Below are 455,400 nucleotides of genomic sequence, written 5' to 3' on the forward strand. Positions count from 1 at the left end.
CTGCGTGACTCCCCCGATCGCCTTCCACCCGACCTATGAGGCGTCCCTCCCGGTCGGCCATCGGTTTCCGATGCGCAAGTACGGCCTGCTCGCGGAGACGCTGATCGCGAAGGGGCTGGCTCCGCTCGGTTTCGTCACGCCGGAGCCGGCCGGGGCGGACATCCTGATCCGCGCTCACGATGCCGCCTATGTGGATGCGGTGCTGGCCTGCGATGTCGGTCCTGAAATCGAGCGGGCCATCGGGCTACCGGTCGATGCGGCCCTCGTCCGGCGCTCGCGCGCATCGGTGGGCGGCACCCTTCTGGCCGCGCGCCTCGCCCTGGCGGAAGGTCTGGCGGGCAGCGCCGCTGGCGGCAGCCATCATGCGCGGCGCCAGCAGGGTGCTGGCTTCTGCGTGCTGAACGACGTCGCCGTAGCGGCGCGGACGCTCCAGGCCGAGGGGCTGGTCCGGCGCGTCCTCGTGGTCGATCTCGACGTGCATCAGGGCGACGGCACCGCCGATTGTCTCGCCCGAAGCCCGGAGCTCTTCACCTTCTCGATCCATTGCGAAAACAATTATCCAGCCCAGAAGATCGCCGGCGACCTCGATATCGGCTTGCCGGACAGGCTCGACGACGCCGGCTACCTCGCTGTTCTGCGTGCCCGTCTGCCGCCGCTGCTCGACGCATTCGCGCCGGACCTCGTCTTCTATAATGCCGGCGTCGATCCGCATCGCGACGACCGCCTCGGCCGACTCTGCCTCACCGATGATGGCCTTCTCGCCCGCGACCGCTTCGTCGTGGCCGAGGCTCGCGCGCGCGGGATCGCGCTCGCTGCGGTGATCGGCGGCGGATACACCCACGATGTCGAGGCCCTCGCGCGGCGCCACGCGCTGGTCTTCGAAGCCCTGGCCGCCGAGGCGGCCGCTCGGCCGACATCGGAGTGAGACCTGATTGCATCACGGTACCGTCGATCTGCAGGTCTCGGTCGAGCAGGAAAGGTTTTGGGAACGGCCACCGTCGAGGATCCGGAGTGCGCGGATGATCGACGCGGATCCGCCGCTTGCATTCGGTGACATCGGAAGGGTTCGGCCATGCTCGCGCGGGTCTGGGACGTGGTGAAGGCGACGCTGGCGGTGTCGGCCCTGATCGCCGCCGCCCTCGTCTCGGCGGACAAGGTCGACCGGCGGAAAACGCAACCGGTCGTCGGCGCCGCACTGATCGAGCCGGCCACCACCGGAACGATTACGCGGCAGGAGCGTCCTTGAGCCGGCGCTCTGCGTAGTCTTGAGCGGCACCCCTGCGTCAGATTGAAACAAGCGTGACGGGATATCTCGGTCGGCGTCGACGTTCTCGCCCGATGCCGAGGCTTGGCCGCACGCCGACCCGACCCGTTCAGGAGAACCCACCGCGATGAAGTCCGCCCCCCTCGCACTGTTCGTCGTCCTCATCGGCACGGCTTCGGCGTTCGCGGAAACGGGGGCCGAGCGGGCCGCCTGCACGCCGGACGTGATGCGCCTCTGCGCCTCTCAGATTCCCAATGCGGGCGCTATCACCCTCTGCCTGCGGGAGAATCGGGTGGCGTTGAGTTCCGCCTGCCGGACGGTCGTCGACCGTTCCGACCGGTCGAAAGGGAACATCGCAAATCGCCGCTAGGCGCGGCGCCGCGCCTCACCAGCCGTTGATGCGCGGCCAGATCTCTCCGGAGAGGCGGCCATCGGCGACGACGTGATAGCTGTCGTGCTGAGCACCCGTGGCGCAGGCATGGTTCGGGAGAATCCGCAGGCGCGCGCCGACCGGAAGGTCGGGAAGCCCGGCGGCAGCGCCCTTCCGCACCGCGACGATCCCGTGCTCCTGGTTGGCGTCCCGCACGATCAGGTCCGGATAGGGGCGCCCGGCGATGTCGCAGGCCAAGCCGTAACCCTGATCGACCGCCTGCCGCGCGGTGCCACGATCACGCGAGAGTGCCATCCATCCCGCGTCGGTGATGATCCAGCCCTTGTCCCGCTGATGCCCGATCACCGTCGCGAGAACGGTGAGGGCGATGTCGTCGATCGTGCAGGAGCCGACGCCCGCCTGGAACAAGTCGCCGATCATGAACACGCCGGCGCGCACCTCCGTGACGCCCGCGAGGGTCTCCGCATACCGGGCGGTGGGCGTCGATCCGACGCTCACGACAGGGCAGGGGAGGCCGGCGCCGCGCAGGATCTCGGCCGCCGCGACGGCGGCCACGCGCTCGGCCTCGGCCGCCCGACGAAGGGCGGCGGGATCGCTCAGCCCATAGCTGTCGCCGGCATGGAGCAGCACGCCGCGTAGGCTCGCGCCGTCCGCGACCGCGCGGCCGATGGCGACGAGCGTTTCGGCATCCCGCGGCCCGACCCCGGAGCGATGTCCATCGGCATCCACCTCGATCAGCACCGGCAGGGCATCGCCGCTGCGCCGGCTCCAGGCCGCCACAGCCTCGGCCTGGGCTGCCGAATCCAGGACGATCGCCAGATCCGCCCCCCAGCGCTGTCGGATGGCTCCGACCCGGTCGAGCTTCTGCGGTGCGATGCCGACGGCGTAGATCACGTCGCGCACGCCGCCTTCGGCGAAATACTCGGCCTCCCTGAGCGTCGAGACCGTCGCGGGCCCAGCGGGACCGGCCATCGCCCGGCGCGCGACCTCGAGGGATTTGGCCGTCTTGAGATGCGGGCGCAGGGTGACGCCCAGCCCGTCGAGATGCCTGCGCATCCTGTCGACATTCGCCTGCAGGATGTCGGCGTCCAGGAGGAGGCACGGTGTCTCCAGTCCGTCGAAACCGCCGCCACCGGGCGATACCGCAGTGTCACCGATCATCTACCGCTCCCGACCTATCCGACGCGAGAGGCTGATAGGCGAGCCTCGGCGCCGGTCCAAGCCGTCGGGACCCCGTACGTGTCTTCAGGCAGATCGCTGCAATGCCGCCACGTAGGCCGCAGCATCGCGCGCCACGTCGTCCGCCCCCTTGCCGGGGCGGTAGAGATTGGAGCCGAGGCCGAAACCATCGGCTCCCGCCTGTCGCCAGCCCGCGATCGTCTCGGGCAGGATTCCGCCGACGGCCAGGACTCGGGTGACCGGCGGCAGAACCGCGCGATGCGCCTTGAGCGCCAGAGGCGTCGCGACGTCCGCCGGGAACAGCTTGAGCGCGGTGGCGCCGGCCGCCAGGGCCGCGAAGGCCTCCGTGGGTGTCTGATAGCCCGGGAGGGAAACGAGACCGGCCGCGATGGTCGCGCCGATGACCGTCGGATCGGCGTTCGGCGACACCACGAGGCCTCCGCCGGCGGCCGCGACGTCGGCGACCTGCGATCGGCTGAGAACGGTGCCGGCGCCGACGAGCGCCCGTCCGGCGAGGCGCTCAGCGAGCACCGCGATGCTCCGCAGCGGGTCCGGCGAGTTGAGCGGCACCTCGATGAGGGTGAACCCGGCCCCGACCAGGGCCTCCCCGATCGCCGGCGCCTCGTCCGGCGTGAGTCCCCGTAAAATCGCCACGAGCGGGCAGCCCGCGAAGGCCGCCTCGAACCGGTCGTGGATGGTCATGTCCGCAGACTCCAGATGGCGTGGATACCGGACGTGGTGGAACCGTCCGGCACGATCACCGCAGTCCCGCCCGCTTGCGCGATGGCGGCGGCGTACAGCGCGGCCAGGGGACCGCCGCCGAGCAGATGGACCGGACGGCCCTGGAGGTCGTCCCGGGTGCCGACATCGGCGCCGATCAGGATGCCGCTGGCGTAGGAGGCCGCGTCATCGGGGGCGAGGCGGTCGAGCAGCAGTCCCGAGCGGACCTCGAACAGGGTCGCGGCGAGGTTTCTGGAGGCGAGGCCCCGTCCGACGCCCGCGCGGAAGGCGGCTCCGTTCCCGACCTCACCGTCGAGCATCCCCGCCAGGATGCCCTGTGCGCGAAGCAGGGCGAAGATTTCTCCGGTCATCACGGTGGTAAAATCCGTGATCGCACCATCGACGGTCTCGATCCACTTGTTGTGTGTGCCCGGCTGACAGAATAAGGCCGTCGGCGGCGCTGAATCCGCTTCGATCGCACCGAAGACCTGAACCTCCTCTCCCCGCATCACATCGGGACGCTGTCCGTCCCGCAGGGCTACGCCGGGGACGATCTGCACGTCGGGCGCGGGTTCGACGCAGGCTTTCGCCAGGGCCGCGAGGGTTGCCGGCGCGGCGATGTAGGGCGCCGACAGCCAGCCCCGGTTGGATCCGACCATGCCGACCGCGATGACCGGGTGAGGCCCCAGCCGCGCGCGCAGATCCGCGATCTCCGCGGGGTAGTCGCCGGGCGCCAGGGAGAGGATCCCGCGTCCGTCCTGCAGGCTGTCGAGCACCGCTCCCGAGCCCGACACGGCGAAGGCCCGACGGTTCGTGGTGCCCCAGTCGACGGCGATGTAGGCCGCGCGACCGTCCATGCCGTGTCTCCCCAGAATAGCGCCACCGTAATTTGTCTGAGTTAATCGTAGGGCGGCGCGTGGTCAAGTTCGGTCGAGCGACCGTCGCGACACGGTCGGCGACAGATATCACTGACGGGGGATTGTCGCGTGGTCCCCGGCGATTGCGATGGACTGTACCGTCACGGATCGGCGATATGGCGGCAAGAAATCAAACCCGGGAGGGACACGCTTGGCACGGGATGTAATCCTGGCGACCGATGGCCTGACGATGGAATTCCGTGGATTCCGGGCCGTCAACGGCGTGGCGTTGCAGGTGGAGCGCGGCACGATTCACGCGCTCATCGGGCCGAACGGCGCCGGCAAGACCACCTGCTTCAATCTGCTCACCAAGTTCCTGATCCCGACTTCGGGGACGATCCGCTACAAGGATCGCGACATCACCGGCCTCAAGGCGGCGGATGTCGCCCGGCTGGGGCTCGTCCGCTCGTTCCAGATTTCGGCGGTCTTCCCGCATCTCACCGTGATGGAGAATGTCCGCATCGCCCTGCAGCGGCGGCGGCGCGGCGATTCCTTCGATTTCTGGCGGCCCGAGCGGGTCCTGCGTGCGCTGAACGGCGAGGCGCTCGAACTGGTCGACGCGGTCGGACTCTCGGAGTTCGCCGACGTGCTGGCGGTCGAGCTGTCCTATGGCCGCAAGCGCGCGCTGGAGATCGCAACCACGCTCGCTCTCGATCCCGAGATGCTGCTCCTCGACGAGCCGATGGCCGGCATGGGCCACGAGGACGTGGACCGGACCGCCGCGCTCATTCGGCGCGTGTCGAAGGACCGGACGATCCTGATGGTCGAGCACAACCTGTCGGTGGTCGCTTCCCTCTCGGACCGGATCACCGTGCTGGCCCGCGGCCAGGTGCTGGCCGAGGGGGACTACGCCACGGTCTCGAAGGATCCGCGTGTGGTCGAAGCGTATATCGGGGCGGGACATGCGTGAGGCGGCTCTCAAGACACCTCCGGCGGCCGCGACCGGCGCGCTCCTCACTGTCCGCGGATTGGAAGGCTGGTACGGCGAGAGCCACGTGCTCCACGGGATCGACATCGATGTCCGGACCGGTGAAGTCATCACGCTGCTCGGGCGTAACGGCGCCGGAAAGACCACGACGCTGAGGGCCATCATCGGCATCCTCGGCAAGCGCGCCGGCTCGATCGTCTACGACGGTGTCGAGACCATCCGCATGGCGTCCCGGAACATCGCCCGCCTCGGAATCGGCTACGTCCCGGAGGAGCGGGGCATCTTCGCGAGCCTCACGGTCCACGAGAACCTGATGCTGCCGCCGCGGGTGAAGCCGGGGGGCATGTCGGTGGACGAGATCCATCAGCTCTTCCCGAACCTGAAGGAGCGCGCCGGCAGCCAGGGCACCAAGCTCTCCGGCGGCGAGCAGCAGATGCTGGCGATCGGACGCATCCTGCGCACCGGTGCCAAGCTGATCCTCCTCGACGAACCGACGGAGGGACTGGCGCCGGTCATCGTCCAGCAGATCGGCCGGACCATCCAGCAATTGAAGGCGAAAGGCTACACCATCGTTCTGGTGGAGCAGAACTTCCGCTTCGCCCAGACCCTGGCGGACCGGCATTTCGTGATCGAGCAGGGGCGGGTGGTCGATATGATCCCCAATGCCGAGCTTGACGCCAATATCGACAAGCTCCACGCCTATCTCGGCGTCTGAAGCCCGTTCGCAAAAACCGTAGAAGCGCCAACAATCGGCGCCCCGATACTCGGCTGGCGGAGATCCGCTGCGCCGTTACAAGGATGGAAACGAAAATGTTCGGACGTATCGCCCGGCCCGCGACCCTCGCCGCCCTTGCCGGCGCCCTGATGATGGGCACCGCTGCTGCGCAGACGAACGTGAAGATCGGCATCCTGGGCGATCGATCGGGCGCCTATTCCGATATCAGCGGCGAGGGCTCAGTCGTGGCCGCGAAGCTCGCCGTCGAAGACTTCAAGCCGGACGCTCACGGCCTGAAGGTCGAGATCGTCTCGGCCGATCACCAGAACAAGCCGGATGTCGGGGCGGCCATCGCCCGGCAATGGTATGACCGCGACAACGTCGACATGATCACCGACGGGGTGACCTCCTCGGTGGCGCTGGCCATCAGCCAGGTCACCAAGGAGAAGAACAAGGTCTTCATCGACACCGGCGCCGGCACCGCCGACCTCACCGGCCCGCAATGCACGCCGAACACCATCCATTGGGTCTACGACACGGTGGCGCTGGCCAACGGCACCGGCGGCGCCATGGTGAAGCGCGGCGGCAATACGTGGTTCTTCCTGACCGCCGATTACGTCTTCGGACAGACGCTTCAGCGCGACACCAGCGCGGTGATCACCAAGAACGGCGGCAAGGTCGTCGGCTCGGTGAAGACGCCGTTCCCGACCTCGGACTTCTCGTCCTTCCTGCTTCAGGCGCAGGGCTCGGGCGCCAAGGTCATCGGCCTGGCCAATGCCGGAACCGACACGATCAACGCGATCAAGCAGGCGGGCGAGTTCGGCATCACCGAGGGCGGGCAGGCGCTGGCCGGCCTTCTGGTCTTCTCCTCCGACGTGCATTCGCTGGGCACCAAGGTCGCCCAGGGTCTCGTGCTCACCGAGCCGTTCTACTGGGACCTGAACGACCAGACCCGGGCCTTCTCGGACCGCTTCGCCAAGCAGATGAAGGGTGGCTCGAAGCCCACCGCCAACCATGCCGGCGTCTACTCGGACGTGCTCCATTACCTGAAGGCGGTGGCCGAGCTGAAATCCACCACCGACGGCGCCGCCACGGTCGCCAAGATGAAGGCGATGCCGACAGACGATCCGCTGTTCGGCAAGGGCGTGATCCGCGCGGACGGCCGCAAGATCCACGACATGTACCTGTTCGAGGTCAAGAAGCCCGCCGAGTCGAAGGGCGAGTGGGATCTTTACAAGAAGCTCGAGACGATCCCGGGCGATCAGGTCTTCCGGCCGCTCAACGAGGGCAATTGCCCCCTCGTGAAGGGTTGACGGTGGGATCGGGGCGCGGAGAACGGCCATGACCACGATCTTCGGAGTGCCGACGCAGGCCCTGTTCGGGCAATTGCTGCTCGGCCTGATCAACGGCTCGTTCTACGCGATCCTGTCGCTGGGGCTCGCCATCATCTTCGGGCTCCTGAACATCATCAACTTCGCCCACGGCGCGCTCTACATGATGGGCGCGTTCGTGGCCTGGATGCTGCTCACCTATGTGGGCCTGGGCTACTGGTGGGCGCTGGGTCTCGCGCCCCTCGTGGTGGGCGCCTTCGGCATCGTGCTGGAGCGGGTGCTCATCGCCCGGCTCTACAAGCTCGACCACCTCTACGGACTTCTGCTGACCTTTGGCTTGGCGCTGATCATCCAGGGCCTGTTCCGCAACCAGTACGGCGTCTCGGGGCTGCCCTACGCGATCCCGGCGGAGCTCTCCGGCGGCCAGCGGCTGCCCTTCATGTTCCTGCCGAACTACCGGGCCTGGGTGGTGGTCGCGTCGCTGACCGTCTGCATCGCCACCTGGCTCGTCATCGAGAAGACCAAGCTCGGCGCGTATCTCCGGGCCGCCACCGAGAATCCGACGCTCGTCCAGGCCTTCGGGGTGAACGTGCCGCTGTTCCTGACGCTGACCTACGGGTTCGGCGTCGCGCTCGCAGGCTTCGCCGGGGTGCTCGCCGCGCCGATCTACTCGGTGAACCCCAACATGGGCGCCGACATCATCATCGTGGTCTTCGCCGTGGTGGTGATCGGCGGCATGGGCTCGATCATCGGGTCGGTGATCACGGGCTTCGCCCTGGGCCTCGTCGAGGGGCTGACCAAGGTGTTCTATCCGGAGGCGTCGGCCACCGTGATCTTCGTGATCATGGTGCTGGTGCTGCTCGTCAAACCCGCCGGCCTGTTCGGGCGCACGGCCTGACCGCGAACTGAGGCTCGACACCCATGGCCGACACCGCCGCCCTCGAGGCCGCCCCGATCGCCGCCGCGCTCCCGACGAGCCGGGACGACAAGGCGCTCCATCGCCTGATCTTCATCGGCATCGCGCTGCTGCTGATCGTAGCGCCGCTCGTCCTGTACCCCGTCTATCTGATGAAGGTGCTGTGCTTCGCGCTGTTCGCGCTCGCCTTCAACCTGCTGCTCGGCTACGGCGGCCTGCTATCCTTCGGTCATGCCGCCTATTTCGGCATGGCGAGCTACCTCTGCGCCTACACGGCCAAGCAGCTCGGCTTCACGCCGGAACTGGCGATCCTCAGCGGCACGGTGACGGCGGCCCTGCTGGGTCTGATCTTCGGCGCCTTGGCGATCCGCCGGCAGGGCATCTACTTCTCGATGATCACCCTGGCGCTCGCCCAGATGGTGTTCTTCTTCTCCCTGCAGGCGAAGTTCACCGGCGGCGAGGACGGCATCCAGGCGGTGCCCCGCGGCAACCTGTTCGGCGCGATCAGCCTCGCGGACGACCGGGCGATGTACGCCGTCGTCGCCGTAATCTTCATGGCGGGGATGCTGCTGATCTACCGGATCATCCACTCGCCCTTCGGGCAGGTGCTGAAGGCGATCCGCGACAACGAACCCAGGGCGATCTCCCTCGGCTACAGGGCGAGCCAGTACAAGCTCGCGGTCTTCGTCCTCTCCGCGACCCTTGCCGGACTCGCGGGCTCCACCAAGGCGATCGTCTTCCAGCTCGCCTCGCTCACCGACGTGCACTGGTCGATGTCCGGCGAGGTCGTGCTGATGACGCTCGTGGGCGGCATGGGCACGGTCTTCGGACCGATCGTGGGGGCCTTGGTGATCGTCACCATGGAGACCTACCTCGCGCAGTTCGGGGCCTGGGTGACGATCATCCAGGGCTGTGTGTTCGTGCTCTGCGTGCTGCTGTTCCGGGAGGGCATCATCGGGCTGATCGCCCGGGTTGTCCGCCGGCCGTTGTAGCGCCCGCACCGTCACCGGAGACGGACTGACTAGCGTTCCGAAGATGCGGGCGCATGGCGTCGGGCTGCATCACGGCGAGCCGAAGATGAGCGGCTTCGCAGGCGGTCTGCGTTTCCGACGTCGCGCGGTGAGCATTCGTTAACCAAGACCGCCCACGCTGACGGCTTGACGCTGCCAGGGGGCGCTATGACTCAGGACCGGACGCTCAGCATCGACGATCCCGCCCTCGAGTGCCCGGTGGCACCGGACGTCGTCGGTCGCCTGATCAAGGCCGATCCTGAGGGCGCGGTCTTTCTCCTCGAGGGCATCCCGGAGGCGACCCGGGCGCGGCTCGCGGTCTGGCTCTACGGCCGCAGTCACACCCATGCGATCGGCGTTCGCGTTGCGTCGACCTGCGACGGTGCCACCCTGCGGCGGACGGCAGGCGTCGTCGGCAATGCATTGTTCGACCTGTCGCGCCGGCCCCAGGTGGCGACAAGCCAGGGGACGCGCAGCGGCGCCGGCCGGATTTCTCTGGGCGGATCACTGCGCCGCGCGTGATTCCCAGTCCGCACTGCGCAGCGTGATTGGATCACCGCGGCGCAGGGACTATTCTCCGTGGCGATGTCCACCGCCCTGAACGCGCCGTCCGTCCGTCGCCTCGACCCCGTGCTCGTCGATCGCATCGCGGCCGGCGAGGTGGTTGAGCGCCCGGCCTCGGCCGTGAAGGAGCTGGTCGAGAATGCCATCGATGCCGGGGCCCGTGCCATCGAGGTCACCATCGAGGCCGGGGGACGGCGGCTGATCCGGGTCGTCGATGACGGCCGTGGCATGACGCCGGACGATCTTGACCTCGCGGTGGAGCGGCACGCCACCTCAAAGCTTCCAGGCGGCGACCTCACGGCGATCGCCACCCTCGGGTTCCGCGGCGAAGCGCTGCCGTCGATCGGCGCGGTGTCGCGGCTCGCCATCGTCACCCGGACCCCGGATGCCGAGGCCGGGGCCAGCCTGACGGTCGAGGCGGGGCTGAAGGGTCAGGTCCGTCCGGCACCGGCGCAGCGTGGGACCCGGATCGAAGTGACCGAGTTGTTCGCCGCGACACCGGCACGGCTCAAGTTCCTGAAATCGGACCGGGCGGAGAACACCGCCGTCGCCGAAACGCTGCGCCGGCTCGCCGCGACGCAGCCCGGGATCCGCTTCACCCTTCGCGCCGATGCCGGGCAGCCCCTGGTCCTACCCGCGGAGACCGGACCCGAGGCGGAGCTGCGTCGGCTCGCCGCTATTCTGGGGCCGGACTTTTTCGCCAATGCGCTGCCGGTCTCCCTGGCCCGGGAAGGTTTTGCCGTGACCGGCCATGTCGGCCTGCCGACCTATCATCGCGGCGCGGCGACCCATATCCACCTTGCCGTCAACGGGCGCCCCGTGCGCGACCGGCTCCTGCTGGGCGCGATCCGCGGCGCCTACGCCGACACCCTGGCCTCCGACCGCCATCCGGTGCTCGGCCTTTCCATCGCGTGCGACCCGGACCGCGTCGACGTCAACGTCCACCCGGCGAAGACCGAGGTGCGCTTCCGTGAGCCGGGCCTCGTGCGGGCGCTGATCGTGAGCGCGATCCACGACGCCCTGCGCCGCGGCGGCGCCCGTTCGGCCACCACCGGCGCCGCGCGGACTCTCGACGCCCTGCGCCCCGCCGGTCCGCCGCTCGCGACCCATAGCGGCGCTGCCGCCTCGAGCCTGTTCCGACCGACGCGACCGGGCCTGTTTCCGGTGGGCACGCCGTCGGTCGCGGCACCGTCAGGCTACCGTCCGCAGACCGCGTGGCGGGCGCCGCAGCCTGTGCCGGCCGCGCCGGCGGGCTTCGGCGAAGCTGCGCAGGCCGTGTTCGCGGGCCCGGATCCGGCCCCGGTGTCGGCGCCGCCCCAGGCCGATATCCGCGTCGCCGACGATGCGACGGAGACGCTGGATCATCCCCTCGGCGCGGCCCGGGCACAGATCCACGAAACCTACATCCTCGCCCAGACCCGCGACGGCCTCGTCATCGTCGATCAGCACGCCGCGCACGAGCGGCTCGTCTACGAGCGGATGAAGGCCGAGCGGGAAACGGGCGGCATCGCCCGCCAGGGCTTGCTGATCCCCGACGTGGTCGAGATGAGCCCCGAGGAGGCGGACCGGCTGGTCGCCGCGGCGCCGGACCTCGAGCGGCTGGGTCTCGCCATCGAGGCCTTCGGGCCGGGGGCGGTGCTCGTGCGCGAGGTGCCGGCCGCGCTGCTCGGCGCTTCGACTCGCGACCTCGTCACCGACATCCTCGACGCCCTGGAGGCCAGCGGCGACGAGGAGGGCGGCGTCCCGGCTGCGGAGGGTGGCCCGCTCGGCCGGCGCCTCGACGCGGTCCTGTCGCGCATGAGCTGTCACGGCTCGATCCGCGCCGGGCGGCGGCTGCGACCGGAGGAGATGAACGCCCTCCTGCGCGAGATGGAAGCCACGCCCAATTCCGGGCAGTGCAACCATGGACGTCCCACCTCGATCGAGCTGAAGCTCGCCGATATCGAGCGGCTGTTTGGCCGCCGATGAGGTGACGGCTTCGCCGGTCCGGCTGGCCTACCGGGCAGGGGCGGTCCAAAAGAACGGTCGATGCCTCGGCGCGAAGACCGGGGAGCCGGCGGCCGCGGATCGCCGGTGCATGCAGGGGAAGCGCAGAGCCATGACCGATATCCTCATCACCGGCCCGTGCCGCGACGCCGAACGCAAGCGGAGCGCGGCTCCGGCCGTCGCGTCGGTGCGCTGAGATGACGGGCCCATTCGATCTCGCCGGCCGTCACGTCCTCATCACCGGCGCCTCAAGCGGCCTCGGCCGTCACTTCGCCGGAACTCTCGCCCGCGCCGGGGCCCGCCTGTCGCTGGGGGCCCGCCGGGCCGATGCCCTCGCCGAAACCGTCACCCGCGTCGCGTCCGAAGGCGGAGAGGCCCATGCCGTCGTCATGGACGTCACCGACGCCGCGAGCGTCGAGCGGGCGCTCGATGCCGCTGAATCGCGGTTCGGACCCGTGGCGGTCCTGGTGAACAATGCCGGTGTGACGGCGACGAAACCGGCCCTCGATCTCGACGAGGCCGACTGGGACGCCGTGCTCGACACGAACCTCAAGGGGGTTTGGCTCGTGGCTCAGGCAACCGGGCGTCGCATGGTCCGACACGGCGCGGGCGGCAGCATCGTCAACATCGCCTCGATCCTCGGGCTGCGGGTGACCGGTGGACTGGCGCCCTACGCCGCCTCCAAGGCCGCCGTGGTGCAGCTCACCAAGAGTCTGGCACTCGAATGGGCGCGCCACGGGATTCGGGTGAACGCGCTCGCTCCGGGCTACATCAAGACCGAGCTGAACGACGCCTTCTTCGAATCCGACGCCGGCAAGGCGCTGATCAAGCGCGTTCCGCAGCGTCGGTTGGGCGAGGCGGCGGAACTCGATGGGCCGCTGCTGCTGCTCGCCTCGGATGCCGGCGCCTACATGACCGGCAGTGTCGTGGCGGTCGACGGGGGCCACCTCGTCTCCGGCCTCTAGGGGCTGCATGGTGACGTGACCCGTTCCGACGCGCCGGACGGGCGTGGCTCAGAGAGCCCGCGCCTGCTCGCGCAGGACGAACTTCTGGATCTTGCCCGTCGACGTCTTCGGCAACGGCCCGAACACGACGGTTTTCGGCACCTTGAAGCGCGCCATCCGCTCGCGACAGAAGGCGATCAACTCCTGGTCGGCGGGTTCCGTCGCGCCGGGCTTCAGCTCCAGAAAGGCGCAGGGGCTCTCGCCCCAGGTCGGGTCCGGCTTGGCCACGACGGCCGCGAGCATCACCGCGGGGTGGCGCATCAGCACCTCCTCCACTTCCAGGCTGGAGATGTTCTCGCCGCCCGAAATGATGATGTCCTTCGCCCGGTCCTTGATCTCCACCGACCCGTCCGGGTGCCAGACCGCGAGGTCGCCGGTCCGGTACCAGCCGCCTGCGAGCGCCTGCTCCGTCGCGTCCGGGTTGCCGAGATAGCCTTTCATCACCGTGTTGCCACGCAGCCGGATCTCGCCGACCGATACGCCGTCGCGCGGCACCGGCGCGTCGGTTGCCGGGTCGGCGACACTTACGGCCTCCAGGGTCGCCAGCGGCACGCCTTGACGGGCCATGCGGGCGTATCGTTCGGTTTCGGGAAGGTCGGCCCAATCCGGCTGTGCCAGGCAGACCGTCGCGGGCCCGTAGCTCTCGGTGGCCCCGTAGAGATGCGTCACCTGGAAGCCCAGATCCTCCATGGTGCGGATGATCGTCGAGGAGGGCGCCGCGCCGCCGACCGCGCAGCGCACCGTTTGCGGGAACGGCACGCGGTCGTGGGCCGGCGCGTGGGCGATCATGGACAGGACGATCGGTGCGCCGCACAGATGCGTCACCCGGTGCTCGGCGATCAGCCGGAAGATGGACGCCGGCTCGACCTTCCGGAGGCAGACCTGCGTGGCGCAAGCGGCAACGCTGGCCCAGGGATACGACCAGCCGCTGCAATGGAACATCGGCAGCGTCCAGAGATACACGCTCGCGTCGGTCAGCCCGAAGGTCACGGCGTTGCCGAGAGCCTGGAGATAGCCACCGCGATGGCTGTAGACGGCGCCTTTCGGATCTCCGGTCGTTCCCGACGTGTAGAGCAGGCAGAGCGACTGCCATTCGTCCTCTGGACCGACCCAGGCATAGTCCGGATCGCCTTCGGCGAGCAGGGAATCGTAGGGCACAGCCCCGTCGATGCCGGTCTCGCCGATCGCCACCACCAGGACGGGCTCGGCGAAATCGGCGAGCGCCCGCGCGGCCAGCGCGGCGTACTCGGCCTCGACGATGAGCGCCCGGGCTCCGCCGTGCCGGAGCGAGAACGCGATCGTCGCCGGGTCCAGACGGGTGTTCAGCGGATTGAGGACCGCGCCGAGCATCGGGACGGCGAAATGCGCCTCGATCATCTCGGACACGTTCGGTGCCAGGATCGCGACGGTGTCGAGCGATCCGATGCCCCGACCGGCGAGGCCCGCGGCGAGGCGGCGGCAGCGCCCGTACAGGTCCGCATAGGTGAAGCGGCGGCTCCCGTCGATGACCGCAATCCGTGCCCCGCATGCGGCGGCGGCGCGCGCCAGCAGGCTCACCGGGGTCAGCGCGACGTAGTTGGCTGGCCGGCGGCCGAGCCCGACCTCGAACGGGTGGCGGCCGGCCTCGCGAGCCTCGGCGGGGATCGGTCCGGTCTCCATCATCGACACTTGCTGCCTTCTGATCGGGCGGTGAGCGTGGCGTGCGCTCCGTGCGACGATGATTTCGCGGCCGTCACACCTGTCAATTGCGATTGCCGTGACAGCGTGGGCCGCGCGCGGATTCTGTTACCGGGCGCGATTGACGGGAAGACAACCCTGTCGGATGCCCTATCCTTGGCCGTGCGCGGCCGAGGCCGGATGCGATCGTCCGATCTGCGGGAGACGACAGTGGGGAACGACAACCTGCCGGTGGTCTCCAAAGAGACCGGCCGCGCCATGGCCGAGAGCAGTGTCGCCCGGGCGCGCGAGGCGTATGAGCGCTTCGCCGAGGCCGGCGAGATGGCGCTGAACGCCTTCGAGGCGTCGGCGGCACAGAGTTTCGAGGGCTGGCGCGCGGTCATGGGCTCGAGCCGCGAGACCGCGCACAATCTCGCCGATCGTCATGCGGCCGGTGCCCGCACGTTGCGCGAGCAATGGGACGATGCCGGCGCGCGGCTCTACAATGCCGTTGAGGACAACGCCGTCCATACCATGGCGGCGATGCGGGAGATCAGCCACCGGATGCTCGTGGCCTCGGACACGAATGTCCGTGCGGGCCTCGATTTCGCGGACCGCCTTGCCGCGGCAGCCGATGCCCGCGAGGTCGTGGCGCTGAACATCGCGTTCCTGCAGGAGCAGGCGCGTCGGCTCACCGACCAGATGGTCGACCTCCATCAGACGGCCAGCCGCCTCGCCCGCGAGGCCGCCGCGCGCACGGAGACTCCGTGACCGCCGCCGGCGCGGCGCCGGCTTCCGGACCCGAGACGAATCCGCGGCTCGACGATCTGAGTCGCGCCGATGTGCCGTTCCGGACAGGCCATTTCCAAGCCTATGCGCCGCACGACTTCCATCGCATCGCTTACGTGGAATGGGGCGAAGCGGACAGCCCGCACGTGGTGATCTGCGTGCACGGCCTGAGCCGCCAGGGTCGCGACTTCGACGCGCTCGGCTATCGGCTGGCGAAGCTGGGCTACCGGGTCGTCTGTCCCGACCTGCCCGGGCGCGGTCTCAGCGGCTGGTTGAAGGATCCGGAACTCTACGGCCTGCCGCAATACGCCGCCGACATGGCGGCGCTCATCGCGCATCTTCGGGTTCAAGGGAAGATCGACTGGGTCGGCACCTCCCTCGGCGGCCTCACCGGAATGGTCCTGGCCGCCGCCGCACGCTCTCCGATCCGCCGGATGGTGATCAACGATATCGGCCCGTTTCTACCCTGGGCGCCCATCCGCGAGATCGGCTCGCGCCTGCGCGACGCGCCCCGGCTTCACCATAACCTGGCCTCGGGCGAGTCGCGCCTGCGCACGGTGCTGGGCGCATTCGGACCGCTCACCGACGAGCAATGGCGCCACATCGCCAAGTACAGCTTTCACCAAGTGCCGAACGGCGGCTGGCGGCCCCATTACGATCCCGGGATCGGCGACGCGTTCCGACCCGGCCGGGTTTACAGTGTCAGCATGTGGCGCGACTGGGACGTCATAACCTGTCCCGTCCTGCTCCTGCGCGGAGAGCATTCGGACTTGCTCCTCGCTTCGACCGCCGACGAGATGACCCGCAGGGGACCTCCGACACGGCGCGTCGAGATCCCCCAGTGCGGCCACGCGCCTGCATTGCTGGACGACGAGCAGTTGCGAATCGTCACCGACTGGCTCGGTCCTGCGGCGTGACCGCATCGCCGCCGAACGGCTGCGATTCCCGGGTCGAACCTCTGTGTGTCGCGCCGTGTCTCCGTGGATCGGCATTCCCGGGCGAACGTGGAGCAGGCAACCCAATAGCGCGCTGCAGTTTTCGAATGCGGGGCTCTAGTCGATTTCGATCACTTTTGTATGATCGCGGATGATCGTTTAGTTGTTCATGTCGTGGTCACTGAGAGGCCCGCCCGGGAGTCTTCCGGGCTCAAGATTTTGAAAGCGTAACCATTCGTTGCACGCGCGGCTGACCTGTGGCACTAACAGATGTCACGTCTGGATCTTCGCGGCGCAATGTTGCACCTGTGAGTTGTGATTGGCGCCCCGGATCCGGGCGAGCAAGCCTGCCAACATTTAAGAACATCCGGACTACCAACGATGGCGAACCCAACCCCCAAGCCGAAGCAGACGACAGCCATTGATCACGGGGTCGGCAGCCGCATCGCGTTCCTTCGGGCCGCTAACGGATTGAGCCAGTCGGCCCTGGCCAGTGCATTGGGTGTCAGCTTCCAGCAGGTCCAGAAGTACGAGACCGGCAAGAACCGGGTCGGAGCCGGCCGTCTGCAGGCAATCGCCGAGCGACTCGGCGTTCCGGTCTCAAGCTTCTTCGAGCCCGAGCCCGAGGCTTCGACGGAGAATGGCCCGGCGCTGCTTCGGGTGGCCGGCGCCGTCGAGATCCTGCGGGCCTACAATCAGATCGCCGACGATCAGATGCGCCGCGACGTGCTCTCGCTGGTGAAATCCGCCGCGCGGATCGGCCAGCTGCGATCGGCGGACGAAGCGGCGCCTCAGTCTCCCACCGCAACGCGCAACGCGTGAGATCGGGCCGGCGCGGCGCTCCAGCCCAGCGCCGCGTGAGATCTGCCGGGGATGAATCATGGCCGAACGACCGACGACCGTGACCAATCTGCTGGCCGATCTGCCGCTCGGCGCAGCCGATGAGGTCGTGTCGGTCTTGGTGGCCAGCCCGGGTCTCCGGGTGGAGCGCATCGTCTCGACCGGGCAAGCGAGTCCGCCGGGCTTCTACTACGATCAGCCGCACGCCGAGTGGGTCGCCGTCCTGACGGGCGCGGCCGACCTCCTGTTCGCCGACGAGTCGGCCCCGCGTCGCCTCGTCGCTGGCGATGCCGTGATGATCGCTCCGCACCGTCGGCACCGGGTCCACTGGACCGCGTCTCCCACCGTCTGGCTGGCTATCCATTTCGGCGCTGAGCTGACGGTTTCCGCAGAGGAAATGGTCGAAGCTCCCTAGAGGGGCTCAGGCGCCAAATCGAGCGATCGCCACCGCCGTGTCGCCGTAGACGCGTCGTTCCACCGATTCGAAGCCTGCGGGCCAGACCAGCTGGACGGCTGCGGCCTCCTCGACCACGACAAGAGCCCCAGGGGCGAGCCATCCGCCCGCGGCAGCGCTCTCGAGGGCGCGCGGCGCCAGATCTTTGCCGTAGGGTGGATCGCAGAAGACGAGCGAGAATGGGCCCGCCGAGGCGGCAGGTCCCAGCCGGGTCGCATCCCGACGGAACAGGCGCGTCACGCCTTCGGCCCCGAGCGCCTCGATATTGGTGCGGATCACCGCGCGGGCTTCGGCGCCCTCATCGACGAGCAACGCGTAGGCGGCACCCCGCGACAGGGCCTCGAATCCGAGAGCGCCCGTCCCGGCAAACAGGTCGAGAACCTGAGCGCCCTCGACAGCCTGCTCGTAGGCATGGGTCAGCACGTTGAACAGCGATTCCCGGAGTCGATCCGAAGTCGGCCGGATCGCTTCGGTGCGCGGCGTGGCGAGCCTGCGGCCCCGCCAAGCGCCACCGACGATCCTCATCGCGTCCCGCGTGGCGGTCGGCCACCGCCGGGCTTGGCTCCGCCGCGCGGGGCACCGGGACGACCACCCGGTCGCCCGCCGCCCTTGCCGGGCGCGCCGCCAGAGAAGCCGCCCGGCTTGCCGCCGGGACGGGATCCACCGGGACGGGATCCACCGGGACGTGCGCCTCCCGGCTTCGGGCCTCCGAAGGCCGGTTTGCCGCCACCGGCGGCGGGTTTCCGGGGCGGGAACGAACCGGCCTTTCGGGCCGCTCCGTCGGCCGGCTTGGCGTCGAATGCGCGTTCGCGCCGATCGCCAGCCTTGCCGTCGCGGCGATCCTCGAAGCGCGCATCCCCGCGCGGCCGGTCGTCTCGCCCTGTCTCCCGGCGCTTCCACTCGCCGGTGCCGCGTTCGCCGCGTGGGCCGGCATTGCGCTCCGGCCGTTCCTGTCCGGCCTTGTCGGCAAAGCGGCGCCGCGGCTTCTCGACGGGCGCTGGCTCCGCAGGCGTCGCCGTCAGGCGCTCGACGACGACGCGGCGCTCGCCGGTGCGGATCGAGCCGACACGTTCGCGACCCCGCTCGGCCGCGGCGGCCTGCGCCGCACGAGGGTCCGCACCGCGGCGGGGGATGCGCGTCCCCCGCGGCTTCGTCGCGTCCTCGTCGCGCCACGCGGAGTTGCGGGGTCCGGGTCCGGTACCGCCCGTCGAGACCCGAGGCGTCGGTGCCGGACGCGCAGCATTGCGCCGGGATGGAGCTTGTTGTGCAGCCCGAGCTTCCCGGTCGGACTGTCGCGATTCGCCGAAGGGCGCGATCGGTTCCCGGACCGGGCTGTCGAAATCCACGCCCGCCTGTTCGGCGAGGCTCTTGCCGAGCTGGTCCTTCAGCACGCGCGTGCGCACCTCTTCCACCAGCCCGACCTCCAGATCGCCCAGCTGGAACGGGCCGAAGGACAGCCGGATCAGCCGGTTCACCGAGAGGCCGAGATGCTCAAGGATACGCTTGACCTCGCGGTTCTTGCCTTCGCGAAGGCCGAGCGTCAGCCAGACGTTGTCGCCCTGGACGCGGTCGAGGGTGGCCTCCACCGGGCCGTATTCCATGCCATCGATGGTCACGCCCTTGGCCAGCCTGTCGAGCTGCGCCTGATCGGTGTCGCCGTGCGCACGGACCCGGTACCGGCGCAGCCAGCCCGTGTCGGGATGCGCGATCACCTTGGCCAAGCCGCCGTCGTTGGTCAGGAGCAGGAGACCCTCGGTGTTGATGTCGAGGCGTCCCACCGCGACGACCCGCGGCAGTTCTTCGGGCAGCGCCTCGAAGACGGTCTGGCGACCCTCGGGATCGCGGGCCGTGGTCACCACCCCCCGAGGCTTGTGGAAGATCCACAGGCGGCTCCGCTCGCGCGACGGCATCGGTTCGCCGTCGATCAGGATGCGGTCGTTCTCGGTGACGTTGCGGGCGGGGGAGGTCAGCGTCTCGCCGTTGACGCTGACGCGACCGGCGAGAATCATCGCTTCAGCATCCCGCCGTGAGGCGATGCCGGCCCGTGCCATAGCCTTGGCGATACGCTCGCCGGGCGGCGTCTCGATAGCGCCTTCGTCCTCGGTCGGGGTCGGCGGCAGCGGCTGCGCAGTCTTGGCACCCGCCTTCGCCTTGGCTGTCGGCTTCCTCGGAGCGTCAGGGGCGTCCGCGGCACTGCCCGCATCGGTCGGCGGGGTCCAGCCCTGGCCCTGGTTTGACTCGGGGGCCGGGCGGGCAGCGCCCGCCTCGGGCTTATCGTCGTTCGGCAGATCGGTCATGCCTGCCGCTTATCAGAGCCACACTCTACAGGCGAGACGGCACGTGCGGTTGAGCCGAGGCTGAAACGACGAAGGCGGCCCATCGGGACCGCCTCGAAGATCGATGCGCGTGTGTGCCGTCAGATCCGGGGTGAGCGACCGCGCATCACGCCGAACACGGCGGAGATCAGGAACAGGGCGATCGCCACGAAGAAGACGATCTTGGCAGCTTCCATGGCCGTTCCGGCGATGCCGCCGAAGCCGAGGAGCGCCGCCACGAGAGCGACGACGAGAAATGTGACAGCCCAGCCGATCATGGCATCCTCGCTTAGTCCGGTTCAGTTCAAGACTGGAACCCGCGCGAGGCGGGTTCCGTTCCGGTTGTGCTTGACGTTCAGAGCTTGTCGGTGGCCGACTTCACCGCGCTCTTCGCGTCGCCAACCGTACCCTGCGCCTTGCCCTTGAGTTCCTGAGCCGCGCCCTCAGCCTTGAGCTTGTCGTTGTTGGTCACGTCGCCGATGCCCTGCTTGGCCTTCCCAAGAGCCTCGTTGGCGACGCCCTTGATCTTGTCGGTGGTGCTGCTCATGGCGTTGTCCTCTTGTTCGACCTGCGGCGGTGCCGCAATGGTTCAAGAAACGGTCACGGTCGGTCGAATGTTCCAGCCCTTAACATTGACGGGGATCAGGCCGGGACGCCGCCGCGCCTCCGTGCAGGCCCGGGCTTGAGTGCATGGTAGCTTCCGATCCGATCCATCGTCCGGACCGCCCATCGTCCGGAGCGCTGACCGCACTGGATCACGCTTTCGCCGCCGCCCGCGCCGCCGCCGAGGCCGGGGAAGTCCCCGTCGGCGCCGCGGTGGTCCGGGACGGGATCGTCCTCGCGGTCGCGCACAATCAACCGCGGCGGCTCAACGACCCGACCGCGCACGCGGAAATCCTGGCGATCCGGGCAGCCTGTGCGGTCCTCGGTGAGGAACGCCTCACCGGCTGCGATCTCTATGTCACGCTGGAACCGTGCCCGATGTGTGCGGGGGCCATATCCATCGCGCGGATACGGCGGCTCTATTACGGCGCGTCGGACCCGAAGGGCGGGGGGGTCGAGCACGGCCCGCGCGTCTTCGATCAGCCCACCTGCCATCACGCGCCGGAAGTCTATGGCGGCTTCCGCGAGCGTGAAGCCGCGGCCCTGCTCCGGGATTTCTTCGCCCAGCGCCGCGGTTGAACGGCGGATCAGCCGCGCTGGTCTCGACGGCCTCGGACGGCGCGGCGGAGACGAGACGATGACGCCGGCCCTAACGACCGCGATGCGAGCGGCGCCTCATGGGTTCACGCGCAATCCGAGCAGGAACGTGTTCTCTTGGAAGCTCGATCCGGCGACGGTGCTGTCGAATTTCTGGTAGAGATAAGTGCCTCGCAGCGTCAGCCAGCGCGTGAAGTGGTAATCGACGCGCGCGGTTGCCGAGAAGCCGTTCTCGCGGATGGTGCTGTTCTGATAATCGTTGCGGAGGTAGGATCCGCCCAGGACGATCGACAGGTTGCGCAGGAGATCGTGCTGCACTTCCAGCGTTGCGACCTCGGTCAGCACGCCGCTGGAGCCCGGGATCGTCGTCTCGGTGACGCCCGTCGCGGCGGTGAGCCGGACGGTGGTGAGCGGGCTTGCCGCCCAGACCAGGGCTGCGTTGAGCAACGGCGCATTGAGGTCCCGGAGGGTCGGGTCGACGTAGGTCCGATGCTGAATGCCGGCCGAGATCTCACCCGTCACGGAGCGCGCGAGCCCGATGCTCGTGCCGAGGGCGAGCGCGATGCCGTCCGAATCCCGGCGCACACCCGTCAGGTCGAACCGCCGATCGTAGACGCGGGTGTCGCCGAGGAGGTCGATGAATGGGCTGAAATCAGGGTTGACCTCGTAGGCCGTGCGCAATTGGAGACTGTACTGATTCAAGTTCCGGTCGGACTGATTGATGGTCGTCCCATTGGCCAAGCGGGCATTGTCGAATTCCGACCGGTCGATCGACCCGCGCAGAGTCACCGACAGACGGTTGAACGTCTCCGTGGCGCCCAGCGACCCGCCGTAAACAGCCAGAAGCGGCCGGCTCGTCGCCGCGGGGGCCTGCAGGTTGGCGCTCGACGTGCGTTGCGTGTCGACCAGGAAGCGCCCCTCCGCGTCGATGCGCAGATCCCGGTTGGCGTCGATTCGCAGGCGCACGGTGCCGTCCGCTGCGGGGCGGCTCGCGGCCTCGTTCTGCGGCGTTTCGAGGTAAGAACCCCTGAGCGAACCCTGTAGGGAACTCGAGGACCAGTTGCTGCGGAAGTCGACCGTGGCGTCTGTGCGCAGGGCGACCGAGCCCTTTGCGATCTGCCGGCTGGTCTGGTCCGGATTCGAGTCGTAGCCGATGCTCTGTGCGAAGGTCGGGAGCACCGTGAAGGTGCCGACCTGATAGCCGATGGGCGCGAAGGCTGGATCGGTGGGGATCGCGCGCGCCAAGTCGGTGCCGAGGATGAAGCCCGGCGTCAGGAGGCCGAGTGTCGGTCCGATGGCCTGCAGAGGGAACAGGGGCCGGATCGGCGTCACCGTCGACGGATTCGGTACGCCGACCACCGGTTGCTGAACCACCGGCGACAACCGCAGCGCCGGGGGCGGAACCTGCGTCACGCTCTGGGTGACGCGCCGGGTCGCGGACCCGATCCGCCGGGGGGGAGCGGCTCGGGTGCGCAGGAGTGTCGAAGGGGCGATGTTGGCCGGAGCCGTCGAGCTTCCGCCGGTCCGCCGGCCGCCCGTCGTGATCCGAGTGTCGAGCTGAGACTGGCCGGGCTGGCCCAGCGTCTGTCGCGGTATCGGAGGCGACAGCGGGGACCGAAGGCTGTCGCCTCCGGTTTGCTCGCCGCCCGTCGTGTCCCCGCCGAGCGAGCTGCGTCCTGAATCGCGGGTCAGGCCGTCAGGGATGCTCCGCTTGAGGGCTGGCAGGCCGTTCGGCGCCGCCTCCTGCCCGATGCCGGGATTGTCGGGCTGACCCGTGACGGGACTCGTCGCGTCGAAGCGTTGAGCCAGCGCCGGCGTCGCGAGCGTTAAGCTCAGCGCCGCGACGGCCAGCCGCGAGTTCTGCCGTTTCCGCCGGTCAGCCGCCGTCCGCACCTGATCCCGGTCTCCGCCCACATCTCCGGCACCGAAGTCCGAAGGTCATCGATCATGCCGCCCAGAAACGGGTCGCCGGCATGGTTAACGAACCCTAGCGACGGCATGGTTAATGCCCGGTCAACGACGGCATCGCCCTGACATCCCCTGGCATCCCCCTGGCATCGACGCCGAGCGGTTTCGATCTCTCCGCGCCTCCGCAATTATGATTGAGATTTTTTGTATACTCTGCTATCGTTATGATGAATTCGATCGCATCCGACCTGGATTGATCGACTTGGTGATTTGTACTCATGGAGTTTATCGTGAGTGACAGCGCAGCTAACGAGCACAGCCCGTCGGTCGATCTCACGGTAGATATCGTGGCGGCTTATGTGTCGAACAATTCCGTGCCGGCTTCGGAGCTTCCCGGGTTGATTGGCGGCATCCATGCGGCATTGAGTGGTTTGACAACTCAAAGTCGTGCCGCGAATTCGCCCGTTGAAAAGATGAGCCCGTCCCAGATCCGCAAGTCGGTCACGGCGGATCATATCATCAGCTTCGAGGACGGGAAGCCGTACAAGACGCTTCGCCGTCACCTTACGTTGCGAGGTCTGACGCCCGAGGCCTACCGTGAGAAGTGGGGCTTGCCGCGGGACTATCCCATGACCGCTGCAAGCTACTCCGCCCAACGCTCCGAGCTGGCTCGGGCTCTGGGCCTCGGGCAGCAGCGCCGCAAGAACGTCGGGGCGCCAGCGCCAGCGCCGGCGCCGACACCGGAAGCCGTGGTCGCGCCTGCTTCCAAGCCGCGCGGGCGGAAAAAGGTCGTGGCGGAGTAGTCGGCCGAATCGACGGAAACGATCCATTGCGATCAATGTGTCGGGCGATGACACAAGACTACTGAGCGGCTTGCCGCACAGATTACCTCGCTCGATTGGCTGGGTGGAGTCTTGCCTTCTGCGCTGGCGTGGCTCCGCTGGGCCGGCGACTTCGACTCTCGATGTCCGCCGGTGCCACTTAGGCTCAGGCACGATGGATCTCGTGGCCCGGATCGCTCAGTCACGTTGGACGCGTCCCGCAGCTCGGGCGGCCCCCGCGGCCAGGACCCGTCTACCTACCTGACTTGCGATGCTGACGTCTGCGAAGACAGTGTTGTAATGACCTCGGCTCAACGAGGCGGTGTCGTTGCTTCGACACTGCCTCGGTTCAGGCCTACTTGGCCTCCATCGTCTTTAAGCCGATCCCACCGATCGATTGCCGCGGCCGCACTCGGGGGTGGTCTCCGGTCACGCCGCGACTTCTGGCCTCGCAAGACAGGCGCCGGGGCGCCGGACGAGGCAATCTCCACTTCACGTTCCGACGGACGCCTAGGCCAAGCGCGGCGCCAGGCTGGCGCTGTCTCGACCTGATCGAAGGCGGCTCCGGCCATCCGGAAGCTCGCGGCGCGGGTGAGCCGCAGGTGCGGCATCCCAGCCGCAGCGACCCGTGTTCCCGCGCCCCCATCCACCGGGAACTCCCTGCTCCTCCGCTCCGGCCAGGCCGATCCGCACCGGCGGGCTCTCTGCGCGTCGCGCAAGTGTGCGCCGCGTCAACGGCGCTATCCAATCGCCGACGCGCTGCGATGCTGCTCTGCACCATCGGATCTTGCCCGTGCCGAAGGACTTTGCCGTGCTGCCTCTGCCGATCCTCGCCCTTGCCGTCGCCTCGTTTGGGATCGGCACCACCGAGTTCGTCATCATGGGCCTGCTTCCGGAGGTGGCGCAGAGCTTCGGTGTCACCATCCCGCAGGCCGGCTATCTGGTGTCGGGCTATGCCATGGGCGTGGTCGTGGGGGCGCCGATCGTGGCGATCGCCACCGCGGGCCTGCCGCGCAAGACCGCGCTTCTCGCGCTGATGGCCGTCTTCCTGGCAGGAAATCTCGGCTGCGCGTTGGCACCGAGCTACGCCTTGCTGATGACGGCGCGCATCCTGACCGCCTTCGCCCACGGCGCGTTCTTCGGAATCGGCGCGGTGGTGGCGCGGGACCTCGTGCCGCGAGAGAGGCGCACGCAGGCGGTTTCGCTGATGTTCGCGGGCCTGACGCTTGCCAACGTGCTGGGTGTGCCCCTGGGGACCGCCCTCGGCCAGGTCGCGGGATGGCGGTCGACCTTCTGGGCGGTGGTGGCGATCGGCCTCGCGGCCGGCCTCGCGATCCAGCTCTGTGTGCCCACCGGCCTTCCGGGAACGCGTGGCCGTCTCGCCAGCGAGTTCAGGGCGCTCGGCCGCTGGCCGGTCTTGCGGCCGATGCTGATCTCGACCCTGTCGTCCGTGAGCTTCTTCACCGTATTCACCTACATCACACCGTTCCTGACCGGGGTGTCCGGTTTCTCTCCGCGTGGCGTGACGGGTGTGCTGTTTTCGGCCGGACTGGGCCTGACCATCGGCAACCTCGCCGGCGGTCATCTTGCCGATCGGAGTCCGATGGCGACGATCATCGGCAGCTTCCTCGGCATCGTGGCCGCCTTGCTGGCCCTGGCGGCCGTCGCGCACGATCCCGTTCTGACCGTTCCCGTGATGGTCCTCTGGTCAGGACTCGTCTTCGCGCTGGTTTCGCCGCTGCAGATCTGGGTTGTCGAAGCCGCGACCGATGCGCCGAACCTCGCCTCCACGCTCAACCAGGGCGCATTCAACCTCGGCAATGCCGTCGGCGCCTGGATCGGTGGTACCGCTCTGACCCTCGGCGCGAGCTACCGCGAGCTTCCGTTGATCGCCGCGGCGATGTCCCTCGCCGGGCTCGGCCTGGTCCTCACCGCGGTCAGCCGCCGTCGCCACGAAGTTGCGTCGGCTTCCGCGCCCGGGGCCTGAACAATCAGTCGGCCCGAACGAGGTCGCCCAGCAGGCTGGCGGCCACGGTCGCCTTGGAGACGGTGAGGCCGGACGCACCGATCGCGTCCACCGCGTCGCGGATCCGGGCCAGCGGAGCGCCGCGCGCCTTCACCCAAGCCTCCACCGCGTCGGGGCCCGCGCCCAGATCCGCCACCACCTCGGCGGTGAGTTTGCGATGGGCGGCGGCGATGCCGGCGACCGCGCGCTCCAGCGCGACGCGGTCGAACGTGTCGGCCACCGGCACAGTCCGCGCTGCGGCCGCCAGATCGTCGAGCCGGAAGGCATGCTCCAGGGCGAAATGGGTCGCGGCCACCTCAGCGACCGGTCGGCCACTCGCCTCTGCGACGCGGACGACATCGGGTGCGGATCCGAGCGCGGTGAGCGAGGCCAGCCGCCGGGCCTGGGCCGGGGCCATGCCGTGCCCCGTCAGTTCCGCCTCGCGGGCGTCGATGGCTGCGCGGGCCTCATCCCCGAGCACCTCGGGCAGCGCCGCCTCGACGGCGGCAATGCCGTCCCGGTAGCGGGCGACCATGGGGGCGAGCCCTCCGCTCAGATCGAGGTTGCGGATGAACCAGACGATCCGGTTCAGCAGCAGATCCTGCACCTCCGCATAGAGATCGAGCTGCTCCCGCCCCGAAACGCGGCCCGCCAGACCGTCGATGGCAAGGTTCAGCTCCATCAGCCCGAAGGCGTCCCGGGTCATCGCGTAGGCCTTGGCGATGATCGCGGCGTCGGCGCCGGTGCCGTCCACGAGCCGTGTCACCAGCGAGGGCCCGCCGCGGTTGACGATGATGTTGGCGAGCGCCGTGGCGATGATCTCGCGGCGCAAGCGGTGTGCCTTCACGGCGTCCGGGAAGCGCTCGCGCAGGGCCTTCGGGAAGTAGCGCTGCAGCTCCCGGTCGAAATAGGGATCGTTCGGCACGGTGCTGTCGAGGATGGCGTCGTGCAGAGACAGCTTCGCGTAGGCGAGCAGCACCGCGTATTCCGGCCGGGTCAGGCCCTCGTTCCGGCGCATGCGTTCGGTGAGCGTGGCGTCGTCGGGAAGAAACTCCACCGTCCGGTCGAGGCGGCCTTCCGCCTCCAGCGCCTGCATGGTCCGCATGGCGAAGCCGGTCTCGCCGAGTCCGCCGCGCTGGGCGAGCGACAGGGCGAGGGTCTGCAACTCGTTGTTGCGGAGGACCAGACGTCCGACCTCGTCGGTCATATCGGCGAGCAGGGCGTTGCGCGCCTCGTAGCTCAGCCGGCCGTCCCGCTCCGGCGTCATGAGGGCGATCTTGATGTTCACCTCGACATCCGAGGTGTTCACGCCGGCGGAGTTGTCGATGGCGTCGGTGTTCAGCCGGACGCCCGCGCGCGCCGCCTCGATTCGTCCGCGCTGCGTCAGGCCGAGATTGGCACCTTCGCCGACGACCTTCGCGCGCAGCTCCGCCCCGGTGATCCGGACGGCGTCGTTGGCGCGATCGCCGGCATCCTCGTCGGTCTCGGTGGTCGCGCGAACATAGGTTCCGATACCGCCGAACCACAGGAGGTCGGCCGGCGCCTTCAGGATCGCCTGCATCAGTTCGGTCGGCGTCGCCTCGGCGCGGTCGAAACCGAGGGCGGCCCGGACCGCCGCGGAGAGCGGGACCGTCTTCAGGCTGCGCGAGAACACGCCGCCTCCCTCCGAGATCAGGCTCTTGTCGTAATCCGCCCAGGAGGACCGCCCCAGATCGAACAGCCGCCGCCGCTCGACGAAGCTCGTGGCCGCATCCGGGTCCGGATCGAGAAAGATGTCGCGGTGGTCGAAGGCGGCGATGAGGCGGATGCTTTTCGAGAGCAGCATGCCGTTGCCGAACACGTCCCCCGACATGTCGCCGACGCCGACCGTGGCGATCGGATCGGTCTGCACGTCCACGTCGATCTCGCGGAAATGCCGGCGCACGGCCTCCCAGGCGCCGCGGGCGGTGATGCCCATGCCCTTGTGGTCGTAGCCCTGGCTGCCGCCGGACGCGAAGGCGTCACCCAGCCAGTGACCCTTCTCGAGGGAAAGCGCGTTGGCGATGTCCGAAAACGTGGCGGTGCCCTTGTCGGCGGCGACCACGAGATAGGCGTCATCGGGATCGTGCCGCACCGTGTCCGGCGGCGGCACGATGGCGTTGTCGACGATGTTGTCGGTGAGTTCCAGAAGGGTCCGGATGAAGATCCGGTAGCTCTCGGTGCCCTCCTGCATCCAGGCGGCGCGGTCTGACGCCGGGGGCAGGCGCTTCGGGAAGAAGCCGCCCTTGGCGCCCACCGGCACGATCACGGCGTTCTTCACCTGCTGAGCTTTCACCAGCCCGAGGATTTCTGTGCGGAAATCTTCCGGCCGGTCAGACCAGCGTAGGCCGCCGCGGGCGACATAGCCGAAGCGCAGGTGCACGCCCTCGACGCGGGGGGCGTAGACGAAAATCTCGAAGAGGGGCCTCGGCAGCGGCATCGCCGTCACCCGGGCGCAGGCGAACTTGAAGCTGATCGTCTCGCGGGGATGGCCGTCGGCACCGCTCTGGAAGAAGTTGGTCCGCACCGCGGCCTCGACGAGGTTCACAAACCGGCGCAGGATCCGGTCGTCGTCGAGGCTGGTGACCTCGCCGAGCGCGGTCTCGATGCCGGCGCGTATCTCGGCCTCTCTGGCGGCCCTGTCGCCGAGGAGTGCCGGATCGAACCGGGCGCGGAACAGGGCGACGATGTCCCGCGTGATCCCGGCATGCCGGCTCAGCGTACCGGCGAGATAGTCCTGTCCGTACCGGATGCGCAGCTGACGCAGGTAGCGACCGAGCGCCCGGAGGAGGGCGGCCTCCCGCCAGGGGAGGGCGGCTTCGAGGACGAGGCGGTTGTAGCCATCGGATTCCGCGGTTCCGTCGGCGATGGCGAGCATCGCAGACTCGAGAGGCCGTTCCAGGGCGTCGAGATCGATCGCGACACCGGTGGCGCGCTCGATCAGCATGTCGTGCAGCCAGATTCGGGCGCCGTCTTCGACCCCTGTCGGCACGACCCGATAGGTGCGCTCGTTGATGACGCGGAAGCCGAGATTCTCCAGGCCGGGCACCCGGTCGGACAAGGCGATGGCGGCGCCCCGCGAGAAGACCTTCAGCCGGACCTGCGCGGCCGAGTCGCTCTGTCGGCGGCCGAGCTGCACGGCCCGCGGCTGGCTGTCGCCGAGGCGCTCGAGGATCGCCACGTCGGCGACTGCGACCTCCGGCTGGAAATTGTCCCGGTAGGCGGCCGAGAACGCGTCGCCGTAGCGGGCGGCCAGCATGCGCGCCTGGTCGCCGCCGTGAGCCTCCGCGAGCGCCTCGCGCAATGCGTCGCCCCAGGTCCGGACCAGGGCGGTGATGCCGGCTTCGAGGGCCGCTGGGTCCTGCTCCGGGCTGCCCGTGTCGGACAGGCCGATGATGTAGTGGATCCGGGCGAGGGAGCCCTCCGGATAGTCCGGGTGGGCGGCACTCAGCCGGCCGCCATAGGCCTCGGCGAGGTAGGTGCCGATCCGGCCTCGTACCGCAGAATCGTAGCGGTCCTTCGGAACGTAGACGAGGAGCGACACGAAGCGGCCGAACCGGTCCGGGCGCGAGAGCACGCGCACCCGCGGCCTGTCGGCCAGGGCTGCGATGGCCAGGGTGAACCGGTAGAGCCGCTCGATGTCGATCTGGAACAGATCGTCGCGCGGATAGCTCTCCAGTACCGCGAGGAGGCTTCGCCCGGCATGGCTCGTCGGGTCGAGACCGGCGCGCTGGACCACCGCCTCCACCTTCCGGCGCAGGACCGGAACCTCGCGGGCGGGGCTGGTATAGGCCGACGCTGTGAACAGGCCGACGATCCGCACCTCACCGGACAGCTTCCCGAGCCCGGAGAAGAGCTTGACGCCCACATAGTCCAGGAAGGCGGAGCGGTGGACGCGGGATTTCACACTCGCCTTCGTGATGATGAGGGGCTGCGGCTCCTCCAGGAAGGCGAGAATCTCGGGGGTGTAGTCCACGGGGGTCCGGCCCCGGCGCAGGGGCGTGGCGCCGGGATCGCGCAGCACGCCGAGGCTCGACCCCTCGACCAGGGGATGCCCCTCACCATCGATACCGTGCTGCTGCATGCCGAGGAGCAGGAATTGGCCCTCTGTCAGCCACTCCAGAAAAGCGCGTGCTTCCTCGGTCTCGCTTTCGGGCATCGGCGTCGGGGCGCGGCCGAGATCGGTCGCGAGTTCCGCAACGCGCGTCAGCATGGCGTCGTGATCGTCGGTCGCCAGAGCGACGTCCCGGTAGACCGCCGCGAGGGCGTCCAGCAGCCGCTCGCCGGCCTCGGCCGCCAGCCGGTCGAGGTGGATGTGGATGAAGCTCTCGCGCGCCAAGCTGCCCTGGGCATCGGCCGTCGTTTCGCCGACGACCCGTATCAGACCGCCGCCGCCATCCCGCTCGATGCCGAGAATCGGGTGCGCGACGAGGTGCGGGGACAGGCCCTGCTCGGTCAGTTCGGCGAGGGTCGAGTCGAGGAGGAAGGGCCGGTTGTCGTTGACGACTTCGAGGATCGTCATCTCGCGCGCCCGGCCACCGCGGACGAGGGCCCCCTCGCTGAGGCGCAACCGTGCCGGTTCACCGGGCCGGCGCGGCTCAGCCAGGAAGGCACGGGCGCGCGCGGCGAGATCGGCGAGAGTCCCCGCGTCGTAGGACGCCAGATCCTCCGGTGTCACGCGGCCGAATAGGTCGCGCACGAAGCCGCCCGGTCCGCCCTGCTCGGTCACGATGTCGGCGGCCGCCTCGATCAGTCCCGTTCGGGCCGTCTTCTGCTCCGAGGAAGACAAGGCCGTGGCGGTTTCGAGTGTCATCGCGCGTCTCCCGAACCGGGTCACTCGCCCAACCGATAGCAGCGTCTTCCGCCGTGTCGATGACACCCCCGCCGGTTTGCCGGCCCGCCAGTATCGATCGGCGCAAACCGTCAGGCTCACCGCAGATGCGCCTTGCCGCCAAAGGGAAGGGTGTATATGCACATATTATGGCCGACATTCATTCCGGCGATGGTCCTCAAGAGCTCTGCACCTGCTCAGCCCTGCGGCGGGCGACACGGGCGGTGACCACGACCTACGACGCCGCGTTGCGGCCGGTGGGCTTGCGCGTGACGCAGTTCGCGATCCTGCGCCTGCTGCAGAGGCTCGGACCGACGCCGGTGACGCGACTTGCCGCGGAGGCGGCCCTGGAGCGGACCACGATGGGCCGCAACCTCGATCCGCTGGAGCGTCGCGGCCTCGTGCGAATCGCGCCCGGCGCGGCCGACGCCCGCGAGCGCGTGGTCGTGCTGACCGAGGCCGGCGGCGAGGCGATCGCGGCGGCGACGCCGTACTGGCGCGACGCCCAGGCGCGCATCAACGCCCGGGTCGAGCCAGCGGCCGTGGCCGCCCTCGCCGACGCCCTGACCTCCGTCTCCTGACCGATCCGCCGCAATCCGCCCTTTCCAGAGGCCGTTCATGTCCGTCATCGCCGACACGCACGCCAAGCCGCCGCTGCATTATGCCTGGATCATCGCCGCGGTGACCTTCCTGGTGCTGCTCGTCGGCGCCGGAGTCCGGGCCACCCCGAGCGTGTTGATCGTGCCGTGGGAGCGGGAATTCGGCTGGACCGCGGCGACGATCGGCGTCGGCATCGCGCTCAACATCTTCCTGTACGGGATGATCGGGCCCTTCGCGGTCGCCATCATCGAGCGGTTCGGGCTGCGGCGCTGCATCTGTGGCGCGCTCCTCATCCTGGCGCTCGGCACCGCCGCAACGAGCCTCATGACCGCGCCCTGGCAGATGGTGCTGCTGTGGGGCATCGTCGTCGGGTCGGGCTCCGGCATGGTCGCCAACGTCCTCGGCGCCACCGTGGCGGGACGCTGGTTCGCCAAGCGGCGCGGTCTCGTGCTCGGCATGCTGACGGCGAGCAGCGCCACCGGGCAGCTCGTCTTCCTGCCGATGCTCGCCTCCCTCGCGGTCGGCCAGGGCTGGCGCTCGGTCTCCCTGGTGGTCGCGGCCGCGACCCTGGCCCTGATCCCGCTGGTGGCCCTGCTGATGCGGGATCGCCCGGCCGATCTCGGCCTGCCCCGCTACGGCGAGACCGTGGTGACGCCGACGCCGGTCCTCACCGAGAATCCGGCCCTGCGGGCGCTGCGCGGCCTGCGGATCGGACTGCGCTCCCGGGATTTCTGGCTGCTCGCCGGCACGTTCTTCATCTGCGGCGCCTCTACCAACGGCCTGGTCGGCACGCATCTGATCCCGGCCTGTATCGATCACGGCATCGCCGAAGTGACGGCTGCCGGCCTGTTGGCCCTCATGGGGATCTGCGACCTGATCGGCACCACGGCTTCGGGCTGGCTCACCGACCGGTTCGACTCGCGCAAGCTGCTCGCGTGGTATTACGGCCTGCGCGGCCTCTCGCTGATCTTTCTGCCCTATTCCTTCGACTTCAGCTTCTACGGCCTGTCCCTCTTCGCGGTGTTCTACGGGCTCGACTGGATCGCCACCGTGCCACCCACCGTGCAGCTGGCCGGCAAGTCGTTCGGCGAAGATAACGCGGCCCTGATGTTCGGCTGGATCGCGGCAGCTCACCAGATCGGTGCGGCTTCCGCAGCCTGGCTCGGCGGGATGATCCGCACCGAGAGCGGCACCTATTTCGGCGCCTTCATCTCGGCCGGCCTGCTCTGCCTCGTTGCCGCTCTCATGGCGACCTTCGTGGGCCGCAAGCCGGCCGCGCCGGCCCTGCATCCGCTGCCGGCCTGAACTGCGCTGGGTGAGCGCGGTCGTCATAAGTGCGCCGCGAAGGAGGAGCCCTGATCGGCTCCTCCCAGCGCATCCCGAGAGCCCGTTTTGACAGTCGCGATCCGGCCCCTGCCGCCGGTCCAGGAGGTCCGGACCCCGCGCCCCTGGTCCGGACCGGGATTTGCCGAGTTCGTCGCCATCATCGCGCTGATGATGGCGGTGACGGCCATCTCGATCGACAATCTGTTGCCGGCCTTCCCGGCCATCGAGGCGCGGTTCGGAGTGCCGGATCCGAACCGGCTGCAACTCCTCGTCTACGTCTACATGATCGGCTTCGGCTTCGCGCAGATCGTCTACGGACCGGTCTCCGATGCCCTCGGCCGGCGCCCGGTGCTGCTCGCAAGCCTCGCCGTCTACGTGGTCGGCTGCGGGCTCGCGATGATGGCGCCGAGCTTCGGCTGGCTGCTGGCCGCGCGGATCATCCAGGGCATCGGTGCAGCCGGCGGGCGCGTTCTCTCGGTGGCGATCGTGCGCGACCGCTTCGCCGGCCGGGAGATGGCGAGCGTGATGTCGTTCACCATGATGGTGTTCCTGATCGTCCCGATGATCGCGCCGGCGATCGGCGGCATGATGCTGGCGCTGGGCTCCTGGGTCTATGTCTTCGTCTCGATGCTGGTCCTGGCCTTCTGGCTGACCGTCTGGTTCTCCCTGCGCATGCCCGAGACGCTGCACCCGGAATACCGCCGGCCGCTCTCGCCCGCCGCCACCTGGGAGGCGATCCGCCTGACCCTGAAGACCCGCGTCGCCGTCGGTTATGCCACCGCGCTCGGCCTGATGACCGGGTGCATCATGGGCTACGTCGGCTCGGCCCAGCAGCTTTTCGACACCGGCCTGTATCACCTCGGCCCGCTTTTTCCCCTGGCCTTCGGGCTCGTGGCCGGCGCCATGGGCGTCGCGACGCTGATCAACGCCCGCGTCGTCCGGCGGCTCGGGATGCGGGCGATGTCGCACAGTGGCGTCATCGCCTTCACGTTGGTGGGGCTCGTGCAGATCGCCGCCGGGCTCGCCTATCATGGGCATCCGCCGCTCGCGCTGTTCCTGTCGATCCTGGCGGTCAACCAGTTCCTGATCAGCTTCGCGATGCCGAACTTCAACGCGCTCGCGCTCGAGCCGCTCGGGGCCATCGCCGGCACGGCCTCGTCGTTCCTCGGCTTCTACACGACGATCCTGGGCGCCTTCTGCGGCTTCCTGATCGGACAGGCCTTCGACGGCAGCGTCATGCCGGTGGCTGTCGGCTATGCGAGCCTCGGTGCATTGTCGTTGCTCGTGGTGGCCTGGACGGAGCGCGGCCGGCTGTTCCGCGGCGGCGTCGGCGGCTGATCCGGACGCCTTAACGCGGTCTTCAGCGGGAAGGCGTCAAGCTCCACGCCTGATCCCAGCCGACCGGACCCGCCCATGCTTGCCCGCGCCCAGGACGGAACCCTCCTCGCTGCGCGTCTGCTGCTCGCCGCCGCGCTCCTGCCGACCGGCATCGCGCGGGCGCTCAACGTCTCGGGCTTCGCGCTGACGCTTGCCGGCGCCGGCATGCCCTTCCCGAACGGTGTCGCCACGGCCGCCGTCGTGGTGCAGGTCTTCGGCCCGCTGGCGCTCATCCTCGGCGTGCTGCCGCGGCTGACCGGTCTGGCGCTCGCCGTCTTCGCCGCCGTGACGGCCTTCGTGCTCCATCCGTTCTGGCACTACGTCGGACCCGCCGCGATCGCCGAGCGCACGCTGATGCTCGCCGATCTCGGTCTCGCGGGCGGATTCCTCATGTACGCCCTGAGCGGCCCGGGCGCCCTGAGCTGGCAGGGCTGGGGTGCCGGAAACCGCGCCCCGGCGCCGAGCCCGAAGCCCGCATCCGCGAAGGCGTCCGGCAAGGCCGCCGCGTCGCGGGGCGGAGGCAAGCGGGCGGCCGGGCGCCCGCCCGCCCGGGCTGCCGCCTGATCAGCCGTGGCGGGGCCTCATCTCGGCGGTCGCGGACGGCGGCGCTGCGACCCTCTTGCGCCCGGAGATCTCCGCGCCGGCATCGTGCGACAGATTGCGGAACGCCAGAACGGAGGCTGCCGAGATCACCGCCACGGCGAAGAAGGCCGGCCCGAAATCGGCGGCCGCGATCTGCGTTCGGCCATGCCAATGGGCCGTTCCTTCCAGGGCCAGCGCGCCGAGCGTTACGCCGAGACTCAGCGACAATTGCTGGCAGACGCTGGCGAAGCTCGTGGCCGCGCTCATCTCGCGCGATTCGAGGTCGGCATACGCGATGGCGTTGATGCAGGTGAACTGGATCGAGCGCGCGCAGCCGCCGATGAACAGCAGGCCCACCATGATCCAGTGCGGCGTCTGCGCCGTGTAGAACCCGTTCACCGCCAGAAAGGCCGACGCCAGCACGGCGTTCCAGACCATCAGCGCGCGGAATCCGGTGCGGCGCAGGATCCGCGGACCCAGGGTCTTCACGAACATCGCGCCGGCTGCCGCCGCGAAGGTGATCAGGCCGGACTGCAGGGCATCGAGGCCGAAGCCGACCTGCAGCATCAGCGGCAGCAGGAACGGGATCGCGCCGGTGCCGATCCGGAACAGGCTGCCGCCGAGCACGGCGACGCGGAAGGTCGGCCGCTGCATCAGGTCGAGGCGCACGATCGGGTGGGCGATCCGCCTGGCATGCGCCCAGTAGAGCGGCAGCAGGATCGCGCCCGCTGCGAGGCAGCCCCAGGAGATCGTGGCCGGCAGCAGATGTCGGCCCAGCGAGGCCAGCCCGAGCATCAGCGCCGCCAGCCCGGTGCCGAGCAGGGCGAAGCCGAGCAGGTCGAGGGGCGGCCGTTCCGCCTCGCGGATGTCCTCGAAGTACAGGCTCGCCAGCACGATCCCGGCACAGCCGATCGGCAGGTTGATGAAGAAGATCCACCGCCAGTCGAACCATGTCGTGATCAGGCCGCCGACCGGCGGCCCCAGTACCGGGCCGACGAGAGCCGGAAAGGTGAGATAGGCGAGGGCGGTGACGAGCTGCGATTTCGGCACGCTGCGCAGGACCACGAGCCGCCCGACCGGCACCATCATGGCGCCGCCCATCCCCTGGAGGAACCGCGCGGCGACGAACCACGCGAGCCCGTTCGCGGCCGCACAGGCCAGCGAGCCCGCCATGAACACCACGAGGGCCGCGCGGAACACGGTCCGCGACCCGTAGCGGTCGGCCATCCAGCCGCTCACCGGGATGAAGATCGCGAGGCTGACCAGATAGGAGGTCAGCGCGAGCTTGAGGGCGATCGGGTCCTCATGGAGACTCGCCGCGATGCTCGGGAGCGCCGTGGCGATCACCGTGGAATCGGTGTTCTCCATGAACAGGGCGGTGGCGACCGTCAGCGGGACGATCCAGAGCGGTCTTTGAGCGGTCGCAGGCATCACACAGCAGACGCGTGTCGCGCCGCCGCGGTTGCACGGCAGCGCGGCCACCTCGCACCCTCGTGTTTCGCGAATGTATCCATCGTGCAACAGAGGTTGAGCCGCGGCGCGGAGCCACCTTTTTTGCGGGTGCGCCAATGGCTAAGTTTCCATCACGCGTCCGTGAGGCCGCTCCAGCCGGCCCGGGGCCGGCGCGCGAGGATTTCGATGCAGCCCAGCCCCAGCAAGGTCCGCTCCGTGGCGCGGATCGCCGCCGGCGTCGCCCTTCTCTCGATGGTCGCCGCCTGCGGCACCGTCCTGCTCAACGATCGCGGCTCGCTGACGCGCTACGACCGGCTGAAGTCCAGCGATCAGGTCGCCTCGGCCTCGCGGATCTACGTCGACCGGCCCGCGCTGGCGAAAGCGCGCACGGTCCGCATCATCCCGACGGTGTTTCACGCTGACGTCTCCGGTGCAGCGCCCCTGACCGCGGCCGAGCGCCGGCTCATCGCGAACGCCGCCGACCGGGCGCTCTGCTATGACCTGTCGCTGAAGTACGACATCGTCACCAGCCGCGACGCGGATCTGACCGTGCGCGCGCAGGTCACCCGCGTGGATCCGACGGATCTCCTCGGCGCCGGCGCGACCATCGCGGGCTCGGCGGGCGTGACCGTGGCCTCGCAGCTGGGTCTCAGCTTCGCGGAGGGGGTCGGGCGCGTGCCGATCCCGCGGGTGCCGATCGGGCTCGGGAGCCTGACCGTCGAGGCCGAGGCTCTGGACCGGCGTCGCGAGCAGCGGGCCGCCATAGTCTGGGGCGGAGCGGCGAACTCCTTCACCAGCCAGCCGCGCTTCTCCCGCGCCAGCGACGCCTACGACCTCGCCGGCGAGTTCGGCCAGGATTTCGGCTACATGCTGGCGACCGGCGAGGACCCGTTCACGGCCCCCAACACGCTGCCGACCTGGGACCGGATCCGCGTCACGACGCTCGGTGAGGCGCCGCTGGACCCCGATTGCGAGGCCTTCGGCCGCGCGCCCGGCATCGACGGCATGCTCGGCGATTATATCGGCCTGCCGCCCGAATATACCGACAAGGGGCCGGCCACGCCGGCCATGCGCTAGGGCGCACGCCGCCAACCCGGTCTTCGCGGGCGAAGCAATCCACGACGGCGCCACACGCGAAGGCGCCGCACTCTTTCGCTTGGCTTCATCCGAGACGAAGGTGGGCTGACGGTTGCGATCAACCGTCGCGGGGACTGCGCGCACCGCCTCGCGACCCGACCGGACGTGGATAAGCCGCGAGCCCTGCGTGTTTTTGGGTTGCGACGCGTCGCGCGCGCATTGGCGCCGTCGCGGAGCCCGTGATACTGGCACTTGCCAACCCGATCCCGCAGCGCGATCCCTGCGCGCCCCCGTCCGAGGAAAGTTGGCACATGGCCCGAGTAGAAACCGCATCGATCATCGAGGGCCTCACCTTCGACGATGTGCTCCTGCGGCCCGCCGCCTCCTCGGTGATGCCCACCGAAGTGAACGTGGCCTCCCGGCTCACCCGCACGATCCCCCTGAACCTGCCGATCCTGGCCTCGGCCATGGACACGGTGACGGAAGCCCCGATGGCCATCGCCATGGCGGCCAATGGCGGCATGGGCGTCATCCACCGCAACCTGGAGCCGCCGGAGCAGGCCGAGCAGGTCCGCCTCGTCAAGAAGTACGAGTCCGGCATGGTGATGAATCCCATCACCATCCATCCCGACGAGACGCTGGCCGACGCCTTCGAGGTGATGAAGCTCAACCGGATCTCCGGCATTCCGGTGGTCGAGCGCGGCCCGAACGGCTCGCGGGGCAAGCTCGTCGGCATCCTCACCAATCGCGACGTCCGCTTCGCGACGAATTCGGCCCAGCCGGTTGCCGAGCTCATGACCCGCGACCGCCTGATCACGGTCCGCGAGGGCGTGACCCAGGACGAGGCCAAGCGCCTGCTCCACCAGTTCCGGATCGAGAAGCTGCTGGTCGTCGACGACCATTACCGGTGCATCGGCCTGATCACCGTCAAGGATATCGAGAAGCGGGTCGCCTACCCGCACGCCGTCAAGGACGAGCAGGGTCGCCTGCGGGTCGCCGCCGCCACGACGACCGGTGACAGCGGCTTCGAGCGGGCCGAGCGCCTGATCGACGCCGGCTGCGACGTCATCGTGGTCGACACCGCCCACGGCCACTCGATCAAGGTCCTCGACGCCGTCGCCCGGGTGAAGCAGCTCTCGAACGCCGTGCAGGTCATCGCCGGCAACGTGGCAACGCGGGACGGCGCCAAGGCGTTGATCGATGCCGGCGCGGACGCCATTAAGGTCGGCATCGGGCCGGGCTCGATCTGCACCACCCGCATCGTCGCGGGCGTCGGCGTGCCGCAGCTCACCGCCCTGATGGAGGCCGTCGAGGCCGCCAGCGAGGCCGGCATTCCGGTTATCGCCGACGGCGGCATCAAGTATTCCGGCGACCTCGCCAAGGCGATCGCGGCCGGTGCCTCCGTGGCGATGCTCGGCTCGCTGCTCGCCGGCACCGACGAGGCGCCGGGCGAGGTGTTCCTCTACCAGGGCCGCTCGTACAAGTCGTACCGGGGCATGGGCTCGGTGGGCGCCATGGCCCGCGGCTCGGCCGATCGCTACTTCCAGGCCGAGGTGAACGACACCCACAAGCTCGTGCCGGAGGGCATCGAGGGGCAGGTCCCCTACAAGGGCCCCGTGGGCAACGTCCTGCACCAGCTCGCCGGCGGCCTGCGCGCCGCCATGGGCTATGTCGGCGGCGCCACGATCCCCGAGTTCCAGGAGCGGGCGCAGTTCATCCGCATCACCAATGCCGGCCTGCGCGAGAGCCACGTCCACGACGTGACGATCACCCGCGAGAGCCCGAACTACCCGTCGCGGACCTGAGGGACCGATGCGCACGCTGATCGTCGGGGCCGGCGCGACCGGCGGCTATTACGGAGCGCGCCTCGCCGAGGCGGGGGCCGACGTGACCTTCCTGGTCCGGCCGGCCCGGGCGGCGAAGCTCGCCGCGGACGGCCTGAACGTCCGCTCCCCGCTCGGCGATCTGCACCTGCCCGATCCGCCCACCGTGACGGCCGACCGTCTGGTCGAGGCCGGGCGGTTCGACCTGATCCTGTTGTCCTGCAAGGCCTACGACCTCGACAGCGCCATCTCGGATCTGGCGCCGGCGGTGGGGGCGGACACGGCGATCCTGCCCGTGCTGAACGGCATGTCGCATCTCGACGCGCTCGACGCCCGGTTCGGCGCCGAGCGCGTGCTTGGCGGCTCCTGCGCCATCGCGGCGACGGTCGCGCCGGATGGTGCGATCCGCCACATGAGCGAACTGTGCAGCATCACTTACGGCGAGCGGGACGGGTCGCGCTCGGCGCGGATCGAGGCTGTCGACGCCATGATGCGCGGCCTGAAGTTCCAGCCGCGCCTGAGCGACGTGATCCTGCAGGAGATGTGGGAGAAATGGGTGTTCCTGGCGACGCTCGCCGGAGCGACCACGCTGATGCGCGCCGCGGTCGGCGACATCGTGGCGGCACCCGAGGGGACCGCCCTGATCGAAGCGCTCCATGCCGAATGCACGATCGTGGCCGCGGCGAGCGGCTTCGAGCCGCGCGCCATCGTGGCCGAGCGGGCGCGGGCGCAGCTGACGGCGGCCGGATCCACCTTCACGGCCTCGATGCTGCGCGACATCGAGAGCAAGGGTCGGATCGAGGCGGATCACGTGATCGGCGACCTGATCGCCCGCGGCCAGCGGCTTGCGCCGGAGGTTTCGTTCCCGGTCCTGACCGCGGTCTATACCGGCCTCAAGGCCTACGAGGCTCGGCGGGCGCGGGAAACGGCCTGAGCCGCGCCCCGCGCTGACGTCTCAGTAGCGGCCGGGGGGCGGCGCGGGCGGCGTGCCGTATTCCAGCTGCGTCTTGGCATCGACCCGCGGACGCGGCGGCGGCGTCAGGTCCGGCTGTGCGGCGGGGGCGCTCGCGCAGGCGGCGAGGGAGGCGGTCACCAGGGCCGCGAGGGCGACGCGTACAATGGACGTCATGGGCTGAGGTACTCCCGGTATGCGCCCGGCGGCGGACCACACTGGTCCGGGACGGGCGGATGCCATACGACACGTGGCGGCCCGCACGGCGGCCCAACCGCGGCACGATCTGCGCCCCGAAGGTGCAGGAAGCTCGGCCGTATCGTGGCGGCATCGTGGGCCAAGCGTGGCCGTTTCGCGTCGTCGCCGACCCATTCCGGAGGATCCGACCCCTGACTCCCGCCGCTCGCTGCTCCGCCGCCATCGAAGTCCTGACCGATATCGCCGAGCGTCGCCGGCCGGCCGCCGACGCCCTCAAGGACTGGGGCCTCGCCCATCGTTTCGCCGGTTCGGGTGACCGTGCGGGCATCGCCAGCCTCGTCTACGATGCTCTGCGGCGCCGGGCTTCGGCGGCCTGGATCATGGGCGCGGAGACGCCGCGCGCCATCCTGATCGGCACGCTGCGACTCCAGCAGGGCCTCGCCGCCGCTTCGGTGGCGGCGTTGTTCACGGGGGAGCGCTTCGCGCCCGCACCCCTCAGCGACGACGAGCGCGCGCGCCTCGACGGTGGGACGCTGCACGACGCTCCTCCCGAAGTCGCGGGCGACGCCCCGGCCTTCGTGCTTCCGGATCTTGCGGCCACGCTCGGCGACGAGCTCGTCCCGGAGCTGAAGGCGCTGGCGCGGCGGGCCCCCCTCGATATCCGGGTGAACGCCCTGCGCGGCGACCGCGACGCGGTGTTGCCGGCGCTGACGGCCTTCGATGCCGCGCCGACACCCCACGCGCCGGCGGGTCTGCGCATTCCGATCGGTGCCGATGGGCGTGGTCCGGCGCTCCACGTGGAGGCGGAGTTCCTGGACGGCTGGTACGAGATCCAGGACGAAGGATCGCAGCTCGCCGCACTCCTGGCCGCCCCCCGGGCCGGCGAGATCATCGTCGACCTATGCGCCGGCGGTGGCGGCAAGACCCTGGCCCTGGCGGCCGAGACCCGGAACGAGGCCCGACTGATCGCCACCGATGGCGATCCGCGCCGGCTCGCGCCGATCCACGAACGCCTGCGCCGGTCCGGCGCGGTGGCCGAGGTGCGGACCCCGCGGAGCGGCAAGGCACGGGCCGACGTGCTGGAGGATCTCGACGGTAAAGTCGATCGGGTCGTGGTCGATGCGCCCTGCACCGGATCCGGGACGTGGCGCCGGAATCCGGACGCCAAATGGCGCCTGCGGCCGGGAAGCCTCGCGCTGCGCACCGCCGAACAGGCGCAGGTCCTGGACCGGGCGGCGCGGCTCGTCAAGCCCGGCGGCCGGATCGTCTACATCACCTGCTCGCTGCTGTCGGCGGAGAACGACGCAGCCGTGTCCGGTCTGCTCTCGCGCTGGCGCGGTCGCTTCGACGTCGTCCCGGCGGAGGAGGTGCTGGCGGCAGGACCGGATTCGCTCCGGGCGGCGGTGCGGAGAACCGCTCACGGGATCCAGATGAGCCCGCTTCGGACCGGGACCGACGGTTTTTATGTCGCGATCATCGCGCGCAAGGCCTGACGCGCGCGGACACCACGGAACCTAAGGCGGTTGCCGGGGCGTTTGACCCGCTCACCTTAAGGAGTCGGGACCGCCGACGGGCGGCCCCGTGCGCGGCTTGATCAGAGGGGATGCCCTTGCGGCTCGACCGCCGTTTCCTGCTCGCGGGCCTCGGAAGCGTCCTGGGCCTTCGCACCGCCCGCGCGGAGGTCCCCGGGGAGACAGCGCCCCAGCCGGCGCCGCACGAGGCGGTCCGGGCGCTTCCGCGCTCCCTGCCCGGCGCGGATCTGCAGGTGATCGATCTGTGGCCCGGCGAAGCGCCCGGCGGCGGCGACGGGCCGAAGGCGGACGGTTATCGCTACGTCGAGGGCCGGTTCGGGGACATCACCCGGGTGTCGCGGCCCTGTTTGCTGGTCATGCGACCGGCCAATCCGAATGGCGCCGCCATGATCGTCGCCGCGGGTGGCGGATACGAGTTCATCTCGCTCGGCAACGAGGGCGTGCCGGTCGGACGGGTCCTGAACGCCGCCGGGATCACGGTCTTCCTCCTCGTCTACCGACTGCCGGCGGAGGGCTGGGGTTCGGGACCGGACGCGCCGCGGCAGGACGCCCAGCGCGCCCTGCGGCTCGTCCGGGCGCGCGGCGCGGAGTTCGGCATCGATCCCGGCAGGGTCGGCGTCCTCGGGTTCTCGGCGGGCGGCCACCTGATGGGCGAGACCGCGGTGGGCAGCGCCCGGGACCTGTACGCGGGCATCGACACCGCCGATGCCCTGCCGATCCGGCCGGCGCTGGCCGGGCTGATCTACCCGGTCATCACCATGCGCAAGCCGTTCGACCGGACCGCGACCCGCCGCATCCTGGTCGGCGACGACGTCACCCCCGACGAGATGAAGACCTACTCGGTGGACCTGCAGGTCGGGCCCGAGACGCCGCCGACCTTCCTGGTTCAGGCCATCGACGATCCAATCGCCGTGGCCGACCATCCGCTGCTGATGTTCTCGGCCCTGCGGAAGGCGCGGGTTCCGGCCGAGTTGCACCTGTTCGAGCGCGGCGGCCACGGGTTCGGCCTCGGTGCGCCCGGTACCCCCGTGGCGGCGTGGCCCGGCCTGTTCCTGGCCTGGATCCGCCTGCACGGCTTCCTGCGCGCCTGACCGCTTACTCCTCGCGGGCCTGGATCCTGGGCAGCTTGGCCACCTTCGGCCGGCTGGTTCGGAACTGACCTCGCTCCACAGCGACGAAGACCACGATGGCGATGGCGACGGTCGTCAGCCACCACACCGCCGTCAGCCCCACGCTCAGGCAGGCCACCGTGAAGGCAGCCGCGAAGCAGCCCATCGCCCCCGGCACCAGGGCCGGCCCGTCCCGCCCAGCCCGCCGAATCGATGCGTACAGGGCGAAGGCGGCGGCCAGCGCACCGACGATCCCGAGCTCGTACCAGAACTCGAACAACGCCGTGGTCGGAGCATTGGCCGGCAGGAGGCCGACCAGGCGGCCGCGCAGGGCCGTCTCGAAGCCGTGCCCGGTGATCAGCCGCACCGGATCGGCGGTCACCACCTTCTGCCAACTCTTCAGCGACAGCACGGCGGGTGCGAGCGGCCCCATGAGGGCGGCGCCCACCGGCCGCGCCAGGAAGGGCAGAAGCGGCGCAGCCGCGAGGAGAGCCGCCGAGAGGACGGCGGTGAGCATCACGCCCAAACGCGGCCGGTAGCTCGTCACCGCGAAGGCGACGGCGCCGACCGACAGGGCGGCGATCTGGGTCCCGTCCGGCTGGACCGTCAGGGCGAGGGCGACCAGCAGCGCGAGGCCGAGCGCCTCCCGGTCTCGGCGACGGGATCGCAGCCATGCGAGCGCGGGCCAGAGCAGAAGGATCAGCAGGACGAGGCCGCGATCCAGCGCGCCGTCATCCTCGACACCGGACGGCGCCATGTGGGCGCCGAACAACCCGAGCATGATCGCCACGATCCCGCCTGCCACGACGCCGAGGGGCAGGAGGTAGAGATTCGCCGAACGCATCCGGTCTGGGAGCGCGAGATAGCCGAGGAGGGCGAGGCCGATCGTGGCGCCCAGATTGGCCAGACGCTCCAGGGCCGGCCCGAGGAACGGGGTCCACGTCAGCGAGAGAGCCGACCACAGGATCACCAGCATCCCGGCCAGGAAGGCCGGAGCGGTCAGGAGGCGGTAGGTCGCCGGGCGCACCGGACGCTGGCGCCGGTCGATGACGCTCGCGATGATCAGCAGGATCACGGCGATCGGTGCGAGGATCACCGAGGCGCGGCGGGCGACCTGCGCCAGGACCGGGAGAACCACGAACAGACCGAAGAAGCCGATGCGCCGCAGCAAGGCGGCGGCGTCAAGCGCCGGATCGATGGTGGTGGAGGTCGACGCGCGCGGCATCATGCGCCTTCTTCCGGACCGGGACGGCCGGATCCCTGCTCGATACGCAAGGCTCGCGCAAGCTGCTGTAGACGTGGCGCCACACTCTCGGGCGCGTGAACCGCGCTCAAGCGACGGTTGCAGTCTCCCGCGGGCGCCGACGCACCGCCCGCCGGCCCACATCCGAGGCGACGCGCCAGCCGCCCCACGCGACGAAGAACCCGATCAGGCCCGCGGCGAGGCCGTCGGCGCTGGTGGGGATGGCCGGGCTGAAGTCCCGATAGGCCGCCTCGGCCACGGGCAGGTCGGGATCGCGCAGCATCGCCACGACGCGCCCGAGGGGGCTCGTCGCCGAGGCCAGTGCCTGCTGCTGGGCGCTCAGGCGGGCGAGACGCGCGATGTCCGCCTGGGCAGCGTCGCCGCGGCGGGCGACCAGCTGATCCGGATTGGCGCGCAGCCGATCGACCGCGCCGTCGCGGGTCGTGCCGGATGCCTGCGCGTCGGATTCGAGCACGGCCACCTGGCGACGCAGCTCGTCGGCGGCGCCGCCGAGCCGCTGGGCGTATTGCTGTGCGAATTCCGGCGCCTGCGCGGCGACGCCGCCGCCCAGCAGGCCGAGCGCGAGGCCGAAGGTGCGGAACACGCGAAACATGTCTGGCCTCTGGTGCGGGAATCGACCCCGGACAAAGAACATGCCGATGGTCGCGGTTCCAGCCGGAGCCGCGACAGGCTTCAGCCCGGCAGCGTCAGCCGGGCAGCGTCAGCAAGCCCGCCTTGCCGTCGGCACAGCCGAACAGCAATCGGGCGCCGCGGCCATCCCAGGCGAGCGCGGTCACGCCGCTGCCCGATACGGCCGGACGGACCAGGAGTTCGGCCGCGTCGGTGAAGCGGACCAGCAGGATGCAGCCATCCTCGTAGCCCATGGCCAGAACCGGCGCCTTCGGGTGGAACGCCACCCGGGACACGCGGGCCGGACGGACGCCGCATTCCCGCGGAGCCTTGCCGGTCGGTCCCTCCTTGGAGTCGAACGGCCAAATGATCGCCGCCTCGGCGCCGCTCGTGGCGAGCCAATGGCCATCGAACGACCAGGACATCGAGCGGACCTTGCCGGGATAGCCCGACATCCGCATGTGGCCGCGATCCGGCTGAAGCCGCCAGCCGTGCAGGCTGTTCTCCTGCATGGTGGAGACCACGAACCGCCCATCCGGCGACCACGTCACGTCGATATGCGAACCCTTCCAGCCGATCACCTCGGCGGGCGTCTCCAGATTCGGGTACCAGAGGCTCACGCCGTTGTAGTGGGCGACTCCGAGGCGATACCCCTTGGGCGCAAATACGAGGCCGCGGGCGGAGGAAGGCGCTTCGAAGGTCTTCTCGCGACCCTTCGCGTCCCGGGCCACGACCGTGCGGCCCGCCGACCATGCCACGGCGCCGTCGGGATGGACGGCGAGCGCATCGATCCACGCCCCACCCTTGGAGAGTCCGACCGGCTCCATCGTCCCATCCGCGCGGATCGCCACCACGCGGCCGTCGTCGCCGCCCGTGAGCAGGCGGCCGCCGCCACCGGCAGCCACGAGGATGCCGCCGTCGGGATGGGCCGCGAGGCGGGTCAGGCCGTCGTCCTTCGCCAGGACGACGGTGCCGTCGCTCAGCGCCAGAGCCGGCACATCCTTGAGGAAATGCGTCGCGAGCACGTGTTCGCCGGGCTCCAGCGCGGCGACGTGACTGGTGAGGGAGGGATTGCTGATGGCGCTGCTCATGTCGGGGGGACATTTGCGGCCGGCGGCGCGGCGCGCAAGACCATGAAGGCGGTAATCAACGCCAGGCCGCCCGAGACGGCCGCCGGGGCGACCAACGCGTACAGGCCGAATTGCTGATAGGCGTGGGCACCGAGGAAGGCGCCGAACAGCAGCGACATCCAGACCAGAGCATCGCCGATCCACCCCAGCGGATCGCCGGTGCGGGTCAGGGCCTGCGCGATCTTCTGGCCGAGGCTGAACAGCGCCCCGGTCACGAAGGTGGTCCCGGCTCGGAAGCCCGTGACCTGCGCCAGGACGGCGTTCTGCGACCCCATCGCCAAGGCGACGAAGAAGGCCGCGAGGCCCAGCTCGGGCGACTCGAGACCGAGCCCCAGACCGGCGAGGATCAGCAGGGTTTCGTAGGCCAGCACCGCGGGCGTCGTCCACCGGGCCGGGACCAGGATGGCCAGCCCGCTGCCCAGAACCGACCCCGCCAGGAAGGCGACGATCAGGGTCGCGGGCAGGATCATGCGATGCAGCTCGGCCCCGGCGCCCAGGACCGCGAGCTGCGTGGTGTTGCCGCTCATGAACGACATGTACAGGCCGCCGAGACGCACGAAGCCGAGGGCGTCGACATAACCGGCGAGGCCCGTGAGGAGCAGGCCGGAGCCGAGCTGCCAGGGACGCCTCACGACCGGGCCTCCCCGTCATGGCGCGGTAACGAACCATTAACCATTCGGACGGCTTCGTTGAGGGACGCCGGGCCGCGGTTAACGCGCCGCTCACCAAACCCGAGCAATTCGATGCAAACACGGTGAACGCCGCGTCGGAAGGGGCCGTTGCCCTTACGATCCGGCCCGGGGCCATCGAGCCCCCGCCGGGTGAGTGGGAGTTGCGTCATGGTTCCGTTCGCCGCCGCATTCGTCTGCCCGTCCATGCCCGTCCCGGACCGGGCCGCCACGATCCTGATCGTCGAGGATGAGCCGACCGTGTGCGAACTGGCCGCCGAGGCGCTGCTCGAGGAAGGGTATCGGGTGCTCACCGCTGCGGATGCCTGGGAAGCCGAGGCCATCCTGGCTCGCGAGAGCGTCGACCTGCTCTTCACGGATATCGACCTCGCCCGCAATACGAACGGCCTGTCGCTGGCGCGTTGTGCCCGCGAGCTGTCTCCCGACCTCCCGGTCGTCTACACCTCCGGCGGCCGGGCTTGCCTTCCGCCGTGTGAGGCCGTTCCAGGCTCGGTGTTCGTGCCGAAGCCCTATCGTCCGAGCCAACTCGTGGCGCTGACGCAGGACGTCCTGCGCGCCGCGCTCCTTCATGCCGTCTGAACTGGACCTTCGAGGACATCCGCCATGTGGCGCTCCCTTCCCGCAATCGGCTTCGCCCTCGCCGCCGCGATCGCTGCATCGCCGGCCCGAGCCGCCTGCGACGTGAAAGGCGCGCAGATTGAGGAGGCGATCGCCAAGAAGAGCGAGCTGCGCGAGGATGCCAATGCCCAGCTGGTGCGCGACTTGCGCACCCTGCGCGATGCCGCGATCGTCCTCGAGAGCTACAAGTTTCCCGGCGAGTGCGAGGTGCTTCTCGGCATCGTCCGGTCGCTCCTCGCCAACCCGAGCAAGACCATCGAGCAGAGCGGCGACACCGATGAGGAGAAGGCCGAGGATCTGAACGAGGCGCGCCAGCCCAAGGCTGCCGGCGGCACCCCGACGGCGAAGTAGCCATGCCCCGCTCCGTACGGCACGGGTCAGGCGCAATTCCGCGTCGACCCGAATAGGCGGAAGCGGAACGCGGCCGGACGCGTCGAGGGCCCGCCGTCTAACGCTCCTCGCCGGCGCTGGCGCCGATCTTGGCGCGGGCCAGAGCCCGGCTCAACTTGGCGGCGATCTGCTCGCGCAGAACATCGGCCATCTCGATATCCACGAGGCGCCAGCTCAACCCGCGCAGCCGCAGCCGGATGCGCGTGCGCTCGGTGCGGGACCCCTCGGGCGGGATCGGGATCACGACGGCGCGAAAGCCCCGCATCTCCAACGCCGTATAGTATGACACGAGCCGCCCGAGACCGCGGATCGCCAAGCCCTCGGGATGAGCGCCGGCCGGCCGCTCGACATCGAGCTTGTCGGGCCAGCCATTGGCCAGAAGGTCCATCACCGTTTCCGGCGTCACCATCGTTTCGGAGAGTGCAAGCGCCAGGCCGTAGGCGGCGTCGTTGAGGCGCTGGCGGTCGCGGGGCTCGAGGTCAGGATCGGTCTCGGATGCCGTGCGCATTGCCGCGGTGATCTGCCGGACCAGCGAAAGTCGCAGGGTCCTGAAGTTCACATGGCCCTCGACATAGGCGGCATCGTGCCGGCGGACCGCCTGCGCGAGGTCGTAGAGCGACCACAGCGGGCTCATGGTGAAGGCAAGCCACGCGACGGCCAGGGCGAGCGGGATCGCGAGCCAGCGCATGGCCTCAGCGCCCCGTCCGCGCGGTCAAGGCTGCGCCGACCATCGATCGAGACCGGAGAAGGCCGCGACGACCCCCTCGTAGACCGGCCGCTTGAAGGGGACGATCAGATCGGGAAGTTCGGCGAACTGCGCCCAGCGCCACGCATCGAATTCCGGCTTGTCGGCGCCGCCCCCGGGATTGAGCACGTCGATCACGTCCTCGCTGCCCAGGAAGCCGTAGGCGAACCATTTCTGCGTCTGGCCACGATACCGACCCTTCCAGGCCTGCTTCATCACGGCCGGTGGCAGATCATAGGCGAGCCATTCGGGGATCTCGGCGAGGAGCTTCACGGCCTCCGGCGGTACGTTCGTCTCCTCATAGAGTTCGCGGCGCGCGGCGGCCTCGGGATCCTCGCCGGGATCGATGCCGCCCTGAGGCATCTGCCACATGTGCGGGCCGGCCACATGCTCAGAACCCGCACCCTTCTTGCGCCGTCCGACGAACACGCCGCCCGATGGCGCAATCAGCGCGATGCCCACGCAGGGGCGGTAGGGCAGGGCGGTGCCCAGGTCCGAATCCGTTACCATCGAGACGACCATAGGTCAGGGGTGGCCGTTGCGGCAACGCCGCCCAAGTCTTTCCCGATCCCGGTGGGGGTGGATCTACTTGCGCTGACTATAATCACGCGCGTCCTCAATCTGCCGTCGAGACCCGCTTGTCGCGGACGCCGCGCAGCGCAACGCTCGCCGGGACCAAGCGCAGACCGCGGGCGTCGATGTCCTTCGCCCAGCGGGCGATCCGGTCGACGCTCAGTGCCGTTCCGGTCGCCGAGACGAGGACGAAGCCATTGGCACGCGCCCGGGCTTCCGCCTGCGCCAGGGCCGCATCGATGGCGTCGGCGCGCGGTGTGGTGTCGAGGACGATCTCGGCGCGGGCGATCGGTGTCTTGCCCTTGTTGGCGGGCATCGTCGCGGCCTTGGGCGCCGTTCCGTCGTCGAGGAACCCCAGGCCACGGGCGCCGATCTCGCGCAGCACCGGCTCGAAGGCCGCATCGGCCATCAGCTTGGCGCCCATGAAATTCACGAGGCCCACATAGCCCGAGAAGCGCGTCATCGCCCAGGCAAGACGATCGGCATTCTCCGGTCCCTTCAGGGCCGTCAGCAGAGTCTGGGGCCCCGGATCGCTGTCAGGGTAATCGAACGGCTCCATCGGCAGCTGCAGGAAGATCTCGTGGCCGGCATCCCGCGCACGTGCGGCCGCGTGCTCAGCCTCGCCGCCATAGGGGAGGAAGGCGAGGCTGACGGCGGCGGGCAAGCGTGCGGTGGCCACGGCCGTCGTGGCTTGGCCGATGCCCAGCCCGGTCACCACGATGGCGATGCGCGGACCGGTGCCGGGTTCCTCGGAGCGGGCATAGACGTCGAGCGGGCGGATGCGCCCCTCGCCGAGCTTCGGCATCAGCCCGTGGCGTCCGGCCTCGCTGATCCGCGGATCAGGCGCCGGGACGAGCCGCGGTGCATTCGGCGGCGGTACGCGGATCACCACCGCATCGCTCGGACCGCTGCCGGGCGGCCGCACCACCGTCACGCCGGACGCGGTCTCAACCTCCTCGGCGCTGCGCTGAAGCGGGGCCGTGCCGGGGGCAGTCGCAAGGATCTGGGGCTGCAGGGTGGGAGGCGCCTGTGTGGCCGGACGCATCGTGGGCTCGCGCATCGCGATCGCGACCTGCACGCGCGGTTCGCCGCCGTCGGGATCCCCGAGGGCGAGGACAAGGCCGGCTGCCACTGCAAAGCCGGCGGCGATCGCGGCAGCAGCGATACGGGGCCGCCGGGCAGCCGCGATCAGCTGCCCGAGCCGGCTCGTGGGCTGCGCCGGCACCGCCTCAGGCACCCCGAGGGGGCGCGTGAGGATATCGTCCGTGGACTCGGTCAAGCGGCTCTCGATGCGGGATCACGATTGCTGCGCCGATCGGCAATGCGCCAATCCTTCCGTCCATTGCCGGCGGTTATGGTTAACGTTCCGCTAATGTCCGGTCCCGGAACGGAAAATCCCGCCCGGCGCGGCGCCGGGCGGGATCGGGTCGTCAGGGCGTTCCGAACGCCGTCAGTTCGGCAGGCTGGGCTTCTGCTGCTGCGCCGAAGGCGTGCCGTTGGCGGCGCCCTTCTGGATGCCGTGCAGGAAGTCGACCGCCGAGATCAGCTGCTTGTCCTTGGCCGGATCCGGCGGAACGTAGGCGGAGGATCCACCACGCTCGTCGGTGTCCTTCTGCTTCAGGTGACCCTTCAGCCCTGCCTCACCCTTGGTCTCGTCCTTGCCCTTCAGCTCGTCCGGGACCTCCTGCAGGACCTCGACATCCGGCTCGATGCCCTTGGCCTGGATCGAGCGACCCGACGGCGTGTAGTAGCGCGCCGTGGTCAGACGCAGGGCGCCCGAACCGCCGAGGGGTATGATCGACTGCACCGATCCCTTGCCGAAGGAGCGCGTGCCCATGATGGTCGCGCGCTTGTGATCCTGCAGGGCGCCGGCCACGATCTCGGAGGCCGAGGCCGAGCCGCCGTTGACGAGCACCACGATCGGCTTGCCCTTGGTCAGGTCGCCCGCCTTGGCGGAGAAGCGCTGGGTCTCGTCCGGATTGCGGCCGCGGGTGGAGACGATCTCGCCGCGATCCAGGAAGGCGTCGGACACCATCACGGCCTGATCGAGCAGGCCGCCCGGGTTGTTGCGCAGGTCGACGATGTAGCCCTTGATCTTGTCGGCCCCGATCTCGCTCGACAGCTTGTCGATCGCAGCCCGCATGCCGTCGAAGGTCTGCTCGTTGAACTGGGTCAGGCGGATATAGGCGACGTCGCCGCCTTCGACCTTCGAGCGTACCGGCTTGATCTTGATGACGTCGCGGGTGAGCGTGACGTCGATCGGATCCTTCGATTCCTTGCGGGTGATCTTGAGCTTGACGCTCGAATTCACCGGGCCGCGCATCTTGTCGACCGCCTGATTCAGGGTGAGGCCCTGAACCTGATCGTCATCGATCTGCGTGATGATGTCGTTGGCGAGCAGCCCTGCCTTGGCAGCCGGCGTATCGTCGATCGGCGTGACGACCTTGATCAGGCCGTCCTCCATCGTGACCTCGATGCCGAGACCGCCGAACTCGCCGCGCGTCGTGGTCTGCATGTCACGGAACGCCTTAGCGTCCATGTAGCTCGAATGCGGGTCGAGCGACGTCAGCATGCCGTTGACGGCTGCCTCGATCATCTTCGATTCGTCGGGCTTCTCGACGTAGTCCGTGCGGACCTTCTCGAAAACGTCGCCGAACAGGCTGAGCTGGCGATAGGTCTCGGCCGAGGCAGCCACCGCCCGCGGGCCCGACAGGAAGTCGGTCTGGGTGGCCACCATGGAGGTGCCGGCACCGAGGAAGGCGCCGAGCATGATCAGGGAAGTCTTGCGCATCAGCTGCGAACCTTCTCGCCAAGTACCGTATTGTTCGGGCTCTTCGCCCACCACGGCTCCGGATCGATGGAGCCGCCGTCCTTCTTGAACTCGACGTACAGGGTGGGATCACCCTCGGACCCGCCGGGACCTGCGCTCTTCTCGCCCATGGTGCCGACCGGCTCGCCCGCGAGCACGAACTGACCGACCTCGACGCTGATCTGATCCATCCCCGCTAGCAAAAGATAGTAGCCGTCGCCAGCGTTGATGATCAAGAGTTGCCCGTAGGACCGAAACGGCCCGGCGAACTGCACCCACCCGTCGGCCGGGGACGAGACGGACGCCTTGGGACGGGTCGTAAACGACACGCCGCGGGTGGTGCCACCATTGCCATCGGGCTGGTTGAAGCCGCGTGCGACGCGTCCGCTCACCGGCCGCGGCACTTCGCCCCGCGCCTCGGCGAAGTGAACTTTGGGTGCCAATCGGGCGGGGTCGCGGAAGCCGGCCGCGGCGAAGCGCTCCTGGGTGATGCGCGCCTCTCGCTCGGCCGCTGCCTTGGCCTCCTCGGCGGAGCGCTTCGCCGCTGCGACCTCTGCCTCCGTACGATCGAGAAGGTCCTTCAGGTTCTTGGCCTGGGCACCGAGTTCGGCGGCCCTGCGGCGCTCGGCCGTGAGGCCGCTCTCGATCTCGGCCTGACGGGCGCGGCGGGCGGCGACCAGCGCCTGCAGGCGCTGCTGTTCGCGCGCCCAGCCGGCAAGGTCATTGGACAACCCTTCCTTGTCCTGCGCGATCAATCCGCGCAGCCTGATCATTTCCGCGAGATCGGCCGCCAGGGTGTCGACCTCGCCGCGCAGTTCCGGCACCACCGCGCCAAGCAGCATCGAGGTCCGGATCGCCGCGAGCACGTCTTCAGGGCTCACCAGAACGGCCGGCGGCGGTCTGCGCCCCATGCGCTGGAGCGCCGCCAGGATCTCGGCGACGATGCCGCGTCGGCCCTGCAGCGAGTGGCGGATCGCTGCCTCGCTCTCGCTCATCGCCTTCAGGCGCTCCTCCAGGCGGCTCAGGCGGTCTTCCGTCGCCTGCGCCTGTCGGCCCGCATCGAGAAGGGCGGCGTCGAGCTTCGCCCGGTCGGAGCCGATGGCTGCGATCTCCGACTCGAACTGCGAACGCTGGCCGGCACTGGCCGCGATCGCATCCTGGACGCGCTTCAGATTCTCGGCCCGGCGCTCACGTTCCTCATTGGCACGCTGAATGGCTTCGGGGTCGGTGGCCGGAGGCGTCTCCGACCGCGCGGCCGAGCCGATCGAGACGAGGGCGACCAGGGTCAGCGTCTGCAGCGCGCGTCTTGACGCGGACTTCGACCCGGCCGTCATCTCAGGGATGGCCATAGGGGGTCAGCCCGCCTCACCGCGATGGTAGGGGTGCCCCGACAGGATGGTGAGGCTGCGGTAGAGCTGTTCGAGAGCGAGCACGCGCACGAGTCCATGGGGCAGGGTGGCGGCCCCGAAAGACAGGATCAACTCCGCCTTCGTCCGAATTGAGGCGTCCAGACCGTCCGGCCCCCCGATCGCCACCACGAGTGCCGGCCGCGCGGCATCGCGCCAAGCGGCGACGCGTTCGGCCAGCGCCTCGCTTCCGATATCGGCACGACCCCGTTCGTCATAGGCGACCAGTACACCGCCAGGCGGCATGTGGCCCGTCAGGGCCGCCGCCTCCTCGGCACATCGGTCGCGGGCGCGACGGGCACGGGATTCTGCGATCTCGATGCTGTCGCAAGTGGCGAAGCCGAGCCCGCGACCGAGTTGCGCGGCACGGTCGCGATATCGTGAGGCCAGCTCGCGCTCAGGACCGGCCTTCAGACGTCCGACTGCGGCCAGAATCAGGCGCATCCGCCGCGGTCCGGATCAGCCGGCCGCGATCCCAACCGGGCGGTCGGCTCCCCACATCTTCTCGAGGTTGTAGAAGCCGCGGACCTCGGGACGGAAGATATGCACCAGGACGTCGCCGGCATCGATCAACACCCAGTCGCAGGCCGGGAGGCCCTCGACCCGGGCGTTACCGAAGCCGCGGTTCTTCATTTCCTGAACGATCTTGTCGGCGATCGAGCCGACATGCCTCTGCGAGCGCCCAGAGGTGATGATCATCGTGTCGGCGAGCGACGTCTTGCCGGCCAGATCGATTGCGATCGTCTCCTCGGCTTTCATGTCATCGAGGCATTCGAGCGCAAGGGCCTTCAGGTCGTCCGAGCGCGCCTGACCGGCTTCCACCGGGGCTTGGACGGGGGTGCGGATCATCTCCGTGCGGCTGGTCTCGGGCAGAGTCCTGGTTCCTCGTTCTGCCACACGGCGGCGTCATGCCGTGCGGGATGACATGAAATTGGCGGTATCGGTCGTCGATTGCAACCGCGCTTGCGTCCGTCGTGACGTCCTTGGCCCCGTACTTGCGCGAATCTGCGTGGACGACAGGCTCGAACGCGGTCCGTGCAGGAACACCCAGGCCGGCGGCGGCCGCAGCGGGAGGGTCGATGCCGCCTCCTCGGGAATCCGGGCGTCGGCCAAGCGCCGCGCAGCCCGGGCGCTGAGCGGTGTCATGGTGAAACCCGGCCGGTCGATGACGACGATCGGCAGGAGCCGGGCGATCTCGGCGAAACCCTTCCAGCGATGAAAGGTGCCGAGAGAATCCGCCCCCATGATCCAGACGAAGTTCACGCCGGGGCAGCGGCGCTTGAGGAAGCGCAGGGTCTGGACCGTGAAGCGGACGCCCAGAGCCGCCTCGATGCCGGTCACGGCGATCCGCGGATGACGGGCGATGCGGTGGGCCTGGGCAGACCGTACCTCCACCGAGGGGAGGGCGCTCCGGCTCTTGAGCGGGTTCCCCGGGCTCACCAGCCACCAGACCCGATCCAGGCCGAGCCGACGCAGTGCCGCGAGGGTCACGTGCCGGTGGCCCAGATGGGCGGGATTGAAGGACCCGCCATAGAGGCCGATCCGCATGCCGGGGGCGCTCGGCGGCAGGGTCAGCCGCACGCCGGACCTTCAGCGCAGGTCACGGGCGCGTCTGGCCGTTGCCGTGGACGCGATACTTGAATGTGGTCAGCTGCTCGACACCCACCGGCCCACGCGCGTGCATCCGCCCCGTGGCGATGCCGATTTCGGCCCCGAAGCCGAACTCGCCGCCATCGGCAAATTGGGTGGAAGCGTTGTGGGTGACGATGGCCGAATCGACCTCGGCGAGGAAACGGGTCGCCGCCGTATCGTCGTCGGTGATGATCGCGTCGGTGTGATGCGAGCCGTAGGTCTCGATGTGCTCGATGGCCGCTTCGATCCCGTTGACGACCCGCACCGCGATGATCGCGTCGAGATACTCGGTATGCCAATCCTCCTCGGAGGCGGCGGTCACCCGCGGATCGACGGCGCGCGTCTCGGCATCACCGCGGACCGCGCAGCCGCTCTCGAGCAGCGCTTGGACGAGCGGCGCAAGATGGGTCGCGGCACAGGCGCGGTCGACCAGCAGGGTCTCGGCGGCGCCGCAGACGCTCGTGCGGCGCATCTTGCTGTTGAGCAGCACGGTGCGGGCCATGTCGAGGTCGGCCGCTGCGGCGACGTAGACATGGTTGATGCCGTCGAGATGGGCGAAGACCGGAACGCGCGCCTCGGCCTGGACGCGTTCCACGAGGCCACGTCCGCCCCGCGGGACGATGACGTCGACGCAACCGTCGAGGCCCGCGAGCATCAGCCCGACGGCGGCGCGGTCGCGGGTCGGCACCAGCTGGATGGCGTCCTCCGGCAAGCCGGCATCGGCGAGCCCGCGGCTCATGGCCCGCGCGATCGCCATAGCCGTGCGGTGGCTGTCCGAGCCGGCGCGGAGGATCGCGGCGTTGCCGGCCTTGAGGCAGAGCGCACCCGCGTCCGCAGTGACATTCGGGCGCGCCTCGAAGATCACCCCGACGACGCCGAGCGGCACCGCGATGCGCTCGATCAGCAGGCCGTTCGGCCGCTCGATGGCGGCCAGCTGACGTCCGACCGGATCGGCCAGGGAGCCGACCTTCTCGACGGCATCCGCCATGCCGGCGAGCCGCCCGGGATCCAGGGTGAGACGGTCGATCAGGGCGGCGCTCTGACCCGCGCTCCGGGCGGCGGCCACGTCCCGCGCGTTCTCGCTCAGGATTTCGTCACGGCTCGCCCGGATCCGCTCGGCGATCGATTTGAGCGCCCCGTCCTTGGTTCGCGCCGAGGCCAGCGCCATACGCCGGGCCGCCGCGCGGGCCCGACGGCCGATGGCCGCCATCTGCTCCGGCAGGGAATCGGCCTCGGCGAAGTCCGATCTCAGGTTCAGGACGGGCACGCTGGCGTCCTCGATGTGCGACGGCCGCAGGGACGGCCAGACGATGGAAAGCGCCGTATTTGCACACCCGACACCGGTCCGACAAGAGTGCCGGCTCGTGATTGGGCGCAATGATCGGAGCGGAAAATTGTAAATAGATTAGTTTAAATCGGCATTTTCTAGAACAGTGCCAAGTCATCGCGATGCACCATCCAGGCGCGGCCCGGATAATTGAGCAAGTCCGGGATATGCGCGCTCGGGTGACCGATGATGAGCGCAGCCTCGGCGCTGTCATACGCCACCAAGCCACGGCCGAGGATCCGTCCCGCCGGATCACGGATCAACACGGCGTCGCCGCGGGAGAAGCTGCCCTCGATCGATCGGACGCCGACGGGCAGGAGGCTGGCGCCGCTCCGCAGCGCCTGCTCGGCACCGGAATCGATCGTCAGGGTGCCGCGCGGCTCCAGGGATCCCGCGATCCAGGTCTTGCGGGCGGCCGTCGGGGTGGAGCCTGAGAGGAACCATGTGCAGCGCGCGCCCTCCATCATCGCCTTGAGCGGGTTCTTCCCGCGCCCGTCGGCGATGACCAAGTGGGTGCCGCCCGAGGCCGCGATCTTGGCGGCCTCGACCTTGGTGCGCATGCCGCCCCGCGACAGCTCGGAGGCCGGCCCGCCGGCCATGGCTTCGATCTCCGGGGTGATGCGCTCGACGACGGCGAGGTGGCGGGCCTCCGGATCGTTCTTGGGCGGCGCGGTGTAGAGACCGTCGATATCCGAGAACAGGACCAGGACGTCGGCATCAATCATGGTGGCGACCCGGGCCGCCAGCCGGTCGTTGTCGCCGTAGCGGATCTCGGACGTCGCCACCGTGTCGTTCTCGTTCACGACCGGGACGGCGCGCATCTCCAGGAGTTTCAGGACGGTGGCGCGGGCGTTGAGGTAGCGGCGGCGCTCCTCGGTATCCTGGGGCGTCACGAGAATCTGGCCGGCCACGATGCCGTGATGGCCCAGAGCCTCGGCCCAGTGGCGGGCCAGCGTGATCTGCCCCACGGAGGCCGCGCCCTGGCTCTCCTCCAGGCGCAGGGCGCCGGGCGGAAGGCCCAGCACCGTCCGGCCGAGGGCGATGCTGCCGGAGGACACCACCAGCACGTCGACGCCGCGCCCGTGCAGCTCCGCGATGTCCTCGGCCAGCGCAGCGAGCCAGGCGTGGCGCAGGCGGCCGGCACTGCGATCGACAAGCAGGGCCGAGCCGACCTTGATGACCACACGGCGGAATTCTTCGAGGGCAGGGATCATGATTCTTGCGAAAACGCGCGTTTGCGCCGGGTGTGAAGCAAGACCCGCCTCTTGAACAGCCGTCCGACGACATGGCTCGCGGCGCCCGGGCGGTCCGGGCCGCCGGCGCGTCCAGATCGTGGGCCGGCACGACCGCGGCACACGTTCCTGCGAGCGGCCTCATCCCTCACGTGGTCGTGAGTATGTGGCATGCCAAAGATCGATATTGCGGCGCGTGAGCGCGGCGGCCGGTTCGACGCTGCACCGCACCGAGCCCCGGCGCGCTCGACCTCAGCACACAGGACACAGACAAGATGGACGCGAATCGACGCGCGTTTCTCGGGACCGCAGCCCTCGGGGCCGGCGGTCTCGTCGCCCTGACCCAGGGGGCCGCCGCCGCGGCGACCGATCACGGGGCGCCCGGGGCCGGCGGCTTCGGGCGGGACGTTCAGCAGCTGCCCCCCGGCGCCCCGGTCGCCTACCACGACCCGAAGGATGTCGGCGCCATGCCGGACTTCCACTTCTCGCTCGACGGCAACGTCCCCAAGATCACGTCGGGCGGCTGGGCCAAGGAGGCGACCGTCCACCAGTTCCCCATCAGCAAGGGGATCGCGGGCGTGCACATGTTCCTCGATCCCGGCGCGTCGCGGGAGCTGCACTGGCACGCCATCGCGGCCGAGTGGGCCTACGTCATCGACGGCCGCTGCCAGACCGTGGTGCTCGATCCCTCGGGGGCGAGCGAGATCAACAACTACGAGCCGGGCGACCTGTGGTTCTTCCCCAAGGGGCACGGCCACTCGATCCAGACGATCGGCGACAAGCCGTGCCACTTCATCCTGTCGTTCGACAACGGCGCCTTCTCGGAGCACGGCACGTTCTCGATCACCGATTGGGTCGACGTGTCGCCGAAGGACATGCTGGCGCTCGATTTCGGCCTGCCGACTGCCGCGCTGAACGCGTTCCCGAAGGGCGAGGCCTACATCCAGGCCGGGCCGGTGATCCCGCTCGCCCAGGCGCTCGACGCGCCCTGGCCGAAGGAATCGACCCACAAGTTCCGGCTCCTGAAGGATCCGCGCGCGGTCCGTGACTTCGACGGTGGGACGTTCCGCCTCGCCACCGTGGACGAGTGGCCGGTGTCCAAGTCGATGTCGGGCGGCGTGATGACGATCCGGCCGGGCCAGATGCGCAAGTTCCATTGGAACGTGAACGCCAACGAGTGGCACTATTACCTGAAGGGCAAGGGTCAGGTGGCCCTGTTCGGCTCGGGCGGCCGCGGCAAGGTCGCGGAGTTCAAGCCCGGCGATGTCGCCTACATCCCCATGGGCTTCGGCCACGCGATCAAGAACGTCGGCGACGACGATCTCGAGATCGTCCAGACCTGGGACAACGGCAAGTTCGAGGAGATCGACCTCGATGCCTGGATCAAGGCGAGCCCGAACTACCTCCTCGCCAACAACTTCACCGGCGTCCCCGCCGACACGATCGCGAAGCTGAAGCAGGGCTGAGACGACGCTCGATCCGGACCGACAGGGCCCAGACCCGGTCCTGTCGGTCCCGGCCGCCGCCTCCTCGGGACAACCGGTCGACGGCTATGGCTGCCAGGCGTCCACCGGCTTCCGTTCGGCCTCGGCGCTGGCATCGATCTCGGACTGGAGCGCCCGCAGCGCCTCGGGGACGCCCTTCCGGCTCGCCGAGGACAGGACCAGCGGCGCGCGGCCGGCGGCGCGCTTCAGCTTGGCCACCTGGCTCTTGAGCGTGTCGGCGTCGAGGGCGTCGGCCTTCGAGAGCGCCACGATCTCGGGCTTCTCCGCGAGGCCGTTGCCGTAGGCCTCGATCTCGCCGCGCACCAGCTTGTAGGTCTTGCCGGCATGCTCGCTCGTGCCGTCGACGAGGTGCAGCAGCACCCGGCAGCGCTCGACATGGGCGAGGAACTTGTCGCCGAGGCCGACGCCCTCATGCGCGCCCTCGATCAGGCCCGGGATGTCGGCGAGCACGAATTCGCGCCCGTCCGAGCGCACCACGCCGAGGCCGGGATGCAGGGTGGTGAACGGATAGTCGGCGATCTTCGGCTTCGCGGCGGTGACGCTCGCCAGGAAGGTCGACTTGCCGGCATTCGGGAGGCCGACGAGGCCGGCATCGGCGATCAGCTTGAGCCGGAGCCAGATCCACATCTCCTGGCCTTCCAGGCCGGGATTGGCGTGCTTCGGGGCGCGGTTGGTGGACGTCGTGAAATAGGCGTTGCCGAAGCCGCCATTGCCGCCCTTGGCGAGGCGGATCCTCTGGCCGACCTCGGTCAGGTCGGCGAGCAGCGTCTCGCCGTCCTCGGCGAAGATCTGTGTGCCGGCCGGGACCTTCAGGACCGTGTCGGCGCCGTTGGCGCCGTGGCAGTTCGAGCCCATGCCGTGCTCGCCCTTCTTGGCCTTGAAGTGCTGCTGGTAGCGGTAGTCGATGAGGGTGTTGAGACCCTCGACGCACTCCACCCAGACATCGCCGCCCCGGCCGCCGTCGCCGCCGTTCGGCCCGCCGAACTCGATGAACTTCTCCCGCCGGAACGAGACGCAGCCGGGACCGCCGTCACCGGAGCGGACATAGACCTTGGCTTCGTCGAGGAATTTCACGACCTGAATCCTTTGTCGGGTGCGGATTCGCGACCCGCACCATCACCCTGTCGACGGCGGCCGGCCAGCCCCGGCGCCGAAAGGCCGCCTCAGGCGGCCCGCGTCATCGCCGGCTCGGACGGCGGGTCCTGCCAGCGCCGCCGGTCGAGGCTGAAGAGATCGACCGGCAGATCCGCGCCGCGCGCCGGGAAGGGCCGAGTCGCGCTGCCGGCCTGCACGAAGCCGCAGGTCTCCAGAACGTGCCGGGACGCCGGGTTGACCGTGCGCGCCGACGCAGCCAGTTCCGTCCCGCCGGTATAGGCGAAGAAGGCGTGGCACAGAGCCGTCACGGCCTCGGCCATCAGGCCGCTGCCCCAATAGGGCTGCCCGAGCCAGTAGCCGAGTTCCGGCGGCCCCTCGGTCCGCCCCTCGATGCTGATCACACCGATGAGGCTGCCGGGCGCCGCCCGCGGCGCGAGGGCGAGCGTGAGGGCCGACCCGGCGGTGTTCTGCGCGCGCGCCTGCAGCAGGAACGCATCCACCACCGGGGCCGGAAGCGGGTGCGGCACCCGCGCCAGCATCGCGGCGACAGACGGATCACCGGCCAGCTTCAGGATCGCGTCCCTGTCCTTGGCGGTCGGCCAGCGCAGCCACAGCCGCCGCGTCTCGATCCGGAAAACGTCATCACGGGTCAGATCGGGGAACATCGTGCCCTCGCAGGGCGGCGTTCCCGGCTCCGGGACACCGCCTCAAGACGACGAAGGGGAGGATGGCGTCCCATCCTCCCCGGGTGTTCCGTCCGAACCGGCCCGTCAGGGGCTCGGCAACGACGTCTCCGGTCCGGTGTGGGACACCGGGCGGGACGCCAGCTTCGCCTCTAAAGGCGCCCGCCTCTTATTCCGCGGCCTCGGCCAGCGGGGTTACGGCCACGAAGGCGCGCCCGCGGCGCGTCTCGAAGCGGACATGGCCCGGTACCAGCGCGAAGAGCGTATGGTCCTTGCCCATGCCGACATTGGCGCCGGGATGCCATTTGGTGCCGCGCTGACGCACGATGATGTTGCCCGGAATCACGGCTTCCGCGCCGAACTTCTTGACGCCGAGGCGCCGGCCTTCCGAGTCGCGACCGTTGCGGGACGAGCCGCCTGCCTTCTTGTGTGCCATGGGATGAACTCCGAAATCTGATGGGCTTGGATGCGGTCGCGGATCGGACCCTCAGGGATCCTCACGCGCCCAGCGTCTGGCGTGCGTCAGGCCGAAATGCCGGTGATGCGCACGACCGTGTGGTCCTGCCGGTGACCGCGCTTGCGGCGCGAGTTCTGCCGGCGGCGCTTCTTGAAGGCGATGACCTTCTTGTCGCGGCCGTGGCGCACGATCTCGCCGGTGACGCTGATGCCAGACAGGGTCGGGGCGCCGACCTGGGTCGCGCCCGCGCCGTCGGCGAACAGGAGGACCTCGCCGAAGGTCACGGCCTCGCCGGCCTCGCCCGCCAGGGAGGCGATGGTGATGGTGTCGTTGGCGGCGACGCGGTACTGCTTACCGCCCGTCTTGATGACTGCGAACATCGTTCTCTCGTGTTCTCGAACGGCCTCCGGGGCGGCTGCCCCTGGACCGGCTTCTTGTTTGAAGTCATTGCGCGGGCTTTCCGCCCGGACAACGCGAAACGCGCGGACCTCAAACAGAGGCCGCGCGCCATGCGGGGTCACTACGGGCCTGATGCCGCCGTGTCAATCCGCGCCGGACTCCCGGGGCTCCGTCAGCGGATCGGGGCGCCGGTCGCCAGGACGCCCTTCGCGACACTGCCCTCGGGGCCGAAGGCGGCCAAAGCCTCGGAGCACCAAGCCTCGCGGCCGTCGGCGGCGAGCTGCTGGCGCACCTGCATGGCGCGCTGCTTCAGCTTCTCCTCCAGCATCGCTTCCTGTCCGGCATTGACCCGGGCCGCGAGACGGAGCGTCGTGAGCTGTCCGGCCCGGACCTGCACGCCCGGGCAGGCCTGTTCGGCGATGATGGTCGTCGCCGCCGCCGTCGCATAGTTGTCGAGGGGCGAAGCCGCCGCGGCGGGCGCAGGGGCGCGGGCGGCCGGCGCGGGGACCTGCGCCGCGGCGGCTCCCGCGAAGCACAGGGCCAGGGCAAGACTGAAGACACCGGAACGCCGCACGGCACAGACCTCCAGGGTGGCGCCGACCTGCGCGGTGAGACGCCCGTCATGCGCGGGACGAGGCCGGGTGACGCTGAGGAGAAGCGTCGTCATCTGGGGGCATCCCTTCGCTGCGGCGCCGCGACGGCGGTTGACTACACCCCCGGCGGCGAGGCGTCACCCGCCCGGTCAGACCGCGCGGCTCGACCCGGTCTTATGCGCTGCCGCGGGGCGCCGCACATGAGCGAACTCCTCGGCGTGTGGGTCCGCCCGCCCGTTCATCCGCATGGTCGTTCCGGAGCGCCGCAGGCGAGCCCGGATCCGGAAACACCGTCGGTTCCCGGCGTCGGCGAATGGCGATCCGGGCTCCGCCGCGCGGGGACCTTGCCGGTTGCGAAGCAGCGCCTTCGGCTCCGCGGACCGAGTCGGCCGATCGGGCTGATCGTCAGGGCGCGGCCTTGAACTCGCCCTCGATGCGCAGGCTCACCTCGTCGCCGAGCTGCGGCAGATAGGCGTTGATGCCGAAATCCGAGCGCTTGATGACCGCCCGGCCGTCGAAGCCCACGGTGTAGCGCTGATCCACCGGATGGATGCCGGCCTGATTGAAGGTTGCGTCGATCGCGAAGGGCCGGACCGTGCCGCGCAGGTTCAGGTCGCCGGTGATCCGCGCCGTGGTCGGGCTGGTGGGCTCGACCTTCGTGGCGGTGAAAGTGGCGTTCGGGAACTTGGCCGTGTCGAAGAAGTCCGGGGCTGCGAGGTGCTCGTTCAGGCGCGCGCTCCCGGTCATCACGCCGCCCAGGGGCACGGTGACCTCGAGGCGGCTCTTCTCCGGCGCCTTCGGATCGAGCTGGAGCGTGCCGCTGAGACCCGCGAACTGGCCGTAATAGGTCGAGTAGCCGAGATGCGAGACGGACCATGTGATCTTGCCGTGATCCGGATCGAGCACGTAGCTCCCGGGCCGGACCTGCGTCGGATCCGCGCTCGGCGCGACCGGAACGGCTGCCGTTGACGGATCGTCCGCCCCCCGGGCCGGGCCGAAGCACAGCAGGCCCAGCAGGGCAAGAAGTGGCGCGCGCATGGTCATCCCCCCGTGACCGGCCAAGCGCGGCCGGCGCGGCGCCCGTGATTTCATGATCTCCCTGCGCGCTCAAGCACGTCTGGCGGAGGGCGCCGCGGTTCTGTAGGCATCCCGCGACAGCGACAGGCGTGGCATGATCGGCAAGCTCAAGGGCGTCGTGGACTCGTTCGGCGAGGATTTCGTGATCCTCGACGTGTCGGGCGTCGGCTATATCGTGCATTGTTCGGCGCGGACCCTGCAGCGCATGCCCAAGGTCGGCGAGCCCGCTTCGCTGTCGATCGAAACCCATGTCCGCGAGGACATGATCCGCCTTTACGGCTTCCGCTCGGATGCCGAGCGGGAATGGTTCCGCCTGCTTCAGACCGTGCAGGGCGTCGGCGCGCGGGTGGCGCTCGGCGTGCTCTCGGTGATGGAGCCCGAGGCGCTGGCCAGCGCCATCGCCACCGGCGACAAGGGCGCGATCAGCCGGGCTCCAGGGGTCGGGCCGCGTCTGGCGGCACGGCTCGCCGCCGAGCTCAAGGACAAGGCCCCGGCCTTCGCGCCGATCGACCCCGCCCTCGTTGCCCTCACGGGAGCCGTCGACGACGGCGCCGCCCCCCAGCCGGTGGCGGATGCCGTCTCCGCCCTGGTCAATCTCGGCTACCCGCAGGTCCAGGCCGCCGCCGCCATCGCTGCGGCTCTCAAGGGTGCGGGCGAGGGCGCCGAGGCCAAGGTGCTCATCCGGCTCGGCCTGCGCGAACTCGCGCGCTGACGCGCCCCGGAACCGTTGGGGCGCACTTAGATCGCACGCCCTTGACCCGCGCGGGCCGCGGTGCCATGTCGACCGCAGCCGATAAGGCATTGAAAAGCCAGCTACTTTTCAATTCTTCTAAACTGGCGCAGGTGCCCAAGACGGTCGTCGACGACCGCTGCGGGCGCGGGGATGACGGGATTTGCGGCGCGCATGATCGTCTGTTCTTGTAACGTCATATCGGACGGCGCGGTCCGCGGCTGCCTCGCACCCGGCCCGGGCTGCCCGCGCACGCCCGCGCAGGTCTATGCCTGTCTCGGCTGCAGCCCGAAATGCGGGCGCTGCGCCCGCACGATCCGGGCGATCATGCAGAGTGCCCTGGGCCAAGGCGCGCCGGCGGAGAGCAGCCATGCCTGCACGACGACTTGCGCAAGCGCGTGTAGTTTGGTGAAGTTCCAAACTGCGGATGAGGGAGTCGCGGCCTGATGCTTCTACCCCCCGCCTGAAAGCACGGTAAGGAGTACGGGGGCATGAAGGGCGACACCAAGGTCATCGAGTATCTGAATCGCGGCCTGCGCAGCGAGCTGACGGCCGTCAGCCAGTACTGGCTGCATTTCCGCATGCTCAATGACTGGGGCTACGTCGAGCTGGCGAAATTCTGGCGCAAGGAATCGATCGAGGAGATGAACCACGCGGACCGGTTCATCGACCGGATCCTGTTCCTCGACGGGTTCCCGAACCTGCAGGAGCTCGACCCGCTGCGGATCGGCCAGAACGTCCAAGAGATCCTGGATTCCGATCTCGCCGCCGAGAACGAGGCCCGCAGCCTCTATCTCGAGGCCGCGAAGTACTGCGATTCGATCAACGACCGGGTCTCCAAGCGCCTGTTCGAGGATCTGGCCGAGGACGAGGAGGGGCACATCGACTTCCTCGAGACGCAGCTGGAGCTGATCAAGCAGATCGGCCTGCCGCTCTACGCGCAGAAGCATATCGGCGGCCTCGAGCAGATCGCCCCCGAGAAGGAGTGAGGTTGCCCGGGCTCCCGCCGCCCCTGCGGCAGACGGGGAGCCCGGACACCGACGCAGGACGGGTCGGCGCGGTGCGGATCCTGCGCGCAGCAAGGTGGGTTGGGGAACGGAATGCGGCTCGTGGTGGTCGGCGCCGACGGGCGCATGGGGCGGATGCTGATCCGCGCGGTGGCGCAGTCCGAGGGCTGTACGCTCTCGGCGGCGATCGAGCGCGAAGGCTCCCCGGCCCTTGGGCAGGATGCGGGCCTGCTCGCCGGTCTCCAGCCCCTCGACGTGCCGGTCACCGATGACGCGCTCGCGGCCTTCGCGGCCGCCGACGGCGTCCTCGATTTCACCGCGCCCGCCGCCACGGTGGCCTTCGCCGAACTGGCGGCCCAGGCCCGCATCGTCCACGTCGTCGGCACGACCGGCCTGTCCGAGGACGATTTCGCCAAGCTGAAGGCGGCCTCGTACCATGCCCGGATCGTCCAATCGGGCAACATGTCGCTCGGCATCAACCTGATGGCCGAGCTGGTCCGCCGGGTCGCGAAGGCGCTGGGCGACGAGTTCGACATCGAGATTTCCGAGATGCACCACCGCATGAAGGTGGATGCGCCGTCCGGCACGGCGCTGATGCTGGGCGAGGCCGCCGCCGAGGGCCGCGGCGTCGACCTGAAGACGGTCCGCGTCTCCACCCGGGACGGGCATACCGGCGCCCGCCGGCCCGGCGATATCGGCTTCGCCACCCTGCGGGGCGGCAGCGTCGTCGGCGACCACAGCGTGATCTTCGCCGGCACCGGCGAGAGCCTGACGATCAGCCACCACGCCGCCGACCGCGGCCTGTTCGCCACGGGCGCCGTCAAGGCCGCGCTCTGGGCGCATCCCAAGCCGCCGGGGCTCTACACGATGGCCGACGTCCTCGGCCTGTGACCGGGAGCGGTGCATCCATGGAACGGCTCCTCGTCCTCGTCCGGCACGGCCAGAGCGAGTGGAACCTTCAGAACCTGTTCACGGGCTGGCGCGACCCGGACCTGACCGAGCGCGGCATCGCCGAGGCCCGGGCGGCCGGCCGCGGGTTGAAGCGGGACGGCTACGGCTTCGATGTGGCCTTCACCTCCGAATTGTTGCGGGCCCAGCGCACCTGCTCGCTGATCCTGGAGGAGATGGCTCTCCCGGATGTTCCGATCATTCGGCAGAGGGCCCTCAACGAGCGGGATTACGGCGACCTCTCCGGCCTCAACAAGGACGCGGCCCGCGCCCGATGGGGTGACGCGCAGGTCCATACCTGGCGCCGGTCCTACGACGTGCGGCCGCCCGGCGGCGAGAGCCTGAAGGACACTGCCGCGCGGGTGCTGCCCTACTACATCGCGGCGATCCTGCCGCGGGTGATGGCCGGCCAGCGGGTCCTGGTGGCGGCCCATGGCAATTCGCTGCGCGCCCTGGCGATGGTCCTCGATGGGCTGAACGAGGAGCAGGTGCCGGATCTCCAGATCCGGACCGGGGTCCCGCTGGTCTACCGCCTCAACGCCGACACCACGGTCGCCTCGAAGACCGTGCTGGAGCAGGATGTCGACGCGGGCCGCTGAGTGGCGACGGAACTCGCCCCCGGCCTGATCCACCATCCCGGCTTCCTCGATGCGACGGCCCGCGCCCGGCTCGCCGCCGAGATCGCCGCCATCCTCGAAACGGCGCCGCCCGTGACGCCGCGGATGCCGCGCACCGGCAAGCCGTTCTCCGTACGGATGTCGAATGCCGGTCCCCTCGGCTGGGTCTCGGACGTCGCGGGCTACCGCTATCAGCCGGACCATCCGGAGACCGGGCGGCCATGGCCGGCGATGCCGCCGACCGCCCTCGCGGCCTGGGCGGTGTTGGCGAACTGTCCGGTGCCGCCGGAAGCCTGTCTCATCAACCTCTACGCGCCGGGGTCGCGCATGGGCCTCCATCAGGATCGCGACGAGGCGGATTTCTCGGCGCCCGTCCTCTCGCTCTCCCTCGGGGCGGCGGCACTGTTCCGCTACGGCGGCCAGAGCCGCGCGGATCCGACGCGCTCGATCCGCCTGCAGGCCGGCGACGCGCTGATGATCGGCGGCCCCTCGCGCCTGATCTACCACGGCATCGACCGGCTCTACCCGGCCGGCGACCTTCTCGCGGAGACGGCCGATCCCGGTTTCCTCCCGCCGGGCGGCCGCTGCAACCTCACCCTGCGGCGCGTCACGGCGCCGGCACCGCCGTGGCGCTAAAGCGATCGCCGGAATGCGGGCCGGCCGCGATGCCGGGCGAGCGGGTCAGCGCGGCAGCGCAATGGCCGGCGATCGCCGGCTTCGTCGCGGCCGAGGCCCGCCTTCAGGAGGCGGTCCTGGCGCGGGGCCGCGCCGCGGCCGCGATCTACGAGTTCGTTCGGTTCGGGCTGAAACAGGGCTGGGCCTGCCTGTTCGGGGGACTGCTTCTGGCGCTGATGCTCGGCACGCGCCTCGTCTGGCCGTCCCACGCGCCGATCGCCCGGTACGACGCCCTATTCCTCGCCGCCGTGACGCTTCAGGTCATTCTGCTGCGGACGCGGATGGAGACGTGGTCGGAAGCCCGGGTAATCCTGGTCTTCCACGTCATCGGCACGGCCATGGAGGTCCACAAAACCGCGATCGGAAGCTGGATCTATCCCGAGGCGAACCTCTTCCGGCTCGGCGGCGTCCCGCTCTTCACGGGCTTCATGTACGCGGCCGTCGGCAGCTATCTCGCCCGGGTCTGGCGCCTCTTCGACTTCCGGTTCACGCGGCATCCGAGCCTGCGCCTGCTTTCGCTCCTGTCGATTGCGATCTACGTCAACTTCCTCACCGATCATCTCGGCGTCGATCTGCGCTTCGGCCTCATCGGGATCGCGGTCGCGGCCTTCGCCCCCGCGACCGTGTACTTCAAGGTCTGGCGCACGCACCGCGCGATGCCGCTGCTGCTCGGCCTGCTGCTCGTCGCGCTGTTCATCTGGTTCGCGGAGAACCTGGGGACGCTCTCCGGGACGTGGCTCTACCCGAACCAGCGGCAGTACTGGTCCCTCGTCCCTGTGGCCAAGCTCTCCTCGTGGTTCCTGCTGATGATCGTCTCCTACACCCTGGTCGCCCGGGTGAACGGCATCGCGATCGGGCCGGCCGCGATGCCGGCGCCCGCGCGGATGGATCTGCCGCTGGCCCGGGCAACCCATCTCGGCCTCGCGGCCGCCGTGATCGGGCTGGGACTGCTGCTGCGCGTGCCGGCGTGGAACCTGCCGCTCGCGGTTCACCACTACGGCGGCGGCATCCTGTGGGGAGCGATGCTGTTCCTGCTGGTGGCCGCCCTGCGACCGGCCGGCTGGGGTCTGCGCACCTGCATGATCGCCGCCTTCTTCGGCGCCGGGCTCATCGAAGCGAGCCGTCTCGTTCATACCCCGGCGCTCGACGCCTTCCAGGCAACCCTGCCGGGCCAGCTCCTCCTCGGCACACTCATCTCCCCGTGGAATCTCTGCGCCTACGCCGTCGGGATCGCCGTCACGGCGGCGTTGGCGGTTTCCTTTCATCGTGATCGCAGGCGCGCGGCATTGCCGGCTTGACAGATCAGGTCGCCGGGCAGACCCATCGCGGGCGGACTAACCCCAAGTTGGGTCCACGAGGAGAACCGGTTTTCGATGCGGATGCGCAACCTGACGCTGCGTCTCGGACGGGTTCTCGGCGCTGCCGCGCTTGCGGTAAGCCTTGGCTCCGCGGCCTGGGCCGGAGATCCTGTCTACCCGCCGGGCTCGCGCTTCGGCTTCGATCCGCCGGCCGACATGTCGCTGTCGCGGCGCTTCTCGGGCTTCGAGCGGAAGGAGGGGGGCGCGACCGTGTCGGTCGTCGAGCTGCCCGCGAACGCCTTCGCGGAACTCGTCAGCGGCTTCACCGACGCCAACCTGTTGAGCCAGGGCTTCGCCGTCGAGAAGCGCGAGGAGGTCAAGATCGGCGACAACGAGGGCATGCTCTACACCGGTGAGCAGCCCGCCGATCCGGCCTCGTCCGCTCCGGCGATCCGGAAGTGGATTCTCGTGGTCGGTACGCCGAGCGTGACCGGACTGATCATCGCCCAGGCGCTGCCCGACGCCGAGACCGAGGCCTCGATGCGCAAGATGGTGACCGGCGTCACCCTCCGGCCTGCGCTGACGCTGACCCAGCAGGTCGACGCGCTGCCCTTCCGCATCGCCGACATGGCGGGCTTCCGGCCGGTGCGGGTGATGGCCGGCAATTCGATCCTCCTGACCAGCGGCCCCAAGGACCAGATGCAGAATCTGGAGCAGCCGATCCTCGTCCTCGCCCAGGCCGTGCAGCAGCCGCCCTCGGCCGAGCAGCGGGACGGCTTCGCCCGCGCCGCCCTGGCCTCGAACCAGACCATGAAGGACTTCGTCATCGAGCGGGCCCAGAGCTACCGCTCGAACGGCGTCGACTGGCACGAGATCGTGGCCCGCGCCCTCGACCAGCCGACCAACCTGCCGGTGGTCGTCATGCAGACCATCCGGTTCGCGCCGGATGGCTATCTCCGCGCCCTCGGTGTCGTGCGGCAGGATCAGCGCGACGGCGTCCTCGCCAAGTTCCGCCAGGTCGTGGACAGCGTGCAGGTGAAGTAGCGCCTCACCACACGGCGGCCTGCCCGTCGCGGCGCGGGTCGCTCGCCGCCACGTAGCCTTCGACCGCCGGATCGCCCATCCGCCAGATGAACTGGCCGGCGCCGAAATCCTGGTAGCTGTCCTCGATCACCTCGAGCCGGTGGCCGAGGGCCTTCAGGCGGTCCAGGGTCGCCCGCGGCATCGCTGCCTCGACGTTGATGTCGAGACCCTCGTTCACCCGCCACCGCGGCGCGTCGCAGGCCGCCTGCGGGTTCTGGCCGTGGTCGATCATCCGCACCAGGGTCTGGACATGGCCCTGCGGCTGCATGTTGCCGCCCATCACGCCGAAGCTCATCACCGGCGCGCCGTCCCGGGTGAGAAAGCCCGGGATGATGGTGTGGAACGGGCGCTTGCCCGGCGCCACCACGTTCGGGCTCGCAGGATCGAGCACGAAGCCGTAGCCGCGGTTCTGCAGGGAGATCCCCCAGCCCGGAACGACCACGCCCGAGCCGAAGCCCATGAAGTTCGACTGGATGAAGCTCACCATCATCCCGGATTCATCCGCGGCGGTGAGGTAGATCGTGCCGCCCGCGGGCGGCTTGCCGGGGCCGAAGACCTGGGCGCGGTTCCGGTCGATCAGCTTAGCGCGCTCCGCCAGATAGGCGCGGTCCAGCATGGCTTCGGGCGTCACCTCCATCCCGCGCGGGTCGGCGACGTACCGGTAGGTGTCGCTGAAGGCGAGCTTCATCGCCTCGATCTGGAGGTGCTGCGCCTCCGGTCCGTCCACCGGCAGGCTGCCGAGGTCGAACTGCTCCAGGATGCCGAGCGCGATCTGTGCCGCGATGCCCTGGCCGTTCGGCGGGATCTCGTGCAGCGTGTAGCCGTGGTAATCCTTGGCGGTCGGCATCACCCATTCGGGGCGGTACGCCGCGAGGTCGGCGGCCGTCATGGCGCCGCCATGGGCCCGCGCGTGCGCGGCGATCGCCTCGGCGATCTCGCCCCGGTAGAAGGCCTCGCCCTTGGTCTCGCCGATCAGCCGCAGGGTCCGCTCGGCGCCGGGAAAGGTCACCAGCTCGCCGACATCCGGCGCTCGGCCGCGCGGCAGAAAGAACTCCGCGAAGCCCGGCTGGCGGGTGATCGCCTCGATCCCGGCGGCGGCCGCCCATTTCTGCTGCACGACGACCGGCGCGAGATAGCCGCGCTCGGCGATGCGGATCGCCGGCTGCATCAGATCGGCGAAGGGGAGGCGGCCGAAGCGCTCGCTGAGCGCGACCCAGGCGCCCACCGCCCCCGGTACGGTGACCGAATCCCAGCCGCGCATCGGCGTCCGTTCCGCCGGACCGTATTTCCGCAGGAAGTAGTCCGGGCTCCAAGCGGCCGGAGCCCCGCCCGAGGCGTTGAGGCCGTGCAGCGCCTTCCCGTCCCACAGGATGCAGAAGGCGTCGGAGCCGAGGCCGTTGCTGCACGGCTCGGTCACGGTCTTGGCGGCCGCCGTGGCGATCGCGGCGTCGACCGCGTTCCCGCCGGCCTGGAGCATCTGGATGCCGGCCTGTGCCGCCAACGCGTGCGAGGTGGCGACACAGTTGCGCCCGAACATCGGCATGCGCAGGGACGGATACCCGGTCACCCAGTCGAACGGCTTCATGGCACTGTTCCCGGCCTCGGCAGCGGATCTGCTTCCGCGGCACTTGGCATACAGGATATCCGGCGCCGGTGAAGGCGTGGCCGGGATAGATGCCAAACGAAAAACGCGGGCCCGAGGACCCGCGCTTCGCGACGTTCAGGCTGTCTGTGGGAGCCGCTCAGTAGGGGCGGCCGTAGAGCGGCGAGGTCGGATCCAGGCGATCGACGAAGGAGAGATCGACGTTGCGGATCGCGCTCGAACGGGCGCCGATGAACGGTCCGTTGGTGATCGGGTCCGGCAGGATCCCGCGGCCGAAGCGGTCGGTTGGGCCGTAGGGCGGGGTCAGCTGGTTGGACGCTGCGATCAGGTAGGGGTTCAGAGCCGGATTCCGCGAACCGCCGGCACCCGGGACGTTCGAGGTGAGCGGCACGTTGCCGGCATCCAGCCAGCTGCGCGGGCGCACCCGGATCGGGAGCGGGCGGCTGACCCGGTAGATCGGGCCGGAAACGAAACCATCCTGCGCCTCAGCCGGCGCGGAGGCCAGAACGCCGAGGCCGGTGGCGGCGACAACGCCGAGAAGGGCGATCTTGAGCGAGCGCATGGCCAACCTTGTGTATGAGTGCCATCAGTATGGCGACCGAAGCTTAACAGTTCGCCGCCTTTGACAAGAAGACGCTTGGGCGAGGCTGTTGTTCCGCCCTTATGGCTGAGCTTGTGCGATTTGCCACACTGTGGCCTCATTTTTTATTTTGCGGCCGTCGGATTAACGATCCGGTCCGGCTCGAAGGTTCCGCGCCGGCTGTCGCCGGGCAGGCGCTCGCGGGGTCGGGCACGGCAGCGAAGGCCGCCGTCGTGTCGGGATCGGCAAGATCGACGAGGCTCAGCGCATCCAGCAGGCAGGCCACGGCCTGCGGTTCCGGAGGATGGCCGAGGGGGGCGCAGAGCCATCCATCGAGCTGAAACCCCGTCTCCCGGGTGACGAAACCCGTGCAGGTCCGCTGCGTCGGTCCGGCGAAGGTCATCTCCAGGGTCTCGACCGCGCCGAACCGGGTCCGGATCTGGCCGCGGGCTCCGGTCCGCGCGACCGCTAGGGCAGGGCGGTCGAGGGCTGGGCCGTTGGCGGCCCGCCGGGCCATCAGGACGAACAGCGACGGCGGCGGTCCGGTGAGCGTTCCGCGCGTGAGGACGATCCGCAGCGCAGGCGCCTCGATCGCAGCCACATCGCCGCGCATCAGCGTGTCCTCGCGCAGGCCCGTCCGCGGATCGACCCGGGCGGCGACCCGCACCGGATCGGGCCCAGGCTCGGCGAGGCCGAACCGGGCGGGCGCGATCGCCGGCTGCGCCGGCGAAGCCCGGACGGACGGCACGAAGGCGGTCTGGAGATCCGGCGCGCGCTGGATGCCGGGGAGGGGGCCGGGCAACCGGGCGAACACGCACACCAGGGCGATCGCGGCCGATGCCAGCGCGAGACGCAGGCCGAGGGATCCCGGTGACCAGCCTGCGCGTGGCGCGGGCGGGCGGAGTCCGACTCGATCGACGAGAGGCGCTGTTCCGATCAGCATCGTGCTCCGTACCGAAGGCGGGACGCGGGATTGGGCGGTCAGCCTCGCACGGCAGGACTGCATGCCCGTTCCCGGCCCGGATCCGTCACCGGATTCTTCCGCGCAGGGTGAATCAGGCGTTGCGCGGTCGTCGGCCTTGACAGCATGGGCACATGCGCGCCTTGCTCGGCGCGGCCGTCGCCCCCACCTCCGCTGAGGACGGGGTCTGCGGCCGCGCCCGTTCTGCGGGCGCGTCCGGCACGAACGATCCTTCGGCCGATTTTGCTGGCAGGAGCGCGGCACCCGGATCGGTCGGGGTTTTCCGCGCGGAGACAAGAGATGGGTTACAAGGTCGCCGTCGTCGGCGCCACGGGCAACGTGGGCCGCGAGATGCTCGATATCCTGGCCGAGCGGGCCTTTCCCGCCGACGAGGTCGTGGCGCTGGCCTCGCGCCGCAGCCAGGGGCAGGAAGTCTCCTACGGCGACAAGACGCTCAAGGTCAAAACGCTCGACACCTACGACTTCACCGACACCGATATCTGCCTGATGTCGGCCGGCGGCGAGGCGTCGAAGGAATGGTCGCCCCGCATCGGCCAGCAGGGTTGCGTGGTCATCGATAACTCGTCGGCCTTCCGCTACGACGCCGACGTGCCGCTGATCGTGCCCGAGGTGAATGCCGACGCGGTGGTGGGCTTCACCAAGCGCAACATCATCGCCAACCCGAATTGCTCGACCGCGCAGCTGGTCGTCGCGCTCAAGCCCCTCCACGAGGCGGCGACGATCAAGCGCGTCGTGGTCTCGACCTACCAGTCGGTCTCCGGCGCCGGCAAGGAGGCGATGGACGAGCTGTTCAACCAGACCCGCGCCGTCTTCACCGCCGGCGAGATCAAGCAGGGCGGCAAGTTCACGAAGCGGATCGCCTTCAACGTCATCCCCCACATCGACGTGTTCATGGAGGATGGCTACACGAAGGAAGAGTGGAAGATGGTCGCCGAGACCAAGAAGATGCTCGACCCGAAGATCAAGCTGACGGCGACCGCCGTCCGCGTTCCGGTCTTCATCGGGCACGCGGAAGCGGTCAACATCGAGTTCGAGCGGCCGCTCTCGGCCGAGAAGGCCACCGAGATCCTGCGCGCCGCCCCCGGCGTCCTGGTGATCGATAAGCGCGAGAACGGCGGCTACATGACGCCCCACGAGGCGGCCGGCGAGGATGCGACCTACATCTCGCGCATCCGCGAGGACGCGACCGTGGAGAACGGCCTGAACCTCTGGTGTGTCTCGGACAACCTGCGCAAGGGCGCGGCCCTCAACGCGGTGCAGATCGCCGAGATTCTGGTGAACCGCAAGCTCCTGAACCGGGCCAAGCGCGCGGCCTGAGGCCGGTCCTCCTCCCGGCGGGAGGAGGAGCCAGCACCGAAATCCTTGGGACAACGTCCCTAGGATTTGTCACGCGCCCGTCATCGTTCAGGCTCACGCCGCAGACCGGATCACGTGGAGATTCGGTATGCGGCGTTTCTTTTTGTCCGGTCTCGTCGGTCTGTCGATCATCGGCGCGGCTCAGGCTCAGCCGCAGCCCAGGAATGTCGTCCTGTTCATAGCGGACGGGCTCCGCGACGGCATGGTGAACGCCGTGAACGCGCCGGCGATGGACGGCCTGATGAAGGCCGGGGTTCGGTTCACCAACACGCACTCCCTGTTCCCCACATTCACGATGCCGAACGCCACCGCGATGGCGACCGGCCACATGCTGGGCGACACCGGCCAGTTCGGGAACACGATCTACACGGCCTTCCCGGTCCCCGGGGCCGGCGAGAGCCTCACGCCGTTCCTGGAGAGCGACCCCGTCCTCGGCGACGTCGACGCGCATTTCGCCGGCAACTACCTCAACGAGGAGACGATCCTGCGGGCGGCTCACGCCCAGGGGCTCTCCACGGCCAGCATCGGCAAGCTTGGCCCCTCCCTGGTCTTCGACCACACGGCGCGCTCCGGACAGGACAGCATCCTGGTCGACGACAGCACGGGCCGGCCGAGCGGCATCCCGCTGAGCGACGACCTGCGCACGCGCCTGGATGCGGCCGGGCTTCCGCTGCAGGCGCCGACGCGGGGCGCCAACGGCCTGGCCGGAACCGCCGATTCGCCCGGGACGCTCGCCGCCAATGTCGAGCAGCAGGGCTACTTCACCGATGTGGCGACGAAGGCGGTCCTACCGCTGTTCAAAGCCCGCGGAAAACCCTTCGTGCTCGTCTACTGGTCGCGCGATCCCGACGGGACGCAGCACAATCAGGGCGACAGTCTCGGCCGGCTCGTCCCGGGGATCAACGGACCGACGAGCCTTGCGGCGATCCGCAACGCGGATGCCAACCTTGCCGCGCTGCTCGGCGCGCTGAAGGCGCTCGGTATGGCGGAGACCACGGATGTGATCGTCACCTCCGATCACGGCTTCTCCACCATCTCCAAGGAGAGCGGGACCAGCTTCGCCGCGTCGCAGGCCTATAAAGGCGTGCCGAAGGGCCAGCTTCCGCCGGGCTTCCTCGCCATCGATCTCGCGCATGAGCTCGGGCTCGGCCTGTTCGATCCGGATGCCAGAGGCATCAGGCTCGCCGCCGACGCCTTTCCGAGCCGGGCCAACGGCCTGATCGGCGCGGATCCGGCCAAGCCCGAGGTGGTGGTCGCGGCCAATGGCGGCTCGGATCTCGTTTACCTGCCGAACGGCGACCGGGCGCTGGCGCGCCGCGTGGTCGACGCCCTGGCGCGTCAGGACTACGTGAGCGGCCTGTTCGTCAGCGCGACCCTCGGCCCGATCCCGGGAACGCTGCCCCTCTCAGCGATCGCCCTCGATGGGTCGGCGCTGACGCCGATGCCGGCCATCGTGGTCAATTTCCGGAGCTTCTCGACCGGCTGCGCCGATCCGACCACCTGCGGGGTCGAGGTCTCCGATACCGGGCTGCAGCAGGGGCAGGGCATGCACGGCAGCTTCTCCCGCGCCGATACCCGGAACGTCATGGGCGCGGCAGGGCCGAGCTTCCGGGCGGGCCTCGCGAGCGCGGTGCCGGCGAGCAATGCCGACCTCGGCAAGACCATCGCCCAGCTCCTGGGCCTCACGATTCCCGGCAAGGGCCGGCTGGTCGGCCGCGTCCTGACCGAGGCGTTGGCCAATGGCAGCACGCCGACCTTCGCCCGGGCGGAGCTGCGCTCGGAGCCGGACGCCGCCGGCCACGTGACGGCGCTCGCCTACCAGACGGTGGGCGAGATCCGCTACTTCGATGCCGCCGGATATCCCGGCCGCACCCTCGGCCTCGACAGTACCGCCGTCCCGGCCGCCGCGGAGGCGCACTGAGCGTCGCACCGTCCGGCCCGCGGGGCGGAGCGCAGGGAACACTGTCCAACCCAACCCCCCTCGTCCCGAGATGCCCGCGTCCGCGGGCCTCGAAGGCGAGTTCCAGGGAGCACGGCGCTCCCTGGTCTGCTCCGTCGAGACCTCTGCTGGGCTGCAGGCCCTCAGGCCGAGGATGGCGCGGACGGGTGGGCGTGCGGTGCCGCTTGGTCCGACTACGCCATGCCGAGGGCCTGCATGTAGAGCTCGAGGATCGCCTCCTGCTCCTGGCGCTCGCTGTGATCCTGCTTGCGGATGCGGAGAATCGTGCGGACGGCCTTCGCGTCGAAGCCCCGGCCCTTCAGCTCGGCGAACACCTCTTTGATGTCGCCCATGATGCCGGCCTTTTCCTCCTCGAGGCGCTCCAGGCGCTCGATGAACTGCTTCAGCTCGTCGGCCGCTACGCCCTCGGCCGACGAGACGTCGCCGCCGGGCCGCTGCGCGGCGGTGGGCATCGAATGGGCGTTCATGGGGCTCTCCCGAATGCACGGCGCGGTTGCGCCCTGGACCCGTGGTTAATGGGCCGGCCTTACTGGAAGCTTAGCCGATTCACTGCCTGCCGGCCGCCGCCTCAATGCTCCTTGGCCTGCGACGCTGCGAAGCCCGCCTGCTGCTGCGGGGTTGCCTCGGTCTGGAAGCGCGCCTTCCACTCGGCGTAAGGCATCCCGTAGACGGCCTCGCGGCTCTCGTCCTTGGTCAGCGCCACGCCTGTCTCATCGGCGGCGTCCTTGAGCCAGTTCGACAGGCAGTTCCGGCAGAAGCCCGCCAGATTCATCAGGTCGATGTTCTGCACATCCGTCCGATTGCGCAGATGCGCGACGAGGCGGCGGAACACCGCGGCTTCGAGTTCCGTCTGGGTCCGGGGATCGATCGCGCTCATCGGTAGCAACTCTCTTCAGGTCGGGCGGCCCGCTCCCGATTTCGGAAGCGGCCGGACGGAGATCAAGCCGCGAGGAGCGGGCGAAGGATGCGGGCGAAGCGCGCGGCCCACTCGGCCTGTCCGTCCGCGCCGGCAATCAGATCCTGGCGGATCTCCACGAGGGCGTTGGCGAGGCCCCGCGCGGTGGCGTGACGGTCGATCGTGTCGCCCGGCAGGCCGCCGCCATAGGGCTGGTTGTCGCCGACGGTCAGCCCGGCGGGATCCGCCTCCAGCGCGCGGATGAGGGGGCGGGCAAAGCGCTCGTCCCCGTCGTACAGGATGCCGACCTGCCAGGGCCGCGCGATGCCGCGCCAGTAGGGCGTGAAGCTGTGCAGGGTCAGGAGCACGGGCGGACGGCCGGCCGCCGCGGCGGCGGCGATCGCGTCGTCGATGGCCGCGTCGAACGGGGCGTAGAACCGGGCGATCCGCGCCTGCTTGCCGGCCTCGTCGATCCGGGCATTGCCAGGAACCACGGCGCCGTCGGACAGGCGCATCACCAGCGTCGGGTCGGCGCGCCCACGATTCGGGTCGATGATCAGCCGCGAGAAGTTCGTGAGGATCGCCGGGACCCCGAGCTGCGCCGCGAGGCTCCGCGTCACCGCCGCCGCGCCGATATCGTAAGCGATGTGCCGGGCGTATTCCGACTCCGGCAAACCGAGCTCGATATCCGGCGGCACGAAATTCGAGGCGTGATCGCAGGCGATGACGAGGCCGCAGGCGGGGTCGCCGGGGATGATCTCGCAGGGATGCGCGGGCGGGAGGGCCGTTTCTGTCTCCGGACGGGTCACGGGGCTCCGAGGTCTTCAGATCTGTGCGAGGGCGCGGATGGCGCTTGCCGTCGCGCGGCCGCTCGGGCAGATCACCTATCAAGGATCGTGCGCTCACGGCAAGAAACGGGCCCGCCGCCCAGGGAAGAAACGGGCGGGGAGTGTGCGACACAAACAAGAGAGGAGCCCGTTCGACGCCATGACCGAGACCGTTCCGCCCGTCGCCGATGCGGCCATCCGGGATCAGCGCGCGCTCCTCGACTCGATTCTCACGGCCGCGATCCGCGCCGCCCATCCGGATCTCTGCCTGCCGCCCCACCTGCCGGAGCCGAGCCCCGGCCGTCTGATCATCCTGGCGGCCGGCAAGGCCGCCGGCAGCATGAGCGCCGTGGCGAGCCGGTTCTACCGCCGGCAGCATGGACTCGGCGACGACCGGATCGTCGGCCTCGCAGTGGCCCGCCACGGCTACGGCCAGGACGCGCCGGGCATCCACATGGTCGAGGCGGGCCATCCGGTGCCCGACGAGGCCGGCATCTCGGCGACCCGGGAGGCCCTGCGGCTCGCCACCGAGGCGGGGCCGGACGACGAGGTCCTGGTCCTGCTGTCGGGCGGTGGCTCGGCCAACTGGATCGCCCCGGCCGGCGACCTGACGCTCGTCGAGAAGCAGGCGATCACCCGGGCGATGCTCCGCTCCGGCGCGCCGATCGGCGAGATCAACACGGTGCGCAAGCACATCTCGCGGATCAAGGGCGGACGCCTCGCCCTCGCGGCCCGCAACGCCCGGCGCATCCTGACGCTGGCGATCTCCGACGTGCCGTTCGACGATCCGGCGGTGATCGCGTCGGGCCCGACGGTGCCCGATCCGTCCACGCTGGCCGATGCCCGCGCCATCTGCGAGAAGCGCGGCATCCCGCTGCCCGAGGAGGCTTCGCGGCTCCTCAACGACCCGAACAACGAGACGCCGAAGGCCGGCGACCCCGCCTTCGCCCGCGCCGAGTACCGGATCATCGCCCGGCCGATCGACGCCCTGAATGCCGCCGCCGAGGCCGCCCGCGCGGCCGGCTACGAGCCGATCCTGCTCGGCGCCGATCTCGAAGGCGAGGCCCGCGAGGTCGCTGCCGAGCACGCGGCCGAGGCCAAGCGCCTCAAGGCCGAGGGCCGGCGCGTGGCACTGATCTCCGGCGGCGAGCTCACCGTCACGATCCGCGGTGAGGGCCATGGCGGCCCGAACCAGGAATACGCCCTGGCGCTGGCGGTGGCCTTGGACGGCGAGCCCGGCATCTTCGGTATCAGTGCCGATACCGACGGGACCGACGGCGGCCGGGGCCTCGCCACCGACCCGGCGGGCGGCCTCATCGATCCGACGACCCTGGAGCGGGCCCGGGCCGCCGGCCTCGACCCGGCCGCGATGCTGGAGCAGAACGACTCCACCGCGTTCTTCGCGGCCCTCGGCGACCTCGTGAACCCCGGTCCGACCTGTACCAATGTCAACGACTGCCGCATCATCCTCGTCAACTAGGTCGCGCGTCTCGGCGGCTCAGCTCCTCCCGGCAGTCACGGTCCTCGGCCTCGCGCTCCTCGGCGCGAGCCCCGCCCGGGCGGACCTGCGCCTATGCAACCAGACCGCCAGCAAGGTCGGGATCTCGCTGGGCTATCGCGACCCGCAGGGCTGGGTGACGGAGGGCTGGTGGGATCTGGCGCCGAAGGCCTGCGAGACGCTTCTCAAGGGCGCGCTGGCGGCGCGGTTCTACTACGTGTTCGCAGTCGACTACACGCGCGGCGGCGAGTGGAGCGGCCGCTCGCTGATGTGCACCCGTGATTCGGAATTCACGATCCGCGGGATCGAGGATTGTCTCGCCCGCGGCTACGACCGGAACGGCTTCTTCGAAGTCGATACCGGCGAGCAGAAGAGCTGGACCATCCAGCTCACCGATCCCAACCGGGCCGAGGCGCCGGCAAAACCGTAACGTGAAGGCGGCGGCCTTGACGCTGTCCGGCGCGGGATGCTCACACCCGTGGCCAAACCTTTGAACCGGCGGCGCTTCATGCTGCACGGCAACGAACAACCGGAGGAATACGCTTGAAACGGTCACGCCGCACGAAGATCGTCGCCACCCTGGGCCCGGCCTCCGATTCGCCGGAGATGATCGAGCGGCTGTTCCGCGCGGGCGTCGACGTGTTCCGGCTCAACATGAGCCACCTGCCGCGCGAGAAGCTGCCCGAGAAGGTGGAGGCGATCCGCACCATCGAGCGGGAGGCCAAGCGGCCGATCGGCATCCTGGTCGACCTTCAGGGGCCGAAGCTGCGGCTCGGCACCTTCGCGGAGGGGGCCGCGATGATCGAGGCCGGCGCCACCTTCGTGCTCGACGGCGATCCGACGCCGGGTGATGCCGCCCGCTGCCACCTGCCGCATCCCGAGATCCTCGAGGCGCTGGAGCCGGGCCACGCCATCCTGCTCGATGACGGCAAGCTCCGGCTAACGGTGGTCGAGACCTCGCACAACCGCGCCGTGACCCGCGTCGAGGTCGGCGGGCGGATCTCGAACCGGAAGGGCGTATCCCTGCCGCATACGGTGATCCCGGTCCCGGCGATGACCGACAAGGACCGGGCGGACCTCGATGCCGGCCTGAACGCGGGCGCCGACTGGATCGCCGTCTCGTTCGTCCAGCGGCCCGAGGATGTGGCCGAGGTGAAGAAGGTTTGCGCCGGCCGCGCCCTGGTGATGGCCAAGATCGAGAAGCCGCAGGCGCTGGCGCGCCTCGACGAGATCATCGAGATCTCCGACGGCCTGATGGTCGCCCGCGGCGATCTCGGCGTGGAGATGCCCCTGGAGCAGGTCCCGGGGGTGCAGAAGCGCATCACCCGCGGCGCCCGGCGCTACGGCAAGCCGGTGGTCGTGGCCACCCAGATGCTCGAATCGATGATCACGGCTCCGGTCCCGACCCGCGCCGAGGTCTCGGACGTCGCCACGGCGGTCTACGAGGGGGCGGATGCCGTGATGCTCTCTGCGGAGAGCGCCTCGGGGGCCCACCCGATTGGGGCCGTGGAGACCATGAACCGCATCGCCGAGCAGGTGGAGCGGGACGCGATCTACTGGTCGATCATCCGGGCGCAGAGCGCGACCCCCGACGAGACGGCCGCCGATGCCATCGCGGCGGCGGCCCACCAGATGGTCGATGCCCTGAACCTCGACGCGATCATGGCCTGGACCAATTCCGGCTCCACGGCGCTCCGCCTGTCGCGCGAGCGCCCGAACGCTACCGTGATCGCGCTGACACCCCGGCGCGAGACGGCGCGGCGCCTCGCCCTGGCCTGGGGCACGCACCCGATCGTCACCAAGGATGCCAGCGACGTGGACGACATGTCCTTCCGCGCCGCCAAGTTCGCCGTCCGCGAGAAGTTTGCCGCGGTGGGCGACCGGGTGATCGTCGTCGCCGGCCTGCCGTTCGGCACGCCGGGCGCCACCAACCTCGTGCGGCTGACCTTCATCACCCGCGAGCACGCCGAGAAGGCGTGAGGCGGCAGGCCTCCAGCACTGCCGGCATCCCGATTGCGATCGGGATGCCGACCGCCGACGCGACGGGATCTTGCGCGGACAGAAATTCTCAAAACCGGGCTTGCCACCGTTGCCCCGGGACGACGCGGACGGACGTGTCCTGATCGGCCCGCGGTTCAATGCGCGACGGCCGGTTCCGAACCGGTCGCGCTGGTCGCCGCGGCCAGCCGGATAATCTCCTCCGTGACCCGCTCGGCGGCGACATACTGGAGCATGTGGCCGATGCCCGGCAGCAGCACGAGCCGCGCCCCCGGGATCGCCCGCGCGAGCGGCACCGCCTGCGCGTCGGCGCGGACGATCGGGTCGGCCTCGCCGGAGATCACCAGGGTCGGGATGTGGATCCTGCCGTAGCGCGGGCTCTGCGCCGCGAGGGCTCGCGACAGGCCGAGCAGATCCTGGACGTTGGCGAGCAGCGTCTCCGGTCGCAGAACCAGGTCGGATCTGGCCAAGTCCGGATAATCCGCCTGCGCGGGCTGCGGCTTGAAGACCCGGCGCGCCGCCTCGGGCAGGAACCGCCGGGCGATCGGCGGTCCGATCGTCCGGCTGAGCACCCACGCCACCGGGGGCTTTATGGCGAACCGCCAGTACCACGGCAGATCCGGCATCCGGTCCGGCATGGGCATCGCCACAGGCGCGGCGAGGGCGAGGGCGGAAACCCGCTCCGGGTGATCCAGGGCGAGGGCCAAAGCGAGGGCGCCAGCCCAGGAATGACCGAACACCACCGCCGGCCCGACGCCCATGCGGTTCAGCGCTTCCGCGATCATCCCGGCCTGCACGGAGGGTGCCGCGGCGTCGCCGCCGGCAATCCGGTCGCTCCATCCGAATCCCGGCCGGTCGAAGGCGATCACCCGGAAGCCCTGCGCGGCGAGGCGGCGGCCGATCCCCTCCATGGGATCCGACGCGTTGGCCGAGGCCCCGTGCAGGAGGACGACGGGCGGCCCGTTCGCCGGGCCGTCCTGCAGGGTCGCGAGCCGCCCGCCGGTGATCGTCACGAACGGACCCGCGGGCGGGTTGGCCGCGCCGACCCGGAGCGTTATCACCAGCGCCGCCAGGGCCCCGATCGCCAGAACGAGGCCGGCGAGGGCGAAGGGCAGGGCAAGGAGGGTCAGGAGGACGGCGATCACCCGGGTCACAGGTCGCGGCCGTCGACCTCCGGGGTGAGGCGGTTGATCGCCTCGCCGACCTTCTCCATCTGCGGGTAGAGCGCTTTCGCCCGCCGGAACGCTGCCAGCGCACGCGCCTTGTCGTCGAGGGATTCGTAGATCCGGCCCATGGCGGCCCAGGCCTCGAAGTGGCGCGGCTCCAGGACCAGGGCCCGCTGCAGATCGGCCAGCGCATCGTCCTTATCGGTGAGGAGCCAGAACACCGTCGCGCGGCGGTTCCAGCCCTCTGACCAATTCGGTTCGAGGGCGGTGACGCGGTCCATCAGCTCGGCCGCCAGGGGGAAGTCGTGGGCGGTGACGGCTTGGCGGGCGCGGTCGGTCAGCAGGTCGACGGTCGGGCTGCCGGATCCGGCCATGTGCCGCTCGATCAGGCGCGCGATGCCCTTGGCCTCCGCTGGATCCTCGCTGGCGCGCAGGCGCGCGAACAGGTCATCGAGGCTTGGCGGCTTCGGTGCCGGCTTCGCTTCGGCGGTCGGCCGGCCGGGCCGGGTCGATTGCGGCGCTGCCTGGGCCGCCGGCAGTGTCGCCGCGAGGGCCGGCAGGCAGACCAGGGCGGCGATGAAACGGGTCGGCATCATGCAGCCAGACTGTGCGCCGTCGTCACGTCCGTCAACGTGCCGCGGTGCCGCGCGCACGCGGAAACGGCCGCACCCGGTGGACACGGCCGTTTCCTCGATCGGTGCCGTTCTCCGTCCGGCCTCGGCCGGTCGGAACGGTCTCAGCCCTGGCGGGCCTTGAAGCGCTTCTGGGTCTTGTTGATCACGTAGACCCGCCCCTTGCGGCGCACGAGCTGGTTGTCGCGGTGGCGGCCACGCAGGGACTTGAGGGAGTTGCGGATCTTCATCGGTCTTTCGAGCCCGGAGGGCCGTCCATCAGTAAGGGATCGGGAACGTAGCCTTGAGGCAGGACGCGCAGTCGCGTCCGGCGATCACGGCTCACGCATCGCGGGATGGCGCGGCCATATCAGGAGTCGCCCCCACAAGGCAAGGCGCAGCGGGCATCGTGCTGCCGGTCCTGCTCAATGGACGCTGTCGAGATCCGGCACCGCCGGGGCGATCACGAGCTGCCGGCCGATCTGGTGCAGCAGCATGTCGAGGAGCGGTTTCAGACGGTCGAAACCCGGCCGGGAGAGGCCATTCTCTGCAGCCGTGTACAGGGCCAGCGCCATCTCGGCGACCTGATCGATGCCGCCGGCGGCGGCATCCGTCGCGTAGAACGCCGATTCGTCGAGAAAGCCCTCACGGCTGCACGCGGTCACATCGATGACGATCCCGTGGGCCTCGTCCACGACGCCCTCGGCGTTCCGGATATACCGGCCGCGCACGAGCACCCAGCGGACTTCGCCGGGTACCGGTACGGTCCGGTACTGTGCGATATACAGGCCGCCCTCGCGGCGAAGGTCAGCGATGATGCACGCGATCCGTCGCCGGTCCTCGGGATGGATATGCTCCAGGAACGCCGCGAAGGGCGTCCCCCGACTACCTTTCGGCCGCGGCAGGCCCAGGACCGTCGCGGCGGCGGCGTCGCATTCGAGGACGTCGTCGGCGATGTGCCAGGTCCAGGTCCCGACATCCGATTCGGCCAGAGCACGCATCCCCATGCGGCCGCTTCGCCGCCTCGTGTGCACACCGACGCCCACAGACTCGATCTCCAGGTCCGTCCGGACGCTTCGCCCGGCCGACTTATTTGGTCGACACAATACTGGGACTGCCGAAACGGCACAACGCATGGGAGTGACAGATCAGGATGGTGTTCGAGGGTAGCGACGCCATCAGGAACGATAGTAAACGCCGGTCAGCGTGCCCTTTGCGAGGACGTGCCCACGCATCGCATCGATCAGCGCGCCCCGGCCCGGCGCCTCGGCCAGGGCGAGAGACTGCCGCAGCGCGAAGATCTGGAAGACGTAGTCGTGCGGCCCGTGGCCCGTCGGAGGATCCGGCGGCAGCCATTCCGCGCGCAGGAAGCTGTTTTGGCCCAGCGCGTGGCCGGAGCCCGGGTGCCCGGGGCTCGCCAAGGCACCTTCGGGCAATTCGGCCGGCTCGGGCGGGATCGCCCAGGCGATCAGGTGGACCAGCGGACGCGGCGTCGGGCTCCCGGCGTCCTCGACGAGGATCACCAGGGCAGCGGTGCCCGCGGGCAGGCCGCTCCAGGCGAGCGGCGGGGACACGCCCGCACCGTCCGCGGTGAAGCGGGCCGGCATGTCCGCTCCGTCCGCGAAGGCCGGACTGGTCAGCGTCACGGTGTCGGGAATGTCGGAGAAGTCCGAATGGGCCGCCGTCTTGTCCCGGCCGGCTTTCAGGCCCGACAGGGCTTCGCCGACCGCCCCGGGGATTTTCTCAAGCATCGCCGCGCCCTCCGTCCCGTCTCCAACGGCGGGGGACGCAACCCGTTCACGCAGAGCGTTCGGCCGCGACCATATAGTTCACGGCCGTGTCGCGGCTCGTGCGCCAACCATCGGTGAGCGGATTGTAGACGACCCCCACCGTGTCGGTGACGGCGAGCCCTCCCGCCCGGATGGCGCGGGCGAGTTCGTCGGGCGTCACGAATTTCTGCCAGTCATGCGTGCCCCGCGGCAGCCAGCCGAGCACATATTCGGCGCCGACGATGGCCAGCGCGAAGGAGCGCAGAGTCCGGTTCAGGGTGGCCCCGAACAGCAGTCCGCCGGGCTTCACCCCCGCGCAGGCGGTCCGCACGAAGGCCTGCATGTCGGAGACGTGCTCCACCACCTCCATGATCAGCACGGCATCGAAACGCTCGCCGCCGGCGACCACCGCTTCGATGGTCGCGCCGCGATAATCGACCGGCACGCCCGCCGCCTCGGCATGGGCCCGTGCCACCGCGATGTTCTGCTCGGCCGGATCGAGCCCGGTCACGCGTGCGCCGAGCCGGGCGAGGGGTTCCGAGAGGACGCCGCCGCCGCAGCCGACGTCGCAGATCGAAAGCCCGTCCAGCGGAAAGGGCGCGCGCGGATCGCGTCCGAACCGCCGGCACAGGGCGTCGCGGATATAGGCGAGCCGCACCGGATTGAACCGGTGGAGGACGCGCATCGGGCCGGTCTCGTCCCACCACGTGGCGGCGAGCGCATCGAAGCGCGCAACCTCACCGCGGTCGACGAACCCGTCCGTGGCCCGATCCGTGGCTGCCCTGTCCATGCGCGTTCCGTCCTCATGCCGGCGCCGCCCCGATCCGGTCCGCCCCTCTATCCGGGCTGGCCGGGTAGGCCGGATCCGCCGCGATGCGTCGTGTCCGCGCTCTAGCATGGAGATCGCTCGGAAGTCGCCGCGGCGCGCGGGCGCCATGCTTGGCTGGTTGTTGACACTCTACCGAGCCGCTTGTACCCGCCGGGCACCGTCCGGACCGGGCTGCAGCGGTCCGTCCAATCGCCACCGGGAACCCGCGACCGAGAGACCATGCCCCGTCTGGTGATGAAATTCGGCGGCACCTCCGTCGCCAACGTCGATCGCATCCGCAACGTGGCGCGCCACGTCGCCCGCGAGGTGGCGGCCGGCTACGACGTTGCCGTGATCGTCTCGGCCATGTCAGGCAAGACCAACGAGCTGGTCGACTGGGTCAAGGACGCGAACGCGCTCTACGACCCGCGGGAATACGACGCCGTCGTGGCCTCGGGCGAACTCGTCACCGCGGGCCTCCTGGCGATCGCCCTCCAGAAGGACGGGGTCAAGGCCCGCTCCTGGCAGGGCTGGCAGATTCCGGTCGTGACCTCGGACGCCCATGGCTCGGCGCGGATTGCCGAGATCGATCCCAAGAACCTCGAGGCGGGTTTCGCAAAGGGCGAGGTCGCGGTGATCGCCGGCTTCCAGGGCGTCCATGCCGAGACCGGCCGCGTGACGACGCTGGGCCGTGGCGGCTCCGACACCTCGGCGGTGGCGGTCGCGGCCGCGATCGGGGCCGAGCGCTGCGACATCTACACGGACGTGGACGGCGTCTACACCACCGATCCGCGCATCGTGCCGAAGGCCCGCCGCATGGAGCGGGTGACCTTCGAAGAAATGCTGGAGATGGCCTCGCTGGGCGCCAAGGTGCTGCAGGTCCGCTCGGTGGAGCTTGCCATGGTCCACCGGGTGCCGACCACGGTCCGGTCCTCCTTCGATCCGCCGGACGCCGCGCGCCCGGGCACCCTCATCTGCGACGAGGACGACATCGTGGAACAGCAGATCATCACCGGGATCGCCTTCTCCCGGGACGAGGCGCAGATCACCCTGCGCCGTGTCAAGGACAGCCCCGGCGTGGCCGCCGCGATCTTCGGGCCGCTGGCCGACGCCAACATCAACGTCGACATGATCATCCAGACCGTGTCGGGCGACCAGTCGACCACCGACATGACCTTCACGGTGCCGGCTTCCGAGTACCAGCGCTCGCGCGCCATCCTCGACGAGGCCCGCACGCAGATCGGCTACGCCCAGATCGAGGGGGCCACCGATGTCGTGAAGGTATCGGCGATCGGCGTCGGCATGCGCAGCCATGCGGGCGTGGCCGCCAAGGCGTTCAGGGCGCTTGCCGAGAAGGGGATCAACATCCGCGCGATCACCACCTCGGAGATCAAGTTCTCCGTGCTGATCGACGCCGCCTATACGGAGCTTGCCGTGCGCACGCTTCACTCGCTATACGGCCTGGACCAGGCCTGAGCCTGGGACGACGCGGGTTCGAGCGGGTCGCGTGGTGTGAACTAGACAGTCACGGGCCGATCCGCCGATCTCAGAGCGTCTCTGGGACCAGCGGTCCGGTCCATCCGGTGCCAGCCGTCCCGGGTTTGGCGCCAAGGTTGCAGGGTGGTCGACGCCAAGGCCACTCACCGACGCTGGAACGACGAACCGATGCCCGCTGCGCCCGGAGGCCCGCGCCTGCTGCTGCGCCGCCTCCGCGAAGCGATGGCGGAGCCGGTCAGCCCCCAGGCGCGCCTGGATCGCATCGTCGTCCTGATCGCCGCCAATGTCGTGGCCGAGGTCTGCTCGGTCTATGTGCTGCGCGATGACAACACCCTCGAACTGTTCGCCACCGAGGGCCTCAACCGAGAAGCGGTCCACCAGACCCGCATGCGGACCGACGAGGGCCTGGTCGGCCTGATCGCCCGCACGGCGGAGCCGCTTTCCCTTTCGGATGCGCAGAACCACCCGGCCTTTTCGTACCGTCCGGAGACCGGCGAGGAGGCCTATCACGCCTTCCTGGGCGTGCCGCTGCTGCGGGCGGGCAACACGCTCGGCGTCCTGACGGTCCAGAACAAGACCTATCGCGTCTACTCCGAGGAGGAGATCGAGGCGCTCCAGACCACCGCCATGGTGCTCTCGGAGATGATCGCCTCGGGCGAGCTGGAGGGGCTGGCCCCCGATGCCGGCACCGCGGCCCGCCGCCCGGTCCTGGCGCGGGGCATCGCGCTGGCCGACGGCATCGGCCTCGGCTACGTGGTGCTGCACGAGCCCCGCGTCGTGGTGAAGACGCTGATCGCCGAGAACGTCGACCGCGAGGTCGCGCGCCTCGACGCGGCCATCGAGGAGGTCCGCTCGGCGATCGACGCGCTGGTGGAGCGCGGCGACCGGATCGGTACCGCGGAGAGCCGCGAGGTTCTCGAGACCGTCCGGATGTTCGCCCACGACAAGGGCTGGCTCCGGCGCATGCGGGAGGCCGTAGCGTCGGGCCTGACCGCAGAAGCCGCGGTCGAGCGGGTCCAGTCGGACAACCGCGCGCGGATGATGCGCCAGTCGGATCCGTATCTGCGGGAGCGGCTGCACGATCTCGACGATCTCGCCAACCGCGTCCTGCGCACCCTGATCGGCTCCGAAGCGGCCGGAACCATGGTGCTGCCGGAGAACGCCATCCTGGTGGCGCGCACCATGGGGCCGGCGGCCCTCCTCGACTACGAGGCCTCGACCCTGCGCGGCATCGTCCTGGAGGAGGGGGGGCCGACCAGCCACGTGGCGATCGTCGCCCGGGCGCTGGGCATCCCGGCCGTGGGCGAGGTGGAGAATGCCACCGCCCTGTGCGACGCGGGCGATGCCATCATCGTCGACGGCGTGGCCGGCGAGATCCATGTCCGGCCCGGTCCCGAGGTCGAGGCCGCCTATGCCGAGATGGTGCGCCTGCGCGCCCGGCGGCAGGAGCAGTACCGGGCGCTGCGGGACGTGCCCGCCCAGACCCGCGACGGCGTGCGCGTCGGCCTGCACCTCAATGCCGGCCTGCTGGTCGATTTCAGCCACCTGCAGGAGACGGGCGCCGAGGGCGTGGGCCTGTTCCGCACCGAGCTGCAGTTCATGGTGGCGCAGCGCATGCCGTCGGCGGCCGAGCAGGAGGAGCTGTACCGCAAGGTCTTCGCCGCTTCCGCAGGCAAGTCCGTCACCGTCCGCACCCTCGACATCGGCGGCGACAAGATCCTGCCCTACATGGCCAAGCTCGAGGAGGAGAACCCCGCCCTCGGCTGGCGGGCGATCCGCATCGGCCTCGACCGGCCGGCTTTGCTGCGCATGCAGCTGCGCGCCCTGCTGAAGGCCGCCGACGGCGACCCGCTCAAGATCATGTTCCCGATGGTCGCCACGGTGGACGAGTTCGTGCGCGCCCGCGGCATCGTCGAGCGGGAGAAGGCCTACCTGAAGCGCCACGGCTACCGGCTTCCCACCGATTGCCGCCTCGGCGCGATGATCGAGGTGCCCTCGCTCCTGTTCCAGATCGACGAGATCGCCCGGGAGGCCGACTTCCTGTCGGTCGGCTCGAACGACCTGATGCAGTTTCTGTTCGCTGTGGACCGGGAGAATCGCCGGGTCGCCGACCGCTTCGATCCGTTGAGCGTGGCGGCCCTCCGCGCCTTCCGGCTGATCGCCGAGCGGGCCAACGCGGCCTCCTGCCCGGTGACGGTCTGCGGCGAGATCGGCGGCCGCCCCCTCGACGCCATGGCGCTGATCGGCCTCGGCTACCGGCAGCTGTCGATGTCGCCGGCCGCGATCGGGCCGGTCAAGGCCATGGTGCTGAGCCTCGATGCGGGCGCCATCGCCGAACTCATCGACGCCGAGATGGCGCGGATGCATGACGGCGACTCCCTGCGCCCGGCGCTCACGGCCTTCGCGCACGCCCACGGCATCCCTATTTAACCGCGACCCTTGCCGAACATTCGGCCGGGGTTGTACGGCAACGCCACGACGCTTTCGGCCGACGCGCCGCGGCTTCCGCTCTCGAACGGAAGGGGCGTGGATTTGGGGGAAGTCCTGCCGGGTCACGGTCCCTCCAAGCCACGCGTCTCTTCTCCCCGAGACGAGACCCGCGCCCAGCCCGGAACGGCACGCGCAGACCTGCAGAAACACGGGCGATGATCCCCTTTCCCACCGAGCGCCTCGACGCCATCCTGGCGCGGCACGACATCGTCACCGCGCAGCTCGGCTCCGGCGAGATCGATCCGGAGACCGTGGTCCAGCTCTCCCGCGAGCTGTCCGACCTCGACCCCGTCGTGGCGGCGATCCGCGGCTACCGCGCGGCCCTGGACAACCTCGCGGGCGTCGAGGCCCTCATCGACGAGCCGGGCACGGATCCGGAGATGCGGGCCCTCGCCGCCGATGAGAAGCCGGAGGCGCAGGAGGCGCTCGAAGCCGCGCACCGGGCCCTGCAGGTGCTGCTCCTTCCGAAGGACGCCGCCGACGAGAAGAGCGCGATCCTGGAAGTCCGCGCCGGGACCGGCGGCGACGAGGCGGCCCTCTTCGCTGGCGACCTGTTCCGGATGTACGCCAAATACGCCGAGTCGAAGGGCTGGCGGGTCGAGGTAATCTCCGAGAGCGAGGGCACGGTCGGCGGCTTCCGCGAGGTCGTGGCCGAGGTGAAGGGCCGGGGCGTCTTCGCCCGCCTCAAGTACGAGAGCGGCGCCCACCGGGTGCAGCGCGTGCCCGACACCGAGACGCAGGGGCGGATCCACACCTCCGCCGCCACCGTGGCGGTACTCCCGGAGGCCGAGGAGGTCGACATCCACGTCAACGATGCGGACCTGAAGATCGACACGATGCGGGCCCAGGGCGCGGGCGGCCAGCACGTCAACAAGACCGAATCGGCGATCCGCATCACCCACCTGCCGACCGGCATCGTGGTGTTCGTCCAGGAGGAGCGGTCGCAGCACAAGAACCGCGCCCGTGCGATGGCACTGCTGCGCGCACGGCTCTACGACGCCGAGCGCAGCGCGAAGGATTCGGCCCGGGCGGCCGACCGGAAGGCACAGGTCGGCTCCGGCGACCGCAGCGAGCGGATCCGGACCTACAATTTCCCGCAAGGAAGGGTGACCGATCACCGGATCAACCTGACCCTCTACAAGCTCGAGGAGGTGATGGCCGGGACGGCCCTCGACGAGGTGGTCGACGCCCTGATCACCGAGCATCAGGCCGAGCTGCTGGCCGCCGAGGGTATGGCCTGAGCCATGTCGTGATGCCGGCCGCGATGCAGAACAGATCGCGCCGCGAGGCGCTGCGAGCCTGCACGGCACGGCTGCAGGCCGCGGGTGTCGTCGAGGCGGCAGGCGATGCCCGATTCCTCCTGCTCGGAATCCTCGGCCTGGAGACGCGCGACCTCCTGATCGAGGGCGAGCGCCGCGTCAGCGCGGACGAAGCCGCGGCCCTCGACGCGGCGCTCGCCCGGCGCCTCGCCGGCGAGCCGGTGGCCCGTATCCTGGGCGCCTGGGAGTTCTGGGGCCTGCCCTTCCGGCTCGGTCCCGACACCCTGGTGCCGCGCCCGGACACCGAAATCCTGGTCGAGGTCGCGCTGGCCGCGGTGCCCGACCGGACCGCGCCGGTGCGCTGCCTGGACCTAGGCACCGGAACGGGTTGCATCCTGACTGCCCTTCTCTCGGAACTGCCCCGGGCCAGCGGGGTCGGGCTCGATCGCTCGGACGGGGCCCTGCGCGTCGCCCGGGACAATGCCGTCGCCAACGGCGTCGGCGACCGGGCCCGCTTCGTCGTCGGCGATTGGTGCGAGGCCCTGAGCGGGACCTTCGACCTCGTCGTCTCGAATCCGCCCTACATCGCCCATGACGTGATCGCGACCCTCGACCGCGAAGTCCGCATACACGATCCGGCGGCAGCCCTGGATGGCGGCGTCGACGGCCTCGACGCCTACCGGAGAATCCTCGACGGTGCGGCTGGGCTGCTCGCCCCGGGCGGCAGGCTCGTCCTGGAGATCGGCTACGATCAGGCCTCGGCGGTGCGGGCCCTTGCATGCGCGGCGGGCTTCCCGGATCGGGGATTGACCCGCGACCTCGCCGGCCGCGACCGCGTCGTGCGTTTCGACCGGCCACAGGGTCTTTTATCCGGCCACAGGGATGCCTAAGTCAGGGTTGAGCATCGCGTCACCGAAAAATTGCTTGTTGCATCAACCGGGGAACGCTAGAGTCGGCTTGAAGATCGCGAACCGTCCGTTAAGACGGACGGCTGTAAGGTCGGTGGTGACCATGGGTCGCCGATTGGTTCGCTGATCCCCCTTAACCGTCGAACCAGAACGCGCCGGTGCCAGCGCGGCGGTGCGACACAATCGAACCTGACAATCAACTGAGGATCGGCGGCTTTAACCGGGCGCCCGCTTCGAGGGATGGTCAGGCAGACGCGCGGACCGAAGAGCGGTCGCACGCGCGGCGCCGCCGGATGCGCTTGGCCGGACTGCGCCAGGAGATCCGCCCGGGCGCCTCCGTAGACAGTCGTTTGCGTGAACGAGGGTCATTACAGACCGATGAGACCAAACCAGAATCGACGGATGCGCGGCCGGAACCGGCCGAAGGGTCCGAATCCGCTGACGCGCTCGTACGAATCCAACGGTCCCGACGTCAAAATCCGCGGCACGGCGCAGCACATCGCCGACAAGTACGCGCAACTTGCGCGGGATGCTCTCGCGGCCGGCGATCCAGTTGCTGCTGAAAACTACTTCCAGCACGGGGAGCACTATTTCCGCATCGTTTCCGGTGCCCAGGAACAGAATCGCCCGGCTAATACCGCCGGTTACGCCAGTCGTCCCTATGATGACGACATGGAAGAGGGCGACGACGAGGCCCAGGGCAACGGCGGATCGCAGAACGGTCACGGCTATAGCGGCTATGAAGACGCCGATCCCGGCCAGCAGCCGCAGCCCTACGAGGGTCGTCAGGACGGAAACCAGGACGGTCGGCAGGGCCGTGACCGGTTCCAGAACCGCGATCAACGGCGGTTCGACAACGGCGGGCGCCAGGATTACCGGCGTCAGGACCAGCCGCGTCAGGACTATCAGCGCCAGGATTATCAACGGCCGGACTATCGGCAGGAGAACCGGCAGGACCGTCAGGATTACGGGCGTCCGGATTATCGCCAGGAGCGTCACGACGGCCGGCAGGACCGCCAGGACGTCCGGCAGGATCCTCGCCAAGATACGCGCCAAGATACGCGGCAGAATGATCGGCAAGACGCCCGGCAGGACACGCGCGGCGATCAGGGGCGTTACGAGAGCGGCCGCGGCGAGGCTCCGCGGTCCGAAGCCCGGCAGGAAACGCGTCCTGAGGGGCGGCCCGAGCGGGCTCCCCGCGGCGAGGCCGGACGTCAGGGCGAGACGGCGCCCCGCCGTGAGCGCCGCCGCGAGCCTGCGCCTGTCGTGGAGGCCGAGGAGCCGACCGGCCTGCCGGCATTCCTGATGGCCCCTGCGCGTCCCGCCCCGCCGGCTGAACCGTCGCCTGCTCCCGAGCCGGAGGCTGCGGCCGAGGAAACTCCGGCCGCCAAGCCCCGCCGCCGTCGCCGCCCGCGTTTCGAGAGCGCCGCGGACGAGGGCAGCGCCAACACGTCGCCGGCAGACGTGCCGACCGAGTAAGCCAAAGCTGCAGGAAGCACTGAAGAGAGGCCGTTCCGGGCAACCGGAGCGGCCTCTGTCGTTACGGGCTCAGCGTGGCACGGTTTTCCAGTCCGGGCAGGCCTGGACCCGGTGGATCAGACGGTGCCGCCGGCCGCTCGCGCCGAACGGCTCGAGCTCCCAGTCCCAAGCCGCTTCCGTAGGCGGGAGCTCGGACCCGAACAGCATATCGAGGCTGTCGGTGAAGCGGCCCGACCGATCCTCCGCGCGCTGCACCGCGTCGGTGATCAGGCAGACGCGCTCGACCCGGCCTGCCAGGGTGTCCAGGACTCTGAGGTGGGTCTCGACCAGATGTGCCCCGAGAAGGGGCGGGGCCGCGCGGCCCCGGGCCTCGTGGGCCTTGATCGAGACGGTCGGAAGCTGCGACAGCAGGTTTGCCGAAACGATGAGGTCGGCGCCCGTGCAGAGATCCGCCCAGGACCCGGCGAGGCCGGCACTGATCTCGGCGGTCACCAGCGCCACGTTCGGATATCGGCGGGCGGCGGGCCGGGCCGGCCAGGGAGGCACGGCATCCACGAGGCCGATCCGATCGAACAGGCGTGCGAGATCGTCCGGCGGCACGTGGTCGAGCAGGCCAGAGCCGAGCACGACCGCATGTCGACAATGCCCCGTTCCCTCGGCCGCCGCCGCGATCGTGCCCCGCGCCTGCGCGAGATGCGGTGCCCAGACCGCCCGGCAGCGGCGCTATCGCGCGTGAAGCTGGCCGCTCTGCCGAACATAGCCAAGCCTGCGCAGGGGCCGCGGCGCTGGATTGACGACCGACAGGGCCCAGGCAATCAGCACCGCCGGCCGGCTCACTCCGCGTCGGAGGGCGCGGTGTGCGCCGAGGTGCCGCGATAGCCGGTCGCGAGAACGTAGAGCTCGCTGGAATCGGCACGGCTGGCGGCGGGCTTTACGTGGCGGACCGTGGCGAAGTCGCGCTTCAGGTCGGTGAGCAGGGCGCCCTCGGTCCCGCCCTGAAGCACCTTGGCCAGGTAGGCGCCGCCCGGCCCAAGGATCTCCCGGGCGAATTCTGCCGCCGTCTCGGCGAGGCCGATGATGCGGAGATGGTCGGTCTTCTTGTGTCCGGTGGCGTTGGCGGCCATGTCGGACATCACGAGGTCGGCCGGGCCGCCGAGCATGCCGGTCAGCCGCGCCGGCGCCTCGGGATCGAGGAAATCCAGGGTGATGAACTCGACCCCGGCCATAGGCTCGATCTCCAGGAGATCGATGCCCACGATCCGGCCCGACGGTCCGACCACCCGGGCGGCCACCTGCGACCAGCCCCCGGGAGCCGCGCCGAGGTCGACGATCTTCTGGCCGGGCCGGAGCAGCTTGTAGCGCTCGTCGATCTCCAGCAGCTTGTAGGCCGCCCGCGAGCGATAGCCCTCGCGCTTGGCCCGCGCCACATAGGGATCGTTGAGCTGGCGCTCCAGCCAGCGCTTCTGCGACAGGGTCCGTCCGCGCCCTGTCTTCACCCGCTGCTTCAGGTCGCCCCGGACCCCGCCGCCGGAGCTCGCGCCGCCGCGCCGGTCGCTCATCGTGGGGCCCTCATCGGACAGCCTTCCGGTTCCAGACCCCGTCCTCCCGCATCATGTTCATCAGCAATCCTTCGCGCAGGCCGCGATCGGCGATGCGCAGGCGCTCCGAGGGGAACGCCCGGCGGATCGCCTCGAGGATCGCGCAGCCCGCGAGCACGAGATCGGCGCGGTCGCGACCGATGCAGGGGTTGTCGGCGCGCTGCTCCAGCCGCGTGTCGAGCAGGTCGTCGATGGCGGTGGAGACTGCGGCGTCGGTCATCCACAATCCATCGACCCGCCGGCGCTCGTAGCGCGCGAGCCGCAGATGCATCGCCGCGATGGTCGTGACGGTGCCAGACGTGCCGAGAAGGTGGAAATGGGGCGCGGTCGCGGCGGCAGCGGCCCGGAGGGCGAAGGCGGACAGCTTCTCGGCCACCTCCTCGACCATGCCCTCGAACATGCGGCGGGTGACCTCGGCGCCGCCGTGGCGCTCGGCCAGGGTCACCACGCCCACGGGCAGCGAATCCCAGGCGCGGATCCTGAGCGTCGGATCGGTCGACGGATTGGCCGCCGCGCCGTCCAGCCACGCGATCTCGGTCGAGCCGCCGCCGATGTCGAAGATGATCACCGATTCGGCCAGCGGATCCGCCAGCGCCGCGCAGCCGGTGACCGCGAGATAGGCCTCGGTCTGCCGATCGACGATCTCGAGGTCGAGGCCGACGCCGCGGCGGACGCGCTCCACGAAGGCGGCCCCGTTCACCGCGAGGCGGCAGGCCTCCGTGGCGATGATCTTGGCCCGCTGCACGCCGCGCGCCTGCATCTTGGACCTGCAGATCCGCAGGGCCTCGACGGTCCGCTCGATGGCCGCCTCGCTGAGGCGGTCCGACGTGCCGAGGCCTTCGCCGAGACGGACGATCCGTGAGAACGCATCGATCACCCGGAAGCCGCTGAAGGTCGGCTCCGCGACCAGCAGGCGGCAATTGTTGGTGCCGAGGTCGAGCGCCGCGTAGGCGGCGCGCCGACGCTCACGGCCCGGCAAGGGGGCTGGCGTCTGAAGCGGCACCGCGCCGGTCTGGATTCGGGACGGCGCGGCCGCGGCGGTCTCGTCCCTCATCGGCGCGGCCGTCGATCCTTCGGGTCGGCCTTGAGCGTCGCGCTCGGCCTTTGTTGATCTGTGACCCTACAGGCTCAGCGGGGAACTGCAACGCCCCATCGCGGTCGCGATCAGGCGACGGCCTTCATGGCGCTGGCCCGGCGCGGGATCGGGCGCAGGAGACTCTTCACCTGGGAATAGGGGCGGGGCCGGTTGATCACTTCGTCCAGGCGCGACCACAGGGTCTTCGGCGAGAACGGCTTGGCGATGATCTCGTTGACGCCGAGCGCCACCGCACGGTCGACCACGTTCCGGCGCGGCTGGGCCAGCATCAGGATGATCGGGATCGTGGGGCAGGGAGAGGTGGTCGGCGTCCGCGCGAGCCGGATGAACTCCTCGCCCGACAGGATCGACAGGTCCCAGTCGATGATGCTGATATCGGGTTTGCTCTCGGCCAGCACGCCCAGCGCCTCCGCCCCGTCCGGCGCCTCCAGGACCCGCTTGATACCGACGCGCATCAGCATGTCGCGCACGATTCGGCGGATGTAGAGACTCTCGTCGACGACGAGGGCCGAGAGATCGGGGAAGGTCGGGGTCGCGATCATGGCCGGCGGGCTCTGCGGGGCGCGGCGCCGAGTCTAGGCGGGACAGCCTTTGCGTTTCGCTAACGCCTTCCCTCGAATGAGTAAGGACCGACCCGGGATCGGGGGCGGACTCCGTTGTTTGCCGCAAGAAAGTAACGAAACGGGCGCGTCTGAGCCAAGAAGGTCCTTGCGGTCAAGGCCCGATTGCGTCAGGACTGGGGCGTTATTCTTGGTTACCGCGACCTGGGGTAATGATAGTGCGGGGCGTGGGCTGTCTGGGATGGCGCGCACGCGGTATTCGAGACAAGGGCGGCGGACGGTTTTTGCGAGCTTTCGATGGGACGTGGTCGTGATTTCAGGGGGCCGCAGAAGCGCGGCTTCGACGAGGGTGGCGAGCCGAGATGGCCTGATCAGGCACCCCCGAGCGGTGGATACGGCGGCGGCGGTTTCGGCGGTGGCGGCGGCGGTTTCGGCGGCGGCGGTTTCGACCGTGGTCCGGCGCGCGGCGCGGCACCGGTCGCGTCCGGACCGGAGCGCGATGCGACGGTCAAGTGGTTCAACAAGGAGAAGGGCTTCGGCTTCGTCGAACTCGGCGACGGTTCGGGCGATGCCTTCCTCCACATCCGCGCCGTCGAGGCGGCAGGCCACGATGACCTGATGCCGGGCACCCGGCTGACGGTCACGACGGCCCAGGGTCAGAAGGGCCCGCAGGTGACCAGCGTCACCAGCGTCGACACGTCCACGGCCGAGGCGCCTGCGCCCCGGCGCGAGTTCCGTCCGCGCACCGGCGGGTTCGGTGGTGGCGCTGGCGGCGGCTACGGTGACCGCGACCGCGACCGCGGCGGCGGTGGTGGTTACGGCGGCGGCGGCGGCGGTTTCGGTGGTGGTGGCGGTGGTGGCCGCTTCGCCAGCGGCCCGTCCGTCGAGATGAGCGGCACCGTGAAGTGGTACGATCCCGCCAAGGGCTTCGGCTTCGTGTCGGTGAACGACGGCGGTAAGGACGTCTTCGTGCACCGCTCCGCTCTGTCCCGCGCCGGGCTCGATTCGCTCGCCGAAGGCCAGCAGGTCACGCTCGGCGTGGTCGAGGGTCAGAAGGGCCGCGAGGCTCAGAGCATCAACGTCGAGGATTGAGGGCGCGCGGCGGTCGCTTTGCCGCCGCGATCCTGAGAAGACTACGAGGCGGCGGTCCTGTCCGGGACCGTCGCCTTTCTCGTTCCTGGACGATCGATGCGCTGCTTGATGCTGCCGACGGCTCTGCTCCTGCTTTCGGGCAGCGCCCGGGCTGAGGATTTCACGGGCTTTTATGCCGGGATCAACGCGGGCTACGGCTGGGGCACCGGGCACCGCGGCCCTGAGGGAGGCCGCCCCGTGACCGCCGGATCGTCGGCCCTCTCCAAGCCGGAGGCCGGCCCCGATCTGCCGCCGAGTGCCCGGAATGCCGCCATCGCGATCCGCGGATCCGACCGATCCGCAACGCCCGGAACGACCGGTCGTTGAGACGGGCTGCCGCGCAAGCCGGGACTTTCATCTCTCGGCCCGACCCGGGCCATCCTAACCGCCTCAATTCACACTAGAATCGTTCTGGAACATACGCGTTGCCTGCCGGGCGCAGCCGCTGCTAGGTCGCGATATGACTTCACGGAAGCGAGAGGGGGCGCGATGAGTGCCCATGCCGTGCCCACGCTGGCCGATCGCTTGGCGGTCGCCGGCCGGGTGCTTCTGGCGGCGTTCGGCGGTTATGCCGTTGCCGCACTCGCGTGCGCCTGGCTGGCACTGATTCTCCCCGGCCCGAGGGCCGAAGCGGTATCCGCCGCGACCCTCGCGAGCTTCAGCATCATGGCGGCGGCCGTGATCTGGGTGTTCGCCGCCCGGACGATCGCGCGTGCCACCCTGGTCCTGGGGGCTGCGGCGCTTCTGCTGACCGTGGCCTTGTGGCTGGCCGGCGGCTTCAGGCACGGGGTCGCCCTGTGAGCCGCGCGCGGAGCTTCCGCCAGTCCATGGCGTGGCTGCACACGTGGTCCGGCCTCGTGGTCGGCTGGGTGCTGTTCGCCATCTTCGTCACCGGGACGGCCAGCTATTACCGCAGCGACATCTCGCGATGGATGCGGCCCGAGCTGTCCGAGGAAGCGCCGGATCCGGTGGCGGCGGCAACGCGCGCCGGTGTGTTCCTGCGCAAAACCATGCCGGACGCCGCCGGCTGGTCGGTCAAGCTGCCGAACGCCGAGGCTTCGGTCGTCGAGGTCTACTGGTGGCAGAACCTGGATGGGCCCTACCATCAGGCGCTGCTCGATCCGTTGACGGGCGAACCCGCACGCGTCCGCGACACGCGGGGCGGCGACTTCCTCTACCGCTTTCACTTCGAGTTGAGCCTGCCGCCGATCTGGGGGCGCTGGATCGTCTCGGGCTGCGCGATGATCCTGCTGATCGCGCTGATCTCCGGGATCGTGACGCACCGGCGCATTTTCGCCGACTTCTTCACCTTCCGCCGGGACAAGTCCGTCCAGCGCGGCTGGCTCGACGCTCACAACGTGATGGGCGTTCTGGCGCTGCCCTTCCACCTGATGATCGTCTACACGGGCCTCGTCACCCTGTCGTCGATGCTCATGCCCTGGGGCGTGAAGGCCGTCTACGGCGACGACCTGCTCCGGTACTATGCGGAGGCGGGATTGGCGGCGCCAGGAGCCGGCCCCGCCGGGCGTCCGGGCGTGCCGCTCCCCTTGGGCGAGATCGTGGCGCGCGCCAGCGCGGCGGGCGGCGAGACGCCCGAGATGCTGATGATGACGCTTCCCGGGGACGCCAATGCGACCGCGACGGCGTATTTCGAGGAGCCGCATGGGCTCGCGCATCTCCATCCGCAGATCGTCTATGCGGCCGGGACCGGCGCGGAACTCGCGCGGGTCAGCGAAGCCGGCGCCGCGACCCGAACGGCCGCCGTGATGGCGGGGCTGCACGAGGCGCATTTCGCGGCCGCTCCGTTGCGTCTCGTGTTCTTCCTCTGCGGCGTGATGGGCGCGGCCACGGTTGCGAGCGGGCTGGTCCTCTGGACCGTGGCGCGGGCGCCCAAGGGCGCGGATCCCGACCGATTCGGTCTACGGCTCGTGCGATTCCTCAACCTCGGCACCATCGCGGGGCTGCCGGTGGGACTCGCGGCCTATTTTCTGGCCAACCGTCTGCTGCCCTACGGGCTCGAGGCCCGGGCCGATTGGGAGGTCCGCGTATTCTTCGCCGCCTGGGTCGCCGCGGCGCTCGCCGCAGCCCTGTATCCGCGACAGCGAGCGTGGCCGATCGCCCTCGGGGTAGCGGCCTGCGCCTTCCTGGCGATCCCGTTGGTCGATGCGGTCCTCGTGGGCCAGAACCGGTTCCTCGGCTTCGATGCGGCGATGGCGGCTGTGGGTCTGGCCCTCGTCGCGGGCTCCCGGCTGGCGGCACGGCGACGGCCGGCGGAATCGCGGCACGGCCAACCCAGCCTGTCCCGGGCGGCGGAAGCATGACCGCGGCGGCACTGATCCTCAGCCTTCTTCTGAGTTTCTCGGGCTTCGCCGCCCTGGCCCTCAGCCTCGACCGGCATCACCGGGCGGCCTACCGGATCAACGTCCCGGACCGGCGCGTCGCCAGCTTGCGGATGGCTGGCTGGTGCGGGCTCGCCCTCTCGTTCGCGGCGGCCATCGCGGCGGCCGGCTGGAATTTCGGCCCGGTGCAGTGGATCGGATCGCTGACCGGGTCCGCCTTATTCGTGGTGGCGTTCATCGCCTATCGGCCGACCTGGCTGCGCAACGCGGCCCTGGCGGCGCTGCCGCTCGCGGCGGCGGCCGCTCCGCTCGCCTTGCTCAGGTAAGCAGGCGCATCGGAGTCTTCCTCGATCGGCGGTGATTCGAACGGTCATCGGGACGTTGGAATGGCCTTCGAAGGCGATTCGGACCACTCCGACGCCGAGGATATCTGTCCGCTCGCGGTGAGGTCCGGAAGAGCGTAGGATCGGCCCACTCGCGCACTGGCCAAAAGTCCACCTTGATTCGGCAGGCCAAAAGCCATTGGCTGCGAACAGAGCGGAAGCGGATGCGGCCCCGACGATCGGTCGCCCGAGCGCCAGCTTAAGCCCAAGAGCCGCGGTTCGCGAGGCCGGGGCCTATGGAGGGAACACAGCGATGAACAAGCCGGAATTCCTCGGCGACGCCAAGGTCAAGTCGCCGTTCTCGGCCCGCTACGAGAACTTCATCGGCGGCCAGTGGGTCGCCCCCGCGGCCGGCCGCTACTTCGAGAACACCTCCCCGATCACCGGAAAGGTGGTGTGCGAGGTGGCCCGCTCCGACGCGCAGGACGTCGAGAAAGCGCTCGACGCCGCCCACGCCGCCAAGGAGGCCTGGGGCCGCACGGCGCCGGCCGAACGCGCCCGCATCCTCCTCAAGATGGCCGACCGGATGGAGGAGAACCTCGATCTGCTCGCCCTCGCCGAGACCTGGGACAACGGCAAGCCGATCCGCGAGACGACCCACGCCGACATCCCGCTGGCCATCGACCACTTCCGCTACTTCGCCGGCTGCGTGCGGGCGCAGGAAGGCTCGATCTCCGAGATCGATCACGACACGGTCGCCTACCATTTCCACGAGCCGCTGGGCGTGGTCGGCCAGATCATCCCGTGGAACTTCCCGATCCTGATGGCGGTGTGGAAGCTCGCCCCGGCGCTCGCCGCCGGCAATTGCGTGGTCTTGAAGCCCGCCGAGCAGACCCCGGCCTCTGTGCTGGTGCTGGCCGAGATCATCGGCGACCTGCTGCCGCCGGGCGTGCTCAACATCGTCAACGGCTTCGGCCTGGAGGCCGGCAAGCCGCTCGCCTCCTCGCCGCGGATCGCCAAGATCGCCTTCACGGGTGAGACGACCACCGGCCGCCTCATCATGCAGTATGCGTCGCAGAACCTGATCCCGGTGACGCTGGAACTCGGTGGCAAGTCGCCGAACATCTTCTTCGCCGACGTGGCGAACGAGGACGACGACTTCTTCGACAAGGCGCTGGAAGGCTTCACGATGTTCGCCCTCAACCAGGGCGAGGTCTGCACCTGCCCGAGCCGCGCGCTCGTGCATGAGTCGATCTACGACCGCTTCATGGAGCGGGCGGTGAAGCGCGTCGAGGCGATCACGCAGGGCTCGCCCCTCGATCCGGCCACGATGATCGGCGCCCAGGCCTCGGGCGAGCAGATGGAGAAGATCCTCAGCTACATCGACATCGGCAAGCAGGAGGGCGCCCAGCTGCTCACCGGCGGCGAGCGCAACGTCAAGGAGGGCGAGTTCGCCGAGGGCTTCTACGTGAAGCCGACGGTGTTCCGCGGCCACAACAAGATGCGGATCTTCCAGGAGGAGATCTTCGGCCCGGTACTGTCGGTCACGACCTTCAAGGACGATGCCGAGGCGCTCGCGATCGCCAACGACACGCTCTACGGCCTCGGCGCCGGCGTCTGGACCCGCGACGGCACCCGCGCCTATCGCTTCGGCCGGGCGATCCAGGCCGGCCGCGTCTGGACGAACTGCTACCACGCCTACCCGGCTCACGCGGCCTTCGGCGGCTACAAGCAGTCCGGCATCGGCCGTGAGACCCACAAGATGATGCTCGATCACTACCAGCAGACCAAGAACATGCTGGTCAGCTACTCGGCCAAGAAGCTCGGTTTCTTCTGAGCTTCTTCCCGGGTTAACCCCCCGAGACAACTTCAGCCCCGGCCTCACGGCCGGGGCTTTTTCGATCCCGCAACGCCGCGCTCAGTAGAGGCCGTAGCCGTAGCCTTCGAAGGGGGCGTTGACGATCGAGCCCGGCGCCATCGGGCCGGCATCGCCGCTGACGCTGGGCACGTCGTCCGGCGGACCGTCCCAGCCAACGACACCCATGGGATTGTCGGGCGTGACGTTGGGATTCCCCGCGACGCGCCACGCATGCTGGACGAACAGCGGCTGTTCGCGGGGCTGGACGCGGAGCGACAGTGGTTCGGCGGCAGCGGGACCGGCGAGACCGGTCAGGGCAAGGACGACGCAGGCGGCTTTTCTGAGAACTGACATGACGGGCGCTCCCGAGGCGTCGGGCGGCAACCGCCGCCCTCCGTCGACACAACGCGCATCGCGACGTTTCGGGACCTGCATTCGCTCGCGTTGCGGTGGAAACCCGCCGGCAACCGCGCATATTTCAACATCGACTGGGGAGGATGGCATGAATTCGGATCAGACCTTGGACGCCAACGTCGCCGAGCAGGCCGGCGCCGACGGGACACCCCTGCGGGTGACCGCCACCCCGGCGGCTCTCGCTCTCATCGACGAGCTGCGGAGCGAGTACGGCCCGGTCATGTTCCATCAGTCCGGCGGCTGCTGCGACGGCTCCTCGCCCATGTGCTACCCCGTCGGTGATTTCCTGGTGAGCGACGGGGACGTCCGACTCGGCACCGTCGGCGGCGCCGAGTTCTTCATCAGCCGGTCGCAATTCGAGGTCTGGAAGCACACCCACCTGCTCCTCGATGTCGTGCCGGGGCGCGGCGGCATGTTCTCGCTGGAGAATGGACGCGAGAAGCGCTTCCATATTCGCTCGCGCCTGTTCTCCGACGCGGAGAACCGGGCCCTCGAAGGGGCCTGCAAACTCTGAGGACGAGCTTCGCGGGGAGGGGGCACGATGGCCACCGTCAAACTCTGGTCCGATGCCGAGGCCGCAACCGACCCGCGCATCGGCGCCGTGTTCGCCGACATCCGGGCGACCCGCGGCTCCGACTTCATCAACAATTTCTGGCGGGGCCTCGCCAACGATCCGGCACTGCTCGAACGGACCTGGTCCGTCCTGAAGACCGTCATGGGACCGGGAACACTCGATCCCCTGACCAAAGAGTTGGTCTACATCGCGGTCTCGATCGCCAATGGATGTCCGTACTGCATCCATTCCCACACCGCCGCTGCGCGGGCCAAGGGCTTGACGGACGCGCAGCACGGCGAGTTCCTGGCGGTGGTCGGCATGGCCAACCAGACCAACGCGCTGGTGAACGGCATGCAGATCCCGGTCGATCCCGCCTTCAGAGTGGAGGAAGGTCCATGAGTTCCGTGTCCGGACAAGGGGAGCAGGGTTTCCGGGTGGTGCGCGAGAGTGCGCCCTTCCGCGGCAAGCAGGGGCACATCTACCGGCCGGCGGTTTCCGCCGAAGCCGTGGGCTCGAAGGCGCTGCACATGCAGCTCCTGGAGATACCGCCCGGGGAGCGTGCCCATGCGCACAAGCACGAATCGCACGAGACGGCGATCTACGTGCTGTCGGGCGTGTCAGGCTGTTTCTGGGGCGAACGGCTGGAGCATCACGCGATCGCGGGGGCCGGCGAGTTCGTCTATATCGCCGCCGACGTGCCGCACCTGCCTTACAACCGCAGCCAGACGGAGCCCGTCACAGCCGTGATCGCCCGGACGGATCCCAACGAGCAGGAGAGCGTCGTCCTGCTGCCGCACCTCGAGGCCGGCGTCGACTGGTCGAAGGCCGAGGGGTAGCGCTCAGCGCTGTTCGATCCGCTCATTGGCGAGGCGCTCGGCGCGCGAGCGCTCGTCGGCGGAAAGGCCGGACAGCGTCTGATCCAGCCACGCGTCGGACAGGCCCTGTCCGGCAGCGGCAAGGTTCCAGGCCGCAGCCTCCACGGGATTCTTGGCGACGCCACGGCCGACCGCGTAGAGGCGCGCGACGCGGTTCTGCGCGATGGCGTTGCCGCGCGAGGCCGCGTGCAGGAAATAGCGGGCAGCCGCCCGCTCGTCCTTGGTGACGCCGGTGCCGTTGAACAGAAGGATCGCGTACTCGACCTCACTGGCGAGATCGCCATTGTCGGCGCCGCGCCGGAACAACTCCGCCGCCTTGGACGGATCCTTCGGCACCCCGCGCCCCTGCAGGTACAGAACGCCCAGATCGTGCTGCGCGGGGCCGATCTCCGCATCGGCCGCCTTGCGGAACTGCGCGGCGGCCGCCGCCTCGTCGGCCGTGGCCCCGGTGCCGATCAGGATCAGGCCGAGATTGTAGGCGGCGGTCGGCGAGCCTTGGGACGTGGCCTGTTCCAGCCATCGGCGCCCGGCCTTCGGATCCTTCGGCATACCGCGTCCGTCGAGCGCCATGAGCCCGAGGGATGCCATGGCGGACGGGTCGTTCTGTGCGGCGGCCAGACGATACCAGTCGGCGGCCTTCACCGGGTCCTGCTTCACGCCGAGGCCCTGGTTGTACAGCTCCCCGAGAAGCGTCATGGCGGCGGCGTCCTTCGGATTCGCCTCGATGCGCTTCGTCGCCTCGCGGAAGGCCGTGACGTACTGGCCCTTCTGATAGGCGCCGTAGGCGAGATCCGGCGGCTGACCGCCCTGCGGCGGCACGGCGCCCCGGGTGTAGTTCGGCGTATAGGGACTCGGCAGTTCCGGCATCGACTTCTTGCCGGTCTGCGCGGTGGACCCGATCGATCCGGGCGCCGCGGTTGCGGGCGGGTCGGCCGGAGCGGAGACGGCCCAGGTCGGCAGAGCGAGCACTGCCGCTCCGACGAAAGCCAACAGATGAGGGGCGTTGCGGCGCCTCACGCGGCAGCCTCCCGAAGGACGCGCTGGGCCCGCTCGACGGCTGCCGGATCCGACAGCCAGAGGCCGCTCTCCAATCCCACGAACTCCGCGCCTGTCGCGCCGAGCGGCCCGATCTCGTCGGCGGCGACGGCGACCGCGATGCACGGCGTCTCGAAGATTTCGGCCCACCAGGTGGCGCGGGCCCGGACGGTCTCCGCCTCCGGCGCGACACCGTCCGGATACAGCCCGCCGAACATCAGATAGTCGATACCCGCCTCGCCGGCTTCCATGGCGCCATGCTTGGTCTCGATGCCTCCAGCACCGAGGATGCGCCCGTCGCGCAGCCGGCCGCGCAGATCCTTCAGGTCGCGCGGCTTGTCGACATGGATGCCATCGGCGCCGCCGCGGATCGCCACCGTGGCGAGATCACCCGTGAAACCCGGACAGGCCACGACCAGGGCCGCGCCCCGCTCCTGCGCCACCGGAGCGACCGCCTTCACGCGGGCCGTCAGCCCGCGCTCGTCGGTGGCGGCGAGCCGCAGGATCACGGCGGCAACATCGCCCGCTTCGCAGGCGGCCTTCAGGGCCGCCACGAAGCCTTCGAGTCCCTCGGCGTCGAGACCGTGCGGTCCGAGAAGGGCGAGGCGGGCATTGGTGCTCATCGGGGGCGACAACCGGCGCCTTACCGCGCGCCGATCTTCGGATCCAGGGCGCCGCTGGCGTAGCGCTTGGCCATCTCGGCGACCGAGATCGGCCGGATCTTCGAGCCCTTGCCGGCGGTGTTGAACTCCTCGAAGCGCTGCTTGCAGAGCTTGGTCATCGCCTCCATGGCGGGCTTCAGGTACTTGCGCGGGTCGAATTCGGAGGGGTTCTCGGTGAGGACCTTCCGGATCTGACCGGTCATCGCCATGCGGTTGTCGGTGTCGATGTTGATCTTGCGCACGCCGTGCTTGATGCCGCGCTGGATCTCCTCGACCGGAACGCCCCAGGTCGGCTTCATCTGGCCGCCGTACTGGTTGATGATGTCCTGCAGGTCCTGCGGCACCGACGAGGAGCCGTGCATGACGAGGTGGGTCGTCGGCAGGCGGCGATGGATCTCCTCGATCACGTTCATCGCCAGCACCTCGCCGTCGGGCTTGCGGGTGAACTTGTAGGCGCCGTGGCTCGTGCCCATGGCCACCGCCAGCGCGTCCACCTTGGTGGCCTCGACGAACTTCACCGCCTCCTCCGGGTCGGTCAGGAGCTGGTCGTGGCTGAGCGTACCCTCGGCGCCGTGGCCGTCCTCGGCCTCGCCCTGGCCGCTCTCCAGCGAGCCGAGCACGCCCAGCTCACCCTCGACCGAGACGCCGGCCCAGTGGGCCATCTTGGTGACGTTGCGGGTGATCTCGACGTTGTAGTTGTAGTCGGCCGGGGTCTTGCCGTCGGCCTTCAGCGAGCCGTCCATCATCACCGAGGTGAAGCCATACTGGATCGCGGTGGCACAGGTGGCTTCGTTGTTGCCGTGGTCGAGATGCATGCAGACGGGGATGTGCGGGTAGATCTCGACGAGGCCGTCGATCAGCTTGGCCAGCACCACGTCGTTGGCGTAGGCGCGGGCGCCACGGCTCGCCTGAAGGATCACCGGCGAGTCGGTGGCATCGGCGGCCGCCATGATGGCGAGCCCCTGTTCCATGTTGTTCAGGTTGAAGGCGGGCACGCCGTACTCGTACTCAGCGGCGTGATCGAGGAGCTGCCGGAGGGTGATGCGTGCCATCGTGCGTGTCTTCCCGTTTCCCGTTTCGTTGTCCGCCCGATCACCGGAGGCGCGGTGAGGCCCTCAGCTGGGCTGTATCGTTTCGCTCTGCCGGGTGCCTTGCTTTCGGTCAATCTCCGACGCGGCGCAGGCCATTCTTTCGGCGGATGATCCCCGGTCGGTCCGGCTTTCTTGGGCTGCGACGCGGTCCTCGACCTCGCTGACCCGCGCGTCGAACCTTACCGCCGTGGCCCGCATCGTCATGCGCATCCCGGCCGCGTTCAGACGATCGATCCGCGCCTCGAGCCTGTCGAAGCGCGTCATCGTCTCGGACGGCAGATCCGCCAGGCTCGCCTGGATGCCCCTCAGATTCTTGAGGCTCGCGTTCTCCCCACCGTCACCCATCGCCCCGGCCCCCCGGCTGATCAAGCCCGGCAGTATAGATAGGGTCGGGCCAATGGGGGAGGAGAGCAAGGTGGCCGTCTCAGCCCTTCGCCCGCAGCGCCTCGACGCCCGGGAGGGCCTTGCCCTCAAGCCATTCGAGGAAGGCGCCGCCGGCGGTCGAGACGTAGGTGAAGTCCTGCGCCACGCCGGCATGGTTGAGCGCGGCCACGGTGTCGCCGCCGCCCGCAACCGAGACGAGCTGGCCGTCCTTCGTCCGCGCGGCCGCATGCATGGCGGCGGCCACGGTGGCGGCGTCGAACGGGGCCAGCTCGAAGGCGCCCAGCGGGCCGTTCCACACCAGGGTCTTGGCCCCGTCGATGGCGGCATTGATCTCGGCGACCGAGCGCGGACCGGCATCGAGGATCATGCTCGCGTCCGGCACGGAATCCACCGGCACGGTCTCGTGGGGAGCCTGCGCCTTGAACTCGGTCGCGGCGACCGCGTCGACCGGCAGGATGATCCGGCAGCCGGCCTTCTCGGCCGCCGCCAGGATGCGCGTGGCGGTCTCGGCGAGATCCTTCTCACAGAGGGACTTGCCCACCGCCTTGCCCTGCGCGTGCAGGAACGTGTTGGCCATGCCGCCGCCGATCACCAGCATGTCGACCTTGGCGACGAGGTTCTCCAGGAGATCGATCTTGGACGAGACCTTGGCGCCGCCGACCAGCGCGATCACCGGGCGCTGGGGCGATTCGAGGCCCTTGGTCAGCGCGTCGAGCTCGGCCTGCATCTCGCGGCCGGCATAGGCCGGCAACCGGTGCGCCAGACCCTCGGTGGAGGCGTGGGCGCGGTGGGCTGCCGAGAAGGCCTCGTTGACGTAGACGTCGCCGTTCGCCGCCAGGGCGTCCGCGAAAGCCGCGTCGTTCTTCTCCTCGCCGGGATGATAGCGGGTGTTCTCCAGGAGGAGGACGTCGCCGTCCTTCAGGGCCGCCACCGCCTGCGCGGCGGCGTCGCCCACGCAATCCGCCGCGAAGGCGACGGTGCGCCCGAGGGCCGCGCCGAGGGCCGGGACCACCGGCTCCAGCGAATCCTTCGGCTCGCGCTTGCCCTTCGGCCGGCCAAAATGAGCCAGCAGGATCACCCTGGCGCCCTGCTCGGCGACTTCGCGGATCGTCGGCGTGACGCGCGCGATGCGGGTCGCGTCGGTCACCCGTCCGTTCTCCATGGGCACGTTCAGATCGACGCGCATGAGGACCCGCTTGCCCTTGAGGGAGCCGGCATCGTCGAGGGTGCGGAAGGCGCTCATGCGGTCTGGTGCGGTCCTGTGCGGGGCGAGGGCGATTACTGCGCGGTGGTGCCGATGGTGGCCCGCTGCGGCAGCAGGCGGTCGAGATTCAGACGCTGGACGGCGACCATCAGGACCACGGTCAGGATGGCGGTGATCACGGCGGTAAGGACGAGGGCGCCGGTCCCGGGCAGGCGCCGGGTGCGCTCGGCGAGCCCGCGCATCTCCGTCCGGAGTGCCGCCAGGTCGGACTGGCGCGCCGATTCATTCATCCGGTTCGCCGCATTCTCGACTTTGTCCTCGACTCGGGACAGCAGTGCCTCGGAGCGGGCATACTTGTCCTCGATCCGCGAACACTTGTCCTCGATCCGCGCGAGCTGATCGAAGAGCTGGTTGGCCGGAAGCGGGTGGGACGGGACCGCGGATGCGGCAGGGGCCGCGGTCGGTGCGGCGGCGGGTGTGGCGGGCGGCGGCGGAGCCGGCCTGGGGGCGGGCGGCACGGCAGCCGGCCCGCTCGACGTGCCCTGCGAAGCGTCGGTCATCCCTGGAGAGTCCCTGGTTCGAAGAAAGGCCGTCCGAAGAGTGGTGCGGCCGCCGACCTCTCAGGAGGCGGCGACCGCTGCAGTCCGGCTCAGATGAGCTTGGCCATCGCCACGGCGGTGTCGGCCATGCGGTTCGAGAAGCCCCACTCGTTGTCGTACCAGGTCAGGATGCGCACCAGCACGCCGTCCATCACCTTGGTCTGGTCGAGGTGGAAGGTCGAGGAATGGGGATCGTGGTTGAAGTCGATCGAGACGTTCGGCCGGTCGGTGACGCCCAGCACGCCCTTGAGCGGGCCGGCTGCGGCGGCCTTGATGGCGTCGTTGATCTCCTGGACCGTCGTCGCGCGCTTGGCCGTGAAGACGAGGTCCACCGCCGAGACGTTCGGGGTCGGCACGCGGATCGCGGTCCCGTCGAGCTTGCCCTTCAGCTCCGGCAGCACGAGGCCGACGGCCTTCGCGGCGCCGGTCGAGGTCGGGATCATAGAGAGCGCCGCGGCGCGGGCCCGGTAGAGATCCTTGTGCATCTGGTCCAGCGAGGGCTGGTCGTTGGTATAGGAGTGGATCGTGGTCATGAAGCCGCGCTCGATGCCGACCGCCGCGTCCAGCACCTGGGCGACCGGCGCCAGGCAGTTGGTGGTGCAGGAGGCGTTCGACACGACGTGGTGCTCGCCCGTGAGCTTGTCGTGGTTGACGCCGTAGACCACCGTCAGGTCGGCGCCGTCGGCCGGGGCCGAGACGAGGACGCGCTTGGCGCCGGCGTCGAGATGGGCCTTCGCCTTGTCCTTCGAGGTGAAGATGCCGGTGCATTCCAGCGCGATGTCGACGCCGAGGTCGCGGTGCGGCAGCTCGGCCGGGTTGCGCACGGCCGTGACCTTGATGCGCTTGCCGTTCACCACCAGGAACTCGCCGTCCACGGCGACCTCGCCGGGGAAGCGGCCGTGCACGGAGTCGTAGCGGAGCAGGTGGGCGTTGGTCTCCACCGGGCCGAGATCGTTGATCGCCACGACCTCGATGTCGCTGCGGCCGGCCTCCGCGATCGCGCGCAGGACGTTGCGGCCGATGCGTCCGAACCCGTTGATGGCAACCTTCGTCACGGCGTGACTCCTTCCTGATGCGGCTCGCCGCGCGCCGGACCTGGGGGATGGTCCGCGGAGCGGTCTCGGCGGCCCGCCATACCGTCCGGGCCGGGCCGGGCGGGATCTGTGCGGGCGGGTTTGAACCTGCGATGAACCGGACCGGGAGAGGCCGGGCTTCCACGCGCGTGACCGTCGGATCGGACGGTGCCGGCTGAGGCCTCGGAACTGTCGCGGACCGGCCCTCCGGCATGTCTCGCGCGGTCCCTCTCGGGATCGCGCGGCTGTCTAGCATGGAGCCTCGACCTGTCAAACGCGTCGCCGTGACAAAGACCTTCGATCCACCGTCCAATAAACAGGGATCGGCACGATCCATTCGGAGTTCACCCGGATCGGGGATCGAAGGCCATTTCCCCCTGGAATTTCGGCTGCATTCGACGGAAAGCTTGCTGTCGAGGTAGACACAGAACCATGGCCGACGAGACCGAGCTCCGTTCCATCGACGACGCCCTCCGCCGCCTCGAGGCGGCCATCAACCGCCTGGATGCCGTCGTCCAGCGCCGCCTTGAGGTGGCCGCGCAGCCCGACGACCGGGATGCGGAACTCGCGCTGATGGACGAGGATCGGGCCCGCCTCGCCGCGGCTCTCGACGCTGCGAGCGCCCGTCTCGCCACCGTCTCGGCGACCACGGGGGAGGTCGGGCATCGGCTCGACCGGGCGATCGAGACCGTCCAGGATGTGCTCGGGCGCGCCTGATCCCCACGCCTACGCCTGTCGAGCGCACAGCGGAGCCGCCTTTGCCGCAGATCAACGTGACCATTGATGGCCGCTCTTACCGCATGGCCTGCGGGGAGGGGGAGGAGGCGCATCTCACCGGCCTCGCCGCCACCCTCGATGGGCGCATCGGCGAGATGCGCAAGAGCTTCGGCGAGATCGGGGACATGCGCCTTCAGGTCATGGCGGCGTTGACCATCGTCGACGAGCTCGCGGAGCTGCGCATGCGGTACGCGACCCTCGAGACCGACGTCGCGGCGCTGCGCGCCGCTGCCGAGGCTGCCGAGCGCGGGCGAGCGGAGGATGCCGAGCGGGCGGCCGTCGGAATCGGGCGGGCGGCCGAGCATATCGGAAAGCTCGCCGACGCGCTCGGCGGGGTGAGTCCGCGCACGTGAACGACACCACGTGAACGAAAAGGAGCCGGACGCCTGCACTGTCGAACCGGTTCGCATTCCGACGCCGCGCGCGAGCCATTCGCGGACCGCAATCCGACCCCGGCGGCGCCGACAGCGGCGGGATTGCCGGGAAGCCTCACCCCCTCTGGACTGACGTGGATGCGGGCACGACGCCGGTCCCCTTGAACACGACCGTCACCGGCTTCCGGTGCTGATCGACCGTTCGAGGCCCTTTCGGTTCGTGGTCGGACTGGTCTTCGCGCAACCGTGAGGCCGTCCGGAGCTGGGTTGCCGCGCCGGACCAATCATCGCCGTCGAAAACCTCATTCCGTCTCGGCGATGTAGCGCCCCAGCGCCGCCGCCGCCCGGAGCATGTGGGCGCGCATACGTCGGGCAGCCGTCTCGCCGTCCCCTTCGGCGATCGCCGCCAGGATCTCGCCGTGTTCCTCCCGCGAGCGGCGGATCCGGTCGGCGTGGCGGAGCTGCGTCCGCCGGAACGCGGCCAACCGTTCGCGGATCGCCAGGGCCTGCTCGGCCATGAAGCCGTTGTGGGTCGCCGTGTAGAGCGCCTCGTGGAAGGCGCGGTTGAACCGGTCGTAGGCGTCGACGTCGCCCGCCTCGACCGCCTTGGCGGATTCCTCGTGAAGCTCCATGAGCTCCCCGCGCTCCAGCGGCGTCATCCGGTAGGTGGCGAGCCGGGCGCACATCGCCTCGATCTCGGCGGTCGTCTCGAACATGTCGGCGATCCGCTGCGGCGTGAGGCGCACCACCACGACGCCCCGGCGGGGCCGGATCTCCACGAGCCCTGAGGCCGCGAGCTGGCGCAGCGCCTCCCGGACGGGCGTGCGCGACGCGCCGTAGCGATCGGCCAGGTTCTGCTCGTCGAGGGCCGTGCCGGCCGCGATCGTCCCCGACGCGATGGCGTCGGTGAGCGCGTCGCGGATCCGGTCCGAGAGCAGCCCGCTGTCGATCTTCTGAAAGTCGCCGTGCATCCGCCGTTCCTCAATCATCCCATGAGCGGCGCCTGCCAGTCTTCGGGAAGACGATGCGGAACCATACCCTAATCCGCACGGGCGAATCCGCATCGCGAGCGGACGCGCCGGAACGAAGCCGCTTCAGCCGACCAGGGCCCGCACCGTCAGGAACAGGATCGAGGGGCCGACGAGGCAGCCGATACCGGTGTGGAACGTCGCCGTCAGCGCGCCGTAGGGGACGAGCTTCGGATCGGTCGCCGCGAGGCCGCCCGCGACCCCGCTGACCGTGCCCATCAGGCCACCATACGCCATCGCGGAGCGCGGGTTGTCGAGGCCGATCAGCCGGGCCACCAGGGGCGTCCCGACCATGACCATGACCGCCTTGGTCACCCCGGTCGCGATGGACAGCGCCATCACGGTGGAATCCGCGCCGATCGCCGCGCCGGTGACGGGCCCGACGATGTAGGTGATCGCCCCAGCGCCGATCGTCGTGATCGAGACCGCGTCGTGATAGCCGAAGGCCACGGCGGTCAGGGTGCCGACGATGAACGGCAGGATCGTCCCGAGGGCGAGGGCCAGGACGCCCAGCAGGCCCGCACGCCGCGCCTCGATCACGTCCACCTCGAACGCGGTGGCGACGATGGCGAAGTCGCGCAGCATCGCCCCGCCCATCAGGCCGATCCCGGCAAGCGCCGGGATGTCGGCGAGGCCCTTCTTCCCGCCCGTGTAGAGCCCGCCGAGATAGGCGAGTGCCAGCCCCAGCACGATCGCGATCGCGGAGCCGTGGACGCGGCCTTTGGTGAGGCGCTTGGCGGCGTAGTTCGAGACGAGGATCAGCGCGCCGACCACCGCGAAGGCGGCCACGAGGCTCTGCTCGACGAAGACGTGCTCGATGCCGTGCCAGATGTCGTGTCCCATAGCGTTCACCCCTTCCTGGCGCCGGGCGCGACGGGCGCGGCGGCCGGCGCCACCGCTTCGGGCTCGGCGTCGCCGCCGATCACGGAGCCGCCATGCTCCACGGCGCCGCTGTCGGGGTCGCGCCGGCCGATCCGGCTGAGCAGGGCGACGGCGCCGAAGCACAGGACCAGGGAGCCTGTCGCCGCGATCAGCACGATCGGACCGCCGCTCACGGCCGCCACGACGTTCTGCTGGGCCGCCATGGCGACCACGATCGGGATGTACATCCCCGCCCAGAATTCGACGCCGAACTGGACCCCTTTGGTCAGGCGCCCCCGGTGGGACAGCCACAGGCGCGCGGCGATGAGCAGGATCATGGCGATGCCGACGCCGCCGACATTGGCCTTGACGCCGAGAGCGAGGCCGAGAAGGTCGCCGAGATACACGCCGATCAGCGTGGCGGCGGCGAGCAGGGCGACACCGAGGACGATCATCGGCGTTGCCCGTTTACTGGAGCGGCGCTTCCGGCCGCATCCGACGGCCGTGTGGACGCGTGCAACATGGCGCGTTCCCTTCCCGGATCGGCCTCGGGGGCCGTTGCGCGAAGTATGCAATATGTTCACACGCACGCAATCCCGTATACGAAACTGTGATTGCGTCGGGTTTGAAAATACCGAAACAACCGCTAGATATCGTTCGGTACACCGGTTGGAGCACGCGGATGGGCGAGTGGCGCGGTGAGAGGCGGGCGCGGGACGCGCGCATCGCGGCGGGGCGCGCCCACGCGGACGGCAAGGTCGTGCCGGCCGGGGCCGTGGTCGACCTGCTGGAGTCGATCCTGCGGCCCGGCGACCGTGTCTGTCTCGAGGGCGATAATCAGAAGCAGGCCGACTGCCTCGCCCGCGGCCTGAGCGCCTGCGATCCCGACAAGATCCACGACCTGCACATGGTCCAGTCGGGGATCGTGCTGCCCGAGCACCTCGACGTGTTCGAGACCGGGATCGCGAAGCGGCTCGACTACTCGTATTCCGGTCCGCAGGGCGCCCGCATCGCCAAGATGCTCTACGGCGGCCAGATCGAGCTCGGCGCGGTCCACACCTACCTGGAGCTGTTCGCCCGCTACTTCGTCGATCTGACGCCCAACGTGGCGCTGATCGCCGGCGTCTCGGCCGACCGGAACGGCAACCTGTATACGGGGCCGAACACCGAGGACACCCCGACCGTCGTGGAGGCGACCGCCTTCAAGAACGGAGTCGTGGTCGCGCAGGTCAACGAGATCGTCGACACGGTCCCGCGGGTCGACATCCCGGGCGACCGGGTGGACTTCGTGGTCGAGGCCGACACGCCGTTCTACGTCGAGCCGCTCTTCACCCGCGATCCGGCGGCGATGACCGAGACCCAGATCCTGATCGCCATGATGGCGATCAAGGGGATCTACGCCGAGTACGGCATCCGCCGGCTGAACCACGGAATCGGTTTCGGGACCGCGGCGATCGAGCTGCTGCTGCCGACCTACGGCGAGAAACTCGGCCTGAAAGGCAAGATCGCCACCCACTGGGCGCTCAACCCGCACCCGACCCTCATCCCGGCGATCGAATCCGGCTGGGTCAAGCAGGTCCACTGCTTCGGCTCCGAGGTCGGGATGGACCGCTACATCCGTGAGCGGCCCGACATCTTCTTCACCGGCGCGGACGGAAGTCTGCGCTCGAACCGGGCCTTCTGTCAGACCGCCGGTCTCTACGCCTGCGACATGTTCATCGGGGCGACGCTCCAGATCGACCTGATGGGCCATTCCTCGACCGTCACGCAGTCCCGGGTGGCGGGTTTCGGGGGCGCCCCCAACATGGGCTCAGACCCGCATGGCCGGCGCCATCCCTCCGATGCCTGGATGAAGGCCGGCCGTGAGGGCCAGATCGTCGGCGACCCGGCGCTGATGCGCGGGCGCAAGCTCGTGGTGCAGCTGGTGGAGACCTTCGGCGACAAGCTGGTCCCGACCTTCGTGGAGAAGCTCGACGCCCTCGAACTGGCGAAGAAAATCGGCCTCGAACTGGCGCCGGTCATGATCTACGCCGACGACGTGACCCACATCGTCACCGAGGAGGGTATCGCGAACCTCCTGCTCTGCCGGGACGCGGACGAGCGCGAGCAGGCGATCCGGGGCGTCGCCGGCTACACCGAGGTCGGTCGCGGCCGGGACCGGGCGAAGGTGGAGGCGCTGCGCGCCCGGGGTGTCATCCGTCGCCCCGAGGATCTCGGCATCGAGCCCCTGGACGCCGACCGGGCGCTGCTCGCCGCGAAGTCGATCAAGGATCTCGTGCATTGGTCCGGCGGGCTCTACGAGCCGCCGGCCCGGTTCCGGAACTGGTGAGCGGCGCGCGATGAAGGGTCCTCTGGCAAGGAGCCGGCCATGGAATCTCTGATCTTCCGCCACACCACGAAGAAGCCGCTGCCCGGCTCGGTGCCGAGCGCGATCACCGGCGTCGTGGCGTCCGGCAACCTGGAGATCCTGCTGGAGCGCGTCCTGCCGCCGGATGCCTGCGAGGTGGCCGTCGAGACCCCGATCGCCGGCTACGGCGACGTCTGGGAGGCGGTGGTGGCCGATTTCGTCGCCCGGGCGCAGCCCGGGGGCCTGCGCATCAGCATCAACGACGGCGGTGCCCGCCCCGACACCGTGTCGCTGCGCCTGCTCCAGGGCGCGCGGCTGATGGAGGCCTGACCATGGCTGGCGACCGCGCCGCGAGCATCGATCCGGACGCCCTGAGCTGGTACGAGGCCACCGCCCGCCAGCGGGTGCTGGCGCTCACCGATCCGGGAAGCTTCCACGAATTCCTGCCGCCGACGGAGCGGCGCATGAGCCCGCACCTGCCGCTGTTCGACCTGCCGCGCGCTTTCGACGACGGCATCGTGGTCGGCCGCGCGCGCCTCGACGGCGAACCGGTCCTGATCGCCGCCCAGGAGGGCCGCTTCATGGGCGGGGCCTTCGGCGAGGTGCATGGGGGCAAGCTGGTCGGCCTGCTCCGGGCGGCCCTGGCGCTGAAGCCGAAGGCGGTGCTGATCCTGTTCGACACCGGCGGCGTCCGCCTGCAGGAGGCCAATGCCGGCGAGACGGCCATCGCCGAGGCCATGCGGGCCATCGTCGATGTGCGCGCCGCAGGCATCCCGGTGATCGGGCTGATCGGCGGCCGGGCCGGCTGCTACGGCGGCGGCGGCCTGATCGCCGGCACCTGCTCGCGGCTCGCGGTCTCGGAGGGCGGCCGCATCTCGGTGTCCGGCCCCGAGGTCATCGAGACCAACAAGGGCGCGGAGGAATTCGATTCCCGCGACCGGGCGCTGGTCTGGCGCACCATGGGCGGCAAGCACCGCCGCCTGATCGGGGGTGCCGACGCCTTCTGCGCCGACACCGTCTCGGCCTTCCGCAAGGCCGCCCGCGATCTCGTCGGCCGCGCGCCGGCCTTCGACCTGGACACCCTCGAGGCCGAGCAGGCCCGCCTGGAAGCCCGGATCGACCGGTTCGGCGATTGCCGCGACGCCACGGATGTCTGGGCCCGCCTGGGCGTGAACGATCCCGAATCCGTGCCGGCAATGGATACGGACGCCTTCGCGGAGACCGTGGCACGAAGCCCGGAGGCCGACCATGACGCTCGCTGAGATCCTCGCCTCCCTCTTCCCGCAGGGTCACGCGGTCGCGGTGCGCGAGGGCCTCGTGACCGGCACCGGTCCGTTCGGGGACGGCCCGATGCACGTGGTGGGCGTCGACGGCGACACGCCCCTCGGCGTCGACGGGGCGCTCGTCCTGTCGCGCGCCGTGCTCAATGCCGTGCGCGCCGGCGACCGCGCGCCGATCCTGGTGGCGGTGGATTCCGACAGCCAGCGCATGAGCCGCCGTGACGAGCTTTTGGGTCTCAACGAATGCCTCGCCCATCTCGCCAAGGCGCTGCTCCTGGCGGATCGGTCGGGCCATCCGACGATCGGGCTGATCTACGGCCACTCGGCCGCCGGCGCCTTCATCGCCACGGCCCTCGCGACGCGGGTCCTGGCGGCACTGCCCGGGGCCAATCCCAGCGTCATGGATCTGCCGTCCGTCGCCCGGGTGACCAAGCTGCCACTCGACACCCTTGAGGAGATGGCCAAGTCGACCCCCGTCTTCGCCCCCGGCCTCGACAACATGGTGGCGGCCGGTGCCGTCCACGTCGTTCTGGACCCGGACCGGCCCCTTGGCGGCCAGATCCGCGCGGTGATCGACACGATGGAGGCGGAGGACGTCCGCGACCGGCTGGGCGCCGAGCGGGGCGGCCGCCCGGTCGCCCACACCGTCGCGGCGGCCGTCGCCGATCAGGCGCGCCTTGGCTGAGCCCTTCCGACGCCACGACCTCGTCCGCGTCGATCCGGCGGCCTGGGACGCGTGGCGCGCGGACCGGCCCGATCTCGGCGCCGTCCCCCATCTGGAGGGCTGGGCCTCGGCGGGCCGGCCCTTGATCGTCCGCCGCCGTGTTCCCGGGGAGACCGGCGACCCGGTGCCGCTCGGTCTGCCGCTGCCGCCCGCGGACGGCAAGCGGCGGATCGGGCTCGCCCTGCCGGCATCCGCGCTGTCGCCCGTACCGGCGGTGAGCCTCGCCGAGGCCGCCGCCCACGCCCCGGCGTCCTGGGGTCCGGCCGTCGACGCCCTCACGGCGCTCGGCCGACGGCACGGCCTGGTGCCGCGCCCCTTCGGCAGCCTCCTCTGGCAGGCTGTCACGGGCCTCACCTACCTGAGCGCCGCCTCCGACCTCGACCTGCTCTGGCCGTGCCGACTTCCGGTGCCGGTCGGTCTTCTCGACGGCATCGCCGCCGTGGCTGGGACGGCACCGATGGGCATCGATGGGGAGATCCTCCTGCCGGACGGCGCCGGTCTGCACTGGCGCGAACTGCGCGACGCGCCGGAGGACGGTTCGGTGCTCGCCAAGAGCCTGGACCGTCTGGCCCTGCAGGGGGTCGCGGGCCTGCGCGGCCCCGGCCCGGCATGACCCTCGCGATCCTCCTCTCCGGCCAGGGCGGCCAGCACCCGGCCATGTTCGACCTCACGGCCGATCATCCGGCCGCGCAGGACGTGTTCGCTTCCGCCAGACTGCTTCTCGGCGGCACCGATCCGCGCGACCTGGCCCGCGCGGGCGGCGACAACCTGCAGGCGAATCGGACTGGTCAGATCCTGTGCTGCGTCGCCGCCCTGACGGCGTGGCGGGCGCTGGCCGGGGCGGCATCGGACCGCTCGATCGTGGCCGGCTACAGCATCGGCGATCTCGCGGCCTGGGGCGTCGCCGGACGCCTCGACCACGCGGACGTGCTCGCTCTCGCTGCGCGACGCGCGGAGGCCATGGATGCCGCTTCCGGCGCGGGGTTCGGGCTGGCGGGGATCCGCGGTCTGAGCCTCGACGCGCTCGCGGATCTTGCGGCACGCCACGGTTGCCACCTCGCCATCCGCAACGCGGCCGACAGCGGCGTCGTCGGCGGTTCGCGCGAGGCGCTGGCGGCGCTGTGCCGGGATGCGACCGGCTCGGGCGCGCAGCGGGCCGTGGTCCTGCCCGTCCACACGCCGTCGCATACGCCCCTGTTGGATGCCGCGACGGTGGCCTTCCGGGAAGCGCTCGCCGCGGTGTCGCCGCGCCGCCCGCCGGCCCGCGCGCCGCGCCTGGTCAGCGGGCTGGACGGGAGCACGGTGTTTCGCGACGCGGACGGTCGCGAGAAGCTGGCGCTTCAGATCTCGCGCACGATCGACTGGGCCGCCTGCCTTGAGGCGTGCCGCGAGTACGGCGCGGACCGCGTGCTCGAACTCGGGCCGGGGCATGCCCTCGCCACGATGGCCCGGGCCGCCCTCCCGGCGGCACGCGTCCACGCCGTCGAGGAATTCCGCTCGCTCAGCGGTGTGACGGACTGGCTCGCGCGACCTTAGTCACGCCGCACATATGCCGCACATCCATTGCGGTTGGCCGTGCCTCTGCGACGCTAGTCTGGTGATGGGCCAGTCCGGCCCCGCTCGCCTGGCACAATACTGATGTCGACACCTCGCCTTGACGCGCGGCCCGTTGCGGTCGTAGCAGCCGGGCATCTTCGGGACGGGACGGGTTCATGACGGCCAAGCGAGCGCTGATCACGGGTGTGACGGGCCAGGACGGCGCCTATCTGGCGCAGCTGCTGCTGCAGAAGGGCTACGCCGTCACCGGCATCGTGCGGCGTTCCAGTCATGCCGGCGTGTTCGACCACCGGTTGAAGTGGCTCGGCATCCTCGACGATGTCGAGCTGGTCGACGGCAACCTGCTCGACCTCTCGGCGCTGATGCGCATCGTCCAGGCCGCCAAGCCCGACGAGATCTACAACCTCGCCGCCCAGTCCTTCGTGACCTCGTCGTGGCAGCAGCCGCTTCTCACCGGGCAGGTGACCGGCCTCGGCGCCGCGCACATGCTGGAATGCCTGCGCTCGGTCGCCCCCCAGGCGCGCTACTACCAGGCCTCGACCTCGGAGATGTTCGGCCTGATCCAGGAGGCCAAGCAGAGCGAGTCGACGCCGTTCTACCCGCGCTCGCCCTACGGTGTGGCCAAGCTCTACGCCCACTGGATGACCATCAACTACCGGGAGAGCTTCGGGCTGCACGCGTCGAACGGGATCCTGTTCAACCACGAGAGCCCGCTGCGCGGGGTCGAGTTCGTGACCCGCAAGGTCACGGACGCGGTGGCGCGGATCAAGCTCGGCACGCAGAAGGAGCTGCGGCTCGGCAACATCGACGCCAAGCGCGACTGGGGCCACGCCCGCGACTACGTGCAGGCGATGTGGCTGATGCTGCAGCAGGACCGCCCGGACGATTACGTGATCGCCACCGGCCGGACCACGACTGTGCGGGACATGTGCGCGATCGCGTTCAAGCATGTCGGCCTGACCATGGACGACCACCTCGTCATCGACCCGGCCCTGTTCCGGCCCGCGGAGGTGGAGGTGTTGCTCGGCAACCCCGCCAAGGCGAAGGCGACCTTCGGCTGGGAGGCCGAGACCAGCCTGGAGGCCCTGATCACCGAGATGGTCGACGCCGACATCAAGCGCCTCAGCGCCAACGCCTGAGACGGCCGGGCTCGCCGGAGGCGGGCCCCGGATCCATATGGCGCGCATCCGCAGTCGGAGGAGCGCGCCGTGAAGACCTACCAGCTCTACATCGACGGGCAATTCGTCGATCCGGTCGAGGGCTCGTGGTTCGAGTCCATCGATCCCTATCGCGGTGAGCCCTGGGCCCGGATCCCACGTGCCGGGCGGGCCGATGTCGACCGGGCGGTGGCCGCCGCCAAGCGCGCCATGTGGGAGGGCCCCTGGGCCACCATGACGGCCACCGCGCGCGGCAAGGTGCTGCGCCGGATCGGCGACCTCGTGGAGCGCGAAGCGAAGGCTCTCGCCGAGGTCGAGGTCCGCGACAACGGCAAGCTGTTCGCCGAGATGTACGGCCAGACCCGCTACCAGCCGGAATGGTGGTGGTACTATGCGGGGCTGTCCGACAAGGTCGAGGGCGCCCAGGTGCCGATCGACAAGCCCGAGACCTTCGCGTTCACCCGGCACGAGCCGGTGGGCGTGGTCGGGGCGCTGACGGCGTGGAACTCGCCGCTCCTGTTCGTGGCCTGGAAATGCGCGCCCGCGCTCGCGGCCGGCTGCGCGGTCGTGGTGAAGCCCTCCGAGTTCGCCTCAGCCAGCACGCTGGAATTCGCCCGGCTCACCAAGGAGGCGGGGCTGCCCGACGGGATGTTCAACGTCATCACCGGCTTCGGCGGCGAGGCCGGCAGCGCGATCGTCGAGCATCCGGACGTTGCCAAGATCACCTTCACGGGCTCTGACGTGACCGGCGCGAAGGTCTACGAAGCGGCCGCGCGCCAGATCAAGCGCGTCTCCCTGGAACTCGGCGGCAAGTCGCCCAACATCGTCTTCGCCGATGCCGACCTGAAGGCCGCCGCCGCGGGCGCGATCTCGGGCATCTTCGCGGCCACCGGGCAGACCTGCATCGCCGGCTCGCGCCTGCTGGTTCAGAACAGCATCCGCCAGGAATTCACCGACCGACTGATCGATCTCGCCCGAACCGCCAAGCTCGGCGACCCGATGCAGGCGGACACCAATATCGGGCCGATCACCACGCCGCCGCAATACTCGAAGGTGCTCGACTACATCGCGCTGGCCAAGAGCGAGGGGGCCCGCTGCGTCTTCGGCGGCAATCCCGCCTCCGGTCCCGGCGTGCTCGGCGGCCAGTTCGTGGAGCCGACGATTTTCACCGGCGTCACCAACGACATGCGTATCGCCCAGGAGGAGGTGTTCGGCCCGGTTCTGTCGATCATCGGCTTCGAGGACGAGGCCGAGGCGCTCCGGCTCGGCAACGACGTGATCTACGGGCTCGCCGCCGGCGTTTGGACGCAGGATATCGGCCGCGCGATGCGGATGTCGAAGGGGCTGCGGGCCGGCACCGTCTGGGTGAACACCTACCGGGCGGTGAGCTACATGATGCCGTTCGGCGGCATGAAGCGCTCCGGCATCGGCCGCGAGAGCGGCATCGAGTCGATCCGCGAGTTCCTGGAGACCAAGAGCGTCTGGATCTCGACCAGCCGCGACGCGCCGGAGAACCCCTTCGTCATGCGGTGATGGCATTCGCCGCGCCGTCGCAGATCGCGGCGGCGCGGCCGGCCCTCAGGGTCGCTGGCCGGTCGCGGATGCCGCGCGGTCGGGCGGCAGGGCGAGGGATGCCAGGATGAAGCTCATGAAGAAGAGGAAATACTGGTTGACCGACAGTTCCTCGAACATCAGCGACGGGATGAGGAACAGGGCGCTGTAGGTCAGGAACGGCCCGAAGGCAGCGGGCGCCAGCAGGATCCGGCCCAGGCCGGAGAGGAGCAGCAGCGCCACCGCGATGCCGCTCTGAAGCGCCAGCGAGACGAAGCCGTTATGCGGCGTCACGAGGCCGGTCAGCGCCTGAAGTTCCTCCCGCCTGGCGACCTCGCCGACGCCGAACGGGTATTCAACGACGAGCTGGAGCGCGGTCACGCCCGACAGGAACCGCTCGTCAAAATTGCCCGTGACGTTGCGATCCTCGGCAAAGCGCCGCTCGATCGCCTGGGACAGGGTTCCCGGCAGAGGGATCTCGCCCGTCACCGCCCAGGCCACGAGCAGAAGACCGAGCACACCGAACACGGCCAGCACGGCGGGCGCCTTGAGGTTCCGCCGCATCAGCAGGCCGAGGAACAGCAGCGGCATGAACAGGCCGGCGCGGTTGTTGGTGAAGGGGAAGCTCGCCAGCAGGGCCGCGAAATAGGCGAGATAGATCGCCTTCACGCGATAGCGCAGGCTGAGCACCAGGGCCGCCGCCCCGCCCAGGGCGAAGACATGGCCGGTCTCGTTTCCCGAGGCCCAGAGTCCACCCTGCTTGTCCTGCACGAACAGCTTCAATTCCTCGTCGAGCCCGTCCGTGGGGACCGCGAGCCCGAACCGTTCGAGCTGCAGGCCCGAGGCGGCGAGCAGAAGCACGGCGAGGGAGGCGAGCAGGCCGGCGAGCAGGCCGATGCAGAACGCGTCCTCGACGCGCCGGTCGCGGAACATGACCAGCAGGATGAACGCCTGGACCACGTAGAGCAGGAGGACGAGGGTCAGGTAGACGTCGCCGGCCTGCTTGTGCGCCTTCAGCACCAGCGAGGCCGCGATGAGCGCCAGGATGCCGGCGAGCGGCGCTGCCTGACACAAAGCTTCCGCGATGACGGCGCGGCGCAGCCCGAGCCAGGGAATGAGCAAAAACGGGAGAAGATCGGACAGGCGCTGAAACGGCAGCCCGAAAGTCGAGGTCAGCACGTTGAAGTTCAGAGCCGCGCCGAGCAGGAACACCGCGACGCGATCCGCCAGCAGGGACGCAGCCGGCGCACCTGTTCCGATGGGCACCGCCTGTCCCGTCATGGTCCCGCACCGTCTGAACGCGCACCCGCCGCCGATGAACCGTCTCCGCCGGCCGCGACCTTCGGCGGACAATGTCGTCCAGAAAGGTTGGCGGAGGGTGCAGATCAGGCGGCGCGACGCAGAAAGAAGCCGAGCGCCGTGCGGAGCGTGTCCCGCATGAGGAACCAGGCGAGACCCAGATAGGCCACGATCCCGGTGCCGATTGCCGCGAAGAGGCCGACCCGATCCCCGAGGGCGGCGTCGAGCGGGCTCTGGACGAGCAGCACGAGCCCGGCCATCGCGCCGGCACAGAGCGTGATCGGCGTCAGGATCCGGACGAGGCGCCCATTCGTCACCGGGACGATGCGCCCGGCACTGGCGACGATCGCGGGCGAGAACAGGTAGGCCCGGACCACGTGCCCGGCGACGAGGGCGGCGAGGCCGAAGGGCGCGGTCACGACGGCCGCGACGGCGCCGAGGCCGAACTGAGCGCCCGCGAGCCGCAGGGCCATGCCGTTCCGCCCAAGCGCCGTGAAGATCATCCACAGCATCGAGGTGGCGACGAATTCGGGGGCCAGGAACGCCAGCATCCGGAGCACCGGCGCCGCGTCGTGCCACTGATCGCCGAACAGGAAGGGGATGAGGGTCGGGGCCACGGCCGCCATGCCGAAGAAGGCGGGCACCGCCAGGAAGGACGAGGCCTCGGTGAAGCCATAGAAGGCCGTCGCCAGCTCGCCCGGCCGATCCTGCAGGCGCGCGTAGGTGGTCAATCCGACCGTGGTCAGCGGGATGACCGCCACTTGGCTCACGAGGTCGATGCAGCGCCACGCGAGGCGCAGGTAGCCGACATCGGCCGCGGACAGGAAATAGGCGGCGATCACCTCCTGGCTCCGGATCGAGGCAACGAGCAGCAGGTAGGTGCAGAACAGCCGCGAGCCGAACGCGATCTGCTCGCGCACGGAGGCAAAGTGCAGCCGCAGCGGCGGAATCCAGCGGGCCGCGACCCAGGTGAGGAGCGTGGTCGCCGTCGCGGCGACGAGGCGCTGAACCACGAGGCTCCAGACACCGTAGCCGTCGAGGGCCAGCACGAGGGCGACGGCGCCACCGAGGATGTTGGCGCCCAGCGCCCGCAGGGCGAGCTTGCGGAAGCCGAAGCTCCGCTGGAGCCGCGCCTCGTGGATCGCGCCCGCGGCCGTGATGACGAAACAGGCGGACAGCGCGCACAGGACCGGTTGCAGCGCCGGAAGGTCGAAGATCCAGGCGATCGGCCCGGACAATGCGACCAGCCCCACGGCACAGAGGGCGCCGGTGGCGAGCATGACCCAGAAGGCGGTGGCGGCGAAGTCCTCGTCGAGGTCTGCCCGCTGGACGACCGCGTCGGGCAGGCCGCAGCGGGCGACGATCTGCAGGATGTCGATGAAGACGGCGGCGATCGCCACCATCCCGAACTCAGCGGGTCCGATCAGCCGGGCGAGCACGAGGAACACCCCGAAGCTCAGGACGACGTTGCCGACGGACGCGACCGCCACCCAGCGCGCGGCGTCGAACGAGCGGCGCGTCACCTCCGCGCCGGAGGCGAGCCCAGGCTCCTCTTCGGCAGCGGCGGCTTCCGAAAGCACCGGCGCGGCGGCGCTCACGGGCGGATTGCCCGGCGCTCGGCGACGAGTTCGGCATAGAGGTCGAGATACTTCTCGGCGACGCGCTCGGACGTCGACTCGCGGATCACGTGCTGGAAGGCGCGCTCGTCCGGGAGGTCTTTGCGCCCCCGGGCGATCACGCTTCGTAGCCGCGCCGCGAGATCGGCATCGTCGCCCGGCGTGAACAGCCATTCGGCGTTGTCCTCACCAACCAGCTCGGGGATCCCGCCCGAGGCTGCGCCGATCACCGGAACGCCCATCGTGTAGGCCTCGTAGATCGTCCGCGGCGAAGGCTCGGCCCAGAACGAGGGCACGATGAGCACGTCGATGGCGCTGAGGAAGTCGGCGGGCTTGGCCCATCCGACGAACTCGATGGGGAGGCCCTCGGCCTGCGCGGTGAAACGCGCGATGGAGTCGTCCATCGCCTGGCCGGCGACGAGGCAGCGCCAGTTGCCGGGGCCGATCCGACGGAAGGCGTCGATCATCGTGCCGACCCCCTTCTCGGTGTTGATCCGACCGAGATAGCCGAAGGTCATCGGCCGATCCGTCCGGTCGATCTGCCGCCGCGCCGCGGGATCCCCCTCCGGGACCGTGCAGGAATAGAAGATCACCCGGCGCCGCTCGGGCGCGAGATGCGCGAACAGGCCGTGATCGACATGGGCCTTGAGGATCTCGGTGCCGACGGAGACGACCGCGTCCACAGACCGGTTGGTGATCTGCTTGGCGGCGTTCACGACCTTGCATCCCAGATGCCAGCGGTCGCACGGCTTGCCGTCCCGGAACATGGCGGCGTTGCCGCAGATCAGGTCGTACTCGCAGACCGTGTGGACGATCGGGATCCCGCGCTTGGCCGCCTCGCGCCAGACCAGGGTCGAGACGTCGAGCAGCGAGTGCGTGTTGACGATGTCGGGCCGGAAATCGTCGAGGACGCGGCCGAATTCGGCCGCGACGGCGAAATTCCATTGCTGCTTGAGCTTGGCCCAGGCGCGGCCGAACCGGGTCGCCTTGGGCCAGTCCTCCAGCCAGAAATCGTTGTGGTGCGCCATGCGGTAGACGGTGACGCCGCCGCGCACGCTCTTGGACTCCGGCTCCCGGGCGATGCAGGCCGCCGCCACCGTGTGGCCAGCGGCGACCAGTTCCTCGGCGAGGTGCTCCACCGAGCGCTCGGCGCCGCCCACGATGTAGGGCGGATAGAGGGCACTGAGGTGCAGGATCCGCAAGGGGCCGGTCACCGCGCGTGCGGCGGCCTGATCGCTCGGCCGGTCCTGGCCCTGGGGGCGCGGCTCCTCGGTGAGGATCCGGGCATAGGTCGAGGACAGGGTCGGGGTCATCATGGACGGCACTCGCTGAGGTGCGGGCGCTCCGCGCGCGCGGAAAGCTCGAGAGGCAGTTCGGGGCGGGCCGCGTCGCGGGTCGCGGCGTAGAGGTCGAGATAGGCGGCCGCGACGACGACCGGGTCGGTGCCGGCGCGGATGCGGGCGGCGCGGGCGAGCCCCTCTGCGAGGCGGGCGGGCTCCGCGACGATCCGGGCCATCGCGGCGGCGAGTGCCGGGGCATCGCCCGGTGGCACCAGCCACGGCCCCGGTCCGACCTGCTCGCCGATGCCGCCGCTGGCGGTTCCGATCACCGGGACGCCGCGCCCGTAGGCTTCCGCCACCGTCCGGCCGAAGGGTTCGGGCCAGATCGGGGGGACGACGAGGCAGTCGATGCCATCCAGGAAGGCGTCGCGCTCCGCGTAACCCAGGAAGGTCGCGGGCAGGCCCTCGGCCCGGGCGCGGTAGCGGTCGAGCCCGTCCACGGCGCGGCCGGCAACGGAGAGGCTCCAGCCTGCCCGCGGCAGGCTCCGGCAGGCTTCGAGGAGCGTGTCGAAGCCTTTGGCGGCCTCGATCCGACCCAGATAGCCGAACCGAACCGGCGCCCCCGGAACCCGCGGACGCCGTGCCGGCGGCAGGCCGGGCGGGATCGGATTCCAGATCACCCGGCGCAGCGCCGGCGGCACGTCGGTGAAGAAGCCGGCATCGAGATGACGCTCGAGGATGTCTGAGCCCACGGCGGCGAGAGCCGTCACGGCGCGTTGACAGCGCCGGTGGATCCTACCGTAGAGGCGGCATTTGAGATGCTGGCCGTCACAGGGCCGGCCGTCCCGCACCATCGCGCCGTTTGTGCAAAGACTGGTGAAGTCGTGGAGCGTGTGCACGATCGGCAGTCCGAGCTGCCGGAGCATCGGCCAGAGCGCCGGCGGCAGCTCGGAGATCGAGTGCGTGTTCACGAGATCGGGTTCGAAATCCCGGACCGCCGCCGCCATCCGGTCGAGCGTGGGTCGGTTCCACTGCGCGGCGAGCTTGTAGCGAAGGCGGTCGAGCCGCCCGCGTTCAGGCCAGTCGAGGATGTGGAAGGGCGTTCCGTGGCCGGTCCGATAGACGGTGACGCCGTCCTGAAGGACCGGCTCGCCCTGCGCCCGTGCCGCGCAGACGACGGCAACGTCGTGGCCGAGGCCCGCCTGGGTCCGGGCGAGTGTCTCGACCATCAGTTCGGCGCCCCCGACCTGCTCGGGCGGATAGAGCGAGCTAAGGTGCAGGATGCGCATGCGGCACCTCCCGAGCGGGGCGCGCCGGAGCGCCGTCCCGGAGCGCGTCGAGCAGCAGGCCCTCGTAGCGGCGGGCGGTTTCGGCCCAGTCGTAGCGACGGACATTGTCGCGGCCGCGCGCGATCAGCGTGGCCCGGAGCCCCGGCTCGTCGAGCAGGCGGCGCAGGCCCATGGTCAGCGCCGCAGCGTCGGCGGGATCGAAGGTCAGGGCACCGGCTCCGGCGATCTCGGGCGTCGCGGAGCGGTCCGAGCAGAGAACCGGGCAGTCGAGGGCCTGCGCCTCCAGCACGGGCAGGCAGAACCCCTCGGCGAAGGACGGGACACACAGGCACAAGGCCGCGCGGTAGAGGCCCGCCAGCCGGTCGTCGTCGATCCGCGACAGACGCGTCAGCGGCACCGGGGCGCCGCCGAGCGCGGCGGCGATCGCCTCGTCGGGATCCTCGCCCACGTGCACGATCCCGATCCCCGGCCGGCCGAGCCCGACCACGGCGCGGGCGAGGGTCGCGAAGTTCTTGTTGTACAGGGCGTTGCCGACCGCCAGCACGAAGGGCCTGGCCGGGATTCCGGCCCGGGGCCCGTCGCGCGTGGGATCCAGCATCGCCGCGGAGGGCACGGTCTGCGCCCGTCCGCGAAGCCGGGGATAATGGTGCTCCAGATCGCGCCGGGTCGCCTCGGACACGGTGATCACCCGTGCGCTGTTGCCCAGCACCAGCCGGAAGATCGGATCGGTGGTCAGGGCCTCGCGGGAGCGGATGCGCTCGGGGAGCGTGCGGAAATAGAGATCGTGCACGACGCTCACCCGCGCGCGACCGCCGAAGGCCGCACCGTAGGGGTCGGCGTTCAGCACCACGTCGATGTCCAGGGCCCGGCACAGCCGCGGGACCACGAGGCTCTGGCGCAGGACGTCGAGCAGCATGATCCGCGGCCGCGGCACCGTCACGACCTCGACGCGGTCGCGGATCGCCGCCGGCAGCTGGTCGCGGCGCCAGGGAGAGCGGAGCACCACCGTGAAGGTGCCGCGCGCGATCAGGCCGGCGATCACCCGGAAGGCGACGAGCGCGACGCCCGACGGCCGACCGGCATGCTGGCTCGGCATGTTGACGAGGACGCGCGGCATTGCGGTTCTGACGTCTCCGGAGGAGAGGGGAGGGATTGCCGGCCCGTCAGGCGCGGCCGGCGACCTGGAGGATGATGTCGGCGAGCGCGCGCTGCATCCGGTCCGCTCCGTAGCGGGACAGTGCCCGGTCCCGGGCGAGATCGGTTCGCGTCGCGAAGGCGTCGGGATTGTCGAGCAGCTCCGTCAGGGCGGCCGCCAAACGGTCCGGTCGCCGTGGCGGCACCAGCGTTCCGGCCGCCCCGCAGTCGAGAATCTCCGCAGAGGCACCCGCATCCGTGGCGACCACCGGCACGCCGACGCGCATCGCCTCGACGAGGGTGCGGCCGAACGGTTCCGGATCGACCGAGGGGTGCACGACCACGTCGACCGCCTGCATCAGTCGGGGGACGTCGTCGCGCTGGCCGAGGAACGTGATCCGGTCCGACAGCCGGTACTTGGCCACAAGGTCCCTCAGATGCGCCGCGTAGGCATCCTCGCCGAAGAGCGGCGCCCCCACCACGATGCAGTGGAAGCCGGGCAGGCGTGCGAGCGCCTCGATCAGCACGTCCTGTCCCTTCCAGGGCGCGATGCGGCTGAACACGCCCACGAGCGGACCCGCCGGCAGGCCGAGTTCCGCGCGCAGCGCCGCGGCGGGCCGGGGGTCGCGGTCGAGGTCGAGGCCGTTCGGCACGATACGGATCAGGGATCGGCGTCCCCCGCCCTGAACGAAGGCCCGCGCTGCGGCTTCGGACGGCACGATCACCCGGGTCGCGCAGAGATTGGCGAGGCACACCTGGGCGATGCGCTGGGCACGCCCGAAATGCGCGCTGTCGAGGATGTCGTGCAGGTGCCAGACCAGGGGGCGTCCGACGCAGCGCGCGGCGAAGGCGGACAGCAGGAAAGCCTTCTGCGAATTCGCGTAGACGACGTCGCAGGCGCGCGCCGCCCGCGCGATCTCCAGGGCCAGGGCGCCGAGCCGGCCCAGCACCGGCAGGGCGCTCAGGGGCGAGGCATCCCGCCGGAGAGCCGCCAGGGAGGTCCGACGCCGTGCAAGACGGATCTCCAGACCCTGCCCGCGCAGGGCGTCGGTGAGGGCGCCGTCCTCGAACAGGAAGGCGGTCGAACCCGCCCATGGCTGGACGGCGTCGCGGAGCACCAGTTCCGCTCCCGACATCGTGCCGGTGTGGCTGACGAACAGAACGCTGGGACGCGCGGCGATCCCGGACCGGGCGGCCAAAACCCGGTCGACGGAGCCACGCTCCGGAAGCGTCGCGGCGGGAAGGACGTCTGTCATCGGGCGCCCGCGGCCGTGCGTGGATCGGGCAGCGGCATCACATCGTAGGTCGGTTGGGTGCCCGGCCGGACCATCGTCATCGCGATTCCGAGCACGTGTCCGCCGGCGCGGCGCAGGTTCGCCACGGTCTCGACGGTGTCGGAGAGCTGCGAGCGGCCGTAGCGGGCGCAGCAGAGCACCCCGTCGACGTGGCGGGCGAGCGTCGGCGCGTCCATCAGGAGGCTGGTGGGCGGCGTATCGAGAAGGACAAGGTCGTAGCGGCGGCTCCAGTCGAGAAAGCCCGCCATCCGGTCGCTCATCAGAAGCTCGGTTGAGTCGGCCGTCGGCGTCCCCGCCGGGATGACGTCGAAGCGCCCGGCCGGGACCACGGCCTCGGCCGGGTCGATCTTGCCGCGGAGCACGCCGCCGAGGCCCGGCCCGCGGCCGAGCCCGAGCGACGCCTCGAAATTCGGGCGCCGCAGGTCGCACTCGACGACGAGGACCCGTCGCCCGCCGGCGGCGCCGATCCCGGCCAGCGCGAAGGCCGTGAACGACTTGCCCTCGCGCGGCTTCGCCGAGGTCACTAGGATGACGCGGGACTTGCCGGAGCCTGCCAGGACGAGATGGGCGTGCAGGTTGCGCAGGACGTTCTGCATCACCGGATCGACCCGCGCCCGCGCCAGGGCCTCCGGGAGGTCGAGCGCCCGCTGACGCTCGGAGAAGCGTCCCACCAGCCCGGCTGGCTCCAGGCTGGGCAGCTGCGCGAAGACTGGGGCGCCGGTGCCGGCCATGAGCTGCGCGGAGCTGCGCACCCGTCGGTCGGTGTAGTCGCGCAGCAGCGCGGCAGCGGCGGCGAGGACGCCCGCGAGCACGAAGCCGCCCGCCAGGAACGGCACGGCCTTCGGCGAGAACGGCTCCTGCGGCAGCTCGGCGAGGCTGACCAGCCGCGTGCTGCCGGTGAGGATGCGCCGCTCGGTCTCCAGCTCGCCCGCCCGCTTCACCAGATCGGCGTAGCGGGTGCGCTTGATCTCCGCGTTGCGGACCATGCCCTCGATCGAGGCCTCGTCGTCCATGGCGGCGGCGGCGTCGGTCTTGGCGGTTTCGAGCTGGGCGCGCAGCGACTTGGCGAGGGCGTTCGACGCCTCGTAGGACTTGCGCAAGCCCTTCGCCACGTTGCCGACCTCCTGCTCGATCCGCGTGCGCAGGCTCGCCTGCTCGGTCTCGAGCGCCCGGATGACCGGGTGGCTCGCCCCGAGCAGCGTGCTCTGGTTGGCGAGCTGCGCACTGACGCCGCTGAGTTGCTGCTTCAGGGATACGACGGTCTGACTGGCCAGCACCGCCGGGGCACTGTCGGCGCCGCGAGCGCCCTTGTTCTCGATCTCGCTGAGACGCGCGGCGGCATCCGCCTTGGCCGCCTCCGCAGCGGCAAGCTGCTGGCTGATGCTGGTCAGTCGCTCGGCGCTGATCGGGGCCGTCGAGCCCTTCAGCAGGCCCTTGCGACGGCGGAAGGTCTGGATCCGGGTCTCGTCCGCGCGAATCGATGCATCGAGCTGGCTGATCTCGGCATGCAGCCAGTCGGCGGCCGCCTTCCGGCTCGAGGCCTGCGTCTCGCGCTGATCCTCCAGGAAGGCGTTGATCAGGCCGTTGGCCATCGTCTGCGCCGTGTCGGGCAGCGGCGACTTGTAACCGATGGTGATAATGCGCGAGCGGCCCGAACTCAGGACCGTGTAGCGTTTCTGAAGATACTCCACGAGGGCGTTGCGATCCGTCGTGAGCTTCGTACAGGCCGCTTCCTTCTTGGCGCTGATCTCGTCGGGATGCCCGCGGGTCGCCGCAGAGCGGCACTCGGCCATGACGGCCGCGATCAGGCCGTCGTCGATCGCGAGACGCAGCAGCCGGGGCGAGCGGATCACCAGGATCTGGCTCTCGATATCGGCCGGATCGCCGATCTTCTGGATCCAGGCCATGGAGGCGTTGTTCGCCCCGGGCTCCGCTTCGGCGACGATCACCGAGCCGCTCGCCACGTATTGGGGCTGAATCATCAGCAGGGCGGTTACGGCGAGGCCGAGGATCCCGACGAACACCGCTGCGAACAGGTAGCGGCGATGCCAGATCCGGGAGAGGGCGGCGGCCAGCGGGCCGCCGCGCATCGGCTCCTGGGGGAGGGCGCGGACCGGCGCCCGGTCGGCCAGATCGACAGTCAGGAAGGACATGCGGCGCGTCCTCAGCCGACGGCTTCGAGCCGCGGCAGGATCCGCGGGCGCGTCTCGCAGGCGGCTTGATGGAGAGCCATCTGCTGACCGACGAAGCTCGCGAAGCGGCTCCGGAACAGCTCGGCCGAGAACATCTCGGCCTGCGCCCAGCAGGCCTCACGGGTGAACAGGCTTTCCTGCTGCAGGAACCGGCCCACGCAATCGGCGATGGCCTGCGGCTCCGGCGTGTCGAAGAACATCCCGGTGCGCTGCGGGCCGCGGACCTGAACCGTCTCGCGGGCGCCGCCGCGGCCCAGCGCGAGGACCGGCGTGCCCTCCGACGTGGCCTCGACCACGATGATCCCGAAATCCTCCTCGGCCGCGAAGATGAAGGCCCGGGCCGTGGCCATGAGGCGCCGCAATTCCCCGTCGGAGACGAAGCCGGAGAACGACACGTTGGGCCCGGCGATCTCCCGCAGCCGTGCCGCATCCGGCCCGGTGCCCGCCACCACGAGTTCGAGATCGGGAAGCAGGGCGAAGGCGCGGATCACGGCCTCGACGTTCTTGTAGGGCACGAGCCGGCTGGCCACGAGGAAGTGGTTGCCGCGCGGCCCGTCGTAGCGCTGGCTCGGCAGATTGATGGGCGGGTGGATGACCTCGGCGGTGCGGCCGTAGACCTTGTGGATGCGCCGGGCGACGAAGGCGGAATTGGCCACGATCGCGTTGGGTCCGGCCGCGGTGCGGAAGTCCCAGACCCGCATCCGGTGCAGGATGAGCCGGGCGAGCAGGCTCTTCATCCCGGCGTCGCAGCCGCTCTCCCTCAGGTAGGTATGCTGCATGTCCCAGGCGTAGCGCATGGGCGAGTGAATGTAGGAGACGTGCAGCTGGTCGGGTCCGGTCAGGACGCCCTTGGCCACCGCGTAGCTGCTGGAGATGACGAGATCGTAGGCCGAGAGGTCGAACTGTTCGATCGCGAGCGGCATCAGAGGCAGGTAGTTCCGGTGCCGCGTCCGCGCGAAGGGCATGCGCTGGATGAAACTTGTCCGCGCCTGCGTGTAGCCCAGCCGCTCCCGATCCTCTTCGGACAGGAAATCGAAGAGCGCGAAGACATCCGCGTCGGGATAGATCCGCAGCAGCTGCTCGAGGACACGCTCGGCGCCACCGACGATATACAACCAGTCGTGAACAATCGCGACACGCATCACAGCTTCCTCGTCGGCGCGCCAGACGCGGGACCAATCAATACTGTCTTGCCGCCCCCGCCTGTGACAGCGAGCAGAGGCGCACTGGAAAGAGTAATGGAGACATCGGCCCTAAAAAAGGGGTCACCGCCTCGACAACAGTTGGAAATAGGCCCTGTTCAGATGCGTAATACCGAGTGTAAACTTAATTTTTATGAATTAGTAACGTTAATGATCGGCATTCTCTGCACGGTCAGCGCGTGGCTTCGGTTTATGCACTGGCAGCGCAAGCCGGTCGCGGCCTGCGCCGCGGAGATCCTGCGTGGCGCAGGCTACGAGGCGATCGGCGTCGGCTGAGAGGCAGGACGCGTCCGTCGATGGAGCCGGTGTCGCAGGCCGGCGATCAGAGGGGTCTCGACATATCGGAACAGCACCTCTCCCGCGGCCACAGAGGCCGGAAACGCGATGCCGAAGATGAGAGCGGCACGCGCGTATCCGGGGGCGACGAGGAGCGCTGCGAGCTTGGCGGCGATGTGAAGCAGCAGGTTGTGGACCAGGTAGAAGGAGTAGCTGGCATTGCCTTGCGAGAGCAGCCAGCGCGATTTCAGCGCGACGCCGCCCTGCTCCAGAAGCAGCATCGCGCCGACGACGAGGACGGCCGCGGAGCCCCAGACCAGCGGCCGGGCGAAGCCAGACAATTCGGGGCTGGCGTCGAGCAGCGTGGTGGCGATCTGGCCGCCGAGGACGAGCAGCGCCGCCGCGGACAGGGCGGCACAGGCCAAGCGCCTGACCGGGAAGCCCGCGGGCGGGATGCCGAGGCGCAGATAGGCGTAGCCCAGGCCGATGCCGGCGGCGAACTCGATGATGATCGGCTTCGTGTAGTAGGCCCAGTACAGGCCCGGGACGGGCAGAAGTCCGAGCAGGATCAACGCGAGGAAGATTGCGGCCGCGCCCAGCGCCCGGACGGCGGGCTTCGGCACCAGCAGCAGGCCCGCGAAGATCACGTAAAAAAACATTTCGTAGTTGAGCGTCCAGCCGACGGAATTCAGAGGCTCGATGAAGCCTCCGCGGGAAAACGGCAGGAACAGCAACGACTGGATGAGGTAGTCCGGCCGGACCTCCATGATCCCGATGGGCTTCAGGCCGGTCAGCGCGATGAGCGCCAGGCCGATCGTGACGAGCCAGTAGACCGGGACGACGCGCGACGCCCGGCGGAGCAGGAACCCACCGGGGCTCTCACGGCGGCCGCTGGTGCTCACGAACATGATGAACCCGGACAGGACGAAGAAGACGTCCACGCCGAAGGCGCCGAAGGCCAGGAGATCCGGTCGCGGCAAAACCGGTCCGATATACAGGCCGTAATGCGTGAGGAAGACAAGGTATGACGCGACGGCACGCAGAATTTGAAGATTGTCGATCATCGCGCGCCGGCTGATGCCTGGGGCTCCGCCCGGGACAGGCGAAGCCGCAACCTTATGGCCACGATGGCCCCGCCACGTCACGACGAGTCCCGAATCGTCCTAAATGGCTCCTCATCCCGAACTGACGTCACGCCGCGCATTTAAGCGCGTAAGTTGCTGAATCCGCGAATTGGCGGGAGAGTCGGTCGCGAAATAAAGAGCCGGAAAGTGATCGTAAAGGTAGCGGCGGCCAATATAGGGCTCGGGCCGCGTGAGCTGCCTGGATACGCCGCTCGCATCCCCGTATCGCAACACGCGCACGGCTATTTACTATTAATCAATAGATAATTTGACGGCGGGCCGATCCATTCAATAGCGTCGTTATGATTGGAATAGGGAGTTCCGCCTTGAACATCGCTCAGGATATCCGTGAGATCCTAGGATCGAACGAAGCCTTCGCCGGTAAGGCCGACCAGCTCTCCGAGGATGACAGCCTGTTCGATCGCGGGCTGGATTCGTTCGGCTCGGTGCAGCTGATGTTGGCGCTGGAGGAGCGCTTCAACATCGAGTTCCCCGATGAACTCCTGAACCGCAAGTCGTTCTCGTCCATCCGCGCGATTCGCGAGGCCGTCTCCACGCTGATCCAGCAGGAAGCCGCATGAGCACGTTTGCCGCGCGCGCCGAGCGGGTGGCGGCGGTGGCGGCGCGTCACGCCGACGCCGTCGATCGCGAAGGCCGCTTCCCCGAAGAGGCGGTGGCGGCGCTGAAGGCCGAGCGCCTCCTCGGTCTTCAGATCCCGGGGCAGTTCGGCGGCGAGGGAGCGGGTCTCGTCCAGATCGCCGAGCTGTGCAGCACGCTCGGGCAGGCTTGCAGCGCCGCCGCGATGGTGTTCGCGATGCACCACATCAAGGTGTCGAGCCTCGTGACCCACGGGCTCGACAGCCCGTGGCACGGCCGCCTGATGGAGCGGATCGCCCGCGAGCAATTGCTGGTCGCCTCCTCGACCACCGAAGCCGGCATCGGCGGCGACCTGCGCAACAGCCTCTGCGCCGTGGAGACCACCGGTGAGGTCTTCGCCCTCGGCAAGGACGCGTCGGTGATCTCCTACGGCGCCCGGGCCGACCTGATCCTCGCCACGGCCCGGCGCCATCCGGACGCGGCGACGTCCGATCAGGTCCTCGTCGCGCTGATGGCCGATCAGATCTCCTTGGTGCGCACGGGGGATTGGGACACCCTCGGGATGCGCGGGACGTGCAGCGACGGCTTCCGCCTGGAGGCCCGGAACGTCCCGGTCGAGCAGATCCTGCCGAAGCCGTTCGCGGAGATCGCCGCCCAGTCGATGCTGGCCTCGTCGCACCTGCTGTGGAGCAGCGTGTGGTACGGGATCGCGACCTACGCGGTGGACCGCGCCCGCGCCTTCGTGCAGGCCGAGGCCCGACGGCGGCCCGGACAGGTCCCGCCCACGGCCCTGAGGCTGGCCGAGGTCTCCAACGCCCACCAGGCTATGCGCGGCACCATCGTGTCGGCCCTGCGCCGCTTCGAGGATGCGCACGGGGACGCCGACACGATCGGCTCCGTCGGCTTCTGCGTGATGCTGAACAACCTCAAGGTCACCGTCTCCGACATGGCGGTCGAGATCGTGCGGGGTGCGCTCGCGATCGTCGGTCTCGCCGGATACAGGAACGACACGCCCTTCAGCCTGGGACGGCCGCTGCGCGACGTCCTCTCCGCACCGCTGATGATCGGCAACGATCGCATCCTCGCCAACACCGCCAAGCTCCTGCTCGTGCAGAAGGGCAGCGGCCAGCTCATGAGTGCGTGATGGAATCGATCTCCTCTCCCGCCGGCGACGTCCTCCCCGAGGACGAGCCGGCCGGCGGTCCGACGTTCCTCGACCGCCTGTTCGACCACGGGCTGCTGGTCCGGACCGGCGTCGACGGCCTCTACGGCCGCAGCGGCGGCTTCGAGAGCGTCGTCAACGCCCTCGACCGGATGATCACGCGTCTCGGCGCCGCCGAGGGGGCCGAGGTGCTGCGCTTCCCGCCCGCGATGAGCCGGTCGGCCTTCGAGCGCAGCGGGTACCTCAAGGGGTTCCCGAACCTCGCCGGCACCGTCCACAGCTTCTGCGGCGACGCCCGCGGCCATGCCGAGATCCTCGCCTGTCTGGAGGCCGGGACCGACTGGACCGGCCAGCAGGAGGCCACCGACGTCGTCCTGACGCCCGCCGCCTGCTACCCGGTCTATCCGGTGGCTGCCGCCCGGGGGGCGCTGCCCGCCGCGGGCCGCCTCTTCGACCTGCAATCCTATTGCTTCCGGCGCGAGCCCTCGCTGGAGCCGACCCGGATGCAGCTCTTCCGCATGCGCGAATACGTGCGCATGGGCAGTCCCGAGCAGGTTCTGGCCTTCCGCGAGTCGTGGCTCGAACGCGGCACGGCGATGATGCGCGACCTCGGTCTTCCGCTCGCCATCGACGCGGCCAACGACCCGTTTTTCGGACGCGCCGGCCGGATGCTCGCCAACAACCAGCGGGCGCAGGGCCTCAAGTTCGAACTGAACGTCCCGGTCAACAGCGTCGACAAGCCGACCGCCTGTCTCAGCTTCAACTATCACCAGGACCATTTCGGCAGCACCTGGGACCTGCATCAGGCGGATGGCGCGGTCGCCCATACGGCCTGCGTCGGCTTCGGCCTGGAGCGGATCACCCTGGCGCTGCTGCGCCACCACGGGCTCGATCTCGCCGCCTGGCCTGAGGCCGTCCGCGCCGAGCTGTGGGGTTGAGGCGGTGACCGCCGCTCTGCGCCGGCCGGAGGGTCTCGGAGCCGCGGGACCCTACGTCCCGCACCCGCTCCACGGGTCCGGCCGCGATTGGCCGGAGACGAACTGCTACGTCGACCTCTGGATCGAGCTCCTGCATGGACGCGGCCTCGTGCCCGAGGCGATGCTGGGCTTCACCCTGCGGCAGGATTTCGAGGGCGACCAGTTCACCTTCTTCAAGCCGCCGCCCGGCGACATCGAGCGGCTCTACGGGCTGGAGGTGCTGGAACTCGCGGTCTACGGGGGCCTCGAGGCCCATGCCGTGCGTCAGGCGGAGGCCGGCCGCCCGGTACTGGTCGAAGTCGACGCGATCTATCTGCCCGATACCCAGGGGACGACCTACGGCCGGGACCACGCCAAGACCACGATCGGCATCCTGGCCCTCGACCCGGTGACCCAGGAACTCGATTACCTCCACAACGCCGGGCGCTTCCGGCTATCGGGGGCGGATTATGCCGGGATCTTCGCGCCGGCGCTGCTGCCGCCCTACGCCGAGTTCGTGAAGTCGGTCGCCTCGCCCCTGAGTTCCGCGGACCTGCCGGGGGCCGCCCGCGCGCTGCTCGTCCGGCATCGCGCCCGGGCGCCCCGCCGCAATCCCGTCCTGGCGTTCCGCGACGCATTGGCGGCGACGGCCGCGGATCTGGTGTGCCGGCCGCTCAGCGTGTTCCACGCCTACGCTTTCAATACGACGCGCCAGCTCGGCGCCAATTTCGAGATGCTCGCCAGTCATCTCTCGTGGCTCGAGGCGCGGGATGCCGGTGGGTTCGCGCCAGCGGCCGCGGCCGCCGCGGATGTGAGCCGCGAGGCGAAGGCCTTCCAGTTCCAGCTTGCCCGCGCCTTCCACCGCCGCTCGGCCGAGGGACTGGCACTGCGTCTCGACCGCCTCGCGGCGACCTACGACCGCGTCTTCGCCGACCTCGACCGCGCGCTGGACCGCTGAGAGCCGCGATGGCCCGCATCCGCTGCGTCGACGAGCGTGCGCCGGAGGTCCAATTCGGGCCCTGGCTGCTCGCCGTCACGCCGCCGGACGCCTGTGCGGGCCCCGGTGACCTCGACGCCGTGACCGGCTGGATCCCCGCCACCGTACCGGGCACCGCCGCCGCCGCCCTGCGGGCCGCCGGGCGCTGGAGCGAGGCCGCGCCGGAGCCGATCCACGATCGGGATGTCTGGTACCGGTCGCGCATCGCCGGGGCGGGCCCGGCTCGGCTTCGATTCGAAGGGCTCGCCACCCTGGCCGAGGTCTGGCTCGACGGCGCGCCGATCCTCTGCACACGCTCCATGTTCGAGGCGCACACCGTCGATGTCGAACTCGGCGGCGTCTCCGAGCTGGCGCTCTGCTTCCGTGCGCTCCGGGAGGAACTCGACCGACCGGCCAAGCGCGGGCGCTGGCGGCCCCGGATGATCACGCCCGGATCGCTGCGCCATCTGCGAACCAGCGTCCTCGGCTTCATGCCGGGCTGGTGCCCGGAGATCGACCACGTCGGCCCCTTCCGACCGCTGACTGTCGGACCGGTCCGACCCCGCATGGCAGCCGCGGATGTGCGTTCGACCCTCGAAGGCGACATCGGCCACCTGGCCGTGCGCCTGCGAATCGACGGGCGGACCGACTCGGTCATCCTCGCGTGCGGCGGGGGTGAAACCTGTCTGACCGAGGTCGAGCCGGGCCTGTTCGCAGGCGCGCTGGCGCTTCCCGGCATCGCGCCCTGGTGGCCGCACACCCACGGCGTGCCGAACCTCTACCCGGTCGAGGTGCGCGTCGACGGCGCACGCTTCGACCTCGGCCGCGTCGGCTTCCGAAGCCTGACGCTCACCCGTCCGTTCGAGGACGGCCTGTCGCTGGCAGTGAACGGCGTGCCGGTCTTCTGCCGGGGCGCCGTCTGGACGCCGCCGGATCTCGTCGGGCTGGGCTCCGACGGGACCCGAACGCTGCTCATGCGCGCCCGTGAGGCCGGCATGAACATGCTGCGCGTCCCGGGCACGACGCTCTATCCGGATTCCGACTTCTACAATCTGTGCGACGAATTCGGCATTCTGGTCTGGCAGGACCTGATGCTCGCCAATTTCGACTATCCGCACGCGGACCCGGCTTTCGCGTCCCAACTCGACCGCGAGCTGACGGGGTTTCTCGAGCGGACGCAGACCGCGCCGTCGCTCTGCGTGCTGTGCGGGGGCAGCGAGGTCTGGCAGCAGGCGGCGATGCTCGGCGCGCCCCGGGCCGTCTGGGCCGACACCTTCTGCGCGACGACTTTGCCGGCGCGCGCGGCGGATCTGCGACCCGATCTCATCGTCGTGCCGAACTCGCCCTCCGGCGGCGACGTGCCCTTCTCGCCGCGCGGGGGCTGCACGCACTATTTCGGCGTCGGCGCCTATCGACGGCCCTTGGAGGATGCCCGCCGGGCAGAACCTGGCTTCGCCAGCGAATGCCTCGCCTTCGCCAATCCGCCCGAACCCGGCACGCCGGGACCGACCGGACCGGCCGATCCGCTCTGGCCGGCCGGCATCCCCCGGGACCGGGGGGCCGACTGGGACTTCGAGACGGTGCGCGACCATTATGTCGCCCTGCTCTACGGCGTCGATCCGGCGGCGCTGCGCGCCGAAGATCCGGACCGCTACCTCGAACTCGGCCGTGCTGCGGTGGCCGAGGTGATGGAGGCGACCTTCGCGGAGTGGCGCCGCCCGCGCTCGCCGACGGCCGGCGGCCTCGTCCTGATGCTGCGCGACCTCGGACCCGGCGCCGGCTGGGGCGTCATCGACTGGACGCAGAGGCCGAAATCGGCCTGGTATGCGCTGAAGCGCGCCTTCCGTCCGGTCCAGGTCCTTCTCACCGACGAGGGCCTCGACGGCCTTCACGTTCACGTCCTCAACGAGACGGCAGCGGCCCAGGAGCTGACGCTGGCGCTGACCCTGTGCGATGTCGGGGGACGGATCGCAGCGCGGGCCGAGCGGGTCCTTCCGGTTGGCCCGCGGGCGGCCCTCACGCTCTCCTCTTCCGCCGTGCTCGGCCGATTCTTCGACACCACGGACAGCTACCGGTTCGGGCCACGGATCCACGATCTCGCGCATGCGCGGCTGAGCGATGCCGACGGCCGCGTGATCGCCGAGAGCTTCCACTTCCCCGGCGTGCGGCCAGTCCTCCGTGAGGCTGTCGGCCTGCGGGCCGAACCGGTCGCGACCGGGGACGGTCCGGGTCTGCGGATCAGCACTGAGCGCTTCGCCTGCAGCGTCCAAGTACAAGCCTCCGGAGTGTGGCCGGTCGAGAGCGGATTCCATCTCGCGCCGGGATCGAGCCGGATCGTCGCCTTCGCGGACGCCGCCCGGCTGCCGCGCGGGAGCGTGCGGGCGATCAACAGCAGCGAGATCGTGGAATTCGGTCATGACGCCTGAGGTCGAGTCCGACGCCGCGGTGCCGGTGACGTTCGATGGTCTGTTCGGGTGGCTTCATCCGGCCGCCGGACGGCGCGGCGTCGTCCTCTGCGGGACCTGCGGTTTCGAGCAGATGGCCGCGCACAGACCCTGGCGTTCGCTGGCCGAAGGCCTCGCCGCGGCGGGCTGCCCGACCTTGCGCTTCGACTACCCGGGGGAGGGCGACTCGGCCGATCCCGAAGCCGGAGGGATCCTGGCCTGCGTCGCGGCGATCCGGCGAGCCGTCCAGTTCCTGCGCGCAACGGCGGGCGTGTCGGAGATCGTCCTCATCGGTCTGCGTCTGGGCGCGACCTTCGCGGCCCTGGCGGCCCAGCACGAGGCCGTGGAAGGCCTCGTGCTGCTGGCACCGGTCACGACCGGGCGCGCCTATCTGCGCGAGATGCGGCTGCGGGCGCAGACCATCGGGCGCCTGCCGGACGGGTCGGTCCCACCACAGGAGGCCGACAGCCTCACCGTCGGTGGCTTCCGGATGGAATCGGTTGTCCTCGGTGAGCTCGCCGCCCTCAACCTCGAACGTCTCGAACGGGCGCCGGCGCGGCGCGCGCTGCTCCTGGCACCCAAGACCAGGACCCTGGCCGCCCACCTCGAAACCCTCGGCTCCACGGTCGCGACAGGGCCGTTCCCGGGTCTCGCCGCACTCGTCGGCGACCCGATCTTCTCCGATGTCCCGGCGGCGGATTTCGCGCGCGTCATCGCCTTCGCGACCGCGGGCGCGGGAGACAGCGGCCTGACGCGCAGCGGAACGGCCGTCGGCGCCCTGGCTTCGCCGCATCTGACCGGGTCGGGCTGGGAGGAGGAGCCGGTGCGGTTCGCCCGGGGCCTGTTCGGCATCCGGTGCCGCCCGGACCGGGCCGACGCGAATGCACCCACGATCGTGTTCGTCTCCACCGGCATGAGCGTGCATTCCGGATGGGGACGCCAGACCACCGATCTCGCCCGGCGTCTCGCCGCCGACGGAATCGGCTCGTTTCGGTTCGATCAGCGGGGCATCGGCGACAGCGCCGATCGAGCGGACGGCCGCAAGCCGCTCTTCGCGGCGGACGGATTCGCCGATGTGATCTCGGCCGTCGACGAGATCGCCGGCACGGGCGGCCCGATCCTGCTCGTCGGCGGCTGCAGCGGTGCCTACGCGGCCTTGCACGCCCTCTGCCGGGACAGCCGGGTGGACGGGGCCCTCCTGCTCAACCTCTACTGTTTCGACTGGGATCCGGATGAGGACCTTGACCAGGTCATCCGGCAAACCTTCGGGAGCGCCTCCACCTACGCGGCCCTGCTCAAGCGGGGCGCGACGTGGCGCCGGCTGATCCGCGGCGAGATTCGGATCGGCGCGATCGCCGCGGTGCTGGCCCGGCGCGGGATCGATGCCGCGTTCCGCCGGATGCGCCGGGCCATACGCCCCGGCCCGCCCGGCGGATCACCCGCCCGGCGGATCGCGGCCCTTCGCCGCCGGGGTGCAGAGATCCGACTGCTCTACAGCGCCGGCGATCCCGGTCTTGCGGCGCTCCGCCGCCACCTGGGACGCTCGCCCGGGAAGGCGGACCGCCGCCTCGGCGCGCCCGTGACGGTCGTTCCGGGCGTGGACCACAATTTCGGATCCCGTGAGGCCCAGGCCCGGCTCGCCGAGGCTCTGCACGACCTTCTGCAGGCGGTGCAACGGTCGAAGGCGACGCGCTCCGGCACGGCGGTTTCCGCAAAGCCCTGCCGTGTCCTCACCCTGGCGGGCCGGACATGACACGGCTCACGCGCCGTTCGGCGCTCGCCCTGGCAGCGGGATCCCTCGCGACGGGCGCCTTCGCGGCAGGTACCTTCGCGGCAGGGCGTGCCACGGCGGCGGAGCCGCTGCATCGGTGCGAGGCGCTGATCGATTCCATCGGCGTGAACGTGCATCTCGGCCATCGCGGCAGCCCGTATGTCGAGCGCTTCGCGGCCTGCATCGAAGCCCTCGACGATCTCGGCGTCCGCCATCTGCGCGACGATATCGTGCTCACCGGCGACGAGCCGGCTGGACAATTCGAACGGATCGCGGATCTGGCCGGCCGGGGCTACCGCTTCAGCCTGATCTTCTATGACGGGCTCACGCCGGGGCCGCGGGTAGCGCCGGAGCGCTTCGCCGAGATCGCAGGCTGGGCTGGCGCGGGACTTGTCGTGGCGGAGGGCGGCAACGAGCCCCCGGTGGCGACGCGGCCCGGTTTGGCGGGGCAGTCGGCCGCGCACCAAGCCGCCCTGTTCCGCGCCGTGCGGGCGGATGCCCGGGCCGGAACCGTCCGGGTCGCCGGGCCGAGCTACATCCAGGGCAACGTCGCAGCGGCGCAGAATCTTGCGGCCGTGATCGATTTCGCGAACATCCACGCCTATCCCGGCGCGGAGCCCCCGGAAACCGATGGCGCCGGCAGCCTCGCCCGCTTCATGGCGGCATCCCGTCCGGTCTTCGGCGATGCTCCGGTGTTGGCCACCGAGAATGGTTACCACACGGCGCTTGCCACCGGCGGCGCCCATCTGCCGATCTCGGCCGGTCTCCGGGCCCGGTACCTTCCGCGGATGCTGCTCTGGAGCTATCTGCAGGGGGTACGCCGCACCTACCTCTACGAGCTGATCGCCAGCTTCGATCGCGGCGACGCCGACCCCGAAAGCCATTTCGGCCTCCTCGCTCACGACGGCCGGCCGACCCCCGCCTTCCGGGCGGTTCGCAGCCTCGTCCGACTGTTCGGAGCGAATGCCGGCACGGTCGCCGCCGTTGCGGCCGATCGCGACGTCACATTGTCCGCTGCAGTGCCCGATCTCGTCTTCGCACGGTTCGCACGACAGGACGGGGCGACGCTCATTCCGATCTGGCTCGGCCTCGACGGCTGGGATCGGCGCAACCGGATCCCGCTTCCGGATGCGCCCGCGCGTCCCGCCGAGATCCGTCTGTCGCGCCAGCCGCGGCAAGTCAGGCTGCATCGCTTCGATGACGACGGATCGGTCACCGTCGCGAACCTTCCGGCGGACAGGCGCGTGCCGGTCCAGGTCACCGACCGCCTCGGCGTGATCGAGCTGACGTAGACTACATCCTGCCGGGACCGGCCCGCAGACCGACACACGCCCTCCCCTCCGACGTTCGCGGAAGTCGATCCCATGCTGAGCTATCTGGGCGATAAGATCGTCGGTCTGACCCTGGCAGTTCTGAATGTGCTTGCGCCCTTCGAGGTGCATGTGACCAAGGGGGTGGCCTACGCGGACGGGATCGAGCACCGCGCCGACATCTATCGGTCGGCCGCGCGGGGAGCGCGTCCGGTCGTTGTCTTCCTCTATGGCGGGGGATGGCGGACCGGGTCCAAGGATAAGGTCGCGTATGTCGGCGCCGCCTTCGCGCGGCGGGGCTTCGTTGCCGTGATCCCGGACTACCGCCACGTTCCGGCTGTCGGACTGTCAGACATCCTGGCGGACAATGCCGCCGCGGTCGCCTGGACCATCGCCCACGCGGCCGAATATGGCGGCGATCCAAGGCGTGTCGTGGTCGTAGGCCATTCCTCCGGCGCGTGGGCCGCCGCCATGCTGGGTCTCGATCCAACATGGCTGGAGCAGGCCGGCTCAAGCCCGGCGAAGCTCGCCGGCATCGTCGGATTGGCGGGCCCCTATGCGAGCGCAGCGCTGATGGAGCCGTTGGATCGTGAGGTCTTCGTCGGCAGCGATCCCACCCTGCAGCCGATCAATCATGCTTCGGACAGGCATCCTGCGATGCTGCTGGCCGCGGGCGCGGCCGATCTCGACGTCAACCCGGCCGGGACCCTGGCGCTCGACGGAGCCATGCGGGCCTTCGCCGGCGATGAGACCATGAAGATCTATCCCGGCCTGGGCCATGGCCAGATCGTTCATGCCCTCAGCTTTCCGTTCAGTCTCCGGTTCCCGGTCGCCGACGACGTCGCGCGATTCATCAAAGGGGCCCATGCCGGGCCGTGATGCGCCCGAGCCGACGGAGCCGCCGAGGCCCCGATCGGCTTCGCTTGGCCAATGAGCGCGGGCCGGTCCGAGACGCGCCGGCCCATCCTACCAGTGCCGTCGCGATGCGACCTGCGCCGGCCTCAGTGATAGCCCGGTGCTCCCGCCGCGACCTTGCCGCGGAACAGCCAGTACACGTAGGCTGTATAGACCAGGATCATCGGCACGAGCACGACAGCACCGGCCAGCAGGAAAGCTTGGCTGCTGGGATGCGTCGCCGCATCCCAGATCGAGATGGCCGGCGGTACGATCATCGGCCACAGGCTGATCCCGAGCCCGATATACGACATCAGGAACAGACCCAGGGCGCACAGGAACGGCGTCACCTCGGCGCGTCGCTCGAGGGCGACGAAGAAGCGCCAGGCGAGGACGGCGACCAGGGCGGGAACCGGGGCAGCCAGCGCGATATTCGGCCAGGACAGCCACCGGGCCCGGAACGCGTCGCTCAGGATCGGCATGGCGGCCGAGACGATCGCAATGGCCGCCAGCGTGACGAAGCCGAGTTGGCGTGCCAGCCGATAGGCCCGGAGCTGGAGTTCACCCTCGGTCTTCCAGATGAGCCAGCAGGCGCCGAGCAGGCCGTACCCGCCCACTAGGGCGATGCCCGTCAGCACGGAGAACGGGGTCAGCCAGTCCCACCAGCCACCCGCATAGGCGCGGCCCTCGACCCGGATGCCCTGGACCAGGGCACCGAGGCAGATGCCCTGGCAGAAGGTCGCCACGTAACTGCCCCACGAGAAGGACCGATCCCAGGCGCGCTGGCTTCGGAGAGTGGCGGCCCGGAACCGCATCTCGAAGGCGACACCGCGGAAGACCAAGGCCAGGAGCATCAGGATCAGCGGCATGTAGAGCGCCGGCAGGATCGTGGCGTAGGCGAGGGGGAACACTGCAAACAGGCCGCCGCCGCCGAGGATCAGCCAGGTCTCGTTGCCGTCCCAGACCGGGGCGACGGTGTTGACCATAAGATCCCGATCCGCCTTGCCGCGAACTGCGGGGAACAGGATGCCGACCCCGAGGTCGAAGCCGTCCATCACCACGTAGAGGAACACGGCCGTGGCGATGAGCAACGCCCAGATGAGGGTGAGATCGAGGGACATCGGGCCTACTCCGCGGGCTGGGCGAGGGGACGGCCGGCGCCGGGCGTGCCGGAGACCAGGGCGGGTGCGGGCGTGATGCCGGCGGTGCGGATCGGCTGCCCCGGGGGCGGCCCGGGCTCATGGACGTGCGGCGTCTGGTTGAACAGGTGCAGGAGGTACCAGATGCCGGCGCCGAAGACGGCGAGGTAGACCGCCGCGAAGGCCGCCAGGGAGGCCGCGACCGCCGGGGCCGCCACCGGGGAGACGCTGTCGACGGTGCGCAGCGCGCCGTAGACGGTGAAGGGTTGACGGCCCGCCTCCGTGACCGTCCAGCCGGCCGTGACGGCGATCAATCCGGACGGCCCCATGGCGACGGCGAAGCGGTGAAGCCACGGCGTGTCGTACAGCCGCCCCTGACGGCGCAGCCAGAGCGCGGCTAGACCCAGGGCGATCATCAGAAGGCCGAGCGCAACCATGATCCGGAACGACCAGAACACCAGGGGTAGGTTGGTCGGCCACTGATCGCGCGGGATGTCCCTGAGACCGCGAACCTCGCCGTCGAGGTCGTGGGTCAGATAGAGGCTGGCGAGACCGGGGATGCCGATCCGATTCTGCACCACGCCCGCATTCGCGTCGGGCCAGCCGAACAGGATCGCGGGGGCGCGGCGCTCGGTCTCGAAATGTCCCTCCATGGCGGCGACCTTGGCGGGCTGGTGCGCGTAGGAATTGCCGCCGTGCAGGTCGCCGATCACCAGCTGGGCCGGAGCCACCACGGCGGCCATCCACATGGCCATGGAGAACATCAGCCGCGCCTGGCGATTGCTCCGGTCGCGCAGCAGATGCCACGCCCCCACCGCCCCGACGATCATCGCGGTGGTGAGATAGGCGCCCGTGACCGTGTGGGCGAAGCGGTAGGGGAAGGACGGGTTGAAGATGATCGCCAGCCAGTCGGCCGGTTCGAAGCGCCCGTCCGGCCCGATGGCGTGGCCGGTGGGCGTCTGCATCCAGGAATTGGCCGATAGGATCCAGAATGCGGAGGTCAGCGTGCCGAAGGCGACGAGGCAGGTCGCCAGGAAGTGCAGCCCCTTGCCGACCCGCTCCAGGCCGAACAGCATGACGCCGAGGAAGCCCGCCTCCAGGAAGAAGGCCGTCAGAACCTCGTAGCCGAGCAGGGGGCCGAGCACCGGCGCCGTCCGGTCGGCGAAGACCGACCAGTTGGTGCCGAACTGGTAGCTCATGACCAGTCCGGAGACGACGCCCATCGCGAAGGCCACCGCGAAGACGCGGAGCCAGTACCGATAGGTATCCAGATAGACGGCCTCGCCGGTCCTGAGCCAGAACCCTTCGAGGACCGCGAGATAGCTCGCAAGTCCGATGGTGAAGGCCGGGAACAGGAAGTGCCAGACGACGGTGAGCGCGAATTGGGCTCGCGCGAGATCGACTGCACTCGGCAGTTCGAGAGCGGACATCACGGTCTCCCAGGGGACGAACGGGCCGGATGTGCCGCAGCTTGAGCGCTGCCGCGTTGATTCAGCTCAAGGCCGGAGCGCGCGAATCCGACAAGCCGGTGCGGTGGCGATTGCGCTGGATCAAGGCTGCGGCCCCTCCCACCGACCATACGGCTCTGGTCGGGGCCGTGTGTCGGTCGCGCGGAGACCGCCATGTCCTATGCCAACATCCTCGTTTCCGTGGACTTCGCGGAATCGACGCCCGACCGCGTGCGGCTGGCGGCGGCCTTGGCGCGCCGCTTCGATGCGACGCTGACCGGCGCGGCCGCCGCCGAGGTGCCGGCCCCCCTGTTTGCCCATGACATCCGCGACGCGCAGGCCCAGCACGAGCGCCTCAAGGCCGAAGTCCTCGTGGACCTTGAGCAGGCGCAGGCGATCTTCGCGCGCTGCGCAGGCGCGGCACCGCGGACCGCTTGGTGTGGCGGCCTCGACCGGCCGTCCGCTCATCTCGTGGACAAGGGCCGTGCCGCCGACCTGATCGTCGTCGGCCGGGCCGGCGAGAGCGAGATCGACCCCGGGCCGTTCGGCGTGGCGATCGCGCCGGTTCTGATGGAGGCCGGACGGCCGGTCCTCGTCGTTCCCCCGCGCGTCAGAGGGGAGCCGGGCCGGCGCATCGTCGTGGCCTGGAAGGATTCGCCGGAGGCGCGACGGGCGGTAGCCGGGGCCCTGCCGTTCCTGCGCTCGGCGGATCGGGTCTTCGTCGCCACGGCGGGCGAAGGCGCCCGCCTGGAAGGCGCGGACGAGGTGGCCGCTCATCTCGCGCTCCACGGCGCGTCCGTCGCCACGCATCTGTTGTCTCCGACGGTGAGCGATGGCGACGAGATCCTGCGTTTTGCTCACGACCAGCAGGCTGACCTGATCGTCATGGGCGCGTACGGCCACTCACGCCTGCGGGAATGGATCTTCGGCGGCGCGACACGCCACATCCTTCACGCGACCAATGTCTGCTGCCTGATGGCGCATTGACGGGCCTGCGGCGATGCTTCGTCGTCGGGGATCGGTCATCCGCACGTCGCCAGACGAAGCCGGATCATCCGCGCGACCCGAGCGGATGACCGTGCGGGCCGCGTCCTTGCTCCGCAGGCGCGGCCTGCCGGGACGCCACGCGGCACCGGACGGGAGAGGTCCGCGCCGGTTCTAGCGGGAGAAGTGGGTTGTCGACATCCGGTCCGTGACGAGTTCGGACGGCACCCAGTCGAATTGCGGCACCGGCTCATGCCGGATCAAAGCCAGGGCATCATCGATCGCACGACGGCCTTGTAGGCTCGCATCCTGGTGGATCGTTACGGCAAGCCGTTTGTCCTGCATGGCCTGCATCCCGGCGGCGGTCGCATCCATGCCGCCGATCAGGATTTGGCCCGCCGATATTCCGGCCGCCTCCGCGGCTTCGGCAGCACCGATCGCCATCTCGTCGGTGACGGCCGCGATCGCATCGATGGCCGGCTTCCGGGCGAGCCAATCGGCTACGGCGGCTCGGGCCGCCGAACGGTCGCAGTCCACCGCCGCCTCCGCGACCAGCCGGAGGCCCGGGGATTCGGCCAGGACCTCCTTCACGCCCTCGGCGCGAAGCGTCGACCCGGGGTGCGACGTGCAGCCCGCGAGAATCCCCACGCGGCCCCTCCCGTCGAGCATCTGCCCAAGCTTGCGCATCTGCAACCGCCCGGCGACGAGGTCATCCGGCTGGACGAAAGCGACTCGTCCGGCGAACCAAGCCGAACGGGGTGCGCCGTTGACGGCGACCAGCGGAACATCCGCCTCTTGCGCCAGACGGATGATCGCGGCCCAAGCCGACGAGTCGACAGGGCTCACCACGAGCGCGTCGACCTTCTCGGCGATGACGCGCCGGGCCTGCGCGATCTGCTGCGCGCCCGCGCCTTCCGGCGCATAGTCGAAATGCACCGTTATCCCGCGCGCCACCGCGTGCTCCTTCAGGCTGTCGTGCAGAAGGCGGGTGAGGGCCGCCGGCGGAGTCATCAGAACGGCGATCGTGGTGGCAGACGCCGGTTTCGCGCAGACGATGACGGCGAGAGCCCCGGCCCAGGCGGCTCGTCGCAGGCGCGAGCGCATCTGCGCCCGATCTGTCCGGCCCATCACGCTCGCTCCGTTCCTGTCGTTCCGTGCCCCGCATCAGGCCGCGCGGAGATTGTCGAGAAAGCCTGCGATCTCGCCGCCGAGACGTTCGGCGTCCCGCGACAAGCTGCGGGCCGCGGCCAACATGCCGGCCGCGACCGTGTCGGCCTCCGCGGCCGGATCGGTTGTTCCTGTGATGTCGAAGCCGGGTTCCACGGCGTCGGCGGTACAGGGTATGACGATCTGGACGGCCTCCCGCGCTGCAGCGCCCTGCTGCTCGACGGCGACGGCGATCGAAGCCGCCGCCCGGCTCATGTCGGCGACCCGTGCGGTGATGCCTGCGATCGCCGACGTCGCCTCGACAGTCGATCCCTGCAATTCGGCCACGTGCCGGCCGATGACTTCGGTGGCCTCTTTGGTCTGTCCCGCCAGGGTCTTCACTTCGGCGGCCACAACCGCGAATCCGCGCCCTGCCTCACCGGCCCGCGCGGCTTCGATCGCGGCATTGAGGGCGAGGAGATGGGTCTGGGCGGCAATCTTGGTGATCATGCGGACCACTTCGCCGATCCGGTCCGCGGCGCCGCTGAGGGCTTGAACACGCGAGAGGGTCTGTTCCGCCTCCACCGCCGCGCCACCCGCCAGGGACGCCGTGATCTCGGCTTGGCGATTGACCTCGTGGGCCGCAGAGTTGAACGCCCCGGCAGCGGCGGCAATCCGCCGGACGTCGGACTGAGCCTGTTCCGCTGCGGCGGCCATCGTCGCCGCGTGACTCGTCGTCAACGTGACCATCTCGCACAGTCTCTCGGCCGTGGCGCGCAGCTCCGCCGAGTCGGATGACACGGTCTCGACAACCCCGCCGATCTCGGCTTCGAACCGCTCCGTCATGTTGCGAAACGCCTCACGGCGTTGCTGTTCGCGGTGCGCCTGCACTCGGGCCGCCTCCTCTTCGCGGCGTTCGGCGTGCCGAATCCTGTCCTCACAGGCCCTGAGAGCCCCCGCCATCGCGCCGAGTTCGACGTCCTGCATCAGGGTGGAAATCGGAACCGTCGACCCGTTCTCCGCCCATCGCCGCAGGGTGGCGGTGATCGCCAACACCGGTCGAACGACATGGCGCAGGACGATCCACGCCAGCCCGAGGCTGATCGGTGCAGAGGCCGACACGGCCATGGCGAGCGCCCACCACGCCATCCGGCCGGTTGTATCGACGGTCTTGGCTTCTTCGGCGATCCTGCCTTGACGGTTCATGAGCAACGCGTCGACCGCCTGCAGAAGCGCTGCCGCATCGGCCTCCAGCACCGTCGACAGGACCTGGTCGGCCAGTTCGCGTTCCCCGGCCCGGTCGAGGGCGGCCGCCTCGGCCCCGACAGCGAGGACGTGCTGCCAAGCTACGCGCAGAGTTTGCGCCAGCTTTTGGTCATCGGGCGCCGTAACGGTCGAAAGATACGCGCTCCAGGCGGCCGAGAGCGATCGATGCGCCGCGTCGATCTTGACGAAGCTTTCACGACGGGCCTCCTCAGTCGGCGCAGCGTGCGCCAGAACCGCAAGCGTCCGAAGATCCTGACCCCGTTGCTTGATGGTGCCGAGCAGGGTCGTGGCCTTGATCTCACCGGCCAGGGTGCGACTCGCTGCTTCGACGATGCCGATCCGGACTGCCGAGACCAATCCGATACCAATCGGAACACTGAACATCGTCACGGCAAATGCGATAACGATCGATCGAACGCTTAATTCACGCCGCAGCCCAAGAAATGACAGACGCACATGCATCCAATGATTTCCGATAAGATCATTGCACTATCTTCTATGCAATAATCTCTCCGAAATCAACGCTCGTATATAGACAGTTGTTATATTTGAAAAAAACTATAGTAAAACATACTTGCCTCGCAAAATATGGGCAGATCAAGAAAATATAATGATATTAGCATCTATTACTCTTTAGATGACCGTCTCATTTGCGGGCGGACGATCTCCGCAGATTGAGTGTCGCGCGTCGCAAATCTGATCTGCCTGTGGGCGGCACACGCCGCGCGTCGCGCTGCGGCACGCCGCCGATCCCATCCGCACATCGCTTGCACGCCGGATCGGCCGCGCCGCCTGCCGAGCGCCGCAGATGCGTCGCTCAGTCTACCCCGCCAACGCCGGGCGAGACTGCGTCTGCACCGAGGTCAGAGCGGCTTGGTCTGCTGGGCGCGCATCCACAACAGGCCGGCCAAGCCCATCCACGGGCACACGAAGACGATGAAGGCGACCAATCCCATGGACCATCTCCCGGCGGACCGTGTGTGACGTCAAGAAACGCTCGCCGATTTCGCCGGATCCGCCTCATTGTCCGCAGCCCGGGCTTGGCGCGCCATCGCGATCAATTCCGATGCCGTAAAGCCGCGGTGCGGAGGCGGTTCAGGGAGGTTGCCCGGGGTCGGCAAGCGCGGCGCCGGCGGAAGGGGCGACGCCCGCCCCGGCCACAACCGCTTCAGCCGACCTGCCTTGCGCAAGGTTCGCTCCACCACGCATCCGTCTCCCGCTCACGAACTGCGGTGACGGGTAGGCGAGGGCCTGCCGCCGGGTAAGCCGGCCCGGGACAAGTGTGCAGCCGAGGCCCGGCGCGTAGCGTATGGCCCACCCTCTGGGCGGCCGCCGGCATTGCCCTATGGCACGCTCTTCAGACGCGAGACGCACACGGGCTCAGACCCGATCAGCCCGCACCGCCGGTTGCCGTGCGGACAGCCGGTGCAGTTGAGCTGTCTCGTCATCCGCGACATTGCCGTCGACGCTCGAAGTCCGGCTGGTCGGACCCGCGCGCGAGCCCGAAGGTCTCGTTCTGCAAAATCGTTTGACCAAATTGCTTCAAATACAGCTCATTGCGGCGCACGATATTGAATAAGCCAGTAATCTCGTCCGGCTACGGATGGGCGATCCGGCATACGCGAGTGCCGACGCGCGTGCGGATAGCGGCGGAAGTGTTTGACCCGCGCGACGTCCGGCCCTTCCACCTTCAGCCGAAGGCGCGCGAAGCTTCCCGGACCTGACGCGTCGCCCGGTCTGCGCGGGCGCTGGCCTGCGCGATCGTGTTCATGCCCGCCGAGATCGCGGACACATCCTGCGCTGCGGTCTGCATGCTGCCGGACATCGCCCGCATGACCACGGATTGTTCTTCCACCGCAGCCGCGAGGGTGGACGATACCGTGTTCAACGTATGGATCGTTCCCTGGATCGCATCGATGGCGTCGACGGCCTCACGGGTTGCTGACTGGGTAGAGGCAATCTGGAGTCGGATCTGGTCCGTCGCCCGGCCGGTCTGGGCAGCGAGGGTCTTCACCTCCGTGGCCACCACCGCGAAGCCGCGTCCGGCCGCGCCGGCCCGCGCCGCCTCGATGGTCGCGTTCAAAGCCAACAGATTGGTCTGGGCAGCGATCCCGGAGATGAGGCCGAGGACATCGCCGATCTGGGTGGCGTTTTCGCTCAGCCCCGTCACGATCTGACCGGTGCGCTGCGCCTGTTCCACGGCTTGTCCCGCGACATCCGCCGCGTGATTCACCTGCCGATTCATGTCGTCCACTGACGCGGACAGCTTTTCCGCGCCGATGGCGACCGACTGGATGTCGCTCGACACGCGGCCGACGCGCGTGACCGCCTCGTCGGCTTGGCGCGTGACGTCCGCCACGGCGCCGCCAATGGCGTCGAGTTCATCACCGATCGCGCGCTGCGCGGCCGCGCGTTGCTGCCGTTCATGGACTTGCGCAGTGATGTCGGTGGCGAATTTGACGACGCGGATCGGTTTGCCGTCCACGTCGGTGATGGGGTTGTACGTCGCCTGGATCCAGATTTCGCGACCGCCCTTTCCGGTGCGTTTGAAGGCCCCGGATTGAAATTCGCCGCGCGCCAACGCAGCCCAGAACAGGCGGTAAGCCTCGCTGGTGCGCTCGGCCTCGCTCACGAACAGGCTGTGATGGCGTCCGACGATCTCGTCCAGTTCGTAACCCACCGCGTTCAGAAAATTGGGATTGGCGGTGACGATGGTGCCGTCGAGGGAGAAGGCGATGACGGCCTGCGAGCGATGCAGCGCGGTGATCTGCCCTTCGAGATCGAGGGTCCGCAGCTTCTGCGCCGTGATGTCGGTGGCGAATTTGACGATCTTCACCGGCTTGCCGCCCGCGTCGAGCACCGGATTGTAGGTTGCCTGGATCCAGACCTCGCGGCCACCCTTGGCGAGGCGCTTGTACTCGGCGCTCTCGAACGTACCGTGCCGCAGGCTCTCCCAGAAACGGCGATAGTCCTCACTCTCTCGCACGGCCGGTTCGACGAACAGGCTGTGGTGACGGCCCTGGATTTCCGCGAGCGTGTAGCCCATGGCCGCGAGAAAGTTCTCGTTGGCGTCCAGAATTGTGCCGTCGAGCGCGAACTCAATCGTGGCAAGGGATCGGCTCAGAGCTGCAAGTTTTGCGGCTTGGTCGTTCCGAGTCCTGAGTCCCTCGAACATTGATCCTCCACATATAACGACCGCGGTGCGGCAGAAGCGCGCAACAGCACGGTCGAAGCTGGCTTTTATCTAGTCCAGGCGTCGTTTGTCGTCCCAAACGACCTTGGGTTCTCACCGACGCCCCAGCCAATCGACATCTTTCATAGGTGCGTACCGTTTCAGTGCCGTTAAGGGCCCGCCGCCCTACATCAGAATCACACGCGATGACCGGCGAGAACGGACTGTCCAGTAAACCCCGAGTCATCGCCCAGAGATTGTGCCCTTACGTTTCAGGGCTTGATCTTGGACAATCCTGCGTTGTGCGCAGCGTGAGCTTTTCCGGCGGACTGACGCGCCGTGCTCTGCCCCGGCGCGGAGCAACCGGTATCCGCCCTGCAGGCGGCGGTCCCGCTGTCGCCGGGGAGCACCGACGGACGGGCGCCGTTTCCAGGCCCGTCGCGCGTCGAGGGACGTCAGGCGATCCGGCCGATCGTCGCCTCGATGCGACCGGCAGGCTCGTCCGTCGGCAGAAAGACGGTTCCAGCATTGTCGAGGCCGAATGCCGTGAGGTCGATCGGCAGGTAATGCTTGTTGGGCATCACGAAGCCGATCTCGGCGAGTTCCGGAACCGCGTCGAGCGCGGCCTCACCCATCCGGTACATGCTGTCCTGAATGCCTCGGCTGTAGGTCGTGCCGAACACCGTGAGCAGCGTCTGGAGGATGCGGGCATTGGCCTCGCTGCAATCGGGAGGGGGCGACGCCCATGTCCAGGTCGCATCCATGCTGGTGGCGGCGATGCGATCCGTCGTATCCGGCAGCGTCCGGTATCGGTCCGCAACGAAATCCGACCAGCCCGATTGGGTCGTCTTCATGAAGGTGTAGCCCCGCAGGCCGGAGCGCAGCGTCGAACCGGCTCGGCTGGCGGTGAGCGCCACGAAGCCGGTGCCGTTCCCGTCCCGCGTGAAGGTATGCCCGTGCGGCGCGCCCGCAATCGCGTGACGCAGCCAGCGGATCTCCTCTGCCTCGATGCCGACGGCCTCGATCTGCGGATAGGTCTTGAGCAGGACCTGCGCGACCGCGGCGACGAAGGCTTCCGCGTCGAGAGTCAGGTTCTGCGCCGCCGTGACGTTGACGATGTTCCTGAGGCTGTCGGTGGCGATGGCGGCGCGGTTGTCCCCCGTGGTCCAGGCGGCCTCGAACCGGCCGGTCAGCATGACCGACAGCGTCAGCTCCCGCGGCGTATGGTGCTCGCCGTCGCGGGCGAGACGCAGCACACGAACCCGCTCCTTGCCGTAGCGCGATGCCGTAAGGGCCATGGGGATCTCCGAGCGGGCCGCAGCCGGCCATCTCACGCGATTCTGATTCATCCTAGGCCGAGGCGGGCGGGGGCGCCAAGGTTCCCCGGCACCGCCGCGGCTTGACCGGTGCCTCATATCGGCCGGCATAGTGAAGGGCCGGACCGAACCGGCACCGGACCGGCGAGGGGGCATGGACCTCAATACAATCGAGACCGTCCTGCGTCCGCGCAGCCGGATCGAGTTGCCCGTCTGGCAGGACGGCGATGCCTGCCTGGGCGGCGGCACGTGGCTGTTCTCTGAGCCGCAGGTCGGGATGCGGCGCCTCATCGACCTCGCGACCCTCGACTGGCCGCCGCACACGATCGACGCAGGCGGCCTCACTTTGGCTGCGACCTGCACCATCGCGCAACTCGACCGGCTGGAATTGCCGCCGGGCTGGAACGCGGCGCCCCTGGTCGGCCAGTGCTGTCGGGCGCTGCTCGGCTCCTTCAAGATCTGGAACGTGGCCACGGTCGGCGGCAATGTCTGCCTCGCCCTCCCGGCCGGCCCGATGATCGCCCTCGCGACCGCCCTGGACGCGACCTGCACGATCTGGTCCGCGGACGGGACCGAGCGCCACGTCCCGGTGATCGACTTCGTCCTCGGTCCGCAGCGCAATGCCCTGAGACCGGGCGAAGTCCTCCGCAGCCTCTCGATGCCGGCCGCTGCCCTTGCGCGCCGCACGGCGTTCCGCCGCGTCAGCCTCAGCCCGAACGGCCGTTCCGGCGCGCTGCTCATCGGGACGCGCGCCGCGGACGGCGCCTTCGCGCTGACCGTCACGGCCTCGGTGACGCGTCCGCTCCGCCTGACCTTCGACGAGTGGCCGAGTCCGGATGCGCTGACGCGTGCCCTCGACGCTGCGATTCCAGATGCCCTCTATCACGACGATGTCCACGGCCGGCCCGACTGGCGCCGCCACATGACCCGGCACTTCGCCGAGGAGATCCGCGCGTCGCTCGACGCGGCGCCGTCGCCGGGAGCCGCGTCATGAAGGTTATGATCAACGGCGCGATGCACGAGGGTTCGCCGCGGGCCGGACAGTGCCTGCGGACCTATCTGCGCGAGGCGGGCTGGTTCGGCGTCAAGAAGGGCTGCGACGCCGGCGATTGCGGCGCCTGCACGATCCATCTCGACGGCGAGCCGGTCCACAGCTGCCTCGTCCCGGCATTCCGCGCCGAGGGCCGGAGCGTGACGACGATCGAAGGCCTGGCGGGTCCCTGCCATCCCGACGATCCCGAGCCCGCCGAGTTCCATCCGACGCAGCAGGCCTTCCTGGACGCCCAGGGCTTCCAGTGCGGGTTCTGCACGCCGGGCATGATCATGACGGCGGCGAGGCTCGACCAGGGGCAGAAGCAGGATCTCGGCACCGCCCTCAAGGGCAATCTCTGCCGCTGTACCGGCTACCGCGCCATCCGCGAGGCCATCGCGGGCAGCGCAAGGTCCGTAGAGCGCGGCGGCTGTGGAGATCCGGTCGGGCGGAACTGCCCGGCGCCGGCTGCGCCGCTTGTGGTGTCCGGTCGCGCCCGTTTCACCCTGGACGCCCCGCTCGGCGACACGCTCCATCTCAAGGTCCTGCGCTCGCCCCATGCCCATGCCCGGGTCGTGGCGATCGACGCCGCGGCGGCACGCGCCGTCCCGGGGGTCGTGGCCGTGCTGACCCATGCGGACGCACCGACGCGCCGGTTCTCCACCGGCCGCCACGAGGATCCGCGGGACGATGCGTCCGACACGCGGGTGCTCGACCCGATCCTGCGCTTCGTGGGCCAGCGCGTCGCCGCCGTGGTGGCGGAGTCTGAAGCGGCCGCCGAGGCCGGCTGCCGGGCCCTTCAGGTCACCTACGAGGTCCGCCCGGCGCTCCTCGATCCGGACCGCGCCCTGGAGCCCGACGCGCCCCGGGTCCACGATCCCCGCGACGGCCCGGGCGATGATGCGCCGCCCCTCGGACGCCACCCCAACCTCGCCGGCGAGGTCCACGGCGCGGTCGGCGACGTGGAGGCCGGCTTGGCCGAAGCCGACTTCGTCTATGCCGGGACGTTCCGGTCGCAGCGCGTCCAGCACGCCGCCATGGAGACCCATGGCTGCATCGGATGGCGCGCCGAGGACGGCCGCCTGACGCTGCGCACGAGCACCCAGGTGCCGTTCCTGACCCGGGACGCGCTGGCCGACCTGTTCGGCCTGGAGAAGGACGCGGTGCGCGTGGTCTGCGCCCGGGTCGGGGGCGGCTTCGGCGGCAAACAGGAGATGCTCACCGAGGATCTCGTCGCCCTGGCGGTCCTGCACACCGGCCGGCCGGTCCGCTGGGAGCTGACCCGCCGGGAACAGTTCGTCGGAACCACGACGCGTCATCCGATGCGGGTGGATGTGAAGGTCGGCGCCCGGCGCGACGGCACGCTGACGGCGCTCAGCCTGGACGTCCTGTCCGACACCGGCGCCTACGGCAACCACGCCGGCGGCGTGATCCATCACGCCTGCAACGAGGTGCTGGCCGCCTATGTCTGCCCGAACAAGCGGGTCGATGGCCGCGCCGTCTACACCCATACGCTGCCGGCGGGGGCCTTCCGGGGCTATGGGCTGAGCCAGACCATCTTCGCCCTGGAATCCGCCCTGGACGAGGTGGCCCGCGGGCTCGGCCTCGACCCCTTCGCGCTGCGGCGGCACAACGCCGTCAAGCCGGGCGACGCCCTGGTCTCGAACAGCCTGGAGCCCCACGACGTGGTGTTCGGCAGCTACGGCCTCGACCAGTGCCTGACCCTGGTCGAGGAGGCGCTGCAAGCCGAGCCGGGACCGGAGCCGGAGGCCGGCTGGCGCTCCGGGACAGGCATGGCGGTGGCGATGATCGACACGATTCCCCCGCGCGGCCACCATGCCGATGCGCGGGTCGGCCTGGACGCCGACGGGCACTTTACCGTGCGCGTCGGGACGGCGGAGTTCGGCAACGGCACCAGCACGGTGCATCGGCAGATCGCGGCCTCGGCGCTCGGCGTCGCGCCGGAGCGCGTTCGCATCGCGGGCGCGGACACCGATGGCGTCGGCCACGATACCGGCGCCTATGGCAGCACGGGGACCGTTGTGGCGGGTCTGGCGACGCTCCGCGCCGCGGAGGCGCTCGCGGTCCGGATCCGCACGCGGGCGGCGGAAATCGCGGGTGTGTCCCCCGATGCCTGCCGCGTGGCCGGGGATGTCGTCGATACGCCGGCCGGGCCGGTGACGCTCGCGGCGATCGGACCGCTCGACGCGGCCGGCCGGGCCGACGGCAGCCCGCGCTCGGTGGCGTTCAACGTCCACGCCTTCCGGGTCGCGGTCGATCCCGTGAGCGGGGTGGTGCGCATCCTGAGGAGCGTTCACGCCGCCGATGCCGGGCGGGTCATCAACCCGATGCAGTGCCGCGGACAGGTCGAGGGCGGCGTCGCGCAGGCGATCGGCGCAGCGCTCTACGAAGAGGTCCGCGTCGGTGCGGACGGGAGCCTCATCACGCAGACGTTCCGCGACTACCACATCCCCGCCTGCGCCGACGTGCCGGACACCGAGGTCCTGTTCGCCGACACGTACGACAGCATCGGCCCCCTCGGCGCCAAGTCGATGAGCGAGTCGCCCTTCAACCCGGTGGCGGCGGCGCTCGGCAACGCGATCCGCGACGCGACCGGCGCGAGGCTGACCACGACCCCCTTCGCCCCCGACAGGATCTACCGGGCCGTGGCGGCCGGCAGGACCGGGCTCTCGTGATGGATCAACCGCGGGATGCCACGCCGGCGGCCAAACCCGGCTTTCTGGAGCGCACCTTCCGCCTCGCCGAGCACGGCACCAGCGTGCGCACGGAAGTACTGGCGGGGCTGACCACCTTCCTGACGATGGCCTACATCGTCTTCATCAATCCGAGCATCCTGGCGGATGCCGGCATGCCGCGGGGCGCGGTGTTCGTGGCGACCTGCCTCGTGGCGGCGCTCGGCTCGCTGATCATGGCGCTCTACGCCAATTACCCGATCGCCCTCGCGCCCGGGATGGGTCTCAACGCCTACTTCACCTACGTGGTGGTCCAGCAACTCGGCTTCAGCTGGCAGGCCGCCCTCGGGGCGGTATTCATCTCGGGGCTGTGTTTCCTGATCGTCACCCTGACCGGGCTGCGCGCGCTCATCGTCGACGGGATCCCGCGCTCCATGCGCATCGCCATCACGGTGGGGATCGGCCTGTTCCTGGCGATCATCGCGCTCAAGAATGCCGGCCTCGTGGCGGCGAACCCCGCGACCCTCGTCACCCTTGGCGATCTGCACAAGCCCGAGACGATCCTGGCGGTGGTCGGCTTCCTGATGGTGGCCGTCCTGTCCGCGCGGAAGGTTCGGGCGGCGCTGCTCGCCAGCATCCTGACGGTGACGGCTTTGAGCTTCGTGTTCGCCGGCAACACCTTCCAGGGTGTCGTCGCCCTCCCGCCTTCCATCACCCCGACGCTCTTTGCCCTCGACATTCCGGGGGCGCTCTCGGCGGGCCTGCTCAACGTGATCCTGGTCCTGTTCCTGGTCGAGCTGTTCGACGCCACCGGAACGCTGATGGGCGTGGCGAACCGCGCCGGGCTCCTGACAGACGGGCGGATGCGCCGCCTCGACCGGGCCTTGATGGCCGATTCCGTCTCGGTCTTCGCGGGCGCGCTTCTCGGCACGTCGAGCACCACGGCCTATCTGGAGAGCGCCTCCGGCGTGGAGGAGGGCGGCCGCACGGGGCTGACGGCCGCCACCGTGGCGGTTCTGTTCCTCGCCTGCCTGTTCTTCGCCCCTCTGGCCGGTGCCGTCCCGGCCTACGCCACGGCACCGGCGCTGTTCTACGTCGCCTGCCTGATGCTGCGGGAGTTGGTGGAGCTCGACTGGGACGATCTCACGGAGGTGGTGCCGGCCTGCGTGACGGCCCTCCTGATGCCCTTCACCTACTCGATTGCCACCGGCGTCTCCTGCGGGTTCATCACCTACGCGGCGCTGAAGCTGCTCGCCGGCCGGGCCCGGGAGGTGAAGCCGATCGTCTGGGTGATCGCGGCGGTGTTCCTGTTCAAGTTCGTCGAGACGGGCGGGGCGCATTGACGGCCGGGCCGCACGGCTACCGGGGCATCGCCGCCTCATAGAGAGCCGCCGCATCCCGCGCCGCACGCATGGCCGCGGCGGCCTCGGGATCGCGCAGGCGCCGTGCCACGCAGGCCAGAGCGTTAAGCGGCTCGCCCTCGGCGGCCGTGGGGAGCAGCAACAGGAAGACGAGGTCCACCGGCCGGTCGTCGACCGCCTCGAAATCGATCGGCTCACGGAGCCGGGCGAGGATCCCATACGGGCGCGTTATCGCGTCGAGGCGCGCATGCGGCAGGGCGATGCCGTCTCCGATCCCGGTCGAGCCGAGGGTCTCGCGCCGGACGAGCGCCGGATAAATCGCCCCCGCGCTCAGGCCGAGGGCGCCGGCCGCACGGCGTGCCAGCTCCTCGAGCAACGCGCCTTTGCTGGCCATGCGCAGGCCGACGAGGGCGTCGGCCGGCACGAGGATCTGGTCCACGGTCATCGCGCGAAATCGCGGGCGCAGGGACGCATCGGGCTATCCTCGAGATCAGTGGGTCGCGGCGCCGTCGGCGGCGCGGGGATGCGGGACCGGCTCGTCGTCAGGCGCGCGCAGGCGGTAGCCGACGCCGGTCTCGGTCAGCAGGAGGCGCGGCCGTTCGGGATCGGCCTCCAGCTTCTGGCGAAGCTGGCGCACGTAGACGCGCAGATATTGCGGATCGGACGAGGACGGGACCGAGCGCATGAGCTGCGCGTGGGTCAGCACCTTGCCGGCATGCAGCACCAAGACGCGCAGGAAGTCGTATTCCCGCGGGGTCAGCTTCACCTCGGCCTCGTCGACTTTCACGATCCGGCGGACGAGATCGACCGAGAGATTGTCGACGCGGAAGATCGGCCGCTCGCCCCGCGCGGCGAGCTGGTGGCGCATGGCGGCCCGCAGGCGGGCCAGCAGCTCCGCCATGCCGAAGGGCTTGGTCACATAATCGTTGGCGCCGAGATCCAGCGCCTCGACCTTGCCGCCCTCGTCGTCGCGGCTCGACAGCACGACGACGGGCAGATCGGGATGGCTCGCCCGGACCGCCCGCAACAGATCGTGGCCGCGCATGTCGGGCAGGCCGAGGTCGAGGATCACGAGGTCCACTCCCTCGCGCCCGAGCAGCGCCAGGGCAGTCCGGGCGTCGGGCGCCTCCAGGACGGCGTAGCCCTGCGTGGCGAGGCCCATGCGCAGGAGCTTGCGGATCGGCGGCTCGTCGTCGACCACCAGGACCGTGGGGCTCATGCGGCGATGTCCTTGGGCGCAGTTCGGGCGGGCACGGGAAGGCTGATGGTGAAGCAGGCCCCGCTCCGGTCCCGGCGATTTCCGGCCGTGACCGTGCCGCCCATCGCCTCGACGAAGCCCCGGGAAATGGCGAGCCCCAGCCCGGTGCCGGCCCTGACCCGATCGCCCTTCCGGACGCGGTAGAACTTGTCGAACACCCGCTCGACATCCGCCTCGGGCAGGCCGTCTCCTTCGTCCAGCACGGCGATCCGGACCCGGTCGTCGGCGCGGCGGACCTGCAGGGTGACGGTCGAGCCCTCGGGCGCGTATTTGGCGGCGTTGTCCAGGAGATTGACCAGAACCTGTTCGAACAGGACGGGGTCGAGCGCCAGGGCCGGCAGGTCGGGCTCCACCTCCACGGCGACGCGATGCGCGGCGAGGATCTTCTGGGTGCGGCGCAGGGCCGTGTCGACGGTCTCGGCCACGTCCTGCGCCGAGAGGTTCGGTGCCACCGCGCCCGCCTCCAGCCGGGTCATGTCGAGGAGGTTGGCGATGAAGCGATTGAGCCGCTCCGATTCCTCGATGATCGTCGCCAGCAGCTCCGCCTTCGCGTCTGCCGGAAGCGCGGATTCGAGGTCGCGCAGCGTGCTGGCCGCGCCGAGCACCGACGCGAGGGGCGTGCGCAGGTCGTGGCTGATCGAGGTGAGCAGCGCCTGGCGCAGGCGGTCGGTCTCGGCGGCGCGCTCGGCCCGGTCGAGATCCTCCACGAGCCGGACCCGCTCGATGGCGAGGGCGCCCATGTCGGCCAGGGCGTCGAGGAGGCGGCGGCCCTCCGGCGACAGGATCGGTCCGGTGCCGTCGGAATCGAGGCCGATCACCCCGATCGTGCCGCGCCCGGTCCGCATCGGCAGAAACAGCCGCTTGGCCCCCGGCAGCGTGTCGGCCCCGCGGCCCGCCGGCCGGTCGTTGTCGAAGGCCCATTGCGCCGCCGCCAGATCGGCCTCGTCCAGCATGTCCTCGGGCGGGTAGCCGGCCCGGACCGTAACGGCCTGACCGTCGGGCAGCAGCAGGACGACGCGGACCTTCAGCATCGCGGCGACCTGGGCGCAGGTGGCCCAGAGCACGTCGTCCAGGGTGCCGCAGGCGGCGAGCTTCCGCGAGAAGCCGAACAGCCGCTCGGTGGCCCGGGCGCGGCCCTGGCTGACCACCGCCACGCGGCGGGCGCGGGAGGCGAGGTTCGAGACCAGCACCGCCACCAGGGTGAAGAGCAGGAAGGCCGCGACGTTGGTCGGGTCGGCGATGGTGAGCGTGTAGACCGGCGGCAGGAAGAAGAAGTTGTAGGCGAGCGAGGCCGCCACCACCGCGGCGAGCGCCGGCCCGAGCCCCCAGCGCACCGCCACCGCGACGATGGCGGTCAGAAGGAAGAGGTCGGCGTTCTCGACGCCGGCATAGGGCTCAGCGAGGATGGCGGCGCCGAGCCCCGCGGCGACGGCCGACAGCGCGACCGCGTAGGGCCGCGCCTCGAAGCCCGACCGCGACGGGGCGACCGCGACGGGGCGGCGCGGCTGCGTCGTATCCGGAACGGCCTCGCCGGGGACCACGTGCACGCTGATGGCGCCGCTGCCCCGCACGAGATCGTGCACCACGGAGCCGTTGAGCAGCTCGAACAGCCATGACCGGTTCGCCTTGCCGACCACGATGTGATTGACGTTGGCGGACCGGGCGTAGTCGAGCACGTCGTCGGCGATCCGGCGGCCGCCCGGGAGAGTGACGGCATCGCCGCCGAGCCGGTCGGCGATCCGCAACGCTTCGGCGATCCGGTCGCGCTCGGCCTCGCTCAAGGTCGCCGCGCGGGCCCCCTCGATCGAGAGCGCCGTCCAGGGCGCATGCAGGCGGTCGGCGAGGCGCTTGGCGTAGCGCACGAGGCCTGCGGAGCGGGGGTCCTCGTTCACGCAGACCAGCACGCGCTCGCCCGCCGCCCAGGGGCCGGCGATGGCGTTGGCCCGCATGTGGCCGAGCAACTCGTCGTCCACCCGGTCGGCGGTGCGCCGCAGCGCCAGCTCGCGGAGCGCCGTCAGGTTGCCGCGGGAGAAGTAGTGCTTCAGGGCCCGCTCGGCGTGGGTTGGGACATAGACGTTGCCGTCCTTCAGGCGCTGGATGAGGTCGTCGGGGTTGAGGTCCACAACCTCGATGTCGTCGGCGCGGTCGAGAACGCCGTCCGGCACCGTCTCGCGCACCCGGATACGGGTGATCGAGGCGACCACGTCGTTGAGGCTCTCGACGTGCTGGATGTTGAGCGTCGTCAGAACGTCGATGCCGGCATCGAGAAGCTCCTCGACATCCTGGTACCGTTTCGGGTGGCGCGAGCCCGGGGCATTGGTGTGGGCCAGCTCGTCGACCAGCGCCAGCGCCGGCCGGCGGGCGAGGAGGGCGTCGAGGTCCATCTCCTGAAGGACGGTGCCGTGATACGGCACCGACCGGCGGGGGATCGTCTCGAAGCCGTCGAGCAGGGCCTCGGTCTCGGCCCGGCCGTGCGTCTCGACCACGCCGATCACGACGTCGATCCCAGCCTTCAGCCGGGCCCGGCCGATGGTCAGCATCTCGTAGGTCTTGCCGACCCCCGGGGCGGCCCCGAGAAACACCTTGAGGCGCCCGCGCGTCCGCTCCTCCCGGCGCGCCGCTTCGAGCAGGGCGTCGGGCGAGGGGCGGGTCGGGTCGCGGGTGGTCTCGGGCATGAACCTCGTCTCAGGAGCAGTCTGTCTCGGGCCATCCGGTCCTCGCCCTCAGCCGGTGGCCTCGCGGTGCTCCGGCCGGATGCGCGATCCCCGGCCATCCCCGTCGGGGCCGCTGACGCGGCTCTTCAGGATGCGGGCGGGGATCGGACGTGTCCATCACCGCCGGGCGAGATCGTCGACGGCGAGGTTCAGCGCTAGGACGTTGACGCGCGGCTCACCCAGGATGCCCAGGCTGCGGCCCTCGATTCGGGCGGTCACGAGGTCGCGCAGCTTGTCCTCTGGGATATTGCGCGCCTTTGCGACGCGGGGAACCTGGAAGTAGGCGGCCTCGGGCGAGATGTCCGGATCGAGGCCGGAGCCGCTTGTCGTCACGAGATCGACGGGCACCGGGGCGCTCGGATTCTCGGCCTTCAGCGCGTCGACATCGGTCTTCACCCGCTCCGCCAGCGCCGCGCTGGTCGGGCCGAGATTCGAGCCCGAGGAATTGGCCGCGTTGTAGGGCGCCGGCACCGTCTTGGAGGCGTCGGCGGGGTCCGGCGCCGTCGTCGCGGAGGGCCGGCCGTGGAAGTAGCCGGCGCCGGTGAAGGCCTGGCCGATCAGGCTGGAGCCGATGACGGTGCCGTCGCGCTCGATCAGGCTGCCGGCGGCCTTGGCGGGGAAGATGGCGCCGGCGAGGCCGGTCATCGCGAGGGGGTAGGCGAGTCCGGTGATCGCGGTCAGCGCGGTGAGCAGGACCAGGGCGGGGCGAAGCTGTTTCAGCATGGCGGGTCTCCGATGGACCGGTTCAGACGAGGTGGAGGGCGCTGACGGCGAGGTCGATGGCCTTGATGCCGACGAAGGGCACGAGGACGCCGCCGAGCCCGTAGATCAGGAGGTTCCGGCGCAGCAGAGCGGCCGCGCCGACGGCCCGGTAGGTGACGCCGCGCAGGGCCAGCGGGATCAGCGCCACGATGATCAGCGCGTTGAAGATGATCGCCGACAGGATCGCGCTCTGCGGCGAGGCGAGGCCCATGATGTTGAGGGCCTGAAGCTGCGGATAGAGACCCAGGAACATCGCCGGGATGATGGCGAAGTACTTGGCGACGTCGTTGGCGATCGAGAAGGTCGTCAGCGCGCCGCGGGTCATCAGCAATTGCTTGCCGATGCCGACGATCTCGATGAGCTTGGTCGGGTCGCTGTCGAGATCGACCATGTTGCCGGCCTCGCGGGCCGCCACGGTCCCGGTGTTCATCGCGACGCCGACATCGGCCTGGGCGAGGGCGGGGGCGTCGTTGGTGCCGTCGCCGCACATGGCGACGAGCTTGCCGTCCGCCTGCTCCTTGCGGATCAGCGCGAGCTTGTCCTCCGGGGTGGCCTGGGCGAGGAAATCGTCGACGCCGGCCTCCGCCGCGATGGCGGCCGCAGTCATCGGGTTGTCGCCGGTGATCATCACCGTGCGGATGCCCATCTGGCGCAGCTCCGCGAAGCGCTCGCGAATGCCGCCCTTCACAATGTCCTTCAGGTAGACGACGCCGAGCAGCCGCCCGTCCTGCGCAACCGCGAGGGGCGTGCCGCCGGCCTTGGCGATCTCCTCCGCGATGGCGCGGATCTCCTTGACGGCGCCCGTCTCCGGAGCCGGCTGGAAGGCGAGGGCGGCGTTCGAGCCCCGGCTCGCCACGGGCTGGCCGGACAGGGACGCGATCACGGCGTCGACCGCGCCCTTGCGGATCGAGGCGCTCTCCAGATCGACGCCCGACATGCGCGACTGCGCGGTGAACGGCACGAAGGTGGCGTTGAGACCCGCCATGTCGCGGGCGCGGATGCCGTACTTCTCCTTGGCCAGCACGACGATCGAGCGGCCCTCCGGCGTCTCGTCCGCCAGGGAGGCGAGCTGCGCCGCGTCGGCGAGCTCCTGCGCGCTCACGCCGGAGACCGGGCGGAACTCGGTGGCCTGCCGGTTGCCGAGCGTGATCGTGCCGGTCTTGTCGAGGAGCAGGGTGTCGACGTCGCCCGCGGCCTCGACGGCGCGGCCCGACATGGCGAGCACGTTGAAGCGCACCAGCCGGTCCATGCCGGCGATGCCGATCGCCGAGAGCAGCGCGCCGATCGTCGTGGGGATCAGCGTGACGAACAGGGCGACGAGGACGATCACGGGGATCGAACCGCCCGCGTAGCTCGCGAAGCTCGGGATCGAGGCCACCGCGAAGACGAACACGATGGTGAGCCCGGCGAGCAGGATGTTCAGGGCGATCTCGTTCGGCGTCTTCTGCCGCGAGGCGCCCTCCACCAGGGCGATCATCCGGTCGACGAAGGTCGAGCCGGCCGCCGCGGTGATGCGGACCTTGATCTCGTCCGAGAGAACCTGCGTGCCGCCGGTCACCGCTGAGCGGTCGCCGCCGGATTCGCGGATCACAGGGGCGGATTCGCCCGTGATGGCGGCCTCGTTCACGGAGGCCACGCCCTCGATCACCTCGCCGTCGGAGGGGATCAGGTCGCCGGCCTCGACCAGGACGACGTCGCCGACCTTGAGGGCGGTGCCCGGCACCGTCTCGTAGGCCCGGCCCGCGCCCTTGAGGCGCTTGGCCGTCATCTCGGTGCGGGTGCGCCGCAGGCTGTCGGCCTGGGCCTTGCCGCGCCCCTCCGCGAGGGCCTCGGCGAAGTTGGCGAAGATCAGGGTGAACCACAGCCAGAGGATGATCTGGCCGGAGAAGGCCAGGTCGTTGCCGCCGGTGACGAGGTCGCGGGCGAACAGGACCGTGGTGAGCGCCGCCACGACCTCGACCACGAACATGACCGGGTTGCGGATCATGGCGCGGGGATCGAGCTTCCTGACGGAGCCGATGAGGGCCGGCCCGATCAGGGCGGCACTGAACAGGGATGATGTCTGACGCGACATGGAAGATGTCCGGAAGGGGTGGGGAGCCCGGCGCGGCGCGCCGGGCGCTTTTGGGATCAGAGGGCCAGCCTGCCGGCCGTCAGTGCGTAGGCGGCCAGGAGGGCGAAGCCGCCGAGCAGGACGACGCCGAGGAGCGCCAGGACGAGGTCCGACGTCCGCAGGGGCGGGGCACCGGCGCGATCGCGCCGGTGGGGCTGCCGGTGCAGCACGAGGTGGTGGCGCGCGACGCGCCGGGCGGGGAGGGTGCGCGGCATCTCAGCCCCCCGTCGCGAAGGTCTGGCCGGCCGCGCCCGCGAGGTGCTCGACCACGGGGCCCAACGCCAGGGATGGGAAGAAGGTCAGGCCGCCGATGATGAGGATCACGCCGACCAGCAGCCCGACGAACAGGCCGCCATGGGTCGGGAACGTGCCCGCCGAGGCCGGGACCGTCTTCTTGGCGGCAAGCGAGCCCGCGATGGCCAGGACCGGGATCTTCACGAAGAACCGGCCGACCAGCATGCCTATGGCCAGGGTGCTGTTGTAGAACAGCGTGTTGGCCGTCAGCCCGCCGAAGGCCGAGCCGTTGTTGGCCGCCGCCGACGTGTAGGCGTAGAGGATCTCCGAGAAGCCGTGCGGGCCGGCATTGGCCGGGCCGGCGAGGCCCGCCGGCACCACCGTCGCCAGGGCGGTGAAGCCCAGCATCATCAGCGGCAGGCAGAGGATGCCGAGCATGGCCATCTTCACCTCCTTCGCCTCGATCTTCTTGCCGAGGTATTCGGGGGTGCGGCCGACCATCAGGCCCGCCACGAAGATCGCTACGATCACGAAGATCAGCATGCCGTAGAGGCCGGCGCCGACGCCGCCGATGATGATCTCGCCGAGCTGCATGTTGAGCAGCGGGATCAGGCCGCCGAGCGCCGTGAACGAGTCGTGCATGGCGTTGACGGCGCCGCAGGAGGCCGCCGTAGTGATCACCGCGAACAGCGCCGAGGCGGCGATGCCGAAGCGGGTCTCCTTGCCCTCCATGTTGCCGCCGGTCAGCCCGAAGCTGTTGAGCACCGAGCTGCCGTGGGCCTCGGCCCAGTAGGTGACGAGGACGCCCGCGAGGAACAGGATCCCCATGGCGCCGAGGATCGCCCAGCCCTGGCGCTCGTCGCCGACCATGCGGCCGAAGACGTTGGTCAGCGCGGCGCCGATCACGAAGATCGAGACCATCTGGACGAAGTTCGACAGGGCGGTGGGGTTCTCGAACGGGTGCGCGGCGTTGGCGTTGAAGAAGCCGCCGCCATTGGTCCCGAGCATCTTGATCGCCACCTGGCTCGCCACCGGTCCGAGCGCGAGGGTCTGGTGCGCGCCCTCCAGGGTCGTGGCATCGACGTAGGCGCCGAGCGTCTGCGGCATGCCCTGCCAGACGAGGAACAGCGTGTAGGGCACGCAGATCGGCAGCAGCACGTAGAGGGTGGCGCGGGTCACATCGACCCAGAACGAGCCGATCGTGCCCGACGAGGCGCGGGCGAACCCGCGGATCAGCGCCACCGCCACCGCGATGCCGGTCGCCGCCGACAGGAAGTTCTGGTGCGTCAGCCCCAGCATCTGGGAGAGGTACGAGAGCGTGGTCTCGCCGCCGTAGGACTGCCAGTTGGTGTTGGTGATGAAGCTGGTCGACGTGTTGAACGCGAGATCCGGCGCCACTGCGGTCTGATCGGCCGGATTGAGCGGCAGCACCGCCTGCAGCCGCAGGATCGCGTACAGCACCGCGAAGCCCAGCACGTGGAACAGGATGACCGCGCCCGTATAGGCCAGCCAGTGCTGCTCCTGGCGGGCATCGATGCCGGACATGCGGTAGAGCCCGCGCTCGACGGGGCCGAGCACGGGTGAGAGGAGGGTGCGCTCTCCGGTGAAGACCCGGGTCATGTACGATCCGAGGGGCTTCACGAGCGCCAGAACGACCGCGCAGTAGAGCGCGATCTGGATCCAGCCGTTGAGGTTCATGGGGGAGATCCGTCAGGGCCGCTCAGAACCGCTCGGGGCGGACGAGGGCATAGGTGAGGTAGACGAGGAGGCCGGCGGTCACGCAGGCGCCGAGGGCGAGATCGAGGGTCATGGCGGACTCTCTCAGAGCCGATCGCAGGCGGCCGCGTAGCCGGCCGCGGCGGCGAAGAAGGCGAGCGCTCCGGCGAGGAAGACGATGTCGAGCATGGGGGTCAGGTCCGGTTCGGCGGACCGGCCGCGGAGGTTCCGCACCCGGCCTTGGCCGACCATCAGTGTCGCCTCGAACCGCGTTAGGGTTCGAGCGAGGACCGGGGCGGAACTTATAAGGGTCGCGTTAGGATCGTGCGCGTCCGACGAAGCTCGCACGCAACGCGCCGCAGGCTGTCGGCATCGTCAGCCGCGCGGCGCCGGGGCAGAGCGCACGCCACAGCGCCCGATCCAGCCGGATCACGCCCGCGGCCTCGCCGCGAATGCCGCCATAGATCAACCCACAAGCGTGGCAGCGCCCGGCGACGGGCACGATGGGGCAGGCGCAGGGCGCGGCCAAGCCAATCTGCGGCGACCGCCCGGGTGCGGGACAGGACGGCGCTCCGGAGGGCCGGTCGTCCAAATCGAGCGCCGTAACCGAGGCGCTCATCGAGCGGTGAAGGGTTCGGGGATGTTCAGAGCCAGCAGCAGGACCGAGATGGCCGACCAAGCGCCGAGCGTGACGATCATCAGCGCGAAGACGCGGTCGGCCCGACATTCGGCGAGGATATGGCGGAGGATCTGCATGGGGGAGCTCCATCCGGGCATGTGCCCGGTGGCGCGATCACGTCCCCGTCGGCCGTGAGGATCCAAGACGGCTGCAGAGCATCCGGCGTAGGGATGTCATCAGGATCGCGAGCGACTGCGAGGTCAGGCGTCCCGTCGTCGGCGGCCGTGGTCTGCGGCTGTGCCGCCGGCGCCGTGGCAAGACCGAGGAAGCTCGGATCGAGTTCGTGCAGGAAGCAGGGCGGCGAGCTGTACGGGCCGACTTCCAGGTCGGCGCATGCGGAAGACGTAACCGTCGGCCCCTGCGGCCGGGATGCGTCTGAAGCCATGATTCGGCCCTTCCCGGTGCGGCTCGTCCGCGCCCGCGGCCGGACATCCGCATCGAAGCGGACGCCGACCTCTGCATCGTCCGTCTCGCGACCGGCCCTATGCCGGTTCGGTCTCGGGCTGCTCGGTCGAACTGAACACGACGTCGCCGGTCCGCTCGCAGATCACGCTCACCGACGTCGCACCCTTCTCCCGATGCTGGATGGGCAGTTGCGCCAGCGCGTAGGCCGTCGCCGCCTCAAGGTCGCACGGCCAGAGCTTGGTAAAGCTCTCGCGCTTTCCCTTACGAAAAGTGATCTTGTAGGCCATTATTTCCTCCGTTTTCACGGAAGATACACTGTACCTGACGCGACGCGACGCCTCGCCCAGACATGGCACCGATGCGTCCGGGGCGGGCACGGATGATCGGCGGCCGTGACGGACCGGCTGAAATCGACGGTCTGTTTCGAGTTGCCACACCTGTGGGCACATCGTTCACCGCAACGCGACAGCAGTTCTGACGCCGCTTGATCCGACAATTGGACCATGTAACGGTGTCGAATAATGAATAGCCAGGCTTCGGACAACGCGTGTGTCCGGCCTCACGCGGCAAGCCGCGGCGCCCTCGAAGCGTCGTTGTCAGGGTGGTCCGAGCCATGTCTCACACGCCGGCCGGGTCCCCGTTCGAGACGTCTGCGGATGCGCTGGGGGCCGCGATCCGGACAGCCGGATCGCCCGAGGACGGCGTCGCCAGGCACAAGCTCATCGAGGCTATCGAGAGCAGCTCCGAGGGGTTCGCGCTGTTCGATTCGGACGACCGCCTCGTCTTCTGCAACCGGCACTTCCAGGATTTCCATCCCGGCCTGTCGGCGATCATCGTCCCGGGCGTGACGTTCGTGGCCATCGCCCGAGCCGTCGCCGAGACCTGCATCGTGCGCGCAGACGGCACGACGGTCGAGGCGTGGCTGGCGGAGCGGATCGCCCGTTATCGCGCACCGCGCGGGCCGCTCCTCCAGCAGCGCGTCGATGGCCGCTGGGTTCAGGTCAGCGAGCGCAAGATCAACGACGGCGGCGTCGTTGCCGTCTACACCGACGTGACCGAGATCAAGCGTGCCGAGCAGGCGCTCCGGGCGACGCAGGGCCGGCTGACCTACCTGCTGACCGCGTCACCGTCGATGATCTGCAGTTTCGAGGTGGGCGGCCGCAACGCGCCGACCTTCATCAGCGAGAATGTACGCGATCTCCTCGGCTACGAGCCCGGCGATTATCTGGCCGGACCGGAATTCTGGCTGGAGCGGCTGCACCCCGAAGACCGGGAGCGCGTCCTCGGCGAATTCCCGCATCTGCTCGATCAGGGTCACAACGTCATCGAATACCGGTTCCTGCACGCGAACGGCACCTATCGCTGGGTCCGGGACGAGCAGCGCCTCCTGCGCGATCCGAACGGTCGGCCCGTCGAGGTGGTCGAGTCGTGGAGCGACATCACGGAGCGCAAGGAAGCCGAGCTGGCGCTTCAGAAGCAGACCGCCTTCGTCGAGCTGCTCCAGGCGGCGGCCGCAGCCGCCAACGAGGCGCCGACGGTGGCGGAGGCCCTGCGCTTCTGTCTGGAACGCGTCGCCCACCATGCCGGCTGGCCCCTCGGCCACGCCTACACCCGCGCCGATGACGGAAGCCGGGCCCTCCTGCCGACGGGGATCTGGCATTGCGACACGCCAGAAGGGTTCGCCCAGTTGCGCGCGGCGACGGCCGGGACGCCGCTCGGTCCGGGAACGGGCCTCGCCGGTCGCGTCTTGCTCTCCGGGGCTCCCGAATGGACCCTCGGCGATCCGACGCTGGCCGGAGATCCCCGCGCCCCGGCGGCCGCGCAGGACGGGGTCCGGGCGGGCTTCGGCTTTCCCGTGACGGTCGGGCGCGAGGTGGTGGCGGTGCTGGAATTCTTCGCCCGCGATGCATCGCCGCCGGACGCGTCGCTGCTGCGGGTGATGAGCAATATCGGCGCGCAGCTGGGTCGGGTGATCGAGCGCAAGCAGGCCGAGGAACGTCTGCGGCAGGCCAAGGAGGCGGCCGAGGAAGCCAGCCGCGCCAAGAGCAGCTTCCTGGCCAATATGAGCCACGAATTGCGCACGCCGCTCAATGCGATCATCGGCTTCACCCGGCTGGTGATGCGCCGGGCGAAGGACGCCCTGCCGGTGAAGCAGTTCGAGAACCTCGAGAAGATCCTGGCGAGTTCAGAGCACCTTCTCTCGCTGATCAACAGCATCCTCGATCTCGCCAAGGTCGAAGCGGGACGGATGGAGGTGAAACCGTCCGACTTCACGCTGGAGCCGGTCCTCGACCTCTGCCTCAGGACGGTCGAGCCCCTCGTCAAGAACGAGGGCGTGCAGCTCGTTCGGGATGTCCGGGATACGCCCGCGACCCTCCGGACCGACGAGGAGAAGCTGCGGCAGATCCTCATCAACCTGCTCAGCAACGCCATCAAGTTCACCGAGGCCGGATCGGTGACGCTGCGCGTCCGTCCGGTTGGCGAGAGTGTCGAATTCGCCGTGATCGACACCGGCATCGGCATTCCCGCCGACGCGCTGAATGCGATCTTCGAGGAGTTCCATCAGGTCGACAACAGCGCCACGCGCTCCCACAGCGGCACAGGCCTCGGTCTGGCGATCAGCCACCGGCTCGCCCGGCTGCTCGGCGGAAAGATCGGCGTCGAGAGCCGGGAAGGGGCGGGGTCGACCTTCACCCTCAGCATCCCGATGCGGATCGCCGGCGCCGCCGAGGGACCGCCGAGTCCGAGGCCGGCGCTCCCGGTAACGCCGGTGTCCCGGTCGGGCGCCAAGCTCGTGCTCGCGATCGACGACGATCCCAACGTCGTCTACCTGCTGCAGGAGAACCTCGCCGATGCCGGCTACACGGTCATCGGCGCGTCGAGCGGCCAGGACGGGTTGCTCAAGGCGCGGGAGCTGCAACCGCGCGCCATCACCCTCGACATCATGATGCCCGGCACCGACGGCTGGCAGGTGCTGCACGCGCTGAAGACCGATCCGCTGACGCGGGACATCCCGGTCGTGCTGATCTCGATCGTCGACCAGAAGGAGCTGGGCTTCCGCCTCGGAGCGACCGACTACATCGTGAAGCCGTTCGAGCGGGAAGCCCTGATCGGCGCCCTCGCGCGGATCGCCCCCGACAATGAGCGCATCCTCGTGATCGACGACGATCCCAACGTTCCCGACCTCGTGCGCCAGCTGCTCAACGCGGAGCAATGCACCGTCGATTGGGTAGCGGACGGGGCGGCCGGCCTGGAGCGTATCACTCAGGCCCGCCCGAGCGTCATCCTGCTCGACCTGCTGATGCCGCGGATGGACGGCCTCGCCTTCCTGGACGCCCTCCAGGCCGATCCGGTCGGCCGGACGATCCCCGTCGTGGTCCTGACAGCCGCATCCCTGGATACGGCCGAGCGCGACATGCTGCGGGAGCGGGTACTCGGACTGATCGACAAGAGCGGTCTCGACCGCGCCGCCCTGGTCCGCGAGGTGCGGCGCGTGCTGCCGGTCCTGGAGCTCGAGGCGGCCGACCGTGACCGATGAGCCGTCGGCTACGCCCTGCGCGCCGGTCCGCTCCCTCGGGGATCAACGCATGAAGCGAATACTTATCGTCGAGGATGTCGAACTCAATCGTGATCTGCTGACTCAATTGCTCGAGGACACGTACGAGCTTGTCATCGCGGTCGACGGCGCCGCCGGGGTCGAGATGGCGATCGCCCACCGGCCCGACCTCATCCTCATGGATCTGTCGCTGCCGCTCGTCGACGGCTGGGAGGCGACACGCCGCATCAAGGCCAACGCGTCCACCGCCGCCATCCCGGTGGTGGCGATCACCGCCAACGCGATGACGGGCGACGAGGATCGGGCGCGAGCGGCCGGCTGCGACGACTTCATGACCAAGCCCGTCGACGAAGACCTGTTGTTCGCCAAGTTGCGGCACTGGCTCGATTGAGCCCGGCCGATCCGGCCGCAGTCTCGCGCCGGAGGGAGAAGAACCTGTGGAGCCAGCCCGCATCCTCATCGTCGACGATGAGCCCTTCAACCTCGACCTGCTGGAACAGGAACTGGAAATCCTGGGCCACACGAGCGTCCGTGCGGCCAACGGACGAGCCGCCCTCGACCGGCTGAGCGAGGAGCCGTTCGACCTCGTCCTCCTCGACGTGATGATGCCGGCTCTCGACGGCTATGCCGTGCTCGAACGGATGAAGGCCCACGAGGCATGGCGCCACACGCCGGTGGTGATGATCTCCGCGCTGATGGAGATCGGCAGCATCGTCCGATGCATCGAACTCGGCGCCTTCGACTACCTCCCGAAGCCCTTCGAGCCGGTGATCCTGGAAGCTCGCATCCGCTCGTGCCTGGAGCGGAAGCGGGCGCATGACCGCGAGATTGCACACCTGCGAACGATCGAGCGTGAGCGCAAGCGGGCCGACGAACTGCTTCATGCCATCCTGCCGGTCTCGGCCGTGTCGGAACTGATGGAGACCGGACAGGTCAAGCCGCGCCTGTTCGGCGACGTCGCCGTCCTGTTCGTCGACCTCGTGGGTTTCACGACGTGGTGCCATGGTCAGACACCGGACGTCGTCGTCGCGGAGATCCAGCGCCTGGCCGAAGCGTTCGAGGTCGTTGCGCAGGCGCGGGGCCTCGAGAACATCAAGACCATCGGCGATGCCTTCATGGCAACGGCGAACCTGCTGCGGGAACATGCCGACCCGGTCACGGCCGCGATCCGATGCGCCGCCGACATGGTGGCGGTCGCGGCGGCCGGAGAGCCCGGCTGGCGGATCCGCGGTGGACTCCATATCGGGCCGGTGGTCGGTGGGATCGTCGGCCGGACGAAGTTCACGTTCGATCTCTGGGGCGACACGGTCAACGTCGCGGCGCGCCTGTCGGGCCTCGGCGAGGGAACCGCGCTGCATCTGTCGCACGCGGCGTTTCTGCGCCTGCCCGACCGGCGGAGCGTCCGGCCGATCGGCGCGGTGACGCTCAAGGGCAAGGGCGCGGTCGAAGTCTATCGCCACACGCTGCGTCCAGGCGATCCGGACCCCGCCTGAAGCGCGTGCGGCTGCGCGCGTCGCCGTCTCGCGCACGGGCCTTCACGAATCGTCCTCGCCAGACGTGCATCGGCGGACCTGATTGCACAGCAAGAAGCGGGATGCGGCACCTCTGCCACGCGCCTTACGGCAGGTCGCGGAGGAAGAGAGATGACCAGATTTCGATGTGTTCCGATCGAGACGGCGACGGCGGACCGCTTCCGTCGCACGGGCTTCGATGACCGGGGCAACCCGATCCGGCGGATCATGGCGACGGCGAGCGGTCAATTTCCCTGTCGACATTGTCTCAAACTTGCAAAAGCCGGTGAGAACATGCTGCTGGGATCCTACGATCTCCGGCAGCCGCTCGGCATCTACTGGACCCCGAGTCCGATCTTCCTGCACGAGAGGGAGTGCCCGTATACGGAGACGGTCGACGCGGTCGCGCCCATCGTTCGTGCGAATCCGCTCGTCTCCGTTCGGGCCTACGACGCCGATCACCTCTGTCTCTACGATCTCGGACAGGTCTGCCCAGGCGGCGATGTTGCGGAGCCGCTTCGACGCGCCCTCGACGACCCGCGGACGCTCTTCGTCAACATCCACACCGCCCGGCCCGGCTGTCTGCTGTCGCGGGTGGAACGGGTGACGGACTGAGCCGGAGCGGGCCATATCGGCCCGCTGCGCGCGCGAACCGCCCGAGCGCTGCGGGCCGTCGGGCACTCGGTGCCTTCAGGCCGCGGCGTTCAACGCGTTCTGCGTGTTGATGAAGTCGGGTACGTCGGCCGCCGGGATCGGCCGGCTCAGCAGATAGCCCTGAACCTCCGAGAATCCGCTCGCCCGCAGCCGGGCCAGCTGTTCCGGCGTCTCGACGCCCTCGGCCGTCGTGGTGATCTTCAGGCTGCGACCGAGTTCGGCAACGACGTGGACGATGGCAGCCGCCTCGTCCTTCTCCAAGAGATTCCGCACGAATGACTGATCCAGCTTGATCTTGTCGAAGCGGAAGGTGTTCAGCGAGCTCAGGGACGAGTAGCCGGTCCCGAAATCGTCCATCGAGAACCGCACGCCCAGGCGACGCAGGCGGGTCAGCATATCGAAGCTCGCCTGATCCTGGCTTAGGATCACGGATTCGGTGATCTCGAGTTCGAGCCGCTGGCTCGGCAGTCGGGTCGTGCGCAGAACCTCCTCGACGAACCGGTCGAGATTGCCTTCGCGGAACTGGATCGGCGAGATGTTGACGGCGACACGCTGCTTGCCCGGCCACCCCATCGCGTCCGCGCAGGCCTTTTGCAGGACGTAAGCGCCGAGGGCGTCGATCAGCCCGGTCGCCTCGGCGACCGGAATGAACTCCCCAGGCGAGATCATGCCCCGCTCCGGGTGATGCCAGCGGGCCAGAGCCTCGAAACTGGTCACCGCGTTCGTCGCCAGATCGAACAGCGGCTGATAATGCAGCGCGATCTGGTCGGTCCCGATCGCCAGCCGCAACTCCCGTTCGAGCCAGCGTCGCTGATTCTGGCGTTCCTCCATTTCCGGCTCGAAGACGCGGACGCGCCGGCCACCGTCGGCCTTGGCTGCATAGAGGGCGACGTCGGCGCGACGCAGGAGATCGTCGCCGTCGGCATCGTCCGCCGCGGAGACCGCGAGCCCAAGACTCGCATCGACGGACACGAACTGTCCGGCGAGGATGAACGGCCGCCTGAGCTGGGTGAGGACCTCGTCCGCCAGCGCGAGAACGCCGGCCGGTAAATCCGCCTCCGAGAGGACCACGGCGAATTCGTCACCGCCGAGCCGCGCGACGGTGCCGCCGGGCGGGCAGAGCACGGTCAGCCGTCGACCGACCTGCCGGAGCAATTCGTCGCCTGCCGGGTGGCCCAGGGTGTCGTTGATCCCCTTGAAGTCGTCGAGGTCGAGGCAGATCACGGTCACCGCCCGGCCGTCATGCGCATGGCCTGCCAAGGCCGCGGCCAAGCGATCCGCAAGCAGGGCCCGGTTGGAGAGACCCGTCAGGGCGTCGTGGGTCGCGAGATGGGCGATCCGGGCTTGGGCCGTCACGCTCGCGGTGACGTCCTCATGCGTTTCCACCCAGCCGCCATCCGCCATGGGCTCGACGGTGATCTCGACGCATCGCTCGTCCGCGAGCGTCCTGGTCAGAGACCGCCGGTGCGGGCGGCTCTCCGGACCCAACCAATCCGCAAGACCGGCCAGCTGGCGGACATCCGCATGCGTCGGTTCGGCTTCGAGCGCATCCGGAGCGATATTGTAGATCCGGCAGAACTGCGCGTTGAACACCTTGAGGCGACCATGGGCGCCGAACATGCACAGGCCCTGGGACATGTTGTTCAGGGCCGCATCGAACCGCTCGTTCTGCTCCTGCAGCTGCCGCTCGCGCTCCGTCAGGATCGTGTTCTGCCGGAAGACGTCGTCGCGCAGCTGATCCCGCTCCGACAGGGAATGTTCGAGCACGACGACGGCGCGGGCGATGTCGCCGACCTCGTCCGCGCGGTCGATATCGGGCACGCTGACGTGCCAGTTCCCGCGCGCCACCTCGGACACCGTCTGCGTGATGCGCACCAGCGGACGGGTGATCCGGCTGGACAGGATGAGCAGGACCAGGGCGACAAGGCATAGGGTCAGGCCCGCGACGACGCTGAGCGTCCTGAGGAGCGAGCGGGAACTCTCCTCGCCGATGCCGACGACCTTTCCGGTGAGCTGCTGCAACTCACGCAGCGGCGCCGCGACGCAGAGACGGAGATCCGGAGGCAGAGGAAGGCAGCGCGCGACCTTCTCGGCCCCGACGACGGCGTGCAGATCCGCGCCCGAGATGTCGCCGAGCCGCGCGTCGGCGACGTCGGCACCGGCCGAGGAGAGGAGGCTTTGCCCCGACAGGATCAGCACGTCGCGTCCGCTCAGCGATGCGAAGGCGGTCAGGGTCGGCTCGTGCGGTCGCAGGACGCGATAACCGACCAGTCCGCCGATCACGTCGCCGAACTCGTCGAACAGCGGCTGGCCGAAGACATCGGCGACCGCACCGGACTCTTCGGCGGCGAGCGCCTTCGCGAGGCCCTCGTCCCAGCGCAGGGTCAGCACAAACCCATTTGCGTGCTCCCGGTCGTTCCCGGCGATCACGGCGCGCAACGCGGTGGCGACGGCCGTCGTCCCGAAGGCCGCATTGGCGGCGAGGAGATCCGCATCGACGCGGTCGGCGGTGAGGGCGCGCAGGTTGACGTCGAAGGCGATCGCCCCGTCGACATCCGCCAGGGCGAGGGCGGGCCGCATGAGCTCCGACGCCGCCACCGTGTTGCCGGAGAACACAGCCTTCACCACATCCCAGCGCTTCGCCATGGTGGCGAAGCGGCGCTCGACATCCTCGCGCTGCATCGCGAGCCGGGCCGCGGCGAGCTTGGCATCGCTCAGGAGGCGATCGGAGAGCTGGGTTTCGGACCAGGTCGTGACTTCCTGCGCCTGTTCCCGCAACGTCTGCTCGGAGCGGAGAACCACGAGGAAAACGAGAGCCGCGAGTGCGATCGCGGCCGTCGAGAGCGTCGCACCGACGAGGCGTGCGCGCAGGGATCGCGAGAAGACGGTGCCCGTCACGGCTTGAGCGGGGCGCCGCCCCGCTCCGCCATCAGCTGCCCGGCGCGATCCGACGTTGCGAAGGCGAGGAACGCCGACGCCTCCGCGTCTCTCGTGGCGGTCTTGTAGATGAGCGCCAGGGTCACCGCGCTGGGATAGCCCGGGTCACGCGGCACCCTGCCGTCGATCGACAGAACCGTGAAATCGCTTGCCAGATTCGGAGAGAAAGGGCCGAATCCGATGGCGCCGGGCGTATCCCGAACGGTCGCGATCGCGTCCTGCGTGGTGGTCGCGGTCTTCGAGCGGCTGGTCAGGACGAGATCACGCCAGCCCGGCATGGTCGCCCGGAGCACCGACAGCGTGCTGTCGGTCTCCTCGCGGCGGACCACCCGGATCTTCAGATCGGGCCCGCCGAGGGCACTCCAGTTGTCGATCCCGCCCGAGAAGACCGCGGCCACCTGCGCGCTCGTCAACGTCGCCACGCCGACACCGCGATGAACGAAGATGGCCGACGGAATTCGGATGAGCGGCACCTCCACGAGGCCCTGCGCCTTCTCCGTCTCGGTGAGCGGACGCGCGACCCGCCCGAGCTTCTGGCGCTCACCGCCCACGCTCGCCACGGCCCCCCCGGAGCCAATGCTCGGGGGAACCGAGACGCGGGCTTGGCCATGCTCCGCATTGTAGGAATCGGCGACGGCCTGGAGCATCTCGATCCCGTCGCCCGTACCCACGATCGGCAGATCCTCCGCCCGGACGCCGGTCGACGCGGTGAGGAGGAGAATGGCGAGCGCGGTAGCGCTTCGAACGTTCGCGAATATGGGGCCCATTGCCGCAGAATGCGTCTCGAATGCTTAACCTCGAGTCACCAACTAGGTTGCTTTGAAGATGTGGTTGACGATCTGCTAGGCGACCGGATCCGTTTTCGCGGTCCGATTACCTGCCACGCGCTGGAGAAAACGCTGGAGGAAGTTCGTGTCGGACGGCGGGCTCCGGTCCGGCTTGTGTGTCGCGGCGTAGAACGGATCAGCGTAGCAGGTCGCACCGGTCGCGGCCGCCAGGAACTGCACCGCCGCGACCATCTCGGGGGCGCCGGCGGCCAGAACCGTGTCTTCCCGTGTGAGCCTCGGCAGATGGAGGGTCGGCCTGCCGGCTCGGGCGTCGGAGGGCGGGTTGCGACCGCTGCACGTCAAGATCGTCACCGCCCCCCGGTCGCGCAGCCATTCCAGGGCCGGACGCATGTAGAGATTCTGCGGCTCGCGCGTGCCGGCCACGACGAGCAGGTCGCGCTCCGGCTCGCGCAGGCGGCTCGCTCGGGCGACGGCCCAGGCGGGCGCAAAGCCGACGCCGGACGAAACGACGACGAGACGGCCGCGCCCCAACCTGTGAAACGCGGTTCCGAACGGACCCTCGACCTTCACGGCGGTTCCCCGTCCGATCCGTCCGCCGAGCTGCGGCGACACCACGCCGTCGGGCTGCCGGCGGATCTGGAAGATCAATTCGTTCAGTTCGCCGGATCCGTCCACGCGCAGGGTCGGGCTGTAGTCGCGGGCGGGCAGGCCGGCGAAGGAGACGCGAAGGTACTGTCCCGGTAGATAGATCAGCCGCTTGCGCAACGCGACCGTGACCTCGACGATCTCGGCAGTGAGCTCGACCACGCTGTCCACGATGCCGGCCCGCCGCACGACGTCGGGAACCTCGTCGAACTCGATGGCGATGTCCGCGGTCAGGCGCGCCCGGCACGCCAGGACGGTGTCGCCGATGCGGGTTCCGGCATCGTCCACCGAGCCGGAATGGATCCGGACCCGGCAGGTGTCGCACTGACCGGTGGCGCAATCGTGCGGGATCGCTTGGCCGGATGCCAGACCCGCGTCGAGGAGGGTCTGTCCGGCGCCGGCGCTGATGGGCCGGCCATTGACGACGAGGGAGACGCGATCGGTCATGCTGCGATCCCGCGTCAGCGCAGCAGGACTTCGACCGGCCGCATGTGCCGCGTGTGGCGGGTCTGCGTGTGATCGAAGGCCGAGACGTAGAGGAAGAACTTGCTGCCGGGCAGGAAATCGACGTCGTACTTGCTGCCGGTCGCGATCTTGCGCGAGGCCACCAGGGTCCAATGGTCGTCAGCCCAGTCGGCCGCCGCCGAGATTCCGGCCCGATCGCCCGAATAGCCGTCTGTCATGAGTACACCCGGCATGACGGTCCCGACCGGTATCTCTGCGTCGCCGGCCGCCGAGTAGGCAACCGTCTCGGTCTTCTCGACCATCCACCAAGCCGAACCCGGCGCGGTACTGGCATCGAGGCCCAGATCGATGGTCCCGAGCCTGGCCACGGTGGCCCGCCAGTCCTTGGGCAGCCGCAGCGGCTCGACGGCGCCTTCGTAGCCACCGGGGCCCTCGAAGCGGAAATTGTAGCGGTACGTGCTTGTGCCGGGATCGCCCCAATAGCCCGCCTGGTAGCGGCCCTTCACAGCCCGCTCCGCGGCGGTCGGCTCGGTGGGCGGCCCGATATGCATGTCCTCGACGACGCCCAGCATGCCGCCCCGGGCCGCCTTCCACTGCCACATGTCGATGTAGCTGCCGTCGGTGGTGTAGTGGTAGCCGCGGCCGTTCAGAGGCGCGGGGGCGTCCGGCAGGGGGCGGGCACCGAGATGGGTCGAGCCGCCGCTGCCGAAGGCATCGGAGCGCGAGAAGATCACGGCGAGCTTGTCTTCGTAGTATCCGGTCACGTCCGCCTTGGCGGCGTCCGCGTCGAGGAGATGCCAGCCGTCGGCCTTCTTGATCATCGGGACGCGCTTCAGCGAGCGGGAGGGGTCCCACCACCGAAAAGCGAAGTAGACGTTCGCCCCATCGCGCACCGCGCGGATCTCCACGGTGGTCTCGCCGGTGCCGCCGAAATTGGCGCCCTGCATCGTCCGGACTGAAACCGGTCGGGCGGTGCGCCAGACGGGATCGTCGAGGAGCTTCGACAGGTCGGGGCCGACCGAAACCTTGTCGACCACGAGGGTGGAGCGACCCGTCAGATCTGCCCAGGCCAGCAAACCCACCACGGGCAGGCCGACGATTGCGGCCGCCAGCAAGGGCCGACGGCGGCGGGTCGCCCCGTCCGCCAGGGGCGCGGGGCGGAAGAGCCGCAGGAGCTGCCACAGCCCGCCATACATGAAATGCGCGAGGGTGTGGATGGCGATGTAGGCCAGCGCGCCCAGGGCGCAGGTGGCGTGCAGCCAGACGACCCAGCCGCCATAGCCGAGATAGAGCGCGATGCCGGTGCCGGTCAGGACGAGGGTGACGGCATAGATCAGCCAGTGCAGGGCGACGTTGACGCCACCCCACCGCGCCTTCCGCGCCGCCTTGCTCCGGCCGCTGACGCGGATCGCGCGGAGCCGGGACAGGCCATTGCGATCCGTGAGACGTCCGCGCACGAGGTAGACGACATAGGCCGTGATCGCGAAGAACAGGGTGAGACCAGCCACGAAGTGCACGGTCCAGACTTCGCCCTGCGGCAGAAACGGGGCCAGGAATTTCGCGGTGCGCGCCACAGGAGCGTCGGCCGAGATGCGCAAGCCCGTGAGCAGGCTCGCAACCATCGCGCCGGCGACGATCCAATGGATGAGGATCGTGCCGGTATCGGAGCGGGGATGCCGGTCGAGGCGCACGCCCGGTTCGGACATTGCCGCGGCGCCACGAGGCCGATGGGGCGCGAGGGTCAGCGGTTCCGACATTCGATCCTCCGCTCAATCGGTGCAATTTATCCGACCTGCGTTAGGACTTTGTAAATCATAGACCACACCCGGCGATATGGCCGAGCTTTCAAATCCGAGATTCCTCGCGGATATGCTTAACGGCGCCGTCCTGAGCGATCGACCGAATCCCCCGTGGCGAAACGGTTCGGCCATCGTGGTTCGGCGACCGATGGCATCGGCCGCGCCATCGTTTCCATTCGGGGTCCGCTGATGCCCGCGGGCAATGGCCGGCGGATCCATGTCGCATCCTGCCGGCCTGCTCCGTCCGGCTGGTAGGGCGGGCCGGCCATCGAGCGAGATCGGCACGGCATTCGATCAATGCACGCTCAGGAGCGTCAGCGCCTCCCTCGAGAGCATGATTGCAGAGGCTTTCGGTCTCCCCGGACCGATGGGGCCGCCGGCGGGAACGCGGGGCGCGGACGGCGATCCGTTTCGATGGTTGCGCGTGACATCGCGACGACGGACAGGCGCCGTGGCGCCGCCGCTCACCCGGACGATCGGCGATCCCGTCCGCGGCTTCCCCCTGAGTAGGACCTTGCCTGGCCGCGGAAACGTCGCAACCGCAAAGCCCCGCGCTTCGTCGTCGTTTCAAGATTCAGATACAAAAACAAATTTAAGGAACCGAATTGTAGTTGAAAAATACAATTCTAATTTATTTGTAAAATCATTACTTGATAGATACGGTCAAGCTGCCGATCGATAGGCCGGCCAAATCTCCAAAACACTGCGACGTCGCATCGTGCCGGTCATCCCGCACGCGCGTGAACGCGGATCATTGGGTTGACGCTGGCACCTCCATAGCCACGGCGTCGGATGCGGGGACACCATGACCAAAATCAAGGCGCTGTTACTGGGCTCTTCAGCTCTGATGCTTCCGATTGCAGGCGCACAAGCCGCAGATTTGCCGACCCTGAAGTCAGCGCCAGTCGAATTTGTGCGTGTATGCAACGCGTACGGAGCGGGCTTTTTCTATATTCCCGGCACTGATACCTGCCTCCGCATATCCGGCAGGGCGCGGTATGACTTCCTATATCAGACCAGCAAAGTCCGCACCGGCGGTGGCGGCGACCTGACCGGATATCTGGGCCTGATGCGGATCAACCTCGATGCGCGGACCCAGACCGATTACGGAACCCTGAGAGCCTTCCTGCGGGTCGACGTCGCCAACCGCAGCGGCCCGTTCCTGACCTCCGGATCCCGGCAGCGCGAGAGCCTGGCGATCGCCGGACTCGGCGCCGACGCGTTCGGGCGCACGCAAACCTACATCAACGCCGACAAGGCGTTCATTCAGTTCGCCGGCCTGACCGCGGGCCGCGCCTCCTCGTTCTTCGACTTCTATGCCCACGACTTCGAGCTGATCGGCGGAACGGCCGGATCCGACACGTTCAGCACGAACCTGCTCGCCTATTCGGCGACGCTCGGGAACGGCGTCACCCTGACGGCCTCCATGGAAGACCCGGTCTATCGCCGCTTCCCGATCTTCGGCACGGGGGCCGCTGTCGGCGCCTTCACGGCGGGCGGCGGGTTCGCGGGCTACAGCAACGCCTTCAACCCGTTCACGCCCGCGACCTTCCTCGCACCGATCGTGGTCGGTCCCGGCAACGTGGCTTTCGTCGATGTGACCCAGAAAAGCCGGATGCCCGACTTCATCGGCGTGGCACGCATCGATCAGGCCTGGGGATCCGCCCAGGTGTCGGCCGCCGTCCACGAGATCAATGCGGGCGATGCCGGAAGCACGGTGGGGGGCATCACCACGGCCACCACCGGTCTCGGCATATCGCCCACGGGACGCGCGTCGAACGCCTATGGATGGGCGGTCCAGGGCGGCCTGAAGGTCAATCTGCCGTTCATCGCGACGGGCGATACGCTGTACCTTCAGGGCGCCTACGGCCAGGGTGCCATCGCCTATACGGGCATCTCGAACTACACGGCTCCGTACGATGCCCTCGGCGCAGCGCCCGTGGGTGGCGGCTCGTTCGCCCAATACTACGCCGATGCGGTCCTCAACCCCACCACGGGCCGTCTCGAGCTGTCGACGTCATTTTCGGCCGTCGCGTCGATGCTCCACTACTGGTCACCGGCCTGGCGGTCGGCCTTCTTCGGAAGCTACGCTCAGATCGATTACAATTCGAAGGGCCGCAATGCCCTCGGCCTCCTGGGCTTCGGCTTCGCACCGGCCGGCGCCAGTGCCTCCAATGCCCTGGCCTTCGCCACAAGCCCTGTCCTGAGAGGAAACAACCAGATCATCACCGGCGCGAGCCTGATCTGGACTCCGGTGAAGGACCTGGATATCGGGGTCGAAGGTGAGTACATCCGCACCGCCCTCAACAATGGTGTGACGCCCGACATCTCGAAGAACGCGCTGCGCTACGTGAGTTCTCAGGACGCGGCCCAGTTCCGCTTCCGCGTGCAGCGGGACTTCTGAGCACCAGCGACGCGCGCAACCACTCACAACAAGAAATCCCGAGCCCAGCCATTCGGCTGGGCTTCTGTTTGACCGGAAGACGCTTGGAAATTTTCGCTTTTGTTCGGCAAATAAAACTTCTTTTAATTGATACTGCCGAGGAATGAGCTACAACCAATACAGCTCTTCGGCGGCTCGCTTCGCCTCCGGTCGAGCAGATGCTACGGTTTCAGATCGGCGGGCCCGGGTACCAGGGCAGGCCCGACCTGATCCAAAGCTTCAGACCCAAAAGACTCTGCCGACCGGGTAACCGGTCGGCTTTTTCATGTTCGACGCCGGCCGGCATCCAGGTGAGCGATCTCCTGCGCCATCTCCCGGGTCAAAGACCGGATTTTGCAGGCCTTCGAGCGCCACCCCGCACAGCGTCTCAAGCCGCACAGGCGTGTTGCGCAACCGTCGGGCGTTGTCGGCCCGAAAAGCCGTCGCTTCGTTCACCGAGCCAAATGCCAGCAAACCCCATGCAGAGGGCCGCGTCCGCGATCCCGACGCGGCGGGCTCGAACGCTGTTCGCGCTGCACTCCGCCTTCGCCAAGGTCAAAAATTCAAAAATCCTTTCAAGATTGAAGCCGAAACAAAGAGCGAAAGAATTATTCTGCAATAAAATATAGCATTTAAACCGTCTGTGCTGCATGTATTACTCACGTCGCCGGTTCGCGACAGAACAAAGACGGGAGATTATCATGAAGAACATTGTCCTGGCCTGTTCCATGGGCGCCATGCTGATCGCGGCTCCGGCGTTCGCGCAGGATGGAGGTCCGTCGATCGATCCGAGCCTCATCATCCGGACAAACGGCAGCGGTCTCGACGCTTGGTCCGCCTCCGAGGGCAACGACAAAGCCGGCGGCATGTGGGAAGGCGCGACCGGCTACAGCGCGGCCGTTCAGCGGCCCGCCTCGATCGGGACGGTCCCGGCCAATCCTCAGTGGAGCCGCTACAACACCCGCGAGCGTCGACACGGGCGGTCGTCCTACTGAGACGCCGCATCGAAGGCTCCGCGCGCCCGGCGCTCCTCATGACGGGAGTGGCCGGGCGCGGCGGCGCTAGAGGGCGGGGGCGGGGACAAGGTCGATGGACGGCGTGTTCGCGACCGTGCGGGCCCATCGGAAGGTGACGCAGCAGCCGGCGCCGTCGCTGGCGATGTCGAAGGTGGCACTGTGGAGCCGCGCGATGGAATCGACCAAGCTCAGGCCGATCCCGAAGCCGCTCTTGTCGGTCTTCAAGGCACCGCGACGGTACCGCGCCCGCACCGCGCTGAGTTCGTCCGCCGGGATGCCGCAGCCGGTATCGACGACGCGGATGCCCGCCGGATGCTGGAGCAGCGTGACCGCGACCTCTCCGCCGGCCGGGGTGAACTTCAAGGCGTTGTCGATCAAGTTGCTCGCCGCCTCGAAGATCAGGCTGCGATCACCCTCCACGAGGCAGGGCCCGTCCGGCCGCTCCCAGCGCATCCGGATGCCGCGCTCCACGGCCAGCGGCTCGTAATACTCGACGGCGTCCTCGAGCAAACGCCCGAGATCGACCTCGGTGAAGCCCGATCGGCGCAGTCGGTCCTCCATCTCCGAAATCCGCAGCAGCGCCGAGAAGCGCACGACGATCGACTTGACCTCGGCAAGCACGTCCTCGTTGCAGGCCCGGAAGGCCTCGACGCTGTCGGCCTTGCGCAGCGACCGTTCCAGCGTGCCGACCACCCGTGTCAGCGGAGTCCGCAGGTCGTGGGCGATGTTCTCGTTGACACCCTTGATCTCCAGCATCAGCCGCTGAAGCTGATCCAGCATGTCGTTGACCACACGCGTGAGGTGCGCGAGGTCGGCCGAGACGCCGCGCGTCGGCAGTCGCTCGCTCAGATCGCCCCGCATGATGCGCTCCACCGCCTTGGTGATCGCATCGTTCTGCCGCAGGGAGCCGGCCCCGAAGACCACGGCGCCGATCAGACCGATGACGATGGTGGCGATCATGCCCCAGACGAAGGTCTCGACCAGCGCCTTTTCCAGGGTCTCCAGATCCTTGGCAGACCGGCTGACGAGGACATACTCGCCGCTCGGCAGCTCCGTGAGTTGGCTGAACAGCGCGCGGGTGCCGTGATCCGTCGGCTGTGACAGGATGAACGGCCGGCCAACCGGCGCCGTGACCGGGAAGGGGATCGGTGCGCCGGCCCGGCGCGTCTGATCGGGCCCGAACAGCACCAGCGGGCGGCCGCCTTCGGCGAAATCCTCGGAGGCGTCGATCCGTTCGCGCAGCGCGCGCGGGGACAGCCCCAGAAGATGCTTCGACTCCCATCCCACCCATTCGAACGCGGCCTTGCGGCCGTAGCTGCGGGTGTCGACGTACAGGAAGGCCGACAGCGCGAGCGACGCGGTTCCGAAGGTCGCGAAGAACAGGCAGGCGACCCGGAAGCCGCTCGTGCGCCGGACTTCAAGCAGGCGCACGGAGGATGAAGCCTGTGTTGCGCACGGTATGGATGCGGGGGTTGAGCCCGTCGGGATCGAGTTTCTTCCGGATCTTGCCGATATGGACGTCGATGACGCTCGACTGGTGATTGAAGCTGTAGCCCCAGACGGATTCGAAGATCATTTTCCGGCTGACGAGGGTGCCGGCGTTCTGCATGAGGAACTCGATGATCGCGAATTCCTTGGGCAGGAGTTCGATCTCGCGCTCGGCGCAGTAGAGGACGCGGTCGATCAGATCGAGGCGGAGATCGCCGACGACGAGTTCGTTGACCGCCTCGGCGGCCATCTTGCGGCGGGCCAGCGCGTCGACGCGGGCGGTGAGTTCGATGAACTCGAACGGCTTGGCGAGGTAGTCGTCGCCGCCGGCGCGCAGGCCGTCGACGCGCTCGTTGACGGCCGAGAGGGCGCTGAGGATCAGGACCGGCGTCGACACCTTGGCGGCGCGCAGCTTGGTCAGCAGCGACAGGCCGTCAATCTCCGGAAGCATCCGGTCCAGAACGATCACGTCAAATTTACCGTCGAGGGCCTTGCGTAATCCGATACTGCCGCTTGGGGCCTCGTCAACCTGAAATCCATATTCCGCGAGTGCCGATCCGATCTCGGCCGCGACCCGCCGGTCGTCCTCTACCACCAATACGCTGGCCATCCGTTTTTCCTTCTTATTTTGTATTCGTCGGCTCTGCTTGGTCTCCCGCAGCTCGGAGGAGGTGCCGGAAATATCCTCTTCGGTTCCGGAGTCAAATGGGGACGGCTCGGGGCTATCGCTCTGCATCATCGGTTCGGCAAAGCTTACAGGGGAGCGCGGGATCTGAACCATGCGCCTCACTCCGCGCTCGCCTGCTCGGAGAGCTTGGCTGTGGGGATCCGGGAAGCGGTGGGGCCTTTCGGATTGACCCGGCCGCCTTCCCGGAGGTCGGCAGGCGGGTTGAGGACGACCATTTCACCGCTGCTAAGGCCGCTGCGCAGCTCGAGGCGGGTGCCGAGATCCCGCGCGATCGTGATCGGCCGGAGATGCACAATGTCGTCCGTGCCGACCACGGCGACCTGCGTTCCGCCTGCGTCGAAGATGAGCGCCTCGGACGGGATGACCACGCGCGGGTGCATGCGCGGGACCTCGAAGGTCACGGCGACGTAGAGGCCCGGTCGCAACGTTCCCTCCGGATTGGCGACGTCCACCTCGGTGTCGAGCGTCCGGACCGAGGATTGGAGGGCGACCGAGCTGCGCGACACCGTGCCCGCGAAGGTGCGATCCGGGATCTGCGCAACCTGAACGCGCGCCTTCACGCCATCATGGATGCCCACCGCCGCCGATTGCGGCACCTGCACGGTCACGCGCAGGACATCGATGCTGTCGATCGAAAAGAGCGGCGTCCCGCTGCCGGCATCGCCATGGACGAGGTCGCCGACGTCGACCTTGCGGGCGACGATGATGCCGTCGAAGGGCGCGACCACGTTCTCGAAGGTCGTCAGGGTGCGGAGCCGTTCGACGGTGGCCTGCTGCGCGGTGATGTTGGCCTCCGCGACCTTCACCTTCGCCTGCGCGGCGGCAAGGGAGGCCGTGGCCGTCAGCATGCCGGCGCGGGTCTGGTCGGCATTCTGCTTGGACGCCCAGCCCTGACCGGCCAGGGTCGCGGTGCGCGCGTCGGTGACGTTGGCGAGCGTCACGTTGGCTTTGGCCTGCTCCACGTCCGCCTGCGCCACCGCCAGTTGGGCCTTGAACTGACCGAGCTGGGCTTCCGCCTGCCGGGCCTGCTGATCCAGGTCCGGTGCGGCGATGCGGACGAGCAGATCGCCCTTCTTCACCCGCGAGCCGATATCGACCTTGCGTTCGGCGATGTAGCCGGTGGCACGGGCGAAGATATCGGCATGGTCGAACGCCTCGGTCTGCCCCGGCAGTGTCAGCCGCATGGGCCCGTCATCCACGGTCGCTGGGCCGGTGCGGACCGTAGGCACGAAGTCCACGGCCTCGGCCTGGGTCTCCAGCGACGCCTGATAGACGTCCCAATGGTGCCACGCGCCGAGCCCGAGGGCGCTGCCGAGGGCGAGGAACGCCACCAGGAAGGGCCGCTTGCGCGGCGGCGGTGGCGCGGCCTGGGCCAGGGTCTCCCCGGCCTCGTCCCGCCGCAGCGGATCGACCTCGAGCGCGTGCTGGTGCGCCCGCGCGGCAGGCTCGGCGCCGGCTTCGGGAGGGTCGGCGAAAACGGTCATCAATAATCCTCGAGGGGCTTGATCGGCTGACGCCGGAGCAGGGTGTAGAGGAGGGGGACGAACAGCAGCGTCGACACGGTTCCCATCCCGATCCCGCCCATCACCGCGCGGGCGAGGGCGGCGTTCTGCTCGGCGCCTTCGCCGGCGCCGATCGCCATGGGGATCAGGCCCAGGAACATGGCGGACGCTGTCATCAGCACAGGCCGCAGGCGGGTATGCCCGGCCATGAGGGCGGCCTCGCGGGCCGAGCAGCCGGTGGCTTCCCGATGCTCCTTGGCGAAGGTGACGAGCAGGATCGAGTTCGCGCTCGCGACGCCGACCGACATGATCGCCCCGAACAGGGCCGGGATCGAGAACGCCGTGCTGGTGATGAACAGGCTCATCACGATGCCGCAGAAGGCGAGCGGCAGCGCCGCGATGACCACGAAGGGATCGACCCAGGCCTGGTAGTTCAGGACGAGCAGCAGGTAGACCGCCACCAGGGCGATGCCGAGCCCGAGCTCGATCCGCGAGAACGCGCTCTCCATGCTCTCGATCTGGCCGCGGACCAGGATCCTGTCCGGCGCCGGGAGCTGAGCCTGTTCGTCGGCGACGATCCGGTCGACGGCGGTGCGCACGCTGCCGAGATCGGCGTTCTGGACGTTGGCGAGGATGTCGAGGGTCGGCTGCTGGTTGACGTGGTTGATGACCGTCTGCTCCGGCTGCCGCTGCATCGTGGCGATGTTCGACAGCAGGATCGGAATGCCCGGCTTGTCCTGCCCGTTCGCATGGACGGAGACCGGCGTATTCATCAGCTGATGAATATCGGCGTTGCGCCATTCCGGCGTCTGGACCCAGAGCTGATAGGGCATCCCGGACTTCGGATCGGCCCAGAAGTTCGGGCTGACCTGGAATGAGCCGGAGAGCGAGACGTTCAGATTCTGAGCGATGGATTGTTCGCTGACCCCCATTTCGGACGCCAGCCTCCGGTCGACATTCACGTACATCTGCGGCGCGTCGACGATCTGGTGCAGGTGGACATCGACCGCGCCTCGGACCGCCGCGATGCGGCGGACGAGATCCCGCGCCACGGCCAAGTCCTTGTCGTCGTGACGTCCGGACACTTGAACGTCGATCTGGGCGACGGTTCCGAAGTTGAGGATCTGCGTGATGATGTCGGAGGGCTGGAAGTAGAAGATATCGTCCGGGAAGGCCTCGTGCAGAACCTTGCGCAGGCGCTTTTCATAGAAGGAAATCGGCTTGTGCTCGCCCTTCAAGTTGATCAGCATCTGCCCGTCGTTGTAGGCGACGAAGGAGGCGTCCATGAACGCGAAATTGTAGTTCGATGCCGGTAGGCCGATATTGTCGAGGATGAGTCCGAGTTCGTCCTTCGGGACGACCTGCCTGACGACGTCCTCGACCTGCGCGAAGGTCTTTTCCGCCTGCTCGATCCGCTCGCCGGGCCGCGTGCGGATGTGCAGCGTCATCTGGCTGGATTCGATCTGCGGGAAATAATCCTGCCCGACGAAGGGAAAGATCGCCGCGGTCACCGCGAAGACGGCCATCACGCCGACCAGGGCGCGGGCCGGGTGGCTGATCACGGCGGAGAGCAGTCCAACATAGCCGGCGTGGAACCGCGCGAAGCCCCGCTCGAAGGCCGCCCGGAAGGCGAGGGCGCCGCGCACCGGATACCGCAACGCCCAGACGAGCGGCCGCACCGCGAAGCCGAGCACGCGCCCGAGGACCGAGCGGCGCCGGGGCGCCGCGGATTCTTCGGGCCCCGCCTCCGACCCGCCGTGATGCTGCGCGTATTCCGGGGCGACGAGGACGTCGATCAGGATCGCCACCAGCGTCCGAGACAGCAGGTACGAGGTCAGCATCGCGAAGACCACCGCCTCGGCCTGCGGGACGAAGAGGTAGCGGGGCGCATCGGTGAGGAAGAAGACCGCCGAGAAGGCCGAGCAGATGGCCAGCGTCGAGATCAGGGCCGGCTTGGCGATGCCGGCGACGCCCTCGACCACGGAGCGCCTGAACGAGAAGCCCTCCTCGAACATCCGGTAGGTGTTCTCGATCGCCACGGTGGCATCGTCCACCAGGATACCCACCGCCAGGGCGAGGCCGCCCAGGGTCATCACGTTGATGGTCTGGCCCAGGGCGACCAGGATCGACAGAGAGGTGAGGATGCAGAGGGGAATCGAGACGAGCACCACGATGGTCGAGCGCCACGACCCCAGGAACAGCAGGATCGCGAGGCCTGTGAGGCCGGCCGCGATCACCGCTTCGCGCACCACGTCGGAGATGGCGTCCGAGACAAAGACCGACTGATCAAACAGCGGCGTGATCGTCATGCCCTTCGGCGCGGCCGCGTGGATGTCGGGCAGGGCGCCCTTGACGGCGTTCACGACGTCCAGGGTCGAGGCCGCGCCGTTCTTGAGGACCTGCAGCAGGACCGAATGGTGCCCATCCGCGCGGACGATGTTGATCTGCGGCGGCGAACCGTCCCGGACATGGGCGACATCGCGCAGCAGAACCGGCTGGTTGTTCTCGACTTTGATGGGAATGCGGTTGAGCTGATCGACCAGCTGCGGACTCGAATTCAGGCGCACGGTGTATTGCTGCGTCCCGATCTTCGCGAGCCCGGAGGGCACCACGAGGTTCTGCTTGAGGACCGCGTTCAGGACATCGAGCGGCGTCATGCCGATCGCGCGCAGCTTGGCGGGATCGAGGTCGACCATGACCTGACGCGGTGCGCCGCCATAGGGCGACGGCAGCGTGGAGCCCGGCACCTCGGCGAGCCGCCGGCGGGTCCGGTACTGCGCGTAGTCGAAAACCTTGGTGAGCGGCAGCTTGGATGACGACAGCGCCATCTGGATGACCGGCACCGAGGAGGCGGAGAAGCGCATGATGACCGGGGGCTGCACGCCCGGCGGCATGCGCGAGCGGATCGCGTTCATGGCCGAGTCGACCTGGGTCATTGCCAGATCGATGCTGACCGCCGAATCGAAGTAGATCCGCTCGGTCACGGTGCCCTGGATCGAGGTCGATTCGATCCGCCTGATGTTGTTCACGTTACTCGACAGCGAAAACTCGCTGTAATTCGTGATCCGCTGGACCATGTCGGTGGCATCGAGGCCGTTGTAGGTCCACACCACGACCACAACCGGTATGTCGACGGCGGGCAGGACGTCCTTGGGGGCCACGGCAATGGAGCCGACGCCGGCGAGGAACATCAGGACGGCAAGAACATAGAAGCTCTTGCGAAACTTCAGGGCGAACCGGACGAGTTCCATGTGACCTGTCGGATCTTCCATCACGATCCGGCTCGCGTCCCGGGCGGCCGGGCCGCGGGAACATCGAGCAGATCATGCCTCGTTTTCAGAGAGAACACAGGGCGAATGCCCGGCGCGGAAGAGATATAGCTATCGCCGAAACACTCTTCGAATGAATTCGACACGACAATCTAAAGCGGATTTCAAGAAATTAAAAACGCCCGAGCTCTCTTAAGGATCGCCGGGCTCCATACCGGCGATGTGCTGCGGCACCGGACGCCGATGGCGGCGCGCCGGTCGAAAATTAAAAGGTATTTTGGAAAAAAATTGAATTTTTACTGCCAGAAGACTTATTTAATTGCGTCTCTTGCACATCCTGCACGATCATTCTGGCGCCGCTCCGACCGATCCGGTGCCATTGCCGCGTATCGCGGGGCTGCCCGTGCCACGCGACCCGGGGTGCCGGGGTGGCTCCGATGTCTCGCGTGATCGAACCGCAGAACCTCGTTTCGGCCGGGTTGCGGCCTGTGCGCTCACCCCGTGCCATGGCGGCGAGCGAATCTCTCGGACACCTGAGCGGCCCCCGTCACCGCCGCTCCGGGGCGGGATGAAGACGCCGATCGATCGGCGTCTGTGCTGATGATGTCAGGCTCGACGAGGAGTTAAGCCGGTGGTCGGACGATACCTGGGGCTCCTCATCCTGGCCTTGACGCTGCTGCGCTTGGTCGGGTCCGCGCGTGCGGAGAGCGAGATGGCGGCAGGGGGCGCGTTCATGAGCAGCTACACGTCGGATCCCTATTTCGATCCGCGGTCGCGATATTCTCAAGTGCATTCAGCCGGAGACATCCGCGGTCAGCCGATGTTGGCGGAACCCGGCGATGCGCCGGCGCCGTGCAGGCTCTTCGACAAGGCGTGCGCGGATGCCTTCGAACGCGCACGCCGGCACGCCTATCCTTAGACTTCTGCGTGCGTGAGGTCGGCGGCGGGCCGCAGCCGTCATGGCAGGCCCATTCCGGCAATTCGAATGAATCCGTGAAGACCTTTTTGAGCCCTCGCCACTAGCTTGACCCTGTTTGGGGTCGAGCTGTCATGATCAAAGAGCGAAGCGCCCGGCGCGTATCAGTCAACTTGCACGGACGCATCGCGGTCGCGGGTCACCCGACGATACCCTGTGTGGTCCATGACATGTCCCGCTGGGGCGTGCGCCTTCGGCTGGTCGGCACGGAGCGGGTCCCCGCTGAATTCCAGCTGACGATCGACGCCACCGAGAAGGTGATCGGTTGCGAGACGGTCTGGAAGAATGACGACGAGATCGGGGCCCTGACCGATCTGATGGAATGATCGTCGCGTCTCGGGAGCGCGGCGAGGCGGCGGGCCGCGTCCCAGTGGCGGACGCTGTCTACCTCGCGGCACCCTGGTCGGGGACGGAGAGCGTATCCACCCGGCACTGATCGTCGAGCCCTGTTCGAAGGGGCGCGCGACGTCGGCATCCGCCCCGGGGAAGGCCCCTCAGCCGCGGGCGAGCGCCGCCTCGAACTCCTCGGCCGGGAGATGCGCACCACCGGTCGTCCAGATGACGTGGGTTGCGGCGGCGCGCGTCTCCGCCGGGATGATCTGTGCAAAACGTCCCGCCGCCGCGAAGCCGGCCGCCGCGGAAGGCTCCAGGCGGATACCCGCCTCCGTCCAGAGGATCTTGAGCCAACGATACAACGCATCGTCGGGGACCGTGACCACGGCCCGGACAAGCTTCTCGAGGGTGCGAGCGACCAGCATGGACGCGGAGGCGACCGCCAGCCCGTCGGCGGCGGTGCGATTGTCGAGACCGACATCGTAGACGCTCACCGGCCGTTCGAGCCCCGCCGCGAGCTGAACCAGCATGCAGGGCGACGCCACGGGCTCGACGAAGACCGGATGCACGGAATCACCGAACAGCAGCTTCAGGCCGAAGGCGACACCACCCGGCGCGCCTCCGACGCCACAGGGCAGATGGACGAACAGGGGATGGGCCGGTCCAACCGGGATCCCGGCTGCAGCGAGCTGCCGCTCCAGGTCGAGGGCCGCGGCCGCATAGCCCAGGAACAGCTCGACCGAATCCTCGTCGTCGACGAAATGCGCGTCGCCGCGTCCGGAATAAGCGTTGCGCGCCGCCGCGACCGCCGCACCGTAATCGCCGCGATGCTCGACCACGCGGGCGCCGAGTTCCCGCAAGCGTTCCTTCTTCCAGGCCTTGGCATCGTGCGACATGTGAACTTCCACCGCGAAGCCGAGCGCCCGTCCCATCAGTCCGACACTGAAGCCGAGATTGCCGGTGCTGCCGACCGCGATGATGTGACGGCCAAACAGGTCGCGAAATTCCGGGTCCGCGAAGGCCGCATAGGATCGGCTCTCGGCGAGAAGTCCGGCCTGCGCGGCCAGCGCCTCGGCGTAGGCCAGGACCTCGTAGACGCCGCCGCGTGCCTTGATGCAGCCCGTCACCGGCAATGCATGGTCCGCCTTGACCAGCACACGGCCCCCCGCTCCACACAGGATGGTGTCGGACAAGCCGGCCGCCAGCGGGATCAGCGGCGAATCGATCCGGCCTGACACCTCCTGCGGGAAGAGGCGCGTCAGCAACGGTGCGAAGCGCTGCCAGCGTGCCACCGCACCGTCGACGTCGGTTCTGCCCAGCGCCAGATCCGGGAGGACGGACGCACTGTCGGCCACCGCCGGGTTGATCCAGATCGCCGGACAGGCCTGCATGACCGCGACGGGGATGCGGCCGACCCAGGGGCTGTTCTGCATCTCGACGATCCCTGCCATGGCGTTTTGGATCCCGTTCGCTTCGGGCCGGTCCGACCTGCGCGAGGGTCGGTGACGCGGCCGCGTGTCTCCGCCCGGACTGCTTATCAGAGCCACCTGCCGTTCGGCATGCCCATCAGGCGCATGGTGGGTCTGGCTGGCGATCCGTTCGTCCTTTGCGCCCTCGTCGGGGCTGGCGCTGTCGCGGTGGCGGACATCCTGAGAAGGTCACCCAGACGCCGTCGCAGGGGGAGGCTTGTGTAGGAGGGAGACGATCCCGACGGACGGGAACGCCACGCCGGCCCTCTGAACCGCGCCGTCGATGCCGTCGGCGATCGTTCCGGCCCCGCGACGCTCCCGACGGGACTGCCGCTCCCCTGAGCCGCGCGACGGTCACGCGATCCGTTTTCGGGTGTGCGGGAGCACTTCGGCCCGCAAAGCTTGAGCTTACATCGGGATCACACCGCGAAGACAGTCGCGGATCCGATGGAGACTTCCAATGACCCTCACTGCGCGTCTCACCCTTGCCGCCGCCGCCGCCCTCGCAACCATCGCGGTCCTGGCCGGAACCTACGTCGAAGTCCTCGATCGTGCCCTGCCGATGCACTTCGTCTGAGCATGCAGATGCGAACCGAATGAGCGCCGCATCCCGGGTCGACGCCGGTAAGCGGCGTCGTCCCGGGATGCGGCGGGAGGAGACCGATGCGCCAGATCCTGTGGTCCGTATTCGACCGCGCGCTTTGGGCTGCCGATACGCTCGATGACATCCTCGTCCAAGCCGCCCTGAGCTTCGGCGCAGTCGCCCCGTTCGTGGCTGAGCCTTCCGGCGATCCTACCTTAACCACCGCCTCCGGCTCGGAGGGCTCCGCGGCCACATCGGACCGGGCATGACCGCAGATGTCTCGGACCGTCCATCGATCGGCCCCGTTACGATCGCGGGCTGCCGGCGCGCGTACGCGCCGCCGCAATGAACGCCGGTTCGGCGCAAGAGGCGCCTTAGGACGAAGGCTTTGAGCCGCTCCTGATCGCGAGGCGATCGGGAACGGTTCTAGCGCTTCGACGGGTTCGGTGCGGATTGATCGGTCTGCGGTTCCATCTTCGTGGCGTCGGGTTTCGTCGGTGTATTGTTCTGCGCCTGTTTGTCGTCGCAGGCCGCGAGGCCGATCAGCATGAATCCTACCAGCGAGAGACGACTGATCGACGGCATGGAATCTCCTTCTTGCAAATGCATGGAATGGGGCCGACAGCGTTCGGCGTTAGTGCCTGCGGAAGGCGCTGGCCCGGAGCCTGCGTCGTTCGGACCGGTGCTCCCGCCGCGTTGCGTCGGCGACGTCCACCGCGGCCAAAGCAGAGGGCAGCACCCGCAACCGATGCAATCCGGGGGACATTCATCAGTTCCGATTTGATCTCCCTCAGATGCCAGACGGTGCCGCCGGCAGCCCAGGTGCCGGGAAGCGCACCCCGACCGGCGAAGGCCAAGCCCGGCAGCCGGGACCTCACCCTTCAGCTTTCCGTCCACTCTGGGCGGCGGATCGCGGCGTCGCCGTTCAGCGGCACGGAGATGTCGGAAGCGGATCACAACGCGACCCGTTTGCCCCCGGCCTCAGCGCCCTGTGTATCCCACCACCGCCGCAGCCGACTTCAGACGCGCGAAGGCGTCGGCGTAGCGCTCGCGCAGGAAGGCGGCATCGGGCGGTATCCGAGAGGGACGAAGATTGTCCTCCGTATCGGACATCTTGATCAGCAGTGCCGCGAGATCACCCGATGCGATCAGGGCCGCAATCCGTTCCGAATAGGCGATCCGGCTGGCGGGCTTCGTGAGAAGCGTGACCGTTCTGATAATATCCGCCTCGAAACCGGCCGCCTGAAGATCTGTCGTCGTGCGTGACGTGTCCTCCAGCACATCGTGCAGGAGCGCCGCCTGCATCACTCGCATCGGGTCAATGTCGAGTCCGTCGCTGAGTCGGGCGTGACCGGCTCGGGCCAGGGCCGCGTTCGCAACGCGCTCCAGGTGCCGCATGCAGGGCTCGCCACACTTGTCGAGCTGACCGGCATGCGCGGTAAGGGCGAAGGTATGGGCATCGAAGATCGTCGGCACGCTGCCCTCTTGCGGCATCCACCGGACCGGATTGCCGTCGCTCCGGCTCCCAGCTCCGTGAAGTCCTTAACGCGCTGGGGTGTTCCCGACCGGCCCGCGTCAAAGAAGGCCGTGTCTTACCCGGGCCGTCGAAGCCGAGACGGTGCGGGTCCGGAAAATATCACGGATGCGCAGTCTTCGCGCGTCGGCCGAAAGTTATGACCGTTTGGACTATTGCCCAGCTCCTCGGAACTCGCCATCTCTTGTCTCTGTTCGGACAAGCGGCGAGTCGCACTTCAGGATTGAGCCCATGGCGTCCGTGACACTGGAGAAGCCGCTCGATGTCGGTGGGCCGCTCAGCCGGCGCGCCGCGGCTCTGGCCAACGTCCGATGGTTCCGTGCCCTGGCATGGCGGGCCCTTCGCGATGGAGGCCCGCGCGCCGAGTTGCGCGCCGCCAACGCACGGGCCGCCGCCCGGATCGTGCTTCGTCAGGCCAAACGCGACGCTTTGGTCGCCTGCTTGGCGCGTCAGGCTCTTGAAAGCCCCGGTGAACCGCTTCACCGAGCGCCTGATCGCCCCTCCCAGGGCGACACCGTCGCACCGTCGCGATAGCCTGTCACTCCGCCTCGTGCGGTCGGGATAGGAAGCACTGTCGTCGATCGTGTCATGGCGGCCCGGCGCTGCGTTATGCCTCGGCCGCCACGACGGGTCCCGCGATCGTTCCACCGCGAGACCCGAATGGTCGGCCGGGCGCTCTGCCCGGCCTCGTCTGAGATCTGGATCTCAGCGCTTGAACTTGCCGTCGTACTTGAATTCCGGCGCAGCCTTGAGCTGATCCTTGGAGGCTCCGATGACGGCCTTCCACTTCTTCGCGTCGGCGTCGTAGCCGATGGCGATCGAGCTCGGCGAAACCGCCACGTAGTGCTCGCCCATGCCGAGGAAGCCGCCCACCGAGACGATGTAGCCGACAAGCTTGTCGTGATTGATGGCCAGATCCTTGATCTCGCCCACCGTGTTGTTCTGCGCGTCGGTGACGTTGAGACCGATCAGGTTGTAGCTGAGCACGGCGTCCTGCGGGACAGCCTCGAATTTCGGCGCCACCGTCGCGGGCGCCTCGTTGGCGGCGAAGGCGGGACCGGCGAGTGTGGCGGCGGCGAGGGCTGTAAGGACGAGGCGGCGCATGAATAACTCCAGTGTCCCGGTATGGGTGGCTGGAAATGGACGATGACGCCGCATCGTTCCGCCCCCGCACGGAAATGTTAATGCGCGGAACATGGAGCCCTCGCGAGGTGCCCGCGCGGTCCGCGGATACCTGGTCGTGAGTCGCCCGTCGAACCCCTTGCGCAACTGTACTGACGCGTGACCGGGACAGAATGCCCGGCGGCGGCGGGATCGTTCCTGGCCCACCGGTGCCCGTCGCGGCAAGCGAAGGCCGACGTGGGTTTGCGGGAGACATGCATGGCAGACGCCTCGCTCGATCGGGCGCGGAGGTCGGCACCGGGCGCCTGGATGGATGGTCTCGTCGGGATCACCATCTTCAGCGCCTCGCTGGTCGCGACCCGGCTCGCCCTGACCGGCATGGACGCCCTGTTCCTCAGTGCGGCACGGGCGGCGCTCGCCGGCCTCGCCGGTGCGGCGGCCCTTCTGGCCCTGCGCCAAGCGCGCCCGCGCCGGGCCGACGTTCCGGCGCTCGCCATCGTGGCCGCGGGGGTCGTGGTCGGGTTTCCGCTGCTTACCGCCCTGGCCTTGCAGACCGTCGGTGCCGCGCATGGAACGGTGTTCCTCGGCCTGCTGCCCCTGGTCACCGCGCTGTTCGGTGCGCTGCGCTCGGGCGAACGGCCATCGCCCGTCTTCTGGTTGTTTTCGCTCACCGGTGCGCTCGTCACGGTCGCCTTCGCCGCGCGCGGCCTCGATGGACCGCCCGGTCCCGGGGATGGTTTCATGCTCGCGGCGATCGTGCTCTGCGGGCTCGGCTACGCCGAAGGCGGCGTCCTGGCGCGCCGGCTCGGCGGATGGCAGGTGATCGCCTGGGCCACGGTCCTGTCTCTGCCGGTGAGCGTGCCGCTGGCCCTGGCCCTCTGTCCGGCCGAGCCCGGGGCGATCCCGCTGCCGGCCTGGGCGGGCCTCGCCTACGTGGCGCTGTTCAGCATGCTGATCGGCTTCGTGTTCTGGTATCGGGCCCTGGCGCGCGGCGGCATCGCGGCGGTCGGCCAGCTCCAGTTGCTGCAGCCGTTCCTGGGCCTCGGCGTCGCCGCGCTGGTCCTCGGCGAGCGGATCGAGCCCGCCATGATCGGCGCCGCTCTGGCCGTGGCCGCCTGCGTAGCCCTGGCCCGGCGCTTCGCCTGAAAGCCGATCCGGCGCTCTCAGCCCGACTTGGCCACGACCTCGATGTCGCGGTCGAGGCCGCTCTCGACCTTGAATTCCCGCGTGTAGACCTGCCCGTCATGGCGCGCGATCAGGACGTAATCGCCCTCGGCGAGGGTCACCTGCGGGAACGCCCCGATGGCCTCGCGGATCGTGTCGCCGCCGGGGGTGAGAACCGAGAAGGCGGTGCCCGCGAAGGCCTCGGCCCCGGGAGCGGCCACGAGTTTCAGCGTGACGGTGGCGGCGCGGTGGTTGAGGGTCGCTTCCGTCACCTTGCCGTTCTCGACCCGGAGGTCTGCGCGCTGAATCGCGTTCGACTCACCATAGGTCGAGACCACGTGATACGTGCCCTCGGGAAGGCGCAGCAATTCGCCGGTCTTGATCCCGGAGCGGACGAGGCGGCCCTCGGAATTGGTCCCCACCGGCACGAAGACCGAGAACATCACTTGGCCGGGCGGGATCTTCTGGTCACCCACGGCGCCCGCAAGCTTCAGGGCGCCGGCGGCCACCCGCAGCGTATCGGTGGTCGGCTGGCCACCCATCACGAGCCGCTTCGAGGCGCTGGCGAAACCGTAGGTCACGGTCGCCACATAGGTGCCCGGGGCGAGGTTGAAATGCGGCTCCGCCTCGTTGGAACGGGCGACGATCGCGGGGCGGGTGCCGTCGCCCCGGTCCTCGTAGATGCGCCATGCCAGCCCCTGGCGCAGGGGTGTGCCCGGCCCGGACAGAAGCGCCGACAGGGACAGCTGCGCCTCCGGCTCGGCCGCCGGCAGGGATGGCGGCAGGTTCGGCGTGGTGATCGACGGCGAGGGGAGGGCGCCGCCGAGCCGGTTCTGGAACGGGTCCTGCTGGGCGGATGCGGGCAGCAGGCCGGCAGCGAGAATCGCCAGCGCCGTCGCGGCAAGCCTCATGCGCATCGGTTGGCCTCTCTCAACCCTTTGCCCCAGCTCGGACGCCGGATCGTCCGGGGCTGCCTGTGCCTCCGGACCATGGCGGTGGCAAGGCCGCACTTCCACCGGAGGCCCGCGCATGCCACATCCCCCACGGGACGCGATACCGGGACGGAGCGCATGACCGCCACCCTCGATCTGCTGAAGACCCGACGTTCGGTGCCGCCGCCGCTGCTGGACGAGCCGGGCCCGGATCGCGCGCAGCTGGAGGCAATCCTGACCGCGGCCTCCCGCGTGCCCGACCACGGCAAGCTCGCGCCCTGGCGCTTCATCGTGATCGGTGGGGAGGCGCGGTCGCGGGCGGGCGAGATCATTGCGTCGACCTTCGCGGCGGACAATCCGGACGCCTCGCCGGAGCGGCTCGCGCAGGAGCGGGCGCGCCTGACCCACGCGCCGGTGGTCGTCGCGGTGGTCTCGCGAGCTGGGCCGCATGTGAAGATCCCGGAATGGGAGCAGGTGCTCTCCGCCGGTGCCGCCACCATGAACCTCGTGATCGCGGCGAATGCCGCCGGTTTCGCGACCTCCTGGCTGACGGAATGGTTCGCCTACGACCGTCGCGTCCTCGACGCACTGGGCTTGGCGCCGACCGAGAAACTGGCGGGCTTCGTCCATATCGGCCGGGCGCGCGAGGTGCCCTCCGACCGGCCGCGGCCGGCGCTCGACGACATCGTCACCTACCTCTGAAGGGACCGGCCGTGCATTACGATCTCGCGCTGCCTCGGGAGGCGCGCGCCCTCCCGCACAATCCGCTCAAGGCCATCGTCGCGCCCCGGCCGATCGGCTGGATCAGCGCCATGAACCGTGCGGGCGCGGTGAACCTCGCGCCCTACTCGTTCTTCAACGCCGTGGCCGACAACATGGTCGCGTTCTCCTCCACGGGCCGCAAGGACGCGATGACCTTCGCCGAGGAGGGGCAGGAATTCGTCTGCAGTCTCGCGACCTGGGATCTGCGCGACGGGATGAACGATTCCTCGGCGCCGCTGCCGCGCGGAACGAGCGAGTTCGCCTTCGCCAAGCTGGAGACCGCGCCCTCGCATAAGGTTCGCCCACCGCGGGTGGCCGCCTCGCCGGCGGCGTTGGAATGCCGCTGGTTGCAGACCGTGCCGCTGGTCCCCCTCGAGGGCGGCGAGGCCGAGAATTTCCTGGTGATCGGCCAAGTCGTGTCGATCTATATCGATCCACGCTACGTGGTCGACGGCATGGTCGATACGGCGGCAATGCATCCGATCATGCGTGGCGGATACTTCGACTACTTCCACGTCACGGCCGACACCCGATTCCAGATGCGCCGGCCGAAGGGCGCCGGGGAGTTCACCGGGTCCTGAAACAGGATCGGGCCGCGCACCGTCGATTGAGGACTTGTTTACCATAGCGGGCGCAGGTTCGGACGGTCCCCACTCCCGTGCGCGCCCGGATGTTCCTGTTCACCACGCCGTCGAGCCCACCGGAGAGCCCGCCGCCCCAGGCGCGGTCCCTGCCGGCCGCGCCCGCCTCGGGTCCGGTCGTCCAGGCGATCCGTGACGGAGCGACGGCGAGCGGCGTCGGCTTCGACTATCTCCTCGCCACGGCGCGGCGTGAATCGGCCCTCGATCCCGCCGCCAAGGCGGGGACCTCCTCCGCCACCGGACTGTTCCAGTTCATCGAGCAAACCTGGCTCGGCGTGATGAAGAATGCCGGGCCGCGGCTCGGTCTGCAGGCCCAGGCCGAAGCCATCACCCGACAGTCGGACGGCACCTATACGGTCCCCGACGCGAGCCAGCGGCAGGCGATCCTCGACCTGCGCCGCGATCCCAAGATCTCCGCCACGCTGGCCGGCGCCCTGACCCAGCAGAATGCGGACGCCCTGACGAGCGCCCTCGGCCGCGAGCCGACCGCGGGCGACCTCTATGCGGCGCATGTGCTGGGCGCGAAGGGTGCCGCGGCCCTGATCTCGACGGCCCGCGCCTTCCCGGAGCGCGCCGCCGCACTCGACCTGCCGGAGGCGGCCGCCGCGAACCGGGCTCTGTTCTACGACCGCGCCGGACGGCCGCGCAGCGCTGCCGAACTGTATGCCAGCCTCTCGGCGGCCGCACAGGGCGCGGCCGCCACCGACCTGACCGGCCTGCGCCAGGATAACGCCGCCGCGCCGCAGGCCGTGTCGGCCTATGCCAGTGCAGCGACCGCGTTCGGCGGGAGCTCGGATCTGCGCAGCCTGTTCCAGACGGACCAGCGCGGTGCGGCGTCGGATGCCGCGGCGCGGCTCTGGCAGTCCCGCAACACCGCCGCGCCGACGCAGCACCCGGCGCCGACCTACTTCCCGCGCTCCGATTCGGAGCCGCCGTCGCGCGTCGCCGACGCGGAGCCTGCCGTCACGGGCGCACTTCCCGAGCCGGCGGCGACGCCCGCGGGCGCACCTCTTCTCAATCCGCCGCTGCCGCCCCGCCGACCCGCGGAACTTGCGGTCGCAGTGCCCATGCCCGGCGACAGGACCAGCCTGTTCGCCCCCCGGAGCGGTCGATGATCATCCGCGACTTCCTGGCCTGGACGCAGAATGCTTCGGCCGGAGGCCGGGCCGAGGCGACCGCGTCTCTGGCGCGGGCCTACCTGTACGGGGATCTCAACGCCGACGAGGCCTGGGAGGCCAAGACGGCGCTGCTCGCGCTCTTGGACGATCCATCGCCGCTGGTACGCCGGGCACTCGCCGAGACCTGCGCGGCCTCGGCACGGGCCCCGCGTCCCCTCGTGGTCGCCCTCTCCTGCGATGTGCCGGAGGTGGCGCGGCTGGTCCTGGCCCGATCCCCGGTCCTCACCGATGCCGATCTCGTGGATGCCGCGGCCCTCGGCGATGAGGCGACCCGCGCGGTGATCGCCGCCCGGCACCACCTGTCGCACGCGGTCTCGGGCGCCCTGGCCGAGATCGGCGAGACGGACACGCTGGTCGTTCTGGCGGCCAATCCGACGGCGAAGATCACGGCCGGCCGGTTGCTGCGCATGATCGAGCGGCGGGGAGACGAGGCGTCCCTGCGCGAGGCGCTGCTTGCCCGGGCCGACCTGCCGCCCGAGGTGCGCCATGCCCTCGGGATCGCGGTGGCACAGGCTCTCTCCGGGTTCGTCACGGACCGGGGCTGGCTCAGCGCCGAGCGTTGCGGCCGGATGAGCCGCGAGGCCGGCGAGCGCGTGGCCCTCGAGGCCTGCGAAGGACGGGGTGCGGCTGCGGTGTCGCGCCTCGTGACCCATCTGCGCACGACTAGGCAGCTGACGGCAGGGCTCGTTCTCCGAGCCGTGCTCTCCGGCCGGATCGACTTCGCCCTGGCCGCCCTGGCCGACCTCTCGGGTCAGGATCATGCCGCGATCGTCCGGGCCATGCGCGACCCGCGCCAGTTCGCGGACCTGCATGCCAGAGCCGGCCTTCCCGAACCGCTCCTGCCGGCGCTGCAGGCGGCGCTCTCCGCCTGGCAGGACCTCGCCGGCCGGGCGCTCCCCGCCCGGGGAACCGGTCTGTCGCGGCGGATCATCGAATGCGCCATCGAGGCCTGCGGCGATCTCTCGGATCCGCACATGCATCCGGTCATCACCCTGCTGACCCGCTACGAGGCCGAGGCCGCCCGGGACGAGGCCCGCGAGGCGGCCCGCACCATTGCCGCACAGGCGCTCGCCCGGGAAACGGCCCGCCGGGAGACCGAAGCCGCCGACGCCGCGTGGCGTGCTGCCTTGGAAAGCCAGCGCCGGACCGCCTTCGTGGCCGAGGCCGGTCCTGACGAAACCGTCATCGTCACAGCCGTTGCCAACGTGCCGGCTGTGGCCGAGCCGCTCAATCCCGTGGGGGCGATCCTCGACGCGTTGCCGGAGCAGATCCTGGCTTGGTACCGCACCGAGGAACTGGACCCGGCCACACAGGCCGCGACCGATCGGGTGCTCGACGGCCTCGGTGACAGCCTCCTCGACCATTTCCGCGCCAGCCAGGGTCGCGCCGAGCCGGATTCGGAGGAGGCGACCAGCGATCAGGCCGCGCGCATCGCCGCCTGATCGGACGACAGCGCCCGGCCTGGCCGTCGCCGCCTCGTCCTGGGCAAGCGCAGCGGCGGGCGGCACCGCTGCGCCTGGATCGCTCCGCACGGGAAGAGCTTCAGGACACGGCCTTGTCCGACGCAACCGGAGCCGCGCCCGGATCGGTGGGCGGCCGGGATCGCCGGCTTCCGGGGCCGGTCAGGCACGAGTCCGCAGTCAGGGCACGATCTCGGGCGGCATTCCACCCGGGATGCCCAGCGGCTCGTTGGCCGGCGGCACGTCGTCCGGCTCCGAGTCGGGGATGCCCAGGGGCTCCGGCAGCGGGGTTTGCTGCGGCTCCGGTGTTCGCGCGGGAGATGGCGGCGGGAAGCCGGTGTCAGGATCGCCAGGGTTGCCCGGGTTCGCCATCGGCGCACCTCCCGTCAGTGGCTCATCAGGCTGCAGACCGACGCGTCGGCCAGGAGGTCACGGGTCACGCCGCCGAAGAACCATTCTCGCAGACGGCTGTAGCCGTAGGCCCCGGTTACGATCAGGTCCGCATCGGCCTCGACAGCTGCCCTCTGCAGTTCCTCGGCCGCCGTCCAGCCCGATGCCGCGACTCGGCGCGGCACCGCCTTCACGTCGTGGAGGGCCAAGTACCGGGCGACATCCTCGATCTCTGACGCGTCCTCGCCATCGTTGACCCGCACCACCTCGACCGTCTCCGCACGCCTGAGCAACGGCATCGCGTCCCATACGGCCCTGCGGGTTTGCGGAGAGCTCTTCCACCCGACGACGATGCGCTTCGCCTCCATTCGCTCGACGCCGGGCGGTACGACGAGAACCGGACGGCCCAGCTCCATCAGAACGTCCCCGAGGTCGACCGCAGCCCCGAGGGACACTCCCTCGTTCTGCGCGTAGCGACCGACGACGACGAGATCTGCGGCCCGCGCCTGCTGCTCCAGAAAGCGGACGGGATGGTCGAGATCCGAGCGCCACTCGACGCGGTCGCTGCGGCAGGCGGCCTCCCGGAAGATCTGTTCGAAGCCTGCGAGTCTCGTGAGGGCGGCTTGGCGGATGTCCTCGATGGCCGAGCCCATGGGCACGGCGGTCTCGCCATAGCCCCGCGGATAATCCGGCACGCATGCGGCCACGCCGACGAGGCGCGTGCCCAGGCGATGCGCGAGATCCGCAGCGAGTCGTATGCGTTGCGCGGCGTGCAGCCCGTCATCGACCGCGACCATGAGGCTGGCGTACGACATGCGGATATCCTGCGACCGGGAACGGAATACCCACCCACAATGCGGTCGCGGTTTCCGCAGAGCCTTGATCCATCTCAAGACCCGGACGACCCAGCATCTTGCGCTGAATCAAGGCGACCACGCGCCTTCTGGGCCACCCGTCGTGTCTCGCTTTCGGCACGGGAAGGGGCGCCATGGGCTACGCGAACATCCTCGTCGCCCTCGACCTCAGCGAGGACGCTCCGGACCGGGTCAGCCTCGCCGCCGGATTGGCGCGGCGCTTCGAAGCGATCCTCACGGGTGCGGCCGCCCAGACGGTGCCTGTTCCCATCCTGGTGCGGGACCTCTGCGAGGCGGCCGACGACGTCGAGCAGAATGCGACCCGGGTCCGCGGAATCCTGCAACGGGCGCGCGACGTGTTCGAACACAGCGCCGGCAGCGAGCTGCGCACGATCTGGCACGCGGGCTTCGCCGATCCGCTGACGCATCTCGTCGAACAGGCGAGCACCGCCGACCTCGTCGTCGTGAGCCGGCAGGGGCCGGATGACCCGGACCCGGGTCCGCTCGGCGTGTCGCCGGGGCCCGTCCTGATGCAAGCCGGCCGGCCTGTCCTCATCGTGCCACCGCGGATCATCCATCTGAAGGCCGCGCGCATCGTCCTCGCCTGGAAGGACGGTCCCGAAGCGCGCCGGGCGATGTCGGCGGCGCTGCCCTTCTTCCGCGCGGCGGATCAGGTGCTCGTGGCGACCCGCGGCGAGGATCTGCGGGTCGGCAACGCCGAGGATCTGGCGGTTCACCTCGCCCGGCACGGCGTGAGCGCCACCGCCCACCACCTCCACGCCGCTGGCCCGGATGCCGACGCGATCATGCGGTTCGCCCTGGAGCAGGACGCCGACCTGGTCGTCATGGGTGCCTACGGTCATTCCCGCTTGCGGGAATGGATCTTCGGCGGCGTCACGCGCGATGTCCTCGACCGCGCACCCATCTGCAGCCTGATGTGTCACTGATGCGTCGGGGGCTGCTCTCCGTCGGCGTCGCCCTCGGCCTGGATCTGCTCTGCACCGGAGCGATCGGGGCGGAGGAATCCTCGGCGCCGCAGGGGCGGAAGTTTGCGCATGCGCATTGCGCAGGCTGCCACGCCATCGGCCTCCGGGGCGCGAGCCCGATGCGGGCGGCCCCGACCTTCAGGATGTTGGCCGAGCGCTTTCCCGTCGACGACCTCGCCGACGTCCTGATCGAGGGCGTCGAGCGGCGGCATCCGGCGATGCCGGACTTCCGGCTCGAACCGGATGATGCCGCCGACCTCACGGCTTACCTCAAGACGCTGAAACCGTGACGGCCGGTCGACGAATGCACGACCGTGCATCCCGGCCAATGCAGTGCGGATCGGATCGCGGCCGGGTTCAGAAGGCGTAAAAGTCGGTGCAATGCGCCGGCGGAAGGAGACCGGCGTAGCCCCAGATGCAATCGTCGTAGCGCCTCCAGCGCTGGAACCCGTCTGCCGCGCCCATCATCGGAACATGGGCGCCCGTGTCGAATCGGCCGCCGGCCATGGTCCGGCTTCGCACGCCGCCTTGGAAGGCGGCGCGATCGCGGTAGACCGACGCCCGGTCCCTGAAGCGGGGCGATCTTCGCACGGGGCCGCACGCGCAAGTCGATGTCCGACGCGCCTCGACATGCGCGAAGGGCAGGGCGCCGCTTCCGGGCCGCGCGAGCGCCGCGGTCGATCCGACCAGGACGGCGATGACGAGGACAGAGCGGAACATGACGCCTTCTTCCGGTCACCGGATGACGGCGCGGATCATAGACCCGCACCCCGACCGCGCGTTTGACGCGTGTCAACGGAATCTCATCCGGCGAGGGTCTCGCTGCGTGCGCGATCCGAGGACGCGCCGCCTCGGCAGGCCAAGCTCGTCGGTTCATACTCGAACACAGCATTTTCCCCGGTCGATCGCTGCATAGGCACATCCGATGCGGCGTTCCCGTGTTGATGAAGATCAAGCCGCCGCGGCGGGACACGGCTTATCTGAGTTGCGGATGCGGGTTGGAGCCCGGTCATTTCGCCGGCATCCCGGAGTCCTTCGTGGAGAACGTCGCGCGCCTGCCGAGCGAGCGGTTCGATCCGGTCGCGCAGCCCACCGGAGCCGCTGTCCTGGACATGGTCCGGTCGCTCCTGCTCGAACTGCACCCGGAGCGGGGCGCGACGATCGCGGTCGACCTCGACAGCGACCTCGAACGGGAGTTCGGCCTCGACAGCCTGGGGCGCGCGGAGCTGATCCTGAGGCTGTCGCGCAGCTTCCGGGTGTCGCTGCCGGAGAGGCTGATCGGCGAGGCAGCGACGCCGGCCGCGTTGCTGGCCGCGATCCAGGCTGCGGGCGCCGCGCGCGAGCCCTCGGCGGCGTCCCCGCCACCAGCCGCGCTGCCGACGGCGGCCGAGCCGCACCGGGCCACCACGTGGGCGGACGTGCTCGATTTCCACGTCCGCAATCACCCGGACCGCCCCCATCTTCGATTGCAACAGGAGGACGGGACCGAGACCGTTCTGACCTACGCGGCGCTCGACCGGCGTTCGCGTCAGGTCGCGGCCGGCCTCCTGAAGCTCGATCTCGCCTTCGGCGACCGGGTCGCCCTCATGCTGCCCACCGGGCCCGACTTCTTCCCGGCCTTCCTCGGCACGATCCTGGCGGGTGGGGGCCCGGTCCCGCTCTACCCGCCGTTCCGGCGCGCCCAGATCCAGGATCACCTGCAGCGTCAAGTCGGTATCCTGGCGAACGCTGCGCCGCAGATCCTGATCACCGATGCGGCGATCAAACCCTTCGCCTGGCTGCTGCGCGACGGCGTCGAGAGTTTGCGGGTCCTGACGACCACCGCGGATCTCGTGACGGAAGACGCTCTGGCGGCGGCCGTCCCGGCCACGGGGGCGGACCTTGCGCTGATCCAATACACCTCCGGCAGCACAGGCGATCCGAAGGGCGTGATGCTGACCCACGCCAACCTGCTCGCCAATGTCCGCGCCATGGGCGAAGCGGTGGCGGCCTCGTCGGCGGACGTCGTCGTGAGCTGGCTCCCTCTCTACCACGATATGGGATTGATCGGCTGCTGGCTGGGCAGCCTCTATTACGGTGCGCCGGCGGCGATCCTTTCACCCCTGGCCTTCCTGGCCGATCCGGGGCGCTGGCTCAGGACAATCCATCGCCAGCGCGGCACGATCTCGGCCGCCCCGAACTTCGCCTACGAGCTGTGTCTCAAGACCCTGCGGGACGAGGATCTCGCGGGGCTCGATCTCAGCTCGCTGCGCGTCCTGACCAACGGGGCCGAACCGGTCAGCCCGGACACGCTGGCCCGGTTCACTGAGCGCTTCGCGGCCTTCGGCCTCCGGCCGTCGGCCGTCACACCCGTCTACGGGCTCGCCGAATGCGCGGTCGGCCTCACCTTTCCGCCCCTCGGCCGGGGCCCGCGCATCGACTGGATCGACCGCGCAACGCTGTCGCGGAGCGGCGAGGCCCTGCCGGCCGAGCCTGGCGCTCCGGGGGCCGTCGCCTTCGCCGCCTGCGGGCATCCGTTGCGCGGCCATCAGATCCGGATCGTGGACGAGGCCGGGCGCGAGGTGCCGGAGCGCCGGGAGGGGCGGCTGCAGTTCAACGGTCCCTCCGCGACGACCGGCTACTTCCGGCGTCCGGAGATCACGCGCGCCCTGTTCGACGGAGCTTGGCTCGAGAGCGGCGACCTCGCCTATTTGGCGAGCGGCGACGTCTTCGTGACGGGGCGTACCAAGGACATCATCATCCGGGCCGGTCGGAAGATCCATCCGCACGAGCTGGAAGAGGTGGCGGGCGCGGTCGACGGCGTCCGAAAGGGCTGTGTCGCGGCCTTCGCGAGCCCCGACCCGAGAACCGGGACGGAGCGGCTGATCCTCGCCGCCGAGACGCGCCTCACCGACGCCGCGGCCCTGGAGGAGCTGCGCCGCACCCTGGCCCGGGAAGCGATGGGCGTGATCGAGCAGCCGCCCGACGTGATCGTCCTGTGTCCGCCCCGCACATTGCCGAAGACGTCGAGCGGGAAGATCCGTCGCGCGGCGACGCGGTCGCTCTACGCGGCAGGCGAACTCGGCCGGCCGGAAGCCGCCCTGCGGACGCAGCTGGTCCGGCTCGTCGTCGCGGGGGCCGCGGCGCGGCTGCGCCGTATCGGGCGGCTCTGGTCAGAGGCAGCCTACGCGGCCTCCTGGTGGGGCGTCCTCGTCGTCATCGGTGCCATCCTATGGCCGCTGGTGCTCGTCCTGCCGAAGCGCGCTTGGCGCTTCGGCGCCCTCCGGACGGGCCTGCGTGTCTTCTTCCGGGTCACGCGGACGCCGTTGACCGTATCGGGCGAGCCCGTCAGCCGCGGCGCCGTCATCGTCGCCAACCATGCGAGCTATCTCGACGGCGCCGTGCTGGCGGCCGTGCTGCCCGGGGCGCCGGTCTTCCTCGCCAAGCAGGAGCTGGCCCGTCAGCGCATCGCCGGGCCGTTCCTGCGGCGGCTGGGAACCGCCTTCGTCCACCGGGGTACCGCGGCGGGTATCGCCGATGCGGCGGCGATCGTCGGGCGCATCCGCGATGGCGAGCAGGTGGTCGCGTTCCCGGAGGGCACCTTTACCCGGACCCCGGGCCTCCTCGGCTTCCACCCCGGTGCGTTTCTGGATGCCTGCCGCGCGGGTGCCCCGATCGTGCCGGTCGCGATCACGGGCACGCGGTCGGCGCTGCGGGCCGATCAGTGGTTCCCCCGGCGGAGCGTGATCCACGTCCATATCGGAGCGCCGATCGCCCCGGACGGCGAGGATTTCCACGCCGCGATCCGCCTGCGCAATCGGGCGCGCGCGGCGATTCTCGCCCGCTGCAACGAGCCGGACCTCTCCCGGGAAGCGGTGCCGTCGCCCGTCGAGCCGGCTCCGGAATGATCATGTCGGGCCGCTCCGAGACACGGATCTGCGCAAAGCCGCCCGCGGAGGCCTCGACGGGCACGATCCCCAGCCTTCTGCGAGCCCAGGCAACCCGCCGGCCGACGGCGGTGGCCTACGTGGCACACGATCCTGCCGAGGGACGCTTCGCGGCGATCACATGGGCCGAGATGGCCGAGCGGGTCGCCGAACGGACGGCCGCCCTGGCCAGCGAGGCGCTCGAACCGAGCGCACGGGTCGCGCTCTGGCTGTCGAACGGGATCGAGTGGGTGGCGTTCGATCATGCGGCGCTCTCGCTCGGCCTCGTGGTGGTGCCGCTCTTTCCCGATGACGCTCCCGCCAACGCCGTCGAAATCCTGGCGGATTCCGGCGCCCGCATCGTCGTCGTCCGCACGGCGGCGCAATGGGAGAGCCTCGGGGATCGCGCCCAGCTGCGCACCGGAGTTCAGCGCGTGATCGCGCTCGAGGAGCCGCGAGGAACCCGACCTTCCGATCCGCGCCTGCAGAGCCTGCGGTTCTGGCTCGCAGGGGCGCGTGGATCCGTGCTGACTCCTGCCGGGCGCGACCCCGATGCCCTCGCGACGATCGTCTACACGTCGGGGACGACCGGTCGCCCGAAGGGCGTGATGCTCTCGCACCGCAATCTGCTGGCGGTCGCGCAGGCTGTTCTCGACCGCAACCCCGGCTCGGATCGGGACGTGTTCCTGTCCTATCTGCCCCTCGCCCACATCTTCGAGCGTGTGGTCGGGTGCTATCTGCCGCTGATCCTCGGAGCGCCCGTCGTGTTCGCACGATCGGTGGCGCATCTCCAGGAGGACCTCCTGTTCGCACGCCCGACCATCCTGCTGGTGGTCCCGAGCGTGCTGGAACGTCTGCGCCACAGCGTGACGGAACGGGCGGAGCGGACGCCGCCGACGCGCTGGCTGCTGCGCGCAGCCCTGGCCCAAGGCTGGGCGCTCTTCTTGGCCCGGCGGGACGGACGGCGGCTCGGCCTTGCCCGGACCGTACTCGGCCTCCTGCTGCGCAGCATGGTGGGGCGCCCCATCCGCCGCGCGTTCGGCGGTCGTTTGCGGCTCGCGGTCTCTGGAGGCGCCGTGCTTCCGGAGGATACCGCCCGGTTCTGCCTCAGCCTCGGTCTGCCCCTGGTCGAGGGATACGGCCTGACCGAGGCGGCCTCGGCGGTCACGGGATTCCGGCTCGGCGCCACGCGCCCGGGCCGGGTCGGCCCCGCACTCCCCGGAATGGAGATCCGCCTCGCGGCCTCGGGGGAAATCCTCGTGCGCTCGCCAGGCGTGATGCTCGGGTACTGGCGCCGTCCGAACCTCACGGGCGAGGTCCTGCGTGACGGATGGCTGTATACGGGCGATCTCGGCACGCTGCAGGACGGCGATCTGTGCATCACCGGCCGGCTGAAGCAGATGATGGTCCTGTCGACCGGCGAAAAGATCTCGCCGGAGGCCGTGGAGGCCGCGATCTTGCGCGATCCCCTGTTCCGTCAGGCCATGGTCCTGGGCGAGGGCGAAGCGCGGCTGTCGGTCCTGGCGGTGGTCGATGCGGCGATGTGGACGCAGCTTGCGCAGGATCTGGGTCTCGATCCCGCGGCGGAGGACGCCCTCGATGACGCGCGCGCCCGACGGGCCGCGCTCGATCGGATCGCCGCGGCGCTGCATGACGGACCCCGCGCTGCCAGGGTCCGGGCGGTGCGTCTGCTGCGGACGCCCTGGACTGTCGAGGACGGCCTCCTGACCCCCACGCTGAAGCTGCGCCGCGCCGTCCTCCTTGACCGGTTCGCCGGAACGGTGGCGGCCCTGCGCGGCGAGCCTGAACCGCCGCGCGCCTGAGCAAGTCTGGAATCGCCGACACGGTCCACCCCTGATGCGGCTCCGGTCCGCCGCTCAGTACTTGTCCGTCAGAACCGCCTCGATCCCGTAACGCACCAGACGATCGCGCGATCTGACGCCCGATCGGATGCGGTGGGCAACTTCGAAAGCGATATGATTCTCGACAAGATATCGCGGAATCATAGGAAACTCGGACAAGAATCCGGTTAATGCGTCGAGTGCCTCTCTGTGGGCTTCGACAGCGAGTCGAATATCCGATGGCGACATCGCGATCCTCCTCCTGGCTTGAGAGTTTGATGCCGGAGACGGATGCGGCAGCGTTGATCCTGATCAATGTGTGCCGCGGTCGACTGCTTCACCGCTTCGACAGACGAAGAGCGCCGCCAGCGCCACGATGGACAGGCTCTCGGTGTCGCGCGAACCGGAATGCTGAAGACGATGGCAACGTTGAAAAAGGCCCGCGGAATCGATCAGCCCGAACGCCGAGCCACGGCGATCGCGAATGCCAACTGGTTCCGGGCCCGTGCCCGCCAAGCGCTCCGCGAGGGCCATCCGGACAGCAGGCTGCGCGCCGGCCGAGCCCGGGTGGCCGCACGGCTCGTGCTCGAGCGAGCGCGACGCGAGGGCCTTCTGATGGATCAGGCGGCCGGCGCCGCCTGACCGGGAGCCGCGCGGCCCGCGCCGCCTCAGGAGGAACGCCATGACCGACAAGGATTTGCGCCGGGCGGTGCTCGACGAACTCGACTTCGACCCCAGCCTGGACGCCGGGGATATCGGCGTCGCCGTCTCCGAAGGGGTGGTGACGCTCACTGGCCATGTCGGCAGCTACGCCGAGAAGGTGGAGGCGGAGCGCGCCGTGCGCCGCGTCCGGGGTGTGCGCGCCATCGCGCAGGAGATCGCGGTCCGTTACGCCGACGCGAAGAAGGTGGCCGACGACCAGATCGCCGCCCGGGCGCTGGCGATCATCGACTGGTCTGTGCATCTCCCGAAGGACGCCATCCAGGTCACGGTGAGCGGCGGCTGGATCACCCTGACGGGCGCCGTGCCCTGGCGCTACCAGTCGAGATCCGCCGAGGCCGTCGTGCGGCAGCTCTCAGGGGTGCTTGGCGTCACCAACCGGATCGCGATCGAACCGCGCGTTCCACCTGGGGCGGTCAAGGACAAGATCCTGGAGGCGTTTCGGCGAAGCGCGCTGTTCGAAGCCGACGCGATCAAGGTCACCGTCTCGGGCGACCGGGTCATTCTGGAGGGTGCCGTGACGGCCCGGGCGGAGCGCGATGCGGCCGAGCGTGCCGCATGGTCGGTGCCGGGCGTGCGCGCCGTCGAGGACCGCATCGTAGCCATGGCCTGAGCGGACAAGATGAGATGCACCGCGGCGCGGATTCGAGATCGATCCTCGATCCCGGAGACGAACGCGCGCGGCACCGATCCGTCTGGCGGACGGAAAGACACGAAGTGTTCGGACCGGGGGGCCTGTCCCGTCGCGTGACAGATCGCGAGCCGCTGAGGCGCGGTTCCCGGTGTCCGATCAAGGATCGCGCCGGCCTTCGATTCGACTGGCGAAGGCCGGCGCAGGGAGGAACATCCCGGGTCGTCCGGCCAAGTCACGTTCGGCGCATCGCGATGACGCGCCGCGCGCAAAGATCGACATCGCGAAGTGAGACAGTGAATATGGTTTTTCAGCAAAGTTCTTGACTGATCCCCCGGCGAGCGGTGCGTCGTCTCACTCCGCCGGGGCCGGAGGAGAGATGCCGGTCACTTGGACGGAGGGCTCCTCACTCAGCCAGCGATACAGAATCCCGCCGAGAACCCCACCGAAGATCGGGGCGACCCAAAAAAGCCAGAGCTGGGTCAGGGCCCATCCGCCGACGAAGACCGCCGGTCCCGTGCTGCGCGCCGGGTTCACCGACAGGTTCGTGACCGGGATGCCGACGAGGTGGACGAGGGTCAGGCACAGCCCGATGGCCAGCGGCGCAAAGCCGACCGGGGCCTTGCCGTGCGTCGCGCCCATGATGACGAAGACGAACATCATGGTGAGCACGACCTCGGTCAGGAGGCAGGCGGTCAGCGCGTATTGCCCCGGCGAATGCGCGCCATAGCCGTTGGCGGCGAAGCCCTTCTCGACGGAGAAGGCCGGCGCGCCGCTGGCGATGGCGTAGAGCACAGCCGCGGCGACGAGGCCGCCGACGACCTGGGCGATGACGTAGGCCGGGATGTCGTGGGCCGGAAACCGGCCTCCGGCTGCGAGTCCGCAGGTCACCGCCGGATTGAGGTGGCAGCCCGAGATGTGCCCGGTGGCATAGGCCATGGTGACGACAGTCAGGCCGAAGGCGAGCGCGACGCCGAGGAGGCCAATTCCGACCTGCGGAAACGCGGCCGCGATGACGGCGCTCCCGCAGCCCGCGAAGGTGAGCCAGAACGTGCCAATGGCCTCGGCCGCGCACTTGCGGATATCCATGGAACCTCCTGCGGTCAGGCGAGGCGACATTTCCGTGGCCCGCCCGACCGAGCGGATCGGATTATCCAGGGCCGGACCGCATCCTGCCGCGAAGGGAGGGGCCCCGATTTGAGCTAGATCAATCCCGCATCTCGGGTCTGGTCGCCGGCACCGGTCTCTTCGGCGCGGCGCCTCGGTCGATCCGCCAGTCTCTCCCGTGCTGCGCAGGCCATGCCGAGCCGTCGATCGACGCCCGGGCCGTCGAGAACGGGGACCCGCGCCTTTGATTTGAATCAACGCCGTTCCGACCGAACGGGCGATTCAATCGGAAGTGATCGGACGGAATGGGGACAGCCTCCTCATCCACGGGTCCGACGGGAGGTGTCGTATGGGCGGAACGGTCACCTTTGGAACGCTGCAGACCGGAGCGGGGCGTGCCCGCGGATGGCTTCTCGCGGTCGGCAGCCTGCTGCTGATCCTCGGCATCGTGGGCCTCTTCATGGTGGTCAGCCTCACGATCGTCAGCACGCTCTGGTACGGCGTCCTCCTGATCGCGGCCGGGATCGCCGAGATCGCCGAGGCGCTCGCCAAGCCGTCGGAGGTCGAAGCGTGGCGATCCCGCGTCGTTCGGTTCTTCGCGGGCCTGCTCTACCTCGTCGGCGGTCTTTGGGCCGTCTTCCGCCCCCTCGAAGCGTCGCTCGCCCTCACGCTCGTCCTCGGGCTCACCCTGATCGCCTCCGGCGTGGCGCGCGCGCTCTGGGCCATCGTCCACACGACGCAGCTGTCGCGCGCCACGGTGATCCTGTTTGCCCTGCTCTCGATGCTCCTAGGCGCCGCCATCATCGCGCAATGGCCCTATTCGGGCCTGTGGGCGATCGGCCTCTTCGTGTCCTGCGACCTGATCGCCGCGGGACTGTCATGGGCGTGGATCGGCCTCTTCGGCCCGCCGCCGGTCGCGCCGGCGCTCGCATCGCCCGGAAGCGGGTCGGCGACCCGTTGAGCCGCATAGGCGAACGCCGATCTCCGTCGGCCGCGATGGGATCGGGTGGCGGAGCCAGGGACATCAGACCACGAGCCGGAGGATGGCAATGGAACCGATGCATCGTCGTGCCGTGCTGGGCAACCTGTCGTCCGCCGCCCTGGCGGCTGCGGGCCTGCTCATGGTGCCGGGTGCCGTCTACGCCGCGCCCCTGAGAATCGAGCCCCTCGACGATCCGAGCGGCGGCCCTGTCGAGAAAGCACAGGCCGTCGTCGTCGTCCCGCGGCGGCGGCGCCGCAGGGTCTGCTGGTGGCGACGCGGACGCCGGGTCTGCGCCTGGCGCTGACCGGTGCGCCGATGACCGGATCCGGCCGCCGCCGCCCGGCGACCCGGTCGTCCCACGGCAAGCCACCGCGTCCGGGATGGAGCAGACCGATGTCGACGCGCCGCGCCTTCATCAAGACTCTTCCCGCTGTCGGAGCCGCCTTCTCCGCAGCCGGATGCCTCCTGGCGGAAGCGCGTGCCGCGGGCGACGGGGAATCCCCGGCTGCATCCGCCGGTCCGGAGCACTTCCACCCGAAAGGCAAACCGCCGTCGTCGTTCACCCGCGCCGTGCTCCGGCAGGCCCGCACGCGCCTGCCTTTCGCGGACGACACGGATTTCGAGGAGCAGCGGCGCGGGCTGATCGCCCCCATGGCCGACGGGATCATCCGGGCCGACGATGGTCACGTGGCCTGGGACATGCAGCAGTTCCAGTTCTTGGAGCAGCAGGACGAATTCGACAGTATCCATCCATCTCTGCTGCGAATCTCGCGTCTCAACAACAATTACGGGCTCTACGAGGTCGTCCCCGGCATCTATCAGGTCCGGGGGTTCGATCTCTCGGACCTCACCATCGTGCGGGGACGGACGGGTTGGATCGTGTTCGACCCCCTCGTCAGCCAGGAGACCGCACGCGCCGCCTGGGCGCTGTTCCAGACGCATGTGGGCGAGGGGCGGCCGATCTCGGCCGTGATCTACTCGCATACGCATGGCGATCATTGGGGCGGCGTGCGCGGGATCCTCAAGGAGGAGGACGTGCGGTCCGGCGCCGTGCCGGTGATCGCGCCGGCCGATTTCCTCGTCCGTACCGTGGCGGAGAACGTCTACGCCGGCAACGCCATGAACCGGCGGCTGTTCTACCAGTACGGGCTGCTCCTGCCGGCGGCGCCGCACGGCTATGTCGGGCAGGGCCTGGGACAGCGCGTTTCGGCCGGCACCACAGGTCTGATCGCCCCGACGCGCTACGTGGAGAAGCCGATCGAGACCTTCGAGGTCGACGGCATCCCGATGGTCTTCCAGAATACCCCGAATACGGAAGCGCCGCGGGAGATGAACACCTACATCCCGGACCGGAAGGCGCTCTGGATGGCGGAGAACGTCATCGCATCAATGCACAACATCTACACCCTGCGTGGCGCGCCGGTGCGCGATCCGCTCAACTGGTCGAAATACATCAACGCGGCGCTGTACCGGTTCGGCCGGGAGGCCGAGGTGATGTTCGCCTCCCACCACTGGCCCCGCTGGGGCAATGCGCGGATCCAGGCGGTTCTGCGGGCGCAGCGCGACCTCTACGCCCACATGAACAATCAGGTGCTCCACCTCGCCAACCAGGGCGTGACGATCAACGAGATCCACAAGGTCTACGCGCTGCCGCAGAGCCTGCAGCAGACGTGGCATTGTCGCGGCTATCACGGGTCGCCGGAGCACAACAGCCGGGGCGTGATCCAGCGCTATCTCGGATTCTGGGATTGCAACCCGGCGACGCTGATCCCGCTCGCCCCGTCCGAGAGTGCCCCCCTCTACGTCGACATGATGGGCGGTGCGGAGGCGATCCTCGCCCGGGGAAAGCGGCTGCACGACGCGGGCCAGTATCTGCTGGCCCAGGAGATCGTGAACAAGCTCGTCCAGGCCGAGCCGCAGAACCAGGCCGCCAAGGACCTCCTCGCCGACATCTTCGAGCAGATCGGCTACCAGCAGGAGAATCCCGGCCTGCGCAACTGCTTCCTGGCTGGCGCCTACGAGCTGCGCTCCGGCATCCCGGAAGGCGCGACGGCCAGTTCGAGCAGCCCCGACGTGGTGCGGGCGATGCCGACCGAGCTCTTCCTGAACTTTCTCGGCATCCGCATGGACAGTCGCAAGGCGGAGGGGTTGCGCTTCACCATCAACCTGATCACGCCGGACAACAACGAGCGGTTCATCGTCGAATTGGAAAACGCGACGCTGACCAACATCGCGGGGTTCCAGGCCGAGAAGCCCGATCTCACCCTGACCATCAACCGGTCGGATCTCGAGCAGACGATGATCGGCGCCAAGACCCTGGAGGCGCAGATCGCCGACGGGACCGCGCAGGTCGAGGGCGACGCCGGCATCCTGAGCCGGCTGGCCGCCACGATGGTGACGTTCGACCCTCGGTTCGAGATCCTGCCCGGCACCAAGGTGCGCGGCGCCGCCAATCGCGTGCAGTCAGACCCGTATCGGGCCGATTCCGGCGAGGCGGTCGCCGAGTAGCCGGCGACCGCCACTCTTGCTCCGCAGCCGGTCGCGGTCCGGGATGGCCGCAGGGCGACGGAAGAGGTGCTCACGGGATGAGGGATGCGGTCCCATGTCGGATGAGGCGATCACGGCGGGCAGGCGGGGGCGGGATCCGGTCCTGATCGATCTGGCCCTGCAGGGCGGCGGCGCGCACGGCGCCTTCACATGGGGGGTCCTCGATCGCCTGCTCGAGGAGCCCTGGCTGAGCGTCGACGGCATTTCCGGGACGTCGGCCGGTGCCATGAACGCGGCCGTCCTCATCGACGGCTACGAGCGGGACGGCGCCTCCGGTGCGCGCGCGGCACTCCAGGCCTTCTGGGACGCCGTCTCGCGCGCGGCCCGGTTCAGCCCGCTGCAGCGTAGCCCGCTCGACGTGATACTGGGCCGCTGGACGCTCGATTCCGCGCCTCTGTATCTGGCCGCGGACCTGATGGCGCGGGTCTTCTCCCCGTATGACCTCAATCCGCACGACTTCAATCCGCTCAGACAGATCCTGGATTCGCGGCTGGATTTCGAGCGCATCGCACGGAGCCGGATCAAGCTCTTCGTCACCGCGACGGATGTTCATACGGGCCGGGGCCGGGTGTTCCGCAACGCCGAGGTCACGGCCGACGTGCTCCTCGCCTCGGCATGCCTGCCGACCCTGTTCCAGGCGGTTTGGATCGACGGTGCCTCCTACTGGGATGGAGGCTATTCCGGAAACCCGACGATCACCCCCCTGGTCCGCGAATGCGAGTCGCGCGATACGATCATCGTGCAGGTCAATCCGGTCGAGCGCAGGCAAGCGCCGACCTCGGCCCGGGAGATCCTCAACCGGCTCAACGAGATCTCCTTCAACGCGGTCCTGCTCAAGGAACTGCGGATGATGGCCTTGCTGCGGCAGGTCGCGCCCACGGACAATTCCGAGTGCGCACGATGGGCGGCCATGCGCATGCACCGCATCGCCAGCGACGTTGTCGCCGAGCTGGGCTCGTCCTCGAAGCTCAATGCGGAATGGGCATTCCTGACGATGCTTCGGGATGAGGGACGCCGGAGCGCCGCGACGTTCCTGACCGATCATGGGCCGGATCTGGGCCGGCGTCCGTCCTTCGACCTCGACCGACTGCTCGAAGGCGTCTGACGCAGCCGGAACGCCCCGTCGCGCATGACAGAGCTTGCTGAACTTGATCAAGATCACGGCGCCTATATTGATTTAAAACTTATATTTATTTGGTATAAATGCGGCATGTGTTCCATTTATCAGTCTTGCGCGTCGCAGATCGACGATATCTTGTCAGACTAAATGGGTCTCTGCCCAAGCCTCTTCAAACCGGTTCACGCGCATGATCGGCGCGGCACTTCGCAGTCGGACCGGCTCGATTCCGGGGGAGCGCCTTCACACCGAAGACCGCTCGTCGCATCCGGCCGGCCCCGGAAACGGCCCGGCGCCCACAGACAGAGGAGTGAACGCTAATGCACACGATCCGGGCTCTTCGCGCGGCGCTGGCCGCCTTACCCCTGTTGACCTTCGCGACGTTCGCGGACGCGACGGCCGCTGGCCCCACACCGGGCAAGGCGCTGGCCGGACCGACGGTGTCGGAAGCCAGGGTCACCATCGGCCGTCACAAGGCACTTCCGAAGAAGAAGCGTATCCATCGCGAGCGGAAGATGTAGGGGCGATCGAGCGACCGCAAATGCATGACTGACTTGACCGGCTGGCTTAGAACCGAACCGATCGAGAGCATCTGCCCGGTGCAAAGCCAGCCTGTCAGGGTATCGGGTTCGCGCCGAACGAGAAGTTTTGGCACGGGGCCACCGCGACCACGGCGATGACGCATGCCGCGATCCAAGGCTGGACGGCAAGGCCGGCCCTGAGATGGAGCGGGTCACCGAAGGACCGTATGCCGGGTCATGAGCTCGGGCCGCGCGTTCCGCAGTCAGCAACACGATGCCAAGAGCGTTCCATCGGATTTCCATTCAGCTGAGACGCTCGGCGCCCAGCGGCGCATGAAACAAGGCGTCGATGACCGCTCGTCCGTTCGGTTCAGCATAGCGCATATCCAGCCGCCATCGGCCCGCCGATCTCATTCGGACCCGCGTCGTCCGAGCCCAATCCGGTCCATCACCGCAACGTGAGAGCCGTGCATTCCATCGGGGATCGGACTGTGTCCATAGCGCCACACGTAACGTAACACTGTTACAAAGTTTGTCAGGCCCGTTGACCGGATGCGCGCCGGTGGCGAATATCGTCCAGCCAAGGTTCTTCGGGTCCCGGCCCGGAGCTAAGACGGGAATTCGGTGCGCTTTTCGGAGCGAATCCGAAGCTGCCCCCGCAACTGTGAGCGGCGAGCGCCTGCTACCGATGACCACTGGTGCTTGCACTGGGAAGGTCCGGCGGGCGCTTTGACCCGTGAGCCAGGAGACCTGCCTTCGGCACGATGACGTCCCTCGGGCGGGGTGCCCCGGCGGAGCGCGCGGTGTCGCCGTCTCGTGGGCGACGCTGCCCGTATCCCCGTGGCCTCCACCCGGCAACAGCGAGTGTGTGGTGGCGACCTCCGAACGTCCGTCTCTCGGCGAGCCTGCGCGGTTTTCAGCGCCATCAGCGCGTCGTCCGCGGACTCCGCATCGCGGTCGGCGGCTGGCGCTCGCCGCTGTCCTCTCGGCCGGGCTTCCGATCGAGGACGTGCGGGCGCAGGAGAGCGTGACGTTGGAGGAACTCTCGGTCGAGCAGGTCGGGGAGGGTGCCGGCCGCACGACGGCCTCCGGGCGCGGCACCATCGGCCTGATCGGCCCGACGCCGGGATACGGAGCGGGCACGGCCGTCAGCGCCACGCGCACCGCCACTCCGCAGATCGACGTGCCGGTGGCCGTCTCCGTGGCGCCGCGGGAGACGATCACCGACCTCGCCGCCACCCGCGTAGACCGGGCGTTCAACTATCTGCCCGGCGTCGCCCAGCAGAACAATTTCGGGGGGCTTTCGATCTTCAGTTACGCCATCCGTGGTGTGACGACCTCGGAGATCTACAAGAACGGTTTCCCCCTCAATCGCGGGACCCCGCCTCCGCCCGACGCGCAGAACATCGAACGCATCGAGGTGCTCAAGGGACCGGGGGCGGCCCTGTTGGGACGCAGCGATCCCGGCGGGCTCGTCAACCTCATCACCAAGCAACCCACCGCCGAACGGTTCGTCGAGTTCGGCAATCAGGTCGATTCGTTCGGTCTGACCCGCGGTACCATCGATGCCGGCGGTGCCCTGAACGCGGACGGGACGGTCCTCTATCGCTTCAATCTCGCCGCACAGGGGGCCGGCAGCTTCCGCGACTTCGTGGACAGCGACCGGCTGCTCGTGGCTCCAGTGGTGAGTTGGCAGGTCACGCCGGACACACGCGTCACGGTCGAGACCGAGTTCGTGAAGAACCGCATCGTCTTCGACCGCGGCGTGATCGCGCTCAACCGCCAGCTCGGCTTCCTGCCGCTCTCGCGGTTCCTCGGCGAGCCCGGTCAGAGCACCTACCAGAACAACAATTCGCTGCAGGTCCGCGTCGATCATCGCTTCGATGAGAACTGGCAGATGCGGCTCGCCGCTTACTTCAACACCGGCGATCTGGAAGGGGAATCGGCGGAAATCCGCGGAATCGCCGCCAACAACCGCACCGTCTTTCGCGACCGCAACGTGCGCGACTATCGCTGGGACGTGGCGGTCGGTCAGGCCGACCTGATCGGGCGGTTCGACACGGGCGGCATCGGCCACACGCTCCTCCTCGGCATGGACCGGGAGAGCACCGACAGCCGGACGGTCTATCTGCGCTCGAACTTCCGCACGAGCCCCTTCGCCCTCGACATCTATTCGCCGGTCTACGGACAGGCGCTGCCGCCGATCACCATCCCACGCAACAATCTCGAGCGCATCACCAATACCGGCCTCTATGCGCAGGACGAGATCGTCCTGAGCCCGGAATGGCGGGCGCTGATCGGCCTTCGGCTCGACATCTTCGAGCAGAGCTTCCGCGAGCGCGTGGTGCGCAGCCAAGTGGACCAGTCACGGGTCGCGGCCTCGCCCCGGGCGGGCCTCGTCTACCGGCCGATCCCGGAACTCGCCTTCTACACCAATGTCGGCACGAGCTTCCGACCGAATATCGGCACCGACGCCGCCGCCGTCACGCGCGGCACGGCGCTGCCGCCCGAGACCGGCCTCGGCTACGAGGTCGGTGCCAAGTCCGAATTGTTCGGCGGCAATTTGCTCCTCACCGCCGCCGCCTTCCGTGTGGAGCGGGAGAACGTGCTCACGCCCGACCCGGCGAATACCGGCTTCTCCCTCGCGGCCGGCGCCGTGCGCAGCCAGGGCTTCGAGCTGACGGCCCAGGGACAGATCACGCCGGAACTGAAGCTCCTGGCCGGCTACGTCTATGCCGATGCCCGGGTCACCAAGGACAACGTCCTTCCGGTCGGCGCCCCCCTGGTCAACGTGCCCCGCCACTCCGGCAGCCTGCTCGCGGTCTACGAGCCAGCGGGCGCGTGGCGCGGCTTCGGGATCGGCGGCGGCGTGCGCGGCGTGGGCGAGCGGGCGGGCGACGCGGCGGGGTCCGGCTTCACCCTGCCGGGCTTCATCGCGGTCGATGCGCTGGCCTATTACAAATTCGGGAACGCCCGCGTGGCGCTCAACATCGAGAATATATTCGACACCGATTACTACGAGAGTTCACTGAACGTATTCCGCGTCTATCCGGGCTCGCCTCGTCGCATCACGGGCTCCGTGACAGTGCGGTTCTGATGGCGGTTGAGCCGGTGTTGGCGCTCGGCCGCGTCGTCAAGCAGTTCGGAGGCAGGACCGCCCTCAGCGGTCTCGACCTCACCCTGCGCGCGGGTGAGGTCTATGCCCTGCTCGGTCCCAACGGTGCCGGAAAGACCACCACGATCAACCTCATCCTCGGCTTCCTGAAGGCCGATGCGGGGGAGGTCCGGGTCTGCGGGATCGATGCAGGGACGGATCCCATCGCTGCCCGGGCGCGCACCGCCTACATCCCGGAGCATGTGGCCCTGTATCCGGGGCAATCGGGATTGGAGAATCTCCGTTACTTCGCGACCCTCGCCGGTCTCGCGATCGATCGGGCGGAGGCCGAGACGCATCTCGCGGCGGCCGGCCTGGCGCCCGAGGCCTGGTCGCGGCCCGCCTCCGGCTATTCGAAGGGGATGCGCCAGAAGGTCGGCATCGCCATCGCGCTCGCGCGAAAGACCCGGCTGCTACTGCTCGACGAGCCGACATCCGGCCTCGACCCATCGGCGGCGGCGGCCTTCTCCGGGACGGTGCGGGCGGCGGCGGAGCGCGGCACGGCGGTGCTGATGGCGACCCACGACCTCTACCGCGTGCGCGAGATGGCCGACCGGGTCGGCGTGCTGGCAGGCGGGCGCGTCGCCGAGGAGATCGATCCGAGGCGCTACGCGCACACCGATCTGGAACGCCTCTACATCGCGCGCCTGTCGGGGGCGGTCACGTGAGGCGCGTCCGCGCGGAGTTGGCGCTGCTGTGGCGGGACGCGCGCGTCCGCTGGATCGGCGGCCTGCTCGTCCTGCTCCTGATGGTCACGGGCCTCGGCGCCTGGCAATCCGCCCGCGATTACGGTGCCGAGGTCGCGCGGGTTACGGCCGCAGAGCGGGCCCGCTGGCTCGGGCAGGATGCCAAGAACCCGCATTCCGCCGATCATTACGGCCTGTGGGTGTTTCGCCCGTCGTCGCCCCTCGCCATCCTCGATCCCGGCACCGAGCCCTATACGGGCCGGATGGTGCGGATCGAGGCGCACCTGTTCAACGATGCGGTCTACCGCGCCGTGCAGGATGCCGGCCCCTTCGACCGGGCCGGCCTCTCCGATGTCTCCGATGTCGTCGGCCTCGTCGTTCCCCTGGTGGCGCTTCTCCTCGGCTTTGCCGCCTTCGCGGCGGATCGCGAGCGCGGTACCCTGCGCCTCGCCCTCGGCAACGGCGCGCCGCCCATCCCACTCTTTGCCGCCCGCTTCACCGCACTGACCCTCGTCCTTACGGTCCTGGTCTGCCTGCCCCTCCTCACGCTCGGCGGCGTGGCCATCGCGAGCCTCGGCACCGCGGGTTGGCAGGCTTGGCCGCGCCTCCTCGTCTGGGTCGCGGTGCAGGCCCTCTACGGTGCCGTCTTCCTGCTCATCGCGATGATCGCCTCGTTGCTGGCCCGCACGGCGCGAGGAGCCTTGACGATCTCCCTCGCGGTCTGGATCGCGCTGTGCCTCGTCGCGCCACGGCTCGCGACTGCAGGCATGGAGATGCTCTCGCCCGCCCCGTCCTATCGCGAGACCCGGCTGCGGATCGACGGGGACCTGCGTCCCCATAAATCCGCCGAAGCCAGCGATGCGCGAGCGCAGGCGACGCTCGTCCGCTACGGCGTGAGCGATCCGCAGGAACTCCCGGTGGATCTGCGTGGCCTCATGATGGTGGAGAACGACCACCATGCCTTCGCGATCTACGACCGGGAACTCGGAGCCTTCTTCGCGGCCCTGGCGGCGCGGGATGCCGCGTTCGGCTGGGCGGGCCTGCTCTCGCCGCGCGTCGCCCTCCAGCGTGTGTCGGAAGGCCTTGCGGGGACCGATTTCGTTCAGCACGCCCATTTCGTCTGGTCTGCCGAGGCTTACCGGCGGGCGATCTCGGAGCGCATGAATGCAGAGATCCGCGACAACCCACAGCGCGACGGGCGCGCGATGCTGGCGGGGCCGGAATTGTGGCGCGCAATTCCGCCCTTTGCCTTTGCGCCCCTGCCGCTGTCGCGGTCCCTCGCCAAGATCCGGGTCCCGGCCCTCCTGCTCGGTCTGTGGCTGGCGCTGCTCGGCGCCGGGAGCATCCCCCTGATCCGCAGGCTGGCCCCGTGAGCCAATCGCGCTTTCTCCCACTGCTGAGGACCGAACTGCACCTGATCCTGCGCGAGCGGCTGACCTGGGCGATCCTCGCCGCGCTCCTGGCGGCCCTCTGCCTCGGGGGCCATACCGGTGCCCAGCGTGTGGCGGGCGAACGGGCCGCGATGGCGCAAGCCTCGGACGATGCCGCGCGCTCCCTTCGAGACGCTAAGGAGGCCGCCGCCCGCTACGCCGTGCCGCGTGCGATGACGGTCAATTACTGGCAGGATCCGACCCATGCCTTCGGCTACATGCACTACTTCCTCGCCGCCGACGCCGTGAAGCCGCCGACACCCCTGGCCGTGCTCTCTGCGGGGCAGAGCGAGATCCAACCCGCCGTCATGAAGACGAGCTTCGGCTTCAGCTCCGTCTTCGAGGACACGGCCTACGAACTGGGATCCGCCGCCGCGCTGAGGCTCGGGCCCTTCGACCTCGCCTTCGTCCTCATCTACCTCGTTCCCCTGGCGGTGATCGCCATCGCGGGAACGCGCCTTGCCGCCGAGCAGGATGCCGGGATCCTCCGCCTCATCGCGGCCCAGCCCGTACACCCCCGGATCGTCGCGGTCGCGAAGTTCGGCGCGGCAGCGCTCATCCTCGTCGCCGCCGTGATCGGGGGGACGGCGTTGGCCCTGGCGCTGGCGGGATGGCGGGACCTCCCTCCGGGCTGGGCCACGACCCTGGCCCTCTTGGCCACCGCGCTCTGCGCCTATGTCGTGCTCTGGGTCGCCGCCTGTGCCCTCGCCGCCAGCCTCTGGCGCGGGGCTGTGGCGTCGCTGACGATCCTCGTGCTGACCTGGGCCTGCGTGACCGTTGTCCTGCCGGCCCTCCTCGGTCTCGCGGTGGACAAACTGGCGCCGCCCCCCTCGCGGATCGCCGCCATCGACGCCAGCCGCCAAGTTCAGGATGCCTTCTACCGGGGCGACGAGGCGGCGAAAGTCACGGCCGCATGGCTGACGGCGCGGTTGCCCGGCACCACGGACCGACCCGACTTGCGCGAGACGCCGCAAATCAAGCGGCTGGCCCGGGATGCGTTCTACGAGACGACGCTCGCCCCCTACCGCGCAGGGATGCAGGCCCGCGCCGAGGGCGCCGCGGCCTGGAGCGCACGCCTGGCTCTTCTGTCTCCGGCGACGACGCTCGCCCTCGCGCTCGCCACGGCGGCGGGCACCGACGCCGCCCGCCACGCCGCCTTTCTCGCCGCAGCCTCCGAGTACCGCCGGAGCCTGCGCGCCTTCTTCGAACCGCGCATCCTGGCGCAGGAGGTGCGGCCGGCGGCTGTCTGCGCAGGCTGCCCGACGCGCCTCGATTTCGATGCCTACGATGCCGTGCCACGCTTTCCAACTGTGATCGCGGCAGACGCAGCGCGATGGCAGGCCGCGCTCAGTGCGCTCACCCTGTGGGGCGTGGCATTGGCTCTGGCCGGGCTGGCCTTCCGCCGCTTCGCGATATGGTCCGTATGAGCGCTGTCGCGACGTCGGCTGCCCGCCCGGATTTTGAGACGCGGCCCGGCGATGCAGAACTTCGAGCCGCGTCGCTTCGCGCGCATTGGTCCAGGCACGCGTCGAAGCGGCGACTGGCGGCTCTCGTGCGCGAGCGGCCGTACACCCCGGTGGGATTTGCCGGCGGATTGAGCCGTCGCGGCTTCTGCATGCTCCGCGGAGACACCGTCTGGACCCCGGCCGCGCGCCCAAATCTGCTTTGCCGTCTTGAGGACCAGTCGTGACGACCACGGACGTGAAGCGCCCGCCGCGCATCCTCTCGATCGACGCCTTACGCGGGCTGGTGATGCTCCTGATGCTCGTCGACCACGTGCGGGAGTTCTTCTACCTTCATGCGCAGGTCCGAGACCCCATGGATCTCGCCGCGACGCCGCCGGACCTGTTCCTGACGCGGGCGTCCTCGCACCTCTGCGCTCCGCTCTTCATCCTGCTCACCGGCCTTTCGGCCAGACTCTATGGGCAGAAGCACGGTCCGCGAGCGACCGCCGCCTTCCTGCTCAAGCGCGGGCTGCTCCTGATCCTGCTGGAAGTGACGCTCGTCAATGTCGCCTGGGCCGGCAGCTTCTGGCCGCCGATCCTTTATCTGCAGGTGATCTGGGTGATCGGCCTGTGCATGGTGGCGCTGGCCGCGTTGCTCTGGCTGCCGCGGGTTCTCCTCGTGACCGGAGCCCTGGCGCTCATGCTCGGTCACAACCTGCTCGACGGGCTCGTGCTTCAAGCGGGCGAGCCGGGCTACGTGCTCTGGTCCATCCTGCATCAGCGCGGGATGATCGCGTTGCCCTGGGGCGGCGTGGCCCGGACGTCGTACCCGCTCCTGCCGTGGATCGGCGTGATCGCGGCAGGCTACGCGCTCGGGCCGCTTTTCACGGGAGCGGTCGACGAAACGCGCCGTCGCGCCTGGCTCGTCGGGCTCGGGGCGGCCGCCCTCGTCGCCTTCCTCATCCTGCGCGCGCTCAACGGTTACGGCGAACCGGTGCCGTGGCAGCCCGGCCGCACGCCCCTCGCCACCGCGCTGTCCTTCGTCAATCTGACCAAGTACCCGCCGTCCGCCGATTTTCTGCTGCTGACGCTCGGGCTGGGCCTCTGCCTGCTGACGCTGTTCGAGGTGGTTCCGGCGCGGCTCGTCGGCTGGCTGCGCGTCTTCGGCGGCGCGCCGCTGTTCTTCTACCTGCTCCACCTTGCGCTCCTGCGTCTCCTGTATGATGGAGCCGCGACGGTCGGTCTGGTTGGGGCTTCAGGACGGGTCGAGGCTGGCTCACCGGCGGCGCTCTGGCTCATCGCCGCCGCTGTCAGCATTCCCCTTTGGGTGGCCTGCCGTTCGATGGTACGGCTGAAACGATCCGGGAGATGGCCGGCTCTGAGCTATCTCTGAGAGCACGAAGATCGTCTCAATTAGAGCAGAGAGCGGGACGACGGACGTCCCATTGGTGACGGATAACCCAACAGATGCGGGGGAGGGGCCTGGCCGGCATCGTCCGACGGCGCAGGGTCTGCACCGCGGGTCGCGATCCGGCGGCGGCCGCGTCTGCCAGTCCGACCGAGGATCGCAAGACGTGGGCAACCGCGACACCGAGCGCCTCGCCGAGACGGGGATCGGCCTGGTCGAGACCGAGGTGAACCATCGACGCGGGCCGTGGCGGATGCTGCTCTCGGCTGCCAGCGCGACAATCTCGGTCTTCACCACGCCCGACTTCGCGGAGCGAACGCGATCCGTTACTCAATTGAGGAATGTTCTCAAGACAAGAATCCGGCTGAAGCTGCGCGGCGTCTTGTGCGGGAATCGTCGAAGCACTGGTAGAATCGATCCTCGTGCCCACGCCGAACGCGAGGAGCGCAGATGAAGGGCTTCGGTTCGACGCCACATCCAGTCCGGAAAGACGCGCCAAGGGAGATTCGGCTCGACGTGGTGGCAGGCCTTACGGCTGCGGCCGTCGTCCTGCCCAAGGCGATGGCTTTCGCCACCGTGGCTGGACTGCCGGTAGCGGTCGGCCTCTATACGGCTTTCGTTCCCGCGCTCATCTACGGTCTTCTGGGCTCGTCCCGCGTGCTCAGCGTCAGCTCGACGACGACACTGGCCATCTTGACCGCGGCAGAACTCGGCAGCGTGGTCCCTGACGGCGATCCGGCGAAGCTCGTCACCGCGACGGCGACGCTGACGGCACTTGTCGGAACTCTGCTCCTCGCGGCCAGACTGCTGAAGCTGGGCTTCGTCGCCAGCTTCATCTCGCTGCCGGTGCTCACGGGCTTCAAGGCCGGCATCGGAGCCGTCATTCTGCTGGACCAAGCTCCCAAGCTCCTCGGGCTGCACGTCGCGAAACAGTCCTTCCTTGCGGACGTGGTGAGCCTCGTTCAGCACCTGCCCGCAACCTCCCTACCGACCCTGGCCGTCGCAGGGACCACGCTGACCGTGCTTGTCGGGATGGAATGGCTCAAGCCGCACGCGCCAGCCCCTCTGGTCACGGTGGCGGCTGCCCTCATTGCCTCATGGCTGCTGGATCTTGGCGCCGCGGGCGTGTCGACCGTCGGGACAATCCCGCAGGGCCTGCCCTCCTTGAGCTTGCCCGACCCAGCGCTCGCTCAAGCACTTCTGCCGGGCGCGATGGGCATCGCCCTGATGAGCTTCACGGAGAGCATCGCCGCGGCACGGGCGTTCGTGAGGCCCGGCGATCCGCCGCTGGATGCCAATCGCGAACTGGTCGCCACGGGCTTGGCGAACCTGGGGGGAGCCCTGCTCGGGGGCATGCCGGCCGGCGGCGGAACGTCTCAGACCGGTGTCGTCCGAGCCGCTGGCGGCAGGACACAAGTGGCCTCGCTCGTGACGGCCGGGGCGGCTCTCGCCACGATGCTGTTCCTGGCTCCGATCCTCAGTCTCCTGCCGCAGGCGACCCTCGCGGCGATCGTCATCGTCTACTCAGCCAGCCTCATTCAGCCGGAGGAGTTCCGGGCCATCTACAACGTACGGCACATGGAATTCCGCTGGGCGATTGTGGCGGCACTCGGCGTGCTCGTCTTTGGAACACTCCAGGGCATTGTCGTGGCGATCGTGCTCTCGCTCCTCGGCCTTGCCCTCCAGACCGCCCATCCGCGGGTCTCGATCATTGTCCGCAAGCGGGGGGCCGATGTCCTGCGCCCCCTGTCTCCGGAGCACCCCGACGACGAGACGTTCGAGGGCCTTCTGATCCTGCGTCCCGAAGGCCGCCTCTATTTCGCCAACGCGCAGAACGTGGCCGATCGGATCCGGGCGCTGGTCGCCGACCGTGCGCCACGCATCGTCGCCCTCGACCTCAGCCGTGTGCCAGACATCGAGTATTCGGCGCTGCAGATGCTGCAGGAGGGCGTACGGCGGACCGACGTGACGGTCTGGCTCGTGGACCTCAATCCGAGCGTCCTCGACATGGTGCGGCGCGCTGGCCTGGATCAGGAACTCGGTCCGGATCGCCTGCTGTTCAACACGCGGGCAGCCATCGCGCGATACAGGGAGCTTCATCCGCGTTCGGCGCCGGACTAGCGCTTCATCGGATCTGACCGGATCGTCAGAGTCGGAGCCTGCGGCCGCGGGAAAGTTGCGGCACTCGGCCGTGGAGAAGCGCCTGGGAACAGGCGTGTGATGGTGTCCCAGGAGGCGCTGATTCTGCGGGCTGCTTCGGCGCGTGGTCTGGCCGTGAGCGGGGCGAAGACGAGTCCGATCGGATTGAAGCCGAAAGAGTCGGCCGGTCGGTGGAGCAACCGTCCGCCGGCCGCCTCGATAGGCGCGCGAAGATCACCGACCTTGCGGGCGGGCCGATTGCCGAGGACGACCGGGTCACCGCGCTTGAGCGCGTGGGCGGCGAACAGCAGACGCTCCGTCTCGACGGCCGCCTGCACGCCGTAGCCGTCCATCCCCGTGCCCCTGCGAGTCGAGGTAAAGCTTCGGCAGCGTCGCGGGATGAATGTCGCGCAGGCCCGTCGCAGCCGGCGTCATGTCGGCGAGTTCAAGGACCGCGCGATCGCGCTCATCCGCGGACACATCCACGAGGCGAATTGGATCGGCCTCGGCCACTAGGCCCGGCTCGATCGCAGGCGTGCGACCTCGCGAGGCCCGATCTCGAGGTAGAAGCGGATCGCATCGTCGACCAGAGCGTCGGGCGTGACGCCCGCAGCCTTTGCGGCGCGCGTGATCTGGAGACCCAGCGCGAGATCGACGCGCAGGTCCGCACCCTGGCTGGGCGAAGCCGATGCGGGGGTCGCGGCAGGTATGGGCGCAGCATGGGTCCGCGATTCGAGTTTGCCCAGTTTCGCTTCGCGGCGGCCTCGGTGGACGAGAGCGTCGGCGCGCTCATTGAGACGGTCGCCGGCATGCCCCCGAACCCAGGTCCATTTCACGTCGCGCGCCGCGTTCAGTTCGTCGAGGCGCTTCATGAGGTCGACGTTCTTCACGTCACCCGTCGTCGTGCGCCAGCCTTTCGCCTTCCACCCGCGCATCCACTCGGTCACGGATTTGACGACGTACTGGCTGTCGCACCGCATCTCGATCGCGGCTCCGGCCGGGAAATGCTCGAGACCCTTGATCGCGGCCGTCAGCTCCATGCGGTTGTTGGTCGTCGTACCGGGTTCTCCGCCGCACAGCTCGACCGTGCCGTCCGGGGCCGCAACGACGACCCCCCAACCACCTGGCCCGGGGTTAGGGTCGCAACCGCCATCGGCATAAACGATCGTTCGCATCGTGGCGTCAGCCCTTCCGTTTGGTGTGGTCGATGGGAAGCCGCCATCCATGCCCGAACTCGGCTGACAAACGGTATACCCACCCCAGGCCGGTCCCGCTGGAGAGCTGCGAGCCGGGCAGCACACCTGTCGCCCCGGCCACGCCGCAGGCCGGGCCTGCGTGGCGCCCGTCAGCACGATCGCGGGGCTCGCAAATCCGCTGCTCCTCACGGAGCGGCCACCCTGCAGCGCTTAGATCAAAACCCGATGGGTTGGGCAATGGAAGGAGCCGCCTGCGACCCGAGCACGTCCTTGCGAACGACGCGCACCGCATCGAATGCGGTCACTCCGAGAGCCCTCCGCCCATCGGAGTCGATCGGTGGGCGCGGAGACGTCGGGGTCGTGGTCACCGGCATGCAGCACGGCTCTGCTTACCGAAGACGTCGCGGTCCACGGGGCGACCGCGCCGGTCCCCCGATGGGTCTCCGACGGACGCCGCGACCTGCGATGCGAAGTCGCGATAGGAGCGGCTTTCCGATCAGACGCTGCTGCCGGGCGGCGACGATGAGGCCGAACTTCTGGTAGCCGATCCGGAATTCCCTGGGCGCATTCTGGGCGCGGACGCCGGCCCCGAGGCAGAGGCCGGACTGCGCCCGCACCGAACCTCCGTCGTCCCGCAACCGTGGTCGGTCATGAATTCCGGACGGGGATCACGGAGCCGCGGTAGCGGCTGCGGATGAACGCCGCGACTTCGGCCGAGGTCAGCAGCGTTGCGAGACGCTGGATGCGGGGATCCTTCGCCAAACCCTCGGTCGTGACGAGGACGTTCGCATACGGATTGCCCTCGGCGCGTTCGAGGGCCAGCGCGTCCCGTGCGGGCTCCAGCCCCGCTTCCAGCGCGTAATTGCCGTTGATCACTGCGATCGCCACGTCATCGAGGGAGCGCGGCAATTGCGGAGGCGCGATCTCGACGAAACGGAAGTTCTTCGGATTCTCGAGGACGTCGTCCAAGGTCGCGTTCACGCCCGCGTCCTTCGCCCGCAGACGGATCAGGCCGTTGGCCTGAAGCAGCGACAAGCCTCGGCTGGTGTTGGACACGCTGTTCGACAGGGCGACGGTCCCGCCGGCCGGCACGTCCGCGAGCGACTTGGCCCGGCGGCTGTACAATCCCAGCGGCTCGATATGCACCGCCGCGACGACGGCGAAGCGCACCCCCATCGCGGCTTCCTCCGAACGGAGGAAGGGCACGTGCTGGAAGAAATTGGCGTCGGCGTCGCCGTCACGCAGCAGGGCGTTCGGGCGGAGATCGCCCGAGATCTCGATGGTCTTGAGCGGCAGGTCGGGGGCGAGCTTGTCGGCGACGAATTCGAGGATCTCCGCATGCGGTACGGACGAGGCCACGACACGCAGGGGAGCCGTCGCGGCGCGCGCCGGCGCCATGCTCAGGGCCAGCGCGCCAGACAGGAAAAGACGACGGGAGTATTGGGGCACGGCGCACGCTTCTCGAAGAAAATTCTTGAACGATAATGCTTATATTCTTATCGCTCTGCGCTCCGTGGCATCAAGAGTATCGACTGTCGAACTTTCGCATGTTGGTAGGTCTTGCTTCTCGTGTCGTCGGGAAGATCGAGAGCGGAATTCTCTCAGCCTGATGCTGCTGCACTTGATCATGCCGAAGCCGCGGCGTCCGTGGCGGCGAAGCGGCTCGCCGGCCGTGGCAGGCCGAGATGGTCGCGCAGGGTCGCGCCGGTATAGTCGCGGCGGAACAGGCCGCGCCGTTGGAGGATCGGGACGACCGCGTCCACGAAAGTCTCCAGACCATCCGGCAGCACGTCAGGCATCAGATTGAAGCCGTCCGCCGCGCCCGCGCGGAACCAGGCCTCGATGTCGTCGGCGATCGCCTCCGGCGTGCCCACGACGATGCGGTGGCCAACGCCGCCGCCCAGCGCCCGCAGGAGTTGGCGGACCGTCAGCCGGTCCCGGCGCGCGAGGGCGAGCGTGCCGAGGAACATCGTGTGGTTGGCGTCGGGCGGCAGGGGGAGCGGTTCCGGCAGGGGCTTGTCGAGCTCGAGCCGTGACGGGTCTCCGGATCAGCGGACGCGCGGCAGGATCTGTTCGGCGAAGCGGCGCATTTCGGCCTCGAAGGGCTGGAACTGCAGCATGAACAGGTCGATGCCGGCAGCGTGGAAGTCGCGGAGACGGCGGGCCACAGTCTCGTAGCTGCCCACCAGCCCGGCGGCGGTGCCGCCATTGGTGCCGACATGCCGGGAGGCGGCCGCATCGGTCTTGGCGAACATGACGCTCGCGGCATCGGTGCGGGCCCGGGTGTCGGCGCGCAGGGCCGCGTCGCGCTGGGCGAGGTCGAGGAGACGGTCCTGCTCGGCCTGCGCCTCCGCATCGGTCTCGCGGGCGATCACGAAGGCCGAGAGGCCGTAGCGCAGGGGGCCATTGGGGGCAGGGCGGCGGGCGACGTCTTCGATCAGCGCCGCGACCTCAGCGAGCGGCTGGCCGTTGATGAACCAGACATCGGCATGGTCGGCGGCGAGCGCCCGGGCGGGCTCGGATTCGCCGCCGAGATAGATCCTCGGCCGCGCCCGGAAGGTCCCGGCCGGGCGGAGCTGGTACTCCTCCACTTGGAAGTGCTGGCCCTGGAGGGTCACGCGCTCGCCGCGCATCAGCCGGTCCACGAGGCCGATCCACTCGCGGCCGTAGGCGTAGCGCTCGTCATGGGCCGGGAAGGGCAGCCCGGCTCGCTCGAACTCGGCCTTGTTCCAGGCATTCACGAGGTTCAGGGCGAAGCGGCCGCCGCTGATATGCTCGATCTGCAGCGCCATCTTGGCGAGCACCACGGGGTGGTAAAGCCCGGGCTTGATCGCCGCGATGATCTCGATGCGCCGGGTCAGGGCCGCCAGCGCCGCCGCTCCTGTCCAGGCCTCCAGCTGATCGCGCTGCGGATCGTAGGGGTTCATCGTGTGCTGCGCGACCAGCACCGCGTCGAAGCCCAGCGCCTCCGCCTCCAGCACCAAGGCCCGGTTGCGCTCCCAGCTGGCATCGTCCGGCTCGTCGGGATCATGGTGGGCGGCGCGGGAGCCGTGGACGGCGGCCCAGATGCCGAACCGGGGTGAACCCGTCATGGCGTCAGCCCCGGCCGGGAGGAATCGCGAAGATCGGCACGGCGGTGGCGTCGATCCGGCGGGGGATGAGTTTCGCCTCGTAGAACACGTCGGCGATGGCCTGCTGCTCGCCGAGCTGCGCCCGCTCCACCGGCTCGACGGCATAGGTGCGGCGGCTGTTGGCGGCGGCCACGACGGCGGGTGGCAGGTCGCCCCAGATCGGAGCCAGCAGCGCCACGGCCTCCACCGGGTTCGCCTTCATCCACGCTCCGGCCTCGGCGAGCGCGCGGTAGACGGTCGCCACCACCTCCGGCTGCGCGGCGGCGAAGCTATCGTTGACGAGGTAGTACCGGTGATAGCTCGTGAGCCCGCTGCCGTCGGCGATGACCCGCACAGGGCGCTTCGCCGCCGCGAAGGCCAGGAACGGATCCCAGATCGACCATGCATCGAGGCGGCCCTGCTCGAAGGCCACGGCCCCTTCCGGCGCCTGAAGATAGGCGGGCGTGATATCGCCGAGCGTGAGGCCGTCGCGCTTCAGCGCGGCGGCGAGCACGTAATGGCTGCCCGAGCCGCGCGAGACGCCGACCGTCTTGCCCTTCAGATCGGCGATGGTGCGGATCGGCGACTCGTCCGGCACGATGATCGCCTCGGCCGAAGGCGCCCCCCGCTCCCGGGCGTAGAAGGTGAGGGGCGCCTTGGCCGATTGGGTGAAGATCGGCACCGCATCGGCCACGTCGGCATGGATATCGACCGCGCCGGCATTCATCGGCTCGATCACGCTGGTGAACAGGTGCCAGGTCGGCGTGAAGCCCAGCGGAGCGAGCCGCTCGGCCAGCGTGCCCTTCACCTTGAGCACGGTGAACAGCACCGACGAGCGCTGCATGCTGATTTTCACATCGCGCGGCGCCGCGTGCACGGCAGGGGCACCGAGCGCGACGGCGGCCGCGCCGCCGAGTCCGGTGCGCAGGAGCGAGCGGCGGGAGGGCGCGATCCGCCAGAGGGTCTCGTCGGTCATCGAAGGCTCGCAACGCGGCAGGGAAAGAAGAGGGCGGCCCCGTATTGAAAGCCGCCCGGGGGCGCCGGATCAATGAAACGTGTTTTCGATTTGCCGTTGCAGCATGGCAGACCGTTCCTCGACGGGCGCTCGGAAAAGTATTCTTTCACTGTCGACGCCCGACAGTTCGGAATTCGGCGCCGATGATCGATATTTGTCGGATCACCTACGAATCATGGACCCGAAGAGGCAGCCTTTTCTCTCTGGGACGTTGAAGAAAATGAAAATCTCCGAAGCGCCTTTCTTGCAAGACCGAGTTTCCAAAAACGGATAGTGCAAGACCATTCGGCTTGAGATCCGGGAACAACTCACCGATTCCAGGGGCATCGCTGTCGGGCCGTCGGCCGGAATCGGGAAGTCGTGTTCATGTCTCAGACGGAAGCGGGCTGGGGTGCGGGGCCGAGCGGGCGCTACGAGGACCTCGCGGACCGGTTTCGGCCGGTCTTTGCCGAGATCCGCGCCACGGCGGTCGAGCGGGATCGGACCCGCCGACTGCCCCATGCCGAGATCGGCTGGCTGCGGGAGGCCAACTTCACCACGCTGCGCCTGGCGCCGTCCGAGGGCGGTCATGGCGCCAGCCTGTCGGAACTGTTCGCTCTGCTGATCGAGCTGTCGAGCGCGGATTCCAACGTCACCAATGCGCTGCGGGCGCATTTCGGCTTCACCGAGGATGCGCTCTGCTCGTCCTCGCCCGAATGGCGCGCGGCCTGGATCGGCCGGATCGGCGCGGGCGAGACGATCGGCAGCGGCGTCTCGGAGACGGGCCCCGCCAAGGTCGGCGCATTCGACACGGTGGTGCGCCAGCGTGACGGTGTCCGCGTTGTCGACGGCCGGAAGTTCTACACGACCGGCTCGCTGTTCGCGGACTACATCCACCTCTCGGCGGATGACGAGGCGGGCGGCCCGGTGACGGCGGCGGTGCCGGTGCGCGCGCCGGGGGTGACCATCGTCGACGACTGGGACGGGTTCGGGCAGTCGCTCACAGCCAGCGGCACCGCGACCTTCGAAGGCGTGGTGCTCGCCCCCGACCTGATCAAGCCTGATCCGGCCCGTTTCCCCTATGCGATGGCGTTCTTCCAGCTGGTTCATCTCGCGACGCTCGCCGGGATCGGCCGGGCGGCGGCTGACGACGTGGCACGGCTCGTGGCCGCGCGGACCCGCGTCTACAGCCACGGCAATGCCGGGCGGACGGCTGACGACCCGCAGATCCAGGCGGTGGTGGGGCGCGTGCGTGCCAACGCCTATGCGGCGGGCGCGATCGTCCTGAAGGTCGCGGAGGCCCTCCAGAGGGTCCACGACGCGCACCGGGCCGGATCGCCGGACGTGGAGCGTCAGGCGACGCTCGCCGATGTCGAGGTCAACCAAGCGGTCAGCGTGGTGACCGACCTGATCTTGAGCGCGACGACGAGCCTGTTCGACGCGCTGGGCGCCTCGGCGGTGAAGGTCGGGAACGGGCTCGACCGCTACTGGCGCAACGCCCGCACCATCGCCTCCCACAACCCGCGGATCTACCGGGACCGCTCCGTCGGCGCCTTCGCGATTTCCGGGGAAGCGCCGCCCCGGCAATACCGGGTCGGCTCGGCGTGAGGGGGCGACGGGTATGGCACGCCGCGACCGCATGCGCCTGGGCGCGTTCCTGTATCCCGGCGGCCACCACGTCGCCGCGTGGCGGCATCCGTCGTCCCAGCCCGATGCCGGGATCAACGCCCCCCATTACCGGCAGATCGCCCGGACCGCGGAGGCCGCGAAGTTCGATCTGCTCTTCCTCGCGGACGGCGTCAGCATTCGCGGGGACGATCTCGACGCCCTGAGCCGCACGGCGATCCGCTATGTCGGCCAGTTCGAGCCCCTGACGCTGCTGTCCCACCTGTCGGCGGTCACCGAGCGCATCGGGCTCGTGGCGACCGCCTCCACGACCTACAACGAGCCGTTCCATGTCGCGCGGAAGTTTGCCTCGCTCGATCACCTGAGCGGCGGCCGGGCGGGCTGGAACCTCGTCACCTCCGCCGATCCGCGCGAGGCTTGGAACTTCAGCCGCGAGAGCCATCTCGCCCACGCCAACCGCTACGCCCGAGCGGAGGAATTCGTGGACGTCGTCCGCGGCCTCTGGGATTCCTACGCGGACGACGCCTTCGTGCGCGACCGCGAGACCGGCCGCTTCTTCGACCCGGACAAGCTAGGCCTGCTCGCGCACGCGGGCGCGCATTTCTCGGTGAGGGGGCCGCTCAACGTCCCCCGGCCGCCGCAGGGGCATCCCGTGGTGGTTCAGGCCGGCTCTTCGGAGGCGGGCAAAGCCCTCGCCGCCCGCACCGCCGAAGTGATCTTCACCGCCCAGCAGACCCTGGAGGACGCGGTGGATTTCTACGGCGACGTGAAGCATCGGATGGCACGCCACGGCCGCAACCCCGACCACCTCAAGATCATGCCGGGCGCCTTCCCCGTCGTGGGCCGGACGGAGGCCGAGGCGCAGGACAAATTCGCGTCCCTGCAGGAGCTGATTCATCCGGTGGTCGGCCGCGCGCTCTTGCAGCAGCTCATCGGCGCCGATCTCTCCGCCTACGCGGACGATGCCCTCGTGCCGGATCTTCCGGAGACCGACGGCGGCAAGAGCCGTCAGGATCTCTTCCTCCGTCTCGCCCGCCGCGAAGGGCTGACGATCCGCGCATTGTACCTGCGGGCCGCCAGCGCCCGTGGACATTGGACGATCGTCGGCACGCCGGCGCAGATCGCGGACGCCCTGCAGGAGCGCTTCGAGGCTTATGGCGCGGATGGCTTCAACATCATGCCGCCGACCCTGCCCGGAGGCCTCGACGATTTCGTTTCCCTGGTGATCCCCGAACTGCGCCGAAGGGGCCTGTTCCGGGAGGCATACGAGGGGACGACCCTGCGGGAGAATCTCGGCCTGCCGCGTCCCGCCGACCCGTTCTCCACGCTGCACGCCGCGTCCGACCGGGGAGCGGCATGACCGTGCCCCGGCCGCAAGCGCCTTCGACTTCGGATCGCACGGCCATGCCCGACGACGACACCGATATCCCCGCCCGGCGGCGCTTTCTGAAGGGCGGTGTCGCCGCCGTTGCCGGTTTGGTGGCCGGACACCTGATTGATCAGGGCGACCGTTGGGTTCGCAACGACGAGGTCCCGAGATGTCCGGGCGCGCCGCCGGGATCCTGTCCTGACAGACGTCGCGCCAGTCGGTCGGCCTGGTTCCGGTCAGGGACGTGAAGCGGATCGATCTCGCCCCGGAACCGTGCCGGCTTCGGGGGACGTTTCCGCCCCTCGCCGTTCAGCCGAATGGAGCGCAAACCCGGATGCCCGGTCTTGCGGGCTTCGGCGATCCGGCGTGCGTTGGTCTGGCCGGAAGTCAAACGTCCGCCTTGCAGAGGGCGCGCTGCACAAGCGGACGAGCTCCAACCGATCCATGTCGGGCATGCGGAAAACCGCCTGGGCTTCCCGAAAGCGGGGGGATCGAGCCTCCGCGGGCGCCCAGGACGGCGTCTTCCACCCGAGGTCGGGAAGCATCGCTTCCCGACTGGGCCGAGGGTGCTGACAAACTTACTTCAGGCGCGCGGCAGCCCAGGCTATGTGGTCGGCCATGAAGGTCGAGATGAAGAAGTAGGAGTGGTCGTAGCCCTCGCGCATGTTCAGCGTCAGCGCGATGCCGGCCTTCTTGCAGGCCTCCTCAAGCAGCCAGGGGCGCAGACCGTCCTGAAGGAAGCTGTCGGCGGTGCCCTGATCCACCAGGATCTCGGGGAAGCGCTTGCCGTCCTCGATCAGCGCGGTGGCGTCGTGGGCGCGCCAGGCGGCCGGGTCGGACCCGAGGTACTTCTCGAAGGCAGGCTTCGACCAGCCGGCCGTGGACGGCTGTGCGATCGGCGCGAATGCGGAGCAGGACTTAAAGCGCTCCGGGTAGGTCAGCGCGATGGTGAGCGCTCCGTGGCCGCCCATGGAATGGCCGAAGATACCCTGGCGCGACAGATCGGCGGGGAATTCCCGCGCGATCAGGGCCGGCAACTCCTCAGTCACGTAGCTCCACATCTTGTAGTTCTTCGCATAGGGCGCCTCGGTGGCGTCCAGATAGAAACCGGCACCGGAGCCGAACTGCCAGTTGCCCTCTTCGTCCGGGATCCCGGGACCGCGCGGGCTGGTATCCGGAGCCACGACGATCACACCATGATCGGCTGCCGCCTTGCGATACTCACCCTTGTCCATGACGTTGGCGTGCGTGCAGGTCAGCCCGGACAGGTACCACAGCACCGGGACTGGTCCCTTCTCGGCCTGGGGCGGCACGAACACCGCGAAGGTCATCGGGCATCCGGTGGTCTGCGCGTCGTGCTTGTAGACGCCCTGCGTGCCGCCGTGGGCGCGGGCCTTCGAGACGGTTTCCATCAGCTGTGATCTCCTGCTCGGGCGCCGAGAGCCCCGCTCGGGGGCCGGATCGCGGGCACCGGGGCTCCGGGAATGCGGGGGCGTGCGTGGGGCTCCCCGACCTCGCAGGCGGGGGAGCCCCGGATCTGTCTTCCTTAGTAGACGACCACGGAGCGGATCGACTTGCCCTCGTGCATGAGGTCGAAGCCGTGGTTGATCTCCTCCAGCGGCATGGTGTGGGTGATCAGATCGTCGATGTTGATCTTACCCTCCATGTACCAGTCGACGATCTTCGGCACGTCCGTGCGTCCGCGCGCGCCGCCGAACGCCGAACCCTTCCAGACGCGGCCGGTGACGAGCTGGAACGGACGGGTCGAGATCTCGCGGCCGGCTTCCGCCACGCCGATGACGATCGACTCGCCCCAGCCGCGATGGCAGCACTCGAGGGCCTGGCGCATCACGTGGACGTTGCCGGTGCAGTCGAAGGAGAAATCGGCGCCGCCGCCGGTGAGATCGACGATGGCCTGAACCACTTTGTCGGTGCCGACCTCGTTCGGATTGATGAAGTCGGTCATGCCGAATTTGCGGGCCATGGCCTGCTTCTCCGGGTTGATGTCGACGCCGATGATCTTGTCGGCACCGACCATCCGGGCGGCCTGGAGCACGTTGAGGCCGATGCCGCCGAGACCGAACACCACCACGTTGGCGCCCGGCCAGACCTTGGCGGTGTAGATCACTGCGCCGATCCCGGTGGTCACGCCGCAGCCGATGTAGCAGATCTTGTCGAAGGGGGCGTCTTCGCGAATCTTGGCCAGCGCGATGGCGGGCAGGACCGTGAAGTTCGAGAAGGTCGAGCAGCCCATGTAGTGGAACACGGTGCTCGAACCGCCCGGGCTGCCGCCGGTGGAGACGCAGGAGAAGCGGCTCGTGCCGTCCGGCATCACGCCCTGGCCCTGGGTCGCCCGGATCGCGGTGCACAGGTTGGTGCGCTGGGACAGGCAGGACTTACAGTTGCGGCATTCCGGCGTGTAGAGCGGGATGACATGGTCGCCGGGCTTCAGCGTGGTGACGCCGGCGCCGACCTCGCGGACGATGCCCGCGCCCTCATGGCCGAGGATCGCCGGGAACTTGCCCTCGGAATCGAGGCCCGACAGCGTGTAGGCGTCGGTGTGGCAGATCCCAGTGGCCATCAGCTCGACGAGAACCTCGCCGGCCTTGGGCCCCTCGATGTCGATGGTCTCGATCGTGAGAGGCTTCTTGGCCTCCCACGCGACAGCCGCGCGCGTCTTCATCACAAGTTCCTGTTGTCTGGACGATCACGGACGGCGCCGAACTGCCGACTCTTCGGTGCGCCTCGCTCATGGGCGGCGCACCGAACGGTCCGGAAATCTGGTGCGTGTGTGATGCTTCTGGCGCTCGGATGCAACGTCTGCGTCCGCATTTTGACCCTGGCGTCCCGGTTCCGGCAGATCCGGGGAATGGGTCGCATCTGCATCCTGCATGGCGTGCGCCGACTGCGACGGTTGCACCAGGTCCGTCGCCGACGGGACCACACGGCTTGGCCGAAATCGACCCGTGGCTGTCCCCGACTCCGCTCGGCCATGCCCACGGTGCTGACGGGATCCGGACGCGCGCTGATCGGCGATCCTGTCCTGGGACGATATGGGCACGACCGTCGCCCGGAGTCGCACGCGTCACGCGCCGCGTGAATCTCCTGTCCGCGTCGGTGCATGAGGGGTGCCCGTCACGGTCCGCCAGCGTGGGCGGGCCCAGCTCCATGCGTGAGACGACTCCGATCTCTCATCCACGGAATGGGATTCGGGCTCGCGGGAGGCCTGAGCCGACCTCTTCACCGCGGTCGTCGCGCGACAATGCCACGCTATCGGCGTCCCGCGCGGGCGGATACCGAAGCCAAACGCATCGGTGAGTGGACACGCTCCGTCGCCGCCCGCAGATTCGTCCGCCCTCCCAGGCGCCCGACGCCCGACCTCTCCCTGATCGATCCTCGTATGATCCATACCGGCTACAGCCCGGCCCTTGTGGCGCTCTCCATCGTGATCGCGGTGTTCGCATCCTATGCGGCGCTCGACCTCGGAGCGCGCATCCGCCAGCCCGATTCCGGTCCGCGCTGGGCCTGGGCCGCAGCCGCCGCGTGCGCCATGGGCGGTGGCATCTGGGCCATGCATTTCGTCGGGATGCTTGCCTTCGAGATGGGCATGCCGGCGCGGTACGACCTCGGCACGACCGTCCTGTCGCTGTTGATCGCTGTGGGCAGCACGGCCGCGGCCTTTGCCTGGGTGGCGCGGGAAGGCATCGCCACCGCTCCGCTGCTCGTCGCGGGCTCGGCGATGGGCCTGGGCGTGGCGGCCATGCACTATACCGGCATGGCCGCGATGCGGGTCCCGGGGAACCTGGCCTACGACCCGCGCATCGTCGCGGCGTCGGTCGCCATCGCCGTCACCGCATCGACCGCCGCGCTGTGGCTCACCTTCCGGCGCAACCGCCCCTGGCAGAGGCTCATGGCCGCCGGCGTCATGGGGCTGGCGGTCGCCGGCATGCACTACACCGGCATGGCCGCCGCGACCTTTACAGCCGAGGAGGCGGGTGCTCACCCGGCCCACGCGGCCATCCTGTCCACCGGTCAGCAGGATCTCGCCCTGGCGGTGGCCGGTATCACCTTCGTCGTCCTGTTCCTGGCGATGATGGCGGGTTCGTTCGACCAGCGGCGCACCCAGCGGCGTTTACACGTCAGCGAAGCGCGCTTCCGCTCCGCGGTTCGGGCCGTCGATGGCGTGATGTGGACGACGAACGCTGCCGGTGACTTCATCGAGGAGCAGCCGGGCTGGGAGCAGATCACGGGCCATACCTTCGCTGAGTATCGCGGTCGCGGCTGGGCGAAAGCGATCCACCCGGAGGATTTCCCCGAGACGAACCGGATCTGGCAGGAGGCGTCCCGGACGGGCGGCGCCTACGCCGTGGAACACCGCGTCCGCGCATCGGATGGCAGCTGGCGGCACTACGCGGTGCGCGCCGTGCCCGTGCGGGATGCGGACGGGGCGATCCGCGAATGGGTCGGCGTCCACGCGGATGTCAGCGCCCGTCACGCCCACGAGGCCGCCTTGCGGGATGCCCGGGATGCGGCCGAAGCCGCCAACCGCGCCAAGAGCGCGTTCCTCGCCAACATGAGCCACGAGCTGCGCACGCCGCTCTCGGCGGTCATCGGCTACGCCGAGATGCTTCAGGAGGAGGCGGAGGATCTCGGGCAGGACACGTTCCAGGCCGATCTCGGAAAGATCCGCTCGAACGCCCAGCACCTTCTCGGGCTGATCAACGACGTCCTCGACCTCTCGAAGGTCGAGGCCGAGAAGATGGACGTCCTGGCCGAGGACGTCGCCGTCGAGGCCTTCGTGCGAGACGCCGCCGCGACCGTCGAGGGTCTCGTGGCCAAGAAGGGCAACCGCCTCGTCCTCGACCTTGCTCCGGACCTCGGCCATGCACAGACCGACGCGGTGAAACTGCGCCAGTGCCTGTTCAATCTGCTCGGCAACGCCGCCAAGTTCACCGAGGGCGGGACCGTGACGTTGCGGGTCCGGCGCGAGCCCGGACCCCACGGTGACCGGCTGACCTTCGCCGTGTCGGATACCGGCATCGGCATGACGCCCGAGCAGCTCGCCGGGCTGTTCCAGAGGTTCGTGCAGGCCGACGAATCGACGACGCGCAAGTACGGCGGCACGGGACTGGGCTTGGCCCTGACCAAGGCCTTCGCCAATCTGATGGGCGGCGACGTCTCCGCGGACAGCGCCGAAGGTCGGGGCACGACCTTCACCCTCACACTGCCGGCGACGATGCCCGGGCCCGAGATCGCGGATGGGCATCCTCCGGCCCTTCACGGTGGCACGGCGGACGGCACGCGCGGTCTGGTTCTGGTCGTCGACGACGAGTCCAGCCAGCGCGAGCTGATGATCCGCTTCCTGGCCCGCCAGGGCTTTGCGGCCCAGGCTGCGGTCGACGGACGGTCGGGTCTCGAACTCGCACGCCAGTTGCAGCCCGTCGCGGTGCTGCTCGACGTGATGATGCCGGAGATGGACGGCTGGGCCGTGCTGGCCGCGCTGAAGCGCGACGAGGCCACCCGCGACATCCCGGTGATCATGGTCAGCTTCGTGGCCGATGCCGCACTCGGGGCCGCGCTCGGGGCGGCCGGTTCGCTTCCGAAGCCGGTGGACTGGAGCCGCCTGAAGGGGGTGCTCGACCGGATCGGCGCCGGCGCGGGCGACGTGCTGGTGGTCGATGACGACACCGAGATGCGGCGCCGGCTCCGCACCGTGCTGGGGCGCCAGGGGTTCGCGGTTCGGGAGGCCGGCGACGGGGCCGAGGCCCTGGCCAGCGTGCGCGCGGCGCGCCCGGGGCTCGTGCTCCTCGACCTGACCATGCCGGTGATGGACGGCTTCGCATTCCTGCGCGCCCTGCGGGCAATGCCGGGCGGCGACGAAGTTCCGGTGGTCGTCCTGAGTGCCCGCGACGTCTCGGAGGAAGAGCGTCATAATCTGTCCGCCGCCGACCGGATCTTGCGCAAGGGTGACGCCAGCTTGCAGGACGTTGCCGCGGAAGTCGGCCGGCTCGGCCGACTGAACCCGTCCATCCCGGTGCGTGCGACAGACGGCTGATCGACAGGCAGCGCGTCCATCCCTCGACAACCGGCGTCGCCCGGGTGCCGTTCGCACGCACCGTCTTGGGGCACCGCTGGCCGTCTTACCGGGAATCCGAACGCCGGCAGCCCTGTGCCGATATGCGGGAACGGCGGATCTCCACAGATCCCGGGGATCTCTGCCGGGCAAAATCGCCGCGCCTCTCTGCGATCGGCACGCGTTCCGCTGTCGTTTTCCTTGGTCGCGATCGAGACAACTTCATCCCCGCGCGTTGCCGAGCAGCTCCCGCAGGTTGTCAATCAAGTCGTCCGCTCGGAATGGTTTCTGCAGCAAGGGGAAGCCGTTCGCATCCTGACCTTCCCGAAGGTAGCCGGAGGCCAGCAGGATCTGCATGTGTGGCCATTGCTGCCGGATGATGTGTCCGAGCTCGATGCCGTTCATCGCGCCGGGCATGTTCACGTCGCTGAAAACGAGGCAGATATTCGCCTCCCTCCGCAGAACGTGCAGAGCCTCGCTGGCATCATGCGCACTGAGCACCTCGAACGCGAGGGCCTCGAGGGTCGAGACAACGGCCGAACGAACATCGGCGTCGTCCTCGACGACAAGCACGGCCCTACCCGCACCGTTCATCGGATCCGGAGATATTTTCGTCGTACCCGCAGAGTCTTCTTCCGAGTTGAGACTCCCTCCGGCGAGCACGGGCATCGTGACGACGAAACGGGTGCCTTGATGCGGCGTGCTGTCGACAACGATGGTCCCGCCGCTCTGCTGCACGAAGCCATAGACCATGCTCAGACCGAGGCCCGTGCCTTTGCCGACCTCCTTCGTCGTGAAGAAGGGTTCGAAGACGCGCGCCAGAACATCAGGTGACATCCCCGTGCCCGAGTCGGCGACCGTGATCTCTACGAAACGCACGTCCTCGACCCCCTCCGGCCCAGTGGGGTCGCGGCGCCTGATGGGGATGTCCAAGGTCCCTCCATCCGGCATCGCGTCCCGGGCATTCACCGCGAGGTTGATGAGAGCGGCCTCGAACTGAGCGTGATCGACACAGACTTCCGGCAGTCCCGCCTCCAGATCCGCGGAGATCGTGATCCGCTCGCCGAGCGTGCGCTCCAGAAGCTTGATCAGGCCAGGAATGAAGTTCGCGAAGGTCAGCGCCTTCGGCTGGAGAGGGGAGCGTCGCGAGAAGGCCAGCAGCCGGCTGGTGAGTTCCGCACAACGATGGGCCCCCTCGATGGCGCTCTCGATGCGGCGGTGCGCCTTCTCATTGCCCAGCAACGCGCCCTTGACCAAGTCGAGATTGCCAATGACGATGCTCAACATGTTGTTGAAATCATGCGCGATCCCGCCGGTTAGGCGGCCCACCGCCTCAAGCTTCGAAGCGTGCTGCAAATTGAGCTCAAGTTCCTTGCGCTCCGTCACGTCGAACCACATCCCGAAGAGTTCGACCGCCGTGCCGCTCTCATCACGGTTCACCGCGATCTGGTCGAGGATGTGCCGCTCCATGCCATCCGCGTTGCGCCAGCGATATTCCAGAGCCACCTCGCCGGTCTCGAGGACCGCGCAAAGCGCCGCCGACACCCGCTCACGGTCGTCTGCTTCGAGGCGGGAGCTCCAGAGGCCGGAGGTGGCGAAGGTCTCGCGCGAGAAGCCGGTGATGCGCGCGATGCTGTCGTTGGTGAAGTAGAGGCGTCGGTCGGCGACGCCGATCGGTGAGGTGTAGAGGGCGATGGGAAGGCCGCGCAGGACAGCGGCCTGATGCTCTTCCCGCCTGCGCAGCGCCTGCTCGGCTTCCAGTTTCTCACCGCGTACGCGAAGGTTCTCCAGGAGCAGACGCTTCTCGGCGGTCGCGTTGCGCTTGATCTCTTCGGTCTTGCGGTAAAGATCGACGAAGACATCGACCTTCGACTTCAGCACCAAAGGCTGGATCGGCTTGAACACATAGTCGACCGCGCCTGCGGAGTAACCGCGGAAGATGTGGATGTCGTCCTTGTTGTGGGCCGTGAGGAACAGGATCGGGACACGGGATGTGCGCGAACGGCTGCGGATGAGGGCGGCCACCTCGTAGCCGTCCATGCGCGGCATCTGTACGTCGAGCAGAATGAGGGCGAAGTCCTCCCGGAGGGCCCGGCGTAGGGCTTCCTCCGGCGAGTTCGCCAGAATCAAGTCGGTCTCGGGATCGGCTAGAATCTCGGAGGCGGCAAGCAGATTACGCTGGTCGTCATCGACGATCAGGATCTTGGCTCGGACCGGGGCCAGCTCGGTGGGTAAGCCGAGCTGGCCCGCCGTATCGTCCGGACCAGCCGGATGGGGATCCAGTCGGCGGCTCATCGGGGTTGCCGCTCGAAGTCTCTCGCTCCCGCGCGCAGCGGCGTTACACCGTCGGCGATCTCGCCCCGTCGTGCCAACTGCACCCGCAGCACGGCCAGCAGCTCGTCCATGTCGATCGGCTTCGAGACGTAATCCGACGCGCCCGCCTCGAGGCACTTCTCGCGGTCGCCCTTCATGGCCTTCGCGGTCACGGCGATCAGCGGCAGGCTTCGGAAGGCGCCCTGGACCCGGATCGCGCGCATCGTCTCGTAGCCGTCCATTCCTGGCATCATGATGTCGATCAACATCGCGTCGATGTTCGGATGGGATTCGAGCAGCGCGATGCCGTCATGCCCGTTTCCGCGAACAGAACCTCAAGCCCGTGCTGCTCCAGGGCGCTCGTGAGCGAGAAGATGTTACGCAGGTCGTCGTCGATCAGGATGACCCGGCAGCCCTGGAGAGACACGCCGTCACTGCGATCGCCGAGACCCTGCTCGTCGGCCGGGGCGCTGGCGATGGCCCGATGCAGGAACAGGGCGGTCTCGTCGAGGAGTCGCTCGGACGAGCGCGTGTCCTTGATGATGATCGTCGAGGCGGTCTGCCTCAGCTGCTGCTCTTCGGCGGGCGTGAGCGCCCGACCGGTATAGACGATGATCGGCAGTTCCTCCCCGTCCTGCGAGGCGCGGATCTGCTCGATCAGCTCGGAACCACCGATATCGGGCAAGCCGAGATCGATGATCGCACAGTCGAACCGGCCGCCGGTCAGGGCTTCCAGTGCGGCCGACGCCGTGCCGACCCCGAAAATCTTGACGTCCTCCTCGCTCAGGAGCGCCGTGATGCTGGCGCGCTGGTTCTCGTCGTCCTCGACGAGCAGAAGGTTGCGGACGGGCCGCGTGATGAAATCCTTCGAGAGCTCCAGGGCCCGCAGCAGGCCCTCGCGCTCCACGGGCTTCTCCAAAAATCCGAACGCGCCGGCGCGCAGGCCGCGCTTCTTCTCGTCGTTGACGGAGATGACGTGGATCGGGATGTGGCGGGTGCGGGAGTTGTTCTTCAGGAGGTCGAGCAGGGCCCAGCCGTCCATGTCGGGCAGGCCGATATCGAGGGTGATGGCGTGCGGCTTGAAGCGGTGGGCGAGGCTCAGCGCGCCGGCACCGTCCTGCGCGATCAAGCCTTTGAACCCGCGTTCGCGCGCAAGTTCCAGCAGCACCGAGGCGAACATCGCGTCGTCCTCGACGATGAGCACGATGTGATCCCCCGGGTGGATGGCATGGCGGTCGTCCGCGGCGGCCGAAAGGGCCATCGCGGCGTTCGGCTGGCGGCCGGTCAGCGCAGCAGGTCCGGTCCCCGCGGCCGTCTCCCATGCGCGGCCCGTGACTGCCTGAACGGGCGGTTCGAAAGGCAGGAACAGGGTGAAGGTGCTGCCCGAACCGATGCGGCTCTCGACCACGATCTCGCCGCCCAGCAGGCGGGCGATCTCGCGGCTGATGGCGAGGCCGAGGCCGGTGCCGCCATACTTGCGGCTCGTGGTCCCGTCGGCCTGCTGAAACGCCTCGAAGATGATCCGCTGCTTATCCTCGGCGATGCCGATACCGGTATCGGTTACGGAGAGGGCCATCCACTGGCTCCCGGCGCGCAGCGGCGACCCCTCGGCCGAGCCGATCTTGAGCGAAACGCTGCCCGTCTCGGTGAATTTGAAGGCGTTGGAGAGAAGGTTTCGGAGAACCTGCTGCAGGCGCTTGGAATCCGTGCGTACCGACCGCGGCAAGCCGGGCTCGACATCGATCACGAAGGCGAGGTGGCGGTCCTCGGCCAGCTGGCGGAAGGTCCTTTCGAGGTTCTCGACGAGATCTTGCAGCGCGACATCGCCGACTTCGAGCGACACCGTCCCGGACTCGATCTTGGACAGATCGAGGATGTCGTTGATGAGCGACAGGAGGTCGGTCCCGGCTGCGTTGATCGTCTTGGCGAACTCCCGCTGCTTGTCCGTGAGGTTCCCGTCGCGGTTCTCGGAGAGAAGCTTCGAGAGGATCAACAGGCTGTTGAGCGGCGTGCGCAGCTCGTGGCTCATGTTGGCCAGGAACTGCGACTTGTAGCGCGAGGTCAGGCTCAGCTGCTCGGCCTTCTCCTCCAGCGCCGTCTTGGCGACGGAGACCTCGCGGTTCTTGCCCTCGACCTCGCGCTTCTGGATTTCGAGCAGCCGCGCCTTCTCCTCCAGCTCCTCGTTGGTCTGCTGCAGGCGCTCGCGCTGGCTCTTCAGCAGATCCTCGGATTGCTGCAGGGAGGCCGCCTGAAGTTCCAGGCGGTCGTTCGTCTTCTTCAGCTCCTCTTGCCGGCTCTGCAATTCGCCGGTCAGGAGCTGCGACTGCTTGAGGAGACCCTCGGTCCGCATGTTGGCGGCAATCGTGTTGAGCACGATCCCGATGGATTCGGTCAGTTGGTCAAGGAAGGACTGATGGGTCTCACTGAAACGGTTGAACGACGCCAGCTCGATGACTGCCCGAACTTCCTGCTCGAACAGGACTGGCAGGACGATGATGTTGAGGGGTGGTGCCTCGCCGAGAGCCGAGCCGATGGTGATGTAGTCGCCGGGCACGTTGGTGAGGGTGATGCGCTTTTTCTCGAAGGCGCATTGGCCCACGAGACCCTGACGGAGGCGATACCGGTTCGACAGGTTCTTGCGCTCCGTGAAGGCATAGCTCGCCATCAGATCCAGAACCGGCTCTCCGCCATCGTCCTCCACCATGAAGAACACGCCGCGCTGGGCATTCACGAGCGACGCGATCTCGGACAGGATCAGATTTGAGACGGTGGCGAGGTCGCGCTCGCCCTGCAGCATGCGCGTGAACTTGGCGAGGTTCGTCTTCAGCCAGTCCTGCTCGGCGTTCTTGAGGGTCGTGTCCCGCAGATTGCGGATCATCTCGTTGATGTTGTCCTTCAACGAGGCGACTTCGCCGGAAGCCTCGACCGAGATCGAGCGCGCGAGGTCGCCCTTCGTCACCGCCGTCGCCACTTCGGCAATGGCGCGCACCTGGGTCGTCAGGTTCGCCGCGAGCTGGTTCACGTTGTCGGTGAGATCGCGCCACAGCCCGGCGGCACCCGGCACCCGGGCCTGACCGCCGAGCTTGCCTTCGACGCCCACCTCGCGGGCCACGTTGGTGACCTGATCGGCAAAGGTAGCGAGCGTCTCGATCATCTCGTTAACGGTGTCGGCCAGGGCCGCGATCTCGCCCTTGGCATCGACCGAGAGTTTCCGCTTGAGGTCGCCCTGGGCCACCGCCGTGACGACATCCGCGATGCCGCGGACCTGACCGGTCAGGTTGGCGGCCATCATGTTGACGTTGTCGGTGAGGTCCTTCCAGGTTCCGCCGACGCCGCGCACCTGAGCCTGGCCGCCGAGCTTGCCCTCCGAGCCGACCTCCCGGGCAACGCGGGTCACCTCCGAGGCGAAGGAGTTGAGCTGATCCACCATCGTGTTGATGGTCGATTTCAGCTCCAGGATCTCACCCTTCACGTCGACGGTGATCTTCTTGGACAGATCGCCGTTGGCCACCGCAGTCGTGACATCGGCGATGTTGCGCACCTGACCGGTGAGGTTCGCGGCCATCATGTTGACGTTGTCGGTGAGATCCTTCCAGGTCCCGCCGACGCCGCGCACCTGGGCCTGTCCGCCGAGCTTGCCCTCGATGCCAACCTCGCGGGCGACGCGGACCACCTCCGAGGCGAAGGAGTTGAGCTGATCCACCATCGTGTTGATGGTCGACTTCAATTCCAGGATCTCGCCTTCGACGGCCACGGTGATCTTCTTGGAGAGATCGCCGTTGGCCACCGCGGTTGTGACCTCGGCGATGTTGCGCACTTGGCCCGTCAGGTTGGCCGCCATCATGTTCACGTTGTCGGTCAGGCCTTTCCACACGCCGCCGACGCCCTTGACCTGCGCCTGCCCGCCGAGCTTGCCTTCCGTGCCGACTTCGCGGGCGACGCGGGTCACCTCCGAGGCGAAGGAGTTAAGTTGGTCCACCATCGTGTTGATGGTCGATTTCAGCTCCAGGATCTCGCCCTTCACGTCGACGGTGATCTTCTTGGACAGGTCGCCATTGGCCACCGCGGTGGTCACGTCGGCGATGTTGCGCACCTGACCGGTCAGGTTGGCGGCCATCAGGTTGACGTTGTCGGTGAGATCGGCCCAGGTTCCTGCCACGCCTTCGACGCGGGCCTGCCCGCCGAGCTTCCCTTCCGAGCCGACCTCCTTGGCGACGCGGGTTACCTCCGAGGCGAAGGAATTGAGCTGATCCACCATCGTGTTGATGGTGTTCTTCAATTCCAGAATTTCGCCGCGCACGTCCACGGTGATCTTCTTCGACAGGTCGCCGTTGGCCACCGCGGTGGTCACGTCGGCGATGTTGCGCACCTGACCGGTGAGGTTGGCGGCCATGAGGTTCACGTTGTCGGTGAGATCGGCCCAGGTGCCGGCGACCCCAGGAACTTGGGCCTGCCCGCCGAGCTTCCCCTCCGATCCGACCTCGCGCGCGACGCGGGTCACCTCCGAGGCGAAGGAATTAAGCTGATCCACCATCGTGTTGATGGTGTTCTTCAGCTCCAGGATCTCACCGCGCACGTCCACGGTGATCTTCTTGGACAGGTCGCCATTGGCCACCGCAGTCGTGACATCGGCGATGTTGCGCACCTGGCCGGTGAGGTTGGCCGCCATCATGTTCACGTTGTCGGTGAGGTCCTTCCAGGTCCCACCGACGCCTTCCACCTGGGCCTGACCGCCGAGCTTGCCCTCCGTGCCGACCTCGCGGGCGACACGTGTTACCTCGGAGGCGAAGGAGTTGAGCTGGTCCACCATCGTGTTGATGGTCAGCTTCAGCGCCAGGATCTCGCCTTTGACGTCGACGGTGATCTTCTTGGAGAGGTCGCCACGCGCGACCGCGGTCGTGACTTCGGCGATGTTACGCACTTGGCCCGTCAGATTCTCGGCCATCATGTTGACGTTGTCGGTCAAGTCCTTCCAGACACCACCGACGCCCTTGACCTGAGCCTGGCCTCCAAGCTTGCCTTCCGAACCCACCTCCTTGGCAACGCGCGTGACCTCCGAGGCGAAGGAATTGAGCTGATCGACCATTGTGTTGATGGTCGATTTCAGGTCCAGGATCTCACCCTTCACATCGACGGTGATCTTCTTGGACAGATCGCCATTGGCCACGGCAGTGGTGACCTCCGCGATATTGCGGACTTGGCCTGTCAGATTGGCCGCCATCAGGTTCACGTTGTCGGTGAGGTCCTTCCAGGTTCCGCCGACGCCCTTGACCTTGGCCTGTCCGCCAAGCTTGCCCTCCGAGCCAACCTCCCGGGCCACGCGCGTCACTTCCGAAGCGAAGGAGTTCAGCTGGTCGACCATCGTGTTGACCACTTTGCCGATGCGGAGGAACTCGCCCCTCAACGGGCGGCCCTCGATCTCGATCTGCATGGTCTGACCGAGGTCGCCTTTCGCGACCGCCCCGATGACGCGGGCCACTTCGGTGGTCGGTTGAACGAGATCTCCGATCATCGTGTTGACCGAGTCGACACAGTCGTTCCATCCGCCGGTCGCAGCCGGAAGCTTGCCACGCTCGCCGATGCGCCCGTCCTTGCCCACGGCACGCGCAACCCGGTCGAGTTCCCGGGCGAGACCCTGATTGAGTTCGAGAATGTCGTTGAACGCGTCCGCGATCTCGCCATCGATGCCCGTGAGATCCAGCGGCAGCCGGATCGAGAAGTCACCTTTCCGAAAGGCGCGGAGGCTCTTCAGGAGGAGCTTCGGCTCCAACTGCGACGTAGTCGGCGTCATGCGGAAACAACCTCAGGGTAGATGCGCATGGCTAAGCGTGGCAGCCATCCGAATCGTCAGCGACTACGAGTGACCACCATCGAAGTGGCACGGCAATTGAGCTCAGCCCAGCGGGTTGCTCAATCGTTTGGAACTCGGGATGAAGCCGAATCGCGAGCCTCGTCCTGTGTAAAACTAGTTTCGGAGCAGATCTGACAGAAACGAATACGCTCACACTGGCATGGCCGTGTCAGGCCGGTTCGGTGCCTCCGGACAGGTCAGCATGGATGCCCGCGCAAGTTGAGGTGCTCCTCGCCGGCAGGATTCGCAACGCGCCAGGCCCGGGCGCGGCGCGCCCGGCTTTTCACAGGACCGGTTTGACAGCCCATCACTTCGGCGGCCGCCTCATAGGTTAAGTCTCGCGCGCTCACGAGCAGCAGACCCCCGCGCCACATCTCAGGCAGCTGACCGATGGGCGACCGGACGGTCGGCAGATCGGAGCGGTGCTCGTGGGCCGCGGGCGCGGCGCGCTGAGTCGTGACGGAGCCGTCCACATTTCCGATCACGCGCCTGCGCTCGCGGCACGCCGCATGAAACGGATTGTGGCTGATGGTGCAGAGCCGCGCCTCCAAGTTCGAGCTTGGCGTGACGTCATCCTGGCGCGTCCAGGCCCGCTGCACCGTCTCCAGCACCCCGTCGTCGGCGCACGCGTCGTCGGCCATGAGCGAAAAGGCGTTTACGCGCCGTCCAGCGGGTTTTGCTCAGGAAGACGCGTCTCCAAACGCTTACTTCTGATAGGCCCAGCTCCTCACCGGCATAGCGGTGCTGGCCAGCGGCTTTGACGTCACCCGGACCCTGCCATCTGTTCAGCATTGGATGCCACCGTGAAGCCCTCGCGGTCGAACACGTTGTAGAGGACACAGGAAGGATCGAGCCCGAGCCCCGCTATGTGGGTGACAGCGGCTTCCTTGGCTTCGGCCAGCGTGCTGAAGGGGTCGGGCAACTGGTACAGCCTTGCTGGCCGTTCCTCGCCGTCGACCTGCGGCGCGAGCGTTGTGATCTCGACTGTGTAGGGCATGATGCTGGCCCACCGGCGCTCAGTGGAACACGCCGAAGAACCACAACAGCAGGATAATTGGCAGCGGGATCCCCAGCAACCACAGCATTCCACCGCGCAGCATTCGCGCCTCCTTCATGTCAGAAATCGTACCGGAATACCGGTTCGCTTGTTAATAGAACGCGGCAACATGGGAAAGCGATGCAAAATATCTGCGTCGGTGTTCACGGAGCGGAAGCATAATTACTTCAAGTAGCGCCCGCATCGCGTTCCGCCTGTAAGGACGACGTCGGCGAAACCTCAGTGGCCCTGGAGCCGGCAAGCGGATTGGGGATCGGCGCGGCCGAGTTTTTCAGCTGGAATACGGTGAGGACGCCGCAGAATCGCGCCGGGATCAGAAGCAATCCGACCGATTTGGCTGCCTATGGAGTGTGTCCGTTGACCAAATCGCGATGACTTGGCGAGCCTGTGCGCCGTCCGTAAATTAGCCTGTAGCCGGTTCGACAGATACCATCTTAAGCAAATCGAGCATGGTACTGAAATTCGACAGGTTCGAGACAGCCCAAGGTCGAGAGCCGCCTTGTCGGGCTATAGAAGCGCTTGATGTCATCGAACACATCCGCGGGCGCCTCGTCCCGCGTGCAGTCGGTCCTCGGGGCCGTGCGCGCGATCGTCAGCGACGAGAAACGACCTTCCATGGTCGCGCGGTCCCGCGCATCGCCCGACCGGCTCATGAAGCAGTCCATGCCGCGCTCGGCCATCAGGTGCCGGAAGGATTCACTCGCGCATTGCGGTCCCTGATCCGAACAGGCACCAATAGATCTGGTTTTCCCTTGCCCCAGAATGACGTTCTGCTTGCCGTCCAGCCTCCGACCAAGAGCCTATGGTCAATGCAGCGGACCTATCGCCTCGATGGCGCCGAGCAGGTCCTCGACGAAGGCCTTTTCGACCAGCGGCAAGCCAGCTTGCCGCACCTTCTCGCGGATCGCGGCGCTCGGATGGCCTGTGATGATGATCACCGGAGCGGTCCCGCCCGAAGACCGCACGCGTTCGTAGGCATCCAGCCCCGTCATGTCCGGCAGCACGTAGTCGATCACGATGCAGCACGGTTTCGCCTGCGGAAATGCGGCGATCAGCTTGCTGCCCGACTCGAACGTGGCGACCGTGTAACCTTCGCCCTCCAGCATGAACCGTGCTGAACTCAAAATGGCGGCATCGTCGTCCACGATGAAGATCGGCATGACGCTATCCTGGAAGACAGGGTCCGTTCGCCTAACAACTCGACTGGCACCATAGAGCGGGAAATGACGCTGCCACTTCCGCGGTTCCGTCGAATTGCGGAGGATCAAACCCACCGGAGACCGCTCAGCATCCACCAACGCACCAGCTCCTGTCGGTGGGCCGCCTGCGTTTTGGTGATGCGCTTCGCCCGATCAATCCCGACCAGGCGCGGGCTGAAGTCGAGCACGCGACCGATTTCCTGGCTGGTGTCCCCGCCGACCAAGTGGTCCAGAACGTGTCGCTCGCACTCGGCGATCCGGCGGATGTGCACTCGCCGCGTGTTCGACCCCGTCTCGGTCACGCAGCCGCGTTACAGGGTGGCGCGCAAAGGTCGTATAAAGGCTCTCTCGTCGAACGGTTTCTCGCTGAAGTCGCAGGCCCCGAGCTTCATCGCCTCGACCGCGCGCGACGGATCTTCGTGCCCCGTCACCATGACGACAGGCCGCATAGGATCGGTCGCGATCCGGCTCCGGCAGCACCAGACTGATCTTCCGACCCACGATCTCGGCCGACCGGTAGCCGAAGATGCGCTCGGCAGCAGGGTTGAACGAAGGGATGATGCCGCGTTCGTCGATGACGATCATGCCTTCAGTCATCGTGTCGGGGATGGCGTACAGGCGCGCCTCGCGCGTCCGCACTTGCGCCTCGACCGTCTTCTGCTCCTCTTCGGCGCGCTTGTACGCGTCGATGTCGAAGACCACGCCGCGGTGCCGGACCGGTTGGCCCTCCTCGTCTACCTGCACACGCCCGCGCGAGCGCAACCGGCGGATCTGCCCGCCGGGATGAACGATCCTGTAATCCACGCCGTAGATCCCGCCGGAGCAGCGAACACGCGCGATGGTGTCGGCCCGAGCAAGTCGGTTGTTAGAATACAGCAGAGCTTTGAACGCGGCGAGATTGGTCGAATGCGCGCGCCGAACCTCGAACATGACAGGCCCGGAGTCTGATGACTATACTCCCGGCGCAGAGTGTATCTCCCTGGCGCTCTTCATTGTGCAACGCCTCTCACAAACCAGACGGTTCTCGGTGTCGCGTCAACGTCCCTCTCCCCCCAGGACCAGGCGCAGCGAGCGGGCGAGCTCGTCGCGGCGGTAGGGCTTGTTCAGGACCGGCATCTCGCCTCGACCGATGACCTGACCCTCGTCGAGGTTTGCGACGTAGCCTGATGTGAGCAGGACCTTGACACTTGGCCGAAGTTTCTGCGCCTCGACCGCCAGCTGTGATCCGTTCATCCCGCCCGGCATCACGACGTCGGAAAACAGAATGTCGATCCGCTCCACGCCGCGAAGGTGCTCAAGAGCCTCGACGGCGTTTCGAGCGATGATGACCCGGTAGCGCAGCTCCTCCAGGCTCTCGACAGCCATCCCGAGCACCTGCTCGTCGTCCTCGACCAACAGAACCGTCTCGCCCTCGCCGGCGCGGCGCAACGGGATCGAGCTCGCCGAAGCGGCGCCCGTCTCATCGCCGGCCGGGTCGGTCGAACGCGGAAAGTAGAGGTTGACCGTCGTGCCCGAGCCGATCTCGGACTCGATTTGGGCAAAGCCCTTGGCGCTGCGCGTGAAGCCGTAGACCTGGGACAGGCCGAGCCCCGTTCCCTTGCCGACCTCCTTGGTGGTGAAGAACGGCTCGAATACACGCTGGAGCGCGTCGGGTGGAATGCCGCTGCCGGTGTCGCTGACCGATACGACCACGTAGGGCCCCGGGGGCACCCCCTGGTCGGCGACGGCCGCGGTGCCAAGGTGGACGTTGCGGCTCACGACCGCGATGCGGGCGTGGCCGTCGCGGCCCTCAATGGCGTCGCGTGCGTTCACGATCAGGTTCAGCACCGCCGCCTCGAATTGTGCCGGATCGATGCGGATCGGATCGAGCGCCGGGTCGAGGTTGAACACCAGCTCGACGGCACCCGTGGCCGCCCGTTCGGCCAGCGGTCTGAAGTCGAGCAGCAGGCGGTTCGGGTTGAGCGTCTGTGGCCGCAGCATCTGCCGGCGGGAGAAGGCCAGGAGCTGCTGCGTGAGCTGCTCGCCGCGCCGGGCTGCGCTCATCGCCGCCTCGGCCAGCCGCGTCACGCGGTCGGTCTGCTCGGGCCGGCGAAGCATCATGTCGAGGCCGCCGACGATGACGGTGAGGAGGTTGTTGAAGTCGTGGGCCACGCCGCCGGTCAGCTGACCGATGGCTTCCATCTTCTGGGCCTGGCGCAGCGCGTCCTCGGTGATGCGCTGGTCGGTTCGATCCACCAGGATCCCGGCGATGCGGGTCGGTACGCCGGACGCGTCGTATTTGACCTGCCCTTTCGCCGCGACCCAGCGCCCGGCGCCGTCCTGGCGCGTGATGCGGCATTCCAGGTCGATCCGGCCGGTCTCCGGGATGGCCGAGAACGCCTGCTCGACCGCGGGACGGTCCTCCTCGACGACATGGGCGAGAAACGTGCCTCGGGTCCACGATGGACACGGGTCGGAATACCCGAAGATGGCATCGAAGCGCGGGGAATGACGGGAGGTTCCGTTCGCGAGATCGAGGTCCCACGAGCCCATGCCGGCTGCTTCGAGGGCGAAGGCCAGGGTCTCCCGGGCGGCCTCGACCTCGCGGGTCCGCTCGGCAACCCGCCGTTCGAGACCCTCGTTGAGGAGTCGCAGGTGCTCCTGCGTGCGCTCACGACCGGCCAGGAGGCTGCGCACCTGATACTGGCGCCGGCGCGCCCGCAGCGCCGACTCGGCGGCACTGATCAGGGTCTCGGCATTGATCGGGCGTTCCAGCAGGACGACGTTTCCGAGCCGCGCGAGGATGCCGGCGGCGGATTCCGACCGGCGGCCTGTCTGCCGCGTCGCCAGGACGATGAACGGGAAGTCGGACCAAGCGGGCTGCGCGTCGAGCCAGGCGAATAAGGCTCCCGTATCCGCCCCGGCGAGCACCTCCTCGGTGACCAAAGCGGCTCCGGCCCCCGCCTTCAGGCCCGTCACGCAATCCGACACGTCGGCACAGACCTCGGTCGGCGTGCCGACGCGGTCGAGCACCTGCGCGATCACCGCCGCGTCACGCCCGCGCGGCGCCAGGACGAGGACGCGCCCTTCGTGATCCGGCGGCTGAGGCATCACGCTTGGCTTCCGAGGGGAGCGTCGTCCGGCAACAGCGCGACTCTCCCTCGGTAAGAGGGCAGCCCCGTGAGCACACCTTGGAAGTCGTCCAGGGCCGAGCCGACCCGCAGCCCCTGACTCGTGAGCTTCAACTCACGGATCGTGCGCTCATGCGCATTCACCCGGCTCTTCACCACAGAAACGGCGGTGCGGACCTCTCCCTTCGCCTCGAAGAACCGGAACAGCAGGATGCCGTCACTGAGATAGCTGAGGTCGACGTCGGTCTGGACATCACCGATGATGCCGTGCTGTCCAAGAACCAGCAGCGTCGTGACGCCCTGCTGATTCAGGTAGTTCAGAAGCTCGTGCATCTGCAGGATGAGGAATTCCTCGCCCGGCATCGCGTGCAGGTAGGCGTTCAGACTGTCGATGACGACGAACCTGGAGCGGCGCTTCTCCACCGCATGCCGAACATGGGTGGCGAACTCACCCGGAGCGAGTTCCGCCGGGTCAATTTGGGTGATCGTCAGCCGGCCCGCCTCTATGTGCGGGGACAGGTTCATGTTGAGCATCGCGGAACGGGCGAGCAGGGTGGCGAGCCCCTCGTCGAACAGGAAGTAGGTCGCCGCCTCACCCCGCTCCAAGGCGGCCAGCATGCACCCGAGCGCCGTCGTGGTCTTCCCGACTCCCGATGGGCCGATCAGCAGGGTGTTGGTACCGGGCACCAAGCCGCCGCCGAGCAGCAGATCGAGCTCGGCGGACCCGGTCGAGGCGGCGGTCGGATCGAACGTCGCGTGGTGCTCGGCGGCGACGAGGCGGGGAAAGACCGTGAGACCGCCGGTGTCGAGGGCGAAGTCATGATAGCCGCCGCGGAACTTGATGCCGCGCATCTTGACGATGCGCAGGCGACGGCGCTCCGAGCCGAACTCGCGCGGTGCCTGCTCCAGCGAGATCACCCCGTGGGCGATGCTGTGAAGTTGCTGGTCACCCGGCTCCGACGTGCGGTCGTCGAGCATGAGAACGGTGCAGCTGCGTCGGGCGAAATATTGTTTGAGGGCCAGGATCTGACGACGATAGCGCAGCGGATTCTGGGCCAGCAGGCGCAGCTCGGACAGGCTGTCGAAGACGACCCGCGCCGGCTTCAAATCGTCGACGCGAGCAATGACGTCCCTGACGGTCTCGCCCAGCTCGATCTCCGACGGGTGCAGGATCGACTGCTCGCTGTCGGGATCGAGGCCGAACTCGTTGACGAGTTCGTAGATCTCGATGCCGTCGAGCGACCAGCCGTGCGAGGCGGCTGCTGCACACAGCTCATCTTTGTTCTCGGATAGTGTGACGTAGAGGCCGCGCTCACCGCGCGCGGCGCCGTCGAGCAGGAACTGGAGTGAGAGTGTAGTCTTGCCGGTGCCCGGTGTGCCCTCGAGCAAGTATAGTCGATCCTGCGTGAGGCCACCGCACAGGACCTCGTCGAGGCCGGGAACGCCGGTGGATATGCGCCCGTGAACGCCGCTCGGTGTGGCGGAGCCGGAACTGTCTTCTGCCATGATACTGATGCGTCGCGCCTATCCAGATTATTGCTTCAACGTTTTCCCACGAAGAACGCTCCTGGTCGCGCAACGGCTCCCGGCGCGCCGCCTCTTCGCACCCTGTCGGGGGTCGTTCAAGCAGCTCGGGACCGTTCGGCGGACTCGACGAGACAGCGTTCGATAACCGCGCGGAGATGGGTTCGGTCGAAGGGCTTTCCGACGTGATCGTTTGCGCCCGCTGTAAGGAGCGCGCGAACCTGCTCCGGCAGGACATGCGCCGTCATCGCGATGATTGGCACGGCGCGCACCACACCCTCGAGCCCCCGTATGAGCCGCATCGCCGTGATGCCGTCCATGACCGGCATCTCCACATCCATCAGCACGAGATCGTAGGCCTGCTCCTGCACCCGTTTCACGGCTTCCGAGCCGTCGCAGGCGATGGACACGCGATAGCCCATGGCCTCCAGAACTATCTGGGCGATCTCGCGGTTGATCGCGCCGTCCTCGACGAGGAGCAGATGCGCCTGCCGCGACGTGTCGTCTTCGACCGGTCTGGGCAGAGCCGCGGCAACCGGTCGGTCGGACGACCGCTCGCCAGTCGGCACACGCGGAAGCACGAGGCTGAACCAGAAGGTCGAGCCGACACCGTCGCGGCTCTCAAGGCCGATGGCGCCGCCCATCGCTTCGATCAGCCCTTTCGATATGGCCAGCCCTAATCCTGTACCGCCGAACCGTCGCGTGGTGCTGCTGTCGGCCTGCACGAAGCGGGTGAAGAGCCGCGCCTGCGCCTCGGCGGGAATGCCGATGCCCGTATCGCAGACGGCGACGCGCAGAGCGATGCCATCCGGCGTTGCCGCTTGTTCCAAAGAGACGGTCACAGAGCCCTGCGGCGTGAACTTGACCGCGTTGTTGACGAGATTGAGCAGCACCTGTCTCAACCGGGTCTTGTCGCCGATGAGGAAATGCTCGTCGCCTGCGCCGACGTCCAACCGCAGGTCGAGACCCTGGCGCTCCGCGGTGCCGGCGACGAGGGCGACGGTCTCCTCCACCAGCCCTCGCGGCGAGAACGGGGCAGCTTCGAGTACGACGCCATGGGCTTCGATGCGTGCGTAGTCGAGGATGTCGTTGACGACCGTCGTCAGAACTTCGCAACCGATGCGCATCTGATCGATGCAGCGCATCTGGTGCGGGGTGAGGTTGATTTCATCACGTAGTAGGTCACCGAAGCCCACGATAGCGTTCAGGGGCGTGCGGACCTCATGGCTCATCGTCGCCAGGAAGTCGCCCTTGGCACGCTCGCCGGCTTCGGCGCGCGCTTGCGCCCTCTCGGCGCGATGGCACGCTTCGGCCAGTTCTACAGTCCGCTCTGCGACCCGGCCTTCCAGATCGGTGTTGGCCTGCGCCAGGGCGCGATCACGCTCGCCGAGCCGGGCCAGCAATTTTGTCAGGGCATCCGTCAGTTCGGCGATCTCCCGGTAGCCGTGCGGCTTGGGTAGCTGCGCGTTCGTCGAGGAATGGCCGATGCCGCCAGCGGCGCCCGCCAAGGCGCGAAGCGGCTCGGCCAAGCGCTCGGCCGCCCACCAGCCGAGCAGCGCGAACAGAAGCGTGAAAGCCGCGCCGCCGAGTACCAGTTGATTGACGATGGGATCGGAGATCGCTTTCGCGACCTCGACCGGCTGGCGGACCAGGACTGTCCAGGGCAGCGTCGGCCGGTCAGCCACGGGTCGGGCGCGGCTCGCGCCGGTGAAGTAATCGCCCCCATCGGGCCATGTCCCGCGGGCGCTCGCGAGCTCGGCACCGGCCGTCAGGGCTGGAAGCGCGGGCAGATCGACATCGATCCGTCGACCGGCCTGATCGCCGGGACCGAGGATCACGGTTCCGTCCCCTGCGAGGATCAGCACCTCGACGCTCGGCTCACGCTTCAGGGCGGTCGCGATGGCCGCTCGGCTCATCTCACGCATCCAACTGACACTGAGATGGCCGCCGACGACGCCGACGACGGCGCCGGAAGGGTCGTGGAAGGGCATCGCCACGTCGACGAACCGCCGCGGCTCGCCGTAGGGCAGCGACGGCAAGCGTTTGGCCAGCAGCTTCGCTTCGTGGACGTCGATGACGGCCAAGGCCTCGATGCCGCGCTGGAACCACGGACGCGCCGCAACGCTCTCGCCCTCCAGCATGCCGTCGGTGCTGGCGAGGACGATACCGGTCCGGTCCGCGAAGCCGATCCAGGCATAGGCGGGAAAGCTCTCGCGCAAGGCGTCGACCCACGCACGCCGCGCTTCCGGCGTGGTGGCGTTCGTCCGGGCGACCGAGGACAGCACGGCCATGTCGCCGAGCCGCTCGCTGATATTGGCGTCGATGATCTGGCGCAGATGCTCCGCCAGGTCAGCCGTGTGGGCCTCCGCGCGGATCTGCACCCGCGCCGCGATGAATTGGGAGACGACGATCGTGGCGGCGAAGGTGAGGAGCAGCGCCCCGGCCGCGAAAGTGAGGGCGAGGAGCGTGCGCAACCGCATGATGACGTCCGACACTGAGACGCCCCATCATGGCCCCGAGCGGTTAATTTCGAAGCCCGCTCGGTCCTGACGATTCGGCGAGCGGATCGACGTACGGCCTTCTCGGTCCAGCGCGATAACTCAGGGATCCAGCGCCGTCTCGCACACGTAAACAGCCGTATTCGGCGGGCCTATGATGGTCGCAAGAGGCCATATATTCACTTTTTGTTCTGATTAATGTTCCAGGCCGCCGAGAAGGCGGCCCGGAAGGAGATCGAGCGGTTCAGAGTTTGAGTGCTGCCGTCGTCGTTAACCACAGGCAAACGTTGCCGTCACCCAAATCTCTACCAAAGGACGTTGATGCTTAGTCCAAATCCTCAACATTTCGGATGAAATTCCGCAGCAAATTCAGTCGCTGTGTCACCTATAACTAAGCGCGACTTTGCCCATAAAGCTGTCATAATCTGGGGTTTGCAGCCCATAAAGTTGTCGTAGTCCGCAACACGTGCTTATGGGCGAAATTTCTGTGAAATTACCTTCTCGCTCTTTTTTGAGCAAAAAACAGACTGCAACGGTCTTTGATTTAATTTACGCCATCTATTTGATGCTAAAAACGCGATTATTGGACAAACTTTTGCATCCTGCATAGCCTATTAATTTATCGTGCTAGCCATTCAATGTGATTTCTTCTTGTATGGCCCGCGTTTGCGGTAGGGTGCGCGTCGGACTTGCTTTGTAATCAATGGCTCGAGATCGCTAATTGTCACGATCAACGCGGACAAGCCTCGTTGGCCGATCAGCGTCCCGCATGGAATTATGTCTCGATCGGCGAGTGCCTGAACCAGCCTCTCGATCGGCACTTTGCACTTCAACGGGGCGTCAGCCACAGCAACGCAACCGGCTGGGCACGTCCTGAGCCGCCGATTTGCGCCAGCGGCGAGCTTGGAGAGCCAATCTTCGACGTCTTTTGTGCGGAAGACGTATCGGTGCTTGGTCCCTTTGGCTCCACCCGGGATCCAGGACGGTATCACGTCGGCGTGGACCAGGGTTTTTACGATCCGCATCCCGGTCCCGATCAGCTTTGGGAGTCTCGCCAAGGGGACTGAGGCATTCAGGTCGGCAGCGATGCGGTCGAGCGCGCCCCTCTCGATCCTGATTGGACTGCCCTTCCTTTTTTCAGGCCGGATCCTGCCTTCGTGCTCGAGGATTTTGCGGATCGTCCCTCGTCGTACTCGAGCCTTCCGTGCGACGTCCGACAACGTCGTGCTGATCTCCGAGCGCTTCAGGTTGGGAAAGGCGTCGATCGGCACTTGGAATTTGGCGAGAGCATTGTCGAGCACGATCTGAGCGAGCGCCGGCGAGAACTTGTCTCCGCCTCGCCAGTTCAGCCAATGCCAGAACCAACCATAAGCGGTCGATAGGCTAGGGGCCTTGGCGTTGCCAGCTGTGAGGAAGCCGTCGAAGGCTCGGTCCAGGGCCGTCGTAATCTGATCCGTCTGGATGATGCGAAAACCGTGCGCGCGGGCGGTCGCGGTCGGCCTATCGAGATCAAGAATCTCAACCCAGCGATCGGCATACCCGACGAGATCGAGGGCGGCGACGCGCTCAATCGTATCGATGGCATGGCTAAGAGATAGGCCTTTTAGAACGGCGGGGGTCTCGACGGCGTCACCGATGCCGAACTGGCTGAGAATCCAGCGGTCGAGCACGACGACATCCGGATCCTTGATGAATGCCGCGACGGGCTTCGGGATAACTCCAGCCTGATTTCGACGACCCTCGACGAAGTTCCAGAGGTGCCGCGTCCCCTGGGCTAGTTTGAGCTCGTAGTCATCATCGACGACCGCAGCGTCATCGACGACTTTTTTGAGGTGCTCGTATTGGCGAAGCGTGTAGTGCTCGATTTTACTCTCTGCCATGAGATGTCCTTCAATCCAGGCCGGCGGATTGGCGTCTTGATCGAGGACATACGCTGTTCTTAAATCGAGAGGGTCGATGCGGATGACGACGTCGAACGGCGGTCCAATTCGGTCGCGTAGCGCGCTGAACGCGTTCGAATTCCAGCGCAGGTTGTTGTAGCGGACCCCATCGTTGCGAAGCTTGCGGGGGATGACCATGCCGACAAGCGGAGCGATGATATCTTTGTCAGGAGCCGGCTTAGGCCCGACCTCGTCCATACCCTTGCGCCAGCGCTCAGCCGGGATCTCGCCGGTCCCAGTATGCTTGGTGCGGTTATGATGATCCACAACCCAGCGCATCACCATATAGCGAACGTCGTCTAGTGAGTATATCGCGTTCTCGCTCGACTTATAGCGACCACGCTTTTGAACGTTCGACTTCGTCGTTCCGTCGAGCTTGTGCAATAGTGATGTGTTCATTACGTGATAGTTGCTTTCGACTTTTCCATTCTTGTCGCCACTAGCCTTGGGCAGTGGAATGACCCTCATGTTCAAGGCAGCTTCGGTCGCTGCCATGGAACTCGACAAGAACTCCGGACCGCGATCGACGTAAAGGACGTCGGGTGTGCCATAACAATCATAGTCGAATAGGAAGGGAACACCCTCGTACTGCTCCCATCGTTTAAGCTCTTCATCTTTGTGAAGCACAGCATGGCGCAGCGCTTCCATGACCGAAACCCAGGACGGTGGGGTAAAAGCGATGGTAAAACCGGTGATCATGCGTGAATACCGATCAGGCAAGACAGTAAGCCAGGGACGACCCAAAATAACGCCGTTTTATCTGACGATAATGTCGAGTAGTGTATGATCGATTTCGACCTCAGCAAGCGGATATTCTGCTTGAGGTCCGGCTCCTTTAAGCCGCATTTGTCGTTCTGCCTCTTGGCGACCCTCGCGTTTGCTCAATGTTTCCCAATATCCGCGCTTGGCGATTGCGTTTTCGATAGCCTTGCGACCAATTGCATGTTTGCTTCGGGTGGGGAGTGGCAAGCCCTCGGCAGCTGCGCGGACCCGGATGAGGTCGCGCGCGTGAAACATGGCCTGGCGGATGCTGCCCTTCAGCTCGGTGGCGTATACCTCATCGATGGCGCGATCGATTTCCTCGGCGACCCATGAATCATAACGCTTGCTGCGGTTTCCCCGCGCCGATGTGTTCGACACCAAAGCACGGATATCGAAACCCGATGTCACCCAGAGCAGGTACCAGGAACGAGCGAGCCGCGGTGTTGGTACATCGTCGGCCGAGTGACCTTCGGGAAGCACCATCGCCTCGAAGGCCGCGGTGATCGCCTCGGATCGGTCACGGAAAGGGGCGGGTAGATCACGGATCGCGCGACAATAGGCGTGTCGTTGTTGAGCCTCTTGGCGCTCACGGGGCGTGAAAGTTCCCCAATCCCGTTTGAGATTGATGAGGATCTCGGGAGTGAGGGCCGTATAGCTCGCCTCGGAACGCAGGATACCCCCACGGACCATTTCAAGCTGTCGACCATAGCTGAGCAGCATGTCGGTGCCGTCGTCGGCGGCGACGAAGACGCGACCGGCTCCCTGCATCTCTCCGACGATGTAGGGGCGACCATGGATGCGCACCCGTGATCCTGGAGACAGCCGGGGCGGTGCGAGGTCGATGTTCAAGGCTGCTCTCCCTGACTTGGCGGCAGCACTACGAAAGTCGTTGCCTTCGAGAATTGCACCGCGCGATCCAGGCGAATGTGTCCAAGACGATCCAGGCGGATCGCGAGCGCGAGAGCCAAAGCCGGTTCATCTAGTGCCGATCCGAGCGCGGCCACGGATGAAGCGGGGCTCAAGCTCGGCAGCGTCAAAATCGCCCTCATAATGGAGCGGCGGTCGCCGAACCCATGCATATGGCGGTGGATGAGTTTCGCGTTGTAGAGAAGCGGCTGAATGCGGATTTCTTGTTCCGTGACCAGCCGAAACGTGTAGCCGGCAGCGCGGGCTGCCGAGCGACAGGCATTGAGCCGAGCGGTCACTTTGGCCTGTTTTGTCGGATCGGTCGTACGAAGCTTCGAGAGCGGTTTGACCTCGACCAGTTCGCGGACGCCGGTGCGACGGACGATTTTGTAATCCGGGATCCAGGAGGCGGGTTTGCCGTTCAGGCTGATAGGGAGCGCTAACGGCTGGGCAGCCATCTCGACGATATCGTCGTCTTGCGCATCCGTGACGACAAGAAAATCGGCCTCGAGCAGGCTTTCGGCCGACAGAACCTTCCCGCGAAGGCGGGTCATCGGGACATCGCCGGTGTAGCCGATGTGCCCACGCCGCCGGATCTTCCGAACCTCCGTGCCGCGGATCAAATCAGGTAGCTTCTGCCACGGGGATTTCGGGCGAGTGCCTTGCTGGTCTGACAGCGTCGACTGTGGGGTTGGTAGCGGAGATTGTGGGGCCGCCCCCTGCGGGCCGAATTTCAGGTCTTCGTCGAAAGGCAGGCCGGGTCTATGGCGGCGGCGAAGCGTATAGGCCGCGTCGTCCTCGACGGTCTCGCGTGTGACCACATCATTCCATATAGGATCGATTGCGACCTGGACGGAAGCAGATTGGTTCCCATCGTGTTTGAGACGTCCTGCGCGAACTAGCTTTGTGACTTGGTCACGTACGACAAAGTTTGAGCGCAGCGTCGCGATGTCCTGGAGGACGTAGCCGTTCACGTCCTCGTCGACGACAGGATGGCCGATGCCATCAAGTGCTACGGCATCGCCGACAGACAGGTTAAGGCGGGTCTCTTTCGATGGGGTTGAACCGGTCCGCATGAATGTCCTCGCGGTGCTGCGGACAGCCGCCCCCGATCACGCCGAAGCGTGTCTGCGAAGGCGACCGTGGGATCGCGATGTCGCGGAGGATGCTGTGTCCGGGCGGGGCTTATCCGGCCTACAAAGGCCGTGCCTCTTGCGCGCTCGGAATCGTCATGCGACCTTCCAAGCCGTGCCGTTCTCGGCGTGAATCGCCGAGTTTGGACACAACATCCCTCTGTGGGTGGCCGGCGTGGCTTGCTAGGGCTTATGCGCCGGCGGTCGGTTCATCACCGCTGGGGGTGTCTGGTTCCAGCCAGACCCCCCTTGGTGATCCGACCCTTATCCAGGTCTGGTCATCACGAACCTCTCAAATTTGGCGAACGACTGCCGCTCGCCTCCAGCAAAACTGGCAGATCCACTGCGGCCACGCTAGTGGAACGCGCTGGCAGACCTTTGCCAAACTGCGCAGATCGGCGCTAACCCCTTGATCTTACAAGCCCCTGATAGGACTCGATAAACTTCGTTGAATCGCAAGCTGTCCCGGTTTGGGACCTCGTCTCTGCGATTCGGTAGCGATTCCGTAACCATAACCATCGTTGAGCGCCCTGACTTTCACCGCGCCTGGTCACAGGAAGAGCAGGGCAGACGACCTCTCGAGGTTAAAAAATGCGATCCGAAAATCTCAGCGTCGCGTCGATCGTCGTCACGATCGGGCAGAGATCGGGGACGTCGAGACTGTCCAGAAAGCGGCGTTCGGCCTCGACTTGTGTAGGATCGACCTCGCGAACCCAAGCGCGATACCGACCATCGTGGCCGCCATGCCAGCGATAGCCACGCTTGCGGAGGTCTTCACGCACCTCATACGACGCACCAAGCGCCCATACCTGACTGGTCTCCCGCTGTGCTGCGGCGGCCAGGGCGACAATGGCGACCTGACCGGACTGTGGCAGGGGCATCTCCAAGATCTCGAGCAAGGCTTCCAACCGCCGGCTCGCGTCTCCTTCGAAGAAGTAGCCCTGCCGATACGCGATGAAGGGCAGCTCGGTGCAGCCGACACCCTCGTGGCTCCACCTGATCTGGACGCGTGAGCACGCCCAGGCCCGGTGCTGGAAGTCCGATTGCAGTCGCTCGCAAAACCGACGCGCCCGCGCGGCGTCGTGACAGACGATCAGCTCCGCGGTCTTGATGAAGTCCCCGACGAAGCGAGCATTGATCCGCTTCCCCTTCACGGCCTCGTCCGTGATGCCCGTCGCCCTCGTGACATAGGGTGGGATCGGCTTTTTCGGCTGGTTCAGTCCGAGATAGCTTTCGAGAGGTCCGAAGATCGTGCCTTTCTCGGTGAAGGCGAAGCGTATCATCGCCAGGACGATGATCTCGTCGCCGTCCGGATTGGGGCCCGTCGTATCGACGTGGATGAGGATTCCCGTCTGAGCGTTACTGGGAACGTCCCTGGGGTAGGGCGACCGGCCTTCGACCCGGCGAAGGACACGATAGTCCGGGTGGCCCTTCAGCGCGTGGGCGTGAAACTCGCCCAGAAAATAATCCATGGTTTGCTCCCGTGATAGGACCGAGACCGGTCAGCCTAGGAAGGCAAGCCATCGTCTGGCCGCTGGATCCATAAAAAAGGAACAAAACACGAACAAAATGCGTAGAAACTACCGAGTTAGGTCAGGCCAATTAACCATGTTTTCGGACGACCCAACGGCTAACCGCGAGTCCCGATTCACGGATTTCGCGTGTGAGGCGGTTCAAGCCAGACTGAGTTCTGTTCAATTAACGGTTGCGTCCATCCCCATTATCCACAGCGGTTCTGCTGATTGATGGGCAAGCGTCTCGAGCGCTTGCATCGACGGAACTGTCCGCGTCTTTGTTCCTTGTTTGTTCCTACAACGAGCGAGGTTAGGCGTGACACTGACAAGGGTCGACGCGCTGCCGCTAGGCGGCCCCGATGCGGTGCGCATCCCGCTGATCGGCCAGAGCTTGTGCGCGGGCTTTCCGTCGCCCGCCGACGACTTTCTGGAGGGGGCACTCGAACTGCCGCGGTGGCTCGCACCGAACCCGCCCGCGACCTTCCTGTGGCGGATCGCGGGCGACAGCATGCGCGGAGCCGGGATCTTCGACGGCGACCTCGCCTGCGTCGACCGCAGCCTGACGCCGGCCAACGGCAGCGTCGTGGTGGCGGCCATCGATGGCGAGATGAGCCTCAAGCGGTACCGCCAGGACGGCAACTGCGCCTGGCTTGCCTTCGAGAACCGCGACCTGCCGGTCTTCGCGGTCGAGAACCTCCAGGATGGGGTCATCTGGGGCGTCGTGCGGTTCACCATCCGCTGGCACACGGCGAAGGCGGCGCTCAAGCGATGAGCCGGGCGATCGCGCTCATCGATGGCAACAGCTTCTACTGCTCTTGCGAGCGCGTGTTCGATCCGAAGCTCGCGCGGGTGCCGGTAATCGTGCTGTCGAACAACGACGGCTGTGCCATCGCCCGGACTGCCGAGGCCAAGGCGCTCGGCATCAAGATGGGCGACCCATGGTTCAAGATCCGGGAGATGTGCCAAGCCCAGGGCGTGCGCGTATTCTCGTCGAACTACACGCTCTACGGGGACATGTCGGCCCGGGCGAACGCGGTCTACCGGGACTTCGCGCGGGACGTGGAGATCTACTCGATCGACGAGAGCTTTCTGGATCTCTCGGACGTGCGCGAGCGCGACCGCTTGGCGCTCGCCCAGGATCTCCGGGCGACGGTGCGCGCCTGAACCGGCATTCCGACCTGCGTCGGCCTCGGGCCCACGAAGACGCTGGCGAAGCTCGCCAACCACATCGCCAAGACGGTGCCGGCCTTGAACGGCGTCTGCGATCTGACCGATCCGGTCCAGTACGACCACTGGCTCTGCCGGATCCACGTCGGCGAACTTTGGGGGATCGGTCGGGCTTCGCTCGCCAAGCTCGAGGCGATGGGCGTCGACAGCGTCGCGGATCTTCGCGATCTCGATCCCCGGCCCGTACGCAAGGCGCTCACCGTTGTGGGCGAGCGCATCATCCATGAGCTGCGCGGCACCACCTGCCTGCCGCTGGAACTGGTGCCAGCCCGCCGGAAGGGCTGCGCGGTCACCCGGTCATTCTCCGGCCGGGTGACGGACCGTGAAACGCTCGACGAGGCGGTGGCCGCTCACGCGGCTCGGCTCGGCGAGAAGCTGCGCCGCGACGGGCTCGGGACCGATCAGGTCACGGTCTTCTACCATACGAGTGAGCACGACCGCGGCGACCCAATGCGCGCGGTCTCGACCGTCGTGACCCTGCCCGAGGCGACGAACGACAGCCTCGCGCTGATCAAAGCGGCCGCCCACGGCGTCGCCAAGACCTGGCGCGAGCAGGGGGCGATCCCGTGGCGCTACTCGAAGGCCGGGGTGATCACCACCGATCTCGTCCCCCTGGCCGACAGTCCTCGCGCGTTGATCGGGCGGCTCGACCGGGAGCGATCGGGCCCGCTGATGGCGGCGCTCGACGCCTGCAACGCCCGCTGGGGCCGGGGCTCCGTCGTGCCCGCCCGGGCCGGTGTGGCGACCAAGCGTGAATGGAACACGAAATTCGAGATGCGTACGCCGCGATACACGACACAGGTGTCAGATTTGCCGGTCGCGTGCGCGTGACATCTGAGGCAACGCTTCGATCAGATGCGCGTTAACCTTGTTATACAAGGGTGAATATTGAAAATCCGATGTCGAATGAGATCGAACCGGCGCAGCCGCCGGAGCGGAAGCGCATTGCCGTGTTCCTGGACGGGACGTGGAATACACTCGACGACAACACCAATGTCTGGCGGCTCAAGGCGCTGTGTGCCCAGCGCGGCACCGATGGGGTGCCGCAAGTCGCCTATTACAGCCGCGGCGTCGGCACAGGCTGGGGCGAAAAGGTTCGGGGCGGCGTTCTCGGCGTCGGCATCGATCGCAACGTCGCCCGCGCCTACGAATGGCTCGTCGAGACCTACGAGCCGGGCGACGAGATCTTCATCTTCGGCTTCAGCCGTGGGGCCTACACGGCGCGCAGCCTCGCGGGGTTCATCGCCCTGTGCGGCCTGTTGAAGCCGGGGGCACCGCTCGGCACCAGCCAGCTGTTCGACCGGTACCGCCGGGGGGACGAGAAGCGCACGGTTCGGTGGCTCAAGGCCCGGGCGAAGGACGGCACGCTGATCGACGCCTCGCCCGAGGAGCGCTGGATGATCACCTACGCCATGCCGGTGCCGGTCAAGATGGTCGGCGTCTGGGACACGGTCGGTTCGCTCGGTGTGCCGACGACGATCCCCGGTCTCGCGAAGATCCCGGGCTTGAGCCGGTCGGGCTACGCGTTCCTGCATACGGGTCTGCGGCTGCCGATCGAGAATGGCTATCACGCGCTCGCCATCGACGAGCACCGCGCCGCGTTCGCGCCGACGCTGTGGACGAAGAAGTTTCGCGACGGCGTCCCGCTGACCGAGATGGCACCGCCCCGTCCGGTCGCCAACGTCGAACAGCGGTGGTTCGTCGGCGCTCACGCCAACGTCGGCGGCGGCTACCGGGATGACCTCCTCAGCCAGCTTCCGCTCCGTTGGATCATGGAAAAGGCAGCCCGCCATGGGCTGGCGTTTCGGTCCGACGTCGTCCTGGAGCCGGGCTTGTTGGACGTACGCCCTCGCGACAGCTACGGCGAGTTCGCCAAGGGCCTGTATCGGTATGTGGCCCAGCCGTTCTACCGCCCGATCGGCGCGCCGCCGGAGGTCTCGCAAGGTGAACGCGACGAGATCGTTAACGAGACGATCGATGCGTCCGTGTTCGAGCGCTGGCGCGCGGATCAGAACTACCGGCCTCAGAATCTCGAAATCTGGGGGCGGCGCTACAAGGTGGAACCTGGCGCGCTGACGGACACGGTCTTCGCCCACGATCCCCAGACCGTCGTACCCGTGACCACGAGGGCCGAAGCCGATGCCTCGTCAGCGTGACGACAAGCTACCCGTAAACTGGACGGTCCATTCCTGGGAGCGCGGCTATCAGCATGTGCCGGTTCCAGACGTGATCGTCTGGATCGACATCGAAACGTTCGACCGCCTGTGGTGGCTGTCAGACCAGTACATCGCGGCTCCAGGTGATGCGTCCGACAACCAGCCGCACAAATACGCCAAAGCGGGTCGGCGCTTTCTGGCGGGCGAGCCGATGTGGATGCCCGAGGTCGGTCAAGCTGCCGACGGATCTCTGACATTCCGCGACGGGCGGCATCGCTATCTCTGGATGCGTGAGCACGGCGCTCTCGCGATGCCCGTCGCGGTCGAGCAGAGCGAGGCCCCGTTCGTGCGGAAGCTGTGCGGCACGCGCCAGCGCACGTCGTGGTTCATCCCGCCCCGGTCGAAGGTGCCGACACCTGTGGTGCTCGGCATCCTGGGGCTGGCCGTTGCCGGCCTCGTGGCGGTGGCCCGTGCCTGACCTATTGTCAGGATTGTCGGATTTGTCAGGCGGGGTGCGACAGTCGCCGGTCTGGCATTTCCCGGGGGCTAGCCTGGGAGGCGTCTGACAATAGGTGCGATAGAGACGGTAGCCGGGTCCCCGCGCGGTTCACTCCAGCGCGCACTTCATGGCCGCCGGCGCGCTGGCGCAGCTGAGGTAGCAGTCCTGCTGACGCGCGCAGAAACAAGAGAGTTGGCCGCTCTTGAGACATGCGCCGCCGCATCGCTTGAATGATCCCTGCAGCGGTTGGACCAGTGAGGCGTCGGTGAGCACTCGGCTCTGACCGGCTGCGGGCATGGCATTCGCCGTCGTCGCGGTCGTCAAGACCGCACAGGTCAGCATCAAGACTTGGAGCGCGCGCTTCACGGGCCTACACCGGACACCATTGCCAAGTGTCCGATGTAGACCGGTCGCCACGGGCGTCGATTAAATACGGGTTCACGCAGGCCCAGAGTGCCCGGCGGAAGCTACGCGGCTTGAGACCAAGCCGTCACCGCCCCCTGTGATGAGACGCGAGTTCCGGGCTCCTCATCGTCCGCAGCCCAGCGGCATTCCAGTCGGCCGCTCATCGGGTCGAGGGACCAACTGGCGCGCAGAGTAGGGCTCCGGACCGGTGTGGCCGGAGGCGTCGCAGAGGTGACGGACACCAGCGCGGCGATGCCGTGCTTGGCGTTGACCGGGAGAGCGCGGGCACGGGCGCGCGCACGGATCGAGACGATCGTGTTCATGGGGCACCTCTTGTGGTCCGGCCGTCCGTGCGGCCAATCCCGGAGGTGCGCCGGGTCAGGCGTCCAAGCGGGAAGCGGTCGGCGCGAACGGCGCGGACAATCGACTATGACTGTCGCTTGGCATGGGGGTTCAGGCATCCTGAAGGTGAGATGCGCGGAGCCGCTTGCGGCGGATCCGGGCACCGAGGCGCGATGACACCGGCGTTCGTCCCCGTCAAGCACATCGGCCGGCGACGACGGCACGCTCACCGACCCGTGTGGGAAAGATTGCAACGGTGCGCCGCGCTCCGCTGATCTGGAAGGGTGAGGCGGCGTGCCCGCGAGGAACGTCCCGTCTCGCGATCACCATAGGCGGGCAGCCCATCGCGTCTTTCGATCTTTCGGAACGGTCCTCGCAGGCCGGTCGCGCTGTGGCCTGTCACGATCGGCGATGATTTCGCGATCGTCACAAGCCGCGTTGGATCAAGCGTGGTTCCACACCTTGAAGGCCGAGATCAGCAAGATCGCGGCGAGCATCGGCAGCAGGATTGTCGTGGGTACGAGACCGAGGAGGTGACCCCCGACGAAGGTACCGATGATCGACCCGACCGCCATCGTCAGGAGGAACGATCGGTTGCGCCCCAGGACCGCAAAACTCTGATCCCGGCTATAGCGGGTGCCGGCGACATTGAGCGGCAGCGCCCAGGCATTGCCGACCGCGACAGGCTCGGTCGCACCCCGGAAACCGGAGATGAACTCGTAGGCGAGGTAGGCACCGAACCCGAGCAGCAGGAGGGCCGAGATCCAGTCGAGCCAGTGCAGGGCAATGGCATAGGAGGCGATCTGCAAGACGGCAGCCAGCAGGCCGATCCCGACAGCGCCGAGCACGGAGCCGAGTGCGACGCTGCGCCAGCCGAATCGGTAGGCGGCGGCTACAATCACGCTCGCGGCGATGAACAACTCCGTGAACGTCACCTGGAAGGTGATGAGCACGCCTAACCACGACACTGTCACGCGGTACCTCCGTCGCGACGGCTAAGCCGCACTGGGGGCGTTCGCAACCGACCTCGTGTCACGATTGTCGGATTTGTCGGGCCGCTACGCGCTTGGGTACGACGAAGGGCAATGGTTCGCCTTTCTTGCGCTAAAACCGACTGACAATAGGGCCAATAGTGGCAATCGGTCGGTCCGTCGTACCCCGTGATCACGTCGCAGCGGCAACGGCAGAGCGCCGCAACGTCCAGAGCCCCGTGATCAGGCCGAGATTGGCGAGCGCAAGGACGGGCAGGATCCACCACAGGACATCGGCGCTCGCGTGGGTCAACACGTACGCTCCGGCCGGCGGCGCAAGCGCCTGGGCGATGAGCCCGGGCCGGGCGAGGCGACCGACCACGAGCGGGTAGCGCGCCGGGCCGAACAGGGCCAACGGCACGGTACCGCGCGCAATCGAGTAGATGCCGTTGCCGCCGCCGTAGAGAACCAGCCACAGCCCGACGCCCGGGAGCCCCAGGGCGAGCAGGGTAAGGCCGAGCGCGACCAAGACGAAGGCGGCCGTCAGCGTCCACAGCGGATGGTGACGGCCCTTGAACGAGATCTCGACGATCCGGGCTCCGACCTGAGCTGGCCCGATCAGCGCACCGTAGGAGACGGCGGACGCCAGCGCGACGCCGCGGGCCTGCAGCAGCGTGATCAGATGGACGGAGACCAGCGCCATGATCGCGCCGCCGAGGATCAGCACGCCGGCGAGAAGCAGGAACACGCGTCGCTCGCGGGCCGTCAGGGAGATCGCGTCGGACTTCCGATCCTCAGTCGTCGCCGGCAACGGCGGCGGCTTCGGAACGAGCAGCAGGACCAGCGGTAGCGTGACGACGAGGTGCAGGGCCGCGTAGGCGAAACACGCTCCCCGCCAGCCGACATGCGCGACGAGGAACGCCGAGAGCGGCCAGCACACGGTGCTGGCAAACCCGCCCCAGAGGGTCAGGCTCGTGATTGCCGGTCTGGCGGTCGACCCGTAGAGGCGACCGAGCGTGGCGAAGGCCGGGTCGTACAGACCGCAGCCCATCCCAGCCCCGAGGAGCAGCCAACCGGCGAGGTACACGGGCAGCGCAGGGGCCAACGCCAGCGTCGTCAGACCCGCCGCGAGAAACAGCGCCGCGAGCGCCAGGACGGGGCGACCGCCGTGGCGGTGGATCGCCGTCCCGACATACGGCGAAGCGATCGCCGCCACGAGGAGCCCAAGCGCCAAGCCGCCGACGACCCAAGCCAATGGCCACCCCGTGCTCTCTGCGATCGGCCCCGCGAGCACGGCCGGCAGGTAGAACGAGGATCCCCAGGCAAGAATCTCGACCACGCCGAGCGCCGAGACCACCGGCCAACGGCGTTCCCCACTCATGCGGCCTGACCGCAGCAGGGGGTGGCTTCGGAATCCGGGTCCGGTTCTCCGCAGCAGCTCTCGCCCGAGCGCGACGTCGAACAGACACCCGTCTCCGGGAGGCTCAACTGCACGGCATCGGCGGCGGCGAGATCGCCGTCGAGCGCCGCCACGATCGAGCGCACCTGCTCGTAGCCGGTCATCATCAGAAACGTCGGCGCGCGACCGTAGCTCTTGATGCCGGCCGTGTAGAACCCCGGCTCGGGGTGCGCGAGTTCGCGATGGCCGTGCGGATAGACCGTGCCGCACGAGTGCACATTCGGATCGATGAGCGGCGCGAGCGCGCGGGCGCTCTCGAGCCAGGGATCGAGGTCGAGGCGCAGGTCACGGGTCAGCGCGAGATCGGGTCGCTGGCCGGTCGCGGCCACCAGGGTGTCGACCGGGCCAAGCACCCGGGGGCCGCAGCATGTCTCGCCTTCGACCGACAATCCTGCTCCGTCGGCCCTCACCCCCGTGACTGCAAATCCCTTGGTGAGGCGGACGCGGCCGCTCTCGACCAGGCCGCGCAGATTGCTGCCGAGCGCGCCGCGCGCGGCGAGCTTGTCGTTTGCGCCGCCACCGTAGAGCCGCGTCAGATCCGAGCCGCGGGTCGCCCACAGGATCACGGTGCCCTCGGCGTCCTCGGCTAGCCGTGCGAGGTCCAGCAGGACATTGGCCGCCGAATGGCCTGCCCCGACGACGAGCGTCGTCTTGCCGGCGTAGACGCTTCGGTCCCGACCCAGGACATCGGGGATGCGGTAGACGATGCGATCCGCCAGCTCGGCTTCGCCCGGGACGGGAAGGCCGTTGGATCCAGCGGGGTTCGGGCTCGTCCAGGTTCCGGAGGTGTCGATCACCGCGCGGGCACGGTCGCGCCTGGCTCGGCCCAGAGGATCTGTCACCGCCAGAACGAAAGACCGTGCCTCGCGGCCCTTCGACACCACCTTGTCGATGCCGTGGCGAGCAATCGCGTCGACGCGAACGCCGGTCTCGACGACGTCGGCCATCGGAGGTGTCGCAGCTAGGGGTGCGAGGTAGGCCTCCACGAGATCGTGCCCGGTCGGATAGCCCTCCCGGGGCGGCTCCGACCACCCGCTCGCCAGCAGGATCCGCCGGGCTGCCGGGTCGATGTTGAACTCCCAGGGCGAGAACAGTCGGACGTGGCCCCAGTCGCGCACGTTCGCGGCGACGGATTGTCCGGCCTCGTAGACCTTCACCGGGAGGCCGCGCTCCAGGCAATGCGCCGCAGCCGCGAGGCCCACGGGTCCTGCGCCGATCACCGCGATCGGCAGCGTCGAGAGCGTATCCGTCATCGCATCCTCCATTAATTCCAGAAATATCGAATTAAAGGACCGAAAAAATCAGGCTGCGGTGCTCGTGCTGGCGCAGCCCGCGTCGGCGCAGCACTCGTTCACGAGGAAGCCGACGAGATCGTTCATCGCGGGATAGACGGCCCGGCAGATGAGCGAGGTGGCGTGGCGCTCCTGCGTCACCAGACCGGTGAGGATCAGCCGGTGCAGGTGATGGGAGAGCGTCGAGGCGGCGATGCCCAGGCGCTCCTGAACCTGACCGACCGGCAGGCCCGCATGCCCCGCCCGGACCAGCGTCCGGTAGATCGCAAGGCGGGTTGGGTTGCCCAGCGCCTCAAGCTGCTTGGCGGCTTGTTCGAGGTTCATGGAAATAAGCTGCCTGACGGACCATGCCGGGTCAAGAGACTATTTCGATAAGCCTGGAAATACGATCGTGCTGGCTACCGAACGCCGAGCAGCGGCAGCCAGGCCGCGAGCGCCAGCAGCGCCACGAGCAGGACCGGGGGCGTGATCACGAGGCCGACCTTCATGTACTGGCCCCAGGTGATCGTCTGGCCCTTCGACGCAAGAACGTGCAGCCAGAGAAGCGTCGCGAGGCTGCCGATGGGCGTGAACTTCGGCCCGAGATCGCAGCCGATGACGTTGGCGTAGACCATGAGTTCGCGGGTCAGCGGCGCGAGATCCGGAGCCTGCTGGATCGACAGCGCGCCAATCAGGACGCTCGGCATGTTGTTCATCACCGACGACAGGATGGCGGCGGCGAAACCGGTGCCGATCGTCGCGACCCACGGGCCGTACCCGGCCAGCCAGACGAGCCCTCTGGCGAGTTCGTCGGTCAGGCCGGCGTTCCGCAGGCCGTAGACCACGAGGTACATGCCGAGGCTGAACAGCACGATCTGCCAGGGCGCGCCGGTCAGCACCTTGCGGATCGGGATGGTGCCGCCGCGCTTGGCGAGAAACAGCAGTACCGCCGCGCCGGCACAGGTGACGACGGAGACAGGCACGTTGAGCGGCGCGGTCACGAAGTAGGCGACGAGCAAGAGGCCGAGCAGCGGAAACGCCGCTCGGAACACGGTCCGGTCACGGATCGCGTCGGCCGGCGGCTCGAGCTCTTCCACCGGGTACGAGTTTGGCACGTCGCGCCGGAAATAGGCCCAGAGCACGACGAGGGTGGCGGCGAGCGAGACGAGATCGACCGGCACCATCACGGCGGCATAGCGCCCGAAGCTGACGTTGAAGTAGTTGGCCGAGACGATGTTCACGAGGTTCGAGATCACCAGCGGCAAGCTGGTGCTGTCCGCGACGAATCCACAGGCGACGATGAACGCCAGCGCCGCCGCGGGCGGAAAATTCAGGCGCAACAAGATCGCGAGCACGATCGGGGTCAGCAGCAGGGCCGCGCCGTCGTTGGCGAACACGGCGGCGATGGCCGCGCCAAGCAGGATCACCAGCGGGAACAGGAGCCGGCCGCGCCCGCCGCCCCAGCGTGCGACGTGCAAGGCCGCCCAGTGGAAGAAGCCTGCCTCGTCGAGCAGGAGCGAGATGATGATCAGCGCGACGAACGTGAACGTCGCGTCCCAGACGATGTGCCAGACCACCGGAATATCGCCGGGATGGATGACGCCGGTCGCCAGAGCCACGGCCGCGCCAGCCAGCGCGCTCCAGCCGATGCCGAGGCCCTTGGGCTGCCAGATGACGAAGACGAGCGTGACGAGGAAGATGGCGAGCGCGAGCATCGCGGCGGAATCCTGACGTATGCGAGGACTGCGCGCGCGGCGAGGCAAGGCGGCCTGGCGACAGGCCACCCCGCGCGCGATCTGGGTGGGAGTTGAGTTAGGCGGTGGCGACGCGGCGACCGTGCTCATCGACGACGCGCTCGCCGTCTTCCTTGACGAACTCACCCTGCTGGACCGGCAACAGGTCGAGCACGGCCTCGGACGGCCGGCACAGGCGAACGCCCTTCGGGCTGACCACCACCGGTCGGTTCATGAGGATCGGATGGGCGGCGATCGCGTCGAGCAATTGCTCGTCGGTCAGAGCCGGATCACCAAGGTTCAACTCCGCGAACGGCGTACCCTTCTCGCGCAAGAGGTCGCGCACGGCGATGCCGGCGCGCGCGGCGAGTTGGCGCACCATGGCTCGGCTCGGCGGGGTCTTCAGGTACTCGATGACGTGAGGCTCGATCCCGGCATTGCGGATCATCGCCAGGGTGTTGCGAGACGTGCCGCACTCCGGGTTGTGGTAGATGACGATGTCCATCACGCGACCTCCGGGCGCGGCGAGGTCGCGCCCTCTTGCTGACCGATCTCCCGGACCTTCGACGAAAGCGCGACCTGATCGAGGCTCCCGATCGGCAGGGCCACGAAGGCCGCGATCCGGTTCTTGAGGTACCGCTGGGCGGTGACGAAGGCGCGCTTGCGCGCGATCTCCGACCCTTCCACCGCAGCGGGGTCCTCGATGCCCCAATGGGCGGTCACGGGCTGGCCCGGCCAGTACGGGCAGGCTTCGCCGGCGGCGTTGTCACAGACCGTGAACACGAAATCCATCACCGGCGCGTTCGGCCCGGCGAATTCATCCCACGACTTCGAGCGCAGCCCATCGGTCGGATAGTCGCTCTCGCGAAGGGTCTGAAGGGCCAGCGGATGGGGCTCTCCCTTCGGCTGGCTGCCCGCGGAGAACGCGCGGAAGCGGCCCTGGCCGTCCTTGTTGAGCATGGCTTCGGCGAGGATCGAGCGAGCTGAGTTGCCGGTACACAGGAACAGGACGTTGTAGACGCGCTCAGGCATGGGCGGTGTCTCCAGTGGTGCAATCACAAGCGGACAGGGCGGCGACGACGGGCGCACAGACCTCCGGGTGGCCCTGGCAGCAATCGCGCATCAGGAAAGAGATCAGGTCGGACAGCGCCGGATAGGCGGCGCTGTAGATGATCGAGCGGCCCTCACGCCGCGAGGCGACGAGGCCTGCGTGGCTCAGTTCTTTCAGATGGTGAGACACGGTCGCGGCAGAGACGCCAACGGCCTCCGCGAGGACGCCCGACGCTTGTCCCGCCGGGCCGGCGGTCACGAGCGCCCGCACGAGGCGCAGGCGATGCTCCTGTGCCAGGGCCGCGAATGCGGCGAGGGCTTGCCGTTCATCCATTCTTGCTGCAATCATCAAATGACAATTTGATTGTACAAGAAAGATCGAGCGTGAACAAGCCTCAGCAACCTTTTGCGGATGGGATGCCGAACCTGAGCGAGGCGCATCTCATGGTGCCGACGCGCGACAGCGTCGAGCGGACGACGCCGTTCACGCATGCGCCGCGGTTCCTGATCCTCTACGGCTCTCTGCGCGAGCGCTCGTTCAGCCGCCTGCTCGCCTACGAGGCGGCGCGCCTGCTCGAAGCGATGGGAGGCGAGGTCCGGATCTACCACGCCGACGGCCTGCCACTGCCGGACGACACGACGGCCGACCATCCCAAGGTTCAGGAACTGCGTGATCTCTCGATCTGGTCCGAGGGCCACGTGTGGGTGTCACCGGAGCGGCACGGAAATCTGACCGGCGTGATGAAGAGCCAGATCGACTGGTTGCCCTTGAGCGAGGGCTCGGTGCGGCCGACGCAGGGGCGCACGCTCGCGGTCATGCAGGTGTCCGGCGGTTCGCAGAGCTTCAACGCGGTCAACAGTCTGCGGCTGCTCGGTCGCTGGATGCGGATGATCACCATCCCGAACCAGTCGTCGGTGCCGATGGCCTACAAGGAGTTCGACGACGCCGACAGAATGAAGCCGGGGCCGCTCTACGACCGGGTCGTCGATGTCTGCGAGGAACTGATGAAGTTCACGCTGCTCACCCGGGAGCGGGCCGACATGCTGGTTGATCGCTACAGCGAGCGAAAGGAGCGTGAGCCGGACCGGCTCAAAGCGGTGGCCGCCGATATCGGCTTTGCGAAGCGCTGACGGTCGGCCATAGGCGATCTATCGTCAGAATTGTCGGTTGTGTCTCGCGAAACAGGTGTGGGACCGCCGAATGGCGGCCCCACGGTCTCGATTAGGCCGCAAGGGACCACTTTTCGGCGTCAGCGGGCTTCTGCTTGTAGATCGTGCCCGCGAAGTCGATGTGGAGCTCGGTCCACCCGCTTTGGTCCCGAAGCGCCAGGACCTCGAAGTGCTTGGGCTTCTGGCGTGGATCGCCGTGGGTCTCCCAGCCGGACTTTCGTGCGGCGGCGAGGACGACGTTCACGTCGGCCGGGCCGTTCGCTGGCTTGTGGCCCGGAGCGTGGTTCGGCTTCTTGTGCTCAATCGTCACCGGAGCGCGACCGGCGGTCTCGATCCGGGTGACCTTGATCTCGGAGGGACGACGCTCGCCCTCCAGGGATACGGGCAGTCCCGGCGAGAGCGAGAAGGCTTCTGCGCCCTTGGGGCCGAGATCCGCTAGGTGGGTCGCGCCTTCTGCTTCCAGGGTAAACCGGTGTGCGAAGACGTGCGTGATCGTGCCCGACAGGGCGATGGTCTCGTTGTGCGGCATGATTTTCTCCGTAGAGCGCCTTGCCTGAAGCGCAGTCCGGAGATCAGGGGCTGGGCGGCCGATTACAAGGGCCGTCAGTTCGCAGCGGCGAACACGGACCGGTGATCGAAGCACATCCAAGCTCGCATTCAGCGCGTGTAGTAATACGTGGCGCAGAGACTGGGATCGTCCTCACCCTGCGGCTGCATTTGGCCAGAGAACACCGCGAGGGTGAGCCCCTTGCCGCCGTCGCTGCGGTAGAGTGCGATCCAGCGCGCCGCTGGCGAGCACAAGGTGTTCCCGCGCAGCAGGACAGGATTGACCTCACGGGTCACGCGCATGATGCGCGCGGGCTTCGGCCCCCCGCTCGTCCCGAAAGCCTCGACGTCGGCGGCGACGGCCAGCGGGAAGATCTTGCCGGCGGCCACAAGTTTCGTCGGGGACAGGGCGATATCGCCCGTGATGGCGGTCGCGGTCCGGCTCGTCGCCGACCAAAGCTCTGTCGCAGGGGCAGCGCCTGCCGATACCGTGAGGGAGATGAGCAGGACGGCTGCGAATGCGGATTGCATGGGGACCTTTTCCTTAGGCTGCTGAGCCGGACCGCGTTGCGCCGGTGACGCTTCGCAAGGTCGGAGATAGGTCGCCGTCGGGACGCGCTAGGAGGATATGGGGTACGACGGAACGTCATGATGGAATGAAACTGCGAAACCATCCCGCAGATAGGTCAGATAGGGCTTTTAGCTTTTTGGAGCGGCGACCTTCTAGACCTATCCAACCTATCTGCGGAAGGAATTTTGGATCCTCCGGACGCTATCTGCGGGCGGATCGGTGAGATAGCTTTTTCGAGAGGACCGCGGATCTTCGGCCTCTGCATTCCTCCCGCGTTCACCTCGTACCCGTTCTGGCGAAGCGCAGATCTACGCCGCGGTCGGCCTCAGAGCTTGAGGATTGACGAGGTACTCTTCCCGCATACGCCCTTTGGTGTTTCCCTCGCGCCGGAAGTCCGGCCTGATCAGGCCAGCTTCTATCAGAATCTCCAGGGCGTCATTGCGGTAGCGCGCCTCGTCAAGGCGCTGCGTGGCATGCCTCTTGATGTCGGTGAGGTGAAATCTCGTCCAGCCGTGTTCGTGTATCAGTCCGAGCAAACCGCGGGCGTCGCCCTCGGCATCGGCTGTGGCGACGTGCTGCCGAAGTCGCTCGGCATTGGCGAGACAATAGTCCTCAACGAACCGGATCGCGTCGCGCATGACGTCGCGCTCGATCGTGTCCGGCGGCGGTCCCACCGGGTCGGCGCTCCACCGGAGATGGGCCAGCACGTTGCTGATCCTCAGGGCGAGGCCGGGAGCCTTATTGAGGCACGATCTGCGCCACGCAGTCGTCGCGCTGCCGGCATGGGCCATCCGCCTTTTGAAAGCGACGAGGTCTGCCTCGGCGTCAGGGGTCGCCCGCACGTAGAACGGCGTGTTGCTTTCGTCCTGTTGGAGACCGTCGATCGCTTGCAGGGCCGTGAGAGCACGTGCGTTGTCGGGGAGCTTCGCCACCCCGTCATGCAGCGTCTCGTCCGCAGTCAGCCCGTCCCCCCAAATCCATAGGATTCGGTGGGCCATTCCGTCGTCACCCAGCTTACCGTCCCGCGATAGGAGATCTTTGATCTCGCTCGGATGGGTCCCGCCCAGCAGTCCGATCGATAGACGTGGGATCTCAGTCTGGGCGCGGACGCCCCGGCGCAGATCGTCGGCTTTGCGGGCGACGCTGAGACTGGCCCCGTCGAACGCCTTGTTCCAGAAGCCGCGCGCGCCCTGGCTGCTCTTGTTGTTGTAACGCGCAAAGCTCCCGAACCATGTGCTCAGTTCATCGGTCTTGACCATGAAGCCGCGTGGCAACCCGGACGCATGGGCTTGGACGGCCTCAGGCGTCACGTCGTCGAAGAATAGGCTGTGCGCAACCAACTCCGCCGGTGGCTTGCCCAGTGCTGGGCGTATCGGGAGATCTTCCGGCAGCGGCGTGTTTGTCCTGAAGGCTTGGCCCACGACATTATGGATCAAGGTTTCCCAGTGCTTCGACATGCTGCGCGATACGGTCACCTTGAGGTCGCGCAGGTCTCTCAAGGCATCGTTTTCGGCTCGTCTAAGATCGAGGATCTCTTGGACGAGATCGACCACCGGGGCCATGCTCGGAGACTTTGCGGTGGCCGAGGGGCCGATCAGGGCTACCCAGAGGACACCGGGATGCTTCCACGTCCGCGTCCCTTGCGCCCAGCGGACGTTGGCGAGCATGCCGCCGACGACAGCGAGGAGAGTTCCAGCAGTGAAGTTCACACTAGCACCGACACCGGAGGCGGATGTCCGGCACCAGTCGGCCCAGAATTCCCCGAATATCTCAACCGGAAACGGCAACGCCGGCGCGTTCTCGTTTGGCAACAAAGAGAGATCCGGATTGGCCCAACTCCAAGCCTTGTCCGTCCCTAAGGGGCGGACAGGTTCGGGTTCTGGGTCCGGCTGAGCCTGTTCGTTCGGTTCGCCGAGGGCTGCGAGCCAGGCAGGATCTCCCTCGCCGAGACTACGGGCGAGATGCCGGGCGTCCGCCAATCCGAGTTCGGCGATCGCCGACAGGTGCACCATCGGCATATCGTCGGGACCCGCATCCATGATTTCGGCGAATAGGGCCTTGCTGATCTGTAGGCCTGCCAGCCCGACGGTCCCGGGGTCTTCTCCATCAGGGGACGGCGTGTCGTTCGACATCGTGGGGCTCTGCGGTGGTCGTTGAACCGCAGGGTCACGGTCGCCTATTAAAGCTCAGCTTCCGTCCCGGATGATCCCCGCAGTTCAGCGGATCGGCGCTGCGCACATGCTGAAGGACCCATTTCGGTCCGGACGGCGGAACGTGAGCACGATGACGACTAATTGGCCTCTGAAAGTCTCATGCGGGTTGCATGAGGGAGGCGGGCGATGGCCGTACTCAGCAATCGCCGCTCAGGGGCTGTGCCGATGGGCGCGCTACATCGCGACGGTCGCTACGGCTCAAACGCCGAACGGCTCAGGGCCGAACCACGTCGTCACGGGATCCGGCCCCCAATCACGCTAGCCTCTCTCGTCCGACGAATATCGAAGGCCTTTGACGCCGCCGCCCGACGTGGTTCACAGACAGGCCAGCGGAGGGGTCCCAATGGTCACATGGCGTCCGGGCGGCGAGATGTGTCCGGTCTGCCGCGGCGAGGGACGAGGCTCAATCTCCTACCCCGCCGCGATCTGCCGCGACTGCGAGACACGTCTCGTCGATTGGGACGGCCGACCGGTCGATATCGCCAACACGTCCCTCATCGGGACCGGGATCCAAGTCGCGAACGGCGAGGAAGTCGTCGATGGCGATACCCCGATCTTTGTCGACGGGATCGCTTGCTGGGCGAGGGAAGCCCGCTTCGGGGGTGTAGTTGTCCAACCCGTGGCCGGATGGCTCTCACCGCCGTTTCCCGTTGCCACGGAGAGCCAGCGAAAGACGTTGGCGGAGTTCGAGTATGACGGGAGGGCCGTTCTGGATTTCCTGATCGCTGCGTCTCCATGGGGATCGATCGATCAGGCAATCGCATCGCTGTCGGTCTTCGCCCATCCCGACGTTGTAGCGGCGACGGGGCACCGGGCGATTTTCCGTACCGTGCGAGGCCGAATGGCCGATCGGGGCTCGATCATTGACGGCGTCATGGTCGACGACAATGCGAGCCCGGCGGCCGCCTTCGAGTGGAGCACGGGTCTGAAGCGCGGCACGACACGCGACCTGACCTGCTGCCACCTCTACGCGAGTTCGAGCGATCCAGACGCTTACACGGACCTACGCAACATCTTCTACGCGCCGAGCTTCATCGCGAAGCTAACCGACAGCCAAGCGGGGTCGCTCCCGGTAATGCACGCGCTTCACGCCTTAAGGTACCGGGCCTTCGCTCTGCACGGCTATTGTGGGCCGGGCAGCACGGCGCGACCTCTAAAGCCGGAGCACTACGACAGCCTCGAATGGGCCGACCCGGTGGGGGCCGACGCGACCGCGAGCGGATTGGAGGCCAAACTCCGAGCCCGGCTGGCCGATAAGCCGAAAGATCGGATCACCAAATCAGTGGCGCACTGCGGCTGGGTTTTCTCCGGCGGTCAGCCGGATCGGCTAGTGGTCTACAGTGGTCGCTTATGACGGGCCGGGATCCGCTTCGCTCACCGAAGGTCGCTTCTTGAGATGGTAGGCAATCGACCCCTCAGACGCAGGCCGTAGCCCATCTCGACTGGGAAAGACCCACGGGTATCCGGGCGAACGCCAGGACCCAGCCAAAGAGATCCATTCACGGAACACGTTGGCGAGTGGCTCATCGAGGGTCAGCCCTTCACCATCTTTCCAGAGCGTGACAGCCTTCGGAGTGACGGCCACCTCGGAGCGTTTGAGGGAGAGGACCCGCGAAAGCGGGAGGGTGAAGATCCGGGAGATGAGGACCGCGATCAGGGCCCGCGCCTCGACGACATCGCGTGTCCTGTGCAAGCGCTTCCGGCATTTGCGGATATCGGCCTGAAGCCGTCTTCTCTGAGCGGCCGGATCCTGACGCGGTTTCGCGATCGTCAGTTTGGGACCGTCCTCTGACGCGAGGAAGCTCAAAAAGCTTTGCAGTGACGTCCGGTCCCTGGGACGCGCACGCAACGCGTTGGCGACGTGGCGCTGGCTGAGGTCAGCGATCGGAGCGTCACCGAGTGCTGCCAACAGAGTATCAAGCGACATCCGGAACTGACCTCTTCGCGTCATGAGGATCTGACCCCTATGCTAATTTCACACGCCTAGACGGGTGTGGGTTGGGGGACCGCAGCCGCCTTTTGCAGGAGGCCGCTGCGACGCTTCTCACGAAGCCGGTAGCTGTCGCCGCGGATGGTGACGACGTGGCTGTGGTGCAGCAGCCGATCGAGGATCGCGGTGGCCACCACCGCATCGCCGAACACGCTCCCCCACTCGCCTACCGCTCGGTTCGACGTCACCAGCATCGCGCCCCGCTCGTAGCGGCGGCTGACGAGCTGGAAGAACAGATGCGCGGCATCCGGCTCGAACGGCAGATAGCCGAGCTCGTCGATGATCAGCAGTTTCGGCTTGGCGTAGTGCGTCAGCCGCTCCTCCAACCGACCCTCAGCATGCGCCTTGGCCAGCTGCGCCACGAGCGTCGTGGCCGGGGTGAACAGCACGCCATAGCCGGCCACAATCGCCGCGCGCCCGATCGCCACCGCCAAGTGCGTCTTGCCCACGCCGGGCGGCCCGAGGAACAGCACCGCCTCGCCATTGGCGATGAAGCGGCCGGTGGCGAGTTCACGGATCTGCGCCTTGTCCAGCGAGGGTTGGGCGCCGAAGTCGAAGCCGGTCAGGTCCCGCACGAAGGGGAAGCGAGCCAGACCAAAGGCCATGTCGATGCGGCGCTGGTCACGCCGAGCGACCTCACGCTCGCAGAACAGGGTCAGCGCCTCACGGATCGTCAGCTCGCCCCGGCCGGCCTCGTCGATCAGGCTATCGAGCTGATCGCGCATGGCCGTCAGCTTCAGGCGGTCGAGCAGCAGGGTGAGGTGGTCATGGTCCATCAGAAGCCTCCCCCGGCGACCGCCTCGTACTCGGCCAGCGGCCGCAACAGCGCCGGCGGCATGATGGGCGACGGGTCGAGCCGGTGAGCCGGTCGCTCTCGGCTACCCACAAGCCCGGCCAGATGGGCATCGTCGACGACACGGCCGTGGCGCCCCTTCAACGCGGCGTGCACGGCGACCTCACGTCCGCCGTGGTGGACGCGCACCACCGCTCCGCTCACGGTGACGCGAACCCGCTCGCCGATCAGCCGCCACGGCACCGAGTAGGCGTTGCCGTCGACGCTGACCGCGCAGTCTGCCCCGACCCGGCGCACGAGATCGCGTGCGGCGGAGAACGGCGGCACGCCCGCCAGGGGCTGCAGCGCCCGGGCCTCGTCCCGGGCGAACCGCGCGCCCGGCGCCTCACCGGTCGTGCCGTGCGCGCGCCGGTCGGCCACATCCCGCGTCCAGGCATCGAGATGCGCCTCCAGGGCGGCAAAGCTCGCGAAGCGGTGGCCGGCTACAGCGTTCCTTTTGACGTAGCCAACGCCGCGCTCGTCCTTGCCCTTCGTGCGCGCCCGGTACGGGGCGCAGGCCCGCACCCGGAAGCCCCAATGCCGGGAGAAGGCGTGCAACCGCGGATGCAGGATGACCTCGCGGCTGATCGGGTCATGGTGCAGGACCAGGGCGCGGGCATTGTCGAGCAGCACCTCACGCGGCACACCGCCGAAGGCCTGGAAGGCGCTCTCCAATCCGGCGAACCAGTCCTCCTGCCGCTCGTGGCCGAAGGCGCGCACGTGCAGTCGACGCGAGTAACCGAGCGTCGCAACGAACAGCGAGACCCGGGTTGGCACACCGCCGATCTCGATCCGCCGCTCGCCGAAGTCGATCTGCATCTGCTCGCCTGGCCGCGTCTCGAACCGCACGCTCGCCCGCGCGGCGATCACCAGGTCCCGCCGCAACGGCGCCACAGCCCGTTCCACGGTGCGCAGGCTGACGTGGATGTCCTTCTCGTTGGCGAGGTCCTGGCGCACGACGTCGGCGTTGCCGGCATGCTGCCGGAACCGTTCGGCCAACCAGTCCGTCAAGCCGTCGAGCCGCTTCGATCGTGAAGGCGTTTTAGAGGGGCGCCAATCACCCTGACGGAGCCAGTGCTTGACCGTGTTCTTCGAACAGCCGAGCTCGGTCGCGATCCGCTTGGCACCCCAGCCCAGCGCCTTCAGCCGCACCATCGCCGATACGTCGTCCGGCGTCTTCATCTCGGCCCTCCGCGGATCGTCTGTCCGCTGAAGAGCCTGATCTTCGTTCCTGATCATCTCGACCTCCTCGCTCATCGAGGGGGTCAGGTCCTCATGGCGTCAGGGGGTCAGTTTGCCGTGTCGCCTGACAAACAGAGTAGCGGCGGCCGTCAGCGCGATGCGCTGGGAGATCGGTTTTCGGTCCCGGATCGCGAGGTGATCGCGATAACGGTGGAGCACTGGCCCATTCAAGCCCTTGCCATGCGTCGTCAGGATGGCCGCGATGCGGTCGAGTTCGATCAGGGTGCGAAGCTGCGCCTGGTCCCACGCGAGCGCCCCGATCGTCGCCCAATAGGCAATCATGGGTTCGACGCGGCGAAGGGCTCCCTCTCCGAGCGCGGCGAAGACCGTCTCCATCGCGAGGTCCGGAGGGTCTGTCACGTGAAGCGTGATACGACGGCAGGCGGCGGCTGCGCGGGCGATCCGATCGTCCGCAATTTTGGCCTCGAGCGGGAAGATATCGCTCGTGCAGTAGGCCCTGAACAATTCCGCGAGCCACGGAAGGGAGATCGTTCGAGCTTCTTCCCCGATCCTTACCCTCCTGGCGCGGGCTTTTGAGCATGGGTAGCAGGGCCCGTAGCCGCTACCGGGAACGATCTTTTTGCACTCCGGGCATCGATGCGTGAGACCGACCGCGCAGGCGAGGCACAACTGCTTGTTCGCCATGATGACGCGTTGGCGGCCACAGATCATGCAGATCGCACCCATCGTCGTTGCGCTGCCTCAATGAACGCGAACGCCTCCTCAGAGCCGGGCGAGGGTTTGGTCCTGGCCAGGGCAGTCGTTCGTCGAGTTCATGTTTTGTTCTGGTTTGCGGCGACTTTCAACCCAGCGCCAGGCCCTATCCTCAGGTTGTGGAGAACGGGGATGAACGCCTCAGTTTAAGCCGCGAATGGTCCAACACTTCAGCAGCTTAGCGGATTTGTGTGGCGGCCACTGGGGGTCGGCTCCTTCAGCTCCTGCCGTCGCTCCGAGGCGATGATTGGAGGGGCGAGCACACGTCGTACTCGGACCATTAGGTCATGCGCATCCGCCCGACGCGGGATCTTGAAGCTCGTCGGGGCCTCGCGCCACATCCAGGGAAAGCGATGGGCGAGGCCGTCGTCCTATTTTGTCAGGAAGTCGCGCAGTGGCTCCGGCTGGACGCTGCCGATGACGCCGATCGAAAGGTGCGGGATCCCAACCGGCGCGCGCACACCGTTCTTGAGGTCGCCGCCCTTGCGGATCAACTCTGGCAGGCCCCGCCCGCACCGTCGGCCGGAGCGGCATAACCGGCAAAGGCGGTCATGTATACGAAGGGGGGCTCATCGGATCGCGCGCGGCGAAAGAGGTGCAGATCAACACCCCCGACGGCAAGAATAGGCCGCGGAGCCTGGACTGCGACTGATACGATGTAATTTTCCCCGCCGTGCAGTCGTCCATGATCAGTCCGTACACGTGCGTAAGTTTCCGCGGGAGCCCCGAGCCCGGTTCGTTCAGTCCGGCAACGCCCGTATGACCTCCACTGGTAGACTCACCCCGCTGATTGGTGGGCAGATGAATACTTGGCCTCATAAGCAGCCCTGAAGTCAGCATCTCCGCAGATGCAGCGGCCGGTGGCATCGGGCGCGTGTGGATCGGCAAGGTGTGTACCGAGGCGTCTGAGCAAGTTGATGCGCGTGGCGACCGTTGGCGCATCAGGTTCGCCCTGGGCATGCTTCACGAGGTCGGCAGCGAGCATGATTCCGGCGAGCGCCGACTGGAACGCCATCGGTACCGTGGCTCCGACCGGCCGTCTGCCATCGGTGAGCCGGAACACCACGCCGCCGCACACGGCGTGTTGATAGAAGCTTCGCAATGGCTGCCCCACGAAGGGTCGTAGGGGCTCAGGTGGAACGCCCAGCGCTGCGGCGATCCGCTCGACGAACACCTCAGTAACTGGTTCCAAGGTCTGCAGCATTCGGCGCACCTCCGGCTGCGCCTCGGGCATACCCAGTTCCTCAGCGATGCGATCGTCCTCGTCCTTCACCGCGTCGGCGGGGAGATAGAGGCAGGCGAGGCAGGGCTTGCCGTCCGCGAACCCGTGCCGTGAGACGCCGAGGTCGCCCTCCTGGGTCCAGGCGTTGACGATCCATCGGGGGAGGGCACTCTGGACCGCGACGCGGTCGCGCGCCGTGTCCAGGGCGACGGCAATCCGATCCAGCCGCCAGTCGTGCCGCGCGGTGAGATACTCGGACCACGTCGCGCGGTGAGGTGCCACGCGCAGCCCCGTCCCAGTCAGCAAGCTGGCGGCGACTTCGACCTTCGCGCGTTCAACGTCAGCCTGTGCCGCCATTGCGTAGCGCTGCAGGTTCGACAGGTCGACGGCCTCGTGGTCGACTAAGTGCAGCGTTCCAGTCAGGGCGGGCAAACGGGCGAGGGCCCACACAGCCCCGTTGCCGATGGCCCCGAGGCCGACGAGATGTGCCTCGCCCAGGTCGACGTGGCCGACCTCGCCACCCGCGGACTCCGGTGCGGCCGGGCGGTAATCGCGCATGTCGAGGGCGATCTCTCGATCGAGTCCGCCGCCCCGGATCTGATCGGCAAACACGGCGCGGAATACGTTCGCGGCTGCGACGCAGGCCGCGCCCCCCGCACCGAACGGGTTGGCGCTCCGCCCGCACCCGACCGGGGCGGTCGGGGAGAACCGTGCGATCCAGCCGTCCGATCCGGCGAACAGCGCCTGGCCCGGCATGGCCAAAGCGGTGCGGCCGACGCAGACGGCGACGCTCGCCTGCTTGATGTCGCCCCCCAAATCGATGGTGGGGTTGATCGCTCTCGCGAGGCCGGACAGCTCGGCGACGCGTTCGGCGGCGTGGCCGTCGAGGGCGTGGATCACGAGGGTCGGGTACAGGCGGGCGAGCAGGCGGACCGTAAGGTCGAGCAGCGCCGCACCTTCCTGCGAGCGCGCGGCCTCCTTGTCGAAAGCGAGGCCGACGACCTGCGCCCGAAGCCGCTCTGAAAAGGCGGCCGTGCCGAAGTCCGCCAGGACCTGCGAAGCGGCGGTGGCGGCGCGGTCAAAAAAGTTCGCGAGGGCCATGATCAACCCGTGATGGTAATGAGGCGCGTTAGCGCGCCCGCGGGGACCCGTGCCCAACGGGCGCGGGCGTCGAGTCGGTAGGCGGCGGTGTCGGCAAGCGCGAACGGGCGGGCCGCGTAGTCGGGCACCACGAGCGACAGGTTGCCGATCGCGGTGGCGATCGCGAACGCGTCATCGGTGTCCGAGTGGTACGCCCGGCCGGGGTGGCTGTGGACCTGTCCCAGCAGCGTGAGCTTCTCGCGGTGGAGCCGGACGTTGATGCGGTGGAGCTCGTCCGGGCCGATGCAGACGCATACGCCGTCGTCGGTGCGGACGTGGCGCTGGGAGGGGACCCAAGTCTGCTCGACCGCGAACCGGTCTCCGTCCTGGCGGCCGACCCAAAGAGCCAGCCCTTCATGGCCGGCGCGGCCAACCGAGCGCATGTGCTCTTGGGCTGCGTCCGCGCACGCCCGAGGGAGCGTGATCGCCCGCACCGCCGCGAGCCCGCTCACTCCGGGACGCGTTCGAGATTCAATCCCATCCCGATCGCCGGCATCCGCGCGACCAGCTGGTAGTGCTCGATCGGGTTGACCCCGTGGCTCCAGATCGTGTCGAGGATGAAGGCCAAGGAGCCTTCGCCAGAGCGGCGGTGCAGAAGCCATGCGTCACCTGTGTGCGCGGGGTTGTCGTGGTATTCCCGGACGCGAGGCAGGCACAGGAATGGCGGGTCGTCGGGCGAGTTGAACTGCATCAAGTCCGTCGCCGGCATCTGCCCCATCTGGATGAGCTGGAGGTACATCTCCTTTGGCATCCCCGGCGGAATCGGTGGCCGCCGCAGCATGTTGATGTTGAGCTCGCTCGCCTTGATCGGCGCGCGTGTGAAAGGGTCGACGAAGCGCACCGAAAGCGGCTGGACGTCGTAATCGGTGAAATCGACGACCACGCAGGCGACGATGGGCGACGGGCGCAGCTTAAGGGCCGCGAACATCACGCACACCTCGGGGAACTCAGCGTCGAGCAGGATCTGGCCGCGCTTGCGGTAGGTCCCCTCTAGGGCCCGATAGGCGGTGACCTCCCGCGCGAACTTCGCCCGGGAGACCACGGGGTCGACGGTCTGCGGGCCGCTCACCCGGCGACCCCCGCCTTGAGGCTCAACCACACGAGGTCACAATCGTGCAGCCCGACGCCAGCGACGGTCTGCGTCAGGTCGTACGGGGTGCCCTGCTCGTCCTTCAGCTGCCACTCGTCCTCGGGCCGCCCGACGTTCTCGGACTTCCGCAGCGCCTCCGTGCGGACCTGCGCGAGCAGAGTGTCCGGGCGGACCTTAAGCGCGATCTCGGTGCCGTTGACGACCACCTTGAGTGTGATGTCGCGGGCAGCGGGAGCGCGCCGCTCAACCGTTTGAAAGTGCTCGACCCCCTCCCGCGCGAGGTCGAACATCTCGTGATCGGCCACGCGGACGTCGTCGGCCCCGGGCAGTACGAGGTACACATCGAAGGCGGCGGGATCGACGCTGGCGAGCTTTTTCAGGACGACGCCCGTGATCCGGCGGACTGGCCACTCCTGATCCTGCCCGTCGATGAAGAAGCGGTAGAGGGTGTCGCTGCGGCACACCAGGAACCGCTCGACACCGTGGTGGCGCAGATCGAAGGTCTCGTCGAGCCGCAGCGGCTCCAGCGCGTTATCCGGCAACAGGGCGAGGGCGGCGTAGTCGTCGACGGGGTGCTTGCCCGCCGCCTTGATGATCTGCCGCCCCGTGGGTACCGGGTCCGTGAGGTGGACCTCGGTGAAGTTCAGGTTCTCGTCGCCGATCTGGACCGCCATGCGGTCCTCTCCATGTCCGTGCATCGTACTCTCGCCGCCCGTGGGCGGCCCCGCGGCCGCCCTTCTGATCCCTCCAGCGCGGCGGGGGATGGCGATTCGGTAGTCGGACTAAAAAGAATCTTCGGCGGTGCAGACGAAGTAGAACCGGCAGGTGGGACAGTCCCCCGATGGGGTCGGTGGGAAGCGACCGGCCTCAATCCCGGCGATGGCATCGGCGTACGCGGCGAGGCCCGCGCCGCCCTGGTCCGCGTCGATGTCCACCGCCTCGGGGGTGGCCGGGTAGACCGCCTGCAGCCTGACCGTGCGGTCGGGGTGAGCCTGACGGAGTGCCTCACCCAGGAGCTCCCAGATCGCTTTCTGCGCCTCGCTCTTCGACTTGCGTCCCGTCCGGTAGACCTGCGCTACGATGCTCCCATCTGGGCGTTCCACGACACGATCCGCGCGCACGCCGATGGTGCCGCCTGCGGTGGCGGCGTGCCACTGTCGGTCTACGGCCCGACCACCGTCGTCGAGCAGCGAGACGGCGTTCTCGACCATGGTCTCGGCGGCGGCGCGGTAGACCGGCTCGAACCCGTGGTCGACGGGTCCGCGCTCGGCCCAGACCTTGGTGAGGCGCTGGCGAGCCGCGGCCGGATCCACGGCCTCGTCCGCGGCTTGCTGGGCGGAGATCCAGTCGATGGTCGCCCGCACGCACCGGTGGAACGCGAGGTAGGCCCCGGCCGCGCTCCGGTCGCCGAGGTCATTCAGCACCTCGTAGCGGTAGCGCGCCGGGCACTTCGTCCAGATCAGCAGGTCGCGCCCGTCGTGGGCGTCCACGGGGACGACGGCCACAACCTCGATGGGCCGCGTCCCCGGGGCGACTGTCGGCGCGGGCCGGGGCTTCGGCAGCCGCGGCCCGAGCCCCTTGAGGAACTTCGACGGGTTGCAGGTCGCCTTCGCCGTATAGCGCTTGGCGCTGGTAATCGAGAGGACGTTCCGCGCCCGCGACAGGGCGACGAAGAAGAGGCACTCCTCTTCGGCATCGTGGTCAGTCGGACCGATCGCGAGATGCTCCATTCCGGGCGGGGCGGGGCAGCGCACACTTTGCCGTTTGCCCGGCACGTAGCGCGTGGCCACTTGAGGCAGGTGCACGCCCTCGAACTCCAAACCCTTGGCCGCGTGCACGGTCATCATGCGCACCGCGGGGATTCCGTCTGCCTCCGGCGGCACGACGCGGAACGCGCGATCGTCGTCGAGGCGCTCGATGCGGCGGATCCGCTCCAGGAACGCACGCCGCCCGCCCCGCCCGCCGGTGGCGTCGGCGTGCTCGCGGGCGAACTTGAGCAGTTGGTAGATCGCGACAAGGCACTGCTGTGACCGGACGCTCTGGTCGTCGACGAAGCTCTGGAGATAGCCGCTGTCCTCGAACAGGTAGCCCACAAGCATACGCCACGCCGTCGTACCCCGGTTGACCCCGGTGAGCTGACCGGCCAGCCGGATCAGGCCCGCGCGCCCCTCATCCGTAAACCCCTCGATCGCCTCGGCCCGCGCGCATACCTCGAGGATACCCTTGCGCGACGTGTCCGCCTCCCGGATCGCTACGAGCGCGTCCGCTCGGGTCGCGCCATACTCTGGCAGCTGCGCCACGCGGATTAGCCCGGCCGCGTCCGCATCGGCCCCGAGCGACACGACGGAGAGCAGGTCCCGGATCTCCGGCCGCTCGAACAGGTCGCCGAGGTACAGGATCGGGACGTCGAATTCTTGGAGCAGCCGGCCGAACCGGGCTAGGCACAGGTGGGTCCGCGCGAGGATGGCCTGGCGGTCGTAGGGGATTCCCTCAGCCTTGAACCGTTCGATCTGGTCGCGTACCGCATTGGCTTCTGAGCGCAGATCGTCGGCCTGCAGATGGTCGACGTACCCCACCTTCCCCCGGTGGGGATGCCATTCGACCGGTGGCTTGGGGGCCGCGGCGATGTCCCGCCCGTAGTGTTCGAATAGCTTCACCACCGCCTCGCCCGAGCGGTAGTTCGTGGTGAGCGAACGGCTCTGCCCGTCCGGGTAGCGGGAAGCGAAGCCGGCCGCGTTGGCCGGGGCCGCGCCGCGGAACCGGTAGATCGACTGCCGTGGGTCGGCCACGGCCCAGACCCGCCGTCCGTCGACCGCGATCTGGTCCAGCAGCGCGGTGCCGGCCGCGTTCACGTCCTGGTACTCGTCCACGAGGATCCACCGGTGGCGGTCCCGCACGGTGGCCCTCGCCCCTGCATGGTCGGCCAGGACCCTGGTCGCCTTGCCGACGAGGTCGCCGAAGTCGACCGCGCCCCTGGCATCGAGGCTCTCTTGGTACGCTGTGTAGACGCCGCCGACCTCGACTGCCTTCTCAGCCGCCTCGACGGCCTCCTGCGTCTCGGCCGCGGCCAGCGCCGCCTCGGCCGCCGCAAGGTACGCGGCCGGGCCGACCATCTCGTCCTTCGCGCGCGAGATCGCCCGGAGGATCGGGCGCAGCTCGAGCGTCGGGTCCCACAGATTTTGAAAATGCCGGAGCTTCAGGTCCGGCAGTATATCTTCGAGCAGGCCAAGCCCCTGCGCCTCGTCGAGGACGTCGAAGTCGGCGCGCAGCCCCGCCTGCGCCGCGTACAGGCGCAGGATCTCCAAGCCGAACGCGTGGAAGGTGCCGATCCACATCTGCGCGGCCGCGGCCGCGTCGAGGCGTTCGACCCGCTCGCGCATCTCCGCTGCCGCTTTGTTCGAGAAGGTGAGCGCGAGGATCTCCCACGGCTGAACGCCGATGCCGAGAAGGTACTCGATCCGCCCCACGAGCGTGCGCGTCTTGCCGGTGCCCGGCCCGGCGTCGAGGATGAGGGGCCGCTCGTCCCATTCCGCGGCGGCCCGCTGGTCCGGGTCGAGCGGGATCGCCGGCGGCGGTTCCTCCGCCGCGTCGGGGGCGGGCAGCGGCGGCAGCAGCAATGCCCGGATCGCCTGCATCGTCACGAACGGCAGAGGAAGCCCGACCTCCCCCGAGATCTGCGAGGGCGTCTGCCGGTCGCGCACCAAGCGCTGGCGCAGCAGGTCGGCCGGCAGCAGGAACTCCTGTGCGAACACGTCGGCCTGTGTCTCGCGCCGCTCGCGCGGCGAGTAGGCGACGACCCGTTCCGCGCCGATTTCAAAAGCCTGACCGCCGAAGCCTGGCTCGGTCGAGCGCACGAGCGATTGACGCTCGTCATGTAGATAAAAATGCCCAATCTCGTGCGCGGTGACGATCGTCCTTTGACCGGCGTCAAGATGCCCTGCAAGACGAATGAAGCCGTCACCTCGCTCAAGGACCCCAATGACTTCTGGGCCGTACACAGTTCCGGGTTCGAGCGTGTCAACTTCAAGGTCGGCGATCAGCAGAGCCGCTGCGACGAGAGCTGCTCCTGTTCCGTCGACGGCCCGTGCGGCAGCTTCAGCGTGTACGCGTCGCGCAATGACCCGGATGCCGCGCCAAGCGTCCACGCCTACCCCCTACCGGTTAGCCAGAATGCCTTGCGATCCTCGGACATGCTGGACGCGCGAATCGCTTCGTCCCATGTTCGGGCCCGACCCGTCGTCGGCGGTTCGGACGCTTTGAATGCCGCCGTCAGTGCGCGTGGTCGCGAGTTCTCTAGGATGGCCTCGAACCATTCGACTGCGCATCCGAGACATTCGGCTCCCGCGCGCTTGAACCACCCTGGGATCGTTGACGGGACGATTTGACCAGTGCCGATATCCGACACGATCGACCGCGCGATACCAAGCCTGGCCGCGAAGGTTCGAACGTCGAGGTCTTGTCGTTCGAGCATCGTCCGAAGATCCGGAACCTCAGCCTTGCTATCCTGCTCGGTCGTACGGCGTACAGCAGCCTGCACCTTGGCGGTATAGTCTCGCGGTTGATACTCTGCTGCGGTTGCTCCGCCATGATAGGGGAGCTTGAGGATTTCCAGCGCTTCAGCGCGAATGGCATCGGCATACTGAGGATAATCAGAGATCCAGGCGTCGATTATCCCGGGCGTGATCGCATCAACCGCTTCATGGAAGCGGATGAGCACGTCTTCCAGTCGCTCGATTGGATCGCTCATGGCTGCTGTCCCAGCAATTGCATGATCCGCTGCGTAGCACGATCGACCCAATCCTCTGCCGTCTTCGGCGTGATCTTCAACATCGACGAGATGCTGGCTCCCGTCTTCGAACTGTATGGGAAGCCAGCCTCATGAAGCTGGTAGGCCAATCGGTGTTTCTCCGGAAGCTGTCCGAGCACGGTTGCGATCACGGCATGATCCTCCGGGCCCAGGGACGATTCATCCGGTGGTTCGATCGGCTCATTGCTGGCATCGCACGGAGCAGGCTGTTTGATGTTCTGCCGAACGTTACGCCTGCGAATCTTGTCGATAAGACGGTGCCGCAGTTTGCCCTTGAAGGACTTTTCGAACCCGGCACCGTCCGCGGATTGCAGATCGAGAATGTCATCGATCAGATCCTCGACGACCTCGGCCACAGGGTCATCGCTGTCGTTCCGTTGGCGATACCCGTACATAGCGTGCACGATCCGATCAGCTCGCGCGGCGAGATGCTGGACCAGGACACCGCACAGACGTGCGTTACCACTAAGAGATAGTTGGCGGCACGCGGCCACGATCTGCCGAGGATCCTGTCCCGACAAGCCATTCTCGTCGACGATGGCTTTCCACTTCTCACGCAGTCGCTCCTGCGAGTCAGCAATGCTGGCGTTCATACGAGCCCTCGTCCTGCGAGAGCCTGCCCCCCATAGCGCGAGGGCCGGCTGTGATCCGGTAGTGCGGGCAGAAGAATTCTAGCACCGCAGCGGCAGAGCTTCGGTTTCATGATCCAAAGCGAGCGGCCCGAAACGCCGGCCAGTACAGGGTGGTCCGACGGGATTTGTATCCCGGACCATTCGAACCGCGGTTGTATCTCACGGTCGTTGCAACACGGTTTTGCCTTTCGCGACCGCGTCGGGCTGTCTCATCCTTTTCGCTGGACGAATCCTTTTGGCAGGCGACCCGGAAGAGTCGCCTGCGGTCACGCGTCGTCAGTTAAGTCTTATACAGGCCGGGCGCGGTCCGCCCCGTCTGCGGAAGTGTACTGCCGTAGCCTGCTCTACGTAGGCAGATCGTTCGATTGGTCCGTGAGCGTAGCTAAGATGAGGGAAGAGTAGCCAATCTGACATATTTGTAATGGCTGCACATGCGACGCCTATACGAGCGAAATCTTACCAGTACGACAGTGATATGGGCTAGATGGCAGGAAAGTGTTCGCCTTAGAGAGGCCATCGCGTTCTAATCGCTGTGTATTCTCGCTTACCCAGCGCAAGGAGCTTATGGGCTACATCGCGCTGGGTTATGGGCTAAACGACGATTTTATGGGCTACACATCACAGACGTCGGTTTTACGAGCACCCCGTCGTGGAACCGCAGGTGTCGCACTTCAGGCAGGTGCCGTTGCGGACCAGCGTGAAGTTCGCGCATTCCGGGCAGGCCTCGCCGACATAGCCTTTCATCTTCGCCTCGGCGCGGCGGTCCGCGACGGTCCGCTCCACCTTCGTGAAGGGCAGGGCGTCCGCGATGGTCTCGGCCTGACCGGGTGCCACCGGCTCCGCCTTCAGAGCGGTGCTGCCGCGGATCGCGTGGACCGTTCCGCCGGCCGGGGCCGACTGACCGGCGCTCGCCGCGCCCACACCGACCGTCCCGCCCGCCGGGCCGCCCTGGATCAGGGTGAGCCGGTCGGCCGAGCCGCGCAGGAGGCCGCGGGAGACGACCGAGGAGGCTGGGGCGGGCTTCGGGCCCTCGCGGGTCGTGTCGCCGCTCTCGCCGCCGCCGATCACCGTGCCGCCGATCTCGGCGGGGCTGACATGGGCGAGGTCGGCGCGGCCGAGATACGAGACCGCCAGCTCGCGGAACACGTAGTCGAGGAGCGAGGTCGCGTTCTTGATCGCGTCGTTGCCCTGCACGAAGCCCGCCGGCTCGAACCGCGTGAAGGTGAAAGCCTCCACGTATTCCTCCAGCGGCACGCCGTACTGGAGGCCGAGCGAGATCGCGATAGCGAAGTTGTTCATCAAGCTCCGGAAGGTCGCGCCCTCCTTGTGCATGTCGATGAAGATCTCGCCCAGCCGCCCGTCGTCGTACTCGCCGGTGCGCAGGTAGACCTTGTGGCCGCCCACGACTGCCTTCTGGGTGTACCCCTTGCGCCGGGCCGGCAGCTTCTCGCGGGAGCGGATGCGCTCCACCCGCTCGATCACCCGCTCGACGATCTTCTCCGCCACCGCGGCAGCCTTGGCGGCGGCCGGGGCCTGGATCAGCGCCTCGATGCCCTCATCCGCCTCGTCGTCCTCATCCGAGATGAGGGCCGAGTTGAGCGGCTGCGACAGCTTCGAGCCGTCGCGGTAGAGGGCGTTCGCCTTGAGGGCGAGACGCCAAGACAGCAGGTAGGCCGCCTTGCAATCCTCCACCGTGGCGTCGTTCGGCATGTTGATGGTCTTGGAGATCGCCCCCGAGATGAAGGGCTGGGCCGCCGCCATCATGCGGATGTGGCTCTCCACCGAGAGGTAGCGCTTGCCGATCCGGCCGCACGGGTTGGCGCAGTCGAAGACCGCGTAGTGCTCCAGCTTGAGGAAGGGCGCGCCCTCCAGCGTCATCGCCCCGCAGATATGGGTGTTAGCGGCCTCGATCTCCTTCTTGGAGAAGCCGAGGAACGGCAGCAGCTCGAAGGTCGCGTCTGCGAGCTTCTCGGCCGGGACCTTCAAAGTCTGGATCAGGAAGTCGTCGCCGAGCGTCCAGCGATTGAACACGAACTTGATGTCGAAGGCCGACTTCAGTCCCTTCTCCACCGCGGCGATTTTCTCGTCCGAAAAGCCCTTGGCGCGGAGCGTCGTCGGGTTGATCCCCGGCGCCTGGCCCATGGAGCCGTGGCCGACCGCGTAGGCCTCGATCTCGGCGATCTCGGATTCGCGGTAGCCCAGCGCCCGCAGGGCGTCCGGCGCGGCCTGGTTGATGATCTTGAAGTAGCCGCCACCGGCGAGCTTCTTGAACTTCACCAGGGCGAAGTCGGGCTCGATGCCCGTGGTGTCGCAATCCATCACGAGGCCGATCGTGCCGGTGGGCGCGATCACGGTGGCCTGCGCATTCCGGTAGCCGTGCTCCTCGCCGAGCTTCAGCGCCCGGTCCCAGGCGGCGCGGGCATGGTCGCCCAGGTCGGCCTGCGGGATGTTGGCATGGTCGAGGGCGACCGGCGCGACATTCAGGAACTCGTAGCCTGCGGTCTCGCCATGCGCGGCCCTGCGATGGTTGCGGATCACCCGCAGCATCGCGTCGGCGTTCTCGTCATAGGCCTGGAAGGTGCCGAGTTCGGCAGCCATCTCGGCGGAGGTGGCGTAGGCGACACCGGTCATGATCGCGGTAAGCGCCCCGGCCAGTGCCCGGCCCGCATCGGAATCGTAGGGCAGGCCCATGGTCATCAGCAGGCCGCCGATATTGGCGTAGCCGAGACCCAGCGTCCGGTACCGGAAGGAGAGTTCCGCGATCTCCTTGGATGGGAACTGCGCCATCATCACGGAGATTTCGAGCACCACCGTCCAGAGGCGGTTGAGGTGCTCGAACGCCTCCACGTCGAAGCGCTTGGTCTCCCGGTCGTACATCGTCAGCAGGTTCGCCGAGGCGAGATTGCAGGCGGTGTCGTCGAGGAACATGTACTCGGAGCACGGGTTCGAGGCCCGGATCCGCCCACCCGCCGGGCAGGTGTGCCAGTCGTTCATCGTGGTGTTGAAGTGCAGGCCCGGATCCGCCGACGCCCAGGCGGCCTCGCCGATCCGCTCCCACAGCTCACGCGCCTTCAGGGTCTTGGTGACCTTGCCGGTGGTGCGGGCCGTGAGGTTCCAGTCCGCGTCCGCCTCGACGGCGCGCAGGAAGCCGTCGGTCAGGGAGACCGAGTTGTTGGAGTTCTGGCCGGCAACCGTCAGGTAGGCCTCGGAATCCCAGTCGGTGTCGTAGACGGGGAAGTCGATCTTGGTGAAGCCCTGACGGGCGAACTGCACCACGCGCTTGATGTAGGCATCCGGCACGGACGCCCGCCGGGCAGCCTTGATTTCGCGCTTGAGGGCCGGGTTGCGCTCGGCGTCGAAGCAGGCGTCGCCTTCCGCCTCGCACTGGGTGCAGGCCTTCATCACCAGGGTCAGGTGCTTGGAGACGACCTTCGAGCCGGTCACCAGGGCGGCGACCTTCTGCTCCTCCTTCACCTTCCAGTCGATGAAAGCCTCGATATCCGGGTGGTCGATATCGACGATCACCATCTTGGCGGCGCGCCGGGTGGTGCCGCCCGACTTGATCGCGCCGGCCGCCCGGTCGCCGATCTTGAGGAAGCTCATCAGGCCCGACGACTTGCCGCCGCCACCGAGCTTCTCGTTCTCTGCGCGCAGCTGCGAGAAGTTCGAGCCGGTGCCCGAACCGTACTTGAACAGGCGCGCCTCACGCACCCACAGGTCCATGATGCCGCCCTCGTTGACGAGGTCGTCCTGGACCGACTGGATGAAGCAGGCATGCGGCTGCGGGTGCTCGTAGGCCGTGGCCGACTTGGTCAGCGCGCCGGTCTGCGGGTCGCAGTAATAGTGTCCCTGGCTCGGGCCATCGATGCCGTAGGCCCAATGCAGGCCGGTGTTGAACCATTGCGGCGAGTTCGGCGCCACCATCTGGCGGGCGAGCATGAAGCGCAGCTCGTCCATGAAAGCGGACGCGTCCGCCTCCGACGAGAAATAGCCGCCCTTCCAGCCCCAGTAGGTCCAGCAGCCGGCGAGCCGGTCGAAGACCTGCGTGGCGGAGGATTCCGAAACGAAGCGCTCGTCCTCCGGCAGTTCCGCCAGCGCCGCCTCGTCGGGCACCGAGCGCCACAGGAACGAGGGAACCGCGTTCTCCTCGACCTTGCGGAGGCGGGCCGGCACACCCGCCTTGCGGAAATACTTCTGCGCGAGGACGTCGCTCGCCACCTGGCTCCAGCTCTCCGGCACGTCGATGCCGTCGAGGCGGAACACAACCGACCCGTCCGGATTGCGGATCTCGCTCAGGGCCTTGCGGAAGGGGATCCCGGCGTAGGGCGATTGTCCGGCCGTTGTGTAGCGACGCTCGAACCGCATGAAACACACCTCTTCCGACGGGACACGACGGCCCCGGCCCCGCGCGACGCGGGGTCTATGCCCGATATTGGGATTCGCGGCCGAACACGCCCGGCGAAGGGTCGTCACCCGGTGTCGCGAACGAAATCTAGGAACGGTCGCCCCTGCTCAACGCGCCACTCCAAGGTCGCGACCGATGCCGGGAGAATACCGCCGCCTTCACTCTCACGTCAACAAGTGGTGTTCGGCGGCCTTGTTCCCCGCTAGATGTTGTGCCGGCTCGCAAAAGCCTGTGGATATCGTCCCGGGCCCGGATAAGTGTCCTTCCCGCTTTCCGGAATCGGATCGGGAAAATTTTAGATTCACAACCGTCGAGAGAGCGGTGGGCGCCCGGCCGAAACGGGGAGCGGAAAGCCCGCCTTGAGCGTTGCCGCGCAGCGACACTTCCGTCTCGCGGCTGGACTCGCGGGCGCGCGGTCACCATAACGACGCCGAGAAGCGCCCCCGCGGCGCGGCACGATCTCGGGACCGGCGATGGCGCTGAAGGACACTTTGCTGAGCGTCTTTACATGGTGGAACGGCCAGACCGTCTCCCTGGCGCTCCAGACCGCCCGCACCGGCATTTTCGTCGGCGAGGACGAGTTCGGGAACAAGTACTACAAGGCGGAAGGCGCGCTGATCGACCGCTCGGTCGGTTCGGAGCGCCGCTGGGTCGTCTACAACGGCTATGCCGACGCCTCGAAGGTCCCCCCCGGCTGGCGTGGCTGGCTCTGCCACAATGTCGATCTCGCCCCGAGCGAGGAGAACTACGAGCCGAAGGCTTGGCAGAAGCCGCATATCGAGAACCAGACCGGCACGGCCAACGCGTACCGGCCGGCGGGTTCGCAGCTCTCCTGGGGCCAGCGGCCGGCGGCCACCGGCGACTACGTCTCCTGGTCGCCGGGCGAGTAGATCCCCGGTCTCCCGCGGACTCGGCGCCCTTTTGCCGCCACCGTTCCGGTGTTCATGACGGGCCAATCCCGATCGTCCGCCGCGCAATCGTTGGCGCGGCCGGCCACCCTCGTCTAGGGGTCCGAGCCTTGAGCCGCATCACCGCCTTCGCACGCCGCGCGCTCGCCCCGAGCCTGGCGCTCTCCATCTGCGCCAGCCCTGCCGCCGCCGACAAGATCAAGAACCCGACCGCGGTCTTCTCCGGCCTCGACAAGATTACCGGCCGGATCGTCAACTTCGAGGTGGCGGTCGACGAGACCGTGCAGTTCGGCGCGCTGCAGCTCACCCCGCGGGTCTGCTACACGCGTCCGCCCACCGAGAGCGCCAAGACCACGGCCTTCCTCGAGGTCGACGAGGTGACCCTCGACAACAAGTACCGCCGCATCTTCACCGGCTGGATGTTCGCGTCGAGCCCCGGACTGCACGCGATCGAGCATCCGATCTACGACGTGTGGCTGGTCGACTGCAAAGGCGGCAGCGATGTGATCGCCGAAGCCAAGGAGCAGGAAGACGTCCCGGCCGTCGCGGCCAAGCCCGAGAAGGCGAAGCGCCCGGGTAAGGACCCCACGAAGACCGCGCAGCAGCTCAATGCGGCCGGACAGGTGGACGTGGAGGCGCCGCGCGGCGTGCCCGTCCAGCCGCGCCAGAAGCCCTCGCGCAAGTTCTTCCCGTCGAACGAGGGTCCGGCACCGGCTCCGCCGCCGCCGCATCAGCCGCAGAACCTGTTCGACGCTCTATTCCGCTGACCGCGTCCGCGATCCGGTCCCCGCACCCGCCTCGATGAACTCGTCCGGCGTCGTCAGGGGCCGGTTCGAACCGCGACGCCGCTTCAGGCGACGTTGACGCGCCGCCCGCGATTCCACGCCAGGAACGGAACACCGGAGAGAAGTCCGGCGAGCGCCGCAGCCGTCTGGTGGCAGCCGTTCACCGAGACCCGGGGCAGGGCCTGAAGGTGCGCGGCATGCTCGGCGAACAGGTGACCGGGCCGCGTGGTCACCGCCGTCGCAAAGCCCATCTCCCGCGCCAGGGCGAATTCCCTCGGTCCGGCGGAGGTCGGGTCTCCCACCGGATAGGACAGGTGCCGGACCCTCCGTCCGAGTTCCGCCTCGATCCGTGCGCGTCCCTCGGCGATCTCGTGGGCGGCGAAGGCGGCGTCGTGCTTGGCCAGCATCGGGTGGCTCACCGTATGCGCGCCGATGGTGACGGCCGGGTCGGCCGCGAGGTCGCGCAGCTCCGCCCAGGACAGGCACAGTTCGGAGGCGATCCGTCCAGGCGGGAAGCCGGCCTGTCGGCAGAGCTCGGCGATCCGGTCGAGAAGGTCGGCCTCGCGGCCGCGGCGCAGGTCTCGGTAAACGACTTCGAAGGCTAGAGCCTTCTCCTGCGGGCTGCGGGCCGGCAAGTCCACGCTGCGGGACCCGATGTCGATCCGCACGCGATCGAGGCGCGCGATCGCGTGCTCCAGCTCGATCCACCAGAGCCGGCCGGCCTGATCGGCGAAGCCGCTGGTGACGAACAACGTCCATGGCGCGCCGTGGCGGGCCAGCACGGGACGCGCATGCACGACGTTGTCCCGGTAGCCGTCATCGAATGTCAGGACCGCGAAGGGCGGCCCGTAATCGGGTTCGGCCAGGCGCTCCGGCAGGTGATCCAGGCCGATGATCTCGAAGCCCCGGGCATCGAGTTCCCGCAGGGTCAGGTCGAGGAATTCCGGCGTGATGCCCAGCAGGCGATTCGGCGCGAAGGCGGGACTCGGCGCGGGGCTGACGTGGTGGAATGTGAGGATCACACCGAGGCCGCGGGCGGCGGGGCCGAGCCACCGATCCGCCCCGAGCGCCTGTATCGCGCGAAAGCCGGACGCGAAGACCCGATGCTTGGCGCGCGACGACAGCATGATTCTGAACCGATCGGGCCGCAGCGCCCGTACCACGGAGCCTTGGCGCGACGCGGTAAACAAATCCGAAAGCCGCCGCACCGAGGGGCGACCGGAAGAAAGGTGCTGTTAGCCACGCATCCCTTTTGCCGCGCCGTGCCGCGCCGCGGGCCAAGGATCCCGCGTTGAGGTGACGGGCCATTCAGGCCCTGGAACCCAGTATTCGGGCGGCACGGGATCGTCGGTGGTCCCTGGGAGATCGGGTCATGGCGACCGGCGTCCAGATGGCGGGAACGGACATGGTCGAATCGCGCCTGGCCCACGGGCTCATCGCGGAGATCATCCCGGATCTGAATGCCGCCGAGGCACTCTGGCGCCGACTCGAAACCGAGCCGGCCGCCCTCGGGACGCCCTATCAGCGGTTCGACTGGGTCAGCGCCTATCTGCATGCGACCGGGCAGGTCGAGCATGCCCGCATCGTGATCGTGCGGAACGCAGATGGGCGTCCACGCCTTCTCATGCCGTTGACGCTGCAGCGGGAACACGGCCTCCGCATCGCGCGCACCGTCGGTGACACGCACGCCAACTATCATATGCCGCTCTTCGCCACCCGCGATGCGGCAGCCCTCCCGTCCAGCAGCATCGTCACGGCCCTGATCCAGGCGGGCCGGGCCAACGGCATCGACGCCTACACCCTCAAGCATCAACCCAGGATGTGGGACGGGGCGGCGAATCCGCTCGCCGCGACCGGCGAGCCCGAGGCCAGCGATGCCTACGGTCTCATGCTCGGGCCAGACCCGGAGGCGACCGTGCGCCGGGTCTTCAGCGCCGACGCCCGCAAGAAACTGCGCTCGAAGGAGAAGCGCCTCATCGAAGCGCACGGCGCCATCGCCTACCGCCGCGCCGGGACGCCCGAGGAGGCGCAGCGTCTGCTGGCCGCCTTCTACGCGCAGAAATCGGCGCGCTTCGCCGTCATGGGCATCTCCGACCCCTATGCCGATCCCGCGATCCGCGCCTTCCTCGCGGCGGCGTCGACCGGCGCGGAGCCGGCGATGGAGGTGCATGCCCTCTGCCTCGTCGAGAGCGGCCGGGTCCTGGCAACGTTCGGCGGCGCCGTGAGCGACCGGCGCTTCAGCGGCATGATGACGGCATTCGACGCCGACCCGGAGATCGCCCGGTACAGCCCCGGAGACCTGTTGCTGCAACATCTGGTGCGCGATCAGACGGACCGGGGCCGGCAGGGCTTCGACCTCGGCGTCGGCGAGGCGCGCTACAAGGCCAGCATCTGCGACGAGACGATCAACCTCGTCGAGACGGTCATACCGGTGACCTTGCGCGGCCGGACCTACGGAGCCGTGCGCGGAAGCCTGACGCGCACGAAGCGGCGCATCAAGCGAGACCCGCGTCTCTACGCCGTCCTCAAGCGGCTCCGGGCTTTGCGCCGCCGGCCCTGACCGTCGCCGTCCTGGGCCGGACCTGCGCCCGGCGGCACCCGTCTCAAGCGGCGGTGAGGCGCAGCTCGGCCGCCGGATCCTGAAAATCCGCATTCGCCGGACGGTCCTGAGCGACCAGGATCTGCCCCGCACCCGCATCCTCGGCCAGGGCGTAGAGATCGGCCAGCGCCGGATCCTCCGCATCGGCATTCGACGCGATCACCACGCAGTCCATGAAGCCCGCGACGAGCTCGAGCAGGTCGACGGCGCCGGGCGCGGCGGCGAGCCGGAAGAGCACGCACTCGTAGGCCTCCGCCATGGCTTCGAAGGTCAACACCAGAGCGTCCGGCGCGTCGAACAGGACCGTCGAATCGTGGAGCCCGGCCGCGATCCGATGATGGCCGCCGGCGCGACCGGCCTGAATCACATCGAGGAAGGCAGCCTCGCCGGCGATGAGGTCGGAGAAGCCCAAGCCCCGGGGCCCGCTGCTCGGCGCGTTCAGATCCACGGCGACGAGGCTCCCCTCGCGGCCGAGGGCACGGGTCAGGGCCTCTGAGAGCGTCGCCGGACCGCGCCGGTCCTCGGTCTCGACGATCAGGATCCGGCGGCCGGACTGGGCCCCCGGGTCGCGGGGCGCTGCGGCGATGCGCGCGACGAGGGGCGCAAGGTCGAAGGTCTCGCCGGTGCCGGCTGACGCTTTCGCCACGGGTGCCGTCGTCGCGGAGGCGGCTGCGGCCTCCGACGGCTGGGACCAGCGCTCGGACGGCATCGGCTCCGGAAACGCGAAGGTCGGCCGGTCCATCACCGGCTCGCGGCGGCGGCGATCGTCCGTCGGATCGCCGTCGCGCTGTCCGGCAGCGCGGCCGGATTCGGCGAGCAGCGCGCTGGCGATGACGCCGCCGGCCGAGAGCATGAGGGTCAGCAGCGTCGCGAACGCGACGATCGGCAACTTCTTCGGGAAGGACGGCACCTCGGGCGTCACCGCGCGGGATACGATCCGGGCATCGGCCGGCGTCGCCGCCTCGCCGTCGCGCGCCGCCGCCTCGCGGTAGCGGCCGAGATAGGATTCGAGCTGCTCACGCTGCGCCTTGGCCTCGCGCTCCAGCGCGCGGAGCTGGATCTCGCTGGCGTTTCCTTGGGCGACGACGTCCTGCTGGCCGTCCACGGCGCTCCGGAGGCTCTCGACCCGTGCGCCGGCGATCTTGGCGTCGTTGTCCATCGTCCGCACGATGCGCTCGGCGGAAGCCTTGATCTGCGCGTCGAGATCCTCGAGCTGGGCGTTGAGTTCCTTGATCCGCGGATGGGCCGGCAGCAGCGTGCGCGATTCGAGGGCGAGCTGGGCGCGCACCGAGATCCGGTTCTCGACGATCCGCCGGATCACCTCGTTGTTGGCGACATCCGGGATCTCGAAGGCGCGCCCGTCCTTGATCAGGTCCTTGATGGCCTTCACCTTGCCGTCGAGATCGGCTTTCAGGCTCCGCGCCGCCGAGAGCTGGCTCGACAATTCGCCGAGCTGCTGCGCGTTGAGGGGCCGGCCGGTGGCGCCGGCGCTGCCCACGAGGCCGTTCTTGACGCGGAACGCCTCGACCTTCGCCTCGGCTTCGGCGACGCGCTTGCGGAGCCCATCGATGTTGCCGCCGAGCCACGTGGAGGCATAGCGGGCGGTATCGACCTTATCGGCCTCCAGCGATCCGATGTAGAGCTTCGCGATGGTGTTGGCGGCTTCGGCCGCGAGCTTCGGATCCTTCGCGCGGAACTCGATCGTCAGGATGCGCGACTTTCCGGCGGGAAAGACCAGCAGGTGATCGAAATAGGCATCGAGCACGCGGTCCTCGGCCGGGCGGTCCAGAGGATTGGCGCCGATGCCGAGCATCATCAGCACGCGCTGCACCGGGCCGATGCTGCCGGCGCCGGGATCGAATTCGGCATTGCCCACGAGCTTGAGCCGGCGGATCGCCTCGCGGGCGAGATCCCGGGACATGACCACCTGCACCTGGCTCGCCACAGCCTGCTCGTCGATGGGTGCGAGCTGGTCGGCGCGTTCCTGCGCGGTGCGGGCGAAGGCCGGGTCGCGGCTCTCCAGGAGAACCTTCGCCTCGCCGGTGTAGCGGGGGCTGACCACGTTGACGAAGACGCTCGCCCCCAGGGCGACCACCAGGGTCGGTCCGACGATCCATCCGATCGAGCGCCGCAGGATCCGCGGCAGCTGCGCGAGACCGAGGCCCTCCTCGGCGCGCGGCTGCGGGCTGGGCAGGGCGTTGGTCGAGCGTTGACGTATAGAGGACATGCGGACGCTCTGGACGCGGCGGAAAACCGGGCCGGCATTACTGCCCGCCCGCCGCCATTAGTGGATGTTAAGGTTGCTCAAGAGTTAAGGCGCGCGCGGACCGGCGGCGCCGGCCGGCCCGTCCGGCGGTGATCAAGTTTCATTAACCTTAACGGCCTAGATGATCCGGCAACTGCATCCTTGACGGCGATGGTGATGAACCGGCGCGCTCTGCTTCTCGCACTCGGCTCGACTCTGGCACTCGGCGGCTGCCTGCGGCCGAGCTTCCGCACCGACGAACTCGACGCGACCGGCACCGGGTCGATCGCTGCCCGCTACACGCTGGCGGCGGGCGACAAGCTTCGGGTGATCGTCTTCGGCCAGGACAACCTGTCGAACATTTACGCGGTGGATGGTGCCGGTCGCATCGCCATGCCGCTGATCGGCACCGTGCAGGTCGGCGGTCAGACGACCGCCCAGGCGGCCAAGGCGGTCGAGGCCAAGCTGGCGGCCGGGTTCGTCCGCGAGCCGCACGTCACCGTGGAGGTGGACGCCTACCGGCCCTTCTACATTCTCGGGGAGGTGACCACCTCGGGCCAGTATCCGTTCGTCAACGGCATGACCGTCGAGACGGCGGTGGCCATCGCCGCCGGCTTCGGCCCCCGGGCGGCGCGGGATTATGCCGTTCTGACCCGCGACACCAACGGCACGCTGGTCTCGGGAATCGTGCCGATGACCTACGCGGTCCGTCCGGGCGACACGATCGTCATCAAGGAGCGCTTCTTCTGAGCGACGGCCGCGCCAGTCACTGCGCCTCATGCCACGGGTTGATCACCCGCATCGCGGTCTTCTGCGCGGGGATCGGCGTCGCGATCTCGGGGGCCGGCTGTTTCGCCCGCGCCATCATCTGCCGTGCGGCCTGTGCGGGCAGGGTGCCCACCGGCGTGAACAGGCCGGCCAGGACCTTGCGGGTGCCCTTGCTGACCAAGCGCGAGTTCTGAACCGGTTCGAAATCCCGGATGGCGTGACGCTTGTCGGGATTCCCGGTGAACACCCGGGCGCCGGCATTCAGGACCACGATGTCGCCGGGGCGCAGCGTCTCGTCCTTCAACAGAGCCGCCGTGGCGCCGCCCTTCATGTCGATGGGGGTCTGGCGCTCGCTGATCTCCCGCTCCTTGACGCGGATCTTCAGCGGCAGCGCCGCGTAGCGGGTCTGAAAGCGACGGCGGGCGGCGCCGAGCCGCGGGCTCGCTTGGCGGCCATACGAACGGCCCTCGAAGGCCGGAGCCTGGGTCTGCGCGGGCTGAGCTTGTTGAACCGCCGGCCGAGCCCCGAACAGCATCTCGAGGAAGCCCAGTTCGGCCGCGTGGGCGTGCATCGTCGTCCCGGCGAGAAGGCCGCCGGACGTCATGACGGCCAGCAAACTGCTCGTGCGAAGCCTCATGACATCCTCCGGAACCGACGCCCGACGTGAGCATCCGACCCTCAACCGCAAGGCGTACTGGAGGGTTCCGGATGATTTACGATCTGCTTAGCAACACCGGTCGACTGCGCGACGGCGCAGTATTCGACGCCCCCGTCTGAGGGCGATGACGCGATCCGGATGCGATGGGGGTGAAGCGCCGATCAGCCCGGAGCGGATTGCTCGCCCTCGCCGATGCAGTCGAGGGCGCGCTCGACCGCGCTCACGGCATCGAGCAGGTGCTGGACCGTCCGCTCGACCTCGAGCGCGGGGCGACCCATCGCGGCGGCGCGGGCGCTCACATCCTCGAGCTGCTCCAGGAGGGCGAGAAGATCGCCGGCCACGGTCACAACCTCGCAGCGGGCGAGGCGCGTGACGGTGGGACGCGGGCGGAAGGGCAAGACGTTGCTCATTGCCGAGGGTTTTCGCCCGAAACGGTCCGGATTCGCCAGGGGGCGCGGGCCGCGCTCAACACGATTGCCCGTCGGTATCCGCCCCAAACCGGGGGTGTGGTGGATTTTCCGTGGCCGCTGCGCATCGGAGGCCACAGAACGGATTTACACGTTGCGCGCGACCTTGACGGGCGCGCTCCCGGGCTGACCATGCCGCGAGACGTTTCGTCGAGGCCTCGTCCGGGAGATGCCGGAGGGAGGCTCGACTCCGGCAGGCTTCAGGATTTGCGATGCGCTTGACCCTTCTCGCCCTCTCCGCACTCACCCTCGGTGGCCTGTGCGCCTGCAGCACCAGCGACGGGCCGGACTCGCGCAGCGGGCTGGCCGAGACCTTCAGCCTCGACAATTACCGCGCCTCCGGCAACACGAACGGCACCCAGAGCCGCCGGGACGTGAACCGCGCCTACACCCAGCCCACGCTGCCGACGATCGGCAACCGCGGGATGTGACACCCGCGGTGGCGACGCGTCAGCGCTTGGTGAGCGCGTCCGCGAAGGCGGCGATCCGGTTGCGGGCGTAGACCGGCAGGCCGGCGCTGATCGAGTTGCCGGTGTTGAAGCTCGAATTGCCCATCAGCACCTGCGCCGGCAGCAGGTTCTTGAGGACCGGCACACGGGCGTACTCGGCCTTGCGGTCGAGGACGTCCCCCTTGATCGCAAGGGCCATGTAGGTGGTGACCACCGTCTTGGTCGGGTCGTTCGGCATCGGCTGGAACACGGCGAGGAACTTGCCGAAGCGCAGGATCTGGTTGACCCAGAAGATCGTCTGCTCCAGCCCGCCGGTGACGGACGTGTCGATCTTGGTCAGGGCCTTGAGCGCGGCGCCCTGGTCCGGCCCGAGGACCCGCAACTCGCTCTGGAACGAGACGAACTCGGCGATCTTCTTGGCCGACCCTTCCTCCAGCTTGTTGGCGAGCTTCACCCCGAGCGGCAGCTTGCCCTCGAGATCGTAGCGCGACTCGATGCAGGCGCCCGCCTCCTCGCACCATGGCCGGTCGGGTCGCTTGGCGAAGGCGGCGGCCGGATCCTTGTTGGGGGTCACGTCGGCGGCAGAGATGGCGCGGTGCTTGATCGCCGGATCCATCTTCTGGACGAAGGCGAGATTGGCGAAGGCCTGGAGGTCGATCGCCTCGGCCGGCCGCGGGACGACGAAGCGCCCCTCGGCCACATAGACCTTCAGCGTCTCGTGCCGGGGCTTCGTCACGCCGTTCACCGTGACGGTGTAATCCGGCTCCTTGTAGCCGGGATAGGGGGCGAGTGCCGTCGCCTCGGCCGGCCGCACCTTCAACCAGTCGAGATACGGGATCAGGCCGTTCTCCGGCGCCGACGGATTCTCGCGGTGATCGGTGAACAGGATCTGGCCCGGCTTGATCGCGGCGGGGTCGACGGCCGTGACCGAGGGCACATCCTTGACCCGCTCCGGTGCCGGCGCCGTGTTGGCGGCGGGCGTCTGAGCGCGGACCGGGATGGCCGGGAGAGCGACCGTGAGGGCGGCCGCCAGGGCGGCAGGAAGCTGCTGACGCAACGGGATTCTCATCTCTCGGGGAGGGCAGTCAGTAACCGGGATCTTCGCCGAACAGGTAGTCCGGATCGCGGCGGCGCGGCCGGCGCGCGTCGTCATCCCCGCCGAAGGGCGAGCGGTTCGTCTGGCCGGGCCAGGGCTTGTACGGATCCTGCCCGTAGAGATCCACATCGCCCTGCGCACGGCGGCTGCGCGGCGCCGGACGCTCGCCGAACGGGTCCAGGAAGTCGGCCCGCGGCCGCTCGCCCGTCATGTTGCCGTAATAGTCGCCCGCCACGTTCGCGCCGTCGTCGGCGCCGGCGAGATCGCCGTCCTGGGCATCGGGCCGCATGGCGTACAGCGTCTCCCGCGGAACGAGGCGGTACTGCGTGTCCGCCATCCGTCCGTCGCCGCTTGTGCGGAAATGCTCGAGAAAGCCGCCGCCCGCGACCCGCACGCCGCTGCGCGGATCGACCGCCAGGTCGGCGATGAAGGGGCGCGCCTCGGGGGAGGGGCCCCGCAGCGGCGTCTTGGCGATCCCGTTCGCCCACGCCGCCTGCAGGATCGCCGAGGCGATCGGCACCGAGACATGGCCGCCGGTCTGGCCGCGGCCGAGGGTCTTGCGGGTGCCGTCGGCGTTGTCGTAGCCGACCCAGACCACCACGCTGATCTCGTTGGTCAGGCCCGCGAACCACGCGTCGTTCTCGTTCTCGGAGGTGCCGGTCTTGCCGGCGACGTAGGCCGAGACCTTCGACAGCGCCGCCGCGGTGCCGTGCTGGGTCACCCCCTGCAGCATGGTCTTGAGCTGGTAGAAGGCGACCCGGTCCGCAGAGGCGATCCGCGCCGGCTCCTTGGCGGGGTGCGTGTAAAGCGGCTTGCCGTCCCGCTCGACGGATTCGAGCGCGTACGGGGCCGGACGCGCGCCCTCGTTGGCCACTGCCGCGTAGAAGCCCGCGAGGTCCAGCATCCGCACTGGCTGCGCGCCGAGGACGAAGGGATAGTAGGGCTCGCACTCGGCGTAGATCTGTGCCTCCAGGGCGATGTCGCAGACCCGTTTCAGGCTCGCCGGCGCCTTGGGCTCGATTCCACCCTGGAGCAGACGGGCGGTGACAAGGTTCTTGGAGAATTCGAGGCCGCGCCGCAGGGTGGTGGGGCCCGAACCGCCCCCCTCGTAGTTCTTCGGCGACCAGGAATCGCCGGTCCCGCCGATCGGCGGCAGGGTGACGGCGGAATCCATCACCAGGGTGTTGGGCTGCAGGCCGGCATTGAGCGCGGCGAGATAGGTCAGCGGCTTCAAGGTCGAGCCGGGCTGGCGCACCGTCTGGGTGACGCGGTTGAGCTGGCTCAGCGGGTAGGAGAAGCCGCCGGCCATCGCGAGGATCCGGCCGGTCTGGTTCTCCATCACCAGGGCCGCGCCCTGGACCGTGGGCCGGACGCGGATCTGCGCGCGCAGGCCGCCCTTGCCCGAGCCAACCTTCACGCGGATCACGTCGTAGAGCTGCAGCTTGCCCCGGGCGATGCCGGGGTCGAGAACGGCGGTCCGGCCATCGGCGAGGCCGACCTTCATGCCGCCGCGCCCGGTCTCCAGCACCACCGCCATCGGCCAATGCACGTCGTAGAGCACCGGGCGGGCGCTCTCGAGCGCCAGAAGCCAGGCCGGCTTCTTCTGCGGGACCGCCGCGACCCTCTCGCCACGACGCGCCTTGGCGTCCGCTTTGCCGTCGGCCTTGGCATCCGCCTTGGGCGCATCCGTTCGCGCTCCCGTCACCGCGGGCGCCGCCTGGGTCGCCCCCTCCGGTGCAGGAGTCGCGGCCTGGATCCGGCGGACGCTGTCGGCGAGGTTGAGTTCGGGCCCCGCGAAGACCTGACGGCCCGTGGAGCGCTCGTAATTGGCGAGCCCGTCCTGGAGAGCCTCCTCGACGGAGCGCTGCAGGCCCGCATTGATCGTCGAGCGGACGGTCAGCGACCCGGAGGTCAGGGAATCCACCCCCGCGAAGGTGCGGGCCTCCCGATTGAGGAAATCCACCACGTAGAAGCCGGAATCGCGCCGCGCGGTCTCGATCGGCTTCAGCCCGAGATCGGACTTGATCGCCGCGCTCATCTCGGCCTCGGTAATCGCGCCCTCTTCCTTGAGGCGGGCGAGCACGTAGGCGCGCCGCTCCCGCGCCCGGTCCGGATACTTGTCGGGGCTGTAGAAATTCGGCCCCTTGGGCATGCCGGCGAGGAGCGCGGCCTCCGGCAGGGTGAGCTGCCCCACCGGCTTCCCGAAATAGCTCTGCGCCGCCATCTCGATGCCGTAGGCGCCGCGGCCGAGATAGATGCCGTTGAGATAGAGCCCGAGAATCTGCGGCTTCGAGAGGATCCGCTCCAGCCGCGACGCGACGATCATCTCGCGGATCTTGCGCTCGTAGGTGACGTCGTCGCCGACCGAGAGGTTCTTGACCACCTGCTGGGTGATGGTCGAGCCGCCCGCCGGCCGTCCCGGGGAGGCGAGATTGGCGATGAAGGCGCGGATCACGCCGCGCTCGTCGATGCCGTGATGGGTCTCGAAGCGCTTGTCCTCGGCGGCGATGAAGGCCTTCTGCACCAGCGTCGGAACCGCCGTGATCGGCACGACGATGCGGCGCCCGTTCGGCTCGGAGGCCTCGGCGAAGGGCTTGCCGGCGCCGTCGAGGATCCGGGTTATGCCGGGCAGCGCCTTGTCGCGCAGGGCCTCGGCGCTGGGCAGGTCCATGGTGGCGTTGTCGTAGAACTCGATCACCGCCTTGGCGTCGAAGGGCGAGTTCGCCGGGTTCTCGCCTTTGCAGAACTGCTTGTAGCTCGTGTTCAGCTCGTTCAGGTCGAGCCCGTGCAGGATCTTCGGGGCGGCCGGCCCGGCGACGGTGGACGGATCCTCCATCGCGGTGGTGATCAGCTCGTCGAGGTTGATGTCCTCGATGTCGAAGGCCTTGCGCATGTGGGCGCAGCCGTCGCGCAGCAGGCGCACAACCTCGGGCCCATCGGTGGCTGGATCGAACTGCGTCCGGACCGCCTCCGGCCGGGTCGTGACCTGGCTCAGGGTCAGGGCGGTCGCGAACAGCTTGATCAGGATGGCGTTCATACGGGCCGAGTTCGGGGGACGCGACGGGGCGGGCGCGGACCTTTCGGGAGCGCGCCTGAACAGGGCGTGCACAACGCGGCTGATTTAAGGAGACGCCGCACGGCAACGCTTTGATGGGGTCCCACGTTCGTGAGGCGCGACGACGCCGGGGGGGCCATGATCAACGACCTGTGGTACAAGAACGCCATCATCTATTGCCTGTCGGTCGGCACCTTCATGGATGCCAACGGCGACGGGATCGGCGACTTCGCTGGGCTCGAGCGCCGGCTCGACTACATCCAGGGCCTGGGCGCCACCGCGGTCTGGCTGATGCCCTTCCAGCCGTCGCCCAAGAAGGATGGCGGCTACGACATCGCCGACTATTACGGCGTCGACCCCGATTACGGCTCGCTCGGTGACTTCGTCGCCTTCACCCACGCCGCCAAGCAGCGGGGGCTGCGGGTGCTGATCGACCTCGTGGTCAACCACACCTCGGACCAGCACCCATGGTTCCAGTCGGCCCGCTCCGACCCGGACTCGCCCTATCGCGACTGGTACGTCTGGTCGAAAGAGCGCCCCGCGAGCGCCGACGAGGGCATGGTCTTCCCGGGCGTGCAGGAGACCACCTGGACCTACGATGCGAAGGCCAAGGCGTGGTATTTCCACCGCTTCTTCAACTTCCAGCCGGATCTCAACACAGCCAATCCCGAGGTGCTGGCCGAGATCCTCAAGATCATGGGTTTCTGGATCCAGCTGGGCGTCTCAGGCTTCCGCATGGATGCCGTGCCGTTCGTCATCGCCGAGAAGGGGGCCGATGTCGGCGGCAAGCCCCGCGAGCAGTTCGAGATGCTGCGCGACCTGCGCGAGTTCCTGCAATGGCGCCAGGGCGACGCCATCATCCTGGCCGAGGCCAACATCCTGCCGAACCAGGACATGGATTATTTCGGCGACGACGCCGACCGCATGCACATGATGTTCAACTTCCAGGTCAATCAGGCGACCTTCTACGCCCTTGCGGCCCATGATGCGCGCCCGCTCGTTAAGGCGATCGAGCGGACGAAGCCGCGCCCGCTCTCCTGCCAATGGGGCATCTTTCTGCGAAACCACGACGAGCTGGACCTGGGACGCCTGACGGGCAAGCAGCGTCAGAGCGTGTTCGACGCCTTCGGGCCCGAGAAGGGGATGCAGCTCTACGACCGCGGCATCCGCCGCCGCTTCGCACCGATGCTGGCCGGCGATCCCCGCCGTATCCGGCTGGCCTATTCGCTGATGTTCACCCTGCCGGGGACGCCGGTGCTGCGTTACGGCGACGAGATCGGCATGGGCGACGAGCTCGCGCTCAAGGAGCGGGACTGCGCTCGCACGCCGATGCAGTGGACCAGCGAGTATCAGGGCGGCTTCTCCACGGCCGACCGCACGGTGATTCCGCTGATCGACCACGGGCCCTACGGCTACGCGCACGTGAACGTCGCCGACCAGCGCCACGAGGCCGACTCGCTGCTCAACTGGATGCAGAGCATGATCCGTCAGCGCAAGGAGGCGCCGGAGATCGGCTGGGGCGACGTGGTCCCGATGGAGACCGGGCGTCCCTCGGTGCTGGCGCTCCGCTACGACTGGCGCGGCAACGCCATCCTGTGTGTCCACAATCTGGCGCCGGAGCCCGTCGAGGTCGCCATGGCATCCGGCGTGGAGGATTCCGAGCACGACATCCTCGTCGATGTGCTGACCGGCAGCCGCAGCGAGGTCGGCGAAGACGGACGGCACTGCCTGTTCCTGGAAGGCTACGGATACCACTGGTTCCGGGTCGGGGGCCTCGACGCGCTGTTGAAGCGGCGGCCGGCGTGAGGAAAACCGGCGCCCGGCTCGCCCTCGGCCGGCGAAGACGGTAGGACACGCCTGAGCAAGGTGTAGCATGGCCCGGACGAAGCATTATCCCTCGGACGCGACGATCGCCGACATCCTGCCGGATCTCGCCGACGCTGAAGACTACCTGCGCGAAGTGCTGGTCACCATGAGGCTGTGCCAGAAGCATTACGGCGACGCCTCGGTGCGGATCGGCGTGACCGGCCGGTCGCCGACGCCGTCCTACCGGATCGACCGGCCGGACGAGACGGCGCGGGACGACGGTGCCGTCGAGGCGGGCAGGACCCTGTTCGGAGCCTATGGCGGCCGGTCCCACGACCGGTTCACGCAGGTCAACACCGCGGAGACGCGCTGGAGCTCGCGGGCGCTCGGCATGGCCGAAATGCTGGCGCTTCACGACGGCCTGCGCCGCCCCAGGGGCGACGCGGCCTGAGCGTGCCGCACAGGGTGCCGCCCACCGGCGTTCTGCGCTAAACTGCGGCCGAGGGCGTCCGGAGCGGCGCTGCCTACACGCGGGACGACATGCCAGGTACGCCACGCGCCGGGATCATCCCGGTCACACCCTTCCAGCAGAACTGCACCCTGATCTGGGACGACGCGACCAAGGTCGGCGCCGTGGTGGATCCCGGCGGCGATCTCGATCGGATCGAGGCGGCCATCCGCGAGCAGGGCGTCACCGTCGAGAAGATCCTGCTGACCCACGGTCATGTCGACCACGCCGCCGGCGCCGACGAGCTGCGCGAGCGCCTCGGCGTTCCGATCGAGGGGCCGCACCAGGCGGACAAGTTCCTGCTGGATTCCCTCCCCGAGACCGCCGCCAATTACGGCCTCGGCGCGGCCCGGCCCGTCACGCCCGACCGCTGGCTCGACGAGGGCGATGCCGTGACGGTCGGCGGTCTCGGCTTCGACATCCTTCACTGCCCCGGGCACTCGCCCGGCAGCGTCGTGTTCGTGAGCCGGGACGCGCGGTTCGCCCTGGTCGGCGACGTGGTGTTCAAGGGCTCGGTCGGCCGCACCGACCTGCCGGGCGGCAACCACGAGCAGCTGATCCGGGCCATCAAGGACAAGGTCCTGCCGCTCGGCGACGACATCGCCTTTATCCCGGGCCATGGCCCGACGAGCACGCTCGGCGAGGAGCGTGTCTCAAATCCTTTCCTGCAGGACTGACCGACATCATGGACAAGCGCCGCATCGGCCGCTCCGACCTGACGGTCGCGCCGTTCTGCCTGGGCGGCAACGTCTTCGGCTGGACCGCCGACGAGGCGACCGCCTTCGCGATCCTCGACCGGTTCGTGGAGAGCGGCTTCGATTTCATCGACACCGCCGACGTCTATTCGCGCTGGGCCCCCGGCCATGTCGGCGGGGAATCCGAGACGGTGATCGGACGGTGGCTCGCCAGCCGTCCGGGCGTCCGGGACAGGATCGTGCTGGCGACCAAGGTCGGGATGGACATGGGCGAGGCCGGCAAGGGTCTCTCGGCGGCCCATATCGAGCGGGCCTGCGAGGCCTCGCTGCGGCGGCTGCGGATCGACCGGATCGACCTCTACCAGTCCCATGTCGACGATAACGACGTGGCCCTGGACGAGACCCTGCGGGCTCATGAGCGCCTGATCGCGGCGGGCAAGGTCCGCGCGATCGGCGCCTCGAACTACAGCGCGGCGCGGCTCAAGGAGGCACTGACGATCGCCGCCTCCGCGGGGCTGCCACGCTACGAATGCCTCCAGCCGGATTACAGCCTCGCCCAGCGCGGTTACGAGGCCGAGCTGGAGCCGCTCTGCCGGGCCGAACAGATCGGCGTCATCGGCTACTTCTCGCTGGCCGCGGGCTTCCTCACCGGCAAGTACCGCAGCGCCCAGGACGCGACGGGACGGGCCCGTGAGAACCGCGTCGCCAAGTACCTCAACCCGCGCGGTCTCGCGCTGCTGAACGTGCTCGATTCGGTCGCGCAGACGCACGGTGCCAGCCCGGCCCAGGTGGCGCTTGCCTGGATCATCGCCCGCCCCGGCATCACGGCGCCCATCGCCAGCGCGACCTCGGTGGCGCAACTCGACGAGCTCCTCGGCGCCGTCCGGCTGACCCTTTCGCCGGAGGCGATCGGCCGCCTCGACACGGCGAGCGCGGGCGGCATCGAGGGCTAACGCGGCGTTAAGCGGCGAGCGTCACAAAAGCTTCGGGACGGGCCCGCCGCGGGCCCGTAAAATCGTGCAATCTCAACGCGGAACCCCTATATCAGGCGGATCAAGCGAGAGTTCAGGCGCGGGCACCCGACGGCGCATCTGCCACCGACGCGATCAGGCCCGCCTGCCCGAGGAAGTTCATGGCCGACACCCCCCAGACCGAGCCTGCCGATTACGGCGCGGAATCCATCCGCGTGCTGAAGGGCCTGGACGCCGTCCGCAAGCGGCCCGGCATGTATATCGGCGATACCGATGACGGCTCCGGCCTCCACCACATGGTCTACGAGGTCGTGGACAACGCCATCGACGAGGCGCTGGCAGGCCATGCCGATCTCGTCACCGTCACCCTCAACGCCGACGGATCCTGCACCGTCTCCGATAACGGGCGCGGCATCCCGGTGGACATCCACAAGGAGGAGGGCGTCTCGGCGGCCGAGGTCATCATGACCCAGCTGCACGCCGGCGGTAAGTTCGACCAGAATTCCTACAAGGTTTCCGGCGGCCTGCACGGCGTCGGCGTGTCGGTGGTGAATGCCCTGTCGTCGTGGCTTCGCCTGCGCATCTGGCGCAACGACAAGGAGCACGCGATGGAGTTCCGCCACGGCGACGCCGTGGCGCCCCTGGAGGTCGTCGGGCCCGGCAACGGTCGGCGCGGGACGGAAGTCAGCTTCCTGCCCTCCACCGAAACCTTCACGATGATCGAGTTCGATTACGGGACGCTGGAAAAGCGCCTGCGTGAACTCGCCTTCCTCAATTCCGGCGTGCGGATCGTCCTGACCGATGCCCGCCATGCCGAGAAGAAGCGCGAGGAGCTGTACTACGAAGGCGGCATCGAGGCCTTCGTCCGGTATCTCGACCGCTCCCGCAAGCCGATCGACGGCATGACCAGCCCGGTGGTCGTCAGTTCCGAGCGCGACGGGATCCGCGTCGAGGTCGCGTTCTGGTGGAACGACTCGTTCAACGAGACCGTGCTGCCCTTCACCAACAACATCCCGCAGCGGGACGGCGGCACCCATATGGCCGGCTTCCGGGCGGCCCTGACCCGGCAGGTCACCGGCTATGCCGAATCCAGCGGCATCGCCAAGAAGGAGAAGGTGTCGCTCACCGGCGAGGATTGCCGCGAGGGCCTCACCGCCGTCATCTCCGTGCAGGTGCCGGACCCGAAATTCTCGTCGCAGACCAAGGACAAGCTCGTCTCGTCCGAGGTCCGGCCCGCGGTCGAGAACGTCCTCAACGAAGGCCTGTCGACCTGGCTCGAGGAGAATCCGAGCCAGGCGCGGTCGGTCATGGCCAAGGTGGTCCTGGCGGCCTCGGCGCGCGAGGCCGCCCGCAAGGCCCGCGAGACCGTGACCCGCAAGGGCGCCCTCGACATCGCATCGCTGCCCGGCAAGCTCGCCGATTGCCAGGAGCGCGACCCGACGAAGTGCGAGATCCTTCTGGTTGAGGGTGATTCCGCCGGCGGCTCGGCCAAGCAGGGCCGCGACCGGACCTTCCAGGCGGTGCTGCCGCTGCGCGGCAAGATCCTGAACGTCGAGCGCGTCCGCGCCGACCGGATGCTGTCCTCGGCCGAGATCGGCACGCTGATCACGGCGCTCGGCGCCGGGATCGGGCGCTCCTCGACCGACCGCGAGGGCTTCAACCCGGAAAAGCTCCGCTACCACCGCATCATCATCATGACCGATGCGGACGTGGACGGCTCGCACATCCGGACGCTGCTTCTGACCTTCTTCTTCCGGCAGATGCCGGAATTGATCGACCGCGGCCATCTCTACATCGCGCAACCGCCGCTCTACAAAGCGGAGCGCGGCCGGAAGGCGATCTACCTGAAGGATGAGCGCGCCCTTGAGGATTACCTGATCGACCAGGGGACCGACGGGGCGATCCTGCGCCTCTCCACCGGTGCGGAATTCGCCGGGCCTCAGCTCAAGAGCCTCGTCGAGGAGGCGCGGACCTTCCGCAACATCCTGCAGGGCCTGCACACGCGCTACGACCGCGCCGTGGTCGAGCAGGCGGTGCTGGCCGGCGCCTTCGACCCCGAGGCGGCCTCGCGGACCGGCGAGGCCGAGGTGCTGGCCGACCTGACCGCCCGCCGGCTTGACGCCATCGCGGACGAGATCGAGCGCGGCTGGCAGGGCGAATCCTTCGAGGGCGGCTATCGCCTCAGCCGGACGCTGCGCGGCGTCCGGCAGGTGGCGACCCTGGATCTCGGCCTGATCACCTCGCAGGAAGCCCGGCGCCTGTCCGAGCGGGCCGACGCCTTCCGGGAAATCTATGGCGAACCCGCCACCCTGATGCGTAAGTCCGACGAGACCGTGCTGCACGGGCCCGTCGCCCTGTTCGAGGCGGTGATGGCGTTTGGCCGGAAGGGCCTGCAGCTCCAGCGCTACAAGGGCCTCGGTGAGATGACCGCCCAGCAGCTCTGGGAGACCACCCTGGATCGCGACGTGCGCTCCTTGCTGCAGGTCAAGGTGAAGGACGTGACCGACGCCGACGACCTGTTCGTGAAGCTGATGGGCGATGTGGTGGAGCCGCGGCGCGAGTTCATTCAGGAAAACGCCCTCAGCGTCGCCAATCTGGACGTCTAGGGTTCAGCCTGTGTGACGGCGCGGTACAGCACGGTCCGGCCTCTGCCGGGCCGGGAGGCGCGCGCACGTGGCGGGCAGCGCCGGCGCATCCTGCCCGTCGCGTGCTGATCGGGGCCGTGTGAGTCTCCTGTGAGTCCTCAAGGACGCGCGCATCGCAGACCGCGCCGGGTCGGCAAGGCGCGGCTTCGCCAGCCCTACGCGTAAGGTGCGGGCGAGGGCGTCGCAGATCGTCAGCGGATGGGCGGCTCCGGAAGGCGCATGAGGGGCTCGCCGACGCGCAGACGCGACCCCACGGAGAGTCCCGGACAGAGCGTGAAGCCCGGCGGTGCCAGCACCACGATGGTGGAGCCGTGCTCGAACCAGCCCATCTCCGCGCCCTTCGCCAGATGCGCGGCGCTGAGCAAGGTCCGCCCCCTGGTCTCGCGCAGGGCAAGCCCTTCGGGCAAGAAGCCGAGGCGCAAGCCCGCCACGAGGATGGCCGCCACGGGCACTAGGGTCACGGCATGGCCGCCTTCCGCGAGGCGCAGGCGCAGGATCGCGCGCTCGTTCCGGCAGAACAGCGCCTCGACACGCTTCAACGCGATCGGATTCACGTTCCAGGTATCCCCCCAGATGTGCCGGACCGACTCGACGTGCAGATCGTGCGGCGCGTGAAACCGATGGTACATCCCGGCCGTCAGCCGCAGGGTGGCGTAACAGCCGCCTTCATGGGCGCGCGCCAGCGTGACGTCGCCGCCGAGCAGGTCGGCGAGCGGATAGGACAGGCCCTTGATCTGAAACAGGCGTCCCGCTTCGATGCGGCCATGGGCGCCCAGGATCGCGTCGCTGGGGCTCGTCAGCACCGCGGGATCGGGGGCAACCGGCCGGGCGCCGGGGCGTAGGGCGCGCACGAAGGCGGCGTGAAGGCTGGGAAAGCGCGTCTCCTCGGCGTCGCGGAGATCGACGTCGCAGAACAACCGCCACGTCGCGATCGAGAGGTCGCGCACCAGGGGCTGTTCGATCCGGCTGAACCGGCCCATGAACCGGGTGGCGAACCGGCGCGGAAGGCGGTTCGTCAAAAGGAAATTGAGATCCTCCTGCGCGCCGACCCGCGCCAGGACCGCCCGCAACCGGGATCGGGCAACCGTCATCATGCCGTGAACCGTCTCCGATAGGGCGCGGGGCGATGTCCGCGCTCCTCATCACCCTGTCCGCCACCGCCGCCACCGCGGTTCTCGCCCTGCCGCGCGCGGCAGAGCGCCTGCAATTGTCGCGGGCGAAGCACCGTTCGCTCACCGGCCATGCCCGCATGGCCCGGCGCGTCGCCGGGCTGATCCCGCACTACGCCTATTCGGAGCGCGCCTTCTTCCGGTCGGACGAACCGGACGAAGCGGTGGCCCTGCGCCGCGAGGCGGGTTTCGCCGGACTCTCCGACCGGTTCCGGACACGCTTCGCCCGGACGCGGGCCGAGACCGAGGCGGTGCGCGACGGTCTCTCGGACCTGCAGTTCACCGGGCTGTACCGGGTGCCGTTCCAGTATGCCCGCCACGTGCGCGCGCATCTGGGGACCGGCGCCTTCGCGGCGTCCGCCGCGGGCGTGACCGTCACGGATCTCGACGGCAACGTCTTTTACGACCTCGCCGGCTCCTACGGCGTGAATCTGTTCGGCGTCGATTTCTACCGCGCCTGTCTGGAGGAGGGCGCCACCCGCGTCGCGGCGCTCGGCCCCGTGCTCGGGCCGCTGCACCCGGTCGTCTCCGGCAACGTCGCGCGGCTGAAGGCGATCTCGGGCCTCGACGAGGTCTCGTTCCACATGTCGGGCACCGAGGCGGTGATGCAGGCGGTCCGGCTCGCCCGCTACCACACTGGCCGGCGCCGGATCGTCCGGCTCTGCGGCGCCTATCACGGCTGGTGGGGCGAGGTGCAGCCCGGCATCGGCAACCCGGTCCCGACTCGCGACACGCTCACCCTGGCCGACATGTCGGAGCGGACGCTGCGGGTGCTCGCCACCCGCCGCGACGTCGCCTGCGTCCTGATCAACCCGCTCCAGGCCCTGCATCCGAATGCCGGCGCGCCGGCCGATTCCGCGCTGGTGGACAGCGGTCGCAGGGCGTCCTTCGACCGCGCCGCCTACACCAAGTGGCTCCACGACCTGCGGGCGGTGTGCAGCGCCCGGGGGATCGTGCTGATCCTTGACGAGGTCTTCCTCGGCTTCCGCCTCGCCCGCGGCGGCGCGCAGGAGTATTTCGGCGTGCGTGCCGACATGGTCACCTACGGCAAGACGCTCGGTGGCGGGCTGCCCGTCGGCGTCCTGTGCGGGCGCGCCGACCTGATGCGCCGCTACCGGGACGATCGTCCCGTCGACATCTGCTTCGCCCGCGGGACCTTCAATGCCCATCCCTACGTGATGGGCGCCATGGGCGCGTTCCTCGAGCGGCTGGACACCCCAGCGGTCGCTGCCCTCTATGCCGACCTCGACGCGACCTGGGACGGGCGGGCGCGGCGCCTCAACGCCCTGCTGGCGGACGCCGACCTGCCGGTGCGGGTCGCCAACATGTCGACGGTGTGGACGGTCCTGTACACCAAGCCGTCGCGCTACAACTGGATGCTGCAATTCTACCTGCGCGCGGAGGGATTGGCCCTGTCGTGGGTCGGGACCGGCCGGTTGATCTTCAGCCTCGCCTACGACGACGCGGCCTTCGACGCCGTGGCGACGCGCTTCGTGGCGGCGGCGCAGGCGATGCGGTCGGATGGGTGGTGGGAAGGTGGCGCCCCCAGCGACAAGGCGATCCGCCGGTCGATCCTGCGGGAGGTCGCGGCGGTGCGCCTGGGCAGGCTCGGCACCCGGCTGGGCCTGCGCGCCCCGGATCACGACTGATCCGGGGCGCCGAGCCGCGCGCTCGGCGCGCGATCCAGCCTCAGGCCCCGCGCTCGTGCGGCTCCTGCTCCTCGACCAGTTCGCCGTGCAGCAGCGCGAGCGGCGCCTTGTGGTAGAGCTTGATGTCGTGGAACGGGTCCGTAAGGATCTTGGCGACCCAGACGAGACCGGTCTGCACGTCGCGCTGGACGAAGAGTTGCACCATCCGGAACAGCAGCCCGGCCACCGCCAGCCACAGCCAGATCCAGCCCACGTTGCGGATCAGGTCCGCGGTGGTCTGGTGCGGTGAAATCAATCCGAACAGGCTCGGGTCGAAATAGAGCGGCAGAGGCGACAGGGCCCAGATCGCCAGGAGGACGACCTTGCGTTGCAGGTTGTAGCCGACCTTGATCTCTTCCTTGTGCTCGTGCGTCGCGTCGTTGATGTGGTCGTAGCCCTTCGGCTCGAAGAAGAGGTGGCCGGCCTGCCGGGAGGTCATCGCCACGAGCCAACCGATCAACGCCGCCGTGGCCGGATCCTTGAACGCCAGGGCATAGGCGACCAGAAAACTGATCGCGCTGACGACGTGCAGGCTCTGGTTGATGCGGTTGTGGTGGTAGTATCGATGATCGTCCCAGCGCTGCACGCGCAGCGCGTCCAGAAAACTCGCCATGGTGTTCGTCCCCGCTCGGATTTGGGTGGGCTGGTCGGAGGTGAGGCGCCCTCAGGCGTCGCGCTTGCGCAGGCGGAGGAGGGAGAAGTGGCCGAGGGGCGGGAGCGCCCGGCGCTCGACGATCTCCACGGGTGCAGTCACGGCCCAGGCGGCATAGCGCTCCCAGGCGAACTCGGTCCGCCAGCCGAGGCGGCTGGTCACCGGCGCGACGGCGTGCTCGACGACGCGCCGAAGGCCCGACTCGGCACCGATCCGGGTGGTGATCACGATCTCGCCGCCGGGGCGGAGCACCCGGGCGAACTCATCCAGCGCCGCCTCGGGATTGGGCACCGCGGTGACGACGTACTGCGCCACCACCACGTCGAAGGACGCGTCGGCGAAGTCGAGATGCTCCGCGTCCATCACGGCGAGACGCTCGACATTGCGCAGGCGCAGTCGCGCCACCCGTTGGCGCGCCTTCTCGAGCATGGGCGCCGAGATATCGATCCCGACGATGCTGCGGGCGTGCCGGTAGGCGGGCAGGGACAGACCCGTTCCGACCCCGACCTCCAGGATCCGGCCGCCGATCCGTTCCGCGGCCGCCGCCGCCAGGGTCCGGCCCTGTGCGAAGACGGGCCCGAAGACCAGATCGTAGACCGGCGCCCAACGGCCATAGGCCTTGGCGACTCCGTCGCGGTCGAGATCGGGACCGAGCGTCGCCGGACGAGAGGAACCGGTATCGTGCATTCCGATGGCCATGAGCATCCTGTCTCGATGTCGGCAAGGTCGGCGCAGGGGCGGTCTTGGTCTGACCGCCGGTGTTGCGGATTTCGGTCGTGCGTTCGGGATCGAAGTCGTGTCAGCGCGGGTTCGGACCGGCTGCTCCGCAAGCGGAGGATGCGCGACCGACTGCGCCCTGGCCCGATCGACCGCAGGCTTTGTGAGACAGCATCGGCCGATCAGGAGGAGCGCAAATGCGGGTGGCGGACTCTTGGTTCATGCCGAGCCACACCGACAATCATCGACCCCACGCCGCCCCTCCGCAGAAGTCTTTCCGCCGGCAAAGCTATGTCCGTCGTTTGACAGCGTTGTGACAGTATCATCAACGGCGCGAGCCAATCCTAATTTCGTTGGCAAAATAGCGATGATCCAGACGGAACATCTTCGACCGACGCCAGGAATGCGATCCGCCCAATGTCTGTTCTTTGAACCGTGGCTCGCGCCTCTCAAGCGGTGGCTACGCCTGAAAACGCGGCATTCACGATGCCGCCAACCCGCAGCCACCGCGCTCTCGTCGGAGATCCGCGGATGCGCAATGATTTGAGGGCGAGAAAGGTGAAGGTCGCCCCTTCGACATCTTCTCGCCCTCTTATCGACCAGATGTGGCCCGGTATCGCCAGCAGGACAGGGCGCGAGGACGCGCCGAAGGAGTGTTTCGCGTGATCGAGAATTTGCGGCGTCAGACCATCGCGGTCGCGGCCTTTGCCGGGATCGCCCTCAGCGCCGGGCAGGTGCAGGCTGCGCAGTGCGGCAACACAGCAGCCGGGTTCGATGCGTGGAAGCGGCAGTTTGCCGAGGAGGCGCGCGGCCGGGCCAGCGCTGCCAGCCTTGCGGCATTGCAGAACACCACCTATTCCACCGCCACGATCTCGGCGGATCGCGGACAGCACAGCTTCAAGCTGTCGCTGGAGCAATTCCTCGCCAAGCGCGGCGGCCCGACCATCGTGTCCCGCGGACGGGCCCTGAAGCGGCAGAACGCTGCCCTCTTCGAGTCCATCGAGCAGCGTTACGGCGTCCCGCCGGGACCGCTCCTGGCGATCTGGGGCATGGAGACCGGCTTCGGCGCCGTGCGCGGCAACGTCAACACGCTCTCGGCGGTGGCGACGCTCGCCTATGATTGCCGCCGCTCCGAATACTTCACGGATCAGCTCTACGCCGCCTTGACCCTTGTCGATCGCGGCCTGCTCACCCCGAGCACCCGCGGCGCGGCGCATGGCGAGGTCGGCCACACGCAGTTCCTGCCGAAGAACGTGCTCACCTACGGCACCGGCGACCTCAACAATGTCGGGGCGGCCCTATCGTCGACCGCGAACTTCCTCAAGGCCCATGGCTGGCGGGCCGGCGCCGGCTACCAGCCCGGCGAGCCGAACTTCGCGGCGATCCAGGGTTGGAACGCGGCCCCGGTCTACGAGAAGGCGATCGCGCTGCTCGGGCGTCAAATCGACAACGACTAGCAGTCTATCGCGCGTAGATCCGCGTCTTAGAGAAACGAACACTGGTGGCGGTGCGCCCGAAAATGGTCTCGATCAATCCAAGATCGACCATCGCATCGCCGCAGAAAAGCCGGCCCGACCCCGCTGTCTCGCTTTGAGCGGGGCCGGTCCGCCCGCGGCGATTCCTCCCCTGTGGTGGAGGGCTGCCGCCGGTCTGCCCCGTCTCGCGACGAGGAGCATGGGCAACCGCATGGCTGTCGAATCCGTGCCGCTGGACGGCCTCAAATCCCAGACCGCGCGCGGCGCCTGGCTGGCGCCCCTTTCGGTGCTCACCGGCGTGGTAGCCCTTGCTGCCCTCGGGGGCAGCGTCCTGCACCGCGCCCCGGATCCGGCCGCCCAGATCGAGATCGCCCGAACGGAGACGTCGACCGAAAGGTCGGATGCCGCTGAGACGGCGGCGGCCACCGTCGTCGAATCGGAAACGGTGGGATCGCCTGATCCGTGGCGGGAAGCCGCCGGCGGAAAGCTGTCGCGCTGGGCCTGGACCCAGATCGCGCCGCCCGCCCTGACACCCGAACCCAAGCCGGAGCCCGGCGCCGAGACCGAACCGAAAGCCGCGGAGCCGCCGCAGGCCGCGATGGTCGTCCCGCTTCCGATTCCGCGGCCGCCCGAATTCCGTGCGCCGGCCGGAACCGGCTTCGCGCGTCGGTCCGACCGGCGCATGGCGCGCCGCGACGTCCCGCCTGTGGCGCAGCCCGTTCCCCAGACCGACGAGCGGTCCTTCTTCGAGAAGCTCTTCGGCATCGAGCGCGGACCGGCTCTCGCCTACGCCGCTCTGGAGAGCAAGCCTGCGGACGTGACGCCGCAACGGCGGATCTCGCCGCCGCTGGCGCTGTCCCCGGCGCCGAGCCCGACGGGCGGAGTGGCTGTCTACAATATCGCCGCCAAGACCGTGACGCTGCCGAACGGCGAGCGTCTTGAGGCCCATTCGGGTCTCGGGGAGGGGCTGGACGATCCCCGCCTCGTCAATGTGCGGATGCGCGGGCCGACGCCGCCTGGAACCTACGATCTCACCGAGCGCGAGCGGCCGTTCCACGGGGTTCGGGCTATCCGGCTCACGCCGGTGGGCGGCAACGAGGCGGTCTATGGCCGTGTCGGCCTTCTGGCGCACACTTACATGCTGGGGCCGCGCGGTGATTCGAACGGCTGCGTGTCGTTCCGCGACTACGAGCGGTTCCTTCAGGCCTTCCTGCGCGGCGAGGTGCAGCGCCTCGTCGTGGTCAGCGGCACGCAGGATCCGCTCCCGAGCCTCGCCGCCGGTACGGTCACGACCCGGATGGCCCGCAACGGCGGTTGAGCCCGCCCCGCGACCTGAGCCGGCGGCGCGCCGCGCATCGCGCCTTGAACCGGCCGGTCGTGCCGTCCGAGGTCACGGACCGAGAGGCCGGCCCGCTCATCGATGCGATGGGCAGCGTCCGCAAGCTGGAATCCTCCGGCCCGTTCGGACCGCGCACATGGAGACCCTCGTCGCCGGTACCGTCTGCCACCGGATCGGGAGAGACCGGTGGGTCACCGGCGTCCAGACCGCCAAGGCGCCCGAAAGGATCGCCTCCGAGCTGCGACGCGCCACCCGGATGGACGGCGACTGAACCGACTTGACGACGCCAGGGCGCGTCATGCCGAACTGAACCGACGGCCGGCCGTCGCGCAGCATCAGCCGTTGCCAGTCCATCCGATAACGTCGATCACGGATCCGGACGCACGATCCCGGACAGTCTATCGGCGGCGCCCGATCGTGCTCGCCTGTCATACCGAGGGTGGTCGTCAACCTTCGATGCTTGCATCCGGGCCTGACAGGCAGACGGTGAATGCAACCCCTGCAGCGATTGTCCTTTCGAGCCTCGTCCTCTAAGAGGCCGACATCAATCTGCTGAGCTAAGCCAGCCAGCGTCTTTCCTCCCCCTCGGCGATCGCGCCTGTGCGCGTTCGAGGTCTTGGACCGAAGATTACGGCTCCGGCCGGATCGAGCGTCCGAGTGGCAGGAGACACGCGCGTCGCATCGGTACGTTCCGTCGCCTCGCGATCTGCGCGGGCATCGGAACTTCGCACCGCTGCGGACACGCGCCGGACCGTCGTGTCGGGTCGATCGAGACCGCCGCCACGCCGCCACGGCAACGGGGAAACGATCCGGAAGGCCTGACGAGCGGGGCTCTCGCTCGTCGTATCGAGTGTCTTCCGTACGCGGATCGGCCGATCGGGCCTGTCCGGTACGCAAAAAGCGGGATCTGCCCATGCGTGGCGACGACGAGACTCACGACCTGCGTAACCGCCGTGCCTCGGCCGCGCTGCCTCTCAGCCGGCGTCAGATCCTTGGAACGGCCGCGACGGGCCTGGCCGTGGCCGCGCTGCCGGGCTCGCCGGTCCTGGCCGACGGTGCCGACGGCACCGTCGACGTGCTGCTGATCGGCGGCGGGATCATGAGCGCGACCCTCGGCATCTGGTTGAATGCATTGGAGCCGGATTGGTCGATCCAGATGGTCGAGCGGCTCGATCAGGTCGCCCTAGAGAGCTCCAACGGCTGGAACAATGCCGGCACCGGACACTCGGCCCTGGCGGAGTTGAACTATACGCCCGAGAACAAGACGGGACAGATCGAGATCGCCAAGGCGGTCGAGATCAACGAAGCTTTCCAGGTCACCCGTCAGTTCCTGGCGCATCAGGTCAGGACCGGCGTGATGAAGGATCCGCACACCTTCATCAACTATACGCCGCACATGAGCTTCGTCTGGGGCGACGACAACATCGCGTATCTGAAAAAGCGCTGGGAGGCTCTCAAGGCGAGCCCGCTCTTCGCCGGCATGGCGTATTCGGAGGATCCGGAGCAGCTCCGCAAATGGGTGCCCCTGATGATGGAGGGGCGCGATCCGAAGCAGAAGGTCGCCGCGACGTGGTCGCCGCTGGGCACCGACTGCGAGTGGGGTGAGGTGACCCGTCAATACGTCGCCCATCTGCAGAAGCAGCCGAGCTTCAAGCTCCGGCTGTCGACCGAAGTCGAGACCATCGCGAAGAATGCCGACGGCTCGTGGCGTGTGACCGCGAAGAACCTCAAGGACGGCACGCGCCGGACGGTCGACGCCAAGTTCGTCTTCATCGGCGCAGGCGGCGGCGCCCTGCACCTCCTGCAGAAATCCGGCATTCCGGAGGGTGACGATTACGCCGGCTTCCCCGTGGGCGGCTCGTTCCTGATCAACGACAATCCCGACGTCGCCACGCTCCACCTCGCCAAGGCTTACGGCAAGGCGTCCGTGGGCTCGCCGCCCATGTCGGTGCCCCATCTCGACACCCGCATGCTCGGCGGCAAGCGCGTGATCCTGTTCGGGCCCTTCGCGACCTTCTCGACCAAGTTCCTGAAGGAAGGCTCCTATTTCGATCTCCTCAGCTCCACCACCACCAGCAATATCTGGCCGATGATGAAGGTCGGCGTCGACGAATTCCCGCTGGTCGAGTACCTCGCCGGACAGCTCATGCTGTCGGACGACGACCGGATCGCGGCGCTCCGCGCGTACTTCCCGAACGCCAAAAAGGCGGAGTGGCGTCTCTGGCAGGCGGGCCAGCGCGTCCAGATCATCAAGCGCGACGCGAACAAGGGCGGCGTCCTGAAGCTCGGAACGGAGATCGTCAACGCCAAGGACGGCAGCATCGCGGCCCTGCTCGGGGCCTCGCCCGGGGCCTCGACGGCGGCGCCGATCATGCTGCAGGTGCTGGAGAAGGTGTTCGCCCAGAAGGTCGCCACGCCGGAATGGCAGGCCAAGATCCGGGCGATTGTCCCCAGCTACGGCACGAGGCTCAACGACGATCCCGAGCGCGTCGCCCAGGAATGGGCCGAGACCAGCGCACAGCTCCAGCTGCCGACGCCGCCGCAGATCGACCGGGCCGTGCTGAAACCGGTCCCGACCGGCAGCACCGTGCTCAACAGCAGTGCCACGCCGGTGAAGGAGCCGGTCCACGACCTCGCGCCGTAGGACCGGTTCGGCGTGCGCGACTGCGCGCACGCCTGCCAAGGTGGTGGCCGGATCCGCCGCTCAGAGGCCGAGCCGGCCCACCGCCGGCAGCTTGATCCCGGGTCGCCGCAGGTCGATCCCCGCGACGCCTCCGAGCAGGTTCAGCTCGAATCCCTCGACCCAGCCGAGGGTCATTCCGGCATAGCCGCCGAGATTGACGCGGATTCCGGTCCGGGAGGGCGTCAGGCCGGCCCAGCGCCCGTCGTAGGGGAAGTCCTTGCCGATCGCCGTCGACGGCAGGCTGGCGCGGATCTCCGGCACCGCCGCCATCACGGCGGCCACGAAGGTGTTCGAGTTGGGCCCGGGCCAGACGACATAGTCGCCGGGCCGGCTGTAGCGGTACTCGGCCACAGCCCTGCGGATCCGCGGGAGCATCGCCTCCGCCTCCGGCCCGTCCGCCGCGAACACGACCGACGGCGGATTTCCAAACCAGCGCCCGTCCGGCACGAACCGGTCGACCCAGATCGGCTGGCCCCAGGCCGTGTAGTCGAACCGGCTGAAGGCGGGGGCGTCGCGGTCCTTGATGACGATCCAGCTATGCGTGGCCACGATGCCGCGCCAGCTCACGGTCCGCGCCGAGAAGATGCGCAGCACGGCGCCGGGATGCGCATCCGCGCGTGGCAGCAGACCGACGCTGGACCGATCCGCGAGACGCCAGTCGCCACTCGCCCGGGTCGCGTAAAGCACGGCCGATGCCGCCACGGGCAGGACGAAGAGCACGGCGAGCGCGAGGAGGACGATCCTGAAGCAGGTCACGAACGAGGGAGCTCCCGATAATGGGCCGGCCGGATGAAGGCTGCGCGTGCCCCGACGTATGCCGCCAGTGGAACGCGGCCGCGCGGATCGGTTCGCACCGTCGCTCTCAACCAGCGGCGGCGAGCGCGTCGAGCAGAAGCGTCGCGGCGAGGAGATCCGCGCAGCCACCCGGGCTGAGGCGCGTCGCCACGAAGGCGCGGTGGATCGCGGCCGCCCGGTCCCGCCAGCCCGGCGCCGCGATTCCGCCGTCCGCGAGAAAGTCCGCCGCCGCCGCCTGCGCCCATCCGAGGCCGTCGGGTCCCCCGCGATGGAGGAGATTGGTATCGTCGACCACCGCCAGCAGCGCGAAGAAGCAGTGCACGCGCGCCGCCTCTGGCTCGCCCGGCCGGCAGGCGCGCCCGGCGCGCAGCGCCGGCAGGCCGACCGTTCGGATCGTCGGGAAGCCGGCCGCCGCCTCGGCGCTGGCACCGCCGACACCGAAGCGGCGCACCGCCCGTCCGCCATGGCTCACCGGTGAGACAGGGGCCCCGGCGATCGCCGCTCCCCACAGATGCCCGACGCGTTCGGCCCGCGCCTCGGCGGAGCCGCGCCCCGTGTCCGGCGTGCCGGCCGCCGCGCAGATCAGACCGAGGGAGAAGATGGCGCCGCGATGCGCGTTGACGCCGCCGGTGGCCCGCATCATCGCGGCCTCGGCCCGCAGCCCGATCCCGCGGAGTTCCGCCATCTCCGCCCCTCGGCTGCCCGCCGAGACCAGATCGGCGAAGAACGGCCGGATCGCCGCCGCGCTCCGGTGGAGGGTGTCGGCATCCATGTCATCGTGGCTGCCGGAATCCACCGGGCTGACGAGGCCGGGCTTCGGCCAGGTCTCCAGTTCCTCGATCAGAGCCGCATGGGCGAGGTCGGCGACGCGCTCGGCCCAGGGGGGCTGGGCGCGTCCGGCATCGGCCGTCGCGACGGCGAGGTTCTGATGAGCGTGCAGGAGCGGACCTCCCCGAGGCGTGCGCCGACATGGCCGGACGGAACTGGGCCGGCCCAACCTATACGGTAAGAAACGGCGCGTGCATGCGTCGGAATCAGCCCCAGTCTGCTTGGGCGTCTCCGGCCTGGAGATCCTCCGGAAACACTATCGCCGCGGATGGCGGGTGGGGCTCGGCGGAGGCGTGATCTGTCGATAACCGCGGGGAGCCGGGGCTTGGCCCTCCCACGAGAGCCACCGACGACGCGCCGAATGCCGGCCCCGGACGGTCCGCCACGCCGACCCGTCCGGGACGGCGCGGCAAATGCCCCGAACTGCCGGCCGCCTGCGGCCGGCACTCTCCTCAGGCCGCCGAGGCGACCGCCGGAGAGATCCGCTTCCGGGCCTTCTTGTCCTCGGTGCTGCTGACGAAGGCCTGCGCCTCCTCCTTGCGCTCGAAGACGTGTGGTGCGACCCCGCGGTTGTTCAGGGCCTCCTCCATCTTCAGGCGCAGGAACGCACTCGTCGCGTACCGGGTCGTGGTGGCGTAGTAGTTCGCCTGCAGATACTGGACCATGCCGGCGTAATCATCGACAAGGTTCTCGTTGAGCCGGAAGCCGTCGTGGTTGATCACGGCGTTGACCCGCTGGCCGGCCTTGCGGCAGGCCTCGACGATGGTCATGCGCAGCTCGTCCATGTCGCCCTTCACCCGGCAGTACCAGCCTTCCAAGTTGATGAAGAGGATGTTGCGCTCGCCATCGTAGCTGACACGCGACTTGAGATCGAGGTTGAGCAGATCCGAGATCAGCTCCATCGGCTCGTCGCGGAAGATGCGCGGATCCATCGGCACGGGATTGCGCACCACGGGGGCGAAATCCATGTGGGCGATGATATCCCGCTCGATATCGATGCCGGGTGCGACTTCGATCAGTTCAAGACCTTCCGATGTCAACTGGAACACGCAGCGCTCGGTCACGTAGAGGACCGGTTGCGACCGCTCCACCGCGTAGGGACCCGAGAAGGTGTTCTGCTGCACCTGCGTGACGAATTTGCGCGCCTTGCCCTCGCTGACGATGCGCACCTGACCGTCGTTCACCGCGATCTCGAGGCCGCCGGCCGTGAACGTGCCGGCAAAGACCACGGTGCGGGCGTTCTGCGAGATGTTGATGAAGCCGCCGCAGCCATTCAGCTTGCCGCCGAACTTGGATGTGTTGACGTTGCCGGCGGCATCGCACTCGGCCATGCCCAGGCAGGTCATGTCGAGGCCGCCGCCGTCGTAGAAGTCGAACATCTGATTCTGGTCGATGATGCAGTCGGCATTGGTCGCCGCACCGAAGCTCGAACCGGAGGCCAGCACCCCGCCGACCGCGCCCGCCTCGGTGGTGAGGGTGATGTAGGGCGTGATCTTCTCCTCGTTGGCGACCGACGAGATGCCCTCCGGCGCACCGACGCCGAGATTGACGACGCCGTTCGGCGGCAGCTCGAAGGCGGCGCGCCGGGCGATGATCTTGCGCTCGTTGAGCGGCATCCGCTTGATGCCCGTCACCGGAACGCGGATCTCGCCCGCGAGCGCGGCGTCGTGCATGACGCCGTAATTCATGCGGTGCATCTCGGGCTCGGCGACCACCACGCAGTCGACGAGGATACCGGGGACGCGCACGTCCTTCGGCAGAAGATATCCGTCGTCGACGATGCGCTCGACCTGGGCGATGACGATGCCGCCGTTGTTGCGGGCCGCCATGGCCTGCGCGAGGCAGTCCAGGGTCAGCGCCTCCTTCTCGTAGGAGAGGTTGCCGGACGGGTCGGCCGATGTCGCGCGGATGAACGCCACGTCGATCTTGGTCGCCGTGTAGAACAGCCACTCCTCACCATCGACCTCGACGAGCTTGACGATGTCCTCGGTGGTCAGCTCGTTGACCTTGGCGCCGCCATGACGCGGATCGACGTAGGTCTTCAGGCCGACCTTCGAGAACAGGCCCGGCTGGCCTGCGGCGCAGGCCCGGTACAGCTGTGAGATGACGCCCTGGGGCAGGTTGTAGCCGCGGATCAGGTTGTCCTGCGCGGCCTTCGCGACCTTCGGCATGCGGCCGAAATTGGCGGCGATGACCCGCGAGAGGAGGCCGTCATGGTGCAGGCGGCCCGTGCCGAGCCCTTTGCTGTCACCGGCACCCGCCGTCATGATCAGGGTGAGCCCACGGGGCGATCCGGTCTCGACGAACCGCTTCTCGAGGGCGGCGTGGAGGGCCTCCGGGATGCAGCTCTGGACGAACCCCGTTGTCGTCACGACGTCGTTCTCGCGGATCAGCGCGATCGCCTCTTCCGCCGAGATGACCTTGTTCTTCCTCATGGAGCCCGTGATCCTCCCCGGCCTTCGGAGGTGCGGCCGGCCGTGATGCCCGTCCCCTCCGATTCTGCCATACGCCGCCCCCGTGGTTCCGGGACATATCGGCCCCGGGAGTCAGCTGAGTTTTGAATACGATCGTTATTGCACCGCATCAATATTTGCGGCATTGCACGAGGGCCCATGCCGGCCGCGTGACAGTACTCCTAAAATGCAGACCGGCGCTGCTGAAAAACTCTTCGGTCCACGATCAGAAAAATTGCGCGGTGTCAGCGCCGCGGACGAGGATCGGCTCGAGCGTGACCGCATGTGCTCCCCCGCACGCGGTTTCCGCGGTTCGCGTGCGCGGCCTCACCGCGGAGTCCCTGGATTCGGCGTCTCTCTCTGTCACGCAGGGAGGCGATCATGAATCGAGATCCGAGAGACCGAAACAGCCAGCGCGAGGGCAGGGGCCGGCCGGCCGATCCGACCAGGGGCGCAGAGGCCGGAGCACGCGAGGCCGTCGTGGCCGCCTGGCGGCGGGCGCTCTGCAGGATGCGCGAACGGCGGGCCGCGCAGGATCGGACCGATCCCAGCGGCTGAGCCACGGGCGCAAGCGCGCAGGCCACACCCACCGCCGACGTTGCCCGAATGGTGACGGGACCGACCCCTTTTTCCCTACTTTGCGCGGCGCCGCGCAGGCGGCACAGCGGGCCTGACGGATGAGGAGTGCATAGGCCGATGGACGACGACGTCGCAGACGGTACGGACGGCGGCGACGCGAGTTCAGACGCGGCCCGGGAGGCGAACGGGATCGCCTTCCTGCTGGCGAGCGCGGCCTATCTGACCCTCGCGGACGCACATCTTCGAAGGGAGGGTCCGGAAGGCCTCGCCCTGATGGACGAGATCGAGGATCGGATCACGGAGGCGCTGCAGAGTTTCGTCGACGAGACGTCCTACGAGGATGCCCGCCCGGATATCCTGCTGCATGCAACCCGCAAGGTTCGGGCCCTGCTCGAGGCCGGACGCTCCCTTTCACCGGAGATGCGGCGGTTCCAGTAAGCCGCTCCTCCGGCGCGGCAGGCCTGTTCCGATGCGGCTCGATGGCCGGGTCGCGATTGCCCCGAGAAGCCGATAGCGTCCGCTTCCCGACTTGTCGGTCGGGATCCTGGCACCGCCGCCCGCGGGGGTCTCGCTGGATCGTCGAGACGCCGAGCCTCGCCGCCTCAGCGGATGCCGCCGTCGCTCAGGCGATACCAGGCGATGATCGCCGACACGTACAGTCTGTGGAGGGCGTGAAGCGGCAGCGGCGCGATCGGAGTGAGCGGGAGCGGCAGGTTGTCGGCATCGCCGGTGGCGATGTAGGCGGCCATCACACGACCCATCGCCGACTGGAGGCCGACGCCCCGGCCCTGGCAGCCGATATCGATGAGGAGGCCGGGTGCCGGCTCGTGGAGATGGGGCAGGTAGTCCCGGGTGATCGCGACGCGGCCGCACCAGCGGTGGTCGAAGGCGGTCCCGTCGAGCTGCGGGAACAGCTTGCCGACGATCCGTTCGAGATGGGCCCAGTCGGCAGGACTCCGCGGCTCCCGGAACGGACCGCGGCCGCCCATCAGCAGGCGACCGGTATGGTCCAGCCGGAAGTAGAGCAGGAGCTTGCGCGTGTCCGACGAGACATGGCCTTCGGGCAAGATCGAGCGCCGCAGGTTGTCGGAGAGCGGCACCGTGGCGACCTGGAAGGAGTTCGCCGCGATCACGGTCCGCGCGAGGTCCGGCCAGAGGCCGCCCGTGTAGCCGTTGGTGCACAGAACGACCCGTTCGGCATTCAGCCGGGCCCCCTGGGCCGTCGTGACCGTCCAGCCCGACCCTGTCCGTTCGAGAGAGGTCACCGGCGATGCGCCGTGGATCGACGCTCCGGCCTTCAGGGCCGCCCGGGCGAGGCCGCGGGCATAACTCAAGGGCTGGATCGCGCCACCGCGTCCGTCGAGCCAGCCGCCGCGATAGCGACCGGTCCCGAGGAGCTGTTCGGCCTCGGCCTTGTCGAGGACGCGGGTCGGCGCGCCGAGATCGGCCCATTGCGCCGCCCGTCGTTCGACTTCGGCGAGCCCCGTCTCGGTATGGGCACCCTGAATCCAGCCGGCACGCCGGTGCGGCACGTCCATCCCGTGCCGGGCAATCAGGTCGAACACCACGTCGGCGGTTCCGCCAGCGAAGCGTGCGAGCCGCTCGCCGCGCTCTCGCCCGAACCGGGCGACGAGATCCGCGGGATCGTATTTCAGGCCCGGGATCACCTGGCCGCCGTTGCGACCGGAGCCGCCATAGCCGACCTCCCGCGCCTCCAGAACCACCGGGCGGATGCCGCGCTCGGCCAAGTGCAGGGCGGTGGACAGGCCGCAGAATCCGCCGCCGACGATCACCACGTCGGCTGTGCCGGATTCGGCGAGCGGCGGCGTGTCCGGCGCGGGCGCCGCCGTAGTGGCCCAGAGCGAGGGGGCGAGGGGGAACGGTTCGGCCACGGCCTTGTCCTAAAGCGGGTGCAGCACACGCTGCAGGAAATCCTGCGTGCGCGGGTTCTGCGGACGGTTCAGGATCTCGGCGGCGGGTCCCTGCTCGACGAGCCGGCCGCCATCAAGGAACAGCACCCGGTCGGCGACCTCCCGGGCGAAGCCGATCTCGTGGGTCACGACGATCATCGTCATGCCCTCGTCGGCGAGCCCGCGCATCACCCGCAGCACGTCGCCGACGAGTTCGGGATCGAGGGCCGAAGTCGGCTCGTCGAACAGGATCGCCTCCGGGCGCATGGCGAGCGCCCGGGCGATCGCGACGCGCTGCTGCTGGCCGCCGGAGAGTTCGTCCGGCCGGGCGTGCTCCTTGCCGGAGAGACCGACCCGCGCGAGGAGCGCCCGGGCGCGCTCCTCGGCCTCCGCACGGGGTTCGCCCTTGACGTGGATCGGCCCCTCGACGACGTTCTCGAGGGCGGTCCGGTTGGCGAACAGGTTAAATCGCTGGAAGACCATGGAGACCCGGGTCCGGATCGCCTTGATGCTGCGCTTGTCCCGGTCGACCCGCTGACCGTCGACGCGGATCTCGCCGCCGTCATAGGCTTCCAGGCCGTTGATGCAGCGCAACAGGGTCGACTTGCCGGACCCCGAGGGTCCGATGATGCACACCACCTCGCCCTTGGTGACTTCGGCCGAGACGCCCTTGATCACCTCCAGGGTGCCGTAGTGCTTCCGCACGTCCTTCAGCACGATCATCGATGCCGCCCCTTGGCCTCGAGATGCCGGACCAGCAGGATGAGCGGCAGGCTGAGCGCGAGGTACATCAGCGCCACCATCGTGTAGACGCTGGTATTCTTGAAGGTCGACGACGCGATCAGCTTCCCCTGGAGTGCCAGTTCCGCCACCGTGATGGTGGAGGCCTGGGACGAATCCTTGAGCATCATGATCATGATGTTGCCGTAGGGCGGCAGTGCGATCCGGATGGCCTGCGGCAGGATCACCCGCCGCATCGTCATGCCCCAGCCCATGCCGATCGACAGCGCCGCCTCGACCTGGCCGCGATCCACCGCCTCGATGCCGGCGCGGAAATTCTCCGCCTGGTAGGCCGAATAGGCGATGCCGAGCCCGATGATCGCCGCCTGCACCGCGGTCAGCGACAGGCCGAAATCGGGCATGACGAAGTAGATGTAGAACAGCTGCACGATGATCGGGATGCCGCGCAGGATGTTGATCATCACCGCGCTGAAGCCCGCCAGCACGGCGATGCCGGAGACGCGCATCACCGCCCAGACCAAGCCGAGGAGCGTCGAGACCACCAGGGAGGCGAGGGTGATCAGGACCGTCAGTTGCACGCCCTGCAGCAGGATCGGCAGGTATTCCTGAGCATCGGCGAGGAACTCGCGCATGGAGCTCAGGACCGGTCGGCCGATGGCGGCAGGCCCCATTTGGTGAGAATCGCCTGGAGCGTCCCGTCGGCCTTCAGCTTGGCGAGCGCCTTGTCGATCTTGGCCAGCAAGTCCGCGTCGGTCTTGCGGACGCTGAGGCCCACCGAGGCCACCACGGTCGGCTTGAAGGTCTCGACCAGGCGGACGCCGGGGAACGCTCCCTGCTTCACGTAGTAGGCCAGGATCGGCGCATCGGCGAAGCCGGCCTTCAGCCGTCCGGAGTTCACGTCCCGAATGATGTCGGGGATCGTATCGTAGATCTTCACCTCGCCGAACAGGCCGGATTTCTTCAGCGGCTCGACGAAGGCGGTGCCGACCTGGGCGCCCACGGTCTCGCCCTTCAGGTCAGCGAAGGACATGTAATCCTTCGTGTCGGCCTTCGGGACGATCAGCCCCTCACCGTAGCTGTAGACCGGCGCCGAGAACGCCACGACTTCCTTGCGCTGCGGCGTGATGAACATCGCCGCCGAGATGATGTCGATCTTCGAGGCGGTGAGCGCCGGGATCAGCGTCGAGAATTGCAGCGGCTCGACCGCCACGGTGAAGCCCGCCTCTTTGCCGACCGCGTTGACGAGGTCGACCATCACGCCCTGGATGGTGTTCGTCTTGGTGTCCAGGAAGGTGAACGGCAGGCCTGTCGGCGTCGCACCGACCTTCAGGGATTGGGCGCCGACCGCGCTCCCCAGGATTCCCAGGAGCAGCGTCGACGACAGACACAGCCCGGCCAACCGTCTTCTCATCCTGCCGCTCCCATCATGACCGGATTGCGCGACCAGAGCAGCCGCCCGATTTCATTCTCGTGAAGAATACCGCACGTTTCCAATATCGACGCAAGGGACTTTCACGTGCATGAAGAGACACGCGAGAGGCAGGTTGGTGCGACGGTGAGCATTCCCCAAGGCGACGCAACGGGTCCGGAACCGGTCGACCGGGCCGTGGGTCAGCGCCTGCGCGGCCTCCGGCGCGCCAGGGGGCTCTCCCTCGAGGCGATCGCATCCAGCACCGGTCTCTCGATCGGGTTCATCAGTCAGGTCGAACGGGGTCTGTCGTCGCCCTCGCTCCGGGTCCTGGCGCTCCTCGCGGACACGCTGCAGATCGGTATCGGCGGCCTCTTCGAGCCCAGCCCGCACGAGCCCGATCCGGACCCGATCGTGGTGTTCCGGAAGGACCGGCCGGAACTTCAGCTCTGGCGGGCCGGCATCACCAAGCAGTTGCTGACCCCGCCCGGCGGCACGCACGGGATGAGCCTCTTCCACATGGTGCTGAGGCCGGGGGCGAGCACCGGCGACGAGCCGTTCAGCCACGAGGGCGAGGAGGCCGGCCTCGTTCTGGAGGGGCGCCTGACCCTGGTCGTCGAGGCGCGGACCCTTCAACTCGCGGAAGGCGACAGCTTCCGCTTCGAGAGCCGGCGACCACACCGGTTCAGCAATCCCGACCCGCATGGCCAAACCATCGTGCTGTGGGTCAATGTCCTCGGACCGACGCCGGCCGGATCGCCTTAGCGGAACGCAGGGCCACCGACAGGCAGGGCCATGCCGGCCCCCGGAGTGACCGGAACCCGTTCAGTTGCTGATCCGGACGGATGCCACCGCGGTGGAGAACAGCTTGAGCATGGCGGCGGTGATGTCACCCCCGGACGCAACGGGGAAGTACAGCCCGTCCGACGCGCAGGACCGCAGCGCCGGCCCGATCTGGCCCTCATAGGGTCTGACGTACCGATTGTAGAAGTCGTTGTCGTAGATCGGCAGGTATTGCGTATAGATGATGCCGATTCGCACGTTCTTGCTCTTCAGCGCATTGCATGTCGATGGGCTGAAAGGGCCGATGAAGCGGTCGCTCTGGATTTGAAAGCCGGCGCTCTGGTTCGTGACGCTGCCACCGGTATCCTCGACCCCGTCGGTGACCAGGAACAGAAAGCGGATCGGAGAGGACGCCGTGATGCCGGTCCCGCTCGCCGGGATCGTGGTATTCATGACCGCGATGGCGCGCTCGAAATCCGTCTGGTTGTCCGACTGGTTGTAATACGCGTACGCGATGTCGATGTTCGGCGCCGCAGCCTTGATCTGGCTCAGGGTCGGCGTCATCGCCTGGAGCCGGGTCTGCGTCGTGGAATCGTTGAACGTCCACATTTCCATTTGATACTGCTGCGACAGCGACATGCTTGCGTTCGCCTGATCGACCAAGGCCGACACGGCGTCACGCAGGACCTGAATGCGCAGCTTGATGTTGTTCTTCAGCGCCACGTGATAAAAGTCGGTCTGGCTATCCCCTGTGATACGACCTTTATTGTCGTAGGTGTGCTGATGACACGCGAAGGCACAGCCGCCCGTCGCGATCTTCATGTTGGCGACATCGGTGTCAGTCGCCGCCAGCCCCATCGACGGCGAATTGTCGAGCAGCAGGTAGAAGTTGATATATTGGAACATGTTGCGGGTGCTGGACGAGCTCCCGTTGATGTTCATGACCGGCACCTGCATCAACGATGAGATCGTCGTCTTCACCGTGGCCGTATAGCTCGCTGCCAGGCTGAGTGTGGCCGAGTTGCTGACGGGTGTTCCCGGGTTGAAGGAGGTCACGGTGACGCCCGGAACCTTGGCGGCCTCCGCTCGGAACTGCGTCTCCATGTTCAGCAGGCTGGTCGATGAGATCGAATTCGTCTTCTGCGAGATCACCGCGAGGACGGCGCCGTCGAGGGCCGCGTCGAGCTGTGCCTTGGCGGCGTTGCGTCGACCGTAATCCACCGCCGCCCCCGTGGCGAACAGCACCGGCAGCATCACGAGGGCGAAGGTGATCGCGACCTGGCCGGATCGCGAGCGCGCACACGTGCGGACGCAGCGCGTGAGGAGGCGGCTCATTCCGGCTGGAACAGCGGACACGTTGGGCCCCCGTCGCGCTAGTTGAAGATCGGGCAAGCCACGCCGCCCGGCATGATGATCTCGCTCGCGGTGCGCTCCGACCACGGGATCTGCCGCGTGAAGGTCAGGCCGCGGTTGCCGAAGATCCAGCGGTAGAGGGCGCTGCCGATGATCGGCGTATAGGTCATCGTCACTTCACCGAGGATGTAGCGGGCGCCGTCGAACTGATAGACGGCCGGCGTCTGGGGCAACCCGTTGGTCCCGTTGCGCTGCTGCGCCGGCCGCTTGGTCGCGTTCTGGGCCCAGCTGGAGCAGACCCCGCCATAGAGCGTGCCTGAGACCGACTCCACACCCATGGCGTTGACGACGATCTGCAGATTCGAGGCATCGAGGGGACGCAGGATCGCGGTCGCGGCGCCCGCGATCGTCGCCATGGCTTCGACCGTCGGACTCGGATTGTCCGCGCGTCCCGACAGATCACTCAGCGTGCGCGCGAACAGCGTCAGCTTGCGGTTCGCGTCGACCAGGCGCGTGAGTTCCGCGGTGGCAAAATACAGGATGATGAGGAGGGGCAACACGAACGCGAACTCGACCGCGGCGATCCCGCGCTCGTCGCATCGGTAGCGCGCGAGACGTTCCAGAATCCGGCGCATCAGGAGCACACGGACTGGGTTGTGTACGGTTCGACCTTGAAGACCGTCGCCGCCTGAATCACCCGACGCCTGTTGGGCAGGCTCGGCGTCGCCGCACCGAGCAGCGGGAAGAAGATCGGGACGTCCACGGCCGCCTGCACGATCACGATCGCGGAGGCGCCCGCGCAGGAATAGCTGGGGAAGCTCGCGTTCCAGTCGCTGGCGCCGCTGGCATTGGTCGCCACGGGCGAGACCGGGTTGGCGGCCGCGTAGCTGCTGGCCTGCGTGACGCTGACCCGGACATTGGCGCAGTTGAAGATCGTCACCCGCGGGGTGCCGTTCGACTGCGTGCAGATCGCCGTCCGGAACCGGCTCATCAGGGTCGCAGGATCGGTGGTGCCGGTGTTCGCGGTCTGAAAGGAGCCCGTATAGATCTGCCGGCCAGCATCGGACACTGCCTGCTGGAGGATCTCCTGCTCCCAGAAGACGATCCCGTTCTCCAGGCAGGCCCCGATCAGCGCGAAGAACGGAAGAGCCACGAGGGCGAACTCCACGGCAGTCGCACCCCCGCGCGCCCGCACGAAGCGCGCCGCCTGCGCTCGCCCATCAAGCCAGCGAACCACCGTTCGGACTTCCGTGCTCAATACCCAGCCTTCGACCGGACCACGCCGCTAAAAGAGCATCAAAAGCTTACTTTTTTTTCGCGCAGCATTGTTCAAAATCGATCCATTCGGAATGCTGTCACTTAACATGCAATTGCAAATTTAACCGTCACGTCCACCTCAAGTTGAAAGAACTGGCAGAGATTCCTTGAGTCTTGCGACGGCGCCCTGGATGGCCGCCGCTTGTCAGACCAGCAGACCACCGTTGCACGCCTCCGAACATCAGGCTGGAGGGGGCTACGGGCATCGAATTGACCGATCGACCGGCTCGAAGTACGAAATCATGAAATCTTTAAGTCATCAATCGTACGATACGCTGACGACACACGGAAACAATCGGCATTAAGCCCAGCTTAAGACATGGCCGATAGTTTCGGCGCCTAAATTAAAGCGCATGGTGATCGTCGATCATGGCCCGTGCTGTACCGGACGTCGTTTCCATAGAAGAGGGTGTCGGGCTCCTGCGGAGCCAGCTCGTGTCGATCTCGGACGCGATCGCGCGGACGCGCCAGGAAATCGCAGACCTTCGACAGGAGCAGGAGACCAGTCGCGCCTGCGACGAGCTCCACGCCGTCGTACAAGGCACGGAAGACGCCACGAACGCGATTCTGACGGCGTCGGAGACCGTCGATGGGCTGGCCCGCGGGATCGTGAGGCGTTCGGAACACCCTGCGACCCGGGCCGACGCGGAGGCCATTCAGGCCGAGATGCAAACCATCTTCGAGGCGTGCAACTTCCAGGATCTGACCGGGCAGCGGATCTCGAAGGTCGTGCGCACGATCGTTCTCGTGGAGGAGCGGATCGGCGAGATGCTGCGCGTCTGGTCGGCGTCCGGCGATGGCCCGGCACGGCCCAACTTGCCGCACGACAGACGCAGCGGCGAAGCGGCCCTGCTGAATGGCCCCGTGCTACCCGGCGACGCCTCGGTCTCGCAGGACACGGTTGACGCAATGTTCCCGTAGGCCGCGATCAGAGAGCGTGCCGATGGGCCGTATCCTTCTGATCACGGACGATCCCGTACGCAGCCTGGGCTTGCAGGGGGACCTGTCCGATGGTCTGTCTTGCGAGATCCACGACCTCCGCGCCGCGGCGGCGCCGGTCGGCACACCGACCGCGATCGTCACCGACGTCCTCGATCTCGGTACGGCATCCGTCGAACGTCTGCGGCGCCTCCTGGTGCAGATCCGGCACGGGGTCCCCCTGGTCGTCCTGTTGCCGACCGAGAGCCCGCGCACCCGGCTCGTCGGCGTCGCGCTCGGTGCGACGCACACGCTGTGCGCCCCCATCGACATCGATCACCTGCGGGATCGGCTCGGCGCGCAGCGGCCGCCGTCACCCGTCGCGGCGCATGTCGAGGAGCCGGTGCCCGCCTGCGCGGTCCGGATGGCGGCAGAGGTGCGCGGGTTCTACGCATCGGTCTTCGTGGCGGAGCAGCCGATCACACCCGCTGTCATCGACAACGGCACCCAGGCCATCGACGTCGCGATCCGGGATACGGGGATCCGCGACTGGATCCGGGCGGTGCGCCAATTCGACGATGCCACGCACCAGCACTGCCTGCTGGTGGCCGGGCTGGCGGCCGCCTTCGCGACAAGTCTCGGCCTCGGCGTGCAGGAGCGTCACCGGGTCACCAAAGCGGCCCTGCTGCACGATGTCGGCAAGATCCACATCCCTGCCGCCATCCTCAACAAGCCGGGCCGGCTCGACGACACCGAGATGGCCGTGATGCGGCTGCATCCCGAAAAGGGATACAGCATGCTCGCCGAGCAGGGCTTCGAGCAGCAGATGCTTCTGGTGGTCCGGTCGCATCACGAAATGCTCGACGGTTCGGGCTATCCGGACCGGCTCAAGGGACGTGACATCCCCGACCTCGTCCGGCTCGTCACCGTCTGCGACATCCACGCGGCCCTGATCGAGCAGAGGCCCTATAGAGCGCCCATGGCGAGCGAGGCGGCATACGCGATTCTGGAAGGCATGGCCGGCCGGCTCGATCCTGCGATCGTCGGCGCGTTCCGGCCGGTCGTCGCCGCCTTCGCACCCCAGGCCCTCGCGCAGGGCTGACGGCCGTGGATCGGCCCTTGGAGTCCCGGGACAGCCGCCCGCCGGTCTGCGCGGGCTGATCGCATATCGCTTGTCTAGGATGTGGCCGTCGCGAGCCGCACCCGCGGCCCGCGACGGCCGCGGCTCACTCGGCGGCCTGCAGGGCCGGCGTGTGGCCGGCCGGTCGGGTGGTTTGGCCGGCAAGGGCCGCCGCGAGCTTGTCCTCGTCGACCTCGTTCTCCCAGCGCGCCACCACGATGCAGGCCACGGCGTTGCCGATGAAGTTCGTGAGCGCCCGGCACTCGGACATGAAGCGGTCCACGCCCAGGATCAGCGCCATCCCGACCACCGGCACGGAGGGCACCACCGCCAGCGTCGCCGCCAGCGTGATGAAGCCCGAGCCGGTCACGCCCGCCGCGCCCTTGGAGGACAGCATGGCCACGAGGAGCAGAAGGGCCTGTTCGCCGAAGCTCAGGGGCGTATCGGTCGCCTGGGCGATGAACAGGGCCGCCATCGTCATGTAGATGTTGGTGCCGTCGAGGTTGAACGAGTAGCCCGTGGGCACGACGAGGCCGACGACCGGCTTGGAGCAGCCGGCCCGCTCCATCTTCTCCAGCAGCGAGGGAAGCGCCGACTCGGACGAGGACGTGCCGAGCACGAGGAGCAGCTCCTCCTTGATGTAGCGGATGAGCCGGATGATCGAGAAGCCGTTGTAGCGGGCCACCGCCCCGAGCACGACCAGCACGAAGATCGTCGAGGTCAGGTAGAACGCGCCGACGAGATAGGCGAGGTTGGCGAGCGAGCTGATGCCGTACTTGCCGATCGTGAAGGCCATCGCGCCGAAGGCGCCCACGGGGGCGACCTTCATGATGATGTTGACGACGCCGAAGATGGCCTCGGACAGCACCTTGATGATGTCCAGGACCGGCTTGCCGCGGTCGCCCAGGAAGGCGAGGCCGAAGCCGAACAGCACCGAGAAGAACAGCACCTGCAGGATCTCGCCGCCCGCGAAGGCGCCGACCGCCGTCGTGGGGATGATGTTCATCAGGAAGTCGACGATGCTCTGCTCCTTCGCCTTGCCGGCGTAGGTGGCGATCGCCTTCGGATCGAGCGACTTCGGGTCGATGTGCAGGCCGTTGCCCGGCTGGAGCACGTTGGCGACGATGAGGCCGACGATCAGTGCCAGCGTCGAGAACGTCAGGAAGTAGATCAGCGCCTTGCCGCCGACGCGTCCGACCTTCTCCAGGTTGGTCATGCCGGCGATGCCGGAGACGACGGTGAGAAAGATGACCGGGGCGATGATCATCTTGACGAGCTTGATGAAGGCGTCGCCGAGCGGCTTCATCTCGGCACCGAGCTGCGGATAGAAGTGGCCGAGCAGGATGCCGATCGCGACGGCGACCAGGACCTGGAAGTACAGCGTCCGGTACAGCGGCTTCGGTTTGGCGGGCGGATGCGGGGCGGTGAGTGGTGATGGCACGGCAGCCATGGGGCGTTCTCCCTGTCGATAGCTTCGGTTTGGGCGGCTGGCGTCGAAATGGTCCGACGCTGTCCGCGCTTGCTCTTGGCCGTTTGGCTAGCAGCCGTTCACTGACGACATGGCTGCGTTACGTGGCGGGAATGGCAACCGGCATGCCATCGAAAGGCGGCGAGTTGCATTTCATCATTTCATTGAAAGGAAACGGTTTTTTACGGCCGTGGTGCAACCGCCTGATCGGTTCTCTTGCGGATTTCCGCACGCCTCGGGCCGAAGCGTTCCGGCTTTCCGCACGGGTTGGAGCCCGTTGATCCGCTCGGCGGCACCCGAAAGCGGAGCCCGGACGCCGGACGGAACGCCGTCGCGGCGGGGTCTCGCGATTCTTCTCGGGCTCTGCGCAGTCCTGGCGGCGACGTGGCTCGCAGGCCGCACCGCAGAACGCTGGGCCCTGTCGGATCTGCGGCGGGCCGCCCGCTCGGCCATCGGGCTTCAGGTCGGCGTGCTGCTGGCCGAGATGCAGAAGCAGGCCTCGCTGCCGCTTGCACTCGCCACCGACCCCGAAGTCGTCGCCGCACTCGGGCCGGATCCGGACCGCGGCCTTCTGGATCGCGTCGACAAACGGCTCGCACAAATCGCAGCCGCCACCGGCTCGGCTGTCATCTACGTGATCGGCGCCGATGGGCTCACGGTCGCAGCCAGCAATGCCGGGAGCGACCGCAGCTTCGTGGGACAGGATTACGGTTTCCGTCCCTATTTCAAGCAGGCCCTGGCCGGCGGCGCCGGATCGCAATTCGCCCTCGGCACGGTCAGCAGCCGGCCCGGCCTGTACCTCGCGCGGCGCGTCGGCACTGGCGCCGGGGTCGTCGTGGTGAAGGTGGAGTTCGACGCGGTCGAGGCGGCGTGGCGCGCGGCCCACGAGGTGACCTTCGTCACTGATGCCCGGGGCATCGTCCTCGTCACCAGCGAGCCGGGGTGGCGCTTCGATACCCTCGACGCCATCGATGCCGCCGAGCGTGCCCGGATCGAGGCGGGGCAGGAATTCGGGGCGGCGTCCCTCAAGCGGCTGCCGCTGCATCCGATCGCCGGCAAGCCGGACGCCGTCCGCGTCGCCCGGGGGGCACTGCCGGCCTGGACCGCGATCCTGTCGCAGGCCCCCGTGCCCGGCACGGACTGGCGGTTGTTTACGCTGACACCGGTCGGCACCGCCGTCGAGCGCGAGCGGCTTCAGGCCTGGATCATCGCGGCGCTGGCCACGGCGCTCGTCGGGTATGGGCTCTTCGCCCTGGCCGACCGCGGCCGCCGGACGCGGACCCGGCTGGCGGAGGCCGCTGCGCGCCGGGCGGAGCTTGAAACCCGGGTCGAGGCGCGGACACGCGCGCTGCGCGAGACCAACGCGCAGTTGCGCGCCGAGATCGCGGAGCGGCAGCGCGGCGAGGCCGAACGCGAGCGCCTCGGCCGCGAATTGGCGCAGGCCGGCCGGCTGGCGGCCCTGGGCCAGTTCGCGGCCAGCATGGCGCACGAGATCAACCAGCCGTTGGCGGCGATCCGCTCCTACGCCGACAACACCGCGATCCTCATCCGCCGCGGGCGATCCGACGACGCGGCCGAGAACGCGGCCGCCATCGGCCGGCTCACCGACCGCATCGCGGGCCTCACCCGGCAGCTCAAGGGCTTCGCCCGCCGCGCCTCGCCGCGACGCGAGCCGGTGGTGCTGCGCGACGTGGTGGCAAACGCCTTGGAACTCGTGACTGCGCGCGCGGCGGCCCTCCACGTCCCGCTCGCGGCAGACCGGCCCGACCCGGATCTGCGCGTGCTCGGAGACGGTCCGCGGCTGGAGCAGGTTCTGGTCAATCTGCTCCAAAACGCCCTCGACGCGGTGGCGGGCCGACCGGACGCCCGCGTCGGCCTGCACCTTCGCTCCGACGGTGGCGAGCGCATCGCGGTCGAAGTGGCCGATACCGGGCCCGGCATTCCCGACGCCCTACGCAGCCAGGTCTTCGACGCGTTCTTCACGACCAAGGCGGATGGCCTCGGTCTGGGTCTCGCCATCGCCCGTGGGATCGTGGAGGATTGCGGCGGCAACCTGATCCTGGCGGGCGGCGCGGACGCCGGCACGGTCTTCCGGATGGAGCTGCTCCGGGCGACGGAGAAGAGTCCGGGCGTGGACAAGCCCTTGGGAGCAACACCGTGAGCGGATCGGCGGACGCGGAGGCGGCGACCGAGCGCGTCGTCTTCATCGACGACGAGGCGGAGGTTCGCCGGGCCAATTGCCAAAGCCTGGAACTGGAGGGATTTGCCGTCGAGGCCTTCGCCGCCGCAGAGGCGGCTCTGGCGGCGATTCTGGCCGCGCCTCCCGGCGTGGTGGTCACCGACGTGCGGCTGCCCGGACTCGACGGCGTCGGCCTGCTGGCGCGCCTGTGCCGGGTGGATCCGGATCTGCCTGTCATCCTGATCACCGGCCACGGCGACATCCGCATGGCTGTGGCCGCCATGCAGGGCGGCGCCTACGACTTCCTGGCCAAGCCCTATCCCGCGGAAGCGCTCGTCGCCTCCGTGCGCCGGGCGCTGGAGCGGCGGCGGCTCGTGATGGAGAACCGGGCGCTGCGGGCGCGGCTCGACGCGGCGGTCGAGGAGGATCCGGCGTTCCTCGGGATCTCCCCGGAGATCGCGAACCTGCGTGCCCTCGTGCGCGAGGTGGCGCAGGCCGATGTCGATGTGCTCGTCTTCGGTGAGACGGGATCCGGCAAGGAGGTGGTGGCGAGCGCCCTGCACCGCTGGAGCCGGCGCTCCGGGCGGAATCTCGTGGCGATGAATTGCGGGGCGCTGCCGGACAGCGTCGTCGAGAGCGAATTGTTCGGCCACGAGGCCGGGGCCTTCACCGGGGCGCTGAAGCGCCGGATCGGTCGGATCGAGCACGCACAGGGTGGAACGCTCTTCCTCGACGAGATCGAGAGCATGCCGCTGCCGCTGCAGGTCAAGCTGCTTCGGGTGCTTCAGGAGCGCACCGTGGAACCGCTGGGCACGAACGAGGTGCGGCCAGTCGACATGCGGGTCGTCGCTGCCACGAAGGTGGATCTCGGGCAGGCGGCCGCTCAGGGCACCTTCCGGGACGACCTCTATCACCGCCTCAACGTCATCACGATCGCGATCCCGCCCCTGCGCGACCGGGGCGAGGACGTGATGCTGCTCTTCCAGCACTTCCTGCGCCGCGCCGCCGAGCGGTTCGGACGGCCGGTGCCGCCGGTCACGCCGTCCATCCGCGATCATCTGCGCCGTCACCCCTGGCCGGGCAATGTCCGCGAACTCGGCCATTTCGCCGAGCGTTGCGCCCTCGGGCTCGGAGCCGTGCCGCAATCCGCCACTGAGGCGGCGGCCGGCAGCCTCACCGATCAGGTGGATCGTTTCGAGCGGCAGTTGATCCGCGACGAGTTGATCATGGCCGGCGGCGATGTCCGGGCCGCCGCCGAGGCGCTCGGACTGCCCCGCAAGACGCTTTACGACAAGATGGCGCGTCACGGCCTGACGCCGGGCGACTTTCGCTAGCGGCGCCCGTTCGACCTGTTGCCCGGACCGTAGGGCGCGACCGACGCGTGTGGCGCCGCGGTCCGGGCAAGCTGCCGAAAAGGGGTAAGCGGACAAGTGCGGAAACGGGTTAGCGTGGCGGACGGATCAGCCTCGCCGAGCCGCCTATGCCGCGTTATTTCATCGATCTGCACGACGGAACCGACATCGTCCGCGACAGAGACGGCTACGACCTGCCGAGCCTTGAGGCCGCCCGGTCTCAGGCCGTGAAGATCATGACACGTATCGCGCAAGGATTCTCCGACGCGCCCGGCCGGCAGGACTACATGGCGGCTGTCCGCGACGAGATGGGGGTGGTGCGGATGCGCCTGCGCGTATCGCTCGATGCGGACCCCGTCGGCTGACGCCAAGGCAGCCACTGCGGGCGTACGCGGTCAGAAGCGCCCCGACGCAATACCGGTAATTCGGACCGGGCCGAGGGAGAGGCGACTGCAGGGCCGCTGCATGGGCAGCGGATGCCCCAACGCCAGAGGACTATCTTTATCGCGCTCGAAGGCGCAGAGTGAGACCATCATCGGATCGACTGATCCAGGCGCCGGTGACTGAGGGCCTGCGCCCCCGCCTGCAATGGACAGGCGTGCTTGGCAAACATCCCGTCAGTTTCAGGACGGTTCCGCTCTCATCAGGTGCGCCAAGCCTATCGGCTGCATCGGCCTGCATCCGAAGGTGAGGTGCTGACGCTTCGTTCCTATACCGGGTACGGCGCGCATGACGGCCCAACGGAGATTCGACCGCTTGCCATCCGGCCGTCCGACAGATCCCGGAGCCGGTCCTATCCTGCCTCCGAACGTGACGCGGAGCGCGATCATGGCAACCGAATCGAGCCGCGGATCCAGCGAGTCAAAGAAAGCGGAAGAGCCGCGGGTGGCCGTCAACAGGGCGGCTCCGTCGATTGTGGGCCTCGCCGAGCCCCGCAATCGTGGCTGACACGATGGCGGAAATCGGGAGATGACAATCGTGGTCGAGCCGTACTCAGCACCGCCTTGCCCGGTGATGCAAAGATTGATCAGGATGGTTGCACGTTCATCGCAGCTGCCTGGTCTTCAGGAGCGTGGGTGGCTGATCGATCAGCTCACGGACCTCGAAGCCGAAGGTATTGCCGCAGATGCGCATCGGCGCACCCTGGACGCGATCCGGGCGACGCGGCTGAAGCTCCGCATCGAGAGCCTTTTACCGATGGCTTCGGCCTAGAACAGGCACTGATCTATCCGCAGACGGTCGCATGCGCGGCCATTCAGGACTGCTCTTCGAGCGCCCGTCGAACCGGGGAGGGCGGATACCGAGCCGGATACCCGGATCCGCGAGACGACGCGACAGCACCGAGCATCGCTCAACGGCCCTTAAGTCAGGAGGACAGAATGCACGTCATGCGCTGGTTGACCAGCAAAATCATCGGTCTTTTCCTTGGCGAAACTCAGAGTCGCAGGGCGAATACGATGTCCAAAGAGCGCGAAGCCGGCACCTTCGAAGGCGGGTATTCCACAAAATCTCGACAGTTCGAAAGCGATTACAACGCAGCAACGCGAATGCTCAAGCTGCGGATCGATGAGCGCTTTCCGGACAGCTACTATGCCAGGCTGAGTTCCGACAGAAACAGCTCTTACGATTATGGTCAGGATCGCGCGCTGGCGATCGACACCATATCGACGGCCATCGCCATGGCCCTGCGCGGCGGTGCTTCCGTGGAACAAGCCGCGGCCGCTGGGGCGGCGAGTGTGAGGATCTGAAGGCAGCGTGCAGCTTCGTTCGGGTAACCGGGGACCCGGATTTGGAATCCATGGCGCGGTCGGTATGGAAACCGCTGCCTAGCTTCGCGCCGCTGATTTGCACCGCCAAAATCTTCTGCGCCGCGTATCAAACATCCTGCATTTTGACTTAGTGCTTGTGATTATCTCTCCGATGCCGTACAGATGATAAATCGACTTTTGGCCAGATATTCGGCCGCATCGCCTTAACAGGGCGAGCGCTCTGCATCTCTCCCATTTTCGAAAATTCGCGACCGAGCGCGTGCATGGCGTGCGCTCGACCTATTTAACTACCTATAACGATATGGAATACCTATGAGCATCGGCACCGTTAAGTGGTTCAACGACACCAAGGGCTTCGGCTTCATCCAGCCGGATGACGGCGGCAAGGACGTGTTCGTGCACATCTCCGCCGTCGAGCGTGCCGGCATGCAGGGTCTGACCGAAGGCCAGAAGGTCTCCTACGAAATGGAAACCGATCGCCGCAGCGGCAAGCAGTCCGCCGGCAGCCTCCAGGCCGTCTGAGCCACACTCCGTCTTCCAAGACGCGTCTCGAAGCCGTTCCCCCGGGGGCGGCTTCATCTGTATTTCGCAGCCAAAGCTTAGCTCTGGCGCGCACAAGGAATATTCGTGGGACCATACAAAGCAAGTCAGCTTGTTGACCATCTGGCGGCGATCGCCAAGTCGCGACAGGACACCCTGGCCCGGTTCCGGGCCCGCCCGTCAGCCGACGATCCGGCCCTTCGCGCCCGGCAGGCAGCCCGCCAGGCTGTGGTCGCGGCGCGGACTGCACGCAACACCGAGCGTGTGGTCGCCCGCCTCGCCGACGAAGCCGCACGCGAGGCTGAGAGTCTCGCTGCCAGCGCGCAGGCCGAAGCCGACCGGATTCGGTTGGTCGCCGAGGCAGCGGCTTTGCAGACGGCCCGCGCCGCTGAGCAGAAGGCCGCCCGCGACGCGCGCTTCGCCGCTCGCAAGGCCAGAGCCCGCCGGTAAGCCGGTCGCTCCCCGCTCAGCGCTTCTTTGGAGGACGAAACATGTCTCACAAGTTCAAGATCGGCCAGCACGTGCGGCAGCTGGGGACCAGCTATACGGGCAACAAGGGTATCGTCGACGGCCTGTTCGAAGTGGTCCGCCTCACACCGGATGACCGCTCCGGCGAACCCACCTACCGGATCCGGTCCGACGGCGGTGAGCGCGCGGCACGGGAAGGCGAACTCGTTCCGGCCTCTTGATCCATCCGGCCCGACCGGGCTTCCGCACGGCCGCTGCGTCCGGCAACGCTGCGGGAGCAATCGGGCCAGAGAAGAACGCCCTGAGGGAATGCTGCTGCGATCTGGATCGACGCGGCGAGCCGAACGCCACTCTCAGGACCGACAGGGACGATGATCCGTCCCGGCCTCGCCTGCCGCGGCGCAAGCCGAGGGAGACTGGCGGCCACACGGTGCGATCATCGGAGCGCCGCGCGATCTGCTGCGAGCAGAGCTACGGCGTCCGATCTCGTTTCTTCCAAAGATCGGCAAAGCTGCGACGATTGTTTCGAGCAGAGCATCTCGGATGCTCTGCCATGCCCGTACCGATCATCCGTCGCGACGGCACGAGCGACGGAGTTTGCGATGCACAGGCGCGCATCCTCTCGCTCGGCCTTCGGCTGCCCGTCGGCTCACGGCGAGTGTTCCCGCGCGGGAACCGGGTCCCGGAGCCAAACCATCATCGATCGCTGCTGCGAACCCGACATGTTCAGACGTGAGGATGTTTCATGCCCCCGGCCGGCGCCCATTCCCCCGAGGCGGCCATGATCGAGCCCAATCAGACCGCCTATATCCTCAAGGTGACGCGCCCCGACGAGGCGGAACTGATTGGTTCCTTGGTGATGTTCTACGCCGTGATCACGACCTCCGAGGACGAGGCGCTTGCGGTCGTGCGCCAGGCCGTGAAAGCGGATGCGGTGGTCGAGCCGACGGGCGTCCGCCTCGCTCAACAGACAGCCAGCGCCCTCAACCTGGAGGCGGGTCTCGCAAGAGCACTCTGACGCGTCTTCCAGGGCTGCCCCGGTCCTCGAGCGGGATCTCGTGTCGCCAGCCCGGCGGTGCGGCGACAGGCAGTGAACGGGGAACCTCCGCCATGGATATCGACCGCTTGGCAGAAACCGAGCGTGTGCTTGCGGTCACCGACCGTCTCTGGCGTGCCGAGATGCATCGGGTCTTCGGTCCCGACGCGGTGCTGCTCCACGGCTTCGGGGAGGAACGTCGGGGCGCGCCTGGAACACGCCTGCGGTCGACCTTCGAAGACAGACGCAGCGCGATCGCGGCCTGGCGGCGGGTGAGGAGTCCGGCGCCTTCGCGCGCCTTTACGGGCAGGCCGGTCGTCCCGGGAGCCTGACGCCCCTCATCGCAGAGCGGCGATGACCGTCCGCGCGAAAATCGGACACGGGGCCCTTTTGATGCGCGTTCCGGATGCGCAACGCAGCCGCCGCGGATCTCCGAACTGGCGAAACCCGCGCTCAGCCCCCTCCGAAAGTCGTCCCACCGTCGACACCCTGCGTTGGGAGTGGCGTTTTGGCTTCGGACGGCGCATAGCTTCGGCATCCCTCCGCGCAATCCCGTGCCCTGGGCGACGAAGCGGAGGCCGAGATGGCACGCGAATTTACGACCGGCAAAGCGCAGGCTGTTACGCCCGAGGACTTCAACGAGCGCGTCAAGCGTCTTTTCGCCGACAAGCCCGACCCGCGAAAGGCCGAGCCGAAGGGCAAAAACTACAAGTCGAACAATCCGTTCACAAAGAGCTGAGACCGAGCGCCCCGGGATAATTGCAGACGGGCCGCTATGAACTTGCGGCGCGTCGGGGATCCTGATCTGGGCATGACGCCGACGAAATCGGTGATTGTCCTGCTGCTGGACTGGTGGAGGCAAGTCTGATCGATGCGAGCTCGGTTCTCCAGCTCGACCGGGCCAGGCTCGCCGAGCGTCTACGACGCCGCGTTGCGTCGTAGACGGGCCCGATATCATCGAAGACGTCCACCTGCGCCTCGTCCCGCATGCAATGGGTCCGCGCCGGGCCGTCCGCTCGGCGCGGACACGTTCAGCGCCGCACCCCTTCAGGCGACCGACCGACGGCCCCGACGCGCATTCCGTGGGCTTTTCATCCGGCCTCACCGAACCGCTGAGGCCTCGCAGCTTCAGCCTCCTCGGGTCAGGCCGGACGGACAATCTCTTGAAGCTGCGGATTTAGCCAAGAGCGTCCTCGAACGTGCTCGACGCCGCCGCAAGGTCGGTGAGCAGGCGCGGAATGGTCGTTGTCGCGTCCGCCGCGTAGACGGCGAAGAATTCCACCAGCGGCCCCTCCGGGCAGGTCTCCAAAACCCTCAGGGCGCCGGATGCGATCTCCGCCCGGTAGCATTGGATCGGGAGAAGGCTGACGCCCACGCCGGCCTGCGTCAGGGAGGCGACGGCGCCCATGCTGTTGCAGAGATCGACGACGCGCGGCGCGTCGCCCCGTTCGTTGAGCCAATGCTCCACGGTTCGATGATGGAAGCTGTTCTTGCCGAGCGACAGGATGCGGATCGCCCGGAAGTCCGCAGGCTCGATTCTGCGGTTCGGAAGATCGAGGCCGCGGCCCGCCATCCAGGCGAAGCGCACCTGTCCGAGGGAGCGCGTGGCGAGGTGCGGGTCGAAGCGCGTGCCCGGCATCAGCGCCATGTCGATCTCGCCATTCGCCATCAGGGTCTGGAGGTCGGCCGTCAGGGCGACCTGCAATTCCAGGGTCAGGCGCGGATAGGATCGATGGATGAGGTCCACGAAATGCGGGAGCCACGTCACCGCGACCAGTTCGGCCACGCCGAGCCGGACGAGGCCGGACAGGGCGTCGCCGCTGCCGACCCGCGTCCGAATTTCAGCGCAGGCTGCGATGGCGCGCTCGGCATAGACCTGCAGCTCCCGGCCTTTGGCGGTCAGCCGGACCCGCCGCTGCGAGCGGTCGAAGAGGGAGACGCCGAGATCCAGCTCCAGGTCCTGGATCCGGGCCGAGATCGTCGACGGCGTCGCGTTCAGACGGTCAGCGGCGGCCGTAAAGCTTCCGCATCGCGCGATCTCGAGGAAGGTCTCGAGCTGTTTGATGTTCACGACCGAGCAGCCTTGATGACCGTGTAGCCTCTTCGGGATCTACGTGGAGAGAGCCCGCCAATCTGGAGGCGCGCGGGACGAGCCGGATCAGGCCTAGCAACCTGATCCCAGTCCTGCAAAATATCGATCGGGCGTCAACGATGACACGATGGTTCGACATTTTCGAACGTTTGCCTGCGGAATAATTCGCTTTTTTCGTGTCCTGCCAGCGCTATCGTGTCGTTCGTCGAGATGATCGCCGGTCAGAGCAACCGCTCCACCGCTTGCCCGGCCTGTCGCGTGGATTGCGGGACCGGCCGAATGCTGCGCGCGCCGTGACCGCAGGAAGGATGTGTTGTGATGATCCCGTCCCAGAGCATATCGGGAGATCAGTTCAAGTCGGTGATGCGGCGGTTCGCGGCCTCCGTGAACGTCATCACCTCTGCCGACGGGGCTGTGATGAACGGCATGACCGCTACCGCCGTCTGCAGCGTCTCGGCCGATCCGCCGAGCCTGCTCGTCATCGTCAACAAGTCGAACCGCTCGCATCCGGTGATCAGTCGATCCGGCACCTTCGCCGTCAACGTGCTGTCGAGCGATCAGGAGGAGCTGGCCGGGCACTTCGCCGCCAAGAAGCCGGATCCGTTCGCCGACATCGACCATCGGATCGGCCAGACCGGCTGTCCCCTGATCCGCGACGCCGACGCGACGCTCGAATGCGCCGTCGTGCAGGAGACGGATTTCGGCACGCATACGATCTTCATCGGGCGCATCGTGACCTGTGCGGTCGGGAGCAAGTCTCCGCTCCTCTACCACGAGGGTCGCTTCTGCCGTCTGGAGGACATGGCCCTGCACTACGCCTGACGGCGACCCGATCCTCTCCCGACGCAGCCGGCCCGTGACGCCAACGGGAACCGGCCGGAGAGCAGCGTGGCCCCAACAGGATCTGCACCAAGAAGAAGAGAGCGCAATCGCTCAAGACGCCAACACGAGGGTGGAAACGATGGCCTCTGCAGACGACAGCCGGCCCGGATTGGATCCGGGTCAGGCGAAGCACGCGCGTCGCGCCGTGATCGCCGCCACGATCGGCACGATGATCGAGTGGTACGACTTCTACCTCTACGGTCTCGTCGCCGCGCTCGTCTTCGGGAAGCTCTACTTCCCGTCGCATGACCCGTTCGCGGCGACGCTCCTCTCCTTCTCGACCTTCTTTCTCGGCTTCGTGGCCCGTCCCTTCGGGGCGGCGATCTTCGGACATTTCGGCGACCGGATCGGCCGCAAGGCCACGCTCGTGGTCACGCTGATGCTGATGGGGGTGAGCACCGTCCTCATCGGCCTGATCCCGACCTACGACTCGATCGGCATCTGGGGGGCCGTCGCCCTGACCACTCTGCGGATCTTGCAGGGCGTCGGGGTCGGCGGTGAGTGGGGCGGGGCCATCGCGGTCGCGACCGAGTGGGGTCAGTTCAACAAGCGGCGCGGCCTGGCCGGGAGCTGGCCGCAATTCGGCTCGCCGCTGGGCATGCTGCTGGCCGTCCTCGTCCTCACCGTCGTCACCCATGCCGGCTCGCCCGAGTAGTTCGAGACGATCGGCTGGCGCATCCCCTTCCTGCTGAGCGCCGTCCTGATCGCCGTCGGCCTCTACATCCGCCTGGGCGTGCTGGAGACCCCGGTCTTCGAGGAGATGAAGGCCAAGAAGCAGGTCGCCAAGGCACCGGTCCTCGACGCCGTGCGGCTGTACTGGAAGGACATCCTGCTCACCTGCCTGATCCGCACTGGACAGCAGGCGCCGTTCGTCCTCTTCACCACCTACCTGCTCTCCTACGGCACCGGCGTGCTGAAGCTCGAACGGTCGTTCCTGTTCAACTGCGTGCTGGCGGCCGCCGCAACCTCGCTGATCACGACGCCGCTGTTCGGCTACCTGTCGGACCGCATCGGCCGGAAGCGGATGTACCTGATCGGTGCCTTCACGATGCTGGTCTTCGCCTTCCCCTATTACTGGTTGATCAACAGTGCGATCCCGGCCGTGATCGCCCTGACGGTGGTCGCCTCCCTGGTGGTCCACGACATGCAGTACGGGCCGCAGGCCGCCTTCATCGCCGAGAGCTTCCCGCCGAACGTGCGCTACAGCGGTGCCTCGATCGGCTACCAGCTCGCCTCCCTCACCTCGGGCGGCCCGGCGCCGATCATCGCGACGTGGCTGATGCACACCTACGGCACCTCAACGGCGATCAGCTGCTACCTCGCGATCATCGCGGCGATCAGCCTGATCTCGGCGGCGCTCCTCAAGGACCGCTCGCAGGAGGACTACATCTCGGTCGCGCCGCGCGCGCCCGATCTGGACGCTGGCCAACCCCTCGTCGCGTCCAGCGCCAAGCCCACGCTCTCCTGACCACCGCCTGACCCGTGAAGGTGACGAGCATGCTCACCCAGAACCCCCTCACGCCGCACGCCCACGACGCGCCGGCCTCGCCCCTGGAACGCCTCGCGCCGAACAAGCTCATCCTCGGGCTGTTCCTGCCGATGCAGGAGGGCGCCTGGAGCCCGTCGCGGGCCCCGCGCTCGACTTCCTGGACCTTCGACTACCTCGCCCAGTGTACGCGGCAGGCCGAGGATCTCGGCTTCGACCTCGCCTTCGGCCTCGCCCAATGGATGGGCAAGGGCGGCTACGGCGGCGAGATTCATTTCCGCGAGCACGAGCTCGATCCGATCATCGTCAACACCGCGCTGGCGGCGATGACGAAGCGGATCGTCCTCATCAACACGGTGCACATCCTCTACGCGTGGCACCCCCTGCATCTCGCCAAGTTCGGGGCCGCCCTCGATCACATCAGCGGCGGCCGCTGGGGCGTGAACGTCGTCACGGGCTACAAGCCGAGCGAGTACCGGATGTTCGGCCTCGACATGATCGAGCACGACCTGCGCTACGACATGGCCGACGAGTTCACGACGCTCCTGGAGCGCCTCTGGGCCGAAGACGAGAACCTGACCTTCGCGGGGCGCTGGTGGAAGACCGAGAACGCCTTCCTGGCGCCGCGTCCGGGGGCCCGCCGGCCCTTCCTGGTCAACGCGGCCTCGTCCGGCGCCGGGCTGGCCTACGCGGCCAAGCACTCGGACCTGATCTTCATCACGAGCCCCGGCGGCGCCGAGCCCGCCAAGGCCTACGAGACCCTGCCGCCGGTCAACGCCCGGATCAAGGACCTCGCCGCCTCCTTGGGTCGGCAGGTCAAGACGATCATCAACCCCCACGTGATCTGCCGCCCCACCGAGAAGGAGGCGCAGGAGGCCTACCGCCGCATCCTGGAGCATGAGGATCCCGTCGCGGCCGACAACTTCGTCCAGACCTTCGTGGGTGGGGACACCAAGTCTTGGCGCGGTCACAGCCGCGCCCAGTGGGTGATCGGCGGAAACGTGCACCTTGTCGGCACGCCCGAGCAGATCGTCGAAGGCTTCGTGAAGCTGCAGGCGGCCGGCTGCGACGGCGTCCAGGTCAACTTCTTCGACTACCTGCCGGACCTCGCCTATTTCGGCGAGGCGGTCATCCCGATGATGAAGCTGGCGGGTCTGCGGACATGAACAGCGGCGGTCGGTGCCGGTGAGCGGCGCCGCTGCGCCTGTCCCGGCCGCGGGGGAGGCAGGAGGCCGGCTGCCGTTCCCGGCCCTTGCCGCCGGCTTCCTCGCGCTCGCCGTCGCGATCGGCATCGGTCGCTTCGTCTACACGCCGATCCTGCCCGCCATGGCGGACGGGCTCGGCCTCACCCGGGCAGAAACGGGCCTGATCGGCTCCGCCAACTTCGCCGGCTACCTCGCCGGCGCCCTGGCCTCGGCGCACCCGCTTCTGCTCCGGGCACGCAGGCTCTGGCTCGCCAGCGCCCTGGGGACCTGCGTCGCCACGCTCGTCGCCATGAGCGCGTGTTCGACGCTCGCCGCCTTCGTCGCCCTGCGCTTCGTCGGCGGCGCGGCGAGCGCCCTCGGCTTCGTCCTCGCCACGGCCCTGGTCATGGACCGGCTGACGCGGGCCGGGCGCTCCGATCTGGCCGCGCTCCATTACGCCGGTGTCGGGAGCGGGATCGCGCTGTCCGCGGCGGTCGTGTCCATCGCGCGGGAAGCCGGATGCGAGTGGCGTGCCCTCTGGATAATCAGCGGCGTGCTGGCCCTGGGGATCGCGGGACCGATCCTCTGGCTGCTCCAGGGATCCGCCCCGGCCGCCTCCCGGGCGCAGGCGGGGACCGCGAACTCCGCGTCGATCGCCCGGCTCGTGATCGCCTACGGTCTGTTCGGCTTCGGTTACGTGATCACCGCCACCTTCCTGGTCGCGATCGTCCGGACGTTGCCGCAACTCGCGACGGCCGAGGCCTATGTCTGGCTGTGCGTCGGTCTCGCCGCGGCGCCGTCCGTCGCGATCTGGGGCTGGGTCGAGCGGCGCTTGGGCTTTCGGACCAGCTTCGCCCTCGCGTGCCTCGTCGAGGCGTCGGGTGTGATGGCCAGCGTCCTGGCGGCCCATGTGCCGGCCATCCTCTACGCGGCCGTCGCCCTCGGCGGGACGTTCGTGGCCCTGACGTCGCTCGGCATCGACGGGGCGCGGCGGCTGCATGCCGGAAATCGTCAGCGGATCGTCGCGGTGATGATGGCGGCATTCGGGACCGGGCAGGTCATCGGTCCCGTGGCGGCGGGCGTCTTGGCCGATGCGTCCGGAAGCTTCACCGTGCCGTCCCTCGCCGCGGCGGCCGCGCTCCTGATCGCCGCGGCCCTGGTCCTGTCGTTGCCGGGCGCCGACGCGGCGGCCTGAAGGCCGGCGGTGCCCACCCGGCGGCGGGGGCGGTCTCCCGCGGGGTTCTGAGAGAGCCGTCGCGCGTCCGGGGCGTCGTGATGCCCAGGAGAGGGGACCGTCACCTGCGTGCGCGGATCAAGGAACGGCCAGCAGGCTGCGCAGCGCCTTGCGATCGGTCTTCCCGACGCCGTTGACCGGCAGCACATCGAGCTTGTGGATCTGCGCCGGCACATAGATCCGCGCGAGGGAGCCGCGCACGAAATCCTTGAGGCCCGGCTCGTCGAGGCCCTGGCCCTCCCGCAGCACCACGAAGGCCACCGGGACCTCGCCGAGATCCGCGTCGGGAGCGCCGACCACGCAGCAATCGCGGATGGCGGGATGGGCGGCGAGCTGTCGCTCGATTAGCGCGGGCGAGATGTTCTCGCCGCCGCGAATGATCACGTCCTTGATGCGCCCGGTGATGGACAGGAAGCCGTCGGCATCGAAGCGGCCGAGATCGCCTGTGCGCAGCCAGCCATCCACGATCGGCTGATCCGCGCTGCCGAGATAGCCGGCCATCAGGGCGGGGCCGGAGATGCGGATCTCCCCCTCCCGACCGGTCTCGACCGGGCGACCCGTAACGGGATCGAACAGGCCGACATTCTGCCCCTCCAGCACGGTTCCGATCGTGCCGATGCGGCGCCGGCCTGGCGGATTCATGGTCGAGGTGCAGGTTGCCTCCGACAGGCCGTAGGAGACGAGGAGCGGCACGCCGAAGGCGTCCTCGATCTGACGATGCAGGGTCGGCGTGATCGGCGCCGAGCCGCAGCGCAGGAAGCGCAGGCCCGGGAAGCGCTCGCCCTGGCGCAGCAGGGGCAGCATCCGCGCGTAGATCGTCGGCACCCCGGTCATGTAGGTGATGCCGCCGGTGCGCAGATGGTCAAGGGCGGCCTCGGCCTGGAAGCGCTCCATCAGCACGATCTCGGCCCCGGCCAGGAGCGGCACGATCAGCTGGTTGTTGACGCCGTTCGTGTGATGGAGCGGCATGACGTGGAGAAGCCGGTCTTCGGGCCGCGTGCCGGTGTGGCGGAGCACGCCTGTGGCGTTGCAGATGAGCCCTTCGTGGCGCAGCAGCACGCCCTTCGGCCGGCCGGTGCTCCCCGAGGTGAAGAGCAGCATGGCCTCGTCCCGCGGGCCGATCTCGGCCGCGAAGGCCGTCCCGCTGCTGAAACCGTCAAGCGCCCGGACGTCCAGGCCGGCCAGGGCGCGCCCGGTCACCTGCGCCGCGTAGGCCTCGGCGACGATGAGGTGCCGCATGCCGACAAGAGCCGCCTGCTCGGCCACAACCTCCGGCGCGAGCCCGGGCTCGAGGAAGCAGACGCAGGCGCCGGCCTGCAGGGCCCCGAAATAGGTCGCGATGGCCGCCGCGCTCTTGGGTGCGATCAGCCCGACCCGGTCGCCTTTCTCGACGCCCCAGTCCCGGACCGCCCCCGCGGCGGCGTCGATGCGTGCCCCGAGATCGGCGTAGGTGATGGGGTCCGGGGCCGCGAGGGCCGTGCGGCCCGCCTCGGCGTGATGCGCGATGGCCGCGCGCAGCCGCGCGCTGAGCGAGTCCGGCATGGCGGCGATCTCCTCTTCCCTTGGTCTGTCCCGCGCTTCAGCGCAGGCGGATGCCCGCATCGACCGCGAAACGGCCCGCCGGGTCGAGGGAAGCCAGCGCCGCCCGCTCCTCCGGGGTCGGCGGCGGCGTCGGCCCGGCATCCTCCGCCGAGAAGGCGAAGCCGGTACGGTCGCGGACCTCGTCGAGGCTCGCCTCCGGATGCCAGGAGGCCAGCGCGAGCCGGCCCTCGCGCTTCGTGAAGACGGCGATCGGCGTGACCACGCCGTGCATGCCGCCGGCCGCGGTGACGAAGTCGAGGGTCTCCACCAGGGTGCGCCGGGAATGCTCCGTGCGCCATGTGACCGCCCGGCGGGCGGTGGGCAGCATCACGGCCCCCCCACCGCCGCCCGGCAACCGCACCCGCGGGGCGTGCCAGTCGCCGATGCAGGAGACGTTCGTGCGGCCAAGGCCATCGACCTGGGCGGCGCCCAGGAAGCAGAGGTCCATCAGGCCGCGGGTGCAGAGATCGTAGAAATCCTCGTTGGCGAAGATCGCCCGCGAGCCCTCGGCGAGCACGGGGTCGGAGGAGGAGATCGGCACCTCCGACGGGTTCGGATCGACCCCACCGGCGACGTTGATGTAGGTGAACGCGAAGGGATAGGCCTGCTTGGCCAGGAGACAGGCCAGCATCGGCAGGGCCGAGTTCACGCCGCTGAAGGTGATCTCGTTCGGCCGCACGAACCGGGCGAGGTTCGTGACGATGTAAGAGAAGCCCGACCAAGCCCCGGTCACGTTGGACGCCGCCTCAGACATGGGCGGCCTCCCGCGCTTCTGGGCCGGCCGCGAGGTGGTCGGCGAGCACGCCCGGGGCGTCGGTCATGTAGGCCTCCACGGCCGGGTAATCGATCGCGTAATCCGGCCAGAGCGAACCGGGCCACGCCCCGTTCGGCACGATGCTCACCGCCTCGACGAGGAAGTGGGGCACCAGCGTCAGTTCGGGCTGGTCGCGGAAGGAGGCGTCCGGCGCGATCCGCTCAGCCACCACGAGCACGCGCCTGGCCGAGCGGCTCATGATCCGGTCCCAGTGGGAGGTCCCGAAGACGCGCACGTCTCCCGACTCGCTGACCTCGTTGGCCTGGATCACCGCGAAGTCCGGCTGGATCCGCGGGATGGCGTAGACCGCCTCGCCGCTGCCATAGGGATCCTCGATCGTCTTCCAGCCGTTCAGGGCGGCCAAGTCCGAGCCGTGGATGCCGCCGCAGGGCATGAACGGCACGCCGAAGGCCGCCGCCCGCAGGCCCGCGGTCAGGCTGGCGCAGGCATGCTCCTCCAGGCGGACGGCGCCGGATTCGATTGCGCGGCGGTACCAGGGGGCAAGGCCGAAATTGCCCTCCATGGCGACGATGCCGGCCCTCGCCCGGGACAGGGCGCCGGCGCGGCACAGGATGTCGATGTCGTAGCCCGGCGATTGCTTGACGACTTCGAGGTCGCGACGTCCCTGACGGATCAATTCGCGCACGAACGCGAAGGGGCCGCGATGCAGGAAACTGCCGCCCAGCGCGAGGGAGCTTCCGTCCGGCACCCGGGCGGCGAGATCCGCGAGGGAAATGATCTTCTGAGGTCCGGCGCTCACGGGGCGTCCTCCGGTCGGAAACGTGTCAGGCCGCGCGGTAGGCGCGGATGCGGTCCTTGAGACCCGGGCGCGCGGCCGAGGCGACGAGATCGGCGAGGTCGTCCGCGCGGGTGTCGCGGGCGGCAGCGCGGTTGAGGGCAGCGCCGGCCCAGGGAGACAGCCGCGTCGCCGCCTCCGACGCGGCCGCGACGGTGTCGGACCAGGACTCGGTCGCCGCGATAGCGGTGAGGAAACCATCGGACAGGGCCTCCGGCGTATCGAACACCCGGCCCTCCTGCAGGACGAGCCGGGCCTTGGAGCCCCCGACGCGATCGGCGTAGCGCCGCGTGCCGAGCACCAGCCCGAAAGACAGACCCGGCATGCGGAAGGTGGCGGCCGGATCGCCGACCCGCCGGCCGCAGGCGCAGACCACATCGACCCCGGCGCCGAAATTCCGCCCGTGCGCCAGCGCCAGGGTGTCGAAGGGCGCGTGGGCGAGCGCCTGGAGAAGCTGCTCGATCCGCACGAAGCGGAGCAGCAGGTCGCCCTCCGATTGATCCTCGTAGCCGCCGAAGTCGAACCCGGCGCTGAAGTTCCGGCCCGCTCCCTTGAGCACGAGGAGCCGGGTCCCGTCGCCGGCCGCCTCTCCCACGGCGTCGAGGAGCGCATCGACCAGGGCGGCCGACAGGGCGTTCATCTTGTCGGGGCGATTGAGCGTCAGGGTCAGCGTCTTGCCGCTGCGCGCCTTCAGGAGTTCGTCCATAACGCCGCCCTCAAGCCGTGCGGGCGCGGGCCGGCGCGCCGTCGCCGAACAGCTCGGCGTTGTGCTGGCCGAGCGCCGGCGGCTCCCGGTAGATCGGGAAGCCCTCGCCGGAGAATTTCAGCGGCGACACGAAGGTGCGCGTCTCGGACCCGGACGGCAGGGTGAGCGGCTGGACCCAGCCCATGTGCTCGACCTGCGGATCGGCGAGCGCGTCGGCGTAGCCGTTGATCGGCGCGCAGGGCACGCCCGCGGCGCGGAACCGGGCGAGCAGGTCGGCGCAGGTGCGGTCGGCGAAGTCGCGCTCCAGGATCCCGAGGAGGTCCTTCTGGTTCTGCGCCCGCAGGGCGGTCGTGGCGAAGCGCGGGTCCTCGGCGAGATCGCTCCGCCCGATCGCCGCGCAGGCGGCGCGGTAGAGGGCGTTGTTGCCCGCCGCCATGGCGAAGTAGCCGTCCTTGGCGCGGAAGGCCTGATAGGGCGCGTTGCGCGGGTGGGCCGAGCCCAGCCGCTTCGGGTCGCGGCCGCTGCCGAAATACTCGCTGGTCTGGAGGGCTGCCATCGCCAGGGAGGCCCCGAACATCGAGGCGTCGATGTGCACGCCGGTGCCGCCCGCTCGCACCTGGAGCAGCGCCGCCGCGATCGCGTAGGCCGCGTAGAGCCCGGTGCCGAAATCCGAGATCGGCACGCCGCACTTCACCGGCGGCGCACCGGGCTCGCCCGTGACGCTCATCACGCCGCTCATCGCCTGGAGCGTCAGGTCGAACCCGGCCTCCGACGAGCGCGGCCCCTCCTGGCCGAAAGCCGAGATCGAGCAGTAGACGAGGCTCGGCCGCCCGGCGCTGACGCTGGTGTAATCGAGGCCGAGCCGCTTCATCACGCCGGGGCGGTTATTCTCCAGCACCACGTCGGCGGAGGAAATGAGCTCAAGGGCCCGCGCCTTGTCGGCCGGATCCTTGAGGTCCAGCGTCACGGAGCGCTTATTGCGGTTCAGCGAGGCGAAGTTCTCGCTGAAGCCCTCGTTGAGGGGTGGCCAAGCCCGCATCGTGTCGCCGCCGTCCGGGTTCTCGACCTTGACGACGTCGGCCCCCATGTCGGCGAGCAGCATGGCGCAGAATGGCCCGGCCGCAACACTGCAGAACTCGATCACGCGGATACCGGACAGCGGTCGCACGGGCCTACTCCTCGATCAGACAACCGTCGCCGACGCAGGCTCGGGCGCGAGGCCTCGGGCGTGGCGCGGCGCCGGATGGGATGAGACGGTGATGGGGTTGTAGCCGAGGGCACGCGACAGGCTGCGCGCCGCGTCGACAACGACGTCGCTGAAGCGGCGCAGAGCCGTCGGGTTCAGGCGGTCGGCCGGACCGGAGATGCCGATCGCAGCCACGGGACGGCCCATGGCATCGTGAACGATGGCGGCAAGCCCGCAGACGCCTTCGCGCCACTCCCCGCGATTGACCGCAAAGCCCTGGATCCGGACCTGTTCCAGCTCCCGCCGCAGCAGGTCCAGCGTCGGGATCGTGCGCGGCGTGTGAAGCGAGAGCGTCTCCGGCAGATGGGCCAGCGCCTCTTCCTGGTAAGCCAGCAGCGCCTTGCCGGAGGCCACGCAGTAGGCCGGGGCGCGGCCACCGATCGACGAGTAGGCGCGGACCGGTTGCGGGCTCTCGATCTTGTGCAGGTAGATGACGTCAGCCCTGTCGAGCAGCGACAGGTGGATCGTCTCCTGCGTCTGCTCGGCCAGGACCCGCATGAAGGGCTCCGCGACCTGCCGGACGTCGATCCGCGCCACCACCGGGCTGGCGAGTTCGAACAGCTTCAGGGTGCAGGCGTAGGTGCCGCCCGGGTTGGCGTGCACGTAGCCGGCGGCCACCAGGGTCTGCAGCGTGCGATGCACATTGCTCTTCGTCAGGTTCAGGGCGCGCGCCAGTTCGCTGACGCCACGGGGCGCATCGCTTCCGGCGAGGTGCTCCAGAAGCGTCAGTCCTTTGATGAGTGTGCTGTCCATCGTTCTAATATCCGATACAGCGTTCTGCTAAACGCTATCGCCTCGCATCCGGACCCGTCAAGGGCGTGCTTCCGGATTGCTGCGGAAAGTAAGTGCTTGCGCCCGACCATTCGGTTCAATGATCGCGCGAGCAACAGATTCGACATTGACGGCGGCCAACGACCTCCCTAGCCTAATAAATCATGAGACGGCGTTCTACATAATAGAACAACCTGCGTCGCCTCTCGAACCAGCGGTAGACTTCTGCGGAAGTGACCGCTCCGCTGACGGGAGAGAAACCATGGACGCCTCGGCCCAACGCCCACCTTCCAAGAAGGATGTCTTCCGCGTCGTCAGCGGCAACTTCCTCGAGATGTACGATTTCATGGTCTACGGCTTCTATGCGGCTGCCGTGGCGAAAGCGGTCTTTCCCAACGACAACGAGTACGTCTCGTTGATGCTGTCGCTGGCCACCTTCGGGATCGGTTTCCTGATGCGCCCGCTCGGCGCCATCGTGCTGGGCGCCTATATCGACCGGCACGGCCGACGGGCCGGCTTGGTCATGAGCCTCGCCATCATGTCGATCGGCGTCGCCCTGATCGCCTTCACGCCGACCTACGCCTCGATCGGCATCGCCGCGCCCATTCTCGTCCTGATCGGCCGCCTGCTGCAGGGGTTCTCCGCTGGCGCGGAATCGGGCGGTGTGTCGGTCTACCTGTCCGAGATCGCCACGCCGGGCAACCGTGGCTTCTACGTGAGCTGGCAATCGGCCAGCCAGCAGGTCGCTGTGGTCTTCGCCGCCATCATCGGCGTGTCCCTGCGCGGTTTCCTCTCCGAGGAGCAGATGCTCGCCTGGGGCTGGCGCATCCCGTTCCTGATCGGCTGCCTGATCATTCCGGTCCTGTTCTGGATCCGGCGCTCGATGCAGGAGAGTGCCGATTTCGCGCAGCGGGCCAAGCATCGCCGCGCGACACTCGGCGAGATCTACCGGTCACTCCTCCAAAACTGGGCCATCGTTCTCAGGGCCGTGCTGCTCGTCACGCTGACGAGCGTCTTCTTCTACATGATCACGGCGTATACACCGACCTATGCGCGTCAGGTGCTCGGCCTGAGCGCCCATGACAGCTTCGTCGTCACCGTCTGCGTCGGCATCGCGAATTTCATCTGGGTTCCCGTCATGGGGGCGGTGTCGGACCGCGTGGGACGCCTGCCGGTGCTGCTGACCTTCTCGGTGCTGATCGGCCTCACGGCCTACCCGGTTATGGCGTGGCTCGTGTCGGACCCGTCCTTCGGCCGGCTTCTGGCCGCCCTGATGTGGATGTCCTTCCTATACGGTGGCTATCAGGGCGTGATGGTCGTCACGTTGACCGAGATCATGCCGGCCGAGGTGCGCGCCACCGGCTTCTCGCTGGCCTACAGTCTCGCGCAGGCGATCTTCGGCGGATTCACACCGGCGGTCTGCACCTATCTGATCCACGAAACGGGGAACCGTGCCATGCCGGGCCTCTGGCTCGCCTGCGCGGCGCTGTTCTCGATCGTGGGCACGCTGACGCTCTATCGCAACGCCGACATCGCGCGACGCGGGACGGCGGCCGTCACGCCGGCCTGAGCGCGGATCGGAACGGTGCGCCCGCGGGAGGGATGAGAACCGTGATGGGCAGGCGAAGTCGTCTGATGACGTCGGCCCTCGGCGCGGGCGGCCGGGTCGTCGCGCCGCTTCGCAGCGGGGCGGCCGATTCCGCGTCGCCGACCTTCGGCACCGGGCAGCGTCCGCGGGTGGCGTATCCGGGCAAGCGCCCGCTCCGGCAGATGCCCCTGCGCCTGCCGCAACGGGTGACGCCGTTTGCCGGATCCGACGCGGGCGCGAGGGGCTGCGCCCGGTGAATCGGCATGCCGCTCAAGCACGTGGTCGACCAGGCGATGATCGAGGGGCAGCAGGCCAAGGCCAGCGCCGCATGTCTCGGCGCAACCATTAGAGAGCCGGACAAGGAGGTGATGCCATGACCGCCAGGATGGCCAATCGCGTCGCACCAGACAGTGCGCCTGCGGACCGAGCCGGCAGATCCTTTCGGGCCGGTGCAGCGGGCCGGCTGATGCCGGGGCTTTTCCTGTGCCTCATCCTGACCGTCATGGCGCAGGCGCTGCAGGCCGGCGAGGAGCACCTGACCGGCCACCCCTATGTCGAGGCCCTGGTGCTCGCCATCCTGCTCGGGACGGCCCTGCGCACCGCCTGGGTGCCGGGAGCGCGCTTCAAGGCCGGAATCGCCTTCTCGGCCAAGCAGGTGCTGGAGGTGGCCGTCGTCCTGCTCGGAGCCTCGGTGAGTCTCGGGGCCATCGTTGCGTCGGGCCCGGCGCTTTTGGCCGGCATCGTCGGCGCAGTGGCGCTCACCATCCTAGTGAGCTGCGCCATCTGCCGCGCTCTGGGCCTGCCGGTGCGCATGGCGCTGCTGATCGCCTGCGGCAATGCCATCTGCGGGAACTCGGCCATCGCCGCGGTGGCGCCCGTCATCGGCGCCGACAGCCGGGACGTGGCAGCCGCCATCGCGTTCACGGCCGTGCTGGGCGTCCTGATGGTGCTCGGCTTGCCGCTGTTCGTACCGCTCGCCGGATTCGGTGAACATCAGTACGGCGTGCTGGCGGGGCTTACGGTCTACGCAGTCCCACAGGTGCTGGCCGCGACCGTGCCGGTGGGCGCGCTCGCGACGCAGGTGGGCACGCTGGTCAAGCTGGTGCGGGTGCTGATGCTCGGACCCGTCGTGGTGGTCCTGTCGCTGATCGCGCCGCGCCTGCCCGCGGACGGGGCAAGGGCCGGTGCTCCGGGCCGGCTCGGCTTCTTCAAGCTGGTGCCCTGGTTCATCCTGGGCTTCCTGGCGCTCGCCACGCTGCGCGCGCTCGGCTTCATCCCGGAGGACTGGCTGCAGCCGCTCTCACGGATCGCCGGCTTCCTCACGATCGTCTCGATGGCCGCCTTGGGCCTGGGCGTCGATGTGCGCATCCTGGCCCAGGTCGGCGGCCGGGTGACGCTCGGGGTTACTGCCTCGCTCCTCGTGCTCCTGGCCATCGCCGTCCTGCTCATCCGCGGCCTCGGGGTCGGCTGATCCGGCCGGCAACCGAAGGCGATGAATTTCACGCGCAATTCTTGCAACGGGCCTGCTCGCAGCGCAGTCGTCACCACCACTTTGTAAGATCTGCGTTTAGAGCGCCGACATCTTCGGCTGCGCGGCCGATATCGGCGCGTAGCGACCGGCCGGATCTGGCCGAGTGCCACCAATCCGCGTCAGATGAGGCCCCCCGGACAGGCGGATACGGGGCATGTGAGCCGCCGCGTTCATGCAGCCCGCGGTCGCTTCGCACCTGGGCAAGCGATGCAAGTCCATACGCGCAGAGTGTGACTGCGGAATTCCAGGCTCTTAAGTTGTGCCCGGATTCGGCGCACGGAATTCCAGCGGAAAGTTGTTCAGGATCCGCCAGAGCTCGTAGCCGATCGACACCGTTTCCATCTGGATAAAGCCGCGCACTTTCGCACCCAGCGGAATGAACTCAGCGTCGGGCCATGCGGGCTTGCCGGGATCCTGCTCGACCAGCACGCGGAACCGGCCAGTTTGTTGCGCAGAGGGATCGACCGCACGCACGCGCCCGTCAAACATGCCATGAGCCACGGAGGGCCAGCCGCTGAACTGAATGGCTGGCCAGCCTTCGAAGGCCAGGCGCACGGGCTGGCCGGGCCTGATCAAGGCGACATCGCGCCCGTCGACCATCAGCTCCACCACACGGGCCGGTGCGTGCGGCGCCAGAGTGGCCAGGGTGTCCCCTGCGTTCACCAAGGTGCCGCCGGTGGCCGCGTTGATGTGGAGGATCCGGCCGTCCCGCGGCGCGCGAACCAGCTGCGCCGATTGGCGGTTTACGGTCACTTCGAGCCGGCTCAGTTTGGCCTTGGCCTCGGCCAGGCGCGCGCGCCGCTCAGCGACCAGGATCTGTGCCGCCTCGAAGTTGCGCCGCGTCACGAAGCCCTTCTCGGCGGCCTCACGGGTCTGGCTGACCTGACTTTCCGCAACCTTCACCGCCTGCTCGGCTGCCGCGATCTCGGCCTCGATCTGCTCGCGCTCGGCGGCGAGCCGCTGCAGCAGAAACGGATCGTTGTCGACGAGGCGCGCGATCGGATCTCCGGCGCGGACCCGCTGGCCATCCTCCACGTACCAGTGCTCGACTCGGCCCTGGACCAGGGCGGTGATTGCCTGCACGCGGTCCGCTGGATTCGGGGCCATGACGCGGCCCGTGCCGGCCGAGGTCTGTACCCAGGGGACGTACAGGAGGATCAGGACCGCAAGAAGGGTCCCGATCCCGAGCATCCAGCCGACCGCGACAGCTGCGCGAGGCGCCTGGATCGATGTCAGAGTCGGGAAGTGATGCAGGTGTTCAGGCCGCGACAGCATGAGACCTCTCCCGTAGCGTCACTTGATCGGTGCGGCCGTCGTGATCGACGGTGCGCTTCTGCTCAGGCAGGCCGAGCCGGAGGTGGCGATCGTGGATCGGCTGGGCCGGGCGCTGCGTGACATGCAGCACCGTCGTGCCCGCCTCCCGGAACCGCGCGAACGCCGCTGCGATCCGATCCGGGGGCAGCAGATCGTAGAGCGTCGACAAGACGACGAGCTTCGGCGGATGCGAAAGGGCGGCGGCGAGCTTGAGAGCCATGGACTCGACCGTCGTGAGCGGCCAGCCGGACGACGAGAGCAGCGTATCGAGCCCCTGGGGCAGGTGCAGGACGCGCTCGGACAATCCGACGCGCTCAAGGCTATCGTGGATCGTCGCGGCGTTCCGGCCTGGGTCCATCGACAGGTAGGCGCGGATCGTCATCTCGGGGAGCGTCGGCCGATCCAGGACGAGGAGCCCGGAACGTAGGCTGTCCGGGTCGAACGCAGCGATATCGGCACCGCCGATCATCACCGATCCCCGCCGCGGACGGAGCTCCTGCCTGAGCAGCGCCGCGATCGTCCGCTCGACAGTTTCGTCGGCCGTCACGGACAGGATTTCACCGCTCTGGATCGCAACGTCGAACCGGTAGCCTTCGGCCTCGACCTCACGCAGGCGCAGGGATCCATCGACCGGGACCGCACTGGATTGTCCCGCCCGGTCCTCCTGCTCGATCCCTTCGAACTGCGCCAGTTCGTGGAGTGACGCGACCAGCCCGTAGAAGGTTTCCACGTGGGAGCCCAGTTGCGAGAGACCATAGAACGCCCCGGACAGGACGAGTTCCGCGGCCACGAGCTGTCCGAGCGACAGCTGGCCCTGCAGGATCAGCCATCCGCCCAACGCAAGCAGTCCGGCGCTGGCGACAGCGTAGATCAGGAGAAATCCGATGGTCTGCGCGAAGGTGTGTCGGAAATGGCGGCGATGCGCCCGCACATAGGCCGCGGTCATCGTCTCGGAACGCCCCATGGCAAAGTCGAGGCGACGGTCGTCCTTGTAGAAGCCGTTCGAGCGGCCGACGCTCTCGAGCCAGGACGCCGTCTCGTGCTTCGCGTGGCTCAGGGCCGCGGCCGACCGGAGAGCCGGTCCCACCCAGAGGAGCCAGATCCCGAGCAGCAGAGAGGCGACCAGGAGATTGAAGGCGAGAAAGAAGGGGTGATAGAAGCTCGTCAGAACAAGACCAATCCCGGATTGCAGAAGGATTGCAAATCCGCCGATCAGGAGATGCGGGACCGCCTTCTGAACCGTCACGAGATCGAAAAAGCGGTTGAACAGAGCGCTGCGCCGAGCGTCGTCGAACTGCGGATCCCTGGCGTGGACGGCGCGCACGGTGATATCCGCGACGATTCTGGCGAAGACGCGCCGTTCGAATAGGGCCATCACGTAGATGCGGGCCGCACTCAGGGCGGCGACGACCAGCAGCAATCCGAGCAAGAGACCCGACAGGACGAACAAGGGCGCCGGCAGCCCCGTGTTCGCCACGGAGTTGATCAGGAGCTGGACGGAAACGGGTGCCGCGAGACCCAGGAGCGCGATGGCACCTCCGTAGACGATCGCCAGCCAGACAAAACGCGCCTCCGGGTTCAAGAGGCGCGCGATGAGCCTGCAGGCTTCCACGACAGTCAAAGGGGTGTGTCTGATCGCATCCATCGATCGAGGACTTTCCAGAACAGGTTCGATTTGTGCGTTCTGCATCACGATTTCGATCGGATGCAGTGCGTTGCTCGCCAGTCATTGGTCAATTGCTGTCTCCCGGCGTCCGGATTGCGCCGCGGATCGGCACCAGAGAGGCACCTTTCCGGGTCGGGGCGCGATCGCGCTGCGGTCTCGCAGAGGACGCGGCGGACGATTTGCGGGAGGACTCCCGTAGGAGACCGCCGGGACGCGCCCTGTGAGGCGAGGATCGGGAGAGCGGTCCGCCATGACACGATGGCGTGGCGGACCGATACGTTGCCGGCCCTCACGTGAGACACGGCCGGCTGTCGGGCCGAGGACGCTGGCCCCGTTCAGCAGCGGTAGCCGCCCGCCGTCTGTCCGTATTGCTGCACCGGAAAGTGCTGCTGATCAGCATTGCCTTCCTGCGCCGAGCTTCTCCGGCAGCCACCAGTGGAAAACCGCGGGGCGTCCGACATGTCGATCGCGTTGGTCGACAGTCCGTCCCAGGTCGTCTGGGGCAGGGGCCGCATTTGAGATCCGACGCGGTAGTCGGCGACGGCCGCAGAGATCGGCGCGATCGCACAGAGGGCCGTCACGAGCGCCACACGGGCTGTCTTCAGCGAAGTCTTCATGGTTCGTCTCCACTCAAGATCACGGTCATATCGACCTGTTCGCGGCTGAGGCGCACCGGCCCGCCAATGCGTGACCGACATTCTCGCCTCATCCAGGCAAATGACCTGGAAACGACCGGGCCGCAGAACAACGCTACGGAGCCAATGATGATCATTGTGAAAATAAATGGACACAGGATTGGGCATGGCAGGGATAATTTTTAATCCTGCGATAACTTGTGCAAGCTTATGGTCATGTGCGTTTCATCACGCAGCGGCGTCGATTTTGACAGTGAGGCGGCAGGAAAGCGGCCCGGGTGCTTGCAGGGCGCCCGGAGAGATTTGATGTCGGGACGATGCCGGGTCCACCCCTTCCGTTCGACCTCGATTTGTTGCGCACCTTCGTCGCGATCGTCGACAACGGCAGTTTCACGCGTGCCGCTCAACGCCTGAGCCTGACGCAGTCGACCGTGTCGCTGCAGATCAAGCGCCTGGAAGACGGGCTCGCGCGCCGCTTGTTCGACCGGGACGGCCGGGACTTGCAGCTGACGCCCGAGGGCGAGATCCTGCTCACCTATGCGCGGCAAATCTTGCAGCTGGGAGCCGAGGCGCTCTCGCGCCTGCGCGAGACGGATGTATCGGGCGTCGTCAGGCTTGGAACGCCCGAGGATTTTGCGACGACGCACCTGTCGGAGGTTCTGGCGTGTTTCGCGAGGACCCATCCGCAGGTCGCGCTTCAGGTGCAGTGCGACTTCACCGTCAACCTCCTCGCTGATTTCGCGAAGGGTCGCTACGACCTGATCTTGTTCAAGCGCGAACCGCAGGGGCCGAGCGGCGGGACCAAGGTCTGGCGGGAGGTGCTCGACTGGGTCGCGTCGCCGCGCCTCGTCACGGAAACCGAGGGCCCGATCCCCCTCATCCTCGCACCGGCCCCCGATGTCTATCGCAAGCGTGCGCTGTCAGCCCTCGACGCGGCCGGACGCGACTGGCGCATCGTCTACACCAGCCCAAGTTTGGCCGGGCTTCAGGCCGCCGTCCAAGCCGGGCTCGGCGTAACGGTTCTGCCGACGGAAATGATACCGGCGGACATGGTCTCGGTGTCTGCTCGGCTTCAGCTTCCAAAACTGCCCGATACGGAGATCGTCCTTTACCGGGCTCCCGGACATGTCACGCCGGCTGCCGAGCTGCTGTCGTCGACGATCATCGCCGCCCTGGAGCAGCGCGTCGTGGTGTCCAAGGCCGTCGCCGTGTGACGGCCTTGGAACCGGACCCTGACGCCCGCAGGAGCGTCAGTCGGCTCCCTCATCGGGGATGTTCAGGAGGTTGCCGCAGGCCTTGCAGTGCACCGCGTCCGGCTCATGGCGTTGCAGCCCGCAGGCGTCGCAGGGGAAGCGCACCTTGTACGGCCGGAACACCACCTGCGCGAGGCGGAAGAACAGCGTCACGCCGCAGATCATCACGAAGACCGAGAGCAGCCGGCCCGTCGGTCCCGGCAGTGTGATGTCGCCGTAGCCCGTGGTCGTCAGCGACGTGACCGTGAAGTACAGAGCGTCGATGGGCGTCTGAATGGCCGGATTGGTGTTGTGCTGCGTGGCGTAGACGATGCCCGTCATCGTGAACACGAACACCACCAAGTTGGTCGCGGCCAGGATCGCATCTTCGTTCCGGCGGAACAGTTCGCTGTCCTGCCGCAGCCGCTCCAGCAGATGATAGGTGCGCAGCAGACGGAGCGTGCGCAGGATCCGCAGGAAGCCGACGCCCTCGACGAGCACCGGGGCCAGGAACGAGGCGACGGCCACGAGGTCCGTCCAGGTGCTGAGATGTCGGAATTCGCGGAGCGGGGTGCGGCTGATGCCGAGGCGGGCGGCGAAGTCGAGTAGGACGAACACGCCCAGTGCCACATCGCAGGCGATGATCCAGGGTATCAGCGGCAGGAACGAGGTGACGATGACGAAGGCGATCGTCGCCACGTCGAACACGAGCAGGACGTAGCGGAAGCGGTGCGCGCGCCGCGTGTCCCCCTCGTACAGTTCACGCAGCGTCGCGGTCAGTGTCGTCATCGGTCGTCGGGCTACGGGGTCAGAGCTCAAGAATCCTGCATCCCCGCGTACCCGACCGCGGCTCCCTCTGCACCGCCGCCCAGCCAGGAGAGCAGCAGGAGGATCATCGCCCCGAGGAGCATGACCCCAGTGAGCGCCAGCACGAAATCGGACAGCCGGCCCTCGATGGTGCCGGGACGACGCTTTGGAAGGTGACGGCGCATGGTGCTCCACCAGGTTTCGCGGGAGATCGACGGATCGAGGCTGTCGCGCCCCGTCGCCGCGCGGCGGCGGCTTCGGCTCAGCGGTGAGACGGATGGGCCGGGGCAAACCGCAGAACCAGAGCCCCGGCGGCCATGCAGGCGAGCGACCCGAGCAGCACGCCGATCTTGGTCTCGGCTTCCAGATCCGGCTGCGTCGCAAAGGCCAGCAGGCCGATAAACAGGCTCATCGTGAAGCCGACCCCGCAGAGCACGGCGACGCCATAGACCTGAGCCCAGCTCGCACCGCGCGGGCGCTGCGCCCAGCCGAGCTTTACGGTCGCGAGCACGAAGCCGAAGACGCCGACTTGCTTGCCGAAGAACAGGCCCAGCGCCACGCCCAGCGTCACCGGGTCGAGCAGCATCGCCGGCCTGACCCCGGCGAAGGACACGCCGGCGTTGGCGAAGCCGAACACCGGCAGGATCAGGAATGCCGACCACGGGCTGACGGCATGTTCGAGGATGTGCAGCGGCGAGGTCGGGTCGTCCGGCCTGCCGACGCTCAGCCGGAGCGGCACCGTGAGGGCCAGCAGGACGCCCGCGACGGTCGCATGCACGCCCGACAGGAGCGTGAACACCCACAGCACCGCGCCGAGGGCAAGGTAGGGCCACAGGCGGCTGACGCCGGCCTTGTTCAGCCCGTACAGCGCGGCGAGCGTCGCGGCCGCACCGCCGAGCATCGGCAATGACAGGTCGGCGGTGTAGAACACGGCGATGACGATCACCGCGCCGAGGTCGTCGAGGATGGCGAGCGCGGTGAGGAACACCTTGAGCGAGACCGGCACGCGCGAGCCCAGCAGCGCCAGCACGCCGAGGGCGAAAGCGATGTCGGTGGCGGCCGGGATCGCCCAACCGCGCAGGGTCTCGGGCGTGCGCCAATTGACGGCGGCGTAGACGAGCGCCGGGAGGATCATGCCGCCGAGTGCGGCCACACCCGGCAGGATGCGGTCCGGCCACGTACGCAGCCGCCCGTCCAGCAGCTCGCGTTTGATCTCGAGGCCGACGAGCAGGAAGAACACGGCCATCAGGCCGTCGTTGATCCAGTGCAGGACCGAGAGTGGGCCGAGATGGGCCTTGAGCCCCGCGAAATAGACGTCGGCCAGCGGCGAGTTGGCGACGACCAAGGCCAGCGCAGCGCTCGCCATAAGGACGAGGCCGCCACCCGCTCCGCTCGTGAGCAGGCCGCGCAGGGACGACCGGGGACGATAGGTGAGTGTCGGCACGCGCACAGGCCTTCCGCCGCTGGCGGCCCGACCAACGCTGAAGCCTGCCGATCCGACCTTCGGATCATGCACCCGGGTTGGGATATCTCACCGATGAGCGTTGCCGGCAACCACCCTCCGTGTCGCTGTACAAGGGGCCGGCGGAGCACGGTTCACCAGCACGCGATGGCGAGCTGGCTCATCGCACCTGAGCGCCCCGGGAAGCCGCCGGTTGGTCGGGCACCCGGCCCGATCGGCTGCGAAGGCGGAGCCCGTGGCCGCCTCAGGGTGGATCTTCGGATCCGCAGGATGGTCGAGATGGGTGCTCAGGCCGCTCGAAGCTGCCGCAGCGCTGCGATCCCTTCGCGTGCGACCGCCTCGACGGTGGTGGCCGTGGCCGGTCGGCGTTCGGCGTGACGGGCTTGAACGCCACCGGTCCGGTGGCTGCACTGCGTCTGTGCACCGGGCAGAATGCGGAGCCCGACACCTCTGGAGGCTTCGCGCTTCGCCGCGTCCTGGGCCGCACAGGTATTCATGGCCGCGGGGCACGGATCGACGATCCCGGGCCACAGCCGGTTCCACGGAGGAGGCGGACCTTACGCCGAACAGCGCAGGCCTTAACACTTACGCAAGCGATCCGATGCAACTACTGAGTGGTATAGACTCCGAGCCACCACAACTATAAGTGAGTCGGAGGCGACGACGACGTCGCTGGTTAACGAGGCCTGAGAATCATGAAGAAACTCGACCTGAAGACCTTGAAGACTGTGTCCGGCGGTCATGGCTCCCAGCAGGGCCTTGCTGTCGGCTTGAATCTCGGCGGCCTCAGCGTCGGCGTTGGACTTGGGCTCGGATCGTCCTCCGGCAAGTCTCGCTGATCCAAGCGACCGGCGCGCGGGGCTCCGTCCCGCGCGCCGGCACACAGGCAGCCTAACATCGATCGTTCCGCGGCGGCTCCCGCGCCGGTCAGTCAGCGACTTCCAGGGGCGTCGGGCAATGGAGCCGATCTCGGGTGTCTCCAGGAAGGCGGCGCTCATCGCCGGACTGCCGCTCCCCCTGCGCCGCCTGGCTTTGCGAACCGTGTTCCGCGTATACGCAGCGGTCGGCCGCAGCCCGCGTTCCGGCCTCGCGGACCGGTTCGAGCGCGTGCTCCGTCTGCCGCGGCGGGAGGCTCGACGCCTCGACCGCGAGGCGGCCTTCCATGACGCGCTGGCCGAGCTGGAATGGCTCGCGCTCCTGACCCGCAGCCGGGCCGCGATCCAGCGGGACCTCGCCCATGTGGTGACCCAGTCGCCCGAGGTCCTGAGGCGGATCGCGGCGAGCGGTGAGCCGGTCATTCTCGCGCCCCTGCACATGGGTCCCTACGTGATCGGGCTCCTCAGCATCCTGGTCACCTTCTTCCCCGGCCGCTCCGTGCTGATCCTGAGACGCCGGGACGACAGGCCGCTGGAGACCCGGGTGATGGAACGCATCACCGAGTTTGGGATGCCGGTGCGCTTCCTCACCGTCACGGATCGGGCCGGCTATCTCCCTGCCATTCGCTATGCCCGACGGGGCGCGGTCATCGTCGTGTTCGCCGATCTACCGCCGCGCTACGGCAAGCCGGCCCCGATGCCGATCTTCGGCCTACCGACCGCGTTCGCCTTCGGCATCGACAGCTTGGCGCACCTGACCGGCGCGACGGTGGTGCCCTTGGCGATCGGCGCCGAGGCGGGCGGTGCGGTTGTGGTGCCGCGCTATCCCTTCGCCGTGCAGGCAAACGATGCGCTCGAACGCGGGCGCGTCGCGGACCTGATGCGCCGGCATATCGAGACGACGATCCGGGAACGTCCCGCACAATGGCACTTCTGGCCGTCGCTCCAGGAGTACCTGGCGGCCGAGGATCCCCTGATGCCCATCGAGAGGGCCGCGTGAGCGACACCCTCGCCGCGCCCGGACGGACGCAACTCGGCTTTCTGCAGCGCCGGACGGGTGCCCTCCACCTCCATCGTGATCGTGGCGCCTCGGCCATGGCGTGGTTCTTCGGCCTGATGATCGTGCTGGTGATCAGCGCCCTCTTCTTCGGCCGTTTCGCGCGAACCGAGTCCGTGCGGGGCTATGTCTCGGCGGTCTCCGGGATGTCGCGTCTGGATGCCCGCGCACCCGGCATCGTCGCGACGATCGACGTGCGCCAGGGCGAGACGGTGCGGCGCGGCCAGCGGCTGATGCAGGTGAAGCTGCGCGAGCCGACGGTGGGCGGCGTCTCCACGGTCGCGGCGGATCTGACGAGCCTGACCGAGCGCCGGGCCGTCCTGGAGCGTGAACGCGACCGCCTGACGACCTTCCTCGCGCGGGCCGACCGGGAGACAGCGGAGATCGACGCCAATGTCGAGGCCGTGAGCGCGGCCTTCGCGCAACAGGAGACGATTCTGCGCATGGGCCTCCGGGAGCAGGGGGCAATCGTAGCGCGCGTCCAGACCTATCTCGACCAAGGTTACGCCACCCGAGACGCGCTCAATCTGCAACGCCGGACACTCCTCGATTACGGACGGCAGATGGCCGAGTTGCAGGCCCGGCGCGCCGAGCTGCGGCAACAGGCGGACGAACGCAAACGCACCCACCGCTTCGGCTTGGCCGAGAAGAATGGACAGCTCGCCGCCGTGCGCAACGAGCTGAGCGGAATCGTGGCTCGGATCGCCGGGCAGGCGGCGCAATCCCAACTCGACATCGTCGCCCCGGTCGATGGGCAGGTTGCCGGCCTGTTCGTGGAGACGGGCGCGTCCGTGGCGGCCGATCAGGTTCTTGCCGTCGTCGGCGACATCCGCGCCGACCCGGTGATCGTGCTCGGCGTGCCCGCGCGAGCGGTCGGCCTCGCCAAGGTCGGACAGAGGGTGGTGCTCAAATACGATGCCTTCCCGTTCAAGACCTTCGGCATCGGCCACGGGACCATCACGTCGATCTCGGAATCGCCCCTGCGTCCGGCTGCCGACCTGCCGCCTGCCCAGGACGCGCGGGAATCGAACCGGCAATCCACCTACCGGATCGAGGTCCTCCCGGAATCCCGCACCATCCGCGCCTACGGCATCGACGAGCCGATCCGGATCGGTTCGACCCTGAGCGCCGACATCGTCGTGGAGCGGCGGCGGCTGATCGACTGGGTGCTCGATCCGATCCGGGCCATGCGCGGCAGGGGCTGACATCATGACGGGTTGGCTGAGCCGTATCCTGGCGCGGCGGCGCAGGATCCGCTGGATGGCCCAGAGCGAGGCCAAGGAATGTGGCCTCGCGTGCTTGGCGATGGTGGCCAATTACCACCGGCACCAGATCGACCTGAGCTACCTGCGTGCGCTTTTCCCTCTGTCGCAGTCCGGCATGTCCCTCGCCGACATCGTCGAGGTCGCCGACGGGCTGGGATTCGATGCCAACGGCTTCGCGCTTTCGAATGTCGGCGAGTTGTCCGGGGTGGCGCTCCCGGCGATCCTGCACTGGAATGGCAACCACTTCGTCGTCCTGGAGCGCATCGGGCGCGACGGCTACCGGATCCAGGACCCTGAATTCGGGCTGCGGATCTACGACCGCGCCGATATGGAACGCCTCTTCTCCGGGGTGGTCCTCGAATTCCAACCGCGCATGGATTTTGCGCGCCTGACGGCCGAACGCCGCCTCGGCTTCATGGAGGTGTTCCGCGCGACCCGGGGGCTCGGCGGCACCGTCTGGCAGATCTGCCTGATCTCGCTCGCCATCGCCCTGCTGGGCCTCGGCATGCCGATCCTCCTGGAGATCGCCCTCGACGTGGTCATCCCGCAGGTCGATCTCGATCTGCTGCGCGTGCTCGCCATCGGGCTGGCGGCGATGATGGCCTTCGAGGCCGTGGGCCGCTGGCTGCGGGACGCCATCGTGCTGCGCTCATCGACGCTGATGCAGTTGCAGTTCACGCGCAACGTCGTGGGGCACGCCTTCCGGCTGCCACTCGGCTATTTCGAGCGGCGCCATCCCGGGGATTTCGTCGTGCGGGTCGATTCCATCGACCACATCAAGACCTTCCTGGTCGGCGGTCTCGTCACCGCCATCGCGGACACGCTCACGTCCGTGCTGCTCGTCGGCCTGATGTACTACTACGCGCCACTCATGGCCGGCTTGACCCTGCTGACTCTCGCGGCCGTTCTGCTGGTCCGGGCCGTGACGTTTCCGGCCCTGAACCGGTACACCGCGACCTCCCTGGAGGCCCGCTCCGAGGAGCAGGGTCGGCTCTTGGACGGTCTGCGCCGGGTCGACACCCTGAAGGCCCATAACGCCGCGGACCTGTTCGCGATGCGATGGTTCGAAAGCTTCGCGCGCTTCGCCAACACGGATTTCCGCGCCCGCCACGCGACCATCGATGCCGAACTCTTCATGCATCTCGTCATCGCGACGAGCACCGTGACGACGCTGTACATGGGTGTGACCGGCGTCATCGGGAACACCCTGACGATCGGCTCGCTCTACGCCTTCTTCGCCCTGCGCGGCGACTTCTTCGAACGGGTGAACCGGCTGACGGTCAACCTGATGCATCTCTCGGTGATGCGGGTTCATTTCCAGCGGCTGGACGATCTCGTCGGCCAGGAGGCGGAGCCGGGCGCGGACGATGTCTGCATCCACCGGAAAGTGCGCCGGACGGTGGCGCTCGAAGGCGTCCGCGTGCAATTCGGCCGGTCGGATGCCCCGCTTTTACGCGACGTCGACCTGACGATCGACGTCGCGGCTGGCGAGAGCATCGCGATCGTGGGTGCCTCCGGCTCGGGCAAATCGTCCCTGCTCAAGATCCTGGCGAGCCTCCACGAGCCGGCGGCGGGCCGTCTCAGTGTGGACGGAGCCGCGCTGCAGCAATTCGGGCGGCGGGAATTCCGGGCCAATCTCGGCGTTGTCTTCGCCGACGATGGCGTGTTCGCCGGGACCGTGGCCGACAATCTCGCCTTGTTCGACCCGTCCGTCACGCGGGCGCAGATGGAGCGGGCCCTCGATCAGGTCGGCCTGCGCGAGGCGGTCGAAGCTTTGCCCCAAGATTTCGCCACCCTGATCGCGGAGGAGAGCGGCCTGCTGTCGACCGGCCAGCGGCGGCGTCTGCTCATCGCCCGGGCCCTGTGCCGGCAGCCGCGCCTCCTGCTCCTCGACGAGGTGACCGCCAACCTCGACCCGGACACCGAGCGGTCGCTGATCGACAGTCTGCGGCGTGTGGAGGCCGCAAAGGTCTATGTCACCCACAGCCGGCAGGTCCTCGCCGGTGTCGATCGGGTGCTGCGGATCCGCGATGGGCGCCTCGTCACGGAGCGTCAGCTGGATCGATCCGCGACAGACGCAGCACCGGTTCCGGAGCCGGCTTGAGCTCCGTGTGGCTTCCCCGCAGCGGGGGGACGCCGGATCGGACCAGCGGCGATTCCGCAACCCGAGACGCGGCCCGCGGCAGCACCCGCGCCCGTTTGCCGACGGCGCCCGGATGGTCGACGTCGAGCAAGCCGGCGGCGGCTGCGAGCGCGAGCGACAGGGCGTCCCGCTCCGCCGCGACGGCCGCCGCGCCGGCCTCCGCGTCACCCAGCTCGGCCCGGAGGTTCAGCGCGTCGAAGATCGTCCGAAAGCCGGCGACACGCTCAATCTCCATGCCCTTGACGGACTGACGCAGGGCAACCACCCGGGCGTAAAGCCGCGCCGCCTGCTCGGCGACGGTTTTGTGCCGGAGGAAGTCGACGCGCGCCGTGCTGAGCGTCGTGCGCTCGATATCCTGGACCTCATAGCCCCGCTGGCGCGCCGCCGCGGAAGCCTCCGCGACGCGCGGGAATGCGCCGGGCTCGTAGAGGGGGATCCGGGCGAGCAGGCGCGTCGTGGTGTCGGTGATCCGATCCAGGGCTGCGCTGTAGCCGAATTGAGAGATCCGCGAGACCTGCAGATTCACGCTCGGCAGCAGATCGGCGGTCACGGCGTCGGCCCGCGCCGCATCCGACTGTACGCCGAGGCGCGCCGCGATCAGCCCTGGATTGTTGGTGCGGACGAGCGCCTCGTAGGCTTCCGGCGTGCGGGGCAGCGTCCCGGGCAGGCGCGGCGGGGCAACCCGCTCTGGATCCATCCCGGTGAGACGGATCACGGTCGCCCGGGACGCCGCGAGATCCGAGCGCGCCCGCTCGCGCTCAGCCTCCGCCGCCTGGAGCCGGGATCGGGCCAGCGCGGCATCGGTGCGCGTCGCGTCCCCGACCGCGAGCTGGCGCTCCGTGGCGTCGAGGATCCGGCCGATCGCTGCGCATTGGGCATCCCTGAATTCCAGGATCTGCGTGTCCCGCATGACCGATAGGACGGCGATCGCCGCGTCGAGGAGCACCTGCTGACGCTTCCCCGCGACGAGGGCGCGTCCGGCATCCGTCTGTGCATCGACGGCACGGAGCGTGTTCAGTCGTCGAAACCCGTCGAAAAGCGGCAAGTCGGCCACGAGTCCGAGTTGGTAGGGCGCGGCGCGCGGCGTCACGTCGAGGCCCACGACCGTCGGAGCGATCTCGGGGCTGTAGCGGATCCGGCTGCTCAGCGGCGCGTCGGCCAGCACTGCGACGGTCGGCATGAAGGCGTCCTTCGCGCCCCGGAGCCGCGCCTCGGCACCCTCCTGCCGTGCATTCTCCGCTCGGAGGGTAAAGCTTTCCACGAGCGCGGCCGCGGCTGAATCGAGCTTTTCACCACCGACAGCCGGTCGCGTCACAGGGATGACGAGAAGTCCGATCGTCATCGCAGCAGCCGCGACTCGGGATCTCCGAGCCGGCATCCACGTCCCCATCGCTTACGACACATTCGAAGCCACTGCGCATCGCGGAGTCGCCTGGGCCAGATCCATTCGCGTCGCCTGCCCGCCACCGATGTTGTGGCAAAGAAAATATTAACTACAACTTAAAGGTGCGAGAATTGCGGAGGTTCAGGCTGGGGTTCCCCCCTCGGATTTCCGGCGGCAGCGTACACGGCGAGCGAGCGGACGTCGAAGCGGCCGATGCCTGACATTTCCAATCCGGACCGACGCGCAGGCCCCGGAAGCGGTTACAACCTGTGTTTGGGTGCCATGCCCCGGCATGATGAAGCTTCCACCCGAAGCGCGGAGGGTTGCCCGTCCAATCGTGTCCCCCGGCAGGAAGCCGCCCCGAACGTACTGGTCGAGCTCTAATGGCCAGCCAACGCGCATATCGAGGCGCATGCCACCGCTATCGCCGCCGGGGAGGTCGATGCGTTCCTCGGCCGCGACCTTCTGGTCGGTCGTCCCGGAGCGACGACCTTCTCCTTGGTCGTCGTGCCGGAGGGGAGCGGCCGCCTCGTCGCCAGAGGCCTGTGCCGCCGGACGAGGTGAGGGCAGAGACCCCGGTGCTGTCTGCCGGCAGCGGCGCCGCCGCGCGTTGGCGAGATCACGTCGATCGGACTCTGGCCGCGTAGGCAGGCGAGTCACCCCGTGAGCTTCTGATCCTGATCTGGATCGTCGAGGTCCTGCGCAGGCGTGGACAACGCATCAGACGGATCTACCGACACGGATCGATGACCGGCAGCAGGCAGCGCGTCAGGCTCCGCACGGCCAGCGCGACAAGACAAGACGCCGGGTGCCGGCGAGCATCCGGAAGCGCCTTCATCACTTCAAGGGCCAAGTTCTCGACGACTGGTCCCGCCACGCGGCTGGCTCCGGCGACGTGACGCGGGCCTCGCGATCGACCGCCGGACGCGGAAAAATATCCGTCCTATGAAGGAGCGGGTGTCTGATAATGGACCTAAGGTACTATGTTGCCCTTTGCCACCGTGGCCCGATGCAAGATGCCTTGATCCGCAAGCTTGAGAGCTTCGAGGACCTCACCGACGGCGATCGAGCTGCGCTGAGAGCCCTCGTTCCCCGCGTGCGCCAAGTGCCCGCACGTACGGACCTCATCGAGGAAGGCCATGTTCCCGAGCGGATTCATCTCATCCTTGACGGCTATGCCTGCCGTTACAAGGTCTTGCCGGACGGTCAGCGCCAGATCATGGCCTACTTGGTGCCGGGCGACTTCTGTGACCTGAACGTCTTCATCCTCGATCAGATGGACCATGCCATCGGCACGATCTCCCCTTGCCAAGTGGTCGAGATCTCCCGGAACGCCATCGAGGAGGTTACGGCGCATTACCCTCAGGTGACCCGCGCGTTATGGTGGTGTGCCCTCGTGGACGAGGCGATCCTGCGCGAGTGGCTGGTCAACATCGGCAGCCGGCAGGCCCATCAGCGGATCGCACATCTGTTCTGCGAGCTGTTGTTGCGCTTGGAAGCCGTCGGGCGCGTCAGCGACAACAGTTACGCGTTCCCGTTCACACAGACCGACATCGCGGACACGATGGGCCTGTCGGACGTGCACGTGAGCCGCACGCTGAGGGAGTTGCGTCGACTTCAATTCATCACGCTGAAGCGCCGGGTCCTGACGATCTTGGACGTTGAGCAACTCAAGGCGTATTGCGGATTCAACCCAAATTATCTGCACCTCAGAAACACGCGGTGGAGCGCCCGCCGGCAGGTGCCGTGGCTGAGCAGCAGCCACGGAGCGTAGCGGTTGCGGGCCTGGAGGGCGTCCGAGATCCTGGGCGCTCCAGCGGATCTCCGCCGACACCGGGCTCTGATCACGAAGGCATGCCGGCAGTCGCGAGCGGGCTTCGGGTAATCGTTATCACGCATCTCGTCGCGCTGAAGGACCCGGCGAATGAAATAGGCCTTTCATCGCTTAATTCGGCCTCTGAGCCGACATACGCGCGCCAGCACCCTATACTGTCGAAGGCACAGCGCCTTTGATACGCGAATTTGTACGTGGAATACGCATAAGGTTTGCAGACTCAGGGCGCAACACCATCGCGAGGCGCTATATGGACCTTTATCTACATCTACAGAAGCAGGATCGTCAAATTGACGATCCTGGGTTGCGTCGGTGTAGCGATCGGCACGCCGTTCTCGCCGGGACCTGGCGAGTCTGACAACCAATTCCAAAAACTGATTTACGGCTCCACGTCAAAGACTTGCGCACAATTGGAGCGCCGGCGCGATTCATCCACGTTTCGCGGATGTCACCAAAGGGCGTCCTGACCCGTCGTATCGGCCATGCACCTCATGGCGGCTTGGCGTAGGAGGATGGCGCTGCCGTCCGTGCATCACGGCTTTCGACCTTTCGGTCGCAGGGTTGGCGCCGGAGCACTCCGACACGCCGAAACGAAGGGCGACCAGGGCCAGAGCTCGGCAGCTCGGGAGGGTACCCAGCCCGTAGCGCCCGCAAGAACGCGGCTCGGGTTCTGGTCCGACACCGTGCGCAGCCACATCGCGCGCAGGTACGGTGTGACCGGCGTCAAACGAAACGGCGTCGGCGCTCTATACGCCGTGAGACGCCGGACCGAACAAAATCATTCATTTGATAGATTTGTAAAAATTCTGAGACTAAAACAACAAGCGCAAATCACTCAAGCTGGATCCCGAAGTTTTTAAATATAACTTCGGAACATCTCGCCAGGCGCGGTCATTAAACAGGAATACCCCGCTCGATTTTGGCATCTCGGTGGCGGCCCAGCCGGCAACCGAGGTGAGAAAGTTCTGTCGCGTAATCACGCCGTGACCTGATCGCGCTGGCTGTCGGCACGATCAGCGGGGACATCCAGCCGGGAGCCGCGGCCCCGATCGAGGCGCGGTGCGCCGGGACGGAGACGACCCCGAGACAGGCTCACCGTCCTGCACGAGGCGGTCGGCCTCGCAGCGCGTCGAACGCCTGCCCCCATCGGCGCCGCTCCGGTGCCGGAACCCTGAAACGCGCCGCGAACCGGAGACGTTCATGTCCCTCCTTGCCTGGATCATCCTCGGCCTGATCGCCGGCTTCATCGGCAGCAAGATCGTCAACAACACCGGCCAGGGTGTGCTCGTCGATATCTTGCTCGGCGTCATCGGTGCCGTGGTCGGCGGATTCCTGTTCGAGCAGTTCGGGCAACCCGGCGTTTCGGGCCTCAACCTCTACAGCCTGCTCGTCGCGGTCGTCGGGGCCGTGGTCGTGCTGTGGCTCTACCACGCCCTCGTGCGACGCGGCCGGATCGTCTGATCCGCTTCAGCCGCCCGTTCCCTCGCAAATCACAGATCCCGGAGAAACCACAATGGCTACCGTCACCGATACCACCGTCGCGGCGACCGGCCGTGCCATCCCGGACCGGCCCGTGCTCGACCGTGGCCCGCCTCAGGGCAGCGCCGTCACACCGTCCGAAGACATCCGCACGATGATGCTGCACTCGGTCTCGTGGGGGGCGGTCCTCGCCGGCGCCACGGTCGGGCTGATCGCCCAGGTCATCCTGAACATGCTCGGCCTCGGCATCGGCCTGTCGACGGTGGATCCCCTCGGCGACGGCACCCCGGCGGCGAGCGCGATCGGCATCGGAGCGGGTCTCTGGTTCGTCGTCTCCGGCGTCCTCGCCGCGGTGGCGGGTGGCGCCCTGGCCGGCCGGCTTTCGGGCAAGCCGTCGGCCGCAACCGCCGGGTATCACGGCCTTCTCGCCTGGGCGGTCTCAACCCTCGTCGTGCTGTACATGCTCTCGTCGGCGGCGAGCGGCCTCGTCGGCGGCGCCCTCGGTACGGCTTCGACGGCCATCGGTGGGATGAGCAACGCCGCGGGCGGATCCGTCTCGACCCTGGCGCAGGCGGCCGCCCCGTCGCTGACGAGGGTCACCGATCCGTTCTCGGAAATCGAAGCCGGCGTCCGCAGCAACACCGGCTCCGATCCGGCCGCGCTGAAGGACGCTGCGGTGACCGCGATGCGCGCCGCCGTCTCGGGTGACGGCGCCCAGCAGGCCGCCGCCCAGGAGAAGGCGGCCGTCGCCCTCGCCAAGGCACAGAACATCCCGGTCGAGCAGGCCCGGACCCAGGTCGGCCAATACACCCAGCAGTTCAAGGAAACCCTCGCTTCGGCCAAAGAGCAGTCGAAGCAGATCGCCGACGCCGCGGCCCGCCGGGTGTCCCAGGGGGCGCTGTTCGGGGCCCTTGCCCTGATCTTCGGAGCGCTGGCCGCCTTCTTCGCCGGCCGCAGCGCCGCCGTCGATCGGACAGACGGCCGAGCGGCAGGTCAGCCGCTGACGCCGCGCCGCGCATGAGCACCGACGGTCGAGGCCAACCGCGCCTCGACCGGCCTTTCACGTCCCGGACCCGAGCCGAACCGGTAACGGCCCTGGGCGTCCCAGGTCAGACCTCTCCGGCACCGCCCGGCGGCGTGACCGAGCTCCATCTCGCCATCCTGCTCGCGACGGCCTCATGCAAGCCGCTCGGCGCGCGGGCCGAGACGCCATCCCCCCGTGCGCCACGGCATCCCAGCCGCGGATCCACCGCCCGCCAACCTCTCAAGGAGTCCACCATGAAGACCGTCTCCACACTAACCGGCTCAATCGCCGCACTGCTCCTCTCAGCCGGCCTCGCCGCGGCTGCCCCGTGCACGACCGGGACCACCACGAACAGCACGAGTCACCAAGCCGGCGATGCCTCGTCGAACGTCGATGGTGGCTCGACCGCGAATGTGACACCGGGCGCCAAGGCCGAATCCCCCGGCACGGTCGGCGCGATGAACAACGTGGGCGCGCAAGCGAAGCCATCCGCGAACCAGGCCAAGGCGCCGGAGGGCAAGGTGATCAAGCCCGGCGACGACGATTGCTGAGTACGGGACCACGGCACCCCGTTTTCGCCTGGGCGACGCCCGCGGAGGAGCGCGCGTCGCCCAGGTTCGTGAATTCCTGGGCTCGGCATATCCAGGGAACCTGCGAGACCCTCGCCACCCCCAGCGCAGACGCTGGGCGCGCGAGGAGGGGGGCCGGCTCTGGCCTCGCCGTCCGCACCCTCGTAGCGGTTTTTGGGGATACCGATGCCGCTGCACCGACGTGGCGCCGGCCAATCTCGACACCGGACCTGCTAGTCCCGGTCGTCTAGCGGCCGGCTCGGATCGTGGCCGGCGCGACTGCCGTCATCCTGTCCGCGGGATCGCCAAGGCTAGGCGGCGGTGAGCGTCACCGGTTCAGATGATGACGCACCCAGCGCGTGGCGTGGTCGAGGGTGGGGAAGGCATCCACCCGCACGCCCTGGAGCGGTCCGAACCCCGCCTCCAGGAACCAATAGCCCGGATGCGCATGCTCGGGTGCATCGAGGCGCACCAGCACGCCAACCAGCAGGCCGTTGGCGATTATCAGCATGCCGTCGCGGTCAAGGCTGCCGGTGTCCACCGCGATCGGCTGAAGCTTTAGCACGAGCAGCGTCTCGACGTTGCCCCGCCTGGCCATTCCTATCCTCCTTCGGCGCGGCCGGGCCAACTCAGGTCACGCCGCTCGCCCCAGCGCGTGTTGCGCAGGTGCAGGTAGTTCGGCGTGAAGTCGCAGAAGGCCTTGAGCCGCTCGACGTGGAGGATGGTCAGCACCCGCTGCTTGAGATGGATCAGGCCGAGGGCGCGCAGATCGCCCAATGTCCGGTTCACGTGCACGTCGGACAGGCCCATTGTCTCGGCAATCTCGGTCTGCGTGAGCGGGAACGCGTAGCTGTTGTCGGTGACCCGTCCCACCGCCTCCAGGCGCATCAGAAGTTCGCAGAAGAGATGCGCGATGCGCGGAGCCGGAAGGCGCCCGCCGATATTGACGAGCCACTCGCGCAGGACGGCGCCGTCGACCAGCGAGCACCACCAGAAGGCGCGCGCGATGCTCGCGTGGTGCGTCGCGGTCTCATCGATCGCCTGGCGCGGGATGTCCACGACCTGGCACGTCGAGATCGTGCCGATGGCATGGTCCATCTCGTCGAGGATGAAGACGTTCAGGTCGCAGAAGTCGCCCGGCACGAGCAGGGCCATGATCTGGCGCTGGCCGTCCGGCAGGACCTTGTAGCGGCACGCGAAGCCGTCGAGGATGAGGAGGACGTTCTCGGGCTTGTCGCCCTCCTGAATCAGATCCTGGCGAGCCCCGACCTGCCGGACCTTGATCACCAAACCGTTCAGGGCCCAACGGGCCTGATCGGAGAGGGGCTCGAAACTCTCGAGCTTGCGTGTCAACGCATGCTGCATCGGACCGCCCTCCCAAGTGAGCGGACGGCGCGACCGTCGGGGCGCGGCCCATGGGAGAAACGCGCTGCCCGGTCTGAGTGATCCCCGGCGAAGATCGGAAGTTCGAACCCGGACCTTTGCGCCCAAAGCGGCGAGGGCCGGCCAGATCGAAAAGAAGCCCCGCGGCCCGGAGGGGGCTGCAGGGCCTGAGTGGGTTCGGGTCGGAAGAAGCCGTGCGGGCGATGAGGAAGCAAGGAACGCTCGCGGTGTTCGCTGCACTCACGTCACCGGGCAACAGCCAGATGCTTGTGCCAGGAATCGTGGAGACCCATTCGGTCAAAAAGCAGGATTGCGCGAGATTTTTCGATTTCAGCGCACTCTATTGGTGGTTTGATCCAAAAGTAATAGCTCTTGTGATCGCGTTAGCGATGATCCGGCTGACGCCGATGACCGGGATCGGACCTTGCGCCCTCAACCCCACAAGGCGCTGAAGGTGCGTTCGAAATCCCCGATCAAGGTCCGGTTGCAGAAGCGGTGCAGGACGGGGCCGTCCGTCGTTCCCTCGCGCATCTCGATGGACTCGGTGTTCTGGTCGTAGGCGAAGGTCAGATGGCGGCCGCCGAGGGTGGTCGACAGGATGGCTTTAGCGCCCCCCGCGTCCTGCATCATCTCGGTCGATCCCGGCGCGGCGCGCCACATGATCCCGCCGAGCAGCGCCAGGGTGACCGCCTTCATCTGCAGGTCCTCGCCTTCGGATTGCGCGATGACGCGCACCGCGTAGCGCCGCACGGCGTCGAGGTCAGTCGTTTCGGACCGGACCGGAGCGAACAGGGCCATCGGCTTATTCCCGTCTCGTCGTGATCTCGGTTGCACCGGTCGCGGTGGCGGAATAGCCGCCCCACCCTTCTGTCGAGACGGGCGACGTGCCGCCCCAGCCCTCTGCACCCCACGTCGCGAGGCGCAGCGTCGTATCGACCGAGCCAAGGTCCTTCAGGATGCCCATGACGCGGTCACGCTGAGCGTCCGCGACCACGAGGTTCAGCATCGCCGCGCCCAACCTCAGCTGCGCGCAGCAGGCGTCCAGCGCCTCAGGAGGCACGCCACACGTCTCGAGCCGATCCCGGAGGGCCTGGCCCCCGCCGGTATCCGGCGCGTCCGCCTCGGCATGGTCGGCATCCGGATCGGGAGGATCGACCACGAGCCGGATCGCCTGCTCGGGGATGCCGGCCGCGACGAGCGTGGCTGTCGCGGCCTGTGCCTTTCTCCGGCTCTCATAGAGCGCGAAAATTCCCAGCCTCGCGGTCGCACCTTCCCGCGAGGGGAGGGGCTCCTCCGGCTGAGCGGCCGAATGGCCCTCGGACGCGATCTCAGTCCGCGCCGCGGCGATGAACGCGGCCTGCTGGTCCACGCTCAGCGCGAAACCGGCGCTCATCGTGGATGCCGCCATAGGATCAGGATCCGACCACATCCGGTCGCCCGGCCCGTTGTCGAGGAAGTTACGCTGCGCGCGTTCGAGCACCGCAGCCTCGACCGGATCGTCGTTCGCCTTCTCAGCCGCGGTCATGGATTGACGCTGCGCAGGGCAGGCTGCGGGTACGCCGGATTCCCGCCCGGCACGCCCGTGCTGTTGGCCGATGACGGAGTGTCGGCTTTGCCGGATTCGGAGCCGGTGATCTGCTTGCGCGAGGCCGCTTGGCTTTGACTGGCATAGTCCGGCGGTGCGGTCGCCCCCTGCCAGATCATCAGCCCCGCCAGGGACGTCAGCACCAGGCCGACACTGACGATCAGGACGTAGAGGGCGGGCCGACCGCGCTTGCCCTGGCGGCTGTCCTGTCCGGAAATATTGTCTGACACACGTGAACCTCGCTGGCTCGAATCTGTCGAGCCTGGGCGAACAACGTGCGATGTATGACCGAAGTTCTAGCCGTGTGACGTTATGAGCCTGTTATTTCAAGTATTTACTGCATAAGATGTCAAATGATCATTATCGGGTATTCATTTGACCTCATACTGCGGAGAGGCCTCCGTCGTGATGGCCGGAACCGGAGGATCGAACCATGTCGCTCATGATGTCCGTCGCCCTGGCCGTGGCAGCCGCCGGGGGCGCCCTATCCCTGGTGACGGATTCCGGCGCTTCGGTCTCCGAGCAGGTCGCGGGTTCGAATCTCGCCTTCTTCGGAGGCATCGGCGCTGTGGCGCTCGGCGGATCGGCCGCGTTGGTCTCGATGGTGACCGGTTGACGCTCGCGCCGATGCCGCGCGCCGGGCGGACCCGGTCTGCGCGGCCGGCTTCGGTCGCCCGACACGCACAAGAGGGCCGCCCGCCCGTGTCTCGGGGAACAGGCGCGGCGGTGCGGCCGCCGCGCCCGATGTCAGCCGTGCGGCTTGAACACGACCTTCGTGCAGTTGTCGGTCTTGTCCCGGAACGCTTTGTAGAGCGCCGGACCTTCCTCCAGATTGGTGGAACGGTGGCTGATGATGAAGGACGGATCGATATCCCCGTTCTGGATGTGCTCCAGCAGGGGCTTCATGTAGCGGACCATGTGGGTCTGGCCTGTCTTGAGGGTGAGACCCTTGTTCATGAGGACGCCGAGCGCCACCGGTCCGACGGGACCGGCGAAGACACCCGGCATCGAGACGTTGCCGCCGGGACGACACGCCAGGATCGCCTGATTGAGCGCGAAGGGCCGCTCCAGGCTCACCGTGTGCTCCATGATGGCGGAGGACACTTTCTGGAGGGTCGTGTCTGCCCCGTGGGATTCCATCCCGACGGCCTCGATCACGGAATCGGGCCCCAGGCCGTGGGTCATCTCCATCAGCGTGTCCTGCACGTTCTGCTGGCCGAGGTCGATGGTCTCGGCGCCGGCCTCACGGGCCAGCGCCAGCCGCTCGGGCACGCTGTCGATGGCGATGACACGCTTGGCGCCGAGCAGGTAGCAGCACTTCACCGCGAGCACGCCGACCGGGCCGCAGCCCCAGATCGCGACCGTGTCCTCCGGGCCGATGTCGCAGTGTTCCGCGGCTTGGTAGGCCGTCGGGAAGATGTCGCTGAGGAACAGGACCTGCTCGTCGCTGAGGCCGTCCGGGACGACGATGGGACCGACATCCGCGTAGGGCACGCGGAGATACTCGGCCTGGCCGCCCGCGAAGCCGCCGGTGATGTGTGAGAAGCCGAACAGGCCGGCGAGCGGATAGCCGTAGGTCTGCGCCTGGAGCTTGCCGTTCGGGTTTGTGCGCTCGCAGCAGCTCCAGTTGCCCCATTTGCACTGCCGGCACTCGCCGCAGCAGATCGTGAACGGCACGACGATGCGGTCGCCGACCTTCAGCTTCCGGTTGTCACGCCCGACCTCGATGACCTCGCCCATCGTCTCGTGGCCGAGGATGTCGCCGCATTCCATGGTCGGCATGAACCCGCCCATGAGGTGCAGGTCCGAGCCGCAGATGGCGCAGGCGGTCACCTTGATGATGACGTCCCGCCCCTCCTCGATCTTCGGGTCGGGCACGGTCTCGCAGGTGATCGTACCGCGGCTCTGCCAGGTGAGTGCCTTCATCGCAAATATCTCCATCGCCAAACAGCGGCGTTCTGAAATCAACCGCTGTTTAACGTCGAATGATCCGGATAATTCCGCACCTCATTCCGGCAAATTACGTTGCCGATTATTTATTCATAGGATCGGGATCGATCGCTGAACTCCGGTGTTGGCATATTGCAGTGCGTCATCCCCCCGCGATCCGACGCCATCACGAGGGTCGCGCCGAGAATTTGCGCGCGGCGTGCCTTCCACTCGGAATCGACTCGCCCCGCGACACGGGCCGCGCCGCTTCCGATCGATTCCGCTGATCGCGGCGCACGTCCTCTCACTCGTAAGGCTCACAGCATGACGCGACGCACCGACTCCCGCACATGGCTCGTTCCGGCGCTGCTCGGATCGGCCGCGGCCCTGGGCGCGTCCGCGCTCTACGCGGCGACGATGACACGCCGGGCGGAACGGGAGACGCCACCCGTCGGCTCGTTCCTGACCGTCGATGGTGTCCGCCTCCACTACCTGGAGCGCGGACAGGGCGAGCCGCTGGTGCTCATCCACGGCAACGGCACCCTGATCCAGGACTTCCTGATCAGCGGCATCGTCGACGACCTCGCCAAGCGCCACCGGGTCATCGTGTTCGATCGCCCCGGCTACGGCTACAGCGACCGGCCGCGCGGCTTCTGGACGCCCCGCGCCCACGCCACGCTCTTCCAGAAGGCGCTCCAACAGCTCGGCGTCACGCAGGCCGTCGTCCTCGGCCATTCCTGGGGCACGTTGGTCGCGATCGCTCTCGCGCTCCAGGCACCGCGGCTCGTGCGCAGCCTCGTGCTGGCCTCGGGCTACTACTATCCGACGCTGCGCGCCGACGTGATCCTGGCTTCGCCGGTGGCGATCCCCGGCATCGGCGACCTGCTGCGCCACACGGTCTCGCCGCTCGCAGGACGCCTCATGATGCCGGCCATGATCAAGGGGCTGTTCGCCCCGGCCGCCATCCCCGAGCGCTTCGCGCGCAGCTTTCCGACGGCCATGATGCTGCGCCCGCTGCAATTGCGCGCCTCGGCGGAGGATGCCGCGATGATGACGCCCGTCACGGTCGAGCTGCAGGCGCATTACGGGGATCTGGACCTGCCCGTCGTGATCATCACCGGTGGGGACGACCAGATCGCCGATGTCGGCCGCCAGTCGCGGCGGCTTCACCACGACGTGCCCGGCAGCGAGCTCGTGATCGTGCCCGGGATGGGCCACATGATCCATCATCTCGCACCCGAGCGTGTCGTCGCGGCCGTAGAGCGCGCGTCGGAGCGGATCCGTCCGGCGGCCTGAGGGAGCACGCAGCCATGCGGATCGAAACCTGCTTCCTGTTCGACCTCGACGGCACGCTCGTCGACAGCGTCTACCAGCACGTCCTCGCGTGGAATCAGGCGCTCGACGCGGAGGGGATTTCCCTCTCGGTCTGGCGCATCCACCGGAAGATCGGCATGAGCGGCGGCCTGTTCACGAACCAGCTCCTGCGGGAGACGGGGCGGGAGATCAGCGACGCACATGTCGCCAAGCTGGGCCGGCTGCATGCAGAAGCCTACGGACGGCTCTCGGGGCAGATCCGGCCGCTCCCCGGGGCGAAGGCACTGCTCGACACCCTGACGGCGGCCGGGATCCCCTGGGCGATCGCCACGAGCGGCCGGATGGAGACGGCCCGGGTCAATCTCGATGCGCTGGGCGTCGATCCGGATCGGGTCCCGGTCGTGACGCGCGACATGGTCAAATACGCCAAGCCCGACCCGGACCTGTTCCTGGCGGCCGCCGACCGCCTGGGCAGACCGATCGAGACGGCGGTGATCGTCGGCGATTCGATCTGGGACATGCTGGCTGCGCGCCGCTGCCGGGGTCTCGGCGTCGGCCTCCTCTCGGGCGGCTACGGCACCGAGGAGTTGGAGCGGTCCGGGGCCATACGCGTCTACGAGGATCCGGCCGATCTGCTGGACCATCTGGACGAGGTCGGCGGACGTCGCTGATCCGGGGCGGATGTCTGGGTGGCAACCGGCTCCGGCGCCCCGGCGCAGGGGAGTCAGGGTACGCGTTTTTGCGCCGTCCTCGCGTTGCGGACGAGACCGAGCACCCCCAGAACGCCGGCGCCCAGGCAGGCCGCCAGGATCAGCGAGGGCCGGATGCCGCTGCGGACGGAGGCGCGCTCCAGAGCGACTTCGAGGCTGCCGGCGAGATTGGCCGCCAGCGGCACCGCCCTGGTGTCAAAGAACAGCTTCGCTTCCGAAGGCCCCTCGGACTTCTTGAGCATGTAATCTCTCGTGACGGTCAAACGAACCTCCGTTAAAGAACACTATTTTCGCGAACAATTTAATACGTCGGCGTGTTGAAATGTAAACGCGTCCCGAGCGCCGGTGTTTCCCAAAGTTTTTCAGGCCAGGAGTTCTACCCTTGGACAAGCCCGTATTCAGGCCCTACCGCCTTCCCTCCGGCGGATGGGGCTCGGCGCGCTCGGTCGGCAACATCCTCCGGCAGGAAGGCGTGCTGGCGAGCGGGCCGATCGCGCTGACCCGCCACAACAAGGTCGACGGCTACCAGTGCAACAGCTGCGCCTGGGTGAAGCCCGCGAACCCGCTGCCGTTCGAGTTCTGCGAGAACGGCGTGAAAGCCATGGCCTGGGAACTCACCGCCCACCGCTGCACGCCGGACTTCTTCGCCAAGCACACGGTCACCGAGCTGCTGGACTGGGACGAGTACGAGCTCGAGCAGACCGGCCGCCTCACCCATCCGCTGCGCTACGATGCGGCGACCGACAGGTACGTGCCGGTCGCCTGGGGCCACGCCATCGAGGAGATCGCCCGCGAACTCCTGGCCGTGGAGGACCGGAAGACCGGCACCGTCTTCTACAGCTCGGGCCGCCTCTCGAACGAGGGCAGTTACCTCTACCAGCTCTTCGCCCGGCTCTACGGCAACAACAACCTGCCGGACTCGTCCAACATGTGCCACGAGACGACCTCGGTGGCGCTGCCGGTCAGCATCGGCCAGGGCATCGGCACCGTCTCGCTGGACGACTTCGCGAAGTCCGACTGCATCCTGTTCTTCGGCCAGAACCCGGGGAGCAACTCGCCCCGCATGCTCCACCCGCTGCAGGAGGCCAGCCAGCGCGGCGTACCGATCATCACCTACAACCCGCTGCGCGAGCGCGGGCTGGAGCGGTTCCTGAACCCGCAATCGCCCGCCGAGATGCTGAGCCGCACGGAGACCCGGATCAGCTCGCAGTACCATCAGGTCAAGGCGGGTGGCGACCTCGCGGCTTTGGCGGGAATCTGCAAATCCGTGCTGGACGCGCACGACGCTTCGCTGGCGGCCGGCGGCCCGGCGATACTCGACGAGGCCTTCATCCGGGAGCACACCCACGGCTTCGAGACCTTCGCCGACTGGTTGCGCGGCCAGGACTGGGACGCGCTGGAGCGCCGCTCCGGACTGCACCGGGCCGACATGGAGGCGACCGCAAAGGTTTACGGCGCGGCGAAGGCGACCGTCGCGGTCTACGGGATGGGCCTGACCCAGCACCAGGCCGGGGTCGAGACCGTGCAGATGCTGGTCAACCTGCTGCTGATGCGCGGCAATATCGGCCGCAGCGGCTCCGGCATCTGCCCGGTGCGCGGCCATTCCAACGTGCAGGGCCAGCGCACGGTGGGCATCACCGAGAAGCCTGAGCTGTTCCCCCTGGACCGGCTCGGCGCGCAGTTCGGCTTCGAGCCGCCGCGGGAGGCCGGCTACAACACCGTGGAGGCCTGCGAGGCGATCCTCAGGGGCGAGGTTCGGGCCTTCTTTATGCTGGGCGGCAACTTCGTCCGCGCCATTCCCGACCACGGCCAGATGGAGCCGGCCTGGCGGCGGCTGCGGCTGACCGTCAACGTGATCACCAAGCTCAACCGCAGCGCGTTGCTGCCGGGCGCGGTCAGCTACATCCTGCCGGTGATCGGCCGCCTGGAGATCGACGAGACCACGAAGGGCCAGCAGGTTCTGTCCATGGAGGACACCTCGGCCTGCGTGCACGGCAACCGCGGCCTGCGGCGCCCGGCCTCGCCGCACCTGATCAGCGAGATCCGGCTGATCTGCGAACTGGCGCAGCGGGTGCTCGAGCCCAACCCGCGGGTCCGCTGGGAGGATTACCGGACCGACTACGCGGAGATTCGGAAGGAGATCGGCGAGACGCTGCCGGAGTCCTTCTGGGACTACGAGCGGCGCATGTGGGAGCCGGGCGGCTTCCAGCGGGACCTGCCGGCCAAGCGCCGGGACTGGCACACGGAGACGGGCCGGGCCAATTTCGTCACGCCGACCGGCCTCGACGAGGATGCCGACATGCCCGAGGTCGGGCACGATTCCCTGCGCCTGATGACTTTGCGCAGCAACGACCAGTTCAACACCACGGTCTACGGCTACGATGACCGCTTCCGAGGCATCAAGAACACCCGGAAGGTGGTGCTGATGAACCGCTCGGATATCGATCGCCTGGGCCTGAAGGTCGGCCAAGCGGTGACGTTGCGGACGGTGGCGAACGACGGCGTCGACCGGGCGCTCTCAGGCCTGCTGGTGGTGGCCTACGACATCCCGATCGGCTGCATCGGCGGCTATTACCCGGAATGCAACGTCCTGATGCCGATCTGGCACTTTGCCATCGGCAGCAAGACGCCGGCCGCCAAGGGCATCCCCGTCACGATCCGGTCCGACGGCGACCGGGTGATCGCTCCCCTGCTGGAATACGCCGAAGGCTGAACGGACGCCGGGCCGGGTCTGAGCCCCGCTCCGGCGCAAGCCTCGAGGCCGGCGGCTCCGGTCATGACCCGCCTCCGGTCCGATTTTTTCGGTCAGCCGGTCAGAGGCCAGCCGTTCGGGTCGTCGCAGAGCGGCAGCCGCGTCGACCGGCAGAAACTGCGCGGTACCGATGATCAATCATTTCGCGAATCTGTCTTATGACAGAACACGAAACTGACATTGGTTTAGTCTCGCGAATATCATCAGCCGATTTGGTACAGGCTCTGGTGACTGGGAGAGCCGCGCGCTTCCGCCTGCAATGCCATGGTGGAACGATATGAGATCAGCCCCCGACCAGCATGCCCTGGGCATGCTCATCCGCAAGCTGGAGAGCATCGCCACCCTTTCCGACACCGAACGTCAGGCCATCCAGGGCCTGCCGGTGCGGATCCACCATCTCAACGCCCGGCAAGACATCGTACGCGATGGCGACCAGCCCACGCATTGCTGCCTCGTCCTCGAAGGATGGGCCTGCCGGTACAAGCTCCTCCGTCAGGGCAAGCGGCAGATCATGTCGTTCCACATTCCGGGCGACATCCCGGATCTGCAGAGCCTGCACGTTCGCACGATGGATCACAGCCTCGCCACTCTGACCAAGGCCGTCGTTGCCTTCATCCCCCACGAGAGCCTGCGGGAACTGACGGCGCGCCATCCCGGGCTCGCGGCGGTCTTCTGGCGCGACACGCTGATCGATTCGGGCATCTTCCGCGAATGGCTCGTCAGCATGGGCCGCCGCTCGGCCTTCGAGCACGTCGCGCACCTGTTCTGCGAGCTGTACCTGAAGCTGCAGGCGGTGGGCCTGGCAGGCAATTTCCGCTGCCCGCTCCCGATGACCCAGACTGATCTCGCCGACGCACTCGGATTGACACCCGTGCACATCAACCGTGTGTTGAAGGAGATGCGCGGTCAGACCCTGATCACGCTCCGCAGCAACGCACTGGTGATCGAGGCATGGGACGAGCTTCTGCGGGTCTCCGAGTTCGACTCCACATACCTGCAGCTTGAGAAGCGGGCGGTCGGATGAGGCCCCGTCCGCGCCGGTGCGGGCCGCCGCGAGGAGCCACGATCTTTAGGCCGGCACCCCGTCGCTGACAGTTTTCGCTCGCATGGTCCCGCACGCAGTTCAGGAGACCGCGCGGATCGCGCCGAAACTTCGGAAGGCAACCCCGGGACCGGTGGATAGGTCCGCCCGGCCTGAATTCGCCGACCGTGGTGGCACCGTATCTCGGATCGCGCAGCCGTCGGCGCGCGTGGCTTGTCGCGACCAAGCCCGGATCCTTCGGGGGAGCCATTCCGCACCGCCGGCGCAAGACATACAAGGTCTGGTTCAGGATGGTCGTGCCGCGTTGGTCCGATGGATCGCGCCAGCGAACTCAGTGTCCCATCCAGATGGCGGCACTCAGCACGATCCCGATCGCACCGATGAACCCGCTGAACCCCAGCACGATCCAGGTGTCCAGGCTGGGCGACCGTGCGGCGCGCCTGACCTTTGCGGACGCCGCCTCGGTCTCGCGCGCCAGCGCGATACGCTGATGCGACGGTGCGGAGCCGGCCGCCTCGTCATCGGTCCCGAGCGACGACAGGCCCGGGTCGTAGACGGCGATCTTGTCCCCCGTGGCGCCGCTGTCGATATCGGCTTTCAGCATCGCCGTGGTCGGCCGGTCGGAGGCGCCCAGCTCCGACACACGCAGGTTGCCGGGCGGCGGCGGGGCCTCGGATCGAAACAGCATGACACTCGCCTCTCGGGAAAAGCTCTGTTTGCTTCATGGGCCACGCCCATGCGTGAGTTCCAATGACTTCACCGAATATTGGTGCTCGGAACTGAGGCTTTGACCGCGGCAGGCCAGGGCTGCTCCCGATCGCATTGCTTGCAGGAACAGCCCCAGGACTTGATCTGACGTGCTCACTGCGGCTGGACCAGCGGCCCCCTTCGGCGGCAAACCGTCTAGCCGCCGCTGCCGCTGGATCCGCCGCTGCTGTTGGGCGCACCAACCTCGGGTCGGCTGGCGTTGCCGCCCGCGGCCGAACTGCTGCTGAACGCGTCTACGCCGGTCCCACCTGGAGATTCCGTGAAATCCTCCGCGCCACCCGTGTTGTTGGGCTGATTTGAGATGATGGATCCCGTCGCCGCAGGCTCGCGATAAGACGATCCTTGCGCCAGAGCCGGTCCTGCCGCGGTCAAGGCCGCGATCGCGAGGAGCAGTCGCTTCATGGGAGATCCTATCGATTCAGGAAGCACCGGCAGCGGCCGCCCCCATCCGAACGGCGGGCGGACGCATCCGGTTGAGGCGGCGGGTTTGACGAGTCCGCGGACTCTATTGCCGGAGACTGCAGCGGGCCGACCGTGCGAATTCCCGCCCTTGATGAAGCTCTCCCAGTCCGCGAGGTTCCGCACCGCGGAGGCTTTCGATGCGAAATGCTTTCGTCTTTCGGTAAATTCCGGCTCTGTATTGCTGTTTTCTATCAAAAGACAAATCAAAAAGACGATCCAATCCAATTTATGTTGAGGCCTCGACCTGGGGCCGGGAGCCATGTTGCATCGCCGAACCCCAAGGAGGCCCGACGTGACAACCATTCCTCAGCTTGATCAGAACGAATTGAGCATCCTACAGCGCCTGGTGACAGACTTGGTGACAAAACAACTCGGTCACGCGACCGCAGGCCATGTGGATATGATTGCTCGGTTGCAGCACCTGGAACAGGCCGCGTGGACAACGAGCGCCGATCGCCAGACCCTCCAGGTGATCACCTCCGGCCGACGACTGCTCGGAGACGCGAGCGACCTCACGCCGGATGCGCTGAAGCGTCGACCGGTGCGGAAGCGCCCGGCAGATCGTTCATACGCTCTCCGGCACGCCTGAACCGTCTGGGATACCGCGACGGGTGAACAGCCGCCCTGATGGCGGCGGGACACGGATGGCTTCCGCGGACGGCCCCGGCCGGTGGTCGGAAGCCCGCGGTATCGATCATTGCCTGTCCGCGCTTCGCCATCCGAGCGGCGCCGCCCCAGGGCGGGAGCGCGCGCGGGGGCGTTCAGACGCCGCAACGGGAGATCGGCAACGGACTGCGACAGTGAGCGTGAACGGCGCCCGTTCCTCGCAGAAGCAGAGTCGGGCGACACATCCGGCTGGTCGGAAAGACCTTCGTCACGAAGGGCGCGTGACCCGCTCTCTCACCCGACCACAGCCGGAGCCCGGTGGGGCCGATGGCCCGCAGCCGTGCAGCTAGGGGCCTGTCGTGCCGCGGTCCCCTCAGAGGCCGCGCAGGTCGTTACGGGCAGGAATGGCGCTGACCATCGTTGCCCAGATAGGTGCCGCTCCGACGGTCGTACGACCGGAAACGCTGAACGCAGTAGCTGACCGAGTCGCCGGCAGGCGCCACCTCCGTCTCGACGGCACCGTAACCCTGCCCGTATCCGGCTGGGGCATAGCCACCCCCGTAACCGCCGTAACCGGCAGGCGCGTAGTCCCCGCCATAATATCCGTCGTCGAATCCGCCGTAACCATAGCCCAATCCAGCTCCAGCGAGGCCGAGACCGACGCCCAGCCCCAGGCCGCCATAGCCAAAGCCATAGCCGCGTCGGCCGTAGCCCCGCCCGCCGAACCCTCTGCTGCCAGCGAAGCCTGTTCCGCGGATTCCACCGCCCCCGAGGCCCCCGCGTCCACCGAAGCCGCCACCCGCGAGTGCGCCGCCACCGAAGCGATTGCCGCCGAGCCCGCCTCCGAAGCCGCGACCTGCTACGCCACCCCGGAAGCCGCCACCGCCGAACCCGCCCCCGTGGAACCCACCGCCTCCGAAGCCGCCGCCGCGGAACCCGCCCCCACCGAAGCCGCCGCGCGCATCAGCGCTCGCCGGAAGTATCACCAGCGTCCCGAGGACGACGGCGGCCGTCAGGATTGTCTGTTTCATCGTTTCCTGCCAATCGAAGATAAATATTTCTTCCGATCCGACAACGCGCCGGCGGGCAAATAGGTCATGCTACATTATGTCCATATTCAGATGAGCAATATTAATACGGCAAGCCGAAACCATCTTTCGGCACGGCGCCGGGCTCTCGCCGCACGGCGAAACCGTCTGCATGGAATGTCCTGTGACGGGCGCGTCGTCCGAATGCCTCAGGTCGCCCGCCCTGTCTCCGCGACCTCGTCCAACGCGCGCACCAGAGGACGTTCCATGTGTCGAGGCTTGCGAGCCGAGGCCGGGACGCGGGTGATGGCTATGCCTCCGGGGCGAAGCCGACCCTGAACCGGCCGATCGCAGAAGCAACCACTGAATTACGATGCTGCTATCGACATAACTTACCATCAAATGATGGAACTACGATAGGTTAAATCCGTCATACGGCGCAGAAAAAAGCCTATCGAACGCGCACTCGACCATGATCTGGACAATCTTCGATCTGTTCCTCAGATCTGCCGATAATAACGTGGTCTAAAGGCTAAATTTTTGGCTGCTTACACCCTCAGACGCAGGCCTGTCCCGCGTTTCGTGCCGCAAGGCAACAAGACGACGAGGCGAGGATTGTCCCGATGCTACCCTCGCATCGACCGGTGAGGGACGGCATCGGATTATGCGCTCGCCGAGCGGATCCCGGATGCTGCCGACCCTTGGAAAGTCCGTTCGCCGATGCGCCTCGTCCTGGCCACCCTCACTATCCTGACCGCCGCCTTCGCGCCTTTGCCGGCGCTGGCATCGTCCGGCGCCGAGCGAATCGGTACCATCGAACGGCGTCTCGATCGCGCCGGTGCCGTCCAGGCGATCGGCCTGCAAGCAGGACTCATCCTTCGGACCGGATCAGCCGGGGGCATGCAGGCTACCCGCGATGCCCCGAACGATCCCGCCCGGGTCTCGACGGCCGAGGGCGTCGGGCACGCCAGCAGCCTCATCGTCCATTGCGCCGACGCGGATCGGCGCGGCGACAGGCGGTCCTGCGAGAACACCAGGCACGCCGTGAAAGGCGTGCTCGGTGCGTCGTCGTAGCCCGACCCGATTGCCGCAGGTTCAGCCACCCACGAGAGCACCCCAATGAGTCAGTCCCTTGGGACAGCCCTGACACGCCCGTCGGGGCTGGCCATCGACCGGCCGCGCGCGCTGGCGCGCCGGTTCGGCAACGCCGCCGGAAGCCGGGCCTACGACCTGTTCGTTCCGTCCGGATATGCAGGGACACCGCTTCCGCTGGTGGTGATGCTGCACGGTTGTTCGCAGACGTCGCGCGACTTCGCCATCGGTACGGGAATGGACGCTATGGCGGAGGCGCAGGGCTTCCTCGTCGCCTATCCCGACCAGCCACGGTCGGCCAACTTCGCCAAGAGCTGGAACTGGTTCAGGGATGAGGACCAGAGACGCGGCCGGGGCGAGCCGTCAATCATCGCCGGTCTGACGCGCGCGATCATGGCCGAGTTCTCCGTCGATCCGTCGCGGGTCTATGTCGCCGGCCTGTCCTCGGGCGGTGCGGCCGCCGCGGTGATGGCGATGATGTACCCGGACCTCTACGCAGCGGTCGGCATCCATTCTGGATTGGCGTGCGGTTCGGCCGGCTCGATGTCGGCCGCCATCGCCACGATGCGGCGGGGTGCCTTGCTCCGGCCGGTACAGGCCGCGCATCCCGTGCCGACCATCGTTTTCCACGGAGACAGGGACACGACCGTCTCGCCGGTCAACGGCGATCAGGCGCTCGCCCAGGCGCAGCCCGAGGGACGACTGACCGTTACCACCGTCGCGGGACGCTCGAAGGGCGGGATGGCATATACGCGGAGGGTCCTGACCGAACCGGACAGCCAGTGGTCTTCGGAGCACTGGGTCCTGCACGGCGCCGGCCATGCCTGGGCCGGCGGCCACCCGGCCGGCTCGCACACCGATCCGACCGGTCCGGATGCCAGTGGCGAGATGCTGCGCTTCTTCCTGTCGCACGCGAAGAACCGTCGAGCGCACCGCCACTGACGTTCTTGGCGGATGTGCCAGACCCGGCGGGTTCTTGAGGAGCGCGCCTCAGGCGACCTTCCTGTCCAAGTTTTCGACTGATGGGCCGGCTCGGGCCGGAGGCGAGGGCGGTCAAGGTGCGGCTTCGGGCGGGCTGGCACAAACCGTCGCTTCGTGCGGAGGGGACCCGGCGGACCGACCGTTGCAGACGGTGCGGGATGAGGAACGAGCCGGGCCCCAATGCGGTTCATCGTTGAATGGAAACCTATGTCCTCGTCGTCGCCGGGTTCGGTGTCCTGGTGCTTCTGACGGCATGGCTGCCGATGGTGCTCCGGGCCCTTCCTCTGTCCCTGCCCATCTGCTGCGTCGGGATCGGGGCCGCACTGTCCGCCATCCCGGCTGTAGCCGCCATCACACCCCATCCGAGCCTGCATCTGAAGCTCATCGAGCATGCGACCGAGGCGGTCGTCGTCATCTCGTTGATGGGCGCGGGCCTCAAGATCGACCGGCTCATCGGCTGGAAGCGCTGGGCTGTGACGTGGCGCCTGCTCGGCATCGCCATGCCGCTGACCATCCTCGCCCTGACGGCTTTGGCATCGACCCTGCTGGGACTCGGGCTTGCCGCCGCGCTTCTGCTGGGTTCATCCCTGGCACCCACCGATCCGGTCCTCGCGTCCGACGTTCAGGTCGGTCACCCGGCCGAGGATCACGAGGACGAGCCGCGCTTCGCCCTGACTTCCGAGGCCGGGCTCAACGACGGCCTCGCCTTTCCTTTCGTGAACCTGGCCATCGCGCTCGCCGCAAGCGGCGGATTGGCCGGCTTGTCCTGGTCGCACTGGTTCGCGGTGGATGTCCTCTGGAAGATCGCCGTGGGTGCCGTGCTGGGCGCGATCATCGGCCGGGCCCTCGGCTGGCTGACCTTTCACCTCCCGAACCTGTCGAAGCTGTCCCGAACCGGTGACGGCTTCGTGGCCCTGGGTGTGACCTGCCTCGCCTACGGCATCGTCGAAGCCGCAGACGGCTACGGCTTCATCGGCGTGTTCGCCGCGGCCCTGGCCCTTCGCTCCTCGAGCCGGGGCCATGGTTATCATCGCAAGATGCACGACTACGCCGAGGAACTCGAACGCCTCCTGATGATGGTGCTCCTCGTCGGCTTCGGCGCCGTGCTCATCGGCGGCGGCTTACTCGAGGCTCTCACCTGGCAAGCCGCTCTGTTTGCCCTGATCGCACTTCTGGTCGTCCGTCCTCTGAGCGGATGGATCGGCATGCTGGGCAGCGACCGAGCCCTTGAGGAGCGCGCAGTCGTGAGCTTCTTCGGCATCCGGGGGCTCGGGACCGTCTACTATCTCGCCTTTGCCTGCGGACAGGCCACGTTCGAGCGCGCGGACCTTCTCTGGGCCACAGCCGGCCTGACGGTTCTGATCTCGATCCTGATGCATGGCGTCACCGTCACGCCGACGCTGCGTTTGGTGGACCGAAGGATGGGACGGGGGACGGAGAGCTCACAGCTCGGCTTGGTGTTCACGGCACCCCCACCCTGAAGCGGCCTCGGAACCAAACCGTTTCCCGAGCCCTCCAGTCATGAACCGCGCCGGGTTTTCCGGAGGCTCCAACGCCCGGGAGATTGGAGCCAGGACGCCGAATATTACGCCCGTTCGCCGAGGTTCGCGAGCGGGCGGTCCGGCCGGTCCGGGAGCATGAGGGCGAGCACGTCTTGCAATGGGCTGCATCCGGTCGATCGACCCATCGATGGCCCACGCCCATGCAGCGCGGCCGGCCGATCCGAAGCGGCTGCCGGCCCGAGCCGAAGGAGACGCGCGGTGGCGCGCGGCACGATGGCCCGGCCGATGCGGGGGAGGGGCCTGACCGGCGTCGTCCGACGGCGCAGGATCCGCACCACCGGTCCCGATCCGGCGGGGCCTCGTCTGCTTCTCCGCCCGCGGGTCGCAGCGATCCTTGGACGCTATCAGTTTCGCCACTCTCGAACGGGTCGATCGGTTCTACCACCGGCGGCGGCTCGAACTGGTCGACCTCCGGGAAACACGGCGTGGCTCAGAAGGAACGGAGCTTTGAGCGTTTGGCCCGTCGGCTAAAGCGCCGAGGGGCCGCGAATCCAACGCGGCAGCTCTTCGCCCATACCCGGCATTCGATCAGAGCACGCTGACGCGGTTCCGGACCGGCAACAGAAGGCGAGCTCTTTGCATCCTGTGATCCGAGGCTTGCTGTTGCACGACCGGAGCGCCGGGCCGTGTCAGTCACCGGATCGGCACGATCATGCGGAAATGGAGACCGGCATCGTCGATGGTCCGCTGGAACTGACCGGCCAAGCTGCGTTCGATGGTCTGCGTGAGGAGCCGCGATCCAAAGCCGGTGCCGTCGGCCTTGGCGGGGCCTGACGGCGCCGCGCCTTCGGTCCAGTCGAGGGTCAGGGCGTGATCGACGACACGTCCGACTAGGTTCAGGGTGCCTCCGTTGGCGAGCGCGCCATACTTGGCCGAATTGGTGGCGAGTTCGTGGAAGATCATCGCGTAGTCGTCGACCCTGTCGGGGGCTGCCACGGCGGCGTCCTCGATATCGACCGCGATGTTAACGCCCTGCAGGTACGGCGACAGGATACGCGCGGCGAGGTCTCGCAGCCGCACGTCGCCCTGCTCGAGCCCGTGCGACCGCGTCGCCAGAGTGGTCGCCTCGTGTAGGACGTGGAACCGCCGCGACAAATCCTCGGCGAAGCTGGCGGTGGACTCGGCCTCCCGGGCGACGATGTTGGTCAGCGCGCGGGCGACGGTGAACATGTTCGATACCCGGTGCGCCAGTTCCAGGGTCATCAGCCGCTCGGCCTCCTCGGCACGCTTGCGGTCGGTGATGTCGAGGAAGATGGCCTGGATCCACGCGCCGACCCGGCCCTCGTCCCCGCCGATGCCGCGGGCAGAGATCCAGCGGACGTCCGGGTCTTCCCCGATGCGGAAGTCGAAACTGTAGGCCTTCGGGCTGGTCGCGCTCGCGAACCAGTCGAGCATCATCTTGGGTCTGTCCTCGACATTCACCTTGGCGAACAACGCGTCGATGCTCACCACCGGCTCCGTGGTGCCCCAGAAGGCCATGCAGAGGCCGTCGAGCCGGGCGAGGCGCGCCTCCGGGGCCCAAGCCCACATCCCGACGCCGCCCCGGTGGATGGCCGCAGTGAAGCTGGCGAGCGTCCATTCGTCGCCGGTCAGATCCGTGCCCTCGACCATGCTGCTTCCCAAACCGCACCTGAAGTCCTTGGCAGGCGCATCGCTACCGTGACGGTACGAAACGCTCCCCCGAGGCCTTTGCTCCAGACCCGATCACGCCCGTCGAACGGGAGTCACAGGCCGCCCTTCCTGGGATCCACCAGCCGTCCGTCCGCGACACGCGTCGTGAAACCACGGGCGTCGAAATAAGCCAGCACCGGCATGGTCATGTTCCGACTGATCCCCGTCGCCTCGCGGAAGCGGCCGACCGTCAGGAGCGCCTGCGGATGGTCCGCCGCCACCGCGCATGCTCGCGCCGTCAACTCGGCAAGGACGCCCGGCAGCACGTAGTAATGCCCGGATATGCGCCGCAGCCATCCGAGCCGGCCGAACCTGTCGAGATGCGGCCGCAGGGTTTCCGGCTCCCGACCCACCTGTTCCGCGAGGTCCGCGAGGCGCGGTTGATCGAGACCAGCCGCCTCCAGGCGGATCCTGACCGCCTCGTAGAGGGCGGCCTCCGGCGGGGCAAGGCGGACTTCGTGGCCGGGCAGGTGGTAGAGATGCTCCCGCCGAAGAATACGGGCGTCCATGAGCAGCCGATCGAGGGCAACCCGCAGAGCGGGACGCTCCGGCAGCGCCACAGGCGCGCCGATCTCCTCGGCCGACAGGCCGGGATTGTCCGGCTCCGACCGGTGTGCGGCGTCGAGACGTGCGACCACGGTTTCGCCGAGTGCTGCGATCCGCGCGCCGGCGAATCCCCGCAATCCGGCCGGCCCCGCTATCGCGACGACGCCGTGCGCGCACGTCAAGGCTTCCAGGGCGGGCCTCGGGATATTCCGCACGCGGGCGAAATGGTCGAGGTCGGCTCCTGCCTCGCTCACGTCGAGGAGGCCGGTGAGCGCCGCAGCATGATCCGGGGTGTCCAGCGCCGCGACCACCGCGCGTCGCCCCGGCGCCCAGGCCCCCCGGCGGGGTCCCTCGATGTCGATGACCCGGCCGCCGCCGAGCGTGCGGGCGGCGGACGCGTCGCGTAGCACAAAGCGGTCGCCGTGCAGCGCGCCGAGGCTGCCGTCGAGGGCGATCCGTGCGTGCGCCGCCGCGCCGGGCTCGACCGCGATTCCGGGTGACAGGAGCACCCGTCCGGTCACGGACGCCGCCCCATGATGGATGTGGACGGGCGTGCGGTGACGCAGCGGACGCGCCTCGCCCGGCAGGACGCGCAGCGCCACGTCGAGATGGCTGGCGGGGCCGTGGAGTTGCGGCGCCAGGATCCAGTCACCCCGGTGGATACCCGCGCGGGACAGGCGGGGACCGGACAGGTTGAGGGCGCAGCGCTGACCGGCCTCTGCGACATCACACGGTTCGTTGCCGGCGCGCAGGCCCCGCACCCGCGCCTCGAACCCGCTGGGGGATACGACGAGATGATCGCCGACCCGGACGGCGCCGGCATGGATCGCCCCCGTGACGACGAGGCCGGCGCCGACGACAGTGAAACAGCGGTCGACCGCGAGCCGGAACTCTGTCCCGGCGGCCCCAGGGGACGGGCTGGCTGCAGCCTCTTCCAGGTACCGGGCGAGGTCGGCGATGCCGGTCCCGCGCAGCGCCGAGCAGGCGATCATGGGCGCTTGGACGGGCGCTTGGACGGGCGCTTGGAGCGGCGCGTTGCCGGGTGCGTGCGCGAGGCCGGTGCCGGAGAGCGCGACGCGGACCTGCGCCTCGACTTCGGACAGGCGACGGTCGTCGACCCGATCGCTCTTGGTGATGGCGACGACCGCCCGGCGCAGGCCGAGCAAGTCGAGGATCGCGATGTGCTCGCGGGTCTGAGGCATCACGCCATCGTCGGCTGCGACGACAATCAGCGCGAAGTCGACGCCCGTGGCGCCGGCCACCATCGTACGCACCAGCCGCTCGTGACCAGGCACGTCCACGAAGCCGACGGTTCGGGTCCCAAGACGCGTGTAGGCGAAGCCCAGATCGACGGTTATGCCGCGGGCCTTCTCCTCCGGCAGACGGTCGGCGTCGATCCCGGTGAGCGCCTTCACCAGAGCCGTCTTGCCGTGGTCGATATGGCCGGCGGTGACGACGATCACGCTGTGCTCGCTCCGGATCAGAAACACTTTCCTGGGGTGGCGGCGCAGGAAGCCCCGCGCCGCCTGCCGCTTCAACCCTTGATCCGGGTCTCAGCGAGTTCCGACATGCAGGTGTCGTAGGGCGTGAACGCCACGCGGTCCGACACGGCGAACAGCGTGTAGGGCGCGTACAGGAACAGGGCCTTGGCCTGGTCCTGCAGGTAGCGCTCGACCGCCCGCACCACCTCCTCCTGCTGCGGCTCGTGCGGCGTGTGCAGGAGCTTGTCGTAGAGGGCGTCGAAGTCCAGATCCTCCGGACCCTGGCGCAGGGTCGCGTCCTTCCCGAAGAACTCGCGGTGGACGCAGGCCACCGGATATTGCGGCGTCCAGTCGAAGTACCATTCGAGCTTGACGTCGAACTCCTCCGGCGGCTCCTCCTTGGCACTGACGAACCGGCAGCCGAGCCCGATCTTCGCGAGGCACTGCCCGATCGCCGCGACCACGCCCTCCCAGGCCGGCGAGGCGACGAACACGAGCTGCCGCCCCCCGATCCCGGCAGCCTCGAGGGCGCGCTTGGCGGCCTCGGGATCGTGCGGGAACGGCTTCATCTCCGGATCCGCCCCGTAACGGCCGGGCTGGATGAATGCCGGGATGACCGTGCCGTATCCGTGCGCGCCCTGGTGGAGCACGAACTCGCGGTCGATGGCGAGGTTCAAGGCCCGGCGGGCCTCCGGGTTGCGCCAAGGTGAGTCCGGACGATCCTCGTTGAAAACGCCCGTCAGGATCGTCTTCGCCTTCTTCGTCTGGATCTTTCCATGCTCGCTCGCCGGGAAGGCGTGCGCCTCGTCCGGCGTCAGATCGAAGACCACGTCGACCCGGCCGTCACCGGCCGCCACCGACTTGATGCCCTCCGCCTTGCCGATCACGTTGTCGTAGATGATCCGGACCGTCGGCTTGCGGTCGGGATTCCAGTAGGTCTCGTTGGGCTCCATGACCACGCGGTCGGAGCGCGAGTCGATCAGCGAGACGCCTTCGGTAAGCACGAACGGGCCAGTCCCCCACGGACCAGGCGCGTCGATCACTCACCAATGGCCTTCGGCCGATCCCGTCTTCGGGTCGACGAAACCCCATTCGTTCCAGAAACGTGTCGAGGGCAGATGCATGCCCCGCAGCTTCATCAGTGCTGCGGAGTCGCCGCCGGGGAAGCGCATCCGCACGGTCCGGTCGTCTACAACCTCGCAGGTGACGTCCCGGGCGAAATTCAGGAAGGCGCCCGGCGGGTGCGGGTTGGTCCATTCCTGGACCTTGTCGAAGCCGAGCTTGAACATGCCGGCGTTGAAGGGCTCGCCATCCTGATAGACGGCCTGCCGCATGGTGAGTTCGAGCGTCTCGCTGTCGAGCCAGCGCCAGGACTCCGCGAGGCTCGGCTGGCCGATGCCGTCGTGGTCGACGCGGTTGGCCTCCTCCATGGTGTTCCACGTGATGGAGAGCCAGTTGACCGGCGACGGATCGACCACCGTCACCGTGTTGTGGGGTCCAAAGGGCTGTCCGCCGACCGGATCCCCCGTCGCATGTGCGTCCATGTCTCCTCCTTGTTTCCATGCTCCGCATCGCGTGCGGGCACCGTCCGGAACGGTTCGAGCCGGATCAGGGGAAAGATAGCGCGCTACCGCATTGCCCTCAATCGATCCGCTTATACCAAATGGCTGGCTCGCCGCTCTGTAGAGGAGGGCAGGTGTCTTAGGCCGGTTTCCGGCTTCGCGCGCTTAGCCGATTCTGGCGGCCGCGATGTGACCGGGCTGAGAAGACGGCGACGGCTGTCCGCAGGGCCGACATGCGTCAGTAGGGGCGCACACATGTTTCCGGCGACTCTTCTTCGGTACAGACCAACGGTTCTGCGCGAGCTTCCACCCCGACACAGAACGCGGGAAAGTGTCTCCGTCGGCTAGAGCGGCGTGGATCCGCTTTGGAGAAACCGATCGAAGCGGACACTTCATGAACAAATTTCGGTTCTCTCTACGATAACTGTACCCCGCGGGGCTGAACTCGAGAGTTACGTTGAATGTTGTGTTTCGGCGTGCAACTCTGACTCTGATGCACTTTCGCTGCTCATCCAGGCCTTGGGCCAGCGATCGTGGCCGCACCACCTCAGCATAGCTGCCGCGGTCGCAGGGACTGATCTGGATCGAGGCGGTCTCCTTCAGCCAAGTCTGCCCGGCAGCCGACCGCGGCCCGGAAGAGGTCCATGACCACGATGTCGATGGGCTCCCCGGTGGCCGACGGGCCTTGGACCTCGCCGGTTTGTCTGCCCTGGAAACGCGGCCACCCTCGACGACAGGCCACCACGCAGGTCTGCGGCAAGCGTGCGGATACCCGCGGGGCCGCGCACCTCGAAGTCGAGGCTCGGGTCGGGTCAACGAGATCAGGTGCGATGTTGCCATCCCACCGAATCTCGTTGCGGTCGCGGACGCTTCAAAAAAGGCGCGGACGAGCCGCGCCCTATCATCCATCATCAGCGCAGCGCGCCGGGCTCGTGGATCGGGCAGCGGTTGAAGCGCTCGCGGAACTCGGCCGAATGCCGGTAGGGGGCGTTGCGGGCGCGGTTCACGTTGCCGAGCGGCCGATGCGCGGCGAGCCCGGTCCAGACGCTGAAGCGCATCTCCTCATCGACCGCCTGGACCCTGTCCGGGTGCCAGCTGTCCTGCGGCTGGACACGGACGACGCCGACCCGCTGGAACGGTGCCTCGTCCTCCTTCCACTCCACCGTCGGATCTTCGACCGGCTGGCGTTCGAGGTCGCGGCAGAGTTGCACGCGGAACTCCCATTCCCCGGCGATGCCGGCCATCTCGGACTGGACCGTCTCGCGGATGGCGTTCGGGCGGCCGGAAGCGTCGATCTCGGTGCCGGTGAGGGCGGTCAGCGCCGGGGCGACGGGGACCAGCGAGAACTTCGCGATATAGTCGCCGTACCGGAACGGGGTCAGGCTGTTATAGGTCTCGCCGAGCGGATCGACGTTGGGGGCTCCGCCGAGGGAGCCGATGGTGGGGCTGTCGATACCGACCGCGTGGAGGGCTTTGTTGACCCCGCGCAGCACGGTGGAGGCGGCGACCTTCAGCCCCTCCACCCGGTCGGTCGTGCCGGCGAGAAGCTTCAGGCTGCCGAGGAATTTCTCGGCGTTCGGCGCCTGGAACACCGTGCCGTTGACCATGATGAAGTTCTGCGTTGTCCCCTCCGCATCCGGGAGACGCTCGCCTTCGACGTCGAGGACCTTCAAGGCAATGCCCCTGGGTAGGGAGACGGCGTCAGGCAGGATGTCACCGGCGTTGGTCGACATCCGCATGTAGACCTTGTGCTCGCCCGCTCGAGCGAACAGGCCCTGGGCCAATTCGGGGGGCAAGTCCGCATCGATCGTCAGCGTACCTTCGAGGATGCCGTGCGATTTGGCGTGGACCGAGCGCACCGCGTGCCCGGAATCCTCCGCGACCCTGGTCAGGATCTTGTCGAAGGCTGCGTTCAGCTGTTCGATGATCTGCCCTTCGTCTGGCCTCAACGCCTCGACATCGGGACTGTATCGCACGGGTGGTTGCACGGTCTGTCTCCTGCTGTCTCCTGGCGACGGCCGAGAGAGAACAGCCACGGGTAGCTGACGTTCCGGATTGCGCGATATTCAATCGCCCATGAACGAACTATGGAACGTCCGCCGGGCGGATGGCTTATCGGCGGCGCGGCTTGCCAATTCGCGCCGGAGCTATCGCCTTGCGCCTGCCTCCCATTCCCCCGAGTGAGCTCAACGACGAGCAGCGCGATCTCTACGACACGCTCAGGGCCGGCATCGCAAAGCAGTTCCAGGGATTCCAGACGGCCAGGGCGGACGGTGCGCTCCTCGGCGCGTTCAACCCCTGGCTCCACGAGCCCCGGATCGGCCGAGCGGTTTGGGAACTGACCGAGGCGGTCTCAGCCTGCGGCGCCCTGCCGGACAACGCACGACAGGTTGCCATCCTGGCCACTGGCGCCCGGTTCAAGGCCGCCTTCGAACTCTACGCCCATGTCAGGATCGCCCGCGACAAAGGCTTGGCCCCGGACAAGATCGCCACCATCACGGCCGGTCAGCGCCCCGCGGACCTCTCGCCCAACGAAGCGGCCGTTTACGACGCGGCCACCGCGCTCAACGCCGGCGGCGTGTTGCCGGGGCCTGTCTACGCCCGTGTCCAGGCGGCCTTTGGACCCCGGGGCATCGCCGAGTTGATCCACCTCGTCGGCCTCTACGCGATGGTGTGCACGACGCTTAACGGCTTCAACGTCCCCATCCCGGACCAGCAGGTCGATCCCGCGCCCTGACTTCGGCCTTCGTCAAACACTTCCAGAGGCGAGCCACACGCCGAGGAGATGCTCATGACCTACCTTCGCTATGCCCCCGACATCGAGACGCCGGCGCCGGACGAGCAGACGTCCATCGACGGCATCATCCAGGGGATGACCCAGCAATCGCAAGTCGTGGAGAAGCGCCAGCACCACGCGGTGCGCGCGAGCCACGCCAAGAGCTCGGCCTGCGTCGTCGGCGAGTTGGACATCCCGGAGGGCCTGCCGCCCGAACTCGCGCAGGGTCTGTTCGCCAGGCCGGGGACACACAAGGTAGCCGTGCGCTTCGCCCAGGGGCCGGGCGAGACCCTGGGCGACCGGGTGTCCACCCATCGCGGCATGTCGATCAAGGTGTTCGGAGTGACGGGCGAGAAGCTGCCCGGCCACGACGTCGACACCCAGGACTTCGTGCTCGCGACCGGCACGACCTTTCCGTCCGGTACGGCAGCGGGTTTCCTGCGTGACGGCACGGTGATCGGCAAGGCGACCGGACTGCCCGAGGGTGTGAAGAGTGCGGTCGCTGCCACCGCACGCAACCTCAACCGGATGTTGCATGCCTTCGGCACGGAGAGCGCCATGGCCGACTTTCTCGGCCATCCCTACAGCCATCCGCTCGCCGACAGCTACTTCAGCCAAGCCCCGATGCGGTTTGGCGACTACGTCGCCAAGCTCGGCGCGGTCCCGGCTTCGCAGGCGCAGTGGGACTTGGCCGAATGGCGGCTCGACCCGCACGGTGACGAGGACGGTTTCCGCCATGCAGCCGCGGCGTTCTTCCGCGACCACGAAGTGGTCTACGAACTGAAGGCGCAGCTTTGGGCCGATGCCGAACGCCAGCCCATCGAGGATGCCTCGGTGGACTGGCCGGTCGCGATCAGCCCGTACCGCACGGTGGCGACGCTCCGGCTGCCGCGCCAGGATGCCTATTCCCCCGAGCGGGTGCGCTACTTCGATGAGGTGATGACCTTTGGGCCCGCGCACAGCCTCTCGGAACACCGTCCGCTCGGTTCGGTGATGCGGGCACGGCTCCAGGTCTATCGGGCCCTCAGCGATTTCCGACATCGCGCGAACGGTGTCACCGCCGAGAACACGGCCACGCCGGACAGCATCCCGGCTTGAGCACTTGCCGCCATGCCGGAACGCGGGGTCGCGTTAGCAGTGAGTCTGCATTGAGAAGCATGGGTGCCTGAGTTGCCCATCCGCAAATCAGCGACCATTCGGTGGAGCTGGGTTCACCGAATACCTGCTTTCAGGATGCTTGCTTCTTCAACGGAATGACTGGGTTGCGTCGGGAGAGATCGTCCGCCTTTATGGCGAGCCTTTTCCGAACCAGACGTAACGCTTACAAACTGACTACGTCACGCCGGTAGGCCGGCGCGCGCAGGACTGTATGGTCCCGGAATGTGGTGTGACGGATCGAGCTTGAAGCGTTTGGGCTGTTTGGTCCAGACCTGAAGGACATGCTCGTAGGGCGTGAGGCCACGCAGGGTCTTCAGCCGAGGGGCATGGTTGTAGGCGTCGACGAACAGCTGCAGGTGCGCCCGGAGCTGTTCGTGCGTGTCGTAGTGGTAGCGCTTGACCGTAGCGTCCTTGATGGTGCGGTTCATCCGCTCGACTTGACCGTTATCCGGTATGTACCTGTGCGGTGCCTTCTCGTTCCGCTGTTCTCCCCGGAGAACGGCATTATGGTGAGCCCATCTGGGACGCGGGGCACCGGGAGCACGAAGGTGCGGGCAGGCCGTCGATAGACAGTGGGCTGAGAGCCCGAACTCGTTACATGGCCGCCCCTTGCGACTTTCCCGGATGCGCTGCGAGCGCGGATCAGTAGGTGTCGTGTTGCCCGCCAGCTCCCGTTTTTGTCGACGAACCATCATGGGGAGTGGGCATGCGGATTATCGGACTGGATATTCACCGCGCCTTCGCGGAAGCGGTAGCGTGGGATGATGGCAAGCTGAGGCGGCTGGGTCGCGTCGACATGCGTCGCGATCTTCTGACCGCCTTCGCTGAGCAACTTTCGGCGGATGACGTCGTGGTCGTTGAGGCCACTGGCAATGCCTCGGCCGTTGTGGCGGTTCTCGCGCCGCACGTGAAGAAGGTGGTGATCGCCAACCCGATGCAGGTGCGGATGATCGCGCATGCCAAGATCAAGACCGACACGATCGACGCCGGCGTGCTGGCGCAGCTCTACGCGAGCGGGTTCCTGCCGGAGGTGTGGGTTCCAGACGAGCCGACCCAGGCGCTGCGCCGGCAGGTTACCCGCCGCAACCAGATCGTCCGGCAGCGATCCCGGCTAAAAAACATCATCCAGTCGATCCTGCACAGCCACCTGATCCCATCCTGTCCCCACGCCGACCTCTGCGGGGCCAAGGGCCGGGCCTGGCTCGTCGAACAGGTCGTGCCAGAGGACGAACGGCTCGCGATCGAGCGGCACCTGCGCGAGTTTGACAGGCTTGGCGAGGACCTGAAGGTCATCGAGCGCGATCTCGCCCGTTCGGCCCTCACTGACGAAAGCGTCAAGCGACTGATGACGGTCCCCGGCATCGACATGGTGGTGGCGCTTGCGTTGACAGCGGCCATCGGCGAGGTGACCCGCTTCGACGAGCCGCAAAAGCTTGTCAGCTACCTCGGTCTGAACCCGAGCGTGCGGCAATCAGGACCGGGACCCGCGCACCACGGCCGGATCACCAAGCAGGGTCGCGGTCACGCCCGCGGCATGTTGGTCGAGGCCGCCTGGGCCGCAGCCCGCGCTCCAGGCCCACTCCGAGCCTTTTTCCTGCGGGTCAGGGCGCGACGCGGCCAGCACGTTGCCGCTGTCGCAACCGCCCGCAAGCTCGCGGTCGTGATCTGGCATCTTTTGACCAAGAGCGAGAGCTACGTCTGGGCCCGCCCCTCGCTTCACGCGAAGAAGCTTCGCGATCTTGAGCTGAGGGCCGGCTACAAGGCGGCTCGCGGTCAGAAGGGGGCAGCTCACGCCTACAACAGCAAGAGCCACCGCGATGGGGAGCGGCGCTGGGTCGAACAGGCTGAGACGGTCTACGCCCGCTTCGTGACGGGCTGGAATCCGCAAGGGCCCAAGAAGGTGCGCACGGGCGCCGCAACTGAGGTGCGCCGATAGAGGCTGCGCGGCAGGGCTCCCACCTCACGCCCTGCTCTTCGCCACGCGGTCGCCCGTGCGCCAGCCGAAAATAGCGCAGATCTACGAAGAAAGCTCTTGTCGATTACATCAGTGGTCCAGGGATGGTTGGGTTTGGTCAGGCAATGCGCGATGTCGTGCTCATGGCAGACGCGGTCGAACATGTGCCGGCTGTAGAGGGCAGTCGGGCCTGAGCGGTTGCGCGGGGCATGGCAGAATTGCACCCCGTTGTTGGTCAGCACCGTGTGGATCTTGTACGGCACGAACGCGACCAGCGCGCGGAGGAAGTCTGAAGCGGTGTCGCGGTTGGCCTCCGTCTCCAGCTTGGCGAAAGCCAACTTCGAGGTTCGGTCGATAGCCACAAACAGGTAGAGCTTGGCTTCCTCCGTCCTGACCTCGGCGATGTCGATGTGGACGTAGCCGATGGGGTAATCGGCAAAGCGCTTCTTCTTGGGCTTGTCGCCCTCCATCTCGGGCAGGCGGCTGATGCCGTGCCCCTCAAGGCAACGGTGCAGCGACGAGCGGGTCAGGTGCGGAATCGTGGGCTGCAGGCCGTAGAGGCAGTCGTCCAGCGGCAACAGGGTATGCCAGCGGAAGGCGACGATGGTCGCCTCGTCCTCCAGTGTCAGGACCGTCGACCGAGCTTCTTTCGGCCCCATGGCGGCATCGGCCGTCGACTGCCGTCCGCGCCATTTCTGGATCGTCGTCGGGCTGACGCCGTAGCGCTTGGCCGCCGCTCTCACACTCTCTTGACGTAGCTGTATTGCGCGACGGATCGCCTCCGTCGTGCGGGCGCTGCCGTGGAGAATTTGGCCCATAGCCCATCCCTCACCGCATGGTGGTCAACCGTACCACCACATCGCGGGATCAAACACCTAGCGGGAACACCTCCGCCTCGTAGAGCATCACCCCGTCTCGGTGCGACATCGGCGAAGAACGGCTGTCTTCGAGCCAGACGGTCGTTCACGTCCTGGTCGCTTGCGCACGATGACGTTGCGCGGCATCGCCAGCCCCTTCGTCACCGTCAGCTCGCTGCTGCCATGTAAGCCCCAGCGCTCCGTAAACCGACCTTATGCGACGCTCGATTCGAGTTGGGAGCGTCCGTTTAGAGGGTGCCGTCACAGCCCGTTGAATGGCCGGGATAGGCGCAAGGGCGAACGACCGGTTTTGCGCGCGATGGCGGTCAAGTACGACGGAGACTGGCCGCAAGTGGAAGGTGTGCTTTGAGATAGATCTGCTGTAAAGGCAGACGGGCCCGTCGCCAACCGACTGATGCGCTGAGCGGCACCTTGATTTCATTCAATGCAGTAAATCTGTATATGTCATTTCGCTTATATTTCAAATTTATTTAATAATGTAAGCATAGATAATTATCATAAGCTGATCTATTGTAGTTTTTACATCGATCGAAATCGAAAATAAATAAAACCCGACAATCATAAAATAATTGCGCGATTCAAAGTTCGATCGCGTCGTCGTTGCCTAGAATCCGACAAAAACGTCGCCAGACAAATATTATATTTGGATTTAACAAAACTCAATATCCAGAGTTATTTTATAGTATCAAGGCCGCTCCGATTCGGGGCAATTTTTAAATATACAAAGGTTGACAGCCCGTGGAATCTCCTTCCCGGTTGCTCGCCCCGTCTACGTAACTTTCCGTTGCCCTTTTTCAGGGCCAGGCAACCTAAAATATGCAAAATGCGATCGATCCCCCTTCACAGCGCCCTGAATATGGCTAAGCTTAGATCAGGACGCGGCCACTTCTGAGCCTGGTCTGTAGAGGGTGAGTTGATGCGAGGGCGTTTCTTGTTGTCGGCCGGCGCGGCTGGTGCGATCATCGCACTGGGTCTGGCTCCAGCGCCCTCCCACGCGCAAAGCGCGGGCGCCGTATTCGGCGGCTTGGCTGGAGGCGTCCTCGGCGGCGTCATCGCCGGCTCGATTGCCGCGCAGGCGGCGCGTGAGCGACCCGTCGTCGTTTATGCCCCGCCGCGCCGTACCGTCCGTGTCATCCATGAAGTGCGGCGCGTGCCAGCTCCCCGGCGGAAGGTAGTCCGTGCGAACCGTCAGCCCATGCAGCCCGCCGCCGGCCCGACGGGGGCGCAGGTCGTGAACGCGTCCGCAGATCCCTTCGCCTCGCCGCGGGGCAATGCCACGACCTCGATCAACCAGACGCGCTGAGAGCCACTTCCAGGACGCACGCCGGATCGACGCGCATGTCTCGCATGAAGGTTGCCTTCGCTGTTCTGGCGGTCGTCGGCGGCGTGGCTCACCCCGCCGCGGCCTCGCCCGCACCACCGAAGCTGACGGTCGACAAGAGCTTCGGGAAAGTCGCGGGCTGGTCCATCGGCTACAGCGAGAGCCTCGGCGGCTGCCTGGCGGCGGCGAGCTACGGCGACGGGACCACGCTGTGGTTCGGCTTCAACGGCGCCCGTGGCGCGTCGTACTTGGCCCTCACCAACGCCAAGTGGCGCTCGCTGGAGGTCGGCGGGCAGTACGAGCTCCGGATGATAGCGGGCCGCCAGAAGTGGCAGGGGACATTCACAGGGTTCGAGCGCGGGGACGCGCACGGGCTGTACCAGTCGGGGCTGAAGGAACGCTTCGTGGCCGACCTGTCCGCGTCCGGCAGCATCAACGTGATCTTCCAGGGACGTCAGATCGCCGTCCTGTCCCTCGTCGGATCCACGGAGGCCTTCGACGCCGTCATCGGCTGTCAGAAGGACGTGACGACGGCGGCCGCAAAGGCGGAGCCCGCGCCCGATAGCCCGCGCAAGCGCGAAGCCGGCATGACCAGCACCGGAACCGGCTTCTACGTGTCGGAACGCGGGCATCTGCTGACCAACAACCATGTGGTCGAGGCGTGCTCGGATATCTCTGTGCAGCAGCCCGGCCATACCGCCCTGCGGGCCCGTCTCGTAGCCCGGGACGCCGCCAATGACCTCGCGGTGCTGACCACCGATTTCCCGCAGAAGGCGGTGCCGCCGCTCTCGATTCGCGCGCGGCTCGGCGAGAACGTCTATGTCTACGGCTATCCCCAGAGCAATGTCTTGGCTTCGACCGGCAATTTTACCATCGGCAGCGTGACGGCGACGGCGGGTTCAGGCGACGACACCCGCAAGATTCAGATCTCGGCCCCGGTCCAGCAGGGCAATAGCGGCGGCCCCGCCCTCGATCAGTTCGGCAACGTGATCGGGGTGGTGCAATCGAAGCAGGTCGCGTTCGCCTCAGGCGATGTGCCGCAGAACGTCAACTTCGCAATCAAGTCGACGATCGCCCTCAACTTCCTCGAGGCGAACGGCGTCGAGGCGCCGATAAACGTGCGCATGACTGACCCAATGGACGGAGCCGCGATCGCCGAGAAGGCTCGCGATTTCACGGTCCAGATCACCTGTCATTGAGGCCGGCACGGCCGCAGCCGGATCGACTTGCGGCCGCTGCAGGTTTCGGCGGCGTCGTACCACGATGGGAAGCCCCGGGACGTGTGTGGCTTCCTCGCCATAGCGTGCGGCAAACACTCTGAGTCGCCGTGTACAGGCAGCTGCGCGACCGCTTTAACCACTTGAGATTGTATATGCGTTAACCCGCAAGCGCTTAGGTAGAAGCAGCAATCGTGGTCGAGAGACACTCTAGTGCTAGCCTTGAGCAGATCTAGCAGAAGCAAGCTATTATTCACGACAAATCTTGTGTCCTCCGTGCTGAGCGCTGCGATGTCCTGCGGCGCGTCATCTGCACGCGACGGCGATATGGGTGTGGGGGTTATCCAGTCCTGCGACCATCTGGCGAGCGCTCCGTGGGATCCAGACGCCCCCGACGCACAGCGGACCGTCAACTTCCGGGATCTGCGCGCCAGCGCGGCCGTCGCGGCGTGCCGGGCAGCAATCGCTGAGGCCCCGCGCCTGCGTCGCCTCCACTTCCAGCTCGGACGCGCCTACGACCGGCAGGGCGCAAACCACGATGCCTTCGAGGCCTATCGGCGCGCGGCCGAACTGGGCAGCGGTGCAGCCAAGGTCAATATCGGCATCCTCTATCAACAGGGGCGCCGATTCGAGAAAAGTGATGCCAAGGCGCGCGCTTGGTTCCGCGATGCGGCCGAGACAGGCATTCCGGAAGGGATGTACTGCTACGCGGTCGCCCTCGACAACGGGATCGGTGGCTCTCCGGACGCGGCGGCGGCCAGAGCCTGGTACGTGAAGGCCGCCGAGCGCGGCACCACGAAGGCGCGGGACGCGCTCGTGCGGCTTGAACTCGACGGCTCCGGCACGGGCGTGCGCTGTGATTAGCCGGCGGCCGCAGGCAGCGTGGGCGGTGCGGTCATGACCGGCGCCACGCGCTTCGTCGCCAGCCGGACGCTGACCGGACTCGATGCGGTGCGCCTCGATGACCGGCCGGTCATCGAGGCGTATGACCGGCTGCGGCGGCTCCTGCGCCAGCACGGCGGCGACGCCGCTGCCGAACTCTTCGCCGAACCGGTCATCTCGCGCAGCAACGGGGCGGCCGCGGCACGCGTTGACTGGTACACGAATCTCGAGGGCGCGATCCGGCCGCTCGCCGACCTCGATCCAGACAGTGCAGCCCGCCTCAGGCACCGCCTCGGGGCCGCGCTGGCGGCGCTGGAGCCGGTGCTGCGGGACCGCGAGGCGGGGGCGTTCACGGCGGCGTGCCTCAACCTCGCGGGACCTTCCGCCGTGCTGACGGTCGGGGACGTCCCGCTCCTCGTCGACTGGGGATTGCTTCCTCAGGGATTGGCCGCGGACGAGCGCGGACGCGTGCGCCATCACGCATCAACGCTCGGCGCGGTCGCACCCGAACAACTGCCCTATCCGCCGATCAGCCGTGAGGACTGGGCCGCACGCTTCAAGCCGACGGCTTCAACCAGCCAGGATCTGTCGCCCGGACCACGGCACGGGATCGCTGCGCGGCCGGCCTGGCGCGGCAGCATCGCGCCGGTCGTCGCCGCCGGGACGGCGGCGGCCCTGGTCGCGCTCTCCTACGTGCCGGGCGTGCTGGTCTTCCCACCGCTGCCCCGGGTGGTCTCGGCCGAGTCCAGGGCCTTCCAGACGGCCTGGCTCGACGGCCTTCGCCGCCGGCGCGATGCCCTCGCCGCGGCGGAAGGCTTCGCCTGCCCCCGTCTCCGGACGGAACTTCCGGGCCTGGTTCCGCAGAGCCCTGCGAATGTGCGCCTGCCCGCGGATCCGGCCGCCCCGCCCGCGGCCCGCGCCGCCGTCGAGCCGTCAACGTCGCCGGCAGAATCCGTTCGACCCGGCACGCCGGCTACCGACGGGCTCATCGACCGGCTGGAGCGCAGCACGGTCCTGGTCCTGGCCGGCGACGCGACCGGCTCGGGGTTTTTCATCGCGGACGATCTCGTCGTCACCAATCGCCACGTCGTCGAGGGCGCCGCAACGTTGATGATCGCCGGGCGGCACGCCGGCGTCGTCCCGGCGACCCTGGTGCAGGTCGGCGCTCCGGGTACCCTGACCGACTTCGCCCTGCTGCGGGTCCCGCCGCGCTTCGGGGGGCGGCCCCTCGCCCTCGCGAAGCCGGGCCGGCCGCTGACGCCGGTGGTCGCGGCCGGGTTCCCGGGCCTCTATCTCGGCACCGACCCGACCTTCGCGCGGCTCCGGGACGGAGACGCTGCCGCGAGCCGCGACTTGGTCCCGGTGGTTCAGACCGGCGTGGTCAATCATCTGCAGCGCTACGAAGAGGCCGCAGTGACACTCGTGCTGCACGGTGCTGAGATCGCACCGGGCAATAGCGGCGGCCCGCTCGTCGACTATTGCGGCCGCGTCGTCGGCGTGAACGCCTTCGGCCGCACCGATGACCGGATGCCGGTCACCGCGCGCTACGCCCTTGGCGCCGACGGTCTCGCGGCGTTTCTGGCAGGCGCCGGCGTGACCTCGGCTCTCGATGACCGCCCGTGTGATCTCCAGGCGACGCCCCGCCCTTCAGTGGCTGCCGCGGCGGAGCCGGCCGAGGCTGCCGCAACGACGCCGGCCCAGGCGCCAGCCGCACCGGCGGGTCAGACGGCTCCGCGGCCGGACGCGCGAACCGCCCCTCGGCCGGGGCGCGACGCCCGCCCGCCGGCACGCTGAGGGGCCGTCATCATGCCAGCGACCACAAAGCTCACCGAGACGCCGCGCCTCGGCCTCGACCCGGTCAATCCGAAGCTCGCGCAGCAATACGAGCAGCTCGTCGACCTGTTAGCGCGCCGTCTGAGTCCGGCGCATGCACACCTGTTCGCCGAACCGGTCCCCGTCGCGGTCGCCGGCACTGGACGTCCAGGCTTCGCGTGGTTCGCCGCGGTCGACGGTGACGCGCGGCCCGTGACCGCGCTCGATCCCGTCGCCGCCACGACCCTGCGCGAGACCGCGGCCCGTCTGGTCGCCGAGATCACCGCCTTCGCGGATGGCCTGGAGCGCGAGGGCGAGGCCTCGCGTGACCTTGCCCGTCTGCTGCGGGACGCGCTCGTTGTCCCGGACGCCGACCACCTGTGGTCGGTCGACGGCCAGCCGGTCCTGGTGGCCTGGGGCTACCGGCGCGCCGGCTCGGACGGCCCGGCCGTCGCGCGGGGCGCCGCGATCACGGCGAGCGCCGCGGCGGTGGAAGCGCCGGCCAGCCCCTGGGCGCCGCCGCCGGCGCCGCCTTCCGGCACGGCCGGAGCGCCCGCGCCGCGGCCCGGCGTCCGGCTCGCGCCCACGCGGCGGCCAGGGCTCGCGCCGATCCTCTGGCTCGTCTTCGTGCTGCTCTGCGGCGTCTTGGCGGATCGGCTCCTCCGCGCCTGCGCCGTCGGCAGCGGCGACTGGCCCGCCTGGATGCGCGCGGCGCTGCCCGATCACTGCCCAGCACCGTCGGTGGCCCTCGATCCCGACGGCAGCGCGATCCTCGCGGCGATCCGGACCACGGATGGCGCCGTGCGGGCCGCCGAACTCGCCCTCACGCGCCGGGCGCTCACCTGCGACGCGAGCTGCCCGGTGCCGCCGCGGCGGGCCGCACTCGAGGCCCCGCAGGTGATCCCGCCCGACCTCGCGCGGCGTCTCACCGGCATCGAGCGCGGGCAGGGTCTCGAACTGACGCTCGCGTGGGAGGGCGCGTCCGATCTCGACCTCCAGGTCGTCTGTCCGGACCGCACGCGCATCAGCTTCGACCACCGGGCCTCCTGCGGCGCCCGCCTCGTGGCCGACCAGAACGAGAAGGGCGGGAGCAGCGCCAGCCGGCCGGTGGAGCACGTGATCTGGGACGATGCCCCCGCCCCAGAGGGCCGCTACGGCGTCGAGGTCGGGCTTTTTGCCCGTCACGGTGAGGCGAGGCCGGAGATCCCGTTCCAGATCATCCTGTCGCGTCACGGCGAGGTCGTCGAGCAGCGCACCGGCCGGATCTCGGCGGAGAGGGTCGCGCAGGCCGTGCTGTCCTTCGACCTGCCGATTCCGGCAACGCCGCAGAGCGGGCCCCAGGCCCCGACCGGGAACGCTGCTGTGCCCTGACCGACCCGACGCCCAGAGTTGCTCCCTGACCCGCCGTCCCGCGTCACACGAGACCCGCCACCCGCGATGTTCGTCGACCCCGTCCCCTTCGGCCCCACGATCCGGCTGGTCCCGCACAGCGGCGTCCAGTTCGTGGAATACGCCTTCCACATCGACACGGTCGGCCGCCTGTCCCGCCGCTTCGTCGAGCGCGCTGTCTCAGGCTCGCCCGGAGCCGACGGACGCCGGACCTACCGCCTGCTCCCGACCTGGAACGAGGACGACCCGGGCGCCGACGCGGTCGAGACCGCGCAAGGCGACGATCGGGAATACGCGGTCGGCGAGCGCGGCGCCCTCGAGGTCTTCCTGGAGAAGTGGACCCCGGTGCCGATGCTGCGGGTCAAGGCCGGCGTCGAGGGCGGCGAGGAACTCGACCTCGGGCCGACCAACTGGGCACGCGTGCGAATCGTCGAGGTCGCCGACCGGGCGCCGGACAGCCCGATCAGCCACCGGGTGATCTTCGCCTTCGACACCGAGCTGCTTGAGCGGCGCCCGAACCGGCCCTACACGGCGCCCTGCCTGGAGGATGCCGCCAACGAGCACGAGTTCCGCTTCGCCCATCGCTTCCGCGACATCGGCTGGTTCCTGGGCGCGGCCGGGGAGGACGAGGAGACTCGCCGGCTGGCGGGCTTCCAGGAATGGGTCCCCGCGTGGCTGATGGAGCAGTTCCGCGAGTTCAAGGCGGCGCAGCGGCCCGATCGCCCCCTGCGCGATACCGACTTCCCGAATGCGCTGGAGCATTATGCCCGGTATCTCGTCTTCCTCGAATACCTGCAGATGGCGGTCCGGCCCCGGACCCTGCGGCTGACCGATACGGTGACGGCGCAGCCGGCGATCCGGCCGGTCACGGTCGACCTGATCCTCGATATCGGCAACAGCCGCACCTGCGGAATCCTGATCGAGTCCCACCCCAACGAGGACCGGGTCGATCTCAACAACTCGTTCGTGCTGCAGCTGCGCGACCTTTCCGAGCCCGAGCAGGTCTACACCGAGCCGTTCGAAAGCCATGTCGAGCTGTCGCACGCCCGGTTCGGCCGCGATCACCTCTCGCGCCTGTCGGCGCGCCCGCGGGCGTTCTTCTGGCCAAGCCCCGTCCGGGTCGGGCCCGAGGCCGGCCGGTTCCGCGAGCTTGCCCAGGGCACCGAGGCGGTGGGCGGCCTGTCGAGCCCGAAGCGCTATCTGTGCGACGTCCGCCCGGTGAACCAGGAATGGCGCTTCCCCGACCGCGACTACGGCGCCGACGGGACAAGTCCCCTGATCGACCGCACCATCCGGCAATTCGTCAACAGCCGCGGCGACGTCATCGCGCAGCTCGACGCCGACAGGAAGCGCTACGGGATCAAGGTCCAGCCGGACGACCGCGTCGGCGCCTCGCGCCTGACCTTCTCGCGCTCGTCCTACTTCACCTTCATGGTCGCCGAGGTGGTCTGCCACGCCCTATCGACCATCAACAATGCCGGGGTGCGCGAGCGCCGGCGCACGAAGGACGCCCCGCGCAAGCTGCGCCGGATCATCCTGACCCTGCCGCCCGCCATGCCGGTCCAGGAACAGCGCCTGCTCCGGTCCCGCGCCGAGGGCGCGGTGAAGCTCATCTGGCAGCTCATGGGCTGGGCCGACAATCCGCCCCCGGGCCTGACCCAGCCCGAGGTCCACGTCGCCTGGGACGAGGCGAGCTGCGTCCAGTTCGTCTACCTGTACGGGGAGATCACCCAGAAGCTCGGCGGCGCGGTGGACGGCTTCCTGCGCCTCGTCGGCCGCCCCCGGCCCTTCGCGGAGCCCGACACCACGCCCGGCCCGGAGATACGCCCGGAGCCGTCGGTGCGGATCGCCAGCATTGATGTCGGCGGCGGCACCACCGACCTGATGATCACGACCTACTATGCGGAGGGTAACCGGGCGATCAAGCCGGTGCAGAACTTCCGCGAGGGGTTCCGGATCGCCGGCGACGACATCCTCAAGCGGGTGATCGAGCGCCTCGTCCTGACCACGATCGAGGCGGCCCTGCGCTCGGCCGGGCATCCGGACCCGCACGCCCTGTTGCTGGAGCGCTTCGGCGGCGACCGTGCCAACATGGCCGAGCAGGAGAAGCACCTGCGGCGGCAATTCGTGTCGCGGGTGCTGGAGCCGATCGGCCTGCGCATCCTCGGCGACGTCGAGGCGGGCGCGGAGATCACCGCCCGCCCGTTCGCAGAGTTCTTCCCCGAACGCGGCGGCCGGAATCTTCGCCGCGCCCTGCCGCAGCAGCGCCTGCTCGACTTCCTCGAGATCCCGGCCCGCGCCGGCGGCGCGGCGGATTTCGCCCTGACCGACTGCGTCTTCGAGAGCCGAGCCGACGTGGTCGGCGCCTGCGTGGTCGCGACGCTCGACCTCGTCCTCGACAACCTGTGCGAGGCCGTGCACGCCCTCGACGTCGACGTGGTCCTGCTCTCGGGCCGCCCCTCCCGGCTCCAGGCGTTCGTCGACTGCCTCGTCGACAAGCTCGCGGTCTCGCCGGACCGGATCGTGCCGCTCCACCAGTATCAGGCCGGCACATGGTACCCGTTCCGAGAGCGGGACAACCGCCGCATCGGCGATCCCAAGACCACCACGGCGGTAGGCGGCATGCTCTGCGCGCTCGCGGAGGGCCAGCTCACCAACTTCACCCTGTTCACCCGCCGCCTCGCGCTGCGCTCCACGGCCCGCTACATCGGCGAGCTGGAGCTGAGCGGCCAGCTCCGCGACGCCGGCCTGGTCTTCCGCGAGGTCGATCTCGACGCCCCGGCCTCGGCCCGGCGCCAGGGACCCGCGATGAGCGCGAAGCTCCGGTACTACGCGCCGATGCGCCTGGGGTACCGGCAATTGCCGGTGGAGCGCTGGATCGCGACACCGCTCTACCGATTGCGGATGCGCGCCGGCCAGGAGGCGACGCAGCTGCGGCTGCCCCTGGAGATCACCCTGGAGCGCAGCGGCGACGGCCGGCCCGACGATGAGGGGCCGGATGCCCTGCTGCGCTCCGAGTCGATGAAGGAAGAATTCGAGATCACCGACGCCTACGACGCGGACGGTCTCGACGTCAGACGCAAGATCGAGCTCGTGCTCGATACCCTGGCCTCGGAGCAGGGATACTGGCTCGACACCGGCATCCTTGCCCTGGATTGAGATCAAACATGTCGACCGAACATCTGGCGCAGGATTGCAGGAATACGGGTCGGCTGGCCGAGGACGCCGAGCAGTGGCTCGGCGACGAGGCCAATGCCGGCGCGGTCGGACGGGAGCGCGCGGATCTCATCCGCTACGTCCGGAAGGCGGCCAACCGGGCCGAGCGGCTGGCCCGCGCAGCGGCACGGCCGATGTGCGCGGGCGTGTTCGGGCCGAGCCAGGCGGGCAAATCCTATCTGGTCGAGGTCCTGGCGCGTCCGGAGGACGGTGCCCTGCGGGCGCGCTTCGACGGGCACGAGCCGGTGGACTTCCTGGCCGAGATCAACCCGATCGGCGAGAAGGAGGCGACGGGGCTGGTCACCCGCTTCACGGCCGGTGCAGGGGCCCCGGCCGGGCAAACGCCGCCCGGTGCGCCGGTCCGCCTGAGGGTCCTCAGCGAGGTCGATCTCGTCAAGGTCCTGTGCAACACCTTCTTGCACGATGGCGACGCCACCAAGGACACGCCGCCGGGTCCCGAGGCCATCGCCGCGCTGCTGGCGAGCCTGAAGGCGCAAGCCCGCCCCGGTATGTCGCGCTTCGGCGACGTCGCGATCGACGACCTGCAGGATTACGTGCGCGACCAGGCCCGCGGCACGCGGCCTCTCGACGATCTCGCCCGCTACTGGGACGAGGCCCGCAGCTTGGCCGGGAGCCTCGACCTCGACGGGCGCGCCCGCCTGTTCGCGCCGCTCTGGGGCGGCCACGCGGCCTTCACGGCCCTCTACCGCCAGCTCGCGGAGGCGCTGGAGCGCCTCGACCATCCGGAGGAGATCTTCGCGCCGCTCGCCGCTTTGGTACCGCGCGAGGGCAGCATCCTCGATGTGGCGACCCTGGCGGGTCTCGGAGCAGCGCGTTCGGACGACAACCTGACGGTGCACGCGGCCGGCGGCAGGGCCGTCACGCTCGCCCGCGCCACGGTGGCTGCGATCACCGCGGAGCTGCGCATCGAGATCGCCGACACGCCCCGGGCTTTCCTCCAGGAGGCGGACCTGCTCGACTTCCCTGGCGCCCGCAGCCGGCAGAAGGTCGATCTGACCCACTTCCTGACCGCGCACCCGGACGCGCTGAAGGAGACCTTCCTGCGCGGCAAGGTCGCCTACCTGTTCGACCGCTACGTCGCCGAGCAGGAGCTGACAGCGATGATGCTGTGCGTCCGCCCCTCCAACCAGGAGGTCGTGACGCTGCCCGACCTCGTGGAGCGCTGGATCACGCTCACGCACGGATCGAGCCCGGAGGCGCGGGCGCAGCTGCCGAACCTGCTGTTCCTCGTGCTCACGTGGTTCGACAGCCACTTCGTCGACAAGGCCGGCGACGTCGGCCAGGATGCGGGCCTGCGCTTCCGCAACCGGATCGAGGCCTCGCTGCTCGGATTCTTCGGGAAGGCGCACACGTGGCCGCGGCAATGGATTCCGGGCGCGCCGTTCCGCAACACCTACTGGTTCCGGAACCCGAACTACCCGGCGGAATCGGTCATCCGCTACGACGGGCGGCGCGAGGTGGCGTTCCTGCCCGAAAAGCAGGAGCGGATCGCCGAGCTGCGCGCCGGCTTCGCCGCCCTGCCGGAGGCAACCGCGCATTTCGCGGATCCGGGCCGCGCCTTCGATGAGGCCCTCCGCCTCAACGACGGCGGCGTGAGCTACCTCGTCGAGAACCTGTCGCGGGTCTGCCGACCGGCCCTCAAGGCGCAGCAGATCGCCTCCCGGCTGGAGGCCCTGCGCGCCGAGATGCGGGAGCGGCTCGCCCGCTTCCACGTCGCCCTCGACATCGAGACGCGGTTGGCCGAGCGGCGCGAGGCGGCCGGCCAGGTCTTCGACGCGCTCGATGGGGTCGTGGCGGCCGGCCAGTTCGGCTCGCTCCTGCGGGCGCTCATGGTGGACCCCGCGGCGCTCGCGCACGCTCTGCACGGGGCCGAGGGCGCGACCACCGAGGCTGCGCTCCCCGTCGCAGCGCCGCGCATCGCTCGCCCCGGGGCGATCCCGCGGCCGGGCGCGGCGCCGGCGCTCCGGGCCGAGCCGTCGAGCCCGGGCAACGACCGGGAGCGCGCGATGGCGCGGGCCGTGGTCGCCGCCTGGATCGGGGCCTTGCGCCGCACGATCGAGGCCGAGGACTTCGCGCGCCGCTTCGCCGTCCCGCTGACCGCCCTGGAGATCGTGGTCAGCGAGCTGATCGTCCTGGCCCGCCGGGCCGACATCGAGGGTGGCATCGCGTCCGACCTGCGGGATTTGGCGACCGTCGAGCGCTCCGAGCAGTCGACGGTCAAGCTCGCGCTGATCGCCGCGACCCGCCTCAACCGGCTGACCGGCAGCCTCGGGTTCACCCTCGTCCCGCCGGCCGGCGAGCGCCCCGCGATCCAGGACGAGGCGGGGGATCGGGTCGCCTTCGCCCACCGGCCGGTCAGCTACGATGCCCGCAGCATCGGGCAGGCCCCCGCGACCTTCGCCCATACCTACGCCACCGACTGGTTCCACGGCTTCTACCGGGTCGTCGAGGACAACGCCAAGAGCGCGTCCGGCGTCACGGTCGACCTCGCTCAGAACGCCCGGATCGGCGCGATCCTCGCCGGTCTCCAGGCGCGCGCCGCCTGACCGCCTCGCCCGCTCCACCCGCTTTGACCAAGAAGCCTTCGCCATGACGATCCGCATCACCGAGGACGAGGACGAGTCCGGCGGCTACGCCTTCATCGATCTCGGTCGCCCGCTGGCGTCGCCGCTGCTCTCGTTCCGCCGCCAGGATACCGAGCCGCGGCATCTCGGGGCGGAGGGCTGGCAGCCGGAGGTCGCGTGGCTCGCGCCGCTCGCGGTGACCGAGCGGGACGGGCGGGCCGTCGCGCGCTTCGGCCCCAACGTCGTCGACCGCATCGAGGAGCTGGTCCCGATCGAGATCGTCGCGCAGGACGGCACCTCTTTCGGCGTAATCGCGTGGCCGTTCATACCGCCCGCGCCGTCCGGAGGGGGCATCCTCGCCGGCCTTCCAGCACCGGCTCCGACGCTGACCCGGGCCGGGACCGGCAGTCCGGCCGTCCCGGTCACCGAGGCCGTGCCTTTCCCGGAGCCGGAGCCGGCCCCGCCGCAGGACGCCGCGCCCGCGGTCCCGCCGGTGCCCGAGCCGCCCGCGCGCAAGAGCCGGCTGCTCTGGCCGCTGGTCGCGCTGATGCTCCTCGCGCTGGCCGCGGGCGGCGCCTACCTGTACCGCGACCGGCTGCCCGAGATCATGGCCCGCCGTGAGGCACCCTCCCAGGAGCCGGGCCCGCCGCCCGCGCCTCCCGAGCCGGATTCCAGCCTGACGGCCGCCGAGCTGCGGCAGCGCTACGCCCGCCTCGTCGACGAGCGCGCGCCGGCCGGCGCTTTCCTGGCGCTCGGCGAGACGGCGCTCGCCTCCCGGCAGGGGAGCGCGGCCTTCCGCGCCTTCGAGGAGGCCGATCCGGTCACGAGCGCGGACGCGGCCTGGCAGCTCGCGCGCTTCTACGACCCCGGCAACGCCGACGCGGCGTACCGCGAGGCGGCGCGGCCCGACATCGTGCGGGCCGCCTACTACTACGCCCTGTGGCGCAACCGCTCCCCCCGCCACACCGAGGCGCTCCGGGCGCTGTGCGAGGGCAACGCCGCCAGCGACCGCCTCCGGGCGATCTGTCGTCCCTGATGGCCCCAACGCACCCCACGATGTTCGTCCGACCGCGCGTTTCACCCCTGCCGATGCCGAGGATCCCCGACATGGCCCCGCCCGCCCGAACCGGCCGCCGCTGGAGGCGCCTGGCCGCCGCGACCGCGCTCGGTGTCGCCACCGCTACCGGCGGGCACGCGGCCTCGCCCGGCCTCACGGTCCAGGCCGCCGCCGCGCGCAGCAGCGCCGTCACCGGGCAGCGGATCGCGCTGCTGATCGTGCCGCAAGCCGCAGCGTCCGGCGGTCGGGCGGCGACGGCCAACGCCGACGAGGAGGCCTATCGCAAGCGCCTGCGCGACATCGGCTTCGAGGTGTGGACGGTCGGGCCGGCCGACCGTCCGCAGCTGGATCGCGGACTGCGCGAGGCCGTCGGCCGCCTACCGGAGGACGCCCAGGTGGCGGTCTTCGCCCTCGGGCCGACCATCGGCGGCGCCGACGACGTCTATCTCCTGCCGCAGGACACCCCGGCCGACGCCGGACAGCGCCCGGGCCTGCTCGACAGCGAGGGCGTGCGGCTGAGCGACGTGCTGCGCCGCATCGCCCGACGCCGAACCCGCGAACTCGTCGTTGTGATTGACGAGTGTCAATCCGCGGCGGGCGGGCGTTGCGACTTCGATGCCGCGGCGGGGAGTTCCGGGGCGAGTGTCATCGGCGGCGAACGCGCCGGCCGCCGCACTGCCTCGGGCGCGCCGCTCGCGGGCCGCGCCTCGCTGCGCGATCCCATGCTCGCCGCGATGGCGCAGGAAGGCGAGACCTTTCTGCAGTCGCACGAAACGCTGAAGCGGGGCCTCGCCGGCAGCGATCTGGAGCCCCGGGCGAGCGGCGCGCTCACCACGTCGTTCGCCTTCATCCCGCAGGGGTTCTTCGCGGGCCTGCGGACGGAGTGCAACAAGATCGACCCGAATGCCGAGCCGGCCGCGCTGCGCGGGATGAATCTCGATGCCGCGATCCGCGGCTGCGAGGCGATGACGGGGACCTATCCCTATGCCCGTCCCTTCGAGGACCGGCTCCAGGCGGGGCGGGAGCAGCGGGCCTATCAGCGGGCCGTTGCCTCCTGCGACGATCCCACAGCCACCGCGAGCTACAGCGCGTCCTACCCGGCTGGGCGCTTCCGCGCCCTTGTCGATACCTTCGCGGTCGAGTGCGCCCGCACGCGGGATCGCCAGGACGAAGCCCGCCGCCAGCAGGCGGACGAGGCTCGGCGTCAGGAGGAGGACAGGCGGCGACGGCAGGAGGAGATGGATCGGCAATGGGCGGACGCCCGACGTCAGCGGGAGCAGGTTGAGCAGCGCCGCCTGGAGGAGGAGCGGCGCCAGCGTGAGCTGCAGCAGCGCACCACGGTCGGAAGCGCCTCCGGCTGGACGCTGAACTACTCGACCAACCTGCTCGAGATCTCGCCGATGGCCAACGACCAGTACGATCCGCAGAAGCAGACCTACACGACGATCTGGCACTCGCGCCAGCATGGCCAGCAGGTGACCATGTACGTGCAGGTCAGCCCGAACGAGCGTTGCGGGAGCGCGCAACAGTTCATCACGGAGCAGATCCGGCCGCGAAGGAGCCAGATCAGCCGCGCGCAGGAGGTCAACACCTCGCCGGTTCGCGCCGGGTTCGTGCTCGAAGGCCGCGGGACGGCCGTTGCCCAAGGCAGCTTCGACGACAGAAGCTTCTACGACTTCGCGACGATCCGGCGCGACGACCGCAGCACGATCACGAATATCGGGGGGCGTTTCCCGGCCGAGTTCAGCGATCTGTACCGGGCCGAACTGCTCCGCATGATGAACTCGATGCAGCTGCCCGGCCGCGACGTCTTCAACAATCGCTGCGGCTGAGAGCGATGAGCCGCCCGAGAAGCCGGAAGCAGGACTGATCGATCATGCGCGCACCATTACGCACCCTCACCGTTTGTGTGCACGCCGGCCTGATGGCGGCGATGGTGCTCGCAAGCTCCTCCGCTCTGGCTGATGCCACTCAGGAGTGTCGGTCCGGGAGCCCGGAGATGCGCATCGGCGGATGCAGCCGCCTCCTGGCCGAAGCCCGGACACCACGGCAGCGCGCGATCGCACTCGATGGGCGCTGCTGGGCGAACATCGACAGGGGTGCGTTTGCCGACGCCCTGACGGATTGCAACAGCGCCATTCGGGCGGACGATCAGTACCCCTACGCCTTCCACAATCGCGGGGTCGCCTATGCCGGCCTGCAGAACCCGACCGCGGCGATCGCCGACTTCAACCGTGCGCTGGCGATGCGGCCAGCTTTCTCGAATACGCTCATCAACAGGGCGAAAGCGAACATCACACTTGGGAACACGCAGGCAGCTGTTCGAGATTACGAAGAGGTCCTTCGTCTAAAGCCTGATAATGAAGAAGCCAAAAGTGCCCTTAACATACTGCGCGGATCTGCGAGCACATCCCCGTCGATCAATCCAACTAATTCGCTCTGCGGTAGCGTTGGGTGTAATTAATTCTTACCCCCGGCGCATCGACCGATTTTGATCATTTTCCCCAGAGACTTGTATTTTTCACGCGTTAATTTCTTGGAGGACAAATTGACCAGACGCCAACGAATGTTTGTCTCGCGATCCCGCAACATTTAATTGAAGGTCGCCAACTGTGGCCGGCCCATTCACAGCATTTGACGATGGCGCGGTGCATGCCAGCCTTCTTGTGCTTCTGCAATCGAATGCACGGTTGATGTCCGCTTCGCGGCCAGTGCTGAACGCGCATAAACGGCCGGATTGGGCGCAAGGCCGAATGGCCGTTTTTGCGCGCGAGGGCGATCAAGTGTAACGAAGTCGGGCCGTAAGCGGCTGGTCTGCTTCGGTTTGGGACTTGCCGCAAAAGCGGACGGCCTTCTGCCAACACATCTCAGCCGTTCAGCTCGTCGGCGCAATCGTCCAGAGGCGGACGCCTGCGTGCTGCTCACACGACCATCGACTGGCTGGCGGCAGAGACGCGCCGAGCGGCTGACCGAACCCAGATGTGTCCGGTCCTCCGCGCCCGGCGATCCTGCGTCACGTCCCGATCGGCAGGATGGACACGTGGGCGGACACCACCTTCCATCCGAGACCGGGCAAGCGCATCCAGGTCTGGCTCTGACGCCCGATGCCGGCCTTGCCGCGCGGCTTGAACTCCAGATTGACGGTGGCGAAGTCGCTCCCGAGCGTCAGGATCTCCAGCCGGATCCGTGCCTCCTTAATGCCGCCCGGCGGCGGATCGGCCGCCACGCGGGCAGCGTGGATTTCGGCGAATCCGTAGCAGTTCTCGGCCAGCGCGTAGCGGATCGTGTGCGGACTGTCCCAGAAGGTCGCGTCGAGGACGGCGACATCCTTCTCGATGAGCGCCTGCTCGTAGCGCTCGAACAAAGCCGCGATCTCGGCCACGATCTCCGGGCGGTTCACCGTCACGTCCATTCAACCCTCCAGGGCGACCGCCAGGCGGATCAGATCGAGGTCGGTCCCGCGCGCCCCGAGGATCGACAGGCCGACCGGCGCGCCATCGACGTGGGCGCCCGGCAGATTGACCTGCGGGACGCCGGTGAGGCCGCCGTGGCTCGTCAGGCAGGCGATCCGCTCGCGCAGCGGATGCAGCGCGCCGAGCGGCAGCCCGCGCAGCGGCGCCGGGAACGGTGTGGTCGGGAGGCACAGGATCGTGCCGGGGGGAAGGAGCCGCGCGAGGCGGGCCCTTGCCTCGATCCGCATCAAACTCGCGGCGCTGCGCTCGGCATCGGTCATCATCGAGCCCTGGATCAGCGAGCGGGCCACCGAGAAGGCCATGCGGGGGTTGCAGGCATCGAGCCAGGGCTCGAAGGTCTGCCACGCCTCGCTGCTCTGCAGGACGCGCTGCGCCCGCTGCCACACGGACAGGCCCTGCGGCGCGAGCGTCACGTCGCGGCGATTGCCGATGAGGGCGGCCAGACGCTCGATCTGCGGGGCCAGCGCCTCCTGCACGGCGGCGTCCGCGAAGCCGAGCGCGTCGGCGGCCACGAGCAGCGTGTGGGGCAGACGGTCCGGCATGCCTTGGCCGAACAGGACCTCGCCGACCCGCGCGAAGGTCGCCGCGTCCCGGGCGAACCAGCCGCAGGTGTCCGAACTCGGCGCCTGGACGCAGATCCCGGAAAAGTCGATGCGGCCGTGCGTCGGCCGGATGCCGTAGAGCCCGCAGAAGCTCGCCGGCACGCGCACGGAGCCGCCGGTATCGGTGCCCAGGGCGAAGTCGCAGGCGCCCGCAGCCACCGCGGAGGCCGAGCCGCTGGACGAGCCGCCGGGCACCCGGTCCGGCGCCGCCGGATTGAGCGGCGTGCCGTCGTGGGCGTTCTCGCCGAGGATTCCCAGCGAGACCTCGTCGGTCACCGTCTTGCCGACGGCCGAGGCGCCCGCATCGAGCAGCGTCTGCACCACGCCGGCATGGCGGGTCGGCGTCGGGTAGACCCGCGGCCAGTCCGGGTTGCCGCCCGCCGTGGGGCTGTCCGCGACGTCGATCAGATCCTTGACGGCGAAGGTGAGGCCGGCGAGCGGCCCCGTCGCGGATCCGGCGACGCGGACGCGCGGCCCGGGCAGGAACGGGTCCGTCGAGAGGGGCTGCGCGGTCGTCATGCGGGGATCGGGTCCTGCCATTGGGCGCCGGGCACCGCGGCGAACAGCGCCTTCGTGTAGGGGTGTTTCGGCGCGAAGAAGATCTCGGACGTCGGCGCGACCTCGACCACCTGACCGGACCGCATCACGGCGATCCGGTCGCAGACCTGCAGCGCGACCCGGAGGTCGTGGGTCACGAACAGCATGCTGAGATGGAGCCGCGCCTTGATGTCGGCGAGCAGCGCCAGGACCTGCGCCTGGACGGAGACGTCCAGGGCCGAGACCGGCTCGTCGGCCACCAGGATCTCGGGCTTCATGGCGAGCGCCCGGGCGATGCCGATCCGCTGGCGCTGGCCGCCGCTGAACTCGTGCGGGTAGCGCTGCGCCGCCGCGGGGTCGAGGCCGACCAGCGCCAGCATCTCGCATGCCTGGACCCGCGCGATTCCCGGCTCGGTGCCGTGGATGATCGGCCCCTCGGCGACGATGTCGACCACGCGCTGGCGCGGATCGAGGGAGCCGTAGGGATCCTGGAACACCATCTGCACGCGCCGACGGTGCGGACGCATCTGGCGGCGGCTCAGTTCGGCGACGCTGTGCCCGGCAAGCAGGATCTCCCCGCCGTCGACGGGCATCAGGCGGGTGAGTGCCCGCGCCAGCGTGCTCTTGCCGGAGCCGCTCTCGCCGACGAGGCCCAGGGTCTCGCCCCGCCGCAGCAGGACGTCCACGCCGTCGAGGGCCCGGGTGACGCGGCCCCCGAACAGGCCGCGGGCGCCGTAGGTCTTCTCGACCCCCCTGGCCTCCACCACCAGGGGGGCGGTGCTGGCGGCGCGCCGCGGCGGCGGCACGAGCTTCGGCACGGCGGCGATGAGGGCGCGCGTGTAGGGATGCTGCGGGGCGCCGAGGACCGAGGCCGCGGGCCCCTGCTCGACCAGGACGCCCTTCTGCAGCACCGCGACCGTGTCGGCGATGTCGGCCACGACGCCGAAATCGTGCGTGATGAACAGGACGCTCGTGCCGTGCTCGCGCTGCAGGTCGCGGATCAGGGAGAGGATCTGCGCCTGCGTGGTGACGTCGAGCGCCGTGGTCGGCTCGTCGGCGATGAGCAGCCGCGGGTTCAACGCCAGCGCCATGGCGATCATCGCCCGTTGCCGCTGGCCGCCCGAGAGCTGGTGCGGGTAGGAGCGCAGCAGCCGGGCCGGGTCCGGGAGGTGGACGCTTTCGAGCAGCGCGAGGATGCGCGCCCGGCGGTCCGCGCGCCCGAGCGGCGTGTGGATGCGCAGGACCTCGTCGATCTGCCGCCCGATCGTGTGGAGCGGGTTCAGGGCCGTCATGGGCTCCTGGAAGATCATCGCGATGCGCGCGCCCCGGACTTTGCGCATCTGACGCGGGGTGATCGCGGCGAGATCCGCGCCCTCGAACAGGATGCGGCCACCCCTGACGCGCACGCGCGGTCCCGGGAGCAGCCCGAGGATCGCGCGGGCCACCATCGACTTGCCCGATCCGCTCTCGCCGATCAGGCAGGTGACCGCACCGGGCCGCAGGACGAGATCCAGATCGGTGACGGCATTGGGCCGGTCCGCGCCGGGCGGCAGCGTGATCGTGAGCGTCTCGATCTCGAGGACGGCGTCGCTCATCGCTCTCGGAGCCTCGGGTTCAGGACCTCGTTCAGGCCATCCCCGACGAGGTTGATGGCGAGGACGGTCAGCAGGATCGCCAGCCCGGGGAAGGTACAGATCCACCACGCCGACCGGAGGACCGCGCGGCCCGAGCTGATGATCAGGCCCCAGCTCATCACGTTCGGATCGCCGAGGCCCAGGAAGGCGAGCCCCGCCTCGATCAGGATCGCCGTGCCGATCAGGAGCGTGCCGACCGCGATGATCGCCGCGGTGCAGTTCGGCAGCATGTGGCGGAAGACGATGCGGGCGTCGCCCGCCCCCAGGCCGTCGCAGGCCAGCACGAACTCCCGGCCGCCGAGCGCCACGAACTCGCCCCGGACCAGGCGGGCGATGCCGGGCCAGGAGACGGCCACGATGGCCACGACCTCGCTGAAGAGCGACGGCGACAGGATCGCCACGATCAGGATCGCCAGCACGAAGGCGGGGATCGTCTGGAAGAACTCCGTAAGCCGCATCAGCGCGACTTCGACGCCGCCCCGGTAATAGCCGGCGAGCCCGCCGATCAGGGTCCCGAGCAGGATCGCCGCCCCGGTCGCGCTGAGGCCGATGATCAGGGAGGTGCGGGCGCCGTACGCGATCTCGGCGGCCACGTCCCGGCCCAGCGTGTCGGTCCCGAGCAGAAACCGGCCGCCCGGCGGCTGGAGGGCGGGGCCGACGAGCCCGAACGGATCGCCCGGATAGAGGAGCGGCGTAAGCGCCACGAGGACGACCAGCCCGAGGAGCACCACCGCGCCCGCGAGCGCGAGGCGGTTCCGGGCGAACCGCGCCAGAGCCGTACGCATCGCTAGAGCTCCAGCCGCGGATCGAGGCAGACGTAGACGAGGTCCACGGCGAGGTTGATCACCACCACGAGGCAGGCCGAGACGAAGAAGATGCCGAGGAGCAGGTTGAGGTCGCGCGACTGGAGCGCGTTGAAGGCCAGCGTGCCGACCCCCGGCCAGCCGAACACCGTCTCGACCACGATCGAGCCGCCGATCAGGTTGCCGGCCTGCACGCCCGCCATGGTGACCACCGGCAGCAGCGCGTTGCGCAGGACGTGCCCGGTCATCACCCGCGCCTCGGTCTGCCCCTTGGCGCGGGCGGTGGTGACGTAGTCCATGCCGACCTGTTCCAGCACGGAGGCGCGCATCACCCGGGCGTAGACCGCGAGGTAGAACAGCGCGAGCGCCACCGCCGGCATGACGAGGTGGCGGCCGACGTCCCAGACCTCGTCCCAGCCCTCGTTGTCGGCGCCGACCGTGTCGTAACCGCTGGTGGGCAGCCAGCCGAGACGGATCGCGAAGACCACGATCATCATCAGTCCGAGCCAGAACCCCGGCGTCGCGTAGGCCACGAGGCTGACCAGGGAGATGACCGCGTCGCGCCAGCTGTTGCGCCCGGTCGCGGCCACGAGGCCGAGGAGCGTGCCGATCAGCAACGCGGCCGCGAAGGCCGTGAGCATCAGGAGCCCGGTGGGCCAGAGCCGGTCGACGATCAGGCTTCCCACCGGGCTGTCGTTGCGGAACGAGTAGCCGAGATCGAGGTGGAGCATGTTGAGCAGATAGACGCCGAACTGCGTGGCAAGCGGCTGGTCGAGCCCGAACTTGTGGCGCAGCTGCTCCATGTATTCGGGGCTCGCCGCGCCGCTCTCGCCCGCCAGCACGGAGGCCGCGTCGCCGGGCGCGAGGTGGATCAGGAAGAAGTTGAGCACGACGATGCCGAGCACCACCGGGATCGCCAGCAGCAGCCGGTAACCGAGGAACCGCGCGAGCCGCACGGGACTACGTGTCCATCCAGGCCCGTTCGAAGGCTTGCTGGGTTCCGAGGGGGCCGGTCGTGTGGTCCTTGAGGCGCCGGTTGAAGACGCTGACGTACTGCACGTCGATGAGCCAGATCATCGGGCTGTCCTCCGCCAGGATCTGCTGGACCTTCTTGTAGAGCGCGGCGCGCTTCTCGGCATCCGGCTCGCGCGCGCCCTCGCCGAGCATGCGATCGACCTCAGGATTGCTGTAGAAGGTGTCGTTGACGAAGGTCACGCCCTTGCGGATCTGACTGGTGAGGAACTGCTTGTTCAGCCCGTAGACCGGGTCGACGCCCTGGCTGAGGAACGGCTCGTTCAGGTCGTAATCGTAGTTGGTGTAGACGCGCCGCAGCCAGGTCGCGGTGTCCTCGGAGCGCAGCGTCACGGCGATGCCCACGACGGCCAGCGCCTGCTTCAAATATTCGGCCTGCCGCAGCCACTGCTCGCCGAAGGAGTTCACCTCCAGGTGCAGGGCGAAGCGGGTCCCGTCCGCGCCGCGCGGGGCGCCGGCCTGGTCGAGCAGCTTATTGGCGATGTCCAGCCGGTCCGGCACGTCGTACTGGCGCACGTCGTCGGTGTAGAGGCCGGCGGTCTTGAACTTGCGGCTGAGCGGGCCGGTGGCGGGCAGGCCGTAGCCGAACATCACGTCCTTGAGGATGACCTTGCGGTCGATGGCGTAGGCGATCGCCTGGCGCACGTCCTTCTTTTGGAGATGCGGGTGACGGCCGTTCAGCTCCAGGACGCTCTGGGCCGGCGTCATCTCGTAGCCCTTGGTCGTGAGATCGAGGATCGGGTTGGTCTTCATCCGCGCGAGGTCGGCGTAGTTCACCGCGCTGTACCCGGCGAAATGCGCCTCCCCCGCCTCCATGGCGGCCGAGCGCGTGGCCGCATCCGGGATGAACCGGGCGACGATCCGGTTGAGATACGGCAGGCCGGGCTTCCAGTACTGCTCGTTGCGGTCCAGGCGCACGAATTGGCCGCGTTCCCAGCTCGTGAACTTGAACGGACCGGTGCCGATCGGCTTGTTGGCGCTGGGGTTCTGCAGGACATCCGTGCCCTCGAACACCGAGCGGCACAGGATCGGCAGGTCCCGCCCGGACAGCGCCTTCATGATGTAGGGCGCCGGATTGGCGAGCCGCAGGATCGCGGTCATCGGGTCCGGCGTGTCGACGGCCACCAGCTCCGCGAGCATGACCGGCGCGATCGGATTGTACTTATTCAGGATCTCCATGAAGGAGTACTGCACGTCGGCGCTGGTGAACGGCTTGCCGTTGTGGAAGGTCACGCCGTCCTGGAGCTTGAACGTGATGGTCTTGCCGTCGGGCGCGATCTCCCACGACTTCGCGAGGTTCGGCTGCGGGTTCTGGTCCCAGTCGTAGGTGCAGAGCCCCTCGTAGACCTGCGTGGCGATCGGCGGGATGTTGCCCGCCGACACCGCGTAATGGGCCAGGGTCGAGGGCTCGGGATGGACGATCATCACCATCGTGCCCCCGCGTCTCGGCTCGGCGGCGCGCGCGCCGCTCGCGGCCGCTGCGAGGCCGAGGGGAAGCGCCAGAACGGTGCGGCGGGAGAGATCGGTCACGTCGGACGTGCGGGACAAGCCAGAGGACTCCTGAAGCGTCCAGCCCGTTCGCAACACGCGTGCCAAGCAGGTTTCGGACCGACCGATCCATTACATCGCCGGGATGGGGAAATATTTTTCCGACACAAATTATTACACCGAAGTACGCAGTAGATCTTCCGTGTATCTCAGTCCGACACCGGGCGCGCTGAAGGCCGGCCCGACCTGGAGCGGGCGGCCGGCACGATGGACGACAACGGCCCGACCCACACGCGCACGACCTTGACCAACGGCCTCATGCGGCGCCTCATGTAGGCCATGCCCGTCCACACCGAGCAACACCTCTATCCGTCGATCCCGTTCCACAGCCTGCCGGACGCCCATACCGCGATGCGCGCGCGGCCTGGCGTGCCGCAGCGGGGCGACAACCGCTGGCAGGTCGGCTTCGTGCGGACGCTGCGCCCGTGAGCGGCTGGGCGACGGCCACCGGAACCTTCGAACTCGGCGACCTGACGCTTCAGTCGGGGGCGGTGCTGCCAAGCGCGCAGCTGCGCTGGAAGACGCACGGCACCCTGTCGCCCGGGCGCGACAATGTCGTGCTCTACCCGACGAGCTACGGAGCCCAGCATCCGGACCTCGAATGGCTGATCGGCCCCGACGGGGTGCTGGATCCCAACCGCTGGTTCATCGTCATCCCCGACATGTTCGGCAACGGGCTGTCGTCGAGCCCGTCGAACACCCCGGACTGGCCCGCCCTCGTCACCGCCTGGGACAACGTCCACGCGCAGCGCCGCCTGCTCGCCGAGATGTGGGGGATCGAGCGCCTGCACGCCGTCTACGGCTGGTCCATGGGGGCCCAGCAGGCCTATCACTGGGCCGCCCTGTTGCCCGACCGCGTGGCCCGCGCGGTGATCAATTGCGGCAGCGCCCACACCGCCACCCACAACCGCGTGTTCCTGAAGGGTCTCATGGCGGTGCTGGAGGCGGCGCCGGAGCATGGCGGCGGGGGCCGCTTCTCGGCCGAGCCGGCCGCCGCCCTCCGGGCCTTCGGACGCATCTATGCGGGCTGGGCGCTCAGCCAGGACTTCTACCGGGCGGACCTCCATTGCACCGCGCTCGGCGCCCCGGACCTCGACAGCTTCCTGCGCACCGACTGGGAGGAACGCTTCGCCCGCCGCCCTGCGGCCGATCTCTACGCGCAGCTCTGCACCTGGGAGGCGGGCGACATCAGCCGCGACCCGCGCTACGGCGGCGATCTCACCCGGGCGCTCAACGCGATCACCGCCCGGCTGCTGCTGATGCCGGGCGAGACGGATCTCTACTTCCGCGTCGCCGACAACGCCGCCGAGCTGCCGCATCTGCGCGACGCCGTCCTGCAGCCGATCCCGAGCATCTGGGGCCACCGCGCCGGCAACCCGTCGATCAACCCGGCCGATGCCGCCTTTCTCCGCGACACCGTGCGGGCCTTCCTCGCCACGGCCGAAGCGGGCGCGCCCTGATCGGGCGCGGAGAGCGGTGACGCGCCGGCCTCAGGGCGTGCGCCGCATCAGACCGCTTCCCGGTTGAGCCGAACCACAAGCTGATCGGCGAACTTCGCCGCCGCGACGGAGAGCGATCGCCCGCGCAACTGCGCGAGGACCAGCGTCATCGGCGTCAGGTCGCGGAGATCGATCGGGCGGCTGTGCAGGCGCGGGTCCTGGGGGATGCCGCTCGGGATCTGCAGGCTGATGAGATCCTCCCGCAGGACGAGGTTGCGGAGGAATTCGAGCGAGCCCGACTCGACGACCGGCCGGAGCTCGACCCCGCGCCGGGCCAGGGCGTGCTCGATGTGATGGCGGATGGCGAGCGAGTGGTCGGGCAGGGCCAGGGCATGGCCGAGGCAGTCGCGCAGCCGGACCGGCCCAGTCTCCGACGCCAGCGGATGCCCCGTGCGCATCAGCGCGCAGAGGGTCTGGTGTCCGGAGAAGAGCGGATGCAGCTCCGCCGAAGGCGGTGGTTGCAGGATCAGGGCGAGATCGGCCTCGAACGCCGCCAGGGCCGTCACGGCCTGCGCGTGATCGCGGACCTGGACCATGAAGCCGACCTGGGGGAACCGGGCCCGGTAGGCCTCGACCTCCTCGGGCACCACCTGCGTGACGAAGGCTTGGCTGCAGGCGAGCGACACGTGACCGCGGCGCACCCCCGAAAGATCGGCGATCTGCGACCTCACGCGGTCGAGATCCGCCACCTGGTCGCGGATGTGCCGCGCGAAGAGCTCGCCGGCCGCGTTGAGCCGCATCCCCTGCGGCAGGCGCTCGAAGATCGGCGTGCCGAGCTCGTATTCGAGATCCTGGATCTGCCGCGTCAGCGCCGAGGGCGTCAGGTTCAGCCGCTCCGCGGCGCGCCGGATCGAGCCGGCACGTGCGACCTCGGCGACGTAGGTGACGGTGCGCAGATGCTTCACGCCGGCATCGTGCGCCCCCGTTGCCGAAGATGCAACGACACGCTCAGAAAATAGCACTTCCTTGCAACAGGGAGCGCACCTAGCGTCACGGCGATAGCGACCCTGCAGGAGCCGTTCGATGATCCGCCGCCGCACCCTCCTGGCCGGTCTCGGGGCCGGCTTCGCCCTCGGCCCCCTGTCGCGGGCACGCGCCGCGGGCACGCCGGTCACGATCCGGATGGGCTCGCTCAAGCTGATCCACTCGATCGCGCCGAGCTTCTATGAGCGCTTCACCCCCGCGGGCGTGACCGTGGAGGTGGTGCCCTTCGAGAGCCCCACCGAGTGCAAGAACGCCGTGGTCACCAAGTCGGTGGATTTCGGCACCTTCGGCATCGCCGCCGCGACGCTGGGCGCCGCCGCCGGCGAGCCACTCGTGGTGATCGCCTCCACCTGCAACCGCGGGATGGCGGTGATCGCCAAGAAGGGCTCCGAGATCCACGCCATCAAGGACCTGCGCGGCAAGCGCGTCGCGATCTGGCCCGGCAGCACCCAGGAGGTCTTCGTCCTGGAGCGGATGCGCATGGAGGGGCTGTCCGTGAAGGACATCACCCCCGTGCGCGTCTCCTTCTCGGAGATGCATATCGCGCTCGCCCGCGGCGACGTCGACGCCTATGTCGGCGCCGAGCCGGGGCCCGGCGTCAGCCTCGCCTCGGGCATCGGCCAGCTCGTCGAGTACCCCTACGGCACCGAGATGGGCGCGCTGAACATGGTGTTCGGCGCCCACCGCGACACGCTGGCGGAGCGGCCCGACCTCGTCCGGACCATGCTGGAGATTCACCGCAAGGCGACGGACTTCGCGGCCGGCGACCGCGACGCGATGATCGCCATGGCGGTAGCCAAGCTCGGGCAGAAGCGCGAGGCGCTGGAACTCTCGGCCCCGAACGTCGAGCTGACCTGGCGCCTCGGGCCGAACGAGGTCCGGCAGGCCGACGCCTACGCGCAGCACATGCTGGCGCTCAAGCAGATCAAGCGGCTGCCGGAGCCCGGCTTCATCGACACCCGCTTCGTCGACGCGCTGGGGCGGGCGTGAGCACCGGCATCGAGGCCGGCCCTTTGCCGGTGGCGGCGCCGGTGACTTCGCCGGTGACGCCGGCCCCGGCCCGCGGGGCCGGCCGGGCCGGGGCCGGGCTCGCCCACCTGCGCCGCTTGGCCCTCGCCTGCGTGGTGCCGGCCGTGCTCGTCGCGGTCTGGCAGGTCAGCACCGCGGGCCGGCCCTACAGCCTGATCCCGCCCCCCGCGGAGGTCTGGGCCGAGATGCGGGACCTCGCCGTCGGCGGCGTCAACGACGACGCGTTCAGCGGCACGCTCTGGACCCATCTCGCGGCGTCGCTGAGCCGGGTCTATGGCGGCTTCGCGCTGGCGGCCGCCGCCGCCCTGCCGCTCGGCCTGCTGATCGGCCGCGTGCCCCTGATCCGGGCGCTGCTGGACCCCGTCCTGCAGGTGCTGCGGCCCGTCCCGGTCACCGCGTGGCTGCCGCTGGCGATGATCCTGTTCGGCCTCGGGCCGCGCTCGGCCTTCTTCCTCGTGTTCCTCGGGGCGTTCTACCCGATCCTGGTCAACACCGTGTTCGGGGTCCGCTCGGTGGAGCCGCGCCTGTTCGAGGCGGCCGCGATGCTGGGCTGCACCGGCCCGGCGCAGTTCGTCCGGGTGGTGCTGCCGGCGGCGCTGCCATCGATCTTCACCGGCCTGCGGCTCGGCCTCGGCTTCGCCTGGGTGGTGATCGTGGTCGGCGAGATGACCGGGGTCCAGACCGGCCTCGGCGCGATCATCATGGAAGCGCGCCAGCTCTCGCGCACCGAGATCGTGATCTGCGGCATGGCGGTGATCGGGGTCGCGGGCTTCGTGTCCGACTGGCTGGTCATGCAGCTCGGCCGCCGGCTGCTCGCCTGGAGCCCCAATCATGGCTGATCCGACGATCCCGATCCTCGACATGCGGGCGGTCTCCAAGACCTACGCGGCCGGCGGCCGCCGGACCGAGGCCCTGCGCGAGGCGAACCTCACCGTGGCGCGCGGCGAGTTCGTCTGCCTGCTCGGCGCCTCGGGCTGCGGGAAGTCGACGCTGCTGCGGGTCGCCGCCGGCTTCGAGACCCCCACCGCCGGGGAGGCCCTGATGTGGGGCAAGCCGATCGCCGGGCCGGGGCCGAGCCGCGGCATGGTCTTCCAGGATTACGGCCTGTTCCCATGGCTCACCGTGCGGGACAATATTGGCTTCGGCCCGAAGGCCCGCGGGCGGCCCGCCGCCGAGGTGCGCGACACCGCCGAGCGCTACATCGCCCTGGTCGGCCTCCAGGCCTTCGCCGACGCCTACCCGCACCAGCTCTCGGGCGGGATGAAGCAGCGGGTCGCCATCGCGCGGGTGCTCGCCAACGAGGCCGAGGTCGTACTGATGGACGAGCCCTTCGGGGCGCTCGACGCCATGACCCGCGAGCGGCTGCAGGACGAGCTGCTCGACCTCTGGTCGCGGACGGGGCTGACGATCCTGTTCGTCACCCACGCCATCGAGGAGGCGATTTTTCTCGCCGACCGCATCGTGATGATGTCGCCCGGCCCCGGCCGGATCGAGGCGATCCATCCGGTCGAGCTGCCGCGGCGGCGCGACGTGTCGAGCCCGGCCTTCAACGACCTGCGCCGGATGCTCGCGGCCCAGCTCCACAGCCACCACGCCCCGCGGGCCGCCGCCTGATGGACACCGGCCCCGACGATCCCCGCCGGCCCGAGAACCGGCTCGCCTACCGCGCCGCCGTGGACCGGCCGCGCCTGACCCTGCCCGGGGGCAAGCACGTCGCCGTCTGGCCGGTGGTCAATGTCGAGCACTGGCTGATCGACCATCCGATGCCGCGCCAGATCCTGGTGCCGCCGACCGCCGCGAGCCTGCTCCCGGACATCCCGAACTGGGCGTGGCACGAGTACGGGATGCGGGTCGGCTTCTGGCGCTTCCTCGAGGCTTTTTCCAGCCGCGGCATCCGCCCGACCCTGTCGATCAACGGCTCGGTCTGCACGGCCTATCCCCGCATCGCCGAGGCCGCCCACGCGGCCGGCTGGGAGTTCATGGCCCACGGCTTCCATCAGGTTCCGACCCACCGGGTCGACGACCAGCCGGAGATGATTTCTCGCACCATCGCGGCGATCACCGCGACCACGGGGCGCCCGCCGCGCGGCTGGCTGGGGCCGGGCCTCACCGAAACCCTCGACACGCCCGACCACCTGCACGCGGCCGGCGTCGACTATGTCGGCGACTTCGTGGTCGACGATCGGCCCTGTCGGGTGGCGACGCGCACGGGGCCCCTCGTGGCGCTGCCCTACTCGGTGGAGCTGAACGACATCCCGCTGCTCGCCATCCAACACCACCGGGCCGACGAGTTCGTGGAGCGGGCGCTCGCCAACCTCGACCGCCTCGCCGCCGAGGCAGCGGGTCCCGGTCCCCTCGGCGGCGCCAAGGTGATGGGCTTCGCGATCCACCCCTACATCACCGGCGTCCCGCACCGGATCGGTCTGCTGGAGCGACTGCTCGACGCGATCCTGGCGCGCAGCGACGCGGTGTTCGTGCAGGGGGGCGAGATCCTCGACTGGTACCGCGCCACCGGCGACGAATCCTGAGCAGCGACCCGAGGAACCGCCGTGCCGCCCTTCCCGACGATCCCGCTCCTGCACGCGGCCTACGCCGACGGCCGCGACCCGCGCACCGTCGTGGCCGAGGCCTACCGCCGGCTCGCCGCGGTTGACGACCCCGGCATCTTCCTGGCCCTGGTGCCGGAGGCCGAGGCGCTGGCGCAGGCGGCCGCGCTCCCGCCCTTCGACCCTGTGTCGAGGCCGCTCTGGGGCGTGCCCTTCGCCGTCAAGGACAACATCGACGTGGCCGGCCTGCCGACCACCGCGGCCTGCCCGGACTTCGCCTACACCCCGACCGAGACCGCGCCCGCCGTGGCCCGATTACAGGCGGCCGGGGCGATCCTGATCGGCAAGACCAACCTCGACCAGTTCGCCACCGGCCTCGTCGGCCTGCGCACGCCCGACCCGGTCCCGCGCAACGCCATCGATCCGGCCTACGTGCCGGGGGGCTCCAGCAGCGGCTCGGCCGTCGCGGTCGCCCACGGAATCGTCGCCTTCGCCCTCGGGACCGACACGGCAGGCTCGGGGCGGGTGCCGGCGGCGCTCAACAACGTCGTCGGTCTGAAACCCTCCCTGGGGTCAATCTCCAGCCGCGGCATGCTGCCGGCCTGCCGGACCCTCGATACGCTCTCCGTGTTCGCCGGCACCGTCGCCGACGCCGACGCCGCCTTCCGGGTCATGCTGGGCTTCGACAGCGCCGATCCCTGGTCGCGGGCCTTGCCGGTGCCGCCCGCACCGGCCGGCCTTCCACCCGGCCTGCGGCTGGGCCTTCCCGATGCGGCGAGCCTCCGTTTCGGCGGCGACGGCCACTCGGAGGCAGCCTTCGCGGCGACGATTGCCGATCTGGAGACCCTCGTCGGGGCGGCGCTGCCGGTCGATTTCGCGCCGATGTTCGCCGTAGCGGCCCTGCTCTACGACGGGCCCTGGGTCGCCGAGCGCTACGCGGCGATCCGGCCGATCATGGAGACGCGCCCCGAGATCCTGCACCCGACGACGCGGGCGGTGATCGCCGCCGCCGGGCGCTACAACGCCGCCGACGCCTTCGCGGGTCTCTACAGCCTGGCGGAACTGCGACGGCACGCGGACGCGGTCTGGGACCGGGTCGACGTGCTCGCCGTGCCGACCTATCCGCGTCCCCAGACCTGCGCGGCGGTGGCCGCCGACCCGATCGGCCCGAACAGCGAGCTCGGCACCTACACCAACTTCGTCAACCTGCTCGACTGGTGCGCCCTCGCGGTCCCGGGGCGGCCCCGCGCCGACGGCTTTCCTTCGGGGATCACCCTGCTCGCGCCGCGTGGCTCCGATGGGCTCCTCGCCGGCCTGGGCGCCCGCCTGCACGCGGCTGCGGCCGGCCGGATCGGCGCGGGGGAGACGACCGTGCCGGCCGTGGCGCCGGGTCCGGCCCGCGGATGGCCCGGCGAGATCGAACTGGCGGTCGTCGGGGCGCATCTGTCGGGCCTGCCGCTGAACCGCGAACTCGCCGCGCACGGCGCCCGGTATCTGCGGACGGTGGCGACCCGACCGGAGTACCGCCTCTACGCCCTGCCCGGCGGACCGCCGCATCGTCCCGGATTGCTCCGGGTGGCCGAGGGCGACGGCGGCGCGATCGAGACGGAGGTCTGGGCCCTGCCGCCCGCCGCCTTCGGGGCCTTCGTGGCGGCCATCCCGGAACCGCTCGGGATCGGCACCCTGCGGCTCGCCGACGGGACCGCGCCGAAGGGCTTCCTGGTGGAGACGGCGGGCGTCGCGGGGGCCGCCGACATCACGCAGTTCGGCGGCTGGCGCCGCTACCTGGCCAGCCGCGCCGCGGCATAGCTGATTGGGCGATGCCAAAATCCACTCCGATGCGGTCGCAGCGCCGATCCACGCGCGCCTGACAAGCGCCCGCAAACCCAAGCGTACGGAGACCGCAGAACCGAGCGCCGGTTACGTGAATCGGCGGCCGCCGGCCCAGATCGCGGGCTTCGCGGCACGAAAGCGCCGCGGTCGGCCAGTCGCGGCCGGTCCGCTTCTTGCTGATCCTCCGCCCGAAGAGTGCCCCGAGGCTGCCGAACCGGGAGACCCTGCATGCGTCGATCCCTGCACACGGACGAGGAGATCGCCTTCCTGCTGGACGAGGCCGCGCGGGGCATACCGATCGCCGCGATCTGCGCCAGCGCCCATGTCTCGCTCGGCACCTTCTACCGCTGGCGAAGACGCCTCGGCGGCCTGAAGCCCGCCGGTGTGGCCCGGCTCGATCAGGTCGAGCGGGAGAATGCCGGCCTCCGGGCCGAGGTGCTGCGGCTTCGGGCAGCCCTGCTCGTCCAGCCGGGGCGCGGGGCACCGGCCACGACGGAGCGCGCGAGCCTGAGCCAGCCGCCGCACCATCGCGGCGCCCAAGCCTGTGTCGGCCGGTTCGCCTTCGGACGCAGTGCGAACTGAGGCGGTCTCCATCTGCAGGAATTGGGTGAGGCGTTCCTCCCCGTCATCGCGAGCGCAGCGAAGCGACCCAGGGCAGCGGGACCGTTGAACGTAGCGCTGCCGGATTGCTTCGCTGCGCTCGCAAAGACGGAGGAGGCAGCATCAGCCGAGAATGCGCTCAGGCGGACCCGGACGTCGACGCGAGGGCAGTCTTGGGCATCAGCATGTGCACGCCCTTGTTGCCGTCGACCGTCTGGGTGATCCGCAGGTTCCCGGCGAGCGAGCACAGCATGTAGGCCTGGTTGCGGGTGAGGCTGGTGCGTGCGCAGACGAGGCGCACCATCTCGCGCACGGCTTGGCGCATCGCCTCGTCGAGGCTCTCGTGCAGGCCGATCGACATCAGGTCGGTGGGCGTCTCGGCGAAGGGCCACGCGCCCGGGAGATCCTTGCGCACGGTGAGGCGGAACGTGCCGGTCAGCCCGGTCTCCAGGGCAGTGATGCAGACCTCGCCGTCGCCCTGCACGCCGTGGCCGTCGCCCGCGTAGAATCCGCCGCCGGGGTTGAACACCGGCAGGTAGAGGGTCGTGCCGACCTTCAGTTCCTTGTTGTCCATGTTGCCGCCGAAGGCACGGGGCACCGGGCTGCCGACCCGGCCCCAGGCGGGGGGCGGGGCGGTGCCCATGATGCCGAAGAACGGGTCGAGGGGCAGCTCCGTGCCCCAGGGCAGGCGGCAGAGGCCGCGGGCGGTGTCGATGTCGGCGTGGACGGTCTCGTACTCGGTGAACTCGTCCGGTAGGGTGCCGAGGAGCGGCAGGATCGCCACGAAGCCCCAGTCGAGGCGGAACTTCAGGTCGAGGATGTCGACCTGCAGCATGTCGCCCGGCTCGGCGCCCTCCACGTGGACGGGGCCGGTGACGAAGTGCGGGCCGGGGCCGCGCTCCAGGGTGTCGAGGGCGTGGAGCAGGTCGGCCGGCACCCGGGCGGGGTCGGGGTGGAGCGACTCGCGCCCGCCCGCCGGATGCGAGTGCAGGGTGACGGTGTCGCCCGATTTCACGGTCAGCACGGGCGGCAGCGCGGCGTCGAAATAGCCGAGCACCATGGTCTCGGGCGTCGCGGGGATCTCGTGATGGGTCGACACGGCGGCTCCTTCTACGGATGTCAGACGGCGATGTGACGGGTGAGGGCTTCGGGGTTCAGCACCTTCGGATCGCCGCGCTCGACGACGCTGCCGCGGGACAAGACCACCACGGAATCGGCGACCCGGAGGGCGAAATCGAGATACTGCTCCACGAGCAGCACGGTGATCCGGCCCTTGAGCCCGGCAATCACCGCCTCGATCGCGGCGACGATCGAGGGCTGGATGCCCTCGGTCGGCTCGTCGAGAAGGAGCGCGCGAGGCCGGGTGGCGAGCGCCCGGGCGATGGCGAGCTGCTGCTGCTGGCCGCCCGAGAGGTTGCCGCCCGGACGGTGCCAGAGGCCGCGCAGCGCCGGGAACAGGGCGACCGCCTCGTCAATTGCGTCGGTCCGCTCCAGCCCGTGGGCCCGGGCCGCCACCCGCAGATTCTCGGCGACGGTCAGGTCGGGAAAGATCTCGCGCCCCTGCGGCACGTAGGCGAGGCCCGAGCGGGCGCGCCGGTCGGGCGACAGGCGCGTCAGCTCGGTCCCGTCGAGGGCGATCCGGCCACGGCTTTCCGGGATCAGGCCGGTGAGGCAGCGCAGCAGCGTGGTCTTGCCGGCGCCGTTGCGTCCGAGCACGGCGAGGCAGGCGCCCGGCTCGACCGTGAGGGCGATGCCGCGCAGCACCTGCGCGCTGCCGTAATGCTGGTCGAGCCCCTCGACGGCGAGGCGGGCGGGCTGGGATGCGGGCGTCATCGGCCGAGGAACACCTCGATCACCCGGGCATCGTGGCGGGCGCCTGCCATGCTGCCCTCGTAGAGGGTCCGGCCCTCGTGCAGCACCGTCACCCGGTCGGCGATGGCCTCGACGAAGCCCATGTCGTGCTCGATCACCAGGATCGCCCGGTCCGGCCTGCGCAGGCTCCGGATCAGCGCGGCGGTCTGGGCGGTCTCGGCGTCGGAGAGCCCGGCCACGGGCTCGTCGAGCAGGAGCAGCGCCGGCTCGGCGGCGAGCACCATGCCGATCTCCAGCCACTGCTTCTCGCCGTGGGCGAGGCGGCCGGCCGGCACCGCGGCGCGGGGTCCGAGGCCGATCTCGCCGAGGACGGAGGCGATGCGGGCGGGCCGCTCGCGGGCGGGGAGCGCGGGCCCGCAGCCGATCTCCAGGTTCTCGCGCACAGTGAGCGCGGGGAAGACGCTGGGCTTCTGGAACTTGCGCCGCACGCCGGCCTTCGCGATCTCGGCCTCGGAGCGCTTGGTCAGGTCGATCCGGTCGCCGAGCATCACGCGGCCGGAGACCGGCTTGGTGATCCCTGAGATCACGTCGAGCAGGGTGGTCTTGCCGGCGCCGTTCGGGCCGATCACGGCCCGCACCTCGCCGGGATCGACCGCGAGCGAGACGGCATCGAGCGCCGTGAAGCGGCCGAAGGCGACCGTCAGGCCGTCGATGGTGAGGGCGGTCATCGGGCGCCCCGCAGCCAGGTCGGGCGCGGGCGCCAGCCCACGAGGTCGAGGAGGCCGTTCGGCAGGACCAGCACCACGACGAGCACCAGCCCGGACAGGATGAACGGCCACGCCTCCGGCATCGCGGCGCTCAGCCAGAACTTCAGGCCGTTGACCAGGATCGCGCCGATCACCGCCCCGCCGAGCCGGCCCAGCCCGCCGATCGCCACCCAGACGGCGATCTCGATGGACAGGTCCGGCGCCAGCACCCGCGGGTTGATGATGCCGACCTGCGGCACGTACAGGATGCCGGCGAGCGCCGCGATCATGGCCGAGAGGCACCAGATCCCGAGCTTGAGCCGGGTGGTGCTGTAGCCCAGCGTGCGCAGGCGGGTCTCGTCGTCGCGGCAGGCGAGCATCCGCCGCCCGATCGCGCTGCCGACGAGGAGCCGCGCGCCGGCCAGCACCGCCGCCAGCGTCAGGAGGGCGGCGACGGCGAGCCCCGTGACGACGCCGGGGGAGCCCATCGGCCAGCCAAACAGCAGCGGAAAGCCGGTCATGCCGTTGTTGCCGCCGAGCCCGGTATCGTTGCGGTACATCAGCAGCATGGCGACGTAGACGAGCGCCTGGCTGATGATCGAGAAGTAGACGCCGTTGACCCGCGAGCGGAACGAGGCCAGCCCGAACACGAAGGCGACGAGGCCGGCGAGCGCCAGGGCGAGGACGAAGGCGTAGGCCGCGTGGTCGAGGCCCGTCCAGTAGGCCGGCAGGCTCTTCCAGCCCATGAACTGCACGAAGTCCGGCAGCACGCCGGTCACGGCCACGCCGTGGGCCAGCAGGTGCATGGCGCAGACATAGCCGCCGATGGCGAAGAACAGCCCGTGCCCGAGGCTGAGGATCCCGAGATAGCCCCAGACCAGATCCAGCGACACGGCGAGGATCGCGAAGGCGGCGAGCTGACCCACCGCGTTGACGAGATACGGGGCGGGCGGTGCCACGAGGAGCCCGACCGCGGCCGCGAGGCAGAGCCCGACGAGGCCGGCGACCAGGGGATCGCGCACGGCGCGGCGTCCCGGTCCGGCGGGGGCGGCGAGGGCGGTCTGCACGGCGCCGCTCATCGCCGCCGCCGCACGGCGAACAGCCCCTCGGGCCGGCGCTGCAGGAACAGGATGATGCCGACGAGCACGATCACCTTGGCGGCGACCGCGCCGGAGATCGGCTCGATCAGCACGTTGGCGCCGCCGACGCCGACGGCCGCCACCAGGGTCCCGAGGAGGCTGCCGACGCCGCCCAGCACCACGACCATGAAACTGTCGACGATGAAGCCCGAGCCCATGCCGGGGTTGACGCTGTAGATCGGGCAGAGCGCCACCCCGGCGAGGCCCGCGAGCCCCGAGCCCAGCCCGAAGGCGAGGCGGTCGACCCGGCGGGTCGGCAGGCCGAGGCAGGCCGCCATGTCGCGGTTCTGGGTGACGGCGCGGATGTCGAGCCCGAGCGGCGTGCGGCGCAGGATCAGGAGCGTCAGGACGAGGGTCGCCGCCGCGAAGCCGATGGCGAACAGCCGGTTCCAGGTCATCACGAAGTCGGCGTAGAGGGGAACGCCGCCGCTGACATAGGCCGGCATGACGAATTGCAGGTTCTGGGTGCCGACCGTCACGCGGACGAGGTTCACCAGGAACAGGCTCACCGCCCAGGTGGCGAGCAGGCTCATGAGCGGCCGCCGGTAGAGGTGGCGCAGGATCAGCGCCTCGACCCCGATGCCCACCAGGGCGACCGCCCCGAAGGCGACCGGGATGGCGGCGAGCAGGTAGAGGTCGAGCAGGCCGGGGGCGAGGCGGCGGAAGGCCTCCTGCACGCCGTAGGTGGCGTAGGCGCCGAGCATGATGAACTCGCCCTGGGCGAGGTTGATCACGCCCATCAGCCCGAAGATGATCGCGAGCCCGGCCGCCGCCATGAACAGGATGTTGGCGAAGCTCAGGCCGTTGTAGACGACCGCGAGCCCGTCGCCGATCGCCACCGCGCGGGTGACCTTGGCGAGCCCCGCATCCAGCGCCGCCCGGAAGGCCGGGTCGGAGGCGTAGGCCGGATCGCTCTTGAGCGCCGCGAGGCGCGCCTCAGCGGCCCCGGACGGACTCGCGGCCACGGCGGCGATCGCCGCCCGGCGCCGGGCCGGATCGGGCGACGACAGGGCGGCGGCCTGGGCGAGACCGGCGATCGTCCCCTTCAGGCCGGCATCCGTCTCCGCGTCCCGCGCCCGGTCGAGGACCGAAGCCGGAACGGTGGCGATGCGCCGTTCCAGGATCGCGAGACCGGCGGCGCGGGCGGCCGGATCCGGGCCGGTCAGCAGGGCGACGGTGCCGCGCGCGGTCTCGACGGCTGCGCGCTGGCGTAGGCCGAGGACCGGCGCGCGCGCCTCGGCGGCCGGACGCGGCGCGCCGCTGACCGCATTGCGCCCCTCGGATGCGCCCGGGCGGTCGAGCAGGAGTGCGCCCTCCGCCGGGCAGGCGAGACGGCGCTCGGCCAGCGCGCCGAGGAGCCCGCCGGCATAGGCGAGGTCGTCGACCGCCAGATCGCCGCCAGCTTGCACGAGACCCTCGGCCGCGCGGACCTGCGCGGCGCCGTCCCCGCACAGACCCGCCGCGAAGGCCGCCCGGTCGATTGG

At 68.6% G+C, this 455,400-nt stretch carries 404 protein-coding genes, 8 pseudogenes and 1 riboswitch (2 of these 413 only partly in view); of the genes and pseudogenes, 202 read left to right on the forward strand and 210 right to left on the reverse strand.

What is annotated here, in order from left to right:
- The 4 genes from MCBMB27_RS30660 to MCBMB27_RS24635 all read left to right on the forward strand — a co-directional run.
- Positions 1–8 carry the final stretch of an NAD(P)/FAD-dependent oxidoreductase gene (locus MCBMB27_RS30660; protein ID WP_236952808.1) on the forward strand. 517 nt of this gene lie to the left of the window's left edge, so 8 of the gene's 525 nt are visible here — the last part of the coding sequence; its start codon lies off the left edge, out of view; the stop codon is at positions 6–8.
- Positions 5–925 carry a histone deacetylase family protein gene (locus tag MCBMB27_RS24630; protein ID WP_075381488.1) on the forward strand — a complete coding sequence of 307 codons (921 nt, stop codon included), beginning with the start codon at positions 5–7 and terminating at the stop codon, positions 923–925. The genes MCBMB27_RS30660 and MCBMB27_RS24630 overlap by 4 nt, the downstream gene beginning before the upstream one ends.
- Before the next feature lie 147 nt (positions 926–1,072).
- Positions 1,073–1,246: a hypothetical protein gene (locus MCBMB27_RS30310; RefSeq protein ID WP_164706330.1), complete on the forward strand. Its 174-nt coding sequence runs from the start codon at positions 1,073–1,075 to the stop codon at positions 1,244–1,246.
- 145 nt (positions 1,247–1,391) lie between these two features.
- Positions 1,392–1,634 (forward strand): hypothetical protein, encoded by a 243-nt coding sequence (locus tag MCBMB27_RS24635; RefSeq protein ID WP_043353734.1) that lies wholly within the window; start codon positions 1,392–1,394, stop codon positions 1,632–1,634.
- A 15-nt stretch (positions 1,635–1,649) separates the two neighbouring features.
- On the opposite strand, the gene MCBMB27_RS24640 is transcribed toward MCBMB27_RS24635, so the two are convergent.
- The 3 genes from MCBMB27_RS24640 to MCBMB27_RS24650 all read right to left on the reverse strand — a co-directional run bounded on the left by MCBMB27_RS24640 (position 1,650) and on the right by MCBMB27_RS24650 (position 4,411).
- A complete protein-coding gene (locus MCBMB27_RS24640) occupies positions 1,650–2,816 on the reverse strand; it encodes an alanine racemase (RefSeq protein WP_075381489.1) in 1,167 nt (388 codons plus the stop codon).
- A gap of 84 nt (positions 2,817–2,900) precedes the next feature.
- Positions 2,901–3,536 carry a 2-dehydro-3-deoxy-6-phosphogalactonate aldolase gene (locus tag MCBMB27_RS24645; RefSeq protein ID WP_075381490.1) on the reverse strand — a complete coding sequence of 212 codons (636 nt, stop codon included), beginning with the start codon at positions 3,534–3,536 and terminating at the stop codon, positions 2,901–2,903.
- Positions 3,533–4,411, reverse strand: coding sequence for a 2-dehydro-3-deoxygalactonokinase (locus tag MCBMB27_RS24650; protein ID WP_075381491.1), 879 nt, complete (start codon positions 4,409–4,411; stop codon positions 3,533–3,535). The genes MCBMB27_RS24645 and MCBMB27_RS24650 overlap by 4 nt, the downstream gene beginning before the upstream one ends.
- A 211-nt stretch (positions 4,412–4,622) precedes the next feature.
- On the opposite strand from MCBMB27_RS24650, the gene MCBMB27_RS24655 reads away from it, so the two are divergent.
- From MCBMB27_RS24655 to MCBMB27_RS24695, 8 genes are all read left to right on the forward strand, one after another.
- Positions 4,623–5,381 carry an ABC transporter ATP-binding protein gene (locus tag MCBMB27_RS24655; protein WP_043348639.1) on the forward strand — a complete coding sequence of 253 codons (759 nt, stop codon included), beginning with the start codon at positions 4,623–4,625 and terminating at the stop codon, positions 5,379–5,381.
- Positions 5,374–6,114, forward strand: a complete 741-nt coding sequence (locus MCBMB27_RS24660) for an ABC transporter ATP-binding protein (RefSeq protein WP_043380399.1) — start codon at positions 5,374–5,376, stop codon at positions 6,112–6,114. Before MCBMB27_RS24655 ends, MCBMB27_RS24660 begins: the two co-directional genes overlap by 8 nt.
- A 95-nt stretch (positions 6,115–6,209) precedes the next feature.
- Positions 6,210–7,427 carry an ABC transporter substrate-binding protein gene (locus tag MCBMB27_RS24665; RefSeq protein WP_043348643.1) on the forward strand — a complete coding sequence of 406 codons (1,218 nt, stop codon included), beginning with the start codon at positions 6,210–6,212 and terminating at the stop codon, positions 7,425–7,427.
- A gap of 28 nt (positions 7,428–7,455) precedes the next feature.
- Positions 7,456–8,343 (forward strand): branched-chain amino acid ABC transporter permease, encoded by an 888-nt coding sequence (locus tag MCBMB27_RS24670; protein WP_043380394.1) that lies wholly within the window; start codon positions 7,456–7,458, stop codon positions 8,341–8,343.
- A 23-nt stretch (positions 8,344–8,366) separates the two neighbouring features.
- Positions 8,367–9,353 carry a branched-chain amino acid ABC transporter permease gene (locus MCBMB27_RS24675; protein WP_043380392.1) on the forward strand — a complete coding sequence of 329 codons (987 nt, stop codon included), beginning with the start codon at positions 8,367–8,369 and terminating at the stop codon, positions 9,351–9,353.
- 186 nt (positions 9,354–9,539) lie between these two features.
- The gene (locus MCBMB27_RS24680) at positions 9,540–9,893 is read left to right on the forward strand and encodes a hypothetical protein (RefSeq protein WP_053609438.1); all 354 of its coding nucleotides are present in this window, start codon (positions 9,540–9,542) and stop codon (positions 9,891–9,893) included.
- A 63-nt stretch (positions 9,894–9,956) separates the two neighbouring features.
- On the forward strand, positions 9,957–11,903 hold the full coding sequence (gene mutL / locus MCBMB27_RS24685; protein ID WP_053609437.1) for a DNA mismatch repair endonuclease MutL: 1,947 nt from the start codon (positions 9,957–9,959) through the stop codon (positions 11,901–11,903).
- A 215-nt stretch (positions 11,904–12,118) separates the two neighbouring features.
- The gene (locus MCBMB27_RS24695; protein ID WP_043380387.1) at positions 12,119–12,886 is read left to right on the forward strand and encodes an SDR family NAD(P)-dependent oxidoreductase; all 768 of its coding nucleotides are present in this window, start codon (positions 12,119–12,121) and stop codon (positions 12,884–12,886) included.
- Positions 12,887–12,934: 48 nt separating this feature from the next.
- Here the strand turns inward: MCBMB27_RS24695 and MCBMB27_RS24700 are convergent, their stop codons facing one another.
- Positions 12,935–14,587 (reverse strand): AMP-binding protein, encoded by a 1,653-nt coding sequence (locus MCBMB27_RS24700; RefSeq protein ID WP_053609457.1) that lies wholly within the window; start codon positions 14,585–14,587, stop codon positions 12,935–12,937.
- A 225-nt stretch (positions 14,588–14,812) separates the two neighbouring features.
- Between MCBMB27_RS24700 and MCBMB27_RS24705 the strand changes: the two genes are divergently transcribed.
- From MCBMB27_RS24705 to MCBMB27_RS24720, 4 genes are all read left to right on the forward strand, one after another.
- Positions 14,813–15,352 carry a phasin family protein gene (locus MCBMB27_RS24705; protein WP_043380536.1) on the forward strand — a complete coding sequence of 180 codons (540 nt, stop codon included), beginning with the start codon at positions 14,813–14,815 and terminating at the stop codon, positions 15,350–15,352.
- Positions 15,349–16,287, forward strand: coding sequence for an alpha/beta fold hydrolase (locus tag MCBMB27_RS24710; RefSeq protein ID WP_053609434.1), 939 nt, complete (start codon positions 15,349–15,351; stop codon positions 16,285–16,287). Before MCBMB27_RS24705 ends, MCBMB27_RS24710 begins: the two co-directional genes overlap by 4 nt.
- Before the next feature lie 399 nt (positions 16,288–16,686).
- Positions 16,687–17,127: a helix-turn-helix domain-containing protein gene (locus MCBMB27_RS24715; protein ID WP_043754937.1), complete on the forward strand. Its 441-nt coding sequence runs from the start codon at positions 16,687–16,689 to the stop codon at positions 17,125–17,127.
- 58 nt (positions 17,128–17,185) lie between these two features.
- On the forward strand, positions 17,186–17,560 hold the full coding sequence (locus MCBMB27_RS24720; RefSeq protein WP_075381492.1) for a cupin domain-containing protein: 375 nt from the start codon (positions 17,186–17,188) through the stop codon (positions 17,558–17,560).
- Between the two features lie 6 nt (positions 17,561–17,566).
- Here the strand turns inward: MCBMB27_RS24720 and rsmD are convergent, their stop codons facing one another.
- The 4 genes from rsmD to MCBMB27_RS24740 form a co-directional block, all read right to left on the reverse strand.
- Positions 17,567–18,124 carry a 16S rRNA (guanine(966)-N(2))-methyltransferase RsmD gene (gene rsmD / locus MCBMB27_RS24725; protein ID WP_075381493.1) on the reverse strand — a complete coding sequence of 186 codons (558 nt, stop codon included), beginning with the start codon at positions 18,122–18,124 and terminating at the stop codon, positions 17,567–17,569.
- The gene (locus MCBMB27_RS24730) at positions 18,121–19,896 is read right to left on the reverse strand and encodes a pseudouridine synthase (RefSeq protein WP_075381494.1); all 1,776 of its coding nucleotides are present in this window, start codon (positions 19,894–19,896) and stop codon (positions 18,121–18,123) included. Before MCBMB27_RS24730 ends, rsmD begins: the two co-directional genes overlap by 4 nt.
- Positions 19,897–20,015: 119 nt before the next feature.
- The gene (locus MCBMB27_RS24735; RefSeq protein WP_043348682.1) at positions 20,016–20,192 is read right to left on the reverse strand and encodes a DUF1328 domain-containing protein; all 177 of its coding nucleotides are present in this window, start codon (positions 20,190–20,192) and stop codon (positions 20,016–20,018) included.
- Positions 20,193–20,269: 77 nt separating this feature from the next.
- Complete coding sequence (locus tag MCBMB27_RS24740) at positions 20,270–20,461, reverse strand: CsbD family protein (protein WP_043754943.1); 192 nt, start codon at positions 20,459–20,461, stop codon at positions 20,270–20,272.
- 143 nt (positions 20,462–20,604) lie between these two features.
- Here MCBMB27_RS24740 and MCBMB27_RS24745 point away from each other — a divergent pair, with 143 nt between their 5' ends.
- A complete protein-coding gene (locus MCBMB27_RS24745; protein WP_075381495.1) occupies positions 20,605–21,096 on the forward strand; it encodes a nucleoside deaminase in 492 nt (163 codons plus the stop codon).
- 96 nt (positions 21,097–21,192) lie between these two features.
- Here the strand turns inward: MCBMB27_RS24745 and MCBMB27_RS24750 are convergent, their stop codons facing one another.
- Positions 21,193–23,007 carry an outer membrane beta-barrel protein gene (locus MCBMB27_RS24750; protein WP_075382095.1) on the reverse strand — a complete coding sequence of 605 codons (1,815 nt, stop codon included), beginning with the start codon at positions 23,005–23,007 and terminating at the stop codon, positions 21,193–21,195.
- A gap of 293 nt (positions 23,008–23,300) precedes the next feature.
- Between MCBMB27_RS24750 and MCBMB27_RS24755 the strand changes: the two genes are divergently transcribed.
- Positions 23,301–23,825, forward strand: coding sequence for a Ros/MucR family transcriptional regulator (locus MCBMB27_RS24755; protein ID WP_170861839.1), 525 nt, complete (start codon positions 23,301–23,303; stop codon positions 23,823–23,825).
- An 829-nt stretch (positions 23,826–24,654) separates the two neighbouring features.
- Positions 24,655–25,830, forward strand: coding sequence for an MFS transporter (locus tag MCBMB27_RS24760; protein WP_075382097.1), 1,176 nt, complete (start codon positions 24,655–24,657; stop codon positions 25,828–25,830).
- 4 nt (positions 25,831–25,834) lie between these two features.
- Here MCBMB27_RS24760 and MCBMB27_RS24765 read toward each other — a convergent pair whose 3' ends face one another.
- Complete coding sequence (locus MCBMB27_RS24765; RefSeq protein WP_075381496.1) at positions 25,835–30,679, reverse strand: NAD-glutamate dehydrogenase; 4,845 nt, start codon at positions 30,677–30,679, stop codon at positions 25,835–25,837.
- 242 nt (positions 30,680–30,921) lie between these two features.
- On the opposite strand from MCBMB27_RS24765, the gene MCBMB27_RS24770 reads away from it, so the two are divergent.
- From MCBMB27_RS24770 to MCBMB27_RS24785, 4 genes are all read left to right on the forward strand, one after another.
- Positions 30,922–31,278, forward strand: coding sequence for a MarR family winged helix-turn-helix transcriptional regulator (locus MCBMB27_RS24770; RefSeq protein WP_236952810.1), 357 nt, complete (start codon positions 30,922–30,924; stop codon positions 31,276–31,278).
- Between the two features lie 37 nt (positions 31,279–31,315).
- Positions 31,316–32,602, forward strand: coding sequence for an MFS transporter (locus MCBMB27_RS24775; protein ID WP_043380372.1), 1,287 nt, complete (start codon positions 31,316–31,318; stop codon positions 32,600–32,602).
- A gap of 87 nt (positions 32,603–32,689) precedes the next feature.
- Entirely contained in the window at positions 32,690–33,961 is a 1,272-nt protein-coding gene (locus tag MCBMB27_RS24780) for a multidrug effflux MFS transporter (protein ID WP_075381497.1), read from the forward strand.
- A gap of 75 nt (positions 33,962–34,036) precedes the next feature.
- Positions 34,037–34,564: a DoxX family protein gene (locus MCBMB27_RS24785; protein ID WP_075381498.1), complete on the forward strand. Its 528-nt coding sequence runs from the start codon at positions 34,037–34,039 to the stop codon at positions 34,562–34,564.
- Here the strand turns inward: MCBMB27_RS24785 and MCBMB27_RS24790 are convergent, their stop codons facing one another.
- A complete protein-coding gene (locus tag MCBMB27_RS24790; protein WP_043380525.1) occupies positions 34,565–36,013 on the reverse strand; it encodes an MFS transporter in 1,449 nt (482 codons plus the stop codon).
- Positions 36,014–36,220: 207 nt separating this feature from the next.
- On the opposite strand from MCBMB27_RS24790, the gene MCBMB27_RS24795 reads away from it, so the two are divergent.
- The 3 genes from MCBMB27_RS24795 to panE all read left to right on the forward strand — a co-directional run bounded on the left by MCBMB27_RS24795 (position 36,221) and on the right by panE (position 39,868).
- Positions 36,221–37,111: a DUF3313 domain-containing protein gene (locus tag MCBMB27_RS24795; RefSeq protein WP_043380367.1), complete on the forward strand. Its 891-nt coding sequence runs from the start codon at positions 36,221–36,223 to the stop codon at positions 37,109–37,111.
- A 311-nt stretch (positions 37,112–37,422) separates the two neighbouring features.
- On the forward strand, positions 37,423–38,916 hold the full coding sequence (gene guaB / locus MCBMB27_RS24800) for an IMP dehydrogenase (protein WP_043351032.1): 1,494 nt from the start codon (positions 37,423–37,425) through the stop codon (positions 38,914–38,916).
- A gap of 7 nt (positions 38,917–38,923) precedes the next feature.
- Positions 38,924–39,868: a 2-dehydropantoate 2-reductase gene (gene panE / locus MCBMB27_RS24805; RefSeq protein ID WP_075381499.1), complete on the forward strand. Its 945-nt coding sequence runs from the start codon at positions 38,924–38,926 to the stop codon at positions 39,866–39,868.
- 21 nt (positions 39,869–39,889) lie between these two features.
- On the opposite strand, the gene MCBMB27_RS30315 is transcribed toward panE, so the two are convergent.
- The gene (locus tag MCBMB27_RS30315; RefSeq protein ID WP_164706329.1) at positions 39,890–40,063 is read right to left on the reverse strand and encodes a hypothetical protein; all 174 of its coding nucleotides are present in this window, start codon (positions 40,061–40,063) and stop codon (positions 39,890–39,892) included.
- A gap of 212 nt (positions 40,064–40,275) precedes the next feature.
- On the opposite strand from MCBMB27_RS30315, the gene MCBMB27_RS24810 reads away from it, so the two are divergent.
- Together MCBMB27_RS24810 and MCBMB27_RS24815 are read left to right on the forward strand one after the other, a co-directional pair.
- Positions 40,276–41,577 carry an RsmB/NOP family class I SAM-dependent RNA methyltransferase gene (locus MCBMB27_RS24810; protein WP_075382098.1) on the forward strand — a complete coding sequence of 434 codons (1,302 nt, stop codon included), beginning with the start codon at positions 40,276–40,278 and terminating at the stop codon, positions 41,575–41,577.
- 116 nt (positions 41,578–41,693) lie between these two features.
- On the forward strand, positions 41,694–42,707 hold the full coding sequence (locus MCBMB27_RS24815; RefSeq protein WP_075382099.1) for an alpha/beta hydrolase: 1,014 nt from the start codon (positions 41,694–41,696) through the stop codon (positions 42,705–42,707).
- Positions 42,708–42,711: 4 nt separating this feature from the next.
- On the opposite strand, the gene MCBMB27_RS24820 is transcribed toward MCBMB27_RS24815, so the two are convergent.
- The 4 genes from MCBMB27_RS24820 to MCBMB27_RS24835 all read right to left on the reverse strand — a co-directional run bounded on the left by MCBMB27_RS24820 (position 42,712) and on the right by MCBMB27_RS24835 (position 46,360).
- Positions 42,712–43,950 carry a peptide ABC transporter permease gene (locus MCBMB27_RS24820; RefSeq protein WP_075382100.1) on the reverse strand — a complete coding sequence of 413 codons (1,239 nt, stop codon included), beginning with the start codon at positions 43,948–43,950 and terminating at the stop codon, positions 42,712–42,714.
- Positions 43,951–44,056: 106 nt separating this feature from the next.
- Positions 44,057–44,581 carry a DUF2937 family protein gene (locus MCBMB27_RS24825; protein ID WP_075381500.1) on the reverse strand — a complete coding sequence of 175 codons (525 nt, stop codon included), beginning with the start codon at positions 44,579–44,581 and terminating at the stop codon, positions 44,057–44,059.
- A 94-nt stretch (positions 44,582–44,675) separates the two neighbouring features.
- Positions 44,676–45,689 (reverse strand): WD40 repeat domain-containing protein, encoded by a 1,014-nt coding sequence (locus MCBMB27_RS24830; protein ID WP_075381501.1) that lies wholly within the window; start codon positions 45,687–45,689, stop codon positions 44,676–44,678.
- Complete coding sequence (locus MCBMB27_RS24835; protein ID WP_043760585.1) at positions 45,686–46,360, reverse strand: YoaK family protein; 675 nt, start codon at positions 46,358–46,360, stop codon at positions 45,686–45,688. Before MCBMB27_RS24835 ends, MCBMB27_RS24830 begins: the two co-directional genes overlap by 4 nt.
- 207 nt (positions 46,361–46,567) lie before the next feature.
- Between MCBMB27_RS24835 and MCBMB27_RS24840 the strand changes: the two genes are divergently transcribed.
- Together MCBMB27_RS24840 and MCBMB27_RS24845 are read left to right on the forward strand one after the other, a co-directional pair.
- Positions 46,568–46,996 carry a response regulator gene (locus tag MCBMB27_RS24840; protein WP_043380355.1) on the forward strand — a complete coding sequence of 143 codons (429 nt, stop codon included), beginning with the start codon at positions 46,568–46,570 and terminating at the stop codon, positions 46,994–46,996.
- A gap of 24 nt (positions 46,997–47,020) precedes the next feature.
- Entirely contained in the window at positions 47,021–47,386 is a 366-nt protein-coding gene (locus tag MCBMB27_RS24845) for a hypothetical protein (RefSeq protein ID WP_043358110.1), read from the forward strand.
- A 97-nt stretch (positions 47,387–47,483) separates the two neighbouring features.
- Here the strand turns inward: MCBMB27_RS24845 and MCBMB27_RS24850 are convergent, their stop codons facing one another.
- From MCBMB27_RS24850 to proB, 10 genes are all read right to left on the reverse strand, one after another.
- Positions 47,484–48,113 (reverse strand): DUF2939 domain-containing protein, encoded by a 630-nt coding sequence (locus tag MCBMB27_RS24850; RefSeq protein ID WP_075381502.1) that lies wholly within the window; start codon positions 48,111–48,113, stop codon positions 47,484–47,486.
- 24 nt (positions 48,114–48,137) lie between these two features.
- Positions 48,138–48,692 (reverse strand): RNA pyrophosphohydrolase, encoded by a 555-nt coding sequence (locus tag MCBMB27_RS24855; RefSeq protein WP_043380350.1) that lies wholly within the window; start codon positions 48,690–48,692, stop codon positions 48,138–48,140.
- 94 nt (positions 48,693–48,786) lie between these two features.
- On the reverse strand, positions 48,787–50,022 hold the full coding sequence (locus MCBMB27_RS24860) for a divergent polysaccharide deacetylase family protein (RefSeq protein ID WP_075381503.1): 1,236 nt from the start codon (positions 50,020–50,022) through the stop codon (positions 48,787–48,789).
- A 171-nt stretch (positions 50,023–50,193) separates the two neighbouring features.
- Complete coding sequence (locus MCBMB27_RS24865) at positions 50,194–51,534, reverse strand: S41 family peptidase (RefSeq protein WP_043358098.1); 1,341 nt, start codon at positions 51,532–51,534, stop codon at positions 50,194–50,196.
- A complete protein-coding gene (locus tag MCBMB27_RS24870; RefSeq protein WP_091955096.1) occupies positions 51,534–52,901 on the reverse strand; it encodes a murein hydrolase activator EnvC family protein in 1,368 nt (455 codons plus the stop codon). The genes MCBMB27_RS24865 and MCBMB27_RS24870 overlap by 1 nt, the downstream gene beginning before the upstream one ends.
- A 6-nt stretch (positions 52,902–52,907) precedes the next feature.
- Positions 52,908–53,402, reverse strand: a complete 495-nt coding sequence (rlmH, locus tag MCBMB27_RS24875; RefSeq protein WP_075381504.1) for a 23S rRNA (pseudouridine(1915)-N(3))-methyltransferase RlmH — start codon at positions 53,400–53,402, stop codon at positions 52,908–52,910.
- Positions 53,403–53,417: 15 nt separating this feature from the next.
- A complete protein-coding gene (rsfS, locus tag MCBMB27_RS24880) occupies positions 53,418–53,807 on the reverse strand; it encodes a ribosome silencing factor (protein ID WP_075381505.1) in 390 nt (129 codons plus the stop codon).
- A gap of 57 nt (positions 53,808–53,864) precedes the next feature.
- A complete protein-coding gene (locus MCBMB27_RS24885) occupies positions 53,865–54,539 on the reverse strand; it encodes a nicotinate-nucleotide adenylyltransferase (protein ID WP_075381506.1) in 675 nt (224 codons plus the stop codon).
- Positions 54,540–54,558: 19 nt separating this feature from the next.
- The gene (locus tag MCBMB27_RS24890) at positions 54,559–55,857 is read right to left on the reverse strand and encodes a glutamate-5-semialdehyde dehydrogenase (RefSeq protein ID WP_075381507.1); all 1,299 of its coding nucleotides are present in this window, start codon (positions 55,855–55,857) and stop codon (positions 54,559–54,561) included.
- 158 nt (positions 55,858–56,015) lie between these two features.
- Entirely contained in the window at positions 56,016–57,131 is a 1,116-nt protein-coding gene (gene proB, locus MCBMB27_RS24895) for a glutamate 5-kinase (RefSeq protein WP_043358093.1), read from the reverse strand.
- 293 nt (positions 57,132–57,424) lie between these two features.
- Between proB and MCBMB27_RS24900 the strand changes: the two genes are divergently transcribed.
- Entirely contained in the window at positions 57,425–58,615 is a 1,191-nt protein-coding gene (locus MCBMB27_RS24900) for a cupin domain-containing protein (RefSeq protein WP_043358091.1), read from the forward strand.
- Between the two features lie 84 nt (positions 58,616–58,699).
- Here the strand turns inward: MCBMB27_RS24900 and obgE are convergent, their stop codons facing one another.
- The 6 genes from obgE to MCBMB27_RS24930 form a co-directional block, all read right to left on the reverse strand.
- Entirely contained in the window at positions 58,700–59,728 is a 1,029-nt protein-coding gene (gene obgE, locus MCBMB27_RS24905; RefSeq protein ID WP_043754988.1) for a GTPase ObgE, read from the reverse strand.
- Between the two features lie 89 nt (positions 59,729–59,817).
- Positions 59,818–60,414, reverse strand: a complete 597-nt coding sequence (locus MCBMB27_RS24910) for a GNAT family N-acetyltransferase (protein WP_075381508.1) — start codon at positions 60,412–60,414, stop codon at positions 59,818–59,820.
- A 187-nt stretch (positions 60,415–60,601) separates the two neighbouring features.
- Positions 60,602–60,868 (reverse strand): 50S ribosomal protein L27, encoded by a 267-nt coding sequence (gene rpmA, locus MCBMB27_RS24915; RefSeq protein WP_043352185.1) that lies wholly within the window; start codon positions 60,866–60,868, stop codon positions 60,602–60,604.
- Positions 60,869–60,954: 86 nt separating this feature from the next.
- Complete coding sequence (rplU, locus tag MCBMB27_RS24920; RefSeq protein ID WP_010683509.1) at positions 60,955–61,269, reverse strand: 50S ribosomal protein L21; 315 nt, start codon at positions 61,267–61,269, stop codon at positions 60,955–60,957.
- Positions 61,270–61,460: 191 nt separating this feature from the next.
- Positions 61,461–61,955, reverse strand: a complete 495-nt coding sequence (locus MCBMB27_RS24925) for a hypothetical protein (RefSeq protein WP_236952811.1) — start codon at positions 61,953–61,955, stop codon at positions 61,461–61,463.
- A gap of 331 nt (positions 61,956–62,286) precedes the next feature.
- Positions 62,287–62,919 carry a YceI family protein gene (locus tag MCBMB27_RS24930; RefSeq protein WP_075381509.1) on the reverse strand — a complete coding sequence of 211 codons (633 nt, stop codon included), beginning with the start codon at positions 62,917–62,919 and terminating at the stop codon, positions 62,287–62,289.
- Positions 62,920–63,052: 133 nt separating this feature from the next.
- Between MCBMB27_RS24930 and ruvA the strand changes: the two genes are divergently transcribed.
- From ruvA to MCBMB27_RS24970, 9 genes and pseudogenes are all read left to right on the forward strand, one after another.
- Entirely contained in the window at positions 63,053–63,670 is a 618-nt protein-coding gene (gene ruvA / locus MCBMB27_RS24935; RefSeq protein WP_075381510.1) for a Holliday junction branch migration protein RuvA, read from the forward strand.
- 192 nt (positions 63,671–63,862) lie between these two features.
- Positions 63,863–64,135 (forward strand): (2Fe-2S)-binding protein, encoded by a 273-nt coding sequence (locus MCBMB27_RS30665; RefSeq protein ID WP_075381511.1) that lies wholly within the window; start codon positions 63,863–63,865, stop codon positions 64,133–64,135.
- A gap of 44 nt (positions 64,136–64,179) precedes the next feature.
- Entirely contained in the window at positions 64,180–64,677 is a 498-nt protein-coding gene (gene bfr / locus MCBMB27_RS24945; RefSeq protein WP_043380322.1) for a bacterioferritin, read from the forward strand.
- Between the two features lie 111 nt (positions 64,678–64,788).
- Positions 64,789–65,586, forward strand: coding sequence for a 4-hydroxy-tetrahydrodipicolinate reductase (gene dapB / locus MCBMB27_RS24950; protein WP_075381512.1), 798 nt, complete (start codon positions 64,789–64,791; stop codon positions 65,584–65,586).
- 17 nt (positions 65,587–65,603) lie between these two features.
- On the forward strand, positions 65,604–66,242 hold the full coding sequence (locus MCBMB27_RS24955) for a 2,3-bisphosphoglycerate-dependent phosphoglycerate mutase (protein WP_075381513.1): 639 nt from the start codon (positions 65,604–65,606) through the stop codon (positions 66,240–66,242).
- Entirely contained in the window at positions 66,243–66,896 is a 654-nt protein-coding gene (locus MCBMB27_RS24960; RefSeq protein ID WP_075381514.1) for an alpha-ketoglutarate-dependent dioxygenase AlkB, read from the forward strand.
- Between the two features lie 29 nt (positions 66,897–66,925).
- Positions 66,926–67,831: pseudogene (locus MCBMB27_RS24965) on the forward strand (DUF817 domain-containing protein); the annotation flags it as partial.
- The gene (locus MCBMB27_RS30670) at positions 67,820–68,233 is read left to right on the forward strand and encodes a ribosomal maturation YjgA family protein (protein ID WP_257787431.1); all 414 of its coding nucleotides are present in this window, start codon (positions 67,820–67,822) and stop codon (positions 68,231–68,233) included. The pseudogene MCBMB27_RS24965 and the gene MCBMB27_RS30670, both read left to right, overlap by 12 nt.
- Positions 68,234–68,308: 75 nt before the next feature.
- A complete protein-coding gene (locus tag MCBMB27_RS24970) occupies positions 68,309–69,277 on the forward strand; it encodes a hypothetical protein (RefSeq protein ID WP_043380310.1) in 969 nt (322 codons plus the stop codon).
- A 4-nt stretch (positions 69,278–69,281) separates the two neighbouring features.
- Here MCBMB27_RS24970 and MCBMB27_RS24975 read toward each other — a convergent pair whose 3' ends face one another.
- The 3 genes from MCBMB27_RS24975 to MCBMB27_RS24985 all read right to left on the reverse strand — a co-directional run bounded on the left by MCBMB27_RS24975 (position 69,282) and on the right by MCBMB27_RS24985 (position 72,442).
- Positions 69,282–70,901 (reverse strand): gamma-glutamyltransferase family protein, encoded by a 1,620-nt coding sequence (locus tag MCBMB27_RS24975; protein WP_043380309.1) that lies wholly within the window; start codon positions 70,899–70,901, stop codon positions 69,282–69,284.
- Between the two features lie 157 nt (positions 70,902–71,058).
- Positions 71,059–71,481 (reverse strand): hypothetical protein, encoded by a 423-nt coding sequence (locus tag MCBMB27_RS24980; protein WP_043350497.1) that lies wholly within the window; start codon positions 71,479–71,481, stop codon positions 71,059–71,061.
- Between the two features lie 136 nt (positions 71,482–71,617).
- Positions 71,618–72,442, reverse strand: a complete 825-nt coding sequence (locus tag MCBMB27_RS24985; protein ID WP_075381516.1) for a hypothetical protein — start codon at positions 72,440–72,442, stop codon at positions 71,618–71,620.
- Between the two features lie 318 nt (positions 72,443–72,760).
- Here MCBMB27_RS24985 and MCBMB27_RS24990 point away from each other — a divergent pair, with 318 nt between their 5' ends.
- The gene (locus tag MCBMB27_RS24990) at positions 72,761–73,798 is read left to right on the forward strand and encodes an aspartate-semialdehyde dehydrogenase (RefSeq protein WP_043380306.1); all 1,038 of its coding nucleotides are present in this window, start codon (positions 72,761–72,763) and stop codon (positions 73,796–73,798) included.
- A gap of 127 nt (positions 73,799–73,925) precedes the next feature.
- Positions 73,926–75,758: an alkaline phosphatase family protein gene (locus MCBMB27_RS24995; RefSeq protein ID WP_075381517.1), complete on the forward strand. Its 1,833-nt coding sequence runs from the start codon at positions 73,926–73,928 to the stop codon at positions 75,756–75,758.
- 212 nt (positions 75,759–75,970) lie between these two features.
- On the opposite strand, the gene MCBMB27_RS25000 is transcribed toward MCBMB27_RS24995, so the two are convergent.
- The 3 genes from MCBMB27_RS25000 to MCBMB27_RS25010 form a co-directional block, all read right to left on the reverse strand.
- A complete protein-coding gene (locus tag MCBMB27_RS25000) occupies positions 75,971–76,249 on the reverse strand; it encodes a DUF2312 domain-containing protein (RefSeq protein ID WP_026604676.1) in 279 nt (92 codons plus the stop codon).
- Between the two features lie 116 nt (positions 76,250–76,365).
- Positions 76,366–76,674: a DUF1244 domain-containing protein gene (locus MCBMB27_RS25005; RefSeq protein ID WP_043380301.1), complete on the reverse strand. Its 309-nt coding sequence runs from the start codon at positions 76,672–76,674 to the stop codon at positions 76,366–76,368.
- Positions 76,675–76,736: 62 nt separating this feature from the next.
- On the reverse strand, positions 76,737–77,501 hold the full coding sequence (locus MCBMB27_RS25010; RefSeq protein WP_075381518.1) for an N-formylglutamate amidohydrolase: 765 nt from the start codon (positions 77,499–77,501) through the stop codon (positions 76,737–76,739).
- Between the two features lie 178 nt (positions 77,502–77,679).
- On the opposite strand from MCBMB27_RS25010, the gene MCBMB27_RS25015 reads away from it, so the two are divergent.
- The 3 genes from MCBMB27_RS25015 (at position 77,680) to pyk (ending at position 80,997) form a co-directional block, all read left to right on the forward strand.
- A complete protein-coding gene (locus tag MCBMB27_RS25015) occupies positions 77,680–78,999 on the forward strand; it encodes a glycerate kinase type-2 family protein (RefSeq protein WP_043380296.1) in 1,320 nt (439 codons plus the stop codon).
- Positions 78,965–79,447, forward strand: coding sequence for a DUF1036 domain-containing protein (locus MCBMB27_RS25020; RefSeq protein ID WP_075381519.1), 483 nt, complete (start codon positions 78,965–78,967; stop codon positions 79,445–79,447). Before MCBMB27_RS25015 ends, MCBMB27_RS25020 begins: the two co-directional genes overlap by 35 nt.
- 113 nt (positions 79,448–79,560) lie before the next feature.
- Positions 79,561–80,997 carry a pyruvate kinase gene (pyk, locus tag MCBMB27_RS25025; RefSeq protein ID WP_043380293.1) on the forward strand — a complete coding sequence of 479 codons (1,437 nt, stop codon included), beginning with the start codon at positions 79,561–79,563 and terminating at the stop codon, positions 80,995–80,997.
- 155 nt (positions 80,998–81,152) lie between these two features.
- Here pyk and MCBMB27_RS25030 read toward each other — a convergent pair whose 3' ends face one another.
- From MCBMB27_RS25030 to ubiG, 6 genes are all read right to left on the reverse strand, one after another.
- Positions 81,153–82,169: an alpha/beta fold hydrolase gene (locus tag MCBMB27_RS25030; RefSeq protein WP_043345875.1), complete on the reverse strand. Its 1,017-nt coding sequence runs from the start codon at positions 82,167–82,169 to the stop codon at positions 81,153–81,155.
- Positions 82,166–82,777, reverse strand: coding sequence for a tetratricopeptide repeat protein (locus MCBMB27_RS25035; protein WP_083683702.1), 612 nt, complete (start codon positions 82,775–82,777; stop codon positions 82,166–82,168). Before MCBMB27_RS25035 ends, MCBMB27_RS25030 begins: the two co-directional genes overlap by 4 nt.
- A 140-nt stretch (positions 82,778–82,917) precedes the next feature.
- Positions 82,918–83,043, reverse strand: a complete 126-nt coding sequence (gene ykgO / locus MCBMB27_RS25040) for a type B 50S ribosomal protein L36 (RefSeq protein WP_003601867.1) — start codon at positions 83,041–83,043, stop codon at positions 82,918–82,920.
- Positions 83,044–83,217: 174 nt separating this feature from the next.
- Positions 83,218–83,799, reverse strand: a complete 582-nt coding sequence (locus MCBMB27_RS25045; protein ID WP_236952812.1) for a PAS domain-containing protein — start codon at positions 83,797–83,799, stop codon at positions 83,218–83,220.
- A gap of 171 nt (positions 83,800–83,970) precedes the next feature.
- On the reverse strand, positions 83,971–84,543 hold the full coding sequence (locus MCBMB27_RS25050) for a YbhB/YbcL family Raf kinase inhibitor-like protein (RefSeq protein WP_075381521.1): 573 nt from the start codon (positions 84,541–84,543) through the stop codon (positions 83,971–83,973).
- Positions 84,544–84,589: 46 nt separating this feature from the next.
- A complete protein-coding gene (gene ubiG / locus MCBMB27_RS25055) occupies positions 84,590–85,351 on the reverse strand; it encodes a bifunctional 2-polyprenyl-6-hydroxyphenol methylase/3-demethylubiquinol 3-O-methyltransferase UbiG (protein WP_075381522.1) in 762 nt (253 codons plus the stop codon).
- A 258-nt stretch (positions 85,352–85,609) separates the two neighbouring features.
- On the opposite strand from ubiG, the gene MCBMB27_RS25060 reads away from it, so the two are divergent.
- From MCBMB27_RS25060 to MCBMB27_RS25080, 5 genes are all read left to right on the forward strand, one after another.
- On the forward strand, positions 85,610–86,845 hold the full coding sequence (locus tag MCBMB27_RS25060; protein ID WP_053609408.1) for an aspartate kinase: 1,236 nt from the start codon (positions 85,610–85,612) through the stop codon (positions 86,843–86,845).
- A gap of 189 nt (positions 86,846–87,034) precedes the next feature.
- Positions 87,035–89,296 carry a phosphoenolpyruvate--protein phosphotransferase gene (ptsP, locus tag MCBMB27_RS25065; RefSeq protein WP_043380280.1) on the forward strand — a complete coding sequence of 754 codons (2,262 nt, stop codon included), beginning with the start codon at positions 87,035–87,037 and terminating at the stop codon, positions 89,294–89,296.
- Between the two features lie 215 nt (positions 89,297–89,511).
- Entirely contained in the window at positions 89,512–90,597 is a 1,086-nt protein-coding gene (gene prfA / locus MCBMB27_RS25070; RefSeq protein WP_043380277.1) for a peptide chain release factor 1, read from the forward strand.
- 23 nt (positions 90,598–90,620) lie between these two features.
- Complete coding sequence (gene prmC / locus MCBMB27_RS25075) at positions 90,621–91,505, forward strand: peptide chain release factor N(5)-glutamine methyltransferase (RefSeq protein ID WP_236952813.1); 885 nt, start codon at positions 90,621–90,623, stop codon at positions 91,503–91,505.
- Positions 91,506–91,925: 420 nt separating this feature from the next.
- Positions 91,926–93,002 (forward strand): DUF4167 domain-containing protein, encoded by a 1,077-nt coding sequence (locus MCBMB27_RS25080; RefSeq protein WP_075381524.1) that lies wholly within the window; start codon positions 91,926–91,928, stop codon positions 93,000–93,002.
- Positions 93,003–93,071: 69 nt separating this feature from the next.
- Here the strand turns inward: MCBMB27_RS25080 and MCBMB27_RS25085 are convergent, their stop codons facing one another.
- The 4 genes from MCBMB27_RS25085 to MCBMB27_RS25100 all read right to left on the reverse strand — a co-directional run bounded on the left by MCBMB27_RS25085 (position 93,072) and on the right by MCBMB27_RS25100 (position 96,238).
- Positions 93,072–93,629, reverse strand: coding sequence for a hypothetical protein (locus MCBMB27_RS25085; protein WP_236952814.1), 558 nt, complete (start codon positions 93,627–93,629; stop codon positions 93,072–93,074).
- Positions 93,630–93,835: 206 nt separating this feature from the next.
- Positions 93,836–94,561: an RlmE family RNA methyltransferase gene (locus MCBMB27_RS25090; protein WP_043380271.1), complete on the reverse strand. Its 726-nt coding sequence runs from the start codon at positions 94,559–94,561 to the stop codon at positions 93,836–93,838.
- Positions 94,562–94,571: 10 nt separating this feature from the next.
- Positions 94,572–95,654, reverse strand: a complete 1,083-nt coding sequence (locus MCBMB27_RS25095; protein ID WP_043345257.1) for a Ppx/GppA phosphatase family protein — start codon at positions 95,652–95,654, stop codon at positions 94,572–94,574.
- A 110-nt stretch (positions 95,655–95,764) separates the two neighbouring features.
- On the reverse strand, positions 95,765–96,238 hold the full coding sequence (locus MCBMB27_RS25100; RefSeq protein ID WP_012317168.1) for a response regulator: 474 nt from the start codon (positions 96,236–96,238) through the stop codon (positions 95,765–95,767).
- Between the two features lie 315 nt (positions 96,239–96,553).
- Here MCBMB27_RS25100 and MCBMB27_RS30890 point away from each other — a divergent pair, with 315 nt between their 5' ends.
- The 6 genes from MCBMB27_RS30890 to adh all read left to right on the forward strand — a co-directional run bounded on the left by MCBMB27_RS30890 (position 96,554) and on the right by adh (position 101,886).
- Positions 96,554–97,348 carry a cold-shock protein gene (locus tag MCBMB27_RS30890; RefSeq protein WP_075381525.1) on the forward strand — a complete coding sequence of 265 codons (795 nt, stop codon included), beginning with the start codon at positions 96,554–96,556 and terminating at the stop codon, positions 97,346–97,348.
- 108 nt (positions 97,349–97,456) lie between these two features.
- The gene (locus tag MCBMB27_RS25110) at positions 97,457–97,714 is read left to right on the forward strand and encodes a hypothetical protein (protein WP_236952815.1); all 258 of its coding nucleotides are present in this window, start codon (positions 97,457–97,459) and stop codon (positions 97,712–97,714) included.
- A gap of 162 nt (positions 97,715–97,876) precedes the next feature.
- On the forward strand, positions 97,877–98,188 hold the full coding sequence (locus tag MCBMB27_RS25115) for a hypothetical protein (RefSeq protein ID WP_043345251.1): 312 nt from the start codon (positions 97,877–97,879) through the stop codon (positions 98,186–98,188).
- Between the two features lie 26 nt (positions 98,189–98,214).
- On the forward strand, positions 98,215–99,708 hold the full coding sequence (locus MCBMB27_RS25120; protein WP_075381526.1) for a PepSY-associated TM helix domain-containing protein: 1,494 nt from the start codon (positions 98,215–98,217) through the stop codon (positions 99,706–99,708).
- Complete coding sequence (locus MCBMB27_RS25125) at positions 99,705–100,052, forward strand: DUF3325 domain-containing protein (protein WP_075381527.1); 348 nt, start codon at positions 99,705–99,707, stop codon at positions 100,050–100,052. Before MCBMB27_RS25120 ends, MCBMB27_RS25125 begins: the two co-directional genes overlap by 4 nt.
- Before the next feature lie 310 nt (positions 100,053–100,362).
- Entirely contained in the window at positions 100,363–101,886 is a 1,524-nt protein-coding gene (gene adh, locus MCBMB27_RS25130) for an aldehyde dehydrogenase (RefSeq protein WP_043345235.1), read from the forward strand.
- Positions 101,887–101,967: 81 nt separating this feature from the next.
- On the opposite strand, the gene MCBMB27_RS25135 is transcribed toward adh, so the two are convergent.
- Complete coding sequence (locus MCBMB27_RS25135) at positions 101,968–102,261, reverse strand: hypothetical protein (protein WP_043380252.1); 294 nt, start codon at positions 102,259–102,261, stop codon at positions 101,968–101,970.
- Between the two features lie 148 nt (positions 102,262–102,409).
- On the opposite strand from MCBMB27_RS25135, the gene MCBMB27_RS25140 reads away from it, so the two are divergent.
- From MCBMB27_RS25140 to MCBMB27_RS25150, 3 genes are read left to right on the forward strand one after another with little or no spacing between them, the layout of a single operon-like run.
- Positions 102,410–102,835, forward strand: a complete 426-nt coding sequence (locus MCBMB27_RS25140) for a DUF779 domain-containing protein (protein WP_043345230.1) — start codon at positions 102,410–102,412, stop codon at positions 102,833–102,835.
- 27 nt (positions 102,836–102,862) lie between these two features.
- Entirely contained in the window at positions 102,863–103,276 is a 414-nt protein-coding gene (locus tag MCBMB27_RS25145) for a carboxymuconolactone decarboxylase family protein (RefSeq protein WP_075381528.1), read from the forward strand.
- Positions 103,273–103,713: a cupin domain-containing protein gene (locus MCBMB27_RS25150; RefSeq protein WP_051044584.1), complete on the forward strand. Its 441-nt coding sequence runs from the start codon at positions 103,273–103,275 to the stop codon at positions 103,711–103,713. The genes MCBMB27_RS25145 and MCBMB27_RS25150 overlap by 4 nt, the downstream gene beginning before the upstream one ends.
- Before the next feature lie 3 nt (positions 103,714–103,716).
- Here the strand turns inward: MCBMB27_RS25150 and MCBMB27_RS25155 are convergent, their stop codons facing one another.
- From MCBMB27_RS25155 to gap, 7 genes are all read right to left on the reverse strand, one after another.
- Complete coding sequence (locus MCBMB27_RS25155; RefSeq protein WP_236952816.1) at positions 103,717–104,721, reverse strand: tetratricopeptide repeat protein; 1,005 nt, start codon at positions 104,719–104,721, stop codon at positions 103,717–103,719.
- Between the two features lie 44 nt (positions 104,722–104,765).
- Positions 104,766–105,410 (reverse strand): thiamine phosphate synthase, encoded by a 645-nt coding sequence (locus MCBMB27_RS25160; protein WP_043380249.1) that lies wholly within the window; start codon positions 105,408–105,410, stop codon positions 104,766–104,768.
- Positions 105,411–105,430: 20 nt separating this feature from the next.
- Positions 105,431–106,501 carry a class II fructose-bisphosphate aldolase gene (gene fba, locus MCBMB27_RS25165; RefSeq protein WP_043345222.1) on the reverse strand — a complete coding sequence of 357 codons (1,071 nt, stop codon included), beginning with the start codon at positions 106,499–106,501 and terminating at the stop codon, positions 105,431–105,433.
- Positions 106,502–106,564: 63 nt separating this feature from the next.
- Positions 106,565–106,885: a hypothetical protein gene (locus MCBMB27_RS25170; RefSeq protein WP_091955098.1), complete on the reverse strand. Its 321-nt coding sequence runs from the start codon at positions 106,883–106,885 to the stop codon at positions 106,565–106,567.
- 79 nt (positions 106,886–106,964) lie between these two features.
- Complete coding sequence (locus MCBMB27_RS25175) at positions 106,965–108,167, reverse strand: phosphoglycerate kinase (protein ID WP_075381531.1); 1,203 nt, start codon at positions 108,165–108,167, stop codon at positions 106,965–106,967.
- A gap of 35 nt (positions 108,168–108,202) precedes the next feature.
- Entirely contained in the window at positions 108,203–108,688 is a 486-nt protein-coding gene (locus MCBMB27_RS25180) for a hypothetical protein (RefSeq protein WP_043345214.1), read from the reverse strand.
- Between the two features lie 89 nt (positions 108,689–108,777).
- Positions 108,778–109,782: a type I glyceraldehyde-3-phosphate dehydrogenase gene (gap, locus tag MCBMB27_RS25185; protein WP_043345211.1), complete on the reverse strand. Its 1,005-nt coding sequence runs from the start codon at positions 109,780–109,782 to the stop codon at positions 108,778–108,780.
- A 450-nt stretch (positions 109,783–110,232) separates the two neighbouring features.
- Here gap and MCBMB27_RS25190 point away from each other — a divergent pair, with 450 nt between their 5' ends.
- Together MCBMB27_RS25190 and MCBMB27_RS25195 are read left to right on the forward strand one after the other, a co-directional pair.
- The gene (locus MCBMB27_RS25190) at positions 110,233–110,517 is read left to right on the forward strand and encodes a DUF4164 family protein (protein ID WP_043380241.1); all 285 of its coding nucleotides are present in this window, start codon (positions 110,233–110,235) and stop codon (positions 110,515–110,517) included.
- Positions 110,518–110,558: 41 nt separating this feature from the next.
- The gene (locus MCBMB27_RS25195) at positions 110,559–110,930 is read left to right on the forward strand and encodes a cell division protein ZapA (protein ID WP_043345206.1); all 372 of its coding nucleotides are present in this window, start codon (positions 110,559–110,561) and stop codon (positions 110,928–110,930) included.
- 323 nt (positions 110,931–111,253) lie between these two features.
- On the opposite strand, the gene MCBMB27_RS25200 is transcribed toward MCBMB27_RS25195, so the two are convergent.
- The 3 genes from MCBMB27_RS25200 to madL all read right to left on the reverse strand — a co-directional run bounded on the left by MCBMB27_RS25200 (position 111,254) and on the right by madL (position 113,295).
- Complete coding sequence (locus MCBMB27_RS25200; protein WP_043380236.1) at positions 111,254–111,922, reverse strand: GntR family transcriptional regulator; 669 nt, start codon at positions 111,920–111,922, stop codon at positions 111,254–111,256.
- Positions 111,923–112,045: 123 nt separating this feature from the next.
- Positions 112,046–112,810, reverse strand: a complete 765-nt coding sequence (madM, locus tag MCBMB27_RS25205) for a malonate transporter subunit MadM (RefSeq protein ID WP_043760600.1) — start codon at positions 112,808–112,810, stop codon at positions 112,046–112,048.
- Between the two features lie 17 nt (positions 112,811–112,827).
- A complete protein-coding gene (gene madL, locus MCBMB27_RS25210) occupies positions 112,828–113,295 on the reverse strand; it encodes a malonate transporter subunit MadL (RefSeq protein WP_075381532.1) in 468 nt (155 codons plus the stop codon).
- 227 nt (positions 113,296–113,522) lie between these two features.
- Here madL and mdcA point away from each other — a divergent pair, with 227 nt between their 5' ends.
- From mdcA to MCBMB27_RS25250, 8 genes are all read left to right on the forward strand, one after another.
- Positions 113,523–115,169, forward strand: coding sequence for a malonate decarboxylase subunit alpha (mdcA, locus tag MCBMB27_RS25215; protein WP_075381533.1), 1,647 nt, complete (start codon positions 113,523–113,525; stop codon positions 115,167–115,169).
- A gap of 39 nt (positions 115,170–115,208) precedes the next feature.
- Complete coding sequence (mdcC, locus tag MCBMB27_RS25220; protein WP_075381534.1) at positions 115,209–115,517, forward strand: malonate decarboxylase acyl carrier protein; 309 nt, start codon at positions 115,209–115,211, stop codon at positions 115,515–115,517.
- A gap of 2 nt (positions 115,518–115,519) precedes the next feature.
- Complete coding sequence (locus tag MCBMB27_RS25225; RefSeq protein WP_075381535.1) at positions 115,520–116,449, forward strand: biotin-independent malonate decarboxylase subunit beta; 930 nt, start codon at positions 115,520–115,522, stop codon at positions 116,447–116,449.
- Entirely contained in the window at positions 116,436–117,152 is a 717-nt protein-coding gene (gene mdcE / locus MCBMB27_RS25230) for a biotin-independent malonate decarboxylase subunit gamma (RefSeq protein WP_075381536.1), read from the forward strand. The genes MCBMB27_RS25225 and mdcE overlap by 14 nt, the downstream gene beginning before the upstream one ends.
- Positions 117,145–117,804 (forward strand): malonate decarboxylase holo-[acyl-carrier-protein] synthase, encoded by a 660-nt coding sequence (gene mdcG / locus MCBMB27_RS25235; RefSeq protein WP_043380220.1) that lies wholly within the window; start codon positions 117,145–117,147, stop codon positions 117,802–117,804. Before mdcE ends, mdcG begins: the two co-directional genes overlap by 8 nt.
- The gene (locus MCBMB27_RS25240) at positions 117,801–118,727 is read left to right on the forward strand and encodes an acyltransferase domain-containing protein (protein ID WP_075381537.1); all 927 of its coding nucleotides are present in this window, start codon (positions 117,801–117,803) and stop codon (positions 118,725–118,727) included. Before mdcG ends, MCBMB27_RS25240 begins: the two co-directional genes overlap by 4 nt.
- A 176-nt stretch (positions 118,728–118,903) precedes the next feature.
- Positions 118,904–119,887: a GDP-mannose 4,6-dehydratase gene (gmd, locus tag MCBMB27_RS25245; RefSeq protein ID WP_043350641.1), complete on the forward strand. Its 984-nt coding sequence runs from the start codon at positions 118,904–118,906 to the stop codon at positions 119,885–119,887.
- 69 nt (positions 119,888–119,956) lie between these two features.
- On the forward strand, positions 119,957–121,438 hold the full coding sequence (locus MCBMB27_RS25250) for an aldehyde dehydrogenase (protein WP_075381538.1): 1,482 nt from the start codon (positions 119,957–119,959) through the stop codon (positions 121,436–121,438).
- A 45-nt stretch (positions 121,439–121,483) separates the two neighbouring features.
- Here MCBMB27_RS25250 and MCBMB27_RS25255 read toward each other — a convergent pair whose 3' ends face one another.
- From MCBMB27_RS25255 to MCBMB27_RS25290, 8 genes are all read right to left on the reverse strand, one after another.
- Positions 121,484–122,722 carry a hypothetical protein gene (locus tag MCBMB27_RS25255; RefSeq protein WP_236952817.1) on the reverse strand — a complete coding sequence of 413 codons (1,239 nt, stop codon included), beginning with the start codon at positions 122,720–122,722 and terminating at the stop codon, positions 121,484–121,486.
- Between the two features lie 119 nt (positions 122,723–122,841).
- Positions 122,842–124,353, reverse strand: a complete 1,512-nt coding sequence (locus tag MCBMB27_RS25260; RefSeq protein ID WP_075381540.1) for a lipopolysaccharide biosynthesis protein — start codon at positions 124,351–124,353, stop codon at positions 122,842–122,844.
- Positions 124,350–125,573 (reverse strand): glycosyltransferase family 4 protein, encoded by a 1,224-nt coding sequence (locus MCBMB27_RS25265; protein ID WP_075382104.1) that lies wholly within the window; start codon positions 125,571–125,573, stop codon positions 124,350–124,352. The genes MCBMB27_RS25260 and MCBMB27_RS25265 overlap by 4 nt, the downstream gene beginning before the upstream one ends.
- Before the next feature lie 110 nt (positions 125,574–125,683).
- On the reverse strand, positions 125,684–126,940 hold the full coding sequence (locus MCBMB27_RS25270) for a glycosyltransferase family 4 protein (RefSeq protein WP_075381541.1): 1,257 nt from the start codon (positions 126,938–126,940) through the stop codon (positions 125,684–125,686).
- The gene (locus MCBMB27_RS25275; protein WP_075381542.1) at positions 126,921–128,057 is read right to left on the reverse strand and encodes a glycosyltransferase family 4 protein; all 1,137 of its coding nucleotides are present in this window, start codon (positions 128,055–128,057) and stop codon (positions 126,921–126,923) included. The genes MCBMB27_RS25270 and MCBMB27_RS25275 overlap by 20 nt, the downstream gene beginning before the upstream one ends.
- A 46-nt stretch (positions 128,058–128,103) precedes the next feature.
- Entirely contained in the window at positions 128,104–129,330 is a 1,227-nt protein-coding gene (locus tag MCBMB27_RS25280; protein ID WP_083683707.1) for a glycosyltransferase family 4 protein, read from the reverse strand.
- On the reverse strand, positions 129,327–131,522 hold the full coding sequence (locus MCBMB27_RS25285; protein WP_075381543.1) for a GumC family protein: 2,196 nt from the start codon (positions 131,520–131,522) through the stop codon (positions 129,327–129,329). Before MCBMB27_RS25285 ends, MCBMB27_RS25280 begins: the two co-directional genes overlap by 4 nt.
- Positions 131,523–131,533: 11 nt before the next feature.
- On the reverse strand, positions 131,534–132,703 hold the full coding sequence (locus tag MCBMB27_RS25290; RefSeq protein WP_043755085.1) for a glycosyltransferase: 1,170 nt from the start codon (positions 132,701–132,703) through the stop codon (positions 131,534–131,536).
- Between the two features lie 162 nt (positions 132,704–132,865).
- Between MCBMB27_RS25290 and MCBMB27_RS29785 the strand changes: the two genes are divergently transcribed.
- Positions 132,866–133,039 (forward strand): hypothetical protein, encoded by a 174-nt coding sequence (locus MCBMB27_RS29785; RefSeq protein ID WP_159020373.1) that lies wholly within the window; start codon positions 132,866–132,868, stop codon positions 133,037–133,039.
- Here the strand turns inward: MCBMB27_RS29785 and MCBMB27_RS25295 are convergent.
- Positions 133,015–134,103, reverse strand: a complete 1,089-nt coding sequence (locus tag MCBMB27_RS25295) for an acyltransferase family protein (protein WP_075381544.1) — start codon at positions 134,101–134,103, stop codon at positions 133,015–133,017. The genes MCBMB27_RS29785 and MCBMB27_RS25295 overlap by 25 nt on opposite strands.
- 386 nt (positions 134,104–134,489) lie before the next feature.
- Between MCBMB27_RS25295 and MCBMB27_RS25300 the strand changes: the two genes are divergently transcribed.
- From MCBMB27_RS25300 to MCBMB27_RS25335, 8 genes are all read left to right on the forward strand, one after another.
- The gene (locus MCBMB27_RS25300) at positions 134,490–134,744 is read left to right on the forward strand and encodes an acyl carrier protein (protein ID WP_043353394.1); all 255 of its coding nucleotides are present in this window, start codon (positions 134,490–134,492) and stop codon (positions 134,742–134,744) included.
- The gene (locus tag MCBMB27_RS25305) at positions 134,741–135,904 is read left to right on the forward strand and encodes an acyl-CoA dehydrogenase family protein (RefSeq protein WP_043353391.1); all 1,164 of its coding nucleotides are present in this window, start codon (positions 134,741–134,743) and stop codon (positions 135,902–135,904) included. The genes MCBMB27_RS25300 and MCBMB27_RS25305 overlap by 4 nt, the downstream gene beginning before the upstream one ends.
- Positions 135,904–136,860 (forward strand): amino acid--[acyl-carrier-protein] ligase, encoded by a 957-nt coding sequence (locus tag MCBMB27_RS25310; protein ID WP_170861853.1) that lies wholly within the window; start codon positions 135,904–135,906, stop codon positions 136,858–136,860. The genes MCBMB27_RS25305 and MCBMB27_RS25310 overlap by 1 nt, the downstream gene beginning before the upstream one ends.
- 4 nt (positions 136,861–136,864) lie before the next feature.
- A complete protein-coding gene (locus MCBMB27_RS25315) occupies positions 136,865–137,836 on the forward strand; it encodes a DUF1839 family protein (RefSeq protein WP_075381545.1) in 972 nt (323 codons plus the stop codon).
- An 8-nt stretch (positions 137,837–137,844) separates the two neighbouring features.
- Complete coding sequence (locus tag MCBMB27_RS25320) at positions 137,845–140,280, forward strand: glycosyl hydrolase 2 galactose-binding domain-containing protein (protein ID WP_075381546.1); 2,436 nt, start codon at positions 137,845–137,847, stop codon at positions 140,278–140,280.
- Positions 140,270–142,051 (forward strand): alpha/beta fold hydrolase, encoded by a 1,782-nt coding sequence (locus MCBMB27_RS25325; RefSeq protein ID WP_075381547.1) that lies wholly within the window; start codon positions 140,270–140,272, stop codon positions 142,049–142,051. The genes MCBMB27_RS25320 and MCBMB27_RS25325 overlap by 11 nt, the downstream gene beginning before the upstream one ends.
- Complete coding sequence (locus MCBMB27_RS25330) at positions 142,048–143,361, forward strand: hypothetical protein (RefSeq protein ID WP_043354838.1); 1,314 nt, start codon at positions 142,048–142,050, stop codon at positions 143,359–143,361. The genes MCBMB27_RS25325 and MCBMB27_RS25330 overlap by 4 nt, the downstream gene beginning before the upstream one ends.
- Before the next feature lie 72 nt (positions 143,362–143,433).
- Positions 143,434–144,258, forward strand: coding sequence for an alpha/beta hydrolase (locus MCBMB27_RS25335; protein ID WP_075381548.1), 825 nt, complete (start codon positions 143,434–143,436; stop codon positions 144,256–144,258).
- Positions 144,259–144,380: 122 nt separating this feature from the next.
- Here the strand turns inward: MCBMB27_RS25335 and cydB are convergent, their stop codons facing one another.
- Both cydB and MCBMB27_RS25345 read right to left on the reverse strand, forming a co-directional pair.
- On the reverse strand, positions 144,381–145,394 hold the full coding sequence (gene cydB / locus MCBMB27_RS25340) for a cytochrome d ubiquinol oxidase subunit II (protein WP_043382212.1): 1,014 nt from the start codon (positions 145,392–145,394) through the stop codon (positions 144,381–144,383).
- A 5-nt stretch (positions 145,395–145,399) separates the two neighbouring features.
- Positions 145,400–146,842: a cytochrome ubiquinol oxidase subunit I gene (locus MCBMB27_RS25345; RefSeq protein ID WP_043382211.1), complete on the reverse strand. Its 1,443-nt coding sequence runs from the start codon at positions 146,840–146,842 to the stop codon at positions 145,400–145,402.
- 192 nt (positions 146,843–147,034) lie between these two features.
- On the opposite strand from MCBMB27_RS25345, the gene MCBMB27_RS25350 reads away from it, so the two are divergent.
- The gene (locus MCBMB27_RS25350) at positions 147,035–147,847 is read left to right on the forward strand and encodes a universal stress protein (protein ID WP_075381549.1); all 813 of its coding nucleotides are present in this window, start codon (positions 147,035–147,037) and stop codon (positions 147,845–147,847) included.
- Positions 147,848–148,018: 171 nt separating this feature from the next.
- Here the strand turns inward: MCBMB27_RS25350 and MCBMB27_RS25355 are convergent, their stop codons facing one another.
- The 4 genes from MCBMB27_RS25355 to pucL all read right to left on the reverse strand — a co-directional run bounded on the left by MCBMB27_RS25355 (position 148,019) and on the right by pucL (position 154,726).
- Positions 148,019–148,948 (reverse strand): substrate-binding domain-containing protein, encoded by a 930-nt coding sequence (locus MCBMB27_RS25355; protein WP_236952818.1) that lies wholly within the window; start codon positions 148,946–148,948, stop codon positions 148,019–148,021.
- A gap of 60 nt (positions 148,949–149,008) precedes the next feature.
- Positions 149,009–150,718, reverse strand: a complete 1,710-nt coding sequence (locus MCBMB27_RS25360) for a methyl-accepting chemotaxis protein (RefSeq protein ID WP_075381551.1) — start codon at positions 150,716–150,718, stop codon at positions 149,009–149,011.
- A gap of 1,228 nt (positions 150,719–151,946) precedes the next feature.
- A complete protein-coding gene (locus MCBMB27_RS25365; protein WP_075381552.1) occupies positions 151,947–153,431 on the reverse strand; it encodes a methyl-accepting chemotaxis protein in 1,485 nt (494 codons plus the stop codon).
- 452 nt (positions 153,432–153,883) lie between these two features.
- Positions 153,884–154,726: a factor-independent urate hydroxylase gene (pucL, locus tag MCBMB27_RS25370; protein ID WP_075381553.1), complete on the reverse strand. Its 843-nt coding sequence runs from the start codon at positions 154,724–154,726 to the stop codon at positions 153,884–153,886.
- A gap of 172 nt (positions 154,727–154,898) precedes the next feature.
- On the opposite strand from pucL, the gene MCBMB27_RS25375 reads away from it, so the two are divergent.
- Genes MCBMB27_RS25375 through MCBMB27_RS25385 form a run of 3 tightly spaced genes read left to right on the forward strand, consistent with a single transcriptional unit; the run spans position 154,899 to position 159,810 of the window.
- Positions 154,899–155,738 (forward strand): FAD binding domain-containing protein, encoded by an 840-nt coding sequence (locus MCBMB27_RS25375; RefSeq protein WP_075381554.1) that lies wholly within the window; start codon positions 154,899–154,901, stop codon positions 155,736–155,738.
- Positions 155,735–158,470, forward strand: coding sequence for a molybdopterin-dependent oxidoreductase (locus MCBMB27_RS25380; protein ID WP_075381555.1), 2,736 nt, complete (start codon positions 155,735–155,737; stop codon positions 158,468–158,470). Before MCBMB27_RS25375 ends, MCBMB27_RS25380 begins: the two co-directional genes overlap by 4 nt.
- Complete coding sequence (locus MCBMB27_RS25385; RefSeq protein ID WP_075381556.1) at positions 158,470–159,810, forward strand: NCS2 family permease; 1,341 nt, start codon at positions 158,470–158,472, stop codon at positions 159,808–159,810. The genes MCBMB27_RS25380 and MCBMB27_RS25385 overlap by 1 nt, the downstream gene beginning before the upstream one ends.
- Before the next feature lie 16 nt (positions 159,811–159,826).
- On the opposite strand, the gene MCBMB27_RS25390 is transcribed toward MCBMB27_RS25385, so the two are convergent.
- The 11 genes from MCBMB27_RS25390 to MCBMB27_RS25430 form a co-directional block, all read right to left on the reverse strand.
- Positions 159,827–160,273: a PTS sugar transporter subunit IIA gene (locus MCBMB27_RS25390; RefSeq protein ID WP_075381557.1), complete on the reverse strand. Its 447-nt coding sequence runs from the start codon at positions 160,271–160,273 to the stop codon at positions 159,827–159,829.
- Between the two features lie 45 nt (positions 160,274–160,318).
- Positions 160,319–161,047, reverse strand: coding sequence for a response regulator transcription factor (locus tag MCBMB27_RS25395; protein WP_043356449.1), 729 nt, complete (start codon positions 161,045–161,047; stop codon positions 160,319–160,321).
- Positions 161,044–163,761, reverse strand: a complete 2,718-nt coding sequence (locus MCBMB27_RS25400; RefSeq protein WP_075381558.1) for a sensor histidine kinase — start codon at positions 163,759–163,761, stop codon at positions 161,044–161,046. Before MCBMB27_RS25400 ends, MCBMB27_RS25395 begins: the two co-directional genes overlap by 4 nt.
- Before the next feature lie 156 nt (positions 163,762–163,917).
- Positions 163,918–164,523, reverse strand: coding sequence for a K(+)-transporting ATPase subunit C (locus tag MCBMB27_RS25405; protein ID WP_075381559.1), 606 nt, complete (start codon positions 164,521–164,523; stop codon positions 163,918–163,920).
- A gap of 22 nt (positions 164,524–164,545) precedes the next feature.
- Complete coding sequence (gene kdpB / locus MCBMB27_RS25410; protein ID WP_043755116.1) at positions 164,546–166,636, reverse strand: potassium-transporting ATPase subunit KdpB; 2,091 nt, start codon at positions 166,634–166,636, stop codon at positions 164,546–164,548.
- A 56-nt stretch (positions 166,637–166,692) separates the two neighbouring features.
- The gene (locus MCBMB27_RS25415; RefSeq protein WP_075381560.1) at positions 166,693–166,890 is read right to left on the reverse strand and encodes a hypothetical protein; all 198 of its coding nucleotides are present in this window, start codon (positions 166,888–166,890) and stop codon (positions 166,693–166,695) included.
- Position 166,891: 1 nt separating this feature from the next.
- Positions 166,892–168,607 carry a potassium-transporting ATPase subunit KdpA gene (gene kdpA, locus MCBMB27_RS25420; RefSeq protein WP_075381561.1) on the reverse strand — a complete coding sequence of 572 codons (1,716 nt, stop codon included), beginning with the start codon at positions 168,605–168,607 and terminating at the stop codon, positions 166,892–166,894.
- A gap of 22 nt (positions 168,608–168,629) precedes the next feature.
- Positions 168,630–168,719 (reverse strand): K(+)-transporting ATPase subunit F, encoded by a 90-nt coding sequence (locus MCBMB27_RS25425; RefSeq protein WP_020091582.1) that lies wholly within the window; start codon positions 168,717–168,719, stop codon positions 168,630–168,632.
- An 11-nt stretch (positions 168,720–168,730) separates the two neighbouring features.
- A complete protein-coding gene (locus MCBMB27_RS29790; RefSeq protein WP_158498429.1) occupies positions 168,731–168,877 on the reverse strand; it encodes a hypothetical protein in 147 nt (48 codons plus the stop codon).
- A 363-nt stretch (positions 168,878–169,240) separates the two neighbouring features.
- Positions 169,241–169,381, reverse strand: coding sequence for a hypothetical protein (locus MCBMB27_RS30320; RefSeq protein WP_164706328.1), 141 nt, complete (start codon positions 169,379–169,381; stop codon positions 169,241–169,243).
- Between the two features lie 405 nt (positions 169,382–169,786).
- Entirely contained in the window at positions 169,787–169,996 is a 210-nt protein-coding gene (locus MCBMB27_RS25430; protein ID WP_043755118.1) for a hypothetical protein, read from the reverse strand.
- 326 nt (positions 169,997–170,322) lie between these two features.
- On the opposite strand from MCBMB27_RS25430, the gene MCBMB27_RS25435 reads away from it, so the two are divergent.
- The 4 genes from MCBMB27_RS25435 to MCBMB27_RS25450 all read left to right on the forward strand — a co-directional run bounded on the left by MCBMB27_RS25435 (position 170,323) and on the right by MCBMB27_RS25450 (position 175,391).
- Entirely contained in the window at positions 170,323–173,247 is a 2,925-nt protein-coding gene (locus MCBMB27_RS25435) for a response regulator (RefSeq protein WP_075381562.1), read from the forward strand.
- Positions 173,248–173,296: 49 nt separating this feature from the next.
- Entirely contained in the window at positions 173,297–173,656 is a 360-nt protein-coding gene (locus MCBMB27_RS25440; protein ID WP_043346454.1) for a response regulator, read from the forward strand.
- Between the two features lie 46 nt (positions 173,657–173,702).
- Entirely contained in the window at positions 173,703–174,758 is a 1,056-nt protein-coding gene (locus tag MCBMB27_RS25445) for an adenylate/guanylate cyclase domain-containing protein (protein ID WP_075381563.1), read from the forward strand.
- Positions 174,759–175,004: 246 nt separating this feature from the next.
- Entirely contained in the window at positions 175,005–175,391 is a 387-nt protein-coding gene (locus tag MCBMB27_RS25450) for a DUF1203 domain-containing protein (protein ID WP_257787394.1), read from the forward strand.
- Positions 175,392–175,466: 75 nt separating this feature from the next.
- On the opposite strand, the gene MCBMB27_RS25455 is transcribed toward MCBMB27_RS25450, so the two are convergent.
- The 4 genes from MCBMB27_RS25455 to MCBMB27_RS25470 all read right to left on the reverse strand — a co-directional run bounded on the left by MCBMB27_RS25455 (position 175,467) and on the right by MCBMB27_RS25470 (position 182,022).
- Positions 175,467–178,328: a putative bifunctional diguanylate cyclase/phosphodiesterase gene (locus MCBMB27_RS25455; protein ID WP_075381565.1), complete on the reverse strand. Its 2,862-nt coding sequence runs from the start codon at positions 178,326–178,328 to the stop codon at positions 175,467–175,469.
- Entirely contained in the window at positions 178,325–179,134 is an 810-nt protein-coding gene (locus MCBMB27_RS25460; RefSeq protein WP_075381566.1) for a PstS family phosphate ABC transporter substrate-binding protein, read from the reverse strand. The genes MCBMB27_RS25455 and MCBMB27_RS25460 overlap by 4 nt, the downstream gene beginning before the upstream one ends.
- Before the next feature lie 75 nt (positions 179,135–179,209).
- Complete coding sequence (locus tag MCBMB27_RS25465; RefSeq protein WP_075381567.1) at positions 179,210–180,247, reverse strand: 2Fe-2S iron-sulfur cluster-binding protein; 1,038 nt, start codon at positions 180,245–180,247, stop codon at positions 179,210–179,212.
- Between the two features lie 14 nt (positions 180,248–180,261).
- A complete protein-coding gene (locus MCBMB27_RS25470) occupies positions 180,262–182,022 on the reverse strand; it encodes an ethylbenzene dehydrogenase-related protein (protein ID WP_075381568.1) in 1,761 nt (586 codons plus the stop codon).
- 847 nt (positions 182,023–182,869) lie between these two features.
- Here MCBMB27_RS25470 and MCBMB27_RS25475 point away from each other — a divergent pair.
- Positions 182,870–184,468: a porin gene (locus MCBMB27_RS25475; protein ID WP_043347634.1), complete on the forward strand. Its 1,599-nt coding sequence runs from the start codon at positions 182,870–182,872 to the stop codon at positions 184,466–184,468.
- A 719-nt stretch (positions 184,469–185,187) separates the two neighbouring features.
- Entirely contained in the window at positions 185,188–185,481 is a 294-nt protein-coding gene (locus tag MCBMB27_RS25480) for a hypothetical protein (RefSeq protein WP_043347631.1), read from the forward strand.
- 66 nt (positions 185,482–185,547) lie between these two features.
- Here MCBMB27_RS25480 and MCBMB27_RS25485 read toward each other — a convergent pair whose 3' ends face one another.
- From MCBMB27_RS25485 to MCBMB27_RS25500, 4 genes are all read right to left on the reverse strand, one after another.
- On the reverse strand, positions 185,548–186,933 hold the full coding sequence (locus MCBMB27_RS25485) for a sensor histidine kinase (RefSeq protein WP_043382161.1): 1,386 nt from the start codon (positions 186,931–186,933) through the stop codon (positions 185,548–185,550).
- The gene (locus MCBMB27_RS25490; protein ID WP_043347627.1) at positions 186,920–187,600 is read right to left on the reverse strand and encodes a response regulator transcription factor; all 681 of its coding nucleotides are present in this window, start codon (positions 187,598–187,600) and stop codon (positions 186,920–186,922) included. Before MCBMB27_RS25490 ends, MCBMB27_RS25485 begins: the two co-directional genes overlap by 14 nt.
- A 176-nt stretch (positions 187,601–187,776) precedes the next feature.
- Entirely contained in the window at positions 187,777–189,162 is a 1,386-nt protein-coding gene (locus MCBMB27_RS25495; RefSeq protein ID WP_083683710.1) for an efflux RND transporter periplasmic adaptor subunit, read from the reverse strand.
- Positions 189,162–192,431: an efflux RND transporter permease subunit gene (locus MCBMB27_RS25500; protein ID WP_075381569.1), complete on the reverse strand. Its 3,270-nt coding sequence runs from the start codon at positions 192,429–192,431 to the stop codon at positions 189,162–189,164. The genes MCBMB27_RS25495 and MCBMB27_RS25500 overlap by 1 nt, the downstream gene beginning before the upstream one ends.
- Positions 192,432–193,080: 649 nt before the next feature.
- On the opposite strand from MCBMB27_RS25500, the gene MCBMB27_RS30415 reads away from it, so the two are divergent.
- Together MCBMB27_RS30415 and MCBMB27_RS25510 are read left to right on the forward strand one after the other, a co-directional pair.
- A complete protein-coding gene (locus tag MCBMB27_RS30415) occupies positions 193,081–193,368 on the forward strand; it encodes a hypothetical protein (RefSeq protein ID WP_043347621.1) in 288 nt (95 codons plus the stop codon).
- Between the two features lie 131 nt (positions 193,369–193,499).
- The gene (locus tag MCBMB27_RS25510) at positions 193,500–193,751 is read left to right on the forward strand and encodes a PilZ domain-containing protein (protein WP_053608960.1); all 252 of its coding nucleotides are present in this window, start codon (positions 193,500–193,502) and stop codon (positions 193,749–193,751) included.
- Positions 193,752–193,919: 168 nt separating this feature from the next.
- Here the strand turns inward: MCBMB27_RS25510 and MCBMB27_RS25515 are convergent, their stop codons facing one another.
- Positions 193,920–195,209, reverse strand: coding sequence for a D-serine ammonia-lyase (locus tag MCBMB27_RS25515; RefSeq protein ID WP_075381570.1), 1,290 nt, complete (start codon positions 195,207–195,209; stop codon positions 193,920–193,922).
- Between the two features lie 681 nt (positions 195,210–195,890).
- On the opposite strand from MCBMB27_RS25515, the gene MCBMB27_RS25520 reads away from it, so the two are divergent.
- Positions 195,891–196,079: a hypothetical protein gene (locus MCBMB27_RS25520; protein WP_075381571.1), complete on the forward strand. Its 189-nt coding sequence runs from the start codon at positions 195,891–195,893 to the stop codon at positions 196,077–196,079.
- A 157-nt stretch (positions 196,080–196,236) separates the two neighbouring features.
- Here MCBMB27_RS25520 and MCBMB27_RS30325 read toward each other — a convergent pair whose 3' ends face one another.
- The 3 genes from MCBMB27_RS30325 to MCBMB27_RS25535 all read right to left on the reverse strand — a co-directional run bounded on the left by MCBMB27_RS30325 (position 196,237) and on the right by MCBMB27_RS25535 (position 198,448).
- On the reverse strand, positions 196,237–196,395 hold the full coding sequence (locus tag MCBMB27_RS30325; RefSeq protein ID WP_167380424.1) for a hypothetical protein: 159 nt from the start codon (positions 196,393–196,395) through the stop codon (positions 196,237–196,239).
- 396 nt (positions 196,396–196,791) lie between these two features.
- Entirely contained in the window at positions 196,792–197,286 is a 495-nt protein-coding gene (locus MCBMB27_RS25525; RefSeq protein WP_043382283.1) for an HD domain-containing protein, read from the reverse strand.
- Positions 197,287–198,049: 763 nt separating this feature from the next.
- Positions 198,050–198,448, reverse strand: coding sequence for a PRC-barrel domain-containing protein (locus tag MCBMB27_RS25535; RefSeq protein WP_043382150.1), 399 nt, complete (start codon positions 198,446–198,448; stop codon positions 198,050–198,052).
- Between the two features lie 276 nt (positions 198,449–198,724).
- On the opposite strand from MCBMB27_RS25535, the gene MCBMB27_RS25540 reads away from it, so the two are divergent.
- The gene (locus MCBMB27_RS25540) at positions 198,725–199,612 is read left to right on the forward strand and encodes a DMT family transporter (protein ID WP_075381572.1); all 888 of its coding nucleotides are present in this window, start codon (positions 198,725–198,727) and stop codon (positions 199,610–199,612) included.
- A 17-nt stretch (positions 199,613–199,629) separates the two neighbouring features.
- On the opposite strand, the gene MCBMB27_RS25545 is transcribed toward MCBMB27_RS25540, so the two are convergent.
- Positions 199,630–200,547 carry a hypothetical protein gene (locus MCBMB27_RS25545; protein ID WP_043755151.1) on the reverse strand — a complete coding sequence of 306 codons (918 nt, stop codon included), beginning with the start codon at positions 200,545–200,547 and terminating at the stop codon, positions 199,630–199,632.
- Positions 200,548–200,700: 153 nt separating this feature from the next.
- Here MCBMB27_RS25545 and MCBMB27_RS25550 point away from each other — a divergent pair, with 153 nt between their 5' ends.
- The 4 genes from MCBMB27_RS25550 to MCBMB27_RS25565 all read left to right on the forward strand — a co-directional run bounded on the left by MCBMB27_RS25550 (position 200,701) and on the right by MCBMB27_RS25565 (position 204,585).
- Positions 200,701–201,264, forward strand: a complete 564-nt coding sequence (locus MCBMB27_RS25550) for a nitroreductase family protein (RefSeq protein WP_043349198.1) — start codon at positions 200,701–200,703, stop codon at positions 201,262–201,264.
- A gap of 11 nt (positions 201,265–201,275) precedes the next feature.
- A complete protein-coding gene (locus MCBMB27_RS25555) occupies positions 201,276–201,905 on the forward strand; it encodes a flavin reductase family protein (protein ID WP_043349196.1) in 630 nt (209 codons plus the stop codon).
- A gap of 89 nt (positions 201,906–201,994) precedes the next feature.
- A complete protein-coding gene (locus tag MCBMB27_RS25560) occupies positions 201,995–203,080 on the forward strand; it encodes a lytic transglycosylase (protein WP_075381573.1) in 1,086 nt (361 codons plus the stop codon).
- Complete coding sequence (locus tag MCBMB27_RS25565) at positions 203,077–204,585, forward strand: DUF2336 domain-containing protein (RefSeq protein WP_043382140.1); 1,509 nt, start codon at positions 203,077–203,079, stop codon at positions 204,583–204,585. The genes MCBMB27_RS25560 and MCBMB27_RS25565 overlap by 4 nt, the downstream gene beginning before the upstream one ends.
- A 198-nt stretch (positions 204,586–204,783) precedes the next feature.
- Here MCBMB27_RS25565 and MCBMB27_RS25570 read toward each other — a convergent pair whose 3' ends face one another.
- Both MCBMB27_RS25570 and MCBMB27_RS25575 read right to left on the reverse strand, forming a co-directional pair.
- Complete coding sequence (locus tag MCBMB27_RS25570) at positions 204,784–204,975, reverse strand: hypothetical protein (RefSeq protein ID WP_043382136.1); 192 nt, start codon at positions 204,973–204,975, stop codon at positions 204,784–204,786.
- A 14-nt stretch (positions 204,976–204,989) separates the two neighbouring features.
- The gene (locus MCBMB27_RS25575; protein WP_043382134.1) at positions 204,990–205,808 is read right to left on the reverse strand and encodes a universal stress protein; all 819 of its coding nucleotides are present in this window, start codon (positions 205,806–205,808) and stop codon (positions 204,990–204,992) included.
- A gap of 173 nt (positions 205,809–205,981) precedes the next feature.
- Between MCBMB27_RS25575 and MCBMB27_RS25580 the strand changes: the two genes are divergently transcribed.
- Positions 205,982–206,794, forward strand: coding sequence for a universal stress protein (locus tag MCBMB27_RS25580; protein ID WP_075381574.1), 813 nt, complete (start codon positions 205,982–205,984; stop codon positions 206,792–206,794).
- Complete coding sequence (locus MCBMB27_RS25585; protein WP_075381575.1) at positions 206,794–207,123, forward strand: c-type cytochrome; 330 nt, start codon at positions 206,794–206,796, stop codon at positions 207,121–207,123. Before MCBMB27_RS25580 ends, MCBMB27_RS25585 begins: the two co-directional genes overlap by 1 nt.
- A 67-nt stretch (positions 207,124–207,190) precedes the next feature.
- Here MCBMB27_RS25585 and MCBMB27_RS25590 read toward each other — a convergent pair whose 3' ends face one another.
- Positions 207,191–207,553, reverse strand: coding sequence for a hypothetical protein (locus MCBMB27_RS25590; RefSeq protein ID WP_075381576.1), 363 nt, complete (start codon positions 207,551–207,553; stop codon positions 207,191–207,193).
- Between the two features lie 278 nt (positions 207,554–207,831).
- On the opposite strand from MCBMB27_RS25590, the gene MCBMB27_RS25595 reads away from it, so the two are divergent.
- The 4 genes from MCBMB27_RS25595 (at position 207,832) to MCBMB27_RS25610 (ending at position 213,912) form a co-directional block, all read left to right on the forward strand.
- A complete protein-coding gene (locus tag MCBMB27_RS25595) occupies positions 207,832–210,720 on the forward strand; it encodes an AMP-binding protein (RefSeq protein WP_236952822.1) in 2,889 nt (962 codons plus the stop codon).
- A 2-nt stretch (positions 210,721–210,722) separates the two neighbouring features.
- A complete protein-coding gene (locus MCBMB27_RS25600) occupies positions 210,723–212,561 on the forward strand; it encodes an AMP-dependent synthetase/ligase (RefSeq protein WP_075381577.1) in 1,839 nt (612 codons plus the stop codon).
- 426 nt (positions 212,562–212,987) lie between these two features.
- Complete coding sequence (locus MCBMB27_RS25605) at positions 212,988–213,221, forward strand: hypothetical protein (RefSeq protein ID WP_236952824.1); 234 nt, start codon at positions 212,988–212,990, stop codon at positions 213,219–213,221.
- 40 nt (positions 213,222–213,261) lie between these two features.
- Complete coding sequence (locus tag MCBMB27_RS25610) at positions 213,262–213,912, forward strand: BON domain-containing protein (RefSeq protein WP_043760620.1); 651 nt, start codon at positions 213,262–213,264, stop codon at positions 213,910–213,912.
- Between the two features lie 372 nt (positions 213,913–214,284).
- On the opposite strand, the gene aqpZ is transcribed toward MCBMB27_RS25610, so the two are convergent.
- On the reverse strand, positions 214,285–215,019 hold the full coding sequence (aqpZ, locus tag MCBMB27_RS25615) for an aquaporin Z (RefSeq protein WP_075381578.1): 735 nt from the start codon (positions 215,017–215,019) through the stop codon (positions 214,285–214,287).
- A 367-nt stretch (positions 215,020–215,386) separates the two neighbouring features.
- Here aqpZ and MCBMB27_RS25620 point away from each other — a divergent pair, with 367 nt between their 5' ends.
- The 12 genes from MCBMB27_RS25620 (at position 215,387) to MCBMB27_RS25670 (ending at position 230,448) form a co-directional block, all read left to right on the forward strand.
- The gene (locus MCBMB27_RS25620; RefSeq protein ID WP_043350331.1) at positions 215,387–215,998 is read left to right on the forward strand and encodes an HdeD family acid-resistance protein; all 612 of its coding nucleotides are present in this window, start codon (positions 215,387–215,389) and stop codon (positions 215,996–215,998) included.
- A gap of 97 nt (positions 215,999–216,095) precedes the next feature.
- Positions 216,096–216,323, forward strand: coding sequence for a hypothetical protein (locus MCBMB27_RS25625; RefSeq protein ID WP_236952825.1), 228 nt, complete (start codon positions 216,096–216,098; stop codon positions 216,321–216,323).
- A gap of 89 nt (positions 216,324–216,412) precedes the next feature.
- Positions 216,413–218,527 carry an alkyl/aryl-sulfatase gene (locus tag MCBMB27_RS25630; RefSeq protein WP_075381579.1) on the forward strand — a complete coding sequence of 705 codons (2,115 nt, stop codon included), beginning with the start codon at positions 216,413–216,415 and terminating at the stop codon, positions 218,525–218,527.
- 94 nt (positions 218,528–218,621) lie between these two features.
- Complete coding sequence (locus tag MCBMB27_RS25635) at positions 218,622–219,671, forward strand: patatin-like phospholipase family protein (protein WP_075381580.1); 1,050 nt, start codon at positions 218,622–218,624, stop codon at positions 219,669–219,671.
- A gap of 332 nt (positions 219,672–220,003) precedes the next feature.
- Positions 220,004–220,204, forward strand: coding sequence for a hypothetical protein (locus MCBMB27_RS25640; RefSeq protein WP_075381581.1), 201 nt, complete (start codon positions 220,004–220,006; stop codon positions 220,202–220,204).
- 566 nt (positions 220,205–220,770) lie between these two features.
- A riboswitch (cobalamin riboswitch) is annotated at positions 220,771–220,977 on the forward strand.
- A gap of 236 nt (positions 220,978–221,213) precedes the next feature.
- A complete protein-coding gene (locus MCBMB27_RS25645; protein WP_236952826.1) occupies positions 221,214–223,301 on the forward strand; it encodes a TonB-dependent siderophore receptor in 2,088 nt (695 codons plus the stop codon).
- Positions 223,301–224,026: an ABC transporter ATP-binding protein gene (locus tag MCBMB27_RS25650; protein ID WP_075381582.1), complete on the forward strand. Its 726-nt coding sequence runs from the start codon at positions 223,301–223,303 to the stop codon at positions 224,024–224,026. Before MCBMB27_RS25645 ends, MCBMB27_RS25650 begins: the two co-directional genes overlap by 1 nt.
- Complete coding sequence (locus MCBMB27_RS25655; RefSeq protein ID WP_075381583.1) at positions 224,023–225,417, forward strand: DUF3526 domain-containing protein; 1,395 nt, start codon at positions 224,023–224,025, stop codon at positions 225,415–225,417. The genes MCBMB27_RS25650 and MCBMB27_RS25655 overlap by 4 nt, the downstream gene beginning before the upstream one ends.
- Complete coding sequence (locus tag MCBMB27_RS25660) at positions 225,414–226,901, forward strand: DUF3526 domain-containing protein (protein ID WP_075381584.1); 1,488 nt, start codon at positions 225,414–225,416, stop codon at positions 226,899–226,901. The genes MCBMB27_RS25655 and MCBMB27_RS25660 overlap by 4 nt, the downstream gene beginning before the upstream one ends.
- 259 nt (positions 226,902–227,160) lie before the next feature.
- Complete coding sequence (locus MCBMB27_RS25665) at positions 227,161–228,312, forward strand: acetyltransferase domain-containing protein (protein WP_075381585.1); 1,152 nt, start codon at positions 227,161–227,163, stop codon at positions 228,310–228,312.
- 181 nt (positions 228,313–228,493) lie between these two features.
- Positions 228,494–228,781 (forward strand): hypothetical protein, encoded by a 288-nt coding sequence (locus MCBMB27_RS31025; protein ID WP_139231604.1) that lies wholly within the window; start codon positions 228,494–228,496, stop codon positions 228,779–228,781.
- On the forward strand, positions 228,778–230,448 hold the full coding sequence (locus MCBMB27_RS25670; protein WP_075381586.1) for a SulP family inorganic anion transporter: 1,671 nt from the start codon (positions 228,778–228,780) through the stop codon (positions 230,446–230,448). The genes MCBMB27_RS31025 and MCBMB27_RS25670 overlap by 4 nt, the downstream gene beginning before the upstream one ends.
- Positions 230,449–230,466: 18 nt before the next feature.
- Here the strand turns inward: MCBMB27_RS25670 and MCBMB27_RS25675 are convergent.
- From MCBMB27_RS25675 to MCBMB27_RS25700, 6 genes and pseudogenes are all read right to left on the reverse strand, one after another.
- Positions 230,467–230,759 (reverse strand): annotated as a pseudogene (locus MCBMB27_RS25675) (IS630 family transposase); the annotation flags it as partial.
- Between the two features lie 219 nt (positions 230,760–230,978).
- Positions 230,979–231,641 (reverse strand): ribonuclease HI, encoded by a 663-nt coding sequence (gene rnhA, locus MCBMB27_RS25680; protein WP_043755200.1) that lies wholly within the window; start codon positions 231,639–231,641, stop codon positions 230,979–230,981.
- A 669-nt stretch (positions 231,642–232,310) separates the two neighbouring features.
- On the reverse strand, positions 232,311–233,111 hold the full coding sequence (locus tag MCBMB27_RS25685; protein ID WP_236952827.1) for a MetQ/NlpA family ABC transporter substrate-binding protein: 801 nt from the start codon (positions 233,109–233,111) through the stop codon (positions 232,311–232,313).
- 176 nt (positions 233,112–233,287) lie between these two features.
- Positions 233,288–233,704 (reverse strand): annotated as a pseudogene (locus tag MCBMB27_RS25690) (LLM class flavin-dependent oxidoreductase); the annotation flags it as partial.
- Between the two features lie 6 nt (positions 233,705–233,710).
- Complete coding sequence (locus MCBMB27_RS25695; RefSeq protein WP_075381588.1) at positions 233,711–234,754, reverse strand: LLM class flavin-dependent oxidoreductase; 1,044 nt, start codon at positions 234,752–234,754, stop codon at positions 233,711–233,713.
- 4 nt (positions 234,755–234,758) lie between these two features.
- On the reverse strand, positions 234,759–235,748 hold the full coding sequence (locus tag MCBMB27_RS25700) for an ABC transporter substrate-binding protein (protein WP_091955193.1): 990 nt from the start codon (positions 235,746–235,748) through the stop codon (positions 234,759–234,761).
- A 405-nt stretch (positions 235,749–236,153) separates the two neighbouring features.
- Here MCBMB27_RS25700 and MCBMB27_RS25705 point away from each other — a divergent pair, with 405 nt between their 5' ends.
- From MCBMB27_RS25705 to MCBMB27_RS29800, 3 genes are read left to right on the forward strand one after another with little or no spacing between them, the layout of a single operon-like run.
- Positions 236,154–237,374 (forward strand): acyl-CoA dehydrogenase family protein, encoded by a 1,221-nt coding sequence (locus MCBMB27_RS25705; protein WP_075382113.1) that lies wholly within the window; start codon positions 236,154–236,156, stop codon positions 237,372–237,374.
- Between the two features lie 13 nt (positions 237,375–237,387).
- Entirely contained in the window at positions 237,388–238,752 is a 1,365-nt protein-coding gene (locus tag MCBMB27_RS25710; RefSeq protein ID WP_075381589.1) for an LLM class flavin-dependent oxidoreductase, read from the forward strand.
- Positions 238,753–238,796: 44 nt separating this feature from the next.
- Positions 238,797–239,009, forward strand: a complete 213-nt coding sequence (locus MCBMB27_RS29800) for a hypothetical protein (protein WP_139231603.1) — start codon at positions 238,797–238,799, stop codon at positions 239,007–239,009.
- Between the two features lie 330 nt (positions 239,010–239,339).
- On the opposite strand, the gene fghA is transcribed toward MCBMB27_RS29800, so the two are convergent.
- Positions 239,340–240,173: an S-formylglutathione hydrolase gene (gene fghA, locus MCBMB27_RS25715; protein WP_043347027.1), complete on the reverse strand. Its 834-nt coding sequence runs from the start codon at positions 240,171–240,173 to the stop codon at positions 239,340–239,342.
- 134 nt (positions 240,174–240,307) lie between these two features.
- The gene (locus tag MCBMB27_RS25720; protein WP_043382090.1) at positions 240,308–241,444 is read right to left on the reverse strand and encodes an S-(hydroxymethyl)glutathione dehydrogenase/class III alcohol dehydrogenase; all 1,137 of its coding nucleotides are present in this window, start codon (positions 241,442–241,444) and stop codon (positions 240,308–240,310) included.
- A 717-nt stretch (positions 241,445–242,161) separates the two neighbouring features.
- Here MCBMB27_RS25720 and MCBMB27_RS25725 point away from each other — a divergent pair.
- Complete coding sequence (locus tag MCBMB27_RS25725; RefSeq protein WP_075381590.1) at positions 242,162–244,816, forward strand: MHYT domain-containing protein; 2,655 nt, start codon at positions 242,162–242,164, stop codon at positions 244,814–244,816.
- Positions 244,817–245,056: 240 nt separating this feature from the next.
- Here the strand turns inward: MCBMB27_RS25725 and MCBMB27_RS25730 are convergent, their stop codons facing one another.
- The 15 genes from MCBMB27_RS25730 to MCBMB27_RS25820 all read right to left on the reverse strand — a co-directional run bounded on the left by MCBMB27_RS25730 (position 245,057) and on the right by MCBMB27_RS25820 (position 268,599).
- Entirely contained in the window at positions 245,057–247,129 is a 2,073-nt protein-coding gene (locus tag MCBMB27_RS25730) for a response regulator (RefSeq protein ID WP_083683715.1), read from the reverse strand.
- Entirely contained in the window at positions 247,126–247,416 is a 291-nt protein-coding gene (locus tag MCBMB27_RS31030) for a response regulator (protein ID WP_418287718.1), read from the reverse strand. The genes MCBMB27_RS25730 and MCBMB27_RS31030 overlap by 4 nt, the downstream gene beginning before the upstream one ends.
- Entirely contained in the window at positions 247,410–252,938 is a 5,529-nt protein-coding gene (locus MCBMB27_RS25735) for a HAMP domain-containing protein (RefSeq protein ID WP_418287719.1), read from the reverse strand. The genes MCBMB27_RS31030 and MCBMB27_RS25735 overlap by 7 nt, the downstream gene beginning before the upstream one ends.
- A 257-nt stretch (positions 252,939–253,195) precedes the next feature.
- Positions 253,196–253,639 (reverse strand): hypothetical protein, encoded by a 444-nt coding sequence (locus MCBMB27_RS25740; RefSeq protein WP_083683717.1) that lies wholly within the window; start codon positions 253,637–253,639, stop codon positions 253,196–253,198.
- 122 nt (positions 253,640–253,761) lie between these two features.
- Positions 253,762–253,995 (reverse strand): hypothetical protein, encoded by a 234-nt coding sequence (locus tag MCBMB27_RS25745; RefSeq protein ID WP_075381591.1) that lies wholly within the window; start codon positions 253,993–253,995, stop codon positions 253,762–253,764.
- 494 nt (positions 253,996–254,489) lie between these two features.
- Positions 254,490–254,735, reverse strand: a complete 246-nt coding sequence (locus tag MCBMB27_RS25750) for a hypothetical protein (RefSeq protein WP_075381592.1) — start codon at positions 254,733–254,735, stop codon at positions 254,490–254,492.
- Between the two features lie 126 nt (positions 254,736–254,861).
- On the reverse strand, positions 254,862–255,215 hold the full coding sequence (locus tag MCBMB27_RS25755) for a response regulator transcription factor (RefSeq protein ID WP_043347011.1): 354 nt from the start codon (positions 255,213–255,215) through the stop codon (positions 254,862–254,864).
- 192 nt (positions 255,216–255,407) lie between these two features.
- Positions 255,408–256,184: a PAS domain-containing protein gene (locus MCBMB27_RS31035; protein WP_083683719.1), complete on the reverse strand. Its 777-nt coding sequence runs from the start codon at positions 256,182–256,184 to the stop codon at positions 255,408–255,410.
- Between the two features lie 105 nt (positions 256,185–256,289).
- A complete protein-coding gene (locus MCBMB27_RS25780; RefSeq protein ID WP_075381593.1) occupies positions 256,290–258,344 on the reverse strand; it encodes an ATP-binding protein in 2,055 nt (684 codons plus the stop codon).
- Entirely contained in the window at positions 258,344–259,870 is a 1,527-nt protein-coding gene (locus MCBMB27_RS25785) for an ATPase domain-containing protein (protein ID WP_075381594.1), read from the reverse strand. Before MCBMB27_RS25785 ends, MCBMB27_RS25780 begins: the two co-directional genes overlap by 1 nt.
- A 116-nt stretch (positions 259,871–259,986) precedes the next feature.
- Positions 259,987–262,368 carry a hybrid sensor histidine kinase/response regulator gene (locus MCBMB27_RS25790; protein ID WP_075382115.1) on the reverse strand — a complete coding sequence of 794 codons (2,382 nt, stop codon included), beginning with the start codon at positions 262,366–262,368 and terminating at the stop codon, positions 259,987–259,989.
- A gap of 653 nt (positions 262,369–263,021) precedes the next feature.
- Positions 263,022–265,025 (reverse strand): Mu transposase C-terminal domain-containing protein, encoded by a 2,004-nt coding sequence (locus MCBMB27_RS25795; protein WP_083683722.1) that lies wholly within the window; start codon positions 265,023–265,025, stop codon positions 263,022–263,024.
- Between the two features lie 57 nt (positions 265,026–265,082).
- The gene (locus MCBMB27_RS29805; RefSeq protein ID WP_139231602.1) at positions 265,083–265,937 is read right to left on the reverse strand and encodes a hypothetical protein; all 855 of its coding nucleotides are present in this window, start codon (positions 265,935–265,937) and stop codon (positions 265,083–265,085) included.
- On the reverse strand, positions 265,934–267,070 hold the full coding sequence (locus MCBMB27_RS29810) for a TnsA endonuclease N-terminal domain-containing protein (protein WP_139231601.1): 1,137 nt from the start codon (positions 267,068–267,070) through the stop codon (positions 265,934–265,936). Before MCBMB27_RS29810 ends, MCBMB27_RS29805 begins: the two co-directional genes overlap by 4 nt.
- 641 nt (positions 267,071–267,711) lie before the next feature.
- Entirely contained in the window at positions 267,712–268,599 is an 888-nt protein-coding gene (locus tag MCBMB27_RS25820; RefSeq protein WP_075381600.1) for a 3'-5' exonuclease, read from the reverse strand.
- 358 nt (positions 268,600–268,957) lie between these two features.
- Here MCBMB27_RS25820 and MCBMB27_RS25825 point away from each other — a divergent pair, with 358 nt between their 5' ends.
- The 4 genes and pseudogenes from MCBMB27_RS25825 to MCBMB27_RS25840 all read left to right on the forward strand — a co-directional run bounded on the left by MCBMB27_RS25825 (position 268,958) and on the right by MCBMB27_RS25840 (position 272,502).
- On the forward strand, positions 268,958–269,413 hold the full coding sequence (locus tag MCBMB27_RS25825) for a LexA family protein (RefSeq protein WP_075381601.1): 456 nt from the start codon (positions 268,958–268,960) through the stop codon (positions 269,411–269,413).
- Positions 269,410–270,699, forward strand: a pseudogene (locus MCBMB27_RS25830) (Y-family DNA polymerase). Before MCBMB27_RS25825 ends, MCBMB27_RS25830 begins: the two are co-directional and overlap by 4 nt.
- Positions 270,700–270,767: 68 nt before the next feature.
- Complete coding sequence (locus tag MCBMB27_RS25835) at positions 270,768–272,024, forward strand: DUF2235 domain-containing protein (RefSeq protein WP_075381602.1); 1,257 nt, start codon at positions 270,768–270,770, stop codon at positions 272,022–272,024.
- Between the two features lie 70 nt (positions 272,025–272,094).
- On the forward strand, positions 272,095–272,502 hold the full coding sequence (locus tag MCBMB27_RS25840; RefSeq protein WP_075381603.1) for a plasmid fertility inhibition factor family protein: 408 nt from the start codon (positions 272,095–272,097) through the stop codon (positions 272,500–272,502).
- Between the two features lie 1,211 nt (positions 272,503–273,713).
- On the opposite strand, the pseudogene MCBMB27_RS31040 reads toward MCBMB27_RS25840, so the two are convergent.
- The 8 genes and pseudogenes from MCBMB27_RS31040 to MCBMB27_RS25885 form a co-directional block, all read right to left on the reverse strand.
- Positions 273,714–273,911: pseudogene (locus tag MCBMB27_RS31040) on the reverse strand (sulfite exporter TauE/SafE family protein); the annotation flags it as partial.
- A gap of 523 nt (positions 273,912–274,434) precedes the next feature.
- The gene (locus MCBMB27_RS25855) at positions 274,435–275,622 is read right to left on the reverse strand and encodes an MFS transporter (protein ID WP_075381605.1); all 1,188 of its coding nucleotides are present in this window, start codon (positions 275,620–275,622) and stop codon (positions 274,435–274,437) included.
- Positions 275,619–276,953, reverse strand: coding sequence for an NAD(P)-binding protein (locus tag MCBMB27_RS25860; protein ID WP_075382117.1), 1,335 nt, complete (start codon positions 276,951–276,953; stop codon positions 275,619–275,621). Before MCBMB27_RS25860 ends, MCBMB27_RS25855 begins: the two co-directional genes overlap by 4 nt.
- A 48-nt stretch (positions 276,954–277,001) precedes the next feature.
- Positions 277,002–277,316: an ArsR/SmtB family transcription factor gene (locus tag MCBMB27_RS25865; protein WP_075381606.1), complete on the reverse strand. Its 315-nt coding sequence runs from the start codon at positions 277,314–277,316 to the stop codon at positions 277,002–277,004.
- Positions 277,317–277,390: 74 nt separating this feature from the next.
- The gene (locus tag MCBMB27_RS25870) at positions 277,391–278,686 is read right to left on the reverse strand and encodes an arsenic transporter (protein ID WP_075381607.1); all 1,296 of its coding nucleotides are present in this window, start codon (positions 278,684–278,686) and stop codon (positions 277,391–277,393) included.
- Positions 278,687–278,783: 97 nt separating this feature from the next.
- Positions 278,784–279,209, reverse strand: coding sequence for an arsenate reductase (glutaredoxin) (gene arsC, locus MCBMB27_RS25875; protein ID WP_075381608.1), 426 nt, complete (start codon positions 279,207–279,209; stop codon positions 278,784–278,786).
- Positions 279,209–279,736, reverse strand: a complete 528-nt coding sequence (locus MCBMB27_RS25880; RefSeq protein ID WP_075381609.1) for an arsenate reductase ArsC — start codon at positions 279,734–279,736, stop codon at positions 279,209–279,211. Before MCBMB27_RS25880 ends, arsC begins: the two co-directional genes overlap by 1 nt.
- Positions 279,729–280,088: an ArsR/SmtB family transcription factor gene (locus MCBMB27_RS25885; protein WP_075381610.1), complete on the reverse strand. Its 360-nt coding sequence runs from the start codon at positions 280,086–280,088 to the stop codon at positions 279,729–279,731. The genes MCBMB27_RS25880 and MCBMB27_RS25885 overlap by 8 nt, the downstream gene beginning before the upstream one ends.
- 50 nt (positions 280,089–280,138) lie before the next feature.
- Here MCBMB27_RS25885 and arsH point away from each other — a divergent pair, with 50 nt between their 5' ends.
- A complete protein-coding gene (gene arsH / locus MCBMB27_RS25890; RefSeq protein ID WP_075381611.1) occupies positions 280,139–280,885 on the forward strand; it encodes an arsenical resistance protein ArsH in 747 nt (248 codons plus the stop codon).
- Positions 280,886–280,976: 91 nt separating this feature from the next.
- Here the strand turns inward: arsH and MCBMB27_RS25895 are convergent, their stop codons facing one another.
- The 3 genes from MCBMB27_RS25895 to MCBMB27_RS25905 all read right to left on the reverse strand — a co-directional run bounded on the left by MCBMB27_RS25895 (position 280,977) and on the right by MCBMB27_RS25905 (position 284,173).
- Positions 280,977–281,453 carry a hypothetical protein gene (locus MCBMB27_RS25895; RefSeq protein WP_075381612.1) on the reverse strand — a complete coding sequence of 159 codons (477 nt, stop codon included), beginning with the start codon at positions 281,451–281,453 and terminating at the stop codon, positions 280,977–280,979.
- Between the two features lie 128 nt (positions 281,454–281,581).
- Positions 281,582–282,001, reverse strand: coding sequence for a hypothetical protein (locus MCBMB27_RS25900; protein WP_075381613.1), 420 nt, complete (start codon positions 281,999–282,001; stop codon positions 281,582–281,584).
- A gap of 348 nt (positions 282,002–282,349) precedes the next feature.
- A complete protein-coding gene (locus MCBMB27_RS25905; protein WP_083683727.1) occupies positions 282,350–284,173 on the reverse strand; it encodes a DUF3987 domain-containing protein in 1,824 nt (607 codons plus the stop codon).
- Between the two features lie 424 nt (positions 284,174–284,597).
- Here MCBMB27_RS25905 and MCBMB27_RS25910 point away from each other — a divergent pair, with 424 nt between their 5' ends.
- The gene (locus MCBMB27_RS25910; RefSeq protein ID WP_236952831.1) at positions 284,598–285,608 is read left to right on the forward strand and encodes a hypothetical protein; all 1,011 of its coding nucleotides are present in this window, start codon (positions 284,598–284,600) and stop codon (positions 285,606–285,608) included.
- Here the strand turns inward: MCBMB27_RS25910 and MCBMB27_RS29815 are convergent.
- The 12 genes from MCBMB27_RS29815 to MCBMB27_RS25965 form a co-directional block, all read right to left on the reverse strand.
- Positions 285,603–286,181 carry a hypothetical protein gene (locus MCBMB27_RS29815; RefSeq protein ID WP_139231600.1) on the reverse strand — a complete coding sequence of 193 codons (579 nt, stop codon included), beginning with the start codon at positions 286,179–286,181 and terminating at the stop codon, positions 285,603–285,605. The two genes, MCBMB27_RS25910 and MCBMB27_RS29815, sit on opposite strands and share 6 nt — an antisense overlap.
- A gap of 56 nt (positions 286,182–286,237) precedes the next feature.
- Positions 286,238–287,020: an IS21-like element helper ATPase IstB gene (istB, locus tag MCBMB27_RS25915; protein WP_170861908.1), complete on the reverse strand. Its 783-nt coding sequence runs from the start codon at positions 287,018–287,020 to the stop codon at positions 286,238–286,240.
- Positions 287,020–288,258: an IS21 family transposase gene (gene istA / locus MCBMB27_RS25920; protein WP_075381867.1), complete on the reverse strand. Its 1,239-nt coding sequence runs from the start codon at positions 288,256–288,258 to the stop codon at positions 287,020–287,022. Before istA ends, istB begins: the two co-directional genes overlap by 1 nt.
- 99 nt (positions 288,259–288,357) lie before the next feature.
- Positions 288,358–289,005, reverse strand: a complete 648-nt coding sequence (locus MCBMB27_RS25925) for a hypothetical protein (protein WP_139231636.1) — start codon at positions 289,003–289,005, stop codon at positions 288,358–288,360.
- An 805-nt stretch (positions 289,006–289,810) separates the two neighbouring features.
- Complete coding sequence (locus MCBMB27_RS25930; RefSeq protein WP_075381616.1) at positions 289,811–291,355, reverse strand: E2 ligase fold family C protein; 1,545 nt, start codon at positions 291,353–291,355, stop codon at positions 289,811–289,813.
- 2 nt (positions 291,356–291,357) lie between these two features.
- A complete protein-coding gene (locus MCBMB27_RS25935; protein WP_236952832.1) occupies positions 291,358–291,777 on the reverse strand; it encodes a Mov34/MPN/PAD-1 family protein in 420 nt (139 codons plus the stop codon).
- Positions 291,778–291,842: 65 nt separating this feature from the next.
- Positions 291,843–292,463: a putative metal-binding protein gene (locus tag MCBMB27_RS25940; protein ID WP_075381618.1), complete on the reverse strand. Its 621-nt coding sequence runs from the start codon at positions 292,461–292,463 to the stop codon at positions 291,843–291,845.
- Positions 292,460–293,158, reverse strand: coding sequence for a multiubiquitin domain-containing protein (locus MCBMB27_RS25945; RefSeq protein WP_075381619.1), 699 nt, complete (start codon positions 293,156–293,158; stop codon positions 292,460–292,462). The genes MCBMB27_RS25940 and MCBMB27_RS25945 overlap by 4 nt, the downstream gene beginning before the upstream one ends.
- Positions 293,159–293,266: 108 nt before the next feature.
- Complete coding sequence (locus MCBMB27_RS25950) at positions 293,267–296,629, reverse strand: UvrD-helicase domain-containing protein (protein ID WP_083683731.1); 3,363 nt, start codon at positions 296,627–296,629, stop codon at positions 293,267–293,269.
- A gap of 2 nt (positions 296,630–296,631) precedes the next feature.
- Entirely contained in the window at positions 296,632–297,231 is a 600-nt protein-coding gene (locus MCBMB27_RS29820) for a helix-turn-helix domain-containing protein (protein ID WP_139231635.1), read from the reverse strand.
- A complete protein-coding gene (locus tag MCBMB27_RS29825) occupies positions 297,228–297,884 on the reverse strand; it encodes an RNA polymerase sigma factor (protein ID WP_139231634.1) in 657 nt (218 codons plus the stop codon). The genes MCBMB27_RS29820 and MCBMB27_RS29825 overlap by 4 nt, the downstream gene beginning before the upstream one ends.
- A 672-nt stretch (positions 297,885–298,556) precedes the next feature.
- Positions 298,557–302,288 (reverse strand): vitamin B12-dependent ribonucleotide reductase, encoded by a 3,732-nt coding sequence (locus tag MCBMB27_RS25965; RefSeq protein WP_075381623.1) that lies wholly within the window; start codon positions 302,286–302,288, stop codon positions 298,557–298,559.
- 513 nt (positions 302,289–302,801) lie between these two features.
- On the opposite strand from MCBMB27_RS25965, the gene MCBMB27_RS25970 reads away from it, so the two are divergent.
- Complete coding sequence (locus tag MCBMB27_RS25970) at positions 302,802–303,218, forward strand: NADH:ubiquinone oxidoreductase subunit NDUFA12 (protein ID WP_075381624.1); 417 nt, start codon at positions 302,802–302,804, stop codon at positions 303,216–303,218.
- A 128-nt stretch (positions 303,219–303,346) separates the two neighbouring features.
- Positions 303,347–304,003, forward strand: a complete 657-nt coding sequence (locus MCBMB27_RS25975; protein WP_075381625.1) for a DUF2155 domain-containing protein — start codon at positions 303,347–303,349, stop codon at positions 304,001–304,003.
- Positions 304,004–304,086: 83 nt separating this feature from the next.
- Here the strand turns inward: MCBMB27_RS25975 and MCBMB27_RS25980 are convergent, their stop codons facing one another.
- On the reverse strand, positions 304,087–305,148 hold the full coding sequence (locus tag MCBMB27_RS25980) for a polysaccharide deacetylase family protein (protein WP_075381626.1): 1,062 nt from the start codon (positions 305,146–305,148) through the stop codon (positions 304,087–304,089).
- 245 nt (positions 305,149–305,393) lie between these two features.
- On the opposite strand from MCBMB27_RS25980, the gene MCBMB27_RS25985 reads away from it, so the two are divergent.
- On the forward strand, positions 305,394–306,581 hold the full coding sequence (locus MCBMB27_RS25985) for a GNAT family N-acetyltransferase (protein ID WP_075381627.1): 1,188 nt from the start codon (positions 305,394–305,396) through the stop codon (positions 306,579–306,581).
- A 43-nt stretch (positions 306,582–306,624) separates the two neighbouring features.
- On the opposite strand, the gene MCBMB27_RS25990 is transcribed toward MCBMB27_RS25985, so the two are convergent.
- On the reverse strand, positions 306,625–308,847 hold the full coding sequence (locus MCBMB27_RS25990; protein WP_075381628.1) for a GumC family protein: 2,223 nt from the start codon (positions 308,845–308,847) through the stop codon (positions 306,625–306,627).
- Positions 308,848–309,036: 189 nt separating this feature from the next.
- Here MCBMB27_RS25990 and MCBMB27_RS25995 point away from each other — a divergent pair, with 189 nt between their 5' ends.
- Positions 309,037–309,615 (forward strand): polysaccharide biosynthesis/export family protein, encoded by a 579-nt coding sequence (locus MCBMB27_RS25995; RefSeq protein ID WP_043345320.1) that lies wholly within the window; start codon positions 309,037–309,039, stop codon positions 309,613–309,615.
- A gap of 16 nt (positions 309,616–309,631) precedes the next feature.
- On the opposite strand, the gene MCBMB27_RS26000 is transcribed toward MCBMB27_RS25995, so the two are convergent.
- On the reverse strand, positions 309,632–310,270 hold the full coding sequence (locus tag MCBMB27_RS26000; protein ID WP_043755239.1) for a hypothetical protein: 639 nt from the start codon (positions 310,268–310,270) through the stop codon (positions 309,632–309,634).
- Between the two features lie 182 nt (positions 310,271–310,452).
- A complete protein-coding gene (locus MCBMB27_RS26005; protein ID WP_043345326.1) occupies positions 310,453–310,701 on the reverse strand; it encodes a hypothetical protein in 249 nt (82 codons plus the stop codon).
- A gap of 269 nt (positions 310,702–310,970) precedes the next feature.
- Here MCBMB27_RS26005 and MCBMB27_RS26010 point away from each other — a divergent pair, with 269 nt between their 5' ends.
- A complete protein-coding gene (locus MCBMB27_RS26010; protein WP_075381629.1) occupies positions 310,971–311,189 on the forward strand; it encodes a hypothetical protein in 219 nt (72 codons plus the stop codon).
- Between the two features lie 19 nt (positions 311,190–311,208).
- Here MCBMB27_RS26010 and MCBMB27_RS26015 read toward each other — a convergent pair whose 3' ends face one another.
- Positions 311,209–312,264: a hypothetical protein gene (locus MCBMB27_RS26015; RefSeq protein ID WP_075381630.1), complete on the reverse strand. Its 1,056-nt coding sequence runs from the start codon at positions 312,262–312,264 to the stop codon at positions 311,209–311,211.
- A gap of 28 nt (positions 312,265–312,292) precedes the next feature.
- Positions 312,293–315,340 carry a penicillin-binding protein 1A gene (locus MCBMB27_RS26020; protein ID WP_075381631.1) on the reverse strand — a complete coding sequence of 1,016 codons (3,048 nt, stop codon included), beginning with the start codon at positions 315,338–315,340 and terminating at the stop codon, positions 312,293–312,295.
- A 156-nt stretch (positions 315,341–315,496) separates the two neighbouring features.
- Here MCBMB27_RS26020 and MCBMB27_RS26025 point away from each other — a divergent pair, with 156 nt between their 5' ends.
- The 5 genes from MCBMB27_RS26025 (at position 315,497) to gyrB (ending at position 321,944) form a co-directional block, all read left to right on the forward strand.
- Positions 315,497–317,164, forward strand: a complete 1,668-nt coding sequence (locus tag MCBMB27_RS26025; protein ID WP_043345339.1) for an alpha-amylase family protein — start codon at positions 315,497–315,499, stop codon at positions 317,162–317,164.
- Positions 317,165–317,231: 67 nt separating this feature from the next.
- Positions 317,232–317,615: a hypothetical protein gene (locus MCBMB27_RS26030; RefSeq protein WP_043345342.1), complete on the forward strand. Its 384-nt coding sequence runs from the start codon at positions 317,232–317,234 to the stop codon at positions 317,613–317,615.
- A gap of 89 nt (positions 317,616–317,704) precedes the next feature.
- Positions 317,705–318,349: an MBL fold metallo-hydrolase gene (locus MCBMB27_RS26035; protein WP_075381632.1), complete on the forward strand. Its 645-nt coding sequence runs from the start codon at positions 317,705–317,707 to the stop codon at positions 318,347–318,349.
- Positions 318,350–318,357: 8 nt separating this feature from the next.
- Positions 318,358–319,320: an aldo/keto reductase gene (locus tag MCBMB27_RS26040; RefSeq protein ID WP_075381633.1), complete on the forward strand. Its 963-nt coding sequence runs from the start codon at positions 318,358–318,360 to the stop codon at positions 319,318–319,320.
- A 179-nt stretch (positions 319,321–319,499) separates the two neighbouring features.
- Complete coding sequence (gene gyrB, locus MCBMB27_RS26045; RefSeq protein ID WP_043380905.1) at positions 319,500–321,944, forward strand: DNA topoisomerase (ATP-hydrolyzing) subunit B; 2,445 nt, start codon at positions 319,500–319,502, stop codon at positions 321,942–321,944.
- Between the two features lie 230 nt (positions 321,945–322,174).
- Here gyrB and asd read toward each other — a convergent pair whose 3' ends face one another.
- Complete coding sequence (gene asd / locus MCBMB27_RS26050; RefSeq protein ID WP_075381634.1) at positions 322,175–323,077, reverse strand: archaetidylserine decarboxylase; 903 nt, start codon at positions 323,075–323,077, stop codon at positions 322,175–322,177.
- A 32-nt stretch (positions 323,078–323,109) separates the two neighbouring features.
- Here asd and MCBMB27_RS26055 point away from each other — a divergent pair, with 32 nt between their 5' ends.
- Positions 323,110–324,801: an aminotransferase class III-fold pyridoxal phosphate-dependent enzyme gene (locus MCBMB27_RS26055; RefSeq protein ID WP_075381635.1), complete on the forward strand. Its 1,692-nt coding sequence runs from the start codon at positions 323,110–323,112 to the stop codon at positions 324,799–324,801.
- Between the two features lie 40 nt (positions 324,802–324,841).
- Here MCBMB27_RS26055 and MCBMB27_RS26060 read toward each other — a convergent pair whose 3' ends face one another.
- Both MCBMB27_RS26060 and MCBMB27_RS26065 read right to left on the reverse strand, forming a co-directional pair.
- Positions 324,842–325,453, reverse strand: a complete 612-nt coding sequence (locus MCBMB27_RS26060) for a hypothetical protein (protein WP_075381636.1) — start codon at positions 325,451–325,453, stop codon at positions 324,842–324,844.
- A 51-nt stretch (positions 325,454–325,504) separates the two neighbouring features.
- Positions 325,505–326,191 (reverse strand): class I SAM-dependent methyltransferase, encoded by a 687-nt coding sequence (locus MCBMB27_RS26065; protein WP_075382119.1) that lies wholly within the window; start codon positions 326,189–326,191, stop codon positions 325,505–325,507.
- Between the two features lie 680 nt (positions 326,192–326,871).
- Between MCBMB27_RS26065 and MCBMB27_RS26070 the strand changes: the two genes are divergently transcribed.
- The 4 genes from MCBMB27_RS26070 to mqo all read left to right on the forward strand — a co-directional run bounded on the left by MCBMB27_RS26070 (position 326,872) and on the right by mqo (position 331,667).
- Positions 326,872–327,666 (forward strand): lytic murein transglycosylase, encoded by a 795-nt coding sequence (locus MCBMB27_RS26070; protein ID WP_043380860.1) that lies wholly within the window; start codon positions 326,872–326,874, stop codon positions 327,664–327,666.
- A gap of 229 nt (positions 327,667–327,895) precedes the next feature.
- Positions 327,896–329,002, forward strand: a complete 1,107-nt coding sequence (locus MCBMB27_RS26075; RefSeq protein ID WP_075382120.1) for a DUF2778 domain-containing protein — start codon at positions 327,896–327,898, stop codon at positions 329,000–329,002.
- Positions 329,003–329,159: 157 nt separating this feature from the next.
- Positions 329,160–329,294: a hypothetical protein gene (locus MCBMB27_RS30865; protein WP_257787395.1), complete on the forward strand. Its 135-nt coding sequence runs from the start codon at positions 329,160–329,162 to the stop codon at positions 329,292–329,294.
- A 642-nt stretch (positions 329,295–329,936) separates the two neighbouring features.
- Entirely contained in the window at positions 329,937–331,667 is a 1,731-nt protein-coding gene (gene mqo, locus MCBMB27_RS26080) for a malate dehydrogenase (quinone) (RefSeq protein WP_075381637.1), read from the forward strand.
- 60 nt (positions 331,668–331,727) lie between these two features.
- Here mqo and MCBMB27_RS26085 read toward each other — a convergent pair whose 3' ends face one another.
- The 3 genes from MCBMB27_RS26085 to MCBMB27_RS26095 all read right to left on the reverse strand — a co-directional run bounded on the left by MCBMB27_RS26085 (position 331,728) and on the right by MCBMB27_RS26095 (position 335,764).
- Positions 331,728–332,462 (reverse strand): DUF3750 domain-containing protein, encoded by a 735-nt coding sequence (locus MCBMB27_RS26085; protein WP_083683734.1) that lies wholly within the window; start codon positions 332,460–332,462, stop codon positions 331,728–331,730.
- Positions 332,463–332,568: 106 nt separating this feature from the next.
- Positions 332,569–333,441, reverse strand: coding sequence for a triphosphoribosyl-dephospho-CoA synthase MdcB (gene mdcB / locus MCBMB27_RS26090; protein ID WP_075382122.1), 873 nt, complete (start codon positions 333,439–333,441; stop codon positions 332,569–332,571).
- Positions 333,442–333,781: 340 nt separating this feature from the next.
- Complete coding sequence (locus tag MCBMB27_RS26095; RefSeq protein ID WP_075381638.1) at positions 333,782–335,764, reverse strand: acyl CoA:acetate/3-ketoacid CoA transferase; 1,983 nt, start codon at positions 335,762–335,764, stop codon at positions 333,782–333,784.
- Positions 335,765–336,478: 714 nt separating this feature from the next.
- On the opposite strand from MCBMB27_RS26095, the gene MCBMB27_RS26100 reads away from it, so the two are divergent.
- Complete coding sequence (locus MCBMB27_RS26100) at positions 336,479–336,799, forward strand: hypothetical protein (protein WP_043386257.1); 321 nt, start codon at positions 336,479–336,481, stop codon at positions 336,797–336,799.
- 164 nt (positions 336,800–336,963) lie between these two features.
- On the opposite strand, the gene MCBMB27_RS26105 is transcribed toward MCBMB27_RS26100, so the two are convergent.
- From MCBMB27_RS26105 to MCBMB27_RS26120, 4 genes are read right to left on the reverse strand one after another with little or no spacing between them, the layout of a single operon-like run.
- Positions 336,964–338,253: an NAD(P)/FAD-dependent oxidoreductase gene (locus MCBMB27_RS26105; protein ID WP_075381639.1), complete on the reverse strand. Its 1,290-nt coding sequence runs from the start codon at positions 338,251–338,253 to the stop codon at positions 336,964–336,966.
- Positions 338,254–338,262: 9 nt separating this feature from the next.
- The gene (locus tag MCBMB27_RS26110; RefSeq protein WP_043386251.1) at positions 338,263–338,994 is read right to left on the reverse strand and encodes an amino acid ABC transporter ATP-binding protein; all 732 of its coding nucleotides are present in this window, start codon (positions 338,992–338,994) and stop codon (positions 338,263–338,265) included.
- The gene (locus MCBMB27_RS26115) at positions 338,991–339,644 is read right to left on the reverse strand and encodes an amino acid ABC transporter permease (protein ID WP_043346657.1); all 654 of its coding nucleotides are present in this window, start codon (positions 339,642–339,644) and stop codon (positions 338,991–338,993) included. The genes MCBMB27_RS26110 and MCBMB27_RS26115 overlap by 4 nt, the downstream gene beginning before the upstream one ends.
- A gap of 5 nt (positions 339,645–339,649) precedes the next feature.
- Positions 339,650–340,423, reverse strand: a complete 774-nt coding sequence (locus tag MCBMB27_RS26120; protein ID WP_043386249.1) for an ABC transporter substrate-binding protein — start codon at positions 340,421–340,423, stop codon at positions 339,650–339,652.
- Between the two features lie 144 nt (positions 340,424–340,567).
- Here MCBMB27_RS26120 and MCBMB27_RS26125 point away from each other — a divergent pair, with 144 nt between their 5' ends.
- Positions 340,568–341,185: a helix-turn-helix domain-containing protein gene (locus MCBMB27_RS26125; protein ID WP_236952833.1), complete on the forward strand. Its 618-nt coding sequence runs from the start codon at positions 340,568–340,570 to the stop codon at positions 341,183–341,185.
- Between the two features lie 60 nt (positions 341,186–341,245).
- On the opposite strand, the gene MCBMB27_RS26130 is transcribed toward MCBMB27_RS26125, so the two are convergent.
- Genes MCBMB27_RS26130 through MCBMB27_RS26140 form a run of 3 tightly spaced genes read right to left on the reverse strand, consistent with a single transcriptional unit; the run spans position 341,246 to position 343,793 of the window.
- Positions 341,246–342,538 carry a TadE/TadG family type IV pilus assembly protein gene (locus tag MCBMB27_RS26130; RefSeq protein WP_051976201.1) on the reverse strand — a complete coding sequence of 431 codons (1,293 nt, stop codon included), beginning with the start codon at positions 342,536–342,538 and terminating at the stop codon, positions 341,246–341,248.
- 38 nt (positions 342,539–342,576) lie between these two features.
- Positions 342,577–343,191, reverse strand: coding sequence for a TadE/TadG family type IV pilus assembly protein (locus tag MCBMB27_RS26135; RefSeq protein WP_043386279.1), 615 nt, complete (start codon positions 343,189–343,191; stop codon positions 342,577–342,579).
- Complete coding sequence (locus MCBMB27_RS26140; protein WP_091955289.1) at positions 343,191–343,793, reverse strand: TadE/TadG family type IV pilus assembly protein; 603 nt, start codon at positions 343,791–343,793, stop codon at positions 343,191–343,193. The genes MCBMB27_RS26135 and MCBMB27_RS26140 overlap by 1 nt, the downstream gene beginning before the upstream one ends.
- Before the next feature lie 515 nt (positions 343,794–344,308).
- Between MCBMB27_RS26140 and MCBMB27_RS26145 the strand changes: the two genes are divergently transcribed.
- Together MCBMB27_RS26145 and MCBMB27_RS26150 are read left to right on the forward strand one after the other, a co-directional pair.
- Positions 344,309–344,794, forward strand: coding sequence for a protein phosphatase CheZ (locus MCBMB27_RS26145; protein WP_236952834.1), 486 nt, complete (start codon positions 344,309–344,311; stop codon positions 344,792–344,794).
- Positions 344,795–344,816: 22 nt separating this feature from the next.
- Positions 344,817–345,893 (forward strand): HD-GYP domain-containing protein, encoded by a 1,077-nt coding sequence (locus tag MCBMB27_RS26150; RefSeq protein ID WP_075381641.1) that lies wholly within the window; start codon positions 344,817–344,819, stop codon positions 345,891–345,893.
- Between the two features lie 124 nt (positions 345,894–346,017).
- Here MCBMB27_RS26150 and MCBMB27_RS26155 read toward each other — a convergent pair whose 3' ends face one another.
- Positions 346,018–347,361, reverse strand: coding sequence for a dicarboxylate/amino acid:cation symporter (locus MCBMB27_RS26155; protein WP_043346633.1), 1,344 nt, complete (start codon positions 347,359–347,361; stop codon positions 346,018–346,020).
- On the opposite strand from MCBMB27_RS26155, the gene MCBMB27_RS29830 reads away from it, so the two are divergent.
- The 12 genes from MCBMB27_RS29830 to MCBMB27_RS30330 all read left to right on the forward strand — a co-directional run bounded on the left by MCBMB27_RS29830 (position 347,346) and on the right by MCBMB27_RS30330 (position 355,462).
- Positions 347,346–347,660 (forward strand): hypothetical protein, encoded by a 315-nt coding sequence (locus tag MCBMB27_RS29830; protein WP_139231633.1) that lies wholly within the window; start codon positions 347,346–347,348, stop codon positions 347,658–347,660. The two genes, MCBMB27_RS26155 and MCBMB27_RS29830, sit on opposite strands and share 16 nt — an antisense overlap.
- Positions 347,657–349,540, forward strand: a complete 1,884-nt coding sequence (locus tag MCBMB27_RS26160) for an ATP-binding protein (RefSeq protein WP_075381642.1) — start codon at positions 347,657–347,659, stop codon at positions 349,538–349,540. Before MCBMB27_RS29830 ends, MCBMB27_RS26160 begins: the two co-directional genes overlap by 4 nt.
- Complete coding sequence (locus MCBMB27_RS26165) at positions 349,537–350,892, forward strand: sigma-54-dependent transcriptional regulator (RefSeq protein WP_075381643.1); 1,356 nt, start codon at positions 349,537–349,539, stop codon at positions 350,890–350,892. Before MCBMB27_RS26160 ends, MCBMB27_RS26165 begins: the two co-directional genes overlap by 4 nt.
- Before the next feature lie 146 nt (positions 350,893–351,038).
- Positions 351,039–351,275, forward strand: coding sequence for a DUF6894 family protein (locus MCBMB27_RS26170; protein WP_043346619.1), 237 nt, complete (start codon positions 351,039–351,041; stop codon positions 351,273–351,275).
- Positions 351,276–351,879: 604 nt separating this feature from the next.
- The gene (locus MCBMB27_RS26175) at positions 351,880–352,122 is read left to right on the forward strand and encodes a hypothetical protein (protein WP_236952835.1); all 243 of its coding nucleotides are present in this window, start codon (positions 351,880–351,882) and stop codon (positions 352,120–352,122) included.
- A gap of 167 nt (positions 352,123–352,289) precedes the next feature.
- On the forward strand, positions 352,290–352,658 hold the full coding sequence (locus tag MCBMB27_RS26180; RefSeq protein WP_043346618.1) for a hypothetical protein: 369 nt from the start codon (positions 352,290–352,292) through the stop codon (positions 352,656–352,658).
- Positions 352,659–352,991: 333 nt separating this feature from the next.
- Positions 352,992–353,201 carry a cold-shock protein gene (locus MCBMB27_RS26185; RefSeq protein WP_043346616.1) on the forward strand — a complete coding sequence of 70 codons (210 nt, stop codon included), beginning with the start codon at positions 352,992–352,994 and terminating at the stop codon, positions 353,199–353,201.
- A gap of 105 nt (positions 353,202–353,306) precedes the next feature.
- Positions 353,307–353,669 (forward strand): DUF6481 family protein, encoded by a 363-nt coding sequence (locus MCBMB27_RS26190; protein WP_043755289.1) that lies wholly within the window; start codon positions 353,307–353,309, stop codon positions 353,667–353,669.
- Between the two features lie 41 nt (positions 353,670–353,710).
- On the forward strand, positions 353,711–353,908 hold the full coding sequence (locus tag MCBMB27_RS26195; RefSeq protein WP_043346614.1) for a hypothetical protein: 198 nt from the start codon (positions 353,711–353,713) through the stop codon (positions 353,906–353,908).
- Positions 353,909–354,468: 560 nt separating this feature from the next.
- Complete coding sequence (locus MCBMB27_RS26200) at positions 354,469–354,705, forward strand: hypothetical protein (protein WP_075382124.1); 237 nt, start codon at positions 354,469–354,471, stop codon at positions 354,703–354,705.
- Positions 354,706–354,797: 92 nt separating this feature from the next.
- Positions 354,798–355,055, forward strand: a complete 258-nt coding sequence (locus MCBMB27_RS26205) for a hypothetical protein (protein WP_075381644.1) — start codon at positions 354,798–354,800, stop codon at positions 355,053–355,055.
- Between the two features lie 251 nt (positions 355,056–355,306).
- The gene (locus MCBMB27_RS30330) at positions 355,307–355,462 is read left to right on the forward strand and encodes a hypothetical protein (protein ID WP_164706323.1); all 156 of its coding nucleotides are present in this window, start codon (positions 355,307–355,309) and stop codon (positions 355,460–355,462) included.
- 438 nt (positions 355,463–355,900) lie between these two features.
- Here the strand turns inward: MCBMB27_RS30330 and MCBMB27_RS26210 are convergent, their stop codons facing one another.
- Positions 355,901–356,794: a LysR family transcriptional regulator gene (locus MCBMB27_RS26210; protein ID WP_043346609.1), complete on the reverse strand. Its 894-nt coding sequence runs from the start codon at positions 356,792–356,794 to the stop codon at positions 355,901–355,903.
- A 339-nt stretch (positions 356,795–357,133) separates the two neighbouring features.
- Between MCBMB27_RS26210 and MCBMB27_RS26215 the strand changes: the two genes are divergently transcribed.
- From MCBMB27_RS26215 to MCBMB27_RS26235, 5 genes are all read left to right on the forward strand, one after another.
- The gene (locus tag MCBMB27_RS26215) at positions 357,134–357,637 is read left to right on the forward strand and encodes a flavin reductase family protein (protein ID WP_075381645.1); all 504 of its coding nucleotides are present in this window, start codon (positions 357,134–357,136) and stop codon (positions 357,635–357,637) included.
- A 139-nt stretch (positions 357,638–357,776) separates the two neighbouring features.
- The gene (locus MCBMB27_RS30710; RefSeq protein WP_236952836.1) at positions 357,777–358,352 is read left to right on the forward strand and encodes an MFS transporter; all 576 of its coding nucleotides are present in this window, start codon (positions 357,777–357,779) and stop codon (positions 358,350–358,352) included.
- Positions 358,353–358,361: 9 nt separating this feature from the next.
- Positions 358,362–359,165 carry an MFS transporter gene (locus MCBMB27_RS30715; RefSeq protein WP_335633097.1) on the forward strand — a complete coding sequence of 268 codons (804 nt, stop codon included), beginning with the start codon at positions 358,362–358,364 and terminating at the stop codon, positions 359,163–359,165.
- Positions 359,166–359,194: 29 nt separating this feature from the next.
- Positions 359,195–360,349 carry an LLM class flavin-dependent oxidoreductase gene (locus MCBMB27_RS26230; protein WP_075382125.1) on the forward strand — a complete coding sequence of 385 codons (1,155 nt, stop codon included), beginning with the start codon at positions 359,195–359,197 and terminating at the stop codon, positions 360,347–360,349.
- Positions 360,350–360,368: 19 nt separating this feature from the next.
- On the forward strand, positions 360,369–361,562 hold the full coding sequence (locus MCBMB27_RS26235) for a YbfB/YjiJ family MFS transporter (protein WP_210187515.1): 1,194 nt from the start codon (positions 360,369–360,371) through the stop codon (positions 361,560–361,562).
- A 117-nt stretch (positions 361,563–361,679) separates the two neighbouring features.
- Here MCBMB27_RS26235 and MCBMB27_RS26240 read toward each other — a convergent pair whose 3' ends face one another.
- Genes MCBMB27_RS26240 through MCBMB27_RS26265 form a run of 6 tightly spaced genes read right to left on the reverse strand, consistent with a single transcriptional unit; the run spans position 361,680 to position 367,497 of the window.
- Positions 361,680–363,143, reverse strand: a complete 1,464-nt coding sequence (locus MCBMB27_RS26240) for a class I adenylate-forming enzyme family protein (protein WP_075381648.1) — start codon at positions 363,141–363,143, stop codon at positions 361,680–361,682.
- A gap of 37 nt (positions 363,144–363,180) precedes the next feature.
- Positions 363,181–363,936, reverse strand: coding sequence for a CoA-transferase subunit beta (locus MCBMB27_RS26245; protein WP_075381649.1), 756 nt, complete (start codon positions 363,934–363,936; stop codon positions 363,181–363,183).
- The gene (locus tag MCBMB27_RS26250) at positions 363,929–364,756 is read right to left on the reverse strand and encodes a CoA transferase subunit A (RefSeq protein ID WP_075381650.1); all 828 of its coding nucleotides are present in this window, start codon (positions 364,754–364,756) and stop codon (positions 363,929–363,931) included. Before MCBMB27_RS26250 ends, MCBMB27_RS26245 begins: the two co-directional genes overlap by 8 nt.
- Positions 364,757–364,781: 25 nt before the next feature.
- Complete coding sequence (locus MCBMB27_RS26255) at positions 364,782–365,498, reverse strand: enoyl-CoA hydratase/isomerase family protein (protein ID WP_075381651.1); 717 nt, start codon at positions 365,496–365,498, stop codon at positions 364,782–364,784.
- Positions 365,499–365,508: 10 nt separating this feature from the next.
- Positions 365,509–366,666 (reverse strand): CaiB/BaiF CoA transferase family protein, encoded by a 1,158-nt coding sequence (locus MCBMB27_RS26260; RefSeq protein ID WP_043346580.1) that lies wholly within the window; start codon positions 366,664–366,666, stop codon positions 365,509–365,511.
- A gap of 15 nt (positions 366,667–366,681) precedes the next feature.
- On the reverse strand, positions 366,682–367,497 hold the full coding sequence (locus MCBMB27_RS26265; protein ID WP_075381652.1) for an IclR family transcriptional regulator: 816 nt from the start codon (positions 367,495–367,497) through the stop codon (positions 366,682–366,684).
- Between the two features lie 280 nt (positions 367,498–367,777).
- On the opposite strand from MCBMB27_RS26265, the gene tcuC reads away from it, so the two are divergent.
- The 3 genes from tcuC (at position 367,778) to MCBMB27_RS26280 (ending at position 370,574) form a co-directional block, all read left to right on the forward strand.
- A complete protein-coding gene (gene tcuC / locus MCBMB27_RS26270; RefSeq protein WP_043346575.1) occupies positions 367,778–369,085 on the forward strand; it encodes an MFS transporter in 1,308 nt (435 codons plus the stop codon).
- A gap of 65 nt (positions 369,086–369,150) precedes the next feature.
- Positions 369,151–369,360: a hypothetical protein gene (locus MCBMB27_RS26275; protein ID WP_075381653.1), complete on the forward strand. Its 210-nt coding sequence runs from the start codon at positions 369,151–369,153 to the stop codon at positions 369,358–369,360.
- A 116-nt stretch (positions 369,361–369,476) separates the two neighbouring features.
- Positions 369,477–370,574 carry a YeiH family protein gene (locus tag MCBMB27_RS26280; RefSeq protein WP_075381654.1) on the forward strand — a complete coding sequence of 366 codons (1,098 nt, stop codon included), beginning with the start codon at positions 369,477–369,479 and terminating at the stop codon, positions 370,572–370,574.
- A gap of 312 nt (positions 370,575–370,886) precedes the next feature.
- Here the strand turns inward: MCBMB27_RS26280 and MCBMB27_RS26285 are convergent, their stop codons facing one another.
- The 3 genes from MCBMB27_RS26285 to MCBMB27_RS26295 all read right to left on the reverse strand — a co-directional run bounded on the left by MCBMB27_RS26285 (position 370,887) and on the right by MCBMB27_RS26295 (position 374,231).
- Entirely contained in the window at positions 370,887–371,909 is a 1,023-nt protein-coding gene (locus MCBMB27_RS26285) for an efflux RND transporter periplasmic adaptor subunit (protein ID WP_083683738.1), read from the reverse strand.
- Positions 371,893–373,560 (reverse strand): ATP-binding cassette domain-containing protein, encoded by a 1,668-nt coding sequence (locus MCBMB27_RS26290; protein WP_236953023.1) that lies wholly within the window; start codon positions 373,558–373,560, stop codon positions 371,893–371,895. Before MCBMB27_RS26290 ends, MCBMB27_RS26285 begins: the two co-directional genes overlap by 17 nt.
- A 389-nt stretch (positions 373,561–373,949) precedes the next feature.
- A complete protein-coding gene (locus MCBMB27_RS26295; RefSeq protein WP_075381656.1) occupies positions 373,950–374,231 on the reverse strand; it encodes a hypothetical protein in 282 nt (93 codons plus the stop codon).
- A gap of 335 nt (positions 374,232–374,566) precedes the next feature.
- Between MCBMB27_RS26295 and MCBMB27_RS26300 the strand changes: the two genes are divergently transcribed.
- Positions 374,567–375,463 (forward strand): LysR substrate-binding domain-containing protein, encoded by an 897-nt coding sequence (locus tag MCBMB27_RS26300; RefSeq protein WP_043386218.1) that lies wholly within the window; start codon positions 374,567–374,569, stop codon positions 375,461–375,463.
- A 36-nt stretch (positions 375,464–375,499) separates the two neighbouring features.
- Here MCBMB27_RS26300 and MCBMB27_RS26305 read toward each other — a convergent pair whose 3' ends face one another.
- The 3 genes from MCBMB27_RS26305 to nhaA form a co-directional block, all read right to left on the reverse strand.
- A complete protein-coding gene (locus MCBMB27_RS26305; RefSeq protein WP_043351828.1) occupies positions 375,500–376,270 on the reverse strand; it encodes a potassium channel family protein in 771 nt (256 codons plus the stop codon).
- 26 nt (positions 376,271–376,296) lie between these two features.
- Entirely contained in the window at positions 376,297–376,473 is a 177-nt protein-coding gene (locus MCBMB27_RS30335; RefSeq protein ID WP_164706322.1) for a hypothetical protein, read from the reverse strand.
- 77 nt (positions 376,474–376,550) lie between these two features.
- Complete coding sequence (nhaA, locus tag MCBMB27_RS26310) at positions 376,551–377,732, reverse strand: Na+/H+ antiporter NhaA (RefSeq protein WP_083683878.1); 1,182 nt, start codon at positions 377,730–377,732, stop codon at positions 376,551–376,553.
- Between the two features lie 713 nt (positions 377,733–378,445).
- On the opposite strand from nhaA, the gene MCBMB27_RS29835 reads away from it, so the two are divergent.
- The 4 genes from MCBMB27_RS29835 to MCBMB27_RS26325 all read left to right on the forward strand — a co-directional run bounded on the left by MCBMB27_RS29835 (position 378,446) and on the right by MCBMB27_RS26325 (position 383,051).
- Positions 378,446–378,589: a hypothetical protein gene (locus tag MCBMB27_RS29835; RefSeq protein WP_158498431.1), complete on the forward strand. Its 144-nt coding sequence runs from the start codon at positions 378,446–378,448 to the stop codon at positions 378,587–378,589.
- 118 nt (positions 378,590–378,707) lie between these two features.
- Positions 378,708–379,625: an LpxL/LpxP family acyltransferase gene (locus MCBMB27_RS26315; protein WP_075381658.1), complete on the forward strand. Its 918-nt coding sequence runs from the start codon at positions 378,708–378,710 to the stop codon at positions 379,623–379,625.
- Complete coding sequence (locus MCBMB27_RS26320; RefSeq protein ID WP_075381659.1) at positions 379,622–380,887, forward strand: HlyD family secretion protein; 1,266 nt, start codon at positions 379,622–379,624, stop codon at positions 380,885–380,887. The genes MCBMB27_RS26315 and MCBMB27_RS26320 overlap by 4 nt, the downstream gene beginning before the upstream one ends.
- Positions 380,888–380,942: 55 nt before the next feature.
- Positions 380,943–383,051, forward strand: coding sequence for a peptidase domain-containing ABC transporter (locus tag MCBMB27_RS26325; RefSeq protein ID WP_236952838.1), 2,109 nt, complete (start codon positions 380,943–380,945; stop codon positions 383,049–383,051).
- Here MCBMB27_RS26325 and MCBMB27_RS26330 read toward each other — a convergent pair.
- Entirely contained in the window at positions 382,990–384,480 is a 1,491-nt protein-coding gene (locus tag MCBMB27_RS26330; RefSeq protein ID WP_083683742.1) for a TolC family protein, read from the reverse strand. The two genes, MCBMB27_RS26325 and MCBMB27_RS26330, sit on opposite strands and share 62 nt — an antisense overlap.
- A gap of 1,015 nt (positions 384,481–385,495) precedes the next feature.
- Between MCBMB27_RS26330 and MCBMB27_RS26335 the strand changes: the two genes are divergently transcribed.
- The 4 genes from MCBMB27_RS26335 to MCBMB27_RS26350 all read left to right on the forward strand — a co-directional run bounded on the left by MCBMB27_RS26335 (position 385,496) and on the right by MCBMB27_RS26350 (position 389,362).
- Positions 385,496–386,248 carry a Crp/Fnr family transcriptional regulator gene (locus MCBMB27_RS26335; RefSeq protein ID WP_306307440.1) on the forward strand — a complete coding sequence of 251 codons (753 nt, stop codon included), beginning with the start codon at positions 385,496–385,498 and terminating at the stop codon, positions 386,246–386,248.
- 1,260 nt (positions 386,249–387,508) lie between these two features.
- Positions 387,509–387,769, forward strand: a complete 261-nt coding sequence (locus MCBMB27_RS26340) for a GlsB/YeaQ/YmgE family stress response membrane protein (protein WP_043351821.1) — start codon at positions 387,509–387,511, stop codon at positions 387,767–387,769.
- Positions 387,770–387,821: 52 nt separating this feature from the next.
- Positions 387,822–388,808 carry a PhnA-like protein gene (locus tag MCBMB27_RS26345; RefSeq protein ID WP_075381661.1) on the forward strand — a complete coding sequence of 329 codons (987 nt, stop codon included), beginning with the start codon at positions 387,822–387,824 and terminating at the stop codon, positions 388,806–388,808.
- A gap of 257 nt (positions 388,809–389,065) precedes the next feature.
- The gene (locus tag MCBMB27_RS26350; RefSeq protein WP_075381662.1) at positions 389,066–389,362 is read left to right on the forward strand and encodes a hypothetical protein; all 297 of its coding nucleotides are present in this window, start codon (positions 389,066–389,068) and stop codon (positions 389,360–389,362) included.
- A 346-nt stretch (positions 389,363–389,708) separates the two neighbouring features.
- Here MCBMB27_RS26350 and MCBMB27_RS26355 read toward each other — a convergent pair whose 3' ends face one another.
- Positions 389,709–389,978, reverse strand: coding sequence for a hypothetical protein (locus MCBMB27_RS26355; protein ID WP_043388422.1), 270 nt, complete (start codon positions 389,976–389,978; stop codon positions 389,709–389,711).
- A gap of 2 nt (positions 389,979–389,980) precedes the next feature.
- A complete protein-coding gene (locus MCBMB27_RS26360; protein ID WP_075381663.1) occupies positions 389,981–390,745 on the reverse strand; it encodes a Crp/Fnr family transcriptional regulator in 765 nt (254 codons plus the stop codon).
- Positions 390,746–390,990: 245 nt separating this feature from the next.
- Here MCBMB27_RS26360 and MCBMB27_RS29840 point away from each other — a divergent pair, with 245 nt between their 5' ends.
- Positions 390,991–391,215 carry a hypothetical protein gene (locus MCBMB27_RS29840; RefSeq protein WP_139231632.1) on the forward strand — a complete coding sequence of 75 codons (225 nt, stop codon included), beginning with the start codon at positions 390,991–390,993 and terminating at the stop codon, positions 391,213–391,215.
- Here MCBMB27_RS29840 and MCBMB27_RS26365 read toward each other — a convergent pair.
- Genes MCBMB27_RS26365 through MCBMB27_RS26375 form a run of 3 tightly spaced genes read right to left on the reverse strand, consistent with a single transcriptional unit; the run spans position 391,196 to position 392,578 of the window.
- Positions 391,196–391,561 carry a hypothetical protein gene (locus MCBMB27_RS26365; RefSeq protein ID WP_075381664.1) on the reverse strand — a complete coding sequence of 122 codons (366 nt, stop codon included), beginning with the start codon at positions 391,559–391,561 and terminating at the stop codon, positions 391,196–391,198. The genes MCBMB27_RS29840 and MCBMB27_RS26365 overlap by 20 nt on opposite strands.
- A gap of 4 nt (positions 391,562–391,565) precedes the next feature.
- Complete coding sequence (locus MCBMB27_RS26370; RefSeq protein WP_091955283.1) at positions 391,566–392,288, reverse strand: hypothetical protein; 723 nt, start codon at positions 392,286–392,288, stop codon at positions 391,566–391,568.
- Positions 392,285–392,578: a hypothetical protein gene (locus MCBMB27_RS26375; RefSeq protein WP_075381666.1), complete on the reverse strand. Its 294-nt coding sequence runs from the start codon at positions 392,576–392,578 to the stop codon at positions 392,285–392,287. Before MCBMB27_RS26375 ends, MCBMB27_RS26370 begins: the two co-directional genes overlap by 4 nt.
- 203 nt (positions 392,579–392,781) lie before the next feature.
- On the opposite strand from MCBMB27_RS26375, the gene MCBMB27_RS26380 reads away from it, so the two are divergent.
- A complete protein-coding gene (locus MCBMB27_RS26380) occupies positions 392,782–392,964 on the forward strand; it encodes a hypothetical protein (RefSeq protein ID WP_043351806.1) in 183 nt (60 codons plus the stop codon).
- Positions 392,965–393,095: 131 nt separating this feature from the next.
- On the opposite strand, the gene MCBMB27_RS26385 is transcribed toward MCBMB27_RS26380, so the two are convergent.
- A complete protein-coding gene (locus MCBMB27_RS26385) occupies positions 393,096–394,274 on the reverse strand; it encodes a zinc-dependent alcohol dehydrogenase (protein WP_075381667.1) in 1,179 nt (392 codons plus the stop codon).
- A gap of 327 nt (positions 394,275–394,601) precedes the next feature.
- Here MCBMB27_RS26385 and MCBMB27_RS26390 point away from each other — a divergent pair, with 327 nt between their 5' ends.
- Together MCBMB27_RS26390 and MCBMB27_RS26395 are read left to right on the forward strand one after the other, a co-directional pair.
- Complete coding sequence (locus tag MCBMB27_RS26390) at positions 394,602–395,573, forward strand: alpha/beta fold hydrolase (RefSeq protein WP_075381668.1); 972 nt, start codon at positions 394,602–394,604, stop codon at positions 395,571–395,573.
- A gap of 14 nt (positions 395,574–395,587) precedes the next feature.
- Positions 395,588–396,262 carry an HAD family hydrolase gene (locus MCBMB27_RS26395; protein WP_075381669.1) on the forward strand — a complete coding sequence of 225 codons (675 nt, stop codon included), beginning with the start codon at positions 395,588–395,590 and terminating at the stop codon, positions 396,260–396,262.
- A gap of 53 nt (positions 396,263–396,315) precedes the next feature.
- Here the strand turns inward: MCBMB27_RS26395 and MCBMB27_RS26400 are convergent, their stop codons facing one another.
- Complete coding sequence (locus tag MCBMB27_RS26400) at positions 396,316–396,543, reverse strand: hypothetical protein (protein ID WP_236952839.1); 228 nt, start codon at positions 396,541–396,543, stop codon at positions 396,316–396,318.
- Between the two features lie 140 nt (positions 396,544–396,683).
- Here MCBMB27_RS26400 and MCBMB27_RS26405 point away from each other — a divergent pair, with 140 nt between their 5' ends.
- Positions 396,684–399,014, forward strand: coding sequence for an FdhF/YdeP family oxidoreductase (locus tag MCBMB27_RS26405; protein ID WP_075381670.1), 2,331 nt, complete (start codon positions 396,684–396,686; stop codon positions 399,012–399,014).
- Positions 399,015–399,330: 316 nt separating this feature from the next.
- A complete protein-coding gene (locus tag MCBMB27_RS26410; protein WP_075381671.1) occupies positions 399,331–400,077 on the forward strand; it encodes a Crp/Fnr family transcriptional regulator in 747 nt (248 codons plus the stop codon).
- 349 nt (positions 400,078–400,426) lie between these two features.
- On the opposite strand, the gene MCBMB27_RS26415 is transcribed toward MCBMB27_RS26410, so the two are convergent.
- Both MCBMB27_RS26415 and MCBMB27_RS29845 read right to left on the reverse strand, forming a co-directional pair.
- On the reverse strand, positions 400,427–400,783 hold the full coding sequence (locus tag MCBMB27_RS26415; protein WP_075381672.1) for a hypothetical protein: 357 nt from the start codon (positions 400,781–400,783) through the stop codon (positions 400,427–400,429).
- A 215-nt stretch (positions 400,784–400,998) separates the two neighbouring features.
- A complete protein-coding gene (locus MCBMB27_RS29845; protein WP_139231631.1) occupies positions 400,999–401,550 on the reverse strand; it encodes a hypothetical protein in 552 nt (183 codons plus the stop codon).
- A gap of 67 nt (positions 401,551–401,617) precedes the next feature.
- Between MCBMB27_RS29845 and MCBMB27_RS29850 the strand changes: the two genes are divergently transcribed.
- Positions 401,618–401,914, forward strand: coding sequence for a hypothetical protein (locus MCBMB27_RS29850; protein WP_139231630.1), 297 nt, complete (start codon positions 401,618–401,620; stop codon positions 401,912–401,914).
- Positions 401,915–402,323: 409 nt separating this feature from the next.
- Here MCBMB27_RS29850 and MCBMB27_RS31045 read toward each other — a convergent pair whose 3' ends face one another.
- Positions 402,324–402,962 (reverse strand): BA14K family protein, encoded by a 639-nt coding sequence (locus MCBMB27_RS31045; protein ID WP_075381674.1) that lies wholly within the window; start codon positions 402,960–402,962, stop codon positions 402,324–402,326.
- Positions 402,963–403,679: 717 nt separating this feature from the next.
- On the opposite strand from MCBMB27_RS31045, the gene MCBMB27_RS26430 reads away from it, so the two are divergent.
- The 3 genes from MCBMB27_RS26430 (at position 403,680) to MCBMB27_RS26440 (ending at position 406,513) form a co-directional block, all read left to right on the forward strand.
- On the forward strand, positions 403,680–404,033 hold the full coding sequence (locus MCBMB27_RS26430; protein ID WP_075381675.1) for a hypothetical protein: 354 nt from the start codon (positions 403,680–403,682) through the stop codon (positions 404,031–404,033).
- A gap of 45 nt (positions 404,034–404,078) precedes the next feature.
- Positions 404,079–404,993 carry an extracellular catalytic domain type 1 short-chain-length polyhydroxyalkanoate depolymerase gene (locus MCBMB27_RS26435; protein WP_075381676.1) on the forward strand — a complete coding sequence of 305 codons (915 nt, stop codon included), beginning with the start codon at positions 404,079–404,081 and terminating at the stop codon, positions 404,991–404,993.
- A gap of 236 nt (positions 404,994–405,229) precedes the next feature.
- Positions 405,230–406,513: a cation:proton antiporter gene (locus tag MCBMB27_RS26440; RefSeq protein ID WP_075381677.1), complete on the forward strand. Its 1,284-nt coding sequence runs from the start codon at positions 405,230–405,232 to the stop codon at positions 406,511–406,513.
- A gap of 714 nt (positions 406,514–407,227) precedes the next feature.
- On the opposite strand, the gene MCBMB27_RS26445 is transcribed toward MCBMB27_RS26440, so the two are convergent.
- The 4 genes and pseudogenes from MCBMB27_RS26445 to MCBMB27_RS26465 all read right to left on the reverse strand — a co-directional run bounded on the left by MCBMB27_RS26445 (position 407,228) and on the right by MCBMB27_RS26465 (position 413,842).
- On the reverse strand, positions 407,228–408,205 hold the full coding sequence (locus MCBMB27_RS26445) for an HWE histidine kinase domain-containing protein (protein ID WP_075381678.1): 978 nt from the start codon (positions 408,203–408,205) through the stop codon (positions 407,228–407,230).
- Positions 408,206–408,318: 113 nt separating this feature from the next.
- Positions 408,319–410,274 carry a selenocysteine-specific translation elongation factor gene (gene selB, locus MCBMB27_RS26450; protein ID WP_075382129.1) on the reverse strand — a complete coding sequence of 652 codons (1,956 nt, stop codon included), beginning with the start codon at positions 410,272–410,274 and terminating at the stop codon, positions 408,319–408,321.
- Between the two features lie 71 nt (positions 410,275–410,345).
- A pseudogene (locus MCBMB27_RS26455) lies at positions 410,346–411,836 on the reverse strand (ABC transporter substrate-binding protein).
- 929 nt (positions 411,837–412,765) lie between these two features.
- Positions 412,766–413,842 carry a catalase family protein gene (locus MCBMB27_RS26465; RefSeq protein WP_167380425.1) on the reverse strand — a complete coding sequence of 359 codons (1,077 nt, stop codon included), beginning with the start codon at positions 413,840–413,842 and terminating at the stop codon, positions 412,766–412,768.
- 167 nt (positions 413,843–414,009) lie between these two features.
- Here MCBMB27_RS26465 and MCBMB27_RS26470 point away from each other — a divergent pair, with 167 nt between their 5' ends.
- Entirely contained in the window at positions 414,010–414,591 is a 582-nt protein-coding gene (locus tag MCBMB27_RS26470; protein WP_075381680.1) for a carboxymuconolactone decarboxylase family protein, read from the forward strand.
- A 54-nt stretch (positions 414,592–414,645) separates the two neighbouring features.
- A complete protein-coding gene (locus MCBMB27_RS26475; RefSeq protein WP_075381681.1) occupies positions 414,646–415,728 on the forward strand; it encodes a catalase family protein in 1,083 nt (360 codons plus the stop codon).
- A 239-nt stretch (positions 415,729–415,967) separates the two neighbouring features.
- Here the strand turns inward: MCBMB27_RS26475 and MCBMB27_RS26480 are convergent.
- A pseudogene (locus MCBMB27_RS26480) lies at positions 415,968–416,237 on the reverse strand (integrase core domain-containing protein); the annotation flags it as partial.
- Positions 416,238–416,509: 272 nt separating this feature from the next.
- On the opposite strand from MCBMB27_RS26480, the gene MCBMB27_RS26485 reads away from it, so the two are divergent.
- Positions 416,510–417,724 (forward strand): IS110 family RNA-guided transposase, encoded by a 1,215-nt coding sequence (locus MCBMB27_RS26485; RefSeq protein ID WP_418287736.1) that lies wholly within the window; start codon positions 416,510–416,512, stop codon positions 417,722–417,724.
- Positions 417,725–417,819: 95 nt separating this feature from the next.
- Here the strand turns inward: MCBMB27_RS26485 and MCBMB27_RS26490 are convergent.
- Positions 417,820–418,560 (reverse strand): annotated as a pseudogene (locus MCBMB27_RS26490) (DDE-type integrase/transposase/recombinase); the annotation flags it as partial.
- A gap of 1,398 nt (positions 418,561–419,958) precedes the next feature.
- Here MCBMB27_RS26490 and MCBMB27_RS26495 point away from each other — a divergent pair.
- The 9 genes from MCBMB27_RS26495 (at position 419,959) to MCBMB27_RS26535 (ending at position 434,563) form a co-directional block, all read left to right on the forward strand.
- Complete coding sequence (locus tag MCBMB27_RS26495) at positions 419,959–421,140, forward strand: S1C family serine protease (RefSeq protein ID WP_043755352.1); 1,182 nt, start codon at positions 419,959–419,961, stop codon at positions 421,138–421,140.
- A gap of 285 nt (positions 421,141–421,425) precedes the next feature.
- Positions 421,426–422,022 carry a tetratricopeptide repeat protein gene (locus tag MCBMB27_RS26500; protein ID WP_236952841.1) on the forward strand — a complete coding sequence of 199 codons (597 nt, stop codon included), beginning with the start codon at positions 421,426–421,428 and terminating at the stop codon, positions 422,020–422,022.
- 33 nt (positions 422,023–422,055) lie between these two features.
- Entirely contained in the window at positions 422,056–423,834 is a 1,779-nt protein-coding gene (locus tag MCBMB27_RS26505; protein WP_075382132.1) for a trypsin-like peptidase domain-containing protein, read from the forward strand.
- A 12-nt stretch (positions 423,835–423,846) separates the two neighbouring features.
- Entirely contained in the window at positions 423,847–425,223 is a 1,377-nt protein-coding gene (locus tag MCBMB27_RS26510; RefSeq protein ID WP_075381682.1) for a hypothetical protein, read from the forward strand.
- A 66-nt stretch (positions 425,224–425,289) separates the two neighbouring features.
- Positions 425,290–428,400, forward strand: coding sequence for a virulence factor SrfB (locus MCBMB27_RS26515; RefSeq protein WP_075381683.1), 3,111 nt, complete (start codon positions 425,290–425,292; stop codon positions 428,398–428,400).
- Positions 428,401–428,408: 8 nt separating this feature from the next.
- The gene (locus MCBMB27_RS26520; protein ID WP_075381684.1) at positions 428,409–431,024 is read left to right on the forward strand and encodes a virulence factor SrfC family protein; all 2,616 of its coding nucleotides are present in this window, start codon (positions 428,409–428,411) and stop codon (positions 431,022–431,024) included.
- 43 nt (positions 431,025–431,067) lie between these two features.
- A complete protein-coding gene (locus MCBMB27_RS26525) occupies positions 431,068–432,078 on the forward strand; it encodes a hypothetical protein (RefSeq protein WP_075381685.1) in 1,011 nt (336 codons plus the stop codon).
- A 71-nt stretch (positions 432,079–432,149) separates the two neighbouring features.
- The gene (locus MCBMB27_RS26530) at positions 432,150–433,931 is read left to right on the forward strand and encodes a hypothetical protein (protein WP_236952842.1); all 1,782 of its coding nucleotides are present in this window, start codon (positions 432,150–432,152) and stop codon (positions 433,929–433,931) included.
- 167 nt (positions 433,932–434,098) lie between these two features.
- Complete coding sequence (locus MCBMB27_RS26535) at positions 434,099–434,563, forward strand: tetratricopeptide repeat protein (protein ID WP_236952843.1); 465 nt, start codon at positions 434,099–434,101, stop codon at positions 434,561–434,563.
- 549 nt (positions 434,564–435,112) lie between these two features.
- Here the strand turns inward: MCBMB27_RS26535 and hpxZ are convergent.
- The 6 genes from hpxZ to MCBMB27_RS26565 are packed head-to-tail and all read right to left on the reverse strand — an operon-like array spanning position 435,113 to position 441,728.
- Entirely contained in the window at positions 435,113–435,511 is a 399-nt protein-coding gene (gene hpxZ, locus MCBMB27_RS26540; RefSeq protein ID WP_170861870.1) for an oxalurate catabolism protein HpxZ, read from the reverse strand.
- The gene (locus MCBMB27_RS26545; protein WP_075381688.1) at positions 435,512–436,693 is read right to left on the reverse strand and encodes an amidase; all 1,182 of its coding nucleotides are present in this window, start codon (positions 436,691–436,693) and stop codon (positions 435,512–435,514) included.
- The gene (locus MCBMB27_RS26550) at positions 436,690–438,306 is read right to left on the reverse strand and encodes an ABC transporter ATP-binding protein (protein ID WP_075381689.1); all 1,617 of its coding nucleotides are present in this window, start codon (positions 438,304–438,306) and stop codon (positions 436,690–436,692) included. Before MCBMB27_RS26550 ends, MCBMB27_RS26545 begins: the two co-directional genes overlap by 4 nt.
- Positions 438,303–439,130, reverse strand: a complete 828-nt coding sequence (locus MCBMB27_RS26555; RefSeq protein ID WP_075381690.1) for an ABC transporter permease — start codon at positions 439,128–439,130, stop codon at positions 438,303–438,305. The genes MCBMB27_RS26550 and MCBMB27_RS26555 overlap by 4 nt, the downstream gene beginning before the upstream one ends.
- 2 nt (positions 439,131–439,132) lie before the next feature.
- Positions 439,133–440,104 (reverse strand): ABC transporter permease, encoded by a 972-nt coding sequence (locus MCBMB27_RS26560; protein ID WP_043755366.1) that lies wholly within the window; start codon positions 440,102–440,104, stop codon positions 439,133–439,135.
- A gap of 4 nt (positions 440,105–440,108) precedes the next feature.
- Positions 440,109–441,728, reverse strand: coding sequence for an ABC transporter substrate-binding protein (locus MCBMB27_RS26565; protein ID WP_083683744.1), 1,620 nt, complete (start codon positions 441,726–441,728; stop codon positions 440,109–440,111).
- Between the two features lie 279 nt (positions 441,729–442,007).
- On the opposite strand from MCBMB27_RS26565, the gene MCBMB27_RS29855 reads away from it, so the two are divergent.
- Both MCBMB27_RS29855 and MCBMB27_RS26570 read left to right on the forward strand, forming a co-directional pair.
- Entirely contained in the window at positions 442,008–442,157 is a 150-nt protein-coding gene (locus MCBMB27_RS29855) for a hypothetical protein (RefSeq protein ID WP_159020380.1), read from the forward strand.
- Complete coding sequence (locus MCBMB27_RS26570; RefSeq protein WP_075381691.1) at positions 442,154–443,188, forward strand: alpha/beta fold hydrolase; 1,035 nt, start codon at positions 442,154–442,156, stop codon at positions 443,186–443,188. The genes MCBMB27_RS29855 and MCBMB27_RS26570 overlap by 4 nt, the downstream gene beginning before the upstream one ends.
- Before the next feature lie 47 nt (positions 443,189–443,235).
- Here MCBMB27_RS26570 and MCBMB27_RS26575 read toward each other — a convergent pair whose 3' ends face one another.
- Positions 443,236–444,132, reverse strand: a complete 897-nt coding sequence (locus MCBMB27_RS26575) for a LysR family transcriptional regulator (protein ID WP_043354034.1) — start codon at positions 444,130–444,132, stop codon at positions 443,236–443,238.
- 118 nt (positions 444,133–444,250) lie between these two features.
- On the opposite strand from MCBMB27_RS26575, the gene MCBMB27_RS26580 reads away from it, so the two are divergent.
- From MCBMB27_RS26580 to MCBMB27_RS26605, 6 genes are all read left to right on the forward strand, one after another.
- Positions 444,251–445,201: an ABC transporter substrate-binding protein gene (locus MCBMB27_RS26580; protein WP_075381692.1), complete on the forward strand. Its 951-nt coding sequence runs from the start codon at positions 444,251–444,253 to the stop codon at positions 445,199–445,201.
- The gene (locus MCBMB27_RS26585) at positions 445,198–446,079 is read left to right on the forward strand and encodes an ABC transporter permease (RefSeq protein WP_091955313.1); all 882 of its coding nucleotides are present in this window, start codon (positions 445,198–445,200) and stop codon (positions 446,077–446,079) included. Before MCBMB27_RS26580 ends, MCBMB27_RS26585 begins: the two co-directional genes overlap by 4 nt.
- Entirely contained in the window at positions 446,072–446,854 is a 783-nt protein-coding gene (locus MCBMB27_RS26590) for an ABC transporter ATP-binding protein (protein WP_075381693.1), read from the forward strand. Before MCBMB27_RS26585 ends, MCBMB27_RS26590 begins: the two co-directional genes overlap by 8 nt.
- Positions 446,854–447,768, forward strand: coding sequence for a polysaccharide deacetylase family protein (locus MCBMB27_RS26595; protein ID WP_075381694.1), 915 nt, complete (start codon positions 446,854–446,856; stop codon positions 447,766–447,768). Before MCBMB27_RS26590 ends, MCBMB27_RS26595 begins: the two co-directional genes overlap by 1 nt.
- Before the next feature lie 21 nt (positions 447,769–447,789).
- On the forward strand, positions 447,790–449,595 hold the full coding sequence (gene atzF / locus MCBMB27_RS26600; RefSeq protein WP_075381695.1) for an allophanate hydrolase: 1,806 nt from the start codon (positions 447,790–447,792) through the stop codon (positions 449,593–449,595).
- 252 nt (positions 449,596–449,847) lie between these two features.
- Positions 449,848–450,201, forward strand: coding sequence for a transposase (locus MCBMB27_RS26605; protein ID WP_043352705.1), 354 nt, complete (start codon positions 449,848–449,850; stop codon positions 450,199–450,201).
- 157 nt (positions 450,202–450,358) lie between these two features.
- Here the strand turns inward: MCBMB27_RS26605 and MCBMB27_RS26610 are convergent, their stop codons facing one another.
- The 5 genes in view from MCBMB27_RS26610 to urtB are tightly spaced (at most 20 nt apart) and all read right to left on the reverse strand, a layout consistent with a single transcriptional unit that may run on beyond the window.
- Positions 450,359–451,318, reverse strand: coding sequence for an acetamidase/formamidase family protein (locus MCBMB27_RS26610; RefSeq protein ID WP_075381696.1), 960 nt, complete (start codon positions 451,316–451,318; stop codon positions 450,359–450,361).
- A 20-nt stretch (positions 451,319–451,338) separates the two neighbouring features.
- The gene (urtE, locus tag MCBMB27_RS26615) at positions 451,339–452,052 is read right to left on the reverse strand and encodes an urea ABC transporter ATP-binding subunit UrtE (protein WP_075381697.1); all 714 of its coding nucleotides are present in this window, start codon (positions 452,050–452,052) and stop codon (positions 451,339–451,341) included.
- Entirely contained in the window at positions 452,049–452,759 is a 711-nt protein-coding gene (locus tag MCBMB27_RS26620; RefSeq protein ID WP_075381698.1) for an ATP-binding cassette domain-containing protein, read from the reverse strand. The genes urtE and MCBMB27_RS26620 overlap by 4 nt, the downstream gene beginning before the upstream one ends.
- Positions 452,756–453,856 carry an urea ABC transporter permease subunit UrtC gene (urtC, locus tag MCBMB27_RS26625; RefSeq protein ID WP_170861871.1) on the reverse strand — a complete coding sequence of 367 codons (1,101 nt, stop codon included), beginning with the start codon at positions 453,854–453,856 and terminating at the stop codon, positions 452,756–452,758. Before urtC ends, MCBMB27_RS26620 begins: the two co-directional genes overlap by 4 nt.
- Positions 453,853–455,400 carry the 3' portion of an urea ABC transporter permease subunit UrtB gene (gene urtB / locus MCBMB27_RS26630; RefSeq protein WP_075381699.1) on the reverse strand. It continues 72 nt past the right edge of the window, so the window shows 1,548 of its 1,620 coding nt (coding positions 73–1,620); its start codon lies beyond the right edge, outside the window; its stop codon occupies positions 453,853–453,855. The genes urtC and urtB overlap by 4 nt, the downstream gene beginning before the upstream one ends.

It is taken from the genome of Methylobacterium phyllosphaerae, assembly GCF_001936175.1.
Classification (GTDB): domain Bacteria; phylum Pseudomonadota; class Alphaproteobacteria; order Rhizobiales; family Beijerinckiaceae; genus Methylobacterium; species Methylobacterium fujisawaense.

What these genes read in the sequence shown, in the direction of transcription:
- MCBMB27_RS24790 (WP_043380525.1), bottom strand. Translation starts at nt 36,013, where the DNA reads ATGCCTGCGACCGCTCAAAGACCGCTCTGGATCGTCCCGCTGACGGTC.
- MCBMB27_RS26580 (WP_075381692.1), top strand. Translation starts at nt 444,251, where the DNA reads ATGATCCGCCGCCGCACCCTCCTGGCCGGTCTCGGGGCCGGCTTCGCC.
- MCBMB27_RS25100 (WP_012317168.1), bottom strand. Translation starts at nt 96,238, where the DNA reads ATGATCGCGACCCCGACCTTCCCCGATCTCTCGGCCCTCGTCGTCGAC.
- MCBMB27_RS25060 (WP_053609408.1), top strand. Translation starts at nt 85,610, where the DNA reads ATGCCCCGTCTGGTGATGAAATTCGGCGGCACCTCCGTCGCCAACGTC.
- MCBMB27_RS25365 (WP_075381552.1), bottom strand. Translation starts at nt 153,431, where the DNA reads ATGTTCGAGGGACTCAGGACTCGGAACGACCAAGCCGCAAAACTTGCA.
- MCBMB27_RS25120 (WP_075381526.1), top strand. Translation starts at nt 98,215, where the DNA reads ATGGCGTGGCTGCACACGTGGTCCGGCCTCGTGGTCGGCTGGGTGCTG.
- MCBMB27_RS25925 (WP_139231636.1), bottom strand. Translation starts at nt 289,005, where the DNA reads ATGGGTGCGATCTGCATGATCTGTGGCCGCCAACGCGTCATCATGGCG.
- MCBMB27_RS26100 (WP_043386257.1), top strand. Translation starts at nt 336,479, where the DNA reads ATGGACGACGACGTCGCAGACGGTACGGACGGCGGCGACGCGAGTTCA.
- MCBMB27_RS25465 (WP_075381567.1), bottom strand. Translation starts at nt 180,247, where the DNA reads ATGACCGATCGCGTCTCCCTCGTCGTCAATGGCCGGCCCATCAGCGCC.
- MCBMB27_RS25730 (WP_083683715.1), bottom strand. Translation starts at nt 247,129, where the DNA reads ATGAGCCGCCGACTGGATCCCCATCCGGCTGGTCCGGACGATACGGCG.
- MCBMB27_RS25080 (WP_075381524.1), top strand. Translation starts at nt 91,926, where the DNA reads ATGCGCGGCCGGAACCGGCCGAAGGGTCCGAATCCGCTGACGCGCTCG.
- MCBMB27_RS25015 (WP_043380296.1), top strand. Translation starts at nt 77,680, where the DNA reads ATGACCGAGACCGTTCCGCCCGTCGCCGATGCGGCCATCCGGGATCAG.
- MCBMB27_RS25575 (WP_043382134.1), bottom strand. Translation starts at nt 205,808, where the DNA reads ATGTCGTACGCCAGCCTCATGGTCGCGGTCGATGACGGGCTGCACGCC.
- MCBMB27_RS24990 (WP_043380306.1), top strand. Translation starts at nt 72,761, where the DNA reads ATGGGTTACAAGGTCGCCGTCGTCGGCGCCACGGGCAACGTGGGCCGC.
- MCBMB27_RS25310 (WP_170861853.1), top strand. Translation starts at nt 135,904, where the DNA reads ATGGAATCGATCTCCTCTCCCGCCGGCGACGTCCTCCCCGAGGACGAG.
- MCBMB27_RS25855 (WP_075381605.1), bottom strand. Translation starts at nt 275,622, where the DNA reads ATGAGTGGGGAACGCCGTTGGCCGGTGGTCTCGGCGCTCGGCGTGGTC.
- MCBMB27_RS25190 (WP_043380241.1), top strand. Translation starts at nt 110,233, where the DNA reads ATGGCCGACGAGACCGAGCTCCGTTCCATCGACGACGCCCTCCGCCGC.
- MCBMB27_RS25115 (WP_043345251.1), top strand. Translation starts at nt 97,877, where the DNA reads ATGAGTGCCCATGCCGTGCCCACGCTGGCCGATCGCTTGGCGGTCGCC.
- MCBMB27_RS26185 (WP_043346616.1), top strand. Translation starts at nt 352,992, where the DNA reads ATGAGCATCGGCACCGTTAAGTGGTTCAACGACACCAAGGGCTTCGGC.
- MCBMB27_RS25200 (WP_043380236.1), bottom strand. Translation starts at nt 111,922, where the DNA reads ATGCACGGCGACTTTCAGAAGATCGACAGCGGGCTGCTCTCGGACCGG.
- MCBMB27_RS25160 (WP_043380249.1), bottom strand. Translation starts at nt 105,410, where the DNA reads ATGAGCACCAATGCCCGCCTCGCCCTTCTCGGACCGCACGGTCTCGAC.
- MCBMB27_RS29855 (WP_159020380.1), top strand. Translation starts at nt 442,008, where the DNA reads ATGCCCGTCCACACCGAGCAACACCTCTATCCGTCGATCCCGTTCCAC.
- MCBMB27_RS25905 (WP_083683727.1), bottom strand. Translation starts at nt 284,173, where the DNA reads ATGTCGAACGACACGCCGTCCCCTGATGGAGAAGACCCCGGGACCGTC.
- MCBMB27_RS25790 (WP_075382115.1), bottom strand. Translation starts at nt 262,368, where the DNA reads ATGCGGTTGCGCACGCTCCTCGCCCTCACTTTCGCGGCCGGGGCGCTG.
- aqpZ (WP_075381578.1), bottom strand. Translation starts at nt 215,019, where the DNA reads ATGGATATCCGCAAGTGCGCGGCCGAGGCCATTGGCACGTTCTGGCTC.
- MCBMB27_RS25440 (WP_043346454.1), top strand. Translation starts at nt 173,297, where the DNA reads ATGAAGCGAATACTTATCGTCGAGGATGTCGAACTCAATCGTGATCTG.
- MCBMB27_RS24635 (WP_043353734.1), top strand. Translation starts at nt 1,392, where the DNA reads ATGAAGTCCGCCCCCCTCGCACTGTTCGTCGTCCTCATCGGCACGGCT.
- MCBMB27_RS26345 (WP_075381661.1), top strand. Translation starts at nt 387,822, where the DNA reads ATGGCTACCGTCACCGATACCACCGTCGCGGCGACCGGCCGTGCCATC.
- istB (WP_170861908.1), bottom strand. Translation starts at nt 287,020, where the DNA reads ATGGACCATGACCACCTCACCCTGCTGCTCGACCGCCTGAAGCTGACG.
- MCBMB27_RS24735 (WP_043348682.1), bottom strand. Translation starts at nt 20,192, where the DNA reads ATGATCGGCTGGGCTGTCACATTTCTCGTCGTCGCTCTCGTGGCGGCG.
- MCBMB27_RS26175 (WP_236952835.1), top strand. Translation starts at nt 351,880, where the DNA reads ATGACAATCGTGGTCGAGCCGTACTCAGCACCGCCTTGCCCGGTGATG.
- MCBMB27_RS25355 (WP_236952818.1), bottom strand. Translation starts at nt 148,948, where the DNA reads ATGCGCTCGCGCCTGCGACGAGCCGCCTGGGCCGGGGCTCTCGCCGTC.
- MCBMB27_RS26180 (WP_043346618.1), top strand. Translation starts at nt 352,290, where the DNA reads ATGCACGTCATGCGCTGGTTGACCAGCAAAATCATCGGTCTTTTCCTT.
- MCBMB27_RS25635 (WP_075381580.1), top strand. Translation starts at nt 218,622, where the DNA reads ATGTCGGATGAGGCGATCACGGCGGGCAGGCGGGGGCGGGATCCGGTC.
- pucL (WP_075381553.1), bottom strand. Translation starts at nt 154,726, where the DNA reads ATGGCCCTTACGGCATCGCGCTACGGCAAGGAGCGGGTTCGTGTGCTG.
- MCBMB27_RS24910 (WP_075381508.1), bottom strand. Translation starts at nt 60,414, where the DNA reads ATGTTCCCCGATCTGACCCGTGATGACGTTTTCCGGATCGAGACGCGG.
- MCBMB27_RS25295 (WP_075381544.1), bottom strand. Translation starts at nt 134,103, where the DNA reads ATGATCGACAATCTTCAAATTCTGCGTGCCGTCGCGTCATACCTTGTC.
- MCBMB27_RS24995 (WP_075381517.1), top strand. Translation starts at nt 73,926, where the DNA reads ATGCGGCGTTTCTTTTTGTCCGGTCTCGTCGGTCTGTCGATCATCGGC.
- MCBMB27_RS25035 (WP_083683702.1), bottom strand. Translation starts at nt 82,777, where the DNA reads ATGATGCCGACCCGTTTCATCGCCGCCCTGGTCTGCCTGCCGGCCCTC.
- MCBMB27_RS25535 (WP_043382150.1), bottom strand. Translation starts at nt 198,448, where the DNA reads ATGCGCCGCCTCGTCCTTACAGCCCTCGCCGCCGCCACACTCGCCGGT.
- MCBMB27_RS25175 (WP_075381531.1), bottom strand. Translation starts at nt 108,167, where the DNA reads ATGAGCGCCTTCCGCACCCTCGACGATGCCGGCTCCCTCAAGGGCAAG.
- MCBMB27_RS25145 (WP_075381528.1), top strand. Translation starts at nt 102,863, where the DNA reads ATGGCCACCGTCAAACTCTGGTCCGATGCCGAGGCCGCAACCGACCCG.
- MCBMB27_RS25990 (WP_075381628.1), bottom strand. Translation starts at nt 308,847, where the DNA reads ATGTCCTCTATACGTCAACGCTCGACCAACGCCCTGCCCAGCCCGCAG.
- MCBMB27_RS30335 (WP_164706322.1), bottom strand. Translation starts at nt 376,473, where the DNA reads ATGCGCCGTCACCTTCCAAAGCGTCGTCCCGGCACCATCGAGGGCCGG.
- MCBMB27_RS25020 (WP_075381519.1), top strand. Translation starts at nt 78,965, where the DNA reads ATGTCAACGACTGCCGCATCATCCTCGTCAACTAGGTCGCGCGTCTCG.
- rsmD (WP_075381493.1), bottom strand. Translation starts at nt 18,124, where the DNA reads ATGAGGATCGTCGGTGGCGCTTGGCGGGGCCGCAGGCTCGCCACGCCG.
- proB (WP_043358093.1), bottom strand. Translation starts at nt 57,131, where the DNA reads ATGATCCCTGCCCTCGAAGAATTCCGCCGTGTGGTCATCAAGGTCGGC.
- MCBMB27_RS29820 (WP_139231635.1), bottom strand. Translation starts at nt 297,231, where the DNA reads ATGAGCGATCCAATCGAGCGACTGGAAGACGTGCTCATCCGCTTCCAT.
- istA (WP_075381867.1), bottom strand. Translation starts at nt 288,258, where the DNA reads ATGAAGACGCCGGACGACGTATCGGCGATGGTGCGGCTGAAGGCGCTG.
- MCBMB27_RS25600 (WP_075381577.1), top strand. Translation starts at nt 210,723, where the DNA reads ATGTCGGGCCGCTCCGAGACACGGATCTGCGCAAAGCCGCCCGCGGAG.
- MCBMB27_RS25395 (WP_043356449.1), bottom strand. Translation starts at nt 161,047, where the DNA reads ATGAGCCCCACGGTCCTGGTGGTCGACGACGAGCCGCCGATCCGCAAG.
- MCBMB27_RS24745 (WP_075381495.1), top strand. Translation starts at nt 20,605, where the DNA reads ATGGTAGCTTCCGATCCGATCCATCGTCCGGACCGCCCATCGTCCGGA.
- MCBMB27_RS24700 (WP_053609457.1), bottom strand. Translation starts at nt 14,587, where the DNA reads ATGATGGAGACCGGACCGATCCCCGCCGAGGCTCGCGAGGCCGGCCGC.
- MCBMB27_RS24850 (WP_075381502.1), bottom strand. Translation starts at nt 48,113, where the DNA reads ATGCGCTGGCTCGCGATCCCGCTCGCCCTGGCCGTCGCGTGGCTTGCC.
- MCBMB27_RS25450 (WP_257787394.1), top strand. Translation starts at nt 175,005, where the DNA reads ATGGCGACGGCGAGCGGTCAATTTCCCTGTCGACATTGTCTCAAACTT.
- kdpA (WP_075381561.1), bottom strand. Translation starts at nt 168,607, where the DNA reads ATGAACCTCAACGGCTGGATCCAGATCGCGCTCTACTGCGCGGTCGTT.
- MCBMB27_RS24785 (WP_075381498.1), top strand. Translation starts at nt 34,037, where the DNA reads ATGCTTGCCCGCGCCCAGGACGGAACCCTCCTCGCTGCGCGTCTGCTG.
- MCBMB27_RS25470 (WP_075381568.1), bottom strand. Translation starts at nt 182,022, where the DNA reads ATGTCGGAACCGCTGACCCTCGCGCCCCATCGGCCTCGTGGCGCCGCG.
- MCBMB27_RS26035 (WP_075381632.1), top strand. Translation starts at nt 317,705, where the DNA reads ATGCCAGGTACGCCACGCGCCGGGATCATCCCGGTCACACCCTTCCAG.
- MCBMB27_RS26115 (WP_043346657.1), bottom strand. Translation starts at nt 339,644, where the DNA reads ATGCGCGAGTTCCTCGCCGATGCTCAGGAATACCTGCCGATCCTGCTG.
- MCBMB27_RS26515 (WP_075381683.1), top strand. Translation starts at nt 425,290, where the DNA reads ATGTTCGTCGACCCCGTCCCCTTCGGCCCCACGATCCGGCTGGTCCCG.
- MCBMB27_RS24765 (WP_075381496.1), bottom strand. Translation starts at nt 30,679, where the DNA reads ATGACACTCGAAACCGCCACGGCCTTGTCTTCCTCGGAGCAGAAGACG.
- MCBMB27_RS25360 (WP_075381551.1), bottom strand. Translation starts at nt 150,718, where the DNA reads ATGCATGTGCGTCTGTCATTTCTTGGGCTGCGGCGTGAATTAAGCGTT.
- MCBMB27_RS25670 (WP_075381586.1), top strand. Translation starts at nt 228,778, where the DNA reads ATGAAGGGCTTCGGTTCGACGCCACATCCAGTCCGGAAAGACGCGCCA.
- MCBMB27_RS25880 (WP_075381609.1), bottom strand. Translation starts at nt 279,736, where the DNA reads ATGCCTGAGCGCGTCTACAACGTCCTGTTCCTGTGTACCGGCAACTCA.
- rlmH (WP_075381504.1), bottom strand. Translation starts at nt 53,402, where the DNA reads ATGCGCCTGATTCTGGCCGCAGTCGGACGTCTGAAGGCCGGTCCTGAG.
- MCBMB27_RS25755 (WP_043347011.1), bottom strand. Translation starts at nt 255,215, where the DNA reads ATGCCGATCTTCATCGTGGACGACGATGCCGCCATTTTGAGTTCAGCA.
- MCBMB27_RS29830 (WP_139231633.1), top strand. Translation starts at nt 347,346, where the DNA reads ATGGCACGGCAGCCATGGGGCGTTCTCCCTGTCGATAGCTTCGGTTTG.
- MCBMB27_RS25405 (WP_075381559.1), bottom strand. Translation starts at nt 164,523, where the DNA reads ATGCTGAAACAGCTTCGCCCCGCCCTGGTCCTGCTCACCGCGCTGACC.
- MCBMB27_RS25380 (WP_075381555.1), top strand. Translation starts at nt 155,735, where the DNA reads ATGAAGGTTATGATCAACGGCGCGATGCACGAGGGTTCGCCGCGGGCC.
- MCBMB27_RS31035 (WP_083683719.1), bottom strand. Translation starts at nt 256,184, where the DNA reads ATGTTCGAGGTTCGGCGCGCGCATTCGACCAATCTCGCCGCGTTCAAA.
- MCBMB27_RS24740 (WP_043754943.1), bottom strand. Translation starts at nt 20,461, where the DNA reads ATGAGCAGCACCACCGACAAGATCAAGGGCGTCGCCAACGAGGCTCTT.
- MCBMB27_RS24650 (WP_075381491.1), bottom strand. Translation starts at nt 4,411, where the DNA reads ATGGACGGTCGCGCGGCCTACATCGCCGTCGACTGGGGCACCACGAAC.
- MCBMB27_RS29835 (WP_158498431.1), top strand. Translation starts at nt 378,446, where the DNA reads ATGAAGAAACTCGACCTGAAGACCTTGAAGACTGTGTCCGGCGGTCAT.
- MCBMB27_RS24980 (WP_043350497.1), bottom strand. Translation starts at nt 71,481, where the DNA reads ATGCGCTCGCTCAAGATCGCCCTTCTCGGCGTTGTCGCCGCCACCGGC.
- MCBMB27_RS25495 (WP_083683710.1), bottom strand. Translation starts at nt 189,162, where the DNA reads ATGACCGTTTTCGCCGACCCTCCCGAAGCCGGCGCCGAGCCTGCCGCG.
- MCBMB27_RS25390 (WP_075381557.1), bottom strand. Translation starts at nt 160,273, where the DNA reads ATGACCGTGGACCAGATCCTCGTGCCGGCCGACGCCCTCGTCGGCCTG.
- MCBMB27_RS24865 (WP_043358098.1), bottom strand. Translation starts at nt 51,534, where the DNA reads ATGCGCAAGACTTCCCTGATCATGCTCGGCGCCTTCCTCGGTGCCGGC.
- MCBMB27_RS26355 (WP_043388422.1), bottom strand. Translation starts at nt 389,978, where the DNA reads ATGGCCAGGCGGGGCAACGTCGAGACGCTGCTCGTGCTAAAGCTTCAG.
- MCBMB27_RS26410 (WP_075381671.1), top strand. Translation starts at nt 399,331, where the DNA reads ATGAGATCAGCCCCCGACCAGCATGCCCTGGGCATGCTCATCCGCAAG.
- MCBMB27_RS25640 (WP_075381581.1), top strand. Translation starts at nt 220,004, where the DNA reads ATGCACACGATCCGGGCTCTTCGCGCGGCGCTGGCCGCCTTACCCCTG.
- MCBMB27_RS26525 (WP_075381685.1), top strand. Translation starts at nt 431,068, where the DNA reads ATGACGATCCGCATCACCGAGGACGAGGACGAGTCCGGCGGCTACGCC.
- MCBMB27_RS25460 (WP_075381566.1), bottom strand. Translation starts at nt 179,134, where the DNA reads ATGGGCCCCATATTCGCGAACGTTCGAAGCGCTACCGCGCTCGCCATT.
- MCBMB27_RS24845 (WP_043358110.1), top strand. Translation starts at nt 47,021, where the DNA reads ATGTGGCGCTCCCTTCCCGCAATCGGCTTCGCCCTCGCCGCCGCGATC.
- MCBMB27_RS24675 (WP_043380392.1), top strand. Translation starts at nt 8,367, where the DNA reads ATGGCCGACACCGCCGCCCTCGAGGCCGCCCCGATCGCCGCCGCGCTC.
- ruvA (WP_075381510.1), top strand. Translation starts at nt 63,053, where the DNA reads ATGATCGGCAAGCTCAAGGGCGTCGTGGACTCGTTCGGCGAGGATTTC.
- MCBMB27_RS25725 (WP_075381590.1), top strand. Translation starts at nt 242,162, where the DNA reads ATGATCCATACCGGCTACAGCCCGGCCCTTGTGGCGCTCTCCATCGTG.
- MCBMB27_RS26285 (WP_083683738.1), bottom strand. Translation starts at nt 371,909, where the DNA reads ATGCTGTCGCGGCCTGAACACCTGCATCACTTCCCGACTCTGACATCG.
- MCBMB27_RS26380 (WP_043351806.1), top strand. Translation starts at nt 392,782, where the DNA reads ATGTCGCTCATGATGTCCGTCGCCCTGGCCGTGGCAGCCGCCGGGGGC.
- MCBMB27_RS24925 (WP_236952811.1), bottom strand. Translation starts at nt 61,955, where the DNA reads ATGACGACGCTTCTCCTCAGCGTCACCCGGCCTCGTCCCGCGCATGAC.
- MCBMB27_RS24640 (WP_075381489.1), bottom strand. Translation starts at nt 2,816, where the DNA reads ATGATCGGTGACACTGCGGTATCGCCCGGTGGCGGCGGTTTCGACGGA.
- MCBMB27_RS25910 (WP_236952831.1), top strand. Translation starts at nt 284,598, where the DNA reads ATGGTCACATGGCGTCCGGGCGGCGAGATGTGTCCGGTCTGCCGCGGC.
- MCBMB27_RS24825 (WP_075381500.1), bottom strand. Translation starts at nt 44,581, where the DNA reads ATGTTTCGCGTGTTCCGCACCTTCGGCCTCGCGCTCGGCCTGCTGGGC.
- MCBMB27_RS26330 (WP_083683742.1), bottom strand. Translation starts at nt 384,480, where the DNA reads ATGGGGACGTGGATGCCGGCTCGGAGATCCCGAGTCGCGGCTGCTGCG.
- MCBMB27_RS25270 (WP_075381541.1), bottom strand. Translation starts at nt 126,940, where the DNA reads ATGCGCATCCTGCACCTTAGCTCGCTCTATCCGCCCGAGCAGGTCGGG.
- MCBMB27_RS25610 (WP_043760620.1), top strand. Translation starts at nt 213,262, where the DNA reads ATGACCGACAAGGATTTGCGCCGGGCGGTGCTCGACGAACTCGACTTC.
- MCBMB27_RS29790 (WP_158498429.1), bottom strand. Translation starts at nt 168,877, where the DNA reads ATGGTCGGCCAAGGCCGGGTGCGGAACCTCCGCGGCCGGTCCGCCGAA.
- MCBMB27_RS24695 (WP_043380387.1), top strand. Translation starts at nt 12,119, where the DNA reads ATGACGGGCCCATTCGATCTCGCCGGCCGTCACGTCCTCATCACCGGC.
- MCBMB27_RS25630 (WP_075381579.1), top strand. Translation starts at nt 216,413, where the DNA reads ATGTCGACGCGCCGCGCCTTCATCAAGACTCTTCCCGCTGTCGGAGCC.
- MCBMB27_RS25735 (WP_418287719.1), bottom strand. Translation starts at nt 252,938, where the DNA reads ATGACGCCGACTACGTCGCAGTTGGAGCCGAAGCTCCTCCTGAAGAGC.
- rsfS (WP_075381505.1), bottom strand. Translation starts at nt 53,807, where the DNA reads ATGATCCGCACCCCCGTCCAAGCCCCGGTGGAAGCCGGTCAGGCGCGC.
- mdcC (WP_075381534.1), top strand. Translation starts at nt 115,209, where the DNA reads ATGGAATCTCTGATCTTCCGCCACACCACGAAGAAGCCGCTGCCCGGC.
- MCBMB27_RS25090 (WP_043380271.1), bottom strand. Translation starts at nt 94,561, where the DNA reads ATGAGCGACCGGCGCGGCGGCGCGAGCTCCGGCGGCGGGGTCCGGGGC.
- MCBMB27_RS25740 (WP_083683717.1), bottom strand. Translation starts at nt 253,639, where the DNA reads ATGGCCGACGACGCGTGCGCCGACGACGGGGTGCTGGAGACGGTGCAG.
- MCBMB27_RS26255 (WP_075381651.1), bottom strand. Translation starts at nt 365,498, where the DNA reads ATGGACGAACTCCTGAAGGCGCGCAGCGGCAAGACGCTGACCCTGACG.
- MCBMB27_RS30310 (WP_164706330.1), top strand. Translation starts at nt 1,073, where the DNA reads ATGCTCGCGCGGGTCTGGGACGTGGTGAAGGCGACGCTGGCGGTGTCG.
- gyrB (WP_043380905.1), top strand. Translation starts at nt 319,500, where the DNA reads ATGGCCGACACCCCCCAGACCGAGCCTGCCGATTACGGCGCGGAATCC.
- MCBMB27_RS24670 (WP_043380394.1), top strand. Translation starts at nt 7,456, where the DNA reads ATGACCACGATCTTCGGAGTGCCGACGCAGGCCCTGTTCGGGCAATTG.
- MCBMB27_RS25290 (WP_043755085.1), bottom strand. Translation starts at nt 132,703, where the DNA reads ATGCGTGTCGCGATTGTTCACGACTGGTTGTATATCGTCGGTGGCGCC.
- MCBMB27_RS30320 (WP_164706328.1), bottom strand. Translation starts at nt 169,381, where the DNA reads ATGCAGATCCTCCGCCATATCCTCGCCGAATGTCGGGCCGACCGCGTC.
- MCBMB27_RS25045 (WP_236952812.1), bottom strand. Translation starts at nt 83,799, where the DNA reads ATGGGGATGCGTGCTCTGGCCGAATCGGATGTCGGGACCTGGACCTGG.
- MCBMB27_RS26440 (WP_075381677.1), top strand. Translation starts at nt 405,230, where the DNA reads ATGGAAACCTATGTCCTCGTCGTCGCCGGGTTCGGTGTCCTGGTGCTT.
- adh (WP_043345235.1), top strand. Translation starts at nt 100,363, where the DNA reads ATGAACAAGCCGGAATTCCTCGGCGACGCCAAGGTCAAGTCGCCGTTC.
- urtC (WP_170861871.1), bottom strand. Translation starts at nt 453,856, where the DNA reads ATGAGCGGCGCCGTGCAGACCGCCCTCGCCGCCCCCGCCGGACCGGGA.
- MCBMB27_RS24955 (WP_075381513.1), top strand. Translation starts at nt 65,604, where the DNA reads ATGGAACGGCTCCTCGTCCTCGTCCGGCACGGCCAGAGCGAGTGGAAC.
- MCBMB27_RS25490 (WP_043347627.1), bottom strand. Translation starts at nt 187,600, where the DNA reads ATGGCCAGCGTATTGGTGGTAGAGGACGACCGGCGGGTCGCGGCCGAG.
- MCBMB27_RS26365 (WP_075381664.1), bottom strand. Translation starts at nt 391,561, where the DNA reads ATGGCCCTGTTCGCTCCGGTCCGGTCCGAAACGACTGACCTCGACGCC.
- MCBMB27_RS26520 (WP_075381684.1), top strand. Translation starts at nt 428,409, where the DNA reads ATGTCGACCGAACATCTGGCGCAGGATTGCAGGAATACGGGTCGGCTG.
- panE (WP_075381499.1), top strand. Translation starts at nt 38,924, where the DNA reads ATGCGCACGCTGATCGTCGGGGCCGGCGCGACCGGCGGCTATTACGGA.
- MCBMB27_RS25625 (WP_236952825.1), top strand. Translation starts at nt 216,096, where the DNA reads ATGCATCGTCGTGCCGTGCTGGGCAACCTGTCGTCCGCCGCCCTGGCG.
- MCBMB27_RS26545 (WP_075381688.1), bottom strand. Translation starts at nt 436,693, where the DNA reads ATGACGACCGCGCAGCCCCTCTCGACGGACCCGTTCCTGCCCGGGCCG.
- MCBMB27_RS25510 (WP_053608960.1), top strand. Translation starts at nt 193,500, where the DNA reads ATGATCAAAGAGCGAAGCGCCCGGCGCGTATCAGTCAACTTGCACGGA.
- MCBMB27_RS25225 (WP_075381535.1), top strand. Translation starts at nt 115,520, where the DNA reads ATGGCTGGCGACCGCGCCGCGAGCATCGATCCGGACGCCCTGAGCTGG.
- MCBMB27_RS25545 (WP_043755151.1), bottom strand. Translation starts at nt 200,547, where the DNA reads ATGCGCATGAGGCTTGCCGCGACGGCGCTGGCGATTCTCGCTGCCGGC.
- MCBMB27_RS25480 (WP_043347631.1), top strand. Translation starts at nt 185,188, where the DNA reads ATGAAGAACATTGTCCTGGCCTGTTCCATGGGCGCCATGCTGATCGCG.
- MCBMB27_RS26075 (WP_075382120.1), top strand. Translation starts at nt 327,896, where the DNA reads ATGGCTGTCGAATCCGTGCCGCTGGACGGCCTCAAATCCCAGACCGCG.
- MCBMB27_RS30315 (WP_164706329.1), bottom strand. Translation starts at nt 40,063, where the DNA reads ATGACGTCCATTGTACGCGTCGCCCTCGCGGCCCTGGTGACCGCCTCC.
- MCBMB27_RS25605 (WP_236952824.1), top strand. Translation starts at nt 212,988, where the DNA reads ATGCTGAAGACGATGGCAACGTTGAAAAAGGCCCGCGGAATCGATCAG.
- MCBMB27_RS24715 (WP_043754937.1), top strand. Translation starts at nt 16,687, where the DNA reads ATGGCGAACCCAACCCCCAAGCCGAAGCAGACGACAGCCATTGATCAC.
- MCBMB27_RS25745 (WP_075381591.1), bottom strand. Translation starts at nt 253,995, where the DNA reads ATGCCCTACACAGTCGAGATCACAACGCTCGCGCCGCAGGTCGACGGC.
- MCBMB27_RS25330 (WP_043354838.1), top strand. Translation starts at nt 142,048, where the DNA reads ATGACACGGCTCACGCGCCGTTCGGCGCTCGCCCTGGCAGCGGGATCC.
- MCBMB27_RS26095 (WP_075381638.1), bottom strand. Translation starts at nt 335,764, where the DNA reads ATGAGGAAGAACAAGGTCATCTCGGCGGAAGAGGCGATCGCGCTGATC.
- MCBMB27_RS26595 (WP_075381694.1), top strand. Translation starts at nt 446,854, where the DNA reads ATGGACACCGGCCCCGACGATCCCCGCCGGCCCGAGAACCGGCTCGCC.
- MCBMB27_RS30665 (WP_075381511.1), top strand. Translation starts at nt 63,863, where the DNA reads ATGATCGTCTGTTCTTGTAACGTCATATCGGACGGCGCGGTCCGCGGC.
- MCBMB27_RS30670 (WP_257787431.1), top strand. Translation starts at nt 67,820, where the DNA reads ATGGATCTGCCGCTGGCCCGGGCAACCCATCTCGGCCTCGCGGCCGCC.
- MCBMB27_RS29825 (WP_139231634.1), bottom strand. Translation starts at nt 297,884, where the DNA reads ATGAACGCCAGCATTGCTGACTCGCAGGAGCGACTGCGTGAGAAGTGG.
- MCBMB27_RS25995 (WP_043345320.1), top strand. Translation starts at nt 309,037, where the DNA reads ATGGTGATGAACCGGCGCGCTCTGCTTCTCGCACTCGGCTCGACTCTG.
- MCBMB27_RS25965 (WP_075381623.1), bottom strand. Translation starts at nt 302,288, where the DNA reads ATGCGGTTCGAGCGTCGCTACACAACGGCCGGACAATCGCCCTACGCC.
- MCBMB27_RS26350 (WP_075381662.1), top strand. Translation starts at nt 389,066, where the DNA reads ATGAAGACCGTCTCCACACTAACCGGCTCAATCGCCGCACTGCTCCTC.
- MCBMB27_RS24840 (WP_043380355.1), top strand. Translation starts at nt 46,568, where the DNA reads ATGGTTCCGTTCGCCGCCGCATTCGTCTGCCCGTCCATGCCCGTCCCG.
- MCBMB27_RS24795 (WP_043380367.1), top strand. Translation starts at nt 36,221, where the DNA reads ATGCAGCCCAGCCCCAGCAAGGTCCGCTCCGTGGCGCGGATCGCCGCC.
- guaB (WP_043351032.1), top strand. Translation starts at nt 37,423, where the DNA reads ATGGCCCGAGTAGAAACCGCATCGATCATCGAGGGCCTCACCTTCGAC.
- arsC (WP_075381608.1), bottom strand. Translation starts at nt 279,209, where the DNA reads ATGGACATCGTCATCTACCACAACCCGGAGTGCGGCACGTCTCGCAAC.
- MCBMB27_RS30330 (WP_164706323.1), top strand. Translation starts at nt 355,307, where the DNA reads ATGGCACGCGAATTTACGACCGGCAAAGCGCAGGCTGTTACGCCCGAG.
- MCBMB27_RS26385 (WP_075381667.1), bottom strand. Translation starts at nt 394,274, where the DNA reads ATGAAGGCACTCACCTGGCAGAGCCGCGGTACGATCACCTGCGAGACC.
- MCBMB27_RS26000 (WP_043755239.1), bottom strand. Translation starts at nt 310,270, where the DNA reads ATGAGGCTTCGCACGAGCAGTTTGCTGGCCGTCATGACGTCCGGCGGC.
- MCBMB27_RS25345 (WP_043382211.1), bottom strand. Translation starts at nt 146,842, where the DNA reads ATGTCCGCTCTCGAACTGCCGAGTGCAGTCGATCTCGCGCGAGCCCAA.
- MCBMB27_RS25350 (WP_075381549.1), top strand. Translation starts at nt 147,035, where the DNA reads ATGTCCTATGCCAACATCCTCGTTTCCGTGGACTTCGCGGAATCGACG.
- hpxZ (WP_170861870.1), bottom strand. Translation starts at nt 435,511, where the DNA reads ATGGACGTGACGGTGAACCGCCCGGAGATCGTGGCCGAGATCGCGGCT.
- MCBMB27_RS26400 (WP_236952839.1), bottom strand. Translation starts at nt 396,543, where the DNA reads ATGCTCAAGAAGTCCGAGGGGCCTTCGGAAGCGAAGCTGTTCTTTGAC.
- MCBMB27_RS30890 (WP_075381525.1), top strand. Translation starts at nt 96,554, where the DNA reads ATGGGACGTGGTCGTGATTTCAGGGGGCCGCAGAAGCGCGGCTTCGAC.
- MCBMB27_RS24720 (WP_075381492.1), top strand. Translation starts at nt 17,186, where the DNA reads ATGGCCGAACGACCGACGACCGTGACCAATCTGCTGGCCGATCTGCCG.
- MCBMB27_RS26170 (WP_043346619.1), top strand. Translation starts at nt 351,039, where the DNA reads ATGCCGCGTTATTTCATCGATCTGCACGACGGAACCGACATCGTCCGC.
- MCBMB27_RS25565 (WP_043382140.1), top strand. Translation starts at nt 203,077, where the DNA reads ATGATCATCCGCGACTTCCTGGCCTGGACGCAGAATGCTTCGGCCGGA.
- MCBMB27_RS26265 (WP_075381652.1), bottom strand. Translation starts at nt 367,497, where the DNA reads ATGGACAGCACACTCATCAAAGGACTGACGCTTCTGGAGCACCTCGCC.
- MCBMB27_RS26195 (WP_043346614.1), top strand. Translation starts at nt 353,711, where the DNA reads ATGTCTCACAAGTTCAAGATCGGCCAGCACGTGCGGCAGCTGGGGACC.
- MCBMB27_RS26040 (WP_075381633.1), top strand. Translation starts at nt 318,358, where the DNA reads ATGGACAAGCGCCGCATCGGCCGCTCCGACCTGACGGTCGCGCCGTTC.
- MCBMB27_RS25335 (WP_075381548.1), top strand. Translation starts at nt 143,434, where the DNA reads ATGCTGAGCTATCTGGGCGATAAGATCGTCGGTCTGACCCTGGCAGTT.
- mutL (WP_053609437.1), top strand. Translation starts at nt 9,957, where the DNA reads ATGTCCACCGCCCTGAACGCGCCGTCCGTCCGTCGCCTCGACCCCGTG.
- MCBMB27_RS25710 (WP_075381589.1), top strand. Translation starts at nt 237,388, where the DNA reads ATGGCACGCCGCGACCGCATGCGCCTGGGCGCGTTCCTGTATCCCGGC.
- MCBMB27_RS25425 (WP_020091582.1), bottom strand. Translation starts at nt 168,719, where the DNA reads ATGACCCTCGATCTCGCCCTCGGCGCCTGCGTGACCGCCGGCCTCCTC.
- MCBMB27_RS26430 (WP_075381675.1), top strand. Translation starts at nt 403,680, where the DNA reads ATGCGCCTCGTCCTGGCCACCCTCACTATCCTGACCGCCGCCTTCGCG.
- MCBMB27_RS25400 (WP_075381558.1), bottom strand. Translation starts at nt 163,761, where the DNA reads ATGCCCGAGACCACCCGCGACCCGACCCGCCCCTCGCCCGACGCCCTG.
- MCBMB27_RS31030 (WP_418287718.1), bottom strand. Translation starts at nt 247,416, where the DNA reads ATGTTGATCGACATCATGATGCCAGGAATGGACGGCTACGAGACGATG.
- MCBMB27_RS25375 (WP_075381554.1), top strand. Translation starts at nt 154,899, where the DNA reads ATGGACCTCAATACAATCGAGACCGTCCTGCGTCCGCGCAGCCGGATC.
- MCBMB27_RS25280 (WP_083683707.1), bottom strand. Translation starts at nt 129,330, where the DNA reads ATGACAGACGTCCTTCCCGCCGCGACGCTTCCGGAGCGTGGCTCCGTC.
- ptsP (WP_043380280.1), top strand. Translation starts at nt 87,035, where the DNA reads ATGCCCGCTGCGCCCGGAGGCCCGCGCCTGCTGCTGCGCCGCCTCCGC.
- MCBMB27_RS24820 (WP_075382100.1), bottom strand. Translation starts at nt 43,950, where the DNA reads ATGCCGCGCGCGTCGACCTCCACCACCATCGATCCGGCGCTTGACGCC.
- MCBMB27_RS26370 (WP_091955283.1), bottom strand. Translation starts at nt 392,288, where the DNA reads ATGACCGCGGCTGAGAAGGCGAACGACGATCCGGTCGAGGCTGCGGTG.
- MCBMB27_RS25385 (WP_075381556.1), top strand. Translation starts at nt 158,470, where the DNA reads ATGGATCAACCGCGGGATGCCACGCCGGCGGCCAAACCCGGCTTTCTG.
- bfr (WP_043380322.1), top strand. Translation starts at nt 64,180, where the DNA reads ATGAAGGGCGACACCAAGGTCATCGAGTATCTGAATCGCGGCCTGCGC.
- MCBMB27_RS26120 (WP_043386249.1), bottom strand. Translation starts at nt 340,423, where the DNA reads ATGAGAAGACGGTTGGCCGGGCTGTGTCTGTCGTCGACGCTGCTCCTG.
- MCBMB27_RS26135 (WP_043386279.1), bottom strand. Translation starts at nt 343,191, where the DNA reads ATGCGCCGGATTCTGGAACGTCTCGCGCGCTACCGATGCGACGAGCGC.
- MCBMB27_RS25475 (WP_043347634.1), top strand. Translation starts at nt 182,870, where the DNA reads ATGACCAAAATCAAGGCGCTGTTACTGGGCTCTTCAGCTCTGATGCTT.
- MCBMB27_RS25515 (WP_075381570.1), bottom strand. Translation starts at nt 195,209, where the DNA reads ATGGCAGGGATCGTCGAGATGCAGAACAGCCCCTGGGTCGGCCGCATC.
- tcuC (WP_043346575.1), top strand. Translation starts at nt 367,778, where the DNA reads ATGGACGCCTCGGCCCAACGCCCACCTTCCAAGAAGGATGTCTTCCGC.
- MCBMB27_RS26530 (WP_236952842.1), top strand. Translation starts at nt 432,150, where the DNA reads ATGGCCCCGCCCGCCCGAACCGGCCGCCGCTGGAGGCGCCTGGCCGCC.
- MCBMB27_RS26395 (WP_075381669.1), top strand. Translation starts at nt 395,588, where the DNA reads ATGCGGATCGAAACCTGCTTCCTGTTCGACCTCGACGGCACGCTCGTC.
- MCBMB27_RS25305 (WP_043353391.1), top strand. Translation starts at nt 134,741, where the DNA reads ATGAGCACGTTTGCCGCGCGCGCCGAGCGGGTGGCGGCGGTGGCGGCG.
- MCBMB27_RS25430 (WP_043755118.1), bottom strand. Translation starts at nt 169,996, where the DNA reads ATGGCCTACAAGATCACTTTTCGTAAGGGAAAGCGCGAGAGCTTTACC.
- fba (WP_043345222.1), bottom strand. Translation starts at nt 106,501, where the DNA reads ATGGCACGCATCACCCTCCGGCAGCTCCTCGATCACGCCGCTGAGTAC.
- MCBMB27_RS26110 (WP_043386251.1), bottom strand. Translation starts at nt 338,994, where the DNA reads ATGATCGTGCTGAAGGACGTGCGGAAGCACTACGGCACCCTGGAGGTG.
- MCBMB27_RS26065 (WP_075382119.1), bottom strand. Translation starts at nt 326,191, where the DNA reads ATGGCCATCGGAATGCACGATACCGGTTCCTCTCGTCCGGCGACGCTC.
- MCBMB27_RS25780 (WP_075381593.1), bottom strand. Translation starts at nt 258,344, where the DNA reads ATGCCTCAGCCGCCGGATCACGAAGGGCGCGTCCTCGTCCTGGCGCCG.
- MCBMB27_RS25785 (WP_075381594.1), bottom strand. Translation starts at nt 259,870, where the DNA reads ATGGCAGAAGACAGTTCCGGCTCCGCCACACCGAGCGGCGTTCACGGG.
- MCBMB27_RS26025 (WP_043345339.1), top strand. Translation starts at nt 315,497, where the DNA reads ATGATCAACGACCTGTGGTACAAGAACGCCATCATCTATTGCCTGTCG.
- MCBMB27_RS29800 (WP_139231603.1), top strand. Translation starts at nt 238,797, where the DNA reads ATGCCCGACGACGACACCGATATCCCCGCCCGGCGGCGCTTTCTGAAG.
- MCBMB27_RS25870 (WP_075381607.1), bottom strand. Translation starts at nt 278,686, where the DNA reads ATGCTCGCGCTCGCCATCTTCCTCGTCACGCTCGTCTTCGTCATCTGG.
- MCBMB27_RS25540 (WP_075381572.1), top strand. Translation starts at nt 198,725, where the DNA reads ATGGCAGACGCCTCGCTCGATCGGGCGCGGAGGTCGGCACCGGGCGCC.
- MCBMB27_RS25520 (WP_075381571.1), top strand. Translation starts at nt 195,891, where the DNA reads ATGCGCCAGATCCTGTGGTCCGTATTCGACCGCGCGCTTTGGGCTGCC.
- MCBMB27_RS25795 (WP_083683722.1), bottom strand. Translation starts at nt 265,025, where the DNA reads ATGATCACCGGTTTTACCATCGCTTTTACCCCACCGTCCTGGGTTTCG.
- MCBMB27_RS25590 (WP_075381576.1), bottom strand. Translation starts at nt 207,553, where the DNA reads ATGTTCCGCTCTGTCCTCGTCATCGCCGTCCTGGTCGGATCGACCGCG.
- MCBMB27_RS25050 (WP_075381521.1), bottom strand. Translation starts at nt 84,543, where the DNA reads ATGCTTGAGAAAATCCCCGGGGCGGTCGGCGAAGCCCTGTCGGGCCTG.
- MCBMB27_RS26155 (WP_043346633.1), bottom strand. Translation starts at nt 347,361, where the DNA reads ATGGCTGCCGTGCCATCACCACTCACCGCCCCGCATCCGCCCGCCAAA.
- MCBMB27_RS25150 (WP_051044584.1), top strand. Translation starts at nt 103,273, where the DNA reads ATGAGTTCCGTGTCCGGACAAGGGGAGCAGGGTTTCCGGGTGGTGCGC.
- MCBMB27_RS26305 (WP_043351828.1), bottom strand. Translation starts at nt 376,270, where the DNA reads ATGACGACACTGACCGCGACGCTGCGTGAACTGTACGAGGGGGACACG.
- MCBMB27_RS25750 (WP_075381592.1), bottom strand. Translation starts at nt 254,735, where the DNA reads ATGGCCGAGCGCGGCATGGACTGCTTCATGAGCCGGTCGGGCGATGCG.
- MCBMB27_RS26620 (WP_075381698.1), bottom strand. Translation starts at nt 452,759, where the DNA reads ATGACCGCCCTCACCATCGACGGCCTGACGGTCGCCTTCGGCCGCTTC.
- MCBMB27_RS25895 (WP_075381612.1), bottom strand. Translation starts at nt 281,453, where the DNA reads ATGCCGCACAACGAGACCATCGCCCTGTCGGGCACGATCACGCACGTC.
- MCBMB27_RS26150 (WP_075381641.1), top strand. Translation starts at nt 344,817, where the DNA reads ATGGGCCGTATCCTTCTGATCACGGACGATCCCGTACGCAGCCTGGGC.
- MCBMB27_RS26605 (WP_043352705.1), top strand. Translation starts at nt 449,848, where the DNA reads ATGCGTCGATCCCTGCACACGGACGAGGAGATCGCCTTCCTGCTGGAC.
- MCBMB27_RS24660 (WP_043380399.1), top strand. Translation starts at nt 5,374, where the DNA reads ATGCGTGAGGCGGCTCTCAAGACACCTCCGGCGGCCGCGACCGGCGCG.
- MCBMB27_RS25945 (WP_075381619.1), bottom strand. Translation starts at nt 293,158, where the DNA reads ATGGCGGTCCAGATCGGCGACGAGAACCTGAACTTCACCGAGGTCCAC.
- MCBMB27_RS25885 (WP_075381610.1), bottom strand. Translation starts at nt 280,088, where the DNA reads ATGGATGAACGGCAAGCCCTCGCCGCATTCGCGGCCCTGGCACAGGAG.
- MCBMB27_RS24680 (WP_053609438.1), top strand. Translation starts at nt 9,540, where the DNA reads ATGACTCAGGACCGGACGCTCAGCATCGACGATCCCGCCCTCGAGTGC.
- MCBMB27_RS25900 (WP_075381613.1), bottom strand. Translation starts at nt 282,001, where the DNA reads ATGCAATCCGCATTCGCAGCCGTCCTGCTCATCTCCCTCACGGTATCG.
- MCBMB27_RS24755 (WP_170861839.1), top strand. Translation starts at nt 23,301, where the DNA reads ATGGAGTTTATCGTGAGTGACAGCGCAGCTAACGAGCACAGCCCGTCG.
- MCBMB27_RS25985 (WP_075381627.1), top strand. Translation starts at nt 305,394, where the DNA reads ATGGCGACCGGCGTCCAGATGGCGGGAACGGACATGGTCGAATCGCGC.
- rpmA (WP_043352185.1), bottom strand. Translation starts at nt 60,868, where the DNA reads ATGGCACACAAGAAGGCAGGCGGCTCGTCCCGCAACGGTCGCGACTCG.
- MCBMB27_RS30325 (WP_167380424.1), bottom strand. Translation starts at nt 196,395, where the DNA reads ATGCCGTCGATCAGTCGTCTCTCGCTGGTAGGATTCATGCTGATCGGC.
- MCBMB27_RS25095 (WP_043345257.1), bottom strand. Translation starts at nt 95,654, where the DNA reads ATGAGGGACGAGACCGCCGCGGCCGCGCCGTCCCGAATCCAGACCGGC.
- MCBMB27_RS24775 (WP_043380372.1), top strand. Translation starts at nt 31,316, where the DNA reads ATGTCCGTCATCGCCGACACGCACGCCAAGCCGCCGCTGCATTATGCC.
- MCBMB27_RS24830 (WP_075381501.1), bottom strand. Translation starts at nt 45,689, where the DNA reads ATGAGCAGCGCCATCAGCAATCCCTCCCTCACCAGTCACGTCGCCGCG.
- MCBMB27_RS24665 (WP_043348643.1), top strand. Translation starts at nt 6,210, where the DNA reads ATGTTCGGACGTATCGCCCGGCCCGCGACCCTCGCCGCCCTTGCCGGC.
- MCBMB27_RS26130 (WP_051976201.1), bottom strand. Translation starts at nt 342,538, where the DNA reads ATGAGCCGCCTCCTCACGCGCTGCGTCCGCACGTGTGCGCGCTCGCGA.
- MCBMB27_RS25125 (WP_075381527.1), top strand. Translation starts at nt 99,705, where the DNA reads ATGACCGCGGCGGCACTGATCCTCAGCCTTCTTCTGAGTTTCTCGGGC.
- MCBMB27_RS25550 (WP_043349198.1), top strand. Translation starts at nt 200,701, where the DNA reads ATGACCGCCACCCTCGATCTGCTGAAGACCCGACGTTCGGTGCCGCCG.
- MCBMB27_RS26200 (WP_075382124.1), top strand. Translation starts at nt 354,469, where the DNA reads ATGATCGAGCCCAATCAGACCGCCTATATCCTCAAGGTGACGCGCCCC.
- madL (WP_075381532.1), bottom strand. Translation starts at nt 113,295, where the DNA reads ATGATCGTCCTCGGTGTCGCCCTGCTCGCCGCCGCCACGCTGATCGGC.
- MCBMB27_RS26010 (WP_075381629.1), top strand. Translation starts at nt 310,971, where the DNA reads ATGCGCTTGACCCTTCTCGCCCTCTCCGCACTCACCCTCGGTGGCCTG.
- MCBMB27_RS25275 (WP_075381542.1), bottom strand. Translation starts at nt 128,057, where the DNA reads ATGCCGCGCGTCCTCGTCAACATGCCGAGCCAGCATGCCGGTCGGCCG.
- MCBMB27_RS24645 (WP_075381490.1), bottom strand. Translation starts at nt 3,536, where the DNA reads ATGACCATCCACGACCGGTTCGAGGCGGCCTTCGCGGGCTGCCCGCTC.
- MCBMB27_RS26060 (WP_075381636.1), bottom strand. Translation starts at nt 325,453, where the DNA reads ATGGCGAGTTTTCTGGACGCGCTGCGCGTGCAGCGCTGGGACGATCAT.
- dapB (WP_075381512.1), top strand. Translation starts at nt 64,789, where the DNA reads ATGCGGCTCGTGGTGGTCGGCGCCGACGGGCGCATGGGGCGGATGCTG.
- MCBMB27_RS25570 (WP_043382136.1), bottom strand. Translation starts at nt 204,975, where the DNA reads ATGGCGAACCCGGGCAACCCTGGCGATCCTGACACCGGCTTCCCGCCG.
- MCBMB27_RS25860 (WP_075382117.1), bottom strand. Translation starts at nt 276,953, where the DNA reads ATGACGGATACGCTCTCGACGCTGCCGATCGCGGTGATCGGCGCAGGA.
- MCBMB27_RS26505 (WP_075382132.1), top strand. Translation starts at nt 422,056, where the DNA reads ATGACCGGCGCCACGCGCTTCGTCGCCAGCCGGACGCTGACCGGACTC.
- MCBMB27_RS24900 (WP_043358091.1), top strand. Translation starts at nt 57,425, where the DNA reads ATGGACGCGAATCGACGCGCGTTTCTCGGGACCGCAGCCCTCGGGGCC.
- MCBMB27_RS24985 (WP_075381516.1), bottom strand. Translation starts at nt 72,442, where the DNA reads ATGCTGATCGGAACAGCGCCTCTCGTCGATCGAGTCGGACTCCGCCCG.
- MCBMB27_RS25240 (WP_075381537.1), top strand. Translation starts at nt 117,801, where the DNA reads ATGACCCTCGCGATCCTCCTCTCCGGCCAGGGCGGCCAGCACCCGGCC.
- MCBMB27_RS25000 (WP_026604676.1), bottom strand. Translation starts at nt 76,249, where the DNA reads ATGCCCACCGCCGCGCAGCGGCCCGGCGGCGACGTCTCGTCGGCCGAG.
- MCBMB27_RS25320 (WP_075381546.1), top strand. Translation starts at nt 137,845, where the DNA reads ATGGCCCGCATCCGCTGCGTCGACGAGCGTGCGCCGGAGGTCCAATTC.
- MCBMB27_RS25980 (WP_075381626.1), bottom strand. Translation starts at nt 305,148, where the DNA reads ATGCTGTCGTCGCGCGCCAAGCATCGGGTCTTCGCGTCCGGCTTTCGC.
- MCBMB27_RS25650 (WP_075381582.1), top strand. Translation starts at nt 223,301, where the DNA reads ATGGCGGTTGAGCCGGTGTTGGCGCTCGGCCGCGTCGTCAAGCAGTTC.
- ykgO (WP_003601867.1), bottom strand. Translation starts at nt 83,043, where the DNA reads ATGAAGATCCGCAACTCCCTCAAGTCCCTGCGTGGCCGCCACCGCGAC.
- MCBMB27_RS26295 (WP_075381656.1), bottom strand. Translation starts at nt 374,231, where the DNA reads ATGAAGACTTCGCTGAAGACAGCCCGTGTGGCGCTCGTGACGGCCCTC.
- kdpB (WP_043755116.1), bottom strand. Translation starts at nt 166,636, where the DNA reads ATGTCGCGTCAGACATCATCCCTGTTCAGTGCCGCCCTGATCGGGCCG.
- MCBMB27_RS25435 (WP_075381562.1), top strand. Translation starts at nt 170,323, where the DNA reads ATGTCTCACACGCCGGCCGGGTCCCCGTTCGAGACGTCTGCGGATGCG.
- MCBMB27_RS25325 (WP_075381547.1), top strand. Translation starts at nt 140,270, where the DNA reads ATGACGCCTGAGGTCGAGTCCGACGCCGCGGTGCCGGTGACGTTCGAT.
- MCBMB27_RS26315 (WP_075381658.1), top strand. Translation starts at nt 378,708, where the DNA reads ATGGAGCCGATCTCGGGTGTCTCCAGGAAGGCGGCGCTCATCGCCGGA.
- MCBMB27_RS26435 (WP_075381676.1), top strand. Translation starts at nt 404,079, where the DNA reads ATGAGTCAGTCCCTTGGGACAGCCCTGACACGCCCGTCGGGGCTGGCC.
- MCBMB27_RS26205 (WP_075381644.1), top strand. Translation starts at nt 354,798, where the DNA reads ATGGATATCGACCGCTTGGCAGAAACCGAGCGTGTGCTTGCGGTCACC.
- MCBMB27_RS26240 (WP_075381648.1), bottom strand. Translation starts at nt 363,143, where the DNA reads ATGCCGGACTCGCTCAGCGCGCGGCTGCGCGCGGCCATCGCGCATCAC.
- MCBMB27_RS25930 (WP_075381616.1), bottom strand. Translation starts at nt 291,355, where the DNA reads ATGGCCCTCGCGAACTTTTTTGACCGCGCCGCCACCGCCGCTTCGCAG.
- MCBMB27_RS24730 (WP_075381494.1), bottom strand. Translation starts at nt 19,896, where the DNA reads ATGACCGATCTGCCGAACGACGATAAGCCCGAGGCGGGCGCTGCCCGC.
- MCBMB27_RS29785 (WP_159020373.1), top strand. Translation starts at nt 132,866, where the DNA reads ATGCGTAATACCGAGTGTAAACTTAATTTTTATGAATTAGTAACGTTA.
- gmd (WP_043350641.1), top strand. Translation starts at nt 118,904, where the DNA reads ATGACGGCCAAGCGAGCGCTGATCACGGGTGTGACGGGCCAGGACGGC.
- MCBMB27_RS25140 (WP_043345230.1), top strand. Translation starts at nt 102,410, where the DNA reads ATGAATTCGGATCAGACCTTGGACGCCAACGTCGCCGAGCAGGCCGGC.
- MCBMB27_RS25970 (WP_075381624.1), top strand. Translation starts at nt 302,802, where the DNA reads ATGGCGCTGAAGGACACTTTGCTGAGCGTCTTTACATGGTGGAACGGC.
- MCBMB27_RS25005 (WP_043380301.1), bottom strand. Translation starts at nt 76,674, where the DNA reads ATGAGCGCGATCGATCCCCGGACCCAGACGGAACTCGAAGCCGCGGTG.
- MCBMB27_RS26030 (WP_043345342.1), top strand. Translation starts at nt 317,232, where the DNA reads ATGGCCCGGACGAAGCATTATCCCTCGGACGCGACGATCGCCGACATC.
- MCBMB27_RS25135 (WP_043380252.1), bottom strand. Translation starts at nt 102,261, where the DNA reads ATGTCAGTTCTCAGAAAAGCCGCCTGCGTCGTCCTTGCCCTGACCGGT.
- mdcE (WP_075381536.1), top strand. Translation starts at nt 116,436, where the DNA reads ATGACGCTCGCTGAGATCCTCGCCTCCCTCTTCCCGCAGGGTCACGCG.
- MCBMB27_RS25170 (WP_091955098.1), bottom strand. Translation starts at nt 106,885, where the DNA reads ATGGGTGACGGTGGGGAGAACGCGAGCCTCAAGAATCTGAGGGGCATC.
- MCBMB27_RS26475 (WP_075381681.1), top strand. Translation starts at nt 414,646, where the DNA reads ATGACCTACCTTCGCTATGCCCCCGACATCGAGACGCCGGCGCCGGAC.
- MCBMB27_RS25285 (WP_075381543.1), bottom strand. Translation starts at nt 131,522, where the DNA reads ATGTCCTTCCTGACTGTCGATCTGGCCGACCGGGCGCCGGTCCGCGCC.
- MCBMB27_RS24855 (WP_043380350.1), bottom strand. Translation starts at nt 48,692, where the DNA reads ATGGTCGTCTCGATGGTAACGGATTCGGACCTGGGCACCGCCCTGCCC.
- MCBMB27_RS25820 (WP_075381600.1), bottom strand. Translation starts at nt 268,599, where the DNA reads ATGGATTATTTTCTGGGCGAGTTTCACGCCCACGCGCTGAAGGGCCAC.
- MCBMB27_RS25705 (WP_075382113.1), top strand. Translation starts at nt 236,154, where the DNA reads ATGTCTCAGACGGAAGCGGGCTGGGGTGCGGGGCCGAGCGGGCGCTAC.
- MCBMB27_RS29815 (WP_139231600.1), bottom strand. Translation starts at nt 286,181, where the DNA reads ATGTCGCTTGATACTCTGTTGGCAGCACTCGGTGACGCTCCGATCGCT.
- MCBMB27_RS26510 (WP_075381682.1), top strand. Translation starts at nt 423,847, where the DNA reads ATGCCAGCGACCACAAAGCTCACCGAGACGCCGCGCCTCGGCCTCGAC.
- MCBMB27_RS29810 (WP_139231601.1), bottom strand. Translation starts at nt 267,070, where the DNA reads ATGCGGACCGGTTCAACCCCATCGAAAGAGACCCGCCTTAACCTGTCT.
- MCBMB27_RS26325 (WP_236952838.1), top strand. Translation starts at nt 380,943, where the DNA reads ATGGCCCAGAGCGAGGCCAAGGAATGTGGCCTCGCGTGCTTGGCGATG.
- MCBMB27_RS25865 (WP_075381606.1), bottom strand. Translation starts at nt 277,316, where the DNA reads ATGAACCTCGAACAAGCCGCCAAGCAGCTTGAGGCGCTGGGCAACCCA.
- asd (WP_075381634.1), bottom strand. Translation starts at nt 323,077, where the DNA reads ATGATGACGGTTGCCCGATCCCGGTTGCGGGCGGTCCTGGCGCGGGTC.
- MCBMB27_RS31045 (WP_075381674.1), bottom strand. Translation starts at nt 402,962, where the DNA reads ATGAAACAGACAATCCTGACGGCCGCCGTCGTCCTCGGGACGCTGGTG.
- MCBMB27_RS25585 (WP_075381575.1), top strand. Translation starts at nt 206,794, where the DNA reads ATGCGTCGGGGGCTGCTCTCCGTCGGCGTCGCCCTCGGCCTGGATCTG.
- MCBMB27_RS26445 (WP_075381678.1), bottom strand. Translation starts at nt 408,205, where the DNA reads ATGGTCGAGGGCACGGATCTGACCGGCGACGAATGGACGCTCGCCAGC.
- MCBMB27_RS26415 (WP_075381672.1), bottom strand. Translation starts at nt 400,783, where the DNA reads ATGCTGTTTCGATCCGAGGCCCCGCCGCCGCCCGGCAACCTGCGTGTG.
- fghA (WP_043347027.1), bottom strand. Translation starts at nt 240,173, where the DNA reads ATGGAAACCGTCTCGAAGGCCCGCGCCCACGGCGGCACGCAGGGCGTC.
- MCBMB27_RS26550 (WP_075381689.1), bottom strand. Translation starts at nt 438,306, where the DNA reads ATGAGCGACGCCGTCCTCGAGATCGAGACGCTCACGATCACGCTGCCG.
- ubiG (WP_075381522.1), bottom strand. Translation starts at nt 85,351, where the DNA reads ATGGACAGGGCAGCCACGGATCGGGCCACGGACGGGTTCGTCGACCGC.
- MCBMB27_RS30710 (WP_236952836.1), top strand. Translation starts at nt 357,777, where the DNA reads ATGGCCTCTGCAGACGACAGCCGGCCCGGATTGGATCCGGGTCAGGCG.
- MCBMB27_RS26230 (WP_075382125.1), top strand. Translation starts at nt 359,195, where the DNA reads ATGCTCACCCAGAACCCCCTCACGCCGCACGCCCACGACGCGCCGGCC.
- mdcA (WP_075381533.1), top strand. Translation starts at nt 113,523, where the DNA reads ATGGGCGAGTGGCGCGGTGAGAGGCGGGCGCGGGACGCGCGCATCGCG.
- MCBMB27_RS26390 (WP_075381668.1), top strand. Translation starts at nt 394,602, where the DNA reads ATGACGCGACGCACCGACTCCCGCACATGGCTCGTTCCGGCGCTGCTC.
- MCBMB27_RS26055 (WP_075381635.1), top strand. Translation starts at nt 323,110, where the DNA reads ATGTCCGCGCTCCTCATCACCCTGTCCGCCACCGCCGCCACCGCGGTT.
- MCBMB27_RS25720 (WP_043382090.1), bottom strand. Translation starts at nt 241,444, where the DNA reads ATGAAGACGCGCGCGGCTGTCGCGTGGGAGGCCAAGAAGCCTCTCACG.
- urtE (WP_075381697.1), bottom strand. Translation starts at nt 452,052, where the DNA reads ATGACGCCCGCATCCCAGCCCGCCCGCCTCGCCGTCGAGGGGCTCGAC.
- MCBMB27_RS24970 (WP_043380310.1), top strand. Translation starts at nt 68,309, where the DNA reads ATGCGGATGCGCAACCTGACGCTGCGTCTCGGACGGGTTCTCGGCGCT.
- MCBMB27_RS26360 (WP_075381663.1), bottom strand. Translation starts at nt 390,745, where the DNA reads ATGCAGCATGCGTTGACACGCAAGCTCGAGAGTTTCGAGCCCCTCTCC.
- MCBMB27_RS24975 (WP_043380309.1), bottom strand. Translation starts at nt 70,901, where the DNA reads ATGAAGCCGTTCGACTGGGTGACCGGGTATCCGTCCCTGCGCATGCCG.
- MCBMB27_RS25835 (WP_075381602.1), top strand. Translation starts at nt 270,768, where the DNA reads ATGTCGAATGAGATCGAACCGGCGCAGCCGCCGGAGCGGAAGCGCATT.
- mqo (WP_075381637.1), top strand. Translation starts at nt 329,937, where the DNA reads ATGCGTGGCGACGACGAGACTCACGACCTGCGTAACCGCCGTGCCTCG.
- MCBMB27_RS25560 (WP_075381573.1), top strand. Translation starts at nt 201,995, where the DNA reads ATGTTCCTGTTCACCACGCCGTCGAGCCCACCGGAGAGCCCGCCGCCC.
- MCBMB27_RS30865 (WP_257787395.1), top strand. Translation starts at nt 329,160, where the DNA reads ATGGAGACCCTCGTCGCCGGTACCGTCTGCCACCGGATCGGGAGAGAC.
- rnhA (WP_043755200.1), bottom strand. Translation starts at nt 231,641, where the DNA reads ATGCGAACGATCGTTTATGCCGATGGCGGTTGCGACCCTAACCCCGGG.
- MCBMB27_RS26020 (WP_075381631.1), bottom strand. Translation starts at nt 315,340, where the DNA reads ATGAACGCCATCCTGATCAAGCTGTTCGCGACCGCCCTGACCCTGAGC.
- MCBMB27_RS25580 (WP_075381574.1), top strand. Translation starts at nt 205,982, where the DNA reads ATGGGCTACGCGAACATCCTCGTCGCCCTCGACCTCAGCGAGGACGCT.
- MCBMB27_RS25180 (WP_043345214.1), bottom strand. Translation starts at nt 108,688, where the DNA reads ATGACCGACGCTTCGCAGGGCACGTCGAGCGGGCCGGCTGCCGTGCCG.
- prfA (WP_043380277.1), top strand. Translation starts at nt 89,512, where the DNA reads ATGATCCCCTTTCCCACCGAGCGCCTCGACGCCATCCTGGCGCGGCAC.
- MCBMB27_RS26590 (WP_075381693.1), top strand. Translation starts at nt 446,072, where the DNA reads ATGGCTGATCCGACGATCCCGATCCTCGACATGCGGGCGGTCTCCAAG.
- MCBMB27_RS25695 (WP_075381588.1), bottom strand. Translation starts at nt 234,754, where the DNA reads ATGACGGGTTCACCCCGGTTCGGCATCTGGGCCGCCGTCCACGGCTCC.
- MCBMB27_RS26005 (WP_043345326.1), bottom strand. Translation starts at nt 310,701, where the DNA reads ATGAGCAACGTCTTGCCCTTCCGCCCGCGTCCCACCGTCACGCGCCTC.
- MCBMB27_RS26245 (WP_075381649.1), bottom strand. Translation starts at nt 363,936, where the DNA reads ATGTCTGAGGCGGCGTCCAACGTGACCGGGGCTTGGTCGGGCTTCTCT.
- cydB (WP_043382212.1), bottom strand. Translation starts at nt 145,394, where the DNA reads ATGTCCCTCGATCTCACCCTCATCTGGGCGTTGCTCATCGCCACGGCC.
- MCBMB27_RS26280 (WP_075381654.1), top strand. Translation starts at nt 369,477, where the DNA reads ATGACCGCCAGGATGGCCAATCGCGTCGCACCAGACAGTGCGCCTGCG.
- rplU (WP_010683509.1), bottom strand. Translation starts at nt 61,269, where the DNA reads ATGTTCGCAGTCATCAAGACGGGCGGTAAGCAGTACCGCGTCGCCGCC.
- MCBMB27_RS25620 (WP_043350331.1), top strand. Translation starts at nt 215,387, where the DNA reads ATGGGCGGAACGGTCACCTTTGGAACGCTGCAGACCGGAGCGGGGCGT.
- MCBMB27_RS25110 (WP_236952815.1), top strand. Translation starts at nt 97,457, where the DNA reads ATGCTGCCGACGGCTCTGCTCCTGCTTTCGGGCAGCGCCCGGGCTGAG.
- MCBMB27_RS26340 (WP_043351821.1), top strand. Translation starts at nt 387,509, where the DNA reads ATGTCCCTCCTTGCCTGGATCATCCTCGGCCTGATCGCCGGCTTCATC.
- MCBMB27_RS25500 (WP_075381569.1), bottom strand. Translation starts at nt 192,431, where the DNA reads ATGGAACTCGTCCGGTTCGCCCTGAAGTTTCGCAAGAGCTTCTATGTT.
- MCBMB27_RS24870 (WP_091955096.1), bottom strand. Translation starts at nt 52,901, where the DNA reads ATGGCCATCCCTGAGATGACGGCCGGGTCGAAGTCCGCGTCAAGACGC.
- MCBMB27_RS24930 (WP_075381509.1), bottom strand. Translation starts at nt 62,919, where the DNA reads ATGCGCGCGCCACTTCTTGCCCTGCTGGGCCTGCTGTGCTTCGGCCCG.
- MCBMB27_RS26495 (WP_043755352.1), top strand. Translation starts at nt 419,959, where the DNA reads ATGTCTCGCATGAAGGTTGCCTTCGCTGTTCTGGCGGTCGTCGGCGGC.
- prmC (WP_236952813.1), top strand. Translation starts at nt 90,621, where the DNA reads ATGCAGAACAGATCGCGCCGCGAGGCGCTGCGAGCCTGCACGGCACGG.
- MCBMB27_RS25935 (WP_236952832.1), bottom strand. Translation starts at nt 291,777, where the DNA reads ATGCGCTCGGTTGGCCGCGCCGGCCATGAAGGGCTGGCTCTTTGGGTC.
- MCBMB27_RS26300 (WP_043386218.1), top strand. Translation starts at nt 374,567, where the DNA reads ATGCCGGGTCCACCCCTTCCGTTCGACCTCGATTTGTTGCGCACCTTC.
- MCBMB27_RS26555 (WP_075381690.1), bottom strand. Translation starts at nt 439,130, where the DNA reads ATGCGTACGGCTCTGGCGCGGTTCGCCCGGAACCGCCTCGCGCTCGCG.
- MCBMB27_RS26535 (WP_236952843.1), top strand. Translation starts at nt 434,099, where the DNA reads ATGCGCATCGGCGGATGCAGCCGCCTCCTGGCCGAAGCCCGGACACCA.
- MCBMB27_RS25700 (WP_091955193.1), bottom strand. Translation starts at nt 235,748, where the DNA reads ATGACCGACGAGACCCTCTGGCGGATCGCGCCCTCCCGCCGCTCGCTC.
- MCBMB27_RS26215 (WP_075381645.1), top strand. Translation starts at nt 357,134, where the DNA reads ATGATCCCGTCCCAGAGCATATCGGGAGATCAGTTCAAGTCGGTGATG.
- MCBMB27_RS26275 (WP_075381653.1), top strand. Translation starts at nt 369,151, where the DNA reads ATGACGTCGGCCCTCGGCGCGGGCGGCCGGGTCGTCGCGCCGCTTCGC.
- MCBMB27_RS25415 (WP_075381560.1), bottom strand. Translation starts at nt 166,890, where the DNA reads ATGCCGCGCACCCTCCCCGCCCGGCGCGTCGCGCGCCACCACCTCGTG.